Source organism: Mesorhizobium sp. M8A.F.Ca.ET.165.01.1.1 (assembly GCF_004792065.1).
Classification (GTDB): Bacteria; Pseudomonadota; Alphaproteobacteria; order Rhizobiales; family Rhizobiaceae; genus Mesorhizobium.
The window spans coordinates 506,033-847,208 of sequence record NZ_SRTH01000002.1; the positions used below are offsets into that span (position 1 = coordinate 506,033).

Genomic DNA, 341,176 nt, shown 5'->3' on the forward strand with positions numbered 1-341,176 from the left:
GTGGCGCGGTTCGTGTCACCACCTTCCCCTGCCACGCCCGCTATATCGGCATGCGCGGCGAACACTCCACACCCAAGCTGTTCAAGACGTCGAAGTTCGACAAGACGGTGGTGTTCAGGGGCGCTCCGCCTGATTTGGCCGCGCCGATGGACGATGAGGTGGCACGGTGGCTGGCTGCAGAGCGTCAGCGCTTTCAGGGTGGCGGCGAGCCATTCTATGTCGGACATGGCCGGTGAGCTTAATTTAATCGGTTTGCAAGAAAGCAATACGGCGAAAGCCGGGCAAAAATCGAACAATATCTTGACGTTCGCAGCCCTGTTTCGCATACACCGATGCGAAGAGGGGGATTCCATGCACGGGATTCCGTCTTTGTCTCAACGGCCCAGGGAGGGGTTCTTTTGGGCCAACAATCGAGGAAAACCCGGCAATGACCATAATTTCCGCCGTCATCGCCTGCGGCTTGCTGTCTGTCCTTTACGCCATATGGGCGACACGTTCGGTCCTTGCGGCCGATCAGGGCAACGCGCGCATGCAGGAAATCTCCGCCGCCATTCGCGAAGGCGCGCAGGCCTATCTGGCACGCCAGTACACCACCATCGCCATCGTCGGCGTGGTCGTGCTCCTGCTCGCCTGGTGGCTGCTGTCGATCACCGCCGCCATCGGCTTCCTGATCGGTGCCGTTCTGTCGGGCGCCGCCGGCTTCATCGGCATGCATGTTTCGGTGCGTGCCAATGTGCGCACCGCGCAAGCGGCTTCCAACAGCCTTGCCGCCGGCCTCGACATCGCCTTCAAGTCGGGCGCCATCACCGGCATGCTAGTGGCTGGCCTGGCCCTGCTTGGCGTTTCGATCTACTATCTCATCCTCACCCAGTTCCTCGGCCTCCAGCCAAACGACCGCATCGTCATCGACTCGCTGGTCTCGCTCGGCTTCGGCGCCTCGCTGATCTCGATCTTCGCCCGCCTCGGCGGCGGCATTTTCACCAAGGGCGCCGATGTCGGCGGCGATCTGGTCGGCAAGGTCGAAGCCGGTATTCCCGAGGATGATCCGCGCAACCCCGCCACCATCGCCGACAATGTCGGCGACAATGTCGGCGACTGCGCCGGCATGGCCGCCGACCTGTTCGAGACCTATGCGGTGACGGTTGTCGCCACCATGGTGCTGGGGGCCATCTTCTTTGGCGGCACCGCCATCCTAGGTGCGGCGATGCTCTATCCGCTCGCCATCTGCGGCGCCTGCATCCTGACCTCGATCGTCGGCACCTTCTTCGTCAAGCTCGGTTCCAACGGCTCGATCATGGGCGCGCTCTACAAGGGGCTGATCGTGACCGGCCTGCTGTCGGTCGTTGGCCTCGGCGTCGCCACTTCGGCCACGCTCGGCTGGGGCGAGGTCGGCACGGTCGCCGGCATCGTCATCACCGGCAAGAACCTGTTCATCTGCGGCCTCATCGGCCTCGTGGTGACCGGCCTTATCGTGGTGATCACCGAATACTACACCGGCACCAACAAGCGTCCGGTCAACTCGATTGCCCAGGCATCGGTGACCGGCCATGGCACCAACGTCATCCAGGGCCTCGCGGTCTCGCTGGAATCGACGGCGCTGCCGGCGATCGTCATCGTTGGTGGCATCATCTCGACCTACCAGCTTGCCGGCCTCTACGGCACGGCGATCGCCGTCACCACCATGCTCGGCCTTGCCGGCATGATCGTGGCGCTCGACGCCTTCGGCCCGGTTACCGACAATGCCGGCGGCATCGCCGAAATGGCGGGCCTGCCCAAGGAAGTGCGTCACTCCACCGACGCGCTCGACGCGGTCGGCAACACCACCAAGGCGGTGACCAAGGGCTACGCCATCGGTTCGGCAGGCCTCGGCGCATTGGTGCTGTTCGCGGCCTATTCGAACGACCTGAAGTTCTTTGCCGCCAATGGCGACAAGTATCCCTACTTCCAGGGCATGGGCGAAATCTCCTTCGATCTCTCCAACCCTTACGTCGTCGCCGGCCTGATCTTCGGCGGCCTCATTCCCTACCTGTTCGGCGGCATCGCCATGACGGCCGTCGGCCGCGCGGCGGGCGCCATCGTCGAGGAGGTGCGCAAGCAGTTCCGCGAGGATCCGGGCATCATGGCCGGCACCTCGAAGCCGAATTATGCGCGTGCCGTCGACCTCCTGACCAAGGCGGCGATCCGCGAGATGATCATCCCGTCGCTGCTGCCCGTGCTGGCGCCGCTCGTCGTCTATTTCGGCGTGCTGCTGATCTCGGGCTCGAAGGCGTCCGCCTTCGCCGCCCTTGGCGCTTCCTTGCTCGGCGTCATCGTCAATGGCCTGTTCGTCGCCATCTCGATGACCTCGGGCGGTGGCGCCTGGGACAACGCCAAGAAATCTTTCGAGGACGGGTTCACCGACAAGGACGGCGTCAAGCACCTCAAGGGTTCCGAGGCGCACAAGGCGTCGGTGACCGGCGACACCGTCGGCGATCCCTACAAGGACACCGCCGGCCCGGCGGTCAACCCGGCGATCAAGATCACCAACATCGTGGCCTTGCTGCTGCTGGCGGTGCTCGCGCACGGCTGAGCGGGAGCCCGGAAACTTGAAATAGCTCAACGCTTGAAATCAAGAACCCGCGAGGAGCGATCCTCGCGGGTTGGACGTTGCGACCGGCCTGATTTCCTTGATCCTGACGCCGTCGATCGGCGGCGGATCGATGGCAAGCCAGTCCGATGTCACTGTCTGCCGGTCGGGTGTCCCCGTCGTCATCCAGCCATCCGGCACCGCACGGTCGTCACCGCTCATGTCCAAGCCCCAAGCCTGGCCGGTTGATATGGGTTTGCCACATCCCTGACAAGCCGGCTCCTCATTGGCCAAACAAAAACCCGTGAGATCGCTCCCACGGGTTTTCGGTCGCCTGAGACATTTCCGTTCCCCAAGGTCAGGGAAGCAGGATTCTAGGGAAGCAGGAATCTAAAGATCAGGGGGTGCCGCCGGGCATGCTGGGGGCCAGCTTGCTGGCGCCGTTGATGATCTGGCTGAGGAAGTTCTGGTCCTTGCCGCCGGTCGGCGTGGTGCGCGAGATGAAGTCGAAGATCTTGCCGTCCTTCAAGCCGTAATTGGCGATCTGGGTGACGCGGCCGTCCGCACCGAAATAGACCGCGAGCACTTTCTGGTCGACGAGCCTGGGCTTGTCGAAGGCGACATAGCGTTTGCGGGTTTGCGAAATGTAATAAAACGCCTCGTTGTCGAACGTCGCCGTCGTCGATGGCGTGCCAAGCGCCAGAAGCACCTGTTCGCGGCTGGAACCGACGGGCACCGAATCGACGGCCTGCTGGTCGTAGACATACCCTTGCGTGAACGTTTCGCTCGGACTGAGGTCACCGATCATCTTGTTGGTGTGGCATGCCGAGAGCGCCGATATGACAACCAGCAGCGAGATCGCGCCGGCGGGCCTGGACGAGAAGGTCGACTTGAAATTCAGCGCGCGCAACAACAATTCTCCATTATATCGCCGCAACTTGCGCTGGGCCGCAAAACCGGTAAACCAGCTTGCTTGCCGATGCAACAAGGCCAATTCAACAAACGGTCCCCGGAGACCATCCCCATGTTCCAGCGCCTTTTTGGCCGCGAACGCCACGCCAACCGCGCCATCACTGACGCGCTTTACGCACAAATCGTGGCGGCGGCGCGGCAGACTGTTTTTTATTCCCATTGGAATGTGCCGGACACGCCGCTCGGCCGTTTCGAGATGCTTTCGCTGCACATGTTCCTGGTCCAGCACCGCTTGCGCGGCGAGGATGGCGTGGCCCAGGAGATCGCGCAGGTGCTGATCGACGAGTTCTTCCTCGATGTCGATCATTCGCTGCGGGAACTGGGCATTGGCGACGTCGGTGTGCCAAAACGCATGAAGAAACTGGCGAAGATGTTCTATGGCCGCACCGCCGCCTATGATGATGCGCTGGAACGAGGCGATCATGATGGTCTGACCGCGGCACTTGCCCGTAATGTCCGTCCCGACGCCGACGCCTGGTCGGAAGCATCGCGTTTGGCAGGGTATGTCGCCGACGCCAGCCGGCAACTGAATGCGCAGCCGACCGAATCGATCGTTGCCGGCACTGTGGCATTTCCAGGAGCCAACGGAGGCTGATCGATGAAACACGCCGATATGCAAAGTCCGGTATCCTTTTTCGCCAATGTCGCCCGGCTGCCACAGAAGGGGCTGCCCGTGGTGATCGAGGCCGACCCCGCGCAACGCGCCGCACTCGCCGAGGCGCACGGGCTGCTGTCGGTCGAAGCCTATCGCGCCGAACTGCTCGTTGCGTCGTGGAAGCGCAATGGCGTCAAGGTCAGCGGCCGTGTCGAGGCAGACATCACCCAGGCCTGCATCGTCACGCTCGACCCCGTCCAGGCACATATCGATGAGCCGGTCGAGGCGCTGCTCTTGCCCGAGGACTCCAAGCTCGGACGGCAGGGATTCGATGGTGGCGGCGAGATTCTGCTCGACGCGGATGGGCCCGATAGCCCCGAGACATTTTCGGGCGACACCATCGATGTCGGGGCGCTTGCCGAACAGTTCTTCGGATTGGCGATCGACCCCTATCCGCGCAAGCCCGGCGCGTCGCTTGATGCCGGTGACGACACCGGACCGGCGGAGAATGAATTTCAGCAAAAACTGCGATCCTTGCTGGGAAAATCCTGAAAACCTCGCCCGCGACGGAAAAGTCGGTTGTGCGACAGCCTAAAACCGCTATTTTCGCCGAGCCTTTGCGATCACTAAAACGACTTGCCGCCTAACCGTGAGATGAATACCGCGTGATCAGGATTTCCATCGATGCCATGGGCGGCGATCACGGACCAACCGTGGTCATTCCAGCGCTCATGACGGTCGCGACCCGCCGTCCCGACATCCGCTTCGTCATCTACGGACGTGAGGAACTGGTGCGCCCCGAACTCGCCAAGTTCCCCAAATTGGCCGAGGTCAGCGAGTTCTTCCACTGCGAGATCGCGGTCAGGATGGACGACAAACCGAGCCAGGCGCTGCGCCACGGCCGCTGGAAATCGTCGATGTGGAAGGCGGTCGAGGCGGTCAAATCGGGCGCCGCGGATGCATGCATTTCCGCCGGCAACACCGGCGCGCTGATGGCGATGTCGAAATTCTGCCTGCGCACCATGGCCACCATCGAACGCCCGGCGATTGCGGCATTGTGGCCGACATTGCGTGGCGAAAGCGTGGTTCTGGATGTGGGCGCCACCATTGGCGCCGATGCGCACCAACTCATCGATTTTGCCATTCTCGGCACCGGCATGGCGCGTTCCGTATTCGGCATCGCCCGGCCCACGGTCGGCCTGCTCAATGTCGGCGTGGAAGAGATCAAGGGCCAGGAAGAGGTCAAGGAAGCGGGACGCATGTTGCGCGAAGCCAACATGGCCTCGATGAACTACCATGGCTTCGTCGAAGGCGACGACATCGGCAAGGGGACGGTCGACGTCGTGGTGACGGAAGGCTTCGCCGGCAACATCGCGCTGAAGACGGCTGAAGGCACCGCCCGCCAGATAGGCGGCTATCTGCGGGCCGCGATGAGCCGCACGCTGATGGCCAAGATCGGCTATGTCTTCGCCAAGGGCGCCTTCGACCGCCTGCGCGAAAAGATGGATGTCGGCCGCTCCAATGGCGGCGTGTTCCTGGGGCTGAACGGCATCGTCGTCAAAAGCCATGGCGGCGCCGATTCGGATGGTTTCGCCGCGGCGATCGAACTCGGCTACGACATGGTGCGCAACAATCTGCTCGACCGCATCGAGGCCGACCTCGATCTGTTCCATGCGCGCAACCCGCATGCCCTGACATCTAGGAAATCCGACGTCGTTACCGACGCAAAGGAATAGGAAAGAATTTTGATCAGATCAGTTGTGCGCGGCACGGGCTCCGCGCTGCCCCGCCGCATCATGAAGAATGCCGATTTTGAAGGCATGGTCGAGACCTCCGACGAGTGGATCGCCCAGCGCACCGGCATCCGCCAGCGCCATATCGCGGCTGACGACGAGACGACGGCTTCCCTGGGCGAGGCCGCGGCGCGCGCCGCCCTTGCCGATGCCGGATTGACCCCGGACGACGTCGATCTGATCGTGCTGGCGACTTCGACGCCAAACAACACCTTCCCCGCCACTGCCGTCGAAATCCAGAACCGGCTCGGTATGCACCACGGTTTTGCCTTCGACATGCAGGCGGTGTGCTCCGGCTTCGTCTATGCGGTGGCGACAGCCGACCTCTATATCCGCGGCGGCCTGGCAAAGCGCGTGCTGGTCATCGGCTCGGAAACCTTTTCGCGCATTCTCGACTGGAGTGATCGCTCGACCTGCGTGCTGTTTGGCGACGGCGCCGGTGCGCTGGTTCTGGAAGCGGGCGAGGGGGCCGGCACGATCGCCGACCGGGGCGTCCTGGCGGCCAGCCTGCGTTCCGACGGCGCGCACAAGGAGAAGCTTTTCGTCGACGGCGGGCCGTCGACGACGGGAACGGTCGGTCATTTGCGCATGGAAGGCCGCGAGGTCTTCAAGCACGCGGTCGGCATGATCACCGATGTCATCGAGGCGACCTTCTCGGCCGCTGGGATTACCGCCGAAGACCTTGATTGGTTCGTGCCTCACCAGGCCAATAAACGGATTATTGACGCTTCAGCCAAAAAGCTCGGGATAGCAGAGCAAAAGGTGGTGGTGACCGTCGATTTGCACGGTAACACCTCGGCTGCCTCCGTACCGCTGGCGCTGTCGGTGGCCGTCGCCGACGGCCGCATCAAGAAGGGTGACCTGGTGCTCCTGGAGGCGATGGGCGGCGGCTTCACCTGGGGCGCCGTTCTGGTTCGCTGGTAAGTGGAGAACGGTCCGGTTTCGGTCCTTGACCTTGCCGGATCAATTACTTAGGCTCTGCCGCTGTTGTGCCGATTTTACGTTTGAACTGATGGGACGGTCGCATGGGGGGAAAAACACTTACTCGCGCCGACCTGGCCGAGGCCGTCTACAGAAAGGTCGGCCTGTCGCGCACTGAGTCCGCCGAACTCGTCGAGGCCGTGCTGGACGAAATCTGTGAAGCGATCGTGCGCGGCGAGACAGTGAAGCTGTCGTCCTTCGCGACATTTCATGTCCGCTCCAAGAATGAGCGCATCGGACGCAATCCCAAGACCGGCGAGGAAGTTCCGATCCTGCCGCGTCGGGTGATGACCTTCAAATCGTCCAACGTGTTGAAGAGCCGCATCTTGCGTTCTCACCAGAACAGCAAGGCCAAGGGCGGCAAATAGCCTTCATTGCACGGTTGAAAACCGGCGCCGCGATGACGGCGGGCTTGAATATTGCTTCACAAACCGCTGAAATAAGGCCCGATTCGGCGGGTATGGCCGGATTGGTGTTCTGGCGTATGATCTGTTCCGCGCTGGCGGAACAAGCTCTTCTCCTCGTTGGGCGCGATCTCGTCTGAAGACCGTTCCGGGCCACGCTCCAGCGTGAGGATTTCGCCCATGGACAAGAGCCCCGACGCCTTCCGCACTATCAGCGAGGTCGCGGAAGATCTCGACCTGCCGCAGCATGTGCTGCGTTTCTGGGAGACGCGCTTCAACCAGATCAAGCCGATGAAGCGCGGCGGCGGCCGCCGCTACTACCGGCCGCAGGATGTCGAACTGATCAAGGGCATCCGCCACATGCTCTATGACCAGGGCTACACCATCAAGGGCGTGCAGAAGCTGCTACGCGAAAACGGCAATCATTTCCTGGTCGCCATCGGCAATGGCGACATGGCCGCGGTCGAGGCGATCTCGCAACGCAAGCAGGCCGACCAGGTGCCCCTGACGCCGGCCGCACAGCCGCGCGGCGGAGATGACGAACTGGTTGGCCAGCCAAGGGTCAAGCCCAGCCGCCGCTTTTTCGGCCTGGGCAAGAGCGACGAGGAAGGTCCGGTCGCGCCGGACGCGTCGAAACTCTCGCGTGACAATCGCGCGCTGCTGCAGGAGGCGCTGTTCGACCTCCTGGAATGCAAGCGTCTGCTTGACCAGGTGCGCTGACCGCCAGCACCGGGTGCTTTGACGCCTCGAAACCGGAACCGGCGGTCGGGTGAGGCGTTACGTTTCCTTCTGCAAGACAAGGAAACGCATGATGGCTTCATTTTCGACCCTTTCGGACATCGACCTCGAAAAGCAGGTCGCGGCTCTCTCGAGGGAACTCGCGGCGTTGCGCAAGGCAGTGTCAAAGCGGGGTGGCGTTTATTATGAAGACAGCCGTGATGCTGCTCTTGATACATATTCGGATCTTGCGGAGCGCCTGCGAGATGCCATGCCGGCAATCCGCAGACAGGGCAGGGTGATCGAGAAATCGGCACGCGACCATCCGGCGGCCGCCGCTGCGGTCGGCCTTGTCGTGCTCGGTCTCGTCGCCAGCCTGCTGTTTAGCCGGCGCTGACTGCCACCCCAGGACAAGGAATCCTGAGAAATGGCGGCTCGCCTTTCCAGGCCGGCCGCCATTCTCATTCATATCAGCGATTTGTAGTGCCGCTCCGGCATCTGGCACGAAGCGCGTCGGCATAGAGGCGTACGGCCCGTTTGTGCTTCCGACGCAAGAATGCGGATTGATCGAGCCGCCACAGCCGTTCGATTTCCCCGGCGATCGCCGGGTTTGTCCATGTGCCATATCCGGCGGCCGAGTAGACGGTGACCTCGCCGGCATAGAGACGATCGTCGGTGACCAGAAAATCGATACGGATATAATCGAGGTCGCCGGCTATGCCGGGCGCGATCGAGATCGCCTGGCGGACATAGGCGACGAGCCGCGCATTGACAGGCAAGGCCTGGTCCTCCCCGGGATAGTCTGGATCGCGGCCGGGCAACGGATTGGCGTCGCGGTCGAACAGCAGCGAGCGCTTGGCGTGCTTATCCTCCACCCAGACATGGGATATCACCCCGCTACAGAGATGGACCTTGATGTCGGTGGCGATCGTCCCGCCGCTGAGTGCCAGCGGCTCCTCCACGAAAACGGCCGGTACGACAGGCCAATAGGCCCATTCGCCATTGCGCCGGCCGTAGCGTTTTTTGAGCCAGCGGCTGGCCTTGCGCACGATGGCGGCGCGATCGGGTTCGCCGTTGGAGACAAAAATGTTCATGGCGCAGCCATGGTTTGCCTTGACCACGACGTCTCCGGTCAGCAGGTCAGGTGGAAGGTCGGCAGGGTCGCGCCCGGACCAGAGCGTCTTTGGCACGGCGACATCGCGGCAGGTTTCCCGGATATGAGCCTTGGCCGCGAGCTTGTCGGTCAGCGTCACGAATAGCGGGTTGCGATCGAGGATCTTTCGCCAGAGCAAAAGCTCGTTATAGCGCACGGGCGCGGCCGGATTGGGCAGATAGCCCAGTTTCATGACAAATCGTACGACAAGGACAGGATGGCGCAGCGTCAGCCACAATCGCGCGACCGACAGGACAATGCGGTCTGTCCGGGAAAGATCGGCCTTGGCCGTCATCGGGGATACCCTGGCCTTGTTGGCGAAGCCTGATCCGGCGCAGCGTGCCGGTTGGAAGTACCCCTTGCCGTATCGCGGTTTGGCGTCGCATCAAAGGCACTTGCTTGTTGTCGCTACAGCTGGACCGTCGCCGCCATCCGGCAGTCGGATTAGCCCGGGTCGTCCGGGCCAGGCATTGCATGACCGGAGAAGACCGGCCTCGAACAGGAAGCCAAGACCGGTCTTCTCTGGCAGTCTGGTATGCTTAGTAGGTCTTCTTTGTCATCTTCTTCATGTGGTGATGATGGTGGTGGTGGTGATGGTGGTGATAGCGATGGTGGTGGCGATGATGGTGATGGTGATGGTGATGATGCTTTGCCATCGGGGCCGCGTCCGCTCTCGTCGCGCCGACCACCGGCACCGCGAAAGCGATTGCAGCTGCAAGCCCGAGGGCCGAGAGGAGGGACTTCTTCATTGGATCGTTTCCTTCTTTCGCAGGCAGGTATCAATCGGGCCGATATCCCGACCGCCGCGAATGGAATTACGCTCCTGAATTTTTTCGTCAGTATTTCCCGACTGTAGAATTTTGTTTCTGGACTGTTGCCGGGCAAGCCGGAGGGCCTGCACCGTTGCGAGGGCGCAGGCCGAAAGCCGTGTCGTCCGTTTTGGCCTACATAGGCGGGACCACACCTTTGTTTCCCACCACGACGCGGCTGGCACTCAGCGTGCCGTCAGCCTCGCGCTGAGCGGTAACGAAAACCGTCGCGCTTGGCTTGAGATCGGCCGCCGCGGCCGGCGCGAACGTGACGACGGGCGTACCGTCGGGTATCGAGATCTTCTTCGTCTGACCATTGTCATAGGTCAACGTCACCGCCCGCCCGTTTATGTCGGTGACGTCGGCGACGGTGCCGTTGGTCATGCGGCTGTTCGGCTCAAGGTCCCAGGGGCGGTCCCCCTCGCCAGTGCCTTTCAAGGCAGCCGGAAAGACCACCACTTCCAGCGCGCCGCTGCCGCCGTCGGCCTTGGAGACAGAGGCGATGCCGAGGAAATCGCCCTGCTTGATGTCGTTTACAGACGCTTTGGCAACGCCAGCTTCCAGCCGTCTTTCAGCTTGATCGCGGAAGTATCGCCTTGACGGGTTTTCACGGTCAGCAGCGACGGCTCGAAACTGACCACCGTGCCGCGCACGCGCAATGCGTCCGCCGCCTGCGCGCTGGCCACACCGACGCCGGAAAGCATGGAAATCGTGCCGAGCACGAAGAGGGATGTCTTGAGGTTCATTAGGGGTATCCTTTTGGGAAAGGCTGGCTGGAACGGGATGGTTTCACGCCGGCGACATCGAGATAACGACCGGATGGAGCGAAACTGCCGGGCAAAAGCCGCTCACGCGTTCAAAACAACTTGATCGGGACAGGACGAGGCAGCCGCATGGACATCCGCTTCACGATCCCGTGACGGTCGGTTTGGCGCTTGGCAAATCGCCGGCGAGAGGGCATCTTCCTGCTCGTCTCAGGCAACATCCCATTTTGATCAAACGCTTTCAGCCAACGGAGTTGCCAATGCCCAACAATGCAAAAAGCCACGCCCTCTCCGAACCATTAGCCAACGAGATCGGGCCCGATTACAATACCCTCAGGGCAATGCGGGAAACGCGCGGATACAGCCTCGAAGCGCTTTCCCTGACCTGCGGCCTCTCAGTCGACGAGATCGAGGACATCGAGAGCGGCCGAACGGCCGACCCGGCGAAGCTGCGTCGTATTGCGTCCGCGCTTCGTCTGCCCCAGGACGCTCCCATTGCTTCCGCACCGACACTGGCCGCACAAGGCCGGCCCCAGGCATAGGTCGGCGGCAGGCATGCCCAAGAAACCCGCCAAGCCCGCTTGGCGGGTTTCTTGTTGATGCCGGCATTCTCCGGCAGGCCGGGCTTGCCGATCTGCAAATCGCACGTGTTTATAGGTGCGACATCCAAATCCGCGCCGATCGCATCTGCCATGCAGCGGGAACCGTGAGTTTTTCGATATGAGCCTGGATTCCGTTGGTGCCTTCTTTGCTGCTCACGCGCCTGACATCGAGGTCATTGTCACGCAAGCAAGTTCGGCCACGGTGACGCTGGCGGCGGAGGCGCATGGCGTGTTGCCGGCGCAGATCGCCAAGACCATCTGCCTTCGCGTCGGCGAGCGCACCATGCTGGTCGTGACCAGCGGCATCGCCAGGCTGGACAACCGCAAGTTCAAGGACCAGTTCGGCGGCAAACCGCGCATGCTGGACGCGCAAGAGGTTGTCGCTGCCACGAGCCATCCGGTGGGCGGTGTCTGTCCGTTCGGCCTGCCGTCACCGCTGCCGGTCTATTGCGACGTCTCGCTGCGTGAATTCGTCGAGGTGGTACCCGCCGCCGGCGCCACCAACGCTGCGGTGCGCGTTGCACCGCAGCGCATGGTTGAGCTTACTGGCGCGCAATGGGTGGATGTGTGCCAAGGTTAGCGCCGGATCCAATCAGGAGCTGAGCTGGGCAAAACGGGCAATTCGAGAATTAGGTGATGCGGCAGGGCGGACTTTTGGGGGCAAGTCCTGCTTCGTAATGGTCGGAGTGGCCGGATTCGAACCGACGACCCCTTGACCCCCAGTCAAGTGCGCTACCGGGCTGCGCTACACTCCGGACCGGTCGCGATGTATCGTGATAACCCGGCTCGGGTCAACCGATTTCCGCGATAATTATCTTGCCGCGATCGCTGGTTTGAATGAGGCCGGCAAGACCGGCCTCAACAGCCGCTGGTGGCGGTATTCCAGGGCGATGGCGCCCCAGATCAAGCCGAGCAGCAGGTACATGTGGCGCCAGTGGTCGATGTCGATGAAGGTGCCGAGCCCGATATTGCCGATAAAGGCGACGTAGGCGCACAGCAGGTAGGGCTGCCACGGCCGGTCGCGCAGCAGGATGCGGAATCCGGCCGATATCGTCCAGACGACCAGCGTCAGGAACGAGACGAAGCCGAGCCAGCCATAATCCATCAGCATTTTCAGCCAGATGTCGTGTGTGTCCTCGCCGTAGATCGTGCCGAAGACCAGCGGCCCGATGCCGAACGGGTGCTCCATGGCCATCTGGAAACCGATCGAGTAGCGCGCGAAGCGGCCGAGGCGGGCGGTGTCGTAGCTCTGTTCGAGGTGGGCGCGGCTGGAAAACATCTCCGCCACCCCAGGCAATTGCAATATGACGATGATGGCGACGGCAAGCAGCGACAGGGCGGCGATGGTCATGATCACCACGCGCAGCCGGAACATGCCGCTGGCGCTCTGCAGGAACAGGCAGCCGGTGAGCAGGATGGCCGAGACCGCGAACATGCCCCAGGCGCCGCGCGAGAACGAGAAGAAAATACCGGCGCTGATGATCAGCAGCGGCACGGCCAGCAGCGGCATGCGCGTGACCGGTCCGGTCAACAGCAGATAGAGCAGGTAGATGCCGGGCAGCACCAGGAACGGCCCGAACACGTTCGGGTCCTGGAAGGCACCGGCGGCGCGGTCGTATTTGGTGAACATTTCCGCGCCGGGGAAGGCGTGGAAATAGCCTGCTATGCCAAGCAGCGACGTGGCCACGGCCGAGACGACATAGGCATTGAAGATCAGCCGGTAGAGGTTCGGCTGCGTTGCGGTGACCGATGCGAAGAACACCGCGCTGAAGGCGAGAAACAGCGACACGGCGAGATAGAGCGGCGTATAGGCGAGGTCCGCCATCTGCGTCATGGAGATCATGCCGCCGATGTTCATGGTCACCAGCAGCACCAGCAGCGGCATGGCCGCGCGCGAAATCCGCAGGCCGAACAGGGCCCAGATGGCGATAAGCGCGGCCATGTAAATTTCGTAAGGCGCCGGCTCGCTGATGACGAAGCCCGACAGAAGAATGCCGAGCACGACCGCGCTCGAGGAAATCAGCGTGATCAGCTTGGCGTTGATCGCCGCGCGCGGCAGATCATGGCTGATCGCGCTCAATAGGCGTTTTCCGTATTGAGCAGCCGGATCGGCGTCAGGAACAGAATCCGCAGATCGAACAGCAGCGACCAGTTCTCGATGTAATAGAGGTCATACTCCGTCCGCATGCGGATCTTTTCATTGGTGTCCATCTCGCCGCGCCAGCCATTGATCTGCGCCCAGCCGGTGACCCCTGGCTTGACCTTGTGGCGCGCGAAATAGCCATCGACCACTTCGTTGTAGAGCAAATTGTGCGACTGCGCTGCTATGGCGTGCGGACGCGGACCGATGAGCGAGAGCGAGCCGAGCAGCGAGTTGAAGAATTGCGGCAGCTCGTCGATCGACGTCTTGCGGATGAAGCGGCCGACACGGGTGACGCGCGGATCGTTCTTGGTCACCGTCTGCTTGGCGGTCGGGTCCGACCTGTCGGTGTACATAGAGCGGAATTTGTAGACTTCGATCACCTCGTTGTTGAAGCCGTGCCGCTTCTGCTTGAACAGCACCGGTCCCTTGCTGTCGAGCTTGATGGCGATGGCGGTGGCCAGCATAAAGGGCGAGAACGCGATGATGCCGATGAGGCTGAAGATGATGTCGAAGGCGCGCTTGGCGACCGAATCCCAATCGTTGATCGGCTTATCGAAGATATCGAGCATCGGCACCGAGCCGATGTAGGAATAAGCGCGCGGACGGAACTGCAGCGCATTGGAATGCGCCGACAGCCGGATGTCGACCGGCAGCACCCACAGTTTCTTCAGCAATTGCAGCACGCGCGATTCGGCGGTCAGCGGCAACGACACGATCAGCATGTCGATGCGGGCGATGCGGGCGAATTCGATCAGTTCCGAAATGGTGCCGAGCTTGGGATAGCCGGCGACGAGGGCTGGCGAACGCTTGTCGTTGCGGTCATCGAAGATGCCGCAGATGCGGATGTCATTGTAAGGCTGCTTTTCCACCGAGCGGATGAGCACTTCCGCCGACTTGCCGCCACCGACGATGACAGCGCGCCGTTCCATGCTGCCATCGCGCGCCCAGCGCCGGATCAGCTTCGACATCACCAGCCTGAGGCCGAAGAGGCAGACAAAGGCAACGACGAACCAGGTGCCGAACAGCAGGCGCGAATAGTCTTGCGACATCTTCATGACGAATGCCGTCAACGCCATCAGGGCGAAGGTCCCGGCCCAGACCAGCAGGATGCGCCCGAAATTGGCGATCGGCCGCATCAGGGATACGACCTGGTAGCAATCCGTGACATCGAGCAGCACCACGGCGAGGAACGACGCGGCGGCGATCGTCAGCGGATATTGCCAGGCCAGGTAATTGAAGAATCCGACATAGTAGAAATAGACGCAAAGCCCCGAGACCAGGAGCACCGCGAATTCGACCATGCGCAGCACGCCGCTGACCATGATCGGCGACATTGTATCGCGCCGGTATTGCGACGCGACCTGTCGGGCAACGTCGTTCATGCCGCCGGGCTTGTCGCCTTCGGCAGGGCCGTCGAATTTACGGACCGCTTCTGATGAAAAGCGGTGCGCGGGGTCGATCTCGTTCATGGAACAGTCCGCAAGCTTCCCCAGGGTGATTAGCAAAAGAGAGCTAAGAAACCCTTGAAACAACCCATGGATTTGGAAGAGCTTGGGACTAGTTTGCCAGCGCGGCGAAATACGCCTTCTCGATTTCGGCGGCCATGACGTCGGCGCCGAAGCGCGCCCTGAGCGTGGATTCATCGGGCATCAATTTGCGATAGGCGGCGAGGTCGCCCAGTGCCTGGCTCATCTTATCGGCGAGTTCGGCCGGATCCGGCCGGATCAGGGCGGGGGAGCCTGAACCGAAAATCTCCGGTATGCCGCCGACCGAGGTCGCAATCATTGGTCTTGCCGCGGCAAGTGCTTCCAGCACGGTATAGGGCATGGCCTCGGCACGCGAGGGAACGACGACGAGCGCCGCCAGGACAAAGGCCTCCCGGGCCGGCATAGGCGGCAGGAAGCGGACATTGCCTTCAAGCCCCAGGCGCTTCACCTGCTCGTGGTAGCGGGGCAGGTCGTCGCCATCGCCGACCATCACGGCACTCGGTGCTCGGCCAAGCCGGGAAGCGACGGCGGCCAGCGCATCGATGAAGATATCTGGGCCCTTGAGGTCCCGCATCATGCCGATATAGAGCAAATCAGCCGCATCGGACCCGGCGGTCACCGTCTCGAATTCGGTGGCGCGAAGTCCATTGTAGACCAGCGTGTTCGGGATCGGCGGCTCGCCTACCTTCCTGCGATAGGTCCGCCGCTCGTAGTCGGAGACGAACAGCAGGCTGTCGGTGAAGCGCGCCATGAGATACTCGAGCGCGAAGAACAGCTTTCCGGTGGCTGTGTTCTCGTCATAGTGGAGAGAGCCGCCATGCGGCGAATAGAGGCGGGCTACGCGAGACCTTGATACCCGCAACAATGAGCCGAACAGACGGGCATAGACGCCACCCTTGGCGCCGTGCCCGTGCAGCACGTCCGGCCGCAATTCCTTGATGATCCTGTAGGTGCGCCGCGCCGAGGTCACGTCGCCCGGGCCGACATGGCGCTGCATTGGCGTGCGATGGATGCCGAGCGCCAGCGTGCCCTTCATCTGCTCGAACAGGCGCTCCTCGAGTTCGCCGCCGGTGGTGGAGTCGCAAACGATGCCGACCATGTGGCCGGCGGCGACCTGCGCTTCCGTCAGGTCGCGCACGTGCCGGAAAATTCCTCCGACGGGTGAGCGAAAGCAGTGGACGATCCTGAGCTTGCCCGCCACGAGGTGTCTGTTCAGAACAGGCGTTCGCGGACGTAGACGGTATCTCCCGGCAGCAGCGGATCGGAAGTGACCACGCGGCCGGTTATCACCTTGCCGTTGATGTCGCGGGTGATGTCGACGCTCTCCTGGTTGGCGCGTGGCGTGAAGCCGCCGGCGATGGCGATGGCCTTCTGCACAGTCAGGCCGGGCACATAGGAATACTGGCCGGCGGCGCCCACTTCGCCCATGACGAAGATCGGACGGTAACGATCGATCTCGACCGAGACATCGGGGTCGCGCAGATAGCCCTGCCGCAGTTTGTCGGCGATCTCCTTTTCCATCTGCTGCGCGGTGTGGCCACGTGCCGGAATGGCGCCGACGAGTGGGAAGGAGATGTAGCCGGACTGGTCGACGCTATAGCTATTGGTCAGGCCCTCCTGCTCGAACACGGTGACGCGAACACGGTCGCCGGCGCCGAGACGATACGGCTGGTCGAGGACCTCGTGAAAGGCGGCCGGCGTCGGCCGATAGCTGGAGCAGCCCGCGAGCATCGACACGGCAAGCAGTGCGCGAAAGAGGGAAGCAGTGCTTTTCATGACCGGACAGGTACCTTCGACTGGCCGCTGCGGCGTCGCAGCAAACATCTGGGATCGGGTCCGTTATCATCCTGTTAGGGTTAATGGCCGGTAAAGGAGTGCGCCGATAGCCGTTCTTACGGGCAGGTTTTGCGATTTTATCGATTTTTTCGATCGCCCGCCAGTAAACCCTAATGGAAGCTTACCGTGATCTTAACGGCTGAGTTACCATAGTTGTTTACGGTGCGTCCCGACCCAGTTTCGGAGTAGGGATGCATGTCCGTTCAGTCCGCGGCCGCAGACGTCGACGTTGATCTCAGGCAGCTCTTCGCCAGCCTGGGGCGGAACTGGCTGCGGATTCTGGTCTTCGTTCTCGTGGTGACGGGACTTGCCTTCGCGGCCGCGTCGTTCGCGACCCGACACTACAAGGCCCAGACGCAGGTGGAGATCGCCCCGCGAGAATCCGTCTATACGCGGCCCGCCAGCAGCAACCCGGACAGCGACAAGCCGATCCTCGATGAGCAGGGCGTTGCCACCCAGGTCCAGATAATTTCGTCCAACGAAATCCTCAAGCAGGTCGCCCAGAAACTCGGCCTGTCGCGATTGTCTGAGTTCGACGAGACGATCAACATGTCGTCCCTGAGCCGTGTGCTGATCCTGCTTGGCCTGAAGAACGACCCGATGGATGTTCCGGCCGACGAACGCGTGCTGAAGAAAATGCGCGAGAAGCTCAACGTCTACGGCGTTGAAAAGACTCGCATCATTGCCATCGAGTTCTCTTCGGAGGATCCGAAGCTTGCCGCCGCCATCCCGGATGCCATTGCCGCGGCTTATATTGCGGGGCAGGGCGCGGCCAAGAGCGAATCGAACACCGCCGCCGCGGACTTCCTGGCACCCGAGATCGCCGACCTGTCCAAGCAGGTCAGGGATGCCGAAGCCAAGGTAGCGGCTTACCGCGCCCAGTCGGACCTCCTGATAGGCGGTAACAATTCCACCTTGGCCACCCAGCAATTGGCCGAGTTGTCGACCGAGTTGTCGCGGGTGCGAGCCAACCGCGCCGCGGCCGAAGGCACGGCCGAGAGCGTGCGCAAGGCACTGCAAAATGGCGGATCGCTGGATTCACTGCCGGAAGTGCTGTCTTCCGATCTGATCCAGCGTTTGCGGGAACGGCAGGTCGAACTGCGCGCCAACATCGCCGATCTGTCGACGACGCTGCTCGACAATCATCCACGTATTCGCGCGGCCAAATCACAGCTGGCCGATCTCGATGCGCAGATCCGCAGCGAAGCCCAGAAGATCATGAAGGGCCTGGCGATGCAGGCCGATGCCGCCAAGTCGCGCGAAAACCAACTCGTCGCCGACGTCAACACGCTCAAGGCTGCTTCGGCACAGGCCGGCGAACAGCAGGTCGGTCTCGACGCGCTGCAGCGCGATGCCGCCGCCAAGCGCCAGCAACTCGAACTTTACCTGACCAATTATCGCGAGGCGGCGTCGCGTCAGGATCGCAACTATGTTCCGGTCGACGCTCGCATCGCCTCGCCGGCCTCGGTCCCCTCCGAACCGTACTTCCCCAAGGTCGGGCCGATCGTCGGCGCTGCCGCGGCGGCTTCCCTTCTGCTGGCGGCGGTGTTCACGCTGCTGCGGGAACTTTTCTCGGGCCGCGCCATGCGCCCGGCAAGCGGCGCGCGGCTTGAACCGATCGACGAGGTGGCAATGTCGCCAGCCGCTTATCAGGAGCCATCCAACCGCCTGGAGCCGGCGATCGCCGACGAATTCGCCAATCGCGCCTCCGAGGCATCACGGCCCAAAACGGTCGCGCAAACACCGGCGCAGCCGCAACCTGCCGCCGAGGTCGAGCCTGTCGCCAAAGCGGAGCCTGCCGCCGAGCCTGAATCCTTGGCGAAACCTGAACCCGTGGCCAAACCTGAACCTATGGCCGAGCCTGAACCCGTCGTGGAGGTTCGGCGACCGCGCTCCGTGCTCGGCGAGATCGACGTCGAGAAGGCCGCCGAGAAGCTGATCGCCAGCGGGGCGGCGCGCGCCATATTCGTTTCCCCCGAGGGCGACGAAGCGGCGGCGTCGGCGATCCTGGTGGCGCGCGAGGTTTCCGATGCCGGCCTGCGCGTCCTGCTGCTCGACCTCACGGCCTCGGGGGCTGCCTCGCGGCCGATGCTGGACAGCGGGCTTTTCCCCGGCATCACCAATCTGCTGGCGTCGCAGGCGCAGTTCAGCGACGTGATCCATGCCGACCTCTATTCCGACTGCCATGTCATCCCGGTGGGCACCGCCGATCCGGTGCGTGCCATGCGTGCCGCCGACCGGCTGCCGATCATCATGCAGTCGCTGACGACAGCCTATGATCTGGTGGTGGTCGAGTGCGGGCCGGCCGATGCGCAAGGCATCAGCCGTCTGGGCGGGGAGGCCACCGAGGTGTTCCTGTCGATGCTGGAGGCCGACGACGAGGTGACGCAGGCCGCGGTTAAGCTGATCGAGAGCGGCTATCCCGACCTGACGCTGGTGACGCCGCTCGGCCACGAGCCGCCAGGCAATCCGGTGCCAGGGCGGCGTTCAGCAGCCTGAAAGAGCCGCCGCTCAAAGGCACGCCTGGCCTATCCCAGTTCCAGCGTCGTCACGCCGAATATCCTGTTGGCGTCAAGCCTCGGCGGCGGGCCTTTGTACATGCGCGTGGTGGTGAAGGTCGGTGAGAAGCCTGCCGCCACCAGCGCCGCGATGAAGTCCACCTTGCTGGCCGGAACGTCGATGTGAAGGTCGCCTCCTTCGCAGGCGCCTGCCAGGTCTTCGAGCAATCCCAGTGCGGTCTGCATGTCGTCGGCGAAGAGCGGGCCGATCTTGAAGCCGCTGCGGCAGGATCGCGCTACCGCGTAGCCGGCCGTTCCCCGTGGCCCGATCGCTGCCACCGCGCGGTGCGGCGGCAGCAGCCATCGCTGCAGGAAAGAATGGCGGGAGGCGGGAAAGCAGAGCGCGTCATATCTCATGATGTCGGGCACCAATTGCGCGGTCACCATGCGAGGCCGTTTGGCGCCGATGGTCAGGGCCGCAGGGCGCCCGCTGTAACGGATGGTCTCGTAGAGCGGCCTGAACCCTTTGCTCTCGTAGTTGGCTCGTTGCTCTTCGACGCCATCGAGCCCGATGGTGCGCCCGGCCAGCCTGTTCATGCCCGCGGTCCATGCCGCCTTGCCGTAACCCTTGCCGCGCATATCCGGCCGGCAGATGTAGAGACCGACGAAACCAAAATCGTGCCCATAGGCCACGGCCGAGATCCCGGCGACCATTTCGCCGCCGGCAAAGGCGCCGATGAAACCCATGGGATCCGCTGCCTGAAACATCGCCGCATCGTCAACGCCAGGGTTCCAGCCCTCCGCGGCCGCCCAGTCGATGAGGTCAGCCAATTCTCCCAGCGACAGCGGGCGGGTGATCGGTTTCATGGTGCTTACTCGGCAGCGACTGCTCCTGGAGAGAACGATTTCAGCATACCACGATAGGGTTTGGCGAGCGGGGTCGCATAAGCACCGCGCTTCGATGTCGCGAGGCCAAGAGCCACCAGGGCCTCGGCTTGCTTCAAAGCGGCTCCGACGCCGTCAACGACAGGCAGACCGAACTCGCTCTGCAACCTGTGGGCAAGATCCGCCATGCCGGCGCAGCCAAGCACGATGGCCTCGGCGCGATCCTCCTCCACGGCCCGGGCGATCTCATCGCGCAGCTTGCCGACTGCCCCCGATGCCGGGTCCTCGAGTGCCAGCACCGGAATATCGGCGGCTCGCACGCGCGCCCGACCCGACATGCCATAGCGTTGCACCAACCCCTCGACAGGCACACGCGAGCGTTCGGTGGTGGTTACGACAGTGAAACGCTGGGCAATGAAGCAGGCCATGCTGAGTGCTGCCTCGCAAATGCCGATGACGGGAATGGCGGCCATGGCCCTGGCGGCATCAAGCCCGGTGTCGTCGAAGCAGGCAATGATCGCGGCCTGCGCCCCGGCACGTTCGCCAGTGGCGATTTCCATCAGCAGGCCGGGCACCGCCAGTGCCTCGTCATAATAACCCTCGATCGAGGCCGGCCCCATGGACGAAGTAACCGCGACGATTTCGGTCCAGGCTCCGGCGACACTGCGCGCGGCCGCCGCGATCGTCTCGGTCATGCTCGCCGTCGTGTTGGGATTTACCACCAGTATCCGCACGATCACGCCCTCGTCCGGCGGCGGCCGACATAGAGGATGGCGCCTAGCGTCGCCATGATCACCAGGAAGGAAAACACGGTGGTCACCGTGCCCAGCGCGTAGAGAACCGGCGTGGTGACATTGGTGGTCATGCCGTAGATCTCGAGCGGCAGTGTGTTGAAGGTTCCCGAGGTCATCAGTGTGCGGGCGAACTCATCGTAGGACAGCGTGAAGCCGAACAGGCCGACGCCGATCAGGCTTGGCGCGATCATCGGCAGCACGACATGGGCGAAGGTCTGCCAGGACGAGGCGCCAAGGTCGCGTGCGGCTTCCTCATAGGCAGGCGAGAAGCGGTTGAAGACGGCGAACATGATGAGCACGCCGAACGGCAACGTCCAGGTCAAATGCGCGCCGAAGGCTGACGTATACCAGGCTGGTCGGAAGCCGACCTGCTGAAAGACAACGCCGATGCCCAGCGAAATGATGATGGAGGGTACCACAAGGCTGGCGACCGCCAGGTAGAACAAAGCGGTGGCGCCGCGAAATTTCTGACGGAAGGCCAGCCCGGCCAGCAGCGAGACGACGACAGTGACGACCATCACCATAAGGCCGAGAACCAGCGAGCGCTTGAAGCTGCCGCCGAAATCGCCGACCGCCTGGCGTTCGAACAGATTGGCGAACCAATGCAGCGACACGCCGTTGAGCGGGAAGGTGAGGCCGCCGGTCTCGCCCTGGAAGGAGAGGATCAGGATCGCCGACAGCGGGCCATAGAGGAACAGCACGAACAGCGCGAAGAACACCGCCAGCGCGTAGAATTCAAGAGTGCGTTTTTCGTGGTTCACGTCACAGTTCCCTGCGGATGTCGACGATGCGCAGGATGCCGGCGACCATCAGCAGCACCAGCACCAGCAGCACCACGGCGTTGGCGGCGGCGGCTGGATATTGCAGCAGCGACATCTGGTTCTTCATCATCAGCGCGACGGATGCGCTCTGGCCGCCCGACATCACCTGCACGGTGGAGAAATCGGCCATTACCAGGGTGACGACGAAGATGGTGCCGATCGCCATGCCGGGTTTGGCCAGCGGGATGATGACGTTCCACAGCACCTGCCCGCCCGAAGCCCCGGCATCGCGCGCGGCCTCGACCAGCGAACGGTCGATGCGCATCAGCGTGTTGAAGATCGGCGTCACCATGAACAGCGTGTAGAGGTGGACCATGGCCAGCACGACCGCGAATTCCGAATAGAGCAGCCATTCGATGGGCTTCGGCACCAGCCCGAGATGCACGAGCGTCGAGTTGATCAGCCCGTTGCGGCCGAGCACTGGTATCCACGAGATCATGCGAATGATGTTCGAGGTCAGGAACGGCACCGTGCAGACCAGGAACAGCACCATCTGCATGGCGGTCGTTCGAATGTGGAAGGCGAGGAAATAAGCGACCCAGAAGCCGATGAACAGGGTCAGCCCCCAGACGATGAATGCGAATTTGATGGTGTTGAGATAGGTTTTCCAGGTGACCCAGGAGCCGAGAACGTCGGAATAATTGGTGGTGAGAAAGTCCGGGTACATTGTGGCGAAGTCGTAGTCCCAGAACGACACGACGACGATCATGATGATGGGCAGCAGCAAGAACGCGCCGAGGATCAGCGCCAGAGGTGCCGACTGCAGATAGGGCGCGACGGCGCCGATGGAGAACCGGCGTCGTCGGGCTGGTTTCGCGGCGGCGATTGCGGGGCGTTCGAGCGCGACTGTCATCAATGCTCTCGGGTTTGGCGATACGGCTGGGCCGCGTTCCCCTTCTCCAGCCAGGGAGAAGGGGTAGAGGAGGGCGCTTGTTCCCTTTACGCCGCGATGAACTCGTTCCAGCGCTTCACCATGTAGCGATCCTCGTCCATGACCGAGTTCCAGCAGGCGACCTTGCCCATGCGCTCTTCGAAGGAGCCGCCGTCACGCACGGCGCCGGCCTTTTCCATGACGGTGCCGTCGGGCGCCTTGATCTCGCCCTTGGCCGGCTTGCCTTCGATCCAGTAGCCCCACTCGTCCTCGGACATGAACTTCTTGGCCGAGACCATGTTGGCCGAGTAGTAGCCCTGGCGGTTGAGATAGCCGCCGACCCAGCCGGACGTGTACCAGTTGATGTATTCATAGGCGGCGTCGAGCTCGGCGCCCTTGAGATGGGCGGCGAGGCCAAGGCCGCCGCCCCATGAGCGGTAGCCTTCCTTGAGCGGCTGGAAGCGGCAGGGAATGCCCTTGGAGCGCACGGCGGCCACCGCCGGCGACCACATCGATTGGATCACCACCTCGCCCGACGCCATCAGATTGACGCTCTCGTCGAAGGATTTCCAGAAGGCGCGGAACTGGCCGGCTTGCTTGGCCTTGATTAGGAAGTCGATCGTCTTGTCGATCTCGTCCTTGGTCATGTTACCCTTGTCGGCATATTTGATGTTGCCGGTAGCCTCCATGATCATCGCAGCGTCCATGATGCCGATGGACGGGATGTTGAGGATCGCGGTCTTGCCCTTGAAGGCCGGGTCCATGATGTCGGCCCAGGTGGTGATGTCGCGGCCAACGAGGTCGGGGCGGATGCCCAGCGTGTCGGCGTTGTAGATGGTCGGCACCATGGTGAACCAGTTGGTCGGTGCCTTGGCGAAGGTCTTGCTGTCTTGCGCCTCGACGAAGCCGACCGTGTGCGGCGCCGTGCCTTGGGCAATGACGCTGTCGGGCGTCAGCTTGCCGGTTTTGAACAGCGGCACCAGTTCGTCGTAATATTTCAGCTTGCTGACATCCATCGGCTGCAGCACGCCGCTCGGGAACACCTTCTTGCAGATCCAGTATTCGATGTCGGCGATGTCGTAGCTGTCGGGCTGGGTCACGGCGCGCTGGGCGGCGGCATCGGAATCGGTCGCGGTCATCTCCAGCGTGATGCCGAGATCGGCCTTGCACTTGTCGGCGATGGCATTGAGGTTCGACACGCCGGTACCGAACTGGCGCAGCGTGATGTTGGACTGCGCCCAGATGGTCGGAAAGCCTGTGATGACGCCGGAACCGGCGGCGAAGCCGACGGCAGCAGCCCCCGTCTTCAGCAGCGAGCGGCGCGAAATTCCCGTTTTTGTTTCAGTCGTCTTTGTCATGTTCATTCCCCTGTCTTGTTTTGGTTTGGTCATTGAGTGTTGAATGAAGGCGGTCATCAATTGAGACGGCCAAGAACGACCGCGTCCTGCCGGTCCCAGGCGAGCGGCACGGCGTCGCCGACGGCGACAGGCTTTGCGAAGAAATCCGAATCGTCGACGATCACCGTGAAGTCATCGATGCCGGCGCCGTTGACCGACAACTTTACCGAATGGCCGCGATATTCGACGTTGGAAACGATGCCGGTGAAGCCGAGGCCGGGCGCAGGCGCGTCGCCGATGCGCACATGATCGGTGCGGATGGCGATATCGATCGGCGCGCCCGGCTCTCGACCGTGACCGCAGGCGGCGAGCGAGCCGCCGCCATTGACGTCGAAGACGACCATGCCGTCATGCTCGCCGGTGACCCGGCCGGACATGACATTGTGGTCGCCCATGAAGCGCGCGACGAAGGCCGTGGCCGGCCGTTCGAACACGTCGCGCGGAGGCGCCGCCTGTTCGATACGGCCCTCATTCATCACCACGATCAGGTCCGCCAAGGCCATGGCCTCCTCCTGGCTGTGGGTGACGTGGACGAAGGTGATGCCGAGCGAGGTCTGCAGTTTCTTCAGCTCGGCGCGCATGCGGATCTTCAGGAACGGGTCGAGCGCCGACAGCGGCTCGTCGAGCAGCAGCGCTTCCGGATCGGTGATCAAAGCCCGGGCGAGCGCCACGCGCTGCTGCTGGCCGCCGGAAAGCTGCGCGGGCCGGCGCGTCGCATAGGCCTCCATCTGCATCAGCTTCAGCATGTCGAGCGCCTTGGCACGGCGCTGTTCCTTGTCGACGCCCTTCATCTTCAGGCTGAAAGCGACATTGTCGACGAGATCCAGATGCGGGAACAGTGCATAGGATTGGAACATCATTGCCGTGCCGCGTTTTGCCGGCGGCAGGTCGGTGACAACAATGTTGCCGAGCCGTACGTCGCCTGACGAGATGCTTTCGTGACCGGCGATCATGCGCAGCGTCGAGGTCTTGCCGCAGCCGGAAGGGCCGAGCAGGCAGCAGTAGGTGCCCGCCGGTATCTTCAGGCTGATGTCCTCGACGGCGGTCGTCGTTCCATAGACTTTCGAAACGGACACGATGTCGATCTCGGCGGCTTTGGACATTCAGGCTTCCCCGTTTGGTGCATTAACCAAAGCATCATGCGTGCCAACCTGGGGATGTGGGGCCAAGCGTTTGAATCGTTTAAAGAAATCAGGCTTCTTGCCGGTTGCCTACCTTCGAGGCTACTTTGTGCATTGCACAAATTATGAGCTATCGCGCGCGATCTGCACAAAAATCGTATGCAATCTTTTTCGACTTCGTGTTCACTTTGCCTCTCGTGCACGAGCGAGGACTCGCGTTAGAAGAGGGCGGGAACCATCATCGCCATGAACATCACCGATCAGGTCTATTCCGCCGCAGACAGCGCCAACCAGGATCGCGCCCAGGCGATTCGCGACAGTCTGCGCGACGCCATAGTCGACCGGAGGCTGGCGCCGGGAACCAAGCTGTCGGAAGGCGAGGTCGGCACGCTGTTCGATGTGTCGCGCACCGTCGCTCGCGCGGCGCTGCAGATGCTGTCTTTCGAAGGGCTGGTGCGAACCGAGCGCAATCGAGGCGCCTTCGTTGCCAATCCATCGCCCGAGGAAGCGCGCCAGGTGTTCGCCTCGCGCCGGCTGATCGAGCCGGGCATTGCCACTGCCGCCTGCGAGCGGGTCACATCAGCCGATATTGTCGCCTTCAGGGCGCAACTCGACGAGGAGGGCCGCTTCATCGCCGAGCGCGGTCCGACGGCGCGGCGTTCCGAAATCAAGGCGTCCGGCGATTTCCATCTGTTGCTCGCCTCGGTCGCCGGCAATGCCATCCTGCAGCGCTTCATGGAGGAACTGGTTGCGCGCTCGTCGCTTGTCATTGCGCTTTACGGACGGTCTGGCGTATCGGCCTGCGGCCACACGGAGCACACGGGTATTGTCGGTGCGCTGGAAAGCCGCGACTCCGGGCTGGTGAGCCGCTTGATGCTGCACCACATCGACCACATCGAGGCTGATCTCGATCTGCGCGTCAGGGCAGGCCCAGCGCTCCGCGAGGCTCTCAATTTCTGAGGTCTAGTGTTCGTCTTCCGTGGGAAGGGGGGGCGTCTGTCCGGCTGCCTTGCGGCGCAGCATCTTGGCTAGCTTCCAGATCGTCGGGCTGTTCTTGACAAAGGCCTTCAGCCGCGCGCCCTGGCGAAGTGCCTGTCCCAGCGCACGGCCCTTGAGCGTCAGCGGAACCAGGACCTCGAAATGCTGCGTTTCGATATCGCACCACAGCCGCTTGTAGGGCTCGTCTCCGACGGAGAAATCATAGACCGCGAACCCGCTCTGGCAGGCGTTCTGGATGTTGTCGAAGAACAGGAAGTCGCCCGGGCTGGTGTTGGCGAGTTCATCCTCGGCGATCGCCCCGAACTCGCAGATCAGGCGCCGGCCCGAGCGGCTCGATCCGGTGACGGCGCGCAACTTGCCGGCGACCTCCAGCCCATGCAGCACGAAGCAAGGCTTGTCCTCGGCAAGCGCTTGCGTAAACAGCCCCCGGAAGAAAGCGCGTGTCCGGTCGTCACCGAAGACGTTGGCAATGCCCATCTTGCGGAAGCGCTGTTCCTTCATCTCGAAGAACGCGTCGAGCAGCCTCTCCACCTCGTCGGCGCTGCGCGCCTCGATGCGCCGGTGGCTGCCGACGGCCTCGAACTTGCGCGTCTGCGAACGATGCTTCTTGCGTTTGCGCTTGCCGCTGGCACGCAGCAGCAGCGCATCGAATCCACCGCTGAGGTCGACGGCCAGCGAAAGATTGGGGCTGGCGAAATGATCGAGCGATGCCAGCGGATTGGCAATGCCGTCGAGATCGGGCAGCAATCTTTCCAGCGCGATGAGATCAATATCGGGCCGGGACCCGGCGATCGCCGCGAGCATTGAGCGGATGGCTGTGATGTCGCCGCTCGCCAGCCATTGCGGTTCGGCGGCGGCGAAATTGCCATTGGCGTGGCGGCCGCCCATGAACTGGGCGACCCGCAACGGGCCGCGCTTGACCACCTCCAGCGCCACTGCGAAAGCCGGCCTGCCCTCCAGTTCGAGCGTGGCGATGAGCAGATCGGGCTTGACCTCGGCGGCCCAGGTCAAGACCCATGCCGCACTTTGCGCCGGCGCATAAAGTGCCGAACGACAGAACGCCGCATACGCCGCGAGTCCTTCGGCGGCGGCAACTGAAACCGACAGCCCCGCGGTATGCCCGGGCAGTGCGCGTGATGAAGCCTGGATCGCCGCGAGCCGCTTGCCATCAAATGACGCGGTTGCGTCAACCATACCTCAATCCTTAAGGCGTACTGATCCCGATTTGGGGGGCGCTCGGGCGTATTCCGTGCTTGGATAGCCTAGGCGCAAAAGGTGAATGAATGATCGACGGTGGGGAGGCAATCCGGAAACTGGCGCTCAACGTCGCCCGCTATACCGGCCTCGCACCGCTGGCCAGGCCGTTTGTCGGCGGCATCGGCGCCATCCTGATGCTGCACCGCGTGACGGCGACACCCGAAAAGCCCGACAGCGTCAACCAGCACCTCAACATCGCGCCCAGTTTCCTCGATGCCGTGATCGCCGACATGAGAGCGGACGGCTATGCCTTCGTCTCGATGGACGAAGCCGTGGAGCGCATCAAGGCAGGCGGCAAGGGCGGCCGGTTCGCCACCATCACCGCCGACGATGCCTATCGCGACAACATGACCGAGGCCTTGCCGGTCCTGGAGAAGCATGGCGCGCCGCTCACCATCTATGTCGCTCCAGGGCTGATCGATGGCACCGCCCACCTTTGGTGGGATGTGGTCGAGGATATCGTCAATGCCTGCGATCGCCTGACCCTGACCACACCGAACGGCCCGACCGTGATCGATTGCGCGACCCCCGTCAGGAAACATCAGGCCATCGCCCGCCTGCATGCCTATTTTACCACCGAGGTCGGCGAGGAGGACCTGCGGAGCGTGCTGCGCGATCTGGCCGCTTCGAATGGGGTCGACGCGGACGCCCCACGCCTGCGCACGCTGATGAACTGGGATGAGATCCGTACCGTCGCCGCACATCCGCTGGTGACGATGGGCGCCCATACGGTCAACCACAGCAATCTGAAGCGGCTTTCCGAGGCCGATGCGCGGCGCGAGATCGGCGCCGTCAACGACATGCTGCGAACTGAGCTTGGCGAGGAACCCCGCCATTTCGCCTATCCCTACGGCTACGCCAGCGCCGTCGGTTGCCGCGAAGTGGGCTTCGCGCGCGACGCCGGCTATGCTTCCGCCGTGACCACCCGCCACGGCGTGCTGCGCGCCGAACATTCCGGTTTCCTGCATGCCCTGCCGCGCATTTCGGTCAATGGCCGCTACCAGAGCCTGCACCATATCCGCACTATGCTGTCGGGCGTGACGACGCCGCTCGCCAACGCCGGCAAGATGCTCGTCACGATCTGACGGACTGCCCGGTCCGGGCTGGGCTCAGCGCTTGGCCCTCGGCTCCAGCATCAGCCATTTGATGATGCCCATCGCCGGCAGCACCCAGAGCAGACCGCTAAGCAGGAAGAACAGGAATTGCACCAGCGCGCCCGACTCCGACAGGCGGGCGACCGCGAAGATCGACGCGACCAGCGCGTAGATGATGACCAGCGCCAAAAGCAGGAACATTCCGATAAGCTTTTTCAGTCGAATGGGCATGGCTTGGCCTCGTTGATGGCTACCGCTTAGGCCGAACGCGGGACGCGCGCAACCTACCACATCAGGCGCGACGGCGTGCCGCGCTGCGCGGTCTTGCCAGCAGGAGTGCGATGGTTCACCAATCCGCGACATTCAACCTGCCGGGATATAGCCATGGCCGCCATCACCGCCGCCGCGCCCTATCAGGCCCGCGACCGCGACCTGCACAACCGGGTACTCGTGCGCGGCTGGCTGTACGTCGTGCTCCTGGTGCTGTTCGCGCTGGTGCTGGTTGGCGGCGCCACGCGGTTGACCGAATCCGGCCTGTCGATCACCGAATGGCAGCCGATCCATGGCGTCATCCCGCCGCTCAACGACGCCGAGTGGCAGGAGGAATTCCAACGCTACCAGCAGATCCCGCAATACACAGAGCTCAACAAGGGCATGGGCATCGAGGCGTTCAAGTCGATCTTCTGGTGGGAATGGGCGCATCGCCTGCTCGCGCGCAGTGTCGGCCTGGTCTTTGCCTTGCCGCTTCTGGTCTTCTGGGCGACGCGCCGCATCGAGCGCGGCCTTGGACCGAAGCTGGTCGGCATTCTGCTTCTCGGCGGGCTGCAGGGGGCCATCGGCTGGTGGATGGTGGCCTCCGGCCTGGTCGACCGCGTGTCGGTGAGCCAGTACAGGCTCGCCACGCACTTGACGCTGGCGGCCCTGATCTTCACCGCGACCATGGTTGTCGCGCGGGGTCTTGCTCCTCACTCCGAGCCTGCGGCCGATCGCTCGACGCAGAGATTGGCCGGTTTCATTGTGCTTCTGGCGCTGATCCAGATTTATCTTGGCGGTCTGGTCGCCGGTCTTGACGCCGGCATGAGCTACAACACCTGGCCGCTGATGGACGGCAGGATCATTCCAGGCGATCTGCTCATCCTCGATCCGGTGTGGCGCAACGTCTTCGAGAACCCGAAGACGGTGCAGTTCATCCACCGGCTCGGCGCCTATACGGTCTTCGCGGTCGCGCTCTGGCACATGATCGCCACGCGTCGGCGGCTGCCAGGCTCGACGCATGCGCGACGCGCGACGCTGTTGTTCGTTCTGGTATTGGTGCAGGCTTCGATCGGTATCGGCACGCTGCTGATGCAGGTGCCCCTGCATATGGCACTGACCCATCAGGCGTTTGCGCTTGTTGTGCTGGGCTTTGCCGCCGCCCATTGGCGCGGCACCAAAGGCGCCTATCCCTTGCCCAACGAGATTGCCGTCGGACGCTGAGCGCGGCCGATCACATCCAGAATTCGTTGGACTGCGTCGTCTTCTCGCCGTCGAATTCCGCCTGACGCAATGCGGCGGCGGATGGCGTCGACTGGCGCTGAGCGGCCTTGGCAGCCTTGTCGGCGTCCGCGGCGGTTACCACAGCTGTCTCGGAGGTCAAAAATGCGCCCGCACTGAGCGGATCGCCGCGGCAATAGACAGTTCGCGGTTCTCCTCGACCGCATTGTCGTCCTCATGGTGCCAGGCCGCGGACAGGCAACCATAGGCGATGGCATGATCCAGTATCGCTGCCGGTGATTGTCCCAGCGCCCGGGCAAAGACCTCGGCCATATCTGCGATCCGCTCCGGGGCGAGGCAAAGTGCATCGCGGTCGAGCGGGTTGTAGAACATGTTGGCGGCATCGAAACCGGGATCACCGAGCACGCCTTTGGGATCGATCACCAACCAGCCGCGCGGTCCCCGCAGGATGTTTTCGTGATGCAGATCGCCATGCAGCGGCCTGATGTCATGCGGATTGGCCAGCAACCGGTCCGCGATGGCGCCGGCCTCGACATAGAGGCTGTCATCGCCGATGACGCGATCGGTTGCGGCTTTCTTGAAAAGACTGGCGAACCGCTCCCCGAGCGGCTGAAGTTCGGGTGGGTAGGGGTGATCAGATGGCGAAAACAATTTCGCCATCATATCCGCCGCGATGGCGGTCGCTGCATTGTCGCCTTGTTCGTCGAGAACCTGCGATAGAAGTGTGTCCCCGCATTATTCGAGCAGCATGGAATGGCCGTCACGGCCGAGAAGCCGCACCGCGCCTTCGCCGCGCCGCCAGGCAAGGAAATGCTCGCCGCGCAACTCGTCGGCAACGTCGTCGAACGGCTTCAGCGCCTTCACGATCGCCGGTGAGCCGTCCTCGCGCCGCACCTTCCAGATGCGGCTCGAGAATGTTTCGGCAATGAGTTCGGGTTCGCTGACTTGCCAGCGCGCTGGAAAGGCCGGTGCGTCCATCACAGGCCGAGCATCAGGTCCATGTTCTGGACGGCCGCGCCCGAGGCGCCCTTGCCGAGATTGTCGTAGACCGCCAGCAGCAGCGCCTGGGCTCTGCTGTCGTTGGCAAAGACATAGACCCTCATGCGGTTGGTGCCGTTATAGATCTCCGGATCGATGTCCGGCACGCGCTCCAGATGCGCATAGGGCGCCACCTCGACCACACCGCCCTTGATCGCGGCGAAATGGTCCGAAATGGCGGCGTGAAGTTCGGCACCCGTCGGCACGCGTTCGAGGCCGCCGAGCTGCAACGGCACCACCGTGATCATGCCTTGGGCGAAATTGCCCACCGCCGGCTGCATGATCGGATCATGCGACAGCTTCGCATAGGCCTTCAATTCCGGCACGTGCTTGTGCTGCAGGGTCAGGCCATAGGGCAGGAACTCCGAGGCGTCCTCGCCCTTGGCGACATAGTCCTCGATCATCGGGCGCCCGCCGCCCGAATAACCCGTGATCCCGTTGACGGCGATCGGGAAATTGGCCGGCAGCAGGCCTGCGGTGACCAGCGGCCTGAGCGTCGCGATCGGTCCCTGCGGCCAGCAGCCGGGATTGGCGACGCGCTTGGCCGTGGCGATCTTCTTCGCCTGCTCCTTGTCCAGTTCGGCGAAGCCATATTCCCAGCCTTCGGCCACGCGATGCGCGGTCGACGCATCGATCACCTTGGTGGTGTCGTTGGTGATCAGCGAGACGCTTTCCCTGGCTGCATCGTCGGGCAGGCACAGGATGGCGATATCGGCGGCGTTGAGGAATTCGGCGCGCGCGGTCGTTTCCTTGCGACGCTCGACCGGAATGGAAATGATCTCCAGATCGCCGCGCTCGGCAAGCAGCGCCCGGATCTGGAGGCCGGTGGTGCCGTGCTCGCCGTCGATGAAGATTTTCGGTTTCATTGCCTGATCAAATTCCCTGATATACCAAGACTATATGCCGTTGCCATGATTGACCGCGGCGCCGTTGTGGTTGCCGTTGTTCAGCTCCTCGAGCCGTGCCTTTCGCTCGGCCAGCAGGCCGAGATACTGCATGGCCACCATCGAGCCGGCGATCGCCGTTATATCGGCGTGATCATAGGCCGGCGCAACCTCCACGACATCGGCGCCGACGATATCGACCTGGTTGAGCTGACGCAGCGTCGACAGGATCTTCGCCGAGGACGGGCCGCCCGAAACTGGCGTGCCGGTTCCAGGCGCATAGGCCGGATCGAGGCAGTCGATGTCGAAGGTCAGATAGGTCTTCTTGCCGCCGGTGCGATCGACGATGGCGTAGGCGATGTCGGAGGCGCGCATCTCCTCGATCTCATGGCCATAGAGGATCTTGATGCCGAACGTGTCGGGCGCGTGGGTGCGGATGCCGATCTGGATCGAGCGGTCGGGATCGATGATGCCTTCCTTGACCGCTCGGCCGACAAAGGACCCGTGGTCGATGCGCTTGCCGTCATCGGGCCATGTGTCCTGGTGGGCGTCGAACTGCACCAAGGCCAGCGGTCCGTGGATGGCGGCATGCGCCTTGAGCAGCGGCCAGGTGACGAAATGGTCGCCGCCGAGCGTCAGCAGGAAGACGCCCGATTTCAGGATCTTGGCCGCTTCGCGCTCGATTGTGCCGGGCGTCTTCTGATGGTTGCCCGAGTCGAGCAGGCAGTCGCCATAATCGACCACGGCGAGGTGCTCGAACAGATCGCGCGAAAACGGGTATTGCGGGTCGTTGTCGAGGATCGCCGAGGCGCGGCGGATCGCCTGCGGCCCGAACCGGGCGCCCGGCCGGTTGGTGACGGCGGCGTCGAAGGGAATGCCCCACACCACCGCATCCGCGCCCTTCACGTCCTTGGTGTATTTGCGCCGCATGAAAGACAGCGCGCCCGAATAGGTCGGCTCAAGGGCGCCACCCGTTTTGGAGCGGGCGGTGAAGGCATGGTCGATGTTCTTGGTCGCCATTACGGGTCCTCGTTTTCATCGGGGTGCAACAACTACAGAACCGGCATGGAAGATGCCAGTCACAGCTTGGGGAGACGAAACCGCGCCGCCCGGGCGCCACGGCAAGACAGGATTTGTATCATCATGACGCAGACCGCGTTTCTTAATCCGTCGGATGCCGTGGTGTCGACCCACGCCGGCACGATCGCCGGCGATCGCTTCCAGGTTCTCGATTCGTGGCGCGGCATCTGCGCGTTGCTGGTGGCGCTGTTTCATTTCCCGACCGCATCAGTGATCTCGCAGAGCAGCTTTATCGGTTCGTCCTATCTTTTCGTCGACTTCTTCTTCGTCCTTTCCGGCTTCGTCATCGCCTCCAGCTATGCCAATCGGCTGGGCCGGCCGGAAGAGGTCGCCCGCTTTGCCCTGGTCCGTTTCGGCCGCATCTATCCGCTGCATCTGGTCATGCTTGCCGCCTTTGCCGCCTTCGAATTGTTGCGGCTGATGCTGCCGCAATTGCATGGCACGGGGGCCGCTCCCTTCACCGGCGGCTTCGACCTCAAGAGCCTGGCTGCCAATCTCCTTCTGCTGCAAGGTGTCGGCTTCGAGGATCGGTTGACGTGGAATGCGCCAAGCTGGAGCATCTCGGCCGAGTTTTTCGCCTATCTCCTGTTTGCCGGCGTGGTCCTCATCGCCGGCGCACGCGCCTGGATATGGTTTGTCGCCGCCGCCGTCACCGCGCCGCTGTTCCTGCTCGGTTTCTCCACGCATCATATGGATGTGTCCTACGATTTCGGCTTCATCCGCTGCCTCTACGGCTTCTCGCTCGGCGCCCTGCTGGCCTGGTTTCAGCATGATTCCATTGCAGGGGCGCGACAGGTCCTGGTCACAAACGGCCCGCGGGTGAGCTGGACTCTTGCCGAAATCGTCATGGTGGCCGTCATCGTTCTTTTTGTCTCGCTGGCGGGCGACAATGATTTCGGCATCGCCGCGCCCCTGGTGTTCGCCCTGGCGTTGTTTCTGTTCGCCCATGAAGGCGGCTGGATCAGCGCGTTGCTCAGGACGCCCTTCATGCTGACGCTCGGCGCGCTGTCCTATTCGATCTACATGGTCCACATCTTCGTCCAGGCGCGCCTGATCAACGTCGCCGGGCTCGTCGAGCGCAAGCTCGGCCTCGGCTTGATTGGCGACATCGTGCTGCGTGGCGGGCCCGCGACAGGCTTTGGGCCCGGCTGGACAGGGACTGTAGCGATCGTCGTCATGCTCGCCGCCACCATCGCCGTGTCGTGGATCACATGGCGCCTGGTCGAAATGCCTGCAATGGCCTGGTTCCGCCGGCTCTCGAAACGCATCTGACCCGCATCGCCGGCCAACCGCTAGCCGGCTTCGTTCACCTGGATGTCACCGAGGTCGCCTATCCCCGGCTCGATCCGGCAAGGAGCGATTCTCGATGCGGACGATCTGGCTGAACCTTCTGCTTTCCACCGCGCTGGCGGCCTCCGCCGGCCAGGCCTTGGCCGGCGAAACACGAGCCAGGCAGATCCTCGACCGCTTCGAACATGCCAACCAGTGGCGCGACCATGTCATGGTGGCCGCGCACAGGGCCGGCAGCATGCAGGCCGGCAAGACGCTCTATGCGGAAAACTCGCTCGCGGCGGTTGAAGGTTCGATCGCGATCGGCGCCGAAATCGTCGAAGTCGACATCAGGCGCTCGAAGGACGGCGAGCTCATCGTCATGCATGACAGCTGGCTCGACCGTACGACGACCTGCAAGGGCGAAGTCATCAACTACACGCTGGCCGAATTGAAGAGATGCCGGCTGGTGATCGAGGGCACCCATGCCGTCACCAACGAGACCGTCTCGACATTGCGCGAAATGCTGATGACGACCAGGGACAGAATCCTCATCAATCTCGACAACAAGCTCGAAGTCGGCGACCTCCCGGGCATGATCGCGGTGGCTCGCGATCTCGGCATGGCCGAGCAGGTCATCGTCAAGGAAAACCTTTGGAACCAGAACAGGATCATCACGGTGAAAGCCGCCATGGCCGCGGCAGGCGGTGGCTTTCAGTTCATGCCGATCATTGCCGATGACGCCGTGCATGATGCCGGCTTCGCCTCGACGGTCGACCACGCTTTCGCGCCGGGCGCGATCGAGTTGATCAACTGGCGGGCGGGCGCCGAGACGTTGACCGAAACCGGCGGGCCGCTGTTTAGCACGCGTATGCGCGCCGAGGCGGTGAGGGGCGATTGGCATATTTGGGCCGACACCTATGCCATCGTCAACAAGCCGGGCGGCTTCCTGGCCGGCGGCCGCGGCGACGAACTGGCGGTCCAGGCCAGCTCGCCGCGCGAAGCCTGGGGCTTCTGGGCCGATCGCGGCGCCACCATCATCCAGACCGACGAGCCGAAGGCCGCGATCGCCTGGCTGGCGGCCAACGGTTATCGTGTGCCCTATGCCGACGAGAAGCGGCCGGCCGAACCGGCGCATACGGCCAGCATCAATTAGGACTGAAGCTGCCGATCTCCCTCTCGTGACAGTTGCCCGCCAGGTCGGAGGGCGCTGTCCCACGACCTGTCGATCACTCAAATCCGCGGCCCGAAAAACAAAGGCCGCCCGGAAGCGGCCTTTGATATCGGAAATTCGAAACGCTTAGCGCTTCGAGAACTGGAAGGAGCGACGGGCCTTGGCCTTGCCGTACTTCTTGCGCTCGACGACGCGGCTGTCGCGGGTCAGGAAGCCACCCTTCTTGAGCACGGCGCGCAGCGCCGGCTCGTAGTAGGTCAGCGCCTTGGAGATGCCGTGACGAACGGCACCGGCCTGGCCGGAGAGGCCGCCACCGACGACGGTGGCGACAATGTCGTACTGGCCCGAACGGTTGGACGCGATGATCGGCTGGTTGAGGATCATCTGCAGGACCGGACGCGCGAAATAGGTCGCGAATTCCTTGTCGTTGACGACGATCTTGCCGGAACCCGGCTTCACCCAGACGCGCGCGATGGCGTTCTTGCGCTTGCCGGTGGCATAGGCGCGGCCCGACTTGTCGAGCTTCTGGACATGGACGGGGGCCGCGGCCTGGGTGTTCGTGTTCCCGGTGGCGGCGCCCAGTTCTGCGAGCGAGGAAAGCTCAGCCATCTTATGCGACCTTCTTGTTCTTGGAATTCAGCTTGGCCACGTCGAGGACTTCTGGCTGCTGGGCGACATGCGGATGCTCCGCGCCTGCATAGACGCGCAGGTTCTTCATCTGGCGACGGCCGAGCGGGCCACGCGGAACCATGCGCTCAACGGCCTTCTCGACGACACGCTCGGGGAAACGGCCCTCGAGCAGCTGGCGCGCGGTGCGCTCCTTGATGCCGCCGGGGTGGCCGGTGTGCCAGTAATAGACCTTGTCGGTGAACTTCTTGCCGGTGAACACCACCTTGTCGGCATTGATGACGATGACATTGTCGCCGTCGTCGACATGCGGGGTGAAGGTCGGCTTGTGCTTGCCGCGAAGATGATTGGCGATGACAGTGGCAAGACGGCCGACGACGAGACCCTCGGCGTCGATCAGGATCCACTTCTTCACCACATCCGCAGGCTTCTGCGAAAAGGTTGTCATGTTTTCTGCTCTCGGTTTTGACCTTCACGGGGAAGGCGTTTCTTGTTGCTTGGATTGGCGAAAGACGCTTGTCATCAGCCAATAACAAAACGGCGGCCTTTGCGGGCCGCTGCTTCGTGAGGGCTTATAGGCGAGGGCGGTGGGTGCGTCAAGTATCGGTGGTGATTGAAGATCCGGAAAAACCTTTTAATTTCAAAGAGTAGATGAAACGGTATTATTTTACCTCACTAGCACGCTCGATTTGATAGCTTATATCCCGCTCACCGCCGCCCGCTCACGGCGGCAAGGAGGAGCCTGATGCCGATGGCGACCATCAGGGCTCCGCTCAGCCTTTGCTGCCAAATAAGGAGCGAGCTTCGGCGCGCCAGCCAGTCGCCGATCGCGCCGGAGGTCAGCGCGACAGCGCCGAGAACGACCATTCCCGTCATCTTCATGGTCGCGCCGAGAACGATGAACTGAAGCGCAGGTGACCCGGCCGACGGGTGAACGAATTGCGGCAGAACCGCAAGCATGAAAGCGAGCGTCGTCGGGTTGGTGAGGTTGCAGACCAAGCCCTGCCGGAAAGCGGCCGGTATGCTGCTCTTGGTGGCAAAGACGCCGCCATCTTCGCCCTGCCGGCGCGCCAACAGGAATTTGATACCGATGGCGATCAGATAGACCGCGCCGACGACCTGAAGGATGGAGTAGAGAGATGGCGAGGACGTGACTAGCGAGGCCAGTCCCATTGCGAGCAACGGAATCTGGACGACGCCGGCCGATACACATCCCGCCGCAGTCGACAGGGCATGGCGCCAGCCTTGCCCCACGCCGCGGCTGATCACCAGCATCATGTCGGGACCGACGCCCGAAAGTTGATAGGTGAGCACGGCAGCGAGGAACGCAAGGTAGGTTGTCACGTCGGGCATGCGGCAGAACGATCTAGTCGGCCGGGCGTTCCACGCAAAGCACGAACCGGCCTGGCAGCTTATCCCCGCTTCGGCGGGATCGAATAGGTGCCTGTCGCATGCGCCACTGTCTGTCCATCGGGGCCGGCGACGATGTCGATGTCGAACACCATCAGGCTCTTTCCTAGCTTCAGGATGCGGCAATGCCCGTCGATCGGCCCGGCCTCCGCCTTGCGCACGAAGTTGATGTTGAGGTTGGTGGTGACCGAGAGCGCATCCGGCCCTGCATGGCTGAGCACGCAGACATAACCGCCGATATCGGCCAGCGTGAACAGCGCGGGGCCGGACACCGTGCCGCCGGGGCGCAAATGCCGCTCGCCGGCATTGAGCCGCACGATACAGCCGCCGGGAAACACGTCGATCGCCTCATAAGCGGCGGAACTCTCATTGAGTTGCGGAAAGACGCTCTCCATCAACACGTTGATCTGCACTGCGGTCAGCACCGGCTTGAGGTTGGTCTGGGCGGGCATGTCGGTCTCTCGTTCTGCGCATGCTTGTATGGGCGCAGGCGGGCGTTTCTGGCAACATATACATCGCCCTGGCGCAAGCGATGGGTGTTGGACGAAACCCGATCCGATATTAGATACTCTGCCGGCACGACCGGAATCGCGGAGACCTTAGCCATGGCCGAAATCCTTGCCATCAAGCCTGCTGCCGCCGAAGAGGGCCCGGTCACGACAAGGCTGGACAAGGGCGTGCTGCGCCTGACGCTTGCCAATCCGCCCGCCAACGCCTTGTCGCTGGCGGTCATGGCGGCGCTGACGGCGGAACTCGACCGCGCCAGGGCCGACAAGGCCGTTCGTGTCATCGTACTCTCGGCGGCCGGCAAGGTGTTCTGCGCCGGCCATGACCTCAAGGAAATGACCGCGCGGCGCGCCGACGCCGATCGCGGCAAGGCCTTCTTCGAAGAGACCTTTGCCGCTTGCGCCACGCTGATGCAGACGATCGTGCGCCACCCCCTGCCTGTCATCGCCGAGGTGGATGGCCTGGCGACAGCCGCCGGCCTGCAACTGGTCGCGAGCTGCGACCTGGCCATCGCCTCGCATGAGGCGACCTTCTGCACGCCGGGCGTCAACATCGGCCTGTTCTGTTCGACGCCGATGGTGGCGCTGTCGCGCAACGTCTCGCGCAAGCAGGCGATGGAGATGCTGTTGACCGGTGAGACGATCGATGCGGCAACGGCCAAGGAATTCGGCCTCGTCAACCGCGTCGTGCCGCGTGAGTACCTGAATCAGATTGTCACCAAATACGCGCAAACCATTGCGTCCAAATCGTCCTTGGTCGTGAAGACCGGCAAGGAAGCCTTTTACGCGCAGGCCGAAATGGGGCTGGCGGATGCCTATGCCTATACCGGCCGCGTCATGGTCGAGAACATGCTGGCGCGGGACGCGGAAGAGGGCATCGGCGCCTTCATCGGCAAGCGCAAGCCGGAATGGACGGACGAATAGGACGGGAGCATGGAACCGCGCATCTCCATCATCACCATCGCCACCGACGATCTCGATCGCGCGGTGCGTTTCTACGAGGCGATGGGCCTGAAACGTCATGCCGGGATCACCGATGGTGTCGCCTTCTTCCAGATGGGCGGCGCCATCCTCGGCCTGTTCCCGCGCGCCAGCGCCGAGGAGGATTCCGGCGTCGCCTTCACCAAGGCGCCGTCAGCGGTCTACCTCGCCTACAACACTCGCTCCGATGCCGAAGTCGACGAGGTGCTCGCCATGGCTGAACAGGCCGGCGGCAAGATCGTCAAGCCGGCAGGCCGCGCGTTCTGGGGCGGCTGGTACGGCTATTTCGCCGATGCCGATGGACATGTCTGGGAAGTGGCGCACAATCCGGCCTTTCCAATCGCGGAAGACGGCACGATTTCGCTGCCCGAATGATGCAGCCCCGGCGATGCTGACCAAGTGATGGCCCACCGCAAGCAGCTGACGCGGCTGAAGGCACCCTATCTCAAACGCATCCTGCTCGACCCCGAGCGCGTGAACGATTGGGAAAAATACCCGTGGAACCTGCCGCTGTTTCGCGGCCACGCCTTCGAACTCGAATTCACCACGCCGATCACCATCATCGTTGGCGAGAACGGCACCGGCAAATCCACCTTGCTCGAGGCGATCGGGGCGCTGGCCGGTTACGACGAGGCCGGCGGCGGCAAGGGTTACCGGCCGGTCGACCATTCCAGCGCCATCGACAAGAGTGGCGCCGCGCTGGCGAACACGTTCCGTGGCCATTGGCTGCCGAAGGTCACCGCCGGCTGGTTCTTCCGCGCCGAATCCTTCTATTCCGTCGCCCGCTATCTCGATCAGGCGGCGCTGGAAGACCCGTTCGGGCCGCCTCCGCCTGACTTTCTCTCCTGGTCGCATGGCGAGGGGTTTATCCGTTTCTTCGAGGAACGCTGCCGCAGGCAAGGCATCTACATACTCGACGAGCCTGAAAGCGCGCTGTCGCCTTCGCGCCAGATCGAACTGCTCAAGATGCTGCGGCGCATGGACCAGTCGGGCACCGCGCAAGTGATCATGGCGACGCACTCGCCGCTGCTGATGGCCTGTCCCGGCGCGCGGCTGTTCCGCATCAGCAGGTTCGGGCTTGAGCCCGCCGACTTTCGCGATACGGACCATTTCCGCATGCTGCGCGATTTCAGCAATGACCCGGATGGTTTTCTCACCGAGGCGTTGTATGAGGACGAGGCATGAATCACGATAGCTACGACAACACCTACATCGGCGGCATCCTCAATTCGGTGAAGACCATCGCCATGGTCGGGGCGTCGGCCAATGACGTCAGGCCAAGCTATTTCGTGCTCAAATACCTGCTGGCCAAGGGGTTTTCGGTGTTTCCGATCAATCCTGGCCAGGCCGGCAAGGAAATCCTTGGCCGGATGACCTATGCCAGGCTGGCCGACATTCCGGAGCCGATCGACATGGTCGACATCTTTCGCGCGCCGGCGGCGGTGCCAGGCATCGTCGACGAGGCGTTGCGGCTCGTTCCCTTGCCGAAAGTCATCTGGATGCAGCTTGGCGTGCGCCATGACGAGGCAGCCGCGCGCGCCGAGGCCGCCGGCATCAAGGTGGTGATGAACCGCTGCCCCAAGATCGAATACGGCAAGCTCTCCGGCGAGATCGGCTGGACCGGGGTCAATTCCGGGGTGCTGTCGTCGAAGAAGCCGCTGATGCGCCAGGGCTTCCAGAGTTTTGGCGTCCGCCAGAAGTGACGTGATCCGGGATTGCTTTTTGGCAAGAGATTCCAGTCCACTGCCGGCGCGCAAAAATTTTTCCGGGAAGCGATTGAGTTTCCCGCGCGTTCATCGCGGATCGCACGCCGAAAGGTATTTTCTTCTTTGCATTCCAGGCCGCGCTTCGCCAAGAATGCCCGGCGAATTTTGAGAAAGTTCTTGAGGGAGGTTTCCGTGACCCGTACGCCCGGTTTCAATACGCTCGCCGTCCATGCCGGCGCCAAGCCCGATCCGGCCACCGGCGCGCGCGCCACGCCGATCTACCAGACCACGTCCTTCGTCTTCGACGATGCCGACCATGCCGCCTCTCTCTTCGGCCTGAAGGCCTTCGGCAACATCTACACCCGCATCATGAACCCGACGCAGGCGGTGCTTGAAGAGCGCGTCGCCGCACTCGAAGGCGGCACGGCTGCCCTTGCTGTGGCATCCGGCCACGCCGCGCAGGTGATCGTGTTCCACAATCTGATGCAGCCGGGCGACAATTTCGTCGCCGCCAACAAGCTTTACGGCGGTTCGATCAACCAGTTCGGGCACGCCTTCAAGAATTATGGCTGGGAGGTGCGCTGGGCCGACACCAATGACGTCTCGACCTTCGAAAGCCAGATCGACGACAGGACCAAGGCGATCTTCATCGAGAGCCTGGCCAATCCGGGCGGCACCTTCGTCGATATCGAGAAGATCGGCGACATCGCCCGCAAGCACGGCCTGCCATTGATCGTCGACAATACGCTGGCTTCGCCCTATCTCATCCGCCCGATCGAGCACGGCGCGGATATCGTCGTCCATTCGCTGACCAAGTTTATCGGCGGGCACGGCAATTCGATCGGCGGCGTGATCGTCGATGGTGGCACTTTCGACTGGTCGAAATCGGGCAAGTACCCGATGCTGTCGGAACCGCGCCCCGAATATGGCGGCCTCGTACTGCACGAAACCTTCGGCAATTTCGCTTTCGCCATCGCCGCCCGCGTGCTCGGCCTGCGCGATCTCGGCCCGGCAATCTCGCCTTTCAACGCCTTCCTCATCCTGACCGGCCTCGAAACCTTGCCGCTGCGCATGCAGCGCCACTGCGACAACGCGATCACGGTCGCCGGCTGGCTGTCCAACCACCCCAAGGTCGCCTGGGTGAATTATCCCGGCTTGCCCGGCGACAAGAACAATGCGCTGCAGAAGAAATATTCGCCGCTGGGCTCGGGCGCCGTGTTCACCTTCGGCCTCAAGGGCGGCTACGAGGCGGGCATCAAATTCGTCGAGGCACTCGAACTCTTTTCGCATCTGGCCAATGTCGGCGACACCAAGTCGCTGGTCATTCACCCGGCATCGACCACGCACCGCCAGCTTTCCGACGAGCAGAAGGTCAAGGCCGGCGCTGGCCCGGACACGGTGCGGCTGTCCATCGGCATCGAGGATGTCTCCGACATCGTCGCCGACCTCGAACAGGCACTTGCCAAGGTTTGATTGCCATGGCCGAGCCAAAATTCCTTGCCGTCGGCATTGACACCGTCGATGCCGAATCCGGCGCGCCCGCGCCGGATCGTCTGATCTCCGGCGATCCGAAATTCCGCACCTGGAATGTCGAGGAGCGCGACGGCGGCCTCTATGCCGGCATCTGGGAATCGACTCCCGGCAAATGGCGCATCGTCTATGACGAATGGGAGTTCTGCCACATTCTCTCAGGCGTCTCGGTGATCGCGGAAGAGGGCGGAGAGGCGCGCACGGTCAAAGCCGGTGACAGCTTCGTGCTGCGGCCGGGCTTCAGGGGAAGCTGGGAAGTGCTTGAAACGACTCGCAAGGAGTATGTGATCAAGCTTTGATCATTTCGCCGGGAACTGGGCGAGGCACGCGTCCGAGGCCTTGTCGTGAGCGGCCAGCAATTCGCTGTCCTGCGCATCGATGTCCGCGTCCGATATCTCGTCGCGATAATATTGCGCCAGGAGATCCATCCCTGTTTGCGTGACGCCCTGCGTCGGCAGCTCGCGGGCAAGGCAGCCGCACAGGCCAAGCGCGCGGTCCGGCGAACCGGTCTTCCGGTTGGTCAGGATGAAGTTCTGCGCTGGACAGGCGTCGAGGAAGGCATCGAAGTCAAGTTTCTGCTGCTGCTGGTCGCCATGGTTGAAATAGGCCGGCTGCCACTGGCTTTTGCCGCTGACGACGTCGCAGCCGGTGCCGACATCCTCCGCATCCTTGACCAGCGCCTGCCACGGCTTTTCCCTGTCACCGGTCGGATAGACAAAGTTTTCGCCGAAAGAGGCCGCATAGGTGTCGAGATCGGCCTGTGCAAAGCCGATCGTCTGGAACCGGTTGAACTGGCACTGGCATTCGCTGGTCACCCGTTCAGCCTCACCCTCTTCGGGCTGTTCGCTCGATTTGTTTTTTCGGCAGGCCGCGATAAAGGCAGTGCCGTCGAGCGAAGAAGCCGGAAAAGTCGAGCTGTCGGCATAGCGCTCACCGTTCCAACTGGCCAGCGTCTGGTTGAGCTGCAGGTCAATAAAGCCTTTGCGCTTGAAGGCGCCGAGCCCGACCTTGGCCGGGTCCGTCAGCCTGGCGCCCGGAATGTCGCCCAGCACCTCGCGATAGCCGTCGCCCTCCAGCACGAACAGGAACAACCCGCACTTGACCCCGTCGCAGGCGGGATCCTGCACATAGACATAGATCTCGGAAAATCCGTCGAGGTTGAAATCGACCTCATAGGCGCCGAACCTCTCCGCCGGCACTTTCGCGCCAATCTGGCGTTCGAGCAGCACGCCGGCCAGTTTCCTGGCGATGGCGTCACTGTTTTGCTGCGGGATATTCTCCGGCTGCTGGGCCATGGCACCAGCCAGGCAGCCGAGCAGAATCGTCACGGCGAGCGCGATCGCGCCTCTCGAAAACAATCTCATAGCAAGCCCCAGCCCACTATGGTCAGAAGCGCACGGAGAGCGCCTCCAGCCCATGGAAGTGGTAAGTGTCGCGGAAGCGGGGCTGTTCGGCAAGATGGAGTTGTGGGTGCCGCTCGAACAAAGTCTTCAGCGAAACCTGGAGTTCGAGCCGGGCGAGCGGCGCGCCGATGCAGAAATGAATGCCCGCGCCGAACGACACGTTCTTCTGGTCCGGTCGGCCGGGCTGGAAGGCAAGGGGGTCGGCGAAGGCGTACGGGTCATGATTGGCCATGCCGAGCAAAAGCCCGATCGTCTGGCCCGGCCGCACGACGATGCCGGGCGCGATTTCGATCTCCTCATAGGCATAGCGCATGAACATGTGCAGCGGCGCGTCGAAACGCAGGCATTCCTCGACCGTCGCCGCAGTCGTTTCCGGTGAGGTGAAGAAGCGGCGCGGGTCGCCGCCTTGCGCCAGGATGGAATAGACGGCATTGCCGGTCTGGTGCACGGTTGCTTCATGGCCGGCGTTGAGCAGCAGGATGGCCGAGGAGACCAACTCGTCCTCGGACAGCCTCTCACCGTCTTCCTGGGCCGAGATCAGCAGCGACAGCAGGTCGTCGCCCGGGTTCTTGCGCCGCTCTGCAACATAGCCGCGCAGGAAGTCCGAGAACTCGCCCGCCGCCCGGTTGGCCGTGTCCTCGGTCTCGCGTGTGCGGCCATGGATGTACATGGCGACCATCTGATGTGACCAGTCGAGCAGTTGCGGTCCCATCTCGACCGGCACGCCGAGCATTTCGGCGATGATTGTGATCGGCAGGGGCGAAGCAAAGGCCGGCAGGAGGTCGACGGCCTTGCCTGGGTCGAAACGGTCGATCAATTCGTTGGCGAGCGCCTCGACACGCGGCCGCAACCGTTCGACCTGACGCGAGACGAAGGCACGGTTGACCAACGTCCTCAGCCGCGTGTGCACCGGCGGCTCCAGTTCCAGCATCGAATTGGCTTCGATGCCGTCGAATGCCTTGAGATGGGTTCTATCCTGACCGACACCCCGGCTGTCGGGAATGCCGGCCGGGTTCTGGCGGCCGAAGCGGCGGTCGCGCAGCAGTTTGTTGACGTCGCCGAAGCCGCCAAAGCACCAGAAGCCGAATTCTTCCCAGTAGAACGCATTCGATGCGTCGTGCAGGAAGCCGTAGGCCTCGTACGGATTCAGGAAGAAGGCCGGCTCGCGCGGGTCGAGCCTAAGCCGGCGAGTGGCTGGATCAAAGGCCAGATAGGAGAGCGTCGGTTTGGTCATGCCAGACCCATAGCGCGGCTTGCCAGTCCGGTTCCAGACCGTATGTTGCGTGCGGCAGCCCGATTGATTGAGCCAGCCAGTAGGGTCGCGGAAAGTCTGAACGGATGAATGTGATTGTTGTCGGCGCGGGTATCGCGGGTCTCTCCACGGCGTGGTCGCTGGTCAAGGCAGGCCACGCCGTGTCGATCGTCGAGCAGGGGCCGATCCCCAATCCGCTGGCGGCATCGGGCGACCATCACCGCATCATCCGCCGGGCCTATCGCGCGGGAACCGGCTATGGGCGGCTGATCACCGAGGCCTATGAGGCCTGGGACGAGATGTGGGCCGATCTCGGCGAGAACCACCTCGATGCGCGCGGCTTCGTCTGCGTTTCGCGCGAGCCCGGCGATGAGGCCGAGGAATACCGTGAGGGTCTGGAAGAGGGAAATTTCCCTTTCGAACTGCTGGAACCGGACGCAGCCGTCGAGCGCTGGCCGTTCTTCGAGGCTGGCTCGTTCCGCTATGCCTATTTCTCGACGGAAGGCGGCGCACTGCATTGCCGCAAGATAGCAGCCGGGCTGGCCATATGGTTGCGTGCCAACGGAGCCAATGTCTACGAGCACAGCAAGGTGACGGAGATCGATGCCGAGGCCGGCCATATCGTGCTGGAAAGCGGCGAGACGATGCAGGCCGACCGCATCGTCGTAGCCGCTGGCGCCTGGGTGCTGAAGCTATTCCCTGAGCTCGGCGGCGAATTGAGGACCTTTCGCACCGCGCTCGCCTATGTCGAACCGCCTGCCGATCTCAAGGCGGCATGGGAGGCTGCGCCCGTCATTCTCGATGTCGGCGGCAAGACCGACGGCTACATGATCCCGCTCACCCGGGGCGCCGGCATGAAGTTCGGTTCGGGCCTGCACAAGGTGCCGACCAGCAACGCCGATTGGAACCGCGAGCCGGTGTCGGGCGAGGGCGAGGTGATCCGCAACCTGTTTTCGCCGCCGATCGCCCGCATCGATGAGTACAAGGTGACCGAAGTGGTCACCTGCGCCTACACTTTCACCGATGACGAGAAATTCCTGGCACATGAGACCGGCAAGTGCGTGATCGTCTCTGCCTGTTCCGGTCACGGCTACAAATTCGGCGCGGCAGTGGGGCGCCGTGTTGCCAAAGCCATTGGCGATGGCGATATCGCCGGTCTCAAGGCCTGGCTGCGGGCCGAGGTGGCCTAACCCTAGTCCTGGCAGTGCCTGGGAATATGCACGCGCCGCCAGCCGGACGAACCTTCGCGCACCAGCACGCGGCGCGCGACGGTCTGGTAGGAAGCGGGAACATCGATGACGCGCCTTTGCTCGGGCCGCACCAGCACCTCCTCGGCGATGCTGTCATATTGCGCCGGAATGACGACGCGGCGCGTGCGTTCGGGCTGGATCACCACCGTCTCGGCGACGCGTTCGTAGCGTGCCTTGTGCCAGACCTTGCACAGCACGCGGCGGCCATGGATGACGCGCCATTCCCAGGAATAGCCGCCGCCATCGGCCCTGACGGTGTGGTAGACGGTCCGGGTGATTGCCGGCACCACTTCATACCGAACCTGGGCCGGCACGGTCATCACCACGCGCTCCCGCGTGCCGTAGATCGGCGGGTCATAGTCGACGACCTGCTGGCCGGGAGGGCTGATCATGACGTCCTCGTAGACCGTGTCATAGACATCGGGTGTGCGGACGGGCTCGTAGCATTCGACGGCGCGGCCGCCGGCCGCCGTCTGCGAAATCGAGCCGAGCAGGGTCAGCCCGGCAATGGCGAAGCGTGCGGTTTTCCCAGACATGGCACTCCCCGTTTGAACTGCAGGCAAAAGTTCAACGCTGAATTGTAGGGGAAGCCGTTGCGGAGAAAAGCGGTTTCGGCGCATTTCGTTAAGCGACGAGGTTAAGAAACTACTACTTGCGGGGGCTGGCTCGGTATTTCGGGTCGGCGTGGCATCAGCTGCTGCTAATCCTTGCCGGGAAGCTTGATTCGACTTACCCAGATGGCTAGGACGGGTCGGCCTTGCACAAGGATGAGCCGGCATCCTATTTACATCTTGACGATCCAGAACCGATTCTGCCCGAGCTGCCAGCCTGTCCGGCGCCGGAATCCCACCGCGAGACAAGAGATATCGAATGAAGAACCCCGTCGAAACCTACATGAACCTCGTTCCGATGGTGGTCGAACAGACCAATCGCGGCGAGCGGGCCTACGACATTTTCTCGCGCCTCCTCAAGGAGCGCATCATTTTCATCACCGGTCCGGTCGAGGACGGCATGGCGACGCTGGTCTGCGCGCAGCTCCTGTTCCTCGAAGCCGAGAACCCGAAAAAGGAAATCAACCTCTACATCAACTCGCCGGGTGGCGTCGTCACCTCGGGCATGGCGATCTACGACACCATGCAGTTCATCAAGCCGGCCGTGTCGACGCTGTGCATCGGCCAGGCGGCCTCGATGGGCTCGCTGCTCCTGACCGCGGGCCACAAGGACATGCGTTTTGCCACGCCGAACGCACGCATCATGGTTCACCAGCCGTCCGGCGGCTTCCAGGGCCAGGCGTCGGATATCGAGCGTCATGCCCAGGACATCATCAAACTGAAGCGTCGCCTCAACGAGGTCTATGTCAAGCACACCGGCAAGAGCTATGACGAGATCGAGAAGACCCTCGACCGCGACCATTTCATGACCGCCGACGAGGCCAAGGATTTCGGCCTGATCGACAAGGTCATTTCGTCGCGCGAGGCGGCTGAGGGAGCGTTGGCATAAAGGCTGGGTGGCAGTTGGATGGCACCATCACGCGCTTTTGGCGTGTCTTGCGTCATTTCGGCCACAATTGGCTGTTCCCTCGGAGGTCGGGATTGCCTACGTTAAGGCAATGTTGATTTTCGACGGCTTAGCTTTGCGTGGGGAAGCTGCGAATCATTGCCACGTTTTCTGATTTGTGTTTCGTACGGAATACGTTGCGGGGAGCCGGAAGACTGGCGGCGGCGGATTCCCGCGATAAATAGAGTATGCGCCCTTTCAGCCAGACCATCGGCGGGCGGCCATGAAAGGACATGAAAATGAGCAAGGTCGGCAACAACAGCGGTGATTCCAAGAACACGCTTTATTGCTCGTTTTGCGGCAAAAGCCAGCACGAGGTGCGCAAGCTGATCGCCGGCCCAACGGTGTTCATCTGCGACGAGTGCGTCGAGCTGTGCATGGACATCATCCGCGAGGAGAACAAGACCTCGATGGTGAAGTCGCGCGAGGGCGTGCCGACCCCGCAGGAGATCCTGAAGGTTCTCGACGACTACGTCATCGGCCAGCCTTACGCCAAGCGCGTGCTGTCTGTGGCCGTGCACAACCACTACAAGCGCCTCGCGCATGCCGGCAAGAACAACGATGTCGAACTGGCCAAGTCCAACATCCTGCTGATTGGCCCGACCGGCTGCGGCAAGACGCTGCTGGCGCAGACGCTGGCCCGCATCATCGACGTGCCCTTCACCATGGCCGACGCCACGACGCTGACCGAGGCCGGTTACGTCGGCGAGGACGTCGAGAACATCATCCTCAAGCTGTTGCAGTCGGCCGACTACAATGTCGAGCGCGCCCAGCGCGGCATCGTCTACATCGACGAAATCGACAAGATTTCGCGCAAGTCCGACAATCCCTCGATCACCCGCGACGTGTCGGGCGAGGGCGTGCAGCAGGCGCTGTTGAAGATCATGGAAGGCACTGTCGCTTCCGTGCCGCCGCAGGGCGGCCGCAAGCACCCGCAGCAGGAGTTCCTGCAGGTCGACACCGCCAACATCCTGTTCATCTGCGGCGGCGCCTTTGCCGGCCTGGACAAGATCATCTCGGATCGCGGCAGGAAGACCTCGATCGGTTTTGGCGCCATCGTCGCGTCGCCGGAGGATCGCCGCACGGGTGACGTTTTCCGCCTGGTCGAGCCCGAGGATCTGTTGAAATTCGGCCTCATTCCGGAGTTCGTCGGTCGTCTGCCGGTCCTGGCGACGCTGGAGGATCTCGACGAGCCGGCATTGATCCAGATCCTGACCGAGCCGAAGAACGCGCTGGTCAAGCAGTATCAGCGCCTGTTCGAAATGGAAAATGTCGACCTGACCTTCCACGAGAACGCGCTTTCTGCGATCGCCAAGCGCGCTATCGAGCGCAAGACCGGCGCGCGCGGCCTGCGTTCGATCATGGAAGCGATCCTGCTCGACACGATGTTCGAACTGCCCGCGCTCGAAGGCGTGCGCGAGGTGGTGATCTCGGAAGAAGTGGTGACCGGCAGCGCCAGGCCGCTCTACATCTATTCCGAACAGAAGGAAAAGAAGGGCAATGTCAGCGCCTGATATGGCACTTGGCCCTATATTTTTGTGGAACGGCGCCCTTGCGGCGCCGTTTTGCTGTGACGGGTATACGGCCTGAGCGATGGAGTGGATTTGCGGACGATGTTAACTCTTGATCTTTGCCCCGCTTGCATCCACCTAACACCAGAAGGCCGAGGTGCCCGATTTCTGTGCTGTAAAACTCCCGTCACAAACGGTGGTAGGCGGAACGATCCCCGGTCGTTAATATAAGATTCGCGGTTGGCCTGATGGTGGCCGCGACATGAAAGGTTGGACAATGGCCAAAATATCCAAGGCTCCCAGCGACGGCGTCTTCGCAGTCCTCCCACTGCGCGACATCGTGGTGTTCCCGCACATGATCGTTCCGCTCTTTGTCGGGCGTGAAAAGTCGATCAAGGCGCTGGAAGAGGTGATGGGTCAGGAAAAGCAGATCCTGCTCGCCACCCAGATGAATGCCGCCGATGACGATCCCGAGCCCGATGCGATCTTCGACATCGGCACGCTCGCCAATGTGCTGCAATTGCTGAAGCTGCCCGACGGCACCGTCAAGGTTCTGGTCGAGGGCGCCTCGCGTGCGAAAATCGTCTCCTTCACCGACCGTCCCGACTTCCACGAGGCCAAAGCCACGGCGCTGGTCGAGCCGGAAGAGGAAGAGGTCGAGGTCGAGGCCCTGGCCCGCTCGGTCGTCACCGACTTCGAGAACTACGTCAAGCTGAACAAGAAGATCTCGCCCGAAGTGGTGGGCGCCGCCAGCCAGATCGACGACTATTCCAAGCTCGCCGACACGGTTGCCTCGCATCTCGCCATCAAGATTCCTGAAAAGCAGGAAATGCTGGCCACGCTTTCCGTCAAGGAGCGGCTGGAAAAGGCAATGGGCTTCATGGAAGCCGAAATCTCCGTCCTGCAGGTGGAGAAGCGCATCCGCTCGCGCGTCAAGCGCCAGATGGAGAAGACGCAGCGCGAATACTACCTCAACGAGCAGATGAAGGCGATCCAGAAGGAGCTCGGCGAGGGCGAGGACGGCCGCGACGAAGCCGCCGAGATCGAGGCGCGCATCAAGAAGACCAAGCTCTCCAAGGAGGCCCGCGAAAAGGCGGAAGCCGAGTTGAAGAAGCTGAGGACGATGTCGCCGATGTCGGCTGAATCGACCGTCGTGCGCAACTATCTCGATTGGCTGCTGTCGATCCCGTGGGGCAAGAACTCCAAGGTCAAGCAGGACCTGGCCTACGCGCAGAACGTCCTCGACACCGATCACTTCGGCCTCGACAAGGTCAAGGACCGCATCGTCGAGTACCTTGCCGTGCAAAGCCGCCAGAAGAAGCTGAAGGGGCCGATCCTGTGCCTCGTCGGCCCTCCCGGCGTCGGCAAGACCTCGCTCGGCAAGTCGATAGCCAAGGCAACCGGCCGCGAATTCATCCGCATGGCGCTCGGCGGCGTGCGTGACGAGGCCGAGATCCGTGGCCACCGGCGCACCTATATCGGCTCGATGCCCGGCAAGGTCATCCAGTCGATGAAGAAGGCAAAGAAGTCCAACCCGCTCTTCCTGCTCGACGAGATCGACAAGATGGGCCAGGACTTCCGTGGCGACCCGTCATCGGCGCTGCTCGAGGTGCTCGACCCCGAACAGAACTCGACGTTCATGGACCATTACCTCGAGGTCGAATACGACTTGTCGAGCGTGATGTTCGTGACGACGGCGAACACGCTGAACATCCCTGCGCCCTTGATGGACCGCATGGAGATCATCCGTATCGCCGGCTACACCGAGGACGAGAAGATCGAGATCGCCAAGCGGCACCTGATGCCGAAGGTGATCCGCGATCATGCGCTGCAGCCGAAGGAGTTCTCCGTCGGTGAGGACGCGATCCGCGCCATCATCCAGACCTACACCCGCGAAGCGGGCGTCAGAAGCCTGGAGCGCGAGCTGATGAAGCTCGGGCGCAAGGCGGTGACCGAGATCCTGAAGACGAAGAAGAAGACGGTGAGCATCACGGCGGCGAATCTCGCCGACTATCTCGGTGTTCAGCGCTACCGCTTCGGCCAGGTCGAGGCTGACGATCAGGTCGGTGTCGTCACCGGGCTTGCCTGGACGGAAGTCGGCGGCGAGCTGCTGACGGTCGAAGGTGTCATGATGCCCGGCAAGGGCCGCATGACGGTGACCGGCAATCTGCGCGACGTGATGAAGGAATCGATTTCGGCGGCGGCCTCCTATGTCCGTTCGCGCGCCATCGATTTCGGTATCGAGCCGCCGCTGTTCGACAAGCGCGACATCCACGTGCACTTGCCGGAAGGCGCCACGCCGAAAGACGGTCCGTCCGCGGGCGCGGCCATGGCCACGGCCATTGTGTCGGTGCTGACGGGTATTCCGGTGCGGGCCGATGTGGCGATGACTGGCGAGATAACGCTTCGCGGCCGCATCTTGCCGATCGGCGGCCTGAAGGAGAAGTTGCTCGCCGCACTGCGCGGCGGCATCAAGAAGGTGCTGATCCCGGAAGACAACGCCAAGGACCTGGCGGAGATTCCGGACAACGTGAAGAACGGCATGGAAATCATTCCGGTTTCACGCGTCGGTGAGGTGTTGCGCCACGCGCTGGTGCGGATGCCGGAGCCGATCGAATGGGTCGAACCGGTCAATCCGCCGGCCGCGACCGATAGTGCCGACGATGCCGGAAAGTCGCTTGCGCATTAGTTTTTTCTAAGGTTGCAGCGCACAAACAGAAAGCCGGGCCTCGCGCCCGGCTTTTTCATGTGAAAAACCCCGGAATTCCGGGCTTTTTCCGCTTTTTTCCTGCCTTTTCGACTTGGTTGCGGGAACGCTTCTTTCTAAAGTCCGTTTCCTGCCGGATGAGTCGTAAGTTCCGGTGTTCTCATGGAAGGGAATTTTTATGAACAAGAACGAACTGGTGTCCGCTGTCGCCGACGCCGCGAGCATTTCGAAGGGTGACGCGCAGTCGGCGGTCGATGCAGTGTTTTCTGTCATCTCCGGCGAACTGAAGAAGGGCGGCGATGTACGGCTTGTCGGCTTTGGCAATTTCACCGTGTCAAAGCGCGCTGCGTCCACCGGCCGCAACCCCCAGACCGGCGCCGAAGTGAAGATCCCGGCGCGCACCGTGCCGAAGTTCTCGGCCGGCAAAGGCCTCAAGGACGCCGTCAACTAAGCGCGTTTTATTTCAAAAAACCAGAAAAGCCGGGCTTGCCCGGCTTTTCATTTTTGGACACGTATCTCCCGATCGGAAGCTCCTCAAACTGTCGGGGCGTCGGCGCGCATCAGGCCCTCTTGCTTGAGATCGGCCCAGAGCGCTGCGGGGACTTTCGCATCCAGCAGCGACCGATTGCTCTCGACTTCGCCCGGGCGCTGACCGCCAGGGATGACTGAAACCACCGAAGGGTGCAACAGCGGGAACTGCAGGGCGGCTTCGATCAGCCTGATACCGTGGCGTTTGCAGACGGCCTCGATGCGCGTCACCTGGTCGATGACATCCTGCGGCGCTTCGGAATAGTTGTAATAGGCGCCGGGCTTCGGTCCGGTCGCCAGGATGCCGGAATTGTAGGGGCCGCCGAGAACGATGCCGATGCCGCGTTTTTGGCAAAGCGGCAGGAAAGACGTCAGCGCCTCCTGTTCCAGCAGCGTATAGCGCCCGGCAAGCAGGAACAGGTCGAAATCGCCGCGCTCGGCCAGGGCCTGCGCAACCTGCCACTCGTTGATGCCGCCGCCGAATGCCTTGATGACGCCCTGGTCGCGCAAGGCGAGCAGGCCATAATAGCCCGAGCGCATGAACTCATCGATGCGCTGGTCGGATGCCTCCTTGCTGCCATGGGTGAAGATGTCGACATCGTGCACGAACAGGATGTCGATGCGGTCGACGCCCAGCCGCTCCAGCGAGGCCTCGAACGAGCGCATGACACCGTCATAGCTGTAATCGTAGACCTCCTTGCGCGACGGCGTGTCGAAGAACTTGCCGATGCCGGTGCGCTCCTCGGGCGGGCAGGCGCGCATGATGCGGCCGACCTTGCTCGACAGCACATAGTCGTCGCGCTTCCTGGAGCGCAGGAACGGGTTAAGGCGCGTTTCCGACAGGCCGAGCCCATAGAGGGGCGCGGTGTCATAGTAGCGGCAGCCGGTCGCCCAGGCGGCCTCCAGCGTCGCATTGGCGTCCTCGTCGGAGACCGCGCGGTAAAGATTGCCGAGCGGCGCCGTGCCGAAGCCCAACTCCGTGAAGGTGATGCCGCCATTGCCGATGCGGTCGAAATTCCGTGTCTTCATATCCTGCCCGTTTGCCTTGCTGATTTGTCTGACATGACACTATCATGCTCGTGGCTCGGCAAAAGCGCCGCTGAGCGTTGGACACGCATTTTCGCGGTTGCTAGCATGAACGAAATCAAGCTGTTCCGGGGAAAAGCGTGATCGGGAATTGCCAATCATCTTCGATTGCCGGCACGGCGGTGGCGCCGCCGTGAACAACTCCGGCTCGCAGATGTTCAAGACCGCGCTCGACGAGCTTGGCGCGGTGTTGGCGCGCGTCGATGGCGACCGGATCGACGCCGCCTGCGGGATGCTGGTTGGTGCCAGGCAGATCGTCGTCTATGGCTGCGGCCGCGAGGCCTTGCAGGTGAAGGGCTTCGCCATGCGGCTCTATCATCTGGGCCTGCCGGTTTCGGCCGTCGGCGACATGACCACGCCGCCGGTAGGGCAGGGCGACGTCTTCCTTGTCAGTTCCGGGCCCGGCGAAACCTCGACCGTACTCACCCTGATGCGCATCGCGCGTGAGGCAGGCGCGACCGTCCTACTCGTGACCGCCCAGGCGGGCGGCAGCGCCGCAAGCCTGGCCGATCTGACGTTGCTGGTGCCGGCGCAGACCATGGCCAACGACCAGGGATCGCAAAAGACGTCGGTGCTGCCGATGGGCTCGGTTTTCGAGGGTGCGTTGTTCCTGCTATTCGAGATCATGGTGCTGAAACTCAGGGAATTGACCGCGGCCTCGCCTGAAGCCATGCGCGCCCGCCACACCAACATGGAATAGATCATGCGCTATGAACTGATGCTGCCGCACCAGATCCGCAAGGCGATCGCGCAGAATTGGCCGGTCGCACTGCCGCTCGGCGTGTTGGAATATCATGGCGAGCACATGGCTGTTGGCATGGACACACTGGCCGTCATCAAGACGCTGGAGCTGTTCGAAAAGGAGAGCGACATCGTCATCCTGCCGCCCTTCTACTATGGCGCGGCGAGCTATGCCGTGGTGCCGCCGGAAGGCAGCGGCTCGGTGCAGGTCGGCGGCAATCAACTGGCGCCGTTCGGCGAGGAGCTGTTCTACAGCCTGCTGCGTATCGGCTTTCGCAACATCCACGCCATCATTCATCACCAGACCGAGAATTTCGCTGCCGGCATGCCGACCGATCTCGCTTTCAAGACCGCCGGCAGACAGGCGATCTTCCGCTTTCTCGAGAAGCAGCGCGGCGAGGGCTGGTGGGGCTCCGACACCATGGCCGACTACTATGCCGGACATGCCGCGGGCGAGAATTTCTTCAACTGGGTGCAGGTGCATCCGCTGATGCCGGCCGCGATGAACGGCAAATATCCTTTCGACCATGCCGGCATCGGCGAGACATCGCTGATGCTGGCGCTATGTCCGGAGGGGGTGGATGCCGCGCGTTTCGAGGACAATACGGGCTGGTATACGGCGAGTGCCAAGGAGGCGTCAGTGGAGTTGGGGCAAAAGGGTGTCGCCATGATCATGGATCACCTCAGGGCGATCCTGAGGCGCTAACGCGGGTTCTTCCTTGTCCCCCTGTGGGAGAAGGAAAAAACGCTACTTCACCGCACCAGCCGTCATGCCCATGATCAGGTAGCGCTCCAGCGCGATGCCGATGACGGCAAGCGGCGCGATGGCGGCGGTGGCAAGGGCGGCCATCGACCACCAGTTGATGCCTTGCGAGCCCGTCTGGCTGGCAACCATGACCGGGATTGTCTTGGCGTCCGTCGAGGTCAAAAGGGCGGCGAAGAAATACTCGTTCCAGCACAGCACCATCGCCAGGATGAAGGCTGCCACCATGCCTGGCAGCGCGATCGGCATGACGATGCGGAAAAAGGCGCCCCAGATCGACAGGCCGTCGACGAGGGCTGCTTCCTCCAGCTCGACGGGGATGGAATTGAACTGGTCACGCATGATCCAGATGACGATCGGCAGCACCATCAGCGTGTAGAGCAGGATCAGCCCGATACGCGTATCGAGCAGCCCGACTTCGCGGTAGAGCACCAGGAACGGCAAGGCCAGCACCACCGGCGGCAGGATCAACTGCGACAGGAAGAAGAAGGAGATGTCCTCGTTCTTGAACCAGGCGAAATGGTAGCGATAGCGGGTCAGGCCATAGGCGGCGAGGCTGCCGATAATGATCGCCAGGCTCGACGCCCCAACCGAGGTGATGACCGAATTCATGAAGCGCTTGAGGAACTCGTCGCGCACGGTCGATGTCTGGAAGATCGAGTCCGGCGACAGGCCAAGCGATCGCCAGCCTTTCCAATCCGGCTGGAAGTCGACAAACGGGATCAGGTGGCCCTGGGTGACATCCACCGCCGTCTTGAACGATGTGGTGATGGTCCAATAAATCGGAAACAGGCAGATGAAGCCCCAGCAGGCGAGCGCGCCGTAAATGAAGACGCGGCTGGCGACGAAGCTCGCCGGCGAGCGGATTTCGGATGCGACGTAGTCGGTGGTCTGAACGCTCATCTTGCCCTAATTCACATTGCGCACGAAACGGCTGGCGAATTTCAACAGCCAGGTCACGAACACTACGATGATGACGAGATAGGCCATCGCCAGCATGGTGCCGTAGCCGACATTCGAGCGGTCTCGGTACTCGCGGTAGATGAAGCTCGACACCGAATCGGTGGCGCCGCCCGGACCGCCCGAGGTGACCGTGATGATGATGTCGGCAAGCTTCAGCTTGAAGATGATGCGCAGGATCACCGCCGTTACCGACACCGGCAGCATCAGCGGGAAAGTGACCTGCCAGAAGGTCTGCCAGGCCGTGGCGCCATCGACACGTGCCGCCTCCAGCACCTCGCGCGACATCGCCTGCAGCCCCGCCAGCAGCATGATCATCATGAATGGAATGAAGGTCCAGGCGTCCAGCAGCATGATCGAGATGCGGGCGGTGATCGGGTTCGAGAAGAAGGCCGGGTCTTCCCAGCCGAGATGGCGCGCCAGCGTCGCCGCCGGTCCAAAGCGATATTCCATCAGCGACTTGCCGATCATCCACGAGACCGCAACGGGCGACAGCATCAGCGGCATCAGGAACACCACCCGGAAGAATTTTCGGGCACGAATCTGCGCGTTGAGCAGCAGCGCCAGGCCAAAGGCCACGACATATTCGACCAGCACCGCCAGCACGTAGAGGACCATGTTGAACAGGGCGTTGCGGTAGTAGGGATCGGCGAGCATCTGCCAGAAATTGTCGAGCCCGTTGAACCTGCGACCGCTAAAGGAGCTGAGGTTCCAGTCGGTGAGCGCGATGTAGAAGCCGAACAGCGTCGGGAAGATCACCATGGCGATGGTGAACAAAAGAGCGGGCAGCAGGAACAGCGCGCGCTGGCCGTCCTCGCCGCGTGTCAGAACCTGGCCGATGCCGATCGCCACGCCCCACAGCACATAGGCGTAGACCACGGGCCGCCATGTCTCGAAGCCGATCGTATCGACCTCGGTCTTGTAGAGGATCTGCAGCACGATCGTTGCCAGCAGGCCGAGCGTGGCAATCGCCATCAGCGCCCAGCCCAAACGCCGGCGGCCTGGCGGGATCAGATCATGGGGGGCGGCGTCTGCCGGCCACCGGGTCGCGGTCGAAGTCTGGTCAGCCACAAATCTCGCCCGTTTGGAAGGGAAGGCTGTGGTCCGGCGTTGCCGCCGGACCACGGTTCAAAGGGCAGCTTACATGCCGAGCGAGGCCTTGTAGAGCTTGACCTGCTTGTCACGGCCGATCTGGTCGGTGAGCTTCTCCCAGGCGGCTGCGATGGCGTCGGCGCCTTCCTGCGCCTTCATCTTGCCGGCGAAGGTGTTGGCCAGGATATCCTCGGCGGCGCTGTAGTACTGGAAGATGCCGGGGATGCGCGGCTCGATTGCCGCGTTGGGATGGTTGTAGCTGTCGCCTTCCGACTTCAGGTACGAGGTGATGAAAGCCTCGTCGTAGCCGGCCGCCACCCATTCGGGAATGTCGAAATGGGAGTTGCGATAGGGCTGGAAGCCCGACGGATACATCGCCGTCCAGATCGACAGGTCCTTGCCGCCGAGATGGGCGGCCGCCGACCATGCCGCCTTCTTCTTCTTCTCGTCGCTATCGACGCGGGCCATGACATAGACGCCCCAGCCGAGATAGGCGCAGTTGGGCGAATAGTTCGGGCCGCTGGCGAGCTTCTCCCACTTGCCGGTCTTGGAGTTGTAGACGTCGTCGGAGCCCGGCAGGATCGAGAAGCCGGTGACGTCGCCGATAACCGAGCTATCGTTGGTCTTGACGTTCGAGCCGACGTCGCCCCACCAGGGGATCATCGAGCCGGTGCCGGCCAGGAACTGCTGGAAGGCGGTGGTGTTCGGATCGGCATTGATCTGGTCGGCGGGTTCCGACGGCAGGGCATCGATGACGTCCTGGATGGCGCGTACCCAGGCCGGATTGTTGACGCGCGGCTTCATCGTGTCGGCGTCGAACAGCCAGGCCTTGTCGTCGGGATGCTTGGCGTAGGCGGTGGCGCGGCTGCCGAGGAAGTAGAAGCCGAAACCGCCCCAGGGCTTGGGCGCGTCGAGATAGCCATAGACATCCTGGCCCTTGAACTTCTTGCCCTTGAGGAACTTGGTCACGGCCTGAACCTCTTGCCAGGTCTTCGGCACGCCCCATTCGCTCGTCGCTCCGCTATCCTTCCACTGCTTGGCGAGGTCGGCGTCTGCAAACACGTCGGTGCGGTAGTTGAAGTTGTGCGCGTCACCATCGATGGTGACCCGATACTGCTTGCCATCCCAGGTGCCGACGGGCGGCTTGAGGTAGTTGACGAGATCGTCGAAGTCGATCTGTTTCTTGACCCAGTCGGGCATCTCCGAAGTCAGGCCCTTGCCGCAGACGTCGCCCTCGAACGGCGCGCCCATCTCGATGATGTCGAAATCGACGGTGCCGGTGGCGATCGACTGCTGCAGCCGGGCGTTGTAGTCGGCCTGCGCCAGATCGATCCAGCTGATCTTGGCGCCGGTATAGGTCTCCCATGGCTTCAGGAAACCACGGAACAGCACATTGTGCAGGTTCTGGTTGTTGAGGCCCATGAAGGTGAGCTCGACGCCGGCGAACTCGCCTTCCTTGACATTGGCCTTGGTCGCCTCGAGGCAAAGCTCGCCGACCTTCTGGAAGTCGGCGTCGGTCGGCTGGCCTTTGCCAACCCCGGGGATCTGCAGGATCTTCGAGCGCAGTTCGCTTGCGGCGGAAGCCGGGCGCGTCAGGGCGCCAAGCCCGGCGCCGGATGCGGCCGCGATCGCGGCCATCGAGGCCGCGCCCTTCAATATGTCGCGCCTTGTCGCGCCGGCACGGACCAGTTTGTCGTAAAGACCTACTCGCATGGACTATTCCTCCCAGAACGTTAGTCGTGAATCGAAGTGCCAATCGTGCCGGGCGCTGGCCTTGTTCAGAAGCGAAACCAGGACCCCAACCTGCGTCGCCTCGCGTTCCGTTTTTTCGGATAGAGTACCGGCGTTCGGATTGGCGCTCGTCACTATTCTCACAACCAAACGCCGTGTCAACGAGGACGGGTTCTTATCTATAAGGGACCGACTTGCCCTGACCGGTCGCGTTGGTTAGCTTCTGCGCCTACGGCCAGTTGGAGCCGATGGGGGAACGATGGCTCAAGTCGCGATCAGCAATGTGGCCAAGGCGTTTGGAACCGTCAAGGTTCTGCACGAAGTCAGCGTCGACATTGCCGATGGCCAGTTCGTCGTGCTTGTCGGGCCGTCCGGTTGCGGCAAGTCCACGCTGCTCAGGATGGTGGCGGGGCTCGAGACCGTCTCCGGCGGCACGATCGCCATCGGCGATCGCGTCGTCAATCACCTGCCGCCCGCAAAGCGCGACATCGCCATGGTGTTCCAGAACTATGCGCTCTATCCGCACAAGACGGTCGAGCAGAACATGGCCTTCGCCCTCAAGCTGCGGAAAACCGACCCGGCCGTGGTGGCCGAGCGGGTCAAGCGCGCCGCCGACATCCTCGACCTCAGCCCCTATCTGAAGCGCTATCCGCGCCAGCTTTCCGGCGGCCAGCGTCAGCGCGTCGCCATGGGGCGCGCCATCGTGCGCAATCCACAGGTATTCCTGTTCGACGAGCCGCTTTCGAACCTCGACGCAAAGCTGCGCGTGCAGATGCGCACCGAGATCAAGGAACTGCACCAGCGGCTGAAGACCACCACCATCTATGTCACGCACGACCAGATCGAAGCCATGACGATGGCCGACAAGATCGTCGTCATGCGCGACGGCCGCATCGAACAGGTCGGCGCGCCGCTGGAGCTTTTTGACCGGCCGGCGAACCTTTTCGTTGCCGGTTTCATCGGCTCGCCGTCGATGAATCTGCTCAAGGGTACCGGGCGCAAGGGCGGCGTCGACATCGCCGGGACGCTGTTCCCGGTCGCTCCGAACAACGCCGTCGAGGAGGGGCGCGCTGTCGTCTATGGCGTGCGCCCCGAGCATCTCGAGATCCATCCCGATGGCGTGCCGGCGAAGATTTCCGTGGTCGAGCCGACCGGCTCGGAAACCCTGGTCTTCCTGCGTTTTGGTGACGGCGAGATGGTGGCGCTGTTTCGCGAACGCCATGACTTCAAGCCCGGCGATACGCTGAAACTTCGGCCAAGGCTCGACCATATCCATCTGTTCGACGCCGAGACCGGCAAGCGTCTCTGATCGCAACGCACTTCACGAGGACCATCATGCTCAAAGGGATCGATCCGTTGCTCAATGCCGACGTGCTCCAGGCATTGCGGGCGATGGGACATGGCGACGACCTGATCATCGCCGACACCAACTTCCCGTCCGATTCGGTCGCGCGCCGGACGGCGCTCGGTCGGGTGCTGCGCATCGATGCCTCGGCGGCACAGGTGGTGAAGGCGGTGCTGTCGCTTTACCCGTTGGACACGTTTGTCGACGACTCGGCCGCCCGCATGGAGATCGTCGGCAAATCCGACGAGATCCCAGCGGTGCAAAAAGAAGTGCAGAAGGAGATCGATGCCGCCGAGGGCAAATCCTGGCCGATGGTGCCGGTTGAGCGTTACGCCTTCTACGAGCGCGCCAAGCAGGCTTATTGCGTCATCCAGACCGGCGAACGCCGATTCTATGGCTGCTTTGCCTTCCGCAAGGGCGTCGTGCCGCCGGATGCGGAGTAGCGGCATGGCCTCGGGCAAGCCGATCGTCATCCTCGGTGTCTTCGTCGCCGATACGGCCTACAGGGCGCAGCGCCAGCCGCGCATGGGCGAAACGATCCTCGGCAACTCCTTCAAGCTGGGACCAGGCGGCAAGGGGTCGAACCAGGCGGTGGCGGCCGGCAGGTTGGGGGCCGACGTCACGTTCCTGACCCGGCTCGGGGTCGATGCCTTCGCCGACATGGCCAAGCGGACCTGGAAGGATGCCGGCGTGAAGAGCGCCGCCATCGATACGCCGGACAGCTATACCGGTGCCGCCTACATCTTCGTCGAGGAGGGAAGCGGCAACAACGCCATCATCGTCAGTCCCGGCGCCGCCATGCTGATCACGCCGGACGATATCGAAGCCAATGCCGAGCTGATCCGTGGTGCCGGTGTTTTCGTCACGCAGCTCGAACAGCCGATCGACGCCGCGCTGCGGGCGCTGGAGATCGCGCGCGGGGCAGGGGTGACGACCATTCTCAATCCGGCACCGGCGGCAAAGCTTCCCGACCGCGTCTACACGCTCTGCGACTATCTAACACCGAACGAGACCGAAACCGAGGACTTGACCGGGCTGAAAGTCTCCTCGGTCGATGAAGCGCGCGCCGCCGCCGGCAAGCTGCTGGAAAAGGGCGTTGGCACAGTCATCGTCACGCTCGGCGACAAGGGGGCGCTCCTGCACACGAAGGATCGCTCCGAGCATGTTTCCGCCATCAGCGCGGGGCCTGTGGTTGAGACGACGGGAGCTGGCGATGCGTTCAATGGCGGCCTTGCCGCGGCACTTTCGCGCGGCGTGGAGCCTCTGGAGGCGGTACGCTTCGCCTGCGCCGTTGCCGGCATTTCCGTGACCCGTCCAGGCACCGCACCGTCTATGCCGACAGTGCAGGAGGTCGAGGCGCTGCTGGCCAAGAGCTGAGGCAATTGCACGGGGCTCGCAGGCCACCCCGGAGGCCGGACTGTTCGGCCTCCGATGTCTCGTGTTCGATGGGCGTTGAGAAGCTACTGCTTGATATAGCAACGCTTCCCGGCATCGGGAGCGGGATCGCCGAAGGATTCATTGTCGCATTCGACGCCATCCCGGAACACGTCCTGCGTGAACCGGCCGCGCGCGCCATACCTGACCACCTTGCGGCCATAGAAATCGCAGAATTCGCCTTCGTCGGCACAGGCCACCCATCTCTCGCGGCGAGGCTCATCGTAACCGCCATCGGCTTCGCCACGACCGCGTAACACGATATAGCACGTCTTTTCGTGGCCGGGCGCAGGGTCGCCAAAAACGCGAGTTGAGCAGGGGACCGCGTCACGGTCGATAAAGCGCGATGTAGTGCGGCCCCCGTCACCAAAAACCACTTCAGCCGGAAATGGCAGTCGGCAAATGCCGCCCTCCCTTGCGCATCGCTGAAGCCGAGCAGCCGAAGCAGTGGCGGGAAAGATGGTGGAAGCAACCATTGTAAGGCCAGCAAGGCTTATGGCCGTGAACACCGTGCTCATCGAGGTGGTTGAGGCGATAGACACTGTAAGTCCTCCCGGGTCGTTCAGGCTGTATGGTTATGGTAGCCGGATTATCTCAGGCCAGGATATTTCAGAGGTGAATCAAGCGTTTTTTTAGGCGGAAGCGCAAGCCCCAAGCGGTTTGCCTGGCGCAAACGTCAGGCCAAGGGAGATATCTGTCAACGCAGGAGCCGAAACAAGCCGGCAGCCGACGTTCCGAGCTGACAGGAGACAAATCTCATCCGGCACCACGATCATGGCCGCAAGCCCATGCATGGCAGATCGAACCCAGATTTGAAAGGTTCTGGATCACATCCCCATACATGCATCTTTGACAGACAACGTCGACATTTCTACTAAGCCAAGGGTTTGTGTCCCTTGAGAGAAATGGCGCGAGTGACGGGGCTCGAACCCGCGACCTCCGGCGTGACAGGCCGGCACTCTAACCAACTGAGCTACACCCGCGCATTGACGAGCACGTGTCAGCCGTGTTCGTCGTTGGGGCGCTGGATAAGGGGTTCGCTACCGGGTGTCAAGCGCACCAAACCATCATAACGCCAAACAGGAGAAGGTTTTTTGACAGCCGGCATTTTGTTCGCAAATCCGGCCTGCGAACAGGGCGCCTCGCGCTCATTTGGCCTTGCGAAGCAAGTCCCGACCGCTTAAAGGTCCGGCCCGGAGCGGGCGATTAGCTCAGTTGGTAGAGCGCTTCGTTTACACCGAAGATGTCGGCGGTTCGAGCCCGTCATCGCCCACCATATCTTTCCCCCAGTTGATGTTTTCCGGTTGCGGGCGCCACGAAATCGCCACGTCGACAACGGGCAATAGCTCACCTGTTGTCCTTCGTGCGGGCGGTGCATTGCTTTTTCACGGGTGAGCGGCATTTTCGCAGGAAGTTTTTTGGGCCTCGGGCGTTTATCTCAATAGAGATAGCCATTGCCGTGGAGCTACAGCTCCCGCCGGGGGCAACTGGGCCTCTCGGCTCGCGACCGCGGGTTTGTGGCTGCAGGTCAAGGGAAAATGCCCGTTCAAGCTTTCATTAACCGAATTGCCACGGCCGTCCCTGATCACGGCGTTCACGAATTCTTCCTTCAATTTGCGGGCTCCCAGTTGGCAGATCCCCGCCGCCGCGCAATTTTCAATCGCATGGCCGACAAGGGCGGCATCGAACATCGCTATTCCTGCTTCGCACCCGCTGGTGATCCTGAGGGGCTGAGCGTCGACCTGGCGGGTGTTTTCAAGCGCGGTGCGTTTCCGGGTACGGCCAAACGCATGGAAATGTATTCCACTGCCGCGCCCGCGCTGGCCGAGCGAGCATTGGAGCGACTCCTGGAGGGCGAAGACAGGAAAGGTGTCACGCATCTGATTGTCACCACCTGTACGGGCTTCTCCGCCCCCGGCATCGATCTGGACATAATCGCCCGATGCAATCTGCCCACCACCGTGGAGCGCACGATCATCGGCTTCATGGGATGTTATGCGGCAATCAATGCGCTCAAACTGGCGCGGCACATCGTCCTGTCGGAACCTTCGGCCCACGTTGTGATTGTCTGCATCGAACTCTGTACGCTCCATCTCAAGGAGACGGCCGATCTCGAAAAACTGCTGTCTTTCTCGCTCTGGGGCGATGGCTGCGCGGCCGCGTCGGTGACCTCCCGCCCTTTCGGCATCGGCCTGGACAGTTTTCACGCGATCGTGGACGCCGACGCCCGCGACTTGATGAGCTGGAGCTTGCACGACGACGGTTTCGACATGGTTCTGTCGGGGCAAGTTCCTGCTGCAATCCAGAATGCGCTTGGCAAAGGGATCGGCGCCATCTTGGGAAACAGGATCGCCGCCAACATCGACCTTTGGGCTGTTCACCCGGGTGGGCGTTCCATTCTCGACGCCGTGGAGCGCGCGCTGGATCTTCCTCCCGATGCGCTGTTGCCGTCGCGCGATGTGCTTCGCGAAAACGGAAACATGTCTTCCGCCACAGTCATGTTCGTGCTGGAGCGGATGCTTCGCGGGTTCACGGATGATGACGTGGGCTGTGCAATGGCATTTGGCCCCGGCCTCACGGCCGAGACGATGATGTTCCACACCGCCGGCAGTGCCTGACATGGCCACCGGTCTCGACAGCCGTCTTATCCAGCCGGAACTGCTCGATCATTTGCCTCCCGACGATCCCAGGGCGATTGGCTCCCGACGTGATCTGATTTGGATAAATTCGCTGATGTTTCAACATGCGATCATGTCCAACCTCCTGAAGGCCAGCGTGCGCGAGGGTTCGATCAGAATCTTGGAAGTCGGGTCCGGCGACGGTGCATTCATGCTCTCGGTTGCAAGGCGCCTCGCCACGAAGTGGATCGACGTGGAGCTGGTCATGCTCGACCAGGTTGACCTCGTCACCGACCGGCGGCGCGCCGATTTCGCGGCTCTGGGCTGGCGGGTTGAAACCGTTACCGACAATATCTTCGACTGGATCGCAAAACCCGGGGGTGCCGCCTACGACGTTGTCTCGGCCAATCTGTTCCTGCACCATTTTTCCGACACCGCCTTAAAGATCCTGTTCGAAGCCCTATGCCGTCTGGCGCCAGTATTCCTCGCCGCCGAGCCGAGCCGAAACATTGTCGCTTTAAAAGCATGCCCGCTCCTGCGCCTTGTCGGTGCAAACCAGGTCACCATGCACGATGCGGCGGCAAGCGTCCGCGCAGGTTTCGCTGGCAAGGAACTTTCCGGTTTGTGGCCTCTCGGTTCCGCGCAGCAGTGTGAAGAGCGCAGAATTGGCCCGTTTACCCACGCCTTCCGCGTTTTCCCCAAGAAAGGACTTGCGCGATGTACGATGCCATCGTCATAGGTGCCGGCCCAAGCGGCTCGTCGGCAGCATTGGCCTTGCGCGGCCAAGGTCGTTCTGTGGCCATCATCGAAGCAAGCGAGTTTCCACGCCGCAAGGTCTGCGGCGAATTCATGTCGGCGGTCAATCTGGAGCTGTTGGACCGTCTGGAGGCGGGCGTGGCGGTTCGTGCCAAGGCAGGGCCGGAAGTCAAGCGGGTTGGCTTGTTCGCGTCGGGCCCTGGCATCATAGCGGGCATGCCGCGCGCCGCGGGAAATGCTTTCGGGCGGGCGCTTGGACGGGACGTTCTGGATGGCATCCTCTTGGACACGGCGCGCAATGCCGGAGCCGACGTTTTTCAGCCGTGGCGCGCAGTGGAGATCGCCAGCAATGGCGATCGTGCCATCGTCCGGATCGCCAACAGGGAGGGCCAGACAAGTCTTAGCGGGCAGGTGGTGATTGCGGCGCATGGCTCCTGGGGGCAGGGCAGGTTGCCAACCAATCTCCAGAAGAGCAGCGCGGCATCCGATCTGTTTGGCTTCAAGGCCCATTTCAGGGGAGCGTCGCTCGCTCGAGACCTCATGCCGCTCCTGGTGTTTCCGGGCGGCTATGGTGGCATGGTGTGGGCGGATCAGGACAGGATATCGCTGTCGTGCTGCATACGCCGCGACGTGTTGACCAGGCTGCGCAAAGAGGGCGGTGCGATGTCCGCGGCCCAAGCCGTTCACGCGCACATACTGGCATCGTGTCCGGCCGCGGTTTCCACGATCGGCGACGCCAGCCTCGAAGGTGAATGGCTTGCCGCCGGTCCCATACGTCCGGGGATGCGCCCACGATTTGCCGACGACATATTTCGGGTCGGCAACATCGCCGGCGAGTCTCATCCCATCATCGCTGAAGGCATCTCCATGGCCCTGCAGTCCAGCTGGCTTCTCGCTGGCGAATTGGCAAGGTTCGAACAATGGGACCGGACGGCGCGCATCGCCGTCGGCAAACGCTATTCAAGAGCGTGGAGCCGGCAATTTGCCACTCGCATTCATGCCGCCGCACTGTTGGCGCGCATTGCCGTCCTCCCCAACTCTAATACGGCGATGAAGACTTTCGTGGGTTGGTTCCCGAATAGCCTGACCTTAGGAGCCAGATTGTCCGGCAAGACGAAAGCCTTGCCTGCTCTCAGCCATCCGTAAGGGCATGAAGCCGGCCGGACACTTGGAATTCGCTGAAGCGCTGGAGCCCGATCGCAACTCAACAGGCAAACGCTTCTTGGCGTATGGCTGCCCGCTCACGGCGGCACCATCCGGAAATCCTTGCCCTCGGGCAGCAATTGCCCGCCGTCGACGACAATGGTGGTGCCGGTGATGTAGCTGGCGTCGTCCGAGGCCAGGAACAGGAAGGCGTTGGCCACGTCGCGCGGGCTGCCGAGCCGGCCGAGCGGGATCGAATCCTCCATGTTCTTGATATAGGCGGCGCCGCGATGCTGTTGGATGGCTTCGGTGAGGATATTGCCGGGTTCGACGCCGTTGACGGTGATGCCGTAGCCGGAGAATTCAAGCGCCGCCGCGCGAATGAAGCCGTTAATGCCTGCTTTCGTCGCCGAATAATGGCCGTGGCCAGGGCTGGTGACGTGGGGGCCGGTGATCGATGAGGTGTAGAGCATGCGGCCAGAGCGCTGCGCCTTCATCGGCACGAGGGCGGCGCGGCTGGCATTGAAAGTGCCGCGCAGGTTGACGGCCATGACGCGGTCCCAGTCGTCGGCGCTGGTGTTTTCGATCAACTGCCAGGGATAGATGCCGGCATTCTGCACGATGATGTCGAGGCGGCCGTGCTGTTTCAGCGAAAGTGCCACCGCGGCCTCGGCGTCGCTCATTTGCGAGATGTCGGTGCGGATGAAGGGGACGCCCAGTTCATCCGCACTTGCTTGCCCCGCCTCCGCCTCGCTGTCGGCCAGCACGAGCCGTGCGCCTTCTTCCGCAAAGCGCAGCGCGATGCCCTTGCCGATGCCGCGCGCGGCGCCGATGATCAGCGCCACCTTGTCTTTCAGTCGTCCTGTCATGCCAATCCTCGCCTCACGCCCTCTCACGCCAGTCTTTGGCGAATGGTTTGCTTGAATGCGTCGAGCAGCACCGCGGCCAGAACCAGCAGGCCGTGGATGACCTGGGTGAAATTGGCGGGCAGGCCCATCAGGTTGATCGCCGTGTTGATGGCCGAGAGCAGGAGCACGCCGGCATAGACGCCCGGCAAGGTGCCGACGCCGCCCTTCAGGCTGACGCCGCCGATAACCACGGCTGCAAAGGCATTGAACAGCAGGCCGACGCCAAGATTGGCGGTGGCGCCGGAGGTGCGGATCGCCAGCAGCCAGCCGGCGAGCCCTGCGATGGCGCCGGCGAGCACGAAGGCGATGATCAGGTTGCGGTTCACCCGGATGCCGGCGCGGAAGGTCGCGGTTTCATTGCCGCCGATCATCACCAGGTGCCTGCCGAACGGCGTCTTGGCCATGATCAGCGAGAAGACCACGAAACAGGCCACCGCGATCCAGGCGGTAAGCGGCAGGCCGATCAGGCGCTGGATGCCGAACCACCGGATGGCGGGTGCCAGATCCTGTGCCGAGCGGCCGCCCGAAATGACCAGCACGAGGCCGCGTACCCAGATGTAGGAGGCGAGCGTGATGATGAAGGCGCTCATCTTGACCTTGACCACAAGATAGCCGTTGAAGGCGCCGATGAGGCCGCCGACGGCCAGCGCCAGCAGCAGCGAGACCGGAACCATCAGCCATTCCGGGTGCAATTGAACACCGAGGCCGATGCCCGAGGCGCAAAACAGGATGCCCACCGCCATGGCGCTGAGTGCGGCGACGGATTCGACCGACAGGTCCATGTGGCCGGCAATGATGACCAGCGCCAGGCCGATCGACATGACGCCGAGCACGCTCGACGCCTCGATGATGTTGGCGAAGATGCCGAGTTGGAAATAGTTCGGGATGAACAGCGAGAAGACGACCAGGACAAGGAGCAGCATGAACCAGACGAGGTTGTCGAGGACGAACTCCAGGGCGTGACGCGTGCGAGGGTTCATGTGTCGATCCGGTTGGCATGCGCAATCAAGGCCGCAGCGAATTGTCTGCGTCTCGTTTCATGCGGGCAGGGATGGGCTCCGGGCCAGGTATGGCCCGGAGCGTTCAGGCGACATGCCTATTCGACCGACTTGACCGTATCGGTCGGCGGCTTCTGGTTGCCCCAGAAGGCCGGGTTGTCGACGTTCTCCTTGGTGATGGCGGCACCCGGAATCTTGATGTTCGGGCCCCACGCTTCCTTGGTGACGGTCGATTTCAGGCCAAGCACGTCGTATTCGCCGGGCTTGATCTCTTGCTTCTTCGCGACCTTGTCCATGAACATGGCGACGGCCGCGGCCTGTGCGTAAAGCGGCTGCTCTACTTCGACATTGAGCCAGCCCTTGCGGATCAGGTCGAGGCCGACCGGCGCGCCGTTCGAGCTCATCAGCATCACGTCGCCCGGCTTCTTGCCGGCGGCCTCTAGCGAAGCGACGGCGGCGACCGACAGGTGCGCGGCATGGCTGAAGATCAGGTCGATGTCGGGATTGGCCAGCATCTGGTCGGCAACGATGGTGCCGGCATTGCTGGCCTCCCATTGCATGGCCGGCAGCGAGATGATCTTGACGTCCGGGAACGCCTTCATCTTCTCTTCAAAACCCTTCTGGATGTCGAGCGTGTAAGGATCGCCGGGGTCGCCAAGCACCTGAAGGACCTTGCCCTTCACCGAGCCGTTCTTGGCTTTCAGAAGCTTTTCGGCCTGATCGGCGGCGACATAGCCGATCTCGACGGTACCCGCGACCGACGTGAAATCGGACGGTGTCGACGTGATCTGGCGATCGAATTCGACCACCGGAATGCCGGCGGCGCGGGCGGCCTCGATCGATGGTTTCAGCGCATTGAAATCGACGGCGGCCAGGATGATCGCCGCCGGCTTCAGCGCGATCACGTCGTTCATCTGCGATTGCTGCGCGTCGGTCTTGTTGTCGGCGTTCAGCGTCTTCATCTCGTAGCCGGTCTGTTTCAGAAACAGCTCCAGCGCGCTCACCGATCCGGTTTGGAACTCGTCGAGCAATGTCGGCACCAAGTAGTAAACAATACCCTTGGACTGGGCGAATGCCGGCGTGAGCGTGGCAAAGGCCAGTGCCAGGATACCGAAGACAGCAAGAAGTATTCGCTTCATGTCGTTGGCTCCCTGTTAAGCCGGACCCCTCTTTGTCCCTCAGCCCGCCGGTCCGGCACCGGCAAGCGTCTCCCCGGTGATCATGTTGATCACCGCATCGGGACTTGTCTTGTTGCGTGCGACATCGCCCGCCACGACGCCTTGCCGGATCACCACGATCCGGTCGGCGACCTGAAAAGCCTGCTGCATGATGTGGGTTATGATGACGACGCCGATACCCTGGCTCGCCACTTGGCGGATCATGTCGAGACCGCGCCGCGTCTGTTCGACGCCAAGTGCGGCGAACGGTTCGTCGAGCAGCACGAGTTTGCCGCCCCAGTGGACGAAGCGGTTGAGCTCGATGGCCTGGCGCTGGCCGCCCGAGAGGTGCTCGACATTGGTGCGCAGTGAAGGAATGCGGGTACCGGCGCTGGCCAGCGCCTTGCCGACGACAGCCTCCATGGCGCGTTCGTCGAGCACGGGAATGCCGAGCACCTTCCTCGTGATCTCGCGGCCCATGAAGAAATTGGCCACCACGTCGACATTGGTGCAGAGCGACAGGTCCTGGTAGACGGTCTCGATGCCGGCCGCCTTGGCTTCCGCCGGCGAACGGGCCAGGAACTCCTTGCCCTCGAACAGCATGCGGCCGGATGTCGGTTCGAGACCGCCCGCAATGATCTTGACCAACGTCGACTTGCCGGCGCCGTTGTCGCCGAGCAGCGCCACCACTTCGCCCTTGCCGATGGAAAAGCTGATCCCCTTCAGCGCTTCGATCGCGCCATAGTTCTTGGTCACGTTGTCGAGCACCAGCAGGGGTTCGCTCATGCAGCAATCTCCCTGGCCGAAAGGATGTCGCGGCCGCGCTCGCGTTCGGCGGCGAACATCTGGCCGAAACGTGGCGACAACACCCCTGAGACGGCGAGTGCCGCCGCGCCGCGCAGCACGGCATGCTGGCCGCCGCTGGCGACGATGACACGCGGCGTCTTGCGATCAGCGCGAGCCGAAACCGAATTGTGCAGCGGTTCGGCCGCGTCCGCCAGGCGTTCGAGCAACTCCGACGCCGCCAGGCCGCCGAGCACGACCGTCTCTGGGTCGAAAAGGTTCTCGATGATGGCGATGGCATTGCGGAAGATCGGGCCGACCTGCGCCACCCAATCGGCGTCGCCGCCGGCCCGGCGGCCCCGCGCTTCGAGCGAGAGGTAGCGCTCGAGGCAGCCGCGGTTGCCGCAGGGGCAGAGCTCGCCATCAGGGACCACGGGAATGTGGCCGATCTCGCCCGCATTGCCCCAGGCGCCGCGCAGAACACTGCCGTCATGCATCATGGCGCCGCCGAGCCCAACGCCGAAATAGAGATAGTAATAATCGGAATGGCGGGCTCCGATGCCATAAAGCCTCTCGCCCATCGCGGCGGCGGCCATGTCGCTCTCGAAGAACGCCGGCAATCCCGTCGCGGCCGTCAGCCGTTCACGCAGCGCCACGTGCTTCCACCCGGTCATCGTGGTCGGGCCGACAAAGCTCATGGAGTCCACGTCGAACGGACCGGGAAGCGCCATGCCGATGCCGATGACGCGGCCGGCGGGCCGCTTGCCCGTCAGGTCGCGAACCATGGCGCCAATCTGGTCGAACGCATGATCAGGCGCCGCGTTGGGGGCCTCGCGGCGTGAACTCTCGATAACGTCGCCGCTGAGATTGATCAGTGCGGCGTCTATTCCAAGCGGCGTCAGGTGGATGCCGACGGCATAGCCGCCTTCCGGGTTGATGCGCAGCGTCGCGGGTGGCAGGCCACGGCCCTTCGGCTCTTCGCGTACGGACAGGATGTAGCCCTGTTCCTCCAGTTCGCGAACGATGGTCGACACGGTCTGGACGGTGAGCCCGACATGCCTGGCGATGTCGCTACGTGCGATCGGGCCATGACGGCGGATGGACTCCAGCACGATGCGCCGGTTGTACGGCCGCCCGAACTCCTGATTGGTCCCCCGCAATGCCATGCCTTGCGCCCTCACGTGACGTAAGGTTCGCATCAAATATTTATTCAGTCAAATGGAATTCAAAAATAATCGGAACGCGCGCCGAGCTGGATCCCGTGGCGTCTCAGCCATCTGCCGAACTCTTGGACGGAAAATGGCCGCTGCCGCAGGTCGTCAAGGTAAAGTAGACTGCCCTTGCAACCCGTCGATCGGTGCAATGAAGCAAGCATCGCTGAGCAAATCGTTTGGCGATGCTCCGTTGGCATTTGAACGGCGAGCCAGGTGGCCATGGTCACTTCCGATCGAGATCGGCTACATGTGTGCCCAACATCGCGTACGGCTCTGTCATTGTCGACGTCACCATCCGATGGCCGCTTTGGCGCATTCTTGCCATACCGGTAATTGTCGGAATGGCCTGTCGCGCTTGATCAAATGTGCGAGGAAACACCGCTTACGATGAGACTAAGAAGCGACGGTTTGCGCTCTGCCGCTACAATGGCGGAAGGCCACCAGCGGTTTAATGGGACGCGGGAGACTGCCTGGCGAGGGAGAGGCGTGGTTCTGCCGGGGCCGGTGGCTCGGGATTCAGCCGGCGGGCGAGCGGTTGCCCTTGTCAGAGATACTGCGCGACTTTCTTGCCGACGGTCAGGAAGCGTAGCGGATCGATCGCCTCGCCATTGTGCCGCACTTCATAGTGAAGATGCGGGCCAGTCGAGCGTCCGCTGCTGCCGGTCTTGCCGATGATGGCGCCGGCGTCGACTTTTTCGCCTACCGTCACGTCGATCTCGCTGAGATGTCCGTAGCGCGTGGCAAAACCATTGCCATGGTCGATCTCGACCATACGGCCATAGCCGCCATTCCAGCCGGCCTTGGTGACGACGCCGGGCGCTGTCACCCGCGCCGCCATGCCGATGGGCGCCCTGAAATCCATGCCCGAATGCAGCGCGGCCGTGCCGAGAAGGGGATCGGTGCGCACACCGAACGGGCTGGTGACGGAGTGGCCGGGGGCGGGATTGGCAAGCGGCAGCCGGCGCGCTTCCTTTTTCAGCTGGTCGAGGGTGTCCAGCGCCTCGTCCAGCTCCTTGACCTTGCTGTCGAAGATCATCGAGGAGTCGAGCGGGATCAACGGTCCGCCGACATCACTTTCGTTCTTGCCGAAATCACTGTCGACCGGCAGTCCGGCCGCCTGCAGCGCCTGCTGGATGGCATCGGCGCTTTTGTAGGCATTGTCCGCGAGCGTGCTGATGCGGCTGAGCTGCTCATTCTCGATGGATTTCAGCGACTGGTTGATCGAGACGAACAGCTTGTCGGCACGATCTGCGGCTGAATCGCTGGGCAGCGGATCGGTGCGGGTCGACCACAAGGAGAAGGGCCTGGTGTCGGCGGTGCCGAGGTCGGCGCCCAGGCTGGCAACCGCGTAGGTCTGCGCGGGCCGGTTGATGCTGCCGGTCACCTCGGCGCGCTTGTCCGTCTTGGCGGCCGCGGCCGGATCGTCGGCGGGTACCGTTCCGGCGTCGTTTTCGGCGCGTTGGAGCAGCGGGCCGAGACGGCCATGCCGCTGACTGAGCTGCGTCTGGCGCTGAAGCAGTTCGCTGACCTTGGTTTCCATCAATTGCTGGTCGAGCAGCTGCCTGCTGGTGATGCGGTCGACCTGGGCGCGAAGCGCCGAAATGCGGTCCTCGTAAGCCTGCTGCATCCGCGCCTGGCGTGCGGTGGTGGCGCCGATCAGGTCGTCGCGCAGCACGAGATAGGATGTGGCCAGGAGGTAGCCGATGGCAATGGCGGCGAGTGCTGAACCGATGAATGCCGCCAGCCAGGGGCGGACCGTGAAGTGCCTGATCTCGTTGCCTTGGGCGATGATGACCGTATGTGGTTCCTTGCGCCTGCCGAAGACTGCGGACTGACCGGTTGCGTTCACGGGACCAAGCTTTCGTTTACGACACCACGAGAGCTTGATTACACATTATTAGGGTTAACAAAGGCTTGCCCTATCGCCGCGCGGCGCCGAATGCACGCAGCGCGGGCACGAGGTTGCGCGAAAATCTCCAGGACACGGACCCTATGCCGCGGAATCGTTGGCGATGAACACTCATGTTCTGTCGGGAGCATCCAGTAGCTCGCAGAGCAAGGCTCGGGTTTCTTAACTGTCTTCGATTGCATTTAGTTGACGCTTTTCGAGTAAAGGCGTGTTGGTATTTGGGATTCACCGTGGCGGTAGGAATGCTGGACGATCTGGTTGGCAAGATCCTCGACAAGATTTCGGGCACCAGTCTGCTGGCGACCGGGCTTTTGCTGCTGACGGCCTTTGTCAGCGCCCTCGTGGCCTATTGGCGCACGGTCGAGGAGAAGAGCTGGAAGGAGTTTTTCGAGTTCGTCATCCCGCATGAGGTCATCACCCATCCGTCCGCGAAGGCCGACCTGCTGTTCTGGGTCACGAAGAAGGCCCTGATGCCCTTCCTGATGCTGCCCGCCGGAATCGTCTTCGTCACGGCGGTGGGCTACGGGACCAACTGGCTGTTTTCCACACTGTTCCAGTTCCAGCCGCCTCTGATCGAGGGGCCGGCAGGGCCGGTGACGGTGCTGATCTTCACCGTCAGCATGCTGCTTGCCTACGACATTTCCTATTATCTCTATCACGTCGCCCAGCATCGCTATCCGCTGCTTTGGGAACTGCACAAGGTGCATCACTCGGCCGAGGTGATGGTCGGGATCACCAAGGACCGGGTCCATCCGCTCGACGAGTTGATGAACCGGGCCTGGGACGGCCTCATCGTGGGGCTCTGCTTCGGCATCTGGTCGCTGATTTCGCTGAACCTTGTCGAACTGACCGTTTTTGGCGTCAACGTCTATGTCATGCGCAACATCCTGATGATGGATTTCGTCAGGCACACGCATTTCAAGATCTCGTTCGGCCCGCTCAACAATTTGATCCTGTGTCCTCATTGGCACCAGTTGCATCACAGCACCGATCCGCGCCACTACGACAAGAACTTCGGGCTGCTCTTCTCGTTCTGGGACCGGCTCTTTGGGACATTGTGTGTGCCGAGGCCCGACGAGGACTTCAAGTTCGGGCTGGTTGACCGCGATGTGCGTGACTACCAGTCTCTCGCCGGCCTTTACGTCATGCCGTTGAAGCGGATGTGGGGGCATATCGCCAGGCGCATCCGGCCCGGAAAGTCACGCTCACGCACCTCGCGATCCTCGGAAGGGACACGGCCATGAACGCTCCCGTTGTGCTCGCCATCCCGCGGACACGCACCTTCGAAATCGTGACATCGGCGGTGCGCCTGGCCGAGATCGCACCGGCCTGGAGCGCGCTCTGGCAGCGGGCCGGCGGGCTTGTCTTCCAGCACCCGGACTGGATCGCGGCCTGGTGGCGAACCACCCCGCATCAGGAACGGCGCGCGCTCAGGATTGGGCTTGCCTGGAACGGCGACCGGCTCGACGGCGTGATAGCGCTCGCGACCTTCAGGCGCTCCGGCATCCGCATACTCGAATGGGCAGCGAAGGATCACAGTGACTATGGCGACGCGCTGGTTGCACCTGACAGCGACCCGCGGGCGATCTCCCGCCTCTGGCAGCATGTTTTTGACCAGGGCGGCTTCGACCTGATCTATCTCAACCGTCTGCTGCCGGATGCCGGTGTTCATGCCCTGCTGGAACCGGCCCATGGCAAGGCGCTTCGGCCCAACCACCGCACTGAAATCAGCTATCGTGTCTGCGGCTCCTGGCAGCGTGGGGCGGAATGGTTCGAGACGTTGTCCAAGAAGGGCCGGCAGAACTATCGTCGTGGCCGCAAGTTCATGGAAGAAAGCGGCGCATTGCGTTTCCGGCTGCTGGATCCGGATGAGCCGCGCGAACCGGTGCTCGAGCGGGTCGCGACGTTGAAGCGCCTCTGGCTCGCTCGCCATGGCCGCGCCTCGGATCTGTTCGACAAGGGCTCGCCCGTTCTCGCCGCGCTTATTTCGGTGCTGGCCGACCTCGGGCTGTTGCGCATCTTCGTGCTGGAGCTTGACGACAAGATCGTCGCCGTCTCGATCAATTTCGAGCAGCGCGGCACGATGATGGCTTTCGTCACCACCTATGATCCCGAATACGAGCGCGCCTCGCCGGGTATGGTGCTGATGATGGACTATATCCAGTGGTCGTTCGACCGTGGCCTTGCCACGATTGATTTTCTCTGCGGCGGCGAGGATTTCAAGCGGCGCTTCGCCACGCAATCGGTCACGCTGTCGTCGATGATGGGCGCGCGCGGCTTGCGTGGCCATCTTGCCGCGCTGGCCGATCAAGTGAGCCATACTTCGAAATCCTGGAGCACACGGCGGCAGCCGAAGGCTGAGGCCCCTGACGAGTAGCGTCCACAATTGTCGATTGCTTTGGTGGGCTTTGGCGGCGCTCAGAGCGCGCGAACGGCTTCCAGCACGGCCTCGGCATGGCCCTTGACGCGGACCTTGCGCCAAATCCTGGCGATCCGTCCGTCGCGTCCGATCAGGAACGTCGCGCGCTCGACACCCATGTATTTGCGGCCATACATCGATTTCTCGACCCACAGATGGTAGGCCTCGATCACCTTGCGCTCCTCGTCGGCGGCAAGATCGATGGTGAGATCGTATTTCGACTTGAACTTGTCGTGTTTCTTGGCGCTGTCGGGCGACAGGCCAATGACGACGGCGCCGGCCTTCTCGAATTCCGGCTTCAGCCGTGAGAAGCTGATCGCCTCTTGCGTGCAGCTTGTCGTGTCGTCCTGTGGATAGAAATAGAGCACCACCGGCTTGCCGGCGGATGCCGCCAGGCTGAGCGATCCGCCACCGTCCCGCGGCAGGTCGAATTGCGGCGCGGGATCGCCTACGTCGAGGTCGGCCATATCGATGCCCTTGTTTGAGGTTACGCGCGAAGCCACACCGATATAGTGTCGAGCGGGGATTCGTCCACGAGCGAATTCGTACAACGGAAGATTGCGTGGATCAGGAGCAACCGCAGCACGAGAAGATCAGGTTCAGGCGGGACGAGATCACCGACCTGGGGGCTTTGCCGTCCGCGTGCCGCGTCCCGCCTCTCGGTCAGGCTGCCATCGGCCGCGGCGTTCGCATCCTTTCACGCCTGTTTGCCGGCCTGGTCGCGTTCATGCTGCTGGTCGCGGTGGCCGTCTATCTCATCGGCCTTTCCGGCATCGGCTCGGACCGGCTGCGCGTCGAGGCGGAGAGCGCCATAGAGAGGCTGGCGGGCGTTGACGTCAATGTCGCGGTCGGGCCCGCGCGCATTACGCTCGACAGTTCGAGCTTCGTCGCCCTCCAGGTGAGCGATGTAAGCCTGAAGACATCAGACGGCAAGCCGATGGCGGATGCCGGTCGTGTGCGCTTTGGCGTGCGTCTGGTGCCGCTGCTATGGGGTGAGGTGCGGCTGACCAGTGCCAGGATCTCGGATGCCCGTGTCGTCATGGCGGCGATGCCGTCCGGCGGCGACTGGACCGCGGCGCTGCGCAACCAGGACGGCCTCGTCGATCCGGAGAAACTGTCGGACGCGGTGTTCGGCAATATCCATCGCGCGCTCGATGCCGTGCGGGAAGATTCGATGCGCCGGATCGATCTCAGCAATGTCGAGTTCGTGCTGCCCGACGCCGCATCGATCAAGCTGGTCAAGATCGCCGACGCCACCGTGGTTCAGTCGGGGCCGGGGGGCATGAAGTTCACCGCCGAGGCGGATGTCGACGGCAGGACAGTCACGGTTGCCGCCGCCGCCATCCGCGATGTCGCGGCGCACCGGGTAACAAGCCTGGATGCCAGCATCAATCTGGCGGATGCCGGCGCCACCGCTGCCGGCTCCGGGAAGCTTGGTGCCGTCGCGTTGAAGCTGACGGGATCGGAAGGCTCAGGCGCCACCGCATCACGCCTGGCCGCCGCCCTTTCATCCACCGGCTCGGTGCTCGATCTTGGCGCGCGCGGGCTGCTGCCGGCGGATGCCGATGTCAATGCGACGCTTGTCTACGGCTCCAACAAGATCCAGGTGGACAGGTTGCTGCTGAAAACCGGCCGGTCTTCATTCGATTTCGGCGGCTCGATCGGGCCAAAACCAGCAACCGGGGTAGCGGGTGAGGAACCCTCGTACCGTTACGATCTGACCAGCGACGGTTCGACCTTGGCACCGTCGGAATCGCCTGAACCCGCATTGATCTTCCTGGCGCGGATTGCTGGCGTCTACCAGCCGCAAAGCCGTAAACTGGTGGCCGAGCAGATCGCGGTTCGGTCCTCTGGTTCCGGCGAGGTGCTTGGTACCTCAACGGTGGAATTCGTTGACGGCAAGGCTCCCGGGATCAATCTGGCGCTCAGCGTCCATGACATGCCGGTCTCGCACGTCAAACAGCTTTGGCCATGGTTTTCGGCGCGTAATGCGCGGCTCTGGGTGCTGAACAATTTGTTCGGCGGCCGCGTGGTCGACGCCAATCTCCAATTCCAGGTGGTGCCGGACCGCCTCGGCAATGGGGTACCGCTTTCCGCCGACGAGGTCTTCGGCCGCTTCCAGATCGAGGGGGCGCGCTTCGACACGGCCGGGCGCATTCCGCCGATCCGCGACGCGGTGGGCGTCGTCGGATTCCACGGCAACGACGTCGACATTTCATTGTCCTCGGGCACCGTCTTCATGCCCAGTGGCCGCGTGGTTGCGGCCAGCAACGGGACATTGACCGTCAAGGCGGCCAACCGCCCGCCGGTCATCGGCGCTCTCGATATCGACGTTGCCGGCGATGCGTCCGCTGTCGCCGAACTTGCATCCTATGAACCGATCAATGCCATGCGCCATGTCGGCCTTCTGCCGGAGGATCTTTCCGGCAGCGTTACGGGCCACGTCAAGGCGGACATTCCGCTGCAGTCGGGCGTCGATACCGCGAAGCTCGATTGGCTGGTGTCGCTCGACTATACCGGCCTGTCCTTGGCCAAGCCGTTCGAGGGACAGGCCGTAACCAATGCCGATGGCTCGATCACCGTCGACCCGCAAAAGGCTGTCATTTCGGCCAAGGCATCGCTGAATGGCATTCCGGCCGAACTCGACCTCGTCGAGCCGCTGGCGGATGACGGGCCGGCGCGCAGCCGCAAGGTAGCCCTGGTGCTCGACGACAAGATCCGCGCCGCCGCCATGCCCGGCCTGACGCCGCTGCTTGGCGGAACGGTGAAGGTCGCGATCGACAAGAGCGGCAACGGCAACCAGAACGTCTCGGCCGACCTGACCAACGCCAGGCTGGACATTCCCTGGGCCGGCTGGAGCAAGGGGGCGGGGGTTCCCGCCAGCGCCACATTCGTCATGACCAAGTCCGGCGACACCACGACGCTGTCCGACTTCGAGCTCGACGGCAAGACGTTCTCCGTCGACGGCAGTATCGTGTTGGTCAACGGCGCCTTGTCTTCGGCCAAGTTCAGCAAGGTCACCTTGAACAGGGGCGACGACGTGGCTGTTTCGGTCAAGCGATCGGGCAAGGGCTACGCGGTCGACATCAATGGCAGTGCGCTCGACGCTCGTTCGCTCATCAAGCAGTTCACGTCCGATGTGGACACCGCAACGAAGACGACGGGAACAGACAACATTTCCGTCAGCGCCGATGTCAATCAGCTGACCGGTTTCCACGATGAGCAACTGTCCAACCTGAAGCTCGACTACAGTGCGGCCGGTTCAAGGGTGAACGGACTGAAGGTGAGCGCGACGGCGAGTTCCGGCGCCGCCATCGCCATCAGCAACACCACCGCCGACGACAGACGCTCGCTCAACGTGCAGTCGGCGGACGCCGGCGCCATCCTGCGGTTCCTCAACATTTATGAGCACATGGAAGGCGGCGCGATCACATTGGCCCTGTCGGGAGCCAGCGATGGACCGATGAAGGGCAAGGTCGACACCAGCAACTTCTTCGTCGTCAACGAACCCAAACTCGCCTCCATCGTCTCGACCACGCCGGCCGGCGATAGCCGCAGCCTCAACCAGGCGGTGAAGGGCAAGCTCGACACGTCGCGAGTGAAGTTCGAACGGGGTTACGCCGAGATCGACAAGGGTAGCGGCTACCTGAAGCTGACCAATGGCGTGCTGCGTGGCCCGCGCATCGGCACGACGTTCCAGGGCATCCTCTACGACCAGAACAACAATATGGACATGACCGGCACCTTCATGCCGGTCTACGGCCTCAACCGTATTTTCGGCGAACTGCCCATCGTCGGCGCGCTTCTGGGCAATGGCCGCGACCGCGGCCTGATCGGCGTCACCTACCGGCTCAGGGGCAATGCCAACAAGCCGGTGCTCGACGTCAATCCGCTGTCGGTGATCGCGCCGGGCATATTCAGGTCGATCTTCGAGTACCGGTGAGGGTCCTCAGGCCGGCCGCACCAGGATGTGCTTTTTCCTGCCCAATGAAAGCTTTACGACATTTTCCGGACTCAGATCCTGAAGCGTGACCAGTCGACGGTCGTCGCTTACCGGCTGGTCGTTCAGGCGCACGGCGCCACCCTGGACGTGCCGCCTTGCCTCGCCATTGGACGATGCCAGCCCCGCGCTGACCAATAGCGACAGGATGCCGACGCCGGATTCGAGCGCGGCCCTGTCCGTCTCGACGGTCGGCAACGTGTCGGCGAGAGCGCCTTCCTCGAAGGTCTTGCGCGCCGTCTCGCTGGCCTGTTCGGCGGCCGCGCGGCCGTGCAGATGGGCGGTGATCTCCGTTGCGAGGATCTTCTTCGCCTCGTTGATCTCGGAGCCGCCCAGCCGCTCGAGCCGTGCGATCTCGTCCAGCGGCAGCGTGGTGTAGAGCTTCAGGAAACGGCCAACGTCGGCATCCTCGGTGTTGCGCCAGTACTGCCAGAATTCGTAGGGGCTCAACATCTCTGGATCGAGCCAGACCGCGCCCGAGGCGGACTTGCCCATCTTGGCGCCGGACGAGGTGGTGAGCAGCGGCGTGGTCAGTGCGTATAGTTGCGCATCCTCCATGCGGCGGCCGAGATCGATGCCGTTGATGATGTTGCCCCATTGGTCGGAGCCGCCCATCTGCAGACGGCAGCCAAGGCGCTTGTAGAGTTCGACGAAATCATAGGCCTGCAGGATCATGTAGTTGAATTCAAGGAACGACAGCGATTGCTCGCGGTCGAGCCGCAACTTGACGGAATCGAAAGCGAGCATCCGGTTGACCGAAAAATGCCGACCGACATCACGCAGGAAATTGACGTAGTTGATCTCCATCAGCCAGTCGGCATTGTTGACCATGACCGCGTCGTTCGGACCGCTGCCGAATTTGAGGTAGGGCATGAAGTTGCGGCGGATACCGGCCAGGTTGTCGTCGATGTCCTGGGGCGTCAAAAGTTTGCGCGCCTCGTCCTTGAAGGACGGGTCGCCGATCATCGAGGTGCCGCCACCCATCAGCGCGATCGGCCGGTGTCCGGTCTGCTGCAGCCAGTGCAGCATCATGATCTGGATCAGCGAGCCGGCATGCAGGCTCTTGGCCGTGGCGTCGAAGCCGATATAGGCCGTCACGGTTTCCTTGGCGAAGATAGCGTCTAGGCCGGCATCATCCGAGGTCTGGTGGATGAAGCCGCGCTCGCTCATCGTGCGCAGGAAATCGGATTTGAAGGCAGGCATGTTTTCTTCCCGAAAGCGTACGCCCGGTCCGTCGCGGGCATATGTGAACGCGCGCGTTTAGCACTCAAGTGGCATCAGCAAAAGTGGAATCCGGTTTTGCGCCGGATCGCGCGCCAACCAAGAGTTCGCGATCAGCAAAGGCGGAACCTGGTCTTGCTGCCCGCGGATGGCAATTGCGAATCCTTGCCTCATTCATGCCGCTGGCGTAATGAGGCGCCGCGCAAGGGCAGCGCCCGCACGCCGCGACGGGGTCGTCCCGCAGATCAGATCCGGAAAGCTCCCGCGATGAACAGAAACTACCTCTTCCTCTTTCTGTTCAGCTTGCTAATGAGTTTCAGCGGCTTGGCGAGCCTTCCGCCGATCGACCGCGACGAATCCCGTTTTGTCCAGGCGACCAAGCAGATGGTCGAAACTGGCGATTATATCGACATTCGCTTCCAGGATGTCTCACGCTACAAGAAGCCCATCGGCATCTACTGGCTACAATCGGCAGCTGTCGCATTGAGCGGCGAGGGCGCGGCCGCGCCGATCTGGGTGTACCGCCTTGTCTCGATGCTCGGAATCGCGCTCGCTGTTCTGGGCATCGCCTGGACGGGCACAAAAATGTTCGGCGCCAATGCCGGCCTTGCCGCCGGCCTGATGATGGCGGCGATTTTCGCGACCGCCTTCGAGGGACGCGACGCCAAAACCGACGCCATGCTTCTGGCCTGCTGCGTGGCCGCGCAGGGCGCGCTGGCGCAGGTCTATCTGGCGGCGCGCCGCAACGAGCCGGTGGCGGGCCATCTGCCGTGGATATTCTGGTTCGCGCAAGGCGTGGGGATCCTCATCAAGGGGCCCGTGGCTCCGCTCCTGTCGCTGCTGACGGCGGCGGCCCTGATTGCTTTCGAACGCGATTGGCGCTGGCTTTTGAAGCTGAAATTCGTGCGCGGCGTGGCGCTGGTATTGCTCATCGTGCTGCCCTGGGTCGCTTTTATCGGCTGGAAGAGCGGTGGCGCCTTTTTCCAGGAAGCCGTTGGCAAGGATATGCTGAACAAGGTCGCTTCGGGCGAGGAATCGCACGGCCTGCCACCGGGTTTCTACATGTTGACCTATTCGCTGTTCATGTGGCCGTTCGGCCTGATCGCGGTCGGCGCCGGGCTGCAGGCCCTCAATCGGGTGCGCGACGATTTCAGGCTGCGCTTTTGCCTGGCATGGTACATTCCGTTCTGGCTCGTGTTCGAACTCATCCCGACCAAGCTGCCGCACTACGTCCTGCCGGCCTATCCCGGCATGGCGCTGCTGATCGGCTGGCTGTTGACCCTGCAGCCGCAGGACGCCAATGCGCCGCTCAAGCGCTGGCAGCAGTGGCTGTGGTGGTCGACCGCATTCGGTCTGGTGGTGGTCAGCCTCGGCTTGGCGGCGGTCTGCATCGGGGCACCGATCTACCTTACGCACAGCTTCTCGTGGTGGAGCATCCCGGCGGCAGCGTCAGCGCTTTGCGCCGGCTACCTCGCCTTCTCACGGCAGTTGCAGGTGCCGCTGCCCCGCATCGGCGCAACCGCCGCCTGTGCGGGCATCACCTATGCCTTGCTGTTCGGTGTCATCGCCCCGTCCCTGAAGCCGATCTGGCTGAGCCCGGCGATCAAGGAAGCCGTGCGCGCCAACAAACCTTGCGACACGACCGTGCTGGCCTCGGCGCGCTATCAGGAGCCTAGCCTGGTATTCCTGGTCGGCACGAAGACCGTGCTGACCGATGTCGGTGGCGTGGCGGAGCATCTGCTCGCCGATCCTGCTTGCTCCTTGGGCCTGGTGCCGATCGGTGACGAACAGAAATTGAATGGCATGCTGTCCGTGCAAGGCAAGTCGGCCAACCGCGTCGCCGAAGTCGACGGCCTCAACTACTCATCGGGAGACAAACTGTCGCTCGGTCTTTATCGTGTGAGCCAATGACTTCGATGATGGCGTCGTGTTCCCAATGCTCGTGAAATCGCGCCCACCCGTTTCCAGCTCGCTCCTCGGGATAGGACGCCGATCCCTCGGCAATTTTCGCGACACCCTTCAGCTCGCAAGACGGCGCCTTGCCGTTCGCCCCGCTCGCTATCCCAACATCTCATGGTGGCCGTGGGGCCTGGTCTGGGTCTTTCTGACGGCAGCAGCCTTTGTTCGTCTCGATACCCCGGCAGGGGTGGCGCATGGTCAATGGTCCCCCGATGTAGCCAGGCTTGCCGAGTTCTTCACGCAGTTCGGGCTGGGCGGCTGGTATCTCATTCCGTCCGCGCTCCTGCTTGTCGCGGCCAACCTGACGGATTGGCGAAGCCTTTCACGGCGCGCGCTGATGCTGGTCTACAGTTGGACCTGTCTGGCTTTCCTGGTGCTGAGCGCCGTTGGCCTGTCCGGCCTCACCGTCAATGTCCTGAAATATGCCATTGGCAGGGCCCGCCCGCTCTACTTCCAGGATTTTGGCGTCCTTGCGCTGCACCCTTTTGCCTTCGATGCGCGCTTTGCCGGCTTTCCCTCCGGCCATGCCACGACGATGGGCGCCGTGTTCGGTATCCTGCTGCTTCTGTTTCCGCGGCGTTGGTACATCGCTTTGGTGGTCACGGCCTGCATCGCCTCGACCAGGGTCTTCGTCGGCGCGCACTATCCGAGCGACACCGTTGCCGGCTTCGGCCTCGGCTGCGCCTTCGCGCTGGCGTGCGGACTGGTCTTTGCCAGGCTCGGCTTCATCTTCCGGCCGGCACCTTCAGGATTGCCGGTCCGCAAGGCATCGTTCCGGCTGGTCGCCCCGGAAAAATAGGTCGGTGCCGGATAAACCACGCCGCGGCAGCCTTACGTCGAGGAGGCGGGCATTGCCCGCCCGCCCTTAGCCCGGCGAATACGGATCGCCCGATGTCTTATCTCAGCCGCTTCGGTCGCGGATCGGACAATTCACCGGCCAGCCGGCGATCGAGATAGTCGGCGCATTCCTCGATCAGCACATCGGCGTCGTTGGCGAAGAAATGGTTGGCGCCGGGCAGGGTCTTCTGCGTGATGGTGATGCCCTTTTGCGTGTGCAGCTTGTCAACCAGGCCTTGCACGTCCTTCGGCGGCGCCACCTTGTCGGCATCGCCATGGATGATCAGGCCCGAGGACGGGCAGGGCGCCAGGAACGAGAAATCATAGGTGTTGGGCTGCGGCGCGATCGAGATGAAGCCTTCGATCTCGGGCCGGCGCATCAGGAGCTGCATGCCGATCCAGGATCCGAACGAGTAGCCGGCCACCCAGCAGCTCTTGGAATCCGGATGCAGCGACTGCACCCAGTCCAACGCCGCCGCTGCGTCCGACAACTCGCCGGTGCCATGGTCGAATTCGCCCTGGCTGCGGCCGATGCCGCGGAAATTGAAGCGCAGCGTGGTGAAGTCACGCTTCTGGAACATGTAGAAGAGGTCATAGACGATCTTGTTGTTCATCGTGCCGCCGAACTGCGGATGCGGATGCAACACGATGGCAATCGGCGCGCTCTTTTCCTTCGAGGGCTGGTAGCGTCCCTCCAGACGGCCGGCAGGACCGGTGAAAATGACCTCAGGCATGAAATACTCCACGTGACATATACAAGTGCGCGGCGCCCGGAACACTCTTCCTCTGGCTCCGCTTCCACAGACCTTGACGCAGGGCGAGCGTCTTCCTAGAAGCTAGTTTAGAATTGTTCAAAACTGGGTGGCCGAAACGCAATCGCCCGATCGCCTCGCCGCAAGCCGCGTAAATAGGACGGCTTGCCTTGGAATTTCAAGGAAATAACGCCATGCGTCGGCGGAATGGCTTCTGACGGGAAGAACTGGACGAAAATGGCCGCGATACGCGCCTATCTCGACTATAATGCCAGTGCGCCGCTGCTTTCTGCGGCGCGCGAGGCCATGGTCGCGGCGTTTGATGCGGCCAATCCCTCGTCGGTCCATGCCGAAGGGCGCGCCGCGCGCAGGCTGATCGACAATGCCAGGCGCGACGTGGCGGCGCTGGTCAACGGCAAGGCCGAACATGTCGTCTTCACTTCGGGCGCGACCGAGGCCGCATCGACGCTTCTGACGCCGGACTGGCAGATGGGGCGCGGCGCCATTCGCATGAGCCGGCTCTACGTGTGCGAGGCCGACCATCCGTGCCTGCTGAATGGCGGACGCTTCCCGGCAGACCTGGTGACGCGGATCGGTGTCGGCGCCGATGGCATCGTCAATCTCGACGCCTTGATGGCGGCGTTGGCCGGTCACGACAAGGCCGATGGCTTGCCCTTGGTCGCGATCCACGCCGCCAACAACGAAACTGGCGTTATCCAGCCGATCGATCGCATCGCGGAGATCGTCAGGGCGGCGGGCGGCATTCTTGTCGTCGACGCGGTCCAGGCCGCGGGCCGCGTTTCCATCGATATGTCGGGTGGATATGCCGACTATGTGATTCTGTCCTCGCACAAGCTCGGCGGCCCCAAGGGCGCTGGCGCCTTCGTTGCCGCTGCCGACCTGATGATGCCGAGGCCGCTGATCAATGGTGGCGGCCAGGAAAAGAGCCACCGTGGCGGCACCGAAAACCTGCCTGGCATCGTCGGTTTTGGCGCCGCTGCGCGGGAAACCCTGGCCGGGCTGAACACCATCGGTGCCGTGCGTCAGCGTCGCGACGAGGTTGAAACCATCATCAAGACCCTGGTGCCGGACGTCGAAATCTTCGGAGCCGGTGCACCAAGGCTTGCCAACACGACATTCTTCGCTATTCCCGGGGTCAAAGCCGAAACCGCCCAGATCGCCTTCGATCTGGCGGGCGTGGCGCTTTCCGCCGGCTCCGCCTGCTCGTCGGGCAAGGTCGGACCGAGCCATGTGCTCAAGGCCATGGGGCACGGTGACAGCCTTGGCGCCCTGCGCGTATCGGTCGGTGCAGAGACCGGCGCCGAGGACATCGAACTGTTCCGCGCCGCGCTGGCAGGCATCGCCGCGCGGATGGCGGGCAGAGAGAAGGCCGCGTAGCGGTTGGAGCATCGGAATCCGATGCTTGAGAAAAACGGATTTGGGCTTCGGCCTTGTAGAGCCGTGCGTTTCATATTGGCCGGGTGAATTTCCGGTCGAGGCGCACTATATGGAACTTACGCTGCCGCGGACGCTGCTCGGGCGTTCATTTGGTGGTGCCATAGTTTGAAAACTGTCGGGCCTTGACCCCGGCGTGGATGGAGAACGCATATGCCTGCTGTGCAGGACACGATCGATCGGGTCCGAAAGATCGACGTCGACCAATACAAATACGGATTCCAGACCGAGATCGCCGTCGACAAGGCTCCCAAGGGCCTGAGCGAAGACATCATCCGTTTCATTTCGGCCAAGAAGGACGAACCGTCCTGGATGCTGGAATGGCGCCTCGAAGCCTATCGCCGCTGGCTGACGCTGGAAGAGCCGACCTGGGCGCGCGTCGACTATCCCAAGATCGATTTCCAGGACATCTACTATTACGCGGCGCCCAAAAGCACGCCAGGACCGACTTCGCTCAGCGACGTCGATCCCGAGATATTGAAGGTTTACGAGAAACTCGGCATTCCGTTGAAGGAGCAGGAAATCCTCGCCGGCGTGCAGAAGACCGACGCCTCGGACCTCGAGGAAGTCAGCGACAACGTCTACAAATCAGGCCGCGTCGCCGTCGACGCCGTGTTCGATTCCGTCTCCGTCGTCACCACCTTCAAGAAGGAACTGGCGCAGGCCGGCGTCATCTTCTGCTCGATCTCGGAAGCGATCCGCGAACATCCGGAGCTGGTGCAGAAATATCTCGGTTCGGTCGTGCCGACCTCCGACAATTTCTACGCCACGCTGAATTCGGCCGTCTTCACCGACGGCTCGTTCGTCTTCGTGCCCAAGGGCGTGCGCTGCCCGATGGAGCTGTCGACCTATTTCCGCATGAACGAGAAGAACACCGGCCAGTTCGAGCGCACGCTGATCATCGCCGAGGAGGGGGCTTACGTTTCCTATCTCGAGGGCTGCACGGCGCCGCAGCGCGACGAGAACCAGCTTCACGCCGCAGTGGTCGAACTGGTCGCGCTCGACGATGCCGAGATCAAATATTCGACGGTGCAGAACTGGTACCCCGGCGATGCCGAAGGCAAGGGCGGCATCTACAACTTCGTCACCAAGCGCGGCGACTGCCGTGGCGACCGTTCGAAGATTTCGTGGACGCAGGTCGAGACCGGCTCGGCGATCACCTGGAAATACCCGAGCTGCATCCTGCGCGGTGACGATTCCTCGGGCGAGTTCTATTCGATCGCCGTCTCGAACGGCTACCAGCAGGTCGATAGCGGTACCAAGATGATCCATCTCGGCAAGAACACGTCGAGCCGCATCATCTCCAAGGGCATCGCCGCCGGCTTCTCGCAGAACACCTATCGCGGCCAGGTCTCGGCGCACCGCAAGGCGACCAACGCCCGCAACTTCACCAACTGCGACTCGCTGCTGATCGGCGACCAGTGCGGCGCGCACACCGTGCCCTACATGGAAGCCAAGAACTCGACCGCGCAGTTCGAGCACGAAGCGACGACCTCGAAGATCTCCGAGGACCAGAAGTTCTACGTCATGCAACGCGGCATCCCAGAGGAAGAGGCGATCGCACTGATCGTCAACGGCTTCGTCAAGGACGTCATCCAGCAGCTGCCGATGGAATTCGCGGTCGAAGCGCAGAAGCTGATCGGCATCTCGCTGGAAGGCTCGGTGGGCTGACCGGCCCAGACAAATATTCAGGAAACGAAAATGCTTGAGATCAAGAACCTGCATGCCCGCATCGTCGATGACGGCACCGAAATCATCCGTGGCTTGAACCTGACGGTGAAAGCCGGCGAGGTTGCCGCCATCATGGGGCCGAACGGCTCGGGCAAATCGACCCTGTCCTATATCCTCGCCGGCCGCGAGGACTATGAGGTGACCGAGGGCGACATCCTCTACAACGGCCAGTCGATCCTCGAAATGGATCCGGCCGAGCGCGCCACGTCAGGCATCTTCCTCGCCTTCCAGTATCCGATGGAGATACCGGGCGTCGCCACCATGGAATTCCTGAAAGTAGCGATGAACGAGCAGCGCAAGGCGCGTGGCGAGGAACCGCTGAAAATCCCGGAATTCCTGAAGCGCGTGAAGGAAGCCGCCGCATCGCTCAGCATGGACATGGCGATGCTGAAGCGGCCGCTCAACGTCGGTTTCTCCGGCGGCGAGAAGAAGCGCGCCGAAATCCTGCAGATGAAGCTCCTGGAGCCGAAACTCTGCGTGCTCGACGAGACCGATTCCGGCCTCGACATCGACGCGCTGAAGATTGTCTCGGATGGCGTCAACGCGCTGCGTTCGCCGGACCGGGCTTTCCTGGTCATCACCCATTACCAGCGCCTGCTCGAACACATCGTGCCGGACAGCGTGCACGTGCTCTACAGGGGCCAGGTCATCAAGTCGGGCGACAAGTCGCTGGCGCTCGACCTCGAGGCCAATGGCTATGCCGGTGTGATCGGCGAAGCCGCTTGAGATGCCAAGTCATTTTGTTCCAAAAGACAGGCGAGACTGATGAATATGCACACACAACCGCAGCGGACACCGGCCGAGACAGCGTTGATCGACGCCTTCGGCGACCGGCTGTCGCTGCTGCCGGGCGACGGCGCGGTGATGCTGAAGCGCGACGACGCCATCGAAGCGATCAAGCACGGTCTGCCGACGCGTCGCATCGAGTCCTGGCACTACACCGATCTGCGCCGGCTTTTGAACGCGGTGCCCGACTTCGATCCGGCCGCCGCCGTGAAAGCCATCGCGCCAATCGTCGACGGTTCGACGGTTCTCGCTCTGTTGAACGGCGTGTCGAGCGCCAAGGCGCCGGTCGTCGAGGGTGTCAGCGTCCAGCGTCTGTCCGAAAAGCTGACCGACGGCAGCATCGCGCCGGGGCTCGACCCCTATGGCAGCGACGATGCCATTGGTGCGCTGAACACCGCTTTCGTCGCCGACGGCTTTTTCGTCGACATCGCCGATGGCGCCGAACTGGAAAGGCCGGTCGAGCTGCAGAACCTGCAGGCAGGTGGCCAGACCCATGTGCGCTTGCCGGTGCGTGTCGGCGCCGGCGCCAAGGCGGTCATCGTCGAGCGTCAGGCCGGCGAGGGCGCGGCGCTGGTGAGTTCGGTCAGCCAGTTGCTGCTGGGCGAGGGCGCCGAGGTGACCTGGCTGATCGTGCAGGAGCAGCCGGAAACGGCGACACACCTGGCGCAGTTCAAGGCCCATATCGGCAAGAATGCGAAACTGACGCTGTTCGTCATGAACGCCGGCGGCAGGCTGGTGCGCCAGGAGATCATGATCAAGACGACGGGCGAAGGCGCCGACTTCAAGCTGCGCGGCATCAATCTTCTGGCCGGCGACACCCACACCGATGTCACCATGGTGCTCGACCATGCCGTGCCGCATACGACATCGACGGAGGTCATTCGCAATGTGGTGACGGGCAAGGCGCGTGGCGTGTTCCAGGGCCGCATCAACGTTCACCAATATGCGCAGAAGACCAACGCCAAGATGGCCTGCAACACGCTGCTTTTGTCGGACGATGGCGAGTTCTCGACCAAGCCGGAGCTTGAAATCTTCGCCGACGACGTCATCTGCGGCCATGGCGCGACTGTCACGGAGATCGACCACGACCATTTGTTCTACCTGATGGCGCGCGGCGTCGACGAAAAGAGCGCGCGGGGGTTGCTCGTCAAAGCCTTCGTGGCGGAAGTGATCGAGGAGCTGGACGACGAAGCGATCGTCGAGGCGCTGGAAGCGCGGCTTGATGAGTGGTTTGTGACGCACGGGTGATCCTGATGAACACTCCAGGCAAGATCGGAGATTTCTACGACGTCGAGGCGATCCGCCATGATTTCCCGATCCTGTCGCGTGAAGTCTATGGCAAGCCGCTGGTCTATCTCGACAACGGCGCCTCGGCACAGAAGCCGCAGGTCGTGCTCGATGCGATCCAGCACGCCTATTCCCAGGAATACGCCAACGTTCATCGCGGCCTGCATTTCCTCTCCAATGCCGCCACCGACGCTTATGAGAAGGCGCGGGAAACGGTGCGCCGTTTCCTCAACGCGCCAAGCACCGACAACATCGTCTTTACCTCGAACACGACCTCGGCGATCAACACCGTTGCTTATGGTTATGGCATGCCCAATATCGGCGAGGGCGACGAGATCGTGCTGTCGATCATGGAGCATCATTCCAACATCGTTCCCTGGCATTTCATCCGCGAACGGCAGGGCGCCAAGCTGGTCTGGGTGCCGGTCGACGACCTCGGCGTCTTCCACATCGAGGAATTCGAAAAGCGCCTGACCGACAGGACGAAGCTGGTCGCCATCACGCAGATGTCGAATGCGCTTGGCACGGTGACGCCGATCAAGGAGATTGTCCGGATCGCGCATGCGCGCGGCATTCCCGTACTCGTCGACGGCAGCCAGAGCGCCGTGCACATGGCCGTGGACGTTCAGGATCTCGATTGCGATTTCTTCGTCTTCACCGGCCACAAGGTCTACGGCCCCTCGGGCATCGGCGTGCTCTATGGCAAGAAGGATAGTCTCGCCGGCATGCGGCCCTTCATGGGCGGCGGCGAGATGATCGAGGAGGTCACGGAAGACATCGTCACCTACAACGATCCGCCGCACCGCTTCGAGGCGGGCACGCCGCCGATCGTGCAGGCGATCGGGCTGGGTGCGGCGCTCGACTACATGGACTCTGTCGGCCGCGAGCGCATCGCGGCGCACGAAGAAGACCTCAAGATCTATGCCCACGAACGGCTGCGCGCCATCAATTCGCTGCGCATCTTCGGTGATGCGCCTGGCAAGGGCGCCATCATCTCCTTCGAGCTGCAAGGTATTCATGCCCATGACGTCTCGATGGTGATAGACAGGCAAGGCGTGGCTGTCCGCGCGGGCACCCATTGCGCGCAACCGCTGTTGAAACGCTTTGGCGTAACCTCCACATGCAGGGCATCGTTCGGCATGTATAATACCAGGGCCGAAGTCGACGCTTTGGCCGAGGCGCTTGAAAAAGCGCGCAAGTTTTTCGGGTGACGACGATGGATGATGTGAGCACCACCGCAGAGACCGTATCGGCCGGCAACAGCGTCGTTTCCGCCTCGGCCATCCCCGCGGACGAACTGGCGCGACTGACCGACGACATCGTCTCGGCGCTGAAGACGGTCTACGACCCGGAAATCCCGGCCGATATCTACGAGCTCGGCCTCGTCTACAAGATCGACATCGAGGACGACCGCTCGGTCAAGATCGACATGACGCTGACCGCGCCGGGCTGCCCGGTGGCCGGCGAAATGCCCGGCTGGGTGGAGAACGCGGTGGGCGCCGTCGAAGGCGTGTCCGGGGTCGAGGTCAACATGACTTTCGATCCGCCCTGGACGCCCGACCGCATGTCGGAAGAGGCGCAGGTCGCGGTGGGCTGGTACTAGCGCTGAGCCTGGTACACTTGCGCCAGTGGTAAAACTTCACCATTTTAGGTGAGGAATCATTCGGCAGGCCTTGAACCTGCATGGAATGGAGAAGGAAAAACATGGGACGCTTTGCCGTCATTACGATGACCGAAAAGGCCGCCGACCGGGTGCGCGAGATCGTCGCCACGCGCGAGAACGCGCATGGCATTCGACTCGGGATCAAGAAGGGCGGCTGCGCCGGCATGGAATACACGGTCGATCTGGTGACCGAGCCCAACACCAAGGACGACCACATCGAGCGCGACGGCGCCCATGTCTATGTCGCGCCCGAAGCAGCCCTGTTCCTGTTCGGCACCGAAATGGATTTCGAGCAGACAACGCTGCGCACCGGCTTCACCTTCCACAATCCGAACCAGAGTTCGGCCTGCGGTTGCGGTGAATCCGTCGAACTGAAGCCGGCCGATCTCAAGGCGCTGGCCGAGGCACGCGCCTCGGCCTGACCTCCCTTCGCCCCGCTACGGGAGAAGGTGGCTCGAAGGGCCGGATGAGGGGCAGCGGTGCCCTCTCGTTAGTTTGTGCGGCCTCATTTGCCTGCCGGCACCTTCACCCCGTGAAGAAAGCTAATCCACCCACATGCCTGTCCGCTTGTGCCAGTCGGCGATCGATTCTTCGGGATAGACGTCGAAGACTTTGTCCTTCGGCCCAACATCAGGCTCGACCCAGTTCGCCTTGTACTTCAGCATCAGATGCACCTTCTCGGGCGGAACGGGCAGGTCGCTGTCGATCGCCGAGGCGAAGGGATGCACCAGTTCCGGCCAGGTCGGATCGTAGAGCCAGAGCGCCGACCCGCATTTGCGGCAAAAATTGCGCTCGCCGGTCGAGACCTCGCAACGGGGATGCTCATCGTCCTCGATCTCGGCCCGGTAGACGCCAAGATCTCTCTTGCCCCGGATGTTCAACGTTGCGTAATCGGCGCCGAGATTGATGGCGAAACCGCCGCCGCCCTGCTGCTTGCGGCAGATCGAGCAGTAGCAGAGCATGAACGGCACGGGCGTGTGGCTTTCCACCTCGAAACGCACGGCGTTGCAGCGACAGGATCCTTTGAGCAGAAGCGGCATGACGAAACGACTCCGACGGAATGTTCACAACCTGTCAGCATGATTTCGGCTGCGCGATGACAATGTCAAATGCCGGTGACATGATCGCGGCATGGACAATGAACGCATCGCCGAGCTTTTCGAGGGCCTGGGCCCGGTCAGCATCCGCAAACTCTTCGGCGGCAAGGGCATCTATTTCGACGATGTCATCGTCGCCATCGTGCTGCGCGGCGAATTGCTGCTGAAAGCCGACGAGCAGAGCGTGCCCGATTTCGAGGCCGCCGGCTGCCGGCAATGGACCTATACCGGAACGCGGCACGGCAAGCTGGTCGCCATGCCCTACTGGAGCATTCCCGACAGTGCCTTCGACGATCCCGACGAGATGACGGTGTGGGCGCGCCGCGCCTATGAAGCGGGGCGGCGGGCGGGGAAGTGATTTTGACCTGACGCTGGCTGCTACGGAGGGGATACATCGAGGCCGCCCCCTCATCCGGCCGCTTCGCGGCCACCTTCTCCCCGGGGGGAGAAGAGTTTGGCGCCGGCAGCTCCTCTCCCGTCGGGGAGAGGTCGGATTGCCCGGAATTGCTCTTAGCAATTTGGTCTTGGCAATTCGGTCTTGGCAATCCGGGTGAGGGAGCCTTCGCCGCGCGACCCTAAAGCGCCTTGGCTATCTTCGCCGCCAGCCTTGCATTGTTCTCGACCAGCGCGATGTTGGTCTTCAGGCTGCGGCCGCCCGTGAGTTCGAGGATTTTTCCCAGCAGGAACGGCGTCACCGCCTTGCCGGTGACGTTGAGGGCTTCGGCGGCCTTCTGCGCGGCTTCGATGTAGCCGGCCATTTCTTCAGCGGGGATTTCGTGGTTTTCCGGCACCGGATTGGCGACCAGCAAGCCGCCGCCAAGTCCCAGAGCCATGCGCGTCTGGTAGAAATGCGCGATGTCTTCCGGCCTGTGTAAGGTCAATGGCGCGCGGAACGGCGACTGCCGCGACCAGAAGGCCGGCATCGTCTCGCAGCCATGGCCGATGACGGGCACGCCGCGCGTCTCCAGCACTTCCAGCGTCTTTTCGATGTCCAGAATGGCCTTGGCGCCCGCCGAGACGACGATGACCGGCGTGCGCGCCAGTTCGTCGAGATCGGCGGAAATATCGAAGCTCTTTTCCGCGCCCTTGTGCACGCCGCCAATGCCGCCGGTGGCGAACACCTTTATGCCGACCATGTCAGCAGCAATCATCGTGGCCGCGACCGTGGTGCCCCCGGTGCGGCCTTGCGCGACGGCGAAGCCGAGATCGGCGCGCGACAATTTCATGGCGTCACCCGTCATCGCCAGCGATTCGCGTTCGCCGTCCGAAAGCCCGACCTTGATGCGGCCGTTGACCACGGCGATCGTCGCTGGCACGGCGCCGCCGTCAGCGATGATTTTTTCGACATTGGCCGCCATGGCGCCATTGTCGGGATAGGGCATGCCATGGGTGATGATGGTGCTTTCGAGCGCCACCACAGGACGCCCGGCGGCCAGGGCCTGCGCCACCGGTGCATGGATATCGATGAAAGGGCGGGCGGTCTCTGGCGTCATTTCTGATCTCCAATCCGGAATGCGGCGCATCCATCAGGAAAGCGTAAGCTTCGCTGCGGCGTCATGAATTTGCCGGTCTCATGCCACTTCCCTGGCATCCGGCACAAGGGCCAGCGCTTCCGCGAAGCTCGCCGGGGAGAATTCGGGCACCGCATTGGCGCTCTCGATGGTCAGCGTCGCCGCCGCGACGCCTTCGCGCAGGGCCTGGTGCAGCGGCAGGCCGCGCAGCAGCGCCGCGACCGTCGCACCCGCGAGCGCGTCGCCGGCGCCGGTGACATCGGCGACTTTTCTGGGAGCTGGAGGCATGATCGAAAAAGCGCCTGTGCTGTCGAAACCCAGCACAGGGCCACCGCCTGCCGTGACCACGCCGCTGGCAAGACCGCTGCATCGCAACCCGTCGATCATCTCCCGCTCGGCGGCATCTGCATTGACGCCAGCCAGCGCAACGGCCTCTCGCCGGTTCATGAAGAGTTGGGCCAGCCCGTCGAGCACCGGCATCAGCCGCGTCACCTTGGCCGGCGAAATCGCGATGGCGAAAACCGGTTTGCCGGCGGCGAGCAAAAGCAGCCGCTCCAGCGCTGCCGACGGCAGATTGGCGTCGCACAGGATGGCATCGGCGGCAGCCACCTCCTGGCGGATCTTGGAACGCCTGATCTGCTTGGGAAAGGCCAAGTCATACAATGCCATATCGGCAAAGCCGACGATCAATTCGCCCTCGCGGTCGATGAGAGCTGTGTAGCTCGGCGTGGTGCGGTCGAGAAACACCGCCGACAGATCGGCGACGCCCGCCTCGGCGATGGCCCGTGAAACCGTATCTCCCGCCGCATCGCCGCCGCGCACCGAAAGCAGGGACGCGGAGAGGCCGCGCCGCACCATGCCGCGCAGGGCGTTGAAGACGCCACCGCCGACATCCTCGCGCATCGTGCCGGGATTGGAGGCGGCCGGCACGTAAGGACCGGATACCTGGCCACGCCGGTCGATATGGGCGCCGCCCACGGCCAGTATCTTCGCTGATTTCACCATGGCGGCGATATGACCTTTGTTGTTGTAGCCGCACAAGCGCCAGAGTGCGCGACAGAGCTTCGCACGCAAGACGGCGATTCGGCCGGGCGGAATGCCGGGGCCGGCTGGCCCAATGCGGAGCCAGTTCCTGACCGGCTTGGCAAGACAAAAAAAGAACAAATCCGGATATCGATTGTTTTTCAATTGGTTGTCACCCCTTGCCAAATGAGAACAAAAAAGGTACAAAATGCCAGGGATTACGGATTGTCCGGCCTTCATTGACGACCAAGGGGTGATGTATCATGGCTCAGAATTCTTTGCGGCTGGTAGAGGATAAGGCAGTGGACAAATCAAAGGCTCTGGATGCGGCGCTGTCGCAAATCGAGCGGGCTTTCGGCAAGGGCTCGATCATGCGGCTCGGCGCCAACGAGCAGGTCGTCGAGATCGAAACGGTGCCTACCGGTTCGCTCGGCCTCGACATCGCGCTCGGCGTCGGTGGCCTGCCGCGCGGCCGCATCATCGAGATCTACGGGCCGGAAAGCTCGGGCAAGACGACGCTGGCCCTGCATACCGTGGCCGAAGCCCAGAAGAAGGGCGGCATCTGCGCCTTCGTCGATGCCGAACACGCGCTCGATCCGGTCTATGCCCGCAAGCTCGGCGTCGATCTTGAAAACCTGCTGATCTCGCAGCCCGACACCGGCGAGCAGGCGCTGGAGATCTGCGACACGCTGGTGCGTTCCGGCGCCATTGATGTGCTGGTGGTCGATTCGGTGGCGGCGCTGACGCCGCGCGCCGAAATCGAGGGCGAGATGGGCGATTCGCTGCCTGGCCTGCAGGCCCGCCTGATGAGCCAGGCGCTGCGCAAGCTCACCGCATCGATCTCGCGCTCCAACACCATGGTCATCTTCATCAACCAGATCCGCATGAAGATCGGCGTCATGTTCGGCTCGCCCGAAACGACGACCGGCGGCAACGCGCTGAAATTCTACGCTTCCGTACGCCTCGACATCCGCCGTATCGGCTCGGTCAAGGATCGCGACGAAGTCGTCGGCAACCAGACCCGCGTCAAGGTGGTCAAGAACAAGCTGGCGCCGCCCTTCAAGGTGGTCGAATTCGACATCATGTATGGCGAGGGCGTCTCCAAGACCGGCGAACTGGTCGATCTCGGCGTCAAGGCCGGCGTGGTCGAGAAGTCGGGCGCCTGGTTCTCCTACAATTCGCAACGTCTCGGCCAGGGCCGCGAGAATGCGAAACTGTTCCTGCGCGACAATCCCGACACTGCGCGCGAGATAGAACTGGCGCTCAGGCAGAATGCCGGACTGATCGCCGAAAAATTCCTCGAGAATGGTGGTTCAGAAGGCAATGGCGATGACGGTTTTGAGGACGAAGCCGGCGCGATGTAGGGCAGCGCCAGAGTTTGGCCATAAATCCAGCCTATTATCCGATGCTTAAGTAACAGAGTTCTTTAGTACCGCGTTCAAAACCGCCGGCCTTCGCGCCGGCGGTTTTCGTTTGCATGCCCGCGCAAATGCCGGTGCGAAGCGTGAATTGGCCCAATTCCGTGTTTCTGGACAGGGTCAAGAGCTACGGCTAAAAGGCCAACTCCATCTTCTAGAAAACACTGAGCCATCTCCCGCCGGTCTGGCCGGCGGCTCTCTTGAAAAGGCAGTATCCATGAGTGGCGTGAACGAGATCCGGTCGACCTTTCTCGACTATTTCCGCAAGGAAGGCCACGAGGTCGTGGCCTCGAGCCCGCTCGTGCCGCGCAACGATCCGACCTTGATGTTCACCAATGCCGGCATGGTGCAGTTCAAGAACGTCTTCACCGGTTTGGAGAAGCGGCCCTATTCGCGTGCCACCACGGCCCAGAAAAGCGTTCGCGCCGGCGGCAAGCACAATGATCTCGACAATGTCGGCTATACCGCGCGCCACCTGACCTTCTTCGAGATGCTCGGCAATTTTTCCTTCGGCGACTATTTCAAGGAGCGCGCCATCGAGCTTGCCTGGAACCTCATCACCAGGGAGTTCGGGCTGAAGAAGGACAAGCTGCTGGTCACCGTCTATCACACGGACGATGAGGCGGCCGGCTTCTGGAAGAAGATCGCCGGTTTTTCCGACGATCGCATCATCCGCATCGCGACCTCGGACAATTTCTGGGCGATGGGCGACACGGGACCCTGCGGCCCCTGCTCGGAAATCTTCATCGACCGTGGCGAGCACATCTGGGGCGGCCCGCCCGGCAGTCCGGAGGAGGACGGCGACCGGTTCCTCGAATTCTGGAACCTGGTGTTCATGCAGTATGAGCAGGTGACGAAAGAGGAGCGCGTCGACCTGCCGCGTCCGTCGATCGACACCGGCATGGGCCTGGAGCGCATGGCATCCATCCTGCAAGGGGTGGAAAGCGTCTTCGAGACCGACCTGTTCCGTCATTTGATCGATGCGGCGTCCTCCGCGCTTGGGCGCGCGCCCGACGCGGAAACGGTTGCGTCCTATCGCGTCATTGCCGATCACCTGCGCTCATCCTCCTTCCTGGTTGCCGACGGTGTGCTGCCGTCGAATGAAGGCCGCGGCTATGTGCTGCGCCGCATCATGCGCCGCGCCATGCGCCATGCGCAGCTGCTCGGCGCCCGCGATCCGTTGATGTGGAAACTGGTGCCGGCCTTGGTGCGCGAGATGGGCCAGGCCTATCCGGAACTGGTCCGCGGCGAAACGATGATTACCGAGACCCTGAAACTCGAGGAGACCCGCTTCCGCAAGACGCTGGTGCGCGGCCTCGGACTGCTGTCCGAGGCGACGGAGAAGCTCGGCGCCGGCGACATGCTGGATGGCGAGACCGCATTCAAGCTCTACGACACCTATGGCTTCCCGCTCGACCTGACGCAGGACGCGCTGCGGCAGCGCAGCATTTCGGTCGATCTTGCCGGGTTCACAAATGCGATGGAGCAGCAAAAAGCGGAGGCGCGCAAGCACTGGGCCGGGTCCGGCGAGGCCGCCACCGAGACGGTTTGGTTCTCCGTGCGTGAAAAGACGGGCGCCACCGAATTCCTCGGCTACGAAACCGAGCAGGCCGAAGGCCTCATTCAGGCGCTGGTCAAGGACGGCAAGACCGTCGACAGCGCCGCCAAGGGCGATGCGGTCGTCGTGGTCGTCAACCAGACCCCGTTCTATGGCGAATCCGGCGGCCAGATGGGCGACACCGGCGTCATCTCGGGTGAGGGGTTCTCGGTCGAGATCTCCGATACGCAGAAGAAGGCCGACGGTCTGTTCGTGCATCTGGGCAAGGTGGCGAGCGGCACGGTCAAGTTGGGGGCCGCGGTCGAACTGAAGGTCGATCATGCGAGGCGCTCCAGGCTGCGCGCCAATCACTCCGCGACACATCTGATCCATGAGGCGCTGCGCGAGGTGCTGGGCAGCCATGTCGCGCAAAAAGGCTCGCTGGTCGCGCCCGAGCGCCTGCGCTTCGACATCTCGCACAACAAGCCGATTTCAGCCGAGGAGCTCGAAGAGGTCGAGCGCATGGCCAACGAGATCGTCGTCCAGAACAGCCCGGTGACCACGCGCCTGATGTCGGTCGACGACGCCATCGCCGAAGGCGCCATGGCGCTGTTTGGCGAGAAGTATGGCGATGAGGTGCGCGTCGTGTCGATGGGCACGGGCGTTCACGGCGCCAAGGCCAACCGGCCCTACTCGGTCGAGCTCTGCGGCGGCACGCATGTCAGGGCGACCGGTGATATCGGCATGGTGCGCATCGTCTCGGACGGTGCGGTCGCCGCGGGCGTGCGCCGCATCGAGGCGTTGACCGGCGAAGCCGCGCGCAAACATCTCGATGAGCAGGACCGGCGGCTGAAGGCGGCCGCCGCCACGCTGAAGATCTCGCCGGCGGATGTGCCAGCGCGTGTCGAAGCGCTGCTCGAAGAGCGCAAGAAGCTCGAGAAGGACCTGACCGAAGCGCGCAAGAAGCTGGCGCTGGGCGGCGGGTCGCCTGCCGATGCTCCGGCCGCCAACGAGATCGTCGCTGGCGTCGGCTTCCTCGGCAAGGCGGTTTCAGGGGTCTCGCCGAAGGACTTGAAGCCGCTGGCCGACGCAGGCAAGACTTCGTTGGGCTCTGGCGTCGTCGTGTTCGTTGGCGCCGGCGAGGACAACAAGGCGAGCGTCGTGGTCGCCGTCACCGATGATCTCGTCAGCCGCTTCAGCGCCGTCGACCTGGTGCGCGTTGCCTCCGCCGCATTGGGCGGGCAGGGCGGCGGCGGCCGCCCCGACATGGCCCAGGCCGGTGGTCCGGATGCCTCGAAGGCCAATGATGCGATAGCGGCGGTGAAGGCGGCGCTGGAAGCAGCCTAGCGAATTTAGGCAGGCGCTAGGCGTGCCAACGAGCTAGTCCGAGGCTGGCAGGACAGCGCCTGCCTCTGTCCTGCCGGACCGAGGGGTGCTGTCCAGCGGTTATCCCGATACTTGTCAACCAACCTTTTCGGTGTGGGCAAAGCTTGGGCGGGCAGCCACGCGCGCATACCACTCCTGGACCAGTGCAAACCGCGCCAGCAAGTCACGCCCCTCGATGACCTTGACGAAATAGCCAATCATCGGCGCCGCATGCAGGTCGGCCAGCGTCAGCTGGTCGCCAAGCAGCCAAGGCCCTTGTGCCTTCAGCGACGTCAGCACCCCGAGCACCGTTTCGGCCTGGCGCAGCCCGTCGGCGATCAGCGCCTCGTCGGGCGCCTCCTTCTCCAGCCGCTCGACGGCAACATCCCAGACCATCGACCTGTAGCCATAGGCATCGAGCATACCTGTCATCTGGCCCATCCTCGCTCGGCCGCGCGCGTCGGCCGGCTGCAGCGCCGGACCCTCGAACGCTTCATCGACATAGCGCGCGATCGCATTCGTCTCGAAGAGCCGGAACCCGTCATGTTCGAAGGCCGGGATGCGGCCGAACGGGTGATGTTCCAGATACCAGGCGGGAATGCCGTCGGTGGCGAAGACATCGAGCGGCACCAGCTCGTAGTCGATGCCTTTCTCCTCCAGCGCCATCCGCGCGATGCGCACATATACACTGTAGTCCGCGCCGTAGAGGATTGGCTTGGTCATGCTGTCAGCCCTTCGCATGCGCCGGCCCAAAAAGCGAAGGCTCCTTTCGGAGCCTTCGGCATTTGGAACCGCGGGTACTTACGCCATCGCCTTCTGCAAATTCTCGTCGATCTTGTCGAGGAAGCCGGTGGTGGAGAGCCAGGGCTGGTCGGGGCCGATCAGGAGCGACAGGTCCTTGGTCATGAAGCCGGACTCGACGGTCTGGATGCAGACCTTTTCCAGCGTCTCGGCAAAACGCTTGAGCTCGGAATTGTCATCGAGTTTGGCGCGGTGCGCGAGACCCCGCGTCCAGGCGAAGATCGAGGCGATCGAATTGGTCGAGGTTTCCTCGCCCTTCTGGTGCTGGCGGTAGTGGCGGGTGACGGTGCCGTGCGCGGCTTCGGCTTCGACGGTCTTGCCATCCGGCGTCATCAGCACCGAGGTCATCAGGCCGAGCGAGCCAAAGCCTTGCGCCACCGTGTCGGACTGCACGTCCCCGTCATAGTTCTTGCAGGCCCAGACATAGCCGCCCGACCATTTCAGGCTCGACGCCACCATGTCGTCGATCAGGCGGTGTTCGTACCACAGCTTCTTCGACTTGAACTCGGCCTCGAATTCTTGCTCGTAGACCTCCTGGAAGATATCCTTGAAGCGGCCGTCATAGGCCTTGAGGATGGTGTTCTTGGTCGACAGGTAGACCGGGTAGTTGCGCAGCAGGCCGTAGTTCAGCGACGCCCGGGCGAATTCGCGGATCGACTCGTCGAGATTGTACATGGCCATGGCGACACCGGCGCCGGGCGCGTCGAACACGTCGTGCTCGATCACCTGGCCGTCCTCGCCGACGAACTTGATCGTCAGCTTGCCCTTGCCGGGGAAACGGAAATCGGTGGCGCGGTACTGGTCGCCGAAGGCGTGACGGCCGACGATGATCGGCTTGGTCCAGCCGGGCACCAGTCGCGGCACGTTCTTCATGATGATCGGCTCGCGGAAGATGGTGCCGCCGAGAATGTTGCGGATGGTGCCGTTGGGCGACTTCCACATCTTCTTCAGCTTGAATTCCTCGACGCGCTGCTCGTCGGGGGTGATGGTCGCGCATTTGACGCCGACGCCGTATTTCTTGATGGCATTGGCCGAATCGATGGTCACCTGGTCGTTGGTTGCGTCGCGGTGCTCGATGCCGAGGTCGTAATATTCGAGCTTGAGGTCGAGATAAGGGTGGATCAGCTTGTCCTTGATGAACTGCCAGATGATGCGGGTCATCTCGTCGCCGTCGAGTTCGACGACCGGGTTCGCCACCTTGATCTTCGCCATGGAAAGAATGCCTCGTTGCTTGGATTGGGACGGCCTTGCCCGCGTGGCGTTGGCCGGGGGATGCCGCCCGTATATCAAAGCGCTTTTGGCCACGCAAACAGCGATCGGTCACGAATGTGAGGCCATGGCCGCCGTCATTTGCGAATGCTTCATTTTCGCGGCCGAATATGGCAGGGGACGCTGAAATGCCGCAAACAGCAGTTCATTGACAATCATGCCCGACGCCAAAGATCCACACAGCACCGCAGCCGCCGGCCCGGCGATCATCCTCGTCGAGCCGCAGCTTGGCGAGAATATCGGCATGGTCGCCCGCGCCATGGCCAATTTCGGACTTTCCGAGCTGCGCCTGATCAATCCGCGCGACGGCTGGCCGAGTGAGAAGGCGCGCGCCGCCGCCAGCCGTGCCGACCATGTCATCGACGCCGTCACCGTTTACGAGGATCTGGCCTCGGCGCTTGCCGATCTGAATTTCGTTTTCGCCACCACCGCCAGGCAGCGCGATGGCTTCAAATCCGTGCGCGGCCCGGTGGAAGCGGGCAGGGTGCTCCGTGCCCGTCACGGAATGGGGCAGCGCACCGGCATCCTGTTCGGACGCGAGCGCTTCGGTCTCTACAATGACGAGGTTGGCCTCGCCGACGAAATCGTCACTTTCCCGGTCGATCCGGATTTCTCCTCGCTCAACATCGCCCAGGCGGCCTTGCTGATGTCCTATGAGTGGATGAAGTCGGGTCTGGAGGACGAAACCAGGACCAATTTTTCGGGGCCGGAGATGAAGCCGGCAAGCAAGGAAGAATTGCACGGCCTGTTCGCCTATCTGGAAGGCGCATTGGAAGCGCGCGGCTATTTCCGACCGGCGCCGAAGAAACCGAAAATGGTCGACAATCTGCGCGCCGTGCTGACGCGGCCCGGCTTCGCCGAACCGGAGCTCAAGGTGTTGCGCGGCATCATCTCGTCGCTGGACAGGTTCTCGCCGGCCATGCCGCGCGGCGACGGCTCTCCGGGCGACGATCCCCGGCGATTGCCGGCGGCGGCCGCGCGTGCTCGCAAGGTGGATGCGGCTGATCAACTCCCCGACGCCAATGGCGACGATACCGACACGCCGCCGCTGGGCGGCAAGGGAACAGACAATGACTGACCAGCCGATCCTGATGTTCGATTCCGGCGTCGGCGGGCTCACCGTGCTGCGCGAGGCGCGCGTCCTGATGCCCGACCGGCGCTTCATCTATGTCGCCGACGATGCCGCTTTTCCCTTTGGCGCCTGGGAAGAGCCGGCACTGCGGACCCATATACTGGAGCTGTTCGCCAAATTGCTCGACCGCTTCGCGCCGGCGATTTCGGTCATCGCCTGCAACACCGCCTCGACGCTGGTGATCGACGCGCTGCGTGAAAGATTTCCTGGCCATCCCTTCGTCGGCACCGTGCCTGCGGTCAAGCCGGCGGCCGAGCGCACGCGCTCCGGCCTGGTCTCGGTGCTGGCGACGCCGGGCACGGTGAAGCGGCAATACACGCGCGACCTGATCAGCAAATGGGCACAGAAATGCCATGTCCGCCTGGTCGGCAGCGACAGGCTGGCGGGCCTGTCCGAAGCCTATATGCGCGAGGGCTTCGTCGACGAGGAGGCCGTACGCGCCGAGATCGCGCCATGCTTCATCGAGCGCGACGGTATGCGCACCGATATCGTCGTGCTGGCCTGCACGCACTATCCCTTTCTGGTCAATCGCATGCGCAAGACCGCGCCCTGGCCGGTCGACTGGATCGATCCGGCCGAAGCGATCGCACGACGAGCCCTCTCGCTGCTGCCGCCCATCGATGGGGCGCTGCCGCAAGGCGAACCCGATATAGCGGTGTTCACCTCGGGCAAGGCGGATTTCGCCGTCAGCCGCCTGATGCAGGGCTTTGGACTGACCGTGAGCTAGACAGTGGGCAACGTCTGCCTGTCAAACAGGTTCGAAGACGATGCTGCGTTGATCCGGATCAGCCAGGACCAGCCTTAGCTTCAGATCTTCGCCCTGTCTGAGCCCCGAGGCTTTTACGTTTGCAACGACAGGCATGTCGGCAAGCTGAACGCGCACGCCATGGTCGACGACGTCGGTGACGACGGCTTTGAACGTCTCACCCTCGCGCCCCTCCAGCATGACCGCCTCGGCAAGGTCGATGGCCGCGTGGTTGATCAGCGAAGCGCGGCTATCGGCACGTCCCATCGCCTTCGGCAACCTGGCGAACGCGTCGGTGACAGCCTGGGGCACGGGCTGGCCGTTGGCGATCGCCAGCGCGCAGCGCACGACATAGCGATCGGCAAGTCGCCTGAGTGGCGCTGTCGCATGGGCATAGGTGGCGGCCATGGCCTCATGCCAGGGGACAACGCCGTCCTGATAGGGCTGGTAGGACGCGCCGGGGCTTGCATGGCGGATTTCCAGCATCAACGCTGCTTGTCGCGGATCGGTGGGATCGAGGGTTCGCTGATAGTCTCGCAAACCGGTGGAGGCCGGCCAGGACAGTCCGAGAGCCTGTGCCGCGTTACGCAGTCTCTGCACCTTGAAGGCATCGGGGTCGGACATCACCCGGAACAGGCCGGTATGGTGCGCCAGCATGGCATCGGCAATCGCCATGTTGGCGGCCAGCGAAAGCGCTGCATTGTCCTGTTCGGATTGCAGCAGTGGCCTGAACGCAAGCCGGTACGTGCCGTCGGCGAGCCTTTCCACCTCCTGCTCGGGTGGATCGACGCGGGAAGCCCCGCGACGCTTTTCGTTCATTGCCATGCGCCGCGCCATTTCGGCAAAGCCGGCCGGAACGTCGGAAGCCTTCACGCTGTCATAGGCGAGCTTGGCGCCGCTTTGAATGATTGCCCGCTCCGCGCCGTCCAGCTTCGTCGCACCATCCTGCGCAACCCGAACCGTGAAGATGACAGCTGGACGCGGTCCATCAGGCAACAGGCTTGCCGCACCCTCGGCAATCACCGGCGGGTAGAGCCCGGCCTTGCCGTCCGGCAAGTAAAGTGTCTCGCCCCGCGTCCAGGCTTCGAGATCCACCGTGTCGCCGTCCTCGACGAACCAGGCCACGTCGGCAATGGCATAATGCAGCAGAAGATCACTGCCGCTCGCCTCGATCGAGAATGCTTGATCCAGATCGGTGGAGGCAGCCGGGTCGAGCGTGACAAAGGGCATCGCCCTTCGATCGGCATGCTGGTCGGGCACACGTTTGGCCGCCGCATCCGCTGCGGCAACGACATCAGCCGGAAATCCATCCGGCACGTGCAATTCGGTGCGGATTTTCGCCAGGCCAGTGGAGAGAGCCTGTGAGGGATCGGTCAGAGATTTCATTCAGCCGTCCTACACTGGGGTTCCGGACACGGGAAGGCTGCCAACGAAAATCGCCAAGGGCGTCCATCGGCTGGCGCCGAGCGGATCGGGAATGAGCCATTGGCGCTGGAACCGCCGCCGAAGCGCGGCGTTTCTCCTGACAGCAAAAGGAGACCTCGCCATGCCAGCCACCTCGAAAGCCCAGCAGAAGGCCGCCGGCGCCGCACTCTCCGCCAAGCGCGGCGAGACCAAGAAAAGCGAGCTCAAAGGCGCTTCCAAGGGCATGTACGAATCGATGAATGAAAAGCAGCTCGAGGAATTCGCCGAGACGAAGCGCAAGGGTCTACCGGAGAAAAAATCCTAGGCTTGAGCGCTTCGAGCCCGACTACCTTGGAATGAAAAAGGGCCAGCGACATGCGCTGCCCGTGGGATTGTTGTTTGGAGCAGCCTGCCAGCGGTGGCAGCCGGGTATTCTCTCGACGATCACCCTGCGATGACCATGCCGCCACACCACTCGCTTGTTGACGATGACCCGGCGGACCTGTTTGTGGCCGTGCCTGTGGCGCGCCATGCCCGTTCCGGGCCGACCGCCACCGACCCTGCAAGCACTGCGGCACCTGCCAGGGTAAGGAAGAACTTCTTCATGTAATCAGGCTCTCTAGCTCCAGTCCCTTCCTGGTGCCGCTGGCGCAAAACCTCCCGCCACATCCGGCATCGCATCAACGCCTTGAACGCTATACGGTTTGCGCCGCGCCACTCACGAACTTGACATCGGTTAAATCTCGGTTTAATCAGCCGCCAACGCCGGGCAGCGATGTCCGGTGTTTGTTTTGTATACGCAAGATCTGTCACGATAGCTGTTTCCGATCTTGTTTGAACTGACGTGTCCCGTGGGTTTTCCGCCGCGTTGCGTGGGAAAATCCTGTCAGGTCTCGAAAACGGAGGCCAGAGGAGGGCGCGTTTCCTTCACCCGGACCATGAGGTGCCGGGTGTGTCGTTTTGAAAAGGGAATGCGATGAGCAAGCGCGAATCCGCGAAATACAAGATCGACCGCCGTCTCGGCGAAAATATCTGGGGCCGCCCGAAGTCCCCGGTCAACAAGCGTGAATACGGCCCCGGCCAGCATGGCCAGCGCCGCAAGGGCAAGCTTTCCGACTTCGGCCTGCAACTGCGCGCCAAGCAAAAGCTGAAGGGTCACTATGGCGACGTTTCGGAAAAGCAGTTCCGCAAGGTCTATGAAGAGGCCGATCGCCGCAAGGGCGACACCTCCGAGAACCTGATCGGCCTGCTCGAGTCGCGTCTGGACGCGGTCGTCTACCGCGCCAAGTTCGTGCCGACCATCTTCGCCGCCCGCCAGTTCGTCAACCACGGCCACGTCAACGTCAACGGCAAGCGCGTCAACATCGGCTCGTACCGCTGCAAGCCGGGCGATGTCGTCGAAGTGCGCGAAAAGTCGAAGCAGTTGGTCATCGTCCTCGAATCGGTGGGCCTCGCCGAGCGCGACGTGCCGGACTACATCGAAGCCGATCACAACAAGATGGTCGCGACCTTCTCGCGCATCCCCGGCCTCGCGGACGTTCCGTTCGCCGTGCAGATGGAACCGAACCTGGTCGTCGAATTCTATTCGCGCTAAGCGAACGTCTTTCTGCGATATCGGAAAGGCCGCCTTCGAGGCGGCCTTTTTGTTTCGGGCATCCGCTTTGCCGTTTCGATTTTGCGGCCGATGCGCTAATCCGGGCGGAAGTCACATTCAGGGGCCGCCGTGCCATGAACATGCAGCCAGACATCGAAACGCTTGAACCAGCCGCCGAAGGCGGCTCCCATCCGCTGTTCGCCGAGGTGCCGTCGTCGGTCGAGTTCAACAAATTGCGCAAGCGGCTGCTGCGGCAGACCCGCCAGGCGATCGAGGACTTTTCGATGGTGAAGCCCGGCGAGCGCTGGCTGGTGGCGCTGTCGGGCGGCAAGGATTCTTACGGTCTGCTCGCCTTGCTGCTCGACATGAAATGGCGCGGGCTGCTGCCGGTCGAATTGCTGGCCTGCAATCTCGATCAGGGCCAGCCGAATTTTCCAAAGAATATCCTGCCCGATTATCTCGACGCCAACGGCATCGCGCATCGGATAGAATACCGGGACACCTATTCGGTCGTCACCGACAAGCTCCCCGAAGGCAGCACCTATTGCTCGCTCTGCTCGCGGCTGCGGCGCGGCCATCTCTACAGGATCGCCCGCGAGGAGGGCTGTTCGGCGCTGGTGCTCGGCCATCATCGCGAGGACATCCTCGAAACCTTCTTCATGAACCTGTTTCACGGTGGTCGGCTTGCCGCCATGCCGCCAAAACTGCTCAACGACGACGGCGACGTCATGGTGTTGCGGCCGCTGAGCTACTGCGCCGAGGTCGATCTGGAAAAATTCGCCGCCGCGATGCGATTCCCGATCATCCCTTGCGATCTCTGCGGCAGCCAGGAAGGGCTGCAGCGCAACGCCATGAAGGCGATGCTCGAGGACATCGAAAAGCGCATGCCTGGTCGCAAGGACACGATGATCCGCGCCCTGTCCAACACCAGGCCGTCGCATTTGCTCGACCGAAAGCTGTTCGATTTCGCCGCCCTCAATGAAACCCTCGCGATCAGGCAAGACATTTCCGATGACATTTGACGATACCGCCATCGACTGGCTGGCCGGGATTCTGGCCGAGGCAGCCCACGCTGAAATCATGCCGCGCTTTCGCCGATTGGGCGATGGCGATATCAGGCAGAAGACATCCGCCGCCGATCTGGTGACGGAAGCCGATGTCAACGCCGAGCGGCTGATCACCGCCAGGCTGCGCGAGCGCTATCCGTCGGCCATGGTCGTGGGCGAGGAGGCCTGCTCCGACAATCCGGCGCTGCTCGATGGCTTGGGCGATGCCGAATTGGCATTCACCGTCGATCCGGTGGACGGCACCTTCAATTTCGCATCCGGCGTGCCGCTGTTCGGCGTCATGCTGGCGGTCGTGGTCAGGGGCGAGACGGTCGCGGGCATCATCCATGATCCGGTCGGCAAGGATTGGCTCATCGCCGCCAAAGGCGCCGGCAGCCATATCAGGCATGCCCATGGCAGCCTGGAGAAAGTGCATGTAGCGGCGCCCGTGCCGATCTCGCAAATGACGGGCGCGGTATCCTGGCAATATCTCGACGAGCCGGAGCGCTCACGCCTCGCTCGTAACCAGACCAAGGCACTGTCGCAATTCGGCTATCGCTGCGCCGCCCACGAATATCGCTTGCTGGCCAGCGGACATGCGCATTTTGTCGTCTACAACAAGCTGATGCCCTGGGATCATCTGCCCGGCGTGCTGATCCACCAGGAAGCCGGCGGCCATGCCGCGCGCATCGACGGCAGCGCCTATCTGCCGTCCCATGTCGACGGCGGTCTGCTTGTCGCACCGGACCAGGACAGCTGGCAGGACCTGCGCCGCGAGCTGTGGGCGCAATAGGATCAATTCCTGTGGCTTGAACTGTTGGGTTGTGCGGGTTGAATCGGTGCGTTTGGCGGAGGCTCCCGAATGAAACGTCGGTTCGCGGTTTTTGCGGCACTTGCCTTGTTTGCGAATTGCAACGGGGCTCTCTCGCAAGAGCATCCCTGCCGTAGCACCGATCTCATCGACACCATCAAGGAGATGTCGGACGCCATCTATGCATGCTGGCGGCCGCCGCCAGGAACCGCGGGCATGTCCTTGACGCTGCGGTTCTCGCTCCGCCGCAACGGCACGCTGATCGGCAAGCCTCGTGCCACCTATTCCGACCTGGGAACCGATTCCCAGCTCGGCCGGGCCTTCGTGGCATCCATCCTCAAGGCGCTCGACGACGCTTTGCCGTTGCCCTTTTCAGATGGCATGGGTGGAGCGATCGCGGGGCGGATGCTTTCTCCTCGCTTCACGGCGTCGCTCGAAGGTACATCCTGACCACCCGCAAACGACAAGTCAGTGCAGGTCGGTGACGTGCCCTGAGACGGGTGCGTTCTGCGGCTGGAACATCTTGCCGCGCTCGGCAATCAGGATCATCAGCAGCGCCGCGACGGAGACGCTGCAGAAGCCGGCGGCCAGCGGCGTCACCGTGCCGTTGAAAGCCTGGCCGATCAGCGTGCCGAGAATGCCGCCGAGAAACGTCTGCATGAAACCCAGAATGGACGACGCCGTACCGGCCAGTTGGCCGAGCGGCTCCATGGCCAACGCGTTGAAATTCGCCCCTAGGCAGCCAAACGGCAGCATGGCACCGGCAAAGAAAGTGATGAACAGCCAGAGCGGCATCTTCATTTCCAGTAAAACCACGAGCCAGGCAAGGCTGATCACCAGAAACAGCAGCAGCGCGCCTTGCGACAGGCGGCGCATGCCGATACGTCCGACGAGGCGCGAGTTGAGATAGTTGGAGAAGGCGAGCACGCCGGCGACACCGGCGAAGATGACGGGAAACATCTCGCCGACGTTGAAGATGTTGACATAGATCTGCTGCGCCGAGGCGATGAAGCCGAACATGGCGCCGAAGATGAACGTGCTGGCGAAGGCATAGCAGAGCGCGATGCGGTTGGTGAGCACGATGCGGAAGCCTCCGACAATGGAGGAAACCGTCAGTGGCCGGCGATACTCGGGATGCAGCGTCTCGGGCAGGCGCAGGAGCGACCATGCCGACACGACCAGCGCGCCGACGGCCATGGTGACGAAGATCCAGTGCCAGGTCGCGAACAGCATGATGAACTGGCCAATGCCTGGCGCCACGACCGGAATGGCCATGAACACCATGAAGATCAGCGACATGACTTCGGCCATACGCCGGCCGTCGAATGTATCGCGCACGATCGAGACCGCGATCACGCGCGTGGCGGCCGCGCCGATGCCTTGCACGGCGCGGCATATCAAAAGTGTCTCGAAGCTCGGCGCGATTGCGGCCGCGGCGGCGGCCGCCACGTAGATGATCAGGCCGGCGACGAGCGGCGAACGGCGCCCGTAACGGTCCGAGATCGGCCCGAAGAACAACTGGCCGCCGCCGAAACCCAGTATGTAGGCGGTGACCACATATTGCCTGTGGTTTTCATTCTCGACGCCGAGCGAGGCGCCGATCTGCTGCAGCGCCGGCAGCATGATGTCGATAGCCAGCGAATTGAGCGCCATCAGCGCCGCGCAGAGCGCGATGAACTCCCAGCGCGGAATGGGCAATTGGCTTGCCCCGGGCAAGGTGCTTGCCCCTTGCGGCGCTGATTTCTGCTGGTCCACGGCAAGTCCGATCTCTCAAACGAAAACGCGCCGGCGGGCCGGCGCATTGGCTCGTGCTGATCCCGGAATCCGGGATGTAAAAACTGCCGGGGTGGGGCAGCCCTGGTGGTCGGGGGCATGTCGATATCGACATGGCCCAAACCGAAGTCAGGCGGCGCCTTTGACGCTCACGCCCTTCTCGACGAGGAAGGTCTGCAATTCGCCAGCCTGGAACATTTCGCGGATGATATCGCAGCCGCCGACGAATTCGCCCTTGACGTAGAGCTGCGGGATCGTCGGCCAGTTGGAATAGTCCTTGATGCCCTGGCGCAATTCGGCGGAATCCAGGACGTTCACGCCTTTGTAGTCAGCGCCGATATAGTCGAGGATCTGGACAACCTGGCCGGAAAACCCGCATTGCGGAAAGCCGGGCGTGCCCTTCATGAAAAGGACGACGTCGTTGCCCTTCACTTCATTGTCGATGTAGTCGTTGATACCGCTCATGGAATATCCTTTCACGCCCGTGGGAGTCAGGCTCGAAGCATGTCTTTCAAATAAACCCATAGGTTGCCCGAAACAAGACTTTAGCCATGCCATCACCCGAATGGCGCAAAGAATGGGCCGTTTTGGGCCAAGCGTGTCGGCGGGAAATGCCTCAGTCGGGAACGCTGGTCTGCAGCGCCAGCGCGTGCAGTACGCCGCCCATATTGCCCTTCAGTGCGTCATAGACCATCTGGTGCTGCTGAACGCGGCTTTTTCCCCGAAAGCTCTCGGCCACGACTTCGGCCGCGTAATGGTCGCCATCGCCGGCGAGGTCGCGGATCGTCACGCGGGCGTCCGGGATCCCGTCCTTGATCAGTTTTTCGATGTCGTGGGCGTCCATTGCCATTGCAGAAATTCCTGTTTCGGGAGGGCGGCGGCGCGGCGGCCCGTGCGATGAGAGTCGGCCAAGCCTAGAGCCTTTCCAATCCGGATTGAAGCGGTTCCGTCCAGTGTCCGTTCTGTTGGTGCTCAGGAGATGGTTTCGCCCGGTCCCTGCGCCGGCTCGTCCTCGCGCATCGAAAAGGCGCGGCCAAGGCTGAAGACCAGCACGTAGAGCGGGATGTTGACCGCCAGGTTGGCAATCGGCAGATAGCTGGTCATTTGCCAGGCTGACGAGAAGAACGGCTGGCCGTAACCATCGCAGACAAGCGAAGACCCATGCTCCCACAAGGCTCCCAAAACAGCCGAGACGGCGAAAAGCTTGATGCAGGTGACGACGTGCCTTGCCCGCGTTGGCTCCGGCAGCAGCCGGTTCCAGAGCACCAGGCAGACGATCGGAACCGCATAGATGAGGTTCTGCAGGACAAGCATCGGAAGCGTATCGTTGGCCGCGGCCAGAAACTCCGCGCGTGTTTCCAGCCTGGTACAAACCTCACTTGAGGTCGTCGACAGCAGGAAGAAGACGAACGGCCCGAGGCACCAGAAGAAGAACAGCGACGGCCAGAAGACGACTGCAAGCAGCGCCCGTACGGCCAGTTTCTTATGATTGAGCAGGATCTTCTTCCGAAAACCGGTTTCCACTTTTCGGGATCATGCTCTCGTCAACTGGCCTGGTCCATGAAGCGGGGGAACCAGCCTTCATGGGCGGCGGTCAGATCGCTGACCGGGATTGCCCTGGCATCGCCGAGCTTCAGCGCGTTGCCTCCCGTCGAGCCGATCCACGGCGCGAAGATGCCGAGTTCGCCCTGCTGCTTGCGGATAGCATCCCATTCATCGCCATGCGGATCGATCGACAGCGTCAGGAGATAGCGGCCCTGGTCTTCGCCGAACCAGACCGGGATCGGATCGGTGCCGACAAGCCCGGGAACGGTCGCGCCGATGCCGGACGCCATCGCCATTTCGGCCAAGGCCACCGCAATGCCGCCGTCTGAGACGTCATGTGCCGCCGTGACGATGCCGGACGCGATCAGCGAACGCACATGGTCGCCGACGCGCTTCTCGTGCTCGAGATCGACCGGAGGCGGCGGGCCATCGTTGCGGCCGTGGATATCCCTGAGATAGGCCGACTGGCCAAGATGCGTGCCCCAGGAAGCCGGCGCGCCGACCAGCAGGATCATCTGGCCTTCCGCCGCAAAGCCGATCCGCGCCATCTTCGACCAGTCCGATATCAGGCCGACGCCGCCGATGGTCGGTGTCGGCAGGATGCCCTGGCCGTTGGTTTCGTTGTAGAGCGAGACGTTGCCGGACACGATCGGGAAGCCGAGCGCCCGGCAGGCATCGCCGATGCCTTTCACGGCGCCGACCAGCTGGCCCATGATCTCCGGCCGTTCGGGATTGCCGAAATTGAGATTGTCGGTGGCGGCGAGCGGCAGCGCGCCGGTGGCGGTCAGGTTGCGCCAGCATTCGGCCACCGCCTGCTTGCCGCCCTCATAAGGGTCGGCCTCGCAATAGCGCGGCGTCACGTCGGAGGAGAAAGCCAGCGCCTTGGTCGGATGGCCCTCGACCCGCACCACGCCGGCATCCCCGCCCGGAAGCTGCAGCGAATTGCCCTGGATCAGCGTGTCGTACTGTTCCCACACCCAGCGGCGTGACGACAGGTCCGGTCCGCCGAGCAACTTCAACAGCGCATCGGCGAGATCGGCCTGCGGGATATCGTTGACGGCAAACGGCGCCCGCTTCTTCGGCTCGACCCACGGACGATCGTATTCCGGTGCCTTGTCGCCAAGGTCCTTGATCGGCAGGTCGGCCACCTCGTCGCCCTGGTGCCGCACGCGGAAGCGCAGATCGTCGGTGGTCTTGCCGACGATGGCGAAGTCGAGGCCCCATTTGTGGAAGATCGCCTCGGCTTCCTTTTCCTTTTCGGGACGCAGCACCATCAGCATGCGTTCCTGACTTTCCGACAGCATCATCTCGTAGGCGCTCATGCGCTCTTCGCGCACCGGCACCTTGTCGAGGTCGAGCTCGATGCCGAGGTCGCCCTTGGCACCCATTTCGACGGCAGAACAGGTAAGGCCGGCCGCACCCATGTCCTGGATGGCGATGACGGCGCCCGAGGCCATCAGTTCGAGGCAGGCCTCCAACAGGCATTTTTCGGTGAAGGGGTCGCCGACCTGCACTGTCGGGCGCTTCTCGTCGATCTTGTCGTCGAACTCGGCCGACGCCATGGTGGCGCCGCCGACACCGTCGCGGCCGGTCTTGGCGCCGAGGTAGACGACAGGCAGGCCGACGCCCTTGGCTTCGGACAGGAAAATGGCATTGGTCTTGGCAAGGCCTGCGGCGAAGGCGTTGACCAGGATGTTGCCGTTGTAGCGGGCGTCGAAATTGACCTCGCCGCCAACCGTCGGCACGCCGAAGGAATTGCCGTAGCCGCCGACGCCCGAAACCACGCCGGCGACGAGATGCCTGGTCTTGGGATGGTCGGGAGCACCGAAGCGCAGCGCGTTCATCGCCGCGATCGGCCGCGCGCCCATGGTGAAGACATCGCGCAAGATGCCGCCGACGCCGGTCGCCGCACCCTGATAGGGCTCGATGAAGGAGGGGTGATTGTGGCTTTCCATCTTGAAGACGACGCAGTCGCCGTCGCCGATGTCGACCACGCCCGCATTCTCGCCCGGGCCCTGGATGACCTGCGGACCTGTGGTCGGCAAGGTGCGCAGCCATTTCTTCGAGGATTTGTAGGAGCAGTGCTCGTTCCACATCGCCGAGAAGATGCCGAGTTCGGTAAAGCTCGGTTCGCGTCCGACGAGGTCGAGGATGCGCTGATATTCGTCGGGCTTCAGCCCATGCGCGGCGATGAGCTCTGATGTGATCGGTACGGAATTGGAAATGGTCATGGGCGGCGATTTATGTCCATGGAGCAGGGATTTTGAGTCTCCTCTTATCGCAAGCTTTGCGGCCGATACACCCGTCGGCGGAGGAAAAAGGCAGAAAGCAACAGGGTGATGACCCCGATGGGTCTTTCGTACGCGACGAAAGACGCCGCCAGCTATTGCAGCCCTGCAAAGTCAAATGGGGAACGCCATGATGTCCCAGCCGTTAGGTCCCTATCACCCAGGAGACAGCACGATGGCTACCAAGCAAGGCAAGAACGACAATCGCCTCTCGGACAAGGAGGCCCTCCATATCGCGGAGACCACCGACGTTTCGCCCCGGCAGGCCAAGGAATTGGCTGAGAAGCACGGCAAGGACAAGGCCGAGAAGGAAGCCAAAAACTACAAGGCCGAAGGCTGATCCGGGTCCGGTGCTGACAAGTCCCGGTTTCGCAGGGCGGAATATTGAGGCAAGCAGGGGCGGGTGGCCGCGAACGGTTCAGGAAAAACTGTCGTAGCCCGCGCGGCCCTCGTCCAGCAGCCGCCTGATCACCGCGACGCCGCCGGCAATATCCTCGCGCCGCCTCGGCTGCGAAACGCCGAAGCGCACCCCATGGAAAACCCGCTCCGAGCGCCCCGCCTTGAACTCATCCTCGTCATCGATCAGCACGCCGTGCTCGAGACAGGCATTCTTGAACGTGCCGGAAAGCCAGGGATCGGGCAGGGTGAGCCAGACGAACGGAACTTTGTCGTGCGATTTGAATGAGAAGCCTGCCAAGCTTTCGCGCACAATGGACATGCGGGCGCCGATCTCCGCGATGCTGCGTTTGCGGATTTCGCTGGCCTGGCCGGAAAGCACCAGCCGGGCATTCACCTCCGCCAACAGGAACGGCATGCCGCCGGTCATCATCTTGTGGGCGACGCGGATGCGATGGCGATAGGCGGGCGGGCAGGACAGCCAGCCGCCACGCAGACCGGCGGCGACCGATTTCGACAGGCCGCCGGCAATGATGGTGCGTTCGGGCGCAAATTCGGCAAGCAGCGGTGTCGGGTCGTCGGTCAGATGGCCGTAGAGGTCATCCTCGATCAGGATGACGTTGTATTCACGGGCGACACGCGCGATCGCTTCGCGGCGCGCCGGTGACAAGGTCACCAGGGTCGGATTCTGCGCCGTCGGGATCAGAAAGATCATCTTGGGATGTTTTTGTGCGCAGACGCGCTCGAAATCCGCCGGATCGAGGCCTTCATCGTCCGATGCCACCAGCGCGGTGCGCCGGCCGATCAGGCCTGCGCTGCGGGAAATCTGCGAGTAGGTGAGGTGCTCGAAGGCGACATAGTCGCCGGGCGTGGTCAGGGCCGCGATCGCGGCCATCACCGCGGCATGGGTGCCGAGGGTGGGGACGATTGTATCAGTCGTTGGCCGGAAGGAGCTTCGTGACAGCCACCGGGCGCCGGCTTCGTACCAACGATCCGGGAAATCGCGAGTGTAGCTCGAAATCTCATGCGGATGGTCCTGCGCGGCACGCGAGAGCACGTCGGCGACAATGGCGCCCTGGCCAATGTCGGGGGCTGCCGTGCTGTCGAACCGCAGCTTGTCCTTGGGGGCGTCGACATAACGCGTTCCTTCGACGCTGGCGTCGGGCGCCTCTGGCTTTGTAATGGCAATGTTTTCGCCGAGCACATAGGTCCCCCGTCCGACCTCGCCACTGACGAGGCCGCGCTCACGCAGCAATTGATAGGCCCGCCCGACCGTGCCGACAGTGGCGCCGATGTCGTAGGCGAGATCGCGCTGTGGCGGCAGTTTTGCCCCCGCGCCGATCACTCCCCGGTCGATATCCGCCTCGATGGAATCCGCGAGGCGCTGATACAGCGGACCTGAACCCGTGAGATCTGGAATCCAATTTGTCATGGTGACAATTTTCTATATTGCACCGTTTCGGGAGTCAATACATATCAATGAGGCACTAAAAGGGGTGCAATCGATAATTTTGGCAGAAAGAAAATGGATACAATCGCAACATTCCGCCACTCGGCAACCGAATTGCTCGGCCAGCCGACCCGCCCGTCCGGGCAGCGCGGCTTCGCCAGCCGGCTTGCGCAAGTGGTCAGGTCGCTGGCGAAATGGATCGGCCATCTGCTGGAGCGCCGGCGCGGCCGGCTGGCATTGCTGGAGATGACCGACGATCAGCTCAAGGACATCGGCATCTCGCGCTGCGACGCCCACCGCGAGGGCATCAAGCCGCTGTGGGAATAGCGACCGGTCTATCGGTGGCCTTTTCTCCTGAGGCGCCCGACACCGTGATCGACGAAAACGGCAACGACGCATATCACCAGGAACAGCGCGGTGATGGCGAGCGCCGCGACAGTGACGCTCCCGACGCCGTTCTTGGCGATATCGAGGAAGGGGTAGGGCACCTCGCCCGCCAGCGGCGCCCGCGCCAGCGAATAGACCAGATAGGAGATGGGATAGACAACCCACCAGGAGACGTCGCTCCATCGCGTTCTGCCGTCGGCGCCTGATATCAGCCACCACAGCACGAACAGCACCGGCGTCGCATAGTGCAGCAGGACGTCGCAGAACAGGAACAGGCCCTGCGGCTGCCAGAGCCGCGCCAGTACCGTGGCATAGACGATGAAGACCAGGGTGATCGAGACCGCGACGCACGCGCGCATCCGGGGGCCGGCAAAGGCAGGCAGCCAGGCATAGCCGCTGGATGACAACAGCGAGATGTGGACCAGCACGGCGCCAATGTTGGTCAGGATGGTGAAGAAGCTGAAATAGAACACGATCGAGCCGAGCAGGCCGCGGCCCGCTCCCATCGACGCCGGAATGGTGATCGTGAACTGCAGGACGAGCGCGATCAGGCCAACAACCAATCCCGCGATCTGCAGGAACCGGCCCATGGCTGGCTCAAGCGGTGGCTGCGCAGGTCGGATTGCCCGCCTGCCAGCGCGCGATATCAGAACTGATGCGGGCGCCGAGCGGGTCGTTCATCAACGGTCCGAAGACGTCGACACGGCTTGAATTCCCCTGCGCCTGCACGACCAGCAACGGTTTGCCGCCATAGTGCTTGGCCGGCACCAGAAGGAAGCGCGGCGTGCCGCTGAACGAGTTCAGCTCATTGGCCATCTGATACTGCTTGAAAGCCGGATCCTTGCTGGCGATCCAGCATTTGTGGGCTGCTATCGCGACCTGTTCCATGGCCAGCAGCGCAGCACTCTTGCCCGAGGGCACAGGCGTGCTCTTCGGGGTCGATTGGCACGATGCCAGGGCAAAGCCTGCCGCGGCGACGAAGGCGACCGTCTTGCTCTTGATCAAGCGGCACCCATCTCGAGTTCGGACAGGAAGATCTTCAGGCCGTCTGTCATCTCGCCCCATACCCTGGACAATGCGGGATGCTGCGAGGCGATCTGCTCATAGGCATCGAATTTGGGATAGGCGTCGAGCAGGTCGTGGCGACCTGTCATGGCGCGGAAATTGTTGAAGATGAACCGCGTCGGCGTCAGCCAGGCATCGGCAAAGCTGATGTCGCTGCCGAGCGCGAAGGGGCCTTGCGCCATCCGCGCCTCGATGGCCGCCAGCCCATGGTGGAGACGGGCGAATTGGGCTTCGATCTCGGCATTGTTGCGCTTCGGCATGAAATGCAGCTCGAAAAGCTTCATTGTCGGCGTCAACACGTCGAGGTCGGTGATGCGGGCGAACATGCGCACCAGCGCGCGGTCCTTGGAATCGGGCGGCAACAGCGCCGGTTCCGGAAACCGCTCCTCGAGATATTCGGCGATGACCACCGATTCGACGATGGTTTCGCCCGAGCCGGTGATCAGCACTGGAATGCGGTTCATCGGCGAGATGGCCCGAAACTCTTCGGGGATCGGAAAACCCGGCGGCGGCGCGATGATCTTGAGCGGCACGTCCTTGATATAGGCCAGTGCGCGCACGATCGAAGAGTAGGGCGACAACGGCCGCGAATAGAGTTTCATGACCGTCTCTCCCTCACCCTATGATTTTGAATTGCCGCAATTCTTAAGGTTGCGGTTGCAAACTTCAAGCGGCAATGCCCAAGGCGCCTTCGAACAACGCCCTGCCGTCACTGCCGCCATGCGCTGCTTCGATCAGGTTCTCGGGGTGCGGCATCAGGCCGAGCACATTGCCTTGTTCGTTGATGATACCGGCAATGTCGTTGATCGAGCCGTTCGGGTTGGTGCCTTCGGCATAGCGGAACACCACCTGGCCTTCGCCTTCGAGGCGGGCAAGCGTCTCGGCGTCGGCGAAGTAATTGCCGTCATGATGGGCCACCGGCGAGCGGATGATCTGGCCCGGCTGATAGCGGCGGGTGAACATGGTGTTGGCGTTGGCGATCTCGAGCTTGACCTGCCGGCAGACGAATTTCAGCGAGGTGTTGCGCATCAGCGCACCCGGCAGCAATCCCGCCTCGACCAGAATCTGGAACCCGTTGCAGACACCGATAACCATCACGCCCTTGGCCGCCTTCTCGGCCACTGCCCGCATCACCGGCATGCGCGCCGCGATCGCGCCGCAACGCAGATAGTCGCCGAAGGAAAAGCCGCCGGGAATGGCGATCAGATCGACATCGGGGATTTCGGTATCGGTCTGCCAGACGGTTGCCGGCGCCTGTCCGGAAATCTTGGTCAGCGCCGCGATCATGTCGCGGTCGCGATTGAGGCCAGGCAGGAGGACGACGGCTGTTTTCATTTTGGTTCGTAAGGCCTCTGTGCTTCGGCAAGTTCGCGCAGGTCGAGACGGCGTTCTATGCGTTCAAGTCGATCATCCTGGCGGGCGAGAATGCCATAGATGTTGTGGATGTCACTTTGCGTTGCCACCATGTGACCTCGCATTACATTCAATTCCCGTTTCGTTTCGGAAACATCCTGACGAAGCTCACCAATTTCGTGATGCACGCGCTTCAGCAACTCGTACATCAACTCATTCGTGACTTCCGGCATAGTGCCTCCGACACAACCTCAGGTAAGTGTCACACTATAATTCTCGATCACCGTATTCGCCAGCAGCTTGTCGCACATGGCCTTCAAATCGGCTTCAGCCTTGGCCCTGTCGCTTTCCGCCAGTTCGACGTCGAACACCTTGCCTTGCCGCACCGCGCCGACGCCATCGAATCCCAGCCCCGACAGCGCGTGTTCGATTGCCTTGCCTTGCGGGTCCAGAACGCCATTCTTGAGGGTGACGGTAATGCGGGCCTTGATCACGCTGGACATGCTCCTGTTCTGAATGTCGGGTTGCAAGCCGCAATCAGTGCGGCTTGCCTTTGAGGCCGTCGGTCGAGGCGACCAGCACCGGGCCGGTAGGACGCGGCGGCTCGTTCTCGTTCATGATGCCGAGGCGGCGGGCGACTTCCTGATAGGCCTCGACGAGGCCGCCCATGTCACGGCGGAAACGGTCCTTGTCGAGCTTGTCCTGCGTCGCCACGTCCCACAAGCGGCAGGAGTCCGGCGAAATCTCGTCGGCCACGACGATGCGCATCATGTCGCCCTCGAACAGGCGGCCGCACTCGATCTTGAAGTCGACGAGCTGGATGCCGACGCCCATGAACAGGCCGGAGAGGAAATCGTTGACCCGGATGGCAAGCGCCATGACGTCGTCGATCTCTTGCGGGCTTGCCCAGCCGAACGCCGTGATGTGCTCTTCCGAAACCATCGGATCGTCGAGCGCGTCGGCCTTGTAGTAGAATTCGATGATCGAGCGCGGCAGGACGGTGCCTTCCTCGATGCCGAGGCGCTTGGACAGCGAACCGGCGGCGACATTGCGCACCACCACTTCGAGCGGGATGATCTCGACTTCCTTGATCAGCTGCTCGCGCATGTTGAGCCGGCGGATGAAGTGGGTCGGAATGCCCATGCGGTTCAAATGATTGAAAATGTATTCGGAAATGCGGTTGTTGAGCACGCCTTTGCCGTCGATGACCTCGTGCTTCTTCTTGTTGAACGCGGTGGCGTCGTCCTTGAAGAACTGGATAAGCGTGCCCGGCTCGGGTCCCTCATAGAGGATCTTGGCCTTGCCTTCATAAATGCGGCGGCGATTTTTCATTTGAATTTTTCTCTGGATTTGCGGGCAGGCGGTAAGGGACCACTTCCTGTCCGTCCGCCTGAATTAGCGCGGCGACGGTGACGTTCAATGCCGGGTCTATCCCAATCACATCGTTTGCTCAATCGGCAAATCCTTCGAATCAACCGCTTTCGGGACTGAAATGCCGCAGCGCAGCATATGACGAAGCATATTGACCGGCCCGCGACCTTTTGGTTTGTGCTTCGGCAACACACATATTCACCTGCCAACGAATCGGATTTGACCCGGAGGGACGCCATGAGCAGCATGAAAGACCGCGAAGAGGGCTTCGAGCGCAAATTTGCATTCGACGAGGAGCTTCGGTTCAAGGCTTCGGCACGGCGCAACAAGGCGCTTGGTCTGTGGGCCGCCGAAAAGCTCGGAAAATCCGGTTCCGACGCCGACGCCTACGCCAAGGAAGTTGTTGTTTCCGACATCGAGGAAGCCGGCGACCATGACGTGTTCCGCAAGATCCGCAAGGATTTCGACGCTGCAGGCGTGGAGCAGTCCGATCATCAGATCCGCCGCACCATGGACGAACTGATGGCGCAGGCGATCGAGCAGATCAGGAATACCTGATCGGCCTCTTACTGGACCAATCGACCGCCCGGCCGATCCGGGCGGTTTTTCTTTGCCTTTGCGGCGGTTTCCGGCTGAAACTGGCGACGTCAATAAGGAAAGAGATTAGATGTCCCTGAAGTCCCGTCTTGCCGCAGATGAAACGCTGGTCACCGCCTGGTCTGGCGTGCCGGACGCCTTGACCGTGGAGATCCTCGCCAGGCAGGACTTCGATGCCGTCACACTCGACATGCAGCATGGCGGCCATCACGAGGACAGCGTCCTGCGCGGCCTGGCGCCGGTACTGGCCCTGGGCAAGCCAGCGCTGGTGCGCATCCCTGTTGGCCGTTTCGACATGGCCAGCCGTGCCCTCGATTTCGGCGCCGAAGCGGTCATTGCCCCGATGGTCAACTCGGTGGCCGATGCCAAGCTGTTCGCCGCCGCCATGAAATATCCGCCGCTCGGAGAGCGCTCGTGGGGCCCGACCTATGCCTTTCCCCGTCATGGCAAGGGCGACTATGCCGAATGGCTGCGCGACACCAATCAGCGCACCATGGCTTTTGCGATGGTCGAGACGCGCGCGGCGCTCGATGCGCTTGACGGCATACTGGATACCCCCGGCATCGACGGCATCTTCCTCGGCCCATCGGATTTCTCGATCGCCTGGTCGAACGGCGCGACAGTCAACTCGACGCTCGAAAGCATGATGGAGACAGTGGCATCGGTTGCCGAGCGCACCCGCAAGGCCGGCAAGCATGCGGCGATCTACGTCGTCGAACCCGCTATCGCCGGCCGCGTCGTGTCGATGGGCTACCGCCTGCTCGCCACGGGCTCCGAGCATGCGCTGATTTCGCTGGGGGCAAAGACCCTGCTCAAGGGCATCAAGGATTCCATCGGCGCCTGATGCAGCGCGACCACGGACGCTAAGCCTTCAGGTCCGTCAGGAACTTGGCGAAGGTCATCGATCCCTCGGGCCACGGGCCAAAGCCTGAATCCTCGCTGAGATGACCGGTCTCGCCGGCGTCGATGAACAGCGAGCCCCAGGCGCCGGCGATGTCCTCGGCGACATCGAAGGGGCAGAAGGGATCGTTGCGGCTGGCGATCACGATGGAGGGAAATGGCAGCGGCTCGCGCGGATAGGGGCCGAAGGTCATCAGATGCCTCGGCTTGATCTTGGCATTGGCGACGTCGGGCGGTGCCACGAAGAAGGCGCCGGCGACCGGCTTCTGAAATTTCGGAATGGCCTGTACGGCCGCGGCCACTCCCAGTGAGTGAGCGACGAGAACGACAGGTCTCTCGGCCTCGTTGACCGCCTTGGCGACGCTCGCCGTCCAGTCCTCGCGCACCGGCTTCGACCATTCGGCCTGCTCCACACGGCGCGCGGTCGACAGCTTCGATTGCCAGCGGGTCTGCCAATGCTCGGGTCCGGAATTGGTGTATCCGGGAATGATCAGGATATCTGCGTCTTTGACTTTCATGGCGCTGAGATAGCGAGCACGATTGTCTCATGCAACCGTTGATGGCTGCGCTCTTTGCACGCAATGGTGAACACCATGTTCGCTTTTCGCCGTCTTGTGTGAACGATGGCGATCGACGATCTCTGTGGGAAAGAAACAGCCGTGGAGGGCCGGGATTTTGGTGCTGACACGACGTACAATGATTGGCGGCGCCGGGCTCCTGGCTTTTGGGGCTTCGCGAAACGTCGCCGCAACGGAGACAATGATGAGCGAACTGCCATTTGCCGCCACCACGCCGGTGAGCGTCGCCCGGGTCGGGCTGAAGGCGCGTGATGCCGAAAGCCTCGCGGCCTATTACCGCCGGGTTGTCGGCCTGCAGGAACTGAGCCGTGCCGATGGCGCGATCACGCTCGGCGCTGCCAACCGTCCGCTGCTGGTTCTTGAGCCGGACGCGTCCGCCAAGCCGGACGATCCGCGCAGCGCCGGCCTCTTCCACACGGCTTTCCTGCTGCCAAGCCGCGCCGATCTCGGCCGTTGGATCAACTACGCAATATCAGACAAGATCGCCATCGAGGGGGCTTCGGATCATCTGGTCAGCGAAGCGCTGTATCTGACCGATCCCGAGGGCAATGGCATCGAGATCTATGCCGATCGCCGCCCGCAGGACTGGAAATGGAGCGGCGACAAGATCGCCATGGCGACCGAGCGGATGAACATTCCTTCTGTCGTTGCCGAAGTGCCGGCCGGCGATGCGGGCTGGCAGGGCGCGCCGGAAAACAGCATTGTCGGCCACGTCCACCTCCGCGTCGGCAGGCCGGAAGAGGCCGAAGCCTGGTGGAACCAGGAATTCGGCTTCGACACGGTCGCCAAATATGGCGGCCAGGCGGTGTTCCTGTCGTCAGGCCATTACCACCACCACATCGGCGCCAATGCCTGGCAGAGCGCCGGCGCCGGTCGCCGCGACCCGTCTCGTTCGGGCCTCGCCTGGGTCGAAATGCGCTCGGACAATGTGGCGAGTGAAACGACCCGTGAGGACCCCTGGGGCACGGTGATCAGGACTGTTCCTGGCAAGGCGTGATTGGCGTCAACACAGCTTCTTTCTCCCCGTTTACGGGGAGAAATGCCCGGCAGGGCAATGAGGGGCGGCGCCGAGGTTGCAAGGTTATCGCTTCTGACACAATGCGATGAGTAGCTTTACCCGTCGAAGTTGGCGCTGCCCCTCATCCGCCTGCCGGCACCTTCTCCCCGTGAACGGGGAGAAGGAAAGCTCACGCCTCCCCGAACACACGCTTGAAAATCGTGTCGACGTGCTTGGTGTGATAACCTAGGTCGAATTTCTCGCGGATTTGCGCCTCTGGCAGCGCTGCGGTCACTTCCTTGTCGGCCAGAAGTTCCTCAAGGAAATCAGCGCCTTGTTCCCATACTTTCATGGCGTTGCGCTGCACCAGCCGGTAGGAGTCCTCGCGCGACAGGCCGGCCTGAGTCAACGCCAGCATCACGCGCTGGGAATGCACCAGTCCTCGGAACTTGTTCATGTTGTTCAGCATGTTCTCGGGATAGACGACGAGTTTGTCGACGACGCTGGTCAGACGTGACAGCGCGAAATCGAGCGTCACGGTGGCGTCCGGGCCGATCATGCGCTCGACCGACGAATGCGAAATGTCGCGTTCGTGCCAAAGGGCCACGTTCTCCATCGCCGGCAACGCCATAGAGCGCACCATGCGGGCAAGGCCGGTGAGGTTTTCGGTCAGCACCGGATTGCGTTTGTGCGGCATCGCCGACGAGCCCTTCTGGCCCGGCGAAAAAAACTCTTCCGCTTCCAGCACTTCGGTGCGCTGCAGATGCCGGACTTCGATCGCCAGCCGCTCGATCGAGGAGGCAATGACGCCGAGCGTGGCGAAGAACATGGCGTGGCGGTCGCGCGGGATCACTTGCGTCGATACCGGTTCCGGCTTCAGCCCCAGCTTTTGGGCCACATGTTCCTCGACATAGGGCTCGATGTTGGCGAAGGTGCCGACTGCCCCTGAAATCGCACAGGTGGCAATGTCTTCGCGCGCGTGCACCAGCCGCTCGCGGCAGCGCGAGAATTCGGCATAGGCCTGCGCCAGCTTGATACCGAAGGTGGTCGGCTCGGCATGGATGCCGTGGCTGCGGCCGATGGTGACGGTGTCCTTGTGCTCGAAGGCGCGGCGCTTGAGCGCTGCAAGCAACGCATCGATGTCGGCGAGCAGAATGTCGCTGGCACGGGTGAGTTGCACCGCAAAGCAGGTGTCGAGCACATCAGATGACGTCATGCCCTGATGGATGAAGCGCGCATCGGGTCCGACGAATTCGGCAAGATGGGTGAGGAAGGCGATGACGTCATGCTTGGTGACGCGCTCGATCGCGTCGATCTTCTCGACGTCGAATTCCGCAGCACTTCCCTTTTCCCAGATGGTTTTGGCCGCTTCCTTGGGGATGACGCCCAGTTCGGCCAGCGCGTCGCAGGCATGGGCCTCGATTTCGAACCAGATGCGAAACCGGGTTTCGGGCGACCAGATGGCGACCATTTCCGGCCGGGAGTAGCGAGGGATCATCGGTCTGTCCTGATGTGTCTAAAGCAATTCCAGGAAAAGTGCGCAGCGGTTTTCCGTCCGGAATTGCGAAAAAGAAAAAGTTAGAGCGGATCGGCGATTCTATCAAACGCTGAACCGCTCCAGGTTGGCCCGCCTCCTACCAGAGGTGGACCAAATGCTCAACGCTGATGCCGCGCAAACCAGAGGCCGGCAGCGAACAAGGCGACAAAACCAAGCGGAAAATAGAGCCGGATGCCCAGCACCACGAACTGGTAGGACGCCACCGCCACCGTGAAGGCAAGCTGAAAGCCCCAGGTGAGGGTGAATGCGGGCGCATGCCATTCGGCATAATAGGACCGGTACTGCAGCGCATACAGCCCGGCGGTCAGGCCAATCGTCGCCGCGGCGAGGCACACCAATGCCGCGGCGAAGGCGACCTCGGAGCCTCTTCCGAGCGAGACCAGCCGCGCCGCGAACAGGCCAACCGGAAACGCCAAGGCGCCGCCTGCGGCGAACAGCAGCGACACTGTGCGGATCTTGCCCGGCGTCACCCAATTGTCCAGAAACAGGTTGACGAGTGCGCTGGCGCCCATCGCCGCTGCCCACAGCAGGGCGCCGAGAAGCGCCGCGCGCGGTCTCGGCATCGCGTCGCGAAGGCGGCGCAGGGCGCGATTGCGCCTGACGGGTCGGACAAGCCCTGTCACAGGCGGCCGGTCACGGCGATCCAGCGAAAGTCCGGCCCCTCGAAACCATATTGGCGCACCGCGATCAGAACCGCATAGGCGCTGAGGCTGTCCATCGAGAATGTCTGCACCGCGCCGATGCGGTAGCCGTTCGGGCAGCCCCGGCTCTTGGGGATCGCCTTGTCCTCGTGCAGCAATTTGGTGGTGCCGCCATCCTGCGCCTCGATTCGCAGCAGACGGAAGCCATTGATCTCGCCCTGGCTGTCGCAGCCTTCGGTGTTGTTCATGCCGATCTCGTCCAACCGGAACTCGAGCGGCTGATCGACCGGGGAGAAGATCGGCCTCGGATTGACCGCCATGCGATGCGGATCGGCTGAAAGCTCGGTCACCGGGTTGAAACCGGCGGTGATGCCGCGATTGGCATTCAGCTCGGCCTGGCCGACAATGGCTTCGCCCTTTTGCCGGGCCTGGACGCGGGCAGCGTCGAGCGTTGCATTCTCATCGTCGAGCCGGACCCTGATCGGCGTGCCCTTGAGAAAGCTGTCGCTGCTTGTGTCGATGTAATAGCGGTTGGCATAGGGAAAGCCCGACCCGTCCTGGACGCCGTATTCCTCGAAGGCGAAGACGCTGCCATCCCGGGTGAAGCCGAGAATTTCAAGTTCCGCGACATCGCCGGCCTGGGCGGCGATCGACGCCGCGAGCTGCGCTGCCAGGGAAACGGCAAACAGGAAAAGCATTCGCATCGTTTTCACCCCGGCAGCCGTGATCGTTTCAATCCCTAGCACGACGAAATCAAAACGTCGTGCGGACCAAAGCCGATGCATCCAATCCGCTCGTCATTTGTTATTGTCGGCAATCCCCAATGGAGAAGCTACCATGACCGACACCAGCAAAATTCGTGAGCACATGGAAGTCGTCGGCGCCGATGGCGTGCATATCGGCACGGTCGACAAGGTCGATGGCCAGCGCATCAAGCTGACCAAGGCCGATAGCGGCGAGGGCGCTCACAAGGGCCATCATCATTATATTTCCCTGGCCCTGGTTGCCGAGGTCGATGGCAAGAAGGTTTGGCTGTCGGCGAATTCCGATGTCGCGGTGACGTTCGAGGAAGAGAAATCCGATCCGGTTTGATCGAAGGCCTTAGCCCAGGCGCGACGACCAGACTGGGAACAAATCATTATCGGCTGGCGTCGCGGCAAACACCCCACGGCTGATGGCGCGTGCCATGGTCGCGCCGGCCACGGCATAGAGGTCGACCGCGGCGTCGGCGGTGAGTTCGATCCCGCTCTTGCCGGTCGCCAACGCGAACACCAGATCGCCGTCGGCCGGCGTATGGGTCGGCCAGATGGCGCGCACGAAGCCGTCATGCGCCGCAATCGCCAGGCGTTTCGCGGCGGCCTTGGTGAGGACCGCGTCCGTCGCGATGACGGCGATGGTCGTGTTGCCGCCGGTTTCCATCTGCCGCCCGTGTTCCTTGTCGCGGTATTTCAGCAAGATCCGCTTGGCGTCTTCGGGCATGGGCGAGAGATAGCCGAGCCCGCCGAATTCATCGCCGATTTCGAAGGGCGCCGCCCAGAAATGGCGGGTGCGGCCAACGGTTACAGAGCCGGTCGGGTTGACGGCGGCCAGCGCGCCGATGGTGATGCCATTGTCCAGCAGCGTCGAGGCGGAGCCAAGGCCGCCCTTCAGGCCCGAAGTCAGTGCGCCGGTGCCGGCGCCGGCCGTGCCAAGCAGGAAATCGGCAGCGGCAGCCTGCACCGACTCGTAGCCGAGGTCGCGATAGGGCGGATAACGGCCCCAGTCCTTGTCGCCGCCATTGCGCAGGTCGAATAGGATCGCCGCTGGCACGATCGGCACCCGGAAGCCGCCCACCTCGAGGCCGATGCCGCGCTCGCGCAGCGCGGCCTGCACGCCGGACGCGGCATCGAGGCCGAAAGCCGAACCGCCCGACAGCACAACGGCATGGATTGTCTCGACGGAATTGTGCGGTTCCAGCAAATCCGTCTCGCGGGTGCCGGGCGCGCCGCCCAGGATCTGGACACCCGCCACCGCCGGCTCGTCGCAAAGCACGGTCGTCACGCCGGACTTCAGCCTGGCATCGGAAGCGTTGCCGACGCGCAGGCCGGCAACGTCCGATATGAGATTGCGCGGGCCGGTGCGGAACATCAGTTGTTTTCCAAGGGCACGAAGCGGGTGCCGTCGAAGCGGAAGACACGGTAGGGGCTCCGGCTGAGGTCGCCCTTGGCGTCGAAGCGGACCGGCCCGATCGCCGTGGTGAAATCATGCCCGGTGAGTGCGTCGGTCAGCGGCTTGCCGGAGCTTTCGGACAAGCCTGCCGCCGCCTTGGCGATCTCGATCGCCGCATAGCCTGGCAAGGTATAGCCGTCCGGCACGATCTTTCGCGCGGCGAAGCTCTCCAGCACTTTAGGGTTCGCGATATCCGCCCATTCCGGCTGGGCGATCATCAGCGTACCGGATGCATAGGGCACGTCACCGGGCGGCGTGCGCAGGTTTTCGCCGCCGGCAAGGACGATGCCGGCCTGGAGTTGGGCGGCATCGCGCCCCATGATGGCGATGTCGTCACCGTCGCCGCCGGCAAAGACATGCGTGGCGCCAGCCTTCTTCAGCCGTCCGATCAGGCCGATCTGGTTGTCGAGCTGCGGCCGGAACGTGTCGACGAAGACCGGTTTCAACGCTGCCTGCTCCGCCGCGGCGCGAAATGTCTCGGCGATCTCGCGGCCATAGATGGTGCCGTCGTCGATGATGGCGAACAATTCATCACGCCACAGGCGGGTCAGGTTAGAGGCGACGGCGTTGCGCTCGTCATCGCCGCGCGGCCCGAGGCGATAGACCGGCCAGCCGGTCTTGGCGCGGCGGTCGGTCAGGCTTTCGGTTCGCACGCCGACGGTGATGACCGGGATGTTGGCGTCCTTCAGGACAGGCATCGCCGCTTCGATCGCCTCCGTGCAGAGAAAGCCGATCACGACATTGACCTTGGCTGCCGCGAACTCCCTTGCCGCTGCGGCGCCGCCGTCGCCGGTGCAGGCGTCATCCACGGTCTTGAGCTGGACGCCGTCCGCCTCCGCGGCGAGTTCGGCGCCAGCCTCGATCTGCTTGCCGAGGATGGCCGACGGTCCCGACAGGGGCGCGGCGACCCCGATCGTGAGCGTCTGTGCGCCAGCGGCACCGGTCAGCAACAGCCAGGCCAGTGCGATGGATATCGTTGCCCCGGATCCCATCCTGCCGAACCGTCCCTCCAAGCCCGCGACGTCGCGTGGGCACCAATTCCCGCCAAGACCTAAAGGCTGTCCGGCCTTGGTGCAACACGCGAATTCGGGATATGGGCCAAGCACTTCGCTTGTGGCAAGTGATGTCTGGCCATATATGTCAGGCGAACAATGGCCACGGAAACTTCCAGTGCTGAAGAAGAACGATATTGGACCGCAAGCCTATCGCGACGCGATGAGCCATTTTGCCGGTCACGTCCATGTGGTGACCACCGATGGGCCCGCCGGCAAGCGCGGGGCGACGGTGATCGCGGCCTGTTCGGTGTCGGACACGCCGCCGACCATCCTGGTCTGCCTCAATCGTGAAAATGCCAAGAATGAGCTGTTCGTGAAGAACGGCAAATTTGCCCTGAACACGCTGGCTTCGCACCAGGAGCCGCTGTCGATTGGATTCTCCGGCATGACTGGGTTGCCGGTCGAAGAGCGTTTCGCGCTCGGCGAATGGGATGCCATTTCCACTGGTGCGCCGACATTGAAGGGCGCGCTCGCCGTGTTCGACTGCGAGTTGATCGATACCAAGGACCTGGCCACCCATCGTGTGCTTTTTGGCAAGGTGACAGGCCTGCGTATGGGCGATAATTTGCGGCCGCTGATTTACCACGCACGCGGCTACCACGTTCTGGAAAGTGGGGCAGCCGTACCTACGGAGAAGGAATGAGCGACTTGAAACCGCGCCCCGTGCCGGGGACGATCGACGAAACGCTCGATCTCCTGACCGGTGCGGACTATGTCGCGGACCGGTCGCTGGCAACGGTGCTTTTCCTGTCGCTGCGCATGAAACGGCCGCTTTTCCTCGAGGGCGAGGCCGGCGTCGGCAAGACCGAGATCGCCAAGGTGTTGGCAGAGGCGCTCGGCCGCCGGCTGATCCGCCTGCAGTGCTATGAGGGGCTCGATGTCTCCTCGGCCGTCTATGAATGGAATTACGCCGCGCAGATGATCGAGATTCGCATGGAGGAGGCGGCCGGCAAGGTCGAGCGCTCCGCCATGGAGCGCAACGTCTTTTCCGAAAAAAACCTGATCCGTCGGCCGGTGCTCGATGCGCTGACCGGAAAGACGGGTGCGGCCCCGGTCTTCCTGATCGACGAGCTCGACCGCACCGATGAAGCCTTCGAAGCCTTCCTGCTCGAAATCCTCTCCGACTTCCAAGTGACGGTGCCTGAACTCGGCACCATCAAGGCGGAAGAGCCGCCGATCGTCATCATCACCACCAACCGCACACGCGAGATCCACGACGCGCTGAAGCGGCGCTGCCTCTACCACTGGGTCGATTATCCCGTTGCGGAACGAGAGCTGGAGATCGTGCGCCGCAAGGTGCCACGGGCCAACCAGCGGCTTTCCGCTGAAGTGGTCTCCTTCATCCAGAAGCTGCGCCAGATCGAACTGTTCAAGGTGCCGGGCGTCGCCGAGACTATCGACTGGGCCGGGGCGCTGACCGAACTCGACAAGGTGGCGCTCGATCCGGAGACCGTGTCCGACACGATCGGCGTGTTGCTGAAATACCAGGACGACATTGCCCGCATCGGCGCGGGCGAGGGCCGGCGCATCCTCGACGAGGTCAAGGCTGAGCTCGCGGCGGCGGAGTAGCAAGAGTGAACGCGCCGCGTCCCGACCCCAGAGAGGCGACGGCCGACGGCCGGATCGCCGACAACATCGTCTATTTCGCCCGCACCTTGCGCAAGGCCGGCATGCGGGTCGGGCCAGCCTCGGTCAAGGACGCCATCGAGGCGGTACTCGTCTCCGGCATCGGCTCGCGCGATGATTTCTACTGGACGCTGCACGCCGTGCTGGTGTCCCGGCACGAGGATCATGCCATCTTCGACGAAGCCTTCAGGCTGTTCTGGAAATCGCGTGAACTGATCGAGAAGCTGCTGGCGATGTTTTCGCCGGTGGCGCCTGACGTCAGGGAGAAGCAGAAGCCGCGCGCGGCCGAAAGCCGTGTCAGTCAAGCGATGTTCGAGGGTCACCAGAAGAACCAGCCGCCTCGGGAAATCCCGGAGATCGAGGTCGATGCCCGCTTCACTTTCTCCGGCAACGAGCTGTTGCGGGGCAAGGATTTCGCGCAGATGAACGCAGCCGAGATGGCCGATGCCAGGAAGGCGATCGCGGCGTTGCGGCTGCCCGTGGACATGATGCGGACCAGGCGGTTCAAGGCCGATGCGCACGGCCGCCGCATTGATCCGCGCGCCATGATGCGCGCGGCCGCGCGCACCGGCGGTGAATTGATCCTGCCGAAATTCCGCTCGGTCCGCGAAGTCCACCCGCCTCTGGTGGTGCTGGCCGACATTTCCGGTTCGATGAGCCAGTACACGCGCATCTTCCTGCATTTCCTGCATGCGCTGACGGAAAAGCGCCGGCGCGTGCATACCTTTGTCTTCGGCACGCGGCTGACCAATCTCACCCGGCAGATGCGCCACCGCGATCCCGATGCCGCCCTTGCCGACTGTTCGGCGGCGGTCAAGGACTGGTCCGGCGGCACGCGCATCGGCGATACGCTGGCCGAGTTCAACCTTGTATGGTCGCGGCGCGTGCTGGGGCAGGGCGCCGTGGTGCTTCTGATCACCGACGGGCTGGAGCGTGACGATGTCGTGGGCTTGTCGGAAGAGATGGAGCGGCTGCACAAATCCTGCCGGCGGCTGATCTGGCTGAACCCTTTGCTCCGCTTCGACGGTTTTCAGGCGCGCCCTCGCGGTGTGAAGGCGATGCTGCCGCATGTCGACGAATTCCGCTCGGTGCACAATCTCGACGCGCTCGCCGATCTCTGCGCATCGCTGGACAAGAAATCGGCGCTTTCGGTCGATCCGCGCCGGTGGATGGATGCTGGCGCCAGGCACGCAGCATAGCCATATGTTTCCCGGCTCCTTGAAAAAACAGACCCTGAGAGAAGCAACGATGAGCGACAGCATCTATCTCGATGAGGCCCGCGACCCGCTGATCATCGCGGAAGCCTGGATGAAGGACGGCAAGGATGTCGCCATCGCGACCGTGGTCGAGACCTGGGGTTCGGCGCCGCGTCCGGTCGGCAGCCACCTTGTCATCGATGCCGATGGCAATTTCCACGGTTCGGTTTCGGGCGGCTGCGTCGAGGGCGCCGTCGTGACCGAGGCGGTCGACGTCATCGGCTCCGGCAAGGCCAGGATGCTTGAGTTCGGCGTCGCCGATGAGACGGCCTGGCAGGTGGGCCTGTCCTGTGGCGGCCGCATCAAGGTTTATGTTGAGCGATTGGGCTGACCTCGGATGGATCCCTATGCGCTGAAAACGCTCAATGCCGAGCGGCGCGCCCGCCGCGCGGCGATCCTCGTCACCGATCTCGGTGATGGTCGCGACCGTATCGTGCGCGAGGGGGACAACGTCGCCGGCGATCTCGGAGTGGCGATCGCCAAGGCGTTTCGATCCGGCAATTCCGGCTCCGTCGAGGCGGAAGGTCGGACCTTCTTTCTCAATGCGCATCTGCCGCGGCCGCGCCTTGTGGTGATCGGCGCCGTCCATATCAGCCAGGCGCTTGCGCCGATGGCCCGGATCGCCGGCTATCCGCTGGAGATCATCGATCCGCGCACCGCCTTTGCCACATCAGACCGTTTTCCCGATGTCGCCTTGCATGCGGACTGGCCGCAGGATGTGCTGGAGCGCCAGCCGCTCGACGCTTACACCGCGCTCGCCGCCGTCACCCATGACCCGAAGATCGATGATTTCGCGCTGAAGGCGGCACTCGACGCCAACTGTTTCTATGTCGGGGCGCTCGGCAGCCGCAAGACGCACGCCAAGCGCGTCGAGCGCCTGCTGGCGCTGGGCGCGAGTGCCGACCAGATCGCGCGTATCCACGCGCCGATCGGGCTGGACATTGGGGCGGCAAGCCCCGCCGAGATCGCCGTCGCCATTCTCGCGCAGACCATCCATGCCTTCCGCTCGCGCGGCCTCGAAGCGAAGGGCGCTGTGGCGTGAAATTCGGTCCGATCCCGATCGAGGCGGCCGAGGGGGCTGTGCTGGCCCATGCCACCACCGCCGGCGAAAGGCGGTTTCGCAAGGCGCACAGGTTGAGCGCCGAAGATGTCTCCACGCTCAAAGGGGCGGGTATCCTGCAGGTTGTCGCCGCCGTGCTGGCCTCCGACGATCTCGGCGAGGACGCCGCCGCGCAAACGATTGCGCAGAGCATGACCTTTGGCGGCATCGAGGCAAGGCCCGCCGCCACGGGTCGGGTCAATCTTCACGCCAAGGCGGCCGGTATCTTCACGGTCAAGGCCGCTGTCATCGACGCCATCAATGCCGTCGATCCGGCCATCACCATCGCCACGCTGGCTCAGCATGCGGCGGTCGAGAAGGGTCAGATGGTTGCGACGGTGAAGATCATCCCCTTCGCGGTCGCCTCATCGCTGGTCGACGCCGTGATGAAGATCTGCGCAGGCGGCGAAATCTTCGCAGTCAACGCCTATCGGCCGGTGCGTGTCGGCGTCATCCAGACGGTGCTGCCGGGCACCAAGCCCGGTGTGCTCGACAAGACCTTGCGCGTCACCGAAGCCCGGCTCGCGCGCTCGGGCGGCAGGCTGACGGCGGAGCGCCGCACGCCGCATGAGATCGGCCCTGTCGCCGAGGCCGCCATCGCGCTGGCGCGCGACAACGACATGGTGGTGATCTTCGGCGCTTCCGCCATGAGCGATTTCGCCGATGTCGTTCCGGCGGCGATCGAGAGGGCCGGGGGGATTGTTGTCCGTGCCGGCATGCCGGTCGATCCCGGCAATCTGTTGGTGCTCGGCACACTCGGCGGCAAGCGCGTCATCGGCGCGCCTGGCTGTGCCCGCAGCCCCAAGGAGAACGGCTTCGATTGGGTGCTCGACCGGTTGATTGCCGGCCTCGATGTCACGGCGGGCGACATCGCCGGCATGGGCGTCGGCGGCCTGCTGATGGAGATACCGACGCGGCCGCAGCCGCGCGAGCCGCTGCCGGCCAAAAACCGGCTCAAGGTTGCAATCGTGCTTCTGGCGGCGGGCCGGTCGAGCCGCATGGGCGGACCGAACAAGCTGATGGCGCTGTTCGACGGCCAGCCGCTGGTGCGCCGCACCACCGAACGCGCGCTCGCCTCGAAGGCTTCGGGCACGATCGTCGTCACCGGCCATCAGCGCGAGCGGGTGCGCGCCGCACTGTCGGGCCTCGACGTCACCTTCGCCGACAATCCCGACTTTGCCGATGGCCTGTCGACCTCCCTGAAGGCCGGAATTGCCTATCTGCCTCAAGACGTCGCGGGTGCGATGATCGTTCTTGGGGACATGCCGGGCGTCGCATCCGATGACCTCGACCGGCTGATCGATGCGTTCCGCAAGGCCGGCGGCAACTCAGTGGTTCGCGCCTCGCATGAAGGCAAACGCGGCAATCCGGTGCTTCTGCCGCGTTCGCTGTTCGCGGCCGTCGGCCATCTCGAAGGCGATACCGGCGCACGTCATCTGGTCGAGGCCGAGGGGCTCGATGTCATCGATGTCGAGATCGGCGAGGGCGCGTCCGTCGACGTTGACACCCGAGAGGCTCTCGAAGGCGCGGGCGGCGTGCTGCAGGATTGACAAACCCGAGCCGAATTACGCATGCCTGAGTGATGTTTTTCAGTTCACCAGCGTTTGCGCTTCTACCCCCCTCTGGCCTGCGGGCCATCTCCCCCTCAAGGGGGGAGATCAGCAGTTTCGATGAGGGTGTCCACCGTGCAACTTTGGAGCATGGCGAAAGCCGAACGCGTGTCCAATCTCCCCCCTTGAGGGGGAGATGGCCGGCAGGCCAGAGGGGGGCGTGCCGCGCTGCCTTCATGGCCCTGCTTTTCCTGTTTTCCGCCGCCCACGCCAATGCGCTCGAACTGAAATCCTTCAAAGACGATCTCTTCGCCTATCCGGCGACGCTCTCATCCGACACAAATGGTGCCTACACGGTCCTCGACTACCGTGAAATGCGCGACATCAACCAGCGTGACGAGGTGCCGGAAAAGCGCGTGCATGCCCAGTATGCCGACACCGGCGTGCGCAAGACGCAGCAGGATCTGATGCTGAAGACGGACGCCGGCGATGTCAGGCATGTCGCCGTCGGCAAGACGCAAGGGGCCGCCGTCATCGTGCTCTATCTGCACGGGCAGGGTGGCAGCCGCAAGCAAGGCATCGACGACTTCACCTTCGGCGGCAATTTCAACCGCCTCAAGAACCTGATGGCCGGCAATGGCGGGCTCTATATCTCTCCGGATTTTCCTGATTTCGGGGACAAGGGCGCAGCACTGGTCGCGGCCCTGATCGACCATTATGCCGAACAGTCCCCGGGCGCGAAAATCTTCGTCGCCTGCGGCTCGATGGGCGGTGCGCTGTGCTGGAAGCTTGCCGCCCGCAAGGATACGGGCGGGCGCATCAATGGATTGCTGCTGCTCGGATCGCTGTGGGACGAGAGCTTTCTCGCTAGCCCCGCCTTCAAGCGTCGCGTGCCAGTGTTCTTCGGCCAGGGCAGCCATGACGTGGTCTTTCCCGTGGCCAACCAGGAAGCGTTCTTCCGCTCCATCCTAGCCAGGTCGAAGACCTATCCGACCCGCTTCGTCCGCTTCGAGACCGGCACGCATGGCACGCCGATCCGCATGGTCGACTGGCGCGGCACGCTCAACTGGATGCTGTCGAAGGCACCATAGCGCCCGACGCGCCATTTGGACTAAGGCGCGGTGTTGTAGTCGACAATCGTCTGCGGATTTTCCTCGCCGTCATACGACGCGTCGACGTCATACTGGACCAGCGAGAAATCGCCGTTGCGGAACAGGTAGGTCCCGGAATCCGAGGCATCGCCGACGCCCCGCCATTTGTTGAAGGTGGTGATCGTGTGGGTGTCCTGGTCATAGTCGGAGTTGACCGCCCACCCCGTGGTCTGGAAGCCGATCACCGTCACGCTCAACAGCTTGCCGTCGCTGTCATTGTTCTCGTAGCGTATATCGGTCTCGGGCTCGGCGAATTGCAATTGCCGGACGCCGTCCACCTCGTCGGTTATGTAGTAGACCGAGCTTTCATTGTAGGCGGCGGCCGAGCAGGAGAAATGGAACAGCCGCGTTTCCTTGTCCGGGTCGCCCGGCTGAGCATTCTTGTCCTTGTATTTGATCGAAAAGACCTCCGGCTCATTGGCCAGGAGTTGCTTGTCACACTGGTCGCCATAGGTCGCCAGGAAGGCCTTCTTGACTTGTTCCAGTGCGGTATCCTTCTTCGGCGGCGGCGGACCATCGCCGCAGCTTGGCGGCAACGCATCGTCGAAATCCACGGTGGAGGGCTTCAGCGCCCCCTTGTCGATGAAGATCGGCTGGAAGGGCGGCGCCTGGATCTGGGCGTTGACCTGGCGCAGCGTGTAGCAGCCGGCGAAGACCTTCGCTTCGCCCTTCTTGTCGGTTGCCTGGATGGCGACCGGGACATTGTAATAGATGCTGCCCGCCGCGCCCTCGTCCGAAATCGGACCGGTCTTGACCTCCACCGTATTGGTGCCGTCATAGCCTTTGACGAACGTATCGAAATCCTTTGCCGGCTTTGTATCGCCGTAATAGCCCCAGGCGCGAGCGAATTCGTGCCGGTTGATGGCGCTGTAGAGCGAGCGGACGACCGCATCCGCGCTCGACCGATCATCGACGTAAGGCGCTTCGGGCGTATCGCTGGCGGCCAATGCCGTCTGGGCTGTCGTGGCAAGGGAGAGAAGGGCTGTCGCTGCGAGAAGGGCGCGTCTCATCGGGAATCTCCGCTCGATAACGAAGATTCTACCATGGCGATTGCGGCGACGTGGTGACGCCGTGCGGCTGCACCTTGAAGAATCGTGCTTGAGGGCGCTACGTCCTCCCGCCGGCGTTCCTGCCGAACAGGAGATTTGACGTGACGATATCGATGTATGAGGCATCCGTGCCCGTGTTTTCAGCCAGGCTGAAAGCTCTTTCCAATGTGCTCGCGGCAGCCGAACAAAACGCGCTTGACCGCAAGATCGACCCGCAGGTGTTTTTGACGGCGCGGCTTGCGCCCGACATGTTCGCTTTGACCCGACAGGTGCAGATCGCCACCGACCATGCCAAGGGAGCACCCTCACGGCTAGCCAGCCGCGAAGTGCCGAAATACGAAGACAATGAGGCGAGCTTTGCCGATCTCGAAGCGAGGATCGCCAAGACACTGGCTCATCTGGCGACTTTTTCGGCCGCCGATATCGACGGGTCGGATGACAGGATGATCGAGTTGAAGCTGGGGGGCCGGGAAACCACATTGAGCGGCATGCAGTATCTGCTGCATGTGGCCATGCCCAACTTCTATTTCCACCTTACCACCGCCTACGACATTCTTCGCCACAATGGCGTGCCGTTGGGCAAGGCGACGTTCCTGGGATCGCGTTGAGGCGTGACGTCCGAGATGTCCTGGATCGATCCGGGACATCTCGCGGGATGCAGCCTAGCGGATGGACATTTCGCGGGCGATACGCGGGAAATCGGCGGGCTTGATGCCGATGTCGGCACGCTCGGCGCTGCTCATCGAATGAAGCAGCGCCAGCGCCGCACGATATCTCTGATGTTCCTGCGGGCGCGGCCGGGCGAACATTTCCGTGAAGAAACCCATGATTCAGGCTCCTGGTTGGTCCTCCACACCACACAATATACGTGAATCGTGACAATTGTGCAGTGCAGCATTTGCATGCCTGCCATGTCCGAATGATTTTCATAAAATTTTTTTCGGCTCCGTGGAACTTTCGCGCAGCGCGACTCGTAGGCTTCGACGCTGGCACATGGCCAGTTTTTCCTCGCCACTCCTGGCGAATTTCCGGACTGCATGAAAGTGCAGTCCGGCTTTTGGTCGAGGAGCCATTGATCCTCGATCGCAATCCTCGCAACGGCTAAATTCGTTAAGACCTGTGGCATGTATTTTTAACGAGCCGGTTCTATGCTCTGCAATCCAGACAGTCAGGCAAGGGGGAGGCTGACATCGCTACCAGCGCCAAGCGTGATTTCGCTTCGTTGCTCGACGACCTCTTCGTTGCCTCCGACAAGGGCGACGGCATCGAGGGCGACGAGACCGGCGCGCGCCCATCCATCCCGTTCGACTATCTTTCGGTCGCCGATGAACTCCATTCCGGCCGCATCAAGGTATCCGCCGCGGAATATCGCGAGGCTGGTGCTGATCTGGCCAGCGAATTTGCCGCCCTGCTTGAACAGGCAAGGCTGGCCCTGGCTGGCGAAGAACCGAAGCCGGAAGACGAATTGCCGCCAATCGATCCTGAATCGATTGCGGTCGAACTGGGACTGAATCAGCCCAAGGTCGTTGCCGATTTCAGTCGCATGCGCCGCAGCTTTGCTTTTGCCAACCATCCTGACCGGGTTGCGCCGCATTTGCGCCAGCGCGCGATGATCCGCATGCAAGTGGCCAACATGCTGATCGACGAGGCCAAGCGCCGCGCCGTGGCCGCCGCAAGCCGCTAGCCGTCCCTGCTCACGCAAAAGTCGGCCTGGCAAGGCTTGGAGAGCGCCTCCGCTTTCCTATAAGATGCGGTTTCCTCCCGCGCAGCCGCGCATGTTTTTCCCTCCGGAGCAGAATTCCATGCACAAACGCCGTCTCGGCCGGACCGATCTTCTTGTCACCCAGATTTGCCTCGGTTCGATGACCTGGGGCCAGCAGAACACCGAGGCCGAGGGCCATGCCCAGATGGACCTGGCCTTCTCGCGTGGCGTCAATTTCATCGACACCGCTGAACTCTATCCGATCCCGCCCAAGGCGGAGACGCAAGGGCGGACCGAGAAGATCATCGGCAGCTGGATGAAGGCCAAGGGCAATCGCGACAAGGTGATCCTCGCCTCAAAGGTGGTCGGCCGTACCGCCAACAGCTGGTTTCGCGGCGACCGACCCTCGCAATTGGTGCGGGCCGATATCTTTGATGCCATCGACAAGTCGCTGACCAAGCTCGGCACGGACTATCTCGACCTTTATCAAATCCACTGGCCGGAACGGGACATCCCATGGGGCGCCAACCCGACGCGCGTCGGCGCGGTGGCGCGGCGCGCCGATTCCGTCGGCGCGCCAGTCGGCGAGACGCCGATCGCCGAGACGCTTGCGGTATTCGAGGAACTGGTGAAGGCAGGAAAAATCCGCCATTTCGGCCTGTCGAACGAGAGTTCGTGGGGCGTGATGCGCTTCCTCGCCGAGGCCGACAAAGGGATCGGTCCGCGCGTCGCCTCGATCCAGAACGCCTACAACCTCGTCAACCGGACCTTCGAGGTGAACCTCGCCGAGGTCTGCGAACGCGAAGGAGTGTCGCTGCTTGCCTATTCGCCGCTGGCGCAGGGTTATCTGACCGGCAAGTACGATCACGGCGCCCGCCCGCAGGGCTCGCGCTCGCAGCTCTTCAACCGCGGTCAGCGTTATGAGACGCCCAATGCCGCTGAGGCGCAGCTCGAATACAATGAACTGGCGCGCTCTTTCGGCCTGGAGCCGGCGCTGTTTGCCAATGCCTATGTCTCGAGCCGGCCTTTCGTCACATCGAACATCGTCGGCGCGACAACCATTTCGCAGCTGGAGATGGCACTGTCCTCGGTGGATGTCGTCTGGACCGAAGAAATGCAGAAGGCGGTGGACGCCATTCACCAGCGGTTCGGCAATCCTTGTCCGTGACCGGGCCGGGTCCGGAATTGTCGAGCAACAGCAAAGGGGTGGAGACAATGGTGGATTTTTCGATCGAGGCCGTGCGTGGAAAATTTCCCGCTCTCTCGCTGACCGACAAAGGGCGCCGGCGCATCTATCTCGACAATCCCGCCGGGACGCAGGTGCCTCAGGCCGTCGCCGATGCGGTCGCGCGCTGCCTCTTGACGACCAACGCCAATCTAGGCGGCTATTTTGAAACGACGATCGCCGCGCAGCAGGTCGTCGACGAGGCGCACCAGGCGATGGCCGATTTCCTTGGCGCGGCGAGTCCCCAGGAAATCATCATCGGCGCCAACATGACGACGCTGACCTTTCACATGTCGCGAACGCTCGGCCGCACGATGAAGCCAGGCGACGAGATCATCCTCACCCGCATGGACCATGAGGGCAATGTGTCGCCCTGGCTGCAACTGGCCGAGGACCTCGGCCTCGTCGTGCGCTGGCTGCCGTTCGACGAAAAGACCTGGCAGGTCGAGGAGGCGACGCTCGCTGGTCTGCTGTCTGGGAAGACACGATTGGTGGCGTTGAACTACGCCAGCAATCTCACCGGCTCGATCAACCGGGTCAAGTCCTTGACCCAACTTGCAAAAAAGGCCGGAGCTCTGGTCTATGTCGATGCCGTGCAATTCGCGCCGCATGGCCTGATCGACGTGCAGGAGCTCGGCTGCGATTTTTTGATCTGCTCGGCCTACAAATTCTTCGGCCCGCATATGGGCATCCTGTGGGGCCGGTGCGACATCCTCGAAGGTCTGAAGGCCTATAAGTGCCGCTGTTCCTCGAACGGCCTGCCGGAGCGCTTCGAACTCGGCACGCCGCAGATCGAACTGATGGCCGGCCTCACAGCTGCAATTGACTATTTTGCCGACCTCGGCGCCGGCGAGGGCGGATCGAGAAGGCGCAGGATTGCCAAGGCGTTCGAAGTCTCCATCGCCTATGAAAACCCGTTGGCGCAAAGGTTGATCGATGGTCTGTCCGATATTCCGGGCCTGGCGATCCATGGCATCACCGATCCGAAACGGCTCGGCGATCGTGTGCCGACTGTTTCCTTCACCGTGGACGGCATAGTGCCCGAAACGATCGTGCGGCAGATGAACGCCGAAAACATCTTCCTGTGGTCGGGCCACAACTATGCCTGGGAGATCGTCCACCAACTGGGCATTCCGGCCGAGCAAGGCGTCGTGCGCATCGGCATCGCGCATTACAACACGGCGTCCGAAATCGACGAGACGCTGGAAAGCGTGCACCGGGTGATTGCCATGCTCAGGCAGCAACGCTCCTGACGTGGGCTCGCATTGTCACTGCGCCTTGCCGCCAAAACCGGTGAGGAAGGCGGTGAGATTGTCGCCGAGTTCGTCGCAGAGATAGCCGCCTTCCTGGACGATGACCGTCCGCAGGCCGAGGCCGGCGATGGCCTCGCCGATGCGCGAGAAGCCCGGCGTCGTCACCGAAAGCCCGCCGAACGGATCGCCCTCGAACGCGTCGAGGCCGAGCGCCACGACCAGTACATCGGGAGAGAAGGCTCGGATGCGCTGGAACGCCACGCCGAGCGCTTCCAGAAACGCCGCATCGGCGGATTTGCGCGGCAGCGGCAGATTGAAATTGTAGCCGAGGCCGGGACCTTCGCCGCGCTCGTCGGCATGGCCCCAGAAGAACGGGTAGAAGCGCACCGGATCGGCATGCAGCGAGACTGTCAGCACGTCGGGTCGCGCATAGAAGATGCCTTGCGTGCCGTTGCCGTGATGCAGGTCGACATCGAGGATCGCCACGCGGGCCGCCTGCCTACGCAGCACCTGTGCCGCGACGGCCGAATTGTTGATGAAGCAGAAGCCGCCGGCGACATCGGCAAAGGCGTGGTGGCCAGGCGGTCGGCACAGCGCATAGGCGCCGGAAGCGCCTGCCATCACCGTTTCCGCCGCCTCGACGGCGCTCCAGGCACTCCACAGCGCGCTCTGCCATGTCTCGCCCGAGATCGGGCAGGCCGTGTCTGCCATGTGGTATCCGGCCTGACCGACAGCGGAGGCTGGATAGGAGCCGTTGCGGGCGATCGGGTGGATATTGGGGATGACCTCCGCCGACGCTCCGTCGATCCGCTGCCAGCGCTCGAAAATATGTTCGAGGAAGTCGAGATATTCGGGCGTATGCACGGCGGAGACCGGGCCGAGCCCATGATTCCCGGGTCTTTCGATGGTGCAACCCGCAGACCTTGCGCCGGCTAATAATCTTTCGGCGCGTTCCGGTTTTTCAGGATTTGGTTGCGCGGCACCGCTGGAAAGGAAAGCCTTGGGGTCGTGCCGCTTCTGCTCCTGCGCGTAGAAGGCTTTCATGGCTGGTCCCCATTTTCCGGCGTGTCGGCGAAGGCAAAAAAGGCCTCGCCGATGATTTTCTGCGTCTGCTCGTAGCTCGACCAGGCAATGCCCAGCCTCTCGTAAAAAGCCTTGGCGCTCTCATTGTCGGTGTCGACGGACAGCCTCAGATAAACGCCGCCATCCCTGCGGCATTCCGCCGCCACGCGGCGCAGCAGGCGTTCGCCGATCTTGCGGCCACGGAACCGGTCTTCGACATAGAGGTCCTGCACATAGACGCCAGGCCGTCCCATCCAGGTCGAGAAGATCGGGAAATGCAGGCACAGCCCGGCGAATTCGCCACCGACTTCGGCGATCAGGGTCGAGAAAGCGGGCTTTGCGCCGAAGCCCCAGGTTCTGAGATCGTCCGCCGTCGAGATGATTTCCTCGGGCGCGCCGATATGGGTGCCGAGTTTCAGGATCGCCGCATGGATGGTTTCGACATCATCGATGGTGCCGGGGCGGAGGATGATCTCGGGCGAACGGATAGTCATTGTAGGTCCGATGGGACAGGGGGCGGGACTGGGCGCAAGCATCTCAGTCATCATTTCAAAAAGCCACGCGGTCGCCGCCCTTGAGCGCCAGCATGTCGCGCGCTTCCGCCGGTGTGGCAACCTCCAGCGACAGGCCATCGAGAATGCCACGGATGCGGCGCACCTGGTCGGCGTTGGATTTCGCCAATTGGCGACCGTCGTAGAGGCTGTCCTCCAGCCCGACACGCACATTTCCGCCCATCGCGGCGGCGATCGAGATCAGCGGCATCTGGCTCCGCCCAGCGGCCAGTACCGAAAACTGGTAGCTGTCGCCGAACAATTTGTCGGCGATGCGCTTCATATGGATGAGATTGTCCGGGTCGGCGCCGATGCCGCCCAGGATGCCCAGCACGAACTGGATGAACAGCGGCCCGGACACCAGACCCCGGTCGCGAAAATGCGCCAGCGAATAGAGGTGGCCGACATCGTAGCACTCGAATTCGAAGCGCGTGCCGCAGCCTTTGCCAAGCCGCTCGAGCACGCCTTCCATGTCGGCGAAGGTGTTTTTGAAGATGGTGTCGCGGGTTGCTTCGAGCAGCTTTGGCTCCCATTCGTGCTGCCATTCCCTTGGCCTGTCGAGCATCGGGAACAGCGCGAAATTCATCGAACCCATGTTGAGCGAACACATTTCGGGTTCAGCCCGCAGCGGTGCCGCCAACCGTTGGTCCAATGTCATTAGCGAGGAGCCGCCGGTGGTGATGTTGATCACCGCATCGGTCGCCTGCTTGATGCGCGGCAGGAACTGCATGAACACTTCAGGATCGGCGGTCGGGCGGCCATCCCTGGGGTCGCGTGCATGCAGATGCAGGATCGAGGCCCCGGCCTCGGCCGCGGCGATCGCATCCGCCGCGATCTGGTCCGGCGTCACCGGCAGATGGGGCGACATGGACGGCGTATGCACCGAACCGGTGACGGCGCAGGTGATGATGACTTTTCGCGGCGCCATTCCTCTACCCCCGGCCTTCGACCGGCAAGTCGAGTTCGCCGGCCAGGATTTCGAGCGAGTCGCCGACAATGGAGATGATCTCGCCGACCTGCTCGCTGGTGACGATCATCGGCGGCGCCACCATGAAATTGTCGCCGTCGACGCCGCCCTTGACCCTGCGGCCATAGATGATCAACCCGCGCTCATAGGCGAGGTCGAGCAGCCGCTGCGTCGCTTTCTTTGGCTGGTCGATGGGCTTCAGCGTATCAGGATCGGCGACCATCTCGGCACCCGTAAGCAGCCCCTTGCCGCGCACATCGGCAATGAATGGAAACCGTTTCGCAAGTGCCTTCAGGCCGTCCATGAGCACATCGCCCATGGCAGCCGCATTGGCGATCAGGTCGAGCCGGTCCATTTCGCCCAGCACCGCAAGCCCGGCGGCGCAGGCGAGAGGATTGCCGGCATAGGTGTGGCCATGCTGGAAGCCCCCGGAAGCGAGCAGAGGCTGCACCAGCCGCATCGATACCGCCAGCGCGCCGAGCGGCGCGTAGCCGGAGCCCAGGCCTTTCGACAGCGCGACGATGTCCGGCTTGCAGTTCCAATGGTCGCCGCCGAGGAATTTGCCGGTGCGGCCCGCACCGCTCATCACTTCGTCGTGGATGAGCAGGATGCCGTAGCGGTCGCAGATTTCGCGGATGCGCGCATAGTAGCTGTCGGGCGCCACCAGCGCGGCGGTCGCCGCGCCGCCGATCGGCTCCATGATGAAGGCGACGACGCTTTCGGGGCCTTCGGCGAGGATCTTTTCCTCCAGCATGTCGGCGTAGCGGACGCCGCGCTGCTCCATCGAGAAATTGTCGCGGTCGCGCCAGGCGGTTGGTGCCGGCACGGTCGGCATCACCCGCATCATCGGCGTAAAAGTCTCGGCCAGCGCATCGTCGCCGGTGATCGAAAGCGAACCCAGCGTGCCGCCATGATAGGAAGGAAAGCGGGTGATCACTTTCCAGCGGCCGGCCTGGCCGGTGGCGACGGCCCATTGCCGGGCCAGCTTGATGCAGGATTCCGTCGCCTCCGAGCCGCCGGAGACGAAGAAGATGCGGTCCATGCCTTGCGGAAGCTTGCCGGCAAGTTCTCGCGCCAGTTCTTCCGCTGGCTCGTTTTCGAAATGCAGCCGGTAGGCGAAGGTGGCGCGGTCCATCTGCCGCTTCATGGCATCGAGCACATTGCGGTTGGAATGGCCGATATTGGCGACCATCGGGCCGCTCGATCCGTCGATGAAACGGCGGCCATCCTGCGTCCACATGTAGATGCCTTCGGCGCGATCGATGAGCGGTCGGCGCAGGCTGGACAGATAGAAGAGATGCGATTCTCGCCGAGTTTCGGCGGCATGCTGGACTTTCGACATGTCAGGACTTTCCAAGATAGCGATCGAGGACATTCTGGGTAACCCGTTCGACCATCGGGTCTTGTCTTAGCAGGCCGGCGACCCATTCGCAGCTTCCGGCGTGGAACACCTCGCCCTTGCCGCGTGGAAAATTGACGATCATGCCATTGCTGCGTTTGACCTTTTCGAGATTGGCGTCGCTCCTGTCGCCGAACAGCGTCTCGGCGCTGAAGCGGCCATCCTCGTCGGTGAGGAACTGGTCCTCGACCGGGATGTCGGCGCTTTCCTCGACCTGGCTGGCCATGCCGACGGCCAGCACCTGCAAGCCATCGGGCGCGCCGCTGGTCGCGGTCGGGTAGGGCAGGCCGCCACGGATCTCGAAATCGAGCCCGTCGACCTCATAGCCATAGACATGGCTGTCGGCGCCCAGCAGGTCGCCATAATAGATGCCGGTCCCGGCAAAGGCCCAGTGCTCTGGCCGGTAGACCGGAAACCCGCGCACGCCGCGCGGCGCGCAGCCGCCCCAGCCCGCGTAAAGGCCACGGGTGGCGTTGAGCCCGAAGGTCGCGGCACCCGGCCTGCCGATTTCGGGCGCTTCCCAGGAATTGGTGGCGCGTGTCACGTCGCCGCCGCGATAGGCGGGGTCTTCGGCCCGCGCGCGGTATTTGTAGCAAACCTGCCGGCGGCCTTCATCCTCCAGCCGGGTTTGCCACATGAAATTGCCGGCAAAGCGCGCCGCATGGCCGCCGCGCTCGACATAGAAGTCGACGGCATCGCGCATTTCCCAGGTCCAGTATTCGTCATGGCCGACGAAGACCGCGCAGTCGTAGCCGTCGAGAATCTCGGGCGAGAAATGCAGGTCGTGCTGGCTGGTCAGATCGGCATCATAGCCCGCCCGTTCGGCAAAGCGAAAAAAATGGCTGTCGTAGCTGGCCCAGCCCGACGAGGCGTATTTCTTCGAATGGCCGGTGGCGAGCGCCCATTCCATGTGCGGATAGCGCGGCACCGTCTTCGGCGGCACCGCGACTGCCAGCGGCACGCGCGGCGCGTCCGCAGGCAGCACGGCAAAGCCGCGGCACCAGGGGCGCTGCGTCGACACGATGGGCGAGTACTGGTCGCGGTCGGGCCCGGTAATGCCCTGATAATGGTTGGAACCGCCCCAGGTGTTGTATGCGAGCCAGGTGCCCGTCGCCGCCACCTGCAGCACTCGGCCCGGCTTCTTGCCCGGTTGGGGCGAGACGATAAAGATGTGGTGACTTTGGATCGGCTTGCCGTCGCGCCCGTCGGCGGTCAGAGTCACGCGATAGGCGCCGGACGGCCAGTCGTTTTCCACACGGAATTCAAAGGAGGATTCCCAGCCGCAGCCTTCGGCCGAGCACTGGTCCGGGCTGTCCTGCCAGCGCGACGCGATGCCGGATGTCTCGAACACTTTCGCCTCGATGCCGCCGTCTCGGGTGATGGTCATGCTGAATGACGGAGCTGTGGAACTGACATGCAGCGTAACCGTCTCGCCGGCGCGATACGAAAACCGGTCGCTGTAGCACCAGATCTCGCCGCGCTCGCCATCCATGCCTGGCCACTCGTAATAGTGGCCGCGCACCGCGTGACGGCGCTGCTCCGCCGTCAGTCCGAAATCGGGGAATTCCGTGGGGTATCTGGTCATCATCTTGCTCAGGCGGAAAGATATTTCTTGAGGAAGCCGCGCGTGCGTTCCTTCCGCGGCGCGCGAAAGATCTCTGCTGGCGGGCCTTCCTCGACAACCACCCCGCCATCCATGAACAGCACTCGGTCGGCCACCTCGCCGGCAAAGCGCATCTCATGCGTTACGATGAGCATGGTCATGTGTTCGGCGGCAAGCTGTTTCATCACCGCGTTGACCTCGTCGACCAGTTCCGGGTCGAGCGCCGAAGTGGCTTCATCGAACAGCATCACCTTGGGCTGCATGGCCAGAGCACGGGCAATCGCCACACGCTGCTTTTGGCCGCCCGAAAGCCGTGAGGGGTAGGCGTCGATCTTTTCGGCGAGCCCGACCTTGGAGAGGAGCTCGTGCGCGAGCGCCTTGGCATCGGCTTTCGGCATGCCTTTCAGGATCACCGGCCCCATGGTGATGTTCTCGATCACGGTCAGATGCGGGAACAGATTGAAGTGCTGGAACACCATGCCCATTTGCTGGCGCACCTTGTTGATGTGTCGCTCGAAGGCCTGGCCATGCAGTGGCTGGTTGACCTGCACGCCGTCCAGCCAGACTTCGCCACCGTTCAATGTCTCGAGATGATTGATCGAGCGCAGCAGCGTGCTCTTGCCGGACCCGCTTGGACCGATGATCGCCACGATCTGCCCACGCTCGACCGACAGGTCGATACCCTTGAGAACCTCGACGACGCCGAAGGATTTGCGCGCCCCGCGAACCTCCACCATTGGCCTCTGCGTGCTCATCGGGAAACCTCCACATGCCGTTCAAACCGATGCAAGGCCGCTTCGAGCACCAGGTTGAGAATGTAGTAGAGCACGGCAGCCGTAATGTAGAATTCGAACGGGCGGAACGTTTCGCTGATCGCCAGTTGCGCCGAATGAACGAGCTCCGCGATGCCGATGACCGAGACGATCGAGGATTCCTTCAACTGCGCGATCAGGTTGCCGCCGATCGGCGGCGCCGTGTTGCGGATGGCTTGCGGTATCACGACGTAGCGCAGCGCCTGCCATTTGCCGAAGCCGATGCTGCGCGCGCCTTCCGTTTGGCCGACGTCGACCGCCACGATGCCCGCGCGAATGACATCGGCATTGTAGACGGCAAAATGCAGCCCAAGCCCGATGATGCCGGCGGCAAGGGCAGGGATGTCGATGCCGATCTGCACCAGTCCGAAATAGATCAGGAAAAGTTGCAGCAACAGCGGCGTACCCATGAACACCCACATGAAGGCGCGCACCGGGTAGGCCAGCATCGCCGGTGCGTAGAGGACGATGACGGCGAACAGGATGCCGAAGGCGAAACTGAGGGCTCCAGCCGAGACCGTCAGCACCGATGTCCACCAGGCGCCTGTCAGAAGAAGGTCCCAGTACGGCACGACGACGCTGAAATCGAGACCTTGCATCACACTTCCCCGATCAGATGATGGCAAAGCGCTTGTCGAGCATGTCGACAATGCGGGCAATGGCGTAGACCATGATCATGTAAAGCAGGGCCGCGACGCCGAAAATCTCGAACGGCTTGTAGGTGGAGCCGATGAAACGCTGGGCCGTATAGGTCAACTCCACCACCGAAATGGTGGACACCAGCGCGGACCCCTTCAGCAAGGCGACCGTGTTGACGCCGAGCGGGCGGATCATCAGCCTCGCGGCCTGCGGCAGCACGACTTTGCGCAAGGTCTGCAAACGGCTGAATCCGATGGTGCGGGCAGCCTCCGTCTGGCCGCGGTCGACCGCCATCACGGCGCCCCGGATCGATTCCGCCATATAGGCGCCGATGTTGAGGCCAAGGCCGATCACACCAGCCGTGAACGGCTCCAGATTGATGCCGATCTGCGGTCCGCCGAAATAGAACACGAACAGCTGGATCAGGCAGGGTGTGCCGCGAAACAGGCTGACATAGACAGTGCCGACGGCCCGCAGGATCGCCGATCTCGACATCCGGGCGGCCGCCGCCAGCGCCGCGGCCGCCAGCCCCAGGACCAGGGCCAGCACTGTCAGTTCCAGCGTCACGAGCGCCGCTTCCACGAAAAACGGGAAGACACGGTTCATCAAGGAGAAATCCATGGGGTCTACCCGGCAGGAATGTCGTTTGGCTTTCAGGCGACCAGGCCGCCTGAAAACCGGATGGAATTAGCGGATGTCGGTGCCGACCCACTGCTTGGAGATCTTCTCGTAGGTGCCGTCTGCCATCATCCCGTCCAATGCCTTCTGCATGGCGGCCTTGAGCTCCGGATTGTCCTTGCGGATGGCTATGCCGATGGCGACGCTGCCGCCTTCGATGTCAGGCGTGTCGAGCCTGCGCACCTTCTCGCCGGTTTCCTTGACGGCGACCATGACCGGAATGTTGTCGACGACGATGGCATCGACACGGCCCGCCTTCAATTCCAGCAACAATTCCGGCAAGCCCTTGTAGGTGCGGACATCCCAGCCACCCTGCGCGCGCGCCCATTTCTCGTGCGTCTCGCCCAGCGTCACGCCAAGGGTCTTGCCCTTGAGATCGTCGAGGCTCTGCACCTTGGAATCCTGGTTCACGAAGACCGCGCGGCCGGCGTGATAGTAGGGGCCGACGAAATCGACGACTTTCTCGCGCTCAGGCGTGATCGTCATCGAGCCAACGACGGTGTCGTATTTGTTTGCGAGCAGGCCGGCGATGATGCCGTCCCAGGCGGTGGTGATGATGGTTCCCTTGACGCCGATGCGTTCGGCGATGGCCTTGCCGATATCGGCGTCGAAGCCGACAACCTCGTTCTGGTCGTTGACGAAGTTGAAGGGCGGATACTGCCCGCTCATCGAAATCTTCAGTTCGCCTGCCGACTTGATCGTTTCGAGATCGTCGGCGCTGGCCGAAACGGCGGTGAAGGCCGAAGCAAGCAGCAGTGCGGCAACCGCGATGCCGGAAAATACCTTGTTCATCTGAATTTCTGTCCTCTGGATGGAGCGCGAAGGCTTGTTCTTGGGAGGCGTTGGGGCGCTCTCCTGATGTCAATGATTGCCTTTGCTCCAGCATTGCGCAAATAGATAATGGGAATAGGGAGCATAGATATCAGGAATGGCATTGCCTCGCCCCGAACGGCTGGTCTGGGACCTCGACTGGAACCTGCTGCGCACATTCGTCGTCATCGCGGAGGTGAAAAGCATCACCCGGGCAGCCGAGCGCCTGAACCTCAAGCAACCCAGCGTCAGCAACGCGCTGCGGCGCCTGGAGGATCGCGTTGGTCGGCGCCTGGTCGAGCGTGATGCGACACGCTTCGAACTCACCGAGGTCGGGCTCCTGATCTATGAGCAGAGCGTGGAGGTGTTCGGCACCATATCGCAACTGCCGCTGCTGATGCGCGGGATCAGCGACGACGTCACCGGTCACGTCATGATCGCGACCGCCAGCCATGTCGTGTCGCCGCTGTTTGACCGGGCACTTGCGGAATTCCACCGCAACTACCCGCGCGGCTCCATCACCATCTCGGTCGCGGCAAGCACGGAAGTGGCCAAGCAGGTGCGGGAGCGCCGCGCTTCCTTCGGCATCTGCCTGGTCAGCCAGCGCGATCCGGCGCTGGACTATGCGATGGTCTACCGCGAGTTCTTCGGTTTTTTCTGCGGCCCGCAGCACAGGCTTTTCGGGAAGACCGGATTGACGCTTGCAGATCTGCAGGGCGAGCCGTCCGTGTCCTTCCAGACCGATCACATTTCGGACGCCTTGCGGCCGGTGGCGTTGCTGCGCAGCGAGGCCAAGCTGAATGCCGATGTCGTCGGCGTGTCGTCCAGCCTGGAGGAGGTGCGGCGCATGATCGTGGCAGGGCTCGGCATTGGGCCATTGCCGCTGCATGTGGCGCGGCGCGACGTGGCCGATGGTATGCTGTGGCGATTGCCGCCTTACGATGCGCCGCCGGCCATCGACATCTTCCTGCTGACCAATCCCGACAAGGCGATGAATCGCGCCGAGAAGGCGCTTTTGTCCGGGATCCAAGTCCTGATTGCCGAAACGCCCTTGCAGGATCGCATCTACAGCGATTGACAGGCCGGCGCCGACCTATTCGACAAGGAAGGCCGCGGCGCGGTCGCGCATCGGCTCGTCAAGCGCCACCGAGGCCCGGGCGGTGAGATCGAAGCGCACGCTGGTCGTCCGGCTCGATGCATGGACGATGCCATCGATCGATCCGGACATCACCTGTTCGAAGGTGATGGAGGTGCGGCCGACTTTGATCACATGCGAGCGGATGGTGAGCAGCGAGCCGGCTTTCGTTTCATGCCGGTAGTCGATTTCGGTGCGCACGTCGGCCCATCCAATTGCCTGGCTGCCGTCCTGTCCGGCGATATGGCCGAGCAGCTGGAAACTGGCATCGTCGAACATCGCGGCGTAATGGCGCACATTCATGTGCCCCATCACGTCGCACATCCAGGGATGGGCGACGCCCACGAAGGTGACGAGGGATTTGCTCATGTGAATTGTTCCGTGGCCTTTGTTTGGATCGCGAGACGCCTTATCGAAACACGCGGCTGCAGGCAAACCGGCGGATGACTTGGGTGAGGGCTTTCGAGCCGGCGATGGCCTGTAGGTCGACATTCCTTAGCCGGGCCCTTGGCCCTCCCGAGCAAACCGACTATCTCAGAAAGACGGCGGCAGTTCCGCCATGGGGACAGGCATGCTCAGGGTGCAAAAGGTCAAGGTCGACGACATCTACGTGCCCACCGCGCGCAAGAAGACGCTGCATCCCGAGACCGTCCGGCATCTCGCCGAGGATATCCTGGAAAACGGCATGAAGACGCCGATCCAGGTCCGCCACGATGGCAAGCGGCACATACTTGTCGAAGGACTGCATCGTCTGGAAGCAGCCAAGTGGCTCGGCGAGTCAGAGATCGACGCCTATCTGGTGCAAGCCAAGCGCCACTGACGCGCGCCTTCGCCCGAAGCACGCACAGTCTCCAGAATTTTTCACCTGGCATGTCGGGTTGCGTTGCATTGGCTCGTCCTTGGGACGGAAGCCAGATCAAGCCGAATCCCGAGGAGAAAATAGTGGCCACCAAGCTCGACATCGCCCCCGCCAACGACCGCGAACTGGTTCTCGCCCGCATCATCGATGCACCGCGCGAGAACGTCTATCGCTGCTGGACCGACCCGACCCTGATCACGCAATGGTTCGCGCCAAAGCCGTGGACGACGCCGCGTGCCGAGATGGACGTGCGCACGGGCGGCAACAGCCTCGTCGTCATGGCCGGTCCTGACGGCGATGAATTCCCCAATCCCGGGGTTTTCCTGGAAGTCGTTCCCGGCAAGAAGATCATCTTCACCGATGCCTATACCCAGGCGTGGGAGCCGTCGGAAAAACCGTTCATGACCGGCGTGCTGACCTTCGAGGACGAAGGCGAGGGCAAGACCCGCTACATCGCGCGCGTCCGGCACTGGAGCGTCGCCGACCGGCAGCAGCACGAGGCGATGGGTTTTCATGCGGGTTGGGGGCAATGCACCGACCAGCTCGAAGACCTCGCCAGGACGCTTTGACATCGGTTGACCAGGAGGAGATCGATATGTCCAGAACCCTGTTTTTTGCCATTCTTGCTTCGGCCGCGGCGTTTCTCGCTTGTCCGGGCACCATCAATGCAGAGGAGACGAAGCCCGCCATGACCGCCGAAACGCAAACGCTGCCGAAGCCGCAAAAATCCGGCCTGCTGCCGATCAACGGCGTGAACTACTATTACGCTATCTATGGCAAGGGTGAGCCGCTGCTTCTGCTGCATGGCGGCCTCGGCTCCATCGACATGTTCGCGCCGATCCTGGCCAAGCTTGCCGAGAACCGTACCGTCATCGGGGTCGACCTGCAGGGGCACGGCCGCACCGCGCTTGGCGACCGGCCATTCACCCTGGAGGCGATCGGCGATGATATGGCTGGTATCGTCAAGACACTCGGCTACGACAAGGTCGACGTCATGGGCTATTCGCTGGGCGGCGGCGTTGCCTTCCGCATGGCGGTCCAGCATCCCGAGGCTGTGCGCCGGCTGGTCCTTGTCTCGACCGGCTACGCCGCCGACGGCTTTTATGACGAGATGCGTCCGCAGCAGGCGCAGGTGAGTGCCGCCGCCGCGGCGTTCATGAAAGAGACACCGATGTACAAATCCTACGTCGCCGTCGCGCCACATCCAGAGGACTTCCCGAAGCTGCTCGACGCGCTCGGCAATTTCATGCGCCAGAACTACGACTTCTCCGCCGACGTTCCCAAGCTGAAGATGCCCGTCATGCTCGCTTACGGCGACAGCGACATGTACAAGCCCGAGCATGAGATCAAGTTCTACCAGATGCTCGGCGGCGGCCTGAAGGATGCCGGCTGGATGCGTGAGAACCTGTCGCAGAACCGTCTCGCCATCCTGCCCAACCGCACCCACTACGACGTCTTCTTCGCTCCGGAACTGACGGCCGCCGCACTGCCTTTCCTCGATGGCCAGACCAAGGTGAAGAGCTGGGACGAGGTGGTCGGCGAAACCGAATGACCCTGCCATCTCTGGCGGCCGTCTCCAGCGAGACGGCCGTCGTGCTGTTTAGGAAGCCCTGGCGCGGCGTGGCTGTCTCAGATGCTTGATGCCGCTCATCTCGACGAAGTTGGTCGCCGATTCCCAGAGATAGTCGCCGTAGAGAAACGGCTCGAACGGTTCGGCGCCCTCCAATGGCAGGGGCGAGATTTCCGCGTCGACGCGCGGCTCGTAGAAGAACGGGATCGAGAACCGCACCGTTTTCGGCGCAATGACCCGGTGCCGTGTCGCCCGCACGCGCCCGCCGGTCCAGCGTTCCAGCAACTGGCCGAAATTGACCGCCAGCGTGCCATTGGCTGGAGGCACGTCGATCCATTCCCCGGCGAGGTTCTTTGCCTGCAAGCCCTCGACGCCGTCCTGCGCCAGCAAGGTGACGAAGCCTGAATCGGCATGTTCGCGGCCGATGATGGTGCGCGTTTCGCCCTTGTGGGTCACCGAAAACTCCGGCCCGCTTGTGTCGACGCCGGCACTGGCGTCGCGCAGGGGATAGCGGATCAGCCGCAGCGTCGAGATGCCACCAGCGAAATAGGCATCGAAGATCGTTTCAGGCAGGCCAAGCCCGCGTGCGATCGACCGCATCAGCATGGTGCCGACCGTCTCCATCGCGCGGTAGTAGTCGGCCGCGGCGGTGCGCCAGCCGGGCAAGGCATTTTCGGCCGGTAGTGGTGTCGGCTCGCACAGGGGATCGTCGGAGGCCGAGACTCGCGCCGCATCGGCAAGGTCCGGCCCCATGTCGATGCCTTCCTTGTAGGAAACGGCTTGCGGCTGCAGCGGAAACCAGCCGCGGTAGAAATTCTTCTTCGTGTGATCGAAATTCCAGCGCAGCAATTCCTGCTTGCCGGCATCGGGAAGCGCAAAGATACGCAGCAATCGCGCGCGCTTTTCCGGCGTCAGCCAGTCATCGCCGGGAAAATCCCGGACCGCCAGGAAACCGATGCCTGCCGCGGCAGCCATGATCCTGGCGTCGGCGCGGTCGCGGGCGGGCGAGGGCGGCCCGAACAGGTCCGCAATGCCGATTGTTTCGATGTCCGGTGTCATGAGGGTCCTGCCGCATCACGATAATCGATGACCTTGTATCAAAGCTTTTCAATTGACCCAATCGGCGTCGCCGCTACCTTGCCGCCTGTTCACTCCACCAATGGATTCAGGCGATGGCAAAATACGAAGGCGGATGCCTGTGCAAAGCGGTGCGCTACCGCACCGACGCCGACCCCATCAACGAGCGCATCTGTCACTGCCGGCTCTGCCAGAAGGCGATCGGCGCGGCCTTCAATGCGCGTGTTCTGTTCCGCATCGACGATGTGACGGTCGAGGGCCGGTTGGCCACGGTCAACACCTCGCCGGACCTCAAGCGCGGGTTTTGCCCGAACTGCGGCACAACGATGTTTTCGCGGCGCGACTCCGCCGGCATCATCGGCGTGACCACCGGTTCCCTGGACGACCCGTCGTTCTTCAGGCCACAGATGCATATGTGGACCGCCTCGAAACAGCCCTGGGTGATGCTTGACGACGGCTTGCCGCAATATGAGGGCGCACCGCCGGCCTAGCCCTCCACCTTCTCCTCAACAGGACGACGTGCCCCAGGATGACCAAAAATTAATCCAAAGAGACACGCGATAGCCGGCAAACCGTCATTGGCGGGCCATCTTTGTCACCCTATCTAAGCGTCGCGGGCCCGGCATTCGAGGAGACGACGGATGAACGACAGCATCAGCACCCTGGACGAGCTTTTGAGCGATCCGATGGTCCTGCTTGTGATGGAACGTGACCGTGTGCGCCCGGAACAGGTGCGCATGCTGCTTGAGCGGGCTCGCCGGCCTTCCCTCGATGAACCGGTTGTCCCGCCGGCGCATGTGATCGCCAGGACCTGCCAGAAACTGTGGCTGTGCCCCTGAGTAGCCTTGCGATCTTCCATGAACATCATTGGCCGGCCCCTGGGCCGATGCGGGTTGCGCAGCCCGTAGACGGTTGGAATGCGTCCGCCGCGTCGCGACGCAATGACGCCCGTTCGGGCCGCCAGCTTACAAATCCGTAAATTGATTCTCCGCCGCATAGCGGTATGGCTTGCCCGGCATTGATCGCCGCCGATCCTGCCTTCGCAAGTCCGATCCCTCCCGCATGGAGCCGACATGGCTGATATCTGCACGCAAGGCGTCGACACGGGCTTTGTCGGCCTTGGATTTGCCAAGGTCGCTTTCCTCGGCCTTGTGCAAGGCATCACCGAACTGCTGCCGATCTCCTCGACCGCCCATATGCGCATCGTGCCGGCTGTGCTTGGCTGGCAGGACCCGGGCTCGGCTTTCTCCGCCGCCATGCAGCTGGCGGCCCTTGCAGCGGTGGTCAGCTATTTCTGGGGCGACGTGAGGGATCTCCTGTTTGGATCACTCGATGCCCTCACGCGCCGCGATTTTGCCGACCGGCATTTCCGTCTGGCGCTGTGGATCGTGCTGGCGACGATCCCCATCGTCATCGCCGGCGTGGCGCTCTCGGGCGTCCTCAACACCTGCAATTCGCCGTTGCGCAGTCTGAGCGTGATTGGCTGGGCCTGCATCGCCATGGCGGTCCTGCTGGCGCTGGCCGAGATTTTCGCCCGTCACAAGCGCACCGTTGGCGAAGCGTCGCTCGCCGACGCGCTCCTTGTCGGCGTCGCGCAGGTTGGCGCGCTGATCCCGGGCGTCTCTCGCTCTGGCTCGACGCTGACGGCGGCGCTGGGGCTTGGCTTCAAGCGGGCGGAGGCGGCCCGTTTCTCGTTCCTGCTCGGGCTGCCGGCGATCGCGCTCGCCGGCCTCAAGGAATTGTGGGAACTGCACAAGGTGCATCTCGACGCCCATGGATGGTCGGTTCTCGGCGTGGGACTGCTCGTGGCCTCGATATCGGCCTTCTTCGCCATCTGGGGCCTGATGCGCGTGCTCGAACGCTTCTCCGCCTGGCCTTTCGTCATCTATCGCGGCGCGCTCGGGGTCGTCCTGCTGCTCGGCGTGGCTCTGGGATGGCTAGCCTAGGCCGAACCGGCACGCTTGCGGTGTTGCGCTGCTGCAACCGCCTGGAGCGCATCAACCCATGCCCGAAGATGTGATCGGACGCCTTCATTGACTTCCGGCAATGTCCGCCCTTAACGTTCTGTTAACAAAAAACAGATGGCGGAGCCGCATGGCATCCTCGTTGGGTTTGCGCCGCAAGGCGAAGGGGCTGGGGCTTGCGATTGCCCTGATTGCTTTCTGTTCGGCGGCGAATTCCGCCTACGCGGCTCCCGCTTCCATGGTCATCGGCGGCTCGACCTCGCAGCCGATCGGCCACTATGATTTTTGCAAGATCCATGCCGCCGAGTGCTCCATCCGTTCACCCGACAGCGAGCCGGAACAGATGACTGGCAAGCTGTTGCGGGAGATCAGTGCCGTAAACCTTTCGGTCAACACGCGCGTCAAGCCGATGAGCGACATGGACAATTACGGCAAGGAGGAATGGTGGGCCTATCCGGACAATGGCTTCGGCGATTGCGAGGATTACGCGCTGGAAAAGCGGCGTGAGCTCAACAGCCTGGGCATCGCCATAGCCAATCTCCTGATGACGGTGGTTCGCAAGCCGGATGGCGAAGGCCATGCCGTGCTGACGGTACGCACCGACAAGGGCGACTTCATCCTCGACAATCTTGTCGACAAGGTTCGTCTCTGGAACCAGACGCCTTATCGCTATCTGAAAAGACAGGCGAGCGACGACACCGGGCACTGGGTCTCCATTCTCGCCGGCGAAGAGAAGCTGGTCAGCGCCGTCAAATAGCCGTCGCGGGCCGTCACCGGACCGTAGTCCACGCTTCCCCTGAGCAAATCCTTCATCGTACCGGCAAGCGGTGCTATCCACGACAACTCGTTGGAACCGACAATCCGGAACGCGCATGGATTTTTTGACACTCCTGCATTCGGCGCCCTTGTTGCTGACTTTGGTCAAGGCCGCGTTGCCGCACGCGCTTGCCACGACAATGGCGTTCGGCCAGTGGTTCGCTTCGGTGCCGCCGTGCCGTGACGTCGCCTTCGAGGCCGGCAGCTTTCTCGTCTGCGAGGTCGATCCAAAACTGTATTCGATCGAACTGTTCTGGAAAGATCAGGGCGGCAAGCCTTTTCAGTCGCTGCACAATCTCGACAACGCCCAGCGCGCGGCCGGCCGTACCATGCTGTTTGCCATCAATGCGGGCATGTATCACCCCGACCTCAGGCCGGTCGGCCTCTATGTCGAGCGCGGCCGGGAAATGGCCGGTGTGAAGACGGGATCGGGCAGCGGCAATTTTTCGCTGCAGCCGAACGGCATCTTCTATATCGGCGGCGGCAAGGCCGCGGTGCGGGCGACCAGGGACTTCGTCAGGCAGCGGCCAGCCACCGACTATGCAACGCAATCAGGGCCGATGCTGGTGATCGACGGCCAGCTTCACCCGAAATTCCGATCCGACGGCACGTCGCGCAAGAGCCGCGACGGCGTCGGGGTGCGAAAGGATGGCGTCGCCGTCTTTGCCATCTCGAACGGCACGGTGACATTCCATGCCTTCGCCCGCCTGTTTCGCGACGCGCTCGGCTGCGACAACGCACTCTTCCTCGACGGCACTATATCGAGTCTGCTCGCTCCGGCCATTGGCCGCAACGACGACTATTGGAACCTGGGACCGATGATCGGCGTCTTCAGGAAACGCGGCTGACGCATGGCGCCATCCCCTAGGTCTGGGCATCGCGCCTGCCTCGCAGCCTGATGACAATCACGGCGACGATGATCGCCGCCACTATGGCCGCGATAACCGCCAGCCCGAACAGGCTGGTCGCGTCGAGTTCGGGCAGGCTGTCGGCCCCTTTCGCCACCAGCCATCCGGGCGACAGCACGACCGGCGCCCAGATGATCGCCGACAGGATGTTGGCGATCTGGAAGCGGCGCCTGTTCATGCCCATCATACCCGCGACCAGCGGCACGGTGGCACGCACCGGACCAAAGAAGCGGCCGACGAAAACCGCGGCGAAACCGTAGCGATGGAAGAACAGGCGCGCCCTGGCGATCTCACGGCGATAGCGGTTGAGCGGCCATTTGTGGACGACGCCGCGCCCGAGCCATTTGCCGAGAAAATAGGAGATGGTGTCGCCGAGCGCCGCTCCGATCATCGCGGCGAGGAGAACGGGCAAGGGTTGGACGACACCGGCGCCCACTAGGCCGCCGACGATGATCAGCACCGTGGTGCCGGGCAACAGGATGCCGACCAGCACCAGCGATTCGCCGAAGGCCAGCAGCCCGACCACGAGGCCGGCCCAGGCCTGATGGTTCTCGATGAAACAAACGCTTTGGTCGATGAACGACTGCACGCAAGCTCCCTTTTGAAAGTGTTTCTCAGCTGCCGCTGTCGAGCAGGCTCCTGAGTTCGTCGAGCTTGTCGTTGACGAGCCAGCCGCGTGGCCCGGCGCCTTTTCAAGAATTTTGGGAACGCCGGCGCAAACGCCGCATGCCGTTCTCAACAGCCACATCATGGCGCTGTCAAGGCTTGGCCGGGCCGCCGCCGGCGACTGTCTGAAAGGGGCCACAGCTATGGTAAAAAACTTGATTCAAACTTTATTGGTAATTTCTCGTTCATAACTCGTCTGGTTGTCCGTCGGCCGTCGCCTTCGGTCTGTTGTGTTTGAGTACAGGTCCAGATGCGGTTATCAGGCGTCATCAGTTTCGTGATCGCATCGCTGTGCCTCGCCGGCTGTTCCTCGACGTCGGGCATGGACGCGCTCGACATGCAGAAGCCATCCAATGAAACGACCAGTTCGGTGGTGCGGCCAAGCGCGCCGATCGCGTCCGTTCCGGTGGCCAGGGCAAACGCGCCGCGCAAGCGGGTTGAGGTTGCGTCCGCGGACGACACCGCTCGCCCCTTTGGCCTGGCGGAGGAAGAGACGGTGGCGTTTCCCGCACCCGAACTGCCCGACAGCGCCGAGCCGCCGATCGAGGAGGCTGCCCTGGTGTCGCCACCGAAGCTGCTGTCGCGGGCGGCACCGGCCATGCTCGCAGGACCGGTCACGCGCTACGGCTTCCGCGACGCCAAGCCGATCAATTTCGGCCGCTCGTCGCCCCGCCACCTTGCCGTGCACGGTGTCGACGTGTCGCGCTGGCAGGGTGACGTGAATTGGGAAAAGCTGCGCGCCCAGGGCGCCAACTTCGCCTACATAAAGGCGACCGACGGCGGCGACCACCTCGACCCGATGTTTATGAAGAACTGGCGCGGCGCGCAGGCCGCGGGGCTGAAGCGTGGCGCCTATCATTTCTTCTACTGGTGCCGCACCGCCGGCGAACAGGCCGACTGGTTCATCCGCAACGTGCCGAAGGTCGACGGTGCGCTGCCGCCCGTGATCGACGTCGAGTGGAACGGCGACTCCAGCTGCCAGCGCCGGCCGTCGCGCGAAAAGGTGCTGGAGAAGATGCAGGTGTTCATGGACAAGCTGGAGCGTCACTACGGCCAGCGGCCGATCATCTACACGTCGCCCGACTTCTATCGCGACAACCTTCGGGGCGCCTTCCCAGACTATCCCTTCTGGCTGCGCGCCGTGGCCCGGCATCCGTCTAAGGTCTATCCCGATCGCAAGTGGCTGTTCTGGCAGTATTCCGGTTCCGGCCTGTCGCATGGCGTGACCGGTCGCATCGACCTCAACGTCTTCCATGGCGATGAGCGGCAATGGCGCGCCTGGGCCGGCGGTGGCGGCCGGCAGATGATGGCTGACGCGGACTAGGCAGCGCGACTAATGGGCGCGCGCGCCGGAAGCTTCGCCGCGGGGCGCCTTGTCCGAGTGCCGGCGCGATTCGTCGAACGTGGCGAAGGCCAGAGTCCCGGAAAAAAAGCCGAAGCTGATCAGGACCGCCGCGATAACCATGATGTCGTAGCTGGGCACGTTCGTTCTCCGTTTGATGATTGCCATTGGCGGAGAAGACAGGATGAACGCAGGCAGGGCCTTGATCTGGGTCAACCAAGCCATTGAGGCGGCGCGCGATCCATCATTGCTGCGATGGACAGACCTGGATTCGAATGCCCGGACCGTCGCCATGCGTCCATTCAAGGCAATCCCACCGGGGTAACGAGCGGAGATGGCGCGCCTGGGCGGGCGGCGCGGGCCGGCAGATGATGGCCGACGCGGATCAAAACAGCGCTGGTTCGGATTCTTATTGCAGCTGAGCGCTGCGGCTGTTGCGTTCCTCGCTCAGCCGCAGCGCCGTCCTCAACCCCATGATCTCGGAAATCGCCGCGTCGATCATGGCCAGAAGCGTCAGCGTGTCGTGCTGGCTTGGATCGGCCCTGACATAGGCAAGCTGGTTCACGATGTCCTTGTCGTCGTCGGCTTCGTCGTTCATGTCCGTCTCCCGACTTGCAGCCTCGCGAAAGTTCCCGGCCCTTTTTAAGCCGATCGCCTCAGTCGTCAAATTACGCTTCAGCAATTCAGTGCGCGTGAGGCGCCGGCATTGGTGTTTTGCGAATAAGCGAGACATTGCCGCCGCGGTGCTGTCTAGTGCCGGTTCCTGTACTCCGGGGGGATCAGGGTGGAGCTCCAATTTCTGCTTGTCGGATTTGCCTGCGCGGTCGCCGGCATGTTGTCGTTCATCACCTTCGTGAAATGGCGGGAGGTGCAGGCCCTCAGCCACTGGTTGCCGACGCCGGGAAAGATCATTTCGTCGCGCGCCGAGGCGCGTGAGGTGAGAGTCTCGGGCGTTGGCCCGGACAGCAATGACACCACCGAAATCCGCAATTTTCCGGCGATCACCTTCGAATACAAGGTGGGCGGCAAGAAATTTCAAAGCTCGCGCTACAGCGTGAAAGAGAATTTGGGAAATTTCGAAGTCGCTGAAACCCTGGCGCAGTTTCCGCGCGGCGCCGAGGTGACTGTCTTCTACAATCCGGCCGATCCGAGCAAGGCGGTGATCGAGCGCACCTTTCCCGATGGCGCCTTCAAATTCATGGCCAAGCTGTCGGCGGGACTGGTGATCGGCACAGTGGTTCTGGTGTTTTCCGTTGGCGGCGTCCTGGAGGGGATCAGGCCGCATCTGGCCAAGCCGCAGAATCTCGGGGCGGCGGCGCTGCTGTTGTTCATGGGCCTGTTCGTCCTGCGCATGGGTTTCGCCCAGAAGGCGCTTGCCAGGCAAGCGGTGCAATGGCCGGTCGCCGCCGGCCGCATCGATGCGTCGGGCCTGCAGACGATCCGCGCCAACGGCAGCTATCGCTGGCGCACCGTCTTTCGGTCGCGCATCGTCTACAGCTATGGCGTCGCCGGACAGCACTACAGCGCCGATCGTGTCGCTTTCGGCGTCAGCGTGACGGCCTCGCTGCCCGGCCTCGTCGGCGGTCAGGCAAGGCGTTATGTCGAGGGCAGCAAGGTCGACGTGCACTATGACCCGGCCAATCCCGCCTCGGCGGTGCTCGAATGCCGCGTGCGCGGGCTGTGGCTGCTGTGGGTCTGTTCGGTGGGCTTTATCGGCGCCGCGGCCTGGCTGGTCGTTTGAGGCGCCCGCTTTCATGACGAGGCATTCAATGATCACTGGCAAACCGGCCTTGTTCTTCCTGGCTCTGCTCGGCGCCGTGCAGGCAGCGAGCGCAAAAGAGTGTCTGTTGAGCCACGCCACCTATCGCGAGCCGCGTTCGGGTGCGGTCATGCAATTCCGGCCGCTCCACAATGAGCCGGCAGCGCAGACGGCCGAAGTGTTTTCGCTGACCGTGCCGAAGACCGATATAAGCCTGCCGGCCGACATCACCTGGACCAATGGCAGGAATTCATTTCCGCTCGGCACTATCCGCCACACCTGCACCGACGACGACCGCGAGGCGGGGCTGGAGGATGGCAGCGGTCTATGCCGGATATGGATGGGCCAGGTCTATGCCTTGACCGGAGGCGGCGCCGAGCAGCTTAACTCGCGCGAAGCGACGCCGGCGCCGAAAGGGCTGTTGCTGCCTGATTTCGGCGCTGCTTTCACCGAATTTGCCGACTTCGCCAAAGCCAATCGGAACGGCTCGGCATGGGACGCCTTCACTTTGGCGGGATGCAGCGATGAATAGCGCGATGGGGCTGATCAGCCTGACCTGCGCCCTCTTGGCACCGGTGACGGGCAATTGCCGTGGCTCGTGCCGAAGAAGCCCTCATCATCGCGCCGCCCGGCGACAAATGCGTTTGGGAAAGCACCGTATATCATCGGCTCGGTCGTAAGATTGGGCCGAACAAAAAGCCAAGGCCGACCCCTTCGGGCCGGCCTTGGATACCGTGAATAAGCCGATGTTTAGTGCCTCAAATTCTTCTCAGCTGCACCCGCTCGTGGCGCCGCACGTGTCGCACTTCTCGCAAGTCCCATTCCTTACCATGGTAAAATTCTGGCACTCGGAGCAGGAATTGCCGGTGTAGCCTTGCAGCAGCGACTTGGCGCGGCGGTCGGCGGCGAGTTTCTTCGCCTCGGCTGCTTCCTGGGCCGCCGTATCGGTGAACAGCGCCGCGGTGGTATCGGTCGAGGCATCGGAAGCCGCTTCCTCGAAGGCGATGTCCTCGGCCAGTTCCTTGGCCCGCTCCTCATAGTCGCGCTTGTAGGCGATCGCCTCGTCGCTCGCCGGCTTCAACGCCAGCACGTTGGAGCCGGAGAAGGCCGTCGGCGCCGAGCGGGCAGGGGTGCCGGAGCCGGCAAAGCCCTTCGGCTCGCTGCCGCTTGCCCTCGACACCAGCTTCACCGGCGAACCGCGGGTCAGGCCCTTGGAGACGGCGTCGGTCTTGCCCTCGCTGATGCCGCGGCCAAGCGCGGTGTTGGAGAAGTCCGACTGGTCGACATGGGCGAGATCGTTGCGGCCGAGATAGGAGATGGCCAGTTCACGGAACACGTAGTCGAGGATCGACGTCGCGCTCTTGATGGCGTCGTTGCCGATGACCATGCCGGCCGGCTCGAACTTGGTGAAGGTGAAGGCGTGCACATATTCGTCGAGCGGCACGCCATATTGCAGGCCGAGCGAGATCGCGATGGCGAAGTTATTGAGAAGGCCACGCAGCGTGGCACCCTCCTTGTTCATGTCGATGAATATCTCGCCGAGACGGCCATCGTCATATTCGCCGGTGCGCAGGAATATGGTGTTGCCGCCGATCTTGGCCTTCTGCGTATAACCCTTGCGGCGGCCGGGCAGCTTTTCCTGCTCGCGCGACACACGCTCGATGATGCGTTCGACGATGCGTTCGGTGATCTGCGCCGCGCGCGCCGCCGCCGGTGCCTGGATCAGCTGCTCGACCGCATCGTCCTCGTCCTCCTCGCCATCGGCGAGTAGCGAGGCATTGAGCGGCTGCGACAGCTTCGAGCCGTCGCGGTAGAGCGCGTTGGCCTTCAGCGCCAGTTTCCACGACAGCATGTAAGCGCTCTTGGCGTCCTCCACCGTCGCGTCGTTCGGCATGTTGATGGTTTTGGAGATGGCGCCGGAAATGAACGGCTGTGCCGCCGCCATCATCTGGATGTGGCTGTTGATCGAAAGCGAGCGCTTGCCGATCTTGCCGCACGGGCTGGCGCAGTCGAACACGGCGAGGTGCTCGGCCTTGAGGAAGGGCGCGCCTTCCAGCGTCATAGCACCGCAGACATGGATGTTGGCGGCCTCGATGTCCTTCCGGGAGAAGCCCATCGCCGGCAGCATTTCGAACGAGAAGTCGTTGAGCTGCTCGTCGGTGAAGCCAAAAGTCTCCTTCACCCAGTCGGCGCCGAGCGTCCACTGGTTGAAGACGAACTTGATGTCGAAGGCCGACTTAAGCGCGGCATTGAGCGCCGCGACCTTGTCGTCGGTGAAGCCTTTGGCCTTGAGCGAGCCGGGGTTGACGGCCGGCGCCTGGTTGAGATTGCCGTGGCCGACCGCATAGGCCTCGATCTCGGCGATCTGGCTCTCGGAATAACCCAACGTGCGCAGCGCTTCTGGCACCGCGCGGTTGATGATCTTGAAATAGCCGCCGCCGGCGAGCTTCTTGAACTTCACCAGGGCGAAGTCGGGCTCGATGCCGGTGGTGTCGCAATCCATGACCAGGCCGATCGTACCGGTGGGTGCGATCACGGTTGCCTGCGCGTTGCGGTAGCCATGCTCCTCGCCCAGTTCGATGGCGCGGTCCCAGGCAGCCTTGGCGTGGGTGGCCAAATCCTGCTGCCTCAGGTCGGACGCCACGAGAGGGACCGGATTGACGGCGAGTTTTTCGTAACCGTCCTTGTCGCCATAGGCGGCGCGGCGATGGTTGCGCATGACGCGCAGCATGTTCTGGGCGTTGCGGTCATAGTCGGGGAAAGCGCCGAGCTCGGAAGCCATTTCCGCCGAGGTGGAATAGGCAACGCCGGTCATGATCGCGGTCAGCGCGGCGCAGATGGCGCGGCCCTCGTCGGAATCGTAGGGAATGCCCGAGGTCATCAGCAGGCCGCCAATGTTGGCGTAGCCGAGGCCGAGGGTGCGGTAGTCGTAGGAGAGCTTGGCGATCTCCTTCGACGGGAACTGCGCCATCATGACCGAGATTTCGAGAACCATGGTCCACAGCCGCACGGTGTGCTCGTAGGCAGCGATGTCGATCGTGCCGTCGGCATTGCGGTAGGGGAGAAGATTGATCGAGGCGAGGTTGCAGGCCGTGTCGTCGAGGAACATGTATTCCGAGCACGGGTTGGAGGCCCGGATCGCACCGGCGGAGGCGCAGGTGTGCCAGTCGTTCATCGTCGTGTTGAAATGCAGGCCGGGATCAGCGGAAGCCCAGGCGGCGTAGCCGATCTTTTCCCAGAGGTCGCGAGCCTTCAGCGTCTTCAAGACCTTGCCGTCCTTGCGGGCGGTCAGGTGCCAGTCGGCGTCGGTCTCGACGGCGCGCAGGAAATTGTCCTTCAGCGACACCGAATTGTTGGAGTTCTGGCCCGAAACGGTGAGGTAGGCGTCAGAATCCCAGTCGGTGTCGTAGGTCTTGAACGACATCGAGGTGTAGCCCTGCTTGGCGAACTGGATGACGCGGTAGATGTAGTTTTCCGGCACCGCCGACTTCTTGGCCAACTTGATCTCGCGCTTCAGCGCCGTGTTGATGGCCGGATCGAAGCAGTCGTCGTCATGGCCTTCGCAATTGACGCAGGCCTTCATGATCGCTTCGAGATGCTTCTTGACGATCTTGGAACCGGTCACCAGCGAGGCGACCTTCTGCTCTTCATTGACCTTCCAGTCGATGAATTCCTCGATATCGGGATGGTCGGCGTCGACGATGACCATTTTCGCCGCTCGGCGCGTCGTGCCGCCCGACTTGATGGCGCCAGCGGCGCGGTCGCCGATCTTGAGGAAGCTCATCAAGCCGGACGAGCGGCCGCCGCCGGACAGCTTTTCGCCTTCGCCGCGCAGCAGCGAGAAGTTCGAGCCGGTGCCGGAGCCGTATTTGAATAGACGGGCCTCGCGCACCCACAGATCCATGATGCCGCCCTCGTTGACGAGATCGTCCTGCACGCCCTGGATGAAGCAAGCATGCGGCTGCGGATGCTCGTAGGACGACTTCGACTTGGTCAGCTTGCCGGTGAAGGGGTCGACATAGAAGTGACCCTGGCTCGGACCGTCGATGCCATAGGCCCAGTGCAGGCCGGTGTTGAACCATTGCGGCGAGTTCGGCGCGACGCGCTGCGTCGCCAGCATATAGGCAAGCTCGTCGCGGAAGGCGCGCGCGTCTTCCTCCGACGCCTTGAAGTAGCCGCCCTTCCAGCTCCAATAGGTCCAGGTGCCGGCCAGCCGGTCGAAGACCTGGCGGGCGTCGATCTCGGAACCATAGCGCTCGGCTTCCGGCAGCTTGGCGAGTTCCGCTTCATCGGCGACGGAGCGCCACAGGAAGGAGGGGACGTCGTTCTCCTCGACCTTCTTCAGGCGCGCGGGGACGCCGGCCTTGCGGAAGTATTTTTGGGCCAGGATGTCCGCGGCGACCTGGGAGAACTGCGCCGGCACATCGATGTTGTCCAAGCGGAACACCACCGAGCCATCCGGATTCTTGATCTCGGAAAGCGCCTTGCGGAATTCGATCTCCGCATAAGCAGATTGGCCTGGCTTGGTGAAACGACGCTCGATGCGCATTGGTCCGGTCCCTTTTGTCCATATATAGCGCTTTCATCAGGGGATTTCTGCCCCCAAAAGACGAAACGCGCAGTCCGCCGTTTGCCGGCATTTCGAACAATGCCGGCATCTCCACTTCGCGGGCGCGGCCACGCACACGACAACGCCTTGCCGGGCGTTTGCCAAGGCTGCCAACCGACCCCGCGGGTCCCTCAAGACTGAATTTTTCGATTCCCTCACCCGAGGGAAATTCACACTATCTAGCGTCGAACCTAGCTGCAAACACTAAATATAGTATTAACAGACAATTTATTCCAGTCCGACAATTCTCCCTTTCGTCGCCCCATCACCCCACGATCCCAACGCTTCCGCCGGCCTCGTAAACAGGCGGAAATGCGGGCAAAACGCACATAATCCGGGAAAAAGACCGGGCTCAGAACTTTCCGGTCGCGCTCTCAACAGGAGCACATGGCCTATAAAAGGCGACTCGTTTCGAGCCGTCAAGGATTCGTTTGCGTAGCTTTTGTGACCCCAACATCTTGTGTGTCACACATGTGGATAACGGGGATAGAATTGACCGCTGTGGCGGCCATTTTTCCGCCGGCAGGTATGCGCGATCCCGGTGCGTGTACGCGGACTGCGGAAATATTGTGCCGCGAACTCAAAAAGCCCGGCACGCCGGTGCGCCAGGGATCAGCCGTAATGCAGCTTCGGCTTGGGTTCAGTTCCGGTGAACTGGACGCCGAGTCGGTCGCTGCGGCGCCAGCGGACCTCGCAGCGATAGGCGACGCCGTCGAGCGGCACATAGAGAAGGAAATGATCGGGAACCCGCGCCTCGAGCGGTATTTTCAGTTCGGCGCCGCCCGCATGCTGGTTACGCACCATGCAACTCACTTCGGAATTCTGGATACCGGTGATGATCGTTCCACCCTTGAGCACGCGCGGACGATGCTCGCGCTGGGGCTCGGTGGACTCTTGCTGAAGTGGGTTTACAGGGTTCGCCATCGATGAAACGCGCCAGATTGGCCAATTTCTACCGAAGAAAAATTAGCAAACCATTCACGCGATACATCACATGGTTGTGAAATGATTACGATCCACGCACGGGGTGGATGGCCTGCGCCCTAGGAGAACCTGCGTGGGTCGGCGCAGAAATAGGCGATGATCTGACACAGGTCCGGTTCATTGACCATGCGCACCGCTTCGCTGGAGTTGACCCATTTGCGGATGCGGGAGTGCTTTTCCTTCCAGCGGTCGGCGACCTTGTCGACGTGCAGCGGATACACCAGCACCTCGCAAGGCACTTCTTCGCCCGAAGCCAGCACCTTGGCGTAGAAATAGCGGCCGGCTTCGAGATGGGAAATGTTTCCGCGCAGTCCCGCTTCCTCGGCGGCCTCGCGCGCTGCCGCTTCGCAGAGCGGTTCCCGGGCCTCCGGCCAGCCCTTTGGAAGCACCCAGCGGCCAGTATCGCGGCTGGTGATCAGCATGACCTCGACGCCGTTCCCGGCATCGCGCCAGGGCAGGGCGGCAACCTGCAGACGACACGGCGCCGTACCAAAGAGTCGCCGGACCCTCTCAGCCAGGTGGTTGTGTGTGGTTGGCCGTGTCAACATCGGAGAAGCTAGCCCCAAGCCTCCAGAATCGTTTGCCGTCTCACGAATCTTACGGCTAATTGTGACCAATAAAAGTAAAAACTTTGGTCAAGCTGGCTGATTCCCGTCAACAGAGGTCGATTTCACAGGATATCTTGTCGGCGGATCAGTCTGCGCAAGCAAATATTATCGCCGGCGACGGCCTGATTGGGGAAAAAACGGCTTGCCGCGAATCAACCGGCGTGATCGTCGGCGATCGGCTTTTGATAGGTGAAACCCATGTCCCAGGGAAAATAGATCCAGGTGTCCTGGCTGACCTCGGTGACGAAAGTATCGACCAGTGGCCGGCCCTTGGGCTTGGCGTAGACGGTCGCGAAATGGGCCTTGGGCATCATTGCCCGCACGATGCCGGCGGTCTTGCCGGTGTCGGTCAGGTCGTCGATGATCAGCACGCCAGCGCCATCGTCGGCCAGCAAGGCCGGCGTTATCTCCTTCAGCACCTGCAATTGTCCCTGGCTGGTGTAGTCGTGATAGGAGGCGACACAGACTGTCTCGATGATGCGGATGCCGAGTTCGCGCGAGATGATCGCCGCCGGGACCAGGCCACCGCGCGTGATGCAGACGATAGCCTTCCACTGGCCTTTGCTGGTACCGGCAAGCCGCCAGGCAAGCGCGCGGGCGTCGCGATGGAACTGGTCCCAGGAGACCGGGAAGGCTTTTTCGGGAAGGGACATTTTTCGCGCACTCCACGGCACGCGGCGGCCGCGTGCGAGAAAACAGGGGAATGCGCGCGGAATTAACTGGAAACCCTTGGGTTTGGCAAGGGAGAGCGGTCGCGATCGCTGTGGACTTATCTCGACAGGAAAGTCGCTACCTGCGCCGTGCGCAGCACCGTGCGTGTCACCCCGCCGAACAGAAGCTGGCGCAGCCAGGAGTGGCTGTAGGCGCCAAGCACCAGGAGATCGGCACCGGTCTCCGCGATCCTTTTCTGGATCATGTCGTCGACCGAACTCCCGCCCGATTTCTGCACCGAGACACTGACGGTGGCGCCGTGGCGCGACAGGGCCGACGCGATTTCGGCGCCCGCGGCCTCCGGGCTTTCGTCGAGCGTATCGGGCGGATCTATGACCAGTATGTCGGTTTTCTCGGCCTCGATGATGAAGGGCAAGGCATCGAAGGCGGCGCGGGCGGCCTCCTTACTGCCGTTCCAGGCGAGCAGCACGCGTTTGAAGGTGGTGACGAGAGGACCGGCATGCGGCACGACCAGGACCGGCCGGCCGGCATCGTAGACCAGCGTATCGACGTCCGCGCTCGGATCGCCGCCGGTCTCGCGTTGGGCGGCGATGATGAGATCGGCGGCGCGCACGCTTGAAATGCCGGTCAGCGCGCTGTCGCCGGAGAAGCTCTCCAGGCTGCGCCATTCGAAGGAGAGGCCGGAATCCTCGACCCGCCCGAGGAAGACAGCCTGGAGCTTGTCTGCCCGCTCCCGATTCATGTCGGCGGAAACCTGCAGGAACTCCGTATCGGGAAAGCCCGTCGCCGACGTGTAGGGCACTGGGAGCGCCTCGGCATGGATGCCGATCAGATGGCTCTCGAAGCGGCTGGCAAGCGGAATGGCGCAGTCGAGCACCCGCTCGGCGTCCTGTTCATTCTGCAGAATGGCAACGATGGTCTTGAAACGCATGATGATCCCTCAAGCTTGCGAGCGACCGGCCTCGCGGCAGGGAAACGTTACAGCCCCGTTCTTGGTTCCGGCCCGGCCGGATCAGTTCGCCTTGTCGGCGAAGCCAGCCACCATGGCCTCGACGTCGGCGCGCGCGGCCTCAAGCGCATCCGCGCTGCGGGCACGTACCACAAGTTCAGTCCAAAACTTGCCGTCGCCATATTTGGGGTAGGAGCCGATGATCGTATCCGGATGCGCTTTCTGGATCTCGCCCAATGGCCCGCCGACAAGGCCCTCGCCGAACGGGCAGTGCACCGTGGCCGACAGCATTTTGGTGCCGGCTCTCAGGGTCGGGACGACATTGTCGAGCATGGCCTGGAAGATCGACGGCACGCCGGCCATGACATGGACGTTGCCGATGCGGAAGCCGGGCGCCACGGACACCGGGTTGTCGATAAGGTCGGCGCCGCGCGGCATTCGCGCCATGCGCTTGCGGGCCTGCGTGTATTCGATGCCGCGCGCGGCATAGCTCGCCTCCAGCAGGGCGTAGGCCTTGGCATCGTATTCGCAAGGCACGCCGAACGCCTTGGCGATCGAATCGGCCGTGATGTCGTCATGCGTCGGACCGATGCCGCCGGTGGTGAACACATAGGTATAGCGCGCGCGCACGGCGTTCACCGCCGCGACGATCTCGTCCTCCTCGTCGGGCACGATGCGCACCTCTTTCAGGTCGATGCCGATCGCCGTCATGATATCGGCGAGGTGGCCGATGTTCTTGTCCTTGGTGCGACCGGACAGAATCTCATCGCCGATGACCAGCATGGCGGCAGTAACGATTTCAGGCATGGAAGGCTCCGGCAGACGCGCAGTCTGAATAGCGCGGCGGACGAGCGGCGGCAATGCCGCCCAAATGGCGGACGACCCGGCATACACGGATATCACCTGGATTGCAGTGGTTGGCTGGCCTGGACGGGAACAAGCCTGATTGTTCTCGGACCCGGGCTGTGAACGACCGCCTCGCCAAGTCGGTCTGTCTTGTCCATCCTTGCGGCGCCATCGCGGGCGGGTAAGGTGCGCGGCTCGGATCCGGGTGACGAATGCTGATGTCGATTCTGTTCTGGCTGTTTGGCGCGGCGTTTCTGGCGGCGATCCTCGTGCTTGCCTCTCTGCTGCTGGCCACGCTGTGGATCGCGGCGAAAGCGGAAAGATTGGTGCCGCCGGTCGGAAAATTCGTCGAGATCGACGGCAACCGCATCCACTATGTCGATGTCGGGCAGGGACGGCCGATCGTCTTCGTGCATGGGCTTGGCGCCCAGCTGCATCATTTCCGGCACACCGCGTTTGGCCGTTTAGGTCCTGGCTACCGGCTGATCGCGCTCGACCGTCCGGGCTCGGGCTATTCGACGCGGGCAAGCGGAGCGACGGGCCGCTTGCCCGAGCAGGCCGAGATCATCAGGCGCTTCATCGAAAGCCTGCGACTGGAAAGGCCGTTGGTGGTGGGCCATTCCCTGGGCGGCGCCATCGCGTTGACCCTGGCCGTCGAACATCCCAATGCGATTTCAGGCATCGCCCTGCTGGCACCCTTGACACATCTGGAGACAAGGACACGTCAAGGATTTGACCTGCTCTACATTCCCTCGCGCCTGTTGCGGCGGTTCATGGCCTATACCGTGGCGATACCGGCAAGCCTCAGATATGTCCGGCCGACGATGGACTTCATCTTCGCGCCGCAAGCCGTCCCTGGCGACTATATGAGCGGGGGAGGCGGATGGCTCGGCTTGAGGCCCGGCCACTACCATGCGACATCGACCGATGTCGTGGCTGTCGAGGAGGATCTCGGCCACATCGAGCGCCGCTATGGCGAGATCGCCATGCCGGCCGGCATTCTCTTCGGCGGCGCCGATCGCGTCATCGGCATGGCTGCCATGGCGAGCCGATGCGGGAAAAGGTCGAAGGACTAGATTTCGAACCCGTCGACGGTCTCGGCCACATGCCGCAATTCGTCGAGCCGGAACGGGTTGTTGCCTTCATCAAACGCATCGCGCGACGTGCTTTTTCAGATGCGGCATCACCAAGGGTTCACGACAATTTCAATGAACCATCCGGCTGATCGCCGGGTTTACCCCGTGTCGCATCCCAAGGCGGCCAAGATACGGAGTAATTCAATGTACAGAAAACTTTTCGCAGCATCCGTCCTGACGATCGGTCTCGCCACATCGGCGATGGCCCAGTCGTCGGACGCTACCTATCCCAACCATCACAATTGGTGGCTGTTCGGCAATGATGATTCCTCTGCCGTCGACCAGAGCACCACCGGCAGCATCAACGGCGATGGTTCCGGATTGAATACCCTTGGCAATCCTGGCCCGGCCGGACCTTGTGCCTCAAACACTCCAGGCCCCGATGCCAATGCTCAGCGCAACATCAACGATCAGTACTGCGGCAAATAGCCAGCCGCGGGCTTGTCGCCCGCCGCCGGACGCCATCTTTCCTGGCGTCGGCGGCTGGCGCCTGGCTGGATATCAATCCGAGATTTCGGTCTGGGGCCGGTCGCGGCCGTCGGCAAGTTCCTCATGCCATTTGCCCTCGGCGTCCTCATACTGGATGCCATCGGTGGAACCCGCCACTTGTTGTTCGGCCGAAGCGATCTCGGCGGCACGCAACGCATCCTGATGGGTGGGAAATGTCTCCGAGAAGGTCGCGCCGACCTTGTAGGCCCAGCCACCGTCATGCTCGACGATCTTGTAAGTCAGCTTCGCCATCAAAACCTCCAGTTAAAGGTCCGCCTGCTCAATGCAACCGGTCGTCTGGCAGCCGGTCGTCGGGCACCAGCACTTCCGATTCCTTGGCGGCCTCGATCAGTGCCCGGCGCGCTTCCGCCGTCGAACGATATCCTTCCAGCACTTTGAGGCAAGTGTCGAGGGCATCTCGATGACGAGGTCCGCGATTGAGCGGCCACACAGTCATCAGGCACTCCGCCGCCTCCTGGGTCGAGCGGATATGGCGATATTTGCCGACATGGCCAAGCTCGACCACGACGGGAGTCTCAAAAGGCTTGTTGTCCATCATGGCCGCAACGCAAAGCAGCCAATTTGGTTGCAAAAATGGCCTTCGGCCTGCGCCCAAAGGTCGCGTCGAGTCCGTGACGCGCTTTGGATCTCGGCGTGACGCAAGCGTTGCCCCGGACCGGATCCGCCCTCGGCCCCGGGGCATGCCTCTGGGTGCCATGTATTGGCGTCTCAGTAGCCGCAGTCGTTGCGCAGCCAGCGCGCATTCGCCCAGCCGGTCCCGCCGCGGCCGCGCCCGCCGCAGCCTGACCCAGCGTAACATTTTGCGGCCAGAATTGAAGCAGGCCGTTGGCGAACCGTCCGGGATCACAAGCGGCAGCACGCCGGTATCGGGAGAATGGCCGATCAGCCCGCCGCCTTCATCCAATGTTCCATCGTCGTCACCGAGCGGGCGAGCTGCGGCGCCGGATGGATTTTTTCCCTGAAGGTGGCGGCCGCACGCCATCCCCACCGCGGATCCGCGAGGAAGGCGCGTGCCAGAGCCACCATATCGGCGCGGCCTTCGGCTATAACAGCCTCGGCCTGTTTCGGGTCATCGATCAGTCCGACCGCACGGGTCGGAATGCCGGCGCCCTTGCGCACGGCTTCCGCCAGATGCACCTGATAGCCCGGCCCGGTGGGCAATTTCTGCAACGGCGAATTGCCGCCGCTCGAGCAGCAGAGATAGGCGATGCCTTCGGCCTTCAGCGCTTTCGCCACTTCGATCGCGTCCTCGACGTCAAAGCCGCCATCGACCCAGTCCTTCACCGACAGCCGTGCGCCGAGCATCAACTTTGGCACCGCTTTCTTCACCGCCCTGGCGATCTCGACGACAAGACGCATCCGGTTTTCCAGCGAGCCGCCCCAGCGATCAGTGCGCTGGTTGGACAGCGGCGACAGGAACTGGAAGATCAGATAGCCATGCGCCGCATGCAGTTCGATGAAGTCGAAGCCGGCACGTTCGGCCCGCCTGGCGGCTTCCGCGAACCGCTCGATGAGCTGCAGGATTTCCTCGTCCTCCAGCGCGTGCGGCACGTTCCAGCCGTTGTCGTAGGCGATGGCCGAGGCCGAGACGGTCTGCCAGGGATCCTCGTTTGGCTGCAATGGGCCGCCACCTTCCCAAGGCTTGCGGTTCGAGGCCTTGCGGCCGGCATGCGCCAGCTGCGTGCCGAACTTCGTGCCGGGCGCGGCCACGCGCCGGGCCGCGTCCAACGCGCGGCGCGCGGCTGCTTCATTGTCCTCGGAATAGAGACCGAGGCAGCCATGGCTGATGCGTCCGCGCCGCTCGACATCGGTCATCTCCACCGTGACCATGCCGGCGCCGGACATGGCCAGGTTCATCCAGTGGTAGAGATGCCAGTCGCTGGCCGAGCCGTCCTCGGCGGAATACTGGCACATCGGCGCCACGGCGATGCGATTGGGGAAGGTGAGCCCATCGAGCGTGATCGGCTGGAAAAGCGATGTCGACATGAAAAAAACTCCGGGAAGGGGAATGCGCTATCTAGGCAATGGCATCGTTCCATACCACACACGAGACGGTGAAGCGCGCTGGACCAATCGCTAGCCCGATTGCGCCTATACCGGTTCGCGGCTACGCCTGCGTCCGCCAGCAAGCATTGAGGTGTCAGATGGAAGACCGCATTCGTATCCGCTCGGAAGAGGTTCTCTCCGACGACTGGGCGGTCCTGAAGAAGACCGTGCTCGACTATCGCCGGCGTGACGGGCAATGGGAGACGCAGGTCCGCCAGACCTATGATCGCGGCGACGGCGCGGTGATCCTGCCCTACGACCCCCAGCGTTCGACCGTGCTTCTGGTGCGCCAGTTCCGTTACCCCGCCTATGTCACCGGCCACCGCGAGCCGCTGATCGAGGCCTGTGCCGGGCTGCTGGACGAAAACGATCCGGAGACGGCCATTCGCAAGGAAGCCGAGGAAGAACTGGGTTACCGGTTGAACAAGATCGAGCGGCTGTTTTCGCCCTATATGAGCCCGGGCAGCGTCACCGAGCGGCTCTGGTTCTTCGTCGCCCGCTATTCGCCTGCCGACCGCATTTCGGCCGGCGGCGGCGCTCCGGAGGAGGGCGAGGACATCGAGGTCCTGGAAATGCCGCTCGACGAAGCGCTGGCCGGCATCGCCGACGGCCGCATTGTCGATGCCAAGACCATCATCCTGATCCAGCATCTGAAGCTGAACCCGATCTCGGCTTGATCAGAGACCGCGGGATACCAATTCAGCCGGCGTGATCCAACAATCGGGTGGTGGCCGCCTCACGATGATGTTCGGAATTGACGCGATCGATGCCTTCCACGGTGATGGCGAACGTGCCGTTTTCCGTTCTGGCTATCCAGCCCTTCGCTTTTAGATACCAGAGGTGAAACTCGAGGTGCTCACGCGGACAGCCTGACATTCGTTCGAGCTCATCGTCGCCAATGCCAGGATTATTGACGTCCTGTCGGCGTTTTACATAAAGCAGTGAGAGCACCTTGGCTTGAAAGACGGAATCTCGATCGAGGTTCTTCGTGTTGCTCGCCTCGTCGGTCAGTCCGGCCCGCAGGTCCAAATGGGCCTTGTACTGAATATCGTATTGCGCACGCTTGACCGGATCCTTGAGCGTGTTGTGGGCCTCGAGAATATCGCTGAAGCGCGATTCATCACCGGTGACCTGGTTGTCGGGATGGTAGCGCATGGCAAAATGACGAAAAATGCGTTCTATCGTTTCCGAATTGGCATTCGGACTGATTTCCAGCATTTCGTAGAAGTCGACGAACATACCAGGCCTTCCCGTACCGTGTCTGTTCGGCTCTCCCCGCCACAGTTTCGGGCAAGCCTGGCGACGATTATAGAGCCGAATATTTCACGATTTGCTAATGTAAAGAACGTACAAAGGACAACAACGGAACTTCAGCAAAAACGTAAGACCTTTGCGTCCTGCACCGCAGACTTTAGTCTGATAGCGTTTCGCTCGTTAGAGGCAGCTTACCATGACCGACAAACCTTCTGAACCGCCAATTGAGCGTCGAAGTCACTTGAGAGAAGTGGTTTTGAAGGATGCGTTCATAATCACGCAGGATGGCGAAATAGGCTGCGCCGTCAGAAATCAGCATGAGCACGGCGCCGAGTTGCGTGTCGCCGCGGGGGTTGAAGTGCCAGCTAGCTTCCGGCTGCGCGTGCCGTTGGACGGTGCGACTTATCGAGCGGAAGTGCGGTGGAGAAAAGGCGAGCGACTGGGCATCCAAATCCACGGCAATTTCTCGCTGAAGGTCAGATGATAGGGGAGCCGGCCTGATATTCAGGGGCGCGCCTGCCAAGGGAGCGCAGTTCGATATTCAATGTGGTGCGGACGACGGGAATCGAACCCGTACGATCAGAGATCGAGGGATTTTAAGTCCCTTGCGTCTACCAATTCCGCCACGTCCGCCTGCTGCGATTACAAGCACTTAAGCGAGGTCCGGTCCAGCCACTTACTTTCACTTGGCACCGGATTGGCACCGACGGCCAGTTTACTGTTCCGCGCCTGTTCTCATCGCAGCTTCTATCGCCGCTGCCGCGCCTTCGTCTGATCTCTTGAACAAGTGCGCGTAGACCGACAGCGTGACGACGGGTGACGCATGCCCCAGACGGCGGCTAATTGCAACCACGTCGAGCCCGCCAGCGATGAGGGCGGAGGCGTGGGTGTGTCTCAAGTCATGGAAACGCACCTTGGGAAGCTCGATGGTAGCTGGCGCGCCTTCCGCGGCTGGCTTCCTCAAGCGGTCGATAGTATCGCGCCAGGCTCCCGAAACGCGAGACGGCGCTATTGCTTCGCCATCCGGGGTGCAGAAGACCAGCGCATCCTTGCCGAGCTTCCCGCCAGGATGGCGCGTTCGGGCTTTTCAGGCTGCGCGAAAAAGAACCAGTGGTACCAGTCGCGGGCGAATGTCCAATCGGCGCGTTCCAGATGCTCCAGCACCGGCAGTCCGTCTACCGTGATCAGCTTCCGCACCCTGTCGGGATGATCCATCGCCATCCTGAATGCGACCAGACTGCCACGGTCATGCCCGGCAACGACGAAGGTCTGGTACCCTAACCGTTCCATCATCTCCACCAAGGCCTTCGCCTTCGCTCGTTTGGACGAGTATCGGCTCGCCGGGTCATCCTTCGGTTGGTAAGAGCGCCCGAAGCCCGGAAGGTCAGGGCACAGGACGTTGAAATCGGCCACCAGCAGATTCGCGACTTGGCCCCACGTCATATGAGAGCGAGGATGGCCGTGGAGGAGCAGCAGCGGCGGACCAGATCCGCCATGCCTCACCCGTATCGGCCCACTCTTCGTTCCGATCGTTTCGAGCACGAAGTTCTCGAACATCCGCATATCCTTGGAAGGCAGCCGGGTTTCCAGTTAGGGAACTCGCCGCGTCCAAAATGGTTCAGACCGCTCGCGCAGTGGAACTCCCTGTAGTGCGGCAGATGCCATCCGAACGCGCCGACCCAGTGCTTGGCTGGCGGCGCAACAATCCTTCATCCTCGAAGGCGCCCCAGCGCACCTATGATCCGAGAGTTGCTGCCGGGGTTAGTGGCCATTCGGCGAACAATGGATGCGTACCCATCCGCTGCCTCCTCTTGCGGCTTCCACCGCCCGCTTGCCGCCAGGCAGAGCCTTTACAACTGCGGCACGGGCATCGCGGCAAAGGCCGGCGATCGCCATTGATGAGGCGCTATTGAGCGTGAAGAGATGCTTCGCCATAGGTTCACTGCCTCACCCGTTCGATCAGAGGCATACTAGTGCGGCTTGTCTGCACAGACGCTACAGCTGCGAGCGCAGTCTGCTCGACAACCAATCCGTCACCTTTTCAGTCCACGGCCGCGCTTGCCACTCTTCAAGACTGATCTGCCTCGACCGCCCAAGGTCCTGGTTGAACAGATCGATCTGAGTCTGTGCGAAATCCTTGCCGTAAATGTTCAGATTGGCCTCGTCGTTGAGACGCAGTGACCGCTCGTCCAGGTTGGCCGAGCCGAAGCTGGCCCACACATCATCCACGATTAACAGCTTGGGGTGATACATTGTCGGTTGAAACTCGTGGATGCGCACCCCGGCTTTGAGCAACTCGCCCCAGAAATAGCGCGAGCCTTTTCGCACGATAGGGACATCCGTCAGCGAGTTGGGCACGATGACGTCGACCGCGACCCCTCTTTTCCTGGCGTCCAAGATTTGCAGGATCGCAATGTCGTCCGGAACGAAATAGGCCATTCCGATCCGCAGGTGATCCTTGGCGGCAGCCATGGCGGCCAACATCATCAACTCCATGTCTTCCGAACCATTCGGCTGGGAAGCCAGGATCAATTGAGCGCTGAGTGATCCTGCGGGTTCAGAAGGCGGGTAGAATTTTTCTCCCTGCAAAGTTTCGCCTGCCGCCTCGAGCCAGTTCTCGGCGAACGCCGCCTGGAAGGCGGATACGGCGGGTCCTTCTACCTGATAGTGGGTGTCTCGCCACTCGTTCGGGTTGCGTGCGTCTCCCAGCCAGTTGTCGGCGATCCCGACGCCTCCGGTAAATGCGATCTTCCCGTCGACTATGAGCAGCTTGCGGTGGGTTCGATTGTTCACCCGATCCATCGTATACCAATGGACGGGTCGATAACGCTGAAACCGCACTCCGGCGCTGGTCATGACGTGGATCAAGTCTTCGTCGAAGGGCAGGCTGCCGACCCAGTCGACAAGCACGCGAACCTCGACGCCATCTCGCGCCTTCGCAGCCAAGGCCATGGCGAAGTCGTAGCCCACTGTTCCCGACCAGTAGATGTAGGTTTCCATATCGATGCTGGAATGAGCAGCATGGATCGCTCGCAGCATCGCGGGAAAGATCTCGTCGCCATTGACCAGGGTCTGTACGGCGTTTGCATCGAACATCTGTCCGTTTGAATAGCTGCTCATGCTCCTTGCGAATGCGGGATCCTCGGCATCGAAAACGTGTGGGACGATGGTGCGCAGCGCCCGTGGATTCGGCATCAGGTTAATCGCCGCCAGCGTGACCAGACCCGCAGTGATGGCAACCGCAAGATATTTGAGTTTATCGAGCCAGCGACCAAGCTTTGTCCGGGCGGCGACCGCCTTTCTGATAGCAGATCGCGTTCCAAAGATGCTCGGCCGCACGTCTCTCGCCATGTTCAAACGGTGAATTCGCCCGACAAGAACTCTCGATTGGGATGAGGGTTCCCGGATGGAATGGGCCGGGTTGGCTCCGGTCCGCGTGGTATCGCTCGGCGATTGAAGTGGAACGCCGAGACCCTCCCGGAGTTGTAGCAAATCACCCTGTTCCGAAGGACAACTGATGACCCACGATCAAGAGCAAGATAGCGACCTGACCCCGGTCCAGGCCACGGACCGGATTTGGGAGCTCGCCAGAGATATCGACATCTGCATGTTTGTGACGTGGGACGGGGAATACAATCGCGCCCGTCCTCTCTCGGCGCGCGTCAGGAGGGAAGAGGGCGCCATCTATTTCCTCGTCAATGACGACAGCGCCAAGAACAAGCAGTTGGCGAAATATCCCAAGGTAACGTTGGCCTGGAGCGACAGCAGCCACTACAAATACGTTACGATCTCGGGGTCGGCCGCAGTGACAAACGACAGAGGCAAAATCGCGGAGCTCTGGGAAAAGACCGACAAGGCCTGGTGGGAAAGCGCCAGCGATCCTGAAATTAGGCTTATCAAGGTCACGCCGGACGAAGGCGAATTGTGGGACAGCCCAGGGCTTGTCATGGCCACCGCGAAAATGGTTTTCGCCGCAGTTTCCGGGGCCAAGCCCGATGTCGGCGACAATGCCAAGGTGCAACTCTGAAAGTTCCGGTGAGGCTTGTTGCGGAAGTCGGAAGCGGCCTTGCCTCTGATGAGTCGTCGACTTTGTAGCGCGACGTTCGAGATCGATGACAATGGGAAACAATCAAGTGAGGAGCGCCATTACCAAGATCGGTACGGTGACGTCGCGACCGTACGCCTTTCTGGTGTTTTTTGCGTACACCGGACTTTGGCTGGTTTTCGAACGCAGCAGTCTCGACTGGCATGGTGTGGCGACGCTGGCGACCTGGGCGATGACGCTGTTCATACAGCGCGCCGAGCATCGGGACACTCAAGCCTTGCATGCTAAGCTCGACGAGCTGCTGCGCGCCTCTGCGAAGGCGGACAGCACGACAGCCAAGATCGACGACAAGGAACCCGAAGAGATCGAAGCCGAGCGAAAGCGGCGACAGAATGACCGCTGACATTGATCGGTGCGGAACGTTCAGCCCATCGATGCGGCGATGCCGAAAATCGCCGCTGCTACAACTACGACCGCGGCGATGACAAGTAACGGCCAATTCCGGCGCGGGCGCGGCGCGCTTTCCACCGGTCGCATTGCATTGGCAAAGGTAGCCTGGTTGTTGAAATCCGGCTCGCGCAAGGGAGCCGCAGCAGCGATACCCGGTGTGTCGGCGGCTTCCGCATCTGTTTCTAAGGGCGCTGCCGCGGGGTCGAAGCCGGGCGTCTTGTCATGCGTTTTGCCTGCCTGGACATCGCCTCGATCTTCGGATGGCGTTCTTCTGGTCGGGAACATGATGATACCTCCTGCCGCCGAACTTCTCCCCGGCATCATGGTTCCAATAGCCCCTTGTGAGCCAGCCACCTCAGCTTAAGGCGGAAGGCTACGTGCCGAGAAAGAGGGCGCCGACGAGGAACAAACCGGCAGCCTGGTGGTTGGATTGCAGCGTGCCTGGCACGCCCAATGGAGCAGGAGAGAGAGATGGCAGAAAGAAAAGGCTTGGAAGACCTGTTTTACGACGGCCTGAAGGACATTTACTACGCTGAGCGCAAGATACTCGCCGCCCTCAAAAAGATGGCAAAGGGCGCGGAGTCCGCCGAACTGACCGCCGCTTTCGAGAAGCATCGGGATGAAACCGAGGCCCAGGTTGAACGCCTGCAGCAGGTCTTCGACATTTTCGGCAAGCGACCCCAAGGCAAGGTCTGCCCCGCGATCGACGGCATTCTTGAGGAAGGGCAGGAGATCCTGGAGGAGTTCGAGAATGCGCCGGCCCTCGATGCCGGGCTCACAGCCGCAGCGCAGGCCGTCGAACACTACGAGATCGCCCGCTATGGGACCTTGGTGACCTGGGCGGGCCTGCTTGGCCTGAAGGATGCAGTTCCGCTTTTGGAGCAGACGCTCAAGGAAGAGAAGGCGACGGATGAAGCGCTGACGAAGCTCGGTGATGCGGGCGTCAATCAAAGGGCCCTGCAAGAAGCGGCCTGATTGGCTCGATCGAGGAACGCTACATGACTATCCATGAAGACGCGCGACCCGAGCGGGGCGCACGTGAGGAGGCAATGCCGTCGGGCCAGGGCCCGAGCCAACGGCAGCTGTTGTTCGAGCCCAACATTTCCATCAACGGCCTGATCAACGAGGGCACGGTGCCCTTCTTCCTTGGGCGCCTCCAAGACGTGCGCGATAGTGGCCAGGACATGCTGATGGAACTGAACACCAATGGCGGCGATGCCGACGCGGCGCGACGCATAGCTCATGAGATCCGGCTCTTTCGTCGCCACAGCGGCCGCAATGCTTATTGCGTCGGCAAGACGAATGTCTACTCGGCTGGCGTGACTGTGTTTGCCGCTTTCCCGAAGCCGTGCCGCTTCCTTACCGAGGACGCGGTTCTGCTTGTGCATGAACGGCGCATGGAGACGAACATAACCCTTAACGGCCCGATGAAGTCTTGCATCTAGATCATTCGCGAGCAGCTGGCTTTGCTCGAGACAGCGGAGCAATTGGAGAAGGAGGGCTTCACCGAACTCGTCGCCGGAAGCACGCTCAGCCCCGATGAGCTTTATCGGCGGGCGACCAAAAACTGTTACATCCACGCCAGGGAGGCTCTCGAGTTGGGGATCGTGGCCGGCGTGCTACGCTAGCGGGCCTTGGTAACGGCCGACACGCAGAATGCTGCCGCTTCGACGGTGGAACCTCCGTTCGCATAGGAAGTTTCGATAGGCCAATTCAAGGAGTCCCGTGATGCCCTCAGACAAGGTCCCAGCCGCTCCGGTCCCCGGGTCTCGCTCGGCGGTAAGGCAGAGCCGCCATCCCACGCCGTCTCCGGCAACGGAGAAAGTCTCCGGCGCTGGGCCGGCCATTTCAGAGCATTCGAAAGACGCCAAGGCGCCGAAATCGGGTCGTCAGCCCGGCGCCTACGTCAAGGATCGGACATGAACGCGGCGAACCTCCAACTCGAAGGCCTAATGATGGCGGTCGCGGCAATCAACAACGCGCTCGTCCATCGCGGCATGTTGTCGGTCGATGACATCGATGTGGCTTTGCGCAAGGCCGAAGCCTCCGTAACCAGCGATGAGCGCGTTTACGAAGATATGTCACCCGCCAACCGGGACGCGATCTGTTTTCCGCTGCGGCTTTTGTTGTTGGCCAATCGGGGGCAGTACGAAGCCGGAGTCCCGTCATTCGGCGAGTTGGCCCGGCAGGTAGGCAAGACCAAGACGCTTTACAACGACCAGATGTAGCAGGAGGATCGCATGCAAATCGTGGCTACCACTGTCGACCATGCCGGCACTCCGGTGGTGGAGTTCCAGGGCGAGGGAGGCGAACAGATCGCAGTGACCCTGGACGCCCCGACGACCCTGTCCGACGGCGAGTTGATTGCGAGGGCCAAGGTCATGCTGCTCCATGCGGCCCAATTCGAGGACGGCGCCCCAAACGGACCCTCCGAGCCCAACAACCGGGAGGCGTCCCTGTACACCCTCGAATACCAGGAAAAGGGCCGGATCCGCGCGGTAACCGGCTTGTCGTTTCCAAGCGTTCAGGCAGCTGCTGAGGAATGCAAACGCTCCGCCGAGGACCTGTGGCAAGACGCACTGTCACGGGGCGAAGCGCCGCTCGGATGGGCCGTGCGTGCGCGCGACGAACATGGCACGGTGGTGGCGACGGTCGACTTCGCTGACCTGCAGCGGGAGGCTGCCGCCGTCGATCCACGAAAAACCAGCAAGTCCGGCCCTGATGAGCCCTTCAGCTGATCGCTGACGGCCTGCACAGATCCGGCCGTGCGCGGATACGGCGGAAAAGTCCCAATGCGACTGCCCTCTTGGCCTACACTTGCTGTGGCGGTTCTGGCGGCCACGGGGCTCGCTTCGGCCACTTTGTGGTATCTGACCGAAGTTCAGGCGCCGTATTCGCCTGATGATCCGTTGTTTTCTGAGGCCGGCGATGCAGCGCGCGGCCAGCTTGTCTTCGCTGCGGGTGGCTGCGCTTCCTGTCATACAACTCCCGGGCAACCCGATGATTTGAAACTCGGAGGCGGCTTGGCGCTCGCCTCGCCCTTTGGCACATTTCGGCCGCCCAATATCTCCCCCGATCCAGTGGACGGCATTGGGGCGTGGACGGTCGCGGATCTTGCGAACGCGTTGATCGGCGGCGTCTCGCCTTCGCGGGAGCATTATTATCCGGTATTTCCCTATACGAGTTTTACCGGGATGAAGGTGGGGGATGTAAAAGATCTGTACGCCTATTTACGGACCCTCCCCAAAGTGGCCGGGCGCGCGCCGCCGCACCGCCCGAAGCTTCTTTTCCGCATCCGCCGGTCCGTCGGGCTATGGAAGCTGATGTTTTTTCGCCAAGGACAGAACGCCAGCCACCTCACTGGAGATCCCGTGCATGACCGGGGTGCCTACCTGGTTGAAACGGTCTCTCATTGCGCCGAATGTCATTCCGCGCGCAACGTTTTCGGTGCGATCAAACCGGATACGCGGTTTGCGGGCGGTGTCGACCCGCAAGGAACCGGCTTCGTTCCCAACATCACCCAGGCAAGACTGCGCGAATGGACCGAGGATGACATCGCCACCATGCTCGAAACCGGCGAGACGCCCAATCACGGCCGGGTTGGATCGTCCATGGCCGACGTCGTGAAGAACACCGCCATGTTGCCCGACAGCGACCGTCGGGCGATCGCACGCTACATCAAAGCCCTGTCGGCCGTAGCCACGCCGCATCCGTAAGGCCCCACCGTCGCGGGTCGATCTGCTTTCCGGTCTACGACTACCAGGATCCGCCAGGCCGGCGCGCCGGGTAGGTGTCATTGAGCGTAAAGATACGCGGCCAGGTCGCGGGCTTCTCGCTCCGAGATTCCTGTTACGGGCATTGCCGTTCGGGGAGAGAAGGTTTTCGGCGAGACGATCCAGGCGACGAGATTGTCGGGACGGTTTTCCAGCACGCCGGCAATGTATACGCGCTTCGATAGTTCTGTCAGCGGCGCGCCGGTCTGGCCGTCGGCACCTTCTATGCCGGGGATGGTGTGGCAACCCGAGCAACCGTAGCGACGGAAAATCTCTGGAGCATGGTCGGCATTGCCGCCGGTCATCATCCTGGCGGTGGCCGCCTTGGTGTTGTTGTCGCGCACGACATTCGTCGCGACAAGCGCGGCCGACGCAGCAAGAACGGTCACGGCGATGAAGCCGACCGGGCCGGAGATAAAGGCAGGATGGTCAGGCATTTTGCATCCCCCTGTCGCCTGAGCCACGGATCCAGAGCGCCAGCATGACCATTGCCACACCCGCATAGATGGTGCCGGCCGGCACCCACATGATCATGCCCGCCAGTTGCTGGTCTTCCAGGGGTGTCAGTCCCCACGCCATGGCCGTCTGCGTCTGCGCGACGTAGAGCACGCGCGGCGCCAACGCCATCAACGCCCCGAGCACGCTGGTGTGGATCATGGTCACGAACAGATGCCATGCGGCGACCCCATGGTCGCTTCTCCAGACCATCGCCCACCAGAACAGTATCGCCGTGGCGAGGAAGCTGAGATGCTGGAGCCGGTGCAGGGTCGCATCTGTCACGGCCGTGTCGAACAGGATCGGCACATGCCACGCCCAGATGGCCACGCCGTGAAGGATCGTCGCATTCGCCGCGCTCGTGCACCAATCCCATGGCCGTCGCAGCAGGGGCGAGCGCATTGCCGCAGCAGCCATGTGGCGCGCGCGCCTGGGCAATCCCCATAGCAGGATTCCGGCCGGCCGCGCGAAGACGATCAGCGGAGCCGAGACGGCCATGACGACCTCATGCTCGATCATGTGGAAGGTGAAAAGATGTTCCCCCAGCCAGTGCAGTGGGGACATCAGCGAGCCGGCGAGCGTCAGCAAGCCGCCGGCATAAAGCAGCGCACTGATCAGCGTGGCGCCGGGCCGTCTGGTTCGCCACGCCAGCCTTGTCACGCCCAGTCCAAACAGTATAGCGAGGACCGCGAGCGGCGTGACGATCCATGGATCGAACGTCCAGGACCCTCCAGCACCATGCGTCTCGTCGCCATGCGCCATGGCCGGAGTGGCGACCATGAACAGGATTGACGTGCGGATCAGCGTTGGCATGGGTCCAGCACCATTGCGGCCGTCCCCTGCAGGGCCAGCGCGAACAAAAAGGCGAGCGCGATAAGGAAGCCGGTATCGACGACGAATCGCCCGGTTTTTCCCAGTCCCGGCAATCCAACTCGCGACACGACGATGCCTGCGATCGCGAAGACGATCAGAAGGCCGCAGAAGATCGCGGTCCAAGAGACATTCTGCCGGCAATCCAAATAGGGCGTGACCTGCCCAAGCTGGGTGCTGAGCCCCCAGGCCGCGAGGGGAAGCAGAAGTCCGATGTGTCTTAGCCAGGTTTTGGTCAAAGCCGTGGGACCCAATAAAGGCAGGCATACATCGGCAACCACGTCGCGACCACGAAGTTCCAGTACATCGCATTGTCGTTGACGTCACCGAAGCGGCGCGGATTGTCGGCGTGTCGTGAAAACATCAGGCAGGTCAGCACCAGGGTCTCGACCACATCGGTCAGGATATGCGTGGTGTGGAGGCCGAGCATGACCCACACGATCGAGCCATAGGCGTTCTGGTCCCACTTGATGTGCATCGCGGGGAATTCGAAGGCGCGTAGGATCAGCGGCACAATGCCGACCAGCGACATGACGATCAGCCCGATGCGGACCTTGCGCAAATCCTGTTGGCGCGCCCAGCGATTGACGAGGATATTGGGCAGGACGCTCAGCACCAGGAACACCGTAAGAATCGTCCCCGCCAAAAGGTCAGGCGGTGCGGTATCCAGAGGCCACAGCGGCGCCAGGCTCATCAGATAGAGATAGACAGCAATGGCCAGGGCAAAGCCGGTGCCTTCGATCAGCATGAAGGCCAGGGTTCCCCACCAACTCTGGCTGGCGGAGCCGAGGCCATGCGGTGGGAGATCGGCGAGATCGATGACGATTTTTTCCTTCATGCTTCGTCCTCCGGCACGCCTTTCGGCCAGAACCAGCCGATGAGCGTGATCCCCAGCGGTATCGAGCCCCAGACGACGGCCCACGGGCTGAATATCGACCAGATCAGCATCAGCGTGGTGGCAAGTGCCGCCCATAGGGGCCAGATGGAGTCTCCGGGCGACGCCTCACGCGCTTCCGGCGATGCGTGAACGACGCTGCTGGTCAGCAGTTCCCGGCGGTCGACCCGCAGTCCGCTGGCGACCGGCACAGCTTCGATGTCATCGGACAAGGGATCGTGGCGATCCACTACCGGCAGCCGCGCGAAATTGTAGGAGGGCGGTGGCGACGAGGTGGCCCATTCCAGCGTCCTGGCGCCCCAAGGATTGGCTGGCGCCAAGGATCCTGATCTGGCGCTGCGTATGGCGTCGACGAAAAACAGCAGGAAACCCAATGAGAGGATGGCGGCGCTGAGGCTGATGAACAGGTTCAAACCGGACCAGGGCATCTCCGGCTGGTAGGTGTAGATGCGGCGCGGCATGCCTTGCAGGCCAAGAATGTGCATGGGGAAAAAAGTCAGGTTGAACCCCGTGAAGATCAGGCCGAATATCCAGCGGCCAAGCGTCTCGCTCATCATTCGCCCGGTGAACTTCGGAAACCAGTAATAGACCGCGCCCAGCAACGGAAACACCGCGCCGCCGACCAGCACATAGTGGAAATGGGCGACGACGAAATAGGTGTCGTGAACCTGCGTGTCGAAGGGAACGGAGGCCACCATCACCCCGGTCAGGCCGCCGATGACGAATATGACCATGAAGCCGATGACGAACAGGAACGGCGTCTTGAACACGGGCCGGCCGGCCCACATCGTTGCCAGCCAGCAGAAGATCTGCAGCCCCGCCGGAACGGCGATGGCCATGCTTGAAGCGGTGAAGAAACTCTCCCCGAGGCGCGGCAGCCCAGCGACGAACATGTGATGAACCCATAGCCCGAACGCCAGGACGCCGGTGGCGATCAGGGCCATGACCATGCCCAGGTAACCGAACACGGGCCGCCTCGTGAATGTCGCCACGATCGTCGAAACCATCCCCACCGCCGGCAGGAAGATGATGTAGACCTCCGGGTGGCCGAAGAACCAGAACAGGTGCTGCCACAACAGCACGTCGCCACCTTCGGCGGGGTTGAAGAAATGCGTACCTACCAGGCGATCCAGGATAAGGGAGGAGCTGGCGACCATGATCGCTGGCATCGCCATGATGACGAGAAACGACGTGACCAGCATCGACCAGACAAACAGCGGAATCCTGTCGAGTGACATGCCCGGGGCGCGTTGCTTGAAGACGGTGACGACGATTTCGACGGCCACGGCGAGTGCCGATACCTCGGTGAAGGTGATCATCTGCGCCCAGATATCGGCCCGCTTTCCGGCGCCGTACTCCGGGCCGGCGAGGGGTACATAGGCGAACCACCCGACATCGGGACCGGTGTCGACAGCGAAAGCGATCCAGAGCAGTAGCCCGCCAGCGAGATACACCCAGTAGGAGAACGCGTTGAGCCTGGGGAAGGCGATGTTGCGCGTTCCCACCATCAACGGCACTAGATAGATCGCCATTGCCTGCATGACGGGCACGGCAAAGAGGAACATCATGTTCGTGCCGTGCATCGTGAAGATCTGATTGTAGCGATCCGGGCCGATGAAGCGGGCTTCGGGTTGCGCGAGTTGCAGCCGTATCAACAGCGACAGCACCCCACCCAGGGCCAGGAAGACGAAGGCCGTGGTGACGTAGCGCCGGCCGATGATCTTGTGATCGACCGTGGACAGCGCGCCCCACAGCCCGGACGGCGTCGACCAGATCGCCGTGAGGCGACGGTGGAGTTCGGACCCTTCCATTGAACTGTCACGCAGCCCGTCGCCATCCTGCGTCATTTAAGGCTCTCCATATAGGCGGAGATATTTCGCAGCTCGATGCTCGTCAGCGGAACCATCGGCATGTTGTTTCCGGGTTTGAGCGTCTGCGGATCGGCTATCCAGGCCGCCAGCGAGCCGCGGGTGGTTTCCAGCAGCCCGGCGGCGATCGTCCGCCGGCCGCCAACATGCGTGAGGTCAGGCCCGGTCGTGCCGCCGGCAGGCGTGCCGCGGACCGTGTGGCAGGCAGCACAGGGTTTTGCCATGAACGACGCCTGCCCGGCGGCTATGTCGGGATCGGCCGACCCGGCAGCGTCCAGGCGTTGGGTTGCGGCCCAGCCTTCAAAGGCGGCCTGCGTTTCGGCGATGACCAGGATGGCCATGTGGCTGTGCTGGAGGCCGCAGAACTCCGCACATTGCCCGCGATAGACGCCCGGCTTTTCAGCCCTGAGCAGTAGGCTGTTGGTCCGACCGGGGACAAGGTCCTGCTTGCCCGCGAGGCTCGGCACCCAGAAGGAGTGAATCACGTCGGGGCTTTCGAGCCGGAGCCGCACATCCCTGCCGACGGGTATGTGGATTTCATTGGCGGTCTGAAAGCCAGGGCCTGCCGGGGAATCGGCATAAAAGACCTGCCACCACCATTGCTGTCCTCGCACGGTGATGGTCAGGGCGGTGCTGTCGGGAAGACCGATGTTGCGCGTGGTGTAGAAGCTGGCGATGGTCATCCCGGCGATGATGACAACGGTCGCGGCGATCGCCGCCGATACCGCCACGGTCAGCGGCTTTTCGGATCCGGTCGCTTGGCTCGCAACGCTGCGGCGTGCACGCACGAGCGCCAGCACAAGCATCATCATGACAAGGATCCAGATGACCGTGCATACCGCGACGATGCCGACGATGAGGTGCTCGACATGGATGGCCGGTGCGCCCTTGGCGCCGAGCGCCGACTGATAGCCGCCGCAGCCCGACGCGAGGACAAGGACGGATAGCGGGAGGGCGCGGTGCGTCTTCAAGGTGTCGGCCCCTGATCCGGGTGAACGCCCGCCGGCCCTTCGTCGAAGAGTATCTTCGCCGGCCCGCGATTCTCGGCCGGGCGGGTCTGCCTGTCGTCGTTGCGGCTCGGCGCGGCCACCTTCGGCTTGTAGGACCCGATCGTCTGCACATACCCGGCAAGCTGCCAGATCTGTTCCGAGGTCATCCGGTCGCGAAAGGCTGGCATGCCATGCGGGCGGCCGTCCCGAATGGAGGCGACGATCGAGACCATTTCGGGGCCGTAAAGCCACCAGCCATCGAGGAAGGAGGGACCGACGCCGCCGCGGCCGTCGCCATGGCAGGAGCCGCAACCGAACCACGCATAAAGCCGCTTGCCCTGGCTGAGGTTCCAGGCGTCGGATTCATAAGGTTTGCCGATTGCGAAATAGCTTTCGGGAGGCGATCCGCTGATGCCGTTTGGCATCAGCTTGATGCGGTCGAGATTGGCCGAGAGGGGTGGGTCGAGGCGAAGCTCTCTCGGCTGCCGGAACCATCCCAGGATCGCCCCGGAAGCGGCAAGGAATAGAACTCCCGCCAGCGCGAACACTGCCTTCGAAGAGCTGGAAACCTTCTCTGCCAAGCGGCCCTCCGCCCGAGAGCAATCCCAGGAGCGACTAGAATGGTTTCGGCCCGGAATTGCGTTAAACAATGAGATAGAGCGATCCTCGTGGAAAGATACCGCTCTGGAATTCAACCATCAGGACCGGTGCGCGATCGGCTGAGACGGACCGGCAAGAGTTTGTAGGATGGCGTCTTCGACTTCGGGTCGTGATGCGCCAGCGGGAACAGCGGGTTCGTCTCAGGATAATAGGCCGCGCAGCAACCCTTCGGGATGTCATAGGCGACGACCTTCAAGTTCGTCACGACGCGAGCGGTCGCCGCGTCGATTGCTGTCGTCAGGTCGACGTTCTCGCCCTCGGCGAGCCCCAGACGCGCAATGTCCTTTCGGTTCAGGAACACGACCCGGCGCGTGCCGCTGATGCCGCGGAAACGGTCGCTGTAACCGTAGATCGTGGTGTTGAACTGGTCGTTGGAGCGAAGCGTCGCGAGATGGAGGACATCGGCGCTCCGCTCAGTCCCCAACTCCGGAAAAAGTCTTTCCGGCGTGATGAAATTCGCCTTGCCGCTTTGTGTCACCCATTTGCGCTCGCGCGCCGGCAACGGCCTGGCGAAGCCCCCCGGTTTGAAAAGCCGCTTGTTGAAGTCCTTGAAGGTTTCCGGGTAGGTGCGCTCGATGGCGTCCCGTATTTCGGCATAGTTGCCGACCCAGGCGTCCCATGGAACCTTGGTGTCACCGAGCGTGGCCTTGGCGATGCCGGCGACGATGGCCGGTTCCGAAAGGAGTTCCGTGCTCGCGGGTTGAGCTTGGCCGCGCGACCCATGGAAATGGGCGATGGAGCTTTCCATGGAGACCGCTTGAGGGCCTGTCGCCTGTTCGTCCACTTCGATACGCCCCAGACAGGGGAGCAGGTAGGCGATCTCGCCATGCACGACATGGCTACGGTTCAGCTTCGTCGCGATCTGAACGCTCAGGCGCAGTTTGCGCCATCCCTGTTCCATTGCGTCGGTATCTGGGACCGCTTTCAGGAAATTGCCGCCGAGGCTGATGAAAGCACGGGATTGGCCATTCATGATGGCTTCGCATGTCTCCACCGTCGAGCGGCCGGTCCAGCGCGGCGGTTGGAAGCCATACAGCTCGGCGAGCTTGTCCAATGGGACGAGACCCGGCTTTTCCGTGATCCCGACGGTGCGCTGGCCCTGCACGTTGGAATGCCCGCGCACGGCGCAGATATTTGCCCCGGGCTTGCCGATATTGCCGCGCAGCAAGGCAAGATTGCAGACCATATGGACGTTCTGGACCCCCATCAGATGTTGCGTCAGCCCCATGCCATAGACGGACAGCACTGCATCGGCGTTGGCATAGGTCGCAGCGGCCTGCATCATCTGGTCGCGACTGAGGCCGGAGACACGCTCCAGCTCCTCCCAGCGATGACCACGGCACGCCTCAGCGAATTCTTCAAACCCGGTCGTGTGCTGATTGATGAAATCGTGGTCGAGCACGTGTTTCTTGTCGGCTGCGCGCATTGAGGCCGCGAACGCGACCATTGCCGCATTGCCGGGATCTTTCGGCTTGCCATCCTCCCCCGCAACGATGCTTTTGCCGGAGGCCTTTAGAATGTCGTCGGCCTCGATCAGCGCCTTGCAGACGCCGAACAGCGCCGCGATATCGCCGCCATTGTTGACCTGGTAGTATTCCGACGAAATCTTCGTCTCTTTGCCGGTCAGCATCTGGACGGGCGATTGCGGATTGACGAAGCGCTCCAGGCCACGCTCGTGAAGCAGGTTGAAGGTGACGATCTTTACGCCGCGATTGACTGCATCCTGAAGGTCGTGGAGCAGGCGAGGCGACGACGTTCCGACATTCTGGGCGATGTAGAATATGCAGTCGGTGTTTTCGAAGTCCGACAGGATCGCCGTGCCGACCGAGGCGCCGATGCTTTCGGGAAGAGCCACCGACGAGCTTTCGTGGCACATGTTCGAACTGTCGGGCAGATTGTTGCTGCCATACATGCGAGCGAACAGCTGATACATGTAGCTGGTCTCGAGCGAGGCGCGCCCTGAGGTGTAGAGGTCGACCTGCCGCGGATCGAGCGCACGCAGTTCCCGTCCGATCTCGGCGAATGCTTCGCTCCACGCCACCGGTAGGTACCTGTCCGTGGCTGCATCCCAGCGCATGGGATGGGTCAACCGCCCCTGTTCCTCCAGATCATGGTCCGCCCAGCGTTCCAGTTCGCCCAGAGTGTGCTTCTCGAAAAAATCTGGGCCGGCGCGCCGCGACGTGACTTCCCAAGCCGTCGCCTTCGCGCCGTTCTCACAGAACTCGAGCGGGTGCGTCTTGGCCGGCTTCGCCCAGGCACAGCTGACGCACATATAGCCTTCCGGCTTGTTCTGCACCGCCAGCAGCTTCGGCCCTTTGAGAGGCACGTGTTCCTGGACTGTGATTGCTGTGACAGATTTTGCGGAGCCCCAGCCGCCGGCCGGTCCGCCATACGGTTTGCGTGGCGAGCGACGCGATTCCGAAGTCATTTTCGTCTCTTTCCCTGCCCAAGCGACCTGACGATGTATTGCAACGATCCAACTTGCCGCAGCGACGATTGTTCCTCCGTCATGTGACTTGGCTACGGGTGTTCAGGCTACAGGCCGACTTGCCAAGGCCCGATACGAGGGCCTGCAGGACTTCGGTCCCGTTGACGCACTGTCGCGGCGCGCTAGGTCAAGGCAAAACGCCGGATGCTTGTCTCTGGCGCGGGGAGCTTACCGTGTGGCGCATCCAATGCCTTGCAATCGACGGCAAAGGCCAAGCTGGCCCTCTTGGCCCCATGTGGTTGCTGACGCTTGCGATTTGCACCGCATGTTCGCCTTCCGATCAGATCGACCAGCAATCGCGAACCGCCGCATCGGCGGCCCAGACGGTCGCGATGACGCTCGATGTCTGGGCGGCAGGCGAGGCGCCGTCCCGATATGCGGTCCGCACGTTGCAATCCGTCGGCAAGACGCTTTCCGACGTCCAGTCGCAACTCCGGTCCGTCGGATCAGCCGAACCTGCCGAACAGGCCGCGTTGGCCGCCGCCGTGGGCCGGATGTCTGAAGCGGTCGCGCGGGCCGAAGCGGGGCTGCAAACCGGCAGTCGCTCCGAGGTGCGAAACGCACAGGACGACGCTCAGGCGGCTGCCCGCGCCCTGGCTGCCGCTTACGCCAGATATTTTGCGCCGAAACCATGAAGAAGCTTCTGGAAATATCGCTCGGCGTCGTTACCAGCGTTGGCGGCTTTCTCGAAGTGGGGTCGATGGCGACTGCCGCCCAGGCCGGCGCGACCTTCGGTTTCCACCTGATATGGGCAGTGGTTCTCGGCACGCTCTGCATCATTTTTCTCGTCGAGATGGCCGGGCGGTTTGCCGCTGTGAGCCAGCACACGATTGCCGACGGAATTCGGGAGAGGTTTGGCTTTCAAGTTTTCCTGTGGCCTTTGCTCGCGACTTTGCTGGTCAACTTCCTGGTGATGTCGGCAGAGATCGGCGGCGTTTCGATCGCGCTGGAACTGGCCACCGGCATCGGTTTTCAGTGGTGGGCACTGCCGGCTGCCCTGCTGGCATGGCTGATGCTTTGGAAAGGCACGTTCGGCCTGATCGAGAAAGGCGTCTCGATCCTCGGTCTGGTGACGCTGTGTTTCGTCGTCGGCGCGGTCATGCTGAAGCCGGATTGGAAGGCGGTCGCGGCTGGCGCCGTGCCCTCTTTGCCGGCGCACGACGCGGCAAACTACTGGTTCATGGCGGTCAGCATTCTTGGTGCTTCGATATCGCCATACCTGTTCATGTTCTATTCCTCGGGAGCGATCGAGGACAAATGGGACAAGAGCTATCTTGGGGTCAACAGGGCGATTGCCTGGCTCGGCATGACCTTCGGCGGCACGATCTCGGTCAGCGTGCTGATCGTATCCGCGCTCGTGCTTGCAACGAATGGCATCGTGCAGGTGGATGATTATCATCAGTTGCCATTGATGCTGATACCGATATTCGGCTTTTGGGGCTTTGTGCTGTTCGTCGCTTCGCTCGGCATTGCCTGCTTCGGCGCGGCGGTCGAAGTCGGGCTGCAACAGGCCTATCTGGTGGCGCAAGGTTTCGGCTGGGATTGGGGTGAGGATCTCAAACCGCGTGACGATCCCGGGTTCAGCACCGTCTATACCGTTTCATTGTTTCTGGCCGCCATTCCCATCATGCTGGGACTCGACCCGCTCAAGCTCACCATATTCTCGATGGCGCTAACGGCCGCCAGCCTGCCGCTGACCGTGGTTCCATTCCTCTTTCTGCTCAACGACGAGCGCTATGTCGGCGCGCACCGCAACGGCATCGTCTCAAACGCCGCCGTCATCTTCATCATCACGCTCGCCTTCGTGCTCGCGGTGGTGACGATTCCGCTGCAGATATTCGGAGACGTATGATGAACTTGCTGCGCGATGTCCTCGACAAACAAGTACTCGACCGGAAGGGAGTGAAGATCGGCAAGGTCGACGGGCTGGTTGCCGAGCTGCGGCCCGGAAAGCCGCCCCGGATTGTCGCGGCCGAGCTCGGCTCGATCACCCTTGCGCGTCGCCTCGGCGCACGGCCCGGTCGCTGGGCAGCCCGGCTTGCCGCGTGGCTTGGGGGAGACCGCCATAGCGAGCCGCACCGGATTTCCTGGAAGAAGGTGCGCGATATCGGGCTCGATATCGAGTTCGACATCGACGGGCGCGAGACGTCGATCTTCGACTGGCAGGATTGGCTGCGCGATCATTTCATCGGTCGCATACCGGGGGCGTAGGCATGACCACCACCGTCAACCTCGAACATCTTGCCGGCAGGCGCGTGCTGTCGCTACGCGGCAAAAGCGTAGGCCATATAGAGGAGATACACGCCGAACAGGTGGGCGGCGATCTCGTGGTGACCGAATTTCACGTTGGCATCTATGCCGCGCTGGAGCGGCTTTCTGCTTTCTCTATCGGCTCGGCATTGCTCGATCTTTTCAGGCTGCGGCGGCGCGATGGCTTCTATCGCATCCCTTGGGATATGCTCGATATCTCCGATCCGAAGCGGCCGCGTTTGCTGTGTCCGATGACCGAACTCTCCCAGATGACAGGCGAAGCCGAACCGCATCGGATTCAGGGAAAGCGACGAGGATGACGCGGTTGTCGCCTGGCCGTATGCGAAAGCAGCGCAATGTTGGCATCGGCCGCGAGGCGCATTTGAAGTGACCACATCGCCGGCAACGGGAACATAGGCAGTCCGCGCGCATTGCTAGTGAACGCCATTGCAGGCACGGCTTACGGTCTCGACCATGCGACCCCTGATCACGGACACCTGGAACCTGGTGCGCGAAAGTGCCGTGGGCTTTGTCAACGACAATGCGCTAAGCCACGGCGCTGCGATTGCGTTCTACGCCACGACGTCACTGGCGCCGATACTGCTCATCGTCGTCGCGATCGCCGGCCTTGCTTTCGGTCACGAGGCCGCCCAAGTGGCCTTGTCTGCCCAACTGTCGGGTCTGATGGGGCCGGAAAGCGCAGACCTCCTGCGGAGCGTACTGGCAAGCGCGTCCCGAAAATCGTCCGGGACCTTGGCGGCGCTGATCGGCATCGCCACCTTGCTCGTAACCGCTTCAGGTGTCTTTGGCGAGATGCAGCAGTCGCTGAACACGATATGGAAGGTTGAACCGCAGGGTGTTTCGTTGTCGCGCCTTATGCGTGCAAGGGCGGCAAGTCTGGGCCTGGTCGCTGCACTGGGTTTCATGCTGCTCGTATCGCTCGCGGCCAGCGCGGCGATCGCGGTGTTAGGCGATATCATCAACGCTCACATGCCGTTTGGCGCCCTGATCCTCGCCGCCATCAATCTGGTCTCGTCGTTCGTGCTGATCTCGATGATGTTCGCCGCGATTTACAAAATCCTGCCCGATCGAAACTTGACATGGCGCGATGTCGGCATCGGTGCTGTCGTCACTGCTTTTCTGTTCACTGTCGGAAAATCGTTTATTGGCTGGTATATCGGCTCCAGCGCCATCGCGTCGTCCTACGGAGCCGCCGGCGGTCTCCTCGTCATATTGTTGTGGGTCTACTATTCAGCGGAAATTTTTCTTCTCGGTGCGGAATTCACGCGCGCCTACTCGGTTCGGCACGGCAGCAGATCGGATCTGGGCGCGCTGGCGCACGGGGACGTGCCTGCGACAGGTGAGTTGCCATCGAAAGACGTCGACCCATTTGGTACAGGCAACTCCGCCGGGATCGTGACGCTGGTTGCAGTGGCTTGCGCGACCGCTACGTTGACCAGCCTCGTCCTCGGCTTGCGTCGTCCCTGACATGCGCCGTCCGAGCCGCAGAATTCAATGACGGGTCAGCCGGCGGGTGATTGGTTCGGAGGCCCGGCCGTCCTTGGCAAGATCATGCAAATAATACACGCGGGCGTGGAACATTGGTCGACGCTGGCAGTTCTGGATCGCTTCAGATGCCGCCGCGTGGTGTCTGCGGAAGATCGGTGGAAACACCAGATCGGCCCGCGCCTCTTTCCCTCAGGACGGCGCGGGCTTCCACGACCGCACCTTACCGCGAGATTCCGGCGAAGGATGCTGGAGCGAGCAACAGGAGCCAGCCATGAAACACCAGACACTCGATCAATTGCAGGCGATCGCTGAGGTAAACGCCTCGGTGCCTGCCCCGCGCATGACCAGGACGCAGAGGTTGCAACGTTGGGCCGACCTTCTCGGGGAGAACCCGTCGCGATGCCTCGCCGCGCTTACCGGCACCGAACACATGCGCGCCTCGGTGCGGCAGGAAGCGCGCGCCGCAGGCTCGCCGATCACGGTCGCGTTCGAAGATTCGCTGTTGCGTGCATGCGGCCTGAGCAATGACAGCTACGGCGAAGCCAAGCGCTTCTTCGAACTCTCCGACTGGCAATTGCACGATATCGTGTGCAGCTGTCATGTCGGCTCCACCATGCAGGCAGGGTGGGTTTCTGCGCGGGTCCGCAGGATCTTGACCGGCAACAGGATCGCTGCGTGGCTGCGGCGGCAGTTGTGGGCACATTGAGATGCGTTCCGCCGAAACCGGAAACCGCTGGAACATTGTGCCATGATCGCTGTTAGGGACGCGGCCGGATGCCTTCCCCCCTCCGGTCAGTCCCCAGTGGCTCGCTGCCTCTCCCCCCGGGCAGCGGGCTCCGGAAGCCACCGGGATAGCTTGGGTCGATCGACGTGCATCAGGCCTCACGCAATAGGGGTCAACGGCAATGAGCAGAAGGTCCAAGGATCAAGGAACGCCGGTGCCCCTGCAAGGAACATCGAGCCAGGGTTCCCGGCGCACGCTGGCTACGGTTCTTGCCCTGGCGTTCCACGTCGTTCCGGCCGCCGCCCACCAGGCCCCGGCCGGATGGCAATATGACAGCTCCTGCTGTTCGGGTGTCGACTGCTACCAGGCGCCTGCTTCGGACGTGAAGGAAACCCGGAACGGATATCAGCTGTCGACCGGAGAATTGATCCCCTACAGCGATCACCGCATCAAACGCTCGCACGATGAATATTTTCACGAATGCAAGCCCGGCGGGGACGCCAAGCCCCAGCGCTCGTACTGCCTATATGTTCCAGATCGCGGCATGTAGCCCGTGATGGGCCCATCCAATCTGCCGGTTGAGCATCGGGAAGTGACCATGGCTCGAACTCCGGATGATCTCTATGTCGTGGTCTGAATGACCAGCGTAAGCGTACCGTCTCCATCGACGTTGGCCGCGATGACCTGGGAGGAGTTCAGCCCATTCTGCGTTAGCGCCGCCGTTGCCTGCTGGGACCCGTCGATCGAGTTCTGCAAGGCTCGCAGGTCATCCGCGGTGGTCTGGGCAACGATACGCTCGGCCTGCATCTTGACGTCCGGGGGAAGGTCGTCAATGGAGATGATGGCGACCCGCGTAAACCCGTTGCTGAAATCGAATTGACCCTGATCTGGCGCATCCTGATCCAACGGATCCAAGGGCAGGGACAAGTCGCCCGCTGCCCGCGGCCCCGCAGTCTGAGCATGGCTGGGCGACAGCTGAAACAGAACTGAAATCACAAGTGCCGCGAAAAAGCGCAATGGCGGATTCTCCTTGTTGGACCCGCACCCGTCAGACATCCATCATAGATCTGGCGGGCTCCCGGGCGATATTCTCTTCGATCTGTTCGTGGCCCGGCGTCTGCGGCAGGGCCTTCCGGAAATTCCTGGCATAGTGGGACGGCATCTTGGGCGGCATCATCGGTTCATAGGCATCGACAAGCGCCTCGACTATCACCGGGCCGTCGACGGCGAACGCTTCGTCCAGAACAGCCTCGATCTGGTCGGCCCGATCGATGCGCAACCCCTTTGCGCCCATTGCCTCGGCCGCCTTGGCAAAGTCGATCGGCGCCAGTTCGCAGCCGAATTGCGGGTTGCCGAGAAACATCATCTGCTCCCACGCGATCTGGTTGAGCATATTGTTCTTGAGGACCAGAAGCTTCAGCGGAACGCCGTAACGCACCGCGGTGGAGAATTCGCCGAGCTGCATGGCGAGGCCACCGTCACCGACGATGGCGGCGACCGGTCGGCCAGGGAATGCGATCCCGGCGGCGATTGCGTAGGCTAGCCCGCAGGACATCGACGCCAAAGCGCCCGAGAGGCCAAATGCCTGGCCCTCGCGCAAGTCGACATGGCGTGCCGCCAGTTCGGTATTCTGGCCTGAATCGGTTGCCAGCACCGTATTGCTGGCCAATCTTTCTCCGAATGCGCGGACGACCAATTGTGGTTTTACGGGATGGGCCTGCGCGTCCTCGGACTGCCGCATCATTTCGCGCCACTTGCCCATGTTGTCCTGCGCCCGCAGCAGAAATTCATTGGAAGGCTTCTGCGTCAGCCGCCGGTTGAGCGCGCGCAATGTCTCGGCCGCATCGCCGACGAGCCCCGCCTCTACCGGGAAGCGCAGGCCGATCCGTTGCGCGTCGCAATCAATCTGGACGCCCCGGGCCTGTCCGGGTTTGGGGTAGTACTCGATATATGGAAAAGTCGAACCGACGATCAGCACGGCGTCACAGTTCTCCATCATATCCTGCGATGCCAGTGTTCCCAGAATGCCGATGCCACCGGTCGTGTAGGGATGATCGTCCGGCAGCACCGCCTTGCCGAGCAGGGCCTTGGCCACCGGCGCCTGCAGCAGCTGGGCAGTTCGCTCCAGTTCGCTTGCCGCCCCCAGCGCACCACGGCCGGCCAGGATCGCCACGCGCGGGGCCTCGTTGAGAACGGCTGCTGCCTTGTCCAACTCGACGTCTTGCGCCACCATATGGCCTGTGAACATATTTTGCGGCGTGTGCTCGGGACGATTGCGCTTGGAGCGTTTCGTCGGCTCGCTCTCCTGTTCCTGGGTGTCGCTGGCAATCGAAAGATGAGCAACGCCCTTGCGTGCCAAAGCGGTGCGGCACGCGAGACTGGCGACGTTTTCCATATGGGCGGCGTCGGAGACCTGAACATTGTAGACCGCAACGTCGTTGAACACGCGTGTGAGGTCGACATCCTGTTGGGTGAACGTCTCGATCAGATCGTGAAACTGCATTCCCGTGATTGCCAGGACTGGCGCCTGGTCAAGCTTCGCGTCGTAGAGCCCGGTCAAGAGATGTGTGCCGCCGGGGCCCGATGTGGCCAGGCAGACGCCCAGCTTTCCGGTCCATTTTGCATAGGCGCATGCCATGAACGCAGCCGATTCCTCATGCCTGACCTGGATGAACTTTATTTTTCCGCGCCTTGTGCGAAGCGCTTCCATGATGCCGTTTATGCCATCTCCCGGAAGGCCGAACACCACCTCCACATTCCATGCGATCAGTGTCTCGATGAGTATCTCTGCTGCGTTGGACATGCCGAATTGTCTCTCCGGTGGATGGCGACCGAACCGGCGAACGGCGAGTTGGTTCCTTGATACCGGAAATCAATGGAGTCAGGTCCGGTCTGTAGGTCAGGATCGGATGGAATCCGCCTAGGCGCGCTCCATTCACATGCCTGCGAGAGTAGAACCGCAATTTGCACTCCGCCGACCCGGAGCCTCGGCCCATTTCGCCGGTTCGATGTTGTGCCCCGGCTGGCCGGTCACGGCACCTAACTCCCCGTACCCAGCCTTGTTCCAAAAGCGCTGCTGGCGACGCCATGTCGTCCGACGCTTCGGCCCGGACATTATTCGCCGGAGCTTAAGGCGTGGCGGAACGAACCAAACAGCCGCGCATTAAGCTTAGGCTGCATTCACACTCGTACTGTTTGGGAGTTGGATCGTTGTCATCCGGACGCTATGCGTTGGTCAACAAGCCGAACGAAGAGAATTCCATCGTCGATCTTATACCCGCCCTCCGGGCTTTCGCGCGAACCTTCTGCCGTGTCCCCGATGACGCCGACGACCTTTTGCAGGAGACACTGACTAAGGGGCTTGCCAATACCGACAAATTCGAACCCGGAACACGCATGAAGTCGTGGCTCTTCACCATCATGCGCAACACGTATTACACCCGAATAAAAGCCGCCGTCCGGGAGGCGCCCGGTCTCCTCGATTGCGCGTCCTTACGCCCGATTTCGGAAGCCACGCAGGAATGGTCCGTCCAGAGCAGGGAGGTTCACCGTGCCATTCAGCAGCTGCCCGAACATCAGCGTGAGATCCTGATGCTGATCGGAGTGCTGGGGTTTAGTTATGAGGAAGCCGCCGATATATGCGGCTGCGCGATCGGGACGGTCAAAAGCCGGCTCAATCGGGCGCGCGCCGGCGTGCTGGAATCACTCGGCGAAAGGTCACTCAAGACACTGGTGGAACGGCGAGCACATTTGTCGGACGGACAGCTTGATCTCGGCACCGACCATCATCCCTGATGGGATTATCCAGCGATTGTCCAAGGGCCGAGTTCCCCGTGGATCAGTTTGTCAATTCCCGCCGCCGCTTTTCGACAAGCGCGTTCTGCAATTCGACGGCAAGTCGGATCAACCGATCGGGTACCTTCTCCTGTTCGATCGCGGTCAGGAGTGAAGCGATTTTCAAATCCACCAAGATACCAGTGGGAGGGGTGGTCTGGCTCGAGCGGGGCATCGTCGCCTCTGAGGAATGTCGATCTCTTCGCGTCCAGTGTGACGGCACGCGTCCCGCTTTGCAAGGAGGTCCGGCATGCGCGAACGACCTACATCCGCGGCTACGATTGATGGTGGCAACTAGGCCGATCTCTTCTTGGAGGCGGTAGCTTTGCCCTTCCGCGACCCGCTGCCCTCCTGCGCTAGGCTCTTGCGCAATATCTCGGCAAGGTTGACGACGTTCTCCTTTGGCCGGGGAGCGGATTTTGGCGGCGCTTCGCCTTTGCGCTTGGCTTCGATCATCGCGATCAGCGCATCTTCGTAAGTGTCTTCAAATTTCGAGGGATCGAACCTGGTCACTTTCTTTTCGATAAGCAGGCTGGCGATTTCGGTAAGGTCGGAATCGTATTCGACTTTCTTGATCTCCTTGAAAACGCTTTGCTCGGAGATTACTTCGCTGTCGCTGCGCAACTCGGTCAGAAGCATGCCTTTGCCGAAGGGCTGGATCAGGACTTCACGACCGCGCTGATAGAGGACCACACAAGAGCGGGCAGCGACCCTTTTCTTTTCCATGGCCTTGCGGATCACTTCAAAGGCCTCGGCCGCCGCGCCGTCCGCGGGGATCAGGTAATAGGGCTTTTCAAGGTAGCGTGTGTCGATATCGCCCAACTCGACAAATTCGCCGACCTCCAATGTATGGGCTGAGGTAAGCTTCAGCTTCTTGATCTCGTCAGGCTCGATGCGGACGTAGTCGTCAGTGTCGATTTCGAAACCCTTCACTTGATCCTCGGCATCAACGGCCTCCCCGGTTGCTTCATCGACATAGGCACTTTTGACCGGCAGCCCGTCCTTGCGATTGAGTATCTTGAAATGGATCCTGGAGGCCTCGCTGGTGGCGCCAATTATCTTCACGCCACAGGTGACGGATCCGACCTTCAAAAAACCTTTCCAAGCGGCTCGTGGCGCAACCATGCGGGACCTCTCAATCGCTGATGGCCACCAACGGATGCCGGTCGCAATTGTTCCTGGAACACCGCCGTCGGGATGGTGTTAGGCACCCTCGACGCCACGGGGAAGGCAGAACGTGGCGGCACCGAAATCGACAGGAGACCTCCTATGTCCGAAGCGCAGACGACAATCGACATGACGACATCCGCAAATAGGCAGAGGAGCGGAAAGGTAGGCCAGCCGGGTGCGCGGCCGGCGAGAAGGTGGCGTTCTAAGCATCGATTTCGGCGAACCGGAAGAATCATTCGTAGCTATCGAATGGGAAGAGTTCTTTCGTATCTTCGAGGACATGATCTGGCGTTTCTTCATCGGGCCAAGACCGGCGCCGGTAAGACCAGCCGCTTCAAAAAATTCGTCAAGCGTGACCGTATTAGAGCGACAGCCTCGGTCCGCGGCGCACGGATAGATCGGTAGCGCGTCGCGGCATTGCAGCCTCAGTTCAGAAGGCCGGCACCGCCGGAACTGACTACATTGTGCATGACGCGGTTCAGCCAATCCTCGGTGGAGAGCCCGGCCTGCCTTTGGTCGATATCGCGGAGCGCCAATTCGAGCGTCCTCTCGACCAGTCGATCGGAAGCGTTGACGTCTGCGAGTAGCAAACGCGCCGCCAGCCTCAGCTTGGGCAGAAGCGCGAACACGTCGTCGGGAGAGGTCGGCTTGTCGTCGTCGCGCGAGAACGGCGGGAACAAGGCATTGGAGACTTCCTTGCTGGTGGAGGATTTCCAAAGATTGCTGGCACAACGCAGATGCTCAGGAATGGTGATATCGCCTACGCCGCTGAAGAACACGAAGGGCACGCCCCGCCGGAGCAATTGGTCTGCGATAGGGGATACCCGGCGGCCGTTGATGTCGATATCCAGGATCGCCGCCTCGGCCGTCTGCGTATGTATCGCGGCCTGTTCGAGCGTGGCCGCCGGGCCCAGAATCACCGCGCCCATATTGCTGAAATAGCGTGCAAGGTCGTCGGCCAGCAACCATTCATCCTCGACGATAAGAAGCCGCACGCCTCGCAGATTGCGCACCCCACTATCCTTTCTTTGATCAAGAACGGACGTTGCCTGTTTGGCAAGACCGTTCATCCTGCGCGGCCTGCAGGCGCCTGGTCGACACCGAGCCCAAACCTGTCGCCGTAACCGGCTTTCTTTCGGTCAAACGCTTGGTCACTGAACACCGTCCGTCCTCGGCACAACGGATTTGGTCCCAGCTTGTTCCGTCGCCCGGCGCCGCGGCCGAGGCAGAGGGTTTCAGGTCGTCGCCGTTAGGCGGCGTTGCCCGGGATGGCTTCCAAGGTATCGGTATCCTCGGGGCCGGAAGTGTCAGTCAATCGGTTCATCCGTCGGTCGCGGCGTGGCGCCGGCCTGACGCTTTCGGCCGATGCTGCGATTGGCAGCGGGATTGTCGTGTGGTGTTGACTATAGGGTAGGGGCCGACGGTCTTGGGGCCACCGGCGGGCTCCGGCGTCGGTATCGGTTTCGTCCCCTCCGCGATGGAAAGCCGCTGGCACTTGGCGACCGGATGGCGGGTTTTGCGGCATCAGGTCATTCTTGGGTGGAAAGGCTGGTTCAGTCTCAGCCATGAGGCCGCATTACCACCTTGATGCAGCCATCCTGCTTGTCGCGGAAGGTCTTGTAGAGGTCGGGACCGGCGTCGAGATCCGCCCTGTGGGTGATGACGAAGGAGGGATCGATCTCGCCCTCCTGAACCTTGGCCAGGAGCGGTTCCAGGTAGCGCTGCGTATGTGTCTGACCCATCCGGAAGGTGAGCCCCTTGTTCATGGCGGCGCCAAACGGGATATGGTCGAGAAGTCCGACATAGACGCCGGGAACGGAGACCGTACCGCCCTTGCGGCAGCAGTAGATCGCCTCGCGCAGCACATGCGGTCTGTCGGTGCCGAGATAGACGGCTGCCTTCACTTTGTCGACCATGGCGTCGAAGCTGGCGCCCGGATCGGATTCGGTACCGACGCAATCGATGCAGCGGTCCGGGCCACGACCGCCGGTCATCGCCATCAGGGCGTCATAGATGTCGGAATTGCTGAAATCGAGCGTCTCGGCCCTGCCGTGGTCGCGGGCCATGGCGAGCCGCTCGGGAACCTTGTCGATGGCGATGACACGACCGGCGCCGAGCATCCATGCGCTTTGGATGGCGAATTGGCCGACTGGACCGCAGCCCCAGATCGCCACCGTGTCGCCCGGCTCGATGCCGGCATTCTCAGCCGCCATATAGCCGGTCGGAAAGATGTCGGACAAGAACAGCACTTGCTCGTCATCCAACCCGTCGGGCACTTTGATGGGGCCGACATCGGCGAACGGAACGCGCAGATACTCGGCTTGGCCACCCCAGTAGCCGCCGACCAGATGCGAGTATCCGAACAGGCCGGCCGGCGACTGTCCCATCACCTTGGCCGCCTCCTTGGCATTGGGATTGGAGTTGTCGCACAGCGAGAACAGCCCGCTTTTGCAAAACCAGCACTCGCCGCAGGAAATGTTGAAAGGCACCACGATGCGGTCGCCTTTCCTGAACTTCGAATGGCCCTTGCCGACTTCGACCACTTCACCCATGGTTTCATGGCCGAGCACGTCGCCCGACTTCATGGTCGGCATATAGCCGTTCATGAGATGCAGGTCCGATCCGCATATGGCGCAACACGTCACCTTGATGATAACGTCGCGGTCGTCCTCGATTGCCGGGTCGGCTACCTGTTCGCAGCGTATATCGCCTTTGCCGTGCCATGTGAGGGCTTTCATCATGTTGCTCCCTGGGCTGGAAGGGCCGATGCGATCGCGTCGGCCGGTGGATGTGGAAAGATGCGGGGCCGCCCGGGTGTCGGCCGACGGCCTCGGCGTGTCGTCGACAAGTCAGCCTTTCGGAGCCGATCCCGGTTCGGCCATCTTGCGGTGCTGTTCAGCCAGGGTGCCAGCCGGGGTGACATGGGCGGCTGCCACCTGGAGCTTGTTCCTCCAGCCGCTGATGACCTGTTCCTCGCCCGCCAGCAACGCGTCATAGCCGGCGCGCGCGACGTCGGCCGGATTGTCCTTCTCGTCGGTGCCGACCTTGGTGTCCATCATTTCGGCACGTTCGAAGAACCGCGTCTGCGTCGCACCGGGCATCAGCACCGTCACGGTGACGCCGGTGTCCTTCAATTCGTGCCGTAGCGCGATGGCGAAAGAATCGATGAACGCCTTGGTGCCGTTGTAGACTGCCTGGAACGTGCCCGGCATGAAGCCGGCGATCGATCCGGTAAACAGAATACGCCCGCGTCCGCGCCTGGCCATCCTCGCGGCCAGTTGATGGGCCAGATAAATTGTTCCGGTGATATTGGTGTCGACGATGCGACGGATCTTGTTCCAGTCCTGGTCGACGAAGCCGTGACCCAGGCCGCGCCCCGCATTCAGAAAGAGCAGGTCGATATCCCGATTTCCGATCCGCGACACCAATCTGTCGGCGCCCTCCACGGTTGCCAGGTCGACCTCAAGCGCCTCGACCGCCACGTCGTGCGAAGACAGCGCCTCTGCCGCCTGCTTGATCGCCGGCTCATCGGCCGCGATGACAAGGTTATAACCGGCCTTCGAGCAGAGCTTGGCAAGTTCCTTGCCGATGCCGCTTGAGGCCCCGGTTACCACCGCGAGTTTAGTTGCCGTCATCATATCCTCCGCTCCTGACCGCCGCCCCCAACCATCCCAAGCCAGGATTGTTCCGTGGTCGGTTGCCCGCGTCCGACGACGCGCTCCCGGTCGACAAGTTTTCTCGGGCAAGGTGGAACAACCTTCGTGGCCGACAGTTCGGCGGCAAAGGGAGCCGCGGATGCAGTATGCGCAAGACATCGCCCTCAGGCGCGTTGATATACTGATCGAGCAGTATGTCGTCGCCAGAAGCAAAACCTGTGACTTCGTCTCGACGGAACTGGCTTGCAATGCCATCCGGTCGGTCATGCGCAGCCCCGTCAATGATGCGGAACTCGACCTCATGCTGGCCAGGAAGGCAATGAAACAGGGCCTGTCGGTTCGCTTCGACCGCACGGGACGTTGGTCCGACGTGGTGCCGAAAGCAGGTCAGGAGGACTTGAAATGAGAACGATTCTGCTAATTGCGGCGCTCTTCGCGTTGGCTGGGTGCAATGAGAACAACGCGGATCCGGCCAAGTCCAAGACCGATACGGTGAACAGTCAGCCTGTCGACAAAAATCCGAAAGTCGACAGCAATCCGACGCCTCAGACGAGCTCCGGCGGGGATCAGCAAGGCACCCAGCCCACGCAGCCAGCCAAGCCCTGAACTCGGGCGGGAACCGGCCTGTGCCCTTGCCCACGCAGGGATATGAGGCGGGGCTGCGTCACTCCGCGTTGAGCAGGGCCCTGCAGGTTTGGCTGAGAACACGTGGCAGGACGCTGAACGCATACCCAGTGTGCAGCCGTTCGAGCGGCGTGTGATAATCACGCCCCCACGGGCCGATATTGATCGTCGGGATACTGGCAAGGCCTCGGTGCGCGGGCCAGCGCACCCCGTCGCTCCACATAGGCGTGTTGCGGGCGACCACATCGAGCGAGGATTCTGCCGCTTCACCAAAGAAGCTCATATCGGAGATGCCGGCGAAATAATCGGCGCAAGCAATCGTACAGCCGTAGAGTCCGTCTGCGTTGGCGGCAATGTCGCCGGCAATCGCGCGCAGCCTTCTGGCTGCGGGGGTCTGCGACAGGTTCGTTGGCAGGTAAGGTATGGAGCCAAAGCCTATGACCACCGCCGGACCTGACAAACGGCTCAGCCGCCATGCCTCTTCGATGACAAGCCGGCATTGTTCAGGTAGCGAAAGTTCACTGGCCGCGAGCGACGCGCCCAGTGCGCCAACCCTGGATATGGCTTTCCCATCGAGGCGGTCAGCGACAGCCTCGTAACGGTATAGGGCAATGTTGTCGACTACGTCGATAGCGGCCGGCTCGTTACCCGGGCCGAGCCGCTGTTTGAGAGCGCCCAGGCAAGTCGAAGCCGCTTGTGCGCAAAGCTGTTCGAACCGGTCGAACACCTCGCCGGGTGTCCTGCGATAGCTCAGTACATTGAAGCTGGCATAGGCGCTTGCCGGTGTCGTCACGTCATAGCCGGCCTTGCCGTCGCGAATGCTGAGCAGGCTCGCCGGCGTGCCGGGCTCCGACCGGGACTGATCGGTCAGCTCCGGCGCCCATTCCACACGCGTGGCTATCGCGGCAGCCAGCGTCGCGGCATTCAAGCCATTCAGCGGAAAACCGCTATGGGCGGGAACGCCGACAACATAAGCCGTCGGCAGCAGCTTGCCCACAGTGCCCAGCGCGATGATTCGCCTCTTACTGCCGTCGCCATCGTCCGCGATCGCATCGAGATTGATCGCGGCCGCAAATTCCAGTTGGCATTCGTCGGCGATGGTAGGAAGAGCCTGCGCCGCCCTGCGCGCGCCGGCCGAGTTGTTCTCTTCATCGGGTACGGCGAGGAAGAAGATGTTCCCCGCCGGATTGATGCTCTCCGCGAATTGCGTGCAGACGGCCAATCCCGCGGCAAGGCCCGCCTTCATGTCGAGCAGACCGCGTCCGGCGAGAAACTCTCCGGAGGCAAAATCGACGCGTGCGCGTCGGGCGGCGGCCGTCTCGGCTGTGGCCAGGGTCTTGCCGAGCGCAGGCGTGAGCAGGCCCGGCCGGGTCGCGAGTTCCTCAAGCTCGCCATAGTCGCGCGTCGTGACGGTGTCGTAATGTCCCGTCAGCACCACAGTGGCCCGGCCACCTCCGCGCAGCAGCATCGCCACGCAGTGTCGGCCGTCTCCGGGCTCGACCTCGATCGTCCAGATTTCCGCATGGCGAAAGGCTGTCTCTTGGCGAAGTTTGCCGGCAAGCCATGGCCCGAACGATGCTTCATCCTCGCTCCCGTTGACGCTCCTGCGCTCGGTCAGGGCGAGCGCCCAGCGTTCGGCGCAGGCGGGCAAGCCCTCTTTTGCTCCACCGTTCATCACCGTCTCCGACATGCTTCGAGAGGTCGAGTTTAGCGTCGGCTAGCTTGTTCCTTCAAGAGCGCGACCGGCTGGGCCTAGCAGCGGCAAGTCTCCCCTGTCGATACCTCGTTGTCGGAATGTGGATGCTGATTATCTGGCCTGCGATTGGAACAACTCGCTCGGTGGCTGGTTGGGCAGCATCCCGTTCCAGGAGATGCGGGCCGTCGACCAGGCAAGTCAAACACGGTTGACCAATCCAGATCTCCACAATCTAGGGAGATTATATGACCTCACGCGACAATGGCCCTCCCGGCAGCACCGATCAGAAGCCACGCTGGGAAGGCCCGCCGGAAAACCGTCCTCGCGGTTATTTGCCGGCGAAGGATGATCCGGCTGAAGATCGTGACGCAGCGGGCGAAAACCTGAAGGATCCCGACAAGCACGACCTGGGCGATGCGCTCACGACCAGGCGCAACAAATAGAATGCGACAAATGCCACGCCGGGAGCAATCGAAATACTGACAAGGCCGCGCATATGCCGCAGGCAACAGAAGCGCGGGCTTGCGGAAAAGGCGCGGAGCGGGCGCCTGGGCGACACCCAACAAGTATGGCCGCGCAGGCAACAGTCTGCCAATTCTGAAACCCTGTCGCGATGACTTTGGGGATTACAAACCCCTTCCCTCGCCACCGGCATCGGTGCTATCGCAACCCGCTGATGCGCCTCATGCAGATACTCGCAGGAAAAAATTGGCACCGCAATTGGCACCGGACGGGCGATGAGGGGCAGGGACGTAGAGGTACGCAAGCGGCTATCGAGATTAGACAATTACCGAAAAACCGAGCTGGTCGGGACCTTTACGGACACATCGGGATTGCCGGAGCCGTATTTTAAGTCCCTTGCGTCTACCAATTCCGCCACGTCCGCAGCCCAGCCCTTTTCAGATGCCAGACACAGCCCGTCAAGTCGTGTTCTGCGGTGCCTGAACACGCAACCCAGAGGAGATCGCGCAACGATACTGGCGCGATCACGGAATTATCCGCGCCGTGGGCATCGGTAAATATCTGCGCGGCGGACTTGATCCGCCATGGCCGGCGCCTCTCAGGCCCAACCCATTCCCCCGCCCACTGGGGACGCCGGCCGCCCCCCACTTCCGGCAAGATCGGTCTGCGCGCTGCTTGTTGAGCAACGCGGTGGCGACTCTCAGAACTTGTCGGTCGGCGCGTAATCGACGTCGACACCGACGGTCCAGCCGACGGTGGTGCGTGTGTCTGAGAAGGCGGTGCCCGCATCTTGCGACGTCTCGACGCCGGCGAGGGCGACGCCGCCTATGCCGTAGACCAGCACACGATCAATCGCCTACGACATTCCGGGCCCGCCGAATTCCGCTGTGCCGTCGATCGAGGAATAGTTGAGGTCAGCTTCGGCGCCGATCCGGCGATCTCCGGGCAAATCCACGCTTCCTCGCTGGCCAAAACGCCGTCGGCTTGGCACAGTCGGGCAAACAGGAGTCTTTGATGGCCAGGAAGCCGCCCGCCCGTGCGACGAAACCCAAACCGTGGACCGAAATGGCGACCGATCTGGTCGATGTCGCGATGGGCCGCAAACCCGCCGATCTCGTGATCCGCAACGGGCGCTGGGTGAACGTCCATTCGGGCGAGATCATCGCCGGCACCGACATCGCCATATCTGGCGGCCGCTTCGCCTATTGCGGGCCGAATGCCAGCCACACGATCGGGCAGGGCACCAAGGTGGTCGACGCAGGCGGACGCTATCTCCTGCCCGGCCTTTGCGACGCGCACATGCATGTCGAGAGCGGCATGGTGACGGTCACCGAATTCTGCCGCGCCGTCATCCCGCACGGCACCACCTCGATGTTCATCGATCCGCACGAGATCGCCAATGTGCTGGGCCTGCCGGGCGTGCGGCTGATGCATGACGCGGCGGTGGCCATGCCCATCAACGTGCATGTGCAGATGCCGTCCTGTGTGCCCTCGGCGCCCGGGCTTGAACATGCCGGCGCCGAGCTGACGGTCGCCGATGTCGCTGAAGCGATGACCTGGGAAAACATCATCGGACTTGGAGAGGTGATGAATTTCCCTGGCGTCGCCGCCAACGATCCGGTGATGTCGGGCGAGATCGCCGCGACGGTCAAGGCTGGCAAGACGGTCGGCGGCCACTATGCCTCGCGCGATCTTGGTCTGCCGTTCCACGGCTATGTCGCCGGCGGACCCGAGGATGACCACGAGGGCACGCGCGCCGAGGACGCCATCGCCCGCGTGCGCCAGGGCATGAAGGCGATGCTCAGGCTGGGCTCGGCCTGGTACGATGTTGCCTCGCAGATCAAGGCTGTGACGGAGAGCGGCATCGATCCGCGCAATTTCATCCTGTGCACCGACGATAGCCATTCCGGCACGCTGGTCCATGAAGGCCACATGGACCGGGTGGTGCGCCACGCCATCCAACAGGGGTTGAAGCCGGTGACCGCGATCCAGATGGCAACGCTCAACACCGCCCTTCATTTCAAGCTGGAACGTGAGATCGGTTCGATCGCGCCGGGGCGGTTGGCCGACCTGCTGATCGTCTCCGATCTCACCGCAATGAGCATTGACGAGGTCTATGCGCGCGGCGTCAGGCTGGCCAAGGGCGGCAAGCTCGACATCGATATTCCGGCCTATGATTATCCGAAGACGGCGAAGAACACCGTCAAGCTCGGCAAGAAACTGAAGGCCGGCGATTTCGATGTCGCGGCACCCAAGGGCGCCAACGAAGTGCGGGTGCGGGTGATCGGCGTCATCGAGAACCAGGCACCCACGCGCGCGCTGGAGGCCGACCTGCCAGTCGAGGATGGGCTGGTCGCCATGGATCGCCGCAACGACATATGCCAGATCGCGCTGGTCGAGCGGCACAGGGGCACGGGTGGCGTCACCAATGCCTTCGTCTCCGGTTTCGGTTACATGGCCGACTGCGCCATGGCCTCCAGCGTCGCCCATGACGCCCATCACATCATCTGCGTTGGCACCAACAAGCAGGACATGGCGCTGGCCGTGAACCGGCTGGGGGAAGTCGGCGGCGGCGTCGTGCTGTTCTCCAGAGGCAAGGAACTGGCACTGGTCGAAATGCCGATCGCCGGGCTGATGTCGGACGAGCGCGCCGAGATCGTCGCCGCCAAGGCTGAGAAACTGACCGAGGCGATGCGCAAGATGGGCTGCTCCCTCAACAACGCCTACATGCAGCACTCGCTGCTGGCGTTGGTGGTCATTCCCGAGCTCAGGATTTCCGACGTCGGGCTGATCGACGTGACGACGTTCCAGAAAGTCGATCTGTTCGTCTGAGGCCAGCCGTCCGCTCTTGGCTGTCTACCCGCCGGTGGCGATGGTCAGCACCTTGAACGGCGTCGTGATGATGACTTCGGCGGCGGAGCCGACGACCTTTCCGAGGCCCTGACCGATATTGCTAAGCTGTGCCGGGTCCTCGTCCGCGGCCAGGCCGGCCGGCGTGCGCAGCCTGTTCCCGAGCAATTGCACCAGGAACGGGTTGTCGGCGAATTTGGCGTGGTTGAGGCCGCCGTCGCCGCCCTTCGTCTTGGTCAGGTCGACCACGGCCACGCCATAGGAGGCGAGGTCCGCCGCATTGCCGTAATCGCCGACTCGCGGCTTGTCGCCAGAAATGAGGGACGACAGCTTCAGGGCCCGATCGTCGCCTGAAAGCAGGATGGCGAAGGGCTTGGTAGGTTTGCCGTAGCGGATCATCTGCTTCTTGAACACGTCGACATCGATGTCCGGCGAGGCCAAGATGACATAGCCGAGCTTGCCGCCGAGATCCCGGTCGCCGGTGATGGCGAGTTGGCGCAGCGCCTCCATCGTCAACCAGGTGCCCATTGAATGGGCGATGATGTCGATGCTCTTGACCCGAGTCTTGGCAAGCATCCTGAGCGTTGCCTCGAGGTCGTCGCGCGCGGCATTGGCACTGTCCCTGTCGTAGAGATACCCTGTTGTCTTGGCGCTCGAGGCCCATGAGAACAGCACCGGGGTACCCGGATATTTCGTGTCGTGGGCGATCTGCGTCAGCCGGTAGATGCCGTCGTCGAAACCATTGTTGAAGCCATGCACGAAGACCAGCGCGCGGTCGCCGCGCATGGTGATGTCGGCGCCGACCGCCTTGGCGAATTGCGGCGCGCCTTCATAGTAGGTGACATCCTTGGCTGTGAAGTCCTTGGCCGGATTGCTGTTGGCGGTCCCCTTGGCCCGCTCGATGGCGCCGACCTGATGGCTCCTCGGAACGGTGACGTCGACACGGGCATAGCTGGTGGTCAGGGAACGATCGCTATCGAACACCTGCCGCGGATCCTTCGTTGCCTTCTGGCGCGTCGTCGCAACAAAAATCTCATGCGTGGCCGCGATGTCCGAAGCCGGTGCGGCGATGGTGGTCTTGTTGAGGAGGTCATGCGTAGGGCCGGCGCAGCCGCCGATGGCGAGCGCAAATGCGAGGACGAGCAAACCCTTCAAACGCACAGTCACACGTCGGCTCCCGCAGCGGGGACGTCAAACGCATGACGTCACTGACTATTCCGATAAGGCCAGAGGCCGGCGCGGTCCAGTTCAAAGTGGATTGATGGCTCGGCAATGGTGCACGGCGAAATCCGCTGCGCCGCATCTATTGCCCAAGCAGGCTGATGCGGTCGGTCACGTCCCGATCGCTGGCGAAACCATCGTCCTCGCGCAGCCGCTGGCCGATCATCTTCACCAGGGCCGGATTGTCGGCGAATTTCGTATGGTTGAAGCTGTCGCTGCCCTTGACCTTTGAGAGATCGACTACCGTCACGCCATAGGTGGCAAGATCGGCGGCATCCTTGTAGTCGCCGACGCGCGGCCGCGAACCGGCGATCAGGCCGGAGAGCCTGAGCGCCCGGTCATCGTCCGACAACAGCAGGATGAACGGCTTGTCGGGCTTGCCGTAGCGGCGCATCTGGCTCTTGAACACATCGACATCGATGTCGGGAGAGGCCAGCACCACATCGCCAAGCTTGCCGCCGAGGTCGCGGTCGCCGCTGATGGCCATCTGGCGCAGCGTTTCCATGGTCACCCAGGTTCCCATCGAATGCGCGACAATGTCGATGCGCCGCGCACCGGACTGCTGCAGCATTCGCAGGGTCACTTCGAGCTGGTCGCGGGCGGCGCTGGCGCTTTCCTTGTCATAGACATAGTCGGTGGTCTTGGCACCCGAGGCCCAGGAAAACAACACCGGTGTCCCGGGATAGCCGGAATCATGCACGATCTGGGTCAGGCGATAGACGGCGTCGTCGAAACCGGTGTTGTAGCCATGGACGAAGACCATCACCCGGCCGCCGCGCGCCGCGATGTCGGCGTTGAGCGCGCTGGAGAATTTCGGTTGGGTATCGTAGCCGACGACCTCGGAAGCCATGAAATATTTGGCCGGATCATCCGACTTGCCGCGTGAGCGACGCTCGATCTGGCCGGTCGTGTGGACTCCCGGAACGGTGACGTTGACGCGGGCGTAGTTCAGCGTCGCCGAGCGTTCGCCGTCGAAAACCTTGTTGGGATCGTCGGATTTCTTGCGCGTCGTGGCGATGAAGATCGAGTGGTTGCCCGCGATTTCCGTCACCGGCGCGGACATGACCGCGCTGCCGAGCAGTTCCTCGGTTTTGCGGCCGCCGCAGCCTGCCACCAGCAAGGCGAGCGCTAGAATGCAAATCGTCTTCAAATGCACGTCAAAAATTCCGATCGAGCCCAAAAAGGGCCATCCACCCTCCGCGATATCTCCCCAGCAGGCGAAGTGCGGCGGAAGTAAGTCATGTCCAGCCAAAATGCGGTCGGCGCCTCGTGACGGTCATCGCAGTGTTGCGCGAAAGCCAAAGCGGCAGGAAGGCCGCAACGTGGCGGAAGGCAGGGGCCTGCATCCCGCCGGATGTCGACTTCGGGCGTCCAACGATGCCCGGCTAGGCTCGATCAAAAAGCGTGAACAAACATTCGCAAGTGCTTGCAAGCATTTCGGGAAGGCGCCGTTGCAGGCACGGGCTCGACCGGGCAATGGTCTTGCGGAGCTGGATGTGTAATAGGGTTCCGGATGTGTAATAGGGTTATTGTCTAACTCGCCCGCGGGCGATCCGGGATGATCTTGCCATGACCAGCTTTTCCGCGCGCGTCGCCACCGCCGCCTCCGCGATCCGCCAGATCTTCCCGCAGACACCGCTGCAGGAAAATGACTATCTGTCGAAAAAGACTGGCGCGCGGGTGCTGTTGAAGCGCGAGGATTTGAGCCCCGTGCGGTCCTACAAGATCCGTGGCGCGTTCAATTTCTTCCGCAAGGCGCTTGGCGAAGGCAACCAAGCCGAGCTGTTTGTCTGTGCATCCGCAGGCAACCATGCGCAGGGCTTTGCCTTCGTCTGCCGCCATTTCGGCAAGAAGGGCGTGGTGTTCATGCCGGTGACCACCCCGCAGCAGAAGATCGACAAGACCAGGCTGTTTGGCGGCGACTTCGTCGAGATCAGGCTGGTCGGCGACTTTTTCGACGATTGCTACCGCGCCGCCTTCGAATTCACCGAAAGCTCCGGTGCCCATATGGTGCCACCGTTCGACCACAAGGACATCATCGAGGGCCAGGCAACGGTCGCCTATGAAATCGCGGACCAGATGCCGGGCGGGCGCATGCCCGACATCGTCATGCTTCCGGTGGGTGGCGGCGGTCTGGCTGCCGGGGTGACGCACTATTTCGCCGATCAGGGTCGCGACGCGCGGTTCGTCTTCTGCGAGCCGGCCGGTGCGCCGAGCCTGCGCGAGAGCCTTGCGGCCGGAAAACGGCTGAGGCTCGCCAAGGTCGACAACTTCGTCGACGGCGCGGCGGTTGCCGAGATCGGCCGCGAACCTTTGCGCTATCTCAAGGAGTTTGCCGCCGACAGCGTGCGGCTGATCCCGGAAAACCGGCTGTGCGCGACCATGATCGAGATGCTCAACGTCGAAGGCGTTGTCCTGGAACCCGCCGGCGCGTTGGCGATCGATGCGCTGAAGGATTTTTCGAGGAAGGAAATCCGGGGCAAGACCATTGTCGCTGTGGTGTCAGGCGGCAATTTCGATTTCGAGCGGTTGCCGGATGTCAAGGAACGGGCGCTGCGCTTCGAAGGCCTGAAGAAGTACTTCATCATCCGCTTCCCGCAGCGGCCGGGCGCGTTGCGCGACTTCCTCGAAATGCTGGGTCCGGATGACGACATCGCGCGCTTTGAATATCTGAAGAAGTCGGCGCGCAACTTCGGCTCGGTTCTGATCGGCATCGAAACCAAGGATCGCCGCAATTTCGATCTGCTCAAGGCGAATTTCGAGGCCGAGGGCGTCCAGTATCAGGACATCACCGACAACGAAACACTGGCGGGTTTCATCATATGAGCGGAAAGGTCTTCATCGCCCTGTTTTCCGGCATCAATGTCGGCGGCAACCGCATCGTCAAGATGGCCGAGCTGCGGTCGTTCTTCGAGGATCTCGGCTTTTCTGCCGTCTCCACCTATGTGCAGAGCGGCAATGCCGTATTCCGGTCCGACAAGGGCGACGCGGCGGCGCTGACCAAGCGAATCGAGGCGGCTTTCGAGGCAAAATGGGGTTTCCATTCGCGCATCATGGTGCGCGATTTCGAATGGTTCGAACGGCTGGTGCGCGAAAATCCCTATCCGGAAGTGGCCGCCGACCACACGAAGCTCCATGCCTACGCGCTGGAGCGTGAGCCGACCGCCGATGAGGTGGCGCGGCTGGCCGAAAAATGCATCGGGCCCGAGCGCTTCGAGGTCAAGGGCGACGTCCTTTATCTCAGCGCGCCGCACGGGCTTGGCAAATCGGTGTTTGCCAACCTCATTCCACGCACGTTGAAAGTGCCGGGCACGGCCCGGAATTGGCGCTCGGTCCTGGCGCTGCTGGAGATGGCGCGCAAGTCCGATAGCGATTGATCCAGGTGTCTCGCCGGAAATGCGCGGCGGCGACACGCATGAACGAACTATGCCGCCTCGGCGCGTTTCCAGTCGAAGGCCAGTTCTTCGCGGAACGCAAAGCGCTTGATGTGGTCGGCAACGACGCTTTCGAGCCGCTCGATCGAAGCGGCTTCGTCGGTCGATACCGTGATGTGCAGCGCTGCCCCGTCGGCGTCCATGACCGTGCGGCCGAGTGAAAGGTCGATGACGCCATGGTTGGGGTCGAACTCGACGGGAAACTTGTGCGCCCAATGTTTGCACAACTGCTGCAGATAGCGGCTCGCGTGCGCCGTGGTGACATTGGCATGGCTGGTCGGCATGAAGGGGGTTCTCCGAAGCTCAATCTCGTGACGTGGCGCCGCTTTTCACGGCAGGCGCCATAGCCGGATAGATAGGCACCACCAAGCGAAACATCACGGAGTGGCCGCCGGTCACTCCAAAAGGGTGATCGATTACCAGCTTCCGGTGTTCGCCATCGACGCCCACGGTTCTGCCTTGGCCTTGGCGGGGCCTTTCTGCAGAAGCTCGATGGAGATGCCGTCCGGCGACCTGATAAAGGCCATGTTGCCGTCGCGCGGCGGCCGGTTGATGGTGACGCCATTGTCCATCAGTCGCTGGCAGGTGGCGTAGATGTCGTCTACCTCGTAGGCAAGGTGGCCGAAATTGCGCCCGCCCTTGTAGTCTTCAGGATCCCAGTTGTAGGTGAGTTCGACCAGCGGCGCCTTGTCGGCGATGCCGCTCTGCTCGTCCTCGGATGCGGCCAGGAAGATCAGCGTGAAGCGGCCCTGCTCGTTTTCATAGCGGCGAACTTCCTTCAGCCCGAGCTTGTTGCAGTAGAAATCGAGCGAAGCATCGACATCGGCGACGCGGACCATGGTGTGCAGATAGCGCATGTGTTTTCCTCGATCTGTTGGGTTGCGGCGCAACATAGGGTCGGCCCGGTCAAAGGGCAATCGTCCGGCGTCAGGCGGCGCCGGCAAAGAACAAATCCGGTATTCCCGCAATGAACCGTGAAAAAAGGCACGTCAGCTCTTGCACACACCGGAAGCCGCGGTGTTAATCTGGTATCAAGAATCAGTTGCGGTGTTCTTGAATAAAGGGGGCATTCTTATGGGGGAAAAGGCCTCTTTGACCGGGCGGGCCAATACCCTTGGCGACGCCTTGACGCGCGACGAAGGCGGCGACGCCGCCGACTTGGCCGAAATCGCCGGTGCCATCAAGTGGTTTGATGTGGCCAAGGGATATGGCTTCATCCTTCCCGATGACGGTGTTTCGGGCGATATCCTCCTCCACGTGACATGTCTTCGACGGGACGGCTTCCAGACAGCCTTGGAAGGCGCACGCGTGGTCTGTCTTGTGAAGCAAGGCGAGCGCGGGCTGCAGGCCTTCCGTGTGCTTTCCATGGATGTCACCACCGCCGTCCATCCCGCGGAAATGCAGGAACAGCGCACCCATGTCGCGGTGACGCCGGAGAGCGGGCTCGAACGCGCTTTGGTCAAATGGTTCAACCGCACCAAGGGGTTTGGCTTCCTGACGCGCGGCGAGGGGACCGAGGACATTTTCGTCCATATGGAGACCTTGCGGCGCTACGGCATCACCGAGCTTCGGCCGGGGCAGGTCGTGCTTGTCCGTTTCGGCCGCGGTGACAAAGGCCTTATGGCCGCCGAAATTCACCCCGATATGGGCACCTTGCCGGTCTCGCACTAGGGCGAACCGGCCGAGGATTTCATATGACACACAGGAACGGGCTGACGGCGGGCGTGATGTGCGCCGTGGCTGCCGTCATGGTCGCCGCCGCCGCATTCTTCTATTTCCAGGTACCCAGCGCGGCCGATGGCCGGGCGATGATCCTTCCAGTTGATCCCGCGCCGCTGGTTGCCGTGACCAAGAATGGCAAACGCTCCTTCTCGATCGAAGTCGCCGATACCGAGGCCGAGCGGGAAGCCGGCCTGATGTTTCGCGAGGACATGGCCGCCAATCATGGCATGCTGTTCGTCTTCGACGAGACGCGCGACGTCAGTTTCTGGATGAAGAACACGCCGATGGCGCTCGATCTGATCTTTGTCGGCCAGGACGGCAGGATCCGCGCGATCAAGCAGGGTGAGCCGCAATCCGAGGCGATCGTGTCGCCGGGCGAGCCGGTCCGCTTCGTGCTCGAACTCAAGGCCGGCACTGCCGCCAGGGACGGCATCGCGGACGGCGATCTGCTGCGCCATCCGGCAATCGGCACGGCATCGGGTCCTGGCATGCCGCCCGCCGACAAGGGCGATTCTCCGAACGTCGACTCCGACTGAGCCGGGGATCACCTCCCATGCAGTTTTTTTCCCATGACGGGTTCGATCTTGCCTTCCTCGACCGCCAGCCGGCCTCGGGCGCGGGCGATCCGGTGCTGATGATTCATGGCTTTGCTTCGAGCCACTATGTCAACTGGGTGTCGCCCGGCTGGTTCAAGACGCTCAACGATGCCGGTTATCGCGCCATCGCCTTCGACAATCGCGGCCACGGCGCGTCATCCAAGAGTTACGACGAGGCCGATTATACGCCCGCGAAAATGGCTTCGGACGCGGCAGCCCTGCTCGATCATCTCGGTATCGAGCGGGCCCATGTCATGGGCTATTCGATGGGCGCGCGCATCGCGGCCTTCCTGGCGCTGTCCGATCCGGACAAGGTGGCGACGCTGGTCTTTGGCGGCCTCGGCATCGGCATGATCGATGGGGTCGGCGATTGGGATCCGATCGCCGCCGCCCTTCTTGCCGAGGATCCGTCCGCGACCACCCATCCGCGCGGCCGCGCTTTTCGCGCCTTCGCCGACCAGACCCGCAGCGACCGCCAGGCGCTTGCCGCCTGCATCGCCACGTCGCGGGAATTGCTTGGTGAGGACGACATCGCCCGCATCGCACAGCCGACGCTGATCGCGGTCGGTACCATCGACGACATTGGTGGATCGCCGGACGAGCTCGCGGCGCTGATGCCCAGCGCCAGGGCCTTCTACATCGAGGGCCGCGACCATATGCTGGCCGTCGGGGACAAGACCTTCAAGCAGCGGGTGCTGGAGTTCTACGCCGAAAATCCGCTTTGAGGCGCCGGTTCCTGGGACGAGCGCCTCGGATTCCGAAACTAAGCTAGGTCAAGGCCTGCAGCGAACGCGCCATGTTCAGCCTTGCCTGCGGTTCGAAGCGCTGCTGGAACTCCTGCGTGTGGAAGATATGCGGTCGGGCAAGGAAGGTCTTAAGCACCGCGCCGCGGCCCGCACGCCACATCGGCTCTTCAACCCAGCCATATTCACGGCGAACCGCCCGTTCATAGGCATCGAACGCAACTGCGTCAGCGCCCAGGATCGACAGGTCCATATCGAGGAACAGGCTGGCGTCGCGCGTCGCCGCTGCGTCGTCGAACAGCGGCAACTGGTGCGTGGCGGTGGCGAGGATCATCGCGCTGACGCGGCTCAGGCGCCCGGCATCGGTGCGGCCGGCGAGCTTTTGCTCCGCAAGGGCGGCACTTTGCGCCTCATTGTCCTTGGCTCTGCTGTCGTAGATGGCGTCGTGGAACCAGATCGCCGCTTCGACGGCTTCGGGGTCGTCCAGAAGCGTTCGATAGTCGCCGGCCAGCGTTAGCATCGCTTCGATATGGGCGAGGTTGTGGTAATGGCGGCCGGCGGCATGGTAGAGGACAGAAAGCTCGGTTTTCAGGGCGTCGTCGATCAAGGGTTCGTTTTCCATGGCTGCTTGAATTCCTGCGAACCAAATCCATTTGACACAGCACTAAGGAAAATTGAGTTCAATCGTGCTATGATCTGGCTTATATGTGCGGCCGGACAAGCAGGCAGACTAGCAGGACGCAGGATAAGACGTCGATGAACAGCATCAGCATTTCCCGCCACGGCGCGTTGCAGCCGGTCGATCCGATCTGGCGTTCGATCCGCGACGAAGCGATGGAAGCGGTCAACCGCGACCCGCTGCTGGCCGCGTTCCTCTATTCGACGATCCTCAACCAGGAAAGCCTGGAAGAGGCGGTCATTCACAGGATCGCGGAGCGGCTTGCCCATCAGGATATCGGCTCCGATCTCATCCGCCAGACCTTCAAGTCGATGCTTGCCGACGACAAGGACTGGCCAACCACGGTGCGCGTCGACATCCAAGCCTATTATGACCGCGACCCGGCTTGCGACCGGTTCATCATGCCGGTGCTCTACTTCAAGGGCTTTCACGCCATCCAGACCCATCGGCTGGCGCATTGGCTGTGGAACCACGGGCGCAAGGATTTCGCGCTCTACCTGCAGAGCCGTTCGTCCGCTGTCTTCCAGACCGATATCAATCCGGCCGCGCGCATCGGCAAGGGCATCTTTATCGATCACGCCACCGGCCTCGTCGTCGGCGAGACTGCGGTCATCGAGGACGACGTGTCGATCCTGCATGGCGTGACGCTGGGCGGTACTGGCAAGGCCGGCGGCGACCGCCATCCCAAGATCCGCTACGGCGTGCTGATTGGCGCCGGCGCCAAGATTCTCGGTAACATCGAAATCGGCCATTGCTCCAAGATTGCCGCCGGATCGGTGGTGCTGTCGCCTGTGCCGCACAACAAGACGGTCGCCGGCGTGCCGGCCCGCGTGGTCGGTGAGACCGGCTGCGACCAGCCTTCGCGCCAGATGGACCAGCTTCTGCCGTCGCAGAAGATGGATCACGTGATCAGTTTCGATATCTGATTTGCTGGCAGTGCCCGCATGATTGCGATTTGCCCGGCGGCATTGCCGCTTCCGGTGCAATAAGACCGGCTTGCCTTTACATCGCCATTGTCGACGTGCCAGAAGCGCCGTTCAAACGAGCAAGCCCGATGATCGGAGAAGACTGTTGAAGCCGGACGAAATCAGAAAGCTGGACGCCTATTTCAAGCGCGTCTTCCAGAACCCCAAGCTTGAGGTCAAGGCAAGGCCACGCAAGGAAGATTCGGCCGAGGTCTATGTCGGCGACGAATTCCTCGGCATCGTCTTCAAGGACGAGGACGACGGCGACTATAATTTCTCGATGGCGATCCTGGACATCGACCTGGCCTGAGCCCGCAATGCCACGGCAGGCCGCGTCGAGCGCGGCCGGCCCGCTTTCAGCCGGTCAATGTCTGGCCTTGAGGAGCAGCCCTGCCTCGGCCGTGATCGCCGCGTCCAGCGTCTGCCAGTCGCCGAGGAATTCCCTTGGGAAGCGGTAGGTAAGGCTGAGATCATCCCCGACATGGATGTCCCGCTCGCAAGGAGCCAGCGATTCGCTGGCGCTAGGACCGCTGAGGCAGCGGGCCACGAAGGGGTCCTTGCCCGCGCGCTTGCCGACGACCAGCACCTCGTTCATGTAGCCTGATTTTTCATTGAACCCATAGACCGTCGTGCCGCCAAGCCCTGGAATGCCGGGCTGGACGATCAACGCGCTGTAGATTGGCGCGAACCGGCCACTCATGTCGCGCGACATCATCTGCTGCTCGAAGGACAGGAAGATGATGTTCCTGTTGGCTCCGGCGTGATTGAAATCATCGCGCGACGCCTCGCTGTAGCCGTCCATCTGGGGATAGCGCAGATAGAGGTCGAGGCGCGAGGCGATGCCGTCGCGCCGGGCTGGCTCGAACCTGATGAAATTGGCCGGCACGGTGATGATGTTGTGGCCGATCACCACCTCGCGCACGGTCGCGTCGTCGGTGTATCCGGCCATGGCAATGGAACGGCCGAACCATTTACCGCCAAGGCTGATGGCTATCGACAGCAAGGCCAGAGCCGCGAACGCGTAGAACACCCGCTTCATCAGCTTGGAATCGACCACGGTGAGTACTGGGCCGTCGGCGATCGCTGCCTGCTTCATCTCGGTCCTCGTCCATCACCATCCGGGTGCCCCGCGGCGGCACACATCGCACGGCACGGCTCTTGCAGCCTTCCTGAAACGACTGTGCGATTTCATGGTAAATGGAGGGTTAATATGGCCCAGATGGAACTCCTGCTGTTCGCTTTTGTCGTCGGGCTGACGGTTTGCGGCCTGACGGGCTCGACAATGGAACTGGTATCGGGTCGCAAGGTCGCCTTCGCCGAGCCTTATATGTCGCCCTCGCATGTGCTGCGCTCGCTGGCTGTCACTGCCGGTGCCGGGCCGTTCATGCTGGTCAACGAAGCCCTCGATGCGCGGCGCCAGGATCGCATTTCGACAGTGGCGCTCCTGTCATGTGGCTGCACCGCTATTGCCTGGTCGCTGGCCCTGGGCATCGTCGTGCTCGCCATTGCTTCCTGGGCGGTCCGTCTCCTAGGGTTTCCAGCCTGAGACGATTCGGAGACCGACAATGCCGCTTTATGCGATCGATGGAACCGAGCCCAGCTTCGCCGACGCGGACTCGAACTGGATCGCGCCCGACGCTACGCTGATTGGCGACGTCAGGATCGGCCGCAATGCCGGCTTCTGGTTCGGCGTCGTCATCAGGGGCGACAACGAGCCCATCGTCATTGGCGCCGACACCAATGTGCAGGAGCATACTGTCATGCACACTGATCCCGGCTTTCCGCTGACCATCGGCGAAGGATGCACCATCGGCCATCGCGCCATGCTGCACGGCTGCACGATTGGTGACAACAGCCTGATCGGCATGGGCGCCATCGTGCTGAACGGCGCCAGGATCGGCAAGAATTCACTGGTCGGCGCCGGCGCCCTGGTCACCGAAGGCAAGGAATTCCCGGACAATTCGCTGATCGTCGGTTCACCGGCAAAGGCGATCAGGGTGCTGGACGACGCGGCGGTCGAGCGGCTGCGTGGCTCCGCCGCGCACTACGTCGCCAACGCCGGGCGCTTCAAGGCGGGGCTGAAAAAGGTCTGAAGCCGGCTTTGGCGATGGGTGTCGCCCGGTTCGTCGCTGCAACTCATCGTCCCTTGGAGCGTCGCTTGGCCGTCGCATCGCGCAGCAACGAAGCTCCGGCTTCAAAGCCGGCTTTGTCGGCCTCCTCAAGGGCCGTCGTGTAGTCATCGATACGGGTTTCGAGCGTCGGGTCCGCGCCGGCGGCGAGAAGCAGGCGGATCGCCTCGACGCTGCGGATGGCCACCGCATAGTGAAGCGGCGTCCAGTCGTTGACGCCCCGCATGTTGGGATCGGCGCCGTGATCGACGAGGATGCGGATGATGTCGAGCTTGTCCGCGCGTTCGGTGGACAGCGCCGCGATGATCGGGGGAAATCCGGCATGATCTTCGTAGTTCGGGCTCGATCCGGCTTCGATCAGCGTTGCGACGAAGCCGAGAGGGCTCCAGTAGATCGCATATTCCAGCGGATTGCCAAGACCGAGTTCGAACGGCATGCGCTCGTCGAACCAGCGAGGCGAGCCGCCCAAGGCTTTGCCGAGTTCGTCGAAGTCACCGGCCTTGAAGGCGTCGTCGATCGCCCTGAATAGGCGATGGCGCTCGCATCGATCTTCCGGGATTTCCAGCATCAATGTGACCCAGGAAACGAAACCAACGGCCCGATTGTGCATCGATCTGTTGTGCGTGGAAAGGCGGGGGCGGCGCGATGCGCCACGTGTCATCGGGTCAGTTTAGCATCTTCCCTACAGAAATGGCGGAGCCGGCCCGGGGACGGGGCCGGCTCCTTTGACCCGGTCGTTGGGGACGGGGAGGGTGGGGACTCGACCGGGTTTCTCGTTGAGCGCGTCGCAGCCGTGCAACGCGCCTGACCTTGTTGGCGTCCTCAGCGGACGCTGGCGACCGCGTCGGAACGGCCGTCGTTGATCGTTACCCAAACGCCGGAATTTTCCGTCGATTGACGCTTGAGATAGGTGTAGTCGGTGTCCGTCCAGGACAGCACCTTGGTTTCCAGATTGTCGAGGATGAACTCGCCGAGGCTGGTGCGCACGGTCAGAACCGCATGGCCGTCGCCGTTCGGCTGGCGCGCAACCGTCATCAAAAGGTCGCCGGCGGGCACCCCCACATTCATCAGCTCGCGCCGCTTTTCCAGCGCGTAGTCCTCGCAATCGCCATAGCCACTGTCCGGGTAGGCCCAGTATTCCTCGACACCGTAGTTTTCCATGTCGGTGCGCGGCTTGACGCGGGTGTTGACCGAATTGTTGATGCTGACGATCGACGCCCAGAGCTTGCGGGTCAGGTCGACCGGTTCTCCCTTGGGGGTCTTCTCGTTGCATTCGCCCGGGATGCGTTGGCAGAATTCATAGTGGCCAACAGGCTGCGTGGTGCGTCCGCCGGTATGCATGTAGGCCGGTCCCGCGGCATATGCTGATCCCCAGGCGGAAAACTGCATCGCCATTGCCACCAGCAACAGCTTGCCCCTCGTTCTTTTCATTATTCAGTCTCCCCGTTCGAAGGAGACATTGCCACATGTGGATTTATTTGACGCAAAAGCACGGAGTAGATTTTAAGTAAAACGCCCGTAGAATAAACATAAAATTTGAATCATTTGAGTATTGAATTGTTCGGATTGCGGGATTGGTTTATCTGGTGGGCCTCGCGCGGGCCCTATCTGACTATGGCGACCTGTCGCCCCGAGGACGCATCGATCGACGCACTCCGGAATCAAAAAGCCGGCCGCGAGGGCCGGCCTGACAGGTGTACTTGCTGCCTGATCAGGCGCGCGGCGTGTTGAATTCCGAATCGAGCGTTTCGGGGCGCTGGATGACGGCGAATTCGATGGCGACGCCATCTTCGAAATGCCGGACGATCTGGCCGCGCATCGTGCCGAGCATGACCTGGACACCGATCGCCGGTTTGACCTCGATCTCGATCGCGGCGCCGGACAATGACAGATCGATGATCCGGCACTGATACTGACGGCCGTCGGTGAGCTGCAGCACGCTGGTCGGGTTGCGTGGCGAGACGCGCTCGTGTCGGCGGTCTTCCGGCAGGTCGAGCTCGTGCTTGTTGGCGAGCCATGTCAATTGCGCCGCGAGCTTGTCCTTCTTGCGGTCGGACGCAATCACCGTCATTGCGAAGCCGTCCGGCAAAGTGCGCGTCAAGACACCTTCGATGCGACCGATATGATCGATATAGGCGATGACTTTCTCGCCGGGCATGCCGATGCGGTCGGTGCGAAGCGCGACGTTGCCAGGCGACATGTCCACGACCTGGCAGGGGTGCTCGGTGCGGTCCTCCAGCATGAATCGTCCGTATATCTTGACCCGGACGCGCTGAAAGTTACGCCTTTCAGCTTGGGACGGCGCATAGTCGACCGCCGCTGACCTCATGACTGCCTACACCCCGTTTGGCATCCCGCGCCTTAATGCGAGGGACTTCATCAGAGAAGTACAACAAAGCGGGTTAACAAAGGGGAAAAACAGGCCCGCGGGACTGTGTGATCATCAACTATCTTCGCGCCCGCCGTCGAAGACGACGAGGTGGCGGATGCGGCGCGCCCGGCCGAGCGCCGAGATCGTGTCGGGCGCCCCGATCTCGTCGGGAACGAGCGAGGGAACGTCGATCGCCGGACGGTTGTTCAGCAGCTCTTTCTCCGGGTCGATAACGCGTATTGAATCGATCAAGGCGTCCGTGATCGGATCCGCGCCCAGCCAGAACGGCTTCTCCGCGGCGCTGATCACGCCGAGGCAGCGCGGATTTTCAATGCCGCCATCGAGCGGCAGGGCGAGCAATTCGAACTTGTTGGAGCGGCCGTTGCGGCTGAAGCCCTCGAAAATGATCAGCACGACCGATTTCTGGTCGAAAACCCCGTGGATCAGCCGCGAAACCAGCCGCTGATCCTTTTCGCGCCACAGCGACGGGAAGGAAAACCCCTTGAGTTCGCGGCCGTAGCAGGCGCAGAGCCTGGTGCCGGCCAGACGAAACACGGGCTGACCACGCGTGTCCCTTTCCAGGATGAACGTATCGGCCAGCAGCGACTTGATGTCGGCCGGCTCGACTTCCGATCGCTTCGGAGCGGGGCGTCCGTCACGCAGGCGGTTCCAATAGTGGAACAGCGTGATCGATCCGTTTTGGTTCATACTAAAAAGCTCCGCGCATTCTGTCGTCTGATGTCCCATCGGTGAACAGAAGGGCGCCCTCCGATGACCTACATGCGTTCCGGAGCAGGAAGCGTGCCAGCGTCGTTAACACTTGTTCACGGGTCGGGGCCGTTAAGGTTAACAAGTGGTTTACGTTGCGCCCTGGCGAGCCGCGTGGCACACCAAAACCACTCCAGAAGCGGTCGTTTCGCGACGATCGGCAGCACTTCAGTCAAGAGTTTTAGGGGAGCAGGGGGCTCGACCGGCCGTTCAAGGGAAACCTTGGACGGCTTCTTTTTTGATTCGCACCTGTGATTCGGAGCGGGACGATTCGCCATTTGCGGTTCCATCGGCGGTGATCTAGATGCTGGCCAGACCGAACCAGCCCCAGACCGAACCAGCCCCAGACCGAACCGGCCCCGGACTGAACCAGCATCGAGTGCGATTGCAGATGAATGAACCGCAAAATCCGTCCCAGCCCGAACCGGCCGAAGCCATGCCGCCGCCGGCGCGTGAGCCGGTGTTCAACCTGCCGCCGATCGTGCTGGCGGTGATCGGCATCTGCGCGATCGTCTATCTGCTGCAGCAATATGTGCTGAACGACGCCCAGCAAATGACGCTGCTCTATGACGGGGCGTTCATTCCGGTCCTCTATACCGGCCAATACGGCTTCGACTGGTTCCTTTTCACCCGGCCTTTCACTTACGCTTTCATGCATGGCGGCTTTGCCCATATCGCCATCAATATGGTCTGGCTCGCCGCCTTTGGCTCGCCGCTGGCCAATCGTCTCGGCGCGCTCCGGTTCGCATTGTTCTTTGCCGCCACCGGACTGGCTTCGGTGGCGCTCTTCTGGGCCATGCATCCATACGGAGAAGCGCCGCTGGTCGGCGCATCGGGCGCCATATCGGGCATGATGGGGGCCGCGGCGCGCTTTGGCTTCCACACCGACCGCTCGGCCGGCAAGGCTGCTTTCGCCGGCCCGGTGCTGCCGGTCGCGATCGTGTTGCGCTCGCGCGGCGTCGTCATTTTCTTGGCCATGTGGATGATCATCAATCTCGCCACCGGCCTTCTCGGTTTCGCGCCGGGCGTGGACGGCCAGATCGCCTGGGAGGCCCATATAGGCGGCTTTGTCGCGGGCTTCTTCGGCCTGCGCTGGTTCGACAGGGGATGGCAAGCGCCTGAATGGGAAGCGCCCGACCACACTTGAAATGCAACCCATCACGGCGCACGATGTTCACTCTTATGCGAAAACCGGTCAGGTCAGGAACCGGTTGGCAAAGTAGAGGAGGACGCCATGACAGTTAAGGCAATTCTCGAGAGCAAGGGCCATGACGTGCTGACGCTCGGGCCCAACGAAAAACTCAGCGAAGCCATTCGCATCCTGACAGAACACAAGATCGGCGCACTGGTCATCACCAATGGCGATCGCAAGATCGTCGGCATCCTCTCCGAGCGCGACATCGTGCGGGTGATCGCCAAGGAAGGAGCCGCCGCGCTCGACATCGCGGTGCGCTCGGCCATGACGCCGAAGGTGAAGATCTGCAATGAGAACCACACCGTCAACGAGGTGATGGAGATCATGACCCGGGGCCGCTTCCGCCATCTGCCGGTGGAAAAGGACGGCCTGCTGGATGGCATCGTGTCCATCGGTGACGTGGTTAAGCGCCGCATCGAGGACGTCGAGCGCGAGGCAGAGGAAATCCGGGCCTACATCGCCACCGCCTGAGCGGTGACGGCTGCCGCCGACCGAATGCCGGCCGGCGGCACCAGGACTACCTGTTGTCGAGTTCAGAGCGGACGAGTGCGAGCCCGCGCCTTGTGATGCGGTAGGGCCCGCCGCCCGACGACGAAACCGCCTTCTTGCGTTTCAATTTTCGAAACAGGTCGAGATCGACGTCAGGATAATGCCAGCCGTCGCGGGTCAGGCATTTGACGGAAGCGATCCTTTTCTTGTCGTTCTTTTCGATTTCAATGCGTCCGCCCTGCGCGAGCAGGTGCAGGATGCGCTGTTCAGTACGCGAAATATCCATGTGAAGAGTTTCCGGGAAACGAAAAATGCCGCCGCCGCGAAGCTTCGCGGCACGGGGTTTCAGGTTTTCTGCCCTGCCTCATCGAGAGGTCAGGGCCTTACCGGGACTGAGCGTAAGTGGACATCCACTCTCCATTGGGATGAGCGTCCTATAGGCAAAAATGGCTGGGAAGGCCAGACCGAGGCTTTGCGCTTGTCTCTTCTGGCGGTTTGCACTAGCGAAGCGGGTACGATTTGTACCTGCTGAATGTGCAGCGCATTCGGCAATCATCCGGAATTTGACGGCAGGCCATGAGCATCATCGATACCCGTACACCCGACGCAAAACGCCTGATATCAGGTGCCACCGGCGACTGGGAGATCATTATCGGCCTTGAGGTTCACGCTCAGGTCATCTCGGAGGCAAAGCTCTTCTCCGGCGCCTCGACCGCATTCGGGGCTGCGCCCAATGCCAATGTCAGCCTAGTCGATGCGGCAATGCCCGGCATGCTGCCCGTCATCAACGAGGAATGCGTCAAGCAGGCGATCCGCACCGGCCTGGGGCTGAAGGCGGCGATCAACCACAAGTCGGTCTTCGACCGGAAGAACTATTTCTATCCGGACCTGCCGCAGGGCTACCAGATCTCGCAGTTCAAACAGCCGATCGTCGGCGAGGGCACGGTGATCGTTTCCGTCGGTCCCGACCGCCAGGGCGAGTTCGAGGACATCGAGGTTGGCATCGAGCGCCTGCACCTGGAGCAGGATGCCGGCAAGTCGATTCACGACCAGCACCCGACCATGTCCTATGTCGACCTCAACCGCTCCGGCGTGGCGCTGATGGAGATCGTGTCGAAACCCGACCTGCGCTCCGGCGACGAGGCCAAGGCCTATGTGACCAAGCTGCGTACCATCATGCGCTATCTCGGCACCTGCGACGGCAACATGGACGAAGGCTCGCTGCGTGCCGACGTCAACGTCTCGGTGCGCCGGCCAGGGGGCGAATTCGGCACCCGCTGCGAAATCAAGAACATGAATTCGATCCGCTTCATCGGCCAGGCGATCGACTACGAGGCGCGCCGGCAGATCGCTATCCTCGAGGACGGCGGCAAGATCGATCAGGAAACGCGGCTGTTCGATGCCGTCAAGGGCGAGACGCGCTCGATGCGCTCCAAGGAAGAGGCCCACGACTACCGCTACTTCCCCGATCCCGATCTTCTGCCGCTGGAATTCGACCAGGCCTATGTCGACGCCCTGGCCAAGGCATTGCCGGAACTGCCCGACGACAAGAAGGCGCGGCTGATCTCCTCGCTCGGCCTCTCGACCTACGACGCAGCGATCCTGGTGTCGGAAAAGCCGATCGCCGATTATTTCGAGAAGGTAGCGGCCGGGCGCGACGGCAAGCTCGCCGCCAACTGGGTCATCAACGATCTGCTGGGCGCTCTCAACAAGGCCGGCAAGGACATTGAAACCGCTCCGGTTTCGCCCGACCAGCTCGGTGCGGTCATCGACCTGATCAAGGAAGGCACCATCTCCGGCAAGATCGCCAAGGACCTGTTCGAGATCGTCTGGAGCGAGGGTGGTGATCCTCGCCAACTGGTCGAAAGCCGTGGCATGAAGCAGGTCACCGACACCGGCGCCATCGAGAAGGCGGTCGACGAGGTGATCGCGGCCAATCCCGACAAGGTCGAGCAGGCACGCGCCAAGCCGACCATGGCCGGCTGGTTCGTCGGCCAGGTGATGAAGGCGACCGGCGGCAAGGCCAATCCGCAGGCCGTCAACGATCTCGTCAAGGCCAAGCTGGGCATCGAGTAAAGGCATGTTCGTCCGCACCGCCGGGGATCGCGACCTCGCAGCCGTCCGGGCGTTGCTAGTCGAAACATGGCATGCCACCTATGACGCGATCTACGGCGCCGAACGGGTCACCGAGATCACCAATGAATGGCACTCCGTCGCTTCTTTGAAGGCCAGGCTGGTCAAGCCGAGCAGCGAGTTCCTCGTTGCCGATGACGGCAAGCGCATTGGCGGCATGGCCTTTGCCGAAGCCGTCGGTGACGGCGGCGTGGTTATGCTCAGGCAGCTCTATGTGCTTCCTGCGCTGCAGGGCCGAGGCATCGGCGGCATGCTGCTCGACGAAATCATCGAGAGTTTTCCGGAAGCCCATGGGATTCGGCTCGAAGTGGAAGAGAAGAACACCCGCGCCGTAGCCTTCTATCGGGCCAATGGCTTCGTCCAGGCCGGCCGCACCGACAATTGCGGCTCCGCCGGTTCGGCCATCCCGGCGTTGATCTATGAACGGGTACTTGCTGCCTGACCACCGTGGCGGCGTGATCACCTTCGCGCGAGCGCCCGCCCCGGGCTCCGTTTTCGTTTGACGGCCCTGTTGTCCGCCACCAAAGCTGCTTAGGCCGACCCGCTCGAAGCCGGAATAACCTGACACGCGCGGGACGGCTGGGGGAAAACCATGCCAAGCCTGCCGGAACTGATGCCGACCGAGGTGTCGGACGAAACCTTTGGCGGCGTCACCTATCACATAGCGGGCGAACTGGTGCCTGTGCTTTCCGTCGACGTGACGCGGATGCCTGTCTATTTCGAGCACCACATCCTGCTGTGGAAAAATTCCACGATCACCATCGGCCTGAAATCACTGAAGGGGGCGCTGAAGCGCATGATGGCCGGCATGCAGATCTTCGTCACCGAGGCGTCGGGAGCGGGCATCATCGCCTTCAGCCGCGACGGACCCGGTCACATCGTGCCGATTCACCTGCGGCAAGGCGAGGAGATCCAGGTGCGCGAGCACCAGTTCCTGGCCGCCACAGGCAATGTCGACTACACGTTCGAGCGTGTACGCGGCCTGGCGACGATGCTGTTCGGCCAAAGCGGCTTCTTCATCGACCGGTTTCGCGGCGATACCGGGGACGGCATCGTCTGGCTGCACGGTTACGGCAACGTTTTTGAAAAGACGCTCGCTCCGGGCGAAACCATCGACATCGAACCCGGCGGCTGGCTGTTCAAGGATGCCTCGGTCAGGATGGAAACCAAGATCGACCGGCTGTCGAGCGGCTTCTTCGGCGCCAACATGAATTTCATCGTCAACCGCTTCACGGGTCCGGGCAGGGTCGGCATCCAGTCAATGTACCTGCATATGCCGACCGAGGAGTAGGCTGGGAAAGCCGCAAGCGGGACGGGTGAAGGCCAGGATCAGCGCGACCGCAGCGGTGGCGACAGTTCGCGTATCAGCAATTCGAGTTCCCGCTGTGTGCTTCGCGCTGGCAGCGTTGAGACTACAAACAGCAATCGAGAGTGCAGCCGATCAGGCGGTGGAAACGTCCACATTGTCGATCAGCCTGGTTTTTCCCAGCCAGGCGGCGGCGAGGACGCGGCCCATTCGGTCGTGCCGCCATGGCGCAAGGGTCAGGCTTTCGCGGGCTTCGACATAATCGACTTTCTGGAAGCCGGCGACGATCAGGGCTCGGCTTGCTTCGGCGATCGTTTCTTCCTGACCTGCGCCCGCCGCCAGCGCCGTTGCCGCCTTGCGCAGGATAAGGTTGAACTGGCGGGCGGTCTGGAGTTCGGCTTCATCGAGATAGGCGTTGCGTGACGACATGGCGAGGCCATGCGCGTCGCGAATGGTCGGTGCGCCGATGATCTCGACGGGCAGGTCGAGGTCGCGGCAAAGCTGCTTGACGACGCAAAGCTGCTGATAATCCTTTTCGCCAAAGATGGCGAAGTCGGGTACGGCCTGCAGGAGAAGCTTGGCCACCACTGTGGCGACGCCATCGAAAAAGGTGGGTCGAAAGTCCGTTTCGAGCCCGGCTGACGGACCGCCGACCGAGATCTTCGTCGCGAAACCGGCGGGATACATCTCGTTGACATCAGGCGTGAAGGCGAGATCGGCCTTGGCCGTCGTCAGCATATCGAGGTCGCGGGCCAACTGGCGCGGGTATTTGTCGAGATCCTCGCTCGGCGCGAACTGCGTCGGATTGACGAAGATCGACACCACGCATCGATCGGCTCTTTCGAGGGCGATCTTGATCAGCGAAAGATGCCCGTCATGCAATGCGCCCATGGTTGGCACCAAGGCGATGCGCTGCCCATCGCGCCGCCAGTCGCGGATGCGTGCGCGAAGCTCGGCAACGCTGTCGACGACGTCGGGCCGGCTCATGCTTCATCCCCGCCATTTGTTTTTGAAAAGACATGGGCACGGCCAGGGAATTCGCGGTCCCGTACCTCCGATGCGTAGCGCTCGGCGGCATGCGCGATCACGCTGCGCAGATCGGCGTATTGCTTGACGAATCTAGGCACCCGGTCGACGCTCAGCCCGACCATGTCGTCGATGACCAGGATCTGGCCGTCGCACTCGCTGCTGGCGCCGATGCCGATGGTTGGAATGGCGATGCGGCCGGTGATGTCCGCGGCGACCGTCTCGATCGTTCCTTCAATGACCAGGGAAAACGCACCGGCCTTCTCGACCGCGAGCGCGTCGGCGATCAGGGCGGCAACATTCTCGTCCGTCCGGCCCTTGATCTTGTAGCCGCCGTCTTTCTCGACCGATTGCGGCTGCAGGCCGATATGGCCCATGACCGGGATACCGGCGGCCACGATCGCCGCGATCTGAGCGGCCATGTCGACGCCTCCCTCGAGTTTCACCGCCTGGCAACCGGTCTCGCCAACGATGCGCCGCGCCGAGGCCACGGCTTGCGCGGCTGAATCCTCATAGGTGCCGGCCGGCATGTCGACGACGACGCAGGCCCTGGCCGAGCCCCGCATCACGGCCTGGCCGTGCGCGATCATCATCTCCAGCGAGGCGCCCAGCGTCGTCTCATGGCCATGCAGGACCATGGCGACGCTGTCGCCGACCAGGAGCAGGTCGACATGGGGATCGAGCAGGCGGGCGATCGGGTAGGTGTAGGCGGTGAGGCAGACGATCGGCGTGCCGCCCTTGCGGCGGCGAATCAGGTCGGCACCGATGCGAATGTCGGTGGTCGGCAATTGCGTGGCCAATCGTCGCCTCCTTTAGCCCCCGAGGCGGAGAGGATTTCCGCCTGGGCGCGCAGAGCTTTAGAAAGAGCGGCAAGGCTTGGCAAGCGTGCATCCGGCCACCCCAGGGATCACAGGCCCAGGGATCACAGGCTTGTGTCGGGTCCCTGGCGCGCCATTTGCGCGCTCCCGCGGCAAAACCCTTGCCTTCCCGAGGGCCTGACGCCATAAGCAGGAAAGGGGCGCCACCAGCGCGAGGGTTCTGAGATGAAGACTTTCCTGACGCAGTTTTTCACCTGGTGGAACAGCCAGACGCTGGGAACGCGCCTGCACACCTGGCGGTACGGCAAGAGGGTCGGCCAGGACGAGGCCGGCAATGTCTACTATGAAGGCGGTATCGATTCGGAAGGCCGTACGCGCCGTTGGGTCATCTACCGCAACTATTCGGAAGCGTCGGCCATTCCGCCGGGCTGGCACGGCTGGATTCACCATCGTGTCGATGTCGCTCCCCCCAGCGACGACTACCGGCCGCGCGACTGGCAAAAGCCGCACCTGCCCAATCTGACCGGCACGCCCGCGGCCTATCGCCCGAAGGGCTCGGTGCTGACCAACCAACATCGCCCGCAGGTCACCGGCGACTACGACGCCTGGACGCCGGGGTCGTAACGGCGCGGGTTTGTAACCGTAAGGTGCAGGCCGGTCCTTTATCGCCACAATTGGTGTTTAGCTGCTTGCTGATCAGAAAACGGCGACTAGCCTTGGCGATCGATGGAATCACCTGGGCGCGAACCACCGGTACCCCTGCATGAGCTTTTTCAACCTGATATCGACAGGCGGTCTGACGCTAGCCGCCAGCCTCGCCGTCAGCACCGTCGCCTTTGCGGCTTCACCCACACCTGCCGCCCCGGCGCCGCCAGCGGCAGCGGGATCGGATCGCATTGCCAACCCGGTCGCCGAGTTCGCCGGTATCGACAAGATCACCGGCCGCATCATCACCTTCGATGTCTATATCGACGAGACGGTGCAATTCGGCGCCCTGCAGGTGACGCCACGCGTCTGCTATTCCCGGCCGGAGAACGAGGAGCCGAAGACCGATTCCTTCGTCGAGGTCGACGAGATCACGCTCGACCGCAAGATCCGCCGCATCTTCACCGGCTGGATGTTTGCCGAAAGCCCTGGCCTCAATGCCGTCGAGCACGCCGTCTATGACGTCTGGCTGAAGGAATGCAAGCAGAAGTCGGATGTACCGGCGCCTGATGCTGGCAAGGCCGACGGAGCGAAAGCCGACGCCTCGAAGCCGGCCGCGACCAAGCCCGCCTCGGCCAGGCCCAAGCCCCCGGTCACTCCGGACGCGGCACAGCCGGACGACGCCGCGGAACCGGACACGACCACCGCCAACTGATCTCTTGGAACCGCCATGGCGGGCGCGCGTTGGAGCATCAAGACGTGCCCGGAGGATATGCTATGTCGGACAGCAAGCGGATCATGGCCAACAAGGCCGAGTTGTTGGAACTTGAAAAGGGGTTCTGGACGGGTGACAGTGCCTACTACGCCGCCAACGCGGACACCGAATGCCTGGTGGCGTTTCCGCGGATGGCCAAGGCGATGGATAATGCCGATCTGGCCGAGACCGCGACCAAGCCCAACCGCTGGCGCGATCTCGACATCGAGCTCAAGGGCATAATCGAGCCAGGCAGCGACATCGTCATGCTGACCTACGAGGCGCATGCGACGCGCGAGAATGGCGAACCCTACGCCGCACTGGTCAGCACCGGCTATGTCCACCGCGTCAACGGTTGGAAGATGATGTTCCATGCGCAGACGCCGCTCGAGGCCACCGCCAAGTAGGGCTTGATCCCTACGGAAAAAAGATCGCTTCGCCCTTCAGCGCGTCGGCCAGCATCTTCTCATACTTGCCGCGCGGCACGTCGACCGCGCCGAAGCGCTTGAGGTGCTCGGTGGTGAACTGCGTATCGAGGAGTGCGAAGCCGCGTGCCTTCAGGCGCTCGACGAGATGCACGAGACAGATCTTCGACGCGTCCGTCTCTTTGGAAAACATGCTTTCCCCGAAAAACACCCGCCCGAGCGAGACCCCATAGAGCCCGCCGACCAGACGCCCCCCCCGCCATGCCTCGACCGAATGGCAGTGTCCCATCCGGTGCAGTTGCACATAGGCTTCGCGGATCGGCGCGTTGATCCAGGTCGAGCGGCGCTCCTCGCGCTTTTCGGCGCAGCCGTCGATCGTCGCCTCGAAGTCGAAGTCGAAACGGATGTCGAACGGGTGCCTGCGGATCGTCTTCTGCAGGCTTTTGGGCGTGTGAAAGCCCTCGAGCGGAATGATGCCGCGCGTTTCCGGGCGCACCCAGAACACTTCCGGGTCACCAGCACTTTCGGCCATCGGGAACACGCCCGAGGCGTATGCCTTGAGCAGAAGGTCGGTGGGGATGCGATAGCCTGGCGCGTATGGACGGGTCATCGCGTCCCCGCGCTATTCGCCCTTGGCCAGATATTTTTCCAGCCAATGGATGTCGTAGTCGCCGTTGGCGATGTCGGCATTGCCGACGAGATCGCGAAACAGCGGCAACGTCGTCTTGATGCCGTCGACGACGAATTCGTCGAGCGCCCGGCGCAGCCGCATCATGCATTCGACTCGGTTGCGCCCATGCACGATCAGCTTGCCGATCAGGCTGTCATAGTAGGGCGGGATCTTGTAGCCGGAGTAGACACCGGAATCGACGCGGATTCCGAGGCCGCCGGGCGTATGAAAATGGGTGATCGTGCCGGGCGAGGGGGTGAAGGTGCGCGGATCCTCGGCATTGATGCGGCATTCGATGGCGTGGCCGTTGAACTTGATGTCTTCCTGCTTGACCGAAAGGCCGCCGCCGGAAGCGACGCGGATCTGCTCGTGGACCAGATCGATTCCGGTGATCGCTTCCGTCACCGGATGTTCGACCTGGAGACGCGTGTTCATCTCGATGAAATAGAACTCGCCGTTCTCGTACAGGAACTCGATCGTTCCGGCGCCCGAATAGCCGAGATCGGCAATCGCCTTGGCGCAGATGCCGCCGATGCGCGACCGTTCCTCGGCGTTGAGCGCCGGCGAATTGGCCTCTTCCCAGACTTTCTGGTGGCGCCGCTGCAGCGAGCAGTCGCGCTCGCCAAAGTGCACGCCGCCGCCGAAGCCGTCGCCAAACACCTGCACCTCGATGTGGCGCGGCTTCTCCAGGTATTTCTCGATGTAGACCGCGTCGTCGCCAAAGGCCGCGCCGGCCTCCGAACGCGCCGTCTGCAGGGCGATTTCGAGGTCCGCCTCGGTATGCGCCACCTTCATGCCGCGTCCGCCGCCGCCGGCCGACGCCTTGATGATGACGGGATAGCCGATCTCGGCGGCGATCCGCCTGGCTTCCTTTTCCTCGGTCACCGCACCGTCGGAGCCGGGCACCACCGGAATGCCAAGACGCTTTGCGGTGCGCTTGGCCTCGATCTTGTCGCCCATGACGCGGATATGGTCGCCGGACGGACCGATGAAGGTGATGTTGTGCGCCGCCAGGATGTCGGCGAACTTGGCGTTCTCCGACAGGAAACCGTAGCCCGGATGCACGGCGTCGGCGCCAGTGATCTCGCAGGCCGCGACGATCTGGTGGATGTTGAGATAGCTGTCGCGCGACGGCGGCGGACCGATGCACACGCTTTCGTCGGCCAGCCGCACATGCATGGCGTCGGCATCGGCGGTCGAATGCACCACCACCGTCTGGATGCCGAGTTCCTTGCAGGCGCGCAGCACCCGAAGTGCGATTTCGCCGCGATTGGCGATGAGGATCTTCTGGAACATCCGGCTCGCTCTACTCGATCACGACAAGCGGCATGCCGTATTCGACCGGCGTCGCGTCCTCGAACAGGATCGCCGTCACCGTGCCGGCGCGCGGCGAGGGAATCTGGTTCATCGTCTTCATCGCCTCGATGATCAAGAGCGTCTGTCCTTCCTTGACCTTCTGGCCGACCTCGATGAACGGCTTGGCGTCCGGCGACGGCGCCAGGTAGGCAGTACCGACCATGGGCGAAGGGACGGCGTTCTTGGACACGTCGACCGCGGCCGGGGCAGCCACGGCGGCAGATTGGGATGCCGCTGCCGGCGCATAGGCCGGTTGCGGTGCGGCGATCGCATGGACGGTGGGCGCCTGCCGCGACACCCGTACCTTCAGGTCGCCGAGTTCAACCTCGATCTCGGTCAGGTTGGTGTCGTTCAGTATGCCCGCCAGATCGCGGATCAGTTGCTGGTCAACACCGGTCTTCTTTATCGACATTTTCGAGCCTTCTGTTTGTTGGCCGGTCATAGGCGTGCGGCCAGCGCTTGCAGCGCCAGCGTGTAGCCGAGCGGCCCAAAGCCACAGATCATGCCGACAGCGACCGGCGCGACCATGGAGACGTGGCGGAACGGTTCCCGCGCGTGGATGTTGGAAAGGTGAACTTCGGCGACCGGCAGCGGCGCGATCGAGCGGATGGCGTCGTGGATGGCAATCGAGGTGTGGCTGTAGGCGCCTGGATTGATGACGATGCCGGCGGCCTTGTCGCCGGCTTCCTGGATCCAGTCGACAAGATCGCCTTCATGGTTCGACTGGCGGAAATCGATCTCGATCCCGAGCGCTTTGCCTGCCTGCTTGCAGTCGTCGGCGATGGCCGCGAGCGTCTTGCCGCCATAGATGCCCGGCTCGCGCTTGCCGAGCGCGTTGAGATTGGGACCGTTCAGGACGAAAACCGTTTTCAAAAAAGTCGACCTTTTCCGGCGCCGACGTCAAGCCGGCGCGCTGGGCCTCTATACCGGGCATAGTCGCCCGCGGAAAGAGCGCAAGTGCGTTCTTTCACTGTCCACAACAGGCCGAAACGTGCCCGTGAAGAAAACCACTCGCCGGTCAAAGCGCGGCTTTCGCCGCCTCGATCTTTTCGGCAAGCACTTCCTGCCCGAGCGCCCCGAACACGACCTCGTTGCCGACGACGTAGGAAGGGGTTCCGGTGATCTGCAGCTTGTTGGCAAGATCGTAAGTCTTGGAGAAGGCCTCGGGGATCGACGCGTCCTTCATCTTCTCGCGCAGCGTCGCCTCGTCGGCGCCGAGCGAAAGTGCGATCTTGATCGCGGTTGCCTCGGTGGCGCGCCCCTGGCCGCCGAGCAGCGCATTGTGGAACTCGCCGTACTTCTCCGGCATCATCAGGTGGAACGCCATCGAAACGACGCTGGCCTTCTGCGAGTCCGGGCCGAGGATCGGAAATTCCTTGAGCACGAAGCGCAGATCCGGATCGGACTTGGTCAGGGCCCGCATATCCTCGATGGCGCGTTTGCAGAAGCCGCAATTGTAGTCGTAGAACTCGACGATCGTTACCTTGCCGTTCGGGTTGCCGACGACGCCGTCGAAGGTGGAGTTGAAGATCTGGTCCTTGGCGTTCTTGATGACGCCGAGCGCCGCGAGCCGCTGCTCCTCCTTCTGCTTGGCCTCGAGTGCGTCCTGCACTTCGAGCAGCACTTCCGGATTCTTCAGGAGATAGTCGCGGATGATTCCCTCGACCTCGGCGCGGTCGATTTTGGTATCGGCCACGGCCGACTGGGCAGGCTGCGCCGTCTGGACAGGCTGCGCCGTCTGGACAGGCTGCGCCGTCTGGACAGGCTGCGCCGTCTGGGCAGGCTGCGCCGTTCCGGCCTTCGCAACCTGCGGATTGCCGGCCACGAAACCGAAAGCCACCATGGCAAGGGCGACCGCAACCCCCGTGGTGCACAGCAGCAGTGCCTTCTTCATCGTTCTCGTTCCTTCTGCCTGTTTTCCGGTCTGGCTGTGTCGCAGCACACGGCCGGAGGGTTCATGAGTTTACTGGCTCTTGCCTGATGATTTGTAGTTTATGATGTCCTGGGCGCGTATCCAGCGCGGCTCGCCGCGCTTCATCTGCTGTTGCGCCCGCATGGCGAAGATCTTCGCATCCTTGTAGTTACCGGAATAGAAATGGCCTTCGGCGGTGGCAAGCTCGGCGCCCGGTATGTCTCCCAACTCGCCGTAAGCCTGCGCCAGATAACGATAGCCGGTGGAGTTTTCCTTGTCGCGCCCCAGGCCATTGTTGATCTGCACGACAGCTTTCTTGAGCGAGTCGGGCGTGCCGACCGCCATCAGCGCCTGGCCAAGCGAGACAGGCAGCAGGCCGGACCGTGCCGGATCGAGGCTGACAGCCTTGGCGTAGGCGTCGGCCGCATCCCTAGGCTTGTTCGCCTTCATCAATATATCGCCGCGCAGTTCCTGGAAGTAGGCATTCTTGGGCTGCGCCTTGATCAGGGCGTTGGTTTTGGCGAGCGCCGCGTCGAGGTTGCCGTAGAGATAGGTCGACTGGGCATCGCCGTATAGCGCCGCCATGCCGCCGCGCATCTTTTGTATCAGCCGCGCCGCGGCGGCCTGGCCTTCCATGTAGACGGCAATCTTCACCCGCATCATGTCATGGCGCTGCTGCAGCGTCGGCGCGTCGAGCTTGTCGACATTGGGGCTCTGCTTGACCAGCACCTCGAGATTGGCGATGCGGTCCTGCGGCATCGGATGGCTGATCCGGTAGGGATCGACCTGCGCGCCTGACAGCGACAGCGCGGTCTGGAAGCGGTGGAAGGTCTTCAGCATGCCCATGCCGGACTGGCCGGTGGCATTGAGATAGGTGATGGCCGAGCGGTCGGCCGTGATTTCCTCGGTGCGCTGATAGGCGAGGATGCTGCGCTGCGCCATCTCGCCGCCGCCAGCCGCCACGCCCATGCCGGCCCCGGCAAGGCCGCGGCTGTTTGTCGTCGCGCCGGCGACCATGGCGCCGGCACCGAGCAAGGTGGCGATGATGGCCATGGTCTTGGCGCGTTCGAGTTGCTCGCGCAGTTTCTGCTGGTGGCCGCCGGCGATATGCCCGGCTTCGTGCGCGATGACACCAATGATTTCATTCGGTGTTTCAGCCGTCATCAGCGCGCCGGTGTTGATGAACAGCCGGCGCCCGGTGACGAAGGCGTTGAAGCTGGAATCATTGACCAGCACGATGTCGATGCCGTCATTCGCCAGCCCGGCCGCCTTGAAGATCGGCCGTGCATAATCGCGTACCAGAGCTTCGATCTCGGCGTCGCGTACCACTGGCACGCCCTGGGCGAAGGCGGTCACCGAACCGGCCACTGCAACCGCGGCGGCAAGCGAGATCGTCGCGAAGACACGCGCTGCCCGGGCAATCGTCGATCTGGGTCGGCTCAACATAATGTGTCCACTGGTAGACGAGCGGGCGAAAGATGAAAAGTCGGCGCCTGAAAAACTTCCTCAACTTGTGATCCTCACATCAATCGGGCATTTGTGCGGCGCATGCGTCAGGACCTGGCGCGCTCAATCCTCGCAACAGGGGTAAAAATGGTCGTTTCGCTCTCCCATCGCGGCAATGTCGAGCCGTTCCACGCCATGGATGTGCTGGCCGAAGCGAACCGGCTGAAGGCACAGGGCGTGCCGGTGATTTCCATGGCGGTCGGCCAGCCATCCGATCCGGCGCCTGTCAGGGTTCGCGCCGCCGCGGCCAAGGCGCTGGAGGTTGGACGCATCGGCTATACCGACACCTTGGGCCTGGCCCCGCTGCGCAAGGCGATCGCGGGGCATTACGCGGATCACTACGGCCTCGATGTCGACCCTGGCCGGATCGCGGTGACCACCGGATCGTCGGCGGCCTTCAATCTCGCTTTCCTGGCGATGTTCGATCCCGGCGACCGGGTCGCCATCGCCGCGCCCGGCTATCCCGCCTATCGCAACATCATGGCAGCCCTTGGCATCGACGTGGTCGAAATCGAACTCGGCGACGCGGCTTATCTGCATGCCGGTCATCTGCAGGCCGCGCATCGGGAGAAGCCTCTGAAGGGCGTGCTGTTTGCAAGTCCGGCCAATCCGACCGGCGCCGTCATACCGGCCGACGAACTGGCGACCCTGGTCACCACGGCGGAATCCCTCGGCATCGCCGTCATTTCAGATGAGATCTATCATCGGCTTGCCTATGGGGCCCCAGACACCACGGCACTCGCCTTTAGCAACAGCGTGACGGTGATCAACTCGTTCTCGAAATACTATTGCATGACCGGCTGGCGCATCGGCTGGATGGTGTTGCCGGAAGACCTCGTGCGGCCGGTAGAGCGCATCGCCCAGAGCCTCTACATCTCGCCGCCGGAGCTGTCGCAGATCGCGGCGATCGAGGCCTTTGCCGCAACCGAGGAATTGCAAGCGGTGAAGCGGCGCTATGCCTGGAATCGCGAGCTTCTGATGAAGCGCCTGCCGGAGCTGGGTTTTCCCCTGACGGCGCCCATGGATGGCGCCTTCTATGCCTTTTGCGATGTCACCCGGCACAGCAATGACAGCATGGCCTTTGCCCGCAAGATGCTGGCCGAGGCGCATGTGGCGGCGACGCCCGGCCGTGACTTCGACACCCGGGCGGGCCACCGCACGATGCGGTTTTCCTATGCCGGCAGCCACGACGACATGGTCGAGGCGATGGCGCGCATCGAACGCTGGTTGAGGTAGCGCCATGCCGGAGCTCGAACAGGCGCTGGCGGAAGTCGCGGCGGAAATGGCTGAACGCACCGATCGCGGCGATGTCGCGACCTACATTCCCCAACTGGGCAAGATCGATCCAAAGAAATTCGGTATCGCGGCCGTCACCAATGACGGCGGCGTGCTGGTGGCTGGCGATGCCGACCAGGCTTTTTCGATCCAGAGCATCTCGAAGGTGTTTACCCTGACGCTGGCGCTCGGCAATGTCGGCGACGCGCTGTGGAAGCGGGTCGGGCGCGAGCCGTCCGGCAACCCGTTCAACTCGATTGTCCAGCTCGAGCATGAGAACGGCATTCCGCGCAATCCGTTCATCAATGCCGGCGCTATCGTCATTTCCGACATCCTGCTTGCCGGCCACCAGCCGCGCGAGGCGATCGGCGAGATCCTGCGCTTCATCCAGTTCCTCTGCGACGACGAGACCATCATCATCGACCGCGAGGTCGCGGCTTCCGAACGGGCCACCGGCTACCGCAACTTCGCACTCGCAAATTACATGAAATCCTTCGGCAATCTCCATCATGCGCCGGAATTGGCGCTGGGCGTCTATTTCCATCATTGCGCCATCGCCATGAGCTGCCGGCAACTGGCAATGGCCGGTCGCTTCCTCGCCAATGGCGGCAAGAACCCGGCGACCGGGTATCAGGTGGTGTCGGCGGAGCGGGCGCGGCGCATCGGCGCCATGATGCTGACCTGCGGCCACTATGACGGCTCCGGCGATTTCGCCTTCCGCGTCGGTATTCCCGGCAAGAGCGGCGTTGGCGGCGGTATATTGGGTATCGTGCCGGGGGTCGCCTCGCTTGCCGTCTGGTCGCCCGGCCTCAACGCCAACGGCAATTCCAAGCTGGGTTCGATCGCGCTGGAAAAGCTCGCCAGGATGATGAACTGGTCGATCTTCGCGCCATAGCGATCACGACCTGCCGGATATGAAAAATCCCGCGCCGTTCGTTTCGATCGGCGCGGGATTCTTTTTGTCAGAAAATCAATTCAAGAATTTGAAAAGCCTAGAAAAAGCCTTTCCGCTGCCACCAGCCGGCACGCTTGGGCTTTTCTTCGGATTCGGCTTTGGCTTCCGGCTCATCGGCGACGGTCGAGGAAACCACCGGTACGACAGGTGTATCGGCGGCTGCCGCCTTGCGGCGTGATGGCCGGGCCTTCGGTGTCTCCCCGGCGACCGCTGCCTCGTCCGATGCCGTGGCTGGCGTCGCGGCGGCTGCCTGAACGGCCGCTTCCGCGGTCGGCTCCTCGGCCACAGCCTCGGCGGCTGCCTTCTTGGGCTTGGCTGCGCGCCGCGGCTTCTTTGGCTTTTCGGTGCTAGGCACCTCGTCGCTCACAGTAGCCGCCGGCTCTTCGGCGGCCGCCGCAGCCACCGGCTCGATCGACACAGGCTCGCTTAGCGAAGCGTCAGCCTCGGCAGGCTCGGTCGTTTCGCCGGCTGCCGCCTCCGTCTCGCCTTCACCGTCTTCGCGACGGTTGCGCTTGCCGCCGCGCTTGCCGCGCCGGCGCTTCTTGCCTTGGCCATCGTCGGATGCTTCCGCCGTTTCGACGGTCTCCGTTGCGGCGACCGCAGCGTCGTTGTCCAGCTCGACATCGTCATGGTCCGCTGCGCTTTCCGACGCAGAGAGGCCGTCCTCCGAGGTGGAATGGGGCGCGCCGTCGGTCGGGGCTCCATGCTCGCGGTCGCGATCCTTGCCGCCGCGCCGCCTGCGACGCTTGCGGCGCTTGCGGTCGCGGCCTTCGCCTTCCTCGCCGGATCTGGGCTGCTGATGCTGCGCCGGCTGGGCGTGCCGTGGCTGCTCGGCCTGTACCGGCGCTTCGTCCTCCTCCTCGGCGACGACGATCTCGTCCTCGGGCTCTTCCGGCTCGACATAGGCCGGCAGGCTGCGCGCCTCGACGAAACCTTCCGGCTTTTCGGCCAGCGCGCCGCGGAAGATCGCGTAGTGCTGGGCACCAACCGTATCGTCGGCCTCGATGGTGACGGTCAGGCCGAAGCGGCTTTCCAGTTCCACCAGCGTGCCGCGCTTGTGGTTGAGCACGTAGAGCGCGGTCGCGGCCGGCGTGCGCACCGTGATGTGGCTGCGCGAATCCTTGAGCAGGAACTCCTCGATCGCCCTTACCACCATCAGCGCCACCGACGAATCGGAGCGCACATGGCCGGTGCCGCCGCAATGCGGGCATGGCTTCATGGTCGATTCCAGCACGCTGGCGCGGATGCGCTGACGCGACATCTCCATCAGGCCGAAATGCGAGATGCGGCCGACCTGGATGCGGGCGCGGTCGTTCTTGAGGTGATCCTTCAGCCGCTTCTCGACGGAGCGGTTGTTGCGGTTCTCCTCCATGTCGATGAAGTCGATGACGATCAGGCCGGCAAGATCGCGCAGCCGGAGCTGGCGGGCGACTTCCTCGGCCGCTTCCAGATTGGTGTGGAGCGCGGTGTCCTCGATCGAGTGCTCCTTGGTGGAGCGTCCCGAATTGACGTCGATGGCGACCAGCGCTTCGGTCTGGTTGATGATGATGTAGCCGCCGCTCTTCAGCGTCACTTGCGGCTGCAGCATGCGGTCGAGCTGCGCCTCGATGCCGTTGCGCACGAAGATCGGCGTCGTATCGCGGAACGGCTGAACCACCTTGGCGTGGCTCGGCATCAACATGCGCATGAAGTCCTTGGCTTCGCGGTAGCCCTCGTCGCCGGAAACCAGGATCTCGTCGATATCCTTGTTGTAGAGATCGCGCACCGAACGCTTGATCAGGCTGCCTTCCTCATAGACGAGGGCAGGGGCGGTGGACTGGAGCGTGAGATTGCGCACGTTCTCCCACAGCCGCATCAGATATTCGTAATCGCGCTTGATCTCCGCCTTGGTGCGGCTCTCGCCGGCGGTCCGCAGGATGACGCCCATGCCTTGCGGCACTTCTAGATCGGCGACGACCTCCTTGAGGCGCTTGCGGTCGACCGCGCTGGTGATCTTGCGCGAAATGCCGCCGCCGCGCGCCGTGTTCGGCATCAGCACCGAATAGCGGCCGGCAAGCGACAGATAGGTGGTGAGCGCTGCACCCTTGTTGCCGCGCTCTTCCTTGACGACCTGCACCAGCAGGATCTGCCGGCGCTTGATCACTTCCTGGATCTTGTACTGGCGGCGCACCGGCTTGCGGCGGTTGCGCACTTCCTCGAGCGCATCCTCGGCGCCAACCGATTCGATCTCATGATCGTCCGGATGGGAAGAGGATACTTCCTCGAGCATCCCGCGGTCATTGTCGACGGAAGTGGCTTCGCTGCCCTGTTCCGCCTGCGGCACGGGTTCGGAAATCACGTCGCCTTCGACGGAGGCGGCGATCGACTTGGGGCCACCGTCGCTGGTTTCGCCTTCATCCTGTTCGGAAGAACCCCCGTTATCTTCGGATGCCCCGTTATCTTCGGATGCCCCGTTATCTTCGGATGCAACGTCACGTTCCGATGCACCGGCGTGTTCCGAGGCATCGGGTTCCATGGTTCCCGAAACGTTGGACATGTCCTCGGCGACGGCATCCGCGCCATTGTCGTTGTTTTCGTCTGTCTCGCCGGCGACCTCGTTTGCCTCGCCGGAATCGGCCGTGCCGGCATCGCGCCTGTTTTCACCACGGTCGCGGCTCTTGCCGCCGCGCCGGCGACCGCGCCGCCCGCGATCCCGGCTCTGGCGATCGTCGCCTTCGCCGTCCTCGTTCTCTTCGTCCTCGGCCTCCTGCGCTTCAGCGCGCAGCAGTGCCTGACGGTCGGCGACCGGAATCTGGTAGTAGTCGGGGTGTATTTCACTGAAGGCGAGAAAACCGTGACGGTTGCCGCCATATTCGACAAAGGCTGCCTGAAGGGAGGGTTCGACGCGCGTTACGCGGGCGAGGTAGATATTTCCTTTGAGCTGCTTCTTGTCCTGCGATTCAAAGTCGAATTCTTCGATACGGTTACCGCGTACGACGACAACGCGTGTTTCCTCCGGGTGGGAGGCGTCTATCAGCATTTTGTTGGGCATTATTTCGTTTCCCCCCGGCAGCCGTCAGCCGCAGCTGGCGGGGCAAAGCCCGCTGCTGTGTGTCTGGATGAGAGTGGGTGCCGGATAATTGAACGTCCGCCGGACGGTGCCTGCGTGTCATGGCGGTGCCGCCCGCAGCCATATTGGCGCGGTTTGATGCGGACGTTTCCATGATTGCGCTTGAAGCCATCGTCACCAGCAGAACCTTTTGAACCAAAGCCCGGAAACCGGACCAGCTTGTTTGCTCATACAGAGCCGGCGCGGGAACAACCCGGCCGTTTTCCTCACGCAGGCGATTCCCCCGCCACGGGAGCACACCTGCGAAATTCGTCGCAATCACCTGAAGCCTTTTCGCGTGAAGCGAAAGGAGCCGCCTTTCATCTGACCCTGTAGCAGGAAGCTGCGGAGGAGGGCGGTTCCAGGATTGCAGTGATCCACCATCGCTTTTATGATTTGGCGGGTTGGAAGGCAACCCCGATTTCCGATGCCGGCAAAAAGCAGTTCCGTAACGTAAGCCTGGGTCCGAACCTTGCATGAAAAGGCTTGGTTAACCTTCTCTGGATACCAATCGTTAATCGAATTCGCGGCCTGACCGGCGCGTCGATGAAATGAACGGGCGCCGGGCGCCAAACCGGGAGCGACTGGAAGAGAGATGGGACTGGCGGACTTCACAGACAAGGGATGTCGTGTTGGCGGCCAGAGTCTCCATGCCTTCTGCCTCGTGTTGCTGGTGGTGTTTTCGTCTGCCTTTTCCACGCTTGCCAGCGCCGCCGACACGACGCTTGTGGCGAGGGGCTACAAAATGGCCGGCGATGCCACCAAGATGCGCATCGTCATGGAGTTCGATCGCGAGCCTGACGTCAAATGGTTCCTGCTGCGCGGGCCCAATCGCCTTGTCATCGATCTTGCGAACACCCGATTTGCCGTAGATGCCAAGGATTTGAAGCCGCGTGGCCTGGTCAAGGGTGTGCGGCTGGGCGAACTCGGCGAGGGCGTCGCGCGGCTGATTCTGACCGGCAAGGGACCATTCGCCGTCGACAAGCTCGATGTGCTCAAGAATGAGGACGGAACCGGCTACCGCATTGCCGTCGACATGTCGGCGGCCTCCGAACGTGAATTTGATGCCGCCCTTGCCAACCAGGCGCTGACCACCGGTTCCACGGTTTCGACCGACAAGGGCGGCCGGGTCGGCACCGGACCTGTCTCCAATCCGGGCCACCGGTTCACCGTCGTCATCGACCCCGGCCATGGCGGCGTGGACGGCGGTGCCGAAGGCCTGAACGGCACCATCGAGAAGAACGTCACGCTGGCCTTTGCCACGGAACTGCGCGACAAGCTCGCGGCGGTCGGCAGATACGATGTCTTCATGACCCGTGATACCGATGAATACCTGCGCCTGGACGACCGCGTGCGCATCGCCCGCCAGCATGAGGCCGATCTGCTGATTTCGATCCATGCCGACACGATCAGCGTCAAGGGTATCCGCGGCGCCACTGTCTATACGGTCTCCGACAAGGCTTCCGATCCGGAAGCACAGGCGCTTGCCGACCGTGAAAATCTGTCCGACCAGTTCGCCGGCATGGTCATCAAGGACGACAACAAGGAAGTGACCGACATCCTGATCGACCTGATCCGGCGCGAGACGCACACTTTCTCGATGAGTTTTGCCCATACTTTGGTCGGTCAGCTCTCGACAAGCGTCGGCCTTATCAACAATCCGCAGCGTTCGGCCGGGTTCAAGGTGCTGAAGGCCCCGGACGTGCCGTCCGTGCTGGTCGAGCTCGGCTATCTCTCCAACGCCAAGGACGAGGCGCAACTGCTCGACACCGAGTGGCGCGGCAAGGCAGCGCAAAGCATCACCAACGCCGTCGCATTGTTCGCTTCCGCGCGCGCCGGGCCTGGAACCGGAGGTTGACGATGCCCGCGGCGCCTGCAACCAGAGGCGGCGTTGCGGGATGACAACACCCGGTGCTTTTATTTCAGGCTTGCGGCCTCGAAACGCGGCCCTGCCGTATTTTGTCCACATGGTGGCGACATGGGTTTTCGATTGCGGATTGGGACCGGCTCGAAAGCTTGCGTGGAAGGCGGCTTCGTTTAGGAAATTCCCGAACCAAGGACTGGAGCGGGTATGATTCGTCTCATTGGCTATTTCTTCGGCATCGGCACGACGCTGGCCCTCCTGGCCGCGGCGGGCGTGGCCCTCTACATCGGCCATGTGGCAAAGGATCTGCCCGACTACGAAGTGCTGGCCAAGTACGAGCCTCCCGTGACCACCCGCATCCATGCCTCGGATGGCGCGCTGATGGCGGAGTATGCACGAGAAAGGCGCCTGTATTTGCCAATCCAGGCCATCCCGGATCGCGTCAAGGCTGCCTTCCTGTCCGCGGAGGACAAGAACTTCTACAGCCACCCTGGTGTCGACATTACCGGGTTGGGCAGAGCGGTGATGACTTACGTTTCGGGTGGCCCCATGCAGGGCGGCTCGACGATCACCCAACAGGTTGCCAAGAACTTCCTGCTCACCAACGAGCGCTCCCTGGAGCGCAAGGCCAAGGAAGCCATCCTTTCGTTTCGCATCGAGCAGGCCTATTCCAAGGATCGTATCCTTGAGCTCTATCTCAATGAGATTTTCTTCGGCTTCAACGCCTATGGCGTTGCCGGTGCCGCACTGACCTACTTCGATAAATCGGTGAACGAGCTGACCGTGGCCGAGGCCGCCTATCTGGCATCGCTCCCGAAAGGCCCGGCCAACTACAATCCCTTCAAGCACGCCGACCGGGCAATTGAACGGCGAAACTGGGTGATCGGCCAGATGGTCGAAAACGGTTACGTTACGCCCGAAGAGGGCGCGAAGGCGAAGGCCGAGCCGCTTGGCGTTGCTCCGCGCCGCACCGGCTCCTACCTTTTCGCCGGCGAGTATTTCACGGAAGAGGTTCGTCGGCAGATCATCGCCCGCTACGGCGAGAACGCCCTTTATGAGGGCGGGCTGTCGATTCGCACCACCCTTGACCCGAAGGTCCAGCTCATTGCCCGCAAGGCGATGCAGAACGGATTGATGAAATACGATACTCTGCGCGGCTATCGCGGGCCGGTGAAGACGATCGACGTCTCCGGCGACTGGGGTGTGCCATTGGGCGCCGTCAAGGGGCTGGAAGACGTTCCCGAGTGGTCGCTTGCCGTCGTGCTCGACAGTTCGGCATCCGGCCTGTCGATCGGCCTCCAGCCCGCGCGCCAGGCGTCGGGCGACATCGTCAAGGACCGCGTCGAAGGCACCGTCAGCAAGGACGACATGGGTTTCGCCATGCGCCATCTGGTCGATGGCAAGACGGTCAAGGCAAAGTCGCCGGCCGACGTGCTGAAGCCCGGCGACGTCATCTTCGTCCAGAAGAACGACGGTTCCGACAATGCCTACAGCTTGCGCCAGGTTCCCGAGGTGGAAGGCGGCCTGATCGCGATGGATCCGCACACCGGCCGCGTGCTGGCCATGGTCGGAGGTTTCTCTTATTCGCAGTCCGAATTCAACCGCGCCACCCAGGCCATGCGCCAGCCGGGCTCCTCGTTCAAGCCGATCGTCTATTCGGCCGCGCTCGACAATGGCTATACCCCGGCCTCGGTGATCATGGACGGACCGATCACCATCCAGAGCGGCAACACCACCTGGACGCCGAAGAACTATGACGGCACGGTCGCCGGTCCGGCAACGCTGCGCTCCGGTATCGAGAAGTCGCGCAACCTGATGACGGTGCGCCTTGCCAATGACATGGGCATGAAGCTGGTCGTCGAATATGCCGAGCGCTTCGGCGTCTATGATCATCTGGCGCCATATCTGCCGATGGCGCTGGGTTCGGGCGAGACGACCGTCATGCGCATGGTTTCGGCCTATTCGATCATGGCCAATGGCGGCAAGTCGATCAAACCGTCGCTGATCGATCGCATCCAGGACCGCTACGGCAAGACGGTGTTCAAGCAGGATGAGCGTGGCTGCGAAGGCTGCAACGCGCCTGAATGGAAGAACCAGCCGGAGCCGGAACTGGTCGACAATTCCGAGCAGGTGCTCGATCCGATGACCGCCTACCAGATCACCTCGATGATGGAAGGTGTCGTCCAGCGCGGCACCGGCGCCACCATCGGCGAGCTTGGCCGCCACATCGCCGGCAAGACCGGCACCACCAACGACGAGAAGGACGCCTGGTTCATCGGTTTCACGCCGAACCTCGTGGTCGGCCTCTACATGGGCTACGACACGCCGCGCGGCCTTGGCCATGGCGCCACCGGCGGTGGTCTTGCGGCCCCGATCTTCAAGGATTTCATGCGCGTGGCGCTGGACGGCACGCCCAATGTCGACTTCAAGGTGCCTGACGGCATGAACCTGATCGCCATCAACCGCAAGACCGGCATGCGCGCATCCTCGGGCGATCCCGGCACCATCATCGAGGCCTTCAAACCGGGCACCGGCCCCGCCGACAGCTACTGGGTGATCGGCATGGGCGCCGATGGCTCCAACGCTTCCGGCGGCGCCCTGTCGCCGCAGGCCAACCAGGCCATCCAGGACGGCGGCGGCGGCCTTTACTGACGAATTCAAACGTCCAAATGGGTCAGCCTCGGGCTGGCCCATTTCGCTTTACACATGGCGGCACCGTCCCTATGTATCGCGCCGACCGAAGCGTCATTCAGCAACAGGACAAAATATCAGGCCATGCGCGCGGAAACGCAGAATATTGTCGACGAGATCAGGCAGGCGATAACCCTGCTGAGGAGGCATCTTTGACTGGGATCAGGCCATAAAGCGGCTTGAATACCTGAACGTGCGAGCCGAGGACGCCAGCCTCTGGAACGAACCGCTGGAAGCGCAGAAGCTAATGCGCGAACGCCAGGGCCTCGAGGAAGGCATCGCGGCGGTCAAGGGCCTGACGCAGGCGCTGGAAGACAATATCGGCCTGATCGAGCTCGGCGAGGAAGAGGGCGACGAAGGCGTCATCGCCGAGGCTGAGGCCGCGATCCGTTCGATGCAGGGCGAGGCCAAGGCCCGCCAGGTCGAGACGTTGCTCTCGGGCGAGGCCGACGCCAACGACACCTATCTCGAAATCCATGCCGGCGCCGGCGGTACCGAAAGCCAGGACTGGGCCTCGATGCTGTTGCGCATGTATACGCGCTGGGCCGAGCGCCGCCGCTTCAAGGTCGAGGTGCTGGAAGTGCATGACGGCGAAGAGGCGGGCATCAAATCCGCCACCTTGCTGATCAAAGGGCACAATGCCTATGGCTGGTTGAAGACCGAATCCGGTGTCCATCGCCTGGTGCGTATTTCGCCCTATGACAGCAATGCGCGCCGCCATACGTCCTTCTCCAGCGTCTGGGTCTATCCTGTCGTCGACGACAGGATAGAGATCGACGTCTCCGAATCCGACGTGCGCATCGATACCTATCGTTCGTCCGGCTCGGGCGGCCAGCACGTCAACACCACCGATTCGGCCGTGCGCATCACCCATATCGCCACCGGCATTGCCGTCGCATGCCAGGCCGAACGCTCGCAGCACAAGAACAAGGCCAAGGCCTGGGAGATGCTGCGCTCGCGCCTCTACGAGGAAGAGCTGAAGAAGCGCGAAGCGGTCGCCAACGCGACCGAGGCCTCGAAAAGCGATATCGGCTGGGGTCACCAGATCCGTTCCTACGTGCTGCAGCCCTATCAGCTGGTCAAGGATCTGCGCACCGGCGTCGAAAGCACAAGCCCGTCGAGTGTGCTCGACGGCGACCTCGACGACTTCATGGAAGCCTCGCTTTCGCAACGCATCGAGGGCGGCGCGGGAGAAGCGGTGGCGGATCTGGACTAGAATCCGGCATATCTTGAGGCGGGGATCGAACGGGATAAGTGCACCCTTGCCGAAGGGCCCCACAGGCTGATCCATTTCGGCGACGAGAGCAGCCATGATACGCATTGCAGCCGTTCCGGCTTGTTGCTCTATTCGCTCGTCTGCGACGGCGCCTATGTCCACGTCGCCATGGGCACGCTGGCTGACGATCCAACGATTCGGCCGACGGCGCATATCTAGTCGGCTCCAAGGCGCCGTGGTTCACCATCGCCGACGACCCGCCGCAATAGGAAGAGCACGCCGTCCCGGACGCATAGCCGGAACCAATCAGTCCCGGAATTCGTTGACTGCCATCTTGCAGACCCGGCGATGTCAACCTTCTGTTTACCAAGCCGGCGCACCCTTTAGAGCTGACTTATCGGCGCTCGGCTGCACCGTAGCCGAAGCAATTTCTTGCGCCGACCAAGGAATCAGCCCAGCATTCGGGCTGTAACAGAAGCATTTATGGCCGGACGCGGCATATCTGCGAGCTGACGATACGGCCACTGGGAAGACACGTTCCGGGAACGGGCAAGCGCAACGCTTGATGCTCGAAAGGAATGTTTCGATGTCTGCTGCCTCGTCTAGATCGGCCCAAGCCGTTCATCCGGCCGGCCGACTGCTGTTTTCCTTGTTTGCGATGGCGGCGCTGACGGCGCCTGCCTTGGCCCACGATGCCAAGCCCAGCCCGGTCCTGCCGCAGGGCTGGAGTTATCCCTTTGCTTGCTGTGCAAACTACGATTGCCGCACGACCCATTCGGGCGAGGTGCTGGAGAAACCCGAAGGCTATGTGATCGCCGGGACAGGGGAGGTGGTCCCGATGACCGACAGGCGCGTGAAGGACAGCCCCGACGGCGAATTCCACTGGTGCGCGCATCAGGCGGGTCTCGACGCGGGCAAGACCATCTGCCTGTTCGTGCCGCCACGCTCGTACTGACAAAGCAAGTGCATCGTCGCTTCGAACGATGACGATGCTCAGTCGCGATGGAGCATGCTGACAGGCAGTTGCCAGGAGCGCTTCTTTATGTTGCCCTGCCGCATGGGCGGTGGACAATGGAGAAGACTTCATGGCCATCAAGGGAAGCTGCCACTGCAAGGCGACGATATTCGAGGTCTCGGAGGCGCCGCAAACGGTGACGCAATGCACCTGTTCGTTCTGCTCGAAACGCGGCTCGCTTTGGGCCTACTATACGCCATCGCAGTTCAAGCTCATCACACCGCAGAAGAACGTTTCCTTCTACCAATGGGGTTCAAAGACCATAAAGCATGGGTTTTGCGCCACCTGCGGCTGCGGCACCTTCACCGAAACGCCGGACTGGTCGACCGGCGAGCCGGACTTCGACAATCCGAAGATCAGCGTCAACTCGCGGCTGTTCGACGATTTCGATCTCGACCAGGTCGAAGTGGTGGTCATCGACGGCAAGAATCTCTGGTAGCCCGTGATGGCGCTTCGTCAGGCAACTGGCTCCGGCGAAAAGCTGCAACGGCCACTTTTCCCGTTCCGTTTTTCGCCGCATTTCATGGTACAAGTCGCGCCAAGGGCTGATTTGGCGCCATCGTAAGGCGTGACTTGGAGAGGGACCATTCTATGAAAAAGACCGTGCTCGTCGTTATGGCGACGGCTCTGCTCGTGACTGCGTGCACCACCACCGATCCGTATACGGGCGACCAGAAGATTTCCAACACCGCCGCGGGCGCCGGTCTTGGCGCTCTTGCAGGCGCCAGCCTTGGTCTGCTTGCCGGCGGCAATGATCGCCGCAATGCGCTGATCGGCGCCGGCATCGGCGCGCTGGCTGGCGGTGCGATCGGCGCCACGATGGACCAGAACGAGGCGGAACTGCGCCGGCAGCTCGAAGGCACCGGCGTCAGCGTTACGCGCAGCGGCGACCAGATCATCCTCAACATGCCATCGGATATCACCTTCAACACCGACCAGGACGCGGTGAAGCCCGGCTTCTACCAGGTGCTTAATTCCGTCGCCCTGGTGCTGAAGAAGTTCAAGCAGACCACGGTCGATGTTTTCGGCCACACCGATTCGACCGGTGGCGACCAGCACAATTTCGATCTGTCGCAGCGCCGCGCACTGGCGGTCGCCAACTACCTGTCCGGTCAGGGCGTCGATCAGCGTCGCTTCGCCGTCACCGGTTTCGGCAAGACGCGACCCGTCGCCTCCAATGCCACGGCCGAAGGCCGGGCCCAGAACCGACGCGTCGAGATCCAGCTTTCGCCGCTCACCTGATTGTTCGGCAAGAAATGCGAAGCGGCCCCACATGGGGCCGTTTTTTGTTGCGCGGACTCGACCCCCTTCAGTGTGGTACTGGAAAATTAGCTAATTCTAAATAATAGCTTTCCCGCGGTCATGGAAAGGAATAGCATCGATGCTGTTCCAGAGGGGATGAGGCGGTACAACTGGCCGCGAAATCAGCACTTTCCGCCTCGGTCTTGCACGGCCAGATCATGAAATCTGGGAGGAATGCATGACAAGAACAATCAGCCTTGGACGCTACGGCGTCCTCGCTTTGACAAGTGTTGTAGGTGCCTGGTTGGGCCTCGCTGCGGCTCATGCCGAGGACGCCAACAAGGCCGACATCGAGGCCTTGAAGAAATCGCTTGTCAAATATCAGGACTACACCGCCGCCGTCCGCGATCTCTATCTGTCGACCGTCGGCTGCGTCTACTACAGCGGCGAAAAGATACCTGGCTCCATGGACTATCCGAAGGGCGCCATGGGCATCCATTTCGTCAACGTCCCGAGCGTCGGCCAGAAACTCGACCCGATGAAGCCCAACGTCCTGATCTATGAGCCGACCAAGAAAGGCCTGAAGCTGGTTGGCGTGGAATGGCTGGTGCCGCTAACCCCGGACATCAAGGCGCCGCCGAAGCTGTTTGGCCAAACCTTCATGGGTCCGATGGAGGGACACTATCCGCTTATTCCAAGGGAGTTCGTCCACTACGATCTTCACGCCTGGCTCGACGACAATCCGAACGGCATGTTCAGCCCGACGAATCCGAAGGTGAAATGCAACAAGGCCGAGTTTCCGATGCTGGAGAAACCGACCAAGATGATGCCCGGACCGATGTGACCTGGAGCGGACCAGCGTCCAAAAGAATCGCTGGCCCCCCAAAGCTTCGTTTCCAAGCAATTCACGACGGGAAAGCACCATACGGCTTTTCCTCGATTGCTCTTGGCTGCAGGGCGAAAAGGAAGGCAAGCCGGCTAGGCGGCTTGCTGGCTGGCGTCAGACCTTGGCGACGATGCGCATGAAGGCCGGCATGTCGTCGCCGAAGCCGACGGTGGTGTCATTGTCTTCCTGATGGTGGCGGGCAGGGCGGCTGTTGCTGCGCTGCGGCCTGGTGTCACCGCGCTCAGGTGCGCGCGGCTCATTGCGGTCGGACGATTTGCGCTCGGTGTTTTCCGAGCGGATCGCATCCTTGCGCGCGCGCCGTTCGACAATATCGGCCGTCTCGGCCACATCCGGCTGCGGTTGAGCAACCGCGGTCGCGGCATCTTCCTCGCTGCGTCTGCCGCGACGCTCGCCGCCCTTGTTGCGCGCGCCCCTGTCGTTGCGGTCCTCGTCCTTGCGGCCGGCGCGGCGCGGCGCGCCTTTGCCACGGCGCGGAGCATCGTCCTCGCCTTCGCTGGCAACCACTGTCGACAGGTCGCCGTCATGCCACTCGATCTTGTTGCCGATCAGCCGCTCGATGGCGTCGATATATTTGGTGTCGGACTTGGTCGCGATGGTGAAGGACTTGCCTGAGCGGCCGGCGCGGCCGGTGCGGCCGATGCGGTGGACATAGTCCTCGGCATGGATAGGCACGTCGTAGTTGAAGACATGGCTGACGTCGGGAATGTCGAGGCCGCGCGCGGCGACATCGGAGGCGACGAGATAACGCAGCTTGCCGTCACGGAAATTGGCCAGCATCTGCATGCGGGCGCGCTGGTCCATGTCGCCATGCAGTGCGCCGGCGTCGAAATCATATTTCAGCAGCGAGCGGAACAGCTCCGAAACCTCGATCTTGCGATTGCAGAAGATGATTGCGTTCTTCAGCTCCGCATCCTCGGCCTTGATCAGGTTGCGCAGCGTTTCGCGCTTGTCCCAAGGCTTCGAGCCCGATTTGACCAGTCGCTGGATGATGTTGGTGGCCGCCGACGCGGCCTTGGAGACCTCGACGCGAACCGGCGCGTGCAGGAATTTTTCCGTCAGCTTGGTGATCTCCGGCGGCATGGTCGCCGAGAAGAACAGCGTCTGCCGGGTGAACGGAATCATCTCGCAGATGCGTTCGATATCGGGAATGAAGCCCATGTCGAGCATGCGGTCGGCCTCGTCGATGACGAGGATCTCGACGCCGTTGAGCAGCAATTTGCCGCGCTCGCGGTGGTCGAGCAAACGACCCGGCGTCGCGATCAGCACGTCGGCGCCGCGCTCCAGCTTCTTGTCCTGCTCGTCGAACGACACGCCGCCGATCAACAATGCGATGTTGAGCTTGTGGTTCTTGCCGTATTTGACGAAGTTTTCTTCGACCTGCGCGGCAAGCTCACGCGTCGGCTCGAGGATCAGCGTGCGCGGCATGCGGGCGCGGGCGCGGCCCTTTTCCAGCCGGGTCAGCATCGGCAGCACGAAGGAGGCGGTCTTGCCGGTGCCGGTCTGGGCAATACCCAGCACGTCCTTGCCGAGCAAGGCGTGCGGGATCGCACCAGCCTGGATCGGGGTCGGCTGGGTATAGCCGGCATCGGTGACTGCGGAAAGCACCTTCGGCGACAGGCCGAGGTCTGAAAAGGTCAACGCTTCTTGAGCGATCGTCGTGTCTGAGGACAAGTGTTGCTGTCTTTGGCTGGTTCGGGGAAGCGCAACGTCATTCGTCGCGGCAAGCGCCACGCGCCTGCAAGATTGGTATTGCGATTAGGCGCAAGCCCGCGATTTGTCAACAGAAACGGGCAGGGTTGGCGCGATTGTGAAGTTGTAACCTTAATCGCGATGCTTAATCCGGCCGCTTGTCTGTGTGCCGGCTCAGTAACGGAACTGTTCGGCCAGGATGCGCTCGTTCCAGGAGTGATTGGGATCGAACAGCAAAGTCGCCGTGGCCGTCGGCGATTCCCGCACCGTAACCGAGGTCACCGCCTTGACCTCCGTGTGGTCGGCGGCAGCGTTCACCGGCCGCTTTTCCGGCTCCAGAATGTCGAAGCGCACGCTCGCCTTGTTGGAAAGCAATGCGCCGCGCCAGCGTCGCGGACGAAACGGGCTGACCGGCGTGAGAGCCAGAAGTGGCGCATCGAGCGGCAGGATCGGGCCGTGCGCGGAAAGATTGTACGCGGTCGATCCGGCCGGCGTCGCGATCATGACGCCGTCGCAGCTCAGTTCCTCCAACCGTACCTGGTCATCGACGCTGATGCGGATCTTGGCCGTCTGATAGGATTGGCGCCACAGCGCAACTTCGTTGATCGCCACCGCCGTGAGGTGTTCGCCGTCCGAGGTGGTTGCCAGCATCTCCAGCGGTCGGATCGTTTCGGCGACCGCAGCCGCGATGCGCTCGGTGAGCCCGCCGGACCGATACTCATTCATCAGGAAGCCGATCGTGCCACGGTTCATGCCGTAGACTTTCTTTCCCGTACCCATCGTTTCGCGCAAGGTCTGCAGCAGGAAGCCGTCACCGCCCAGCGCCACCACGACAGTCGCTTCGGCGACAGAACATTGACCGTAGCGCGCCGACAGGCTCTCCAGCGCCGCCTTGGCGTCCGTTGTGTCGGACGAGACGAAAGCGATGCTGTTGGCGGCTGTGCTCATGGCTTCCCGATCGCGACCGATTGGCGCCGGCAGGTACTGGCCGCGCCAGCGCCGGGGTAGCATGGGGCGGGCGGGTCTGCAAAGAGACCCTCTGCCAGTTCGCGCAGCGACGCGCGGCAGCGCCGCCGCACGGGGCGGTCGCGGTTGATGTCGTGGCGCGATCGAATGTGATCGTTAAGGTCGGGCTTAAGGCCTCGTAAAGCCGGATCGATCATGTTAGCCGGCATGGGTGGCGTGGGGCGCCCGCGGCACCGCCTTATCCTTCGGGACGCAAAGGACGCTGCGGTACGGTAGATTTGTGTGCATGATCCCGCGGATCCTAATGCCAGCGGGACATGCGCCAGCCAGACGAGGCCGACACATTGCCGGTAGCACGCCTGATCATCGTCTTTGTCATGTTGGGAAGTTTCGCGCTTGTCTTCGCTGAACTGGTGCGCCAGTCGGAACAAATGAGCGCCAGACCGGTTCCCACCGCGTCACGCTGCGGTGATGCCGCCGGGATGCCTTGCCCGCAAAGGGCCCTGTAGGCCGCCAGATACGCTGACCGATCGGCACCATCCGAGTATCGCCGAGCTCGACAGGCACCTGCCGTTATCCTGAGGTGGCAGATCACCGGCTGGCGCAAGACCGGTTTATTTCGCTCCCCGGCCGCCCCGCTGGGTGATCGGCGCTGCTGTACCCCATTGTTCGCCTCGTACCTCCGCCGGCGTCGCGTCCACCATCACCTGCACGTTGGCGCTGCCGCAAAATGTACTATCTGGCCAAATCGTCACAAAGATATTGACTGTACGTTTAGTTATAATTATCGCTTGTAACGAAAACAGAGTTGGCCAGCCGGTATGCGCCGGTGAATGGCTACGAAACAAAGGGGAATGTCTTGGCAGTCATCCGGCAAGGTCCGGTGCGTCGAGGTGCTGTGCGCCGATGGTTCCGCCAGACCCTTGAGGTTGCGGTCGGCGGATACGGCTTTCTTTCGTCAGCAGGAATGGACCCGAGGCGACGCCGCCGCCGGTCCCAACAATGGGAGCAACTCGCATGAACTGGAAACTGACCGCGGCTGCCGTCGGGCTGTCGCTGTTCGCCGTAACCGGCGTTGCCCGCGCCGATGGCGAACTCAACATCTATAATTGGGGCAATTACACCAGCCCGGACCTCATCAAGAAGTTCGAGGAGACCTACAAGATCAAGGTCACCGTGACCGACTACGACTCCAACGACACCGCGTTGGCCAAGGTCCGCCAGGGTGCTTCCGGCTATGACATCGTCGTGCCCTCGGCCAGCGTCGTGCCGATCTGGATCAGCGAAGGCCTGCTGCTGGAAACCGATCCCAACGCAATGGAGAATTTCAGGAATGTCGATCCCAGGTGGGTCGACGTTCCTTTTGATCCGGGCCGCAAATACACCGTTCCCTGGCAGTGGGGAACGACAGGCATTTCGGTGAACAAGTCGGTCTATGCCGGGGACCCCAACACGTCGGCGCTGTTCCTCGACCCGCCGGCCGAGCTCGTCGGCAAGATCAATGTCGTGCCCGAAATGGGGGACATCATGTTCCTCGCCATCGCCTATGAAGGCGGCCAGTACTGCACCAACGACATGCAGGTGCTGAAGAAGGTGCACGACAAGCTGGTCGAGGCGAAGGCGAAATGGCTTTCGCTCGACTATGCGGCGGTCGATGGCCTGGGCAGGGGCGATATCGCCGCCGGCGTCAACTGGAACGGCATATCGCTGCGCGAACGGCTGCAGAACGACAAGATCGTCTATGGCTACCCCAAGGAAGGCTTTCCGATCTGGATGGACAATGTCGCCGTCCTCAAGGACGCCAAGAACGTCGACAATGCCAAGCTCTTCCAGAATTTCATCATGGACCCGAAGAACGCCGCGATGATTTCGGCTTTCGCCCGCTATTCGAACGGGATCAAGGGCTCGGACGCCTTCATGCCCGACGATATGAAGAACGCGCCTGAGGTGAATATCCCGGCGGAGTTCGCCGCCAAGGGCCAGTTCATGCCGGCCTGCCCGCCGGATGTGCAGGCGCTTTACACGAAAATCTGGACCGACCTCCAGAAGTAGCGCCACCAGCCAAACCCAACAAAGAGCCACCGGGCCGCGATGCGCGGTCCGGTCACCTTCATGCCAAGTGCGATCACGTGATCGCGGGAGATTTTCGATGTCCGATCTCGACCTTTGCTACATGCCCGCCAGCGAGGCGCTGCGGCTGTTCAAGGCGAGGAAACTCTCGCCCGTCGAACTGATGCAGGCCACCATCCGCCGCGCCGAGGCCACCAAATCGGCGATCAACTGCTTCACCTTCACGCATTTCGAGGAGGCGATGAAGCTGGCCGCGAAAGCGGAGGCGAGATACGCCAAGGGCGCCAGGACCGGCGCGCTCGAGGGCCTGCCGATCGGCATCAAGGACGAGAGCTACATCAAGGGCAAGCCGACGTCGCATGGCTCGCTGCTGTCCAGGGATGCCATAAGCGGCCACACCTCGACGATGAATGAGCGCATCATCAAGGCCGGCGGCATCGTCCATGCGCGCACGGCTACGCCCGAATTCAGCTGCGCCGGTTATACCTGGTCGAAGCGGTGGGGCGTCACCCGCAACCCCTGGAACCGCGACTTCACGCCGGGTGGCTCGTCGGGAGGTTCGGCGGCAACGCTGGCTTCGGGCACGTCGTCGATCGCCACCGGCTCCGACATTGCCGGATCGATCCGCATTCCGGCGTCGGCCTGCGGTCTCGTCGGCTACAAGCCGCCTTATGGGCGCAACCCGGACGAGCCGCCCTTCAACCTCGATTTCTATTGCCACACCGGGCCGTTGGCCCGGAACGTCCGGGATGCGATCCTGCTGCAGAATGTCATGGCGGGGCCGAGTCCACTCGACATCGCCACGCTTCGCCCGAAGCTGCGGCTGCCGCTCGATTACCAGCCGATCAAGGGCTGGAAGATTGCCTTCTCGATGGACCTGGGCTCTTTCGAGGTCGATGCCGACGTCCGCGGCAACATGCTTGCCGCCTGCGACGTGTTCCGCTCGCTTGGGGCAACGGTCGAGGAAGTCGATCTCGGCTGGGATGACGGGGTGCTCAAGGCAGGAATGGCCTATCTGGAGCATCTTTTCGGCGCTTCGCTGTCGCAACTGCTTGCCGAGCACGGCAGCGACATGACCAGCTATGCCAGGCGGTTTGCCGAGGATGGGCAAAAATCCAAGGCCACCGACTTCGTCGCGACACTGGATGTGGCAGCACGGATGTATCAGACGCTGGGTCCGCTGCTGGAGACCTACAATGTGCTGATCTGCCCGACGAACGCGCTTCCCGCGGTGCCGGCGGAGTTCGACCAGACCACGGGAACCGTCGAGATCAACGGTAGAGAGGTGAACCCTTCGCTGGGCTGGGTGATGACGACGCCGTTCAACATGATGAGCCGCTGTCCGGTGCTTTCCATGCCGTCGGGGCGGGCGGCAAGCGGCGTGCCGACGGGCTTCCAGATCGTCGGCCGCACCTATAGCGATGCCGATGTCTTCCGGGCCGCGATGGCCTATGAAACGGCACAGGGGCAATGGTACACAAGCGCCGGAACGCGCCCATCGCTTTGATCTGGCGATGCAAGGGAAATTGACGAAGATGGTGCAACGCAAAGCTACGGCAAAGCGCACGGTCGCGACAGCCAAGGGCAGGGCTTCGGCCAATGACGCCGCGCCCAAGGACCGCCGCCGCGAGCGCGGCGAAGCCAGCGTACAGCGCATTCTCGACGCCACAATCGAGCTCATCGCTGAGGAGGGGCTGGCGAGCGTCACCATGCAGCGCATCGCCGAGCATGTCGGCTCGTCCAACGCCCTGGTGGTCTTTCACTTCCGCAGCAAGGAGAATTTGTTCAGGGCAGTGCTTCAGTATCTCAGCGATCAATATGACGCGCTGTGGCTCGCCCTGGTGCGGGCGCCCGGCCTGACGCCGGTCGAAAGGCTGCTGGGAGCAGTAGACTGCGCGCAACGCTTTGCCCGGCAGCATCCGAAATGGGTGTCGGTCTTTGTCGTGTTCTCCAGCGACCGCAAGAGCATGCAGATTTACAATGAAATCGGCCTGCCCAGCGATCTCGCCTACACCGCCGAAGCGCGGGAACTGCTGGTCGAGATTGCGCGCGACGGGGGTTACGGCGGCGTCGACATCCACACGCTGTCGGAGAGCCTGAATTACCTCGTTCACGGAGCATGGTACTGGGATCACCTCAACCCGTCCGGCCGCGACACCGACGTGCTGCGCAAGACCATGCTGCTGCTGCTGCATCAGGCCTTTCCACGGCATTTCGACTTGCTGCGGTAAACTCGCCCCTCAAGGGCTCTGCCGCAGATGGCAGCCGGCCTGCCGCTTCCGCGCCAGGTATTCGTCGATCAACTGGCGGTAGCGCACCTTTCCGAAGCTCGGGAAATGGCCGCCATGCACGACTGAGACGTCGAGATCGCGCATGGCGAGCAGTGTCGCCATGTAGTCGGAAATATCCGAGTGGTAGACATCATCGATCAGCGGGCCGTCATAGATGATGTCGCCGGACAGCAGGATGCCGGTCTTCTTCTCGTACAGCGCAATGCCGCCGGGCGAATGGCCTGGCGTGTGGACGACCTCGAAGGCGCGGTCGCCGAGATCGATGATGTCGCCATGCGCGAGCAGACGGCCGGCCGGCGCGGGCTGGATGCGGTAGCGTGCTGTTTCCCAGCCTTTTGGCTGGCGGTCGAACATCTCGTCGGTCGCATAGGTACCTGCAGCGGTCAATTCGTTGCGCGGATCGGCCAGGATTGCCGCTTCAGCCCCATGCACGCAGCGATCGGGGAATTCATGGTGGCAGCCGATATGGTCGAAATGCGTGTGGCTGGCGACGCAGGTCAGCTTGCGCTCGCTCACAAGGGGCACATGGGTGCGCAGGCTGAAATGGCCGAGACCACTGTCGAACAGGAGATCGCGGTCGCGGCCGCGCACATGCCACATGTTGCAGCGGAAGAACGGCTTGATCCAGGGCTCGTGGATCAGCGTGATGCCGTCGGCCATGCGGATGGTCTCGTACCAGTCCGGTGCGTCGATGACCGCGAGCATGCGCATGTTCAATCCGCCAGCAGGATGATCTGGTCGGTATCGCACGAAATCGCCACCGTGTCGCCCGGCCGGACAGTGGCGGTAGCGGGCAGCTTGGCGATGAACTGCAAGGAGGGTTCTTCGACGGACGTCGCAAGCATGCGCTTGAAACTGCCCTGGAAGACGACGTCGCTCACGTCCGCCTTGCCGAGCTTCGTGCCACCCGAAGTCGTGCCCAGCACGAGGTGCTCAGGCCGTATGGCCAATGCGGCCGCCGACCCCAACGGCAACGCACTGGGCAGCAACACCGGTCCGACCGGCGTCGCGACGGTGCTCGTCCTGTCTCCGGTCTCCACGACCGTGCCGGCAAGGATCGTGCTCTCGCCCATGAAGGTCGCGGAAAAGCGCGTCGCCGGCCTGGCATAGACGCGCTCGGGCGGCCCTTCGTCCTCGATGCGGCCGTCATTCATCACCACGCAATGGTCGGCCAGCGCCATCGCTTCTTCCTGGTCGTGGGTGACGTGAATGAAGGCGGTGCCGACGCGCTTCTGGATCGCCTTCAATTCATCCTGCATCTGGCGGCGCAGTTTGAGGTCGAGCGCGCCGAGCGGCTCATCGAGCAGGAGCACTGCCGGCTCGATGACCAGCGCGCGCGCCAATGCGACGCGCTGGCGCTGGCCGCCGGAAAGATGGTGCGGCTTCTTGTCGAAGGCGGCGGCCAGCCCCACCAGTGCCAGGGCTTCGCGTGCTTTTGCCGCCCGCGTCGCGCCGTCGACACCCTGCATGCGCAGGCCGAAGCCGACATTGCCGCCGACGCTCATATGCGGGAACAGCGCATAATCCTGGAAGACCGTCGTCGTCGGGCGCTTGGCCGGCGGCACGTAGGTACAGTCCTGGCCGCGGATGAGAACCTTGCCTTCGCTGGGGTTGACGAACCCGCCGAGAATGGAGAGCAGCGTCGTCTTGCCGGAACCGGATGGTCCGAGCAGGATCGTATAGCTGCCGGAATCGATCGTCAGCGAGACGTTTTTCAGCACGGGATGCTGGCCGAAGCGGTGCGAGACGTCGCGGATATCGACCAGGGGCGCGTTCATGCCGGCTTTCTCCGCCGCAGCAAGGTCAGTTCGAACAACACCACCAGCACGATCGAGACGGCAAAGACCAGCGACCCGACGGCGTTGGTCTTGGGGTTGAGGCCGGAGCGCAGCAGGTTCCAGATTTCCACCGGCAGCGTGGTGTCGAAGCGGGTGAGCAGGAAGGAGATAACGAACTCATCCCAGGAGAAGGTCATCGACAGGAAGAAGCCGGCGAAAATGGCCGGCGCCATCACCGGCACGCTGATCAGCAGCAGCACCTTCCATTCAGGCGCGCCAAGATCGCGTGCGGCGCGCTCGATGTTGATCTGGTGGTCGCCCATCTGGCTGTAGATGATGGCAAAGCACAGCGGCAGGTTGATCACGACATGGCCGATGCCGGCGGCAAGCAGCGACTTCGGCACGCCGGCCCAGTTGAACAGCACCAAAAGCCCCATGCCGATGATGAGGTAGCTCACCGTCAACGGCAGTGTGATCAGCCCGCGCAGCAGACCCGAGCCGGGCAGCACAAAACGCGCGAAACCCCAGGCCGAAAGGAAGCCGAGCGTGACGGCGGTGGCCGAGGAAAGCACCGCGACCGACAGCGAATTGACGAGTGCCGACGTCAGCCGCGTATCTGAGAGAACAGCCTCGTACCAGCGCAGCGACGGGCCGGTGAATGGCGGAATCGGAAAGGAGGTCGATTGCAGCGAGAACAGCACCAGCACGACGACCGGCAGGAAGATGAAGCCATAGACGGCAAGCGCGTAAATCCACGAAGCGATGCGGACAATCCTGTGCATGCTCAGGCCCGCTCGATCTTCAGCCAGCGGGCGCAGGCGAGGTAGGCAATGGTGACGACCGCCATCAGGATGATCGACAGCGCCGAGGCCAGCGGAAAGTCGCCGCGACGGCCGATCTGCATCATCACCAACTGCGGCATCAGAAGCTCGTTGTTGCCGCCGAGGATTTGCGGTGTGATGTAGTCGCCGATGCACAGCACGAAGGTGAGGAACGCGCCCACCATGATGCCCGGCAAGGTCAGCGGCAGGATGACATGCAGGAAGGTGCGCACCGGCCCGGCGCCGAGATCGGCGGCGGCCTTGCGGTAGCTCGGGCTGAGCTGCTTCAGATTGGCGAAGATGGTCAGCGTCAAAAGCATGACGAAGAAATGCACGAAGCCGGTGACGGTGGCCAAGCGCGTATTGGCGAGCTGCAGCGGCTCGCTGATCAGGCCGGAACCGGTCAACGCGCGGTTGATGACGCCGTTCTGCGCCAGCACCAGCAGCCACGAATAGGAGCGCACGACATAGGAGGTCCAGAACGGCAGCACGGCCAGCATCAGCGCCAGCCGCTGCCAGCGCTCCGGCACCTGTTCGGCCAGGATCCAGGCGAAGGGATAGGCGAGCAGCACGGAGACCACGGTGACGGTTGCCGTGACCTGCAGCGAGTTCACCATCGCCTGCCAGTAGGAGGGATTGCTGAAGAACTGGCTGTAGTTGGCAAGCGTGAAGCCGCCGTTCTCATGCGACGTGAGGCTCGAAAACCCCATGGCCACGAACGGGAGCACGAAGAACAGCAGCGTCCAGCCAAGTGCCGGCGTGACCAGCGCCCAGGGCAGGGCGCGGCCCGCCCGGTGCAGGGTACGCCCGCTGTTTCCCGCAGAGTTCATGAGCCGCGGTCGCTCATTTCGCCTGCAGCATTTCGGTCCACATGTCCTGCATCTTCTTGTCGAGGTCGGCATTGGGCGCCGGATAGGCCTGCGCACGGGCGAGGAAGCCAGGCTGCTCGTCGAAGCGCAAGACCTTCTTCTGGTCGTCGGTCAGTGTGGCCTTGGTGTTGGACGGCATGCCCCAATAGCAGGAAGAGGTGGCAAGCCGCGCCTGGCCTTCCGGGCTCATGATGTACTGGATGAATTTCAGCGCCATGTCCTTGTTCTTGGAATCCTTGAACATGGCGAGCGACTGCGACCACAGCACCGCACCCTCTTTCGGAATGGAGAAGTCCAGCGCCGGGTTTTCCTTCGCAAGGCCTGCCGTCACCCATTCGCCGCCGCCGACCAATATGTCGACCTCGCCGGTCGCCAGCGCCGTCTGGCTGGCGGTGACTTCACCGACCAGCTTCGCATTGGCCTTCATCTTGAGAAGCTCTGCCTTGAGGGCGGGCAGATCGGCTTCGCCGAGGTCGGCCGTCTTCTTGCCGATGGCGAGAGCGGCCATGCCGATCACGGGAAGATAGTAGTCGTAGATGGCGACCTTGCCCTTGTATTTGTCACTGCTCAGCGACGCCAAGGACTGCATGTCGGCCGGGTCGACCTTGGTCTTGTTGAAGCCGATCGTATTGTAGCCGAATTTTTCGGTGATGCCGTAGCGCTTGCCGCCGACGACGGTCGATCCGTCCATCTTCACCTGCGGGAAGAGGTCGGCGAAGGGCAGCTTGTCTTCCGGCAGCGGCTCGAACAGGCCCTTTTCGACGCCGCGCGGCACGTCGATGCTGTCGATCACCATCACGTCCCAATCGCCCGGCTGCGACTGCTCGACGATGGCGAGGCCGGCGCCGGTGCCTTCGAATTCCTTGACGTTGACCTTGACGTTGTTGGCGTCTTCGAACGGCTGCAGCAGCGCCGGATCGGAATGATCGCACCAGATCAGCGCGTTGAGATCGGCGGCCTCGGCAAGGCTGCCCGCCGCAAGCAGCAATGCCGTGGCGGCGCACGCTGCGTGCAGCTGGCGTTTCAGGACGGAAAGCGGATTCCCGGATTTGACGGACATCGAGTGTTCTCCCTTGCCTTTGTGGCTTCTTGCAAAAAATTGAACCAATTCTAAAATTGAGTCAATTCGATTTTTGTGGCAAGAGGCTGATATGAGCGGATTGCGGGCACGGCAAAAGGCGGACCGTCACAGGCGCATCATCGAGGCTGCGGCGGCACTTTTCCGCGAGGCCGGCTATGAGGGCGCCAAGATCGAGGCGATCGCCGCGCAGGCCGAAGTGTCGATCGGCACCATCTACAATTACTACCAAAACAAGGGCGACATCCTCGGCGCCATCGTCTCGCTGGAGGTCAACGAGGTGCTCAATGCCGGGCGCGGCGTGGTCGCCCGGCCGCCGGCCAATGTCGGCGACGCGCTGGACACACTGATCGGCATCTATATCGAACACTCGCTGCACTATCTCAGCAAGGAGATGTGGCGGCAGGCAATGGCGATCTCGACGCAATTGCCCGACAGCCCGTTCGGCCAGGCTTACACCGGCCTCGACCGCTCGCTCACCGAACAGATCCGCGCGCTGATCGCCCGGCTGCAGGAGATTGGCCTGGTGCGGCGGGACATCGACGGCACGGCGCTTGGCGAACTGATCTTCAACAACATGAACATGATGTTCATCGAATTCGTGAAACGCGAAGAGGCGAGGATACCGGAGCTGAGGGCGGCGATACGGAGGCAGAACAGGATATTGGTGGCCGCGATCGGGGTGTGAGGGAGTCAGGAGCAGGCAGGAGAAGTCGTCGCTTCGACGTCACACGTCGTCTTATGCAAAGCTCGGTGCTTGAGTTGAGTTTGAAATCTGATACAACTTATAGGGGCATAAAGGGAGGGGTAAATGGGGGCGTTTTCCATCTGGCATTGGGTGATCGTGCTGCTGTTGATCGGCGTGCCTGTTTTCTTTGCTGTTCGATCAGCCGCGAAGCCGTCACAGAATCCTGAGGCTCTTGTGGGCTTCGGCGGCTGGCTGATGCTGCTGGCTATCGGTCAGACATTGTCACCGCTGCGCACACTCGCCGACTTCGCCAGCTCGGCCGACGGCTACCAGCAACTCATGATCCTCCCGAATGGCTCCCTGGCCGTGTATGGCGAGGTTGCTCTTAATCTGGCATTCCTGGCGCTTCAGCTGGTTGTGCTGGTGGCAATGCTGCGGCGAAGCCGACGGTTCCCGCAATTGTTTCTGCTTCAGTGGCTTGCGATCCCCGTCGTTTTTATCCTGGACACGATCTGGATCGCATCAATTCTGGGGGTCCCGGTGAACCAGGTGCTCGCAGGCGATGCACTGGCGGCACCCGTGGCCTCGTTTGCGGGAACCGGACTCTGGGTTGCTTATCTCTATAAGTCTATGAGGGTGAGGAATACGTTCACCAGGACGAACGTGTCGGCCCAAATCGCGAGCGCCTCTTAAGGGTGCCCGCAATCGCGCTCGCAAGTCTTTGGCTCTCGGGGTAATCGTTGGTCAGAACTGGTGCCCCCGGACGGAATCGAACCGCCGACCTTCGGTTTACAAAACCGCTGCTCTACCAGCTGAGCTACAAGGGCACGGCGCTCCGGTTAGCATATTTGTTGCGCCAGTAAAGACAAAACTCCGTTTTTGGACCTCAGCCGTGGTGGATGATGCTCCGAGCCTGCGTGCTGAAATCCGCGAAGGCGCTTCCTACATAACGGGGCAGGTGCAAATGCGCTGAACGGAGTGTCGCATGATACGGCTTGTCATCATTCTCCCTATCGTTGTCGTGGCATGGATGCTGCTGGTGAAGCTCATCAGTGACGTGAAGAAGGCCAATGTCGACTGGACCGGCGTCACCACGATCATCGGCTTCATCGCGCTCGCTTTCTGGCTGCGCCATATCACCGGCATGGGGTGAGAAAATAGGGAATAGGAATAGGGGTTGCATCGTTCGGATGCGCATGGTGCCGTTTCACCACTGCCTACTGCCTACTGCCACAAAAAATCTCCTGATCCTGTCGAACCTTTCGCTGCCCAACGCCGACTGATCCTCAGAGGCGAATGGTCGCCTCGATCAGAGATCCAGGAGATCATCATGTTCAAGCGCAGTTTCGTTTCCGGCCTCCTCGCCATCGTCGTTGCAACCGGCGCGCTCGCCAGCACCGTTCAGTCTTCGTCGGCTCATGGCATGCATCGCCATCATCATTACGACGACTACCTCTACTACCAGGATTACCCGGACTACCCGGATTACTGGTGGGTCTATGGCCACCATCACCATCACCATCACCATCGCCACCACATCATCATCTACTGAGCGCAGTCTCGCGGCGTGATTGAAGACACCAGTGCAGGAAAGGGCGGCTTCGGCCGCCCTTTTGCATGGATACGGCGCTTCCTGTCGCCGCCACGGGCGATGACGCGATTGGCGCAATGTGCCGAAGCGCACGGGTCTCGATGATCAACGCCGGCGAGGGCCGCCGCGCCTTTTCAGGCAGCGGATTCCTGCTTCTTCGAAAAAATCAAAACCCCGTCGAACCTTTTTCAATGCCGCGGCGACAGATGATCAAGAGGCGGATGGATCGCCTCGGTCAACGAAGCAAGGAGATCGTCATGTTCAAGCGCACACTCGTTTCCGGCCTCATCGCCACCACCGTCGCCGCCACCGCTTTGGTCGGCACCGTCCAGCCCTCGGCGGCTCACTCGCATCACCACGACCTCGGCATCGGCATCGCCGCCGGCGTCGGCGGTTTCGTCCTCGGCAGCCTGCTTGCCCAGCAGCAGCCCCGCACTGTCTATGTCGACGAAGATGGCGGTTCATGGCACGTCCGCCGCTGCTTCGAGCGTTACGCGAGCTACGATCCTGACTCGGACACCTATATCGGCCACGACGGCTACAGCCACTACTGCCGGCTCTGAGCGGAGGCAGCCAACGACAGGAAAGTGACCAACGACAGGAAAGAGGGGTTGCGGGGCAGCCCCTCTTCGTCGTTTGAATGCCGTCTTTCTAGAGGTGCGTCTTCGTGTCGGTGTCGAGGGTCGGCAAACCGGCCGCGCGGCAGGAGCCGCCAATTTGAAGCCGGGCAGCCTCCGTCTCGTCGCCCATCGCCACCAGTTCAAAGCTGCTTGCGGCTTCCGGATAGACCTTGGCGATGAATGGCTTGTCGCCGCCATGGACGCCGGACGAGACCTTGGCGCTGACGGTGCCGCAGACCACGATTTCCTGGCGGCCGTCCAGCGTTCGCTCGCCGGCGAGCATCGTCCCGAACCTGGCGGAGGCCGGATCCGGCAGATGTTGGCGGACGCCGGACGTGATGATCTCCTCCAGCGCGAGTGAGATCGGAATGGGATTGACGCGTTGGTCGCCGGCATCGGGTCGAGGTGCCGCCGCCACGCACCCGTAAAGTGAAGTCACAAGCAAAAGCTGAACCGGTTTCCTCATTCGCGCCCTTTCGCATGCATTCAAGCGCCACGGCAAGACGGTCAAATCCCATGCGGCCGGCGGTATACAGCGATTTTCGGAGCGTCTAGTCTATCCCGGTGCCAACTGAGGGAGGGTGGCTTGGACGAGCAGGACCCGAAAGAAGACCTGATCGAGACGGTTTTCCGCAATGGCACAGTCACCACTGTCGGCATCCTGCTGGCATTTTCGTTGGGCTTCATCACCCATTGGGCCGCCAACCCGATCCCGTGGCAGACCTACCACCTTGTCGCCGTTCTGCCGATCCTGGTCGGCATCGCCTTGCAGATGCGGGCACTGTCGCTGCTGCTCGACACAAGGTCCTTGCAGCGGCGGGTCTATGACCGTGCCAACCGTGTCTTCATGGCCGGCCTCGTCTTCACCGCCTGTGGTGTCGGCATGGCAATTCTGCTCGATTTCTTCGATATTGCGACCAAGAGCGCGCTGCCCGGGGCGGGTTGATCAGCCGGCTTGCACACCGCCGATCATCCGCGTCACTTCGGTTGCCGCATTGCGCACCAACGGTCCGATCTCGGCCAGCCGCTCCGGCGTCACCCGCACCGTCGGCCCCGACACGGAAACCCCGCCTATCGGTTCGCCATATTCGTTGAAGATGGCGGCGGCGACGCAACGCATGCCGGGGTGACGCTCCTCGTCGTCGACCGACCAACCGCGATGCTTGATAGCAGCCAGATCGTGGGCGAGGGCGGAGATGTCCGACAGGGTCCTGTCCGTATAGCGCTGCAGGCCCGCCTTGCGCAGGATGGTGCCGACGCGCTCCGGTTCGAGATGCGCCAGCACCGCCTTGCCGATGCCGGAAGCATGGAAGGGGCTGCGTGTGCCCGGCCGGAAGAAGGCGCGGATCGCCTGGTGTGTTTCGACCTGGCTGACGAAGACCACGCAGTCATCTTCGGCGACGCCGAGATTGGCGGTCTCGCCGGTATTCTCCATCAATTCCTGCATGACGATGCGGGCGCGGTCGACCAGCTTGCGGCGGCGCAGGAACGCCGCGCCCATGCGGTAGGTCTCGACACCGATCGACCAGAGCTGGTCTGACGTATCGAACTCGACCATGCCGTGGTTTTCGAGTGTCGTCAGCATGCGGTAGGCGGTGGAGGCGGCGAGCCCGCTATGCGCCGATATCTCGCTCAGCGACAGGCCGCTGCCTTCCGCCACAATGGCCAGGATACGCAAGGCTCGGTCGAGCGATTGCACCGAGGCAGCTTCGGCCGGACCATTGAAGGAGCGCGGGCGCCCGCGCTGACGTTTTTCGCTGGTTTCCATGGCCGGCATTCTCGGCCGTTTCTCCAAGGATGCAATGAAAAAGTTTTTCATGAAATTCTCGGTGAAAATCCTGGAAAAGGGAAAAGGAAACAAAATCAGGTGGTAAAAGCCGTTTTCTAGAAATGAAAAAATATTCTGGAAAAATTGAAAAATCACCCGCCCGGTGACATCCTTAGCCATCCAACAATCATCTCGTGGAGGCTGGAAATGGCCAGGATGCGCGCTGTCGATGCCGCTGTTCTCGTTCTCGAAAAGGAAGGCATTTCCTGCGCCTTCGGCGTGCCGGGCGCGGCGATCAATCCGCTGTACTCGGCGATGAAGGCGAGGGGCACCATCCGCCATGTCCTTGCCCGCCACGTTGAGGGCGCCTCGCATATGGCCGAAGGCTATACCCGCGCCAAGGCGGGCAATATCGGTCTTTGTATCGGCACTTCGGGGCCGGCCGGCACCGACATGATCACCGGGCTCTATTCGGCCGCGGCCGATTCCATTCCGATCCTGTGCATCACCGGACAGGCGCCGCGCGCACGCCTCAACAAGGAGGATTTCCAGGCTGTCGACATCGCCGCAATCGCTGCGCCCGTCGCCAAATGGGCGGTGACGGTGATGGAGCCCTATCTGGTGCCGATGGCGCTGCAGAAGGCGTTCCACTTGATGCGCTCGTCGCGGCCAGGTCCGGTGCTGATCGACCTGCCGGTCGACGTCCAGCTGGCCGAGATCGAGTTCGACATCGATGCCTATGAGCCGCTGGCGCCGTTCAAGCCGGCGATGACACGCGCCCAGGCTGAAAAGGCGCTGGCGATGCTCAACGCGGCAGAAAAGCCGCTGATCGTCGCCGGCGGCGGTATCATCAATGCCGACGCGTCCGACCTGTTGATAGAATTTGCCGAGATTGCGGGCGTTCCGGTCATCCCGACGCTGATGGGATGGGGCGCGATCCCCGACGACCATCGGCTGATGGCCGGCATGTGCGGGCTGCAGACCTCGCACCGCTACGGCAATGCGACGATGCTGGAAGCCGATTTCGTCTTCGGCATCGGCAACCGTTGGGCCAACCGCCACACCGGTTCGGTCGACGTCTACACGAAGGGGAAAAAATTCATCCATGTCGACATCGAGCCCACGCAGATCGGCCGTGTCTTCGCGCCCGATCTCGGCGTCGTCTCCGACGCTGGTGCGGCACTGAAGATGCTGCTCGACGTCGCCACCGAGTGGAAGACGGCGGGCAAGCTGCGCGACTGGTCGGGCTGGGCCAAGGAATGCCAGGACCGCAAGAAGACGATGAAGCGCAAGACGCATTTCGACCAGGTGCCGCTGAAGCCGCAGCGTGTCTACGAGGAGATGAACAAGGCATTCGGCCGCGACGTCACCTACGTCACCACGATCGGGCTGTCACAGATTGCCGGCGCGCAGTTCCTGCATGTCTACAAGCCGCGTAACTGGATCAATTGCGGCCAGGCCGGTCCGCTCGGCTGGACCTTGCCGGCCGCCCTTGGCGTGCGTGCCGCCGATCCCGACCGCACCATCGTGGCGCTGTCGGGCGACTATGATTTCCAGTTCATGATCGAGGAACTGGCGGTCGGCGCGCAGCATAGACTGCCCTACATCCACGTCGTCGTGAACAACGCCTATCTCGGCCTGATCCGCCAGGCGCAGCGCGGTTTCTCGATGGACTACGAGGTCAGCCTCGCCTTTGAAAACATCAACCGATCAGATGATCCCGAGGCAGGCTATGGTGTTGATCATGTAGCGGTTGCCGAGGCGATGGGCTGCAAGGCGGTCAGGGTGCGCAAACCGGAAGAATTCGCCGGCGCCTTCAAGCAGGCGCAGCGGCTGATGAAGGAACATCAGGTTCCGGTCGTGCTCGAATTCATCCTCGAACGCGTCACCAACATCTCCATGGGCACCGAGATCGACAAGATCACCGAATTCGAGGACCTTGCCGAGCATCAGGAAGATGCACCGACCGCGATCGTCATGCTCGACTAAGCCATGCCGATATTCAGGTGAGGCCGGCCTGCAAATGGCGGCTTCCTGCGCTTCCGGTGCTCACGTACGGAAAGTACGCTCCGCTCCGGTTCTCGGAAACCACCATTTTCGGCTCGGCCTGACCTGAATCTCAACACGGCTTTGGTTCCGGGCAAGAAAAGGAGAAAAAGAATGCCGCGTTTTTCAGCCAATCTGTCGATGCTCTTTGGCGAGCACGATTTCCTCGACCGCTTCGATGCCGCCGCCCGCGCCGGCTTCAAGGGTGTCGAATATATCGGTCCTTATGATCATGCGCCCGAGGTGGTTGCCGCCCGCCTGAAGAAGAACGGCCTGACGCAAGTGCTGTTCAACCTGCCTGCGGGCGACTGGGCCAAGGGTGAGCGCGGCATCGCCGTGCTGCCGGACCGCGTGCCGGAGTTCCGCCAGGGCATCGCCAAGGCGATCGCCTATGCGCAGGCGCTGGATTGCCAGCAGGTGAACTGCCTGGCCGGCATCGCGCCGCAGGGCATTGCACGGGACACGCTTGAAAATGTCTTCGCCGAAAACCTTGCCTTCGCGGCGGAGAAACTGGAGCAGGCCGGCATCAAGCTGCTGATCGAACCGATCAACACGCGCGATATCGAGGGTTTCTTCCTGAATTACTCCGATCAGGCCCTGGCGCTGATGGACCGCATCGGCTCCAAGAACCTGTTCCTGCAATACGACATCTACCACATGCAGATCATGGAGGGGGATCTCGCCCGTACCATCGAAGCGAACCTTCCCCGCATCGCGCATATCCAGCTTGCGGACAATCCCGGCCGTCACGAGCCGGGGACGGGCGAGATCAATTTTCCTTTCCTCTACGAACACATCGACCGGATTGGTTATTCCGGCTGGGTGGGTGCGGAATACAAGCCAAAGGCGGGTACGGACGCCGGGCTGGGCTGGTTTCGGGAATTAGCCGGGCAGGGCAGCGCGGCGGCTTAGCCGTCGGGAACTACCAACGTCGGCGCTGCCCTCACCCTTGCCCTCTCCCCGTGAAGAACGGGGAGAGGGGATCGCCAGCGTCGGAGCCTTCTCCCCGTCACTATACGGGGAGAAGGTGCCGGCAGGCGGATGAGGGGCAGCGCCAGCCTTTCGACGAAGTCGAACGAGATATTCAGGAGAACCACAATGGAAACCATAGGCTTCATCGGCCTCGGCATCATGGGCGCGACGATGGCGGGGCACCTGCTCGATGCCGGCTATAGGGTCATCGCCAGTGACCATCGCTCGAAGCCACCAGCCGATCTTGCCGCCAAGGGGCTGAAGACTGTCACCGGCCATGCCGCCGTGGCCAAGGCGGCCGACATCATCATCACCATGGTTCCCGACACACCGCAGGTGGCCGACGTTCTGTTCGGCGACAATGGCGTCGCCTCAGGCCTGTCGAAGGGCAAGCTCGTCATCGACATGAGCTCGATCTCGCCGATCGAGACCAAGGAATTCGCAAAGAAGATCAACGAGCTCGGCTGCGACTATCTCGACGCGCCGGTTTCGGGCGGCGAAGTCGGGGCCAAGGCCGCATCCCTGACCATCATGGTCGGCGGCGACGAAAAGAGCTTCGAGCGCGCGAAACCCGTGTTCGAGAAGATGGGCAAGAACATCACTCTGGTCGGGCCGAATGGCGTCGGCCAGACGACCAAGGTCGCCAACCAGATCGTCGTCGCGCTGACCATTGAAGCCGTCGCCGAAGCGCTTGTTTTTGCATCGAAAGCCGGCGCCGACCCGGCCAAGGTCAGGCAAGCGCTGATGGGCGGGCTGGCAGCGTCGCGCATTCTCGAAGTGCATGGCGAGCGCATGGTCAAGCGCACTTTCGCGCCGGGCTTCCGCATCGAACTGCACCAGAAGGATCTCAACCTGGCGCTGGAAGGCGCGAAGGCGCTCGGCATGTCGCTGCCCAATACATCGACCACCCAGCAGTTGTTCAACTCCTGCGCCGCCAATGGCGGGGCGAAGGAGGATCACTCTGCGCTGGTCAGGGCGCTGGAGCGGATGGCCAATTTCGAGGTCGGCAAGGAGGCAAAAGAAATCAAAGGCAAAGCGGCATAGGGCGGGAGAGGGCGGCGTAACGTTCCCAAGCCGTCAACTTTTGTCTTAGGCCAGAAACGGGTTCCGGCAAGCGTCGCCGGGGCCCGTTTTGATTCCTGGCGGCAGTCTTGCCGCTTCCAGTCAGCCGCGCTTCAGAAATGCCCGCGCCGCATAAAGGCTCACCGCCGCGGCGTTCGACACGTTGAGCGAGCGGATGGCGCCGGGCATGTCGAGCCGCGCCAGTGTCGTCACCGTCTCGCGCGTCTTCTGGCGCAGGCCCTTGCCTTCTGCACCCAGCACCAAGGCTATTCTGTCGCCGGCAAAGCTGGTTTCGAGTTCAGCCGGCCCGTCCGAATCGAGCCCGATGGTCTGGAAGCCGGCCTCGTGCAGTTGGCCGAGCGCGTCGGCGAGGTTCTTCACCTCGATCTGGTCGATATGCTCCAGCGCGCCGGAGGCGGATTTCGCCAGCACGCCCGATTCTTGCGGGCTATGGCGCGCCGTGGTGATCAGCGCGCCGGCGCCGAAGGCGACCGCCGAACGCAGGATGGCGCCGACATTGTGCGGATCGGTAACCTGGTCGAGCACCAGCACCAGCCCGGTGTCGCCAAGCGCGTCGAGGCGCTTGGGCTTCAGCGGCTCGGCCTCTATCAGCACGCCCTGATGCACGGCGTCCGACCCGGTGACCTTGTCGATGTCCCTGGGTTCGACCAGTTCCGCCTTGAAGGGCAGGGCGGCAAGATCACCGATCTCGAGCCGTTCGGCGGCATTGCGTGTCACCAGCATTTTTTTGATCCGGCGGCGCGGATTGTCGAGCGCGGCTCGCACAGTGTGCAGGCCATAAAGGCGCACCTGGCCATCCCCGGCGTTTTCGCCCGGTGGTACGGGTTGGCGAGGCCTGAACGCCGGCGCGCCGCCGCTTTTCTCGTCGCGAAAGGCGCGGCGCAGCTTGGCGTAGTGGGTGTCTTTCGGGGTGTTGGAATTGTTGCTCATGGCCGGCTTCTATAGCCGTCTCCTCCCGCCAAGGATATGCCCTGTCGCCGCAGCCGGCGAACAACATCGAAAAACCCTTCCTGCGCGGTTGACACCCACTGGCCTTGCCGCCATAAGGCGCTTCGCTGATTTCGGAGAAGACAACTCGGGTCCGGATCGGCGTGAATGGCTCCGGCGGCAGACTGGAGAGGTGCCCGAGTGGTTAAAGGGGACGGACTGTAAATCCGTTAGCTTAGCTTACGTTGGTTCGAATCCAACCCTCTCCACCACTGCCGGCCCGGAAGCCCTGAAACGTGAAAAACATCGGATCGAAAAGGTGCATCGCGCTTTTCGGGTAAATCCGGCACCCCGGGGTGCCGATCACGTTGTCGTCTGGATGATCAATGTCAGCGTGCCATCACCATCGATGTTGGCGGCCACGACCTGTGAAGAGTTGAGCCCGTTTGCCCTCAGCGCCGTTGTTGCCTGAGGCGATGCGTCGATGGAGTTCTGCAGCCGCAGCAGATCTTCCGCACTTGTCTGGGTAATCACGGCTTCCGCCTGCGCTTTGATTTCCGCGGGCAGATCCTCGACGGCGACAATGGCAACACCGGTGAAATTCTGGTCGGCAGCCCCTTGCTCGGGCAGCGGTATCTGGTCCGGCTCGGGCTCCAAGGGTGTCGTCTGAGGAACGGGTGTCAGCAGAGGAACCTGCGGGCTGATGGCTTGCCCATGGAGGGGCTGCGTGACGCCCACTCCGGAAAGCACGGCAACTATCATCAACATCCGCATCGTCGTTCCCTGCTTTTTTCGAAACGTCGAGGACAACCCTTGTGCCGGGCGATGGTTCCGTACCACGGCGGCCGCTGCGCAATTTCAGTCGCCCGCTTGCCGCTGGAGCGGCTGGTTTGGAATCGTGCCTCCCTACGAAATCGACAATTGGTTCCAAATGCGCGATCATTGGAAAATGGGACGCCAATTGGACGACAAACTCGATTGCAAGGCTTGCGGGACGATCCAGATGGACATTCCCGACGATGCCAAGGAGTCGACGCCAATTTATTGCAGCAATTGCGGTGCCTTCCTCGGCGAATGGGGTGAATTGCAGGACGATTTCTACCGCCAGGCTCGCGGCACCGAAGCATTCGACCTGCGCGACGGGAACATTATCAAGAAGTAGGATGCGATAAACGCAACCTCCGGACTGCCCGCCGGGGTGCTAGGTCGCTATGGGAGACCGGCCCTCTATCAGCAGAGGCCCGCAGAGGTTCATAGAATGCGCGCCTTTCAGCGACCGCTGTCAGCGCATTTAGGATCCGGTCAGTCGCGTTCGGTGGCGCCGAATTCTTCCGGTTTCGCGCCTTGTCGAAGCACAGCCGCGCGATAATTTCCTTGAAGGCGTGGGCGCTTCTCCCTTCACGACAGGAGTTGACCATGAAACACCAGACACTCGACCAACTGCAGGCCGTCGCCAGGATTGAATCCTCGGCGCCACATTCGGAAATGACCCGACAAGAGCGGATCGCGCGATGGGCCGAACTTCTCGATCAGAATCCCGAGCGATGCCTTGGCGCGTTTAGAGGGACCGAACATCTGCATCCGGAGGTACGCGCCATGGCACGCGGCGAAGGGTCGGCGATCGCTGTTGCCTTCGAAGACCCGGTGCTGCGCGCGTCGGGTCTAAGGGATGACACTTATGGCGAGGCCAAGCGCTTCTTCGAACTGAATGACTGGCAACTGCACGACATCGTTTGCGATTGTCACGTAGGCGCCACCATGAAAGCGGGGTGGGCCGCCGCTCGGGTCCGCGCGACAATTGGCGGCAACAGGTTTCTTGCCTGGTTGAGGCAAAGGATCATGTTCTGATGCGTGCCGAGCGGCTCAGGTGAGGACCGTCATCTGTTCGCGACCGCACGGTGCGACCCACCTGATCCGTCTTGTCGATCAGTCCCTGTGTTCGTGGCATAGCCGAACGGCTGCACGTTACTCCTTCTGCGTCCCGCCGGCGACGGCGGCGGCAAACGGGCACTGTGCGTCCTACAGACGGTTGGTCCTGGACGCTGTCGGGCACTTCCAACACGTGAGGCCTCACAAGAGGTTTCGCGGCTGTTGATGTGCTTTCTCAACAGTTTCGGCAGCTGATAATCGCTGCTCAGCGGTCCATTCGGCTTCAATCGCACAAGCTGGAACCTGATGCATCACCGCGCATTTCGTCTCCATTGGTGGATCGAAACGATAGCCAGGGAGAATTCGGATGCAAACTTCAGCCGCAACTTCAGGACACGACTTTCGCCAACTGACCATAGAACCGTTTGCCGGAACGGTGACGGTGCGATTTTCCGACGCCGTGGTCGCGGCCACGGAGCACGCGAAGGTTCTCAGGGAAGAGGGACAGGAGCCGACATTCTTTGTCCCTTTCGAGGACATCTATTTCGACCTTTTCGAAAAGACCAACACCACAAGCAGCTCACCGCTCAAGGGAACCGCGAGCTATTGGCGGGTCCATGCTGTCGGTAGCTCGGCCGACGACTTCATGTGGACATACGAGACGCCCGATACTGCAGCGCGGGCCATTGCAGGTCATGGCGCTTTCGATCCGCGAAAGGCGCGCATCGATGTCGACCCGATGGAGGACAAACGGCACACCCCCCATGTCATGGAATAGGATTATCTTCCATGTCGATGCCGGGCTTGGCATATGGTCCGTTGGGGCGCCGATGCATGCATGTCTGCGTGGATATGCAAAGGCTGTTTGCCGAGCTGTCGCAATGGGCGACCCCCTGGATCACCCGTGTCCTTCCTCAAATCGAGAGGCTGGTCGAAAGACGAGCACCAGAGACCGTCTTCACGCGCTTCCTGCCCGCGCAAAAGCCCGGGCAGGGCGTTGGCACATGGAAGCGCTATTATGAGCGCTGGGCCTCGATGGCGATCGAAAATATCGGGTCCGAAATGGTCGACTTGTTGCCGGCACTGGCCGCTTACTGCCCGCCGGCGGCCGTCATCGACAAGCACATATACTCGCCCTGGTTCGAAGGTCACCTCAGGGCCTTTCTGAACGAACGCGACATCGACACGCTGGTCATCACCGGCGGCGAAACCGACGTGTGCGTTCTGGCTACGGTGCTCGGAGCGATCGATTTCGGCTATCGCGTGGTTCTCGTTACGGACGCGCTGTGCAGTTCTTCCGATGCCACGCATGACGCGCTGTTGACCGTTTATCACCAACGGTTCGCACAGCAGGTGGAGACGGTCGAGATGGAGACGGTTCTCTCGAACTGGGTCTGACTTGCCGGTCGTCTGCCAGGCATTCAATGCCTGCGACCTGCCTCAGCCATCGAGCCTTGCAGCAATGTCTATTGGGTGGCGAGAGCTTCTTGACCTTCGCAACCTTGTCGAATAGCTAGGGCGTGCGTGCGCGGGTATGGTGAAATGGTATCACATGAGCCTTCCAAGCTCTTGGTGCGGGTTCGATTCCCGCTACCCGCTCCAGATTTTCAGCTACATGTCGGCAAGCCGAAACACTGCGCGGCAGGCGCGCAGCGCTTCAGGCATTGGCGTGCGCCGCGCTAGCCGTTGAACGCGGACGCGACCTGGTGCTGCTGCGGCACCTGGCCGTTCGGCGTCAGCTTGTCGACGATGCCGGGCAAGGCAGCCGATAGTTGCTTGAGCAGCTCCTGTTCGTCGAGCCCCGTCCGTTGGGCGATCTCGCGAATGACTTGCGGTCCGATTGCGTTGCCCAGCTCATTGGGGTTGATCGATTGGTTCTGCCCGGTGCCGACCCACGAGTCGGCGACATTGCCATGGCCGGCATTCTTGAGCTTGTCGAGCAGGCCGCCCAGTCCGCCGAGCAGGCCGCCGTCACCAGATGCGGTTCCGGCGGCAGTGGGATCGGCCGGCACGGGTGCTTGAGGCTGGTCCGGCTGTTCGGCGCTTCTGCCGCTCAGCATCTTTCCGACCAGCAGCGCACCGAGCGCGATCATCAGCGGTTTGGTGATGTTGCCGCCGGGAACGGCGTTGTCAAAAAGTCCCATAGTGGATCCTCCATCTGGCCAAGCCCTGCCCATCGTCAACAATGGCGCAATCGGGCGGAATTTCAAGCTGGCTTGTGGTTTTGACATTCATATGAAAATGTCGGGTTGGCGGGGGATGGAGAGGAAAAAAATGGGTATCATCAGCTGGATCATTCTCGGCGTCATCGCCGGCTTCATCGGCAGCAAGATCGTCAACAAGACCGGTCAGGGCATGATCATGGATATCGTGCTCGGCATTGTCGGTGCCATTGTCGGCGGCCTGATCTTCAGTGCCTTCGGTGCTTCGGGCGTCACCGGCCTCAACATCTACAGCTTGATCGTCGCGGTCGTGGGTGCCGTCGTGGTGTTGTGGGCCTATCATCAGTTCTCGGGCAAGCGGACCATCTAGGCGTCGGCAGACTACCAGCTCTGCCGAATCCCGAATTGCGATAATCCGCCGTCGGTGCTGCCTGCGCTCACGGCATCGGAAGCCATATGCCGGCGTGCCGCCGCGGATCAGGCGACCACGGCCAGCCGACGCTTGCGCTGGTCCAGCGACACGATGGTCAGCCCGCTGCAGACGACCAGCAGGATGCCGCAGACCGCCAGTGCATTGGGGAATTGCCCAAACACCAGCAGGCCGGAAATGACGGCCCAGACCGTGAAGCAGTAGTAGAACGGCGCTACCGCTCCGGTCGGCCCGACGCGGTAGGCCATGAAGATGAAGAAGTGGCCGAAGATCAGGAAGAAACCGGCTCCCGCCATCAGCAGCAGGTGATGCGCCTCCGGCGCCACCCAGCGCTCGGAAACCAGATGCGCGGTGCCGGCGCCGATCAGGACCACGACGACCGCCGAGATCGCCACGATCATTCCTGGCACTTCGGCGGTGATCTTGCGGCCGGCCAGATCGCGGGCGGCGGCGAATGTCGCGTTGCCGAGCGCCAGCAAGGCGTAGACCGAAATGCCTTGCATGGTCGGCTGCGCCACCATCAGCGCGCCGATGAAGCCGAGCCCGATCAGCGCCATGCGTTGGCCGCCGATACGCTCGCCAAACAGGATCGAGGATCCGACCAGCATCAGGAGCGGCGTGATCTGCCCCAGCGCGGTGGAATCGGCGATCTGCATGTTGGCGAGCGCGACGACGTAACAGAGGATCGCCGCCAACTCGAGCAGGTTCCTTCCCAGCACCCGCTTGTCGAAGATCAGAGGGACTTGCTTGCCGTAGCCGAGCGCAAACAACAGCGGAAAGCCCCACAGCGTTGCCGCGGCACCACGCAGGAAGAGCACTTCGTAGGACGGCAAGCCGGCAGTGGCGAGCTTCATCATCGTGTCGTTGACCAGATACGACCCGGTCGAGACGATCATGAACAGCGGGCCGCGAATGGCAGTCGGGATGAAATGCATCTGCGCAGGAAATCAGACGCGGATCGTCGCCGCAATGGGCCATGGACCGCCAACAAACCCAACAGTGAGGGATGTAAAGCCGCAGGAAACCCCGCATTGCTCCGTCGGCCTTCGCCCATTCCATTTTCAATGTCGCGTCCCTATATCGGTGCCATATCCCCGCAATCGGATCATGGGTTCTGGCCGAGTGAGATGGCGCCCGGGCAAAAGACGCTTGTGTTTTTTGGCCTTTCTCGCTAATCGCCCCGCATTCGACTGAACTGAAGGTCCAGGCCGTCCAAGGAAAGAGACTATGGCAAAAGGTAAATTCGAGCGCACTAAGCCTCATGTGAACATCGGCACGATTGGTCACGTCGATCACGGCAAGACGTCGCTGACGGCTGCGATCACCAAGTATTTTGGCGAATACAAGCGCTATGACCAGATCGACGCGGCGCCGGAAGAGAAGGCGCGCGGCATCACGATCTCGACGGCTCACGTCGAATACGAGACCGAGAACCGCCACTACGCGCATGTCGACTGCCCCGGCCACGCCGACTATGTGAAGAACATGATCACCGGCGCCGCGCAGATGGACGGCGCGATCCTGGTCGTGTCTGCCGCCGACGGCCCGATGCCGCAGACCCGCGAGCACATCCTGCTTGCCCGTCAGGTCGGCGTGCCGTCGATCGTGGTATTCCTGAACAAGGTCGACCAGGTCGACGACGCCGAGCTGCTCGAACTGGTCGAGCTCGAGGTTCGCGAGTTGCTGTCGAAGAACGAATTCCCCGGCGACGACATTCCGATCGTCAAGGGTTCGGCGCTTGCCGCACTCGAAGATTCGAACAAGACGATCGGCGAGGACGCGATCCGCGAGCTGATGGCTCAGGTCGACGCCTACATCCCGACGCCGGTTCGTCCGCTCGACAAGCCGTTCCTGATGCCGATCGAAGACGTGTTCTCGATCTCGGGCCGTGGCACGGTCGTGACCGGCCGCGTCGAGCGCGGCGTGGTCAAGGTCGGCGAGGAACTGGAAATCATCGGCATCCGTCCGACGACCAAGACGACCTGCACGGGCGTGGAAATGTTCCGCAAGCTGCTCGATCAGGGCCAGGCTGGCGACAACATCGGCGCGCTGCTGCGCGGCGTTGATCGTGAAGGTGTCGAGCGCGGCCAGGTTCTGGCCAAGCCGGGCACGGTGAAGCCGCACAAGAAGTTCGTGGCCGAAGCCTACATCCTGACCAAGGACGAAGGTGGCCGTCACACGCCGTTCTTCACCAACTACCGTCCGCAGTTCTACTTCCGCACGACCGACGTGACCGGCATCGTGTCGCTGCCGGAAGGCACCGAGATGGTGATGCCCGGCGACAACATCACGGTCGATGTCGAGCTGATCGTGCCGATCGCCATGGAAGAGAAGCTGCGCTTCGCCATCCGTGAAGGCGGCCGCACCGTCGGTGCCGGCATCGTCGTCACCATCAAAGAGTAATCGAGACCGGCTGCTGCCGGTTCGACAAGGAAAGGGCGGCCTCGGGGCCGCCCTTTTTTCGTTTCGTGCGCTTGGCAGCGCAAGTATTGCGAGGGCCTCTCAAAGCTGTTGCAAGCGTCATGGCTGCAACTAGTATAGGTTGCACCAAGGGAGCTTTGCCGACAGTGGTTCCAAGGCGCCGTTTCGATGGGAAGGCATGGCGGTTGTGGGCACTGGTTTGCCTCGTCGTCGCCATGGCGCTGCCTATTGTGACAGCGCAAGCGGAAGATGGGCCTCCCGAAATCCCGCCGATGCGCTTCGTCGTCGTGCGCAGCAACGCTCCGGGATGCGAACCCAACTGTCCTGAATGGATATCGGCGGACGGCACCATCGCGGCGGACACGCCGTCGCTCCTCAAGCGCACGCTCAAGGCGCTCAAGGGAAGGCAATTGCCGGTGGTCGTCAATTCGCCCGGCGGTAATGTCGATGCGGCGCTGGCCCTGGGCCGGATGATCCGCAAGAACAAGCTCGATATCGCCGTCGGCGTGACGGTTTTTTCCGGTTGCCAGCCGGCAATGGGCGACTGCGAGGACAACAAGGGCAAGGGTGCCGACTATTTCGGGGTGGCCTATGACGACGGAGCCATGTGCAATTCGGCCTGTCCATTGATGTTTTCCGGCGGTGTCCGCCGCGTGGTTGGAGATTACGGCTATCTCGGCGTCCACCAGATCACCACCACGTTCCACCGCGAGAGGCTGCTCTACCGGACCACGTACCGGATCGTGAACGGCAAGAAGAAGATCATCAGCACCAAGGTGGTCAGCCGTAAAAACGCAGGCAGCTACAAAACCTACGAGATGAGCAGGACCGTCGAGAAGACGCTTTCGGTGTACCTGAGGGAAATGGGTATAGGCGATGGCGTGCTGGAAATCATGAAGGCCACGCCGGCGAGCGAGATTCGTCAGATTCCGCTCGACGCCATGTTGACGATGAAGCTGGTCACCAGCCGGGACGCGGTAGATTTGTTGACCACGGCAAGCCTGTGCAGGCTGAACCGGCCGGCCACGAACTGCCGGGAGATAGCTGGACCTGCAAACAAGACGACGCCATCGGCCGCGGAAAAATCCATGACTGCCGGACCCGTTCAACCGGACACCGCGAAGGCCGGCGGGGACATGCGCTTCATCGTGGTTCGCGGCAGCAACCCGCTGTGCAATCCCGACTGTCCGGAATGGATATCGGCGGAAGGTGCGATAACGAACCAGACGCCGCGGAAACTGCGGCAGTTGCTGGCCACGCTTGGCCATCGGCGGCTGCCTGTCGTCATCAGTTCACGCGGTGGCGACCTGCCCAGCGCTCTCGCAATGGGACGACTTATCCATGAAAGAAAGCTCGACATCGCCGTTGCCCGGACCGATTTCGTCGACTGCGACCCCGGCGCGTGGAATTGCCTGGCCACGGAGGGAGCCTATGCGGGGTTGACCATCGATGCCGGGGTGGAGTGTGATTCTGCCTGTGCGCTCATGGTCGCCGGCGGTGCCAGACGGCTTGTCGGGCCCCGGGCGCGGCTCAGCCTGTATCCGATGGGACAGAAGCTGGTGGTCAAGGCGTATCTCAACGAGATGGCGATCGGTCCAGCTCTGTTCGCGGCGATCGAGCGACGCTCGTCCGAGGGGCAACTTGACCCGGACACGATGCTGAAGGCTGGACTGACAACGGGACCGCAATCGGTCGACGCGCTGACCGGCTCCACGGTTTGCAAGGCCATTGCCAAGCCCGACAATTGCCAAGGCCTGCCAGCCGCCAATGCACAGGCTGATGCGCCTGCCAAGCTGTAGAGCACGGCGACGTCGGCAAACTGCCCATCGAGGCAGGTTGAGCCATGCTCGATTTCCGCTATCGTCGCGGCTGCGGGGCCGGCGAAGGATCGAGAATGAGCCAGGACGTTCCGACACTCTACGAGTGGGCCGGCGGCAGCGAGGCGCTGAACCGGCTGACGCAAACCTTCTACGACAAGGTGGCAAAGGATCCGGTCGTTGGCCCGGTGTTCAAACACATGTCGCCGGATCACCCGGCCCATGTCGCCGCCTTCATCGGCGAGGTCTTCGGCGGACCGAAAACCTACAGCGAGGAATTCGGCGGCCACCGCGAAATGGTCATGCATCATCTGGGCAAGCATTTGACCGAGGAGCAGCGCCGCCGCTGGATCAATCTTCTCGCCGACGCGGCGGATCAGGTCGGCCTGCCGGACGATCCAGAATTCCGTTCCGCCTTCATGGGCTACGTCGAATGGGGGTCTCGACTGGCCAAGATGAATTCCAATCTCGGCGAGACCTGCGATCCCGAGGCCGAACCGATGCCCGCCTGGGGCTGGGGAGTGCCTGGCGGGCCGTACCGGGTGCCGGACGCAAAATAGCTTCCGCTTGCCAGGGAGGTCGATGATTGATGCCGCAAGATGCCAAGATCGTGCGCTGGCGCGAGTGGGATGGACCGGGCTTCGAACATCTTGTGCTGGGGGAGCAAGCGGGCCGGTTCCTGGCCGATTCAGTCGTCATCTGCTCGGGCGAGACGCCATTTGCGGTCCGCTACCGCATTACCTGCGATGCCGGCTGGCACGCGAAGAGTGTCACGGTCGATATGATCGGCGATGGCCGGACGCTTGTCCTGGCCTCCGATGGCGATGGTCATTGGACCAGGGACGGCCTGCCGATGCCCGAGCTGGCGGGCGTGCTCGAACCCGACCTCACCGTCACGCCCTTTACCAACACGCTGCCGATCCGCCGCCTGGCGCTTTCGGCCGGGCAGAGTGCCGAGATCGCCACTGCCTTCATCGATTTCCCGGCACTCACTGTCGTGCGCAACCCGCAGCGTTACACGTGCCTCGAAGAGGGCAGGCGCTACCTCTATGAATCGCGCGCGAGCGACTTCAGGCGGGAGCTGGAGATCGATGCCGAGGGGCTGGTCGTCGACTATCCCGATTTCTGGCGCAGGGGTTAAGGCATGTTTGCTTGCAAACCACTCTTTACAGAGCGTGCGGAAGCTTTTAGGAAGCGCCTGCGCCGAGGCGCACGTGTACGGGCATAGCTCAGTTGGTAGAGCGGCGGTCTCCAAAACCGCAGGTCGTAGGTTCGAGCCCTGCTGCCCGTGCCATTTTCCCAGGAAAAACAGGCACTTATAAATCGCCTTGCTAGGCGAGGATGCCGAAAGTAGCCTTACACATCTCTTGCACAAACTTGCACACGCGCAGGGAGTGTTTGGCGGTGGCGGAAAAGCACACGATTCTGGAAGGCAAAGTTCACGTCTATCGGCGCAACGACAGCCCGATCTGGCACTGTTCGACGTTCCTGAAAGGCAAGAACTGGCGGGTCAGCACCAAGGAGGACAGCCTGGCCAAGGCTAAGGACTGGGCCGAGGACTGGTACTTCGGCCTGAAGGATAAAGGCCGGCGCGGCGAGCTGGTGGGAGAGAAGACATTCAAAGACGCGGCCGACCAGTTCATCTCGGAATACGAGGTGCTGACAGAGGGTGAGCGGAATGCTCGGTGGGTCAAAGACCATTACCGACGCGTCCGCAGCTATCTGGTGCCGTTCTTCGGCAAGATGGGCCTGTCGACCATTAATGCCGGCACCGTGCAGGAGTATCGCATCTCCCGGATGACCCCTGAGGAAGGCAAGAAGCTGCCCTCACGCAGCACCCTGCACCACGAGACTGTCACGCTGCGGCTGGTCCTGAAAACGGCTTTGCGCCATCGCTGGGTGGCCCACCTGCCCGATATTTCCCAACCCTACAAGAAGTCCGCGAAGGTCGTTCACCGCGCCTGGTTTACACCAGAGGAGTACAAACAGCTGTACCAGGCGACGCGGGGCCACGCGCATGATGCACGTGCGGTCAGCCTGAAAGCCCAGAAGGGGGAACAGGCGCACCGGGTGTGGTTGGCCGAACAGCTGCACGACAAGATCCTGTTCCTGGCCAATACAGGCCTGCGACCCGATGAAGCCAACTGGCTTGAGTACCGCGACGTGGAGGTCGTCAAGGACAAGGCAACGGGCCAGAAGATCCTCGAAATCCAGGTGCGCGGGAAGCGTGGGGTAGGATACTGCAAAAGCACCTCGGGTGCGGTGTTCCCGTTCGAGCGCATGGTGGCCCGGAACAAGGCCAAACCCACGGACCGGGTGTTCCCGGTCGACCACAAGAAGCAGTTCAATGCCATCCTCGACAAGATCGGCCTGAAGCTCGACCGGGAGGGCAATCGGCGCACGCTGTACTCCCTGCGCCACAGCTACATCAGCTTTCGGCTGCTCGAAGGCGCCGATATTTACCAGGTCGCCAAAAACTGCCGGACTAGCGTCGAGATGATCGAGAAGCATTACGCGGTGCATCTCAAGAACCGGCTTGATGCCGCTGCCATTAATGTGCGGAAGGCCAAGCCAACCAAAAAGGCTAAGCCGGAGACGCTCGACCTATTCGACCAGTGAGAATGGCCGGATCGAGTGGCTCACTTTGAATTCAAGACCCGGTCCCGGTGAGCGATATGCAGAAGCTGCATCTGTTCGAACAGGATTAAAAGCTCTTCAGCCAAGTCGACCCTGCAGCCCTTATGATGGAAGTCCGCAACGATCTCACGCTGGCGCGCGATGTGGCGCTCGCCCAAGAGCACATGTTGCTCAAGCATCGCCAGTAGGGTTTCCCTCATTACCCCCACGATAGCAGTTTTCGCACCGTGGCGGCAGGTACCGGACTTGCAAGGCCGATGGGATTTTGTAGCAATGCGTACAGCGCACCTACGCATCGCCCCAACGTGTACGCATTACAACGTGGGGGCGACGCTTGCTCGGTTTTCTGACCGGTTGCGGGGCGCAAACCGGAGAAAACCGGCAGCTGCGCCAAGGGGGTAAACCCCCTTTGGAAACCCCGTCCGTGCCGTGGAGAGGCCCGTGGCCATTTACCACCTGAATGTCAAAAACATCAGTCGGGGCGACGGGCGGTCCATCGTGGCTGCCGCCGCGTATCGCGCGGGGGAAGTCCTGCCCAATGAAGTCGAGGAGCGCCTGTCGGACTTCGGCGGGCGTCGCGATGTGGTGGCGACAGAAATCCGCCTGCCTGCGGGAGCACCCGAGTGGATGCTGAACCGGGCAAGCCTGTGGAATGCGGTCGAGGTCGCCGAGAAGCGCAAGGACGCCCGGTTGGCCAAGGAGGTGGAGTTCGCGCTGCCCCTCGAATTGCCACGTTCAGCGTGGCTCGACGTCGCACGAGCCATGGCCGATGCGTACACCGCGCAGGGGTTCGTGGTGGACCTGGCCATCCATGACGACGGAGCCCGCCGCAATCCCCACGTCCACCTGTTGATGTCGACCCGACGGGTCGGGCAGGATGGTTTCGGGCTGAAGATCCGCAGCGCGGACGGGAAGCAGTTCGTGACCGAGGCCCGTGCGCTTTGGGAGGGCATTGCCAATGCAGCTTTGGGTAAAGCGGGGCATGCCGTGACGATCGACAGCCGCAGCTACGCCAAGCGCAAGGTAGACCATGTGCCGGGCCGGCATCGCGGCCCGGATCCTGAGGAACGAAGGGCCAAGCGGGCCCATGCACAACGGGAGAGGCAGCAGATGGCACCCAGAGAACCTGATGAAGACCTGCCGGTGCCGGACCCGGATGGTTCGCCGATCCATCCGCAGGAACTGGCGGCTGCCGAGGAGCGCATGCTGGACGACTTGCATCGGCCCGCTTTGGCGGAGGCGCCGCCGCTGCGCGGCGACCTGGATGCCGCACGGGCGGTGGTGGACCGCCAGAACGCCCTTGAGATGAGCGAGGATGCGGCCGCAGCCTACCGGCTGGCGCCTGAGAACCATCTAGACTGGCTGGACGACAAAACACGGCCTGAGGACGTGCCAACGCTGGAGCGCTGGGAAAACCACCTGGACTGGCTGGACACGACCAGCCAACCTCCCGCCCGCTCCCCTGAGTTACCATCCGAGCCGGAGCGGGGTGAGCGATAAAGCAGGCGTCATTTTCGGCATGATGTCGTTGCCGTGTGTCCTTAGACGCGTACATTGACCGGAAAGACGCGGAGAGCATGATGGCGGAGGATCAGGAAGCGCTGATGGAACTGTACGACCAATCCCGGTCGTTGAAACAGGCGATCGGCGATATCGAAACGACAATCACAGCTTGGCTCCCCCGCTTGCAAGCGGAGGCCAATGCCAAGCGGATCATAACATTCCTCCAGGACCGTTATAGCGCCCAACGGGAGCTGATCTACGAACTCGGTACGGTAGCAAGGGAAATCGAGGAGCTGGAGCGGCACGGGGCCACCCACACCGCGCGTTCTGTGGGGCGCGATGACATCGACCGGGACAACCCTCTGGGATGGCTGAAATTGGTCGAGCCTTCGCAAGATGGGTCGTTCCAGGATCATCTGGACTGGTTCAGGGAGGAATTGGCGGAGAATCCGCCCGGTCTTGACGAACCGGATCTCGCTGAACCGCTGACTGAAGTGGAGCGGGGACCGTCGCCTGACGACCTGTTGACCTGGCTACCGGGCCGCGGTCGCTTCTCCTAGGCAGTGGGAGGGCGCTGGCCACTGGACGGGCGTTTTTATCGTTGGCCGAGGGCAACACTTGCAGGATTCAGGAAGCCGCCCCATCATGAGTTCATGACCAAGGTCCATACCGGCTCCGTCTTCGGTATCCGTGAACTCGCGGACGCGCAGCGCGCCCAGACGCGTGAAGAGCTAGAATGGCTGGAAAAAGACCTCATCAGGTGCCGCAAGCGGCTTGCCTACTGGACGCTACGCAAGACGCAGGCCGAAACCATTCCCGGGATACCGGAGGAGCTTCGCCAGAGCGCCTTCTATTTTCATGAACGGGCCCTGAAGCTGGTGACGTCCAGCGAGAAGCTCCGGGCCTATCTGATTGCTGACCTGCAAGACCAACCCGAACACCTGCCAGCCTATCACTACGAGCACTAACCCTTTCGGAGATCCCGATGAGTTCGCGCGAAGATCTGGAACGACTGCGGCAGCAGGCGCTCCTGCTTGAGAAGTCCATCGACGACATCGAGTATGAGGTCGAAAGCGCCATCCAGACCCACCAGGGTTCAGGGCAGATGATTGCCTACCTGCGGGAGCGCCACGAGGCCCAACTCGGCCTTATGTACGACCTGGGCAAGGTGGCGGCGCGGATTGAGCCGATGGAAGAGCGTGTCAGGGAGGCCGAGGAACGGGGCGTCGAACGCCTAGCTACGGATAAGTGGCAGGAACACCTTGCCCCTGAGGACCATCTTGATTGGTTCAAGGAGTCCCTGGGCGAACATCCGCCGCAGAGAGACGAGAACGACATCCCTGAGCAGCGCATGCTGGACGACATGGAGCGGGAGGCGCCCGAGGACCATTTGGACTGGCTTTCAGACCGTTGCTAAGGCGAAACAGCTGTCATTGAGCGCCTTGGCCTGTATCTGGAGTCTTCAGAGCAGCGAGACGCGCGGTAAGCGCGGCGCGATCGGCGTTGGCTGCATCGAGCTTCTGCTGCAGATCATGTATTTCCTGGTCTCGTTCCGCAGTCGCGGCGCTCTGGGCGGCTGCGAGCCGCGCTTCCGCGTTTCGGATTGCCTGCTCGCGTAACTGAAGCTCCCAAGAACGTTCGGCGTACTCAACGCCACCAAACCATGCAGCCTTCCGGTCGATTATCCAATCCTTGGATGCCGACCATGCGCCGGACACTGAGCCCGTGGCGTCATCAAGCCGACGATCAAGCGCGTAGAAGCTAACGACGGCGGGCGTCGCCACCGCGACGACGACGCATGCCGCACCGAGGATGAGCAGGCGTTTGACGTTGGCCTTATTCCACGCGGCCGCACGCATGCGACCGAACGTGCCGGCTAGTTTGGTCGTCGGGACGACCTTGCTGGTACGCGCCACGGACGCGGTTTCGGCGCGGGATATGACCGGAGCCAGGCCAAGGCGCTGCTGGGCGCTTATGGGCCCCCCAGAGGGTGCTGGAGTGGCAACCGGTCTGACGACGGGCTTGCGGAACGCCCGTCGCGCGCCCAGGGCGGCCAGGCGCGCTTGCAGAGGCGGGTGGGTCGCAAACAGGTGACCGAACCCGGCGCCCCTGAACATCAGGTAGCCGTAATGCCGCTCTTCCGGGGTGGGTTTGTCGGCGACGCCATGGACGCGCTTGAGGGCACGTGCCATGGCATCGGGGGACGTGACGTGGGCGCCGACGGCGTCGGCATGGTATTCCCGGTTGCGGGATATGCCCTGGGTGACGAGCTCGGAGGCGATAAAGACGGTCTTCCGGGCGAGGTGGCCACTGCCCTTGACGAGCAGCACATTCCGCCTGCCCTCGGACCGTGACCTCGCGCCCTGCGAGGCCATGATCGCGCCGAACACCGTGATGAGGTTCACCACGGTAACCAGCATGCGCTGGAACCCTTCGGCGAAGGTCATGCGGGCGATATCGTGGTGCAGGATGTGACCGAGCTCATGGCCGATGACTGCGTCCAACTCGTCGTGTTCGTAGCCGAGCAGCGGCTTGCCGATCACCACCGTGGATGACTCCTGGTCCTTGCCCATGGCGAACGCATTGAAGACGTCGGTGATGCCGACCGCAGGGCGGGGGAGGTTGAGCTGGTCGGAGAGCTTATGCACGCGTTGCGCGAGCCAGTGGTCGGCTCCCACCATTACAACCCGGAAACTGGTGCTGACGTCGCCCGAGGCGCGCGCAATATAGCGGCCCCCAAAGGTCAGGCCGAGGAGGGAGAGTATGATGCCGGTGACCAGGGCGCGCTGCCCGTAGAAGCCCTGCATATAGGGGTCGAAGGGGCACCATTCGGAGAACCACAGCAGCAAGGTGATCCAGTACACCACGCAGCAGGTCAGGATCAGGATCCCGGAAAGTTGGAAGGCGGTCGGCAACCACGACCGGTTCCGGGGTGTGAGGTGATCCTGGTCTTCCGGGTCAGGCGCGGATAGCCCCAGGAAAGCGCAGGCACGAGGAGCACACCGTAACGCCACCACGCGGCTCAGCCGCAGGGCGGCGCGGGCCTGATAAAACACTAGGGCAAACTCCGCCGCCCACACGGCCCACGACCCCATGGGCCAAGGCCAGGGCACGAGGGCCCATGCGACGGACCATGGGTCCGGGTCCCAGATGTTGAGCGCGATCCAGCCGGCGCGGAGGGCCGTGAGGGCCAGCAGGGTTGCGGCCAGCACGCGGATGCGGGTTTCCGTGCCGAAGAATGACTTGGCGAGGGTCATTGGCTTTCCCCCATGGCGCCGACACGCTCCATGCACGTGGCACTCTTGGTGTAGGCGACGAGACGCGTCTTGAACGGCCGCGCGCCGCGCGCATAGTTGATCGCCCAACGCCAGTCGCCCCGCTGCCAGCCGGACAGCAGCGCCATGATTTCGTCGGGGGTCAGCAGCGGTCGCCCAAGGAACTGGACGCTTTCATTGCTGGATGTTCCGCTATTGCCCGAAGCGTCGCCGAACCAGTGCCCGAGCTGTGACGACCCGTTGGAGCCGGTGGACCGGTTCAGGTACGCCAGCGTTTCGTGACCCAGGTATTTGCCGATGAGTTCGCCGGTGATCGGGTCATCGATGCCGTAAAATTGTTTGACCGCGCAGTTCAGGAACGGCTGCCAGCTGTTGCCCGGGTAATGCTCCTGCAGCGACATGACGTCCTGCAGGAAAAACCACAGCCGGACACCGGCGCTGGCATGGGTGCGAATGGCGGCCCGGAATTCCGGGAACGGGCCGAGGTTGAGAAACTCGTCGAGGATGAACAGGACCGGAATTTCGGGGGTGCGGGGATTGCTCTCCATCGCATCGAGGGCGCCCTTGAGCAGTATCCGCAACCAAGGCGAGAAGGGCTCCATTTTGCCAAACGGGATGTCGATGTAGACCGTGATTGGCCGGTCCTTCAGATCCTCGAACGCAAAATCCGAACCGCTCAGGCTGTCCTGGATGTCGCGGTCGCGCCACAGCGCGAGCTTGCTTTCCAGCGTGATCTCCAGGGTTTTGAGACCCCCGCGCTCGCGTGGTTTCTCGAGGACGGCTTTCCCCGCTTCTGCCGTGAGCGGGAAGTCCATCATCTTCTTCGCGACGTTGAGCAGATCCTGGCCTTTTTGCGAGGCCAGCTGGCAGACGGCGGCCAGCGTCTGGCGATGGGGTGGCGCGACGTGTTTGACGTAGAGGATTGCGCCGGTCATAAAACCCACGGCATCGTCGCTGAAAAAGTCCTGAGACTTGGGATCGCGCGGAAACATCTGCTTTGCGAGAGACAGGGCGTCCGAGTCGGAATTAACACGCGCCAAGGGATTGTAGCGATGCCGGGGCTTTCCGGAGGTCCGGTCGAACGGCGCGATGCGGTAGATTTCGTGACCCATCGCCTTGCGCCAGCGCGAGGTCTTCTCGAAATGCTCGCCCTTGGGGTCGAGCACCACGCAACTGCCCTGGTAACGCAGCAGGTTGGGAACGATCGAGGTGACCGCCTTACCCGAGCGTGTTGGGGCGATGGTCAGCAGGTGGCCGTCATCATCCCAGTGCACGAATTCGGCTTCAGGATTGCTGTCATCGTCTGAATAGGCGCCAAGCAGGATCGAGGAGGGATTGTCGAATTCGGTGCGCCCGGCCAGATACAGCTTGCCGTTCGGGATCGAACGTAACTCCTGCGGTGTCGCCCAGCGCGCCGAGCCATGAAGGGTCGGCGGGTTCTTCAGCAGTTGGTCCCGCTCCTGGCGGGCCTCACGCTCGCGTCTGGCGCGTTCGATGATCGGTCCAGGGTCTCGCCCGGAGCGGATGGCCGCCTCGACCTCGTCGGCCACTTCGGGGCCGTACACCTCTTCGACCCGCCGCCTTGCCGCGCGCCCGCCCAAGAATCGGGTACCCCGCAGACCCCATTTGCCCCACTTCCGCGCAAACGCGATGCTGCGATCAAGATCGCCAAACAGGTCAAATTTGTTGGACACGTCTTCACCCCAGCCCGACAGCATCACTGTAGCAACTGAAATGCCGAATACAATTCCGATTTATTCTGTTGGCTTAACGGAACGACTTTTGTTGAACAGCAGAACTGCTGTTCTTCCTAGCCACCGGAAGCGGGGGCCCCTTTCAGAAACGGGATGAACATCCCCTTCCTTCCGGGGCGAACGCCCCAGCTTCCTGGCTTCACTCTGTCGAGCAAGTCACCACGAGATTTCGAGTTCCGGGTACTCCGCCACGATCGACGGGCGGTAGGCATCCTGTTCGAGGCGCGTCGGGCGCCAGACGTATTCGAACTGCTCGGAATCGAGCCACTTCTCAAGCGCCTTGGCTTCCTCCGTGTCGGAAAGGTCGAACGGAAACTCCTGCACAATACGATAGCGGCGCAGGCCTTGCAGGGCCGCATCGTCAATGGCCGTGGCGATGGTGGCGGGTTTGAACAGGGTGGCGGCGTATTTGGTCCTCATGATGGTCGCCATCAGGACGTTGCCTTCGGAACGTTTCATCAGAAGGCACTCCCAAGATAGGTATCGGTGATCTTCAGGCGGCCATGGCCGAGCTCGGCGGAGATCCGATGGCGGGCCGCACGGTCGGCGGCACGTTCCGTGCCGTTCATGTCGGCCCAGCGTTTGCCGGCGGCCAAGGGGCAAGGCTGCCCGGTCAGCACGGCATAGCGCTGCTGGGCATAGGCGTGGCGGAAACCGTGGGTGTTCCGGAGCCCGGCCTTGAGGGTCTGGTACTCGAACCGCTTGAGGTGCTCGACATAGCTCATGTCCGCAGGGATCAGGGATCCCGCGCCGGGAACGAGGCGCAGCACGTGCTCCAGCACGTGACGCTGTTCCAGCGTGGTGACCGGCACTGTCCTCGCGCGGCCGCCCTTCGTCCAGCTCGCCTGCAAGGCGATATGGTCGGCGCGGGCGGCCGCCTGCGGCTGGAATTTCATAGCTTCCTCGCGTCGCAAGCCGAACGCCACCTGGAGCATGACAGCGGCCTTGATATGCGGGCATTCGATGGTGGCGAGCTTGGCGTGATCGAGGGTCTGCGCCCGGTTGCGCGTGATTTCGCCGCGTTCGGCTACGCCGTACACGGCGTTATCACGGTGGACGACGTTCGGCTTGTTGACCTTCTCCGCCCACCAGCGCAACCACGTCAGGCGGTTGCGGATACTGGCGTCGGAGGTGTCAGCGTCGAGCCATCGTTCGACAAGAGCCTCGGCGTGTTTGGGTTTGATCGATCCTGCGGCCGGCAGCTTGTAGCCGAGGTCCGCGAGTTCGCTTGCCATTGCGGACAGGCCGCGCCGGCGGTTGTTCTGGGTGCCGTAAGAGCCGTCCCGGTTGCGTTGGCACAGCCGCACCAGGTCCATGGTTAAATCGTCCATCTTGCTCGCTTCTTATTTTTGGCTGAGTGTTGATGGCCGATGCACGTCCGTAGATCGTGACACCCCGCGAAGATCATTCGCGACATGGCCGGAATGCGTAGTTTCTTTACGGTACGAGCCTCCCGAGCTAGCCGGTCGGCTAGCCTAAGTGGTCTGCCCTGTTGGGCGTCCGGTTACCGAGAGGTCGAAACCGGAGGTGTGGCCGCGTCGGCGGCGCACGAATAGCTTGAGCAGGCATGTGTGCTCTCCTTTTGCTGGGGAAATTGTCGGGTGAGATGCGTCAGGCAGTCTTTGCCTGCCGGGATAGTGGACGGTGTCGGTTGGCAATGGCCAGCGCATCGCGCCGGAAATGATTTTCGCCTGCCCAAGCGAGGCGCAGCGTCATTTGCAGGTCATGCGGCAGCGTTTGTGCAAACCCGTTTTCCACCGTGGGTTCGATGGCGGTCTGTCACTCCCCAACAGGTTGGCGAGTGACAGACCGCCGGCCGCCCGCTTTGTTGGACATGGGATGTCCGACAAAGCTCTTCCCGCAGGCCGGGCCAACTCGTTGGCCCGGCCTCCTCCTCTCCGTCGACCGGCACGCGGTGGCCCTGCGTCAGGGCCGAAGTGTGATCGGTTGCGGCCGCCATCATCATCATGGGGGCAGGCGAGGCCGGTTGCATTCCACTCGGATGCCCCAGCCGTCGCCGTGAAGTCGTGTATTCGGATGGGGCTCGCCTCGCCGGGTGCCGCGCGTGTCACTGGTTTTCCGTTGATGGACTGTCCGGAGGGAATGTCGGTTCGTTTTAGCCGGCGCGGCCGCCTTGTCCCGTTCCTGCCCGCTCCTTCGCTGCGCTCCCGTGTTGGGGACAAGCCACCCCTGCGCGCCGTCTCCTTTGGAACCGTCCTCCGGGACAGAACCCATCAACCAAAGGAAAACACCATGACCCTCAAACGCAACACCCCGACGAAGCCCGAGCCGAAGTCACCGATCTACCACGCCTACACCGTGCGCGACGGCAAGGACGGCCAGAAGGGCTTCTGGACCCGCATCGGCGCCTTCTTCCCCCACGATGACGGCGAAGGTGGCACGCTCCTCCTCGACGCCCTGCCGCTCGACGGACGCATCGTCCTCCGCGCTCCCAAAGACGAAGAATAGGAGGCGGCCATGCAGCTCTTGACCCAAGACCTGCGGAACAAGCTGCTGGCGAACGGTCGCCAGCAGCTTCCTCTCCGCGGCACGGACGGGGAAATCGACTTCGTTCCCGTTGTTAAACTGTTCACGCCGGATGCCGGTGCAACCTGGCTGCTTACCGAGATCGATCCGGAAGACTCGGATATCGCCTTTGGGCTTTGTGATCTTGGGCTGGGTTGTCCTGAGGTTGGCAGTGTCAGCCTGTCTGAACTTGCGTCGGTACGTGGGCGCCTTGGCTTGCCGGTCGAGCGTGACCGGCACTTCAAGCCGAACAAGGCTCTCTCCGACTATGTCCTCGTCGCACGCCGACACGGAGTGATCAGGACGTAACGTCTTCTAATACGTGCTCGGCTTCGACGCCGGGCACGTTCAGACCGGATGCTTCGATTTCCCAGGCTCAGTCTTAGACGCTATAGATTGGTCACTGATCGCCCAGTGCCCTTTAACCGACGTGTGAAGAGGTTTGCGGTATCTCATCGAAGTTGGCTTCCGGCAATTTCGCCACCTGTGAAAATCACCCCACTCAACTCTAAGCGCAGCACGCGAAAATTTATATAGAAATGGGCTCCCATCGGGAGCCCATTTCTATATAAAGCTGACTAAAATACCCTTTGCTTGGATCAATAGAACAATGAAGATCGCGATTTCCAGCAGGAGGGCAGTGAAGCTGAAAATGCCACCTAGTCGTCTGTATTCGTCGTAAGCAGCATGATTAACGCCAACGCATATGAGCATGATCGCAAATAGAGCGAAAACGTACGGTAGTGGAAGGTTATAAAAAAGGAAGTCCATAGTGTCCTCCAGTCTCCTGCAAGCCGCAGGGTGGCTTGCATGAATCGGGAAGAGTATGATGAGGTCAGTTCTACGGCATCTTTCGAGCCAGTACAATACTTATTATAGTACAAAAGAACCTAAAATAACGATAACTCCAGATAAAACTTTCAATTGGTTCAAGTATTACGCTGGAATATTGGTTTTATCGCTTTCATTATTCGTCGGACCAAAGTTTGCACTTGAGAGGTTTAGTGTTTCTGGGGGGAATTTTACGATTGTTAGCCAAAAAGACGCGCTATTTGCTGCGAATTGGAACTACTTCCTGCTGACTGTCGTCCTGTTTCAAATTGCAGGCTGGTATTCAGTCGCATATGGAGGCTTCATCCGAAGAATATTTCTGACTAAGACTCAGCTGGTCTTGACCTACGTCGCTGACCTCGCGGCTACTGGCTTGGCTATAATCCTATTGATCATGGATAAAAGCATCTGGGCCGGAATACTCGCCGGCAATGACATCATTGGAATTGGAACCCTTCAGCGAGCGCTGGCCGGCCGCACAGTCATAGATGGGATGGGGGCTGCACAGGTTGTTTCGCTTATTCATATGGGAATTTATGTTACAGCGGCCACATTTGCTTCAACATTGATTACAAACTTTGTAGTGTGCGCTGACTGGAGGAGCGCGAAGAATGCTCCGCAAAATAAAGCAAGAATCGAATATATGAAGCAATGTTTCTTCAGAAACATGTATGCATCCACAATTCTACTAACAGTCGGGGTCTTTCAGCTTGCAGCTTGGGTTGGCTTGCCTGCGACACAGATCCCTGAGCCAAAAGATTTCTCGGAATACGTCACCTCAATTATAATATATATGTCCGTGTCGTTCTCGCTTATCGCATTTTCGGCCTTCACTTTGAGTGTTCTTCTTTTCAATATGAACGTCCGCCACTCAGAACTCTCCGATGGGGACAAGAATGAATTGGCAATTACGGTATTTGATACCAAGCTGGTTCTCAGCGCCGCTTTTCCGGCATTGATGGCATTCGTAACGAAAACAGTACCGTCGCTCATAGGGAGCTGACTTGCGAGCTGATCACATCGGATCGTTGACCAACTGGATGCCGTTTGAGGCTCTAACTGACTAGGGTCGCTGCCGAGCCGACGGGGCCATCCGGCTGGACCCAGGCAGGCATTTCCAAGCCTTCGGCTTGCCGCCTTCACGGCGCATGGTAGCTCTGGCACGGGTTGCCAGAACCGGGGTACGAAGTGAATGGGTGAGCTTGAGCAGCAAATTGATATTTATCTCGGCGAATGGCTGGCAGAACTGCCGCCGCCGGACGCTGGAGTAGACTGGTACCGCGACTTCATGAAGTCGGAACGGCCGGGCGTCTTTCTCGAGGTTGCCATTGGTCCGACGAGCTTTGTGAATCTCGCGGGCAATCGGGCTTTAAATCGGGCCGCAGATTTACTTTTAGAGAGAACCGGTGAGCAACGTCGCGTGTCTCATCGCAGCGCGCGACGGGCGCTGCTTGAGGCCCACAAAGAGCACATTCCAAAAGCCTTAAAGTTAAACAGGTTCTCAGAGCACGCCATCGTTCAGCGCGCGATCGTGCAGGTCGAGAGAGTCAAACGAGCGAGCGGAATCTATGTTTTGCCGGTCGTTTTTGCTCCGATGGCCAAGAACACCGATGTGAAGTTTGGCCCAATGCAGCTCCTCTCTGCCAAGGTATTCAAAGAGCGCTACGACGAAGTAGTCGAGACTGCGGGGAAAATCGAAGGCGAAAGCCGATTTGTCGAGGGGTGGCAGACCTATTCGAAGGACTACGATCATTTCATCTTGGTCGCGATTGATGACCACGAATATGAGCGGGCTCGGATCGTGGCAAGGGAAGTCGCCGAGCTGCTCCTGAATCTTATCCGGCTGGCATTCCGGTTCGGCCATACAGATGATATCCGGATTGGTGATGGATTTATCTGGGAAAAGTCGCGAGCGTCGGTTTATTTCGATACGCATGGTACTCCGCAGTTTGCTCATTCCAGCGGACCGTGGGGCTCGATCCTGGAGGACAATTGGAAAGAACTGCTCGATGACAGGGTGGGGCACCATCAAGCTATTGTGGCGAGCCTCGCCGGGTGGATGGCCTCTGGCACCGATGCAGGTTCTCCGATTCTAGAAAGGCTGAGATATGCCAGTGCTTTGATCGCGGAGGCCTATAGCGAGCCGCATGATCGGATCCGCCTGGTGCGCCTCATCTCCGCTCTTGAAGCCCTGGCCCTATTACCTCGTGAAGAGAAAGCTCACGGGCTGGCACTTCATTCGGCTTGGGCGGGTGGCTGGGGAGAAATGGACATTGCGAACGACATCTATGACGCCGTTCGCGGCGCCTATCTTGTTCGAAATCAAATCGTTCACGGCGACGGTCCGCCCGAGTCTCTTGTAATGCAAGCCTTCCACCGACTTGAAAAGCATCTGGGCCGGATTTGGCTCGGGATGCTGCACATTTACGTGCTGATCTACAACCGCGATAGACCCAAGCATATTCGGCAGTTGCGGCGTGCATTTGGCCAGTACATCGAGACGTTCTTTTGGAACCCCGACATGCTGTAGCCTCACGAGGCATAAGATATTCGAACCGGCGCCCTTCGCCGGGGGCTGTCGGTCCCGCATCCCGCCTGCGGCGGCGCTATGCTGATGCTCCTACGGCCGCCCTGTTGAACCGGTCTCAGGGCCACGAACTTTCTCCAGCACCGATCTGACTTGGTCCCGCTAGCGGGCATTTCGGTGCTTCCGCCTTGTACGCCGTTCTTTGTCGGGGCCGCTTTGCGGCACGGCTGCGCCGATATGGATGTGCCTGGCGGCACGTTTCTTGTGTGATGGGGAAAGAGGCGCGCGGCCCTCTCTCCCAGCAAGCCGCCGCGGGCGGTTTCCCCCATCTTCCTGCGCTTCGCTCCGTGCAGACCGGGGAGACCCCTCCGCCCCCGGGACTTGCCCCCTCGCTCCCCGCTGCTCGCCGCGTGGCAGGGGTCAGGTGGCCTGACCCGCAGGGGAACGGACGCCGGAAACGCAATCAAAGGAGCAAGTCCATGAATACCGCTGAAATCACCATCCCGCTTGGCAAGCTGGTGCCGAGCAAGGCCAATGTCCGCCGTGTCAATTCCGAGGCGGGCAGGGCTGAACTGGCCGCCAGCATCGAGGCCCACGGCCTCATCCATAACCTAGTGACCCGCAAGGCAGCGAAAGGGGCCAAGTTCGAGGTCGTGGCCGGAGGTCGGCGTCTGGGGGCTCTGCGCTTGCTGCTGGACGAGGGCCGTACGGTGCAAGGCGTGGCCGTGACCAAGGACTATCCAGTCAGGGCCGTCCTGCGGGAGGAAGGCAGCGACACCGAGATTTCATTGGCGGAGAACGACCAGCGGGAACCGATGCATCCGGTGGACGAGGTCATTGCGTACCGCGACCTTGTTGAACAGGGCATGGCGGCGGAAGACATTGCCTCCCGTTTCGGCAAGTCCGTTATGACGGTGCGCCAGCGGCTCAAGCTGGCGAGCCTGTCGCCGCGCATCCTTGATGCCATGCGGGCAGGTGAGGTGACCCTTGAACAGGCCAAGGCCCTGGCGCTCAGCGACGACCACGCGGCGCAGGAAGCAGCTTGGTTCGAGCAAGACGGTTGGAGCCGTAATCCCGGCAACCTGCGTTCGTTCCTGACCAGTGCCCATGTGCGGGGCAATGACCGGCTGGCACGTTTTGTGGGCATCGAGGCTTATGAAGGTGCCGGGGGCGGGGTGTTGCGCGACCTGTTTGCCGAAGACCAGTTGACCTTCCTGACCGACCGGCCCCTGCTGGTGAAGCTTGCCAGCGAACGACTTGAGGCGGTGGCCGATGAGTTGCGTCCTCTGGGCTGGAAGTGGGTGGAAATCGCACTCGACACCAGTGTCATCCACACGAGCGGGTTCGGGCGCATCCACGCGGTGCGGCGCGACCTGACCGAAGCCGAGCAGGCGGAAGTATCTGCGCTGGGTGAGCAGTATGACGCCTTGGCCGAGAAGGTTGACGCGTATGCCGAAGGAGACCCGCAGATTGAGATTGACGAGGCTCAGCTTCGGGCGCTGGAGAGCCGCATTGACGCGATACAGCAGTCAAGGGAGGCGTTCGAGCCCGCTGATATGGCGCTGGCGGGATGCGTGGTCGGGATTTCGTACAATGGCACGCTGGACGTGACGCCGGGACTGGTGAAGGCCGATGACCGGAACGCCCTCGCTGTCTTGCGCGACGGGCAGGCACGTGGGGTCGACCTTGGCGGCGGGGAAGATGGCGATGAGCAAGGTGTCGACAACACCACCACCGGGCTGTCGGCTGCGCTGACCGAGGAACTGACGGCTATCCGCACCGCCGCGCTGCGGGTTGAGCTCGCGAACCGTCCCGAAGTGGCGCTGGCAGCCATGCTGCATGCGCTGGCGAGCCGGGTGTTCTATGATTACCACCACGGACGTATCGAGCCAGCCGTGGAGGTCACGGGCCAGCGCCGCAATCTTGTGCCGTCCATCAAGGAGCCGGATGCCTGTCGTGCGCTGAGCGGCTGGAAAGAGGTCTTGGAGGGCTGGGGTGACCGCCTTCCCGGTGACCCTGCCGACCTGTGGCCTTGGCTGCTGGCGCAGCCGCAGGACGTGCTGCTTGACCTGCTGGCGGCGGTCACGGCTGCCAACGTCAACGCGGTGGTGGCACGTCACGAAACCAGCCGGGAGCGGATTGCCAATGCCGACACGCTGGCGGAGGCGGTGGGGCTCGACATGCGCCTGTGGTGGTCACCCGAGGCGGCATTCCTGACCCGGCTATCGAAAGCCGATATTGCCGGTGTGATGCGGGAGGCCGGTTGCACCGAGGAGGCCGCGAAAGCGGTGGAACGCGCCCCGAAACCGGAAGGCGTGTTGGAGGCTGAAAAGGAACTCGACGGTAAGGGCTGGCTTCCCGCAGCCCTGCGGCCGCCGCTCAGGCCCGAGCGCGAAGACTTGGCAATGGCAGCCGAATAGGCTGGCAACCTATCGCAGAGCCGGGGCAGCGATGCCCCGGCTTTCGCGCATCTGTCGTCAGGTGTCCTTGGGCCGGTATCGAACCGGCCGAGGACAGGCGAGGGCGCCCCTGGCCCGCCCCTCGCGCTCCCCGCCCACCCAGGAGCAGCCGGTCACTGTACGGTTTCCGTCTTCGGCCGCACGCCCGTCGCCATGTATTCCACGAATTGAAGTGCAGCCCGCAGCGTGGCGGTGTCCCGGACGAAGGCGCCGTCGTCTTCGATCCCATCCATCGTCGGCAGGATCTTGCGCGCGATATCGGCCTGCGGTTTGGGCAGGCTATCGATCTGGCGCAGCAGGGCTGCTCGGGCTTCGTTGCGGGTCATCAAGGATATCGCGCGGCCGGTGCTCCCCGGCCGCGCGCCGGTTCGTTCACTGCTTGACCAGTGTAACCGTATTGCCGACCTCATCCCACCCCGACATGCAGGCGGGCGGCACGATTGTCAGGTTCTTGCCGTCGATCGTGGCGTTGCAGCGGTGGGCATTGCCATTGGTCGTTACCTGAAGCTCGCCGCTGTCCAGGAAGAGCCATTCGGCGCTCATGGCTTCACCCATGCCGCCCATGTACTTCATGTTCCCGTCTGCATTGAACTGGGCATAGAGCGATTCACCGTGACGGCTGAGGTTCGGGCTTTCCCACCGGCCGACAATCTGGTCTTTCGGTTCGGCCTGGCTGGACGAAATAGGGTTGCAGGCTGACAGCACGGCTACCGCCAGCATTGAGAATGCTACGTTGCGCTTCAAGTGACACCTTTCTGGAGATTGAGGACTCGCACCCCTATCCAGAAATCACGAGATTTGATCTGTAGTATAAGCGATTGCTAACTAACGCCGGATTGGGTTTTTCGCGCAAACTTTAGGCAAAGGTCGGTGACCAACACCGCGAAAATCGACAAAAATAGCTGTGCGAGGACGTTGCAAATCTCGTGAGTTTTGAAACAGCGGGAGGCGCATTTGGATGAAGTACGGATATGCGCGGGTTTCCACGGAGTCCCAGGACTTGGCGTCTCAGATCGAACGCCTGGAAGCGGCAGGCTGCCAGAAGATTTTCTTTGAGAAGCTGAGCGGTAAGAATGCCGATCGACGTCAACTGCAGCGGCTCCTGAAAGTGCTGGCGCCTGGTGACGTCGTCCAAGCGGTCGTCAGTGATCGGATGGCACGGGATCCGTTGGATATGCTGCAAATCGTCAAAACGGTCTCATCCGCTGGCGCCTCACTACGCTTGTTGGACGAGCCCTTTGTCGACACTACGTCGGAAATGTCCGATTTGATCGTCTTCCTGGTGGGGTGGGCGGCCAAATGGCAACGGCGCCGGATCCTGGAGAATACGGCAAGCGGACGGGCGCGGGCGATGGCCAGGGGCGTCAAGTTCGGGCGGAAGCCGAAACTCACGGCGCAGCAGCGCCAGGACATCGCGGCAAGGTTCGCCGCAGGCGACGACATCCGTCAGTTGGTTGCCGACTACAAGGTGAGCAGAAGTACCCTTGCTCGGGTGCGACGGACTGCGAACTCGACGGCTGCACCCTAATCCGCAATATTGCGGGCGTTGCGGTGGCCCGGGCGATGTTTTGAGATGAAAGAGGTGCCGATGAAGCTGATGAGCGAGAAGGACATCCCGGCTTTCGTCCAAGCAGTCATCGAGGCCGGCTGCGATATCTGTGCCGTGGATTACGATGGGTATGTGCTGGGCGACGCTGATCTGCCTCTGGCGAAGAGCAGACAGGTGCAACCAATCCTGAGACAGATTTCGCTCAGGTTTGGCGAGCGCGACCACCTACGCCGAGATATTGTCTTACATCTCCGCTCCCTTGGTCGCTTTGTGGAGAGCGGCACGATTCATTGAATGTGACCCAGTTAGAAGACTGAGGATTCCGCGCTAATTCCGCGGCAGCTTGTGGATCTCGAGCCGCACCGGGCCGCCTCGATCGCAACCGGTGCAAAATAAGGCCCGCTCGACCGAGCTGAAAAGGGCGTCCTTGCCGTAGCGGCGGATCAGGGCGGCGGGCTTGACCGGCGCATGGTGTGAGCAGTTCTTGCACCAGGCGCGCAACGTGTGCCATTCGCGCAGGTCGCCGAGCGACACGTCGATGCCGGCATGAACGCTGCCTTCCACGATGGTTTGCGGCGGCAGTTTAGGTTCGCCGGGCGTGAGAATTTTCTCCATGACGTGACGGCTGTTGTAGTGGATCAGCAGCATGCCGGGACGACGGCGGATTGCCGTCTGCCAAGCGGCTTGGCTGACCGAGAAATCAGGCGAACGGCTGATCGTCTCGACCAGCGCCTTCTCGTCGCGATCCCAGACCTCGATGCGAAAATTGTCTTCGTCCGTTTTGGGCATAGCTTCGCCGGCCAGCGCCATCGAAGCGCGTCGCCCTCGGTCCTCTCTCCTTCAGATGGATTAGGAATAAGGAACATATTCCTGTTTCGTCAAGGCCACGCCAACACGGCGATCGCGCTGACGCTGGCGGCGATGCGCCTTCAGGGGTTTTTGCCGCAGGCGTGGTGAGACGGCGGGCGAAGGGCGCCTTTCGATCTATGACTTTTCAGGACGCACCGTCTCCACCGCGAGTGAGCCGGCCGGCAGCGGGCGCAGCAATTCGGCTTCGGACTTAGTCAGGTTGAGCCAGGCCGCCCAATTTTCAGGCTGAAGGACCACGATCTGTCGGTTGTGGATGGGCGCGACGTCGGGGCCCGGCTCGGTGGTGAGCATGGTGAACGTGGGTGGCTTGTTCCCTGTGCCTTCACGCCAGAGGCCGGCGATCGCCATGAATGGCGCGCCGTTGAGCGTGAAGCGGTGCTTGGCCTTGGGATATTTCGTGCCGGTGAATTCGAAGAAGGCGGACGCCAGCACCAGGCAGCGGTTGCTGTTGGTGAACTGTCGCCCTTCAGAGCGGAAGTTGAACACCGGGCCGCCTTTCGGTCCCGACGGCGGAAATCCGAATGTCATCGAGGCAAGCTCGACGGTGTCGCCGGCGGTGCGCATGATGGGCGCCGGATCGTTGATGCGGACATCATCTGCATGCGGCAGGTCGAGTTCGGTCTGATGGGCCGGGATCTTGAGGGCCAGTGATTCCATCATCCGGCAGTACTCAGCCCAGGCGATGTGCTGCTCGTAATCGTTGCACATGGACGTCTCCGAACCGGAACTTGGCCGGCCCGGCCAGCTTATCGAGGTGACACAGGATTTGCGGGCCGAGCCGTCCAGCAGGCCAGCGCTAGCCTACCCTTTCAAGTTCTTCGGTTATACGGTTCGGGTCAATTCCCCTGCCAAAAAGGCTCATAATCCTCTGCGCAATGTGTTCGCGTTCCTCCTCGCCCCTAATTCCATGCTTCGCGCAATAGTCATTCAGGGCTTTGGTGAGAATTGCCAATTCGGCGGAATCAGCCACACCACATGCCAGCACGGTTGCCTCCCTCGAAGAAAGCCTGGTGACCGCTTTCAAGCGTCCGCTTGCCTCAGTTCGCTCCGGACGACCTAGGAAAAATACCCCCAAAAAAAGTCACATGCGAGTCAATTTGATGCGGCTGAGGAGAGCCAAGCGGCGGTTAAGCCCAGCCGACATGGTCTCTTTTCACGAGCCTTAAAAACAGGGTGATCCAGAACCGGTATTCGGGGTCTTCACGATTGCCGGACGTCCCCAGGGCGCAATAGGCAACCGAGGTGGTTGCGTCCTTGCCGTGCAGTTCCACGGCGGTTTCTATTGCCTCGTCCTCGGCGAGAAGTTCCCATTCTTCAATCATATGGCGCCTACACATAAGCTTTCGAGGTCGCCCCTCTATCGAGGATGACGGTTAGGGCAGAACCGCATTAGAATGGATACTACATGGAGGGCGGTTTATGACAACTTCGGGAGAAGCAAAACTTGCTGGCAGGTTGGGGCCGACGGATTGGGCCGTTCGTGCGAAGGAGCTCTTGAACAAACCAACAACGGATCTTTGGAGGCGTACCGCACGGGAGTATTTTCATGACCGTATTGAACCGCGATATTTAGAGCCAATACGGGAGCTCGACCGGCTTAATCGGTTGCGGGGCGAAGGTTTTGCCGTCGTCACGATCCAATGCGCGTTGATCGAATTCCTGGCGGCACTCCGCACCGGCGAAAACTACAAGCTTGACAAGCCTGATCCTAAGAAAGGCGAATACAACGACAGCGGGAGACTGTTTCGCGATTTCCTGGCGAAGGAAGCACCTTTCTCGGCGGTCTTCGCGACGACCGCGGGCGACTTCTATCGCGACATTCGCTGTGGCCTCTTGCATGAAGGCCAGAGCAAGGGGGGATATCTCATCAAGAAGAAGAGTAAATCTGGCCTCATCGTCGATTTAGGGCCGCCAAAAGTCCTGTACTGGACTGATTTGCAAGGGGCGATTGAGACTTACTTGACCCAATACACCAACGACCTGGAAACGGTGGCCGCGCTTCAAAACGCGTTCATACGCAAGTATGACCACCTGGCGAGGACTGCTGTTTGAGCCCGGCGCGGGGATGCAGAGTAAGGGGTGGCAGCAGTCACAAGCTAGCTAATGCGATAGTAGGTGCCCCATGCCAGTCGAACGTCAGCGAATGTCCATTCTCGCCGTCGGCCGTACGCGGGGCTCTGCCGGGTCATGCATTCGTTCAGGCCCGTCTGCCTTTGAAATTTCATAAACCAGGCCGTCGATTTTGGCTTGCCGTTGGCCGTGGTCTGAACGCGGCGGATGACCCCGCTATCAGCCCACTGCTCATGCGGATTGGAGACCGATGCAGAGTCGGCCAGATAGCTGCGGAGCTTTTGTAAGGTGGCCTCTTCGGGCGACTGGCGAAGATCCGCGCGGAGCTCCTGAACGGCAAGCGTAGCGCCTTGCTTAGCAGCCTCGGTGAGCATTCCGCGCAATTGCGTGCTCGACAGCACGATAGCCTGGAGAGCTTCCATGAATATGACTTTCTTTGATGGGATGTCGCGACGAGAAACCGGCGCAGGTTTATTGCGACACAGCCAAAAAATGACGTCAAGCGCTATATCCCGAGCAGGGAGCCGAGCTTTTCGGTTACTGGGCGGAGGGGGTCTACGAGGTGCAGGTCGTAGATCATCGTCGTTCCAAGATTGCCCTTGTGATCGACGTAGTGTGACACGGCCTCATGCGAAACCCCTTGGGCCGTCAGCATCAGCGAGATGGCAATCCGTTTGAGGTCGTAGAGCTGGAAATATTCCGGCACTCCTGGCAAAGCCTTGAACCGGTCCAACCCTTTGCGGAAATTGTCGCGGGGCTTGGTCGCGTCCGCGTGCGAAGGAAACAGCAAGCTGCTCTCAGGCCAGCGCAGGCGTTGCGCCTGGACCATTCCAGCCACTCTGGGATGGATCGGGACGGACCGGTAGGCGTGCTCATAGATCGAGCGCGACAGTTTAATGCCCTTGGTGTTGTGCTTGCGCCAGACGAGTTTCTCCAAATCGAAGTGACCGAACTCCGCTTTAGCCAGGTCGCTGGGGCGAGCCATGGTCAGGAACAGGATGCCCATGAAATTGCAGAGTTCCTGCATCTGGTCGTTCGCCGTGACGACCCGGCCCTTGGCCAAAGCCAAGTCCCGTTTAGCCAAACCCTCAACGGTTTCGATATCCGGTTCGGTCTCCATAACCGGGTAGAAGATGTGGGCTGCGATTTGCCTTATCTGCTCTGTTGAATAGTCCCGGCGCCGGCGCATGACTTTTCGCGCGCGGATTGGGCTGCAGGGGTTGCGCATGTCGACGAGCTGCATGCGGATCGCCCAATTGAAGAGGGCCGAGACGTGGCGCAGCCCGTCATTGTGGCTGTACGGCGACGAGAACTGTCGTTGGAAACGCTCGATGTCCAGTGGCTTCACAGAGGAGAATGGCTTGTTGGCAAACATCGAGCCGAAGTCAGAGTACGGCTTGCGGATGTTATGCCCACGGCGGGTGGCCTTTTTGGGTGACCTTCTGTGCCATGTTGCAACGAACATCGCGAAAGTCCCCTGATATCCCTGCGACAACGCTTGGATATGGGTCTCCCAATAGCGGTCGATCGCCTCGCGAACCGTCAGAAGATGCGCGCGCGGGGTGTCCCCATCCTCGAAGTCAGGGTTTTCACCCGCTTCGAGCCTTCGTTCGCGCCGGCCAACGGCCAGGCGCGCAGAAGCGACATTGAGGATGACGTTCGAACCAAGCGCTTTGCGATACCGTTTGCCGTTAAACTGATAAGCATGGACGAAGGACTTATGCCCCAAGGCAGTGACCCGCAGGCCGAGACCGGACACCGAACCGTTGCGGATTCGACCGTCTCGACCGACAGGGTGGTCCCAGTAAATTTCCTGATCTTTTCCGGTCGGACAGTCGGCAGCAAGAACGATGGAATCGTCTAAAAAAAGCTTAGGCATTTCATGTAACTTTCATGTAACGAATTTATAGCAAATGTTACATGAGAAGTGAAGTAATGATTTAGATATATTGCCATAAAATGATGTAATAACAAATGATTGTTAATTTCGACTATTTCGTACAATCGTAAGACTGGCCTTCACACGGTAGGGGTCACAGGTTCGAATCCTGTACCGCCCACCATTTTTTTCAAACGGTTAGACAGACAATTACTATGCTGGCTTGGCTTATGTAACTTTCATGTAACCGGCTTTTCCGAACTGACCCGGTAGTAGGATCCCCCGCTGTATGCCGGGGTGTTCGGAAGCGACCGATGGCAGTGTTCGATCAAAGAGATATTATTGGGTTGATATGTAATAAAAAGCCTTGAAGGTTTCTACGCCCACCGGGATACTCATCGACGTATAGAAATCACGGAGTGTTGCTCGCAAGTATGGACGATCTCTTCGCTATAAAATGCGTGTGTAAGGTTCCGGAGCGTTTGGCCGTGTTCGGGCACATTGGTGGAAACCGAATCCTTCAAGTTGCCCATCAAGCGCGACAAGATGTTGTAACGCTTCACCAAGGACAGGCGATACGTGGACGGACATTTTGGCGGGCCGTCTCGCCAGAATTAGGCTCGATTGCGGTCGTCGACTACGACACAGTCTCACTTTTGGGCTGCGATGCGGTCTTAAAAATACCGGACATTTCTTCCTCTGCGACCGTCACACAGGCGTTAGAGGCGGGCACGGGTGTCTGGATTGGCCCCAAGCCACGGAAGCCAGGGCAGGGGCCGTCTGAACGTGACGCTGTAACCGCATCTTGGAAAGACCGGTTTGATCTGATCAGCGAGGAGTATGAGGGGGACCGACGCACGCGGTTGGGCCTGCGGCCACCTCAAGTCGGTGCCATTCATGCCGTAAAGGCCCATTGGAGTGTTTCAACCCAACCTGCAACGCTTGTCTTGCCGACTGGAGCTGGCAAGACCGATACCATGGCGGCGCTATTGGTTTCTGAGCAGATCCCGCGGCTTTTGGTAATCGTCCCCTCCGATCCACTCCGCCGGCAAATTGGTTTGAAGTTCGCCCAACTCGACGTTTTGAAGGCGGCAGGCTTGGTGCCGAGCGATCTACGCCACCCTGCAGTGGCTATTCTGTCTAGAGGGCTCAAGAGCATCCAGCAAATCGATGAGCTTGTGGCCGAGGCCAATGTGGTGGTGACCACAATGAGCCTGCTCACCAGCATGTCAGAGGAATTGCGAGCCTATCTAGCCGCGTCCATGAGTCATCTCTTTGTTGATGAGGCCCATCATATCGGTGCTAACACTTGGCGCGATTTCAAAGCCTTGTTCCACGGCAAAACGACCCTTCAGTTTACGGCGACGCCGTTCCGTAACGACGGCCGTCGCCTCGATGGAAAGTTCATCTACGTTTATCCTCTGCGACGCGCCCAGAAAGACAAGCTCTTCACATCAATCGCCTATGTGCCGGTGCACGGACACGGAGAGAGCGATACCGATCGGCAAATTGCCGCCCGCGTGAAGAAACAACTGCTGGAAGACGAGGCGAAAGGGTACAAGCACTTGGCGATGGCCCGGACGGGCTCAGTCAATCACGCCATAGCGTTGCATGAGGTTTATCGCACCATCGCTCCGGAAGCGGCCCCCACTCTGATCCACAGCGAGATGTCGAGCTTGCAGAGGGCCGCTGCCCTCACGGAGCTTCGGTCGGGCCGCTCACGGATTATCGTCTGTGTCGATATGCTGGGGGAGGGATTCGATTTACCTGATCTCAAGATTGCCGGCCTTCACGACAAGCACAAGAGTGAGTCTGTCACGCTTCAGTTCATCGGGCGTTTTACGCGGGCGCGCCAGGATCTAGGCACCGCTACGGTCATTGCCAATATTCAGGCTGGAAACACGGCAAGCAGCCTTAATGCGCTCTTTGCAGAGGATGCCGACTGGAATCATATCCTGGCGGTCATCGGGCATAATCGCACCGAACGCGAACGACGCCGTGAAGACCTATTTGGGGGTTTCCCCGATGCAGCAATCGAAACGTTTCCGCTGGAGACGATCGAGCCGCGTTTCAGCACCGTGATTTACCGGACCACCTGTGCGGAGTGGGATCCCACAGCTGTGGAACAAAGTTCCGGGCCTTGGTCGACAATAGTGGAGCCCCCCGCAATCAACGCGGAAAGCCGGCTTGTCCTTTTCGTAAGACGAGATGAAGAACGGCTGCGCTGGACCTCAGTCAAGGCCGCTCGCAACGTCAGCTACAACCTGGTGATGGCCCATTGGGACCCGGATCTCGCGTTACTTTTTATTCATGGGTCGGATCTCGCCGACCTGCACGCGGAGTTGGCGAAAGCGCTGGCCGGCGACAGCGTCCAGCGGATCACGGGCGAGCAGGTCTTCCGGGTCCTTTACGGGTTCCGTCGCCTAATGCTGACGAGTCTGGGGCTTAGCGAGACTCAAAGAAAACCAGTGCGCTATTCTCAATTCATGGGATCGGATATCGCTGATCAACTGGATACGTTGCCGGGGAACCGGTCGCGGACCAAGACCAACCTATTCGGCCTTGGATATGTCGACGTTCAGGACCTCGACGAAAATGGCAGCGTTGTCGGTATCCATCCGGCCAAGGAAACAATCGGCTGCTCGCAGAAGGGCAAGTTTTGGTCGTATCAATCCTCCAACAGTTTTTCGGAATGGATTGATTGGTGCCATGACATCGGCCGCAAGGTCCTGAATGATAACATCACGCCAGAAACGATTCTTCGAAACGTCGTTCGTCCCAGGCGGTTAGCCACCCTTCCATCAGCCAAAATTGCCATAGGTGTTGCTTGGCCTGAGACGTTTCTCGATGCAGCCGAGGATCGGATTGACCTTATCATCGAGGGGCAACCGGTCCCGCTCTATAACTGCGAAATTGAACTTGACGAGTTTGCGATAACCGACGTGATCAAATTTAGGGTCTCAAGCGGCGAACTAAGCTCCCATTTCGAACTTCAGATTGGAGCTAGTGGCGCCTTGTTTAGGCAGAAGGCAGGCCAGGATGTTCAGGTGGTTAGGGGCCGGGCGCGCAAAGAGAAGCCGCTCGTTGAACTATTCCATGAGGATCCCCCACATATTTACTTTGCCGACGGTGATACCCTCGTGGCACCGGATATTCTCGAACTGTCGAAAGATACGGAATTTCAGGCCTTTGATCCGGAACAAATCCTTCCAAAAGATTGGTCGGGGGTTGACATCAGGGCGGAATCCCAAGGCCCCACGAAACGCACCGACACTGTGCAGGGGCGCGTCGTTGAAATGTTGCGCAATAGCGATATTCCGTATGACATCATATTCGACGATGATGGGGCTGGCGAAGTGGCTGACGTTGTCGCCATCCGGCGCTCCGGCCGAACGTTGATCATCGACCTCTTTCACTGCAAATATTCTTCAGGAAGGCTGCCGGGTGCGCGGGTCGAGGATCTTTATGAGGTCTGTGGACAGGCTCAGAAGTCAGTGCGCTGGGCTGAGCGTTTTGCGAAGCTATTGGACCATCTGCGTCGGCGCGAGCTAGACCGCAATTCTGCTGGAAAACCTACTCGCTTCGAGCGGGGAAGCCTTGCCAGTCTGATGACTTTCATCAGTCAGAGCCATGAGCTGCACGCCGAGTTTTCGGTAACGCTTGTTCAGCCGGGTTATTCTCGCGCAAAGGTCGTACCGGCGCACCTAGAGCTCTTTGCGGCGACTGCTTCATATCTGATGGAGACTTGGCGTATCCCGCTACAGATTTTTGCAAGTGCTTGATGTGGTAGCTAACGGGGGCGCTCTCTTGTCGGGGCAGCTCGGTTAATCTACGCATCGGCCTGCGGCCAGCGCAATTTTCCACGGCCAACGCGCAAGGCTTCCACGAGCCTGGTGTTGCCGGGCAACCGACCAGAGAAGAGACTGGGTTTGGGATCGACGGCTGGCTTCTTGAACGCAGCGATCCGCTGGTAGTCCGGCGTTGCCAGCCAGGTCCGTCCATCGCCTTCATCTGTGATGATCCGATAGAGGCCGGCAAGCGGAGCGGCCGGGATGTCGAGCAGGCGTTTGTAGTGTTCGACCGACCATTTCTGGATGCCGCCGCTAAGGGCCTCGGTGCGGAAGCGAGCCCACAGCGCGGCGGTCTCAGGCGTTGGCCAGTTGCCAGCGTCGGTGTAGGCCGTAATCTCGTCGGATTCCAGCCAGACCCGCATCTCGGCCGGTGTAACGAACACAGGCTCGGCGTCCTCGATTGCCGCCATCGCAGCGCGTCGGGAGGGCAGGCCCGCGCGAATGAGCATCGCCATCATGAATTGCGGGACGCCGGTTTCGACCGCCGCTGCGGCGCCGCCCGCCACCGTCTCCGGCGACCAACCGTGGGACATGCGCCGCGTTCGGACAGCTTCCAGCGCCCAGACCAAACGATAGGTAAAAGCCTCCTCGACGGCCCGCATGTTCTGGGGTCCGATCTTGGAAACCTCCTCGCCGGATACCCAGCTACGCAAGATGGCTTTCCAGTTTGCCGGGAGCGCATTGGCTTTGTCAGAGATGAAGGGTCGCATGAACAGCAGACGCTCGCCGAGACCACTGAGCGCATCGGCAAGTTCATCAATGTCGCCACTCAGTGCCGCCTGATCAGCCCGGTCTAGGAGTGCGGCCAAATCGTCGGCCATGGCGTCGATCGCGAGGCCAGCCTCAAGCCCAACACCCATGGCGAAGTGCCCACGCCTCGTCTGCGCGGTGGTTGTCTTCCAAATGAGATCGGCGCGCGCCTCGAACACTTTCTTGTGGAGCGGGGCGACGTCATCGTCTTCCCTGGCGATTTGGCGGGCCCAAAGCGATCCCTTGAGCGCCTCGTCCAAGAGTTTCGGCAGGTCGGCGCGATCGGAATCAAGGGCTTCGACCAGGCCGAACACGGTGGCATCGAGGCGTTCGACGATTTGGGACAGCGGCTCCTCGTCGATGGTCTCCTCTTCATCATCGCCGCCGTCTTCATCGTCGTCGCCGTCTTCATCGTATTCAGCGCCGGCTGCCAGGCGCTCGGCCACAGCGGCTTCCTCCTCAGGTGATCTCCAGGCTTCGCGGGCATTGGCGAGGTATTCCCAGGCATCATCGCGATCCAGGACACCCTCGCGCGACAGGCGCTCAAGAATCTCGGCGACGATTTGGATGAGGCCGCTTTTCAGCGTGCGGGCCTTGGCAGAAGCAACGAGCTTCCTCCATTCCTTCTTTCGCCAGTCGACGTTGTCGAACATGACGTGGACGATGAGGCCTTCGACATCGACGAAGGCGCGACCTGCGCGGCCGGCGACGTTCGCGAACTCCTCGCCTTTGATCTTCTCGGCCGCCCGATACAACGCGGGTACCAAAAGCACAGCGGCGTTGAGATTAAGGCCCTGCGAGAGCGTCGGAGACGCGACAATGACCTTCAGGACCCCTTCGGACAAAAGAGCTTCCAACTCGCGCAAAAACGGGCTCGGCAACCGGCCATGGTGGATGGCGACGCCCTGCTTCAAGCAGGCGACGGCGGGATGATCTTCGCCCAGCCACTCCTTGCCAACCTCCAAGGCCCGAGCGATCGACGTCTCGTTCTCCAACAGCGAGTCCAGATAGCCACGTCTACAGAGGTCCACGACCTGCTTGCCGTAGCTCTCGACCCAATTCGCCTGGGTCGAGAAGATCAGCGTCCGCTTGCCCCGGCCTGCAAACTCCCATGCCGCGAACAGGGCAAGATGTGAGTTCTTGCGCGGATAGGGCTTCTTCTCTTTCCCCCGCGCCGGTTTCTGCACGACGAATTTGTCGAGGAACGGACCATCATCGTCGAGGTCGAGCCGGAGCAGCGCGTCCTTGCCCCGCCAGGTGAGCGCGCCGAACCGCTGCCTCGTCGGGCGCCAGTTGGAACGCACCGGGTCACCCGGCTCGTCGGAGCGTATCCATGCGGTGAGATCGTCGAGTTCGACGCCGCTGGGCAGGATAGCGGAGAGACATACGATCCTGCGTTCGCCCGCGTCTGCGCGCCGGAGCAGGCGTTGCACAAGCGTCTCGTAGCGGATTTCGCGCTCGCTCGGGCCGATCATATGGCCTTCGTCAAGGACGATCAGGCCGACATCATCGATCAGGGACGGGTCGCTTCGCAGTGCGAAGTCGAGCTTCTCTGGCGTCGCGATTATGATCTCGCGGGAGCGCAAGGCGTCTTCATCGCCAGCCGAGAGGCCGCTGGCGCCGTAAAGCGAGGAGACGCTGAATCCGAGCGGCGCGAAGGTCTTTCTGAAGGAGCGCTCCGTTTGGGCGGACAAGGCACGCAATGGCGTGACGATCAGCACTCGACGCGCCGACGATAAGGTCATCAGCGCGGCGATCTCGGCCACCCGCGTCTTGCCGGCGCTGGTCGGCAGGGCAACGACAAGGTCGTCAGTGACGTCTGTGGAACGCCGGGCCGCTTCGCGCTGCGATGGCCACAGCTCCACCTCGGACGTCTTGCTGGCGTAGAGCGACGCGATAAACAGCCGACGCAGGTCCGGGTACTTCTCTTCCGCCCCCTCGGGCGGCTCAGTCGGCAGGTTCTGGTGGAGCGAGTGCTGCCAGAGGTCGTCGATGAGATGACGGCATAGGTTCGAGATCCACCATAGCGGAACATTCTCCGCGTTGTCCGCCAGGCTGACCGCGGTGTCCAGCAACTCCCGTGCGGTTTCGATTGGCTCGGGCTCGCCGGTCTCCAACGCGAAGTCAAAGTGAGCCAAAGCCCTGCAGATCGTTGTGTTAAGGATGGTCGACAGCACCTCGTCTATGTCGGGGTCTTCGTCGTCGGGGTCTTCTTCAGTTAGCGCTTCGGCGAGCTGCTCGTCGCCGTGTGCTTCGTCGTCCAACCACTCGCGAACGAAGCCGCGCAACTGGTTAAGATCGCGCAGGATAAGGTGTCGGATCGCCGTTTCGCCCGGCGAAGCGTTCAGGTCGTCCGCTGTTTCGTTGAAGAGCGAGTATGCAACGGCGGAGAAACCGGCCAGATGGTAGGCTGCGGCGGCGATGGTGCGGCGGAAACCGCGGCGGGGCGATTCCGGATCGCCATTGCGCACGAGAGCCTCGAAGGCATTGGCGGCACGCTCAAAGGCTTTGCTGGTAAGATCCGACGAGCCTGCCTGGGCGCGCAGCGCCATCGCGCCGCGAAGCAGGGCGAAGCTATGTTCGGCGAGGTCCGTTTCGATTGTTAGGCCGAGCTGAGGCGCATTCGGAGGTAGCACGCCTTCCTCGCGCATGAGAGACCAAGCGGCACCGCGGTAGAGTAGGCGCCCGAGAATACCGTCAACCGTCGCGTTGGTGAGGAACGCGGTCAGTTCGTCAATCGTTTCCAAGGTCTTCAGCCTCTTTATACATTTCGGCGATGAACTCCTGGTGGTCTTCCACGTGGATGTTCACGACGTAGTGGTCCCGGTTGGTCCCCGTGGCGTCGAAATCCTCCTTCAGCGATGCGTGCGGGCCGTTGCCCGATACTGTGAAAAGCATGTGATCGATGCGATCGGCGCGAAGAGACTTCAGGCCCACCTCGTCGCGGAGACTGCGGCCCAGAGCGTTGTCCTTCGGGTCGCTGCTCTCCAACAGGCGATTGGCGACGAATAATAGCGAGTCGGGAGTGCAGCGGCCATTGTCGCGGTTGAGTACCTTGCGGGCGCTTGTCACGGTGCCCTTGCCGAGCACCTTGTTGCTCTTGGCTTCGCCCTTCAGGAGCCAAAGCTTTTCTTCGGGCCCACCGTATCCGGCACCGATAAAGTCGTCGCCGCGCATGGCCATATTGCGGCCGTCCTTGTAGCGGAGCCGGCGCACAGGGACGCGCAAGCCGATCTCTTCTTCAACCAACTCAGTCGCAAGAATCTCGCCGAGATCGCCGGAGCGGCCTCGGGGTGTTTGCGGCATTGCCTCGCTGAGGATATTGGCGGCGACCTTGTAACCAAGCCGCTTCACATCATCGGCGATGCGTTCCAGGCGGTCATAGTGTGATCGAATGGTCTCAGCGAGGTCATCGCGAATTTCCTCGCGACCGTCTTCTTTTTCGACATAGGTCCAATAGCGCTTGCGCTTATCATTTTCTCTGGTGGCTTCAAACCACGTTTCGTATAGCCCCACTTTCCCCCCAATACTTGCCTCTTCGGGCGATGACACGTTGCAGCTAGTGGTCGTATACGTCACCCTGAAGAACAAATGTGAGGTTGCACGACGCCAGCTTGATATTCAAGCACGCTGTCAGCGCTTGGCAACATAATAGTCAGAAAATTAGAGTATTTTTAAGAAGCTGCTCTCCAAGGTTTCGGCCAGAACAATCCGCTAGAAGACCGGATTTGTCAGCTTCTTGTGATCAGCCTCTTCAATTCTCTTGATCGCCCGTACCGCCACATGCCCGTAGGTGGGGTGAATTGACCATGCACGAAGCCGCGGAATATCGGCGGCATCACCAAATTGCCCGAGGTTCGCTAGCGCTTTTTGCATCACATCGTCGGCCCGAAAGAACTCGAAATATCCCGCCTGACGTGTAGGATGCTCCAAAGCAGCGCGGTAGATCGCGGCGATTTCGTTGGGGAAATCCTGGGCCCAGGATGTGACCACGGGCTCTGACCCCGGAAGCCGCTGGGCGCTTTCCTCAAACATGTGGCCAGCACCCGAGAACTCTCCGATCACGGCAGCTGCTACCGCGTGCTCATGCCGTGACAGCGTTGCGAGCGGTCCGGCGCATGCAAGCCTGCGTTCAGCCTTTGAAATGTCATCGCGGTTGAGCCAATAGACGATTGCGCCGCAGGCTAAAAACGCGTGATCCGCTGGGCAGGTAGCTTCCGCAGACCGATCCGGCAGGGGTAATGCAAACGTGCGAGCGCTGCATGCGCCATTTCGAAGGTTCGAACGGCGTCCTGCATCATTACCTCCTTTTTCGGAGGCAGGGCCGTCCAAGGTGCGATCGCGGGACCGGCAGCCAGGTCGCCACACGATGCCACCTCCGCCAGCAATGGAGCGGAGAACATGGAATTTCGGTCGATATCCTGGGCCGCCAGTAAAAGCAGGGCGTTTCGGTCCTCATTCCGCAAAGTGCTCCACACTTCACAATAGGCGCCATCATAGGGATGATCGAATTGCGCGCTCCACAGGCCGGCTGCGACACCGGCCATCAAGGGGTCGTCCCGGTTGGTCAACACGGCGTCGATTTCGCTTTTAACGCTTGCGACATGTTCTTCCAGGTCGTTGTCCAACGCGCCAAGAAATTTGAGCGCATCGATCATGCCGGTTGAATCGAAGCCGTTGTTGGTGGGCAGCAGATCGTTAATGGCATCAATCAGGGCCTGACGTTGATCATCTGTCAGAGCATGCGCGCTCATGGCGGCTGCGTGCATAAGCGCCATCCGCAAATGACCGGCTGCCTTTGTCCAGAGCCGGTTTAAGATGGCCGGCAAAAGGACGCCCACAGAAGGAGCATCCCGCTTTGAATATTTATCCAGCTCGATGAGCAAACCGACTTGGCCGGGGCTCAAGGTTTCTGAGCGCAACCGCTCGAAGATATTTGCCTCTGCCGCCACTCTCGGCCCAGCATAGAGCTGCCCGGTTTGCACAGGACCGCAAATATGCGCAAGGCCAATATCGCGCCCCGCAAACCCGGTGTAACTCATCGCATAAAGGCCACTTCGCAGGCCAAGTTTGTGTTTTCTCGCCTCATCAAGCAGCCTACCGTGTTCCACGGCCAGCCTGGCGTCCATCTTTTTAATTAGATCCAGCACCTGATCAAGGCGCCGCCCGGTTACGAGTTCGTGCGCGACGGCGGTAAGCACCGCGCGGTCCTGCAGCGTCCACTCCTGTAGTGTCTCCGGCCTTGTCTCGACATTCCAGGCAAAATCTTTCGACACGACAAACCGCACCGTCTCGATTTCTTGCCCGACCCGTGCAAGCACCTCATCGCAACGCGTGTTTGCCCAGCGCTCGGCGTCTCGACCGAATTGCCCAGTGAGGCATTCGCCTATGACCCCAGCATCGGAAACGTCTGCTAGCACCCGCCTGCGAAATCGGTCATCGTCAATTGCGCCCAGCACGAACGGCCTCATCTCAAGATACCGTGGGTGCCGCAATGCCAAGCCAACCTCGTCCGAGTCATCGCCCGCACGACGTAAAATCGCTTCGGCTGCAAACACGTTCATGAACATTTCATGGCTGAAACTGATCCGGTCGCCACGCCTCACAAGAAGGTTCACTGCTTGGAGGGTTTGCAACAGGGTGCCCGCCACACCTTCACGATCCGATATGCGGTCAAGCTCCCGGACGGACAGGCTGAAGCTTACCCGCTCGGTCATAGCCCCCGCAATTCGTGAAAGGGCACGGATACCATCCGACGCAGCCGGGCCTAACCGCTCGCGCACATAAGCATCGAAGAGACCATATCTGGTGGTTCCGGCCGGAAGGTTTTGCCCGAGTTGGCCAACCATTCTGGCTTCGAGACCGGTTCCCACGGTCTCAAAAAGCTCCGAGAACGCTTCCAGTCGTGCGCCACCAGCCGCGTTACGGGCAATGGTCAGTTTGGCTTCGAGGTCCGGCGCTTGTATTGTGTACCTGGCAGCGGGCACGAGATCCTCGCGCTCAAGCGCGGTCCTGCTCGATACGACCGCGATAGCGTCAAAGCGTCGAATGGCCGCTGCAATGCTTCGCGTTAGGCGTTGCCGCTCCGACGGAGCGCACTCGTTGTAGCCATCTACGACAAGCACGAGGCGTCGATCCGAGAGGCGGGCAGCAGAGATCAGCGCAGCCGCTGACTGTGCATCGAGCAGTGTTGCCTCACGATTTGCCACATCGCGCAAACTCCCTTCGAAATCCTTTGCGGGAATGACGATCGGCACAGAGCCGTGGCCGAGCGCAAAAAGAGCGGCGTTATATGAAAGAAGGCTTTTGCCGCAGCCGGAACCACCTGCCAGCAGAATGTTGCCGCCCATGACAGCTCGTTCGACAACCGCCTCAGAAGACAGCGCATCGTCATCACTGACGCATCGCACAGGGACCATCTCAGACGCGGCCGGGCCGTAGGTTCGCCTGAATGCGTCTCCATATGCCAAGAGCCGCCGTTCCGCGTGAAGCAGTTCCGGGCTTAAGGCTGCGTCGAGCGAAGGGACAGCAATCAATCGATGATGGGCCGCAAAGGCGCGCCACTGATCCAGCGACCAGCCGCGGTTCGCTCCTGACGTAATCAGGTCTGGCAGCTTACCAAGGCCACCAACCGTGACTTTAAAATCACCGCTTGGTATGGCCGAACCAGCCGGGATAGCCGGAACGAAGACCAAGGCGGCGTCAGGGTAGGGGACAGATGCGCCCGCAAAAGCCGCCATGGCGTCACGGAGCGCATTTTTCTCGCCAAGGGTTTGCGCATAGAGGTTGGGAATCTCTTTCCACTGGCCGGACGCCAGTTGCACATGCCACGCGCCGTTTTCGCCGCCGCGCACGGCGGAGCTGAATCCCTTGGATTCAATAACGAGAGCTCGTTGGTTGAGGCCAACAATGAGATCAATTTGCCGGCCGCCAAAATTTACGTTGGCCATAATAACCGCTGGGATGCCACCGGCCGACAGGGTCTCGACGGTGCGCTCCAAGGCAGCCCGTTCGGATGCGTGCTCGATGGGGGTGCCAACGAAGATTTCGACAGAGCTCATTGAGCCATTATGCACGAGATAGGGACGGCACTCATCAGAGATCTATGTTGCTCGCGTGACTGCAATTCATGTCAAAAAGCCTTCTCATCGTTACACAAATCCTTGCACATCCATCCGAAGATTGCTAAATATTGCTGTGTAAACAAGAGGATGTGAGAAGGCTATTCGGTCTCCAAAACCGCAGGTCGTAGGTTCGAGCCCTGCTGCCCGTGCCATTTTCTAAGGGAAATCAGGCACTTACAAATCGCCTTGCTGGGCGAGGAAGCCGAAACTAGCCGTACACATCTTGCACAAACTTGGACGCGCGCAGGGAGTGTCTTGCGGGTGGGCGGAAAAACACTCGATTCTGGAAGGCAAAGTTCACGTCTATCGGCGCAACGACAGCCCGATTTGGCACTGCTCGACGTTCACACGGTAGGGTCACAGGTTCGAATCCTGTACCGCCCACCAATCTTTTCAGTTGGTTAGAAGCATTCATGTCACTGAGCGAACACGGTCTCCGCCGCGAGATTGTGGGGGCTCACAGCGTCAGCACAATCTTGCCGAAGCCGCCGCCCGCTTCCACCCGGCGGTGGGCGTCTGCGGCTTCGGCGAGCGGGAATACGTGATCAATCAAGGGACGCAGTCTCCCCGCTGCGAATAGCGGCAAGGCGAGCGCCGCGAAGCGTTGGACCATGGCCCGCTTCTCTGCGGCTGTGCGTGACTTCATGACCGTGCCGACGAGACGCAGATGATTGTGCAGAACAAGATTGAGCGGAATGACAGCATCATTCTGGCCGCTCAAGATGCCTACCTGCACCAGTACCCCGCCCGGCCTCAGGCTGCGCAAATTCTTGGCGAGATAGTCGCCGCCAACAAAATCAATCACCGCATCCACTCCTGTGCCGCCTGTGCGCGCGGCAATCTCGGCTTCGAAATCGCCGGTCCGGTAATCGATGACGACATCTGCGCCAATGCTCAGCACATCATCGTGGCGGGACGCGGATGCGGTGGCATACACCACCGCTCCCGAACTATGGGCAACCTGTACAGCAGCCGAGCCGATCCCGCCCGCCGCACTATGGACAAGCACCTTTTGGCCGGTGTTGATTTGAGCCAGATTTGAAACCGCCTCGACGGCGGTAACAAAGGATTCCATCACCGCCGCCGCTTCGTGAAAGGGCATACTCTCTGGAATGGGCGCCGCCATGGCGCGATCGACGCGGGCAATCTCGCCGTAACCGCCGCCGCCGACAATCGCCATCACCCGCGCGCCAATCTCGACGTCTGTTACGGCATCGCCGACTGCAATCACCTCGCCCGCCACTTCCAACCCGAGAAGCGGACTCTCGCCGAAGTGTTGCGCGCCGTAAAAGCCGGTGCGCTGCAGGAGATCGGCGCGATTGACACCCGCCGCAGCAACCTTGACCAAAAGATCGGTGGGACGGATGTGGGGTACAGGAACCTCGGCCACATGCAGAACCTCTGCCGCACCGAACTCTTCATAGACGATAGCGCGCATGGCTCTGAACCTTATTTGCGGTTGGCAAGCGCGCGCCGGGCAATGCTGGCGGCAAACATAGGGGTTTCGCGGCTGTTGTGATCGCCACCCGCGTCTTGGCGTGCCTTGGCGGCATCTTCATAGGAGAGGCCATGTTCAGCGAGGAAAGCCATGAACGCATCGGTGGGATGCGCAGTGACGCGATTGGTGTAGCGGGTGCGCCCGTCGTCCATGGCTTCAGCGATCAATTCCCACACCACATTGACCTGGGTGCGGCCATTGGCGGTGAAGACATCGGAGATCGAATTCATCCGGCAATAGTTCTTCTCGGCAACCTCGGCGATATAATGCTGGACGACCAGGCCCGAGCCGATTTGCTCGACATTGATGGACATGCGGCGACCATCATCCGTCGTGGTAACACCGGCCGCGATATGGTCAGGAACGCAGCAGCGCTGGTATTCGGCTTCCGGCAGGGTGAACAGCCAATCGGCGATGTCGATAGCCTCTAGCGGCACATCGATCTCGGCGCTATAGGCAGACCGCGACAGAATACGGTCTTCGAGAACGGCAACCATGTGTTTTTCCTTCGGTTTTGGGGGCGGAAGCATCCCGCCCGACGCGAGAAAATATGCGCTGCCGGTGCGCCGATGATAATGTCCGCTGTCTTTCAAACCGTTTTGCGCTGGCCGCACAAATGACCGATCCTCGTTTCGCCGAGCAGATGGCCATTTTTGTCGATGTCGTCCGCGGCGGCAGCTTCTCCAGTGCAGCGCGGCGCCGGGCGGTGACCCCATCCGCCATCATGCGTCAGATCGGAGCCATGGAGGAGAGCCTGGGCGTACCGCTCCTCATCCGCTCCACTCGCGCCTTGGCGCTGACCGATGCCGGTCAAAGGCTGTTTGAGCGCGCGCAGCATCTTCTGGATGCGCTGGCCGATACACGGGCGGAAATCGCTGCCTTTGATGGCGCAATAGCAGGGGTGGTGCGGATAGCCTGCTTTCCTACATTCGGGAGGCGCTATGTAATTCCGGCCCTTGGATCGTTGATGGCAGAGCACTCCGCTATCACGGCAGAAATTGATCTCACTGAAAAACTCGCCGATCCTGTTGCGGACCGTTTCGATGCCGTGATCCGCATCGGCGAATTATCCGACAGCAGCTTGATCGCCACCAAACTCGCCGACCAGAAGCGGCTTCTGGTCGCTAGTTCTTCTTATTTGGACAGCAAAGGGACGCCTGCGGACGTGGCCTCGCTCTCAAAACATGCGCTCATCGACAAACTGCATGGCGCTGACCTTCTCGGCTGGAGCGATGTGCTGGGCCGCCCTGCGGGTAGCGATGCGCTGGACAGAGTTGCTTTTCGCTCGGACGATTTCGAGGCCATGCGCTTGGCCACACTCGTAGGCATGGGTATTGGCCTATTGGCGGACTGGGTTGTTGGTCCAGACGTGCGAAGCGGAGCGCTGACCCGCCTTGGCCTTGGCGGCGAGAGTTGGAACAGGCGCCCCACCGGCATTTATCTACTGCGGGCACTCGCCAAGCCATCCGCAAAACTTGGTGCGTTCATGACAGCATTGCGCGAACAGATCGGGACGCCGCCGACTTGGGAGCAGTAACGCGCCTGTAGACGCAACACTCTGATTTCAGAACATAGCTTTCGTTCACGTTCCAATCCCGGCCTATCCGGCCAGCCGTTCATGCGGAATTCGCATCGGCTTACAGGAGGGCTATAGCGTAGACGTAGCTCTCATCATCATCCGGCGCGGTGCGCCAAGTTCTTCAAATAGTTACCGAGGCAACCCTTGTCATTGACCAAACGATCTTCACCACGCTGGATGATGTGGTGAAGGCGCTCACATCGGGCATGCCAACGACATTGCCGGACTTTGAGGGCAAGCTGTCGGGAAAGCTTGCGCCCGCCGTGTCCCTTCTACCTCCCGCCCCACCGATCGTGCCGCCAGGATTTACTGAACGCGCCGCGTAGCAGGCATTTGGATTGACGATTTCTTACACAAATCTTTGCACATCGAATGCCGATATGTCGTAAATTGCTGGTAAAACAATCGGATGAGTGAAGGCTATTCGGTCTCCAAAACCGCAGGTTCGAGCCCTGCTGCCCGTGCCATTTTCCAAGATGGCATCACAACGATTTTTGCGGGCGGCCTTTGAAAATCGGCGACCCGCTTGCCATATTAGCCCGATTGGGGCATAAGGGCGCCATAGCCGGGACGGAACGACTGGATGGTTCCGAGGCGGCGTTTGGTCATAAAGCGGACACTTGCCACTTGCGTGGATCAAGAATCGGTTTTATGTAGATGGAACAGACACGCGACGCGTGAAGCTGGGAAGCCGGCTTTACGCGTCTGATTTGCATGGGCGAAATGATTGCGCTGATTCGGCGCGAGATTGGGCTCAGGCGGCACGTCCCGGTCAGCGGGATCATCCAGGGGGCCCGGCCAACGGGTCTTGAAGACAGGCGGCATATGGCTTCGAAAACCACAAATCCTTTCGTCTTTCTCCAGCAGGTGCGCGCGGAGACAGCCAAGGTGACTTGGCCGTCGCGCCGCGAGACGATGATCTCGACGGTCATGGTCCTGGCTTTTGCTGTGATCGCGATGATCTTCTTCTTCACCGCGGATCAGCTCATGGGCCTCGCGGTCGAGCAGATTCTGGGCATTGGACGCTAAGTCCGGCGATTACGGAGAAGTCGTAAAAATGGCTACGCGCTGGTACATCGTCCACGCCTATTCGAACTTCGAGAAGAAGGTCGCCGAGGACATCGAGAACAAGGCCAAGCAGAAGGGCCTGTCCGCCGATATCGAGCAGATCGTGGTGCCGACCGAGAAGGTCGTCGAGGTTCGTCGCGGCCGCAAGGTCGACGCCGAGCGCAAGTTCTTCCCGGGCTATGTGCTCCTGAAGGCCAACCTGACCGACGCCGTGTTCTCGCTGGTCAAGAACACGCCGAAGGTCACCGGGTTCCTCGGGGACTCCAAGCCGGTGCCGATCACCGAGGCGGAAGCGCAGCGCATCCTGAACCAGGTGCAGGAAGGCGTCGAGCGGCCGAAGCCCTCGGTCACCTTCGAGATCGGCGAGGCGATCCGCGTTTCGGATGGTCCCTTCGCGTCGTTCAACGGTTTCGTCCAGGAAGTGGACGAGGAGCGGGCGCGGCTCAAGGTGGAAGTTTCGATCTTCGGGCGCGCCGTGCCTGTAGATCTGGAATTCGGACAGGTCGAAAAGGGCTGATCCGAAATCCCTGGCGTCGGTTCGGCGGTCAGGGGAGGCGGCGCGGAAGCGCGTGGCCTGAGAACGGTGGGAGGCGAAGGCGGCTTTAGCCGGCCGCAAGAACCGCACCACCAGACTGCAACCGCCGGTGTTTCCCATAGTGGGGCCGGCATAGACAAAGGCAGGAAAAGAGATGGCTAAGAAAATTGCAGGCCAGCTCAAGCTCCAGGTCTCCGCGGGATCGGCTACGCCGTCGCCCCCGATCGGCCCGGCGCTTGGTCAGCGCGGCATCAACATCATGGAGTTCTGCAAGGCGTTCAACGCGCAGACCCAGGAAATGGAAAAGGGATCGCCGGTTCCGGTCGTCATCACCTATTACCAGGACAAGTCGTTCACCTTCGTCATGAAGACGCCGCCGGTGAGCTACTTCCTGAAGAAGGCCGCGAACCTGAAGTCGGGCTCGAAGGAGCCGGGCAAGGTCAAGGCCGGCACCGTTTCGCGCGACAAGGTTCGCGAAATCGCGACTGCCAAGATGAAGGATCTGAACGCGAACGACGTCGAAGCGGCCATGCGTATGGTCGAGGGCTCCGCCCGCTCGATGGGTCTGGAAGTGGTGGGCTGAGATCATGGCAAAGATTGCAAAGCGTGTATCGAAGACCCGTGAAGGCATCGATCCCAACAAGGCTTACGCGCTCGCTGACGCGCTGAAGCTGCTCAAGGATCGCTCCTCGGTGAAGTTCGACGAGACCGTCGAAGTCGCCATGAACCTCGGCGTCGACCCGCGTCATGCCGACCAGATGGTCCGCGGCGTGGTCAATCTGCCGAATGGCACCGGCCGCTCGGTCCGTGTCGCCGTGTTCGCCCGTGGCGACAAGGCTGAAGAGGCCAAGGCCGCCGGCGCCGACATCGTCGGTGCCGAGGATCTGGTCGACATCGTCCAGAAGGGCACGATCGATTTCGATCGCTGCATCGCCACGCCGGACATGATGCCGCTCGTCGGCCGCCTCGGTAAGGTGCTCGGCCCGCGCGGCATGATGCCGAACCCGAAGGTCGGCACCGTCACCACCGATGTCGCCGCGGCCGTCAAGGCCTCCAAGGGTGGCGCGGTCGAGTTCCGCGTCGAGAAGGCCGGCATCGTTCATGCCGGCGTCGGCAAGGTCTCGTTCGACGTCAAGGCGCTGGAAGAGAACATCCGTGCCTTCGCCGATGCGGTGACCAAGGCAAAGCCGGCTGGCGCCAAGGGCAACTACGTCAAGAAGGTGTCTGTCACCTCGACGATGGGCCCGGGCCTCAAGCTCGACGTCTCGACGCTCGCCGCGTCCTGATTAGACCATTTGGATCGGCCTCGCGAAGGCTGATCCGTGACTGAATTCCGGGCCTTGGATTTATCCTGGGCCCGGTACCGGAAGCCGGAAGGCTTCCGGACATCCTGTCCGAGATTGCGGGCGGCCCGAGTCTTGATTCAAGAGGAGGGCCTTAATTCATGTGGGCCTGCATGAGACGGGTGAAAACCGGACAACGGAGCGACAAGCTCCAATGAAAGGTTCGAACCGTGTTTGCCTTTTGTCTGCGCATCGCCGGCTTGACCGTCGATGTGGCGAAAGGGGGCAGGATCCTCGAGCGTCGTTCGGGAGATCCGTTACTGGATGGCCCGGCCGGCAAAAAGGCAACCCGACGCCTGTCCTCGCAAATGGGAATGTTCCCATTGACGGGGCAGGGGTCAACTGGAGATAGGCAGTGGACAGAGCGGAAAAACGCGAACTCGTCACGGGCCTGAATGATGCGTTTTCGGGCGCAGGTTCAGTCGTCGTGGCCCACTATGCCGGTATCACCGTCGCGCAAATGAACGACCTTCGGTCGAAAATGCGCGCCGCCGGTGGCACCGTTAAAGTCGCGAAGAACCGTCTCGCCAAAATCGCTCTTCAGGGCACGGACTCCGCATCGATCATCGACCTGTTCAAGGGGCAGACGCTGATCGCCTATTCGGAGGATCCGATTGCGGCGCCGAAGGTCGCGTCCGATTTCGCCAAGGGGAATGACAAGCTCGTCATTCTCGGCGGCGCAATGGGCACCACCTCGCTCAACGCCGACGGTGTGAAGGCACTCGCCACACTTCCGTCGCTCGATGAGCTGCGCGCCAGGCTGGTTGGCATGATCGCCACGCCGGCAACCCGGATCGCCCAGATCGTCAATGCGCCAGCGGCCTCGGTCGCGCGCGTCATCGGCGCTTACGCCCGGAAGGACGAGGCGGCATGAGGCCGTTCCTCGCTATCAAAAACACACGTTCGAACCTAACGAAGGAATACAACAATGGCTGATCTCGCAAAGATCGTAGACGACCTTTCGAAGCTGACCGTCCTCGAGGCGGCTGAGCTGTCGAAGCTTCTGGAAGAAAAGTGGGGCGTTTCGGCTGCTGCTCCGGTCGCGGTTGCCGCTGCTGGCGGCGCTGCCGCTGCTGCTGCCCCCGTCGAGGAAAAGACGGAATTCGACGTCGTCCTCACCGACGCCGGCGCTCAGAAGATCAACGTCATCAAGGAAGTCCGCGCCATCACCGGTCTTGGCCTCAAGGAAGCCAAGGACCTGGTCGAAGCGGCTCCGAAGCCGGTCAAGGAAGGCGTTTCCAAGGCCGACGCCGACAAGTTCAAGGCCCAGCTGGAAGCAGCCGGCGCCAAGGTCGACCTGAAGTAAGCGTAAAAGCGGCGGGCGGCCTCGCGCCGTCCGCCACTCCCTTGGGTGACCAGGGGAGGCTGCGTGACGCGAGATGTACGAAAACCTCTTTCCTGAGGGCCGTAAACCGGCCTTCAGGAAACGGGTTTTCTCCCGTTTTAGCCGGTAGCCGCCAAGTAATTGGAAAAGGCGGCCGGAGAACAGACAGAGAGCCGCCGGCCAGGTGGCTCAGTATGCAAGACGAACCGCGGCGAGGTTCGTCCCGAGTTTAGAGCTAAGGAGCGACGATGGCCCAGACCCAGACTTTCAATGGCCGCAGACGCGTACGCAAGTTTTTCGGAAAGATCCCGGAAGTTGCGGAGATGCCGAACCTCATCGAGGTTCAGAAGGCATCCTATGACCAGTTCCTGATGGTGGACGAGCCCAAGGGCGGACGTCCGGACGAAGGGCTGCAGGCTGTTTTCAAGTCGGTCTTCCCGATCTCCGATTTTTCCGGCTCCTCCATGCTGGAGTTCGTGAAGTACGAGTTCGAAGGACCGAAATTCGACGTTGACGAATGCCGTCAGCGCGACCTGACCTATGCCGCGCCGCTGAAGGTGACGCTGCGCCTCATCGTGTTCGATATCGACGAGGATACCGGTGCCAAGTCGATCAAGGACATCAAGGAGCAGGACGTCTACATGGGCGACATGCCGCTCATGACCTTGAACGGCACCTTCATCGTCAATGGCACCGAGCGCGTCATCGTCTCGCAGATGCATCGCTCGCCGGGCGTCTTCTTCGATCACGACAAGGGCAAGTCGCACTCGTCGGGCAAGCTTCTGTTTGCCGCCCGTGTCATCCCCTATCGTGGCTCGTGGCTTGACATCGAGTTCGATTCCAAGGACGTCGTCCACGCCCGCATCGACCGCCGCCGCAAGATCCCCGTGACGTCGCTGCTGATGGCGCTCGGCATGGACGGCGAGGAGATACTGTCGACCTTCTACAACAAGATCACCTACAAGCGCGCCGGCGACCATTGGCGCATTCCGTTCAACGTCGAGCGTTTCCGCGGCCTCAAGGCCGTCGGCGACCTGGTCGATGCCGACACCGGCGAGATCGTCGTCGAGGCGGGCAAGAAGATCACCGCCCGCCAGGCGCGTCAGCTCGGCGAGAAGGGCCTCAAGGCGATCAAGGCGACCGACGAGGATCTGCTCGGCAACTACCTGGCCGAGGACATCGTCAATTATGCCACCGGTGAGATTTTCCTCGAGGCCGGCGACGAGATCGACGACAAGACGCTCAAGGTGCTGCTCGGCACCGGCGAGCAGGAGATCCAGGTCCTCGACATCGACCATGTCAATGTCGGCGCCTATATCCGCAATACGCTCGCCGTCGACAAGAACGAGAGCCGCCAGGACGCGCTGTTCGACATCTACCGTGTCATGCGCCCGGGCGAGCCGCCGACGCTTGAGACCGCCGAAGCCATGTTCAACTCGCTGTTCTTCGACAGCGAGCGCTACGACCTGTCCGCCGTTGGCCGCGTCAAGATGAACATGCGCCTGGAGCTCAAGGCCGAGGACACCGTGCGCGTGCTGCGCAAGGACGACATCCTGGCCGTGGTCAGGACGCTGGTCGAACTGCGTGACGGCAAGGGCGAGATCGACGACATCGACAATCTCGGCAACCGCCGCGTGCGTTCGGTCGGCGAGCTGATGGAAAACCAGTACCGCGTCGGCCTGCTTCGCATGGAGCGCGCGATCAAGGAACGCATGTCCTCGATCGAGATCGACACCGTCATGCCGCAGGACCTGATCAACGCCAAGCCGGCGGCCGCCGCCGTGCGCGAGTTCTTCGGTTCCTCGCAGCTGTCGCAGTTCATGGACCAGACCAATCCGCTGTCGGAGATCACCCACAAGCGTCGTCTCTCGGCGCTTGGACCGGGCGGTCTGACCCGCGAGCGTGCCGGCTTCGAAGTGCGCGACGTGCACCCGACGCATTACGGCCGCATCTGCCCGATCGAGACGCCGGAAGGCCCGAATATCGGTCTGATCAACTCGCTGGCGACTTTCGCGCGCGTCAACAAGTACGGCTTCATCGAAAGCCCCTACCGCAAGATCGTCGACGGCAAGCTGACCAATGAGGTCGTCTATCTCTCGGCGATGGAAGAGGCCAAGCACCATGTCGCGCAGGCCAATGCCGAGCTCGACAAGAACGGCGGCTTCGTCGACGAGTTCGTCATTTGCCGCAGCGCCGGCGAAGTGATGATGGCGCCGCGCGAAAACGTCGACCTGATGGACGTGTCGCCCAAGCAGATGGTGTCTGTTGCCGCGGCGCTCATCCCGTTCCTCGAGAACGACGACGCCAACCGCGCTCTGATGGGCTCGAACATGCAGCGTCAGGCCGTGCCGCTGGTGCGCGCCGAAGCGCCGTTCGTCGGCACCGGCATGGAGCCGATCGTCGCCCGTGACTCGGGCGCCGCCATCGGCGCCCGCCGCGGCGGCATCGTCGACCAGGTGGACGCGACGCGTATCGTTATCCGCGCCACCGAGGATCTCGACCCGGGCAAGTCCGGCGTCGACATCTACCGGCTGATGAAGTTCCAGCGTTCGAACCAGAACACCTGCATCAATCAGCGTCCGCTGGTGCGCATGGGTGATCGGGTCAACAAGGGCGACATCATCGCCGACGGTCCGTCGACCGAACTCGGTGATCTGGCGCTCGGCCGCAACGTGCTGGTCGCGTTCATGCCTTGGAACGGCTACAACTACGAGGACTCCATCCTCTTGTCCGAGCGCATCGTCGCCGACGACGTCTTCACCTCGATCCACATCGAGGAGTTCGAGGTCATGGCGCGCGATACCAAGCTCGGTCCCGAGGAAATCACGCGCGACATTCCCAACGTCTCGGAAGAAGCGCTGAAGAACCTCGACGAAGCCGGCATCGTCTATATCGGCGCCGAAGTTCAGCCGGGCGACATCCTGGTCGGCAAGATCACGCCGAAGGGTGAAAGCCCGATGACGCCGGAAGAGAAGCTTCTGCGCGCCATCTTCGGCGAAAAGGCTTCCGACGTGCGCGACACTTCCATGCGCATGCCTCCGGGCACCTTCGGCACCGTCGTCGAGGTGCGCGTGTTCAATCGCCACGGTGTGGAGAAGGACGAGCGCGCCATGGCGATCGAGCGCGAGGAGATCGAACGCCTCGCCAAGGACCGTGACGACGAACAGGCGATCCTGGACCGCAACGTCTACGCGCGTCTTTCCGACGTTCTCGTCGGCAAGGAAGCGATTGCTGGACCGAAAGGCTTCAAGAAGGGCTCGACGCTGTCCAAGGACACGCTCGACGAGTACCCGCGTTCGCAGTGGTGGCAGTTTGCGGTGGAGAACGAAAAGCTCCAGAGCGAACTGGAAGCCCTGCGTGGCCAGTACGACGATTCCAAGAAGGCGCTCGAACAGCGTTTCATGGACAAGGTCGAGAAGGTGCAGCGCGGCGACGAAATGCCTCCGGGCGTCATGAAGATGGTCAAGGTCTTCGTGGCGGTGAAGCGCAAGATGCAGCCCGGCGACAAGATGGCCGGCCGTCACGGCAACAAGGGTGTCGTGTCGCGCATCGTTCCGGTCGAGGACATGCCTTTCCTCGAGGACGGCACGCATGCCGATATCGTGCTCAACCCGTTGGGTGTGCCGAGCCGCATGAATGTCGGCCAGATCCTGGAAACGCATCTGGGCTGGGCTTGTGCCGGCATGGGCAGGAAGATCGGCGAGCTGATCGACACGTATAAGGCTGCCGGCGACATCAAGCCGCTGCGCAAGACGTTGGAAAGCTTCATGCCCGCCAACGACCGCAACGAACCGGTCCGCGAGTATGACGACGAGAGCATCGTTCGCCTCAGCGAGCAGATGCGCCGCGGCGTCTCCATCGCGACCCCGGTGTTCGACGGCGCGCATGAGGCTGACATCAACATCATGCTGGAGCAGGCGGGCCTGCACACCAGCGGTCAGTCGCAGCTCTATGACGGCCGCACCGGCGAGCCGTTCGATCGCAAGGTGACGATGGGCTATATCTACATGCTCAAGCTTCACCACCTGGTGGACGACAAGATCCACGCGCGTTCGATCGGTCCGTACTCGCTCGTCACCCAGCAGCCGCTGGGCGGCAAGGCGCAGTTCGGCGGCCAGCGCTTCGGCGAGATGGAGGTCTGGGCGCTGGAAGCCTACGGCGCCGCCTACACGCTGCAGGAAATGCTGACGGTGAAGTCGGACGACGTCGCCGGCCGCACCAAGGTCTACGAGGCGATCGTGCGTGGCGACGACACGTTCGAGGCAGGCATTCCCGAGAGCTTCAACGTGCTCGTCAAGGAAATGCGGTCTCTCGGCCTCAATGTCGAATTGGAGAACACCAAGCTCGACGACAACCCTGTCCGGCTGCCCGACGCGGCCGAGTAAACAAGACATCCGGTCGCGAGAGAGGCTCCCGCGACCGGATGCTTCGATTTCTTCGGCCGGTGGGCCGACCACTCAGCGGGCGTTTGGCCCGCGTTAGATGCAAGGGGTTTTCGAGGACCCCGAAAAGGAGAACGGCATGAACCAAGAGGTCATGAATCTCTTCAATCCGCAGGCGCCGGCGCAGGTGTTCGATTCCATCCGGATATCGCTCGCCAGCCCTGAGAAGATTCTGTCCTGGTCGTTCGGCGAGATCAAGAAGCCGGAGACCATCAACTACCGCACCTTCAAGCCGGAGCGTGACGGTCTGTTCTGCGCGCGCATTTTTGGCCCGATCAAGGACTATGAGTGCCTGTGCGGCAAGTACAAGCGCATGAAGTACAAGGGCGTCATCTGCGAGAAGTGCGGCGTCGAAGTCACGCTGTCGCGCGTCCGCCGCGAGCGCATGGGCCATATCGAGCTGGCGGCACCGGTCGCCCATATCTGGTTCCTGAAGTCGCTGCCCTCGCGCATCGGCACGCTGCTCGACATGACCCTTAAGGACATCGAGCGCGTCCTCTACTTCGAGAACTACATCGTCACCGAACCTGGCCTCACCGCGCTGAAGGAGCACCAGCTGCTCAGCGAGGAAGAGTACATGATCGCCGTCGACGAATATGGCGAGGATTCCTTCACCGCCATGATCGGCGCCGAGGCCATTCATGACCTTCTGGCCGGCATGGATCTGGAGAAGATCGCAGGCGACCTGCGTTCGGAACTGGCTTCGACCACGTCCGAGCTGAAGCAGAAGAAGTATCTGAAGCGTCTCAAGGTCGTCGAGAACTTCATGGAGTCCGGCAATCGTCCGGAATGGATGATCATGAAGGTCGTTCCGGTGATCCCGCCGGACCTGCGCCCGCTGGTTCCCCTGGACGGCGGCCGCTTCGCCACGTCCGACCTGAACGATCTCTATCGCCGCGTGATCAACCGCAACAACCGCCTGAAGCGGCTGATCGAACTGCGCGCCCCCGGCATCATCGTGCGCAATGAAAAGCGCATGCTGCAGGAAGCCGTCGATGCGCTGTTCGACAACGGCCGTCGAGGCCGCGTCATCACCGGTGCCAACAAGCGTCCGCTGAAGTCGCTGTCCGACATGCTCAAGGGCAAGCAGGGCCGGTTCCGTCAGAACCTGCTCGGCAAGCGCGTCGACTATTCCGGCCGTTCGGTCATCGTCACCGGTCCGGAGCTCAAGCTGCATCAGTGCGGCCTGCCGAAGAAGATGGCGCTCGAACTGTTCAAGCCCTTCATCTATGCCCGCCTCGACGCCAAGGGTTACTCCTCGACCGTCAAGCAGGCGAAGAAGCTTGTCGAGAAGGAGCGTCCGGAAGTCTGGGATATCCTCGACGAGGTCATCCGCGAGCATCCGGTCCTGTTGAACCGCGCGCCGACGCTGCACCGCCTCGGCATCCAGGCGTTCGAGCCGATCCTGATCGAAGGCAAGGCGATCCAGCTTCACCCGCTGGTCTGCACGGCCTTCAACGCCGACTTCGACGGCGACCAGATGGCCGTTCACGTGCCGCTGTCGCTGGAAGCGCAGTTGGAAGCCCGCGTGCTGATGATGTCGACCAACAACATCCTGCACCCGGCCTCCGGCGCGCCGATCATCGTGCCGTCCCAGGACATGGTCCTGGGTCTCTACTACCTCTCGATCGTCAACCAGAACGAGCCGGGCGAGGGCATGGTGTTTGCCGATATGGGCGAGCTCCAGCACGCGCTCGAGACCAAGGCCGTGACCTTGCACGCCAAGATCAAGGGTCGCTTCCGCACGGTCGACGCCGAAGGCAAGGTCGTGTCGAAGATCCATGACACCACGCCTGGCCGCATGATCATCGGCGAACTTCTGCCGAAGAACGTCAACGTGCCCTACGAGACCGCCAACCAGGAGATGACCAAGAAGAACATCTCCAAGATGATCGACACCGTCTACCGCCATTGCGGTCAGAAGGAGACGGTCATTTTCTGCGATCGCATCATGGCGCTCGGCTTTGCTCATGCGTGCCGTGCCGGCATCTCGTTCGGCAAGGACGACATGCTGATCCCGGACACCAAGATCAAGCTGGTGTCGGACACCGAGGCTTTGGCCAAGGAGTACGAGCAGCAATACAATGACGGTCTGATCACGCAGGGCGAGAAGTACAACAAGGTCGTCGACGCCTGGGCCAAGTGCTCGGAAAAGGTCGCCGACGAAATGATGGCCCGCATCAAGGCGGTCGAGTTCGAGGACAATGGCCGTCAGAAGCCCATGAACTCGATCTACATGATGTCGCACTCCGGTGCGCGCGGCTCGCCCACCCAGATGCGCCAGCTTGCCGGCATGCGCGGCCTGATGGCCAAGCCCTCGGGTGAAATCATCGAGACGCCGATCATCTCGAACTTCAAGGAAGGCCTGACCGTGCTCGAGTACTTCAACTCGACCCACGGTGCCCGCAAGGGTCTGGCCGACACCGCCTTGAAGACGGCGAACTCGGGTTACCTCACCCGTCGTCTGGTCGACGTGGCGCAGGACTGCATCGTCAACTCCGTGGATTGCGGCACCGACAAGGGCCTCACCATGCAGCCGATCGTCGATGCCGGTCAGGTCGTCGCTTCGGTTGGCCAGCGCGTGCTGGGCCGTACATCGCTCGACGACATCACCCATCCGGTGTCGGGCGAAGTCCTGGTCAAGGCCGGAACGCTGATGGACGAGCGGGACGTGGAACAGATCGAAAAGGCCGGCGTGCAGTCGGTCCGCATCCGCTCGGCCCTGACCTGCGAAGTCAGGATCGGCGTCTGCGCGGTCTGCTACGGACGCGATCTGGCCCGTGGCACCCCGGTCAACCAGGGCGAAGCCGTCGGCGTCATCGCGGCGCAGTCGATCGGCGAGCCGGGTACGCAGCTCACCATGCGTACCTTCCACATGGGCGGTACCGCGCAGGTGGTGGACTCTTCGTTCCTTGAAGCCTCGTATGAGGGCAAGGTCGAGATCCGCAACCGCAACGTGGTGCGCAACTCGGACGGCCAGCAGATGGTCATGGGCCGCAACATGGCGGTGCTGATCCTCGACGAGGCCGGCAAGGAGCGTGCAACGCACCGTGTCACCTATGGTTCGCGCATCTTCGTGGACGATGGCGACAAGGTGAAGCGTGGCCAGCGTATCGCCGAGTGGGATCCCTATACCCGTCCTGTCCTCACTGAAATCGAGGGCAAGGTGTCGTATGAGGATCTGGTCGACGGTATTTCCGTCCAGGAAACGGCCGACGAGTCGACCGGCATCACCAAGCGTGAGGTCATCGACTGGCGTTCGACGCCGCGCGGCAACGACCTCAAGCCTGCGATTGCCATCCTGGACACCAAGGGCAAGGTCGGCAAGCTATCGAAGGGCGGCGATGCCCGCTTCCTGCTCTCGGTCGAGGCCATTCTCTCGGTCGAGCCGGGTGCCCAGGTTCGCCCCGGCGACGTGCTGGCGCGTATCCCGATGGAAAGCGCCAAGACCAAGGACATCACCGGCGGTCTGCCGCGTGTTGCCGAACTGTTCGAGGCACGTCGTCCGAAGGATCACGCCATCATCGCCGAGATCGACGGCACGATCCGCTTCGGCCGCGACTACAAGAACAAGCGTCGCATCATTATCGAGCCGCATGACTCGACGCTCGAGCCGGTCGAATACCTGATCCCGAAGGGCAAGCCGTTCCATCTCCAGGACGGCGACGTCATCGAGAAGGGCGACTACATCCTCGACGGCAATCCGGCGCCGCACGACATCCTGGCGATCAAGGGCGTGGAGGCGCTTGCGTCCTACCTCGTCAACGAGATCCAGGAAGTCTACCGTCTGCAGGGCGTGTCGATCAACGACAAGCACATCGAGGTGATCGTTCGCCAGATGCTGCAGAAGGTCGAGATCACCACGCAGGGCGACTCGACCTACATCCCGGGCGACCACGTCGACGTGATCGAACTGGAAGAGGTCAACGAGCGCCTGGTCGAGGACGGCAAGAAGCCGGCTGAAGGCCAGCCGGTGCTCTTGGGCATAACCAAGGCTTCGCTGCAGACGCCGTCCTTCATCTCGGCCGCCTCCTTCCAGGAGACGACCAGGGTGCTGACGGAGGCCGCGGTTGCCGGCAAGACCGACATGCTGCAGGGCTTGAAGGAAAACGTCATCGTCGGCCGGTTGATCCCGGCCGGTACCGGCGGCACGATGAGCCAGATCCGGCGCATTGCCACCTCGCGCGACGAACTCATCATCGACGAGCGCCGCAAGGCCTCCGGTGTTGAAGTGGCCGAGCCGATGCTCGCCGACATGACAACCGCCGCGCAGTAAGCGCGACGGCAAGAAATCTCAGGCAACAGAAGCCGTCGGGGCAACCCGGCGGCTTTTTCGTTTCAACGATCGGAGGAAAGCAGATGAGCACGAAGACCTGGACGGCTGTCGACGACTACATCGTCTCCTCGCTCTTCGAGGCGGATCCCGTTCTCGACGCGGTTCTGGCGGCCAACCGCGACAATGGCCTGCCGGCGATCGATGTCTCGGCGGCGCAAGGAAAACTGCTCTCGCTGCTGGCGCGCATCGGCGGCGCGAAAAAGGCGCTCGAGATCGGCACGCTGGGCGGCTATTCGACCATCTGGATGGCGCGGGGACTGCCCGCCGACGGCAAAGTCGTGACGCTCGAACTCGATCCGCATCATGCCAAGGTCGCACGCTCGAATTTCGAGCGGGCAGGGGTAGCGGACCGGGTGGAACTGCGCGTCGGTCCGGCGCTCCAGTCGCTTGCCGCACTCGGCAATGAGAATGCCGGCCCGTTCGATCTGATCTTCATTGATGCCGACAAGCCGAACAACCCGAACTATCTGTCCTGGGCCTTGCGGCTGTCACGCTCCGGGACGGTCATCGTCTGCGACAACGTCATCCGTGACGGCGCCGTGCTGGATGAGGATGGCCGCGATGCCAATGTCGAAGGCGCCCGCGCGGCGTTTTCCTTCATCGGCGGCGAAAAACGGCTGGACGGCACAGCCATCCAGACCGGGGGCGCCAAGGGCTATGACGGCTTTGCCATCGCGATTGTCGACTGACGTCAGGGCGCACCTGGCGATCTTCAGTCGAAAAACGCCTCGACCACATTGCGCTTGCCGAGCATGAAGGCGTCGGCGACGTGCTGCAGCGGTGCAAGGTCCACATCGGATACGCCGGCATGCACAATCTCGGCAAATCGCCGGTAGAGCATCGGATATTCCGCTTCCGGTTCCTCATGGACGACACGGCCGTCGACGGCGAGCTTCGAGCCGCCACCCGAGAGCACCATCTGCCCGGCATCCGTGTCGGCCAAAATGTCCCAGCTCTGCGGTCCGGTCTGCAACCAGTCGAGATCCATGGTCACATCGGATCCGTTCGCCGCGTGGAACGCGACCTGGGCCGCGATCGGTGCGTCGCGATTCTCCGGAAAATCGAGTACGGCCGAAGTGATGTACATGGCCGGCAGGATATAGGTTGCAATCGACAGCGCGTTGATGCCGGGATCGAAGACGCCGAAGCCGCCAGGCTGCCAGATCCAGTCCTGGTTCGGATGCCAGCGGCGCACATCTTCCTTCCAGACGATCGCCGCCGATTTGATTTTGGTCGAAGCCAGGAATGTCCGTGCCGCTTCGACAGCCGGCGCGTAGCGCGAGTGCCAGCTTGCGAACAAGGAGACGCCTTGTTTCGCCGCGAACGCCTTCAGGTCCTCGACTTCGCTGACCGTGGCACCCGGCGGTTTTTCCAGGAAGACGTGCTTCCCGGCCTCGAGCGCCTTGCGCGCGGCGTCATAGCGGAACTGCGGCGGCATGCACAGCGACACCGCGTCGAGTTCGGCAACCGCGCCAAGCATCGTCTCTATATCGGGGAAATTCGCGATGCCGTCGACCTTGCCGTGCCGGCTGGCCGCTGCGATCAGCTGGTAGTCTCGATCCTTGGCCAGTGCCGGAAGGTGCTGGTCGCGGACGATCTTGCCGACACCGACAATGCCGATTCTTATGGGCGAGATGGATGAGGACATGAGGCTCCGCCGGGTTGGGACGTCTGCGCGTCTCTTAGCAGATCGGCCATGACGGGCAAGCGTCGGCCATGCCAGCTATTCGAACGAATCGGCATCATGACGCTGGGCAGGCGAGGGGCGCCACGCTGCGATCAGATCGGCACGTCGAAGGTCACGATCGACACTTCGCCTTCAAGCGCGCCCTGGAAGGCCGAAAGATGCGGCTCATCGTCGGGCTCGCCCTCCATGTCGCCGATCTGGTCGAGTTCGGCCTCGGCGTAGCCTTCGGCAGCCAGCGATTCGAGCGCACGGCGCACCGCCGAATCGTCATCGGGCGCCACCAGCATGACATGCACGCCTTCCGGCTTGCCGCCTTTCTTCTTCCACACCCGGCCGGTGATGATGGTGACCGGGCGTTCTTCATTGTCGTTCACGGGCCGATTCCTTCGCGGCGAGGGATTGTCAGTGTTCATGCGGCCTTTTCGCATGAAGCAAGGCCCCGCAACAGCCAAAACTCGGTCACTTTCTTCCTCGCCCTTGCCAAACGGCGAAAGAAAATTACATGCGGTTTTCGCATGGCTGCCAAGCCCCGGCTTCAATGCAATATTTGCCGCTGCGGGGTTGACGGTTCGCGGGCTTACGAGTAGAAGCCGCCCAGTCAGAACCGATGTGAGGCTCTCCCTTCCGAAGCGACACGCTTTGGAGTTTGCCTCAAACAGGGTTCGTTTTACGAGCGAAAAGACATTTCCGGCGTGCACGAAGCGGCTTCCGCTTCCTCTGCGATTTGTTCGGGCAAGACCGCGAGGCGCGGTTTGTGGCCCGAATTTGCGTATGGAAATGACGCTTTGAGCGAGCCTTGACCGGCACGAGACACGGAATTGAGAGACAAGAGGGTTTAATGCCTACCGTCAACCAGCTGATCCGCAAGCCGCGCATTGCGCCGGTGAAGCGCAACAAGGTCCCGGCCATGCAGCAGAACCCGCAGAAGCGGGGCGTCTGCACGCGCGTCTATACGACGACGCCGAAGAAGCCGAACTCGGCGCTGCGCAAGGTGGCCAAGGTCCGCCTGACCAATGGTTTTGAAGTGATCGGTTACATTCCCGGCGAAGGTCACAACCTTCAGGAACACTCCGTGGTCATGATCCGCGGCGGCCGCGTCAAGGATCTTCCGGGCGTGCGCTACCACATCATCCGCGGCGTGCTCGACACGCAGGGCGTGAAGAACCGCAAGCAGCGCCGTTCGAAGTACGGCGCCAAGCGTCCGAAGTAAGATTTTCCGGCCTTGGCGCTGCTTGAACGCGCCGGGCTACGAGATTGAGAGACAAAAGCCATGTCGCGTCGTCACAGTGCAGAAAAGCGTGAGATCAACCCGGATCCCAAGTTCGGCGATCTGATCGTCACCAAGTTCATGAACGCCGTCATGTATGACGGCAAGAAGTCGGTTGCCGAGACCATCGTCTACGGCGCGCTGGACCAGGTCCAGTCGAAGACCAAGCAGGAGCCGGTCACCGTCTTCCACCAGGCGCTCGACAATGTCGCGCCGCATGTGGAAGTGCGTTCGCGCCGCGTCGGCGGCGCCACCTACCAGGTTCCGGTCGACGTTCGTCCCGAGCGTCGCCAGGCATTGGCGATCCGCTGGCTGATCGCCGCGGCCCGCAACCGCAACGAGACCACCATGGTCGACCGCCTCTCCGGCGAGCTGATGGACGCGGCCAACAACCGCGGCACCGCCGTGAAGAAGCGGGAAGACACCCACAAGATGGCTGAAGCCAACCGCGCTTTCGCGCACTATCGCTGGTAAAGCGCGAACAGGACTGAGAGGCAGCTACGATGGCCCGCGAATACAAAATCGAAGACTACCGCAATTTCGGTATCATGGCGCATATCGACGCCGGCAAGACGACGACCACCGAGCGCGTCCTCTATTATACGGGCAAGTCGCACAAGATCGGCGAAGTGCACGACGGCGCTGCCACCATGGACTGGATGGAGCAGGAGCAGGAACGCGGCATCACCATCACGTCCGCCGCGACCACGACCTTCTGGAAGGGCCGTGACGGCAAGATGCACCGCTTCAACATCATCGACACCCCCGGACACGTCGACTTCACCATCGAGGTCGAGCGTTCGCTGCGCGTGCTCGACGGCGCCATCGCGCTGCTCGATGCCAATGCCGGTGTCGAGCCGCAGACGGAAACCGTCTGGCGCCAGGCCGACAAGTATCGCGTGCCGCGCATGATCTTCTGCAACAAGATGGACAAGATCGGCGCCGACTTCTACCGCTCGGTCGAGATGATCGGCTCGCGCCTCGGTGCGCAGGCTGTCGTCATGCAGCTGCCGATCGGCGCCGAGACCGAATTCAAGGGTGTCGTCGACCTCGTCGAGATGAATGCGCTGGTCTGGCGCGACGAGACGCTGGGCGCTGCCTGGGACGTCGTCGAGATCCCGGCCGACCTCAAGGCGCGTGCCGAGGAATACCGCGAGAAGATGATCGAAGCCGCCGTCGAAATGGACGAGACGGCGCTGGAAAACTACCTCGAAGGCAAGATGCCGTCGAATGACGAGATCCGTTCGTTGATCCGCAAGGGTACGATCGCGGTCAAGTTCTACCCGATGTTCTGCGGCTCGGCCTTCAAGAACAAGGGCGTGCAGCCGTTGCTCGACGCCGTTGTCGAATACCTGCCGTCGCCGGCCGATGTTCCGGCCATCAAGGGTGTCGATGCCAAGACCGACGCCGAGATCGAGCGTCATGCGGACGACAACGAGCCGCTGTCGATGCTCGCCTTCAAGATCATGAACGACCCGTTCGTCGGTTCGCTGACCTTTGCCCGCATCTATTCGGGCAAGCTCACCAAGGGCGTCTCTGTCGACAACACCGTGAAGGGCAAGAAGGAGCGCATCGGCCGCATGCTGCAGATGCATGCGAATTCGCGCGCCGACGTCGAAGAAGCTTTTGCGGGCGACATTGTCGCCTTGGCCGGCCTCAAGGACACCACCACCGGCGACACGCTGTGCGATCCGCTGCACCCGGTCATCCTCGAGCGCATGGAATTCCCCGATCCGGTCATCCAGATCGCCATCGAGCCGAAGACCAAGAACGACCAGGAAAAGATGGGCCTCGCGCTTCACCGCCTGGCTGCCGAGGATCCGTCCTTCCGCGTCAAGACCGACGAGGAAAGCGGCCAGACCATCATCTCCGGCATGGGCGAACTGCACCTCGACATCATCGTCGACCGCATGCGTCGCGAGTTCAAGGTCGAAGCCAATGTCGGCGCGCCGCAGGTGGCTTATCGCGAGACGATCACCCGCAAGCACGAGCAGGACTACACGCACAAGAAGCAGACCGGCGGTACCGGCCAGTTCGCGCGCGTCAAGGTTGTGTTCGAGCCGAATTCCGAGAGCGAGGACTTCGTGTTCGAGTCCAAGATCGTCGGCGGCGCGGTGCCGAAGGAATACATTCCGGGCGTCGAAAAGGGCATCCAGAGCGTCATGGGCGCTGGTCCGTTCGCCGGCTTCCCGATGATCGGCGTCAGGGCGACGCTCATCGACGGTGCCTACCATGATGTCGACTCCTCGGTCCTGGCCTTCGAAATCGCGTCCCGTGCGTGCTTCCGTGAAGCTGCTCCCAAGCTTGGCGTGCAGTTGCTCGAGCCGATCATGAAGGTCGAGGTGGTGACGCCGGAAGACTACGTCGGCAGCGTCATCGGTGACCTGAACGGCCGTCGCGGCCAGATCCAGGGCCAGGAAGCGCGCGGCGTGGCCGTCGTCATCAACGCGATGGTGCCGCTCGCCAACATGTTCAAGTACGTCGACAACCTGCGCTCGATGAGCCAGGGCCGCGCGGCTTACACGATGCAGTTCGATCACTATGAGCCGGTCCCGACCGCGGTCGCTCAGGAAGTCCAGAAGAAATACGCGTAACTCGAAAGAGCTGCCGCGGTAACGCAATTCAAAGCCCGCATGGGCGAGCAGGAAATGGAGACATCACATGGCAAAAGGTAAATTCGAGCGCACTAAGCCTCATGTGAACATCGGCACGATTGGTCACGTCGATCACGGCAAGACGTCGCTGACGGCTGCGATCACCAAGTATTTTGGCGAATACAAGCGCTATGACCAGATCGACGCGGCGCCGGAAGAGAAGGCGCGCGGCATCACGATCTCGACGGCTCACGTCGAATACGAGACCGAGAACCGCCACTACGCGCATGTCGACTGCCCCGGCCACGCCGATTATGTGAAGAACATGATCACCGGCGCCGCGCAGATGGACGGCGCGATCCTGGTCGTGTCTGCCGCCGACGGCCCGATGCCGCAGACCCGCGAGCACATCCTGCTTGCCCGTCAGGTCGGCGTGCCGTCGATCGTGGTATTCCTGAACAAGGTCGACCAGGTCGACGACGCCGAGCTGCTCGAACTGGTCGAGCTCGAGGTTCGCGAGTTGCTGTCGAAGAACGAATTCCCCGGCGACGACATTCCGATCGTCAAGGGTTCGGCGCTTGCCGCACTCGAAGATTCGAACAAGACGATCGGCGAGGACGCGATCCGCGAGCTGATGGCTCAGGTCGACGCCTACATCCCGACGCCGGTTCGTCCGCTCGACAAGCCGTTCCTGATGCCGATCGAAGACGTGTTCTCGATCTCGGGCCGTGGCACGGTCGTGACCGGCCGCGTCGAGCGCGGCGTGGTCAAGGTCGGCGAGGAACTGGAAATCATCGGCATCCGTCCGACGACCAAGACGACCTGCACGGGCGTGGAAATGTTCCGCAAGCTGCTCGATCAGGGCCAGGCTGGCGACAACATCGGCGCGCTGCTGCGCGGCGTTGATCGTGAAGGTGTCGAGCGCGGCCAGGTTCTGGCCAAGCCGGGCACGGTGAAGCCGCACAAGAAGTTCGTGGCCGAAGCCTACATCCTGACCAAGGACGAAGGTGGCCGTCACACGCCGTTCTTCACCAACTACCGTCCGCAGTTCTACTTCCGCACGACCGACGTGACCGGCATCGTGTCGCTGCCGGAAGGCACCGAGATGGTGATGCCCGGCGACAACATCACGGTCGATGTCGAGCTGATCGTGCCGATCGCCATGGAAGAGAAGCTGCGCTTCGCCATCCGTGAAGGCGGCCGCACCGTCGGTGCCGGCATCGTCGTCACCATCAAAGAGTAATTTG

352 protein-coding genes, 8 tRNA genes and 4 pseudogenes (1 of these 364 only partly in view) are annotated in these 341,176 nt (G+C 62.1%); 193 read left to right on the top strand and 171 right to left on the bottom strand.

What is annotated here, in order from left to right; genetic code table 11:
• Nucleotides 1-236, top strand: partial view of a glycosyltransferase family A protein gene (locus tag EN808_RS07025; RefSeq protein ID WP_135915431.1) — the 3' end only. 733 nt of this gene lie to the left of the window's left edge; the window shows 236 of its 969 coding nt (coding positions 734-969); the start codon falls outside the window, past its left edge; the stop codon is at nucleotides 234-236.
• 191 nt (nucleotides 237-427) lie between these two features.
• Nucleotides 428-2,569 carry a sodium-translocating pyrophosphatase gene (locus EN808_RS07030; protein ID WP_135915432.1) on the top strand — a complete coding sequence of 714 codons (2,142 nt, stop codon included), beginning with the start codon at nucleotides 428-430 and terminating at the stop codon, nucleotides 2,567-2,569.
• A 39-nt stretch (nucleotides 2,570-2,608) separates the two neighbouring features.
• Here the strand turns inward: EN808_RS07030 and EN808_RS36920 are convergent, their stop codons facing one another.
• Nucleotides 2,609-2,788, bottom strand: a complete 180-nt coding sequence (locus EN808_RS36920; protein ID WP_245464284.1) for a hypothetical protein — start codon at nucleotides 2,786-2,788, stop codon at nucleotides 2,609-2,611.
• 175 nt (nucleotides 2,789-2,963) lie between these two features.
• Nucleotides 2,964-3,476 (bottom strand): outer membrane protein assembly factor BamE, encoded by a 513-nt coding sequence (locus EN808_RS07040; protein WP_127276589.1) that lies wholly within the window; start codon nucleotides 3,474-3,476, stop codon nucleotides 2,964-2,966.
• Nucleotides 3,477-3,590: 114 nt separating this feature from the next.
• On the opposite strand from EN808_RS07040, the gene EN808_RS07045 reads away from it, so the two are divergent.
• The 5 genes from EN808_RS07045 (at nucleotide 3,591) to EN808_RS07065 (ending at nucleotide 7,275) form a co-directional block, all read left to right on the top strand.
• A complete protein-coding gene (locus EN808_RS07045) occupies nucleotides 3,591-4,133 on the top strand; it encodes a ubiquinol-cytochrome C chaperone family protein (protein WP_127276587.1) in 543 nt (180 codons plus the stop codon).
• A 3-nt stretch (nucleotides 4,134-4,136) separates the two neighbouring features.
• Nucleotides 4,137-4,685, top strand: coding sequence for a DUF177 domain-containing protein (locus tag EN808_RS07050; RefSeq protein ID WP_135915433.1), 549 nt, complete (start codon nucleotides 4,137-4,139; stop codon nucleotides 4,683-4,685).
• A 113-nt stretch (nucleotides 4,686-4,798) separates the two neighbouring features.
• On the top strand, nucleotides 4,799-5,869 hold the full coding sequence (gene plsX / locus EN808_RS07055) for a phosphate acyltransferase PlsX (protein ID WP_127869623.1): 1,071 nt from the start codon (nucleotides 4,799-4,801) through the stop codon (nucleotides 5,867-5,869).
• Nucleotides 5,870-5,878: 9 nt separating this feature from the next.
• Nucleotides 5,879-6,850: a beta-ketoacyl-ACP synthase III gene (locus EN808_RS07060; protein WP_127869622.1), complete on the top strand. Its 972-nt coding sequence runs from the start codon at nucleotides 5,879-5,881 to the stop codon at nucleotides 6,848-6,850.
• 101 nt (nucleotides 6,851-6,951) lie between these two features.
• Nucleotides 6,952-7,275 carry an integration host factor subunit alpha gene (locus EN808_RS07065; protein WP_006201891.1) on the top strand — a complete coding sequence of 108 codons (324 nt, stop codon included), beginning with the start codon at nucleotides 6,952-6,954 and terminating at the stop codon, nucleotides 7,273-7,275.
• A 56-nt stretch (nucleotides 7,276-7,331) separates the two neighbouring features.
• Here EN808_RS07065 and EN808_RS36235 read toward each other — a convergent pair whose 3' ends face one another.
• A complete protein-coding gene (locus EN808_RS36235) occupies nucleotides 7,332-7,493 on the bottom strand; it encodes a hypothetical protein (protein ID WP_189343631.1) in 162 nt (53 codons plus the stop codon).
• On the opposite strand from EN808_RS36235, the gene EN808_RS07070 reads away from it, so the two are divergent.
• Nucleotides 7,492-8,031 carry a MerR family transcriptional regulator gene (locus EN808_RS07070; RefSeq protein WP_127280880.1) on the top strand — a complete coding sequence of 180 codons (540 nt, stop codon included), beginning with the start codon at nucleotides 7,492-7,494 and terminating at the stop codon, nucleotides 8,029-8,031. The two genes, EN808_RS36235 and EN808_RS07070, sit on opposite strands and share 2 nt — an antisense overlap.
• A 91-nt stretch (nucleotides 8,032-8,122) precedes the next feature.
• Nucleotides 8,123-8,425, top strand: coding sequence for a hypothetical protein (locus EN808_RS07075; RefSeq protein ID WP_135864052.1), 303 nt, complete (start codon nucleotides 8,123-8,125; stop codon nucleotides 8,423-8,425).
• A gap of 73 nt (nucleotides 8,426-8,498) precedes the next feature.
• On the opposite strand, the gene EN808_RS07080 is transcribed toward EN808_RS07075, so the two are convergent.
• From EN808_RS07080 to EN808_RS07090, 3 genes and pseudogenes are all read right to left on the bottom strand, one after another.
• A complete protein-coding gene (locus tag EN808_RS07080; RefSeq protein ID WP_135864055.1) occupies nucleotides 8,499-9,476 on the bottom strand; it encodes an ATP-grasp fold amidoligase family protein in 978 nt (325 codons plus the stop codon).
• A gap of 244 nt (nucleotides 9,477-9,720) precedes the next feature.
• The gene (locus EN808_RS07085) at nucleotides 9,721-9,930 is read right to left on the bottom strand and encodes a hypothetical protein (RefSeq protein ID WP_135915434.1); all 210 of its coding nucleotides are present in this window, start codon (nucleotides 9,928-9,930) and stop codon (nucleotides 9,721-9,723) included.
• Between the two features lie 195 nt (nucleotides 9,931-10,125).
• Nucleotides 10,126-10,736, bottom strand: a pseudogene (locus EN808_RS07090) (hypothetical protein).
• A 278-nt stretch (nucleotides 10,737-11,014) separates the two neighbouring features.
• Here EN808_RS07090 and EN808_RS07095 point away from each other — a divergent pair.
• Together EN808_RS07095 and EN808_RS07100 are read left to right on the top strand one after the other, a co-directional pair.
• Entirely contained in the window at nucleotides 11,015-11,296 is a 282-nt protein-coding gene (locus EN808_RS07095; protein WP_127281021.1) for a helix-turn-helix transcriptional regulator, read from the top strand.
• Between the two features lie 178 nt (nucleotides 11,297-11,474).
• The gene (locus EN808_RS07100) at nucleotides 11,475-11,936 is read left to right on the top strand and encodes a YbaK/EbsC family protein (RefSeq protein WP_127869618.1); all 462 of its coding nucleotides are present in this window, start codon (nucleotides 11,475-11,477) and stop codon (nucleotides 11,934-11,936) included.
• 98 nt (nucleotides 11,937-12,034) lie between these two features.
• On the opposite strand, the gene EN808_RS07105 is transcribed toward EN808_RS07100, so the two are convergent.
• The 5 genes from EN808_RS07105 to EN808_RS07125 form a co-directional block, all read right to left on the bottom strand.
• A tRNA-Pro gene (locus EN808_RS07105) sits at nucleotides 12,035-12,111 on the bottom strand.
• Nucleotides 12,112-12,167: 56 nt separating this feature from the next.
• The gene (locus EN808_RS07110; RefSeq protein WP_135915435.1) at nucleotides 12,168-13,436 is read right to left on the bottom strand and encodes an O-antigen ligase family protein; all 1,269 of its coding nucleotides are present in this window, start codon (nucleotides 13,434-13,436) and stop codon (nucleotides 12,168-12,170) included.
• Nucleotides 13,433-14,968, bottom strand: a complete 1,536-nt coding sequence (locus EN808_RS07115) for an undecaprenyl-phosphate glucose phosphotransferase (protein WP_135915436.1) — start codon at nucleotides 14,966-14,968, stop codon at nucleotides 13,433-13,435. Before EN808_RS07115 ends, EN808_RS07110 begins: the two co-directional genes overlap by 4 nt.
• 88 nt (nucleotides 14,969-15,056) lie before the next feature.
• On the bottom strand, nucleotides 15,057-16,187 hold the full coding sequence (locus tag EN808_RS07120) for a glycosyltransferase (RefSeq protein WP_135915437.1): 1,131 nt from the start codon (nucleotides 16,185-16,187) through the stop codon (nucleotides 15,057-15,059).
• Between the two features lie 11 nt (nucleotides 16,188-16,198).
• The gene (locus EN808_RS07125; protein ID WP_127279587.1) at nucleotides 16,199-16,762 is read right to left on the bottom strand and encodes a polysaccharide biosynthesis/export family protein; all 564 of its coding nucleotides are present in this window, start codon (nucleotides 16,760-16,762) and stop codon (nucleotides 16,199-16,201) included.
• Between the two features lie 255 nt (nucleotides 16,763-17,017).
• On the opposite strand from EN808_RS07125, the gene EN808_RS07130 reads away from it, so the two are divergent.
• The gene (locus tag EN808_RS07130; protein ID WP_135915438.1) at nucleotides 17,018-19,321 is read left to right on the top strand and encodes a Wzz/FepE/Etk N-terminal domain-containing protein; all 2,304 of its coding nucleotides are present in this window, start codon (nucleotides 17,018-17,020) and stop codon (nucleotides 19,319-19,321) included.
• Nucleotides 19,322-19,350: 29 nt separating this feature from the next.
• Here EN808_RS07130 and EN808_RS07135 read toward each other — a convergent pair whose 3' ends face one another.
• The 6 genes from EN808_RS07135 to EN808_RS07160 all read right to left on the bottom strand — a co-directional run bounded on the left by EN808_RS07135 (nucleotide 19,351) and on the right by EN808_RS07160 (nucleotide 25,191).
• Nucleotides 19,351-20,187, bottom strand: coding sequence for a GNAT family N-acetyltransferase (locus EN808_RS07135; protein ID WP_135864065.1), 837 nt, complete (start codon nucleotides 20,185-20,187; stop codon nucleotides 19,351-19,353).
• Nucleotides 20,188-20,192: 5 nt separating this feature from the next.
• Nucleotides 20,193-20,939, bottom strand: a complete 747-nt coding sequence (locus tag EN808_RS07140) for an aspartate/glutamate racemase family protein (protein WP_189521820.1) — start codon at nucleotides 20,937-20,939, stop codon at nucleotides 20,193-20,195.
• A 2-nt stretch (nucleotides 20,940-20,941) separates the two neighbouring features.
• Nucleotides 20,942-21,760 (bottom strand): ABC transporter permease, encoded by an 819-nt coding sequence (locus tag EN808_RS07145; protein WP_135880065.1) that lies wholly within the window; start codon nucleotides 21,758-21,760, stop codon nucleotides 20,942-20,944.
• A gap of 1 nt (nucleotide 21,761) precedes the next feature.
• Nucleotides 21,762-22,673 (bottom strand): ABC transporter permease, encoded by a 912-nt coding sequence (locus EN808_RS07150; RefSeq protein WP_127279657.1) that lies wholly within the window; start codon nucleotides 22,671-22,673, stop codon nucleotides 21,762-21,764.
• 86 nt (nucleotides 22,674-22,759) lie between these two features.
• On the bottom strand, nucleotides 22,760-24,049 hold the full coding sequence (locus EN808_RS07155) for a PotD/PotF family extracellular solute-binding protein (protein ID WP_127279658.1): 1,290 nt from the start codon (nucleotides 24,047-24,049) through the stop codon (nucleotides 22,760-22,762).
• Nucleotides 24,050-24,105: 56 nt separating this feature from the next.
• The gene (locus tag EN808_RS07160) at nucleotides 24,106-25,191 is read right to left on the bottom strand and encodes an ABC transporter ATP-binding protein (RefSeq protein WP_127869610.1); all 1,086 of its coding nucleotides are present in this window, start codon (nucleotides 25,189-25,191) and stop codon (nucleotides 24,106-24,108) included.
• A gap of 264 nt (nucleotides 25,192-25,455) precedes the next feature.
• Between EN808_RS07160 and EN808_RS07165 the strand changes: the two genes are divergently transcribed.
• A complete protein-coding gene (locus EN808_RS07165; protein WP_127869609.1) occupies nucleotides 25,456-26,169 on the top strand; it encodes a GntR family transcriptional regulator in 714 nt (237 codons plus the stop codon).
• 3 nt (nucleotides 26,170-26,172) lie between these two features.
• On the opposite strand, the gene EN808_RS07170 is transcribed toward EN808_RS07165, so the two are convergent.
• Complete coding sequence (locus EN808_RS07170; protein WP_135915440.1) at nucleotides 26,173-27,402, bottom strand: GNAT family N-acetyltransferase; 1,230 nt, start codon at nucleotides 27,400-27,402, stop codon at nucleotides 26,173-26,175.
• Nucleotides 27,403-27,491: 89 nt separating this feature from the next.
• Between EN808_RS07170 and EN808_RS07175 the strand changes: the two genes are divergently transcribed.
• On the top strand, nucleotides 27,492-28,550 hold the full coding sequence (locus EN808_RS07175; RefSeq protein ID WP_135915441.1) for a polysaccharide deacetylase family protein: 1,059 nt from the start codon (nucleotides 27,492-27,494) through the stop codon (nucleotides 28,548-28,550).
• 24 nt (nucleotides 28,551-28,574) lie between these two features.
• On the opposite strand, the gene EN808_RS07180 is transcribed toward EN808_RS07175, so the two are convergent.
• Nucleotides 28,575-28,790, bottom strand: a complete 216-nt coding sequence (locus EN808_RS07180; protein WP_027143610.1) for a DUF2842 domain-containing protein — start codon at nucleotides 28,788-28,790, stop codon at nucleotides 28,575-28,577.
• 153 nt (nucleotides 28,791-28,943) lie between these two features.
• Here EN808_RS07180 and EN808_RS07185 point away from each other — a divergent pair, with 153 nt between their 5' ends.
• The gene (locus EN808_RS07185) at nucleotides 28,944-30,035 is read left to right on the top strand and encodes a COX15/CtaA family protein (protein WP_135915442.1); all 1,092 of its coding nucleotides are present in this window, start codon (nucleotides 28,944-28,946) and stop codon (nucleotides 30,033-30,035) included.
• A 10-nt stretch (nucleotides 30,036-30,045) separates the two neighbouring features.
• Here the strand turns inward: EN808_RS07185 and EN808_RS37570 are convergent, their stop codons facing one another.
• From EN808_RS37570 to speB, 4 genes and pseudogenes are all read right to left on the bottom strand, one after another.
• Entirely contained in the window at nucleotides 30,046-30,177 is a 132-nt protein-coding gene (locus tag EN808_RS37570; RefSeq protein WP_272483015.1) for a hypothetical protein, read from the bottom strand.
• A 14-nt stretch (nucleotides 30,178-30,191) separates the two neighbouring features.
• Nucleotides 30,192-31,034: pseudogene (locus EN808_RS07190) on the bottom strand (aminoglycoside phosphotransferase family protein).
• Complete coding sequence (argC, locus tag EN808_RS07195; protein WP_135915443.1) at nucleotides 31,031-31,957, bottom strand: N-acetyl-gamma-glutamyl-phosphate reductase; 927 nt, start codon at nucleotides 31,955-31,957, stop codon at nucleotides 31,031-31,033. Before argC ends, EN808_RS07190 begins: the two are co-directional and overlap by 4 nt.
• A gap of 30 nt (nucleotides 31,958-31,987) precedes the next feature.
• Complete coding sequence (gene speB / locus EN808_RS07200; protein ID WP_135915444.1) at nucleotides 31,988-32,995, bottom strand: agmatinase; 1,008 nt, start codon at nucleotides 32,993-32,995, stop codon at nucleotides 31,988-31,990.
• Nucleotides 32,996-33,118: 123 nt separating this feature from the next.
• On the opposite strand from speB, the gene EN808_RS07205 reads away from it, so the two are divergent.
• Together EN808_RS07205 and EN808_RS07210 are read left to right on the top strand one after the other, a co-directional pair.
• Entirely contained in the window at nucleotides 33,119-34,327 is a 1,209-nt protein-coding gene (locus EN808_RS07205) for an acyltransferase (protein ID WP_135864081.1), read from the top strand.
• A 94-nt stretch (nucleotides 34,328-34,421) separates the two neighbouring features.
• Nucleotides 34,422-35,480: a glycerophosphodiester phosphodiesterase family protein gene (locus tag EN808_RS07210; protein ID WP_135915445.1), complete on the top strand. Its 1,059-nt coding sequence runs from the start codon at nucleotides 34,422-34,424 to the stop codon at nucleotides 35,478-35,480.
• A gap of 144 nt (nucleotides 35,481-35,624) precedes the next feature.
• Here EN808_RS07210 and rpsI read toward each other — a convergent pair whose 3' ends face one another.
• The 4 genes from rpsI to EN808_RS07230 all read right to left on the bottom strand — a co-directional run bounded on the left by rpsI (nucleotide 35,625) and on the right by EN808_RS07230 (nucleotide 37,987).
• Nucleotides 35,625-36,107: a 30S ribosomal protein S9 gene (gene rpsI, locus EN808_RS07215; RefSeq protein ID WP_010915637.1), complete on the bottom strand. Its 483-nt coding sequence runs from the start codon at nucleotides 36,105-36,107 to the stop codon at nucleotides 35,625-35,627.
• 1 nt (nucleotide 36,108) lies between these two features.
• Nucleotides 36,109-36,573: a 50S ribosomal protein L13 gene (rplM, locus tag EN808_RS07220; protein WP_010915638.1), complete on the bottom strand. Its 465-nt coding sequence runs from the start codon at nucleotides 36,571-36,573 to the stop codon at nucleotides 36,109-36,111.
• Between the two features lie 260 nt (nucleotides 36,574-36,833).
• Nucleotides 36,834-37,478: a LysE family translocator gene (locus tag EN808_RS07225; protein WP_135864085.1), complete on the bottom strand. Its 645-nt coding sequence runs from the start codon at nucleotides 37,476-37,478 to the stop codon at nucleotides 36,834-36,836.
• 59 nt (nucleotides 37,479-37,537) lie between these two features.
• Nucleotides 37,538-37,987, bottom strand: coding sequence for a PaaI family thioesterase (locus tag EN808_RS07230; RefSeq protein ID WP_135864088.1), 450 nt, complete (start codon nucleotides 37,985-37,987; stop codon nucleotides 37,538-37,540).
• Between the two features lie 153 nt (nucleotides 37,988-38,140).
• On the opposite strand from EN808_RS07230, the gene EN808_RS07235 reads away from it, so the two are divergent.
• The 6 genes from EN808_RS07235 (at nucleotide 38,141) to EN808_RS07260 (ending at nucleotide 42,557) form a co-directional block, all read left to right on the top strand.
• A complete protein-coding gene (locus EN808_RS07235) occupies nucleotides 38,141-38,965 on the top strand; it encodes an enoyl-CoA hydratase (RefSeq protein ID WP_127869601.1) in 825 nt (274 codons plus the stop codon).
• Nucleotides 38,966-38,974: 9 nt separating this feature from the next.
• Nucleotides 38,975-39,397 carry a VOC family protein gene (locus EN808_RS07240; RefSeq protein WP_127280154.1) on the top strand — a complete coding sequence of 141 codons (423 nt, stop codon included), beginning with the start codon at nucleotides 38,975-38,977 and terminating at the stop codon, nucleotides 39,395-39,397.
• 27 nt (nucleotides 39,398-39,424) lie between these two features.
• Nucleotides 39,425-40,207 (top strand): AAA family ATPase, encoded by a 783-nt coding sequence (locus EN808_RS07245; protein ID WP_127280153.1) that lies wholly within the window; start codon nucleotides 39,425-39,427, stop codon nucleotides 40,205-40,207.
• The gene (locus EN808_RS07250; RefSeq protein WP_135915446.1) at nucleotides 40,204-40,725 is read left to right on the top strand and encodes a CoA-binding protein; all 522 of its coding nucleotides are present in this window, start codon (nucleotides 40,204-40,206) and stop codon (nucleotides 40,723-40,725) included. The genes EN808_RS07245 and EN808_RS07250 overlap by 4 nt, the downstream gene beginning before the upstream one ends.
• Nucleotides 40,726-40,920: 195 nt before the next feature.
• Nucleotides 40,921-42,201 carry an O-acetylhomoserine aminocarboxypropyltransferase gene (locus EN808_RS07255; protein WP_135915447.1) on the top strand — a complete coding sequence of 427 codons (1,281 nt, stop codon included), beginning with the start codon at nucleotides 40,921-40,923 and terminating at the stop codon, nucleotides 42,199-42,201.
• Nucleotides 42,202-42,206: 5 nt separating this feature from the next.
• Entirely contained in the window at nucleotides 42,207-42,557 is a 351-nt protein-coding gene (locus EN808_RS07260; RefSeq protein WP_135915448.1) for a cupin domain-containing protein, read from the top strand.
• On the opposite strand, the gene EN808_RS07265 is transcribed toward EN808_RS07260, so the two are convergent.
• Together EN808_RS07265 and EN808_RS07270 are read right to left on the bottom strand one after the other, a co-directional pair.
• Nucleotides 42,558-43,622 carry a hypothetical protein gene (locus EN808_RS07265; RefSeq protein ID WP_135915449.1) on the bottom strand — a complete coding sequence of 355 codons (1,065 nt, stop codon included), beginning with the start codon at nucleotides 43,620-43,622 and terminating at the stop codon, nucleotides 42,558-42,560.
• A gap of 22 nt (nucleotides 43,623-43,644) precedes the next feature.
• Nucleotides 43,645-44,895 (bottom strand): cytochrome P450, encoded by a 1,251-nt coding sequence (locus EN808_RS07270; RefSeq protein WP_135915450.1) that lies wholly within the window; start codon nucleotides 44,893-44,895, stop codon nucleotides 43,645-43,647.
• 104 nt (nucleotides 44,896-44,999) lie between these two features.
• On the opposite strand from EN808_RS07270, the gene EN808_RS07275 reads away from it, so the two are divergent.
• Nucleotides 45,000-46,103: an FAD-dependent oxidoreductase gene (locus tag EN808_RS07275; protein ID WP_135915451.1), complete on the top strand. Its 1,104-nt coding sequence runs from the start codon at nucleotides 45,000-45,002 to the stop codon at nucleotides 46,101-46,103.
• A gap of 2 nt (nucleotides 46,104-46,105) precedes the next feature.
• Here EN808_RS07275 and EN808_RS07280 read toward each other — a convergent pair whose 3' ends face one another.
• On the bottom strand, nucleotides 46,106-46,699 hold the full coding sequence (locus tag EN808_RS07280; protein ID WP_135915452.1) for a hypothetical protein: 594 nt from the start codon (nucleotides 46,697-46,699) through the stop codon (nucleotides 46,106-46,108).
• Nucleotides 46,700-47,033: 334 nt separating this feature from the next.
• Here EN808_RS07280 and clpP point away from each other — a divergent pair, with 334 nt between their 5' ends.
• From clpP to EN808_RS07300, 4 genes are all read left to right on the top strand, one after another.
• A complete protein-coding gene (gene clpP / locus EN808_RS07285; RefSeq protein WP_027028064.1) occupies nucleotides 47,034-47,663 on the top strand; it encodes an ATP-dependent Clp endopeptidase proteolytic subunit ClpP in 630 nt (209 codons plus the stop codon).
• Nucleotides 47,664-47,959: 296 nt separating this feature from the next.
• Nucleotides 47,960-49,234, top strand: a complete 1,275-nt coding sequence (clpX, locus tag EN808_RS07290; RefSeq protein WP_023759839.1) for an ATP-dependent Clp protease ATP-binding subunit ClpX — start codon at nucleotides 47,960-47,962, stop codon at nucleotides 49,232-49,234.
• A gap of 274 nt (nucleotides 49,235-49,508) precedes the next feature.
• Nucleotides 49,509-51,920 carry an endopeptidase La gene (lon, locus tag EN808_RS07295; RefSeq protein ID WP_127869591.1) on the top strand — a complete coding sequence of 804 codons (2,412 nt, stop codon included), beginning with the start codon at nucleotides 49,509-49,511 and terminating at the stop codon, nucleotides 51,918-51,920.
• Nucleotides 51,921-52,116: 196 nt separating this feature from the next.
• A complete protein-coding gene (locus EN808_RS07300) occupies nucleotides 52,117-52,389 on the top strand; it encodes an HU family DNA-binding protein (RefSeq protein WP_015318196.1) in 273 nt (90 codons plus the stop codon).
• 83 nt (nucleotides 52,390-52,472) lie between these two features.
• Here the strand turns inward: EN808_RS07300 and EN808_RS07305 are convergent, their stop codons facing one another.
• The gene (locus EN808_RS07305) at nucleotides 52,473-53,495 is read right to left on the bottom strand and encodes an aldo/keto reductase (protein WP_127869590.1); all 1,023 of its coding nucleotides are present in this window, start codon (nucleotides 53,493-53,495) and stop codon (nucleotides 52,473-52,475) included.
• 190 nt (nucleotides 53,496-53,685) lie between these two features.
• Here EN808_RS07305 and EN808_RS07310 point away from each other — a divergent pair, with 190 nt between their 5' ends.
• Both EN808_RS07310 and EN808_RS07315 read left to right on the top strand, forming a co-directional pair.
• Entirely contained in the window at nucleotides 53,686-54,252 is a 567-nt protein-coding gene (locus EN808_RS07310) for an SIS domain-containing protein (RefSeq protein WP_245511616.1), read from the top strand.
• A gap of 3 nt (nucleotides 54,253-54,255) precedes the next feature.
• Nucleotides 54,256-54,999: a creatininase family protein gene (locus tag EN808_RS07315; protein ID WP_135864106.1), complete on the top strand. Its 744-nt coding sequence runs from the start codon at nucleotides 54,256-54,258 to the stop codon at nucleotides 54,997-54,999.
• Between the two features lie 42 nt (nucleotides 55,000-55,041).
• Here the strand turns inward: EN808_RS07315 and EN808_RS07320 are convergent, their stop codons facing one another.
• From EN808_RS07320 to EN808_RS07330, 3 genes are all read right to left on the bottom strand, one after another.
• On the bottom strand, nucleotides 55,042-55,959 hold the full coding sequence (locus EN808_RS07320) for a carbohydrate ABC transporter permease (protein WP_027143632.1): 918 nt from the start codon (nucleotides 55,957-55,959) through the stop codon (nucleotides 55,042-55,044).
• Nucleotides 55,960-55,965: 6 nt separating this feature from the next.
• Nucleotides 55,966-57,087, bottom strand: a complete 1,122-nt coding sequence (locus EN808_RS07325) for a sugar ABC transporter permease (RefSeq protein ID WP_127869588.1) — start codon at nucleotides 57,085-57,087, stop codon at nucleotides 55,966-55,968.
• 69 nt (nucleotides 57,088-57,156) lie between these two features.
• The gene (locus EN808_RS07330) at nucleotides 57,157-58,821 is read right to left on the bottom strand and encodes a sugar ABC transporter substrate-binding protein (RefSeq protein WP_127869587.1); all 1,665 of its coding nucleotides are present in this window, start codon (nucleotides 58,819-58,821) and stop codon (nucleotides 57,157-57,159) included.
• 277 nt (nucleotides 58,822-59,098) lie between these two features.
• On the opposite strand from EN808_RS07330, the gene ugpC reads away from it, so the two are divergent.
• The 3 genes from ugpC to rbsK are packed head-to-tail and all read left to right on the top strand — an operon-like array spanning nucleotide 59,099 to nucleotide 61,561.
• Complete coding sequence (gene ugpC, locus EN808_RS07335; protein WP_135915453.1) at nucleotides 59,099-60,148, top strand: sn-glycerol-3-phosphate ABC transporter ATP-binding protein UgpC; 1,050 nt, start codon at nucleotides 59,099-59,101, stop codon at nucleotides 60,146-60,148.
• A gap of 26 nt (nucleotides 60,149-60,174) precedes the next feature.
• On the top strand, nucleotides 60,175-60,627 hold the full coding sequence (locus tag EN808_RS07340; RefSeq protein WP_127869585.1) for an RbsD/FucU family protein: 453 nt from the start codon (nucleotides 60,175-60,177) through the stop codon (nucleotides 60,625-60,627).
• Nucleotides 60,628-60,631: 4 nt separating this feature from the next.
• Nucleotides 60,632-61,561 (top strand): ribokinase, encoded by a 930-nt coding sequence (gene rbsK / locus EN808_RS07345; RefSeq protein ID WP_135915454.1) that lies wholly within the window; start codon nucleotides 60,632-60,634, stop codon nucleotides 61,559-61,561.
• Nucleotides 61,562-61,644: 83 nt separating this feature from the next.
• On the opposite strand, the gene EN808_RS37775 is transcribed toward rbsK, so the two are convergent.
• Nucleotides 61,645-61,878: a hypothetical protein gene (locus EN808_RS37775; protein WP_348630716.1), complete on the bottom strand. Its 234-nt coding sequence runs from the start codon at nucleotides 61,876-61,878 to the stop codon at nucleotides 61,645-61,647.
• A 646-nt stretch (nucleotides 61,879-62,524) separates the two neighbouring features.
• Nucleotides 62,525-62,601, bottom strand: a tRNA-Asp gene (locus EN808_RS07355).
• A gap of 217 nt (nucleotides 62,602-62,818) precedes the next feature.
• Between EN808_RS07355 and EN808_RS07360 the strand changes: the two genes are divergently transcribed.
• The 4 genes from EN808_RS07360 to EN808_RS07375 all read left to right on the top strand — a co-directional run bounded on the left by EN808_RS07360 (nucleotide 62,819) and on the right by EN808_RS07375 (nucleotide 66,138).
• Nucleotides 62,819-62,894: transfer RNA gene (locus EN808_RS07360), tRNA-Val, on the top strand.
• 262 nt (nucleotides 62,895-63,156) lie between these two features.
• On the top strand, nucleotides 63,157-64,236 hold the full coding sequence (locus EN808_RS07365; RefSeq protein ID WP_135915455.1) for a type III polyketide synthase: 1,080 nt from the start codon (nucleotides 63,157-63,159) through the stop codon (nucleotides 64,234-64,236).
• Nucleotide 64,237: 1 nt separating this feature from the next.
• Nucleotides 64,238-64,975 (top strand): methyltransferase domain-containing protein, encoded by a 738-nt coding sequence (locus EN808_RS07370; protein WP_135915456.1) that lies wholly within the window; start codon nucleotides 64,238-64,240, stop codon nucleotides 64,973-64,975.
• Nucleotides 64,954-66,138 carry an FAD-dependent monooxygenase gene (locus EN808_RS07375; protein ID WP_135915457.1) on the top strand — a complete coding sequence of 395 codons (1,185 nt, stop codon included), beginning with the start codon at nucleotides 64,954-64,956 and terminating at the stop codon, nucleotides 66,136-66,138. The genes EN808_RS07370 and EN808_RS07375 overlap by 22 nt, the downstream gene beginning before the upstream one ends.
• A gap of 95 nt (nucleotides 66,139-66,233) precedes the next feature.
• Here the strand turns inward: EN808_RS07375 and EN808_RS07380 are convergent, their stop codons facing one another.
• From EN808_RS07380 to EN808_RS07405, 6 genes are all read right to left on the bottom strand, one after another.
• Nucleotides 66,234-67,004, bottom strand: a complete 771-nt coding sequence (locus tag EN808_RS07380) for an SDR family NAD(P)-dependent oxidoreductase (protein ID WP_135880161.1) — start codon at nucleotides 67,002-67,004, stop codon at nucleotides 66,234-66,236.
• A 23-nt stretch (nucleotides 67,005-67,027) separates the two neighbouring features.
• Nucleotides 67,028-68,023 carry an ABC transporter permease gene (locus EN808_RS07385; RefSeq protein ID WP_127869580.1) on the bottom strand — a complete coding sequence of 332 codons (996 nt, stop codon included), beginning with the start codon at nucleotides 68,021-68,023 and terminating at the stop codon, nucleotides 67,028-67,030.
• Between the two features lie 116 nt (nucleotides 68,024-68,139).
• Nucleotides 68,140-69,180 (bottom strand): sugar ABC transporter substrate-binding protein, encoded by a 1,041-nt coding sequence (locus EN808_RS07390; protein WP_135864116.1) that lies wholly within the window; start codon nucleotides 69,178-69,180, stop codon nucleotides 68,140-68,142.
• A gap of 39 nt (nucleotides 69,181-69,219) precedes the next feature.
• Nucleotides 69,220-69,984, bottom strand: coding sequence for an ATP-binding cassette domain-containing protein (locus EN808_RS07395; protein WP_135864119.1), 765 nt, complete (start codon nucleotides 69,982-69,984; stop codon nucleotides 69,220-69,222).
• A complete protein-coding gene (locus tag EN808_RS07400; protein WP_135915458.1) occupies nucleotides 69,981-71,147 on the bottom strand; it encodes an ROK family transcriptional regulator in 1,167 nt (388 codons plus the stop codon). The genes EN808_RS07395 and EN808_RS07400 overlap by 4 nt, the downstream gene beginning before the upstream one ends.
• A 592-nt stretch (nucleotides 71,148-71,739) precedes the next feature.
• Nucleotides 71,740-73,044, bottom strand: a complete 1,305-nt coding sequence (locus tag EN808_RS07405) for a M23 family metallopeptidase (RefSeq protein WP_135915459.1) — start codon at nucleotides 73,042-73,044, stop codon at nucleotides 71,740-71,742.
• A 302-nt stretch (nucleotides 73,045-73,346) separates the two neighbouring features.
• On the opposite strand from EN808_RS07405, the gene EN808_RS07410 reads away from it, so the two are divergent.
• Nucleotides 73,347-74,348, top strand: a complete 1,002-nt coding sequence (locus tag EN808_RS07410) for a sterol desaturase family protein (protein WP_127280699.1) — start codon at nucleotides 73,347-73,349, stop codon at nucleotides 74,346-74,348.
• Complete coding sequence (locus EN808_RS07415; protein ID WP_135915460.1) at nucleotides 74,345-75,481, top strand: GNAT family N-acetyltransferase; 1,137 nt, start codon at nucleotides 74,345-74,347, stop codon at nucleotides 75,479-75,481. The genes EN808_RS07410 and EN808_RS07415 overlap by 4 nt, the downstream gene beginning before the upstream one ends.
• A gap of 41 nt (nucleotides 75,482-75,522) precedes the next feature.
• Here the strand turns inward: EN808_RS07415 and EN808_RS07420 are convergent, their stop codons facing one another.
• Nucleotides 75,523-75,990 (bottom strand): peroxiredoxin, encoded by a 468-nt coding sequence (locus tag EN808_RS07420; protein ID WP_135880171.1) that lies wholly within the window; start codon nucleotides 75,988-75,990, stop codon nucleotides 75,523-75,525.
• Between the two features lie 95 nt (nucleotides 75,991-76,085).
• On the opposite strand from EN808_RS07420, the gene EN808_RS07425 reads away from it, so the two are divergent.
• Nucleotides 76,086-79,466 (top strand): DUF3971 domain-containing protein, encoded by a 3,381-nt coding sequence (locus EN808_RS07425; RefSeq protein WP_135915461.1) that lies wholly within the window; start codon nucleotides 76,086-76,088, stop codon nucleotides 79,464-79,466.
• A 6-nt stretch (nucleotides 79,467-79,472) separates the two neighbouring features.
• Here EN808_RS07425 and tyrS read toward each other — a convergent pair whose 3' ends face one another.
• Complete coding sequence (gene tyrS, locus EN808_RS07430) at nucleotides 79,473-80,726, bottom strand: tyrosine--tRNA ligase (RefSeq protein WP_135864129.1); 1,254 nt, start codon at nucleotides 80,724-80,726, stop codon at nucleotides 79,473-79,475.
• Nucleotides 80,727-81,011: 285 nt separating this feature from the next.
• On the opposite strand from tyrS, the gene EN808_RS07435 reads away from it, so the two are divergent.
• A complete protein-coding gene (locus EN808_RS07435; protein ID WP_135915614.1) occupies nucleotides 81,012-82,655 on the top strand; it encodes a glycosyltransferase family 39 protein in 1,644 nt (547 codons plus the stop codon).
• A 25-nt stretch (nucleotides 82,656-82,680) separates the two neighbouring features.
• Complete coding sequence (locus EN808_RS07440) at nucleotides 82,681-83,502, top strand: phosphatase PAP2 family protein (protein ID WP_135915462.1); 822 nt, start codon at nucleotides 82,681-82,683, stop codon at nucleotides 83,500-83,502.
• A gap of 97 nt (nucleotides 83,503-83,599) precedes the next feature.
• Here EN808_RS07440 and EN808_RS07445 read toward each other — a convergent pair whose 3' ends face one another.
• Nucleotides 83,600-84,274, bottom strand: a complete 675-nt coding sequence (locus tag EN808_RS07445; protein WP_027028091.1) for an alpha/beta hydrolase — start codon at nucleotides 84,272-84,274, stop codon at nucleotides 83,600-83,602.
• A gap of 255 nt (nucleotides 84,275-84,529) precedes the next feature.
• On the opposite strand from EN808_RS07445, the gene EN808_RS07450 reads away from it, so the two are divergent.
• From EN808_RS07450 to sufA, 7 genes are all read left to right on the top strand, one after another.
• Nucleotides 84,530-85,690, top strand: coding sequence for a cysteine desulfurase family protein (locus EN808_RS07450; RefSeq protein WP_135915463.1), 1,161 nt, complete (start codon nucleotides 84,530-84,532; stop codon nucleotides 85,688-85,690).
• A gap of 210 nt (nucleotides 85,691-85,900) precedes the next feature.
• The gene (sufB, locus tag EN808_RS07455; RefSeq protein ID WP_127279010.1) at nucleotides 85,901-87,418 is read left to right on the top strand and encodes a Fe-S cluster assembly protein SufB; all 1,518 of its coding nucleotides are present in this window, start codon (nucleotides 85,901-85,903) and stop codon (nucleotides 87,416-87,418) included.
• A 30-nt stretch (nucleotides 87,419-87,448) separates the two neighbouring features.
• Nucleotides 87,449-88,204, top strand: coding sequence for a Fe-S cluster assembly ATPase SufC (sufC, locus tag EN808_RS07460; RefSeq protein ID WP_127279011.1), 756 nt, complete (start codon nucleotides 87,449-87,451; stop codon nucleotides 88,202-88,204).
• Nucleotides 88,205-88,243: 39 nt separating this feature from the next.
• Nucleotides 88,244-89,512: a Fe-S cluster assembly protein SufD gene (gene sufD / locus EN808_RS07465; RefSeq protein WP_135915464.1), complete on the top strand. Its 1,269-nt coding sequence runs from the start codon at nucleotides 88,244-88,246 to the stop codon at nucleotides 89,510-89,512.
• Nucleotides 89,513-89,517: 5 nt separating this feature from the next.
• Complete coding sequence (locus EN808_RS07470) at nucleotides 89,518-90,762, top strand: cysteine desulfurase (RefSeq protein ID WP_135915465.1); 1,245 nt, start codon at nucleotides 89,518-89,520, stop codon at nucleotides 90,760-90,762.
• Nucleotides 90,763-90,767: 5 nt separating this feature from the next.
• Entirely contained in the window at nucleotides 90,768-91,154 is a 387-nt protein-coding gene (locus EN808_RS07475) for an SUF system Fe-S cluster assembly protein (protein ID WP_135915466.1), read from the top strand.
• A 101-nt stretch (nucleotides 91,155-91,255) separates the two neighbouring features.
• Nucleotides 91,256-91,636 (top strand): Fe-S cluster assembly scaffold SufA, encoded by a 381-nt coding sequence (sufA, locus tag EN808_RS07480; protein WP_013895897.1) that lies wholly within the window; start codon nucleotides 91,256-91,258, stop codon nucleotides 91,634-91,636.
• A gap of 120 nt (nucleotides 91,637-91,756) precedes the next feature.
• On the opposite strand, the gene EN808_RS07485 is transcribed toward sufA, so the two are convergent.
• Nucleotides 91,757-92,254 (bottom strand): GFA family protein, encoded by a 498-nt coding sequence (locus EN808_RS07485; RefSeq protein ID WP_135915467.1) that lies wholly within the window; start codon nucleotides 92,252-92,254, stop codon nucleotides 91,757-91,759.
• Nucleotides 92,255-92,345: 91 nt separating this feature from the next.
• Between EN808_RS07485 and EN808_RS07490 the strand changes: the two genes are divergently transcribed.
• Nucleotides 92,346-92,669: a TfoX/Sxy family protein gene (locus EN808_RS07490; protein ID WP_127869564.1), complete on the top strand. Its 324-nt coding sequence runs from the start codon at nucleotides 92,346-92,348 to the stop codon at nucleotides 92,667-92,669.
• Between the two features lie 217 nt (nucleotides 92,670-92,886).
• On the opposite strand, the gene EN808_RS07495 is transcribed toward EN808_RS07490, so the two are convergent.
• On the bottom strand, nucleotides 92,887-93,804 hold the full coding sequence (locus tag EN808_RS07495; RefSeq protein ID WP_135915468.1) for a pseudouridine-5'-phosphate glycosidase: 918 nt from the start codon (nucleotides 93,802-93,804) through the stop codon (nucleotides 92,887-92,889).
• 78 nt (nucleotides 93,805-93,882) lie between these two features.
• Nucleotides 93,883-94,827, bottom strand: coding sequence for a carbohydrate kinase family protein (locus EN808_RS07500; RefSeq protein WP_135915469.1), 945 nt, complete (start codon nucleotides 94,825-94,827; stop codon nucleotides 93,883-93,885).
• A 9-nt stretch (nucleotides 94,828-94,836) separates the two neighbouring features.
• On the opposite strand from EN808_RS07500, the gene EN808_RS07505 reads away from it, so the two are divergent.
• The 3 genes from EN808_RS07505 to alaS all read left to right on the top strand — a co-directional run bounded on the left by EN808_RS07505 (nucleotide 94,837) and on the right by alaS (nucleotide 99,147).
• Nucleotides 94,837-95,088: a hypothetical protein gene (locus EN808_RS07505; protein WP_135915470.1), complete on the top strand. Its 252-nt coding sequence runs from the start codon at nucleotides 94,837-94,839 to the stop codon at nucleotides 95,086-95,088.
• A 20-nt stretch (nucleotides 95,089-95,108) separates the two neighbouring features.
• Nucleotides 95,109-96,209 (top strand): recombinase RecA, encoded by a 1,101-nt coding sequence (recA, locus tag EN808_RS07510; RefSeq protein WP_013895892.1) that lies wholly within the window; start codon nucleotides 95,109-95,111, stop codon nucleotides 96,207-96,209.
• 271 nt (nucleotides 96,210-96,480) lie between these two features.
• Nucleotides 96,481-99,147 carry an alanine--tRNA ligase gene (gene alaS / locus EN808_RS07515; RefSeq protein WP_135915471.1) on the top strand — a complete coding sequence of 889 codons (2,667 nt, stop codon included), beginning with the start codon at nucleotides 96,481-96,483 and terminating at the stop codon, nucleotides 99,145-99,147.
• Between the two features lie 114 nt (nucleotides 99,148-99,261).
• Here the strand turns inward: alaS and EN808_RS07520 are convergent, their stop codons facing one another.
• Together EN808_RS07520 and EN808_RS07525 are read right to left on the bottom strand one after the other, a co-directional pair.
• On the bottom strand, nucleotides 99,262-99,888 hold the full coding sequence (locus EN808_RS07520; protein ID WP_127279227.1) for a glutathione S-transferase family protein: 627 nt from the start codon (nucleotides 99,886-99,888) through the stop codon (nucleotides 99,262-99,264).
• A gap of 78 nt (nucleotides 99,889-99,966) precedes the next feature.
• Complete coding sequence (locus tag EN808_RS07525; protein WP_127869559.1) at nucleotides 99,967-101,178, bottom strand: NADP-dependent isocitrate dehydrogenase; 1,212 nt, start codon at nucleotides 101,176-101,178, stop codon at nucleotides 99,967-99,969.
• Between the two features lie 214 nt (nucleotides 101,179-101,392).
• Here EN808_RS07525 and EN808_RS07530 point away from each other — a divergent pair, with 214 nt between their 5' ends.
• On the top strand, nucleotides 101,393-102,313 hold the full coding sequence (locus tag EN808_RS07530; protein ID WP_135915472.1) for an RNA methyltransferase: 921 nt from the start codon (nucleotides 101,393-101,395) through the stop codon (nucleotides 102,311-102,313).
• Nucleotides 102,306-103,094 carry a glutamate racemase gene (murI, locus tag EN808_RS07535; RefSeq protein ID WP_135915473.1) on the top strand — a complete coding sequence of 263 codons (789 nt, stop codon included), beginning with the start codon at nucleotides 102,306-102,308 and terminating at the stop codon, nucleotides 103,092-103,094. The genes EN808_RS07530 and murI overlap by 8 nt, the downstream gene beginning before the upstream one ends.
• A 21-nt stretch (nucleotides 103,095-103,115) precedes the next feature.
• Here the strand turns inward: murI and EN808_RS07540 are convergent, their stop codons facing one another.
• The gene (locus tag EN808_RS07540) at nucleotides 103,116-104,498 is read right to left on the bottom strand and encodes an RNB domain-containing ribonuclease (RefSeq protein ID WP_135915474.1); all 1,383 of its coding nucleotides are present in this window, start codon (nucleotides 104,496-104,498) and stop codon (nucleotides 103,116-103,118) included.
• Between the two features lie 160 nt (nucleotides 104,499-104,658).
• Between EN808_RS07540 and EN808_RS07545 the strand changes: the two genes are divergently transcribed.
• The 5 genes from EN808_RS07545 (at nucleotide 104,659) to EN808_RS07570 (ending at nucleotide 108,417) form a co-directional block, all read left to right on the top strand.
• Complete coding sequence (locus EN808_RS07545; RefSeq protein ID WP_015318153.1) at nucleotides 104,659-104,841, top strand: DUF3008 family protein; 183 nt, start codon at nucleotides 104,659-104,661, stop codon at nucleotides 104,839-104,841.
• 651 nt (nucleotides 104,842-105,492) lie between these two features.
• Nucleotides 105,493-106,110: a 30S ribosomal protein S4 gene (gene rpsD, locus EN808_RS07555; protein ID WP_013895883.1), complete on the top strand. Its 618-nt coding sequence runs from the start codon at nucleotides 105,493-105,495 to the stop codon at nucleotides 106,108-106,110.
• 134 nt (nucleotides 106,111-106,244) lie between these two features.
• Nucleotides 106,245-107,132, top strand: a complete 888-nt coding sequence (gene ttcA / locus EN808_RS07560; protein WP_127869557.1) for a tRNA 2-thiocytidine(32) synthetase TtcA — start codon at nucleotides 106,245-106,247, stop codon at nucleotides 107,130-107,132.
• On the top strand, nucleotides 107,122-107,949 hold the full coding sequence (locus EN808_RS07565) for an inositol monophosphatase family protein (RefSeq protein ID WP_135915475.1): 828 nt from the start codon (nucleotides 107,122-107,124) through the stop codon (nucleotides 107,947-107,949). Before ttcA ends, EN808_RS07565 begins: the two co-directional genes overlap by 11 nt.
• 69 nt (nucleotides 107,950-108,018) lie before the next feature.
• Nucleotides 108,019-108,417, top strand: a complete 399-nt coding sequence (locus EN808_RS07570; RefSeq protein ID WP_135915476.1) for a cell envelope integrity protein TolA — start codon at nucleotides 108,019-108,021, stop codon at nucleotides 108,415-108,417.
• Between the two features lie 18 nt (nucleotides 108,418-108,435).
• On the opposite strand, the gene EN808_RS07575 is transcribed toward EN808_RS07570, so the two are convergent.
• The 5 genes from EN808_RS07575 to purL all read right to left on the bottom strand — a co-directional run bounded on the left by EN808_RS07575 (nucleotide 108,436) and on the right by purL (nucleotide 113,516).
• Nucleotides 108,436-109,659 (bottom strand): multidrug effflux MFS transporter, encoded by a 1,224-nt coding sequence (locus EN808_RS07575; protein ID WP_189524079.1) that lies wholly within the window; start codon nucleotides 109,657-109,659, stop codon nucleotides 108,436-108,438.
• 210 nt (nucleotides 109,660-109,869) lie between these two features.
• Nucleotides 109,870-110,205, bottom strand: coding sequence for a Grx4 family monothiol glutaredoxin (grxD, locus tag EN808_RS07580; RefSeq protein WP_013895877.1), 336 nt, complete (start codon nucleotides 110,203-110,205; stop codon nucleotides 109,870-109,872).
• A gap of 151 nt (nucleotides 110,206-110,356) precedes the next feature.
• Nucleotides 110,357-110,590, bottom strand: coding sequence for a BolA family transcriptional regulator (locus EN808_RS07585; protein ID WP_015318146.1), 234 nt, complete (start codon nucleotides 110,588-110,590; stop codon nucleotides 110,357-110,359).
• 122 nt (nucleotides 110,591-110,712) lie between these two features.
• Complete coding sequence (locus EN808_RS07590) at nucleotides 110,713-111,264, bottom strand: hypothetical protein (RefSeq protein WP_245525041.1); 552 nt, start codon at nucleotides 111,262-111,264, stop codon at nucleotides 110,713-110,715.
• Nucleotides 111,265-111,284: 20 nt separating this feature from the next.
• Nucleotides 111,285-113,516: a phosphoribosylformylglycinamidine synthase subunit PurL gene (purL, locus tag EN808_RS07595; RefSeq protein WP_135915477.1), complete on the bottom strand. Its 2,232-nt coding sequence runs from the start codon at nucleotides 113,514-113,516 to the stop codon at nucleotides 111,285-111,287.
• A 232-nt stretch (nucleotides 113,517-113,748) separates the two neighbouring features.
• On the opposite strand from purL, the gene EN808_RS36240 reads away from it, so the two are divergent.
• On the top strand, nucleotides 113,749-113,913 hold the full coding sequence (locus EN808_RS36240; protein ID WP_189524071.1) for a hypothetical protein: 165 nt from the start codon (nucleotides 113,749-113,751) through the stop codon (nucleotides 113,911-113,913).
• A 78-nt stretch (nucleotides 113,914-113,991) separates the two neighbouring features.
• On the opposite strand, the gene EN808_RS07600 is transcribed toward EN808_RS36240, so the two are convergent.
• Nucleotides 113,992-115,401: a PLP-dependent aminotransferase family protein gene (locus tag EN808_RS07600; RefSeq protein WP_135915478.1), complete on the bottom strand. Its 1,410-nt coding sequence runs from the start codon at nucleotides 115,399-115,401 to the stop codon at nucleotides 113,992-113,994.
• A 93-nt stretch (nucleotides 115,402-115,494) separates the two neighbouring features.
• Here EN808_RS07600 and EN808_RS07605 point away from each other — a divergent pair, with 93 nt between their 5' ends.
• The gene (locus EN808_RS07605) at nucleotides 115,495-115,746 is read left to right on the top strand and encodes a DUF1127 domain-containing protein (protein WP_135915479.1); all 252 of its coding nucleotides are present in this window, start codon (nucleotides 115,495-115,497) and stop codon (nucleotides 115,744-115,746) included.
• Nucleotides 115,747-115,754: 8 nt separating this feature from the next.
• Here the strand turns inward: EN808_RS07605 and EN808_RS07610 are convergent, their stop codons facing one another.
• The 7 genes from EN808_RS07610 to purC form a co-directional block, all read right to left on the bottom strand.
• Nucleotides 115,755-116,396 carry a Pr6Pr family membrane protein gene (locus tag EN808_RS07610; protein WP_135915480.1) on the bottom strand — a complete coding sequence of 214 codons (642 nt, stop codon included), beginning with the start codon at nucleotides 116,394-116,396 and terminating at the stop codon, nucleotides 115,755-115,757.
• Nucleotides 116,397-116,403: 7 nt separating this feature from the next.
• Entirely contained in the window at nucleotides 116,404-116,811 is a 408-nt protein-coding gene (locus EN808_RS07615; RefSeq protein ID WP_135880197.1) for a hypothetical protein, read from the bottom strand.
• Nucleotides 116,808-117,473, bottom strand: a complete 666-nt coding sequence (locus tag EN808_RS07620; RefSeq protein WP_135880198.1) for a glutathione S-transferase family protein — start codon at nucleotides 117,471-117,473, stop codon at nucleotides 116,808-116,810. Before EN808_RS07620 ends, EN808_RS07615 begins: the two co-directional genes overlap by 4 nt.
• 64 nt (nucleotides 117,474-117,537) lie before the next feature.
• Nucleotides 117,538-118,206 carry a phosphoribosylformylglycinamidine synthase subunit PurQ gene (gene purQ, locus EN808_RS07625; RefSeq protein ID WP_127280766.1) on the bottom strand — a complete coding sequence of 223 codons (669 nt, stop codon included), beginning with the start codon at nucleotides 118,204-118,206 and terminating at the stop codon, nucleotides 117,538-117,540.
• Nucleotides 118,203-118,457 carry a hypothetical protein gene (locus tag EN808_RS07630; protein WP_135915481.1) on the bottom strand — a complete coding sequence of 85 codons (255 nt, stop codon included), beginning with the start codon at nucleotides 118,455-118,457 and terminating at the stop codon, nucleotides 118,203-118,205. The genes purQ and EN808_RS07630 overlap by 4 nt, the downstream gene beginning before the upstream one ends.
• Before the next feature lie 18 nt (nucleotides 118,458-118,475).
• Nucleotides 118,476-118,718, bottom strand: coding sequence for a phosphoribosylformylglycinamidine synthase subunit PurS (gene purS, locus EN808_RS07635; RefSeq protein WP_127280770.1), 243 nt, complete (start codon nucleotides 118,716-118,718; stop codon nucleotides 118,476-118,478).
• 43 nt (nucleotides 118,719-118,761) lie between these two features.
• The gene (gene purC, locus EN808_RS07640) at nucleotides 118,762-119,556 is read right to left on the bottom strand and encodes a phosphoribosylaminoimidazolesuccinocarboxamide synthase (protein WP_013532127.1); all 795 of its coding nucleotides are present in this window, start codon (nucleotides 119,554-119,556) and stop codon (nucleotides 118,762-118,764) included.
• A gap of 276 nt (nucleotides 119,557-119,832) precedes the next feature.
• Here purC and EN808_RS07645 point away from each other — a divergent pair, with 276 nt between their 5' ends.
• Both EN808_RS07645 and EN808_RS07650 read left to right on the top strand, forming a co-directional pair.
• A complete protein-coding gene (locus tag EN808_RS07645; protein WP_127280658.1) occupies nucleotides 119,833-120,153 on the top strand; it encodes a DUF1476 domain-containing protein in 321 nt (106 codons plus the stop codon).
• Between the two features lie 109 nt (nucleotides 120,154-120,262).
• Nucleotides 120,263-121,036, top strand: coding sequence for an HpcH/HpaI aldolase/citrate lyase family protein (locus tag EN808_RS07650; protein WP_127280659.1), 774 nt, complete (start codon nucleotides 120,263-120,265; stop codon nucleotides 121,034-121,036).
• A 19-nt stretch (nucleotides 121,037-121,055) separates the two neighbouring features.
• Here the strand turns inward: EN808_RS07650 and EN808_RS07655 are convergent, their stop codons facing one another.
• Complete coding sequence (locus EN808_RS07655; protein ID WP_127280660.1) at nucleotides 121,056-121,610, bottom strand: alpha/beta hydrolase; 555 nt, start codon at nucleotides 121,608-121,610, stop codon at nucleotides 121,056-121,058.
• Nucleotides 121,611-121,854: 244 nt separating this feature from the next.
• Between EN808_RS07655 and EN808_RS07660 the strand changes: the two genes are divergently transcribed.
• Nucleotides 121,855-122,667 carry a VOC family protein gene (locus tag EN808_RS07660; protein ID WP_135915482.1) on the top strand — a complete coding sequence of 271 codons (813 nt, stop codon included), beginning with the start codon at nucleotides 121,855-121,857 and terminating at the stop codon, nucleotides 122,665-122,667.
• A gap of 190 nt (nucleotides 122,668-122,857) precedes the next feature.
• Here EN808_RS07660 and purB read toward each other — a convergent pair whose 3' ends face one another.
• The 3 genes from purB to EN808_RS07675 form a co-directional block, all read right to left on the bottom strand.
• Complete coding sequence (gene purB / locus EN808_RS07665) at nucleotides 122,858-124,165, bottom strand: adenylosuccinate lyase (RefSeq protein ID WP_127279377.1); 1,308 nt, start codon at nucleotides 124,163-124,165, stop codon at nucleotides 122,858-122,860.
• A gap of 158 nt (nucleotides 124,166-124,323) precedes the next feature.
• Complete coding sequence (locus EN808_RS07670) at nucleotides 124,324-124,788, bottom strand: hypothetical protein (RefSeq protein ID WP_189521777.1); 465 nt, start codon at nucleotides 124,786-124,788, stop codon at nucleotides 124,324-124,326.
• 56 nt (nucleotides 124,789-124,844) lie between these two features.
• Entirely contained in the window at nucleotides 124,845-125,570 is a 726-nt protein-coding gene (locus tag EN808_RS07675) for a DUF2259 domain-containing protein (protein WP_127279376.1), read from the bottom strand.
• A gap of 133 nt (nucleotides 125,571-125,703) precedes the next feature.
• Between EN808_RS07675 and EN808_RS07680 the strand changes: the two genes are divergently transcribed.
• On the top strand, nucleotides 125,704-125,958 hold the full coding sequence (locus EN808_RS07680; RefSeq protein WP_023773164.1) for a DUF2171 domain-containing protein: 255 nt from the start codon (nucleotides 125,704-125,706) through the stop codon (nucleotides 125,956-125,958).
• Nucleotides 125,959-125,967: 9 nt separating this feature from the next.
• Here the strand turns inward: EN808_RS07680 and EN808_RS07685 are convergent, their stop codons facing one another.
• Together EN808_RS07685 and EN808_RS07690 are read right to left on the bottom strand one after the other, a co-directional pair.
• Nucleotides 125,968-126,993, bottom strand: coding sequence for a P1 family peptidase (locus EN808_RS07685; RefSeq protein WP_135915483.1), 1,026 nt, complete (start codon nucleotides 126,991-126,993; stop codon nucleotides 125,968-125,970).
• Nucleotides 126,993-128,066 carry an ABC transporter substrate-binding protein gene (locus tag EN808_RS07690; RefSeq protein ID WP_135915484.1) on the bottom strand — a complete coding sequence of 358 codons (1,074 nt, stop codon included), beginning with the start codon at nucleotides 128,064-128,066 and terminating at the stop codon, nucleotides 126,993-126,995. Before EN808_RS07690 ends, EN808_RS07685 begins: the two co-directional genes overlap by 1 nt.
• Nucleotides 128,067-128,244: 178 nt before the next feature.
• Here EN808_RS07690 and EN808_RS07695 point away from each other — a divergent pair, with 178 nt between their 5' ends.
• From EN808_RS07695 to EN808_RS07730, 7 genes are all read left to right on the top strand, one after another.
• A complete protein-coding gene (locus EN808_RS07695; RefSeq protein WP_135915485.1) occupies nucleotides 128,245-128,772 on the top strand; it encodes a flavin reductase in 528 nt (175 codons plus the stop codon).
• Nucleotides 128,769-129,698, top strand: coding sequence for a MoxR family ATPase (locus tag EN808_RS07700; RefSeq protein ID WP_135915486.1), 930 nt, complete (start codon nucleotides 128,769-128,771; stop codon nucleotides 129,696-129,698). The genes EN808_RS07695 and EN808_RS07700 overlap by 4 nt, the downstream gene beginning before the upstream one ends.
• 5 nt (nucleotides 129,699-129,703) lie before the next feature.
• Nucleotides 129,704-130,954, top strand: a complete 1,251-nt coding sequence (locus EN808_RS07705) for a VWA domain-containing protein (RefSeq protein ID WP_135915487.1) — start codon at nucleotides 129,704-129,706, stop codon at nucleotides 130,952-130,954.
• A gap of 49 nt (nucleotides 130,955-131,003) precedes the next feature.
• Nucleotides 131,004-131,342, top strand: a complete 339-nt coding sequence (locus tag EN808_RS07710) for an XdhC family protein (RefSeq protein WP_127280086.1) — start codon at nucleotides 131,004-131,006, stop codon at nucleotides 131,340-131,342.
• A gap of 6 nt (nucleotides 131,343-131,348) precedes the next feature.
• On the top strand, nucleotides 131,349-132,053 hold the full coding sequence (locus EN808_RS07715; protein ID WP_135915488.1) for an XdhC family protein: 705 nt from the start codon (nucleotides 131,349-131,351) through the stop codon (nucleotides 132,051-132,053).
• Nucleotides 132,050-133,660 (top strand): molybdopterin-binding/glycosyltransferase family 2 protein, encoded by a 1,611-nt coding sequence (locus EN808_RS07720; protein WP_135915489.1) that lies wholly within the window; start codon nucleotides 132,050-132,052, stop codon nucleotides 133,658-133,660. The genes EN808_RS07715 and EN808_RS07720 overlap by 4 nt, the downstream gene beginning before the upstream one ends.
• Nucleotides 133,661-133,896: 236 nt before the next feature.
• Complete coding sequence (locus tag EN808_RS07730; RefSeq protein ID WP_135915490.1) at nucleotides 133,897-134,751, top strand: alpha/beta hydrolase; 855 nt, start codon at nucleotides 133,897-133,899, stop codon at nucleotides 134,749-134,751.
• A gap of 20 nt (nucleotides 134,752-134,771) precedes the next feature.
• Here the strand turns inward: EN808_RS07730 and EN808_RS07735 are convergent, their stop codons facing one another.
• Entirely contained in the window at nucleotides 134,772-135,821 is a 1,050-nt protein-coding gene (locus tag EN808_RS07735) for a DUF1176 domain-containing protein (protein ID WP_135915491.1), read from the bottom strand.
• Between the two features lie 140 nt (nucleotides 135,822-135,961).
• Between EN808_RS07735 and EN808_RS07740 the strand changes: the two genes are divergently transcribed.
• Nucleotides 135,962-136,468, top strand: a complete 507-nt coding sequence (locus tag EN808_RS07740; RefSeq protein WP_135915492.1) for a DUF1993 family protein — start codon at nucleotides 135,962-135,964, stop codon at nucleotides 136,466-136,468.
• Nucleotides 136,469-136,522: 54 nt separating this feature from the next.
• Here the strand turns inward: EN808_RS07740 and EN808_RS07745 are convergent, their stop codons facing one another.
• The gene (locus tag EN808_RS07745) at nucleotides 136,523-136,687 is read right to left on the bottom strand and encodes a hypothetical protein (RefSeq protein WP_127280965.1); all 165 of its coding nucleotides are present in this window, start codon (nucleotides 136,685-136,687) and stop codon (nucleotides 136,523-136,525) included.
• A 395-nt stretch (nucleotides 136,688-137,082) separates the two neighbouring features.
• Between EN808_RS07745 and EN808_RS07750 the strand changes: the two genes are divergently transcribed.
• From EN808_RS07750 to EN808_RS07760, 3 genes are all read left to right on the top strand, one after another.
• The gene (locus EN808_RS07750; protein ID WP_135915493.1) at nucleotides 137,083-137,544 is read left to right on the top strand and encodes a hypothetical protein; all 462 of its coding nucleotides are present in this window, start codon (nucleotides 137,083-137,085) and stop codon (nucleotides 137,542-137,544) included.
• A 118-nt stretch (nucleotides 137,545-137,662) separates the two neighbouring features.
• Nucleotides 137,663-138,730 carry an aldo/keto reductase gene (locus EN808_RS07755; protein WP_135915494.1) on the top strand — a complete coding sequence of 356 codons (1,068 nt, stop codon included), beginning with the start codon at nucleotides 137,663-137,665 and terminating at the stop codon, nucleotides 138,728-138,730.
• A gap of 47 nt (nucleotides 138,731-138,777) precedes the next feature.
• Nucleotides 138,778-140,040 (top strand): cysteine desulfurase-like protein, encoded by a 1,263-nt coding sequence (locus tag EN808_RS07760; protein ID WP_189524072.1) that lies wholly within the window; start codon nucleotides 138,778-138,780, stop codon nucleotides 140,038-140,040.
• A gap of 15 nt (nucleotides 140,041-140,055) precedes the next feature.
• Here EN808_RS07760 and EN808_RS07765 read toward each other — a convergent pair whose 3' ends face one another.
• From EN808_RS07765 to EN808_RS07805, 9 genes are all read right to left on the bottom strand, one after another.
• Nucleotides 140,056-141,084, bottom strand: a complete 1,029-nt coding sequence (locus EN808_RS07765) for a histone deacetylase family protein (RefSeq protein ID WP_135915496.1) — start codon at nucleotides 141,082-141,084, stop codon at nucleotides 140,056-140,058.
• Entirely contained in the window at nucleotides 141,081-141,596 is a 516-nt protein-coding gene (locus EN808_RS07770) for a GNAT family N-acetyltransferase (protein WP_135915497.1), read from the bottom strand. The genes EN808_RS07765 and EN808_RS07770 overlap by 4 nt, the downstream gene beginning before the upstream one ends.
• A 55-nt stretch (nucleotides 141,597-141,651) precedes the next feature.
• Nucleotides 141,652-142,581 (bottom strand): 3-keto-5-aminohexanoate cleavage protein, encoded by a 930-nt coding sequence (locus EN808_RS07775; RefSeq protein WP_135915498.1) that lies wholly within the window; start codon nucleotides 142,579-142,581, stop codon nucleotides 141,652-141,654.
• A gap of 4 nt (nucleotides 142,582-142,585) precedes the next feature.
• The gene (locus tag EN808_RS07780; protein ID WP_135915499.1) at nucleotides 142,586-143,962 is read right to left on the bottom strand and encodes an aspartate aminotransferase family protein; all 1,377 of its coding nucleotides are present in this window, start codon (nucleotides 143,960-143,962) and stop codon (nucleotides 142,586-142,588) included.
• Between the two features lies 1 nt (nucleotide 143,963).
• The gene (locus EN808_RS07785) at nucleotides 143,964-145,604 is read right to left on the bottom strand and encodes a N,N-dimethylformamidase beta subunit family domain-containing protein (RefSeq protein WP_135915500.1); all 1,641 of its coding nucleotides are present in this window, start codon (nucleotides 145,602-145,604) and stop codon (nucleotides 143,964-143,966) included.
• Nucleotides 145,605-145,612: 8 nt separating this feature from the next.
• Entirely contained in the window at nucleotides 145,613-146,377 is a 765-nt protein-coding gene (locus EN808_RS07790; RefSeq protein ID WP_135915501.1) for an amino acid ABC transporter ATP-binding protein, read from the bottom strand.
• The gene (locus tag EN808_RS07795; RefSeq protein ID WP_135915502.1) at nucleotides 146,374-147,033 is read right to left on the bottom strand and encodes an amino acid ABC transporter permease; all 660 of its coding nucleotides are present in this window, start codon (nucleotides 147,031-147,033) and stop codon (nucleotides 146,374-146,376) included. The genes EN808_RS07790 and EN808_RS07795 overlap by 4 nt, the downstream gene beginning before the upstream one ends.
• Before the next feature lie 13 nt (nucleotides 147,034-147,046).
• Nucleotides 147,047-147,694, bottom strand: a complete 648-nt coding sequence (locus EN808_RS07800; RefSeq protein ID WP_135915503.1) for an amino acid ABC transporter permease — start codon at nucleotides 147,692-147,694, stop codon at nucleotides 147,047-147,049.
• Between the two features lie 66 nt (nucleotides 147,695-147,760).
• On the bottom strand, nucleotides 147,761-148,543 hold the full coding sequence (locus EN808_RS07805; protein WP_135915504.1) for an ABC transporter substrate-binding protein: 783 nt from the start codon (nucleotides 148,541-148,543) through the stop codon (nucleotides 147,761-147,763).
• Between the two features lie 136 nt (nucleotides 148,544-148,679).
• Here EN808_RS07805 and EN808_RS07810 point away from each other — a divergent pair, with 136 nt between their 5' ends.
• Nucleotides 148,680-149,639: a LysR family transcriptional regulator gene (locus EN808_RS07810; protein ID WP_135915505.1), complete on the top strand. Its 960-nt coding sequence runs from the start codon at nucleotides 148,680-148,682 to the stop codon at nucleotides 149,637-149,639.
• A 15-nt stretch (nucleotides 149,640-149,654) separates the two neighbouring features.
• Here EN808_RS07810 and EN808_RS07815 read toward each other — a convergent pair whose 3' ends face one another.
• Entirely contained in the window at nucleotides 149,655-150,065 is a 411-nt protein-coding gene (locus tag EN808_RS07815) for an acyl-CoA thioesterase (RefSeq protein ID WP_135915506.1), read from the bottom strand.
• A 202-nt stretch (nucleotides 150,066-150,267) separates the two neighbouring features.
• Between EN808_RS07815 and EN808_RS07820 the strand changes: the two genes are divergently transcribed.
• From EN808_RS07820 to EN808_RS07830, 3 genes are all read left to right on the top strand, one after another.
• A complete protein-coding gene (locus tag EN808_RS07820; RefSeq protein WP_127276129.1) occupies nucleotides 150,268-150,516 on the top strand; it encodes a ParB N-terminal domain-containing protein in 249 nt (82 codons plus the stop codon).
• A gap of 122 nt (nucleotides 150,517-150,638) precedes the next feature.
• Nucleotides 150,639-151,124 carry an SRPBCC family protein gene (locus EN808_RS07825; protein ID WP_135915507.1) on the top strand — a complete coding sequence of 162 codons (486 nt, stop codon included), beginning with the start codon at nucleotides 150,639-150,641 and terminating at the stop codon, nucleotides 151,122-151,124.
• Nucleotides 151,125-151,150: 26 nt separating this feature from the next.
• Nucleotides 151,151-152,107, top strand: a complete 957-nt coding sequence (locus tag EN808_RS07830) for an alpha/beta hydrolase (protein ID WP_135915508.1) — start codon at nucleotides 151,151-151,153, stop codon at nucleotides 152,105-152,107.
• Nucleotides 152,108-152,155: 48 nt separating this feature from the next.
• Here EN808_RS07830 and EN808_RS07835 read toward each other — a convergent pair whose 3' ends face one another.
• On the bottom strand, nucleotides 152,156-153,184 hold the full coding sequence (locus EN808_RS07835) for a 2OG-Fe(II) oxygenase family protein (RefSeq protein WP_135915509.1): 1,029 nt from the start codon (nucleotides 153,182-153,184) through the stop codon (nucleotides 152,156-152,158).
• 113 nt (nucleotides 153,185-153,297) lie between these two features.
• On the opposite strand from EN808_RS07835, the gene EN808_RS07840 reads away from it, so the two are divergent.
• From EN808_RS07840 to EN808_RS07860, 5 genes are all read left to right on the top strand, one after another.
• A complete protein-coding gene (locus EN808_RS07840; RefSeq protein WP_127276120.1) occupies nucleotides 153,298-153,693 on the top strand; it encodes a GFA family protein in 396 nt (131 codons plus the stop codon).
• A gap of 150 nt (nucleotides 153,694-153,843) precedes the next feature.
• Complete coding sequence (locus tag EN808_RS07845; RefSeq protein ID WP_127276118.1) at nucleotides 153,844-154,041, top strand: hypothetical protein; 198 nt, start codon at nucleotides 153,844-153,846, stop codon at nucleotides 154,039-154,041.
• 234 nt (nucleotides 154,042-154,275) lie between these two features.
• Nucleotides 154,276-155,148, top strand: coding sequence for an undecaprenyl-diphosphate phosphatase (locus EN808_RS07850; protein WP_135915510.1), 873 nt, complete (start codon nucleotides 154,276-154,278; stop codon nucleotides 155,146-155,148).
• Between the two features lie 148 nt (nucleotides 155,149-155,296).
• Nucleotides 155,297-155,923, top strand: a complete 627-nt coding sequence (locus EN808_RS07855) for a transglutaminase-like cysteine peptidase (protein WP_135915511.1) — start codon at nucleotides 155,297-155,299, stop codon at nucleotides 155,921-155,923.
• 115 nt (nucleotides 155,924-156,038) lie between these two features.
• On the top strand, nucleotides 156,039-156,830 hold the full coding sequence (locus tag EN808_RS07860; RefSeq protein ID WP_127276112.1) for a phosphodiester glycosidase family protein: 792 nt from the start codon (nucleotides 156,039-156,041) through the stop codon (nucleotides 156,828-156,830).
• Between the two features lie 16 nt (nucleotides 156,831-156,846).
• On the opposite strand, the gene EN808_RS07865 is transcribed toward EN808_RS07860, so the two are convergent.
• Nucleotides 156,847-157,479, bottom strand: a complete 633-nt coding sequence (locus EN808_RS07865) for a DedA family protein (RefSeq protein ID WP_127869522.1) — start codon at nucleotides 157,477-157,479, stop codon at nucleotides 156,847-156,849.
• Nucleotides 157,480-157,806: 327 nt separating this feature from the next.
• Between EN808_RS07865 and EN808_RS07870 the strand changes: the two genes are divergently transcribed.
• Nucleotides 157,807-158,880 (top strand): GH25 family lysozyme, encoded by a 1,074-nt coding sequence (locus EN808_RS07870; RefSeq protein WP_135915512.1) that lies wholly within the window; start codon nucleotides 157,807-157,809, stop codon nucleotides 158,878-158,880.
• A gap of 9 nt (nucleotides 158,881-158,889) precedes the next feature.
• Here EN808_RS07870 and EN808_RS07875 read toward each other — a convergent pair whose 3' ends face one another.
• Nucleotides 158,890-159,192: a hypothetical protein gene (locus EN808_RS07875; RefSeq protein ID WP_127869520.1), complete on the bottom strand. Its 303-nt coding sequence runs from the start codon at nucleotides 159,190-159,192 to the stop codon at nucleotides 158,890-158,892.
• A 115-nt stretch (nucleotides 159,193-159,307) separates the two neighbouring features.
• Nucleotides 159,308-159,496 carry a hypothetical protein gene (locus tag EN808_RS07880; RefSeq protein ID WP_127276106.1) on the bottom strand — a complete coding sequence of 63 codons (189 nt, stop codon included), beginning with the start codon at nucleotides 159,494-159,496 and terminating at the stop codon, nucleotides 159,308-159,310.
• A gap of 186 nt (nucleotides 159,497-159,682) precedes the next feature.
• Here EN808_RS07880 and EN808_RS07885 point away from each other — a divergent pair, with 186 nt between their 5' ends.
• The gene (locus EN808_RS07885) at nucleotides 159,683-160,639 is read left to right on the top strand and encodes a DUF3592 domain-containing protein (RefSeq protein WP_245520700.1); all 957 of its coding nucleotides are present in this window, start codon (nucleotides 159,683-159,685) and stop codon (nucleotides 160,637-160,639) included.
• 28 nt (nucleotides 160,640-160,667) lie between these two features.
• The gene (locus EN808_RS07890) at nucleotides 160,668-161,189 is read left to right on the top strand and encodes a hypothetical protein (protein ID WP_135915513.1); all 522 of its coding nucleotides are present in this window, start codon (nucleotides 160,668-160,670) and stop codon (nucleotides 161,187-161,189) included.
• A gap of 237 nt (nucleotides 161,190-161,426) precedes the next feature.
• Here EN808_RS07890 and EN808_RS07895 read toward each other — a convergent pair whose 3' ends face one another.
• The 6 genes from EN808_RS07895 to EN808_RS07920 all read right to left on the bottom strand — a co-directional run bounded on the left by EN808_RS07895 (nucleotide 161,427) and on the right by EN808_RS07920 (nucleotide 169,286).
• On the bottom strand, nucleotides 161,427-165,206 hold the full coding sequence (locus EN808_RS07895) for a vitamin B12-dependent ribonucleotide reductase (protein ID WP_135915514.1): 3,780 nt from the start codon (nucleotides 165,204-165,206) through the stop codon (nucleotides 161,427-161,429).
• A 672-nt stretch (nucleotides 165,207-165,878) separates the two neighbouring features.
• Nucleotides 165,879-166,190, bottom strand: coding sequence for a PilZ domain-containing protein (locus EN808_RS07900; RefSeq protein ID WP_127276099.1), 312 nt, complete (start codon nucleotides 166,188-166,190; stop codon nucleotides 165,879-165,881).
• Between the two features lie 119 nt (nucleotides 166,191-166,309).
• The gene (locus tag EN808_RS07905; RefSeq protein ID WP_127869515.1) at nucleotides 166,310-166,798 is read right to left on the bottom strand and encodes an NUDIX hydrolase; all 489 of its coding nucleotides are present in this window, start codon (nucleotides 166,796-166,798) and stop codon (nucleotides 166,310-166,312) included.
• Between the two features lie 212 nt (nucleotides 166,799-167,010).
• Nucleotides 167,011-167,511, bottom strand: coding sequence for a xanthine phosphoribosyltransferase (gene gpt / locus EN808_RS07910; RefSeq protein WP_127280162.1), 501 nt, complete (start codon nucleotides 167,509-167,511; stop codon nucleotides 167,011-167,013).
• 116 nt (nucleotides 167,512-167,627) lie between these two features.
• Complete coding sequence (locus EN808_RS07915) at nucleotides 167,628-168,461, bottom strand: universal stress protein (RefSeq protein WP_135915515.1); 834 nt, start codon at nucleotides 168,459-168,461, stop codon at nucleotides 167,628-167,630.
• A gap of 81 nt (nucleotides 168,462-168,542) precedes the next feature.
• Nucleotides 168,543-169,286, bottom strand: a complete 744-nt coding sequence (locus tag EN808_RS07920) for a competence/damage-inducible protein A (RefSeq protein ID WP_127869514.1) — start codon at nucleotides 169,284-169,286, stop codon at nucleotides 168,543-168,545.
• 257 nt (nucleotides 169,287-169,543) lie between these two features.
• On the opposite strand from EN808_RS07920, the gene EN808_RS07925 reads away from it, so the two are divergent.
• The 3 genes from EN808_RS07925 to EN808_RS07930 are packed head-to-tail and all read left to right on the top strand — an operon-like array spanning nucleotide 169,544 to nucleotide 170,890.
• Nucleotides 169,544-170,401 (top strand): alpha/beta fold hydrolase, encoded by an 858-nt coding sequence (locus EN808_RS07925; protein WP_245525042.1) that lies wholly within the window; start codon nucleotides 169,544-169,546, stop codon nucleotides 170,399-170,401.
• Nucleotides 170,377-170,550, top strand: a complete 174-nt coding sequence (locus EN808_RS36925; RefSeq protein ID WP_245525043.1) for a hypothetical protein — start codon at nucleotides 170,377-170,379, stop codon at nucleotides 170,548-170,550. Before EN808_RS07925 ends, EN808_RS36925 begins: the two co-directional genes overlap by 25 nt.
• Nucleotides 170,534-170,890: a hypothetical protein gene (locus EN808_RS07930; protein ID WP_245464481.1), complete on the top strand. Its 357-nt coding sequence runs from the start codon at nucleotides 170,534-170,536 to the stop codon at nucleotides 170,888-170,890. The genes EN808_RS36925 and EN808_RS07930 overlap by 17 nt, the downstream gene beginning before the upstream one ends.
• 72 nt (nucleotides 170,891-170,962) lie before the next feature.
• Here EN808_RS07930 and EN808_RS07935 read toward each other — a convergent pair whose 3' ends face one another.
• The 3 genes from EN808_RS07935 to EN808_RS07945 all read right to left on the bottom strand — a co-directional run bounded on the left by EN808_RS07935 (nucleotide 170,963) and on the right by EN808_RS07945 (nucleotide 172,957).
• Nucleotides 170,963-171,202: a DUF2188 domain-containing protein gene (locus EN808_RS07935; protein WP_015318080.1), complete on the bottom strand. Its 240-nt coding sequence runs from the start codon at nucleotides 171,200-171,202 to the stop codon at nucleotides 170,963-170,965.
• Between the two features lie 28 nt (nucleotides 171,203-171,230).
• Nucleotides 171,231-171,509, bottom strand: coding sequence for a DUF982 domain-containing protein (locus EN808_RS07940; RefSeq protein ID WP_127280167.1), 279 nt, complete (start codon nucleotides 171,507-171,509; stop codon nucleotides 171,231-171,233).
• Between the two features lie 344 nt (nucleotides 171,510-171,853).
• Nucleotides 171,854-172,957, bottom strand: coding sequence for an NADH:flavin oxidoreductase/NADH oxidase (locus tag EN808_RS07945; RefSeq protein ID WP_135915516.1), 1,104 nt, complete (start codon nucleotides 172,955-172,957; stop codon nucleotides 171,854-171,856).
• 158 nt (nucleotides 172,958-173,115) lie between these two features.
• Between EN808_RS07945 and EN808_RS07950 the strand changes: the two genes are divergently transcribed.
• Nucleotides 173,116-173,694, top strand: a complete 579-nt coding sequence (locus tag EN808_RS07950) for an NUDIX domain-containing protein (protein ID WP_127280344.1) — start codon at nucleotides 173,116-173,118, stop codon at nucleotides 173,692-173,694.
• Nucleotides 173,695-173,716: 22 nt separating this feature from the next.
• On the opposite strand, the gene EN808_RS07955 is transcribed toward EN808_RS07950, so the two are convergent.
• A complete protein-coding gene (locus EN808_RS07955) occupies nucleotides 173,717-174,256 on the bottom strand; it encodes a J domain-containing protein (RefSeq protein ID WP_127280345.1) in 540 nt (179 codons plus the stop codon).
• Nucleotides 174,257-174,467: 211 nt separating this feature from the next.
• Here EN808_RS07955 and EN808_RS07960 point away from each other — a divergent pair, with 211 nt between their 5' ends.
• The gene (locus EN808_RS07960; protein ID WP_127280346.1) at nucleotides 174,468-174,755 is read left to right on the top strand and encodes a PilZ domain-containing protein; all 288 of its coding nucleotides are present in this window, start codon (nucleotides 174,468-174,470) and stop codon (nucleotides 174,753-174,755) included.
• Between the two features lie 63 nt (nucleotides 174,756-174,818).
• Here EN808_RS07960 and EN808_RS07965 read toward each other — a convergent pair.
• From EN808_RS07965 to EN808_RS07980, 4 genes and pseudogenes are all read right to left on the bottom strand, one after another.
• A tRNA-Leu gene (locus tag EN808_RS07965) sits at nucleotides 174,819-174,904 on the bottom strand.
• An 82-nt stretch (nucleotides 174,905-174,986) separates the two neighbouring features.
• On the bottom strand, nucleotides 174,987-175,313 hold the full coding sequence (locus EN808_RS07970) for a tyrosine-type recombinase/integrase (protein ID WP_127280347.1): 327 nt from the start codon (nucleotides 175,311-175,313) through the stop codon (nucleotides 174,987-174,989).
• Nucleotides 175,286-175,828, bottom strand: a pseudogene (locus EN808_RS07975) (alpha/beta fold hydrolase); the annotation flags it as partial. The gene EN808_RS07970 and the pseudogene EN808_RS07975, both read right to left, overlap by 28 nt.
• Before the next feature lie 438 nt (nucleotides 175,829-176,266).
• Nucleotides 176,267-177,610, bottom strand: coding sequence for a phospholipase D-like domain-containing protein (locus tag EN808_RS07980; RefSeq protein ID WP_245512033.1), 1,344 nt, complete (start codon nucleotides 177,608-177,610; stop codon nucleotides 176,267-176,269).
• Between the two features lie 178 nt (nucleotides 177,611-177,788).
• On the opposite strand from EN808_RS07980, the gene EN808_RS07985 reads away from it, so the two are divergent.
• Together EN808_RS07985 and EN808_RS07990 are read left to right on the top strand one after the other, a co-directional pair.
• A complete protein-coding gene (locus EN808_RS07985) occupies nucleotides 177,789-178,298 on the top strand; it encodes a pyridoxamine 5'-phosphate oxidase family protein (RefSeq protein ID WP_127280084.1) in 510 nt (169 codons plus the stop codon).
• Nucleotides 178,299-178,404: 106 nt separating this feature from the next.
• Nucleotides 178,405-178,719, top strand: coding sequence for a low affinity iron permease family protein (locus tag EN808_RS07990; RefSeq protein ID WP_348629825.1), 315 nt, complete (start codon nucleotides 178,405-178,407; stop codon nucleotides 178,717-178,719).
• A gap of 20 nt (nucleotides 178,720-178,739) precedes the next feature.
• On the opposite strand, the gene EN808_RS07995 is transcribed toward EN808_RS07990, so the two are convergent.
• Complete coding sequence (locus EN808_RS07995) at nucleotides 178,740-179,051, bottom strand: hypothetical protein (RefSeq protein ID WP_127280082.1); 312 nt, start codon at nucleotides 179,049-179,051, stop codon at nucleotides 178,740-178,742.
• A 186-nt stretch (nucleotides 179,052-179,237) separates the two neighbouring features.
• Between EN808_RS07995 and EN808_RS08000 the strand changes: the two genes are divergently transcribed.
• The 6 genes from EN808_RS08000 (at nucleotide 179,238) to EN808_RS08025 (ending at nucleotide 182,482) form a co-directional block, all read left to right on the top strand.
• The gene (locus tag EN808_RS08000) at nucleotides 179,238-179,741 is read left to right on the top strand and encodes a ferritin-like domain-containing protein (RefSeq protein ID WP_189343634.1); all 504 of its coding nucleotides are present in this window, start codon (nucleotides 179,238-179,240) and stop codon (nucleotides 179,739-179,741) included.
• A 23-nt stretch (nucleotides 179,742-179,764) separates the two neighbouring features.
• Nucleotides 179,765-180,211: an ATP-dependent Clp protease proteolytic subunit gene (locus tag EN808_RS08005; RefSeq protein ID WP_135915517.1), complete on the top strand. Its 447-nt coding sequence runs from the start codon at nucleotides 179,765-179,767 to the stop codon at nucleotides 180,209-180,211.
• A 21-nt stretch (nucleotides 180,212-180,232) separates the two neighbouring features.
• Complete coding sequence (locus EN808_RS36245) at nucleotides 180,233-180,394, top strand: hypothetical protein (RefSeq protein ID WP_189524073.1); 162 nt, start codon at nucleotides 180,233-180,235, stop codon at nucleotides 180,392-180,394.
• A gap of 291 nt (nucleotides 180,395-180,685) precedes the next feature.
• The gene (locus EN808_RS08015) at nucleotides 180,686-180,994 is read left to right on the top strand and encodes a hypothetical protein (protein ID WP_135864186.1); all 309 of its coding nucleotides are present in this window, start codon (nucleotides 180,686-180,688) and stop codon (nucleotides 180,992-180,994) included.
• A gap of 12 nt (nucleotides 180,995-181,006) precedes the next feature.
• Complete coding sequence (locus EN808_RS08020; protein WP_127280078.1) at nucleotides 181,007-181,504, top strand: hypothetical protein; 498 nt, start codon at nucleotides 181,007-181,009, stop codon at nucleotides 181,502-181,504.
• 54 nt (nucleotides 181,505-181,558) lie between these two features.
• On the top strand, nucleotides 181,559-182,482 hold the full coding sequence (locus tag EN808_RS08025) for a cytochrome c (RefSeq protein WP_135915518.1): 924 nt from the start codon (nucleotides 181,559-181,561) through the stop codon (nucleotides 182,480-182,482).
• 77 nt (nucleotides 182,483-182,559) lie between these two features.
• Here EN808_RS08025 and EN808_RS08030 read toward each other — a convergent pair whose 3' ends face one another.
• From EN808_RS08030 to EN808_RS08065, 8 genes are all read right to left on the bottom strand, one after another.
• Nucleotides 182,560-182,976: a c-type cytochrome gene (locus EN808_RS08030; protein WP_127279974.1), complete on the bottom strand. Its 417-nt coding sequence runs from the start codon at nucleotides 182,974-182,976 to the stop codon at nucleotides 182,560-182,562.
• Nucleotides 182,969-183,847, bottom strand: a complete 879-nt coding sequence (locus tag EN808_RS08035; protein ID WP_135915519.1) for a cytochrome c oxidase assembly protein — start codon at nucleotides 183,845-183,847, stop codon at nucleotides 182,969-182,971. The genes EN808_RS08030 and EN808_RS08035 overlap by 8 nt, the downstream gene beginning before the upstream one ends.
• Nucleotides 183,835-184,143 carry a hypothetical protein gene (locus EN808_RS08040; protein WP_135915520.1) on the bottom strand — a complete coding sequence of 103 codons (309 nt, stop codon included), beginning with the start codon at nucleotides 184,141-184,143 and terminating at the stop codon, nucleotides 183,835-183,837. Before EN808_RS08040 ends, EN808_RS08035 begins: the two co-directional genes overlap by 13 nt.
• Nucleotides 184,140-184,742: a cytochrome c oxidase subunit 3 gene (locus EN808_RS08045; protein WP_127869445.1), complete on the bottom strand. Its 603-nt coding sequence runs from the start codon at nucleotides 184,740-184,742 to the stop codon at nucleotides 184,140-184,142. The genes EN808_RS08040 and EN808_RS08045 overlap by 4 nt, the downstream gene beginning before the upstream one ends.
• A complete protein-coding gene (gene ctaD, locus EN808_RS08050) occupies nucleotides 184,739-186,610 on the bottom strand; it encodes a cytochrome c oxidase subunit I (RefSeq protein ID WP_245525050.1) in 1,872 nt (623 codons plus the stop codon). Before ctaD ends, EN808_RS08045 begins: the two co-directional genes overlap by 4 nt.
• A 32-nt stretch (nucleotides 186,611-186,642) precedes the next feature.
• On the bottom strand, nucleotides 186,643-187,638 hold the full coding sequence (gene coxB / locus EN808_RS08055) for a cytochrome c oxidase subunit II (RefSeq protein ID WP_135864190.1): 996 nt from the start codon (nucleotides 187,636-187,638) through the stop codon (nucleotides 186,643-186,645).
• On the bottom strand, nucleotides 187,635-188,195 hold the full coding sequence (locus tag EN808_RS08060; RefSeq protein ID WP_135864299.1) for a cytochrome c: 561 nt from the start codon (nucleotides 188,193-188,195) through the stop codon (nucleotides 187,635-187,637). Before EN808_RS08060 ends, coxB begins: the two co-directional genes overlap by 4 nt.
• A 152-nt stretch (nucleotides 188,196-188,347) precedes the next feature.
• Nucleotides 188,348-190,744, bottom strand: a complete 2,397-nt coding sequence (locus EN808_RS08065; RefSeq protein WP_127280786.1) for an FdhF/YdeP family oxidoreductase — start codon at nucleotides 190,742-190,744, stop codon at nucleotides 188,348-188,350.
• 233 nt (nucleotides 190,745-190,977) lie between these two features.
• Between EN808_RS08065 and EN808_RS08070 the strand changes: the two genes are divergently transcribed.
• The 7 genes from EN808_RS08070 to EN808_RS08100 all read left to right on the top strand — a co-directional run bounded on the left by EN808_RS08070 (nucleotide 190,978) and on the right by EN808_RS08100 (nucleotide 195,837).
• On the top strand, nucleotides 190,978-191,439 hold the full coding sequence (locus tag EN808_RS08070; protein ID WP_245512034.1) for a hypothetical protein: 462 nt from the start codon (nucleotides 190,978-190,980) through the stop codon (nucleotides 191,437-191,439).
• Entirely contained in the window at nucleotides 191,436-192,656 is a 1,221-nt protein-coding gene (locus EN808_RS08075) for a divalent metal cation transporter (RefSeq protein WP_135915522.1), read from the top strand. The genes EN808_RS08070 and EN808_RS08075 overlap by 4 nt, the downstream gene beginning before the upstream one ends.
• Entirely contained in the window at nucleotides 192,656-193,015 is a 360-nt protein-coding gene (locus EN808_RS08080; RefSeq protein WP_127869439.1) for a hypothetical protein, read from the top strand. Before EN808_RS08075 ends, EN808_RS08080 begins: the two co-directional genes overlap by 1 nt.
• 2 nt (nucleotides 193,016-193,017) lie before the next feature.
• The gene (locus tag EN808_RS08085; RefSeq protein WP_127869438.1) at nucleotides 193,018-193,374 is read left to right on the top strand and encodes a hypothetical protein; all 357 of its coding nucleotides are present in this window, start codon (nucleotides 193,018-193,020) and stop codon (nucleotides 193,372-193,374) included.
• Between the two features lie 154 nt (nucleotides 193,375-193,528).
• Nucleotides 193,529-194,542 (top strand): YihY/virulence factor BrkB family protein, encoded by a 1,014-nt coding sequence (locus EN808_RS08090; RefSeq protein ID WP_127280191.1) that lies wholly within the window; start codon nucleotides 193,529-193,531, stop codon nucleotides 194,540-194,542.
• A 292-nt stretch (nucleotides 194,543-194,834) separates the two neighbouring features.
• Nucleotides 194,835-195,269, top strand: coding sequence for a hypothetical protein (locus EN808_RS08095; RefSeq protein WP_127280192.1), 435 nt, complete (start codon nucleotides 194,835-194,837; stop codon nucleotides 195,267-195,269).
• Between the two features lie 199 nt (nucleotides 195,270-195,468).
• A complete protein-coding gene (locus tag EN808_RS08100) occupies nucleotides 195,469-195,837 on the top strand; it encodes a hypothetical protein (protein WP_127869437.1) in 369 nt (122 codons plus the stop codon).
• Between the two features lie 71 nt (nucleotides 195,838-195,908).
• Here EN808_RS08100 and EN808_RS08105 read toward each other — a convergent pair whose 3' ends face one another.
• Nucleotides 195,909-196,304 carry a hypothetical protein gene (locus tag EN808_RS08105; protein ID WP_127280194.1) on the bottom strand — a complete coding sequence of 132 codons (396 nt, stop codon included), beginning with the start codon at nucleotides 196,302-196,304 and terminating at the stop codon, nucleotides 195,909-195,911.
• Nucleotides 196,305-196,335: 31 nt separating this feature from the next.
• Nucleotides 196,336-198,090: a thiamine pyrophosphate-dependent enzyme gene (locus EN808_RS08110; protein ID WP_127869436.1), complete on the bottom strand. Its 1,755-nt coding sequence runs from the start codon at nucleotides 198,088-198,090 to the stop codon at nucleotides 196,336-196,338.
• Nucleotides 198,091-198,497: 407 nt separating this feature from the next.
• On the opposite strand from EN808_RS08110, the gene EN808_RS08115 reads away from it, so the two are divergent.
• Nucleotides 198,498-199,082, top strand: coding sequence for a sigma-70 family RNA polymerase sigma factor (locus tag EN808_RS08115; protein WP_335930831.1), 585 nt, complete (start codon nucleotides 198,498-198,500; stop codon nucleotides 199,080-199,082).
• Between the two features lie 333 nt (nucleotides 199,083-199,415).
• Here the strand turns inward: EN808_RS08115 and EN808_RS08120 are convergent, their stop codons facing one another.
• Nucleotides 199,416-200,246, bottom strand: a complete 831-nt coding sequence (locus tag EN808_RS08120) for a Ku protein (protein ID WP_127280005.1) — start codon at nucleotides 200,244-200,246, stop codon at nucleotides 199,416-199,418.
• 179 nt (nucleotides 200,247-200,425) lie between these two features.
• On the opposite strand from EN808_RS08120, the pseudogene EN808_RS36930 reads away from it, so the two are divergent.
• Nucleotides 200,426-200,696: pseudogene (locus EN808_RS36930) on the top strand (hypothetical protein).
• Between the two features lie 20 nt (nucleotides 200,697-200,716).
• Here the strand turns inward: EN808_RS36930 and EN808_RS08130 are convergent.
• From EN808_RS08130 to EN808_RS08140, 3 genes are all read right to left on the bottom strand, one after another.
• On the bottom strand, nucleotides 200,717-201,361 hold the full coding sequence (locus EN808_RS08130) for a response regulator (protein WP_127869435.1): 645 nt from the start codon (nucleotides 201,359-201,361) through the stop codon (nucleotides 200,717-200,719).
• A gap of 489 nt (nucleotides 201,362-201,850) precedes the next feature.
• On the bottom strand, nucleotides 201,851-203,029 hold the full coding sequence (locus EN808_RS08135; protein WP_127280007.1) for a zinc-dependent alcohol dehydrogenase: 1,179 nt from the start codon (nucleotides 203,027-203,029) through the stop codon (nucleotides 201,851-201,853).
• A 111-nt stretch (nucleotides 203,030-203,140) separates the two neighbouring features.
• Nucleotides 203,141-203,926 carry an SDR family NAD(P)-dependent oxidoreductase gene (locus EN808_RS08140; RefSeq protein ID WP_135864196.1) on the bottom strand — a complete coding sequence of 262 codons (786 nt, stop codon included), beginning with the start codon at nucleotides 203,924-203,926 and terminating at the stop codon, nucleotides 203,141-203,143.
• A gap of 160 nt (nucleotides 203,927-204,086) precedes the next feature.
• On the opposite strand from EN808_RS08140, the gene EN808_RS08145 reads away from it, so the two are divergent.
• Together EN808_RS08145 and EN808_RS08150 are read left to right on the top strand one after the other, a co-directional pair.
• Nucleotides 204,087-204,353, top strand: coding sequence for a hypothetical protein (locus tag EN808_RS08145; protein WP_127280506.1), 267 nt, complete (start codon nucleotides 204,087-204,089; stop codon nucleotides 204,351-204,353).
• Nucleotides 204,350-204,553, top strand: coding sequence for a hypothetical protein (locus tag EN808_RS08150; protein WP_127280505.1), 204 nt, complete (start codon nucleotides 204,350-204,352; stop codon nucleotides 204,551-204,553). The genes EN808_RS08145 and EN808_RS08150 overlap by 4 nt, the downstream gene beginning before the upstream one ends.
• 58 nt (nucleotides 204,554-204,611) lie before the next feature.
• Here EN808_RS08150 and EN808_RS08155 read toward each other — a convergent pair whose 3' ends face one another.
• Nucleotides 204,612-206,246: a M20/M25/M40 family metallo-hydrolase gene (locus tag EN808_RS08155; protein WP_189524074.1), complete on the bottom strand. Its 1,635-nt coding sequence runs from the start codon at nucleotides 206,244-206,246 to the stop codon at nucleotides 204,612-204,614.
• Between the two features lie 266 nt (nucleotides 206,247-206,512).
• Here EN808_RS08155 and EN808_RS08160 point away from each other — a divergent pair, with 266 nt between their 5' ends.
• Entirely contained in the window at nucleotides 206,513-206,710 is a 198-nt protein-coding gene (locus EN808_RS08160; protein ID WP_127280503.1) for a hypothetical protein, read from the top strand.
• Between the two features lie 719 nt (nucleotides 206,711-207,429).
• On the opposite strand, the gene EN808_RS36935 is transcribed toward EN808_RS08160, so the two are convergent.
• Nucleotides 207,430-207,573 (bottom strand): hypothetical protein, encoded by a 144-nt coding sequence (locus EN808_RS36935; protein ID WP_245520698.1) that lies wholly within the window; start codon nucleotides 207,571-207,573, stop codon nucleotides 207,430-207,432.
• A gap of 170 nt (nucleotides 207,574-207,743) precedes the next feature.
• Here EN808_RS36935 and ade point away from each other — a divergent pair, with 170 nt between their 5' ends.
• Nucleotides 207,744-209,561, top strand: coding sequence for an adenine deaminase (ade, locus tag EN808_RS08170; RefSeq protein ID WP_135915524.1), 1,818 nt, complete (start codon nucleotides 207,744-207,746; stop codon nucleotides 209,559-209,561).
• A 24-nt stretch (nucleotides 209,562-209,585) separates the two neighbouring features.
• Here the strand turns inward: ade and EN808_RS08175 are convergent, their stop codons facing one another.
• Nucleotides 209,586-210,746 (bottom strand): alpha/beta hydrolase, encoded by a 1,161-nt coding sequence (locus EN808_RS08175; RefSeq protein ID WP_127869431.1) that lies wholly within the window; start codon nucleotides 210,744-210,746, stop codon nucleotides 209,586-209,588.
• Between the two features lie 136 nt (nucleotides 210,747-210,882).
• Nucleotides 210,883-211,956, bottom strand: coding sequence for an alpha/beta hydrolase (locus EN808_RS08180; RefSeq protein ID WP_127869430.1), 1,074 nt, complete (start codon nucleotides 211,954-211,956; stop codon nucleotides 210,883-210,885).
• 413 nt (nucleotides 211,957-212,369) lie between these two features.
• On the opposite strand from EN808_RS08180, the gene ilvA reads away from it, so the two are divergent.
• Both ilvA and EN808_RS08190 read left to right on the top strand, forming a co-directional pair.
• Nucleotides 212,370-213,626: a threonine ammonia-lyase IlvA gene (ilvA, locus tag EN808_RS08185; RefSeq protein ID WP_127869429.1), complete on the top strand. Its 1,257-nt coding sequence runs from the start codon at nucleotides 212,370-212,372 to the stop codon at nucleotides 213,624-213,626.
• Nucleotides 213,623-214,177, top strand: coding sequence for a DUF1697 domain-containing protein (locus tag EN808_RS08190; RefSeq protein WP_127869428.1), 555 nt, complete (start codon nucleotides 213,623-213,625; stop codon nucleotides 214,175-214,177). Before ilvA ends, EN808_RS08190 begins: the two co-directional genes overlap by 4 nt.
• Nucleotides 214,178-214,224: 47 nt before the next feature.
• On the opposite strand, the gene EN808_RS08195 is transcribed toward EN808_RS08190, so the two are convergent.
• Nucleotides 214,225-214,518: a DUF2218 domain-containing protein gene (locus EN808_RS08195; protein ID WP_127869427.1), complete on the bottom strand. Its 294-nt coding sequence runs from the start codon at nucleotides 214,516-214,518 to the stop codon at nucleotides 214,225-214,227.
• Between the two features lie 132 nt (nucleotides 214,519-214,650).
• Nucleotides 214,651-215,091, bottom strand: a complete 441-nt coding sequence (gloA, locus tag EN808_RS08200) for a lactoylglutathione lyase (protein ID WP_127280045.1) — start codon at nucleotides 215,089-215,091, stop codon at nucleotides 214,651-214,653.
• A 217-nt stretch (nucleotides 215,092-215,308) separates the two neighbouring features.
• On the opposite strand from gloA, the gene EN808_RS08205 reads away from it, so the two are divergent.
• Genes EN808_RS08205 through EN808_RS08215 form a run of 3 tightly spaced genes read left to right on the top strand, consistent with a single transcriptional unit; the run spans nucleotide 215,309 to nucleotide 217,277 of the window.
• Complete coding sequence (locus EN808_RS08205) at nucleotides 215,309-215,905, top strand: cold-shock protein (protein WP_127869719.1); 597 nt, start codon at nucleotides 215,309-215,311, stop codon at nucleotides 215,903-215,905.
• 23 nt (nucleotides 215,906-215,928) lie between these two features.
• Nucleotides 215,929-216,492 (top strand): DUF192 domain-containing protein, encoded by a 564-nt coding sequence (locus EN808_RS08210; protein ID WP_135864208.1) that lies wholly within the window; start codon nucleotides 215,929-215,931, stop codon nucleotides 216,490-216,492.
• Between the two features lie 17 nt (nucleotides 216,493-216,509).
• Nucleotides 216,510-217,277: an alpha/beta hydrolase gene (locus EN808_RS08215; protein ID WP_127869425.1), complete on the top strand. Its 768-nt coding sequence runs from the start codon at nucleotides 216,510-216,512 to the stop codon at nucleotides 217,275-217,277.
• Between the two features lie 43 nt (nucleotides 217,278-217,320).
• Here EN808_RS08215 and EN808_RS08220 read toward each other — a convergent pair whose 3' ends face one another.
• Nucleotides 217,321-217,917 carry a hypothetical protein gene (locus EN808_RS08220; RefSeq protein WP_135880251.1) on the bottom strand — a complete coding sequence of 199 codons (597 nt, stop codon included), beginning with the start codon at nucleotides 217,915-217,917 and terminating at the stop codon, nucleotides 217,321-217,323.
• Nucleotides 217,918-218,051: 134 nt separating this feature from the next.
• Between EN808_RS08220 and cysE the strand changes: the two genes are divergently transcribed.
• Both cysE and EN808_RS08230 read left to right on the top strand, forming a co-directional pair.
• Entirely contained in the window at nucleotides 218,052-218,900 is an 849-nt protein-coding gene (gene cysE / locus EN808_RS08225) for a serine O-acetyltransferase (RefSeq protein WP_127280041.1), read from the top strand.
• Between the two features lie 145 nt (nucleotides 218,901-219,045).
• A complete protein-coding gene (locus EN808_RS08230) occupies nucleotides 219,046-219,249 on the top strand; it encodes a DUF3126 family protein (protein ID WP_006200852.1) in 204 nt (67 codons plus the stop codon).
• Nucleotides 219,250-219,303: 54 nt separating this feature from the next.
• Here the strand turns inward: EN808_RS08230 and EN808_RS08235 are convergent, their stop codons facing one another.
• Complete coding sequence (locus EN808_RS08235; protein WP_135915525.1) at nucleotides 219,304-220,035, bottom strand: hypothetical protein; 732 nt, start codon at nucleotides 220,033-220,035, stop codon at nucleotides 219,304-219,306.
• Nucleotides 220,036-220,149: 114 nt separating this feature from the next.
• On the opposite strand from EN808_RS08235, the gene EN808_RS08240 reads away from it, so the two are divergent.
• The gene (locus EN808_RS08240) at nucleotides 220,150-220,485 is read left to right on the top strand and encodes a hypothetical protein (RefSeq protein WP_135915526.1); all 336 of its coding nucleotides are present in this window, start codon (nucleotides 220,150-220,152) and stop codon (nucleotides 220,483-220,485) included.
• A 19-nt stretch (nucleotides 220,486-220,504) separates the two neighbouring features.
• A complete protein-coding gene (locus EN808_RS08245; protein ID WP_135915527.1) occupies nucleotides 220,505-221,032 on the top strand; it encodes a gamma carbonic anhydrase family protein in 528 nt (175 codons plus the stop codon).
• Between the two features lie 43 nt (nucleotides 221,033-221,075).
• On the opposite strand, the gene EN808_RS08250 is transcribed toward EN808_RS08245, so the two are convergent.
• From EN808_RS08250 to EN808_RS08265, 4 genes are all read right to left on the bottom strand, one after another.
• On the bottom strand, nucleotides 221,076-221,636 hold the full coding sequence (locus EN808_RS08250; RefSeq protein WP_167531247.1) for an ankyrin repeat domain-containing protein: 561 nt from the start codon (nucleotides 221,634-221,636) through the stop codon (nucleotides 221,076-221,078).
• 254 nt (nucleotides 221,637-221,890) lie between these two features.
• Nucleotides 221,891-222,499 (bottom strand): transglutaminase-like cysteine peptidase, encoded by a 609-nt coding sequence (locus EN808_RS08255; RefSeq protein ID WP_127869419.1) that lies wholly within the window; start codon nucleotides 222,497-222,499, stop codon nucleotides 221,891-221,893.
• Nucleotides 222,500-222,779: 280 nt separating this feature from the next.
• Entirely contained in the window at nucleotides 222,780-223,397 is a 618-nt protein-coding gene (locus EN808_RS08260) for a PilZ domain-containing protein (RefSeq protein WP_127281204.1), read from the bottom strand.
• Nucleotides 223,398-223,511: 114 nt separating this feature from the next.
• Nucleotides 223,512-224,147 carry a PAS domain-containing protein gene (locus EN808_RS08265; protein ID WP_127869418.1) on the bottom strand — a complete coding sequence of 212 codons (636 nt, stop codon included), beginning with the start codon at nucleotides 224,145-224,147 and terminating at the stop codon, nucleotides 223,512-223,514.
• A 451-nt stretch (nucleotides 224,148-224,598) separates the two neighbouring features.
• On the opposite strand from EN808_RS08265, the gene EN808_RS08270 reads away from it, so the two are divergent.
• Nucleotides 224,599-225,354, top strand: coding sequence for a rhomboid family intramembrane serine protease (locus tag EN808_RS08270; protein ID WP_127869417.1), 756 nt, complete (start codon nucleotides 224,599-224,601; stop codon nucleotides 225,352-225,354).
• An 87-nt stretch (nucleotides 225,355-225,441) separates the two neighbouring features.
• On the top strand, nucleotides 225,442-225,873 hold the full coding sequence (locus tag EN808_RS08275; RefSeq protein WP_127280953.1) for a CBS domain-containing protein: 432 nt from the start codon (nucleotides 225,442-225,444) through the stop codon (nucleotides 225,871-225,873).
• Between the two features lie 46 nt (nucleotides 225,874-225,919).
• Here EN808_RS08275 and EN808_RS08280 read toward each other — a convergent pair whose 3' ends face one another.
• A complete protein-coding gene (locus EN808_RS08280; RefSeq protein ID WP_127280952.1) occupies nucleotides 225,920-226,177 on the bottom strand; it encodes a YjhX family toxin in 258 nt (85 codons plus the stop codon).
• Between the two features lie 290 nt (nucleotides 226,178-226,467).
• On the opposite strand from EN808_RS08280, the gene gatB reads away from it, so the two are divergent.
• The 3 genes from gatB to EN808_RS08300 all read left to right on the top strand — a co-directional run bounded on the left by gatB (nucleotide 226,468) and on the right by EN808_RS08300 (nucleotide 229,315).
• Entirely contained in the window at nucleotides 226,468-227,967 is a 1,500-nt protein-coding gene (gene gatB / locus EN808_RS08290) for an Asp-tRNA(Asn)/Glu-tRNA(Gln) amidotransferase subunit GatB (RefSeq protein ID WP_135915528.1), read from the top strand.
• Nucleotides 227,968-227,971: 4 nt separating this feature from the next.
• Nucleotides 227,972-228,466, top strand: coding sequence for a GNAT family N-acetyltransferase (locus tag EN808_RS08295; RefSeq protein ID WP_135864224.1), 495 nt, complete (start codon nucleotides 227,972-227,974; stop codon nucleotides 228,464-228,466).
• A gap of 150 nt (nucleotides 228,467-228,616) precedes the next feature.
• Nucleotides 228,617-229,315 carry an AIM24 family protein gene (locus tag EN808_RS08300; protein ID WP_135915529.1) on the top strand — a complete coding sequence of 233 codons (699 nt, stop codon included), beginning with the start codon at nucleotides 228,617-228,619 and terminating at the stop codon, nucleotides 229,313-229,315.
• A gap of 150 nt (nucleotides 229,316-229,465) precedes the next feature.
• On the opposite strand, the gene panC is transcribed toward EN808_RS08300, so the two are convergent.
• Nucleotides 229,466-230,317 carry a pantoate--beta-alanine ligase gene (gene panC, locus EN808_RS08305; RefSeq protein ID WP_135915530.1) on the bottom strand — a complete coding sequence of 284 codons (852 nt, stop codon included), beginning with the start codon at nucleotides 230,315-230,317 and terminating at the stop codon, nucleotides 229,466-229,468.
• Nucleotides 230,314-231,156, bottom strand: coding sequence for a 3-methyl-2-oxobutanoate hydroxymethyltransferase (gene panB, locus EN808_RS08310; RefSeq protein ID WP_135915531.1), 843 nt, complete (start codon nucleotides 231,154-231,156; stop codon nucleotides 230,314-230,316). The genes panC and panB overlap by 4 nt, the downstream gene beginning before the upstream one ends.
• Before the next feature lie 243 nt (nucleotides 231,157-231,399).
• Here panB and EN808_RS08315 point away from each other — a divergent pair, with 243 nt between their 5' ends.
• The 3 genes from EN808_RS08315 to EN808_RS08325 all read left to right on the top strand — a co-directional run bounded on the left by EN808_RS08315 (nucleotide 231,400) and on the right by EN808_RS08325 (nucleotide 232,980).
• The gene (locus EN808_RS08315) at nucleotides 231,400-231,798 is read left to right on the top strand and encodes an NADH:ubiquinone oxidoreductase subunit NDUFA12 (protein ID WP_127280305.1); all 399 of its coding nucleotides are present in this window, start codon (nucleotides 231,400-231,402) and stop codon (nucleotides 231,796-231,798) included.
• A 139-nt stretch (nucleotides 231,799-231,937) separates the two neighbouring features.
• Entirely contained in the window at nucleotides 231,938-232,534 is a 597-nt protein-coding gene (locus EN808_RS08320) for a DUF2155 domain-containing protein (RefSeq protein WP_127280304.1), read from the top strand.
• Between the two features lie 62 nt (nucleotides 232,535-232,596).
• Complete coding sequence (locus tag EN808_RS08325) at nucleotides 232,597-232,980, top strand: hypothetical protein (RefSeq protein WP_127869412.1); 384 nt, start codon at nucleotides 232,597-232,599, stop codon at nucleotides 232,978-232,980.
• 10 nt (nucleotides 232,981-232,990) lie between these two features.
• Here EN808_RS08325 and aat read toward each other — a convergent pair whose 3' ends face one another.
• The 6 genes from aat to EN808_RS08355 all read right to left on the bottom strand — a co-directional run bounded on the left by aat (nucleotide 232,991) and on the right by EN808_RS08355 (nucleotide 238,382).
• Complete coding sequence (gene aat / locus EN808_RS08330; protein ID WP_127869411.1) at nucleotides 232,991-233,608, bottom strand: leucyl/phenylalanyl-tRNA--protein transferase; 618 nt, start codon at nucleotides 233,606-233,608, stop codon at nucleotides 232,991-232,993.
• A gap of 12 nt (nucleotides 233,609-233,620) precedes the next feature.
• The gene (gene accC, locus EN808_RS08335) at nucleotides 233,621-234,964 is read right to left on the bottom strand and encodes an acetyl-CoA carboxylase biotin carboxylase subunit (protein WP_127280307.1); all 1,344 of its coding nucleotides are present in this window, start codon (nucleotides 234,962-234,964) and stop codon (nucleotides 233,621-233,623) included.
• A gap of 10 nt (nucleotides 234,965-234,974) precedes the next feature.
• Entirely contained in the window at nucleotides 234,975-235,436 is a 462-nt protein-coding gene (gene accB, locus EN808_RS08340) for an acetyl-CoA carboxylase biotin carboxyl carrier protein (RefSeq protein WP_127279917.1), read from the bottom strand.
• A 26-nt stretch (nucleotides 235,437-235,462) separates the two neighbouring features.
• Nucleotides 235,463-235,897 carry a type II 3-dehydroquinate dehydratase gene (gene aroQ / locus EN808_RS08345; protein ID WP_127279916.1) on the bottom strand — a complete coding sequence of 145 codons (435 nt, stop codon included), beginning with the start codon at nucleotides 235,895-235,897 and terminating at the stop codon, nucleotides 235,463-235,465.
• A gap of 145 nt (nucleotides 235,898-236,042) precedes the next feature.
• The gene (locus EN808_RS08350; RefSeq protein WP_135915532.1) at nucleotides 236,043-236,918 is read right to left on the bottom strand and encodes a DsbA family protein; all 876 of its coding nucleotides are present in this window, start codon (nucleotides 236,916-236,918) and stop codon (nucleotides 236,043-236,045) included.
• 69 nt (nucleotides 236,919-236,987) lie between these two features.
• Nucleotides 236,988-238,382, bottom strand: coding sequence for a M48 family metalloprotease (locus EN808_RS08355; RefSeq protein ID WP_127279914.1), 1,395 nt, complete (start codon nucleotides 238,380-238,382; stop codon nucleotides 236,988-236,990).
• Nucleotides 238,383-238,529: 147 nt separating this feature from the next.
• Between EN808_RS08355 and EN808_RS08360 the strand changes: the two genes are divergently transcribed.
• Together EN808_RS08360 and EN808_RS08365 are read left to right on the top strand one after the other, a co-directional pair.
• Nucleotides 238,530-239,678 carry an aminotransferase class I/II-fold pyridoxal phosphate-dependent enzyme gene (locus tag EN808_RS08360; protein WP_135915533.1) on the top strand — a complete coding sequence of 383 codons (1,149 nt, stop codon included), beginning with the start codon at nucleotides 238,530-238,532 and terminating at the stop codon, nucleotides 239,676-239,678.
• A 4-nt stretch (nucleotides 239,679-239,682) separates the two neighbouring features.
• Complete coding sequence (locus tag EN808_RS08365) at nucleotides 239,683-240,612, top strand: glutaminase (protein WP_135880264.1); 930 nt, start codon at nucleotides 239,683-239,685, stop codon at nucleotides 240,610-240,612.
• A gap of 97 nt (nucleotides 240,613-240,709) precedes the next feature.
• On the opposite strand, the gene EN808_RS08370 is transcribed toward EN808_RS08365, so the two are convergent.
• Nucleotides 240,710-243,703, bottom strand: coding sequence for a ribonuclease E/G (locus EN808_RS08370; RefSeq protein WP_135915534.1), 2,994 nt, complete (start codon nucleotides 243,701-243,703; stop codon nucleotides 240,710-240,712).
• Nucleotides 243,704-244,355: 652 nt separating this feature from the next.
• On the opposite strand from EN808_RS08370, the gene EN808_RS08375 reads away from it, so the two are divergent.
• The 7 genes from EN808_RS08375 to EN808_RS08405 all read left to right on the top strand — a co-directional run bounded on the left by EN808_RS08375 (nucleotide 244,356) and on the right by EN808_RS08405 (nucleotide 252,632).
• Nucleotides 244,356-245,618 carry an N-acetylmuramoyl-L-alanine amidase gene (locus EN808_RS08375; RefSeq protein ID WP_127869406.1) on the top strand — a complete coding sequence of 421 codons (1,263 nt, stop codon included), beginning with the start codon at nucleotides 244,356-244,358 and terminating at the stop codon, nucleotides 245,616-245,618.
• Between the two features lie 213 nt (nucleotides 245,619-245,831).
• Nucleotides 245,832-248,276, top strand: a complete 2,445-nt coding sequence (locus EN808_RS08380; RefSeq protein ID WP_127869405.1) for a penicillin-binding protein 1A — start codon at nucleotides 245,832-245,834, stop codon at nucleotides 248,274-248,276.
• Nucleotides 248,277-248,399: 123 nt separating this feature from the next.
• A protein-coding gene (gene prfB, locus EN808_RS08385) for a peptide chain release factor 2 (RefSeq protein ID WP_127279146.1) occupies nucleotides 248,400-249,531 on the top strand; the annotation gives its coding sequence in 2 pieces (ribosomal slippage) (nucleotides 248,400-248,465 and nucleotides 248,467-249,531; 1,131 coding nt in all).
• Between the two features lie 586 nt (nucleotides 249,532-250,117).
• Complete coding sequence (locus EN808_RS08390) at nucleotides 250,118-250,486, top strand: hypothetical protein (RefSeq protein ID WP_127279145.1); 369 nt, start codon at nucleotides 250,118-250,120, stop codon at nucleotides 250,484-250,486.
• A gap of 130 nt (nucleotides 250,487-250,616) precedes the next feature.
• On the top strand, nucleotides 250,617-250,985 hold the full coding sequence (locus EN808_RS08395; RefSeq protein ID WP_127279144.1) for a GFA family protein: 369 nt from the start codon (nucleotides 250,617-250,619) through the stop codon (nucleotides 250,983-250,985).
• 152 nt (nucleotides 250,986-251,137) lie between these two features.
• A complete protein-coding gene (locus EN808_RS08400; RefSeq protein ID WP_015318025.1) occupies nucleotides 251,138-251,788 on the top strand; it encodes an OmpA family protein in 651 nt (216 codons plus the stop codon).
• A gap of 238 nt (nucleotides 251,789-252,026) precedes the next feature.
• On the top strand, nucleotides 252,027-252,632 hold the full coding sequence (locus EN808_RS08405; RefSeq protein WP_135864240.1) for a hypothetical protein: 606 nt from the start codon (nucleotides 252,027-252,029) through the stop codon (nucleotides 252,630-252,632).
• Nucleotides 252,633-252,788: 156 nt separating this feature from the next.
• Here the strand turns inward: EN808_RS08405 and EN808_RS08410 are convergent, their stop codons facing one another.
• Both EN808_RS08410 and EN808_RS08415 read right to left on the bottom strand, forming a co-directional pair.
• The gene (locus EN808_RS08410; protein ID WP_189343638.1) at nucleotides 252,789-254,366 is read right to left on the bottom strand and encodes a DEAD/DEAH box helicase; all 1,578 of its coding nucleotides are present in this window, start codon (nucleotides 254,364-254,366) and stop codon (nucleotides 252,789-252,791) included.
• Between the two features lie 192 nt (nucleotides 254,367-254,558).
• A complete protein-coding gene (locus EN808_RS08415) occupies nucleotides 254,559-255,332 on the bottom strand; it encodes an NAD kinase (RefSeq protein ID WP_127280995.1) in 774 nt (257 codons plus the stop codon).
• 1,035 nt (nucleotides 255,333-256,367) lie between these two features.
• On the opposite strand from EN808_RS08415, the gene EN808_RS08425 reads away from it, so the two are divergent.
• From EN808_RS08425 to EN808_RS08435, 3 genes are all read left to right on the top strand, one after another.
• On the top strand, nucleotides 256,368-257,402 hold the full coding sequence (locus EN808_RS08425) for an extracellular solute-binding protein (RefSeq protein WP_127281143.1): 1,035 nt from the start codon (nucleotides 256,368-256,370) through the stop codon (nucleotides 257,400-257,402).
• Nucleotides 257,403-257,499: 97 nt separating this feature from the next.
• Nucleotides 257,500-258,927, top strand: a complete 1,428-nt coding sequence (locus EN808_RS08430) for an amidase (RefSeq protein ID WP_127869397.1) — start codon at nucleotides 257,500-257,502, stop codon at nucleotides 258,925-258,927.
• 28 nt (nucleotides 258,928-258,955) lie between these two features.
• Nucleotides 258,956-259,651, top strand: a complete 696-nt coding sequence (locus EN808_RS08435) for a TetR/AcrR family transcriptional regulator (protein ID WP_127280421.1) — start codon at nucleotides 258,956-258,958, stop codon at nucleotides 259,649-259,651.
• Between the two features lie 9 nt (nucleotides 259,652-259,660).
• Here the strand turns inward: EN808_RS08435 and EN808_RS08440 are convergent, their stop codons facing one another.
• From EN808_RS08440 to EN808_RS08460, 5 genes are read right to left on the bottom strand one after another with little or no spacing between them, the layout of a single operon-like run.
• On the bottom strand, nucleotides 259,661-260,422 hold the full coding sequence (locus EN808_RS08440; protein ID WP_135915535.1) for an MBL fold metallo-hydrolase: 762 nt from the start codon (nucleotides 260,420-260,422) through the stop codon (nucleotides 259,661-259,663).
• Between the two features lie 2 nt (nucleotides 260,423-260,424).
• Nucleotides 260,425-261,489: an ABC transporter ATP-binding protein gene (locus EN808_RS08445; RefSeq protein WP_135915536.1), complete on the bottom strand. Its 1,065-nt coding sequence runs from the start codon at nucleotides 261,487-261,489 to the stop codon at nucleotides 260,425-260,427.
• A complete protein-coding gene (locus EN808_RS08450) occupies nucleotides 261,486-262,271 on the bottom strand; it encodes an ABC transporter permease (RefSeq protein WP_127869394.1) in 786 nt (261 codons plus the stop codon). Before EN808_RS08450 ends, EN808_RS08445 begins: the two co-directional genes overlap by 4 nt.
• A gap of 2 nt (nucleotides 262,272-262,273) precedes the next feature.
• Nucleotides 262,274-263,140 carry an ABC transporter permease gene (locus tag EN808_RS08455; protein ID WP_135880272.1) on the bottom strand — a complete coding sequence of 289 codons (867 nt, stop codon included), beginning with the start codon at nucleotides 263,138-263,140 and terminating at the stop codon, nucleotides 262,274-262,276.
• A 13-nt stretch (nucleotides 263,141-263,153) separates the two neighbouring features.
• Entirely contained in the window at nucleotides 263,154-264,239 is a 1,086-nt protein-coding gene (locus EN808_RS08460) for a spermidine/putrescine ABC transporter substrate-binding protein (protein WP_135915537.1), read from the bottom strand.
• 91 nt (nucleotides 264,240-264,330) lie between these two features.
• Between EN808_RS08460 and EN808_RS08465 the strand changes: the two genes are divergently transcribed.
• A complete protein-coding gene (locus EN808_RS08465) occupies nucleotides 264,331-264,945 on the top strand; it encodes a TetR/AcrR family transcriptional regulator (RefSeq protein WP_135915538.1) in 615 nt (204 codons plus the stop codon).
• Between the two features lie 123 nt (nucleotides 264,946-265,068).
• The gene (locus EN808_RS08470; RefSeq protein WP_135915539.1) at nucleotides 265,069-265,638 is read left to right on the top strand and encodes a DUF2569 family protein; all 570 of its coding nucleotides are present in this window, start codon (nucleotides 265,069-265,071) and stop codon (nucleotides 265,636-265,638) included.
• Between the two features lie 58 nt (nucleotides 265,639-265,696).
• On the opposite strand, the gene EN808_RS08475 is transcribed toward EN808_RS08470, so the two are convergent.
• Nucleotides 265,697-265,772 (bottom strand) — tRNA-Thr (locus EN808_RS08475).
• A 158-nt stretch (nucleotides 265,773-265,930) separates the two neighbouring features.
• Between EN808_RS08475 and EN808_RS08480 the strand changes: the two genes are divergently transcribed.
• From EN808_RS08480 to EN808_RS08490, 3 genes are all read left to right on the top strand, one after another.
• The gene (locus tag EN808_RS08480) at nucleotides 265,931-266,098 is read left to right on the top strand and encodes a hypothetical protein (protein ID WP_127279640.1); all 168 of its coding nucleotides are present in this window, start codon (nucleotides 265,931-265,933) and stop codon (nucleotides 266,096-266,098) included.
• 177 nt (nucleotides 266,099-266,275) lie between these two features.
• The gene (locus EN808_RS08485) at nucleotides 266,276-266,497 is read left to right on the top strand and encodes a hypothetical protein (protein WP_127279641.1); all 222 of its coding nucleotides are present in this window, start codon (nucleotides 266,276-266,278) and stop codon (nucleotides 266,495-266,497) included.
• Nucleotides 266,498-266,793: 296 nt separating this feature from the next.
• On the top strand, nucleotides 266,794-267,099 hold the full coding sequence (locus EN808_RS08490; protein WP_135915540.1) for a BA14K family protein: 306 nt from the start codon (nucleotides 266,794-266,796) through the stop codon (nucleotides 267,097-267,099).
• Nucleotides 267,100-267,187: 88 nt separating this feature from the next.
• Here the strand turns inward: EN808_RS08490 and EN808_RS08495 are convergent, their stop codons facing one another.
• Nucleotides 267,188-267,622 carry a hypothetical protein gene (locus EN808_RS08495; protein WP_135915541.1) on the bottom strand — a complete coding sequence of 145 codons (435 nt, stop codon included), beginning with the start codon at nucleotides 267,620-267,622 and terminating at the stop codon, nucleotides 267,188-267,190.
• Between the two features lie 120 nt (nucleotides 267,623-267,742).
• Here EN808_RS08495 and EN808_RS08500 point away from each other — a divergent pair, with 120 nt between their 5' ends.
• The gene (locus tag EN808_RS08500; RefSeq protein ID WP_135915542.1) at nucleotides 267,743-268,102 is read left to right on the top strand and encodes a hypothetical protein; all 360 of its coding nucleotides are present in this window, start codon (nucleotides 267,743-267,745) and stop codon (nucleotides 268,100-268,102) included.
• Here EN808_RS08500 and bhcR read toward each other — a convergent pair whose 3' ends face one another.
• The gene (gene bhcR, locus EN808_RS08505) at nucleotides 268,103-268,924 is read right to left on the bottom strand and encodes an HTH-type transcriptional regulator BhcR (RefSeq protein ID WP_135915543.1); all 822 of its coding nucleotides are present in this window, start codon (nucleotides 268,922-268,924) and stop codon (nucleotides 268,103-268,105) included. It lies immediately after the preceding gene.
• Between the two features lie 207 nt (nucleotides 268,925-269,131).
• Here bhcR and gcl point away from each other — a divergent pair, with 207 nt between their 5' ends.
• The 3 genes from gcl to EN808_RS08525 all read left to right on the top strand — a co-directional run bounded on the left by gcl (nucleotide 269,132) and on the right by EN808_RS08525 (nucleotide 272,986).
• Nucleotides 269,132-270,913: a glyoxylate carboligase gene (gcl, locus tag EN808_RS08510; RefSeq protein WP_135915544.1), complete on the top strand. Its 1,782-nt coding sequence runs from the start codon at nucleotides 269,132-269,134 to the stop codon at nucleotides 270,911-270,913.
• 171 nt (nucleotides 270,914-271,084) lie between these two features.
• On the top strand, nucleotides 271,085-271,882 hold the full coding sequence (otnI, locus tag EN808_RS08515) for a 2-oxo-tetronate isomerase (RefSeq protein WP_135915545.1): 798 nt from the start codon (nucleotides 271,085-271,087) through the stop codon (nucleotides 271,880-271,882).
• Nucleotides 271,883-272,011: 129 nt separating this feature from the next.
• Nucleotides 272,012-272,986 carry a 2-hydroxy-3-oxopropionate reductase gene (locus EN808_RS08525; RefSeq protein WP_135915547.1) on the top strand — a complete coding sequence of 325 codons (975 nt, stop codon included), beginning with the start codon at nucleotides 272,012-272,014 and terminating at the stop codon, nucleotides 272,984-272,986.
• A gap of 120 nt (nucleotides 272,987-273,106) precedes the next feature.
• Here the strand turns inward: EN808_RS08525 and EN808_RS08530 are convergent, their stop codons facing one another.
• Nucleotides 273,107-273,955: an RNA methyltransferase gene (locus EN808_RS08530; protein WP_135915548.1), complete on the bottom strand. Its 849-nt coding sequence runs from the start codon at nucleotides 273,953-273,955 to the stop codon at nucleotides 273,107-273,109.
• 184 nt (nucleotides 273,956-274,139) lie between these two features.
• Here EN808_RS08530 and EN808_RS08535 point away from each other — a divergent pair.
• Nucleotides 274,140-274,224: transfer RNA gene (locus EN808_RS08535), tRNA-Tyr, on the top strand.
• Nucleotides 274,225-274,315: 91 nt separating this feature from the next.
• Here the strand turns inward: EN808_RS08535 and EN808_RS08540 are convergent.
• Entirely contained in the window at nucleotides 274,316-274,609 is a 294-nt protein-coding gene (locus EN808_RS08540) for a hypothetical protein (protein WP_245512036.1), read from the bottom strand.
• A 70-nt stretch (nucleotides 274,610-274,679) separates the two neighbouring features.
• Between EN808_RS08540 and EN808_RS36250 the strand changes: the two genes are divergently transcribed.
• The 5 genes from EN808_RS36250 to EN808_RS08565 all read left to right on the top strand — a co-directional run bounded on the left by EN808_RS36250 (nucleotide 274,680) and on the right by EN808_RS08565 (nucleotide 277,423).
• On the top strand, nucleotides 274,680-275,114 hold the full coding sequence (locus tag EN808_RS36250; RefSeq protein ID WP_189521830.1) for a hypothetical protein: 435 nt from the start codon (nucleotides 274,680-274,682) through the stop codon (nucleotides 275,112-275,114).
• Nucleotides 275,115-275,368: 254 nt separating this feature from the next.
• Nucleotides 275,369-275,800 carry a hypothetical protein gene (locus EN808_RS08550; protein ID WP_135915618.1) on the top strand — a complete coding sequence of 144 codons (432 nt, stop codon included), beginning with the start codon at nucleotides 275,369-275,371 and terminating at the stop codon, nucleotides 275,798-275,800.
• 388 nt (nucleotides 275,801-276,188) lie between these two features.
• On the top strand, nucleotides 276,189-276,599 hold the full coding sequence (locus EN808_RS08555; protein WP_127279955.1) for a DUF427 domain-containing protein: 411 nt from the start codon (nucleotides 276,189-276,191) through the stop codon (nucleotides 276,597-276,599).
• Between the two features lie 11 nt (nucleotides 276,600-276,610).
• Nucleotides 276,611-277,219 carry an isochorismatase family cysteine hydrolase gene (locus tag EN808_RS08560; protein ID WP_135915550.1) on the top strand — a complete coding sequence of 203 codons (609 nt, stop codon included), beginning with the start codon at nucleotides 276,611-276,613 and terminating at the stop codon, nucleotides 277,217-277,219.
• 130 nt (nucleotides 277,220-277,349) lie between these two features.
• Nucleotides 277,350-277,423 (top strand) — tRNA-Gly (locus EN808_RS08565).
• Nucleotides 277,424-277,500: 77 nt separating this feature from the next.
• On the opposite strand, the gene EN808_RS08570 is transcribed toward EN808_RS08565, so the two are convergent.
• Entirely contained in the window at nucleotides 277,501-277,965 is a 465-nt protein-coding gene (locus tag EN808_RS08570) for a YidB family protein (protein ID WP_127869377.1), read from the bottom strand.
• Nucleotides 277,966-278,095: 130 nt separating this feature from the next.
• Between EN808_RS08570 and EN808_RS08575 the strand changes: the two genes are divergently transcribed.
• Nucleotides 278,096-278,353, top strand: a complete 258-nt coding sequence (locus EN808_RS08575; RefSeq protein WP_127279958.1) for a GlsB/YeaQ/YmgE family stress response membrane protein — start codon at nucleotides 278,096-278,098, stop codon at nucleotides 278,351-278,353.
• Nucleotides 278,354-278,460: 107 nt separating this feature from the next.
• Here EN808_RS08575 and EN808_RS08580 read toward each other — a convergent pair whose 3' ends face one another.
• A complete protein-coding gene (locus tag EN808_RS08580; protein ID WP_127869376.1) occupies nucleotides 278,461-279,348 on the bottom strand; it encodes a DMT family transporter in 888 nt (295 codons plus the stop codon).
• A gap of 292 nt (nucleotides 279,349-279,640) precedes the next feature.
• Between EN808_RS08580 and tuf (EN808_RS08585) the strand changes: the two genes are divergently transcribed.
• The 6 genes from tuf (EN808_RS08585) (at nucleotide 279,641) to EN808_RS08610 (ending at nucleotide 285,270) form a co-directional block, all read left to right on the top strand.
• Nucleotides 279,641-280,816 carry an elongation factor Tu gene (tuf, locus tag EN808_RS08585; protein ID WP_127869375.1) on the top strand — a complete coding sequence of 392 codons (1,176 nt, stop codon included), beginning with the start codon at nucleotides 279,641-279,643 and terminating at the stop codon, nucleotides 280,814-280,816.
• A gap of 164 nt (nucleotides 280,817-280,980) precedes the next feature.
• On the top strand, nucleotides 280,981-282,633 hold the full coding sequence (locus EN808_RS08590) for a hypothetical protein (protein WP_135915551.1): 1,653 nt from the start codon (nucleotides 280,981-280,983) through the stop codon (nucleotides 282,631-282,633).
• Nucleotides 282,634-282,728: 95 nt separating this feature from the next.
• Entirely contained in the window at nucleotides 282,729-283,211 is a 483-nt protein-coding gene (locus tag EN808_RS08595; protein WP_127280487.1) for a group II truncated hemoglobin, read from the top strand.
• A gap of 29 nt (nucleotides 283,212-283,240) precedes the next feature.
• Nucleotides 283,241-283,792 carry a putative glycolipid-binding domain-containing protein gene (locus tag EN808_RS08600; protein ID WP_135915619.1) on the top strand — a complete coding sequence of 184 codons (552 nt, stop codon included), beginning with the start codon at nucleotides 283,241-283,243 and terminating at the stop codon, nucleotides 283,790-283,792.
• Nucleotides 283,793-283,869: 77 nt separating this feature from the next.
• A tRNA-Trp gene (locus EN808_RS08605) sits at nucleotides 283,870-283,945 on the top strand.
• A gap of 110 nt (nucleotides 283,946-284,055) precedes the next feature.
• On the top strand, nucleotides 284,056-285,270 hold the full coding sequence (locus EN808_RS08610) for a site-specific integrase (RefSeq protein ID WP_135915552.1): 1,215 nt from the start codon (nucleotides 284,056-284,058) through the stop codon (nucleotides 285,268-285,270).
• Nucleotides 285,271-285,290: 20 nt separating this feature from the next.
• Here the strand turns inward: EN808_RS08610 and EN808_RS08615 are convergent, their stop codons facing one another.
• The gene (locus EN808_RS08615; protein WP_245525045.1) at nucleotides 285,291-285,467 is read right to left on the bottom strand and encodes a hypothetical protein; all 177 of its coding nucleotides are present in this window, start codon (nucleotides 285,465-285,467) and stop codon (nucleotides 285,291-285,293) included.
• Between the two features lie 262 nt (nucleotides 285,468-285,729).
• On the opposite strand from EN808_RS08615, the gene EN808_RS08620 reads away from it, so the two are divergent.
• The 4 genes from EN808_RS08620 to EN808_RS08635 all read left to right on the top strand — a co-directional run bounded on the left by EN808_RS08620 (nucleotide 285,730) and on the right by EN808_RS08635 (nucleotide 288,208).
• Nucleotides 285,730-286,788, top strand: a complete 1,059-nt coding sequence (locus EN808_RS08620) for a MobA/MobL family protein (RefSeq protein ID WP_135915554.1) — start codon at nucleotides 285,730-285,732, stop codon at nucleotides 286,786-286,788.
• 80 nt (nucleotides 286,789-286,868) lie between these two features.
• Nucleotides 286,869-287,351 (top strand): hypothetical protein, encoded by a 483-nt coding sequence (locus EN808_RS08625; RefSeq protein ID WP_135915555.1) that lies wholly within the window; start codon nucleotides 286,869-286,871, stop codon nucleotides 287,349-287,351.
• Nucleotides 287,352-287,444: 93 nt separating this feature from the next.
• The gene (locus EN808_RS08630) at nucleotides 287,445-287,759 is read left to right on the top strand and encodes a hypothetical protein (RefSeq protein WP_135915556.1); all 315 of its coding nucleotides are present in this window, start codon (nucleotides 287,445-287,447) and stop codon (nucleotides 287,757-287,759) included.
• Between the two features lie 17 nt (nucleotides 287,760-287,776).
• Nucleotides 287,777-288,208, top strand: coding sequence for a hypothetical protein (locus tag EN808_RS08635; protein ID WP_135915557.1), 432 nt, complete (start codon nucleotides 287,777-287,779; stop codon nucleotides 288,206-288,208).
• Nucleotides 288,209-288,221: 13 nt separating this feature from the next.
• Here the strand turns inward: EN808_RS08635 and EN808_RS08640 are convergent, their stop codons facing one another.
• The 4 genes from EN808_RS08640 to EN808_RS08655 all read right to left on the bottom strand — a co-directional run bounded on the left by EN808_RS08640 (nucleotide 288,222) and on the right by EN808_RS08655 (nucleotide 293,151).
• Nucleotides 288,222-290,048, bottom strand: coding sequence for a M48 family metalloprotease (locus EN808_RS08640; RefSeq protein WP_135915558.1), 1,827 nt, complete (start codon nucleotides 290,046-290,048; stop codon nucleotides 288,222-288,224).
• Complete coding sequence (locus EN808_RS08645) at nucleotides 290,045-291,760, bottom strand: type IV secretory system conjugative DNA transfer family protein (protein WP_245525046.1); 1,716 nt, start codon at nucleotides 291,758-291,760, stop codon at nucleotides 290,045-290,047. The genes EN808_RS08640 and EN808_RS08645 overlap by 4 nt, the downstream gene beginning before the upstream one ends.
• Nucleotides 291,761-291,976: 216 nt before the next feature.
• Complete coding sequence (locus EN808_RS08650) at nucleotides 291,977-292,279, bottom strand: hypothetical protein (protein ID WP_135915560.1); 303 nt, start codon at nucleotides 292,277-292,279, stop codon at nucleotides 291,977-291,979.
• Entirely contained in the window at nucleotides 292,279-293,151 is an 873-nt protein-coding gene (locus EN808_RS08655; RefSeq protein WP_135915561.1) for a phage integrase N-terminal domain-containing protein, read from the bottom strand. The genes EN808_RS08650 and EN808_RS08655 overlap by 1 nt, the downstream gene beginning before the upstream one ends.
• Before the next feature lie 922 nt (nucleotides 293,152-294,073).
• Between EN808_RS08655 and EN808_RS08660 the strand changes: the two genes are divergently transcribed.
• The 5 genes from EN808_RS08660 to EN808_RS08680 all read left to right on the top strand — a co-directional run bounded on the left by EN808_RS08660 (nucleotide 294,074) and on the right by EN808_RS08680 (nucleotide 300,124).
• A complete protein-coding gene (locus EN808_RS08660; RefSeq protein ID WP_135915562.1) occupies nucleotides 294,074-294,289 on the top strand; it encodes a hypothetical protein in 216 nt (71 codons plus the stop codon).
• A gap of 9 nt (nucleotides 294,290-294,298) precedes the next feature.
• Complete coding sequence (locus tag EN808_RS08665) at nucleotides 294,299-294,655, top strand: DUF2958 domain-containing protein (RefSeq protein ID WP_135915563.1); 357 nt, start codon at nucleotides 294,299-294,301, stop codon at nucleotides 294,653-294,655.
• Between the two features lie 520 nt (nucleotides 294,656-295,175).
• On the top strand, nucleotides 295,176-296,180 hold the full coding sequence (locus tag EN808_RS08670) for a hypothetical protein (RefSeq protein ID WP_135915564.1): 1,005 nt from the start codon (nucleotides 295,176-295,178) through the stop codon (nucleotides 296,178-296,180).
• Between the two features lie 189 nt (nucleotides 296,181-296,369).
• Nucleotides 296,370-297,707, top strand: a complete 1,338-nt coding sequence (locus EN808_RS08675) for a hypothetical protein (RefSeq protein WP_135915565.1) — start codon at nucleotides 296,370-296,372, stop codon at nucleotides 297,705-297,707.
• A gap of 476 nt (nucleotides 297,708-298,183) precedes the next feature.
• A complete protein-coding gene (locus tag EN808_RS08680) occupies nucleotides 298,184-300,124 on the top strand; it encodes a ParB/RepB/Spo0J family partition protein (protein WP_189524075.1) in 1,941 nt (646 codons plus the stop codon).
• A gap of 152 nt (nucleotides 300,125-300,276) precedes the next feature.
• Here EN808_RS08680 and EN808_RS08685 read toward each other — a convergent pair whose 3' ends face one another.
• Nucleotides 300,277-300,489 (bottom strand): hypothetical protein, encoded by a 213-nt coding sequence (locus EN808_RS08685; protein ID WP_135915567.1) that lies wholly within the window; start codon nucleotides 300,487-300,489, stop codon nucleotides 300,277-300,279.
• 46 nt (nucleotides 300,490-300,535) lie between these two features.
• Nucleotides 300,536-300,907, bottom strand: a complete 372-nt coding sequence (locus tag EN808_RS08690; RefSeq protein WP_135915568.1) for a hypothetical protein — start codon at nucleotides 300,905-300,907, stop codon at nucleotides 300,536-300,538.
• A 214-nt stretch (nucleotides 300,908-301,121) separates the two neighbouring features.
• On the opposite strand from EN808_RS08690, the gene EN808_RS08695 reads away from it, so the two are divergent.
• Both EN808_RS08695 and EN808_RS08700 read left to right on the top strand, forming a co-directional pair.
• Nucleotides 301,122-301,691 carry a recombinase family protein gene (locus EN808_RS08695; protein WP_135915569.1) on the top strand — a complete coding sequence of 190 codons (570 nt, stop codon included), beginning with the start codon at nucleotides 301,122-301,124 and terminating at the stop codon, nucleotides 301,689-301,691.
• A 60-nt stretch (nucleotides 301,692-301,751) separates the two neighbouring features.
• On the top strand, nucleotides 301,752-302,006 hold the full coding sequence (locus EN808_RS08700; RefSeq protein ID WP_245525047.1) for a hypothetical protein: 255 nt from the start codon (nucleotides 301,752-301,754) through the stop codon (nucleotides 302,004-302,006).
• A 33-nt stretch (nucleotides 302,007-302,039) separates the two neighbouring features.
• Here EN808_RS08700 and EN808_RS08705 read toward each other — a convergent pair whose 3' ends face one another.
• From EN808_RS08705 to EN808_RS08715, 3 genes are all read right to left on the bottom strand, one after another.
• On the bottom strand, nucleotides 302,040-302,522 hold the full coding sequence (locus EN808_RS08705; protein ID WP_245525048.1) for a hypothetical protein: 483 nt from the start codon (nucleotides 302,520-302,522) through the stop codon (nucleotides 302,040-302,042).
• Between the two features lie 174 nt (nucleotides 302,523-302,696).
• A complete protein-coding gene (locus EN808_RS08710; protein WP_135915570.1) occupies nucleotides 302,697-303,290 on the bottom strand; it encodes an SOS response-associated peptidase in 594 nt (197 codons plus the stop codon).
• Nucleotides 303,291-303,709: 419 nt separating this feature from the next.
• A complete protein-coding gene (locus EN808_RS08715; protein ID WP_135915622.1) occupies nucleotides 303,710-303,901 on the bottom strand; it encodes a hypothetical protein in 192 nt (63 codons plus the stop codon).
• A gap of 100 nt (nucleotides 303,902-304,001) precedes the next feature.
• Between EN808_RS08715 and EN808_RS08720 the strand changes: the two genes are divergently transcribed.
• Entirely contained in the window at nucleotides 304,002-304,634 is a 633-nt protein-coding gene (locus EN808_RS08720; RefSeq protein WP_135915571.1) for a hypothetical protein, read from the top strand.
• Nucleotides 304,635-304,678: 44 nt separating this feature from the next.
• On the opposite strand, the gene EN808_RS08725 is transcribed toward EN808_RS08720, so the two are convergent.
• Both EN808_RS08725 and EN808_RS36945 read right to left on the bottom strand, forming a co-directional pair.
• Complete coding sequence (locus tag EN808_RS08725) at nucleotides 304,679-305,074, bottom strand: hypothetical protein (protein ID WP_135915572.1); 396 nt, start codon at nucleotides 305,072-305,074, stop codon at nucleotides 304,679-304,681.
• 83 nt (nucleotides 305,075-305,157) lie between these two features.
• Nucleotides 305,158-306,531 carry an integrase family protein gene (locus EN808_RS36945; RefSeq protein ID WP_245525049.1) on the bottom strand — a complete coding sequence of 458 codons (1,374 nt, stop codon included), beginning with the start codon at nucleotides 306,529-306,531 and terminating at the stop codon, nucleotides 305,158-305,160.
• A gap of 434 nt (nucleotides 306,532-306,965) precedes the next feature.
• On the opposite strand from EN808_RS36945, the gene EN808_RS08735 reads away from it, so the two are divergent.
• Nucleotides 306,966-310,313 carry a DEAD/DEAH box helicase family protein gene (locus EN808_RS08735; RefSeq protein WP_135915573.1) on the top strand — a complete coding sequence of 1,116 codons (3,348 nt, stop codon included), beginning with the start codon at nucleotides 306,966-306,968 and terminating at the stop codon, nucleotides 310,311-310,313.
• A 47-nt stretch (nucleotides 310,314-310,360) separates the two neighbouring features.
• Here the strand turns inward: EN808_RS08735 and EN808_RS08740 are convergent, their stop codons facing one another.
• The 6 genes from EN808_RS08740 to EN808_RS08770 form a co-directional block, all read right to left on the bottom strand.
• Entirely contained in the window at nucleotides 310,361-313,879 is a 3,519-nt protein-coding gene (locus EN808_RS08740; protein WP_135915574.1) for a DEAD/DEAH box helicase, read from the bottom strand.
• Nucleotides 313,866-314,648: a DUF1837 domain-containing protein gene (locus EN808_RS08745; RefSeq protein WP_135915575.1), complete on the bottom strand. Its 783-nt coding sequence runs from the start codon at nucleotides 314,646-314,648 to the stop codon at nucleotides 313,866-313,868. The genes EN808_RS08740 and EN808_RS08745 overlap by 14 nt, the downstream gene beginning before the upstream one ends.
• Nucleotides 314,649-314,846: 198 nt before the next feature.
• A complete protein-coding gene (locus EN808_RS08750; RefSeq protein WP_135915576.1) occupies nucleotides 314,847-315,167 on the bottom strand; it encodes a hypothetical protein in 321 nt (106 codons plus the stop codon).
• Nucleotides 315,168-315,316: 149 nt separating this feature from the next.
• A complete protein-coding gene (locus tag EN808_RS08755; RefSeq protein ID WP_135915577.1) occupies nucleotides 315,317-318,193 on the bottom strand; it encodes a nuclease-related domain-containing protein in 2,877 nt (958 codons plus the stop codon).
• Nucleotides 318,194-318,713: 520 nt separating this feature from the next.
• Complete coding sequence (locus EN808_RS08765; RefSeq protein WP_135915578.1) at nucleotides 318,714-319,694, bottom strand: NAD(P)H-quinone oxidoreductase; 981 nt, start codon at nucleotides 319,692-319,694, stop codon at nucleotides 318,714-318,716.
• Between the two features lie 11 nt (nucleotides 319,695-319,705).
• Nucleotides 319,706-320,251 carry a hypothetical protein gene (locus tag EN808_RS08770; protein ID WP_135915624.1) on the bottom strand — a complete coding sequence of 182 codons (546 nt, stop codon included), beginning with the start codon at nucleotides 320,249-320,251 and terminating at the stop codon, nucleotides 319,706-319,708.
• A 119-nt stretch (nucleotides 320,252-320,370) separates the two neighbouring features.
• Here EN808_RS08770 and EN808_RS08775 point away from each other — a divergent pair, with 119 nt between their 5' ends.
• The 10 genes from EN808_RS08775 to EN808_RS08820 all read left to right on the top strand — a co-directional run bounded on the left by EN808_RS08775 (nucleotide 320,371) and on the right by EN808_RS08820 (nucleotide 335,070).
• Complete coding sequence (locus EN808_RS08775) at nucleotides 320,371-321,291, top strand: LysR family transcriptional regulator (protein WP_135915579.1); 921 nt, start codon at nucleotides 320,371-320,373, stop codon at nucleotides 321,289-321,291.
• An 867-nt stretch (nucleotides 321,292-322,158) separates the two neighbouring features.
• Nucleotides 322,159-322,362, top strand: a complete 204-nt coding sequence (secE, locus tag EN808_RS08780) for a preprotein translocase subunit SecE (protein WP_013531408.1) — start codon at nucleotides 322,159-322,161, stop codon at nucleotides 322,360-322,362.
• Between the two features lie 28 nt (nucleotides 322,363-322,390).
• Nucleotides 322,391-322,918, top strand: coding sequence for a transcription termination/antitermination protein NusG (gene nusG, locus EN808_RS08785; RefSeq protein ID WP_015317996.1), 528 nt, complete (start codon nucleotides 322,391-322,393; stop codon nucleotides 322,916-322,918).
• A gap of 172 nt (nucleotides 322,919-323,090) precedes the next feature.
• A complete protein-coding gene (rplK, locus tag EN808_RS08790; protein ID WP_010909262.1) occupies nucleotides 323,091-323,519 on the top strand; it encodes a 50S ribosomal protein L11 in 429 nt (142 codons plus the stop codon).
• A 4-nt stretch (nucleotides 323,520-323,523) separates the two neighbouring features.
• The gene (gene rplA, locus EN808_RS08795; protein ID WP_127279517.1) at nucleotides 323,524-324,222 is read left to right on the top strand and encodes a 50S ribosomal protein L1; all 699 of its coding nucleotides are present in this window, start codon (nucleotides 323,524-323,526) and stop codon (nucleotides 324,220-324,222) included.
• Nucleotides 324,223-324,634: 412 nt separating this feature from the next.
• Nucleotides 324,635-325,153 (top strand): 50S ribosomal protein L10, encoded by a 519-nt coding sequence (gene rplJ / locus EN808_RS08800; protein WP_027146631.1) that lies wholly within the window; start codon nucleotides 324,635-324,637, stop codon nucleotides 325,151-325,153.
• A gap of 54 nt (nucleotides 325,154-325,207) precedes the next feature.
• A complete protein-coding gene (rplL, locus tag EN808_RS08805) occupies nucleotides 325,208-325,585 on the top strand; it encodes a 50S ribosomal protein L7/L12 (RefSeq protein ID WP_006202136.1) in 378 nt (125 codons plus the stop codon).
• Between the two features lie 266 nt (nucleotides 325,586-325,851).
• Complete coding sequence (gene rpoB / locus EN808_RS08810; protein WP_135867795.1) at nucleotides 325,852-329,988, top strand: DNA-directed RNA polymerase subunit beta; 4,137 nt, start codon at nucleotides 325,852-325,854, stop codon at nucleotides 329,986-329,988.
• Between the two features lie 136 nt (nucleotides 329,989-330,124).
• The gene (gene rpoC / locus EN808_RS08815; protein WP_127277965.1) at nucleotides 330,125-334,321 is read left to right on the top strand and encodes a DNA-directed RNA polymerase subunit beta'; all 4,197 of its coding nucleotides are present in this window, start codon (nucleotides 330,125-330,127) and stop codon (nucleotides 334,319-334,321) included.
• Nucleotides 334,322-334,404: 83 nt separating this feature from the next.
• Complete coding sequence (locus tag EN808_RS08820; protein ID WP_127277966.1) at nucleotides 334,405-335,070, top strand: O-methyltransferase; 666 nt, start codon at nucleotides 334,405-334,407, stop codon at nucleotides 335,068-335,070.
• A 23-nt stretch (nucleotides 335,071-335,093) separates the two neighbouring features.
• Here EN808_RS08820 and EN808_RS08825 read toward each other — a convergent pair whose 3' ends face one another.
• Together EN808_RS08825 and EN808_RS08830 are read right to left on the bottom strand one after the other, a co-directional pair.
• Nucleotides 335,094-336,017, bottom strand: coding sequence for a Gfo/Idh/MocA family oxidoreductase (locus tag EN808_RS08825; protein ID WP_189343650.1), 924 nt, complete (start codon nucleotides 336,015-336,017; stop codon nucleotides 335,094-335,096).
• A gap of 143 nt (nucleotides 336,018-336,160) precedes the next feature.
• On the bottom strand, nucleotides 336,161-336,442 hold the full coding sequence (locus EN808_RS08830; RefSeq protein WP_127277968.1) for a transcriptional regulator: 282 nt from the start codon (nucleotides 336,440-336,442) through the stop codon (nucleotides 336,161-336,163).
• Nucleotides 336,443-336,906: 464 nt separating this feature from the next.
• Between EN808_RS08830 and rpsL the strand changes: the two genes are divergently transcribed.
• The 4 genes from rpsL to tuf (EN808_RS08850) all read left to right on the top strand — a co-directional run bounded on the left by rpsL (nucleotide 336,907) and on the right by tuf (EN808_RS08850) (nucleotide 341,172).
• The gene (rpsL, locus tag EN808_RS08835; RefSeq protein ID WP_135915580.1) at nucleotides 336,907-337,278 is read left to right on the top strand and encodes a 30S ribosomal protein S12; all 372 of its coding nucleotides are present in this window, start codon (nucleotides 336,907-336,909) and stop codon (nucleotides 337,276-337,278) included.
• 60 nt (nucleotides 337,279-337,338) lie between these two features.
• On the top strand, nucleotides 337,339-337,809 hold the full coding sequence (gene rpsG / locus EN808_RS08840; RefSeq protein WP_008875664.1) for a 30S ribosomal protein S7: 471 nt from the start codon (nucleotides 337,339-337,341) through the stop codon (nucleotides 337,807-337,809).
• 29 nt (nucleotides 337,810-337,838) lie between these two features.
• Nucleotides 337,839-339,929, top strand: a complete 2,091-nt coding sequence (gene fusA / locus EN808_RS08845; protein ID WP_127869367.1) for an elongation factor G — start codon at nucleotides 337,839-337,841, stop codon at nucleotides 339,927-339,929.
• Nucleotides 339,930-339,996: 67 nt separating this feature from the next.
• Nucleotides 339,997-341,172 carry an elongation factor Tu gene (gene tuf, locus EN808_RS08850; protein WP_127869375.1) on the top strand — a complete coding sequence of 392 codons (1,176 nt, stop codon included), beginning with the start codon at nucleotides 339,997-339,999 and terminating at the stop codon, nucleotides 341,170-341,172.
• Nucleotides 341,173-341,176: the final 4 nt, after the last annotated feature.

Excerpts from the sequence above, each read along its gene's own strand:
- EN808_RS07030 (WP_135915432.1), top strand. The coding sequence starts at position 428 with ATGACCATAATTTCCGCCGTCATCGCCTGCGGCTTGCTGTCTGTCCTT.
- EN808_RS36920 (WP_245464284.1), bottom strand. The coding sequence starts at position 2,788 with ATGAGCGGTGACGACCGTGCGGTGCCGGATGGCTGGATGACGACGGGG.
- EN808_RS07045 (WP_127276587.1), top strand. The coding sequence starts at position 3,591 with ATGTTCCAGCGCCTTTTTGGCCGCGAACGCCACGCCAACCGCGCCATC.
- EN808_RS07050 (WP_135915433.1), top strand. The coding sequence starts at position 4,137 with ATGAAACACGCCGATATGCAAAGTCCGGTATCCTTTTTCGCCAATGTC.
- EN808_RS07065 (WP_006201891.1), top strand. The coding sequence starts at position 6,952 with ATGGGGGGAAAAACACTTACTCGCGCCGACCTGGCCGAGGCCGTCTAC.
- EN808_RS07070 (WP_127280880.1), top strand. The coding sequence starts at position 7,492 with ATGGACAAGAGCCCCGACGCCTTCCGCACTATCAGCGAGGTCGCGGAA.
- EN808_RS36235 (WP_189343631.1), bottom strand. The coding sequence starts at position 7,493 with ATGGGCGAAATCCTCACGCTGGAGCGTGGCCCGGAACGGTCTTCAGAC.
- EN808_RS07075 (WP_135864052.1), top strand. The coding sequence starts at position 8,123 with ATGGCTTCATTTTCGACCCTTTCGGACATCGACCTCGAAAAGCAGGTC.
- EN808_RS07080 (WP_135864055.1), bottom strand. The coding sequence starts at position 9,476 with ATGACGGCCAAGGCCGATCTTTCCCGGACAGACCGCATTGTCCTGTCG.
- EN808_RS07085 (WP_135915434.1), bottom strand. The coding sequence starts at position 9,930 with ATGAAGAAGTCCCTCCTCTCGGCCCTCGGGCTTGCAGCTGCAATCGCT.
- EN808_RS07095 (WP_127281021.1), top strand. The coding sequence starts at position 11,015 with ATGCCCAACAATGCAAAAAGCCACGCCCTCTCCGAACCATTAGCCAAC.
- EN808_RS07100 (WP_127869618.1), top strand. The coding sequence starts at position 11,475 with ATGAGCCTGGATTCCGTTGGTGCCTTCTTTGCTGCTCACGCGCCTGAC.
- EN808_RS07115 (WP_135915436.1), bottom strand. The coding sequence starts at position 14,968 with ATGAACGAGATCGACCCCGCGCACCGCTTTTCATCAGAAGCGGTCCGT.
- EN808_RS07125 (WP_127279587.1), bottom strand. The coding sequence starts at position 16,762 with ATGAAAAGCACTGCTTCCCTCTTTCGCGCACTGCTTGCCGTGTCGATG.
- EN808_RS07130 (WP_135915438.1), top strand. The coding sequence starts at position 17,018 with ATGTCCGTTCAGTCCGCGGCCGCAGACGTCGACGTTGATCTCAGGCAG.
- EN808_RS07135 (WP_135864065.1), bottom strand. The coding sequence starts at position 20,187 with ATGAAACCGATCACCCGCCCGCTGTCGCTGGGAGAATTGGCTGACCTC.
- EN808_RS07150 (WP_127279657.1), bottom strand. The coding sequence starts at position 22,673 with ATGACAGTCGCGCTCGAACGCCCCGCAATCGCCGCCGCGAAACCAGCC.
- EN808_RS07155 (WP_127279658.1), bottom strand. The coding sequence starts at position 24,049 with ATGACAAAGACGACTGAAACAAAAACGGGAATTTCGCGCCGCTCGCTG.
- EN808_RS07160 (WP_127869610.1), bottom strand. The coding sequence starts at position 25,191 with ATGTCCAAAGCCGCCGAGATCGACATCGTGTCCGTTTCGAAAGTCTAT.
- EN808_RS07165 (WP_127869609.1), top strand. The coding sequence starts at position 25,456 with ATGAACATCACCGATCAGGTCTATTCCGCCGCAGACAGCGCCAACCAG.
- EN808_RS07170 (WP_135915440.1), bottom strand. The coding sequence starts at position 27,402 with ATGGTTGACGCAACCGCGTCATTTGATGGCAAGCGGCTCGCGGCGATC.
- EN808_RS07175 (WP_135915441.1), top strand. The coding sequence starts at position 27,492 with ATGATCGACGGTGGGGAGGCAATCCGGAAACTGGCGCTCAACGTCGCC.
- EN808_RS07180 (WP_027143610.1), bottom strand. The coding sequence starts at position 28,790 with ATGCCCATTCGACTGAAAAAGCTTATCGGAATGTTCCTGCTTTTGGCG.
- EN808_RS07185 (WP_135915442.1), top strand. The coding sequence starts at position 28,944 with ATGGCCGCCATCACCGCCGCCGCGCCCTATCAGGCCCGCGACCGCGAC.
- argC (WP_135915443.1), bottom strand. The coding sequence starts at position 31,957 with ATGAAACCGAAAATCTTCATCGACGGCGAGCACGGCACCACCGGCCTC.
- speB (WP_135915444.1), bottom strand. The coding sequence starts at position 32,995 with ATGGCGACCAAGAACATCGACCATGCCTTCACCGCCCGCTCCAAAACG.
- EN808_RS07205 (WP_135864081.1), top strand. The coding sequence starts at position 33,119 with ATGACGCAGACCGCGTTTCTTAATCCGTCGGATGCCGTGGTGTCGACC.
- EN808_RS07210 (WP_135915445.1), top strand. The coding sequence starts at position 34,422 with ATGCGGACGATCTGGCTGAACCTTCTGCTTTCCACCGCGCTGGCGGCC.
- rpsI (WP_010915637.1), bottom strand. The coding sequence starts at position 36,107 with ATGGCTGAGCTTTCCTCGCTCGCAGAACTGGGCGCCGCCACCGGGAAC.
- rplM (WP_010915638.1), bottom strand. The coding sequence starts at position 36,573 with ATGACAACCTTTTCGCAGAAGCCTGCGGATGTGGTGAAGAAGTGGATC.
- EN808_RS07225 (WP_135864085.1), bottom strand. The coding sequence starts at position 37,478 with ATGCCCGACGTGACAACCTACCTTGCGTTCCTCGCTGCCGTGCTCACC.
- EN808_RS07230 (WP_135864088.1), bottom strand. The coding sequence starts at position 37,987 with ATGCCCGCCCAGACCAACCTCAAGCCGGTGCTGACCGCAGTGCAGATC.
- EN808_RS07235 (WP_127869601.1), top strand. The coding sequence starts at position 38,141 with ATGGCCGAAATCCTTGCCATCAAGCCTGCTGCCGCCGAAGAGGGCCCG.
- EN808_RS07240 (WP_127280154.1), top strand. The coding sequence starts at position 38,975 with ATGGAACCGCGCATCTCCATCATCACCATCGCCACCGACGATCTCGAT.
- EN808_RS07245 (WP_127280153.1), top strand. The coding sequence starts at position 39,425 with ATGGCCCACCGCAAGCAGCTGACGCGGCTGAAGGCACCCTATCTCAAA.
- EN808_RS07250 (WP_135915446.1), top strand. The coding sequence starts at position 40,204 with ATGAATCACGATAGCTACGACAACACCTACATCGGCGGCATCCTCAAT.
- EN808_RS07260 (WP_135915448.1), top strand. The coding sequence starts at position 42,207 with ATGGCCGAGCCAAAATTCCTTGCCGTCGGCATTGACACCGTCGATGCC.
- EN808_RS07265 (WP_135915449.1), bottom strand. The coding sequence starts at position 43,622 with ATGAGATTGTTTTCGAGAGGCGCGATCGCGCTCGCCGTGACGATTCTG.
- EN808_RS07270 (WP_135915450.1), bottom strand. The coding sequence starts at position 44,895 with ATGACCAAACCGACGCTCTCCTATCTGGCCTTTGATCCAGCCACTCGC.
- EN808_RS07275 (WP_135915451.1), top strand. The coding sequence starts at position 45,000 with ATGAATGTGATTGTTGTCGGCGCGGGTATCGCGGGTCTCTCCACGGCG.
- EN808_RS07280 (WP_135915452.1), bottom strand. The coding sequence starts at position 46,699 with ATGTCTGGGAAAACCGCACGCTTCGCCATTGCCGGGCTGACCCTGCTC.
- clpP (WP_027028064.1), top strand. The coding sequence starts at position 47,034 with ATGAAGAACCCCGTCGAAACCTACATGAACCTCGTTCCGATGGTGGTC.
- clpX (WP_023759839.1), top strand. The coding sequence starts at position 47,960 with ATGAGCAAGGTCGGCAACAACAGCGGTGATTCCAAGAACACGCTTTAT.
- lon (WP_127869591.1), top strand. The coding sequence starts at position 49,509 with ATGGCCAAAATATCCAAGGCTCCCAGCGACGGCGTCTTCGCAGTCCTC.
- EN808_RS07300 (WP_015318196.1), top strand. The coding sequence starts at position 52,117 with ATGAACAAGAACGAACTGGTGTCCGCTGTCGCCGACGCCGCGAGCATT.
- EN808_RS07305 (WP_127869590.1), bottom strand. The coding sequence starts at position 53,495 with ATGAAGACACGGAATTTCGACCGCATCGGCAATGGCGGCATCACCTTC.
- EN808_RS07315 (WP_135864106.1), top strand. The coding sequence starts at position 54,256 with ATGCGCTATGAACTGATGCTGCCGCACCAGATCCGCAAGGCGATCGCG.
- EN808_RS07320 (WP_027143632.1), bottom strand. The coding sequence starts at position 55,959 with ATGAGCGTTCAGACCACCGACTACGTCGCATCCGAAATCCGCTCGCCG.
- EN808_RS07330 (WP_127869587.1), bottom strand. The coding sequence starts at position 58,821 with ATGCGAGTAGGTCTTTACGACAAACTGGTCCGTGCCGGCGCGACAAGG.
- ugpC (WP_135915453.1), top strand. The coding sequence starts at position 59,099 with ATGGCTCAAGTCGCGATCAGCAATGTGGCCAAGGCGTTTGGAACCGTC.
- EN808_RS07340 (WP_127869585.1), top strand. The coding sequence starts at position 60,175 with ATGCTCAAAGGGATCGATCCGTTGCTCAATGCCGACGTGCTCCAGGCA.
- rbsK (WP_135915454.1), top strand. The coding sequence starts at position 60,632 with ATGGCCTCGGGCAAGCCGATCGTCATCCTCGGTGTCTTCGTCGCCGAT.
- EN808_RS07365 (WP_135915455.1), top strand. The coding sequence starts at position 63,157 with ATGCCCGTTCAAGCTTTCATTAACCGAATTGCCACGGCCGTCCCTGAT.
- EN808_RS07370 (WP_135915456.1), top strand. The coding sequence starts at position 64,238 with ATGGCCACCGGTCTCGACAGCCGTCTTATCCAGCCGGAACTGCTCGAT.
- EN808_RS07375 (WP_135915457.1), top strand. The coding sequence starts at position 64,954 with ATGTACGATGCCATCGTCATAGGTGCCGGCCCAAGCGGCTCGTCGGCA.
- EN808_RS07380 (WP_135880161.1), bottom strand. The coding sequence starts at position 67,004 with ATGACAGGACGACTGAAAGACAAGGTGGCGCTGATCATCGGCGCCGCG.
- EN808_RS07385 (WP_127869580.1), bottom strand. The coding sequence starts at position 68,023 with ATGAACCCTCGCACGCGTCACGCCCTGGAGTTCGTCCTCGACAACCTC.
- EN808_RS07390 (WP_135864116.1), bottom strand. The coding sequence starts at position 69,180 with ATGAAGCGAATACTTCTTGCTGTCTTCGGTATCCTGGCACTGGCCTTT.
- EN808_RS07395 (WP_135864119.1), bottom strand. The coding sequence starts at position 69,984 with ATGAGCGAACCCCTGCTGGTGCTCGACAACGTGACCAAGAACTATGGC.
- EN808_RS07400 (WP_135915458.1), bottom strand. The coding sequence starts at position 71,147 with ATGGCATTGCGGGGGACCAATCAGGAGTTCGGGCGGCCGTACAACCGG.
- EN808_RS07410 (WP_127280699.1), top strand. The coding sequence starts at position 73,347 with ATGCTGGACGATCTGGTTGGCAAGATCCTCGACAAGATTTCGGGCACC.
- EN808_RS07415 (WP_135915460.1), top strand. The coding sequence starts at position 74,345 with ATGAACGCTCCCGTTGTGCTCGCCATCCCGCGGACACGCACCTTCGAA.
- EN808_RS07420 (WP_135880171.1), bottom strand. The coding sequence starts at position 75,990 with ATGGCCGACCTCGACGTAGGCGATCCCGCGCCGCAATTCGACCTGCCG.
- tyrS (WP_135864129.1), bottom strand. The coding sequence starts at position 80,726 with ATGCCTGCCTTCAAATCCGATTTCCTGCGCACGATGAGCGAGCGCGGC.
- EN808_RS07435 (WP_135915614.1), top strand. The coding sequence starts at position 81,012 with ATGAACAGAAACTACCTCTTCCTCTTTCTGTTCAGCTTGCTAATGAGT.
- EN808_RS07440 (WP_135915462.1), top strand. The coding sequence starts at position 82,681 with ATGCTCGTGAAATCGCGCCCACCCGTTTCCAGCTCGCTCCTCGGGATA.
- EN808_RS07445 (WP_027028091.1), bottom strand. The coding sequence starts at position 84,274 with ATGCCTGAGGTCATTTTCACCGGTCCTGCCGGCCGTCTGGAGGGACGC.
- EN808_RS07450 (WP_135915463.1), top strand. The coding sequence starts at position 84,530 with ATGGCCGCGATACGCGCCTATCTCGACTATAATGCCAGTGCGCCGCTG.
- sufB (WP_127279010.1), top strand. The coding sequence starts at position 85,901 with ATGCCTGCTGTGCAGGACACGATCGATCGGGTCCGAAAGATCGACGTC.
- sufC (WP_127279011.1), top strand. The coding sequence starts at position 87,449 with ATGCTTGAGATCAAGAACCTGCATGCCCGCATCGTCGATGACGGCACC.
- sufD (WP_135915464.1), top strand. The coding sequence starts at position 88,244 with ATGAATATGCACACACAACCGCAGCGGACACCGGCCGAGACAGCGTTG.
- EN808_RS07470 (WP_135915465.1), top strand. The coding sequence starts at position 89,518 with ATGAACACTCCAGGCAAGATCGGAGATTTCTACGACGTCGAGGCGATC.
- EN808_RS07475 (WP_135915466.1), top strand. The coding sequence starts at position 90,768 with ATGGATGATGTGAGCACCACCGCAGAGACCGTATCGGCCGGCAACAGC.
- sufA (WP_013895897.1), top strand. The coding sequence starts at position 91,256 with ATGGGACGCTTTGCCGTCATTACGATGACCGAAAAGGCCGCCGACCGG.
- EN808_RS07485 (WP_135915467.1), bottom strand. The coding sequence starts at position 92,254 with ATGCCGCTTCTGCTCAAAGGATCCTGTCGCTGCAACGCCGTGCGTTTC.
- EN808_RS07490 (WP_127869564.1), top strand. The coding sequence starts at position 92,346 with ATGGACAATGAACGCATCGCCGAGCTTTTCGAGGGCCTGGGCCCGGTC.
- EN808_RS07495 (WP_135915468.1), bottom strand. The coding sequence starts at position 93,804 with ATGACGCCAGAGACCGCCCGCCCTTTCATCGATATCCATGCACCGGTG.
- EN808_RS07500 (WP_135915469.1), bottom strand. The coding sequence starts at position 94,827 with ATGGTGAAATCAGCGAAGATACTGGCCGTGGGCGGCGCCCATATCGAC.
- EN808_RS07505 (WP_135915470.1), top strand. The coding sequence starts at position 94,837 with ATGACCTTTGTTGTTGTAGCCGCACAAGCGCCAGAGTGCGCGACAGAG.
- recA (WP_013895892.1), top strand. The coding sequence starts at position 95,109 with ATGGCTCAGAATTCTTTGCGGCTGGTAGAGGATAAGGCAGTGGACAAA.
- alaS (WP_135915471.1), top strand. The coding sequence starts at position 96,481 with ATGAGTGGCGTGAACGAGATCCGGTCGACCTTTCTCGACTATTTCCGC.
- EN808_RS07520 (WP_127279227.1), bottom strand. The coding sequence starts at position 99,888 with ATGACCAAGCCAATCCTCTACGGCGCGGACTACAGTGTATATGTGCGC.
- EN808_RS07525 (WP_127869559.1), bottom strand. The coding sequence starts at position 101,178 with ATGGCGAAGATCAAGGTGGCGAACCCGGTCGTCGAACTCGACGGCGAC.
- EN808_RS07530 (WP_135915472.1), top strand. The coding sequence starts at position 101,393 with ATGCCCGACGCCAAAGATCCACACAGCACCGCAGCCGCCGGCCCGGCG.
- murI (WP_135915473.1), top strand. The coding sequence starts at position 102,306 with ATGACTGACCAGCCGATCCTGATGTTCGATTCCGGCGTCGGCGGGCTC.
- EN808_RS07540 (WP_135915474.1), bottom strand. The coding sequence starts at position 104,498 with ATGAAATCTCTGACCGATCCCTCACAGGCTCTCTCCACTGGCCTGGCG.
- EN808_RS07545 (WP_015318153.1), top strand. The coding sequence starts at position 104,659 with ATGCCAGCCACCTCGAAAGCCCAGCAGAAGGCCGCCGGCGCCGCACTC.
- rpsD (WP_013895883.1), top strand. The coding sequence starts at position 105,493 with ATGAGCAAGCGCGAATCCGCGAAATACAAGATCGACCGCCGTCTCGGC.
- ttcA (WP_127869557.1), top strand. The coding sequence starts at position 106,245 with ATGAACATGCAGCCAGACATCGAAACGCTTGAACCAGCCGCCGAAGGC.
- EN808_RS07565 (WP_135915475.1), top strand. The coding sequence starts at position 107,122 with ATGACATTTGACGATACCGCCATCGACTGGCTGGCCGGGATTCTGGCC.
- EN808_RS07570 (WP_135915476.1), top strand. The coding sequence starts at position 108,019 with ATGAAACGTCGGTTCGCGGTTTTTGCGGCACTTGCCTTGTTTGCGAAT.
- grxD (WP_013895877.1), bottom strand. The coding sequence starts at position 110,205 with ATGAGCGGTATCAACGACTACATCGACAATGAAGTGAAGGGCAACGAC.
- EN808_RS07585 (WP_015318146.1), bottom strand. The coding sequence starts at position 110,590 with ATGGCAATGGACGCCCACGACATCGAAAAACTGATCAAGGACGGGATC.
- purL (WP_135915477.1), bottom strand. The coding sequence starts at position 113,516 with ATGACCATTTCCAATTCCGTACCGATCACATCAGAGCTCATCGCCGCG.
- EN808_RS36240 (WP_189524071.1), top strand. The coding sequence starts at position 113,749 with ATGGCTACCAAGCAAGGCAAGAACGACAATCGCCTCTCGGACAAGGAG.
- EN808_RS07600 (WP_135915478.1), bottom strand. The coding sequence starts at position 115,401 with ATGACAAATTGGATTCCAGATCTCACGGGTTCAGGTCCGCTGTATCAG.
- EN808_RS07605 (WP_135915479.1), top strand. The coding sequence starts at position 115,495 with ATGGATACAATCGCAACATTCCGCCACTCGGCAACCGAATTGCTCGGC.
- EN808_RS07610 (WP_135915480.1), bottom strand. The coding sequence starts at position 116,396 with ATGGGCCGGTTCCTGCAGATCGCGGGATTGGTTGTTGGCCTGATCGCG.
- EN808_RS07620 (WP_135880198.1), bottom strand. The coding sequence starts at position 117,473 with ATGAAACTCTATTCGCGGCCGTTGTCGCCCTACTCTTCGATCGTGCGC.
- purQ (WP_127280766.1), bottom strand. The coding sequence starts at position 118,206 with ATGAAAACAGCCGTCGTCCTCCTGCCTGGCCTCAATCGCGACCGCGAC.
- EN808_RS07630 (WP_135915481.1), bottom strand. The coding sequence starts at position 118,457 with ATGCCGGAAGTCACGAATGAGTTGATGTACGAGTTGCTGAAGCGCGTG.
- purC (WP_013532127.1), bottom strand. The coding sequence starts at position 119,556 with ATGAAAAATCGCCGCCGCATTTATGAAGGCAAGGCCAAGATCCTCTAT.
- EN808_RS07645 (WP_127280658.1), top strand. The coding sequence starts at position 119,833 with ATGAGCAGCATGAAAGACCGCGAAGAGGGCTTCGAGCGCAAATTTGCA.
- EN808_RS07650 (WP_127280659.1), top strand. The coding sequence starts at position 120,263 with ATGTCCCTGAAGTCCCGTCTTGCCGCAGATGAAACGCTGGTCACCGCC.
- EN808_RS07655 (WP_127280660.1), bottom strand. The coding sequence starts at position 121,610 with ATGAAAGTCAAAGACGCAGATATCCTGATCATTCCCGGATACACCAAT.
- EN808_RS07660 (WP_135915482.1), top strand. The coding sequence starts at position 121,855 with ATGAGCGAACTGCCATTTGCCGCCACCACGCCGGTGAGCGTCGCCCGG.
- purB (WP_127279377.1), bottom strand. The coding sequence starts at position 124,165 with ATGATCCCTCGCTACTCCCGGCCGGAAATGGTCGCCATCTGGTCGCCC.
- EN808_RS07670 (WP_189521777.1), bottom strand. The coding sequence starts at position 124,788 with ATGCCGAGACCGCGCGCGGCGCTTCTCGGCGCCCTGCTGTGGGCAGCG.
- EN808_RS07675 (WP_127279376.1), bottom strand. The coding sequence starts at position 125,570 with ATGCGAATGCTTTTCCTGTTTGCCGTTTCCCTGGCAGCGCAGCTCGCG.
- EN808_RS07680 (WP_023773164.1), top strand. The coding sequence starts at position 125,704 with ATGACCGACACCAGCAAAATTCGTGAGCACATGGAAGTCGTCGGCGCC.
- EN808_RS07685 (WP_135915483.1), bottom strand. The coding sequence starts at position 126,993 with ATGTTCCGCACCGGCCCGCGCAATCTCATATCGGACGTTGCCGGCCTG.
- EN808_RS07690 (WP_135915484.1), bottom strand. The coding sequence starts at position 128,066 with ATGGGATCCGGGGCAACGATATCCATCGCACTGGCCTGGCTGTTGCTG.
- EN808_RS07700 (WP_135915486.1), top strand. The coding sequence starts at position 128,769 with ATGAGCGACTTGAAACCGCGCCCCGTGCCGGGGACGATCGACGAAACG.
- EN808_RS07710 (WP_127280086.1), top strand. The coding sequence starts at position 131,004 with ATGAGCGACAGCATCTATCTCGATGAGGCCCGCGACCCGCTGATCATC.
- EN808_RS07715 (WP_135915488.1), top strand. The coding sequence starts at position 131,349 with ATGGATCCCTATGCGCTGAAAACGCTCAATGCCGAGCGGCGCGCCCGC.
- EN808_RS07730 (WP_135915490.1), top strand. The coding sequence starts at position 133,897 with ATGGCCCTGCTTTTCCTGTTTTCCGCCGCCCACGCCAATGCGCTCGAA.
- EN808_RS07735 (WP_135915491.1), bottom strand. The coding sequence starts at position 135,821 with ATGAGACGCGCCCTTCTCGCAGCGACAGCCCTTCTCTCCCTTGCCACG.
- EN808_RS07745 (WP_127280965.1), bottom strand. The coding sequence starts at position 136,687 with ATGGGTTTCTTCACGGAAATGTTCGCCCGGCCGCGCCCGCAGGAACAT.
- EN808_RS07755 (WP_135915494.1), top strand. The coding sequence starts at position 137,663 with ATGCACAAACGCCGTCTCGGCCGGACCGATCTTCTTGTCACCCAGATT.
- EN808_RS07760 (WP_189524072.1), top strand. The coding sequence starts at position 138,778 with ATGGTGGATTTTTCGATCGAGGCCGTGCGTGGAAAATTTCCCGCTCTC.
- EN808_RS07765 (WP_135915496.1), bottom strand. The coding sequence starts at position 141,084 with ATGAAAGCCTTCTACGCGCAGGAGCAGAAGCGGCACGACCCCAAGGCT.
- EN808_RS07770 (WP_135915497.1), bottom strand. The coding sequence starts at position 141,596 with ATGACTATCCGTTCGCCCGAGATCATCCTCCGCCCCGGCACCATCGAT.
- EN808_RS07775 (WP_135915498.1), bottom strand. The coding sequence starts at position 142,581 with ATGGCGCCGCGAAAAGTCATCATCACCTGCGCCGTCACCGGTTCGGTG.
- EN808_RS07780 (WP_135915499.1), bottom strand. The coding sequence starts at position 143,962 with ATGTCGAAAGTCCAGCATGCCGCCGAAACTCGGCGAGAATCGCATCTC.
- EN808_RS07785 (WP_135915500.1), bottom strand. The coding sequence starts at position 145,604 with ATGACCAGATACCCCACGGAATTCCCCGATTTCGGACTGACGGCGGAG.
- EN808_RS07790 (WP_135915501.1), bottom strand. The coding sequence starts at position 146,377 with ATGAGCACGCAGAGGCCAATGGTGGAGGTTCGCGGGGCGCGCAAATCC.
- EN808_RS07795 (WP_135915502.1), bottom strand. The coding sequence starts at position 147,033 with ATGCAAGGTCTCGATTTCAGCGTCGTCGTGCCGTACTGGGACCTTCTT.
- EN808_RS07800 (WP_135915503.1), bottom strand. The coding sequence starts at position 147,694 with ATGGATTTCTCCTTGATGAACCGTGTCTTCCCGTTTTTCGTGGAAGCG.
- EN808_RS07805 (WP_135915504.1), bottom strand. The coding sequence starts at position 148,543 with ATGAACAAGGTATTTTCCGGCATCGCGGTTGCCGCACTGCTGCTTGCT.
- EN808_RS07810 (WP_135915505.1), top strand. The coding sequence starts at position 148,680 with ATGGCATTGCCTCGCCCCGAACGGCTGGTCTGGGACCTCGACTGGAAC.
- EN808_RS07815 (WP_135915506.1), bottom strand. The coding sequence starts at position 150,065 with ATGAGCAAATCCCTCGTCACCTTCGTGGGCGTCGCCCATCCCTGGATG.
- EN808_RS07820 (WP_127276129.1), top strand. The coding sequence starts at position 150,268 with ATGCTCAGGGTGCAAAAGGTCAAGGTCGACGACATCTACGTGCCCACC.
- EN808_RS07830 (WP_135915508.1), top strand. The coding sequence starts at position 151,151 with ATGTCCAGAACCCTGTTTTTTGCCATTCTTGCTTCGGCCGCGGCGTTT.
- EN808_RS07835 (WP_135915509.1), bottom strand. The coding sequence starts at position 153,184 with ATGACACCGGACATCGAAACAATCGGCATTGCGGACCTGTTCGGGCCG.
- EN808_RS07840 (WP_127276120.1), top strand. The coding sequence starts at position 153,298 with ATGGCAAAATACGAAGGCGGATGCCTGTGCAAAGCGGTGCGCTACCGC.
- EN808_RS07845 (WP_127276118.1), top strand. The coding sequence starts at position 153,844 with ATGAACGACAGCATCAGCACCCTGGACGAGCTTTTGAGCGATCCGATG.
- EN808_RS07850 (WP_135915510.1), top strand. The coding sequence starts at position 154,276 with ATGGCTGATATCTGCACGCAAGGCGTCGACACGGGCTTTGTCGGCCTT.
- EN808_RS07855 (WP_135915511.1), top strand. The coding sequence starts at position 155,297 with ATGGCATCCTCGTTGGGTTTGCGCCGCAAGGCGAAGGGGCTGGGGCTT.
- EN808_RS07860 (WP_127276112.1), top strand. The coding sequence starts at position 156,039 with ATGGATTTTTTGACACTCCTGCATTCGGCGCCCTTGTTGCTGACTTTG.
- EN808_RS07870 (WP_135915512.1), top strand. The coding sequence starts at position 157,807 with ATGCGGTTATCAGGCGTCATCAGTTTCGTGATCGCATCGCTGTGCCTC.
- EN808_RS07875 (WP_127869520.1), bottom strand. The coding sequence starts at position 159,192 with ATGGCGACGGTCCGGGCATTCGAATCCAGGTCTGTCCATCGCAGCAAT.
- EN808_RS07880 (WP_127276106.1), bottom strand. The coding sequence starts at position 159,496 with ATGAACGACGAAGCCGACGACGACAAGGACATCGTGAACCAGCTTGCC.
- EN808_RS07890 (WP_135915513.1), top strand. The coding sequence starts at position 160,668 with ATGATCACTGGCAAACCGGCCTTGTTCTTCCTGGCTCTGCTCGGCGCC.
- EN808_RS07895 (WP_135915514.1), bottom strand. The coding sequence starts at position 165,206 with ATGCGCATCGAGCGTCGTTTCACCAAGCCAGGCCAATCTGCTTATGCG.
- EN808_RS07900 (WP_127276099.1), bottom strand. The coding sequence starts at position 166,190 with ATGGCGAACCCTGTAAACCCACTTCAGCAAGAGTCCACCGAGCCCCAG.
- EN808_RS07905 (WP_127869515.1), bottom strand. The coding sequence starts at position 166,798 with ATGTTGACACGGCCAACCACACACAACCACCTGGCTGAGAGGGTCCGG.
- gpt (WP_127280162.1), bottom strand. The coding sequence starts at position 167,511 with ATGTCCCTTCCCGAAAAAGCCTTCCCGGTCTCCTGGGACCAGTTCCAT.
- EN808_RS07915 (WP_135915515.1), bottom strand. The coding sequence starts at position 168,461 with ATGCGTTTCAAGACCATCGTTGCCATTCTGCAGAATGAACAGGACGCC.
- EN808_RS07920 (WP_127869514.1), bottom strand. The coding sequence starts at position 169,286 with ATGCCTGAAATCGTTACTGCCGCCATGCTGGTCATCGGCGATGAGATT.
- EN808_RS07925 (WP_245525042.1), top strand. The coding sequence starts at position 169,544 with ATGTCGATTCTGTTCTGGCTGTTTGGCGCGGCGTTTCTGGCGGCGATC.
- EN808_RS36925 (WP_245525043.1), top strand. The coding sequence starts at position 170,377 with ATGCGGGAAAAGGTCGAAGGACTAGATTTCGAACCCGTCGACGGTCTC.
- EN808_RS07930 (WP_245464481.1), top strand. The coding sequence starts at position 170,534 with ATGAACCATCCGGCTGATCGCCGGGTTTACCCCGTGTCGCATCCCAAG.
- EN808_RS07935 (WP_015318080.1), bottom strand. The coding sequence starts at position 171,202 with ATGGCGAAGCTGACTTACAAGATCGTCGAGCATGACGGTGGCTGGGCC.
- EN808_RS07940 (WP_127280167.1), bottom strand. The coding sequence starts at position 171,509 with ATGATGGACAACAAGCCTTTTGAGACTCCCGTCGTGGTCGAGCTTGGC.
- EN808_RS07945 (WP_135915516.1), bottom strand. The coding sequence starts at position 172,957 with ATGTCGACATCGCTTTTCCAGCCGATCACGCTCGATGGGCTCACCTTC.
- EN808_RS07950 (WP_127280344.1), top strand. The coding sequence starts at position 173,116 with ATGGAAGACCGCATTCGTATCCGCTCGGAAGAGGTTCTCTCCGACGAC.
- EN808_RS07955 (WP_127280345.1), bottom strand. The coding sequence starts at position 174,256 with ATGTTCGTCGACTTCTACGAAATGCTGGAAATCAGTCCGAATGCCAAT.
- EN808_RS07960 (WP_127280346.1), top strand. The coding sequence starts at position 174,468 with ATGACCGACAAACCTTCTGAACCGCCAATTGAGCGTCGAAGTCACTTG.
- EN808_RS07985 (WP_127280084.1), top strand. The coding sequence starts at position 177,789 with ATGACCCACGATCAAGAGCAAGATAGCGACCTGACCCCGGTCCAGGCC.
- EN808_RS07995 (WP_127280082.1), bottom strand. The coding sequence starts at position 179,051 with ATGTTCCCGACCAGAAGAACGCCATCCGAAGATCGAGGCGATGTCCAG.
- EN808_RS08000 (WP_189343634.1), top strand. The coding sequence starts at position 179,238 with ATGGCAGAAAGAAAAGGCTTGGAAGACCTGTTTTACGACGGCCTGAAG.
- EN808_RS08005 (WP_135915517.1), top strand. The coding sequence starts at position 179,765 with ATGACTATCCATGAAGACGCGCGACCCGAGCGGGGCGCACGTGAGGAG.
- EN808_RS08015 (WP_135864186.1), top strand. The coding sequence starts at position 180,686 with ATGAACGCGGCGAACCTCCAACTCGAAGGCCTAATGATGGCGGTCGCG.
- EN808_RS08020 (WP_127280078.1), top strand. The coding sequence starts at position 181,007 with ATGCAAATCGTGGCTACCACTGTCGACCATGCCGGCACTCCGGTGGTG.
- EN808_RS08025 (WP_135915518.1), top strand. The coding sequence starts at position 181,559 with ATGCGACTGCCCTCTTGGCCTACACTTGCTGTGGCGGTTCTGGCGGCC.
- EN808_RS08030 (WP_127279974.1), bottom strand. The coding sequence starts at position 182,976 with ATGCCTGACCATCCTGCCTTTATCTCCGGCCCGGTCGGCTTCATCGCC.
- EN808_RS08035 (WP_135915519.1), bottom strand. The coding sequence starts at position 183,847 with ATGCCAACGCTGATCCGCACGTCAATCCTGTTCATGGTCGCCACTCCG.
- EN808_RS08045 (WP_127869445.1), bottom strand. The coding sequence starts at position 184,742 with ATGAAGGAAAAAATCGTCATCGATCTCGCCGATCTCCCACCGCATGGC.
- ctaD (WP_245525050.1), bottom strand. The coding sequence starts at position 186,610 with ATGGAAGGGTCCGAACTCCACCGTCGCCTCACGGCGATCTGGTCGACG.
- EN808_RS08065 (WP_127280786.1), bottom strand. The coding sequence starts at position 190,744 with ATGACTTCGGAATCGCGTCGCTCGCCACGCAAACCGTATGGCGGACCG.
- EN808_RS08075 (WP_135915522.1), top strand. The coding sequence starts at position 191,436 with ATGAAGAAGCTTCTGGAAATATCGCTCGGCGTCGTTACCAGCGTTGGC.
- EN808_RS08080 (WP_127869439.1), top strand. The coding sequence starts at position 192,656 with ATGAACTTGCTGCGCGATGTCCTCGACAAACAAGTACTCGACCGGAAG.
- EN808_RS08085 (WP_127869438.1), top strand. The coding sequence starts at position 193,018 with ATGACCACCACCGTCAACCTCGAACATCTTGCCGGCAGGCGCGTGCTG.
- EN808_RS08090 (WP_127280191.1), top strand. The coding sequence starts at position 193,529 with ATGCGACCCCTGATCACGGACACCTGGAACCTGGTGCGCGAAAGTGCC.
- EN808_RS08095 (WP_127280192.1), top strand. The coding sequence starts at position 194,835 with ATGAAACACCAGACACTCGATCAATTGCAGGCGATCGCTGAGGTAAAC.
- EN808_RS08100 (WP_127869437.1), top strand. The coding sequence starts at position 195,469 with ATGAGCAGAAGGTCCAAGGATCAAGGAACGCCGGTGCCCCTGCAAGGA.
- EN808_RS08110 (WP_127869436.1), bottom strand. The coding sequence starts at position 198,090 with ATGTCCAACGCAGCAGAGATACTCATCGAGACACTGATCGCATGGAAT.
- EN808_RS08120 (WP_127280005.1), bottom strand. The coding sequence starts at position 200,246 with ATGGTTGCGCCACGAGCCGCTTGGAAAGGTTTTTTGAAGGTCGGATCC.
- EN808_RS08130 (WP_127869435.1), bottom strand. The coding sequence starts at position 201,361 with ATGAACGGTCTTGCCAAACAGGCAACGTCCGTTCTTGATCAAAGAAAG.
- EN808_RS08135 (WP_127280007.1), bottom strand. The coding sequence starts at position 203,029 with ATGAAAGCCCTCACATGGCACGGCAAAGGCGATATACGCTGCGAACAG.
- EN808_RS08140 (WP_135864196.1), bottom strand. The coding sequence starts at position 203,926 with ATGACGGCAACTAAACTCGCGGTGGTAACCGGGGCCTCAAGCGGCATC.
- EN808_RS08145 (WP_127280506.1), top strand. The coding sequence starts at position 204,087 with ATGCAGTATGCGCAAGACATCGCCCTCAGGCGCGTTGATATACTGATC.
- EN808_RS08150 (WP_127280505.1), top strand. The coding sequence starts at position 204,350 with ATGAGAACGATTCTGCTAATTGCGGCGCTCTTCGCGTTGGCTGGGTGC.
- EN808_RS08155 (WP_189524074.1), bottom strand. The coding sequence starts at position 206,246 with ATGAACGGTGGAGCAAAAGAGGGCTTGCCCGCCTGCGCCGAACGCTGG.
- EN808_RS08160 (WP_127280503.1), top strand. The coding sequence starts at position 206,513 with ATGACCTCACGCGACAATGGCCCTCCCGGCAGCACCGATCAGAAGCCA.
- ade (WP_135915524.1), top strand. The coding sequence starts at position 207,744 with ATGGCCAGGAAGCCGCCCGCCCGTGCGACGAAACCCAAACCGTGGACC.
- ilvA (WP_127869429.1), top strand. The coding sequence starts at position 212,370 with ATGACCAGCTTTTCCGCGCGCGTCGCCACCGCCGCCTCCGCGATCCGC.
- EN808_RS08190 (WP_127869428.1), top strand. The coding sequence starts at position 213,623 with ATGAGCGGAAAGGTCTTCATCGCCCTGTTTTCCGGCATCAATGTCGGC.
- EN808_RS08195 (WP_127869427.1), bottom strand. The coding sequence starts at position 214,518 with ATGCCGACCAGCCATGCCAATGTCACCACGGCGCACGCGAGCCGCTAT.
- gloA (WP_127280045.1), bottom strand. The coding sequence starts at position 215,091 with ATGCGCTATCTGCACACCATGGTCCGCGTCGCCGATGTCGATGCTTCG.
- EN808_RS08205 (WP_127869719.1), top strand. The coding sequence starts at position 215,309 with ATGGGGGAAAAGGCCTCTTTGACCGGGCGGGCCAATACCCTTGGCGAC.
- EN808_RS08210 (WP_135864208.1), top strand. The coding sequence starts at position 215,929 with ATGACACACAGGAACGGGCTGACGGCGGGCGTGATGTGCGCCGTGGCT.
- EN808_RS08215 (WP_127869425.1), top strand. The coding sequence starts at position 216,510 with ATGCAGTTTTTTTCCCATGACGGGTTCGATCTTGCCTTCCTCGACCGC.
- EN808_RS08220 (WP_135880251.1), bottom strand. The coding sequence starts at position 217,917 with ATGGAAAACGAACCCTTGATCGACGACGCCCTGAAAACCGAGCTTTCT.
- cysE (WP_127280041.1), top strand. The coding sequence starts at position 218,052 with ATGAACAGCATCAGCATTTCCCGCCACGGCGCGTTGCAGCCGGTCGAT.
- EN808_RS08235 (WP_135915525.1), bottom strand. The coding sequence starts at position 220,035 with ATGAAGCAGGCAGCGATCGCCGACGGCCCAGTACTCACCGTGGTCGAT.
- EN808_RS08240 (WP_135915526.1), top strand. The coding sequence starts at position 220,150 with ATGGCCCAGATGGAACTCCTGCTGTTCGCTTTTGTCGTCGGGCTGACG.
- EN808_RS08245 (WP_135915527.1), top strand. The coding sequence starts at position 220,505 with ATGCCGCTTTATGCGATCGATGGAACCGAGCCCAGCTTCGCCGACGCG.
- EN808_RS08250 (WP_167531247.1), bottom strand. The coding sequence starts at position 221,636 with ATGCTGGAAATCCCGGAAGATCGATGCGAGCGCCATCGCCTATTCAGG.
- EN808_RS08255 (WP_127869419.1), bottom strand. The coding sequence starts at position 222,499 with ATGAAAAGAACGAGGGGCAAGCTGTTGCTGGTGGCAATGGCGATGCAG.
- EN808_RS08260 (WP_127281204.1), bottom strand. The coding sequence starts at position 223,397 with ATGAGGTCAGCGGCGGTCGACTATGCGCCGTCCCAAGCTGAAAGGCGT.
- EN808_RS08265 (WP_127869418.1), bottom strand. The coding sequence starts at position 224,147 with ATGAACCAAAACGGATCGATCACGCTGTTCCACTATTGGAACCGCCTG.
- EN808_RS08270 (WP_127869417.1), top strand. The coding sequence starts at position 224,599 with ATGAATGAACCGCAAAATCCGTCCCAGCCCGAACCGGCCGAAGCCATG.
- EN808_RS08275 (WP_127280953.1), top strand. The coding sequence starts at position 225,442 with ATGACAGTTAAGGCAATTCTCGAGAGCAAGGGCCATGACGTGCTGACG.
- EN808_RS08280 (WP_127280952.1), bottom strand. The coding sequence starts at position 226,177 with ATGGATATTTCGCGTACTGAACAGCGCATCCTGCACCTGCTCGCGCAG.
- gatB (WP_135915528.1), top strand. The coding sequence starts at position 226,468 with ATGAGCATCATCGATACCCGTACACCCGACGCAAAACGCCTGATATCA.
- EN808_RS08295 (WP_135864224.1), top strand. The coding sequence starts at position 227,972 with ATGTTCGTCCGCACCGCCGGGGATCGCGACCTCGCAGCCGTCCGGGCG.
- EN808_RS08300 (WP_135915529.1), top strand. The coding sequence starts at position 228,617 with ATGCCAAGCCTGCCGGAACTGATGCCGACCGAGGTGTCGGACGAAACC.
- panC (WP_135915530.1), bottom strand. The coding sequence starts at position 230,317 with ATGAGCCGGCCCGACGTCGTCGACAGCGTTGCCGAGCTTCGCGCACGC.
- EN808_RS08315 (WP_127280305.1), top strand. The coding sequence starts at position 231,400 with ATGAAGACTTTCCTGACGCAGTTTTTCACCTGGTGGAACAGCCAGACG.
- EN808_RS08320 (WP_127280304.1), top strand. The coding sequence starts at position 231,938 with ATGAGCTTTTTCAACCTGATATCGACAGGCGGTCTGACGCTAGCCGCC.
- EN808_RS08325 (WP_127869412.1), top strand. The coding sequence starts at position 232,597 with ATGTCGGACAGCAAGCGGATCATGGCCAACAAGGCCGAGTTGTTGGAA.
- aat (WP_127869411.1), bottom strand. The coding sequence starts at position 233,608 with ATGACCCGTCCATACGCGCCAGGCTATCGCATCCCCACCGACCTTCTG.
- accC (WP_127280307.1), bottom strand. The coding sequence starts at position 234,964 with ATGTTCCAGAAGATCCTCATCGCCAATCGCGGCGAAATCGCACTTCGG.
- accB (WP_127279917.1), bottom strand. The coding sequence starts at position 235,436 with ATGTCGATAAAGAAGACCGGTGTTGACCAGCAACTGATCCGCGATCTG.
- EN808_RS08350 (WP_135915532.1), bottom strand. The coding sequence starts at position 236,918 with ATGAAGAAGGCACTGCTGCTGTGCACCACGGGGGTTGCGGTCGCCCTT.
- EN808_RS08355 (WP_127279914.1), bottom strand. The coding sequence starts at position 238,382 with ATGTTGAGCCGACCCAGATCGACGATTGCCCGGGCAGCGCGTGTCTTC.
- EN808_RS08360 (WP_135915533.1), top strand. The coding sequence starts at position 238,530 with ATGGTCGTTTCGCTCTCCCATCGCGGCAATGTCGAGCCGTTCCACGCC.
- EN808_RS08365 (WP_135880264.1), top strand. The coding sequence starts at position 239,683 with ATGCCGGAGCTCGAACAGGCGCTGGCGGAAGTCGCGGCGGAAATGGCT.
- EN808_RS08370 (WP_135915534.1), bottom strand. The coding sequence starts at position 243,703 with ATGCCCAACAAAATGCTGATAGACGCCTCCCACCCGGAGGAAACACGC.
- EN808_RS08375 (WP_127869406.1), top strand. The coding sequence starts at position 244,356 with ATGGGACTGGCGGACTTCACAGACAAGGGATGTCGTGTTGGCGGCCAG.
- EN808_RS08380 (WP_127869405.1), top strand. The coding sequence starts at position 245,832 with ATGATTCGTCTCATTGGCTATTTCTTCGGCATCGGCACGACGCTGGCC.
- EN808_RS08390 (WP_127279145.1), top strand. The coding sequence starts at position 250,118 with ATGTCTGCTGCCTCGTCTAGATCGGCCCAAGCCGTTCATCCGGCCGGC.
- EN808_RS08395 (WP_127279144.1), top strand. The coding sequence starts at position 250,617 with ATGGCCATCAAGGGAAGCTGCCACTGCAAGGCGACGATATTCGAGGTC.
- EN808_RS08400 (WP_015318025.1), top strand. The coding sequence starts at position 251,138 with ATGAAAAAGACCGTGCTCGTCGTTATGGCGACGGCTCTGCTCGTGACT.
- EN808_RS08405 (WP_135864240.1), top strand. The coding sequence starts at position 252,027 with ATGACAAGAACAATCAGCCTTGGACGCTACGGCGTCCTCGCTTTGACA.
- EN808_RS08415 (WP_127280995.1), bottom strand. The coding sequence starts at position 255,332 with ATGAGCACAGCCGCCAACAGCATCGCTTTCGTCTCGTCCGACACAACG.
- EN808_RS08425 (WP_127281143.1), top strand. The coding sequence starts at position 256,368 with ATGAACTGGAAACTGACCGCGGCTGCCGTCGGGCTGTCGCTGTTCGCC.
- EN808_RS08430 (WP_127869397.1), top strand. The coding sequence starts at position 257,500 with ATGTCCGATCTCGACCTTTGCTACATGCCCGCCAGCGAGGCGCTGCGG.
- EN808_RS08435 (WP_127280421.1), top strand. The coding sequence starts at position 258,956 with ATGGTGCAACGCAAAGCTACGGCAAAGCGCACGGTCGCGACAGCCAAG.
- EN808_RS08440 (WP_135915535.1), bottom strand. The coding sequence starts at position 260,422 with ATGCGCATGCTCGCGGTCATCGACGCACCGGACTGGTACGAGACCATC.
- EN808_RS08445 (WP_135915536.1), bottom strand. The coding sequence starts at position 261,489 with ATGAACGCGCCCCTGGTCGATATCCGCGACGTCTCGCACCGCTTCGGC.
- EN808_RS08450 (WP_127869394.1), bottom strand. The coding sequence starts at position 262,271 with ATGCACAGGATTGTCCGCATCGCTTCGTGGATTTACGCGCTTGCCGTC.
- EN808_RS08455 (WP_135880272.1), bottom strand. The coding sequence starts at position 263,140 with ATGAACTCTGCGGGAAACAGCGGGCGTACCCTGCACCGGGCGGGCCGC.
- EN808_RS08460 (WP_135915537.1), bottom strand. The coding sequence starts at position 264,239 with ATGTCCGTCAAATCCGGGAATCCGCTTTCCGTCCTGAAACGCCAGCTG.
- EN808_RS08465 (WP_135915538.1), top strand. The coding sequence starts at position 264,331 with ATGAGCGGATTGCGGGCACGGCAAAAGGCGGACCGTCACAGGCGCATC.
- EN808_RS08470 (WP_135915539.1), top strand. The coding sequence starts at position 265,069 with ATGGGGGCGTTTTCCATCTGGCATTGGGTGATCGTGCTGCTGTTGATC.
- EN808_RS08480 (WP_127279640.1), top strand. The coding sequence starts at position 265,931 with ATGATACGGCTTGTCATCATTCTCCCTATCGTTGTCGTGGCATGGATG.
- EN808_RS08485 (WP_127279641.1), top strand. The coding sequence starts at position 266,276 with ATGTTCAAGCGCAGTTTCGTTTCCGGCCTCCTCGCCATCGTCGTTGCA.
- EN808_RS08490 (WP_135915540.1), top strand. The coding sequence starts at position 266,794 with ATGTTCAAGCGCACACTCGTTTCCGGCCTCATCGCCACCACCGTCGCC.
- EN808_RS08495 (WP_135915541.1), bottom strand. The coding sequence starts at position 267,622 with ATGAGGAAACCGGTTCAGCTTTTGCTTGTGACTTCACTTTACGGGTGC.
- bhcR (WP_135915543.1), bottom strand. The coding sequence starts at position 268,924 with ATGGAAACCAGCGAAAAACGTCAGCGCGGGCGCCCGCGCTCCTTCAAT.
- gcl (WP_135915544.1), top strand. The coding sequence starts at position 269,132 with ATGGCCAGGATGCGCGCTGTCGATGCCGCTGTTCTCGTTCTCGAAAAG.
- otnI (WP_135915545.1), top strand. The coding sequence starts at position 271,085 with ATGCCGCGTTTTTCAGCCAATCTGTCGATGCTCTTTGGCGAGCACGAT.
- EN808_RS08525 (WP_135915547.1), top strand. The coding sequence starts at position 272,012 with ATGAGGGGCAGCGCCAGCCTTTCGACGAAGTCGAACGAGATATTCAGG.
- EN808_RS08530 (WP_135915548.1), bottom strand. The coding sequence starts at position 273,955 with ATGAGCAACAATTCCAACACCCCGAAAGACACCCACTACGCCAAGCTG.
- EN808_RS08550 (WP_135915618.1), top strand. The coding sequence starts at position 275,369 with ATGAAACACCAGACACTCGACCAACTGCAGGCCGTCGCCAGGATTGAA.
- EN808_RS08555 (WP_127279955.1), top strand. The coding sequence starts at position 276,189 with ATGCAAACTTCAGCCGCAACTTCAGGACACGACTTTCGCCAACTGACC.
- EN808_RS08560 (WP_135915550.1), top strand. The coding sequence starts at position 276,611 with ATGTCGATGCCGGGCTTGGCATATGGTCCGTTGGGGCGCCGATGCATG.
- EN808_RS08570 (WP_127869377.1), bottom strand. The coding sequence starts at position 277,965 with ATGGGACTTTTTGACAACGCCGTTCCCGGCGGCAACATCACCAAACCG.
- EN808_RS08575 (WP_127279958.1), top strand. The coding sequence starts at position 278,096 with ATGGGTATCATCAGCTGGATCATTCTCGGCGTCATCGCCGGCTTCATC.
- EN808_RS08580 (WP_127869376.1), bottom strand. The coding sequence starts at position 279,348 with ATGCATTTCATCCCGACTGCCATTCGCGGCCCGCTGTTCATGATCGTC.
- tuf (WP_127869375.1), top strand. The coding sequence starts at position 279,641 with ATGGCAAAAGGTAAATTCGAGCGCACTAAGCCTCATGTGAACATCGGC.
- EN808_RS08595 (WP_127280487.1), top strand. The coding sequence starts at position 282,729 with ATGAGCCAGGACGTTCCGACACTCTACGAGTGGGCCGGCGGCAGCGAG.
- EN808_RS08600 (WP_135915619.1), top strand. The coding sequence starts at position 283,241 with ATGCCGCAAGATGCCAAGATCGTGCGCTGGCGCGAGTGGGATGGACCG.
- EN808_RS08615 (WP_245525045.1), bottom strand. The coding sequence starts at position 285,467 with ATGCTTGAGCAACATGTGCTCTTGGGCGAGCGCCACATCGCGCGCCAG.
- EN808_RS08625 (WP_135915555.1), top strand. The coding sequence starts at position 286,869 with ATGGCGGAGGATCAGGAAGCGCTGATGGAACTGTACGACCAATCCCGG.
- EN808_RS08630 (WP_135915556.1), top strand. The coding sequence starts at position 287,445 with ATGACCAAGGTCCATACCGGCTCCGTCTTCGGTATCCGTGAACTCGCG.
- EN808_RS08635 (WP_135915557.1), top strand. The coding sequence starts at position 287,777 with ATGAGTTCGCGCGAAGATCTGGAACGACTGCGGCAGCAGGCGCTCCTG.
- EN808_RS08640 (WP_135915558.1), bottom strand. The coding sequence starts at position 290,048 with ATGACCCTCGCCAAGTCATTCTTCGGCACGGAAACCCGCATCCGCGTG.
- EN808_RS08650 (WP_135915560.1), bottom strand. The coding sequence starts at position 292,279 with ATGAAACGTTCCGAAGGCAACGTCCTGATGGCGACCATCATGAGGACC.
- EN808_RS08655 (WP_135915561.1), bottom strand. The coding sequence starts at position 293,151 with ATGGACGATTTAACCATGGACCTGGTGCGGCTGTGCCAACGCAACCGG.
- EN808_RS08660 (WP_135915562.1), top strand. The coding sequence starts at position 294,074 with ATGACCCTCAAACGCAACACCCCGACGAAGCCCGAGCCGAAGTCACCG.
- EN808_RS08665 (WP_135915563.1), top strand. The coding sequence starts at position 294,299 with ATGCAGCTCTTGACCCAAGACCTGCGGAACAAGCTGCTGGCGAACGGT.
- EN808_RS08670 (WP_135915564.1), top strand. The coding sequence starts at position 295,176 with ATGAGGTCAGTTCTACGGCATCTTTCGAGCCAGTACAATACTTATTAT.
- EN808_RS08675 (WP_135915565.1), top strand. The coding sequence starts at position 296,370 with ATGGGTGAGCTTGAGCAGCAAATTGATATTTATCTCGGCGAATGGCTG.
- EN808_RS08680 (WP_189524075.1), top strand. The coding sequence starts at position 298,184 with ATGAATACCGCTGAAATCACCATCCCGCTTGGCAAGCTGGTGCCGAGC.
- EN808_RS08685 (WP_135915567.1), bottom strand. The coding sequence starts at position 300,489 with ATGACCCGCAACGAAGCCCGAGCAGCCCTGCTGCGCCAGATCGATAGC.
- EN808_RS08695 (WP_135915569.1), top strand. The coding sequence starts at position 301,122 with ATGAAGTACGGATATGCGCGGGTTTCCACGGAGTCCCAGGACTTGGCG.
- EN808_RS08700 (WP_245525047.1), top strand. The coding sequence starts at position 301,752 with ATGAAGCTGATGAGCGAGAAGGACATCCCGGCTTTCGTCCAAGCAGTC.
- EN808_RS08705 (WP_245525048.1), bottom strand. The coding sequence starts at position 302,522 with ATGGCGCTGGCCGGCGAAGCTATGCCCAAAACGGACGAAGACAATTTT.
- EN808_RS08710 (WP_135915570.1), bottom strand. The coding sequence starts at position 303,290 with ATGTGCAACGATTACGAGCAGCACATCGCCTGGGCTGAGTACTGCCGG.
- EN808_RS08720 (WP_135915571.1), top strand. The coding sequence starts at position 304,002 with ATGACAACTTCGGGAGAAGCAAAACTTGCTGGCAGGTTGGGGCCGACG.
- EN808_RS08725 (WP_135915572.1), bottom strand. The coding sequence starts at position 305,074 with ATGGAAGCTCTCCAGGCTATCGTGCTGTCGAGCACGCAATTGCGCGGA.
- EN808_RS36945 (WP_245525049.1), bottom strand. The coding sequence starts at position 306,531 with ATGCCTAAGCTTTTTTTAGACGATTCCATCGTTCTTGCTGCCGACTGT.
- EN808_RS08735 (WP_135915573.1), top strand. The coding sequence starts at position 306,966 with ATGGACGATCTCTTCGCTATAAAATGCGTGTGTAAGGTTCCGGAGCGT.
- EN808_RS08750 (WP_135915576.1), bottom strand. The coding sequence starts at position 315,167 with ATGTTTGAGGAAAGCGCCCAGCGGCTTCCGGGGTCAGAGCCCGTGGTC.
- EN808_RS08755 (WP_135915577.1), bottom strand. The coding sequence starts at position 318,193 with ATGAGCTCTGTCGAAATCTTCGTTGGCACCCCCATCGAGCACGCATCC.
- EN808_RS08765 (WP_135915578.1), bottom strand. The coding sequence starts at position 319,694 with ATGCGCGCTATCGTCTATGAAGAGTTCGGTGCGGCAGAGGTTCTGCAT.
- EN808_RS08770 (WP_135915624.1), bottom strand. The coding sequence starts at position 320,251 with ATGGTTGCCGTTCTCGAAGACCGTATTCTGTCGCGGTCTGCCTATAGC.
- EN808_RS08775 (WP_135915579.1), top strand. The coding sequence starts at position 320,371 with ATGACCGATCCTCGTTTCGCCGAGCAGATGGCCATTTTTGTCGATGTC.
- secE (WP_013531408.1), top strand. The coding sequence starts at position 322,159 with ATGGCTTCGAAAACCACAAATCCTTTCGTCTTTCTCCAGCAGGTGCGC.
- nusG (WP_015317996.1), top strand. The coding sequence starts at position 322,391 with ATGGCTACGCGCTGGTACATCGTCCACGCCTATTCGAACTTCGAGAAG.
- rplK (WP_010909262.1), top strand. The coding sequence starts at position 323,091 with ATGGCTAAGAAAATTGCAGGCCAGCTCAAGCTCCAGGTCTCCGCGGGA.
- rplA (WP_127279517.1), top strand. The coding sequence starts at position 323,524 with ATGGCAAAGATTGCAAAGCGTGTATCGAAGACCCGTGAAGGCATCGAT.
- rplL (WP_006202136.1), top strand. The coding sequence starts at position 325,208 with ATGGCTGATCTCGCAAAGATCGTAGACGACCTTTCGAAGCTGACCGTC.
- rpoB (WP_135867795.1), top strand. The coding sequence starts at position 325,852 with ATGGCCCAGACCCAGACTTTCAATGGCCGCAGACGCGTACGCAAGTTT.
- rpoC (WP_127277965.1), top strand. The coding sequence starts at position 330,125 with ATGAACCAAGAGGTCATGAATCTCTTCAATCCGCAGGCGCCGGCGCAG.
- EN808_RS08820 (WP_127277966.1), top strand. The coding sequence starts at position 334,405 with ATGAGCACGAAGACCTGGACGGCTGTCGACGACTACATCGTCTCCTCG.
- rpsL (WP_135915580.1), top strand. The coding sequence starts at position 336,907 with ATGCCTACCGTCAACCAGCTGATCCGCAAGCCGCGCATTGCGCCGGTG.
- rpsG (WP_008875664.1), top strand. The coding sequence starts at position 337,339 with ATGTCGCGTCGTCACAGTGCAGAAAAGCGTGAGATCAACCCGGATCCC.
- fusA (WP_127869367.1), top strand. The coding sequence starts at position 337,839 with ATGGCCCGCGAATACAAAATCGAAGACTACCGCAATTTCGGTATCATG.
- tuf (WP_127869375.1), top strand. The coding sequence starts at position 339,997 with ATGGCAAAAGGTAAATTCGAGCGCACTAAGCCTCATGTGAACATCGGC.